Source organism: Pseudomonas monsensis (assembly GCF_014268495.2).
In the GTDB taxonomy this organism is placed as follows: Bacteria; Pseudomonadota; Gammaproteobacteria; order Pseudomonadales; family Pseudomonadaceae; genus Aquipseudomonas; species Aquipseudomonas monsensis.
This window is the reverse complement of the sequence record NZ_CP077087.1, coordinates 5,997,672-6,418,895: the sequence shown is the minus strand read 5'-3', so window position 1 is coordinate 6,418,895 and position 421,224 is coordinate 5,997,672. Positions and strand designations below refer to the sequence as shown.

At 60.5% G+C, this 421,224-nt stretch carries 371 protein-coding genes, 1 tRNA gene, 1 other RNA gene, 5 pseudogenes and 1 riboswitch (1 of these 379 cut by a window edge); of the genes and pseudogenes, 196 read left to right on the top strand and 182 right to left on the bottom strand.

All coding sequences use genetic code 11. The features are described 5' to 3' along the window. Positions 1-262 precede the first annotated feature (262 nt). Positions 263-1,936, top strand: a complete 1,674-nt coding sequence (locus HV782_RS28480; protein ID WP_123469816.1) for a putative bifunctional diguanylate cyclase/phosphodiesterase — start codon at positions 263-265, stop codon at positions 1,934-1,936. A gap of 182 nt (positions 1,937-2,118) precedes the next feature. On the opposite strand, the gene HV782_RS28475 is transcribed toward HV782_RS28480, so the two are convergent. Further along, a complete protein-coding gene (locus tag HV782_RS28475) occupies positions 2,119-3,516 on the bottom strand; it encodes a NorM family multidrug efflux MATE transporter (RefSeq protein WP_128616382.1) in 1,398 nt (465 codons plus the stop codon). 158 nt (positions 3,517-3,674) lie between these two features. Between HV782_RS28475 and HV782_RS28470 the strand changes: the two genes are divergently transcribed. The 3 genes from HV782_RS28470 (at position 3,675) to HV782_RS28460 (ending at position 8,189) form a co-directional block, all read left to right on the top strand. Then, a complete protein-coding gene (locus HV782_RS28470) occupies positions 3,675-4,595 on the top strand; it encodes a LysR substrate-binding domain-containing protein (protein WP_123469812.1) in 921 nt (306 codons plus the stop codon). A 183-nt stretch (positions 4,596-4,778) separates the two neighbouring features. Continuing rightward, a complete protein-coding gene (locus tag HV782_RS28465; protein WP_128616383.1) occupies positions 4,779-6,755 on the top strand; it encodes a methyl-accepting chemotaxis protein in 1,977 nt (658 codons plus the stop codon). A 219-nt stretch (positions 6,756-6,974) separates the two neighbouring features. Continuing rightward, the gene (locus tag HV782_RS28460) at positions 6,975-8,189 is read left to right on the top strand and encodes an aldose 1-epimerase family protein (protein WP_186743979.1); all 1,215 of its coding nucleotides are present in this window, start codon (positions 6,975-6,977) and stop codon (positions 8,187-8,189) included. On the opposite strand, the pseudogene HV782_RS28455 reads toward HV782_RS28460, so the two are convergent. Further along, positions 8,186-8,845, bottom strand: a pseudogene (locus HV782_RS28455) (ATP-binding protein); the annotation flags it as partial. The gene HV782_RS28460 and the pseudogene HV782_RS28455 overlap by 4 nt on opposite strands. A gap of 273 nt (positions 8,846-9,118) precedes the next feature. Here HV782_RS28455 and HV782_RS28450 point away from each other — a divergent pair. After that, positions 9,119-9,472: a hypothetical protein gene (locus HV782_RS28450; protein WP_186743981.1), complete on the top strand. Its 354-nt coding sequence runs from the start codon at positions 9,119-9,121 to the stop codon at positions 9,470-9,472. 359 nt (positions 9,473-9,831) lie between these two features. Here HV782_RS28450 and HV782_RS28445 read toward each other — a convergent pair whose 3' ends face one another. Next, positions 9,832-12,222 (bottom strand): type I restriction enzyme HsdR N-terminal domain-containing protein, encoded by a 2,391-nt coding sequence (locus HV782_RS28445; RefSeq protein ID WP_186743983.1) that lies wholly within the window; start codon positions 12,220-12,222, stop codon positions 9,832-9,834. 371 nt (positions 12,223-12,593) lie between these two features. Beyond that, a complete protein-coding gene (locus HV782_RS28440; protein WP_186743985.1) occupies positions 12,594-14,357 on the bottom strand; it encodes a hypothetical protein in 1,764 nt (587 codons plus the stop codon). Positions 14,358-14,621: 264 nt separating this feature from the next. Between HV782_RS28440 and HV782_RS28435 the strand changes: the two genes are divergently transcribed. The 6 genes from HV782_RS28435 to HV782_RS28410 all read left to right on the top strand — a co-directional run bounded on the left by HV782_RS28435 (position 14,622) and on the right by HV782_RS28410 (position 21,148). Beyond that, complete coding sequence (locus HV782_RS28435) at positions 14,622-14,834, top strand: hypothetical protein (protein WP_186744123.1); 213 nt, start codon at positions 14,622-14,624, stop codon at positions 14,832-14,834. A gap of 383 nt (positions 14,835-15,217) precedes the next feature. Continuing rightward, positions 15,218-15,838 carry a TnsA endonuclease N-terminal domain-containing protein gene (locus tag HV782_RS28430; RefSeq protein WP_186743987.1) on the top strand — a complete coding sequence of 207 codons (621 nt, stop codon included), beginning with the start codon at positions 15,218-15,220 and terminating at the stop codon, positions 15,836-15,838. Further along, positions 15,822-17,738, top strand: a complete 1,917-nt coding sequence (locus HV782_RS28425) for a TnsB C-terminal domain-containing protein (protein WP_186743989.1) — start codon at positions 15,822-15,824, stop codon at positions 17,736-17,738. The genes HV782_RS28430 and HV782_RS28425 overlap by 17 nt, the downstream gene beginning before the upstream one ends. Continuing rightward, positions 17,735-18,613 (top strand): TniB family NTP-binding protein, encoded by an 879-nt coding sequence (locus HV782_RS28420; RefSeq protein ID WP_186743991.1) that lies wholly within the window; start codon positions 17,735-17,737, stop codon positions 18,611-18,613. Before HV782_RS28425 ends, HV782_RS28420 begins: the two co-directional genes overlap by 4 nt. Then, positions 18,571-19,695: a TniQ family protein gene (locus tag HV782_RS28850; RefSeq protein ID WP_225931043.1), complete on the top strand. Its 1,125-nt coding sequence runs from the start codon at positions 18,571-18,573 to the stop codon at positions 19,693-19,695. The genes HV782_RS28420 and HV782_RS28850 overlap by 43 nt, the downstream gene beginning before the upstream one ends. A gap of 469 nt (positions 19,696-20,164) precedes the next feature. Beyond that, the gene (locus HV782_RS28410; RefSeq protein WP_186743995.1) at positions 20,165-21,148 is read left to right on the top strand and encodes a hypothetical protein; all 984 of its coding nucleotides are present in this window, start codon (positions 20,165-20,167) and stop codon (positions 21,146-21,148) included. A 258-nt stretch (positions 21,149-21,406) separates the two neighbouring features. Here HV782_RS28410 and HV782_RS28405 read toward each other — a convergent pair whose 3' ends face one another. The 11 genes and pseudogenes from HV782_RS28405 to HV782_RS28355 all read right to left on the bottom strand — a co-directional run bounded on the left by HV782_RS28405 (position 21,407) and on the right by HV782_RS28355 (position 32,095). Further along, positions 21,407-21,610 carry a hypothetical protein gene (locus HV782_RS28405; protein WP_186743998.1) on the bottom strand — a complete coding sequence of 68 codons (204 nt, stop codon included), beginning with the start codon at positions 21,608-21,610 and terminating at the stop codon, positions 21,407-21,409. Next, entirely contained in the window at positions 21,610-22,899 is a 1,290-nt protein-coding gene (locus HV782_RS28400) for a hypothetical protein (protein ID WP_186744000.1), read from the bottom strand. The genes HV782_RS28405 and HV782_RS28400 overlap by 1 nt, the downstream gene beginning before the upstream one ends. A gap of 316 nt (positions 22,900-23,215) precedes the next feature. Continuing rightward, the gene (locus HV782_RS28395) at positions 23,216-25,072 is read right to left on the bottom strand and encodes a hypothetical protein (protein WP_186744002.1); all 1,857 of its coding nucleotides are present in this window, start codon (positions 25,070-25,072) and stop codon (positions 23,216-23,218) included. A gap of 47 nt (positions 25,073-25,119) precedes the next feature. Then, positions 25,120-25,464, bottom strand: coding sequence for a ubiquitination-like system serine protease family protein (locus HV782_RS28390; protein ID WP_186744004.1), 345 nt, complete (start codon positions 25,462-25,464; stop codon positions 25,120-25,122). Positions 25,465-25,467: 3 nt separating this feature from the next. Further along, entirely contained in the window at positions 25,468-26,841 is a 1,374-nt protein-coding gene (locus tag HV782_RS28385; protein WP_186744006.1) for a ThiF family adenylyltransferase, read from the bottom strand. Then, a complete protein-coding gene (locus tag HV782_RS28380; protein WP_186744009.1) occupies positions 26,838-27,929 on the bottom strand; it encodes a multiubiquitin domain-containing protein in 1,092 nt (363 codons plus the stop codon). Before HV782_RS28380 ends, HV782_RS28385 begins: the two co-directional genes overlap by 4 nt. A gap of 191 nt (positions 27,930-28,120) precedes the next feature. Then, entirely contained in the window at positions 28,121-28,504 is a 384-nt protein-coding gene (locus HV782_RS28845; RefSeq protein WP_186744011.1) for a YegP family protein, read from the bottom strand. Positions 28,505-28,608: 104 nt separating this feature from the next. Then, complete coding sequence (locus HV782_RS28370; RefSeq protein WP_186744013.1) at positions 28,609-29,172, bottom strand: MarR family transcriptional regulator; 564 nt, start codon at positions 29,170-29,172, stop codon at positions 28,609-28,611. A gap of 24 nt (positions 29,173-29,196) precedes the next feature. Then, positions 29,197-30,378: an ATPase gene (locus tag HV782_RS28365; protein ID WP_225931042.1), complete on the bottom strand. Its 1,182-nt coding sequence runs from the start codon at positions 30,376-30,378 to the stop codon at positions 29,197-29,199. A 529-nt stretch (positions 30,379-30,907) separates the two neighbouring features. Beyond that, positions 30,908-31,750, bottom strand: a pseudogene (locus tag HV782_RS28360) (YifB family Mg chelatase-like AAA ATPase); the annotation flags it as partial. A gap of 147 nt (positions 31,751-31,897) precedes the next feature. Continuing rightward, positions 31,898-32,095, bottom strand: a complete 198-nt coding sequence (locus HV782_RS28355; RefSeq protein ID WP_186744015.1) for a hypothetical protein — start codon at positions 32,093-32,095, stop codon at positions 31,898-31,900. A gap of 203 nt (positions 32,096-32,298) precedes the next feature. Between HV782_RS28355 and HV782_RS28350 the strand changes: the two genes are divergently transcribed. Continuing rightward, positions 32,299-32,568, top strand: coding sequence for a HigA family addiction module antitoxin (locus tag HV782_RS28350; protein ID WP_186744017.1), 270 nt, complete (start codon positions 32,299-32,301; stop codon positions 32,566-32,568). On the opposite strand, the gene HV782_RS28345 is transcribed toward HV782_RS28350, so the two are convergent. Continuing rightward, positions 32,563-33,090, bottom strand: a complete 528-nt coding sequence (locus HV782_RS28345) for a BRO-N domain-containing protein (RefSeq protein ID WP_186744019.1) — start codon at positions 33,088-33,090, stop codon at positions 32,563-32,565. The two genes, HV782_RS28350 and HV782_RS28345, sit on opposite strands and share 6 nt — an antisense overlap. Before the next feature lie 359 nt (positions 33,091-33,449). Next, a complete protein-coding gene (locus HV782_RS28340) occupies positions 33,450-33,710 on the bottom strand; it encodes an accessory factor UbiK family protein (protein WP_186744021.1) in 261 nt (86 codons plus the stop codon). 413 nt (positions 33,711-34,123) lie between these two features. On the opposite strand from HV782_RS28340, the gene glnK reads away from it, so the two are divergent. From glnK to sutA, 4 genes are all read left to right on the top strand, one after another. Further along, positions 34,124-34,462, top strand: a complete 339-nt coding sequence (gene glnK, locus HV782_RS28335; RefSeq protein WP_002555808.1) for a P-II family nitrogen regulator — start codon at positions 34,124-34,126, stop codon at positions 34,460-34,462. Positions 34,463-34,498: 36 nt separating this feature from the next. After that, positions 34,499-35,836: an ammonium transporter gene (locus HV782_RS28330; protein WP_123469803.1), complete on the top strand. Its 1,338-nt coding sequence runs from the start codon at positions 34,499-34,501 to the stop codon at positions 35,834-35,836. Positions 35,837-36,051: 215 nt separating this feature from the next. Beyond that, a complete protein-coding gene (locus HV782_RS28325) occupies positions 36,052-36,477 on the top strand; it encodes a secondary thiamine-phosphate synthase enzyme YjbQ (protein WP_123469801.1) in 426 nt (141 codons plus the stop codon). A 102-nt stretch (positions 36,478-36,579) separates the two neighbouring features. Further along, positions 36,580-36,909 (top strand): dormancy-specific transcriptional regulator SutA, encoded by a 330-nt coding sequence (gene sutA / locus HV782_RS28320; protein WP_128613848.1) that lies wholly within the window; start codon positions 36,580-36,582, stop codon positions 36,907-36,909. A 244-nt stretch (positions 36,910-37,153) separates the two neighbouring features. On the opposite strand, the gene HV782_RS28315 is transcribed toward sutA, so the two are convergent. From HV782_RS28315 to lptM, 6 genes are read right to left on the bottom strand one after another with little or no spacing between them, the layout of a single operon-like run. Next, positions 37,154-37,858 (bottom strand): HAD family hydrolase, encoded by a 705-nt coding sequence (locus HV782_RS28315; RefSeq protein ID WP_186744023.1) that lies wholly within the window; start codon positions 37,856-37,858, stop codon positions 37,154-37,156. Then, positions 37,855-38,754: a tyrosine recombinase XerC gene (gene xerC / locus HV782_RS28310; RefSeq protein WP_186744026.1), complete on the bottom strand. Its 900-nt coding sequence runs from the start codon at positions 38,752-38,754 to the stop codon at positions 37,855-37,857. The genes HV782_RS28315 and xerC overlap by 4 nt, the downstream gene beginning before the upstream one ends. Positions 38,755-38,756: 2 nt before the next feature. Continuing rightward, entirely contained in the window at positions 38,757-39,482 is a 726-nt protein-coding gene (locus HV782_RS28305) for a DUF484 family protein (RefSeq protein ID WP_123469796.1), read from the bottom strand. Positions 39,483-39,495: 13 nt separating this feature from the next. After that, positions 39,496-40,326: a diaminopimelate epimerase gene (dapF, locus tag HV782_RS28300; protein ID WP_007911094.1), complete on the bottom strand. Its 831-nt coding sequence runs from the start codon at positions 40,324-40,326 to the stop codon at positions 39,496-39,498. A gap of 3 nt (positions 40,327-40,329) precedes the next feature. Beyond that, positions 40,330-41,577 carry a diaminopimelate decarboxylase gene (gene lysA, locus HV782_RS28295; RefSeq protein WP_123469793.1) on the bottom strand — a complete coding sequence of 416 codons (1,248 nt, stop codon included), beginning with the start codon at positions 41,575-41,577 and terminating at the stop codon, positions 40,330-40,332. 9 nt (positions 41,578-41,586) lie between these two features. Beyond that, positions 41,587-41,760, bottom strand: coding sequence for an LPS translocon maturation chaperone LptM (gene lptM / locus HV782_RS28290; RefSeq protein ID WP_123469791.1), 174 nt, complete (start codon positions 41,758-41,760; stop codon positions 41,587-41,589). Between the two features lie 325 nt (positions 41,761-42,085). On the opposite strand from lptM, the gene cyaY reads away from it, so the two are divergent. The 3 genes from cyaY to rnk all read left to right on the top strand — a co-directional run bounded on the left by cyaY (position 42,086) and on the right by rnk (position 43,218). Then, a complete protein-coding gene (gene cyaY / locus HV782_RS28285; protein ID WP_123454569.1) occupies positions 42,086-42,418 on the top strand; it encodes an iron donor protein CyaY in 333 nt (110 codons plus the stop codon). 4 nt (positions 42,419-42,422) lie between these two features. Further along, positions 42,423-42,641 carry a DUF1289 domain-containing protein gene (locus HV782_RS28280; protein ID WP_123469790.1) on the top strand — a complete coding sequence of 73 codons (219 nt, stop codon included), beginning with the start codon at positions 42,423-42,425 and terminating at the stop codon, positions 42,639-42,641. 166 nt (positions 42,642-42,807) lie between these two features. Next, a complete protein-coding gene (gene rnk, locus HV782_RS28275; protein ID WP_123469788.1) occupies positions 42,808-43,218 on the top strand; it encodes a nucleoside diphosphate kinase regulator in 411 nt (136 codons plus the stop codon). Positions 43,219-43,225: 7 nt separating this feature from the next. Here rnk and HV782_RS28270 read toward each other — a convergent pair whose 3' ends face one another. From HV782_RS28270 to HV782_RS28260, 3 genes are all read right to left on the bottom strand, one after another. Further along, on the bottom strand, positions 43,226-46,069 hold the full coding sequence (locus HV782_RS28270; protein ID WP_186744028.1) for a class I adenylate cyclase: 2,844 nt from the start codon (positions 46,067-46,069) through the stop codon (positions 43,226-43,228). Between the two features lie 184 nt (positions 46,070-46,253). Continuing rightward, complete coding sequence (locus HV782_RS28265) at positions 46,254-46,499, bottom strand: TIGR02647 family protein (protein ID WP_039757399.1); 246 nt, start codon at positions 46,497-46,499, stop codon at positions 46,254-46,256. A 260-nt stretch (positions 46,500-46,759) separates the two neighbouring features. Continuing rightward, positions 46,760-47,047, bottom strand: a complete 288-nt coding sequence (locus tag HV782_RS28260) for a hypothetical protein (RefSeq protein ID WP_128615483.1) — start codon at positions 47,045-47,047, stop codon at positions 46,760-46,762. Positions 47,048-47,170: 123 nt separating this feature from the next. Here HV782_RS28260 and HV782_RS28255 point away from each other — a divergent pair, with 123 nt between their 5' ends. Then, the gene (locus HV782_RS28255; RefSeq protein WP_123469782.1) at positions 47,171-47,830 is read left to right on the top strand and encodes a glutathione S-transferase family protein; all 660 of its coding nucleotides are present in this window, start codon (positions 47,171-47,173) and stop codon (positions 47,828-47,830) included. A 119-nt stretch (positions 47,831-47,949) separates the two neighbouring features. Here the strand turns inward: HV782_RS28255 and argH are convergent, their stop codons facing one another. Next, positions 47,950-49,344: an argininosuccinate lyase gene (gene argH, locus HV782_RS28250; protein WP_186744030.1), complete on the bottom strand. Its 1,395-nt coding sequence runs from the start codon at positions 49,342-49,344 to the stop codon at positions 47,950-47,952. A gap of 330 nt (positions 49,345-49,674) precedes the next feature. Between argH and HV782_RS29115 the strand changes: the two are divergent. The 8 genes and pseudogenes from HV782_RS29115 to rsd form a co-directional block, all read left to right on the top strand. After that, positions 49,675-49,815: pseudogene (locus HV782_RS29115) on the top strand (sensor histidine kinase); the annotation flags it as partial. Further along, entirely contained in the window at positions 49,812-50,558 is a 747-nt protein-coding gene (locus HV782_RS28240; protein ID WP_123469778.1) for a LytR/AlgR family response regulator transcription factor, read from the top strand. The pseudogene HV782_RS29115 and the gene HV782_RS28240, both read left to right, overlap by 4 nt. A 138-nt stretch (positions 50,559-50,696) precedes the next feature. Beyond that, positions 50,697-51,638: a hydroxymethylbilane synthase gene (gene hemC / locus HV782_RS28235; protein ID WP_186744033.1), complete on the top strand. Its 942-nt coding sequence runs from the start codon at positions 50,697-50,699 to the stop codon at positions 51,636-51,638. Next, a complete protein-coding gene (locus tag HV782_RS28230; RefSeq protein ID WP_186744035.1) occupies positions 51,635-52,402 on the top strand; it encodes a uroporphyrinogen-III synthase in 768 nt (255 codons plus the stop codon). Before hemC ends, HV782_RS28230 begins: the two co-directional genes overlap by 4 nt. 16 nt (positions 52,403-52,418) lie before the next feature. Further along, positions 52,419-53,561 carry a uroporphyrinogen-III C-methyltransferase gene (locus HV782_RS28225; RefSeq protein WP_123469772.1) on the top strand — a complete coding sequence of 381 codons (1,143 nt, stop codon included), beginning with the start codon at positions 52,419-52,421 and terminating at the stop codon, positions 53,559-53,561. Next, the gene (locus tag HV782_RS28220) at positions 53,558-54,796 is read left to right on the top strand and encodes a heme biosynthesis protein HemY (protein ID WP_186744037.1); all 1,239 of its coding nucleotides are present in this window, start codon (positions 53,558-53,560) and stop codon (positions 54,794-54,796) included. The genes HV782_RS28225 and HV782_RS28220 overlap by 4 nt, the downstream gene beginning before the upstream one ends. Positions 54,797-55,013: 217 nt before the next feature. Next, positions 55,014-55,565, top strand: a complete 552-nt coding sequence (locus tag HV782_RS28215; protein ID WP_123469768.1) for a disulfide bond formation protein B — start codon at positions 55,014-55,016, stop codon at positions 55,563-55,565. Between the two features lie 183 nt (positions 55,566-55,748). Continuing rightward, on the top strand, positions 55,749-56,207 hold the full coding sequence (gene rsd / locus HV782_RS28210; protein ID WP_186744039.1) for a sigma D regulator: 459 nt from the start codon (positions 55,749-55,751) through the stop codon (positions 56,205-56,207). A gap of 56 nt (positions 56,208-56,263) precedes the next feature. On the opposite strand, the gene HV782_RS28205 is transcribed toward rsd, so the two are convergent. Beyond that, a complete protein-coding gene (locus HV782_RS28205) occupies positions 56,264-56,929 on the bottom strand; it encodes an FKBP-type peptidyl-prolyl cis-trans isomerase (RefSeq protein WP_123469764.1) in 666 nt (221 codons plus the stop codon). 192 nt (positions 56,930-57,121) lie between these two features. On the opposite strand from HV782_RS28205, the gene HV782_RS28200 reads away from it, so the two are divergent. After that, a complete protein-coding gene (locus HV782_RS28200) occupies positions 57,122-58,255 on the top strand; it encodes an AlgP family protein (protein WP_186744041.1) in 1,134 nt (377 codons plus the stop codon). Here HV782_RS28200 and HV782_RS28195 read toward each other — a convergent pair. Then, positions 58,252-58,707, bottom strand: a complete 456-nt coding sequence (locus HV782_RS28195; RefSeq protein ID WP_186744043.1) for a TIGR02444 family protein — start codon at positions 58,705-58,707, stop codon at positions 58,252-58,254. The genes HV782_RS28200 and HV782_RS28195 overlap by 4 nt on opposite strands. 50 nt (positions 58,708-58,757) lie before the next feature. Between HV782_RS28195 and HV782_RS28190 the strand changes: the two genes are divergently transcribed. From HV782_RS28190 to HV782_RS28180, 3 genes are all read left to right on the top strand, one after another. Continuing rightward, positions 58,758-60,668, top strand: coding sequence for an ATP-binding cassette domain-containing protein (locus HV782_RS28190; protein ID WP_123469758.1), 1,911 nt, complete (start codon positions 58,758-58,760; stop codon positions 60,666-60,668). Beyond that, positions 60,668-61,249 carry a mechanosensitive ion channel family protein gene (locus HV782_RS28185; protein ID WP_123469756.1) on the top strand — a complete coding sequence of 194 codons (582 nt, stop codon included), beginning with the start codon at positions 60,668-60,670 and terminating at the stop codon, positions 61,247-61,249. The genes HV782_RS28190 and HV782_RS28185 overlap by 1 nt, the downstream gene beginning before the upstream one ends. 124 nt (positions 61,250-61,373) lie before the next feature. Further along, on the top strand, positions 61,374-62,006 hold the full coding sequence (locus tag HV782_RS28180; protein ID WP_123469754.1) for a LysE family transporter: 633 nt from the start codon (positions 61,374-61,376) through the stop codon (positions 62,004-62,006). Positions 62,007-62,223: 217 nt separating this feature from the next. Here the strand turns inward: HV782_RS28180 and HV782_RS28175 are convergent, their stop codons facing one another. The 5 genes from HV782_RS28175 to HV782_RS28155 all read right to left on the bottom strand — a co-directional run bounded on the left by HV782_RS28175 (position 62,224) and on the right by HV782_RS28155 (position 66,993). Further along, positions 62,224-62,967: a penicillin-binding protein activator LpoB gene (locus HV782_RS28175; protein ID WP_123469752.1), complete on the bottom strand. Its 744-nt coding sequence runs from the start codon at positions 62,965-62,967 to the stop codon at positions 62,224-62,226. 3 nt (positions 62,968-62,970) lie between these two features. Beyond that, on the bottom strand, positions 62,971-63,558 hold the full coding sequence (gene lpoB, locus HV782_RS28170; RefSeq protein ID WP_123469750.1) for a penicillin-binding protein activator LpoB: 588 nt from the start codon (positions 63,556-63,558) through the stop codon (positions 62,971-62,973). A gap of 36 nt (positions 63,559-63,594) precedes the next feature. Further along, positions 63,595-63,969 carry a YcfL family putative periplasmic lipoprotein gene (locus tag HV782_RS28165; RefSeq protein ID WP_186744045.1) on the bottom strand — a complete coding sequence of 125 codons (375 nt, stop codon included), beginning with the start codon at positions 63,967-63,969 and terminating at the stop codon, positions 63,595-63,597. 15 nt (positions 63,970-63,984) lie between these two features. Further along, on the bottom strand, positions 63,985-65,379 hold the full coding sequence (locus HV782_RS28160; protein WP_123469746.1) for a COG3014 family protein: 1,395 nt from the start codon (positions 65,377-65,379) through the stop codon (positions 63,985-63,987). Positions 65,380-65,613: 234 nt separating this feature from the next. Further along, a complete protein-coding gene (locus HV782_RS28155) occupies positions 65,614-66,993 on the bottom strand; it encodes a COG3014 family protein (RefSeq protein ID WP_186744047.1) in 1,380 nt (459 codons plus the stop codon). A 129-nt stretch (positions 66,994-67,122) separates the two neighbouring features. Here HV782_RS28155 and HV782_RS28150 point away from each other — a divergent pair, with 129 nt between their 5' ends. The 3 genes from HV782_RS28150 to HV782_RS28140 all read left to right on the top strand — a co-directional run bounded on the left by HV782_RS28150 (position 67,123) and on the right by HV782_RS28140 (position 70,564). Continuing rightward, positions 67,123-68,022: a LysR family transcriptional regulator gene (locus HV782_RS28150; RefSeq protein ID WP_186744049.1), complete on the top strand. Its 900-nt coding sequence runs from the start codon at positions 67,123-67,125 to the stop codon at positions 68,020-68,022. Between the two features lie 84 nt (positions 68,023-68,106). Beyond that, a complete protein-coding gene (locus HV782_RS28145) occupies positions 68,107-70,002 on the top strand; it encodes an FTR1 family protein (RefSeq protein ID WP_186744051.1) in 1,896 nt (631 codons plus the stop codon). Between the two features lie 106 nt (positions 70,003-70,108). After that, positions 70,109-70,564 (top strand): YaiI/YqxD family protein, encoded by a 456-nt coding sequence (locus tag HV782_RS28140; RefSeq protein ID WP_098966204.1) that lies wholly within the window; start codon positions 70,109-70,111, stop codon positions 70,562-70,564. 118 nt (positions 70,565-70,682) lie between these two features. Here the strand turns inward: HV782_RS28140 and elbB are convergent, their stop codons facing one another. Both elbB and HV782_RS28130 read right to left on the bottom strand, forming a co-directional pair. Further along, entirely contained in the window at positions 70,683-71,351 is a 669-nt protein-coding gene (gene elbB / locus HV782_RS28135) for an isoprenoid biosynthesis glyoxalase ElbB (RefSeq protein WP_123469739.1), read from the bottom strand. Between the two features lie 299 nt (positions 71,352-71,650). After that, positions 71,651-72,301: a DedA family protein gene (locus HV782_RS28130; RefSeq protein WP_123469737.1), complete on the bottom strand. Its 651-nt coding sequence runs from the start codon at positions 72,299-72,301 to the stop codon at positions 71,651-71,653. Positions 72,302-72,508: 207 nt separating this feature from the next. On the opposite strand from HV782_RS28130, the gene hemB reads away from it, so the two are divergent. Then, entirely contained in the window at positions 72,509-73,522 is a 1,014-nt protein-coding gene (gene hemB, locus HV782_RS28125) for a porphobilinogen synthase (RefSeq protein WP_128613824.1), read from the top strand. A gap of 18 nt (positions 73,523-73,540) precedes the next feature. Beyond that, a complete protein-coding gene (gene ppk1 / locus HV782_RS28120) occupies positions 73,541-75,766 on the top strand; it encodes a polyphosphate kinase 1 (RefSeq protein WP_128613825.1) in 2,226 nt (741 codons plus the stop codon). Positions 75,767-76,007: 241 nt separating this feature from the next. On the opposite strand, the gene ppx is transcribed toward ppk1, so the two are convergent. From ppx to HV782_RS28095, 5 genes are all read right to left on the bottom strand, one after another. Then, positions 76,008-77,510, bottom strand: a complete 1,503-nt coding sequence (ppx, locus tag HV782_RS28115; RefSeq protein WP_128613826.1) for an exopolyphosphatase — start codon at positions 77,508-77,510, stop codon at positions 76,008-76,010. Between the two features lie 207 nt (positions 77,511-77,717). Further along, positions 77,718-78,455 (bottom strand): amino acid ABC transporter ATP-binding protein, encoded by a 738-nt coding sequence (locus HV782_RS28110; RefSeq protein WP_095186877.1) that lies wholly within the window; start codon positions 78,453-78,455, stop codon positions 77,718-77,720. Continuing rightward, positions 78,442-79,092, bottom strand: coding sequence for an amino acid ABC transporter permease (locus HV782_RS28105; RefSeq protein WP_123469729.1), 651 nt, complete (start codon positions 79,090-79,092; stop codon positions 78,442-78,444). The genes HV782_RS28110 and HV782_RS28105 overlap by 14 nt, the downstream gene beginning before the upstream one ends. Further along, on the bottom strand, positions 79,089-79,757 hold the full coding sequence (locus tag HV782_RS28100; RefSeq protein WP_128613828.1) for an amino acid ABC transporter permease: 669 nt from the start codon (positions 79,755-79,757) through the stop codon (positions 79,089-79,091). Before HV782_RS28100 ends, HV782_RS28105 begins: the two co-directional genes overlap by 4 nt. Positions 79,758-79,778: 21 nt before the next feature. Next, positions 79,779-80,564 carry a transporter substrate-binding domain-containing protein gene (locus HV782_RS28095; protein WP_186744054.1) on the bottom strand — a complete coding sequence of 262 codons (786 nt, stop codon included), beginning with the start codon at positions 80,562-80,564 and terminating at the stop codon, positions 79,779-79,781. Between the two features lie 256 nt (positions 80,565-80,820). Here HV782_RS28095 and HV782_RS28090 point away from each other — a divergent pair, with 256 nt between their 5' ends. The 6 genes from HV782_RS28090 to HV782_RS28065 all read left to right on the top strand — a co-directional run bounded on the left by HV782_RS28090 (position 80,821) and on the right by HV782_RS28065 (position 88,101). Beyond that, entirely contained in the window at positions 80,821-81,528 is a 708-nt protein-coding gene (locus tag HV782_RS28090; protein WP_186744064.1) for a FadR/GntR family transcriptional regulator, read from the top strand. Between the two features lie 120 nt (positions 81,529-81,648). Then, positions 81,649-81,978: a thioredoxin TrxA gene (trxA, locus tag HV782_RS28085; RefSeq protein ID WP_003206727.1), complete on the top strand. Its 330-nt coding sequence runs from the start codon at positions 81,649-81,651 to the stop codon at positions 81,976-81,978. 247 nt (positions 81,979-82,225) lie between these two features. After that, positions 82,226-83,485: a transcription termination factor Rho gene (gene rho / locus HV782_RS28080; protein WP_003229334.1), complete on the top strand. Its 1,260-nt coding sequence runs from the start codon at positions 82,226-82,228 to the stop codon at positions 83,483-83,485. 139 nt (positions 83,486-83,624) lie between these two features. Beyond that, on the top strand, positions 83,625-85,586 hold the full coding sequence (locus HV782_RS28075) for an acyltransferase family protein (RefSeq protein WP_186744066.1): 1,962 nt from the start codon (positions 83,625-83,627) through the stop codon (positions 85,584-85,586). Positions 85,587-85,666: 80 nt separating this feature from the next. Continuing rightward, a complete protein-coding gene (ubiD, locus tag HV782_RS28070) occupies positions 85,667-87,133 on the top strand; it encodes a 4-hydroxy-3-polyprenylbenzoate decarboxylase (protein WP_003229330.1) in 1,467 nt (488 codons plus the stop codon). Then, the gene (locus HV782_RS28065; protein WP_186744068.1) at positions 87,133-88,101 is read left to right on the top strand and encodes a CDP-6-deoxy-delta-3,4-glucoseen reductase; all 969 of its coding nucleotides are present in this window, start codon (positions 87,133-87,135) and stop codon (positions 88,099-88,101) included. The genes ubiD and HV782_RS28065 overlap by 1 nt, the downstream gene beginning before the upstream one ends. Before the next feature lie 25 nt (positions 88,102-88,126). Here HV782_RS28065 and HV782_RS28060 read toward each other — a convergent pair whose 3' ends face one another. Further along, on the bottom strand, positions 88,127-88,603 hold the full coding sequence (locus HV782_RS28060) for a sn-glycerol-3-phosphate transporter (protein WP_128615282.1): 477 nt from the start codon (positions 88,601-88,603) through the stop codon (positions 88,127-88,129). A gap of 354 nt (positions 88,604-88,957) precedes the next feature. Between HV782_RS28060 and HV782_RS28055 the strand changes: the two genes are divergently transcribed. Then, the gene (locus tag HV782_RS28055; protein WP_123469719.1) at positions 88,958-89,626 is read left to right on the top strand and encodes a gamma-glutamylcyclotransferase; all 669 of its coding nucleotides are present in this window, start codon (positions 88,958-88,960) and stop codon (positions 89,624-89,626) included. Here HV782_RS28055 and glpT read toward each other — a convergent pair. Beyond that, positions 89,602-90,951, bottom strand: a complete 1,350-nt coding sequence (gene glpT / locus HV782_RS28050) for a glycerol-3-phosphate transporter (protein WP_122596666.1) — start codon at positions 90,949-90,951, stop codon at positions 89,602-89,604. The two genes, HV782_RS28055 and glpT, sit on opposite strands and share 25 nt — an antisense overlap. A gap of 225 nt (positions 90,952-91,176) precedes the next feature. Here glpT and HV782_RS28045 point away from each other — a divergent pair, with 225 nt between their 5' ends. After that, positions 91,177-91,806: a flagellar basal body-associated protein FliL gene (locus tag HV782_RS28045; RefSeq protein ID WP_128615280.1), complete on the top strand. Its 630-nt coding sequence runs from the start codon at positions 91,177-91,179 to the stop codon at positions 91,804-91,806. Between the two features lie 14 nt (positions 91,807-91,820). On the opposite strand, the gene HV782_RS28040 is transcribed toward HV782_RS28045, so the two are convergent. Next, entirely contained in the window at positions 91,821-92,798 is a 978-nt protein-coding gene (locus HV782_RS28040) for an NADPH:quinone oxidoreductase family protein (protein WP_186744070.1), read from the bottom strand. Between the two features lie 150 nt (positions 92,799-92,948). On the opposite strand from HV782_RS28040, the gene HV782_RS28035 reads away from it, so the two are divergent. Further along, positions 92,949-93,356 carry a flagellar basal body-associated protein FliL gene (locus tag HV782_RS28035; protein WP_177490592.1) on the top strand — a complete coding sequence of 136 codons (408 nt, stop codon included), beginning with the start codon at positions 92,949-92,951 and terminating at the stop codon, positions 93,354-93,356. Positions 93,357-93,372: 16 nt separating this feature from the next. Here the strand turns inward: HV782_RS28035 and HV782_RS28030 are convergent, their stop codons facing one another. From HV782_RS28030 to HV782_RS28015, 4 genes are all read right to left on the bottom strand, one after another. Next, entirely contained in the window at positions 93,373-94,491 is a 1,119-nt protein-coding gene (locus HV782_RS28030; RefSeq protein ID WP_123469713.1) for an ABC transporter permease, read from the bottom strand. After that, positions 94,491-97,214 (bottom strand): ribosome-associated ATPase/putative transporter RbbA, encoded by a 2,724-nt coding sequence (rbbA, locus tag HV782_RS28025; protein ID WP_186744072.1) that lies wholly within the window; start codon positions 97,212-97,214, stop codon positions 94,491-94,493. Before rbbA ends, HV782_RS28030 begins: the two co-directional genes overlap by 1 nt. Then, positions 97,211-98,176, bottom strand: a complete 966-nt coding sequence (locus HV782_RS28020) for an HlyD family secretion protein (RefSeq protein WP_123469710.1) — start codon at positions 98,174-98,176, stop codon at positions 97,211-97,213. The genes rbbA and HV782_RS28020 overlap by 4 nt, the downstream gene beginning before the upstream one ends. Positions 98,177-98,299: 123 nt before the next feature. Next, positions 98,300-98,749 carry an EVE domain-containing protein gene (locus HV782_RS28015; protein ID WP_186744083.1) on the bottom strand — a complete coding sequence of 150 codons (450 nt, stop codon included), beginning with the start codon at positions 98,747-98,749 and terminating at the stop codon, positions 98,300-98,302. Between the two features lie 198 nt (positions 98,750-98,947). Here HV782_RS28015 and HV782_RS28010 point away from each other — a divergent pair, with 198 nt between their 5' ends. After that, complete coding sequence (locus HV782_RS28010; RefSeq protein ID WP_095186895.1) at positions 98,948-99,103, top strand: hypothetical protein; 156 nt, start codon at positions 98,948-98,950, stop codon at positions 99,101-99,103. A 36-nt stretch (positions 99,104-99,139) separates the two neighbouring features. Here HV782_RS28010 and HV782_RS28005 read toward each other — a convergent pair whose 3' ends face one another. The 4 genes from HV782_RS28005 to HV782_RS27990 form a co-directional block, all read right to left on the bottom strand. Next, the gene (locus HV782_RS28005) at positions 99,140-99,745 is read right to left on the bottom strand and encodes a 5-formyltetrahydrofolate cyclo-ligase (RefSeq protein WP_123469706.1); all 606 of its coding nucleotides are present in this window, start codon (positions 99,743-99,745) and stop codon (positions 99,140-99,142) included. A gap of 80 nt (positions 99,746-99,825) precedes the next feature. Next, positions 99,826-100,004: non-coding RNA, 6S RNA (gene ssrS / locus HV782_RS28000), on the bottom strand. Positions 100,005-100,034: 30 nt separating this feature from the next. Next, positions 100,035-100,352, bottom strand: a complete 318-nt coding sequence (locus HV782_RS27995; protein WP_093429754.1) for a cell division protein ZapA — start codon at positions 100,350-100,352, stop codon at positions 100,035-100,037. Next, entirely contained in the window at positions 100,349-100,558 is a 210-nt protein-coding gene (locus tag HV782_RS27990; protein WP_007940359.1) for a TIGR02449 family protein, read from the bottom strand. The genes HV782_RS27995 and HV782_RS27990 overlap by 4 nt, the downstream gene beginning before the upstream one ends. A gap of 130 nt (positions 100,559-100,688) precedes the next feature. Here HV782_RS27990 and HV782_RS27985 point away from each other — a divergent pair, with 130 nt between their 5' ends. From HV782_RS27985 to gcvH, 8 genes are all read left to right on the top strand, one after another. Continuing rightward, positions 100,689-101,249: a YecA/YgfB family protein gene (locus HV782_RS27985; RefSeq protein WP_123469704.1), complete on the top strand. Its 561-nt coding sequence runs from the start codon at positions 100,689-100,691 to the stop codon at positions 101,247-101,249. A 27-nt stretch (positions 101,250-101,276) separates the two neighbouring features. Then, positions 101,277-102,611, top strand: coding sequence for a Xaa-Pro aminopeptidase (gene pepP, locus HV782_RS27980; RefSeq protein WP_123469702.1), 1,335 nt, complete (start codon positions 101,277-101,279; stop codon positions 102,609-102,611). Next, the gene (gene ubiH / locus HV782_RS27975; protein WP_186744085.1) at positions 102,608-103,795 is read left to right on the top strand and encodes a 2-octaprenyl-6-methoxyphenyl hydroxylase; all 1,188 of its coding nucleotides are present in this window, start codon (positions 102,608-102,610) and stop codon (positions 103,793-103,795) included. The genes pepP and ubiH overlap by 4 nt, the downstream gene beginning before the upstream one ends. Positions 103,796-103,904: 109 nt before the next feature. After that, positions 103,905-105,122: a 2-octaprenyl-3-methyl-6-methoxy-1,4-benzoquinol hydroxylase gene (locus HV782_RS27970; protein ID WP_186744127.1), complete on the top strand. Its 1,218-nt coding sequence runs from the start codon at positions 103,905-103,907 to the stop codon at positions 105,120-105,122. A 178-nt stretch (positions 105,123-105,300) separates the two neighbouring features. After that, on the top strand, positions 105,301-106,305 hold the full coding sequence (locus HV782_RS27965) for an extracellular solute-binding protein (RefSeq protein WP_123469698.1): 1,005 nt from the start codon (positions 105,301-105,303) through the stop codon (positions 106,303-106,305). A gap of 225 nt (positions 106,306-106,530) precedes the next feature. After that, positions 106,531-108,147: an ABC transporter permease gene (locus HV782_RS27960; protein ID WP_186744087.1), complete on the top strand. Its 1,617-nt coding sequence runs from the start codon at positions 106,531-106,533 to the stop codon at positions 108,145-108,147. Between the two features lie 155 nt (positions 108,148-108,302). Further along, positions 108,303-109,385, top strand: coding sequence for a glycine cleavage system aminomethyltransferase GcvT (gene gcvT, locus HV782_RS27955; RefSeq protein ID WP_186744089.1), 1,083 nt, complete (start codon positions 108,303-108,305; stop codon positions 109,383-109,385). 48 nt (positions 109,386-109,433) lie between these two features. Further along, positions 109,434-109,817, top strand: a complete 384-nt coding sequence (gcvH, locus tag HV782_RS27950) for a glycine cleavage system protein GcvH (RefSeq protein WP_186744091.1) — start codon at positions 109,434-109,436, stop codon at positions 109,815-109,817. 56 nt (positions 109,818-109,873) lie between these two features. Here the strand turns inward: gcvH and HV782_RS27945 are convergent, their stop codons facing one another. Continuing rightward, positions 109,874-111,016, bottom strand: a complete 1,143-nt coding sequence (locus HV782_RS27945; RefSeq protein WP_186744093.1) for a DegT/DnrJ/EryC1/StrS family aminotransferase — start codon at positions 111,014-111,016, stop codon at positions 109,874-109,876. Between the two features lie 155 nt (positions 111,017-111,171). Here HV782_RS27945 and gcvP point away from each other — a divergent pair, with 155 nt between their 5' ends. Beyond that, positions 111,172-114,045 carry an aminomethyl-transferring glycine dehydrogenase gene (gcvP, locus tag HV782_RS27940; protein ID WP_186744095.1) on the top strand — a complete coding sequence of 958 codons (2,874 nt, stop codon included), beginning with the start codon at positions 111,172-111,174 and terminating at the stop codon, positions 114,043-114,045. Positions 114,046-114,162: 117 nt separating this feature from the next. Here the strand turns inward: gcvP and HV782_RS27935 are convergent, their stop codons facing one another. The 3 genes from HV782_RS27935 to HV782_RS27925 form a co-directional block, all read right to left on the bottom strand. After that, entirely contained in the window at positions 114,163-114,483 is a 321-nt protein-coding gene (locus HV782_RS27935) for a DUF2388 domain-containing protein (protein WP_171057234.1), read from the bottom strand. A 65-nt stretch (positions 114,484-114,548) separates the two neighbouring features. Continuing rightward, on the bottom strand, positions 114,549-116,333 hold the full coding sequence (gene tfpB / locus HV782_RS27930; RefSeq protein ID WP_128615867.1) for a type IV pilus assembly ATPase TfpB: 1,785 nt from the start codon (positions 116,331-116,333) through the stop codon (positions 114,549-114,551). Between the two features lie 90 nt (positions 116,334-116,423). Then, positions 116,424-116,762 carry an ACT-like domain-containing protein gene (locus tag HV782_RS27925; protein WP_123469689.1) on the bottom strand — a complete coding sequence of 113 codons (339 nt, stop codon included), beginning with the start codon at positions 116,760-116,762 and terminating at the stop codon, positions 116,424-116,426. Between the two features lie 126 nt (positions 116,763-116,888). Between HV782_RS27925 and HV782_RS27920 the strand changes: the two genes are divergently transcribed. Then, positions 116,889-117,353 (top strand): Lrp/AsnC family transcriptional regulator, encoded by a 465-nt coding sequence (locus tag HV782_RS27920; RefSeq protein WP_186744098.1) that lies wholly within the window; start codon positions 116,889-116,891, stop codon positions 117,351-117,353. 123 nt (positions 117,354-117,476) lie between these two features. On the opposite strand, the gene HV782_RS27915 is transcribed toward HV782_RS27920, so the two are convergent. Next, a complete protein-coding gene (locus tag HV782_RS27915; protein ID WP_186744100.1) occupies positions 117,477-118,847 on the bottom strand; it encodes a CYTH domain-containing protein in 1,371 nt (456 codons plus the stop codon). Between the two features lie 156 nt (positions 118,848-119,003). Here HV782_RS27915 and argE point away from each other — a divergent pair, with 156 nt between their 5' ends. From argE to HV782_RS27860, 11 genes are all read left to right on the top strand, one after another. Then, positions 119,004-120,167, top strand: coding sequence for an acetylornithine deacetylase (gene argE, locus HV782_RS27910; protein ID WP_123469686.1), 1,164 nt, complete (start codon positions 119,004-119,006; stop codon positions 120,165-120,167). A 270-nt stretch (positions 120,168-120,437) separates the two neighbouring features. Then, on the top strand, positions 120,438-121,736 hold the full coding sequence (gene argA, locus HV782_RS27905; protein ID WP_123469685.1) for an amino-acid N-acetyltransferase: 1,299 nt from the start codon (positions 120,438-120,440) through the stop codon (positions 121,734-121,736). 608 nt (positions 121,737-122,344) lie between these two features. Continuing rightward, positions 122,345-123,673: an OprD family porin gene (locus HV782_RS27900; RefSeq protein ID WP_123469682.1), complete on the top strand. Its 1,329-nt coding sequence runs from the start codon at positions 122,345-122,347 to the stop codon at positions 123,671-123,673. A 417-nt stretch (positions 123,674-124,090) separates the two neighbouring features. After that, positions 124,091-125,437 (top strand): OprD family porin, encoded by a 1,347-nt coding sequence (locus HV782_RS27895; RefSeq protein ID WP_123469680.1) that lies wholly within the window; start codon positions 124,091-124,093, stop codon positions 125,435-125,437. Positions 125,438-125,732: 295 nt separating this feature from the next. Next, positions 125,733-126,371: a peroxiredoxin gene (locus tag HV782_RS27890; RefSeq protein WP_123469679.1), complete on the top strand. Its 639-nt coding sequence runs from the start codon at positions 125,733-125,735 to the stop codon at positions 126,369-126,371. Between the two features lie 239 nt (positions 126,372-126,610). Next, a complete protein-coding gene (ssuE, locus tag HV782_RS27885; RefSeq protein ID WP_123469677.1) occupies positions 126,611-127,204 on the top strand; it encodes an NADPH-dependent FMN reductase in 594 nt (197 codons plus the stop codon). Between the two features lie 91 nt (positions 127,205-127,295). Then, the gene (locus HV782_RS27880) at positions 127,296-128,261 is read left to right on the top strand and encodes a sulfonate ABC transporter substrate-binding protein (protein ID WP_007913834.1); all 966 of its coding nucleotides are present in this window, start codon (positions 127,296-127,298) and stop codon (positions 128,259-128,261) included. Between the two features lie 25 nt (positions 128,262-128,286). Further along, positions 128,287-129,435, top strand: coding sequence for an FMNH2-dependent alkanesulfonate monooxygenase (gene ssuD / locus HV782_RS27875; protein ID WP_123469676.1), 1,149 nt, complete (start codon positions 128,287-128,289; stop codon positions 129,433-129,435). A gap of 8 nt (positions 129,436-129,443) precedes the next feature. Further along, positions 129,444-130,226: an aliphatic sulfonate ABC transporter permease SsuC gene (gene ssuC, locus HV782_RS27870; protein ID WP_003229260.1), complete on the top strand. Its 783-nt coding sequence runs from the start codon at positions 129,444-129,446 to the stop codon at positions 130,224-130,226. Next, positions 130,223-131,029, top strand: coding sequence for an aliphatic sulfonates ABC transporter ATP-binding protein (gene ssuB, locus HV782_RS27865; protein WP_128615875.1), 807 nt, complete (start codon positions 130,223-130,225; stop codon positions 131,027-131,029). Before ssuC ends, ssuB begins: the two co-directional genes overlap by 4 nt. Positions 131,030-131,135: 106 nt before the next feature. Further along, positions 131,136-131,351, top strand: a complete 216-nt coding sequence (locus HV782_RS27860; protein ID WP_007967989.1) for a TOBE domain-containing protein — start codon at positions 131,136-131,138, stop codon at positions 131,349-131,351. Positions 131,352-131,537: 186 nt separating this feature from the next. Here HV782_RS27860 and HV782_RS27855 read toward each other — a convergent pair whose 3' ends face one another. Together HV782_RS27855 and HV782_RS27850 are read right to left on the bottom strand one after the other, a co-directional pair. Beyond that, on the bottom strand, positions 131,538-132,170 hold the full coding sequence (locus HV782_RS27855; RefSeq protein WP_123469672.1) for a TetR/AcrR family transcriptional regulator: 633 nt from the start codon (positions 132,168-132,170) through the stop codon (positions 131,538-131,540). Between the two features lie 276 nt (positions 132,171-132,446). Beyond that, the gene (locus HV782_RS27850; protein ID WP_128615876.1) at positions 132,447-133,823 is read right to left on the bottom strand and encodes a glutamine synthetase family protein; all 1,377 of its coding nucleotides are present in this window, start codon (positions 133,821-133,823) and stop codon (positions 132,447-132,449) included. A gap of 731 nt (positions 133,824-134,554) precedes the next feature. Here HV782_RS27850 and HV782_RS27840 point away from each other — a divergent pair. The 7 genes from HV782_RS27840 to HV782_RS27810 all read left to right on the top strand — a co-directional run bounded on the left by HV782_RS27840 (position 134,555) and on the right by HV782_RS27810 (position 142,915). Then, the gene (locus HV782_RS27840; RefSeq protein WP_007967993.1) at positions 134,555-135,913 is read left to right on the top strand and encodes a glutamine synthetase family protein; all 1,359 of its coding nucleotides are present in this window, start codon (positions 134,555-134,557) and stop codon (positions 135,911-135,913) included. 56 nt (positions 135,914-135,969) lie between these two features. Beyond that, the gene (locus HV782_RS27835) at positions 135,970-137,334 is read left to right on the top strand and encodes an aspartate aminotransferase family protein (RefSeq protein ID WP_123469668.1); all 1,365 of its coding nucleotides are present in this window, start codon (positions 135,970-135,972) and stop codon (positions 137,332-137,334) included. 171 nt (positions 137,335-137,505) lie between these two features. Continuing rightward, positions 137,506-138,615 (top strand): polyamine ABC transporter substrate-binding protein, encoded by a 1,110-nt coding sequence (locus HV782_RS27830; protein ID WP_186744102.1) that lies wholly within the window; start codon positions 137,506-137,508, stop codon positions 138,613-138,615. 188 nt (positions 138,616-138,803) lie between these two features. Continuing rightward, positions 138,804-139,901, top strand: a complete 1,098-nt coding sequence (locus HV782_RS27825) for a polyamine ABC transporter substrate-binding protein (RefSeq protein ID WP_123469664.1) — start codon at positions 138,804-138,806, stop codon at positions 139,899-139,901. 67 nt (positions 139,902-139,968) lie between these two features. Further along, positions 139,969-141,111: an ABC transporter ATP-binding protein gene (locus HV782_RS27820; RefSeq protein WP_034151965.1), complete on the top strand. Its 1,143-nt coding sequence runs from the start codon at positions 139,969-139,971 to the stop codon at positions 141,109-141,111. A gap of 35 nt (positions 141,112-141,146) precedes the next feature. Further along, positions 141,147-142,028, top strand: a complete 882-nt coding sequence (locus tag HV782_RS27815; RefSeq protein ID WP_185015842.1) for an ABC transporter permease subunit — start codon at positions 141,147-141,149, stop codon at positions 142,026-142,028. Then, the gene (locus HV782_RS27810; protein WP_123469660.1) at positions 142,025-142,915 is read left to right on the top strand and encodes an ABC transporter permease subunit; all 891 of its coding nucleotides are present in this window, start codon (positions 142,025-142,027) and stop codon (positions 142,913-142,915) included. The genes HV782_RS27815 and HV782_RS27810 overlap by 4 nt, the downstream gene beginning before the upstream one ends. A 150-nt stretch (positions 142,916-143,065) precedes the next feature. On the opposite strand, the gene HV782_RS27805 is transcribed toward HV782_RS27810, so the two are convergent. Continuing rightward, positions 143,066-143,704 carry an HD domain-containing protein gene (locus HV782_RS27805; protein ID WP_128615552.1) on the bottom strand — a complete coding sequence of 213 codons (639 nt, stop codon included), beginning with the start codon at positions 143,702-143,704 and terminating at the stop codon, positions 143,066-143,068. Between the two features lie 154 nt (positions 143,705-143,858). Between HV782_RS27805 and HV782_RS27800 the strand changes: the two genes are divergently transcribed. Next, positions 143,859-144,824: a GlxA family transcriptional regulator gene (locus HV782_RS27800; protein ID WP_186744104.1), complete on the top strand. Its 966-nt coding sequence runs from the start codon at positions 143,859-143,861 to the stop codon at positions 144,822-144,824. A 181-nt stretch (positions 144,825-145,005) separates the two neighbouring features. Here the strand turns inward: HV782_RS27800 and HV782_RS27795 are convergent, their stop codons facing one another. Both HV782_RS27795 and HV782_RS27790 read right to left on the bottom strand, forming a co-directional pair. After that, entirely contained in the window at positions 145,006-147,417 is a 2,412-nt protein-coding gene (locus HV782_RS27795) for a penicillin acylase family protein (RefSeq protein WP_186744106.1), read from the bottom strand. A 102-nt stretch (positions 147,418-147,519) separates the two neighbouring features. Next, positions 147,520-148,098, bottom strand: coding sequence for a DUF6436 domain-containing protein (locus tag HV782_RS27790; RefSeq protein WP_128615554.1), 579 nt, complete (start codon positions 148,096-148,098; stop codon positions 147,520-147,522). A 99-nt stretch (positions 148,099-148,197) separates the two neighbouring features. Between HV782_RS27790 and bipL the strand changes: the two genes are divergently transcribed. After that, positions 148,198-149,148: a phospholipase BipL gene (gene bipL / locus HV782_RS27785; RefSeq protein ID WP_186744108.1), complete on the top strand. Its 951-nt coding sequence runs from the start codon at positions 148,198-148,200 to the stop codon at positions 149,146-149,148. 126 nt (positions 149,149-149,274) lie between these two features. Here the strand turns inward: bipL and HV782_RS27780 are convergent, their stop codons facing one another. Continuing rightward, positions 149,275-150,027, bottom strand: a complete 753-nt coding sequence (locus tag HV782_RS27780; RefSeq protein WP_128615555.1) for a DUF2059 domain-containing protein — start codon at positions 150,025-150,027, stop codon at positions 149,275-149,277. A 108-nt stretch (positions 150,028-150,135) separates the two neighbouring features. Here HV782_RS27780 and HV782_RS27775 point away from each other — a divergent pair, with 108 nt between their 5' ends. Together HV782_RS27775 and HV782_RS27770 are read left to right on the top strand one after the other, a co-directional pair. Then, complete coding sequence (locus tag HV782_RS27775; protein WP_186744111.1) at positions 150,136-150,768, top strand: 2OG-Fe(II) oxygenase; 633 nt, start codon at positions 150,136-150,138, stop codon at positions 150,766-150,768. Between the two features lies 1 nt (position 150,769). Then, positions 150,770-151,255, top strand: coding sequence for a 2-thiouracil desulfurase family protein (locus tag HV782_RS27770; RefSeq protein ID WP_128615556.1), 486 nt, complete (start codon positions 150,770-150,772; stop codon positions 151,253-151,255). Positions 151,256-151,764: 509 nt separating this feature from the next. On the opposite strand, the gene HV782_RS27765 is transcribed toward HV782_RS27770, so the two are convergent. Then, on the bottom strand, positions 151,765-152,331 hold the full coding sequence (locus HV782_RS27765) for a transporter substrate-binding domain-containing protein (RefSeq protein ID WP_123469646.1): 567 nt from the start codon (positions 152,329-152,331) through the stop codon (positions 151,765-151,767). 135 nt (positions 152,332-152,466) lie between these two features. On the opposite strand from HV782_RS27765, the gene HV782_RS27760 reads away from it, so the two are divergent. Beyond that, positions 152,467-152,892 carry a DUF4399 domain-containing protein gene (locus tag HV782_RS27760; protein WP_123469644.1) on the top strand — a complete coding sequence of 142 codons (426 nt, stop codon included), beginning with the start codon at positions 152,467-152,469 and terminating at the stop codon, positions 152,890-152,892. 120 nt (positions 152,893-153,012) lie between these two features. Here the strand turns inward: HV782_RS27760 and serA are convergent, their stop codons facing one another. Continuing rightward, complete coding sequence (gene serA, locus HV782_RS27755; protein ID WP_003229219.1) at positions 153,013-154,242, bottom strand: phosphoglycerate dehydrogenase; 1,230 nt, start codon at positions 154,240-154,242, stop codon at positions 153,013-153,015. Positions 154,243-154,446: 204 nt separating this feature from the next. Here serA and HV782_RS27750 point away from each other — a divergent pair, with 204 nt between their 5' ends. From HV782_RS27750 to HV782_RS27735, 4 genes are all read left to right on the top strand, one after another. Next, on the top strand, positions 154,447-155,841 hold the full coding sequence (locus tag HV782_RS27750) for a D-2-hydroxyglutarate dehydrogenase (protein ID WP_123469642.1): 1,395 nt from the start codon (positions 154,447-154,449) through the stop codon (positions 155,839-155,841). Positions 155,842-155,882: 41 nt separating this feature from the next. Further along, positions 155,883-156,548, top strand: a complete 666-nt coding sequence (locus tag HV782_RS27745) for a fumarylacetoacetate hydrolase family protein (protein ID WP_064589697.1) — start codon at positions 155,883-155,885, stop codon at positions 156,546-156,548. A gap of 267 nt (positions 156,549-156,815) precedes the next feature. After that, positions 156,816-157,739, top strand: a complete 924-nt coding sequence (locus HV782_RS27740; protein ID WP_186744113.1) for an SdiA-regulated domain-containing protein — start codon at positions 156,816-156,818, stop codon at positions 157,737-157,739. Positions 157,740-157,845: 106 nt separating this feature from the next. Further along, positions 157,846-158,763 (top strand): SdiA-regulated domain-containing protein, encoded by a 918-nt coding sequence (locus HV782_RS27735; RefSeq protein WP_123469638.1) that lies wholly within the window; start codon positions 157,846-157,848, stop codon positions 158,761-158,763. A 146-nt stretch (positions 158,764-158,909) separates the two neighbouring features. On the opposite strand, the gene rpiA is transcribed toward HV782_RS27735, so the two are convergent. Next, complete coding sequence (gene rpiA, locus HV782_RS27730) at positions 158,910-159,584, bottom strand: ribose-5-phosphate isomerase RpiA (RefSeq protein WP_007913886.1); 675 nt, start codon at positions 159,582-159,584, stop codon at positions 158,910-158,912. A gap of 148 nt (positions 159,585-159,732) precedes the next feature. Here rpiA and ilvA point away from each other — a divergent pair, with 148 nt between their 5' ends. Both ilvA and HV782_RS27720 read left to right on the top strand, forming a co-directional pair. Then, positions 159,733-161,247: a threonine ammonia-lyase, biosynthetic gene (ilvA, locus tag HV782_RS27725; RefSeq protein WP_186747059.1), complete on the top strand. Its 1,515-nt coding sequence runs from the start codon at positions 159,733-159,735 to the stop codon at positions 161,245-161,247. A gap of 40 nt (positions 161,248-161,287) precedes the next feature. Continuing rightward, positions 161,288-161,701 carry a DUF2269 family protein gene (locus HV782_RS27720; RefSeq protein ID WP_123469634.1) on the top strand — a complete coding sequence of 138 codons (414 nt, stop codon included), beginning with the start codon at positions 161,288-161,290 and terminating at the stop codon, positions 161,699-161,701. Positions 161,702-161,821: 120 nt separating this feature from the next. Here the strand turns inward: HV782_RS27720 and HV782_RS27715 are convergent, their stop codons facing one another. Next, entirely contained in the window at positions 161,822-162,478 is a 657-nt protein-coding gene (locus HV782_RS27715; RefSeq protein ID WP_186747061.1) for a histidinol-phosphatase, read from the bottom strand. Between the two features lie 143 nt (positions 162,479-162,621). Here HV782_RS27715 and HV782_RS27710 point away from each other — a divergent pair, with 143 nt between their 5' ends. After that, positions 162,622-163,101, top strand: coding sequence for an RNA pyrophosphohydrolase (locus HV782_RS27710; protein WP_003229203.1), 480 nt, complete (start codon positions 162,622-162,624; stop codon positions 163,099-163,101). Positions 163,102-163,123: 22 nt separating this feature from the next. Beyond that, positions 163,124-165,403, top strand: a complete 2,280-nt coding sequence (ptsP, locus tag HV782_RS27705; protein WP_093429796.1) for a phosphoenolpyruvate--protein phosphotransferase — start codon at positions 163,124-163,126, stop codon at positions 165,401-165,403. 357 nt (positions 165,404-165,760) lie between these two features. Here the strand turns inward: ptsP and HV782_RS27700 are convergent, their stop codons facing one another. Next, the gene (locus tag HV782_RS27700; RefSeq protein WP_128615562.1) at positions 165,761-166,507 is read right to left on the bottom strand and encodes an NRDE family protein; all 747 of its coding nucleotides are present in this window, start codon (positions 166,505-166,507) and stop codon (positions 165,761-165,763) included. Between the two features lie 131 nt (positions 166,508-166,638). Here HV782_RS27700 and HV782_RS27695 point away from each other — a divergent pair, with 131 nt between their 5' ends. The 3 genes from HV782_RS27695 to HV782_RS27685 all read left to right on the top strand — a co-directional run bounded on the left by HV782_RS27695 (position 166,639) and on the right by HV782_RS27685 (position 169,338). Continuing rightward, positions 166,639-167,421 carry a sulfite exporter TauE/SafE family protein gene (locus HV782_RS27695; protein ID WP_123469628.1) on the top strand — a complete coding sequence of 261 codons (783 nt, stop codon included), beginning with the start codon at positions 166,639-166,641 and terminating at the stop codon, positions 167,419-167,421. Positions 167,422-167,500: 79 nt separating this feature from the next. Further along, positions 167,501-168,316 (top strand): prolipoprotein diacylglyceryl transferase, encoded by an 816-nt coding sequence (gene lgt, locus HV782_RS27690; protein WP_123469626.1) that lies wholly within the window; start codon positions 167,501-167,503, stop codon positions 168,314-168,316. Positions 168,317-168,366: 50 nt separating this feature from the next. After that, on the top strand, positions 168,367-169,338 hold the full coding sequence (locus tag HV782_RS27685; protein ID WP_123469624.1) for a thymidylate synthase: 972 nt from the start codon (positions 168,367-168,369) through the stop codon (positions 169,336-169,338). A 125-nt stretch (positions 169,339-169,463) separates the two neighbouring features. Here the strand turns inward: HV782_RS27685 and cadR are convergent, their stop codons facing one another. Beyond that, positions 169,464-169,913 carry a Cd(II)/Pb(II)-responsive transcriptional regulator gene (cadR, locus tag HV782_RS27680; protein ID WP_016983204.1) on the bottom strand — a complete coding sequence of 150 codons (450 nt, stop codon included), beginning with the start codon at positions 169,911-169,913 and terminating at the stop codon, positions 169,464-169,466. An 84-nt stretch (positions 169,914-169,997) separates the two neighbouring features. On the opposite strand from cadR, the gene HV782_RS27675 reads away from it, so the two are divergent. From HV782_RS27675 to HV782_RS27640, 8 genes are all read left to right on the top strand, one after another. Then, positions 169,998-172,259 (top strand): heavy metal translocating P-type ATPase, encoded by a 2,262-nt coding sequence (locus tag HV782_RS27675; protein ID WP_186747063.1) that lies wholly within the window; start codon positions 169,998-170,000, stop codon positions 172,257-172,259. Between the two features lie 16 nt (positions 172,260-172,275). Next, entirely contained in the window at positions 172,276-173,139 is an 864-nt protein-coding gene (locus HV782_RS27670) for a LysR family transcriptional regulator (RefSeq protein ID WP_123470308.1), read from the top strand. Positions 173,140-173,638: 499 nt separating this feature from the next. Next, positions 173,639-174,004, top strand: a complete 366-nt coding sequence (locus HV782_RS27665) for a DUF6124 family protein (protein ID WP_186747065.1) — start codon at positions 173,639-173,641, stop codon at positions 174,002-174,004. Positions 174,005-174,313: 309 nt separating this feature from the next. Beyond that, positions 174,314-175,390, top strand: coding sequence for a putative 2-aminoethylphosphonate ABC transporter ATP-binding protein (locus HV782_RS27660; RefSeq protein ID WP_123469620.1), 1,077 nt, complete (start codon positions 174,314-174,316; stop codon positions 175,388-175,390). Then, a complete protein-coding gene (locus HV782_RS27655) occupies positions 175,390-177,114 on the top strand; it encodes a putative 2-aminoethylphosphonate ABC transporter permease subunit (protein ID WP_186747068.1) in 1,725 nt (574 codons plus the stop codon). The genes HV782_RS27660 and HV782_RS27655 overlap by 1 nt, the downstream gene beginning before the upstream one ends. Before the next feature lie 41 nt (positions 177,115-177,155). Continuing rightward, positions 177,156-178,181: a putative 2-aminoethylphosphonate ABC transporter substrate-binding protein gene (locus tag HV782_RS27650; protein ID WP_016983209.1), complete on the top strand. Its 1,026-nt coding sequence runs from the start codon at positions 177,156-177,158 to the stop codon at positions 178,179-178,181. 142 nt (positions 178,182-178,323) lie between these two features. Further along, positions 178,324-179,457: a TIGR03364 family FAD-dependent oxidoreductase gene (locus tag HV782_RS27645; protein WP_186747070.1), complete on the top strand. Its 1,134-nt coding sequence runs from the start codon at positions 178,324-178,326 to the stop codon at positions 179,455-179,457. Further along, the gene (locus tag HV782_RS27640) at positions 179,457-180,017 is read left to right on the top strand and encodes a phosphonate degradation HD-domain oxygenase (RefSeq protein WP_186747073.1); all 561 of its coding nucleotides are present in this window, start codon (positions 179,457-179,459) and stop codon (positions 180,015-180,017) included. Before HV782_RS27645 ends, HV782_RS27640 begins: the two co-directional genes overlap by 1 nt. Before the next feature lie 160 nt (positions 180,018-180,177). Here HV782_RS27640 and HV782_RS27635 read toward each other — a convergent pair whose 3' ends face one another. Further along, positions 180,178-181,563 (bottom strand): GTPase/DUF3482 domain-containing protein, encoded by a 1,386-nt coding sequence (locus HV782_RS27635; protein ID WP_186747075.1) that lies wholly within the window; start codon positions 181,561-181,563, stop codon positions 180,178-180,180. After that, the gene (locus HV782_RS27630; protein WP_186747077.1) at positions 181,556-182,929 is read right to left on the bottom strand and encodes a DUF2868 domain-containing protein; all 1,374 of its coding nucleotides are present in this window, start codon (positions 182,927-182,929) and stop codon (positions 181,556-181,558) included. The genes HV782_RS27635 and HV782_RS27630 overlap by 8 nt, the downstream gene beginning before the upstream one ends. Positions 182,930-183,014: 85 nt before the next feature. Between HV782_RS27630 and HV782_RS27625 the strand changes: the two genes are divergently transcribed. Beyond that, complete coding sequence (locus tag HV782_RS27625) at positions 183,015-183,527, top strand: dihydrofolate reductase (RefSeq protein WP_186747079.1); 513 nt, start codon at positions 183,015-183,017, stop codon at positions 183,525-183,527. A 100-nt stretch (positions 183,528-183,627) separates the two neighbouring features. On the opposite strand, the gene HV782_RS27620 is transcribed toward HV782_RS27625, so the two are convergent. Next, on the bottom strand, positions 183,628-185,016 hold the full coding sequence (locus HV782_RS27620; RefSeq protein ID WP_186747081.1) for an L-cystine transporter: 1,389 nt from the start codon (positions 185,014-185,016) through the stop codon (positions 183,628-183,630). A 241-nt stretch (positions 185,017-185,257) separates the two neighbouring features. On the opposite strand from HV782_RS27620, the gene HV782_RS27615 reads away from it, so the two are divergent. Then, entirely contained in the window at positions 185,258-186,313 is a 1,056-nt protein-coding gene (locus HV782_RS27615; RefSeq protein WP_128614393.1) for an HAD family hydrolase, read from the top strand. 87 nt (positions 186,314-186,400) lie between these two features. On the opposite strand, the gene ilvD is transcribed toward HV782_RS27615, so the two are convergent. From ilvD to HV782_RS27585, 6 genes are all read right to left on the bottom strand, one after another. Beyond that, positions 186,401-188,242 (bottom strand): dihydroxy-acid dehydratase, encoded by a 1,842-nt coding sequence (ilvD, locus tag HV782_RS27610; protein ID WP_186747084.1) that lies wholly within the window; start codon positions 188,240-188,242, stop codon positions 186,401-186,403. Between the two features lie 257 nt (positions 188,243-188,499). After that, positions 188,500-189,732, bottom strand: coding sequence for an MFS transporter (locus HV782_RS27605; RefSeq protein ID WP_186747086.1), 1,233 nt, complete (start codon positions 189,730-189,732; stop codon positions 188,500-188,502). Beyond that, on the bottom strand, positions 189,725-190,702 hold the full coding sequence (locus tag HV782_RS27600) for a diiron oxygenase (protein WP_123469601.1): 978 nt from the start codon (positions 190,700-190,702) through the stop codon (positions 189,725-189,727). Before HV782_RS27600 ends, HV782_RS27605 begins: the two co-directional genes overlap by 8 nt. After that, complete coding sequence (locus tag HV782_RS27595) at positions 190,699-191,772, bottom strand: SagB family peptide dehydrogenase (protein WP_186747096.1); 1,074 nt, start codon at positions 191,770-191,772, stop codon at positions 190,699-190,701. Before HV782_RS27595 ends, HV782_RS27600 begins: the two co-directional genes overlap by 4 nt. Positions 191,773-192,221: 449 nt before the next feature. Then, on the bottom strand, positions 192,222-193,418 hold the full coding sequence (locus tag HV782_RS27590) for a class I SAM-dependent rRNA methyltransferase (protein ID WP_093429813.1): 1,197 nt from the start codon (positions 193,416-193,418) through the stop codon (positions 192,222-192,224). 172 nt (positions 193,419-193,590) lie between these two features. Continuing rightward, positions 193,591-194,130, bottom strand: a complete 540-nt coding sequence (locus HV782_RS27585; protein WP_123469598.1) for a type 1 glutamine amidotransferase domain-containing protein — start codon at positions 194,128-194,130, stop codon at positions 193,591-193,593. Positions 194,131-194,358: 228 nt separating this feature from the next. Between HV782_RS27585 and HV782_RS27580 the strand changes: the two genes are divergently transcribed. The 3 genes from HV782_RS27580 to HV782_RS27570 all read left to right on the top strand — a co-directional run bounded on the left by HV782_RS27580 (position 194,359) and on the right by HV782_RS27570 (position 196,390). Further along, complete coding sequence (locus HV782_RS27580) at positions 194,359-195,171, top strand: HDOD domain-containing protein (RefSeq protein ID WP_177490471.1); 813 nt, start codon at positions 194,359-194,361, stop codon at positions 195,169-195,171. A gap of 12 nt (positions 195,172-195,183) precedes the next feature. Beyond that, positions 195,184-195,996 carry a bifunctional DNA-formamidopyrimidine glycosylase/DNA-(apurinic or apyrimidinic site) lyase gene (gene mutM / locus HV782_RS27575; protein WP_025112080.1) on the top strand — a complete coding sequence of 271 codons (813 nt, stop codon included), beginning with the start codon at positions 195,184-195,186 and terminating at the stop codon, positions 195,994-195,996. A gap of 70 nt (positions 195,997-196,066) precedes the next feature. Next, a complete protein-coding gene (locus tag HV782_RS27570) occupies positions 196,067-196,390 on the top strand; it encodes a multidrug transporter (RefSeq protein ID WP_123469595.1) in 324 nt (107 codons plus the stop codon). Between the two features lie 150 nt (positions 196,391-196,540). Here HV782_RS27570 and HV782_RS27565 read toward each other — a convergent pair whose 3' ends face one another. The 5 genes from HV782_RS27565 to HV782_RS27545 all read right to left on the bottom strand — a co-directional run bounded on the left by HV782_RS27565 (position 196,541) and on the right by HV782_RS27545 (position 201,201). Beyond that, positions 196,541-196,792: a YfhL family 4Fe-4S dicluster ferredoxin gene (locus tag HV782_RS27565; RefSeq protein WP_186747107.1), complete on the bottom strand. Its 252-nt coding sequence runs from the start codon at positions 196,790-196,792 to the stop codon at positions 196,541-196,543. Positions 196,793-196,893: 101 nt separating this feature from the next. After that, positions 196,894-197,373, bottom strand: coding sequence for a pantetheine-phosphate adenylyltransferase (gene coaD, locus HV782_RS27560; RefSeq protein WP_003229157.1), 480 nt, complete (start codon positions 197,371-197,373; stop codon positions 196,894-196,896). Between the two features lie 115 nt (positions 197,374-197,488). Continuing rightward, entirely contained in the window at positions 197,489-199,084 is a 1,596-nt protein-coding gene (locus HV782_RS27555; protein WP_186747109.1) for a GMC family oxidoreductase, read from the bottom strand. Positions 199,085-199,195: 111 nt separating this feature from the next. Beyond that, positions 199,196-199,741: a twin-arginine translocation pathway signal protein gene (locus HV782_RS27550; RefSeq protein ID WP_186747111.1), complete on the bottom strand. Its 546-nt coding sequence runs from the start codon at positions 199,739-199,741 to the stop codon at positions 199,196-199,198. A gap of 29 nt (positions 199,742-199,770) precedes the next feature. Next, on the bottom strand, positions 199,771-201,201 hold the full coding sequence (locus tag HV782_RS27545; RefSeq protein ID WP_123469589.1) for a coniferyl aldehyde dehydrogenase: 1,431 nt from the start codon (positions 201,199-201,201) through the stop codon (positions 199,771-199,773). A gap of 145 nt (positions 201,202-201,346) precedes the next feature. Between HV782_RS27545 and HV782_RS27540 the strand changes: the two genes are divergently transcribed. After that, positions 201,347-202,018, top strand: a complete 672-nt coding sequence (locus HV782_RS27540) for a TetR/AcrR family transcriptional regulator (protein ID WP_123469587.1) — start codon at positions 201,347-201,349, stop codon at positions 202,016-202,018. Between the two features lie 32 nt (positions 202,019-202,050). Continuing rightward, the gene (locus HV782_RS27535) at positions 202,051-202,905 is read left to right on the top strand and encodes a sulfurtransferase (protein ID WP_186747113.1); all 855 of its coding nucleotides are present in this window, start codon (positions 202,051-202,053) and stop codon (positions 202,903-202,905) included. Positions 202,906-202,936: 31 nt separating this feature from the next. Here the strand turns inward: HV782_RS27535 and HV782_RS27530 are convergent, their stop codons facing one another. The 5 genes from HV782_RS27530 to HV782_RS27510 are packed head-to-tail and all read right to left on the bottom strand — an operon-like array spanning position 202,937 to position 208,279. Further along, positions 202,937-203,788 (bottom strand): AraC family transcriptional regulator, encoded by an 852-nt coding sequence (locus HV782_RS27530; RefSeq protein WP_128614685.1) that lies wholly within the window; start codon positions 203,786-203,788, stop codon positions 202,937-202,939. After that, the gene (locus tag HV782_RS27525; RefSeq protein WP_128614684.1) at positions 203,785-204,783 is read right to left on the bottom strand and encodes a hydrolase; all 999 of its coding nucleotides are present in this window, start codon (positions 204,781-204,783) and stop codon (positions 203,785-203,787) included. Before HV782_RS27525 ends, HV782_RS27530 begins: the two co-directional genes overlap by 4 nt. A 52-nt stretch (positions 204,784-204,835) precedes the next feature. Continuing rightward, positions 204,836-205,444: a 16S rRNA (guanine(966)-N(2))-methyltransferase RsmD gene (rsmD, locus tag HV782_RS27520; protein ID WP_123469579.1), complete on the bottom strand. Its 609-nt coding sequence runs from the start codon at positions 205,442-205,444 to the stop codon at positions 204,836-204,838. Next, positions 205,444-206,931: a M16 family metallopeptidase gene (locus HV782_RS27515; RefSeq protein WP_186747115.1), complete on the bottom strand. Its 1,488-nt coding sequence runs from the start codon at positions 206,929-206,931 to the stop codon at positions 205,444-205,446. Before HV782_RS27515 ends, rsmD begins: the two co-directional genes overlap by 1 nt. Further along, positions 206,924-208,279: a M16 family metallopeptidase gene (locus tag HV782_RS27510; protein WP_123469575.1), complete on the bottom strand. Its 1,356-nt coding sequence runs from the start codon at positions 208,277-208,279 to the stop codon at positions 206,924-206,926. The genes HV782_RS27515 and HV782_RS27510 overlap by 8 nt, the downstream gene beginning before the upstream one ends. A 344-nt stretch (positions 208,280-208,623) precedes the next feature. Between HV782_RS27510 and ftsY the strand changes: the two genes are divergently transcribed. The 4 genes from ftsY (at position 208,624) to rpoH (ending at position 212,794) form a co-directional block, all read left to right on the top strand. Further along, positions 208,624-210,135 carry a signal recognition particle-docking protein FtsY gene (gene ftsY, locus HV782_RS27505; RefSeq protein WP_186747117.1) on the top strand — a complete coding sequence of 504 codons (1,512 nt, stop codon included), beginning with the start codon at positions 208,624-208,626 and terminating at the stop codon, positions 210,133-210,135. After that, positions 210,132-210,803 (top strand): cell division ATP-binding protein FtsE, encoded by a 672-nt coding sequence (ftsE, locus tag HV782_RS27500; RefSeq protein WP_003229148.1) that lies wholly within the window; start codon positions 210,132-210,134, stop codon positions 210,801-210,803. The genes ftsY and ftsE overlap by 4 nt, the downstream gene beginning before the upstream one ends. Beyond that, a complete protein-coding gene (gene ftsX, locus HV782_RS27495; RefSeq protein WP_123469571.1) occupies positions 210,800-211,825 on the top strand; it encodes a permease-like cell division protein FtsX in 1,026 nt (341 codons plus the stop codon). Before ftsE ends, ftsX begins: the two co-directional genes overlap by 4 nt. Positions 211,826-211,939: 114 nt before the next feature. Then, the gene (rpoH, locus tag HV782_RS27490) at positions 211,940-212,794 is read left to right on the top strand and encodes an RNA polymerase sigma factor RpoH (protein ID WP_003229146.1); all 855 of its coding nucleotides are present in this window, start codon (positions 211,940-211,942) and stop codon (positions 212,792-212,794) included. Positions 212,795-212,973: 179 nt separating this feature from the next. On the opposite strand, the gene mtgA is transcribed toward rpoH, so the two are convergent. Then, positions 212,974-213,696, bottom strand: a complete 723-nt coding sequence (gene mtgA / locus HV782_RS27485; RefSeq protein WP_123469568.1) for a monofunctional biosynthetic peptidoglycan transglycosylase — start codon at positions 213,694-213,696, stop codon at positions 212,974-212,976. Between the two features lie 74 nt (positions 213,697-213,770). Here mtgA and HV782_RS27480 point away from each other — a divergent pair, with 74 nt between their 5' ends. From HV782_RS27480 to trmB, 4 genes are all read left to right on the top strand, one after another. Further along, a complete protein-coding gene (locus HV782_RS27480; protein WP_123469566.1) occupies positions 213,771-214,142 on the top strand; it encodes a DUF423 domain-containing protein in 372 nt (123 codons plus the stop codon). 80 nt (positions 214,143-214,222) lie between these two features. Further along, positions 214,223-214,423, top strand: a complete 201-nt coding sequence (thiS, locus tag HV782_RS27475) for a sulfur carrier protein ThiS (protein WP_027610571.1) — start codon at positions 214,223-214,225, stop codon at positions 214,421-214,423. A 60-nt stretch (positions 214,424-214,483) separates the two neighbouring features. Next, on the top strand, positions 214,484-215,278 hold the full coding sequence (locus tag HV782_RS27470; RefSeq protein ID WP_110644432.1) for a thiazole synthase: 795 nt from the start codon (positions 214,484-214,486) through the stop codon (positions 215,276-215,278). A 9-nt stretch (positions 215,279-215,287) separates the two neighbouring features. Further along, the gene (trmB, locus tag HV782_RS27465) at positions 215,288-216,013 is read left to right on the top strand and encodes a tRNA (guanosine(46)-N7)-methyltransferase TrmB (RefSeq protein WP_186747119.1); all 726 of its coding nucleotides are present in this window, start codon (positions 215,288-215,290) and stop codon (positions 216,011-216,013) included. A 131-nt stretch (positions 216,014-216,144) separates the two neighbouring features. Here the strand turns inward: trmB and HV782_RS27460 are convergent, their stop codons facing one another. From HV782_RS27460 to HV782_RS27415, 10 genes are all read right to left on the bottom strand, one after another. Continuing rightward, positions 216,145-216,468 (bottom strand): DUF3392 domain-containing protein, encoded by a 324-nt coding sequence (locus HV782_RS27460; protein WP_095186985.1) that lies wholly within the window; start codon positions 216,466-216,468, stop codon positions 216,145-216,147. A gap of 22 nt (positions 216,469-216,490) precedes the next feature. After that, entirely contained in the window at positions 216,491-217,696 is a 1,206-nt protein-coding gene (hemW, locus tag HV782_RS27455; RefSeq protein ID WP_225931041.1) for a radical SAM family heme chaperone HemW, read from the bottom strand. Then, complete coding sequence (gene rdgB, locus HV782_RS27450) at positions 217,693-218,289, bottom strand: RdgB/HAM1 family non-canonical purine NTP pyrophosphatase (protein ID WP_128616408.1); 597 nt, start codon at positions 218,287-218,289, stop codon at positions 217,693-217,695. Before rdgB ends, hemW begins: the two co-directional genes overlap by 4 nt. Continuing rightward, on the bottom strand, positions 218,286-218,720 hold the full coding sequence (locus HV782_RS27445; RefSeq protein WP_128616409.1) for a DUF4426 domain-containing protein: 435 nt from the start codon (positions 218,718-218,720) through the stop codon (positions 218,286-218,288). Before HV782_RS27445 ends, rdgB begins: the two co-directional genes overlap by 4 nt. 26 nt (positions 218,721-218,746) lie before the next feature. Further along, a complete protein-coding gene (metW, locus tag HV782_RS27440) occupies positions 218,747-219,367 on the bottom strand; it encodes a methionine biosynthesis protein MetW (RefSeq protein ID WP_123469559.1) in 621 nt (206 codons plus the stop codon). Positions 219,368-219,374: 7 nt separating this feature from the next. Then, on the bottom strand, positions 219,375-220,514 hold the full coding sequence (gene metX, locus HV782_RS27435; RefSeq protein WP_123469557.1) for a homoserine O-succinyltransferase MetX: 1,140 nt from the start codon (positions 220,512-220,514) through the stop codon (positions 219,375-219,377). Between the two features lie 431 nt (positions 220,515-220,945). After that, on the bottom strand, positions 220,946-221,242 hold the full coding sequence (locus tag HV782_RS27430) for a DUF167 domain-containing protein (RefSeq protein ID WP_186747121.1): 297 nt from the start codon (positions 221,240-221,242) through the stop codon (positions 220,946-220,948). Continuing rightward, positions 221,239-221,829 carry a YggT family protein gene (locus tag HV782_RS27425; RefSeq protein WP_123469553.1) on the bottom strand — a complete coding sequence of 197 codons (591 nt, stop codon included), beginning with the start codon at positions 221,827-221,829 and terminating at the stop codon, positions 221,239-221,241. The genes HV782_RS27430 and HV782_RS27425 overlap by 4 nt, the downstream gene beginning before the upstream one ends. 10 nt (positions 221,830-221,839) lie before the next feature. After that, complete coding sequence (gene proC, locus HV782_RS27420; protein ID WP_186747123.1) at positions 221,840-222,658, bottom strand: pyrroline-5-carboxylate reductase; 819 nt, start codon at positions 222,656-222,658, stop codon at positions 221,840-221,842. 23 nt (positions 222,659-222,681) lie between these two features. Next, positions 222,682-223,371: a YggS family pyridoxal phosphate-dependent enzyme gene (locus HV782_RS27415; protein ID WP_123469549.1), complete on the bottom strand. Its 690-nt coding sequence runs from the start codon at positions 223,369-223,371 to the stop codon at positions 222,682-222,684. 56 nt (positions 223,372-223,427) lie between these two features. Between HV782_RS27415 and HV782_RS27410 the strand changes: the two genes are divergently transcribed. Next, on the top strand, positions 223,428-224,462 hold the full coding sequence (locus tag HV782_RS27410) for a type IV pilus twitching motility protein PilT (protein ID WP_007953348.1): 1,035 nt from the start codon (positions 223,428-223,430) through the stop codon (positions 224,460-224,462). A 151-nt stretch (positions 224,463-224,613) separates the two neighbouring features. Here HV782_RS27410 and HV782_RS27405 read toward each other — a convergent pair whose 3' ends face one another. Next, positions 224,614-225,240: a C40 family peptidase gene (locus HV782_RS27405; RefSeq protein ID WP_128615070.1), complete on the bottom strand. Its 627-nt coding sequence runs from the start codon at positions 225,238-225,240 to the stop codon at positions 224,614-224,616. Positions 225,241-225,488: 248 nt separating this feature from the next. Here HV782_RS27405 and HV782_RS27400 point away from each other — a divergent pair, with 248 nt between their 5' ends. Next, positions 225,489-225,923, top strand: a complete 435-nt coding sequence (locus tag HV782_RS27400) for an NINE protein (RefSeq protein WP_186747125.1) — start codon at positions 225,489-225,491, stop codon at positions 225,921-225,923. Positions 225,924-226,006: 83 nt separating this feature from the next. On the opposite strand, the gene HV782_RS27395 is transcribed toward HV782_RS27400, so the two are convergent. From HV782_RS27395 to gshB, 7 genes are all read right to left on the bottom strand, one after another. Continuing rightward, positions 226,007-227,278: a dihydroorotase gene (locus tag HV782_RS27395; protein ID WP_186747127.1), complete on the bottom strand. Its 1,272-nt coding sequence runs from the start codon at positions 227,276-227,278 to the stop codon at positions 226,007-226,009. Continuing rightward, the gene (locus HV782_RS27390) at positions 227,275-228,279 is read right to left on the bottom strand and encodes an aspartate carbamoyltransferase catalytic subunit (RefSeq protein ID WP_003229107.1); all 1,005 of its coding nucleotides are present in this window, start codon (positions 228,277-228,279) and stop codon (positions 227,275-227,277) included. Before HV782_RS27390 ends, HV782_RS27395 begins: the two co-directional genes overlap by 4 nt. Positions 228,280-228,306: 27 nt before the next feature. Then, on the bottom strand, positions 228,307-228,813 hold the full coding sequence (gene pyrR / locus HV782_RS27385; RefSeq protein ID WP_186747129.1) for a bifunctional pyr operon transcriptional regulator/uracil phosphoribosyltransferase PyrR: 507 nt from the start codon (positions 228,811-228,813) through the stop codon (positions 228,307-228,309). 80 nt (positions 228,814-228,893) lie between these two features. Beyond that, a complete protein-coding gene (ruvX, locus tag HV782_RS27380; protein WP_003229101.1) occupies positions 228,894-229,331 on the bottom strand; it encodes a Holliday junction resolvase RuvX in 438 nt (145 codons plus the stop codon). Further along, a complete protein-coding gene (locus HV782_RS27375) occupies positions 229,331-229,903 on the bottom strand; it encodes a YqgE/AlgH family protein (RefSeq protein ID WP_123469539.1) in 573 nt (190 codons plus the stop codon). Before HV782_RS27375 ends, ruvX begins: the two co-directional genes overlap by 1 nt. 171 nt (positions 229,904-230,074) lie before the next feature. After that, positions 230,075-230,974 (bottom strand): energy transducer TonB, encoded by a 900-nt coding sequence (locus HV782_RS27370; protein WP_123469537.1) that lies wholly within the window; start codon positions 230,972-230,974, stop codon positions 230,075-230,077. A gap of 166 nt (positions 230,975-231,140) precedes the next feature. Continuing rightward, positions 231,141-232,112 (bottom strand): glutathione synthase, encoded by a 972-nt coding sequence (gene gshB / locus HV782_RS27365; protein WP_186747131.1) that lies wholly within the window; start codon positions 232,110-232,112, stop codon positions 231,141-231,143. Positions 232,113-232,337: 225 nt separating this feature from the next. Here gshB and pilG point away from each other — a divergent pair, with 225 nt between their 5' ends. The 16 genes from pilG (at position 232,338) to madM (ending at position 250,843) form a co-directional block, all read left to right on the top strand. Beyond that, positions 232,338-232,742 carry a twitching motility response regulator PilG gene (gene pilG, locus HV782_RS27360; RefSeq protein ID WP_007913673.1) on the top strand — a complete coding sequence of 135 codons (405 nt, stop codon included), beginning with the start codon at positions 232,338-232,340 and terminating at the stop codon, positions 232,740-232,742. A 60-nt stretch (positions 232,743-232,802) separates the two neighbouring features. After that, positions 232,803-233,168 (top strand): twitching motility response regulator PilH, encoded by a 366-nt coding sequence (gene pilH / locus HV782_RS27355; protein ID WP_186747140.1) that lies wholly within the window; start codon positions 232,803-232,805, stop codon positions 233,166-233,168. Between the two features lie 10 nt (positions 233,169-233,178). Next, positions 233,179-233,718: a chemotaxis protein CheW gene (locus HV782_RS27350; protein WP_186747142.1), complete on the top strand. Its 540-nt coding sequence runs from the start codon at positions 233,179-233,181 to the stop codon at positions 233,716-233,718. A gap of 260 nt (positions 233,719-233,978) precedes the next feature. Continuing rightward, positions 233,979-236,033, top strand: a complete 2,055-nt coding sequence (locus tag HV782_RS27345; protein ID WP_186747144.1) for a methyl-accepting chemotaxis protein — start codon at positions 233,979-233,981, stop codon at positions 236,031-236,033. 11 nt (positions 236,034-236,044) lie between these two features. Then, positions 236,045-241,954 carry a hybrid sensor histidine kinase/response regulator gene (locus HV782_RS27340; RefSeq protein ID WP_186747147.1) on the top strand — a complete coding sequence of 1,970 codons (5,910 nt, stop codon included), beginning with the start codon at positions 236,045-236,047 and terminating at the stop codon, positions 241,952-241,954. After that, entirely contained in the window at positions 241,947-242,417 is a 471-nt protein-coding gene (locus tag HV782_RS27335; RefSeq protein ID WP_123469524.1) for a chemotaxis protein CheW, read from the top strand. Before HV782_RS27340 ends, HV782_RS27335 begins: the two co-directional genes overlap by 8 nt. A gap of 535 nt (positions 242,418-242,952) precedes the next feature. Next, entirely contained in the window at positions 242,953-243,318 is a 366-nt protein-coding gene (locus HV782_RS27330) for a DUF6124 family protein (RefSeq protein WP_186747149.1), read from the top strand. 298 nt (positions 243,319-243,616) lie between these two features. Next, complete coding sequence (mdcA, locus tag HV782_RS27325) at positions 243,617-245,287, top strand: malonate decarboxylase subunit alpha (RefSeq protein ID WP_038358792.1); 1,671 nt, start codon at positions 243,617-243,619, stop codon at positions 245,285-245,287. Continuing rightward, positions 245,287-246,159: a triphosphoribosyl-dephospho-CoA synthase gene (locus tag HV782_RS27320; RefSeq protein WP_186747151.1), complete on the top strand. Its 873-nt coding sequence runs from the start codon at positions 245,287-245,289 to the stop codon at positions 246,157-246,159. The genes mdcA and HV782_RS27320 overlap by 1 nt, the downstream gene beginning before the upstream one ends. Further along, positions 246,159-246,458 carry a malonate decarboxylase subunit delta gene (locus HV782_RS27315; RefSeq protein ID WP_003229075.1) on the top strand — a complete coding sequence of 100 codons (300 nt, stop codon included), beginning with the start codon at positions 246,159-246,161 and terminating at the stop codon, positions 246,456-246,458. Before HV782_RS27320 ends, HV782_RS27315 begins: the two co-directional genes overlap by 1 nt. Continuing rightward, complete coding sequence (locus tag HV782_RS27310) at positions 246,451-247,302, top strand: biotin-independent malonate decarboxylase subunit beta (protein WP_186747153.1); 852 nt, start codon at positions 246,451-246,453, stop codon at positions 247,300-247,302. Before HV782_RS27315 ends, HV782_RS27310 begins: the two co-directional genes overlap by 8 nt. Beyond that, positions 247,299-248,084 carry a biotin-independent malonate decarboxylase subunit gamma gene (gene mdcE / locus HV782_RS27305; RefSeq protein ID WP_186747155.1) on the top strand — a complete coding sequence of 262 codons (786 nt, stop codon included), beginning with the start codon at positions 247,299-247,301 and terminating at the stop codon, positions 248,082-248,084. Before HV782_RS27310 ends, mdcE begins: the two co-directional genes overlap by 4 nt. Continuing rightward, a complete protein-coding gene (locus tag HV782_RS27300) occupies positions 248,078-248,698 on the top strand; it encodes a malonate decarboxylase holo-ACP synthase (protein WP_186747157.1) in 621 nt (206 codons plus the stop codon). Before mdcE ends, HV782_RS27300 begins: the two co-directional genes overlap by 7 nt. Then, entirely contained in the window at positions 248,695-249,615 is a 921-nt protein-coding gene (gene mdcH / locus HV782_RS27295) for a malonate decarboxylase subunit epsilon (RefSeq protein ID WP_186747160.1), read from the top strand. The genes HV782_RS27300 and mdcH overlap by 4 nt, the downstream gene beginning before the upstream one ends. 65 nt (positions 249,616-249,680) lie before the next feature. After that, positions 249,681-250,073, top strand: coding sequence for a malonate transporter subunit MadL (gene madL, locus HV782_RS27290; RefSeq protein ID WP_016984760.1), 393 nt, complete (start codon positions 249,681-249,683; stop codon positions 250,071-250,073). A 5-nt stretch (positions 250,074-250,078) separates the two neighbouring features. Continuing rightward, the gene (gene madM, locus HV782_RS27285) at positions 250,079-250,843 is read left to right on the top strand and encodes a malonate transporter subunit MadM (RefSeq protein ID WP_038861195.1); all 765 of its coding nucleotides are present in this window, start codon (positions 250,079-250,081) and stop codon (positions 250,841-250,843) included. Positions 250,844-251,151: 308 nt separating this feature from the next. Here madM and HV782_RS27280 read toward each other — a convergent pair whose 3' ends face one another. After that, entirely contained in the window at positions 251,152-252,072 is a 921-nt protein-coding gene (locus HV782_RS27280) for a LysR family transcriptional regulator (protein WP_186747163.1), read from the bottom strand. A 142-nt stretch (positions 252,073-252,214) separates the two neighbouring features. Here HV782_RS27280 and trhA point away from each other — a divergent pair, with 142 nt between their 5' ends. Beyond that, a complete protein-coding gene (trhA, locus tag HV782_RS27275) occupies positions 252,215-252,832 on the top strand; it encodes a PAQR family membrane homeostasis protein TrhA (RefSeq protein ID WP_025109169.1) in 618 nt (205 codons plus the stop codon). 40 nt (positions 252,833-252,872) lie between these two features. Here trhA and HV782_RS27270 read toward each other — a convergent pair whose 3' ends face one another. Then, positions 252,873-253,592, bottom strand: a complete 720-nt coding sequence (locus HV782_RS27270) for a 16S rRNA (uracil(1498)-N(3))-methyltransferase (RefSeq protein ID WP_123469509.1) — start codon at positions 253,590-253,592, stop codon at positions 252,873-252,875. Between the two features lie 204 nt (positions 253,593-253,796). Next, positions 253,797-255,203: an adenosylmethionine--8-amino-7-oxononanoate transaminase gene (locus HV782_RS27265; protein WP_123469507.1), complete on the bottom strand. Its 1,407-nt coding sequence runs from the start codon at positions 255,201-255,203 to the stop codon at positions 253,797-253,799. A 223-nt stretch (positions 255,204-255,426) separates the two neighbouring features. On the opposite strand from HV782_RS27265, the gene HV782_RS27260 reads away from it, so the two are divergent. The 3 genes from HV782_RS27260 (at position 255,427) to HV782_RS27250 (ending at position 258,727) form a co-directional block, all read left to right on the top strand. Beyond that, positions 255,427-257,217, top strand: a complete 1,791-nt coding sequence (locus HV782_RS27260) for a flavin monoamine oxidase family protein (protein ID WP_186747165.1) — start codon at positions 255,427-255,429, stop codon at positions 257,215-257,217. 348 nt (positions 257,218-257,565) lie between these two features. After that, positions 257,566-258,117, top strand: a complete 552-nt coding sequence (locus tag HV782_RS27255; protein ID WP_123469503.1) for a cytochrome b — start codon at positions 257,566-257,568, stop codon at positions 258,115-258,117. 31 nt (positions 258,118-258,148) lie between these two features. Continuing rightward, positions 258,149-258,727 (top strand): YceI family protein, encoded by a 579-nt coding sequence (locus tag HV782_RS27250; protein ID WP_083367682.1) that lies wholly within the window; start codon positions 258,149-258,151, stop codon positions 258,725-258,727. Positions 258,728-259,037: 310 nt separating this feature from the next. On the opposite strand, the gene rhlE2 is transcribed toward HV782_RS27250, so the two are convergent. From rhlE2 to ahcY, 4 genes are all read right to left on the bottom strand, one after another. Next, the gene (gene rhlE2, locus HV782_RS27245) at positions 259,038-260,912 is read right to left on the bottom strand and encodes an RNA helicase RhlE2 (protein ID WP_128616111.1); all 1,875 of its coding nucleotides are present in this window, start codon (positions 260,910-260,912) and stop codon (positions 259,038-259,040) included. Between the two features lie 222 nt (positions 260,913-261,134). Further along, positions 261,135-261,947 carry a substrate-binding periplasmic protein gene (locus tag HV782_RS27240; RefSeq protein WP_123469498.1) on the bottom strand — a complete coding sequence of 271 codons (813 nt, stop codon included), beginning with the start codon at positions 261,945-261,947 and terminating at the stop codon, positions 261,135-261,137. Positions 261,948-262,116: 169 nt separating this feature from the next. After that, positions 262,117-262,962: a methylenetetrahydrofolate reductase [NAD(P)H] gene (gene metF, locus HV782_RS27235; RefSeq protein WP_123469496.1), complete on the bottom strand. Its 846-nt coding sequence runs from the start codon at positions 262,960-262,962 to the stop codon at positions 262,117-262,119. 185 nt (positions 262,963-263,147) lie between these two features. After that, complete coding sequence (ahcY, locus tag HV782_RS27230; protein ID WP_007959684.1) at positions 263,148-264,557, bottom strand: adenosylhomocysteinase; 1,410 nt, start codon at positions 264,555-264,557, stop codon at positions 263,148-263,150. Positions 264,558-264,580: 23 nt separating this feature from the next. Then, positions 264,581-264,679: riboswitch (S-adenosyl-L-homocysteine riboswitch) on the bottom strand. 190 nt (positions 264,680-264,869) lie between these two features. Between ahcY and HV782_RS27225 the strand changes: the two genes are divergently transcribed. Both HV782_RS27225 and HV782_RS27220 read left to right on the top strand, forming a co-directional pair. Then, entirely contained in the window at positions 264,870-265,277 is a 408-nt protein-coding gene (locus HV782_RS27225) for an acyl-CoA thioesterase (protein ID WP_003229043.1), read from the top strand. A 177-nt stretch (positions 265,278-265,454) separates the two neighbouring features. Next, positions 265,455-266,360 (top strand): formate/nitrite transporter family protein, encoded by a 906-nt coding sequence (locus HV782_RS27220; RefSeq protein ID WP_128616112.1) that lies wholly within the window; start codon positions 265,455-265,457, stop codon positions 266,358-266,360. On the opposite strand, the gene HV782_RS27215 is transcribed toward HV782_RS27220, so the two are convergent. Both HV782_RS27215 and HV782_RS27210 read right to left on the bottom strand, forming a co-directional pair. Continuing rightward, a complete protein-coding gene (locus tag HV782_RS27215) occupies positions 266,361-267,626 on the bottom strand; it encodes a cation:proton antiporter (RefSeq protein WP_123469492.1) in 1,266 nt (421 codons plus the stop codon). A gap of 917 nt (positions 267,627-268,543) precedes the next feature. After that, a complete protein-coding gene (locus HV782_RS27210; RefSeq protein WP_123469490.1) occupies positions 268,544-269,713 on the bottom strand; it encodes an MFS transporter in 1,170 nt (389 codons plus the stop codon). Positions 269,714-269,925: 212 nt separating this feature from the next. On the opposite strand from HV782_RS27210, the gene HV782_RS27205 reads away from it, so the two are divergent. Next, positions 269,926-270,759, top strand: coding sequence for an EamA family transporter (locus HV782_RS27205; protein WP_186748645.1), 834 nt, complete (start codon positions 269,926-269,928; stop codon positions 270,757-270,759). A gap of 39 nt (positions 270,760-270,798) precedes the next feature. Next, positions 270,799-271,182: an MAPEG family protein gene (locus HV782_RS27200; RefSeq protein WP_123469486.1), complete on the top strand. Its 384-nt coding sequence runs from the start codon at positions 270,799-270,801 to the stop codon at positions 271,180-271,182. 139 nt (positions 271,183-271,321) lie between these two features. On the opposite strand, the gene mltA is transcribed toward HV782_RS27200, so the two are convergent. Next, entirely contained in the window at positions 271,322-272,506 is a 1,185-nt protein-coding gene (gene mltA / locus HV782_RS27195) for a murein transglycosylase A (RefSeq protein ID WP_128616114.1), read from the bottom strand. A 128-nt stretch (positions 272,507-272,634) separates the two neighbouring features. Here mltA and HV782_RS27190 point away from each other — a divergent pair, with 128 nt between their 5' ends. Then, the gene (locus HV782_RS27190) at positions 272,635-273,084 is read left to right on the top strand and encodes a c-type cytochrome (RefSeq protein WP_186748646.1); all 450 of its coding nucleotides are present in this window, start codon (positions 272,635-272,637) and stop codon (positions 273,082-273,084) included. Positions 273,085-273,156: 72 nt separating this feature from the next. Here the strand turns inward: HV782_RS27190 and HV782_RS27185 are convergent, their stop codons facing one another. The 4 genes from HV782_RS27185 to HV782_RS27170 all read right to left on the bottom strand — a co-directional run bounded on the left by HV782_RS27185 (position 273,157) and on the right by HV782_RS27170 (position 277,742). Further along, entirely contained in the window at positions 273,157-273,552 is a 396-nt protein-coding gene (locus HV782_RS27185; RefSeq protein WP_123469479.1) for a DUF1090 domain-containing protein, read from the bottom strand. A gap of 95 nt (positions 273,553-273,647) precedes the next feature. Then, a complete protein-coding gene (gene ligB, locus HV782_RS27180; RefSeq protein ID WP_186748647.1) occupies positions 273,648-275,324 on the bottom strand; it encodes an NAD-dependent DNA ligase LigB in 1,677 nt (558 codons plus the stop codon). Positions 275,325-275,537: 213 nt separating this feature from the next. Then, positions 275,538-276,728, bottom strand: a complete 1,191-nt coding sequence (metK, locus tag HV782_RS27175) for a methionine adenosyltransferase (protein WP_123469475.1) — start codon at positions 276,726-276,728, stop codon at positions 275,538-275,540. An 18-nt stretch (positions 276,729-276,746) separates the two neighbouring features. Next, the gene (locus tag HV782_RS27170; protein WP_123469473.1) at positions 276,747-277,742 is read right to left on the bottom strand and encodes an ArsR/SmtB family transcription factor; all 996 of its coding nucleotides are present in this window, start codon (positions 277,740-277,742) and stop codon (positions 276,747-276,749) included. A 258-nt stretch (positions 277,743-278,000) separates the two neighbouring features. On the opposite strand from HV782_RS27170, the gene tkt reads away from it, so the two are divergent. From tkt to fba, 6 genes are all read left to right on the top strand, one after another. After that, positions 278,001-279,998, top strand: a complete 1,998-nt coding sequence (tkt, locus tag HV782_RS27165; protein WP_186748648.1) for a transketolase — start codon at positions 278,001-278,003, stop codon at positions 279,996-279,998. Positions 279,999-280,149: 151 nt separating this feature from the next. Continuing rightward, positions 280,150-281,202: an erythrose-4-phosphate dehydrogenase gene (epd, locus tag HV782_RS27160; protein ID WP_123469467.1), complete on the top strand. Its 1,053-nt coding sequence runs from the start codon at positions 280,150-280,152 to the stop codon at positions 281,200-281,202. A 12-nt stretch (positions 281,203-281,214) separates the two neighbouring features. Continuing rightward, complete coding sequence (locus HV782_RS27155) at positions 281,215-282,378, top strand: phosphoglycerate kinase (RefSeq protein ID WP_123469465.1); 1,164 nt, start codon at positions 281,215-281,217, stop codon at positions 282,376-282,378. A 34-nt stretch (positions 282,379-282,412) separates the two neighbouring features. Further along, positions 282,413-282,634, top strand: coding sequence for a hypothetical protein (locus HV782_RS27150; RefSeq protein WP_186748649.1), 222 nt, complete (start codon positions 282,413-282,415; stop codon positions 282,632-282,634). A 57-nt stretch (positions 282,635-282,691) separates the two neighbouring features. Continuing rightward, the gene (locus HV782_RS27145) at positions 282,692-283,024 is read left to right on the top strand and encodes an MliC family protein (RefSeq protein ID WP_123469463.1); all 333 of its coding nucleotides are present in this window, start codon (positions 282,692-282,694) and stop codon (positions 283,022-283,024) included. Between the two features lie 272 nt (positions 283,025-283,296). Continuing rightward, positions 283,297-284,361, top strand: a complete 1,065-nt coding sequence (gene fba, locus HV782_RS27140; RefSeq protein WP_007913760.1) for a class II fructose-bisphosphate aldolase — start codon at positions 283,297-283,299, stop codon at positions 284,359-284,361. Positions 284,362-284,460: 99 nt separating this feature from the next. Here fba and HV782_RS27135 read toward each other — a convergent pair whose 3' ends face one another. The 3 genes from HV782_RS27135 to HV782_RS27125 all read right to left on the bottom strand — a co-directional run bounded on the left by HV782_RS27135 (position 284,461) and on the right by HV782_RS27125 (position 287,762). After that, entirely contained in the window at positions 284,461-284,772 is a 312-nt protein-coding gene (locus HV782_RS27135) for a hypothetical protein (RefSeq protein ID WP_128614836.1), read from the bottom strand. 1,434 nt (positions 284,773-286,206) lie between these two features. After that, entirely contained in the window at positions 286,207-286,569 is a 363-nt protein-coding gene (locus tag HV782_RS27130; protein ID WP_186748650.1) for a DUF6124 family protein, read from the bottom strand. A 524-nt stretch (positions 286,570-287,093) separates the two neighbouring features. Further along, positions 287,094-287,762, bottom strand: a complete 669-nt coding sequence (locus HV782_RS27125; protein WP_123469457.1) for a polysaccharide lyase family 7 protein — start codon at positions 287,760-287,762, stop codon at positions 287,094-287,096. A gap of 319 nt (positions 287,763-288,081) precedes the next feature. Between HV782_RS27125 and HV782_RS27120 the strand changes: the two genes are divergently transcribed. The 3 genes from HV782_RS27120 to HV782_RS27110 are packed head-to-tail and all read left to right on the top strand — an operon-like array spanning position 288,082 to position 291,065. Then, positions 288,082-290,205, top strand: coding sequence for a putative bifunctional diguanylate cyclase/phosphodiesterase (locus HV782_RS27120; protein WP_123469455.1), 2,124 nt, complete (start codon positions 288,082-288,084; stop codon positions 290,203-290,205). Positions 290,206-290,249: 44 nt separating this feature from the next. Further along, entirely contained in the window at positions 290,250-290,744 is a 495-nt protein-coding gene (locus tag HV782_RS27115; protein ID WP_123469453.1) for a M48 metallopeptidase family protein, read from the top strand. A gap of 24 nt (positions 290,745-290,768) precedes the next feature. Further along, a complete protein-coding gene (locus tag HV782_RS27110) occupies positions 290,769-291,065 on the top strand; it encodes a winged helix-turn-helix domain-containing protein (RefSeq protein ID WP_007913779.1) in 297 nt (98 codons plus the stop codon). An 80-nt stretch (positions 291,066-291,145) separates the two neighbouring features. Here HV782_RS27110 and HV782_RS27105 read toward each other — a convergent pair whose 3' ends face one another. Then, positions 291,146-292,288 carry an IS481 family transposase gene (locus HV782_RS27105; RefSeq protein ID WP_186748803.1) on the bottom strand — a complete coding sequence of 381 codons (1,143 nt, stop codon included), beginning with the start codon at positions 292,286-292,288 and terminating at the stop codon, positions 291,146-291,148. Between the two features lie 902 nt (positions 292,289-293,190). Next, complete coding sequence (locus HV782_RS27100; protein WP_128616479.1) at positions 293,191-293,643, bottom strand: GNAT family N-acetyltransferase; 453 nt, start codon at positions 293,641-293,643, stop codon at positions 293,191-293,193. 256 nt (positions 293,644-293,899) lie between these two features. Between HV782_RS27100 and HV782_RS27095 the strand changes: the two genes are divergently transcribed. Beyond that, positions 293,900-294,637, top strand: coding sequence for a substrate-binding periplasmic protein (locus tag HV782_RS27095; protein WP_128616480.1), 738 nt, complete (start codon positions 293,900-293,902; stop codon positions 294,635-294,637). A 142-nt stretch (positions 294,638-294,779) separates the two neighbouring features. Here the strand turns inward: HV782_RS27095 and yccS are convergent, their stop codons facing one another. From yccS to betI, 9 genes are all read right to left on the bottom strand, one after another. After that, positions 294,780-296,963 carry a YccS family putative transporter gene (gene yccS / locus HV782_RS27090; protein WP_123469447.1) on the bottom strand — a complete coding sequence of 728 codons (2,184 nt, stop codon included), beginning with the start codon at positions 296,961-296,963 and terminating at the stop codon, positions 294,780-294,782. Between the two features lie 223 nt (positions 296,964-297,186). Further along, positions 297,187-298,365 (bottom strand): BaiN/RdsA family NAD(P)/FAD-dependent oxidoreductase, encoded by a 1,179-nt coding sequence (locus HV782_RS27085; RefSeq protein ID WP_186748750.1) that lies wholly within the window; start codon positions 298,363-298,365, stop codon positions 297,187-297,189. A 157-nt stretch (positions 298,366-298,522) separates the two neighbouring features. Further along, the gene (dbpA, locus tag HV782_RS27080) at positions 298,523-299,860 is read right to left on the bottom strand and encodes an ATP-dependent RNA helicase DbpA (RefSeq protein WP_230679399.1); all 1,338 of its coding nucleotides are present in this window, start codon (positions 299,858-299,860) and stop codon (positions 298,523-298,525) included. 317 nt (positions 299,861-300,177) lie between these two features. Then, positions 300,178-301,605, bottom strand: coding sequence for a multidrug transporter subunit MdtD (gene mdtD / locus HV782_RS27075; protein WP_123469443.1), 1,428 nt, complete (start codon positions 301,603-301,605; stop codon positions 300,178-300,180). A gap of 223 nt (positions 301,606-301,828) precedes the next feature. Next, complete coding sequence (locus HV782_RS27070) at positions 301,829-303,166, bottom strand: TldD/PmbA family protein (RefSeq protein ID WP_186748707.1); 1,338 nt, start codon at positions 303,164-303,166, stop codon at positions 301,829-301,831. Beyond that, positions 303,166-304,608 (bottom strand): TldD/PmbA family protein, encoded by a 1,443-nt coding sequence (locus HV782_RS27065; RefSeq protein WP_123469439.1) that lies wholly within the window; start codon positions 304,606-304,608, stop codon positions 303,166-303,168. Before HV782_RS27065 ends, HV782_RS27070 begins: the two co-directional genes overlap by 1 nt. A 282-nt stretch (positions 304,609-304,890) precedes the next feature. Continuing rightward, on the bottom strand, positions 304,891-306,594 hold the full coding sequence (gene betA / locus HV782_RS27060) for a choline dehydrogenase (protein WP_186748708.1): 1,704 nt from the start codon (positions 306,592-306,594) through the stop codon (positions 304,891-304,893). A 148-nt stretch (positions 306,595-306,742) separates the two neighbouring features. After that, positions 306,743-308,215, bottom strand: a complete 1,473-nt coding sequence (gene betB / locus HV782_RS27055; RefSeq protein ID WP_123469433.1) for a betaine-aldehyde dehydrogenase — start codon at positions 308,213-308,215, stop codon at positions 306,743-306,745. Between the two features lie 108 nt (positions 308,216-308,323). Beyond that, positions 308,324-308,917, bottom strand: coding sequence for a transcriptional regulator BetI (betI, locus tag HV782_RS27050; protein WP_077574838.1), 594 nt, complete (start codon positions 308,915-308,917; stop codon positions 308,324-308,326). Positions 308,918-309,342: 425 nt separating this feature from the next. Here betI and betT point away from each other — a divergent pair, with 425 nt between their 5' ends. Further along, positions 309,343-311,340: a choline BCCT transporter BetT gene (betT, locus tag HV782_RS27045; RefSeq protein WP_123469429.1), complete on the top strand. Its 1,998-nt coding sequence runs from the start codon at positions 309,343-309,345 to the stop codon at positions 311,338-311,340. A gap of 365 nt (positions 311,341-311,705) precedes the next feature. On the opposite strand, the gene choV is transcribed toward betT, so the two are convergent. The 3 genes from choV to HV782_RS27030 all read right to left on the bottom strand — a co-directional run bounded on the left by choV (position 311,706) and on the right by HV782_RS27030 (position 314,737). Beyond that, the gene (gene choV / locus HV782_RS27040; RefSeq protein ID WP_123469427.1) at positions 311,706-312,884 is read right to left on the bottom strand and encodes a choline ABC transporter ATP-binding protein; all 1,179 of its coding nucleotides are present in this window, start codon (positions 312,882-312,884) and stop codon (positions 311,706-311,708) included. Further along, complete coding sequence (choW, locus tag HV782_RS27035; RefSeq protein ID WP_186748709.1) at positions 312,881-313,726, bottom strand: choline ABC transporter permease subunit; 846 nt, start codon at positions 313,724-313,726, stop codon at positions 312,881-312,883. The genes choV and choW overlap by 4 nt, the downstream gene beginning before the upstream one ends. Before the next feature lie 66 nt (positions 313,727-313,792). Continuing rightward, entirely contained in the window at positions 313,793-314,737 is a 945-nt protein-coding gene (locus tag HV782_RS27030) for a choline ABC transporter substrate-binding protein (RefSeq protein ID WP_123469423.1), read from the bottom strand. 434 nt (positions 314,738-315,171) lie between these two features. On the opposite strand from HV782_RS27030, the gene HV782_RS27025 reads away from it, so the two are divergent. Both HV782_RS27025 and gbdR read left to right on the top strand, forming a co-directional pair. After that, positions 315,172-316,548 (top strand): L-serine ammonia-lyase, encoded by a 1,377-nt coding sequence (locus tag HV782_RS27025; protein WP_186748710.1) that lies wholly within the window; start codon positions 315,172-315,174, stop codon positions 316,546-316,548. A gap of 646 nt (positions 316,549-317,194) precedes the next feature. Continuing rightward, positions 317,195-318,298 carry a choline metabolism transcriptional regulator GbdR gene (gene gbdR, locus HV782_RS27020; RefSeq protein ID WP_064589578.1) on the top strand — a complete coding sequence of 368 codons (1,104 nt, stop codon included), beginning with the start codon at positions 317,195-317,197 and terminating at the stop codon, positions 318,296-318,298. Positions 318,299-318,412: 114 nt separating this feature from the next. Here gbdR and HV782_RS27015 read toward each other — a convergent pair whose 3' ends face one another. From HV782_RS27015 to HV782_RS26990, 6 genes are all read right to left on the bottom strand, one after another. After that, a complete protein-coding gene (locus HV782_RS27015; RefSeq protein ID WP_123469419.1) occupies positions 318,413-318,676 on the bottom strand; it encodes a hypothetical protein in 264 nt (87 codons plus the stop codon). A 394-nt stretch (positions 318,677-319,070) separates the two neighbouring features. After that, a complete protein-coding gene (locus HV782_RS27010) occupies positions 319,071-320,234 on the bottom strand; it encodes a gamma-butyrobetaine dioxygenase (protein ID WP_186748686.1) in 1,164 nt (387 codons plus the stop codon). A 23-nt stretch (positions 320,235-320,257) separates the two neighbouring features. Next, positions 320,258-320,734, bottom strand: coding sequence for a thioesterase family protein (locus HV782_RS27005; RefSeq protein WP_186748685.1), 477 nt, complete (start codon positions 320,732-320,734; stop codon positions 320,258-320,260). A 431-nt stretch (positions 320,735-321,165) separates the two neighbouring features. Continuing rightward, positions 321,166-322,131 carry an L-carnitine dehydrogenase gene (locus HV782_RS27000; protein WP_123469413.1) on the bottom strand — a complete coding sequence of 322 codons (966 nt, stop codon included), beginning with the start codon at positions 322,129-322,131 and terminating at the stop codon, positions 321,166-321,168. A 140-nt stretch (positions 322,132-322,271) separates the two neighbouring features. Then, the gene (gene cdhC / locus HV782_RS26995; protein WP_123454174.1) at positions 322,272-323,159 is read right to left on the bottom strand and encodes a 3-dehydrocarnitine:acetyl-CoA trimethylamine transferase CdhC; all 888 of its coding nucleotides are present in this window, start codon (positions 323,157-323,159) and stop codon (positions 322,272-322,274) included. A gap of 112 nt (positions 323,160-323,271) precedes the next feature. After that, on the bottom strand, positions 323,272-324,216 hold the full coding sequence (locus HV782_RS26990; protein WP_186748684.1) for a choline ABC transporter substrate-binding protein: 945 nt from the start codon (positions 324,214-324,216) through the stop codon (positions 323,272-323,274). A gap of 207 nt (positions 324,217-324,423) precedes the next feature. On the opposite strand from HV782_RS26990, the gene HV782_RS26985 reads away from it, so the two are divergent. Further along, on the top strand, positions 324,424-325,368 hold the full coding sequence (locus HV782_RS26985) for a GlxA family transcriptional regulator (protein ID WP_186748683.1): 945 nt from the start codon (positions 324,424-324,426) through the stop codon (positions 325,366-325,368). 139 nt (positions 325,369-325,507) lie between these two features. On the opposite strand, the gene HV782_RS26980 is transcribed toward HV782_RS26985, so the two are convergent. The 4 genes from HV782_RS26980 to HV782_RS26965 all read right to left on the bottom strand — a co-directional run bounded on the left by HV782_RS26980 (position 325,508) and on the right by HV782_RS26965 (position 327,129). Next, the gene (locus HV782_RS26980) at positions 325,508-325,924 is read right to left on the bottom strand and encodes a DUF3010 family protein (RefSeq protein ID WP_123469407.1); all 417 of its coding nucleotides are present in this window, start codon (positions 325,922-325,924) and stop codon (positions 325,508-325,510) included. Positions 325,925-325,953: 29 nt separating this feature from the next. Next, positions 325,954-326,277: a helix-turn-helix domain-containing protein gene (locus HV782_RS26975; RefSeq protein ID WP_186748682.1), complete on the bottom strand. Its 324-nt coding sequence runs from the start codon at positions 326,275-326,277 to the stop codon at positions 325,954-325,956. Next, positions 326,261-326,515 (bottom strand): type II toxin-antitoxin system RelE family toxin, encoded by a 255-nt coding sequence (locus tag HV782_RS26970; RefSeq protein ID WP_186748687.1) that lies wholly within the window; start codon positions 326,513-326,515, stop codon positions 326,261-326,263. Before HV782_RS26970 ends, HV782_RS26975 begins: the two co-directional genes overlap by 17 nt. 212 nt (positions 326,516-326,727) lie before the next feature. Further along, positions 326,728-327,129 (bottom strand): lysozyme inhibitor LprI family protein, encoded by a 402-nt coding sequence (locus tag HV782_RS26965; RefSeq protein ID WP_186748681.1) that lies wholly within the window; start codon positions 327,127-327,129, stop codon positions 326,728-326,730. 233 nt (positions 327,130-327,362) lie between these two features. On the opposite strand from HV782_RS26965, the gene HV782_RS26960 reads away from it, so the two are divergent. The 9 genes from HV782_RS26960 to HV782_RS26920 all read left to right on the top strand — a co-directional run bounded on the left by HV782_RS26960 (position 327,363) and on the right by HV782_RS26920 (position 343,842). Beyond that, the gene (locus HV782_RS26960) at positions 327,363-328,340 is read left to right on the top strand and encodes a dipeptidase (protein ID WP_027610650.1); all 978 of its coding nucleotides are present in this window, start codon (positions 327,363-327,365) and stop codon (positions 328,338-328,340) included. A 105-nt stretch (positions 328,341-328,445) separates the two neighbouring features. Beyond that, on the top strand, positions 328,446-328,976 hold the full coding sequence (locus HV782_RS26955; protein ID WP_008083165.1) for a DUF5943 domain-containing protein: 531 nt from the start codon (positions 328,446-328,448) through the stop codon (positions 328,974-328,976). A 15-nt stretch (positions 328,977-328,991) separates the two neighbouring features. Continuing rightward, positions 328,992-331,052 carry a dimethylglycine demethylation protein DgcA gene (dgcA, locus tag HV782_RS26950; RefSeq protein WP_064589569.1) on the top strand — a complete coding sequence of 687 codons (2,061 nt, stop codon included), beginning with the start codon at positions 328,992-328,994 and terminating at the stop codon, positions 331,050-331,052. 164 nt (positions 331,053-331,216) lie between these two features. Then, the gene (dgcB, locus tag HV782_RS26945) at positions 331,217-333,166 is read left to right on the top strand and encodes a dimethylglycine demethylation protein DgcB (RefSeq protein ID WP_186748680.1); all 1,950 of its coding nucleotides are present in this window, start codon (positions 331,217-331,219) and stop codon (positions 333,164-333,166) included. Continuing rightward, positions 333,166-334,386 carry an electron transfer flavoprotein subunit alpha gene (gene etfA, locus HV782_RS26940; RefSeq protein ID WP_128614751.1) on the top strand — a complete coding sequence of 407 codons (1,221 nt, stop codon included), beginning with the start codon at positions 333,166-333,168 and terminating at the stop codon, positions 334,384-334,386. The genes dgcB and etfA overlap by 1 nt, the downstream gene beginning before the upstream one ends. A gap of 15 nt (positions 334,387-334,401) precedes the next feature. Further along, positions 334,402-335,172, top strand: a complete 771-nt coding sequence (etfB, locus tag HV782_RS26935) for an electron transfer flavoprotein subunit beta (RefSeq protein ID WP_123469395.1) — start codon at positions 334,402-334,404, stop codon at positions 335,170-335,172. A gap of 1,870 nt (positions 335,173-337,042) precedes the next feature. After that, positions 337,043-340,495, top strand: coding sequence for a GMC family oxidoreductase N-terminal domain-containing protein (locus HV782_RS26930; RefSeq protein WP_186748735.1), 3,453 nt, complete (start codon positions 337,043-337,045; stop codon positions 340,493-340,495). Positions 340,496-340,703: 208 nt separating this feature from the next. After that, a complete protein-coding gene (locus HV782_RS26925) occupies positions 340,704-342,572 on the top strand; it encodes a c-type cytochrome (protein ID WP_186748734.1) in 1,869 nt (622 codons plus the stop codon). Positions 342,573-342,597: 25 nt separating this feature from the next. Continuing rightward, positions 342,598-343,842: a metallophosphoesterase family protein gene (locus HV782_RS26920; protein WP_186748733.1), complete on the top strand. Its 1,245-nt coding sequence runs from the start codon at positions 342,598-342,600 to the stop codon at positions 343,840-343,842. Positions 343,843-343,964: 122 nt separating this feature from the next. Here the strand turns inward: HV782_RS26920 and gbca are convergent, their stop codons facing one another. Next, complete coding sequence (gene gbca, locus HV782_RS26915; RefSeq protein WP_123469387.1) at positions 343,965-345,260, bottom strand: glycine betaine monooxygenase oxygenase subunit; 1,296 nt, start codon at positions 345,258-345,260, stop codon at positions 343,965-343,967. 284 nt (positions 345,261-345,544) lie between these two features. On the opposite strand from gbca, the gene gbcB reads away from it, so the two are divergent. Then, positions 345,545-346,645 (top strand): glycine betaine monooxygenase reductase subunit, encoded by a 1,101-nt coding sequence (gbcB, locus tag HV782_RS26910; RefSeq protein WP_007962605.1) that lies wholly within the window; start codon positions 345,545-345,547, stop codon positions 346,643-346,645. 212 nt (positions 346,646-346,857) lie between these two features. Then, a protein-coding gene (locus tag HV782_RS26905) for an IS3 family transposase (RefSeq protein ID WP_225931040.1) occupies positions 346,858-347,999 on the top strand; the annotation gives its coding sequence in 2 pieces (ribosomal slippage) (positions 346,858-347,119 and positions 347,119-347,999; 1,143 coding nt in all). Positions 348,000-348,093: 94 nt separating this feature from the next. On the opposite strand, the gene HV782_RS26900 is transcribed toward HV782_RS26905, so the two are convergent. Continuing rightward, complete coding sequence (locus tag HV782_RS26900; protein WP_186746486.1) at positions 348,094-348,918, bottom strand: SDR family oxidoreductase; 825 nt, start codon at positions 348,916-348,918, stop codon at positions 348,094-348,096. A gap of 195 nt (positions 348,919-349,113) precedes the next feature. Continuing rightward, entirely contained in the window at positions 349,114-350,154 is a 1,041-nt protein-coding gene (locus HV782_RS26895; RefSeq protein WP_016986284.1) for a threonine aldolase family protein, read from the bottom strand. Positions 350,155-350,280: 126 nt separating this feature from the next. Between HV782_RS26895 and HV782_RS26890 the strand changes: the two genes are divergently transcribed. From HV782_RS26890 to fdhA, 8 genes are all read left to right on the top strand, one after another. After that, positions 350,281-350,991, top strand: coding sequence for a TraX family protein (locus HV782_RS26890; protein WP_186746488.1), 711 nt, complete (start codon positions 350,281-350,283; stop codon positions 350,989-350,991). 284 nt (positions 350,992-351,275) lie between these two features. After that, positions 351,276-352,529 carry a serine hydroxymethyltransferase gene (glyA, locus tag HV782_RS26885; RefSeq protein WP_186746490.1) on the top strand — a complete coding sequence of 418 codons (1,254 nt, stop codon included), beginning with the start codon at positions 351,276-351,278 and terminating at the stop codon, positions 352,527-352,529. A 20-nt stretch (positions 352,530-352,549) separates the two neighbouring features. After that, complete coding sequence (locus HV782_RS26880; protein WP_003206307.1) at positions 352,550-353,800, top strand: sarcosine oxidase subunit beta; 1,251 nt, start codon at positions 352,550-352,552, stop codon at positions 353,798-353,800. Between the two features lie 14 nt (positions 353,801-353,814). Next, entirely contained in the window at positions 353,815-354,144 is a 330-nt protein-coding gene (locus HV782_RS26875; protein ID WP_008086922.1) for a sarcosine oxidase subunit delta, read from the top strand. Next, positions 354,141-357,158 carry a sarcosine oxidase subunit alpha gene (locus HV782_RS26870; protein ID WP_123469378.1) on the top strand — a complete coding sequence of 1,006 codons (3,018 nt, stop codon included), beginning with the start codon at positions 354,141-354,143 and terminating at the stop codon, positions 357,156-357,158. Before HV782_RS26875 ends, HV782_RS26870 begins: the two co-directional genes overlap by 4 nt. Before the next feature lie 181 nt (positions 357,159-357,339). Next, the gene (locus HV782_RS26865; RefSeq protein WP_186746493.1) at positions 357,340-357,972 is read left to right on the top strand and encodes a sarcosine oxidase subunit gamma; all 633 of its coding nucleotides are present in this window, start codon (positions 357,340-357,342) and stop codon (positions 357,970-357,972) included. Positions 357,973-358,220: 248 nt separating this feature from the next. Then, positions 358,221-359,078, top strand: a complete 858-nt coding sequence (gene purU / locus HV782_RS26860) for a formyltetrahydrofolate deformylase (protein ID WP_064589552.1) — start codon at positions 358,221-358,223, stop codon at positions 359,076-359,078. Positions 359,079-359,278: 200 nt separating this feature from the next. Further along, on the top strand, positions 359,279-360,478 hold the full coding sequence (gene fdhA / locus HV782_RS26855; protein ID WP_064589551.1) for a formaldehyde dehydrogenase, glutathione-independent: 1,200 nt from the start codon (positions 359,279-359,281) through the stop codon (positions 360,476-360,478). 49 nt (positions 360,479-360,527) lie between these two features. Here the strand turns inward: fdhA and HV782_RS26850 are convergent, their stop codons facing one another. After that, positions 360,528-360,848 (bottom strand): hypothetical protein, encoded by a 321-nt coding sequence (locus tag HV782_RS26850; RefSeq protein ID WP_189655870.1) that lies wholly within the window; start codon positions 360,846-360,848, stop codon positions 360,528-360,530. 173 nt (positions 360,849-361,021) lie between these two features. Here HV782_RS26850 and HV782_RS29110 point away from each other — a divergent pair. Continuing rightward, positions 361,022-361,105 (top strand): annotated as a pseudogene (locus tag HV782_RS29110) (hypothetical protein); the annotation flags it as partial. Between the two features lie 255 nt (positions 361,106-361,360). Here the strand turns inward: HV782_RS29110 and HV782_RS26845 are convergent. Both HV782_RS26845 and HV782_RS26840 read right to left on the bottom strand, forming a co-directional pair. After that, a complete protein-coding gene (locus HV782_RS26845) occupies positions 361,361-362,035 on the bottom strand; it encodes an anti-sigma factor (protein ID WP_128613981.1) in 675 nt (224 codons plus the stop codon). Continuing rightward, complete coding sequence (locus HV782_RS26840) at positions 362,032-362,667, bottom strand: sigma-70 family RNA polymerase sigma factor (RefSeq protein WP_186746495.1); 636 nt, start codon at positions 362,665-362,667, stop codon at positions 362,032-362,034. The genes HV782_RS26845 and HV782_RS26840 overlap by 4 nt, the downstream gene beginning before the upstream one ends. A 147-nt stretch (positions 362,668-362,814) precedes the next feature. Between HV782_RS26840 and HV782_RS26835 the strand changes: the two genes are divergently transcribed. Then, entirely contained in the window at positions 362,815-363,372 is a 558-nt protein-coding gene (locus HV782_RS26835; protein ID WP_123469370.1) for a DUF2780 domain-containing protein, read from the top strand. Here HV782_RS26835 and yihG read toward each other — a convergent pair whose 3' ends face one another. Next, entirely contained in the window at positions 363,373-364,260 is an 888-nt protein-coding gene (gene yihG / locus HV782_RS26830; protein ID WP_186746497.1) for a 1-acylglycerol-3-phosphate O-acyltransferase, YihG family, read from the bottom strand. Positions 364,261-364,567: 307 nt separating this feature from the next. On the opposite strand from yihG, the gene rloA2 reads away from it, so the two are divergent. The 4 genes from rloA2 to creD all read left to right on the top strand — a co-directional run bounded on the left by rloA2 (position 364,568) and on the right by creD (position 368,722). Beyond that, the gene (gene rloA2 / locus HV782_RS26825) at positions 364,568-365,071 is read left to right on the top strand and encodes a retropepsin-like aspartic peptidase RloA2 (RefSeq protein WP_095189559.1); all 504 of its coding nucleotides are present in this window, start codon (positions 364,568-364,570) and stop codon (positions 365,069-365,071) included. 73 nt (positions 365,072-365,144) lie between these two features. Further along, positions 365,145-365,825 carry a two-component system response regulator CreB gene (gene creB / locus HV782_RS26820; RefSeq protein WP_123469366.1) on the top strand — a complete coding sequence of 227 codons (681 nt, stop codon included), beginning with the start codon at positions 365,145-365,147 and terminating at the stop codon, positions 365,823-365,825. Then, entirely contained in the window at positions 365,825-367,243 is a 1,419-nt protein-coding gene (creC, locus tag HV782_RS26815; protein WP_186746499.1) for a two-component system sensor histidine kinase CreC, read from the top strand. Before creB ends, creC begins: the two co-directional genes overlap by 1 nt. A gap of 108 nt (positions 367,244-367,351) precedes the next feature. Beyond that, positions 367,352-368,722 carry a cell envelope integrity protein CreD gene (creD, locus tag HV782_RS26810; protein WP_186746501.1) on the top strand — a complete coding sequence of 457 codons (1,371 nt, stop codon included), beginning with the start codon at positions 367,352-367,354 and terminating at the stop codon, positions 368,720-368,722. Between the two features lie 245 nt (positions 368,723-368,967). Here creD and HV782_RS26805 read toward each other — a convergent pair whose 3' ends face one another. From HV782_RS26805 to HV782_RS26770, 8 genes are all read right to left on the bottom strand, one after another. Beyond that, positions 368,968-369,597 carry a glutathione S-transferase gene (locus tag HV782_RS26805; protein ID WP_186746503.1) on the bottom strand — a complete coding sequence of 210 codons (630 nt, stop codon included), beginning with the start codon at positions 369,595-369,597 and terminating at the stop codon, positions 368,968-368,970. 209 nt (positions 369,598-369,806) lie between these two features. After that, positions 369,807-369,986, bottom strand: a complete 180-nt coding sequence (locus HV782_RS26800) for a hypothetical protein (RefSeq protein WP_186746505.1) — start codon at positions 369,984-369,986, stop codon at positions 369,807-369,809. Beyond that, the gene (locus HV782_RS26795) at positions 369,983-371,107 is read right to left on the bottom strand and encodes a PepSY-associated TM helix domain-containing protein (RefSeq protein ID WP_186746507.1); all 1,125 of its coding nucleotides are present in this window, start codon (positions 371,105-371,107) and stop codon (positions 369,983-369,985) included. The genes HV782_RS26800 and HV782_RS26795 overlap by 4 nt, the downstream gene beginning before the upstream one ends. A gap of 74 nt (positions 371,108-371,181) precedes the next feature. Beyond that, on the bottom strand, positions 371,182-373,608 hold the full coding sequence (locus HV782_RS26790) for a TonB-dependent siderophore receptor (RefSeq protein ID WP_186746509.1): 2,427 nt from the start codon (positions 373,606-373,608) through the stop codon (positions 371,182-371,184). A gap of 231 nt (positions 373,609-373,839) precedes the next feature. Beyond that, entirely contained in the window at positions 373,840-374,814 is a 975-nt protein-coding gene (locus HV782_RS26785) for a FecR domain-containing protein (RefSeq protein WP_123469352.1), read from the bottom strand. Further along, positions 374,811-375,287: an RNA polymerase sigma factor gene (locus HV782_RS26780; RefSeq protein ID WP_189655873.1), complete on the bottom strand. Its 477-nt coding sequence runs from the start codon at positions 375,285-375,287 to the stop codon at positions 374,811-374,813. The genes HV782_RS26785 and HV782_RS26780 overlap by 4 nt, the downstream gene beginning before the upstream one ends. A 332-nt stretch (positions 375,288-375,619) precedes the next feature. Further along, positions 375,620-376,327 carry a 3'-5' exonuclease gene (locus HV782_RS26775; protein WP_123469350.1) on the bottom strand — a complete coding sequence of 236 codons (708 nt, stop codon included), beginning with the start codon at positions 376,325-376,327 and terminating at the stop codon, positions 375,620-375,622. Beyond that, entirely contained in the window at positions 376,324-378,258 is a 1,935-nt protein-coding gene (locus HV782_RS26770) for a DUF294 nucleotidyltransferase-like domain-containing protein (protein ID WP_302467484.1), read from the bottom strand. Before HV782_RS26770 ends, HV782_RS26775 begins: the two co-directional genes overlap by 4 nt. 259 nt (positions 378,259-378,517) lie before the next feature. Here HV782_RS26770 and HV782_RS26765 point away from each other — a divergent pair, with 259 nt between their 5' ends. Further along, the gene (locus HV782_RS26765) at positions 378,518-378,964 is read left to right on the top strand and encodes a response regulator (protein WP_123469346.1); all 447 of its coding nucleotides are present in this window, start codon (positions 378,518-378,520) and stop codon (positions 378,962-378,964) included. A gap of 403 nt (positions 378,965-379,367) precedes the next feature. Here the strand turns inward: HV782_RS26765 and HV782_RS26760 are convergent, their stop codons facing one another. After that, positions 379,368-381,545 carry a malate synthase G gene (locus tag HV782_RS26760; RefSeq protein WP_186746513.1) on the bottom strand — a complete coding sequence of 726 codons (2,178 nt, stop codon included), beginning with the start codon at positions 381,543-381,545 and terminating at the stop codon, positions 379,368-379,370. A gap of 497 nt (positions 381,546-382,042) precedes the next feature. Between HV782_RS26760 and HV782_RS26755 the strand changes: the two genes are divergently transcribed. Next, a complete protein-coding gene (locus tag HV782_RS26755; RefSeq protein ID WP_007966538.1) occupies positions 382,043-382,561 on the top strand; it encodes a glycine cleavage system transcriptional repressor in 519 nt (172 codons plus the stop codon). Positions 382,562-382,784: 223 nt separating this feature from the next. Here the strand turns inward: HV782_RS26755 and rarD are convergent, their stop codons facing one another. The 5 genes from rarD to HV782_RS26730 form a co-directional block, all read right to left on the bottom strand. Continuing rightward, a complete protein-coding gene (gene rarD, locus HV782_RS26750) occupies positions 382,785-383,672 on the bottom strand; it encodes an EamA family transporter RarD (protein WP_128616267.1) in 888 nt (295 codons plus the stop codon). A 205-nt stretch (positions 383,673-383,877) separates the two neighbouring features. Continuing rightward, positions 383,878-384,852 carry a serine/threonine protein kinase gene (locus HV782_RS26745; protein WP_123469338.1) on the bottom strand — a complete coding sequence of 325 codons (975 nt, stop codon included), beginning with the start codon at positions 384,850-384,852 and terminating at the stop codon, positions 383,878-383,880. A gap of 165 nt (positions 384,853-385,017) precedes the next feature. Further along, positions 385,018-386,919, bottom strand: coding sequence for a PhoX family protein (locus HV782_RS26740; protein ID WP_186746516.1), 1,902 nt, complete (start codon positions 386,917-386,919; stop codon positions 385,018-385,020). Between the two features lie 71 nt (positions 386,920-386,990). After that, a complete protein-coding gene (locus tag HV782_RS26735; RefSeq protein WP_123469334.1) occupies positions 386,991-387,755 on the bottom strand; it encodes a TOBE domain-containing protein in 765 nt (254 codons plus the stop codon). Positions 387,756-387,942: 187 nt separating this feature from the next. Beyond that, a complete protein-coding gene (locus HV782_RS26730; protein WP_186746519.1) occupies positions 387,943-388,677 on the bottom strand; it encodes a ComF family protein in 735 nt (244 codons plus the stop codon). A gap of 91 nt (positions 388,678-388,768) precedes the next feature. Between HV782_RS26730 and bioB the strand changes: the two genes are divergently transcribed. The 11 genes from bioB to HV782_RS26675 all read left to right on the top strand — a co-directional run bounded on the left by bioB (position 388,769) and on the right by HV782_RS26675 (position 403,653). Continuing rightward, positions 388,769-389,824, top strand: coding sequence for a biotin synthase BioB (gene bioB / locus HV782_RS26725; RefSeq protein WP_128616182.1), 1,056 nt, complete (start codon positions 388,769-388,771; stop codon positions 389,822-389,824). Positions 389,825-389,985: 161 nt separating this feature from the next. Further along, entirely contained in the window at positions 389,986-391,164 is a 1,179-nt protein-coding gene (bioF, locus tag HV782_RS26720) for an 8-amino-7-oxononanoate synthase (RefSeq protein WP_123469328.1), read from the top strand. Continuing rightward, positions 391,157-391,888, top strand: coding sequence for an alpha/beta fold hydrolase (locus HV782_RS26715; RefSeq protein ID WP_186746522.1), 732 nt, complete (start codon positions 391,157-391,159; stop codon positions 391,886-391,888). The genes bioF and HV782_RS26715 overlap by 8 nt, the downstream gene beginning before the upstream one ends. Then, on the top strand, positions 391,881-392,690 hold the full coding sequence (bioC, locus tag HV782_RS26710) for a malonyl-ACP O-methyltransferase BioC (protein ID WP_186746524.1): 810 nt from the start codon (positions 391,881-391,883) through the stop codon (positions 392,688-392,690). The genes HV782_RS26715 and bioC overlap by 8 nt, the downstream gene beginning before the upstream one ends. After that, positions 392,687-393,367 carry a dethiobiotin synthase gene (bioD, locus tag HV782_RS26705; protein ID WP_123469322.1) on the top strand — a complete coding sequence of 227 codons (681 nt, stop codon included), beginning with the start codon at positions 392,687-392,689 and terminating at the stop codon, positions 393,365-393,367. Before bioC ends, bioD begins: the two co-directional genes overlap by 4 nt. 120 nt (positions 393,368-393,487) lie before the next feature. Continuing rightward, positions 393,488-393,784 (top strand): pyrroloquinoline quinone biosynthesis protein PqqE, encoded by a 297-nt coding sequence (locus tag HV782_RS26700; RefSeq protein ID WP_186746526.1) that lies wholly within the window; start codon positions 393,488-393,490, stop codon positions 393,782-393,784. Between the two features lie 274 nt (positions 393,785-394,058). Next, complete coding sequence (locus HV782_RS26695) at positions 394,059-395,864, top strand: phenylacyl-CoA dehydrogenase (protein WP_186746528.1); 1,806 nt, start codon at positions 394,059-394,061, stop codon at positions 395,862-395,864. A gap of 271 nt (positions 395,865-396,135) precedes the next feature. Further along, positions 396,136-398,238, top strand: a complete 2,103-nt coding sequence (locus tag HV782_RS26690) for a cytochrome-c peroxidase (RefSeq protein WP_186746530.1) — start codon at positions 396,136-396,138, stop codon at positions 398,236-398,238. Positions 398,239-398,436: 198 nt separating this feature from the next. After that, positions 398,437-399,726, top strand: a complete 1,290-nt coding sequence (locus HV782_RS26685) for a GGDEF domain-containing protein (protein WP_123469314.1) — start codon at positions 398,437-398,439, stop codon at positions 399,724-399,726. A gap of 90 nt (positions 399,727-399,816) precedes the next feature. Further along, positions 399,817-401,613: an acyl-CoA dehydrogenase C-terminal domain-containing protein gene (locus HV782_RS26680; RefSeq protein WP_186746532.1), complete on the top strand. Its 1,797-nt coding sequence runs from the start codon at positions 399,817-399,819 to the stop codon at positions 401,611-401,613. Between the two features lie 261 nt (positions 401,614-401,874). Next, positions 401,875-403,653, top strand: a complete 1,779-nt coding sequence (locus HV782_RS26675) for an acyl-CoA dehydrogenase C-terminal domain-containing protein (RefSeq protein WP_123469308.1) — start codon at positions 401,875-401,877, stop codon at positions 403,651-403,653. Positions 403,654-403,880: 227 nt separating this feature from the next. On the opposite strand, the gene HV782_RS26670 is transcribed toward HV782_RS26675, so the two are convergent. Further along, positions 403,881-404,795: a LysR family transcriptional regulator gene (locus tag HV782_RS26670; RefSeq protein ID WP_123469306.1), complete on the bottom strand. Its 915-nt coding sequence runs from the start codon at positions 404,793-404,795 to the stop codon at positions 403,881-403,883. Between the two features lie 169 nt (positions 404,796-404,964). Between HV782_RS26670 and HV782_RS26665 the strand changes: the two genes are divergently transcribed. The 3 genes and pseudogenes from HV782_RS26665 to HV782_RS26660 all read left to right on the top strand — a co-directional run bounded on the left by HV782_RS26665 (position 404,965) and on the right by HV782_RS26660 (position 406,819). Continuing rightward, the gene (locus tag HV782_RS26665; RefSeq protein WP_186746534.1) at positions 404,965-406,248 is read left to right on the top strand and encodes an aspartate aminotransferase family protein; all 1,284 of its coding nucleotides are present in this window, start codon (positions 404,965-404,967) and stop codon (positions 406,246-406,248) included. Positions 406,249-406,413: 165 nt separating this feature from the next. Continuing rightward, positions 406,414-406,551, top strand: a pseudogene (locus HV782_RS28695) (helix-turn-helix domain-containing protein); the annotation flags it as partial. A gap of 109 nt (positions 406,552-406,660) precedes the next feature. Continuing rightward, complete coding sequence (locus HV782_RS26660) at positions 406,661-406,819, top strand: YqaE/Pmp3 family membrane protein (protein ID WP_003228885.1); 159 nt, start codon at positions 406,661-406,663, stop codon at positions 406,817-406,819. Positions 406,820-406,967: 148 nt separating this feature from the next. Here HV782_RS26660 and HV782_RS26655 read toward each other — a convergent pair whose 3' ends face one another. The 12 genes from HV782_RS26655 to HV782_RS26600 form a co-directional block, all read right to left on the bottom strand. Beyond that, the gene (locus HV782_RS26655; RefSeq protein WP_186746536.1) at positions 406,968-408,779 is read right to left on the bottom strand and encodes an alpha/beta hydrolase family protein; all 1,812 of its coding nucleotides are present in this window, start codon (positions 408,777-408,779) and stop codon (positions 406,968-406,970) included. Next, positions 408,745-409,884, bottom strand: a complete 1,140-nt coding sequence (pqqE, locus tag HV782_RS26650; protein ID WP_177490424.1) for a pyrroloquinoline quinone biosynthesis protein PqqE — start codon at positions 409,882-409,884, stop codon at positions 408,745-408,747. Before pqqE ends, HV782_RS26655 begins: the two co-directional genes overlap by 35 nt. Next, the gene (gene pqqD, locus HV782_RS26645; RefSeq protein WP_186746538.1) at positions 409,877-410,152 is read right to left on the bottom strand and encodes a pyrroloquinoline quinone biosynthesis peptide chaperone PqqD; all 276 of its coding nucleotides are present in this window, start codon (positions 410,150-410,152) and stop codon (positions 409,877-409,879) included. The genes pqqE and pqqD overlap by 8 nt, the downstream gene beginning before the upstream one ends. Further along, positions 410,149-410,901, bottom strand: coding sequence for a pyrroloquinoline-quinone synthase PqqC (pqqC, locus tag HV782_RS26640; RefSeq protein WP_123469296.1), 753 nt, complete (start codon positions 410,899-410,901; stop codon positions 410,149-410,151). The genes pqqD and pqqC overlap by 4 nt, the downstream gene beginning before the upstream one ends. A gap of 134 nt (positions 410,902-411,035) precedes the next feature. Continuing rightward, positions 411,036-411,947, bottom strand: coding sequence for a pyrroloquinoline quinone biosynthesis protein PqqB (gene pqqB, locus HV782_RS26635; protein WP_128613998.1), 912 nt, complete (start codon positions 411,945-411,947; stop codon positions 411,036-411,038). Positions 411,948-412,028: 81 nt separating this feature from the next. Then, positions 412,029-412,103, bottom strand: a complete 75-nt coding sequence (pqqA, locus tag HV782_RS26630) for a pyrroloquinoline quinone precursor peptide PqqA (protein WP_003422658.1) — start codon at positions 412,101-412,103, stop codon at positions 412,029-412,031. A gap of 156 nt (positions 412,104-412,259) precedes the next feature. Beyond that, positions 412,260-414,677 (bottom strand): pyrroloquinoline quinone biosynthesis protein PqqF, encoded by a 2,418-nt coding sequence (gene pqqF / locus HV782_RS26625; protein WP_186746540.1) that lies wholly within the window; start codon positions 414,675-414,677, stop codon positions 412,260-412,262. Positions 414,678-414,715: 38 nt separating this feature from the next. Then, positions 414,716-415,510 carry a carbon-nitrogen hydrolase family protein gene (locus HV782_RS26620; RefSeq protein ID WP_186746542.1) on the bottom strand — a complete coding sequence of 265 codons (795 nt, stop codon included), beginning with the start codon at positions 415,508-415,510 and terminating at the stop codon, positions 414,716-414,718. A gap of 12 nt (positions 415,511-415,522) precedes the next feature. Continuing rightward, a complete protein-coding gene (locus HV782_RS26615) occupies positions 415,523-417,205 on the bottom strand; it encodes a flavin monoamine oxidase family protein (protein WP_123469288.1) in 1,683 nt (560 codons plus the stop codon). Positions 417,206-417,428: 223 nt separating this feature from the next. After that, positions 417,429-417,890 carry an Lrp/AsnC family transcriptional regulator gene (locus HV782_RS26610; protein ID WP_186746544.1) on the bottom strand — a complete coding sequence of 154 codons (462 nt, stop codon included), beginning with the start codon at positions 417,888-417,890 and terminating at the stop codon, positions 417,429-417,431. Between the two features lie 132 nt (positions 417,891-418,022). Further along, positions 418,023-418,099 (bottom strand) — tRNA-Ile (locus tag HV782_RS26605). A 15-nt stretch (positions 418,100-418,114) separates the two neighbouring features. Next, positions 418,115-421,224: the 3' portion of a bifunctional diguanylate cyclase/phosphodiesterase gene (locus HV782_RS26600; protein ID WP_186746546.1), read on the bottom strand. 637 nt of this gene lie beyond the right edge of the window; only the last 3,110 of its 3,747 coding nucleotides appear in the window; its start codon lies beyond the right edge, outside the window; its stop codon occupies positions 418,115-418,117.

Genomic DNA, 421,224 nt, shown 5'->3' with positions numbered 1-421,224 from the left:
ACGAAAATTCGGGAGTCGTTGACGAAATGGGCCGGCATTTTAACAGGCTCAGCGATTTGTGCTGCTCTGTCCGACTTGTGACGCACCACGCGATTCAAATTTGCCGGTTTTGTTACTTTCGCGGAGGATGCACGGTGATTTTGCGGCTAATGTTCTCATTCGTGACACAAAATAACGTTCTGATAACCGTTGTCATTTGGTCATTGAACATCGCAACGGCATAATGCCCCGCCCACATCATTGCAGAGTCTAGGGAGCTAGCTTGTCTACGCCTGTCGAACCCTTGCGTTTGCTGCTACTGGCCGAAGCGCCAGCGTGGACAGCGTTATTGCGTGAGTGTCTGGCTCCGATGGGGAGCGCGGCGGTGCTGATCAGCGCGCCGAGCTGGGAGTCGGTCAGCCGTTTGTTCGAAGACAACCGTCACGCGGTGTTGTTGACCGTACCCGCGTTGCAACCGGCCCCGGGCCGTTGCAGCCTGCCGACGGTATTGCTGCTGGAACACGAACCGGCCACTGCGCCCGTTGGCGTCAGCGACTGGCTGGTGTTCGACGCCCTCGACGCCGGCATGCTGCGGCGTTGCCTGCGTCATGTGCGCGAGCGCGGCGTGCTCGAAAACACCTTGCAACGTCTGGCCGAGCAGGATCCGCTGACCGGCATCGCCAACCGTCAGGGCTTCCAGACCCTGCTCACGGCGCGCCTCGCGGAAAACGACGGGCGTGGCCTGGCCCTCGGACACCTCGACCTCGACAACTTCCGTCACGCCAACGACGCCCTTGGCCATCAGGCCGGCGACCGTTTGATCCTGCAAGTCGTCGCACGGCTGAAAAGTCAGCTCGAAGCCGGTGATCAACTGGCGCGGCTGGGCAGCGATGAATTTGCCCTGCTGATCGACACCCGCCGTGCACCGCAGCGCGCCGAGTGGATGGCCGAACGTATCACCGAAGCCTTGTCCGAACCGTATTGGGTCGATGGTGAAAGCCTGTTGATCGGCTCCAGCCTCGGCATCGCCCATGCCCGCGCACAAGGGGGCGCCGACCCGCTGATGTGGCACGCACACATCGCCATGCAGCAGGCCAAGAGCACCCAGGGCTGCACCTTCCATATCTTCAACGAACGCATCAACCGCAACGCACGGAGCATGGCCGACCTCGAAAGCGAGCTGCGCCGGGCCTTGCGTCGCGACGAGCTGGAACTGCATTACCAGCCACGGCTGAACATGGCGGACGGGCAGATCGTCGGTCTCGAAGCGCTGGTGCGCTGGCGTCATGGCGAGCGCGGCTTGCTGCCGCCGAGCGAATTCGTGCCGCTGGCCGAGCAGAGCGGCTTGATCGTGCCGCTGGGGTACTGGGTGATTTCCCGGGCCCTGCGCGACATGCAGGCGTTGCGCGAACGTGGGCTGCCGGCGCTGCACATGGCGATCAACCTGTCGTTCCGCCAGTTTCAGGACAGCCAGTTGCTGCCGACCCTCAGCCGTTTGATCGCCGAGCGTGGTGTTGAAGCGCAATGGCTGGAATTCGAACTGACCGAAACCGCCGTCATGCGCCGCAGCGATCTGGTCAAACAGACCATGGACGCCCTCGGCCGCCTCGGCGTGCGTTTTTCGCTGGATGACTTTGGCACCGGGTTTTCATCGTTCGTGCACCTCAACAGCCTGCCGATCACTTTGTTGAAAATCGACAAGAGCTTCGTCGGCGGCATGGAGCAGCGTGAAGAGAACCGCAAACTGGTGCACGCGATGATCAATCTCGCGCACAACCTGCATCTGGAAGTGGTGGCGGAAGGGGTCGAGACGCCGGAGCAACTGGATCTGTTGCGCGGGTTTGGTTGCGATCAGGTGCAGGGTTATCTGATCAGCCGGCCGTTGCCGCTGGCGGAACTGGTTGAGTACCTGACCTTCGGCGCCAGCCAGCAGCCCGCACTGGAAATCGTCAGCTAAATCCATAACTCAATTTGGAACAACATTGTGGCGAGGGGATTTATCCCCGTTCGACTGCGAAGCAGTCGCAAGACCATAGCACTGGACACATCTGATAAACCCCAGCTACCGGTTTTGGGGCGGCTTCGCCACCCATCGGGGATAAATCCCCTCGCCACAAAGGCTCACTCCTACAAGGGATCTCAGTCGGTCTGGGCGACTGTGTATTGATTGGATGACGCAGGCTCCCGCCGAATCATCCGCTTCATCTTCCACTCAAACGCCAGGGTCAGGCTGATCGCCGCACACGCCAGGCCCAGCGCCAGCCCCCACCAGACGCCCGTCGGCCCCCAGTTGAGGTGGAACGCCATCCACCACGCCGCCGGCGCGCCGATCAACCAATAGCAACCGAGCCCGACCAGAAACGTGGTCTTGGCATCCTTGAGCCCACGGATGCAGCCCATGGCGATCGTCTGGGTGCCGTCGAACAGCTCGAACCACGCAGCCACTGCCAGCAGGCTCACGGCCAGGCGAATGACCTCGGCAAACGCCGGATCATTGTGATCGAGGAACAACCCGACCAACTGATTCGGCAACAACCAGAACACCATGGCAAAACCCAGCATCACCACCGCGCCGAAGGCGATGCCGACCCGTCCGGACATCCGCGCATCGTTCAACTGCCCGGCGCCGTAATGCTGGCCGACGCGCATGGTGATGGCGTACGACATGCCCGCCGGCACCATGAACGCCACCGAGACGATTTGCAGGGCGATCTGGTGCGCGCCCATCTGCGTGCTGCCCATGGTGCCCATGCACAAAGCCGCAAAGGCAAACAAACCCACTTCCACCGCATAGGTGCCGCCAATGGGCAGGCCCAGGCGCCAGAGCTCCTTGAGGTATTGCCGGTTCGGCCGCGACAGCCCGGCGCGCAGCGGGTAAGCGTCGTAAGCCGGGTGCCGGCGGATATGCCAGGCCAGCGCCAGTGCCATGCAGCTGGCTACAATGGCCGTGACCAGGCCGATGCCCGTCAAACCCAGTTTCGGCAGGCCGAACATGCCGGTGATCAGTGCGTAATTGAGCAGGAAGTTGGCCACGGTGCCGCCCAGGCTGATGACCATCACCGGGGTCGCCCGGCCAATCGCGCTGGTAAAGCCGCGCAGGGCCATGAAACTCAAATAGCCGGGCAGGGCGAAGGGCAGGGCAATCAGAAATTGCCCGGCGGCAATGACGTTGGTTTCGGTCTGGCCGAACAGCAGCAACAGCGGTTTGAGATTCCACAGCAGCAACCCGGCGCCCAGCGCCATCAGCCACGCCAGCCATAATCCGGCCTGAGTCAGACGTGCCGCGCCGATGATGTCGCCAGCACCCTGACGGATCGCGACCAGCGTGCCGACCGCTGCAATTACACCAATGCAGAAGATCGACACGAACGAATAACTCGCCGCCCCCAGACCGCCACCGGCCAGTGCCTCGGGGCTGATGCGCGCCATCATCAGGGTGTCGGTCAGCACCATCAACATGTGCGCCAACTGAGAAGCGATCAGCGGCCCCGACAGCCGCAGGATGGCCCAGAGTTCGGTACGCACAGGTTGCTGCATGATCTTCACCACTCATTTAAAGAGGGAACAGGGAGCCGTCGATTCTCGGCGCTCAAACGGTTTCGCACAAAGGGATAAAAAGGATGGGTGGCATGAGTCAAACTCATCTAGGGCAGATTCTGCTAAGTTGGCCGCATCCCGCTATAGGAGCTTTCCGAATGTCTCGTCGTCTTCCTCCCTTGTATGCCTTGCGCGCATTCGAAGCGGCGGCGCGGCACAGCTCGTTCACCCGCGCCGCCGAGGAGCTGTCGATTACCCAAAGCGCGGTCAGCCGGCACATTCGCACCCTCGAAGAGCATTTCGCCTGCAAGTTGTTTCATCGCAGTGGGCGCAACCTGCAACTCACCGAGTCGGCACGGATGCTGTTGCCGGGGATTCGCGAAGGTTTCGCCGCCCTCGAGCGAGCCTGCAATACCTTGCGCGCCGAAGACGACATCCTGCGGATGAAAGCGCCATCGACCCTGACCATGCGCTGGCTGCTGGCGCGGCTCAGTCGATTCCGGCACTTGCAGCCAGGCAACGAGGTGCAACTGACCAGCGCATGGATGGACGTGGATTCGGTGGACTTCAACAACGAGCCTTTCGACTGCGCGGTGCTGCTCAGTGACGGGCACTTCCCGCCGGACTGGGAGGCCAGTCTGTTGTTTCCCGAAGAGCTGATTCCGGTCGGCGCGCCGAACCTGCTCAACGACCAGCCCTGGGACGTTGCGCGCCTGGCCTGCACCGAGCTGTTGCACCCGACCCCGGATCGGCGCGACTGGCGCAGCTGGCTGGAGCACATGGGGCTGTCCGATCAGGTCTCGCTCAAGGGCGGTCAGGTGTTCGATACCCTGGAACTGGGGATGATCGCGGCGGCGCGTGGTTACGGGGTGTCGATGGGCGACTTGCTGATGGTCGCCGAAGATGTCGCTCAGGGGCGCCTGAGTCTGCCGTGGCCGACGGCCGTCGCCAGCGGGCTGAATTATTACCTGGTGTGGCCGAAAACCCGTCCGGGAGGTGAACGTTTGCGCCGTCTCAGCGATTTCCTCCAAGGCGAAGTGCGAGCCATGGAGTTGCCGGCGGTTGCACGCTTGAGCTGAAACGTTAGAGCCGCCACAATGCCGGCCTTGTGCCATAACCTTGTTTTCCGCTCAAGTATTCGGATCCACCGCCGAATACGTGCTTGTGGCACCGTCGTGCCGGTGTCCACGATTCACCCCACAACCAGAAAAATTTCCGAGTCGAGATCAAGGAGGATCACGTGGCTCGGCCAGGAGCTGCCCATGTCTCAACCTCGCGCCCGGATCGCCTCGCAGCTGGGCCTCGCGCTCGCCGTGATACTGGCGATTGTCATCAGCGGCAGTACGGTGTTCGCCCTGCGTTCGCTGGATACCGCCAACCTCGCCACCCGTGAAGAGCATCTCGCCAGCGAGGCGCGACTGCTGGCCGACCAGTTGAGCACTTTTCACGGCACGCTGCGTGAAAGCACCCAACGCCTGAGCGGGTTGTTCGAGAAGCGCTTCAGCAGCGGTCTGAGCATTCATCCGGATGAGCCGGTGACCGTGGCCGGTACCCAGACCCCGGGCCTGCACCTGGGCGACGAAGTGTTGAACAACAACTTCAAGCAAGTCGACGAGTTCAAGCAGATGACAGCGGGCGTCGCCACGCTGTTCGTGCGCAGCGGCGAAGACTTCGTGCGGGTCAGCACTTCGCTGACCAAACAGGACGGCACGCGCGCCATCGGCACCTTGCTCGATCATGCGCACCCGGCTTATGCGAAGTTGATGGCGGGGCAAGGTTACGTCGGCCGTGCCTTGTTGTTCGATCGCTCCTACATGACCCAGTACACCCCGGTGCGCGATGGCAGCGGCAAGGTGATTGCGGTGTTGTTCGTCGGCTTCGATTACACCGATGCGCAGAACATCCAGTTCGACAACCTGAAGCGCTTCCGCATCGGCCAGAGCGGTTCGCTGGCGTTGCTGGATGAGCAAAACAAATGGCTGGTCGCGCCGGCGGGGGTGCAGGCGCTGGATCAAGCGGTTCCGGTGATCAAAGGTCTGGCTGCGAAACCGGGCAAGGGTGAGTTCTGGAGCGACACCTCCGAAGACTTCTACAGCATCGCCGTGCCATTCGATGGCGGGCCATGGTCGGTCGTGGCGAGCATGCCGAAAGCCGAGATTCGCGCGGTGACCTGGAGTGTCGGTACGCAACTGGCCATTGGCAGTCTGTTGGCGATGCTGCTGGCTGTGGGTTCGGTGGTCTGGCTGCTGCGCAGCAAACTGGCGCCGCTGAGTGATCTGGTGCGACAGGCCGAAGCCTTGGGCGCCGGTGATCTGAGCGTGCGCCTGAACGTGTCGAGCAACGACGAAATCGGTCAGTTGTCCCGCGCGTTCAACCAGATGAGCCAGGCACTGTCGACCATGGTCGAGCACATCCGCCGCGCCTCGGAGGAGGTCAACAGCCGGGCACAGGCGCTGTCCGGTTTGTCCGGTGGCGCGTACGAAGGCATGGAGCAGCAGTCCGGGGAAATCACCAGCATGGCCGGCGCCGTCGAAGAGTTCAGCGCCACCTCGCTGAACATCGCCGACAACATGGGCAACACCCAGCGTCTGGCCCAGGAAAACGCTCAGCAAACGCAGATCGGTCGTAGCTCGATGGAAGAGGCTTCTTCCTCGCTGGAGCAAATTGCTGGCGCACTGAACACCACTGCTACCGTGATCAACACCCTCGGCCAGCGCTCCCAGGAAATCGGCGGCATTGTCAGCGTGATCACTTCGATTGCCGAGCAGACCAATCTGCTGGCGCTGAACGCTGCGATTGAAGCGGCGCGTGCCGGTGAACAGGGCCGCGGTTTTGCCGTGGTGGCGGATGAGGTGCGCAGCCTGGCCTCGCGCACCCGTCAGGCGACCGATGAAATTTCCAGCATGATTCACAGCATCCAGCAGGAAACCGGCAACGCAATCAGCACCATGGAACAGGGCAATGTGCTGATGCAGGAAGGTTTGTCGCGTAACGCGAATGTTGCTTCGGCGCTGGCGCGGATCGACGAGCAAAGCCGTTCGGCGGGGCAGCAGTTTGCGGCGATTACCACGGCCACTCAGGAGCAGAGCAGCACTGCGACTCTGTTGAGCAGCAATTTGCAGAGCATCGCACTGGCCAACAGTGAGCAGCGTGAGGTTGTGTCGAACCTGGCTGTTACCGCCAAGGAGCTTGAGAAGCTGGCGGCGGATTTGCGTTCCGAGGTTGATCGCTTTCGTTGATGCGCGGCTGAAATAGCTTTCGCGAGCAAGCTCGCTCCCACATTTTCCGGGGTAGCTCACAAATTGTGTGAACACCCGAAAACCTTGTGGGAGCGAGCTTGCTCGCGAAGGCATCCCTGCCAATTCTTGATAAATCACACGATCGCAAGCTCCGTTACACTTGCTGAAACGTTTCCGCAGCGCTATAAAAATGGCACAACTCCAATAAAGGCTGCTGCCATGACCCCGCTCAAACTCGCCGTCGCCCTCGGCGCATTCTCTGCTGCTTCCCACGCCATGGCTTGGGATTACGTCCTTCTCGATACCAACAAGCCTGCACAAAACTGGAGTATTACCAGTGAGCAGCTCGGGGTGAAAACCGACAAACCCTTTTCCGTGAGCCTGCGTACCTTGCACGGTGGGCGGCAGGAGGGGGTCAGCATCGTGGATATTGATAACGGCACGATGAAACTGTCCGTGGTGCCGACCCGGGGCATGAATGTGTTGCAGGCCTCGGTCGGCAACGTGCGCATGGGATGGGATTCGCCGGTCAAGGAAGTGGTCAACCCGGCCTTCATCGAGCTCAACGGGCGCGGCGGGCTGGGCTGGCTGGAAGGCTTCAATGAACTGGTGACCCGCTGCGGGTACGAATGGGTCGGCCATCCTGGCATGGACAATGGCGAGCTGCTGACCCTGCACGGGCGCGCCGCCAACATCCCGGCCAGCAGCGTCACCCTGCACATCGACGAAAAGCCGCCCTACGCCATCAGCCTGCGCGGCGAGCTGAAGGAGCAGGCGTTCAAGAAAGTCGATTTCTCGGTCGTCACCGAGCTGGTCACCGAACCCGGCACTGCGCGTTTCGCCCTCAATGACACGCTGACCAACAACGGCGATTATCCGAAGGAATACCAGGCGCTGTATCACAGCAATTTCAGTACGCCGTTCCTTGAGCAGGGCGCACGTTTTGCCGCACCGGTAAAACAGGTCTCGCCGTTCAACGACAAGGCCAAAGCCGAGTTGGCCGACTGGCAGACCTATCGTGGGCCGACCAAGGACTACGATGAAACGGTTTACAACGTTGTGCCCTACGCCGACGACAAAGGCGAAACCCTGGCCGTTTTGCACAACAAGGCCGGCAGCCTTGGTGTCTCTGTTGGCTTCAACACGCAGCAGTTGCCGGTCTTTTCCCTGTGGAAAAACACCGATACCCAAGGGCAGGGCTATGTCACAGGCCTTGAGCCGGGCACCAGTTTTTCCTACAACCGCCGCTATCAGCGTCCGCTGAATCTGGTGCCGACCATTGCGCCAAAGGCCAGCCAACAGTTCCAGATCAGCTACAGCCTGTTGGCGGACAAGGGCGCTGTGGATAACGCCTTGAAGCGCGTGACCGAGATTCAGGCCGGGCGTGAAACCGAAGTGCGGCAGAAGCCTTTGGTTGATTTGACCGAACATTAAGGTGTCGCCGGCCGGTATTGCAGCGCCTCGGCCAAGTGCTCACGCTTGATTGCATCGACTTGCTCAAGGTCGGCCAGTGTCCGGGCGACTTTGAGCAGGCGATGCGCTGAGCGCAGCGATAGCGTCAGTCGTTCACAGGCTGATTCCAGCCATTTCTCATCGGCTGTGGATAACTTGCAGTGCCGCTTCAATCCCGGCAGATCGAGAAACGCATTGGCACAATGCTGACGCTTTTGCTGGCGCTCCCGGGCCTCGGCCACCACGGCTGCCGCACTGGCACTGTCCTCTCCCGGTTTCATTGTCGGACTCAGCGCGGTCGCCTCTCGCGCCACTGTCAGGTGCAGATCAATTCGATCCAGCAATGGCCCCGACAGTTTGTTGCGATAGCGCTGCACCATGTCCGGCGTACAGGAACACTTGCCGCTCGGCTCGCCAAGATATCCACAGGGACACGGATTCATCGCCGCCACCAACTGGAAGCGCGCCGGAAAGCGCACGCGATCCTTGGCTCGGGCGATGACGATATGCCCGGACTCCAAAGGCTCCCGCAAAACCTCTAGAACCTTGCGATCAAACTCCGGCAGTTCATCGAGAAACAGCACGCCGTGGTGGGCGAGGGTGATTTCGCCGGGTTGTGGTTTCGAGCTGCTGGGACAAAAAGAATTTGTTGAGAAAAACCAAGCCTACAGGCCTCATTCCTTTGTGTTTTCAAGAAGAATTAAATGAGGCGATGCGCAGTAATAAGTGAGACTTAGTTCGAAAACGGTGGAAATAGGTGAGACTGTCCTGATTCCAGATGTTTTTTGAGTTAGTCACCTTAGCGATGAGATGCTTGGGGGCGATGATTGTCCTGTTCACCAATCCCTGATCCACCTCTGTCACCTTATTCGGCTTGTACAGCAAGGCAATGGAACCTTGCTTCAGGTTGCGTGGATGAAAGCGTAGCTCTTCAACTGGATGCCTTGCTTGGCGTGTCACTGGCTAATGACTACGATCCGCACGATGTGCTTGAAGTGCATGCGGCAACTGATGGCAAGGAAATGCCTTACGGTAGGTGGTTTGAAATCATTCCTGCCGGTTCCGACTATACGGTGATCCACCGCAATGTTGCGGGGGCAAGTGGTTACTCGTTCACAACCTCCCACTGTGCTTCCCGCGACGAAGCGCGGGAGTTGGTTCAGAGTAAGGCCAGGGCTGCAGGTGTAGACGTTCAACCTGCAGAAATGATCAAGGGAGCTCCTCTACCTGCGGGAGGCTTTGAGCGTTGGTTCATTCTTCTGTGATCAGAGGGAAGAGGCCAAACTACCGCGAGACCGATTAGGAACAACTGCATACTTAGGAGCGCGCCTGCGGGATGTGTCCTCAGGCGGGACTTTTGTGGTAGTTACCCGACCCGCTCGAACCTGAGTACGTGAATCAGTACACAGGTCTCGTTGCTACATTGGTAATGCTCGATCCTACGCGCCTCATTGTCAAAGCTGGCCCAATTAAAAAAGGCGGACTTGGTAAGGTCTTACCTATTCCACAATTTCAGGACCGAGTCTCGCTTCTGGTTCGTTTCGTCTCGTTTATTTCTTTAGGAAAACTCGAAGGAATGAGGCCTGTGGGTTTGGTTTTTCTAATTACAAATATACCTTGCTTACTACTGTGACTCCTCGTCGAGCAGATGCTGGCCGCAGCATCGCAGCTGTTGCTGAAGCTCTGGTATAACCTGGTTTGTGAGGGTCGTTTTAGCCCATTCGGCGAAGTCGGGATCTGTCATTCGAGCGATCTCACGGAGCGCTATGTGGAGTCGCGCGAGTAAGGCGCCAGACTTTCTCGTCAACGCCCACTCAACCCAAGCCTTAGAGTCGTTTAGGTCCTGCCGAAGGTACGATAAAAGCGATTGCGTGATAGGTTCAACAATTCCAACGGCATGGCAGACAACTGAGCCACCAGTAAGTAGATCGTGATGCGGCAATTGCCCGAGCATTGGGTGGGAGGAGAGCAACGGAAAGCTCGCTGAGGCGATATCTATAAGAAACGATTGTTCTATCCTGACCAGGCTGCCACTTTCATCCATGATTTCGGTTCGCACACCACACACATGAGAAAGTATTTGCCAAGGGGTAATATCCTCCAGCAACTCACCCACAGGTACGCCAAGATCGAGTATTTTTGACCCCCCCTTAACAAATAGCTCAATGACCGTATCCCTTACGACTCGAAATTTTATATATCCAATTTCTGGATGAAGGCCGGCGTATGTCGTGCCTGGCGTCGGTGATTTGCTTTGGGGTTTTGTTTTGAGGAGTTTAAGCATAACTCCTATTGGTAATCCCTCATCCTCCGTTGATGCCTCAAGGAGTGCATGTGCTGCAATTACATCTCCAAGTGGCAAGCGAGATGCTGCGTCAATCAACCAAGTGGCCGCATCCGCTGGATCCTTTTCTGATCTTCTAATGATTTCGGATTTGATAAACCTCGAAATCTCGCTGGCGAGAAGTGCAGGCTGTCGAACGTAACTGATGTGCTCTGCCGTAACCTGATGAATAGCGGGTTTCAGGTAACCCGCTTCCTCAAGTAAATTCAATTCATCAGAGCTCAGCAGCTCCGACAGCGTGGCACGACGGATCCCAAATGTCCGATTGCATTCGGCAATCAGAGTTGGGTGTCGCGCGGCGTCCCTCGATTCAATGATCATGGCTTGAGCGACTTTTGCGAAGGTTCGAAGAAGATCGATGTCCTCAAATCGATCACGAGCGTATTGGATGAGGTCGGTGTTGAGCATTGGCAGGATGGCCAGAAAGGTTTCCTGACTTTCGTCCTCAAGGCTCGCAAGAGCCAATGCGGCTACGGAGCGGAGTACCCAAGGATGACGGTAATCTGGCGTGTAGAACGCCCCCTGCATGAGCACAAGACGCTTATCGAGCAAGGTCTGGACGGCATGAGCGAATTCATCGTTATCCAGCGGCTCTACTTCAACTCGCACCGCTCTGCGTCCGATTGGCGATTTGTTGCGGCCATTGGTGATCACAATTCGGCTTGCAACTGTTGTATCCAGTGCCACCACCAGCTTTAAATGGTTTCCAAACTTAGTACTCGATAGGTCCTCAATCTCCTTTCGGACTACTCTATCGTCACTGTTGAGCCCATCGATTGCCAGAATCAGGTCGGGGCCATTGGCGTCTGAAACCTGTTTTAACCAGTAACGGGCCTCATCCACCGTAACCGGCCAGTTAAGATGACTTTCTAAAGCATCCGCGATGCACTGAAGAATGCTGCTTCCTGTTTCGGTTTCTATGTATAGAGTCGCTCCAACCTCGTTGGAGACTGTCAGCTCGCATAACTCACGTAAAACGTTACTTTTACCTACCAGTGACGACCCCTCGAGCAATACGAGTTTCTGATTTTTCCTCAGGAAGTCGACAACCTTTTTTGTCGGTCGCCTTGGAATAAGAAAGTTTCGGCCGAAAGGCTGGTCGGTGTCCTCAATGGAGCCCGTCAGTTCCTCCATGTTCGCACTGGAGGCATGCAGTACCGCCTGCATCCAGACGGAAGAATTTGTGCCCATGAGAGTCTGAATTGCGAGCTTCAGGTCAGCCTTGGCTGCTTTTGAGGCGCTGTCCACTAAGGCGGTAAATGCCTGAGCATCCTTATCGACCGCTACCCATACACCACCGGTGTGCGTTTCAAGGTAACGCGTTTCAATGCCATTGCTGACCACCACCAATGGTGGTGTTGAATTAAGCGCACGAGCATACGAAAGACCTTGCTGACCATCATCGGGCTGGAGCTCTTCGCTCATCCTTTTGAGCTCAAGCACCGCCAGGGGCTTGTCCTCAACGAACAGCAGGACGTCGGCCCGCGACCTGACTGATGTGGGTTTTGAACCGTCAACCTTGATTGCAGCATGGCCAAACTTGAATTGGAACTGGATTTGATGGCGAATGGCGTGAGCTGGCATTAGGGGAAAGGCCAGTCTGATGGCCGAGTGGATTTCTGCTTCGAGATCGGTCTCGGTTGGTGCTGTAGTTAGCTGTGTCACTGTCATACTTGACTGCGTCCGTAAATGGTACTTCGTAAAAGTGGGGGAATGTGCGCTCAAATCTGCTTGCTTTATCGAGCGACGACCGGAGTGAAAATATGGTGAGTATCATCCCTCTTTTTTTACAAGGTCGCGAATGCTCCGTCGCTGCTCAGTTTTCCGGTGAACGTCCGCAGGACTGGGATACCCATATAAACTACAGCGAGGTCTGTAGGGCATCCGACCTTGGCCTTACATCAGCACGAGGGAAAATTGAGGCACCAAAAACATAAACTGTTCGCCATTCCACCGTCGGTGACCCGAGGTCTCCGGGCCTCCTACCACCGGGGACTTTCACATCCATGAATGCTTAGCTGACTGGCCCAAGGGCATTTTTTTCATTTAGTATTTTTCAATTCTCCAGGACATTCAACGAGTTCCTTTACTTGCTTTTGCGAGATATTCGGATCGTTTACTGTATAATTATTCCTTTTAAGATTTATTATAGATATAGTTCCACGCTTGTACTTGCGATTTGTTCCGATGTACTTAATATCTATGCCTTTTTCCATTAGTGCAAGCGCGACCTTTCTTAGATTTTGGATGCGTGTATCTGGACCGCAAATTAAGGCGTTTGATAGCGCTTCTTTATGTCGCCTCAGGGCGTAAGACCTCTTGGTATATTTTATCGATTTTTCCTCGAGGGCTTTGGTGACTCTATCCCTGTCCGCAGGCTTCACGTAGTATACGACAAGCTGTTCACTCGTATCCCGCTTTCCCTTATTTAGCTGTATAGGATTCTTTCGATGCTCTACGTAGCGCACCTCAGAAGTGAAAGGAGGATTTTCACCGACGTAAGTTAACACTACAGTGGGCTGGGCGTATTTAATGGTTTCCTCCTTGCCAAGACTCCAAGTAAGGATCCACTTGTTTTTTAGTATCGGAATTGCTTCCATCTTAGGTAACTTTGAAGTCTGTGCAATGATCGCGTTAATCTGACCCTCGGCAGATTTCGGGTCTACCTGACTCCATTTGCCTACATATTTATTGGGGTCAATTTTATTGGCATCAATAATCGGCTTGCCATACTCGTCATATAAGATTTTCCCTTTCTCTCTGACCCACGTCGTTTTTGACAGGCAGTCAACATCACGAGCCGAAATACATTGCACGGCTTGATATGCATCATTGGCTTCTGGGGAATACGCCTTGAGCTCGTCAGTTCCCTTTTGGACCAGTACGGCGCCAGATGACCTCAAGAATCCGTCTTTGATCGCTTGCTCATCACCCCCAGCAGCCGCCGCCGCGATGCCACCGGCAGCGCCGGCCATGGCCGCCTTTTTAAGTATCTCGCCAGCGTTACCCGCCGGCATTTGCGCAACTGATGAGCCATTCTGCGAAGTTACTGCAGCCAACAATCCAGCGCGCAGTGCCATGTCAGCGTTGCCGGTTTGGCGATAGGTTGACCAGGCAGCATATGCGGCGGCACCCGCAGGTCCACCGTATGCTGCTGCAACTGAAGCTGCTGCTGAATTGATCACCGAACTCTCTTGTGTGGCTTTAGCAAAGTTTTCTTCGCTGGAACTGAGTCGCTCAGTGCCAACTTGCCACATGGCATCGACGACTTTACCGTCTTGCATTCGCTTTACTGCACCGTCAAAGGCGTCCATTTCGGATTTGGCTTGATTTTCTACAAAGTGACCCGCCGCCTCTCCGGCATCGACAGCATCTTCAAAACTGCGCTTTCCCTGTTCACCGATATCGCGCCATGTCTTTACATAAGTCACAGTTGCATCGTTTGCTGCCGTATAGGTCGTCTTAACTGTATCCTCGCCCGCCTTTTGAACCGTTGCAATCACGTCTCCATTGGCTTTTTCCAATGTCCGGACCACGTCTCCGGCACTATTATGGATGGATGTAAGCGTATCCTCGCCGACCCGCAGGACTATGCGTGTCGCATCGCCACCGATACTTTCCACTAAGTCCTGTATCCCCGGTGGCAGCGGCATCCTAATATTTGGCAAGGGCGGTATTGTGATGGCAAAGGGGTCTAACGAAGGGACGTTGATTTGAAGCGATTTACCGACCTTTCCCATCTCGTCACAAAAACCACACGATAAAGCATATGCTGGCGGCGCGGACAGAACCGGTAGGAATGTCATGAACGCAGTCAAGAATCGGCAACTAGTCCTCATAGCTGTCCCTCTATTTATCAGTTTTACTTGACCATAGACCAAGAACTTTCTGTTCGAAGGACAAAGAGGGCATCCAATCTTCATGATTTTGCGATTCTTACTTTTTGCCTCGGCAAACCATCTTATTATTTAGAGCTGGTCTTCCCTATTCCATTAGCGGCGTCCCAAGCTGCCGTGATCTTCTCCAAACCACTGCTATGCTTAGGTGTTTCTGAATGGAGCCAGATCAGAATGTCAGGGGAATATCCACTATCGGATGTCTTGGAAAGGATGTACGAAAACCAGCTTGCCTTGGAGGCGGCGTTGATGGAGCTGACGCTCCACGCCGAGAAGCAGGGGCTAAACGAGGTAGGAGAAAATGTCCGCGGTGCGTTGTTCGCGATTGGTGAAAACGCTGGCCACATCAAGCAAGGTTTTGCAAAGCTTAGGTCTAACGGCCTTTAAACTAAGCCATTGCACTGCCAAATATTAAGGCGTTTTCAACGCATTGCGGCGGATCGGCCTGCTCCGGTGAGAAGGGCCGATCAGGAGCTTGATTTTACAGACGAAGGGCATCTGTAAATGTGCCACGCTGTTCTAGAATGAACTTCCCTTCTCCAATGTGATTGTGTTCGGAATGCGTCAGAGCAACCCAGCTTTCTGTGGAGCGCTCAAACGGACATGATGCTTTACCGCTCGTAGAACCAATGCCCTTAAAAAGGGGCAAATAGCGAGCCTTAGATCAGAGTGCGCTGGGTAGCATCGTTGGCAAAATAGTCCATAGGTGCCCTATGTCCTCTACCGTCTACCTGGGTCAAGAGATCTCTCAGACCCGAAAAAGCCGATCCATGACGCGCAGCCTTTCCGGTGTGTTCCCCTTCCGTGGACAGGGTATTTACTACGAGTCGGGTCTTGAGCGTGATTTCATCAGAATCTGGTCGCTCTCCCCGGAAGTGGTCGCACTTGTCTCGCAGCCGGTTCAGATACCGTTCACGGCTCACAATAGGCGTGACTACATCCATACCCCGGACTTCTTCGTTCAGTTCGATGATGAGCTCAACCTGAAACCGCTACTGGTAGAAGTAAAGCCTCGTGAAGACTGGAAAGAGAACTGGCGGCTGTGGTTACCCAAGTGGAAAGCTGCGTGGCGTTTCGCCCGCGATCAGGGGTGGGAATTCCATATCTTCGACGAGTCTCGTATTCGGGGCATCCGACTGAAGAACGTCGAGTTCTTACAGCGTTATCGGAATATGGCGCTGGATCCGAAGCTGACGGAAGTAATTCTGGAGGAGCTAGCGATGATGCGACGGGCGCCATTCCACGCATTGCTGGCATTGCATTTTCATGGTCATGAAGCTATCGGCCGATCCCATCTCTGGCATCTGATTGCCACAGCCCAAGTTTGGACGGATCTCGACCAGGAGCTCAACGAGTTTTCTGTCATGAGGTGCCATGATGAGCGCTTCTGATATCCAGAGCCATGCCCTAAACAGGGCCGCCCTCAAGATCCAGGTGGGTGAGTTTGTACGCCATCACAATGACACCTACAAAATCGCGTTGCTGGTGGATTTCCACCATGTGCTTGGTCAGGACGTCGAGTCGGGCATTTCCAAATTGCTGCCGATCGTCGAGCTGAAAAGACCTGGAGGCAAAAATGGGCGGGTGTATGCGAGCGGCCTGGATTTGGCGCGAATCGCGGATAAACAGTGGGCTATTGCCGAACAGCGCTATGCAATCATCGCCCCACTGCTGGCCATGGACATGCACGTTGAAGGCGCGGTGATCAAACGCGCCAAGGACTGTGGCGTCAGCAAAGCAACGGTCTATCGATGGTTGTATGCCTACACGGAAGGCAGCCGTTTCTTGAGTCTGTTGCCCCAGGCTCGAGGCTGGAAGAAAGGCAACTCACGCGTCTGCAACGAAGTGGAAGACATTATCGGTAATGTCATTCAAACGCTCTACCTGAGTACGCGCCGGTACACGATTAAGGATGTGCACGATGAAGTCGCCAAGATTTGCGGGCTGCGAGGACTCAAGGCTCCGTCAATTCCCACGGTCTCGTTGCGCATCAGGAAGGTTCCGGCCAGACAAGTGCTGAAGGCCCGTGGCTATGCAGATATCGCTTCCGACACTTATGAGGCACGTCCCGGTAAATATTCTGCTGACTACCCGTTGCACCGGATTCAGATCGACCACAGCCCGGCAGACGTGATGATCGTCGATGATGTACATCGTGTTTCCATCGGCCGTCCGTGGGTAACGATGGCCATCGATATGTACTCGCGGATGGTCGTTGGCTACTTCATATCACTAGATGCGCCGTCGGCTGTATCGGTGGCCATGTGTCTGGTTCAGGCAATGCTACCAAAGCATGAATGGCTCACCCACCATCAGGTTTCAGGCGAATGGCCTGTGTGGGGTTTACCGTATGAAATCCACAGCGACAACGGCCCTGACTTTAAAACCAAGAGCCTGATTTTGGCCTGTACCGCCCATAACATCGAACGGCAATTTCGCCCTCGCAAGAGACCTCACTGGGGTGGGCACATCGAAGCGTTGATGGAAGAGAACGCCAAGGTATTCAGCAAGCTTCAAGGCGCCACTCAGCGTAACCCTGACAGCCGTGGAGATGTCGACTCGGACAAAGAGGCGACCATGAGTTTTGACGCGCTAGAGAAGTGGTTGGTGCACACCATTCTGATCTACAACAACAAGCCGCACAGTGGCATCTTGTTCAAACCTCCCATAGCCATGTGGAATCAGGCCTTCTGGGGACCCAAGGCATTTTGCGGCATGCCACCGATTCCGGAGGATCCCCTGTCTCTGCAGCTCGACTTCCTGCCCTCTGAATACCGCACCATCCAGACCTATGGAGTCGAATGGGACGCGATGTATTACGCAGAGGCGCTTCGCCCATGGATTAATCAGGTTGATCCCAAGACGGGCAAGAAAATGCAGTTCCTGTTTCGGCGGGATCTACGAGATATCAATTTCATCTGGTTCTTTGATCCGGGCCTGAACAAGTATTTTCGAGTGCCTTTGGCTGATGGGCGGTTTGATAGCGTCTCCGTGGCGGAGTACGTCAAAACCAAGCGCGAACTGAAAAAAGAGAATTTGGCCTCGGTGGACAACGACACCATTCGGCAGCACATCGACAAGCGGAGAGTTATTGAAGAGGAAGAGGCGGTCAGAACCAAAGCTGCCAGACGAAGCGCTCAGAAAACCAAGAACAATGCCAGGGGCAAGACCCCAGCGACGGTGTTCCTTGGTCAACAACAGGACAGTCCGCCCAGGTTGCAACCGGCATTACCGGTTGAGGATGCATGGGGTGATGATGACGATGTTCCGCTGTATGGAGGTGTGGCATGAGTAATTACCCTCATCTGCTGCAGGAGTTCAAGCCGATCATGGATCTCTCTGACGCGGAGCGCCTGGCCTTCATCAAGTCCCGATGGATCGATTATGAGCTGTCAGAAAATTTGTTTGAGCAGTTGTACGCCAAGCTCTGTGGCCATCGAGACGTGCCGGACTTCTTTATCGTCGGCGAGTCCCGGATGGGCAAATCATCCTTGGTGAACAGGTTCATCGCCGTGCATGGAGATGAATACGTGAACGAGGACGGTTGCAGGGTTCGGCCGATCATCAAGGTCGAAGTCAGTAAGCCAAGTCTGCGAATGTTCTATTGCTCGATCCTCAACTGCTCGCACTCACCATTTAATCCCGATGCCAGTGAGATGAAGCTGCGCTACAAGGTGGAGAGTCTTCTCACCACAGGTCAAACCAAGATGCTCATCATCGATGAAATCCAAACCATTGCAAATGGGACGTCACGGCAAGTTGCCGACTTCATGAATGAGATCAAGTGTTTGACAAATACCTTGAAACTGGCGGTTGTGGGCGTCGGCATGCCCAGCGCCAACAAGTTGCTCATGCTTGAACGCCAATACGCCGCTCGGTTTGTAACAGTTGAGCTTCCTGTATGGGCACCTTCTCTGGGCTTCAGACAACTGCTGAAGGGTTTTGAATCTTGGCTGCCGCTTAAGCAACCCTCCAATCTTGCGAGCAAGGAGATTGCGGCGCTGATTCTTAAACGAAGCCAAGGTATTACGGGCTACGTGGAAGAGATCCTTTTTCACAGTGCTCGCAAGGCAATCGAAACGGGCAAGGAAAAGATCGATTTAGAACTGTTGGAGAAGTACCAATGGTCTCCCGATGCTTCTGGCATGAGGAAGTACGTCCAGTAGGCCAGAAGTGGCCATGGGTACCGGTCATGCAGCGTGACGAGCTGTTTTCTTCGTGGTTTATCCGTTGCGCCTTATGCAATGCCTGCGATGCGGTGGAGATGGCGCGCTATATCTGGCCAAAGCGTCGGATATGGACTGGAGATTGTGATTTGAGCATCTGTTCATTGTGTCTGAGCGATCTGCAAGATCGCTCCGGCATTTCCGCCTCGGCGCTTATCGGTTCCTCATTGGTTCCAATCTGCGAGTCGATGGGGCTGAAACTTCCTCCAGTGGGCATTACGCCTTGGGTGCTGTCACTGGGAGAGAGAAATTTGCGTCGAGCCGGTGGTTTGCAGTATTGCCCCTGCTGTTTTGCTGAGTCGCCTTTCTACCGGCTTCAATGGCGGCTGGCTTGGTACTCCTGTTGTCCTGATCATGGAGTAAAACTTCGCGATAGTTGCCCCCACTGTTCCGCTGCCATATCCCCCCACCGGCTTGATTATCAGGCTCGTACCCTTGCGCGGTGCCATGAGTGCGCTGGGTTGTTGTCTGCGGTTGACATCCAGGATGGAGGAGCCGATGAAATAGAACTGATCCGACAGGCTGATTTGATACTGCAGGGGCGGCCGGTTGGCCTCACATGGCCTGCGATGCCGGTAGCGGAGGGGTTTTCTTTCCTGAAAGGGCTGTTCAGATTGGTGCGCGTCTTGGCAAATAGCCCTTCTGCTGCGGGAAAACAATTCTTGGCTGCTGTTGATGTAGACAGCGCTTCGCTTACTACGTCACTTGATGTTGGGTTGAAGTTGGAGTGCCTGAGTAGCTCGGAGCGATCGCACTTTTTGTCTGCAGTGAGCCGGATCCTGTTGGCCGGCGCTGATCGCTTCCGGACAGCGGCTGAAAACGCTCAATTATGCCCTTCAATTCGTGACGCAGTAGTTAGTTCTGACGAACCCTATCTAGCACAACTTTTGCCGCAGCGACCGCGTCGTGGTTATGTCAGAACTCTCCCCGCATTGTGCCCAAGTCCCAAGTCCCCACGCTCAGTGTTGAAAGCCTGGTTGCGCTTCAAGAGAAAAATGCTTCGTACGGAGGGGCGCTTGTGATTGAAAAAGGCGAATTTGAAGGAGCGGTGCTTTGATTGGATCTCTACCCCTTGCATGCACCTGTCATGAGTGTGGACGCGCGATTAGCAAGGCCAAGAAGGTTTACCAAGAAAAGCGCTTTTGCGAAGCGTGCTATGCCCGGCTGTTTAAACGAAAAATCTGCCCGGCCTGCTGCAATTTTGCCCGTCTTCCGCAGTTTGATGTTTCCGCGGTCTGCCGCACATGCGAAGTGAAGAAGCCCTGTGTCCGTTGCCATCGTTCCGGCATGAAGATCGGTAGACTCACGGCGCAAGGGCCTGCGTGTATCTCCTGTGCACATTATTTTCGGAAGCCGCAAACATGTGAGCGTTGCGCAACTCCTTCCACTCGCTTGGTCAGAACTCAAGTCGACGACCGAGTGCTACGGTGTTGTCCTGCGTGTCAGTCCAAAATGAATAATGCGTGTTGTTCAGCCTGCAGGCGGTCCAGGGTGATTGTTTCAGTAGATGGACCGGCGCTGTGTAAAAAGTGTTTTGAGCTAGGAAAGGTTCGCTGCCCAAGCTGCGACAAGCTGATGCCTGCCGGTTTGGGCAACGCTTGCATGGCCTGCTTCTGGGATTCATCTTTTGAAGCTCGAAGGGACCTTCTAATTTGCAAGATTGAAGACGAGCGTATCCGTGCGGCGATGGGTAGCTTTTCTGTCTGGCTAAAAGCACGTCGTGGGGCCCATTTTGCCGCATTGAACATGCAGCGTTACCAGCCATTCATTGAGTCCATACATCTGCATGGGGCGTCGTTGCCTCCTTACTCCGAATTGGTTGCCCATTTCGGCGCGGAGACACTCAGGCGATCGCGTTCGGTGGTGACTTGGCTCTCAGAGAGAGGGATGTTGGTGGTTGATGCGCAGGCCAGAGAGGACTCAAGCGATCAACGTCGTATCAATCAGTTCCTGCAATACTTTCCTGCCGGAGTCGGCAAGGAAGCTCTCCAGGCTTACCAACGGGAGCTAAGTGAGCGCTCTGTGAAGCTAAGGACGATTCGCTTGGCAATTGGTAGTGCACTGCGTCTTTTACGCTGTGGCGACGAGGCGGGCAAAGCGCTCCCGAGCCAACGTGTGCTGCGCCTGTTCCTCCGCACTCGACCAGGCCTTCATGCATCGCTGTCTGGCTTCGTGAGCTTTTTAAATCGCCATTATGGATTGCGGCTAAACGCGAGCGTTGATCGACGGTGGCTGGCTAAGTCTGCCAATCACGTTGCAGAGCTCAAATTGGCTCAACTCTATGTGATGAGCGCTGGAGAATTTACTGAACAGAAGTGGATCAGAGCAGCCATTACCTACTTTCATCGGATCAAGCTTTCATCACGTGATTTGCTGCAATATCACGAGGAGATTCAGGGGGATCAGCGTGGCTTCAGCGTGAAACTCAAAGGGAAGGTTTATTGGGTGCCTGAGGGGAGAGCCCCTAGAGAATGAACACTCAGTTGGGGATTATTATTTTTTCTCCGCTAAAACTTTGAATTGGCAAATTATTCCAAGAAATTAGCTTTATGCGCAATTATGTGAAAATTCATAATTCGTCGTTTGGAAGGCTATGACTATCCTAATCGCGAGGCAGCCTCGCCCGGTTTGCTATGGAGGTTTTCGGATGATGAACAAAAAAGCCTGCGTCTCCGCAGGCCTTTTATCGCATCCACTTTATTAGCGTCATCACCCGCTCCAAGGGGAGGTCTATCAACAGCTGGCGAGTGTAAGCAACGTTTCGCGAGTGCTCGGCTTTCGATCAACCTGACGAATCATCAGATCGTAACTGCTGGCATCGGTAGCTTGACGAGCTGGGTGAATTTGCTGGTTCTCAAAGCGCAACGCGTCTTTTGCGGTAACCGATGCGGTGGTTTCCACAGGACTGGGGGCCGAGAAGCTCGTTTCGAATTCCATCATTCTGCTCGCTTGAAAAAACGGGGATTCAGTTCGGGTTTGAAGTAATGCTTTCGATCAATCCACACGAACCCATCATGCTTGCTAATCACAGCTACATCGATGGGTCCCGAAACGGATTCACTGGGGCGCGTAACACGCTCCTTCAGTGACTCTAGCTCAATCAAGCTCCTTGCCAAGCCCGCCATATCTGGAAGCGGAAGGGAATTTATAATATTTGAGAGCGGAGATATATGTTGGTTTCGGATTTGTTCATACCATTGGTCGGCGTGTGATTTTCGGGTTTCCTGGGTGATTTGTTCAAGCTCTTGTTGAGACAGCGGATTTTGTGCTCCACAAGCGTTCATCACTCGCTCGCCCATTTCATTCAGCGCTACCAAGGAGGAGTCGTAGATCGTATCGAAGACGTCAGGTGACACGCCCATGCGAAAGGTATCAATCATGTGCGTGGTTGCGAACGGCTGAATTACTGCTGCCGTCGAGGCGCTCATCGCTTTGGAATCGTTCATATTTTTCTCAACGATCAATCGATCGCCAAGAAACCCATAACAGTCAAACACCTCAAGGACAGGAAAATATTCTTCCTTGCCGTATCCGGCGATCACCACTCCAGTCAGCGGAGCGTAGTCTAGGAACTGTTTGACGGCCAGCTTAATGAGTGCATTTACAAATCGCGGCACCAGGTAGGCACGCGTATCGTCTTGTACGAAAATCGCGATGCTTTGAGCCGCAACGGTTTCCCAAGTTTCGGTGGTTTCTGAAACTGCGTTTGCGATGTCTACTTCGGTGAGGAGTCTATGAAGCGGTAGGTCTTCCACATCGCTTTCAGCTTGCGTCAGCGCAGCATCAATTTCATGAGCTGGCACAGATTCCAGTCCTCGAACGTCGCCTACGCCCACGTGCGCGGCGATCATTTGCTGCAGCCGGAACGATGCTCCACCAACAAGCATGAGCAATGCATCTACCTTGCTGTCTTTCGAAAACAGCTTTTCGTTATGCTGTACAAAGTCGAAGAACTTACCTGAATAGGTTTCGAGCTTGTCAAACTGCTCGATGCCCAAGTCTTCGCGAAAAGACTTGATATACAGCTCCCATGGAACGGTTTGAAGCGCGGCTGAACCGAAAATCATCAGGCCCACTGGTGCTTGTCTAGACAGCTCATACAGCTTGTTGGCACCCTTGAAATAGCGTTTCTCGAGCTCCCCGTTTTTCCATGTTGTCACGGTCGTGGCGCTATCGGCGGCAAGCACCACGGCAGTTCGGCTCATAATCGCAATCTCTGCCGTCATCCCAATTCCCTTTCGTAATATCGCGGCTGAATGATGGCAATATGCCTGATGAATACGGCGATTGCCATACAGAGATCTGCTTCGTCGGCCGGTTCCAATGTGGTCCAAGAAACGGAAGCATCATTAAGCAATCGCTTTTGCATGACAGACGATGTAGTCGGTGCAATCGGGCTTCAGCGTTGAAACGCTCAAATAAAACGCATTGGCCGTACACCCATCCTCCTCTTCATGTGATGAGCACTGGATAGCTTAGACAGAGAGCGCTGGGGTACAGGAATTACATCGCGCAACTGATCTGGTCAGCTAACGCTGAGCTTCAGGTGCGCATGCGACGGTGCTTCAGATCAATGATTCCGTTCAAAGCATTGGCTGCAGCTTTGTCGAGAAGCGCATTAGGATCTGAGCCCCAATGGTGCGGGAAAATGTAGCACTGGTAATCAAAAGGCCAGCTCATATTTTTGAAGACACCGTTGTGCTCAGGCAGCGCTTGATCGATGTGACCGCAGATTTGTTTTATCCGAGCTATGTCGTGGTCATGGATATGGCAGATCAGCCCGCAAAACGACTGTTCTTTTGGCTTTGAATCTTTACCTATCCAGCGATGGCGCTGGATTTCTGCGACTAGATATAAATCAGTGCCTTCGGTTACCAGGAGGTACATCATCCCCCGACGAACATCATCTTTAATAGTGATCCATTTATTTTGTCTCTCAAACTCTTCGACCCGAGCTTGAGGATCTCTATGTTCCCAGCTTGGGCCAAGCTCCAACCTATCAGAGAAGGCAATACACTTCGGGGGACCTTCGGTGTGGGCATGGTCAGGCACATACCAGGACAATCCTTTGATCTTTCCCCCCTGCGCCATTCGGCTGAAGGCTTTCCACATTTCTATCAGCGCGCCTTGGACCTCAATGTCGATCGTAATTGCACTGGCAGTCATCTTCCCCGTCGTAGCGTCACCCTGGCCCTGACTATCTCCCGTTCCGTATTTTTCTGGTAAATCCATGTCCTTTGGAACGAACCTCACCTGTCCAAATGGCTTCTCCACTTTGGTGCGAGTGCTTTCTCGCGTGGTAATGAATTCAAATTCTTCAGCTTCAATATCTTCATGGATGTAGTCGCTGATGGGCTGATGCGAGTCGGTCATCACGATGTCGAGATCACTCTCAGCAAGCCGCCGCCCTTTTTCCAATGGGGTCGCCAAATCACCGGGAGCATTCTCATCCCGTGCGTTCGCCACACGACGGATATCGATCTTGAGTCCAGGAGGCTCACGAGTGCCCACCAAAGCTGTGCAGATGAAATGAGTTTTGCCTTGCGTCCAGAAGCCGCGGCATTTGAGGGTTGTAGCTCCAAGAAACCATGGCCTAACCTGCAAACTATGAGGCTGTCCCGATTTGAAGCTTTTTGGGTTCACTTGGCTAAAAAGGTGCTTAGCAGCTCGCGTCGCACATCCGTCTCCATTGGCGAGCAGCGCCAAGATGGCTCTGTCTTTTTGCAGCATATCCCTGTGCGGATACACGACTAGCTGATCTGGCAGGTTTCTCTCTTCCAGCGGGGTTGACTGTGCCAGCAGGCGACTCATCACTTCTGGCCATTCATAGGTGGTCAAAATTCTTGGAATTTCTGAACCTAACGAATAGCCGCTCACCAGAAAATCAATGCAATTAACTATCAAGGATTTTCTATCCGGCAAACTAAATCTCAACAGCCAATCGTCGTCGCATTCCTCCGGAAGAAGGTACGGGCTACTGGGGGCGCAGAGCTGGTGGCGGCTAACACGACTCAATTTCCAGCCATTACTGAAGTCGACATCGAAATATTCTGTGGTCATGCCCACCTTGGCGACCGGATATCCGTCCTGAAGGATTACACCCATTTGGTACAAGCGCAGACGGCTAAGAGCGATATCGCGAACTTCTGTCTCGCCTGTCAGTTTGCTGCCATCGAGAGCGCGAAATACGACCTTCACCAAAGGAACAGTATTGTCGGCGAGGTTTCTGACGATTTTGCTGTACCACCAGACTATCCATTCACCTGGCGGTAGCTTGAGGTCTAGCTCTTTCGAGCGTCTGCGCGAGCGAGACAGCGCCAGTTTTTCGCGCAGGATCTGATGCGGCACCGCGATTTCTTGTGCTGAATCTAATGATATTTCCATCGTTGGAAGATTCAAGGGTGTACCTGCCGCTTTACTTGTTGATATTGAGGCCAGCGGTGCCCTTAACGGCACCACTGAATCCGACCTTTTTTAAGCCAGAAATGGGACTTGCAGCCATTTTTCAGCCACACCGATGGATGAACCGAGGGGTGGCCTTCGGCATCCACGTTGTAATCCCATCTAGGATTTGCCTCATCAAACACCAAGAGCTCAATTGTGCGTCCGCATCCGCAGGGACACTGCAGGCCAACCGACCAGTCCTCTCGGCTCTCCTGCATCAGAATTACGGAACGAATTGGCATTTTTTGGGGCAGGGAATCACCTTTGACGACGACCAGCCGCCTAGGCGGAAGGACGTCATCAAATTTCAAAACCAGCCTGCGCCAGAGTCCACGCAGCGTTTCCATTTCTTACACTCCCAGAGGTGGTAGACCCAACAGCGGCTCTTGATCACCAACGCCGAGGAGCGCGTTAGGGCTCTTGGCGAAGGAGGACTCAGACGCAAAGTCTTCAAGACACCCTGAGAGTGTGAAGAGGGTTTGGGTGTAGTCACTGTTATCTTCTTCACGGAAAGGGAATGCTCGCGCGATGAACTCGTTGACGCACGCACTGGCAGCTCGCATGTTCAACGTGATCACAGAAGGCGCCTCTTCATGCACTCCGGTGATGTAGCCCCTGGCGACTTGGTCGCGATGAGCCTCCGGGTCTGAACTGAGCAGCTCCTCGGCGTATAAGGATTCCGGTGTGTAAATCCTGCGGTCACTCAGCGTTGGCCCACCTGGGCGCACATAGTCGATTCGCCCTTGTACGTCATGAATCTTCGGTGTTCCAGTACGCGATAACCTCGTAGGAATCGTCACACCGACATCAAACAAAGGAGTAAGGAAGGACGACGACATGAGGTCGCAAATCAGACGTCCCAGTTGAGAGTCCACGCAGCAAAAAATGACATCAGCATCGGCTACCGCTTGAACCGTATCTCTATCGAAAATCGAAGCGTTAATGGGATGAGCGATTCGGGCGCCTCGAATACGCTCAACCGCGTCGGCCAGTACCTCTACTTTGGGGCGGCCAGCTTTAGCATCTGCGAGTGTCGAGTTGAGGATTCGATTCAGATTTTTTTCTTCAACCTGATCGTGATCGACTAGAAGAAGTTTTCCGAAACCTAACCTTGCCAACTGCTCAGTCACGATGGAGCCCGTGCCTGAGACGCCGATAACGGCCGCAGTCAGTTTGGACAGGGATGCTGTCATTGCTGAGGTGAAAGCCATACCTGGTGGCTGTCCTGACAAATCATATGGCCAGCAACAGATGTTGTTTCCTGGGACGTTCACCATCGCGATATCTTGTACTGACGAATCCGGATGGTAGACACGGGCGCGCATGGCGCCGCCAGGAATCATAATGGCAGAGCCATGAATGGCCTCTACTCCTTGGGCGAGCGAGACCATAGTACTTTCATCGCTGCTGTCATCAGCTATCGAGAAATTGAACAAACCACCGGGGTGCGAATGCACCAGGATGATTGACAGCGATCGTGGGAGCGCTTCGTCTATGGCCAGCTCTAAATACTTGCCAGGCCAGGTAAGCGCATCAGGCTTGCGTACCTTGCACTCCTCATGAGGCACCAAGATGAGCTTCTTCGAGAGAAGTTTCAGCGAAGCGCCGGGCGAGCGTGAACAGATAAGGATGGCTGCGGCTTCCTTACCGTCACCCGGGAACAGGTGTTCCCGGAGCGCGGTGTGGATTTCTTCCGTCAGCACAAGGCGAGATTGTGCTGTCACAGACCAACCTCCTTCAGCAGGCAACCGTCGGCCATAAACAGCTGGGTAACCACATTGTCGTTGGCCGGATCCCAGCTGCGATGACGAGACCAACCTTGAAACGTCACGCCGTCGATTTGGCCTTGAACTTGCGTTTGTGCAATCTCACCACCGTTGGCCAGCCGTACGGCCGGATAAAGGTAAAACATGTCCAGCATGGTGTTGGGATAGGTTGGGGGAATGTTCAAGGCCATCTGAACGACTTTTTCCGAATAGCCATCAGGCAACGCGTAACCGTGAATCACCAGCCAACGCCCGCCTTCACTAGTGTTGCGGGTTTCCCACCGATGACCAACAGTGTCGAGATATTGTTCGTCCCGGGGCAGAAGTTTGAAGTCGCGGCGAAGCGGCAGAGCCGCCTCGCCGTTATTCACATCCTTTTGGGTCAGGCGTAGCTTTTCGATACCCTCAGGACGCAAATCGATGTTGTCACCAATTTCCAGGGCCTGCTTAGGCTGATCGCGAACCATGAGGAAGATGTGCCAGTCGAGGTTCGGGTTCAAATTGGCGGCTACGATCGCTTCGCGTACAGGCACGATGGGTTTGTCGAACTCATACACTTCACCCTGGATGTTCAGCTTCCAGATTGGCTTGCGGGTGATAAAGCGTTCGATTCCATCCTTGTCCAGGTTGATCAGATGAGTGTCTTCAATCTCCTGATCAGGCTCATCTTCACGCTCAAGCAACAGACGTTTTTCCGTCCCGACATCGGCGAGTTTGCGAACGGTGTGACCGGAGATATGTTTGCTGGGCCACTCATAGCGGGCGCCATCCACCATAAGCAGGTACTTGCGGTCAGACTCAACGACGATGAAGCGATTAACCCCCTCGCTCAAAGTGACAGTCTCATCTGGACGGATGTCTTCCTGGGCGCCAGATTCAAACATCTGCAAGATCACTGGTGATTGGTCGGGCTTGAACCCAGACGCCGCGGCGATTTGAGCACCAGTTGGGGTACTGTCTTGGAGGTTAACCTGGCGATAAACCAGATCGTTGCTTGCCACTTCGATGCTGTGGCGCTGCTGGTGTTGCATTTGTTCTTGTTGCATGGGTATATCTCCTAATGATTTCCGCTCACGCGGGTACTTGGCTTTCCAAATGGAAGCCAGAATTAGCCGTAGAGGAGAGGAGTCCCAACCAGTACTTGACTGGTGCGGGTCACGCAGAGATACTCAGCTTTCGTTAGAGGCATCTCGACTCAGTACCTTCGCGCAATGTGGCGTTGCGCTATGGTTCTCATCTACGTTTGATCGTCTTTCTCGTAGTATCCCTGTCTGATTCGTGTCAGCTCCTTCTTTGTGCAATCGATGATTTGTGCGATCTGGGCGTAACGTTTGACCAACCCAATTGCGTTCTCTCTTTCATCGGCTGATCTGCTCGCGCATCCAAGTCCAATAACTCTGTTGTTTGAAGCCTTCACGTGAAATGTGAAATGCAACGAACGCTCAATCCTTCCGTAAAATCTGTCGTATGGCGAATGCTCTCGGCAGGACTCGATGCCGTTCAAGCAACCTCCTAAGGTTCGATAGCTATCACTTTGAAGCAGAACCTGGTTGTTCCCAGTCTTGAGCTGGAAAATCCACCCGTTGTCTGCCGCTCTGTGAAGCTCGTACGAAGCTTTCATGGATCATCCCTGATGTTTTCTCGTTCAATGACCCCGTTTACCGGCAGGCCAAAAAAAGGGGTATGCCGGTAAGCATACCCCTTATTCTCGATAAGGCAACCCCTTTAAGCAGATTCGCCTATCACTTTGTAGATAAATTCCTTTCCGCCACTGCCAGCCGACATCTCCACCCGGGCAATGAAGCCTTCTTCAGATAGGCGTTTGAGTCGCGTACTAGCGTTCTGAACGCTCATCTCAAGCGCCTGGGCAACCTGGGTAGTAGTAACAGAGCGGTTAGACATGACCAGATCGAGCAGCGGAAGACTAGTTGGAGATGGTGCGGGACCAATGAACCGGCATTTCCCATCAATCCAGCACGTGACTCGAAAATCTCCAGATATCGCAGCACCTTCTAAGTTAGCGATTATATCTTCATCAACTAGATCAAAAATATAGAAGGAGATTTTCTTAGCGTACTGTTTAAAAGTGAATATAAGTGACTCACGAAGAAATGAAACATCGGCGCCATCAATATTATTGAGGGATATACCAATTGTTTTCGCGCCTACTCGTGAGGCAACCTCTTCCAACAATTTGGCATGAGCCTTCCTACCCCTAATCGTGCCATAGGGGTTGCTGCTTCCATCCGTGAAGTCTCGAAGGGCGATTATGTGTTTTTTCTCGTTCATGCTTTGAGTTTAACCAGAATGTAATTAACTGTCAAGTTTGAATTCAAAGACGATATGTGTTCCGCGAAGTCGAGGTAAGCCTAGCGACCAACTGTGGTTATGCAAGTCATTATCTCGGTAAGTTAACGCAACCGAGAAGTCTTCCTGCCGAATGCTGATTTTCGCATTTAAGCTTTCGGCGTAACTGCTGCTGGTATGAAGGCCTGCCCCGCCCTTTCCTTTACCTTTACTGCTCAAACCACCTTTGCGCATAACATGTATGATTAGTTGAGCATCGGAAGCTTCCAGTGTTTTGGGAAACTGATTTGCAACTTCAGGGTAATGCAAATCTAAAGCGGGTCTGAGAGTTGAGCAGATACCTTTCCCGGAGTCCGAAATGACAGCTACGATCGATGTAGAGCCTTTCAATGTGTAGCTTTGAAGGCCTGCAAAACCAGGGATTACTGTTCCTGAATGCTCCTCGGCGTTTCCGATAAGTTCACCCAGCACGCTATGGATTTTTTGAGCGTGAGTGGCTCCAAAAGTATCAATAAAACTCAACTTGAAGCGTTCCGGTACGTTCTCATCGCTGTAAGCGTCAATAGGAAGCAACTCCACCAGTTTGGTGGTTTTTGCTTTGTGACGCTGTGCGGCAGAACTACTAGGTTTTCGAGGTAGGACTTTAATAGATTTGGCGAGCTGATCGAAAAATCCCGCTCTATTTAAATAGGAGAGGGCGTCGGGGTTCTCGGTAAAATCGAGTTCCACAATCCTCTTAACTTCCGCTAGCTGGTTCGCCAATGCCAGAATTCTCGAGGCAGCACAAAATAGAACTTTGCGCTCTTTCGGAATTTTTAAAGTGATATGGCCGTGTGCATTGTCAAGCGGCGAGCCATATTTGATTAGCGCACGCTCAAAATGCTCCTGAGTAATCCAGGTTCGGCTGGCAGTGAACTCGATCTTGAGACAGGCATTTTTCTTGAGCAACCAAACGAAGTTTTCGTCCTGCACAAACTCCTCAAGATTATCATAGAGACATTTTGTAACTTCTCGGCGTTCGCAGTTAAGAAATTTAGCGATATCTCGGGCTTTCAAGCCTGGGCTATCGCTTAAGATCTGGGCAATCCTTTTCCGCATGAAGATTTCGCTTAACTTCTTGATCCTAAAGTCTTTCTTTGGTGATCCCAAAGCCCTGATTTTGCCCTTCCTTACATCGGCAATAATCACCAAGTCAGGCCTAGAAATTATACCCTTGCGAGCAGTGAATCAAAATGCCATCTATCTGCTCGGACTGAAGAAAATACGTCATCCCTAGCATGACCAATCCGGCGCGAACACGAAACCAGTCACCTGAGTTCTTCTCACTGGAAGCAAATTGTTAAAGAGCGGTGACCTTGCTGCGGGTTGCCTCGCCGCAAGGCCGGTATTCGTCCTGAATACTGTATGAATGTACAGTATTCGATTTCGTCTGCGCTAAGCAAGCCCCTCGTATCGATTTCATCCAAAGGGCTCCCTTCACAATGGCCGGAGGTAAATAGAAGCTTTCGTCAATTAATGCGGGTCATGATATCTGGAAGGTCTTGTCTTGCTTGGCCCTCATCGTTGAAGCAGGAAGGGTTTTCAGATGTGGGTGCGACGCGGCTAGAAACGCTGGCAATGACAACGCGCGTAGAGGAGGGTATTCCAGCGGTACTTTCCATTCGTTTAACTCTCATTTTATTCCTTGTTTTCTCAGTAATTTCTTTTTGTCCCAGCTGCCACCGACCAGCGCCGGCCCGGATGCGGAATGGTGCGGCTGGCGAAAAGGACGTTGCGGCCAATGGGTCAGCGGCACGCCGCTGGCGACCGATTGAATCGCCGCCACTTCCAGTGCTTCGCATTCGGACAGCGGCGGCAGCAGCCCCGGCAGACGACTCGCCAACAAGGTTTTGCCGGTCCCCGGTGGGCCACTGAACAACAAGTTATGCGCCCCCGCAGCGGCAATCAGCAATGCCCGTTTCGCCGCCACTTGCCCCTGCACTTCATTCAAGTCGGGATAAGGCTTGCTGGCATGCATCAGCCCGTCAGACACATACGGCTCGACCGGTGTATGCCCATTGAAATGCGCCACCGCCTCCAGCAGATGATCCACCGCAAACACCTTCAGTCCAGAGGCCAGACACGCCTCCTCGGCATTCGCCCGCGGCACTACCAACGCACGACCCGCCTTGCGCGCCGCCAACGCTGCCGGCAACACCCCGCGCACCGGCCGCACTGCGCCGGACAATGCCAACTCTCCCAGACATTCCACATCATCCAGCGTCAGACACGGCACCTGCACACTCGCGGACAGAATTCCCAAGGCAATCGCCAGATCAAACCGCCCGCCATCCTTGGGCAAATCCGCCGGCGCCAGATTCAAGGTGATCCGCCGCGCAGGAAACTGCAGCCCGGAATTGATGATCGCGCTGCGCACCCGATCCTTGCTCTCCTTCACCGCCGCCTCGGGCAGCCCGACCATGGTCAGCGACGGCAGACCGTTGGCCAGATGGACTTCGACGGTGACAGCGGGAGCATCCACGCCAATCTGGGCGCGACTGTGGACGATGGAGAGGGACATGGTCGTTCCTTGAGCTGAATCGGGGAACCGCTTCCTGCGGGTTTTTGAAGGGTAGTTGGGAGAGCGAATGCAGGTGGCACGGACGCGAGGGTAAACCTTCACTGGATGTTGCCAAGTTGCCCTCCCAAGCCCAGTAGAGGCGCCACATTAGTTTTCTTGTTTGGGGTTTTTTATTCGGCTTCCTCCCCCGGCCAGCCAACCATCCGGTTCGAGTTCTTTACCGTACTTGGCCGCTACCTCAATAAAACGACGCTGATTGGCTGAAATACCTCCGGCTAACCGAAGTGCTTCAGCGTGATATCCAACAATCTCCTCTAGCTTTTTCCTTCTCTTTTTGTCTTTCATTGAGGCCTCGTTTTTCGGGTGACAGATGCTTCGTTGGCTACCGTAGTACAAGGAGGAAGAGTCGCGTAATCAGGCGCAGACGCTGATTTTTGTAGGGCCATGCCCTAATAGTTGTAGGACGCCGGCGAAACGGTTTCGATGGCTTGCTTCCCTGAACCGGATGCTCCAGTTTGGCCACTCAACGCAGCCTCTGAAGGCGAAAAATGAACAGCAACGGTATGCGCCCGATTCATCCGGGCGAGGTTCTGAATAAGGAATTCATGGAGCCGTTGGGCATGACCGTCATGGATCTGGCCATGCCCACGAAATGGCCCGAAAGTGAGATCGAAAAGCTTGTGAATTGCCAGCTGAGGATCTGCGCCGATCTGGCAATCAGACTTGCCATTCATCTCAACACTACGCCTGAGTTCTGGATGAATCTTCAGTCGACTTACGATTTGCGCAGGGCTCAGCTCCGGCATGCGGTCTTATAGCGATTGCAGCATCCGCGAAGCTCTTTTCCACCAAGGCCCCGTTACTGGGCGCTTCGGCTCTTCCCGTTCCACCACCATCAGCGGCACATCCTGCAACCGTATCCACGGCTGATTATTCCAGTGCAACAAACTCAACGTCATGTCCGGCCAATTCAGCAGGCTCAGTTGTGGGCGTTCGCTTGTGGTGGGGTGTTGGGCGTCGCGCAGGGTGGGGATGACTTGGTGGGTGAGCCATTCGCGCAGCGCTCGGTATTCGGGGCAGTAGTGGTAGACGAGGAGGGCGTAGATGCCTGATTCGCTGATCAGCAGGGTGTTTTCGATCTGGTTGTGGATCAGGGTTTTGCGGGTTTGGTATTGGTCGGGGTCGAGTTTTCGCAGCATGCGTTCGTTTAGGTAGATGTGCAGCAGGCGGCTAAGGTCTCGGGCACAGAACCAGGGTTGGTTCTGGATGAGGAGGGCGTGGAGGGGGAGTTTGTGGCGGGTGAAGATGTGCGGGCTTAGATAAGTCTCTTCTTGAATCATTGAGCAGTTCCTCTTGCTTAAGGGGCTGCCCTCAATCGTCGCCAAACGATTGGGTGGCAGTTGTACGCGGGTTGGCGAACCGGAGCAAAAGGAACCCGGCAGACCCGAAGGTCTCCCACGCACAACCGCCATGAAACGATGTGGCGGTAAATGTAGCCGCCATCATGGTTGTCGTGCGCCTTAAGCTGTTCGGGTCGCCAAACCCGGTGCTGAACATTCAGCATCGGGTGAGCTTAGAAACCTGGGCTTTTCGGCGCAATCGGACGGCGGTGGTGCAAGTTGTAGGACGTTGCCGGGATGGTTGAAGGGCTGGAGATCAAAAGATTGCAGCCTTCGGCAGCTCCTACAGAGGGCGCGGATTATTCCGCGGGCGGTGTCCGCTTGGCTTCCATCTCGGCGACTTTGGCTTCGAGGCTTTCGAGGCGAGCGCGAGTGCGGGCCAGAACGACCATCTGACTATCAAACTCTTCACGGCTCACCAGGTCGAGTTTGCTGAAGGCGCTCTGCAGCAGCATCTTGAACTGGCTTTCGATTTCGGCTTTCGGCAGCGGGGTGTCGCCGCTGAACAGGCGGGAGGCGGTGCCGCTCAGGGCGTCGAGGAAGTCTTTGGGCGCGAGCATGGGGAATGTCCTGAAAACAATGGCGGGCAGTGTATCACGCAGTGTCTATAGTCAATCCCGTGGTCAGGGATGCACGCTTTTCGCGCAAGGGGACGGACGGCGACGCACCGTTGTTGTGCGTATCCACAAGGCCTTTTGCACGGGATGGCTTGCGGCAGCGGCCAAGGGATTGAAATCAGAGGTTTTTGGCGAGATGGCAAGGTTTCTGCTTAGTCACCTTCGACCCATGCACTGATGCAGTCGCTGTGACGAATGCAGTGCGGCAGACGGAGCGGGGAGTTTCGTCAGCAGCGGTTAGCTGGCGTCAGTCGGGCAGGTAAGGCCGACGATGCGTTACAAAGCCAGGCACTGCGCTTAGACTTGAGTCGGGTTTGTTTTCCTGGGGCAAGTCCACCAATTCGGGAGAGAGTTTCATGAAGCTAGTCACTGCCATCATCAAGCCGTTCAAGTTGGACGACGTGCGCGAGTCGCTGTCCGAAATCGGCGTGCAGGGCATTACCGTTACTGAAGTCAAAGGCTTCGGCCGGCAGAAGGGTCACACCGAGCTGTATCGCGGCGCGGAATATGTGGTCGATTTTCTGCCCAAGGTGAAAATCGACGTGGCCATCGACGACAAGGATCTGGATCGGGTGATCGAGGCGATCACCAAGGCGGCCAACACCGGCAAGATCGGTGACGGCAAGATCTTCGTGGTCAATCTGGAACAGGCGATTCGCATCCGTACCGGCGAAACCGATACCGACGCGATTTAAGCCGCCACAAACCCCAACGCCCCAGGAGAAAACAATATGACTCTGCGTAAATTCGCAGGGCTAGGAGCCCTGTTGTCCATCGTAATGCCAAGCCTTGCAATGGCGGCAGACGAAGTGGCGGCCCCAGTCCTCAATTCTGGCGACACTGCCTGGATGCTCACCTCGACAGCCCTCGTGCTGTTCATGACCATCCCGGGCCTGGCGCTGTTCTACGGCGGCATGGTTCGCTCGAAAAACATTCTTTCCGTGATGATGCAGTGCTTCGCCATTACCGGTCTGATCAGCATCCTGTGGGTCATTTATGGCTACAGCATTGCGTTCGACACCACCGGCATGGAGCAGGGCGTCGTCAACTTCAACTCGTTCTTTGGCGGCATGGGCAAGGCGTTCCTCGCCGGTGTCACGCCTTCGAGCCTGACCGGCCCTGCGGCGTTGTTCCCTGAGGCGGTGTTCATCACCTTCCAGATGACCTTCGCGATCATCACCCCGGCGCTGATCGTCGGTGCGTTCGCTGAGCGGATGAAGTTCTCCGCGATGCTGATCTTCATGGCTATCTGGTTCACCCTGGTTTACGCGCCAATCGCGCACATGGTCTGGTCCGGCAACGGCGGTCTGATGTGGGACTGGGGCGTGCTCGACTTCGCGGGCGGCACCGTGGTGCACATCAACGCCGGTGTGGCCGGTCTGATTGCCTGCCTCGTACTGGGCAAGCGCAAAGGCTTCCCGACCACCCCGATGGCCCCGCACAACCTCGGTTACACCCTGATGGGCGCGGCCATGCTGTGGGTCGGCTGGTTCGGCTTCAACGCCGGTTCCGCTGCGGCGGCCAACGGCACCGCCGGTATGGCGATGCTGGTCACCCAGATCGCTACCGCTGCCGCCGCACTGGGCTGGATGTTTGCCGAGTGGATCACCCACGGCAAGCCAAGTGCACTGGGCATCGCCTCGGGTGTGGTGGCCGGTCTGGTAGCAATTACTCCGGCTGCTGGCACCGTGGGCCCGATGGGCGCACTGGTGATCGGTCTGGCGGCAGGCGTGGTGTGCTTCTTCTGCGCCACTACCCTGAAACGCAAACTCGGTTATGACGATTCCCTGGACGCGTTCGGCGTACACGGTATCGGCGGTATCCTCGGCGCGATCCTCACCGGCGTATTCGCTGCACCGTCGCTGGGCGGCTTCGGCACCGTGACCGACATCGCCGCGCAAGTGTGGATTCAGTGCAAAGGCGTCGGCTTCACGGTGATCTACACCGCTATCGTCACCTTCATCATCCTCAAGGTCCTGGACGCTGTGATGGGTCTGCGTGTGACCGAGGAAGAAGAGTCCGTAGGCCTCGATCTGGCACAACACAACGAACGCGGCTACAACCTGTAAGTACGCGCAGCAAAAAACTTGCCCGGCTTGCCGGGCATTTTTTTGTCTGGAGTTTGTCGCAGAGAGAGCAGCTGAAAGGATTTTTCGTACGTCTTTGGTCGTGTTTACGGCGAGCGTTTTTCTGCGGCCAATCGCTTACAACATTGCGGGAATATTAGGGCCTTTGTTTTTTCCCAGAGCGCGCTAGAATGCGCCCCGAACGTGCGGAGAACTGTATGTGGCAACAGACTCTGATAACCCTGCGGGCACGGCCCCGGGGCTTTCATCTGGTAACGGACGAGTTACTCGCCGGGCTGCCTGAACTCAGGCAGTGTCGGGTCGGTCTGTTGCATTTGTGGCTGCAGCATACCTCGGCGTCGTTGACCATCAACGAGAACGCCGATCCGGCGGTCCGCCGCGACTTCGAACGATTTTTCAATCGTCTGATCCCACAAGGAGCAGACGGCTATGAGCATAACGACGAAGGCCTGGACGACCTCCCGGCGCACTTCAAGGCCAGCGTGCTTGGCTGCCAGATCAGTCTGCCGGTGTCGGCAGGTCGACTGGCTCTGGGCACCTGGCAAGGCGTTTATCTGGGCGAGCACCGTGATCATGGCGGTGCCCGTAAAGTCCTCGCCACCTTGCACGGTGAAGGGGCGTAAACCGTTGGTCATCAGCGGTTACCGATTTTTTTACGGCGACTTTCGACAGTTGCCAAAGCTGGTCTATAACTAATCTGCTTTTCGCAAGTCATGAGGTAGAACATGAGCGACGATGATCTGGAAAACGACGACCTCGAAGTAGGCGACGAAGACGAGGCCGAGGATGGTCTGGAAGGAGCAACAGCGGAAGACGTTGCTGAAGACGATGGCGGTGACGATACGCCGGTCCCGGCTGCCAAAGGCAAAGCCAAGGCTGCGGTGTCGGTAGACGAATTGCCGAGCATCGAAGCCAAGAACAAGGAGCGCGACGCCCTGGCCAAGGCCATGGAAGAGTTCCTTGCGCGCGGCGGCAAGGTGCAGGAAGTCGAGGCCAACGTGGTCGCCGATCCGCCCAAGAAGCCGGACAACAAGTACGGTAGCCGCCCTATCTGAGGCGTGCCGCTTGCTTGCTGAAAAAGCCCGCCGTCGCTGCGGGCTTTTTCATGCATGGAATAAACAGGGGCGCCCTATAAGAGAGGCCTGTGTGGCGAGGGGATTTATCCCCGATCGGCTGCAAAGCAGTCGTAAAGTCAGCTTACGCGGAGTGTCAGGAAAGCACGATGCGCTGCATTTGGAGCTGCTTCGCAGCCCATCGGGGATAAATCCCCTCGCCACATGGCTTCCACAGGGATTTTTGTCAGGCCTTGGCATTCCAGCGTGCGAGAACGGCTGGCAGGTCAGTCAGGCTGCGGATCTCGGCATCCGGCAGGCGCTCGGCTTCCCAGACCTTGCCCGCCGGGTTGTACCAGATCGCGCGCATGCCCGCTTGCTGCGCCCCGGCGATGTCATCGCCCGGATGATCGCCAATGTGCACCGCCACGTCAGCGCTCACGCCGCCGCGCTGCAAGGCCTCGTGGAACAGCCGTGCATCCGGTTTGGCGATGCCGATGTCTTCGGCGCACAACGCAAACTTGAAGTAGTCCGCCAGCCCCAGCCGACGCACATCGGCATTGCCATTGGTGACCACGCCAAGCGCGTAGTGGTTGGCGAGGATTTCCAGGGTCGGTTCGACTTCGGGAAACACCGTGATCTGGTGCCGCGCATGCAGGAACACTTCAAAGCTCTTGTCCGCCAGATCGGAAGCTTCGCCATGGGCGTAACCCGCGTCCTCCAGCGCATGGAACAACACCCGCCGACGCAATGCGCTGATGCGGTGTTTGAGTCCCGGCTCATTAGCCAGCACCCGCTCGCGAATCGCCCACAGATGTTCCACCGGCACCGTGCCCAGATTCGGTGCGTGTTCGCTCAGCCACTCGCGCAATACCGCTTCGGCGCTGACGATCACCGGGGCGGTGTCCCACAGAGTGTCGTCGAGGTCGAAGGTGATCAACTGGATGTTCATGAATCGTCGCCTTTGCTGCGTTTGGCCCGTGGGTGGGCGCTGTCGTAGACCGCCGCCAGGTGCTGGAAGTCCAGGTGGGTGTAGATCTGCGTGGTCTTGATGTCCGAGTGGCCGAGCAGTTCCTGCACCGCGCGCAGGTCCTGCGAGGATTCCAGCAAGTGGCTGGCGAAGGAGTGCCGCAGCATGTGCGGGTGCAGGTTCTGCCCCAGTTCGCGCTCGCCGGCCAGTTTGACCCGCACCTGAATCGCCCGTGGGCCGAGGCGCCGGCCTTGCTGGCTGACGAATACGGCGTCGTCGGCCGGGTTGGTCATGGCCCGCAACGGTAGCCATTGTTCCAGCGCTTCGCGGGCCTTTTTGCCGATCGGCAGGAGGCGGGTCTTGCTGCCCTTGCCGAGCACCTGAACCATGCCGTCGGCGAGGTCGAGTTGATCGAGGTTGAGTCCGGTCAGTTCGGACAGGCGCAGGCCGGAGGAATAGAACAGCTCAAGAATGGCTTGATCGCGGCGGGCGAGAAAATCATCCTCGACCGCACCTTCCAGTAGCTGCAACGCACGGTCGGTATCGAGGGTTTTCGGCAGCCGCCGTTCGCCTTTTGGTGGCGCCAGACCTGTCGCCGGGTCGTGGTCGCAGAGGCCTTCGCGATTGAGATAGTGATAGAGCCCGCGCACTGCCGAGAGCAAGCGGGCGAGGCTGCGTGAGGACTGGCCCTGGGCATGCAGGCGGGCGATCAGGCTGCGCAGGCGCTGGATATCCAGTGCGGCCCAACTGCCGACGTTCTGCTTGATGCACCAGCCGAGGACTTTATCGAGGTCGCGGCGGTAGGCCGACAGGGTGTGCGGTGACACCTGTCGCTCACTGCGCAGGTGTTCGCAGTAAGCGTCCAGTTGTCGTTCCATGTTCAGCGTACCGAGCGCAGGGAGCTATTGACCCGTGGCAGCACGCGGCCCATGACTTCGGCGATGTAGCTGAGGAACAGCGTGCCGACCGAACTCTTGTAGTGCTGCGGATCGCGGCTGGCGATCGCCAGAATTCCGTGGATGCCTTGATGGCTGATGGCAACGACGGCGGTGGAGCCGATTTGCTTGCGCTGCTCCTCGCCGAACAGGAAGTCCAGCTCATGTTCACGCAGGGTGCCGCTGACGCTTTTGCCTTCGGTGAGCAGGCCGCCGATCGCGGTTTGCGCGTCGGCGTGGGTGACCCAGCGGCCGACCGGGGCCGGGTTGTCACCCAGCAGGATCAGGCTGACAAAAGGCACCTGGAAGTCCTGGCGCAGGCTGTCTTCAACGCTGATCACCACGTCTTCGAGGCTGGCCGCATCCATCAGGGACAGGATCAGGCGGCGGGTCTTGTCGAACAGGCGATCGTTGTCGCGGGCCACGTCCATCAACTGCGAGAGGCGATGACGCATCTCGATGTTGCGGTCGCGCAGAATGGTCATCTGCCGTTCGACCAGCGATACGGTGTCACCGCGTCGGTGGGGAATGCGCATTGCCGGCAGCAGTTCTTCGTGCTCGACGAAGAAGTCCGGATGAGCCTCCAGGTACGCGGCAACCGCTGCCGCCTCCAGGCTCTCGGACGCTGATTCGTCGGACTGTCGGGCGGGTACCTGAGGCTTATCGGTCATGGCTTCTGTTCACTCAAAGACGCACTTGTCCTTCGTATACACGCACTGCCGGACCGGTCATCAGCACCGGTTGGCCAGGGCCTGCCCATTCAATGGACAGACGCCCGCCGGGCAGGTCGATCAACAGCGGCGAATCCATCCACCCCTGACTGATTGCCGCGACAGCCGCAGCGCAAGCGCCAGTACCACAGGCCTGGGTTTCCCCGGCGCCGCGTTCCCAGACGCGCAGTTGCGCACGGTTGCGGTCGATGACCTGGAGGAAACCGACATTGACCCGCGCCGGGAAGCGCGGATGGTGTTCGATTTTCGGTCCCAGCTCATGCACCGGTGCACTGTTGATGTCCTGCACACGCAGCACGGCATGGGGGTTGCCCATCGACACGGCGGCCAGTTCGACCGTGGTGCCGTCGACTTCCAGCTGATAGCTGGTCGCCTGCGCTGGCGCTTCGAACGGAATGTCCGCTGGCACCAGGCGCGGCGCGCCCATGTTGACGCCGATCTGGCCGTCGTTACGCACGTCCAGTTCGATGATGCCACCCTTGGTCTCGACGCGGATCTGCCGTTTCGCTGTCAGACGCTTGTCCAGCACGAAGCGCGCGAAGCAGCGCGCACCGTTGCCGCACTGTTCCACTTCCGAGCCATCGGAGTTGAAGATCCGGTAACGGAAATCCACGTCCGGGTTGCTCGGCGCTTCAACGATCAGCAACTGGTCGAAACCGATACCGGTGTGCCGGTCGCCCCATTGCTTGGCGTGCTTGGGCTGAATATGCGCGTGCTGGCTGACCAGGTCGAGAACCATGAAATCATTGCCCAGGCCATGCATTTTGGTAAAACGCAGCAGCATGGGTTACTCCGGCAGCAGGCTTTCGCCGGCAAACAGCTCGGCCACGGTTTCGCGGCGGCGCACTTCAAAAACCTGATCACCGTCTACCAGCACCTCGGCAGCACGGCCGCGGGTGTTGTAGTTGGAACTCATCACGAAACCGTAGGCACCGGCGGAATGCACGGTCAGCAGGTCGCCTTCTTCCAGTGCCAGTTCACGGTCCTTGGCGAGGAAATCACCGGTTTCGCAGATCGGGCCGACAATGTCGTACTTGCGTGCGGCGGTATCACGCGGCTTGACCGCGGTGACGTCCATCCACGCCTGGTACAGCGCCGGGCGGATCAGGTCGTTCATCGCCGCGTCGACGATGGCGAAATCCTTGTGTTCGGTGTGCTTGAGGTACTCGACCTGGGTCAGCAGCACGCCGGCGTTGGCGACGATGAAGCGGCCCGGCTCGAACACCAGTCCCAGATCACGGCCGCTCAGACGCTCGCGCACAGCCTTGATGTAGTCGCCGGCCAATGGCGGCTCTTCATCGCGATAACGCACGCCCAAACCGCCACCGAGATCAATGTGGCGCAGGTGGATGCCGCAGTCGCCGAGACGATCGACCAGATCCAGCAGGCGGTCGAGGGCATCGAGGAACGGTGGCAGGGTGGTCAGTTGCGAACCGATGTGGCAATCGACGCCGATCACTTCCAGGTTCGGCAGGTGCGCAGCGCGCACGTACACGTCTTCGGCGTCGGCAATGGCGATGCCGAACTTGTTCTCTTTGAGACCGGTGGAAATGTACGGGTGGGTGCCGGCATCGACGTCCGGGTTCACGCGCAACGAAACCGGGGCGCGAACGCCGAGCTCGGCGGCGACCACTTGCAGGCGTTCCAGCTCGTCAGTGGATTCGACGTTGAAGCAGTGCACGCCGACTTCCAGCGCACGGCGCATGTCGTCACGGGTCTTGCCGACACCGGAGAAGACGATCTTGTCAGGGCTTCCACCTGCGGCGAGCACGCGCTCCAGTTCACCACGAGAGACGATGTCGAAACCGGCGCCGAGACGGGCCAGGACATTCAGAACGCCGAGGTTGGAGTTGGCTTTGACGGCAAAGCAAACCAGGTGCGGCATGCCGGCCAGCGCATCGGCGAAGGCCAGATACTGGGCTTCAATGTGTGCTCGCGAATAAACGTAGGTGGGCGTGCCGAAACGGTCGGCGATGGCGGACAGAGCCACACCTTCCGCGAACAGCTCCCCGCCACGGTAATTAAAAGCGTCCATGGCGATCCCTTAGTAAACGTCGTGCTTGTGTGCTTTGGAAACCGGTTGCTTTTGCGAAGACTGGGCTTGTTCGGCCGGGTCCTGATCGTCATCCGGCAGGTACAGCGGGCCTTTTTGACCACAGGCCGAAACGAGGCAGGCAACCGCGACGAGCGCAGCAAGGGAAGAGATCAGGCGCTTCATGGCGAAATCCTTGAAAATGCGTTAATTGCGCCGGAGTATACCGGCCACCCGGCAGCTTGCCTATGCGAGGGACTTCCCGTCCGGCGGGGCTCTCTGGATACCGGTTGGATACAGGTAATTCCTGTGGGAGCGAGCTTGCTCGCGAAGAGGCCGGTACATTCGATATGTTTGCTGGCTGACACACCGCTTTCGCGAGCAAGCTCGCTCCCACAGGGGCCAGTGCTGGATGGGAAACGGTGCTTGGTCGTTATCCTTTGCAATCGGCCGGCAGCGTCCGTATCTTTCGGCGCTTGAGCCTGATCAGACATTTTTTGAGGTTGCCACAATGAGTTTGTCCGAAGCCCGTTTCCACGATCTGGTCGATGCTACCCAGCAGACGCTGGAAGATATCTTTGATGACAGCGACCTGGATATCGACCTGGAAAGCTCGGCAGGTGTCTTGACCGTCAAGTTCGAAAACGGCTCGCAACTGATCTTCAGTCGTCAGGAGCCCCTGCGTCAGTTGTGGCTGGCGGCGGTGTCCGGTGGTTTCCACTTCGACTACGACGAAGAGAGCGAGCGCTGGATGTGCGACAAGAGCGAAGAGCAGTTGGGCGAGATGCTCGAGCGCATCGTCAAGCAGCAGGCTGGCGCTGAATTCGACTTCGAAGGTCTGTGATTCCGTGACTGACACTGCTCCTGTTCGTCCGCCCAAACCGCTCTACAGCAACATCAGCCCGGCGGTACCTTCGCCGTGCAGCGGTGTGTGCCGGCTTGATGAACAGAAGGTTTGTCTCGGCTGCTTCCGCCATGTCGAGGATATTCGCGAATGGCGCTCGGCGGATGATCAGCGCCGTCGGGTCATCTGCCAGCAGGCTGCCGCACGAAAATCCCTGAGTTGATTCGCTACAGGGGTTCTTGCCGGATCAAAATCGGGTGACTTGTATATTTTTTGAGCTGTGATAGTGTCCGGACACGCCTCAACCCATCGAGGCCTGGTGAAAACCCCGTCTTTTTTGGCGGGGTTTTGCTTTTTTTGTGTGCAGAAGAAAGGAGTCTGCCCGGATCATGACCGCACCTTCCATCACCCTTACCCGTCTGGACGTGCAACGTCTGGAGCGCCTGATCGACAGCCTGGATGACACGCTGCCGGGCGTGATCGCGCTGCAAACCGAACTGGACCGCGCCGATACCGTGGTCGGCCACGAAGAAGTGCCCGCCGATGTCGTGACGATGAATTCCCGCGTGCATTGCCGCGAAGAAGGCAGTGGCAAGGACTATCACCTGACGCTGGTCTATCCCAAGGATGCCAACGCCGACGAAGGCAAGATCTCGATTCTGGCACCGGTCGGCAGCGCGCTGCTGGGCCTGAAGGTCGGTCAGCACATCGACTGGCCGGCTCCCGGCGGCAAGACCCTGAAACTGACCTTGCTGGAAGTCGAATCGCAGCCGGCCAACGGCGGTGATTTCCGCGAATGACCCCGCCTCAGACCTGTTCGAGCGCCTCGTTCAGGGCGCGCTCCAGGTCGGCCTTGTAGCGCAGATACAAATTGCTTGAACTCTGAGCATCACCGAGCAGGCCCGACAGGTCCAGGTCGGTGATGTAGCAGCGATAGCGTTCGCTCTCGCGGCGCTGCTCGACGATCTCCCGGGCGACCACGCTGAACAGCTGGTCGCCATGTTCCAGCTCGCTGAATTCCCGTTGATTGCAATACAAAGTGACCTGCACTTCCCCCGGTGCGGCTTTGCCGACAATCGCCTGCACGTCGTAGAACGGCTTGTTGACCGGCGTTTGCGGTGCTGGTCGTGGTTCGACGCGGCGGGCTTTTCCCGGGCCTGACGGCAATAACTGGTAATACAAAGTGTCGAGGCTGGCCGAAGGCGCGGCGTCCATCGGCAGCAAGGCTTCGCGCCGGTACTGGATCGACTGCAGGAAGCGCTGTAATGGCACCAGCAGGCTCTGTTCGTCGTGATACGGCAGATGCTGTTGCCACAGGGCGTTGAATTCATCCAGCACGTACAGCTCGGCCTGCTGTTCGCTGATCCGGTAGAACACCTGAATGCAATCCGGCTGGCCCATTGGCAGGATCAGGGCGAGGTCGTGATCCTCCAACGCCATCGGGTCCAGGTGCAGCGGGCTGTAGCGCGGTTGTTCTTCGCCGAGGTACTCCAGCAACGCCGGCAGGGTGGCGAGGGCGACGTGGTTGACCTGGCCCGGGACCAATTCGAGTACGTGATAGTGCTGCTGCACCTGAATCAGGTAGCGATGATTCAACTCACTGAGCAGCAGGTTTTGCGCGGTATCGACGATCTCTTCAACGCGACGGGCGATGAATTGTGCGCGGTTGTGGCAGAAGCAGCGCACTTTCAACGACGGCTGCAGCGGCCCGCGCGGCAGGTTGTTGAGGTAGTCGCGCAGGCAGTCGAGCAGGGCGTGCGGGCCGTCGAAGCGGTTGACCAGCACTTCGTTCCAGCTGTTGAGCGTGACCTGATCCAGGGTCAGCACGAGGTTTTCCCGGACCCCGGCGTAGCTCAGCGAGTCGGTGCGCTCGGTGGTCATCAGAATATTCAGGTCGCGGTGATGCTTGAGCGGATCGACGCCGACGTTGACCAGAATCAGCACTTCGCTCGGCACTGCCGCACGCAGCAACGGTGCTTCAGCCACCGTGGGCAAGGGCAGGGCGATGCACTGTTGCAGGCTGCCGAGCAGGTTGAACAGCTCGAACTCGCTCAGGTCGCTGCTGCCGGGATGCAGGGCCAGTCGGGTGCTGCTGTCGATCACGCCGTTGCGGTGGCACCAGGTCAGCAGTTCGAGCAATTCACGGCTGCGCTTGATCGGCGCGAAGTGCTCCCATTCCAGTGCGGTGAGGCTGCCGTTGTACAGGCCCCACTGGGCTTGCCCCGGTTCTTTCTTGTTGCGTGACTGCACCAGGGTCAGGGTGTCTTCGGCCAGATCCGGAGCGATCCCGGGGTTGATGAACTCGACCTTGTCGGCCTTGCGCTCGAACGCGGCGTACAGGCGGCGGCCGAGGACGTTGAGATCGCGTTTGTTGATCAGGCTGACGGTCTGCTCGGTGCGGGCAAACTGGGTCAGGAAGCGATAGCTGTAATTCAGTTCGTTGACCAGGGCACGGCGTTCGGCGCTGACCTGGCGGACTTTCCACTGGCTGCGGCTGTCGAGCAGCGCCAGTTGACGCTGATCCCAATGCCATTCGCTGGCCAGCCGTTCAAGCAGGGCGCGTTGCCAGCCCTGGCTGCGGCTGTTGCCGGTGAGCTTGCGGTTGACCTTGAGGTACAGCGCGCGGCGCACCAGTTCCAGACGCTCCGGTTCGTTGCGCGCGGTGAGGTATTCCTCGATACGCCGGTACACGACCATGTACGGGTCCAGCTCATCCAGATCCAGCTGGTTGGCGAACACCGCTTTTTTGAAGCGCAGGCTCAGGCACTGCACATGGGGGTGTTCGCTGGCATAAACCTCGGTCAGCAACAGTTTGAGCACCGACTTGTACGGTGACTCGATGCCCTTGAACAGCTGCCACAGCCCGGCGCCAATGAACTCGCCCGGCGGAATCGTCGCCAGGTGACCGAGGTCGAGGGTTTCGTCGGCACGGATAAAACGCTTGGACAACAACGTGTCGGTGTAAAGGTCGTAGGCGCTTTCCTCGTAGACCGGCACCAGCCACCAGATCGGTGTGCGCCCGGCCAGCCAGATCGCGGTGCGATAAAACTCGTCCAGCAGCAGGTAATGCTGAGTGCTGCCGCAGTTCTCGGAACTCAGTTGGGTGTCGCGTTCGCCTTTTATGAAGCGCACCGGGTCAATCAGGAAGAAATGCGCTTCGGCGCCCTGGCTCGCGGCCCAGGTTTCCAATAGCTGACATTTTTTGCTCAGCTCGGCCAATTCGCTTTCGCTCAGGTCCGGCGCGTGGCAGACCCACACGTCCATGTCGCTCTGATCGGCCTGGGCCAGCGTGCCCAGGCTGCCCATCAGGAACAGCCCGTGAATCGGCCGTGGCGGGTTGCTGCCATGGCGCGGCTTGTAGGAGAACGAGCGGGTCAGGCGCTGGGCTTCGGCGAGGGTAGTGGCGTCCGGTTCGTAGTTGGACAGGCCCGCCGGGGTACTGCCGGATACATAGCCGGGCAGCAGCGGATGATTGACGTGGAAGAACAGCGGCAACAGCGTCAGTACGCCTTGCTGGCGCGTCGACAGACCCTCCAGTGCGCGACCCAGGCGACCTGCATTGAGTTTGAGAAAGCGCGCACGCAGTTGGCTGAGCACCTTGCGGTCGATGCCTTCGTCCAGATCGGGGCGGATTTCATGGGTGCGCGTCATGTCAGCTCAAACCGGCTCGCAGGCTCGGACGAAGAGGGTCTCGGAATGGGAGGCAGTTTAGCCTCTGCGCAGCGGGACTTTTAAGCTGAATTTGTTTTTTTGACGTCAGATTTTTAGCGTGGGGTGATCAAGCGAGCCCGCGGAAATCCCGTGGCAGGAGTTCCCGTGGGCAAAGACGGGAAAATCAGGCGGTTTCCTGCTCTCTCAAAATGGTCAGTACGGTCTGCACATTTTGCGCGGCATCACGACCCAGGCTGGTCAGGTAGCCGCCATCGGGCTGGTCGGTGAGTTCTTTTTCAAAGAGGCGTTGTGCAGCAGCGATGTGTTTCGGGGCAGCGGTCTGATGAATTTTCAAACCTTCCTGGGAACTGTCCAGGTTGAAGAGTGCGAGGACTTCCAGTTCGGCAACCAGCTCAGGGGTAAGCGACATAAGGACTCCAGACTTTCTAGTAATTGGACGACAGCGCCCCTAAGGTGAACCCGCTTTTGCGGCATGTCCAGTGCTCAGATCAGGGATTTTGTCTTGAGGCGGATTCCAGTGTAGTCGGGGCCCGGGAGTTGGCTGGCTGGATACGTTACAAACATTGTAGGCCTTCGCCTGCTCGCGATAGAGGATTGCCTGTCAGCATATTCTTCACTGACATGACAGAACGCTATCGTGAGCAGGCTCAGTCCTGCACGATCGGGGGCTTACTGCTTTTCGGGCGGCAGCTCTGGCAATGCGCGCAGCGCCGCTTCGTACCATTCGGTATCGAAGGCACGGTCTTCATCGAGCATCGCGTCAATCTCGTAGGCCAGCACGTGCGCCATCAGGTTGAGGATCTCATCGCGCTCGACACCCACCAGTGTCAGCTTGTTGAAGGTCGCTTTGGCCGCTGGCGGGTTGTCGTTTTCAATCTGATTTTCGATCGCTTCAATCAAAGTGTTCTCGGCGAACTCTTCTTCGTCGTCAATCTCGATGTCTGTCGGCTCGCTCATGGCAGGCTCCTCAAGGAAAGGCGCCAGTTTACCTGCATTCAGCGAGGTGATGCTGCTGGCAGGATCGCGTCCGGCGATCTATAAACAGGGACTGCCCACCCCGCACGGCCCGGAGGCTATGTGATGCTCAAGCTCTACGGATTCTCTGTCAGCAATTATTACAACATGGTCAAACTGGCGCTGCTGGAAAAAGGCCTGCCGTTTGAAGAGGTCACGTTCTACCCGACGCCAACGCCGCAATCGCTGGCCATCAGCCCGCGCGGCAAAGTCCCGGTGCTGGGCGTTGATGCCGGTTACATCAATGAAACCGGCATCATCCTCGAATACCTGGAGCAGACCCAGAAGGGCACACCGCTGTTGCCAAGTGACCCGTTTGCGCGAGCGCAGGTGCTGGCGATTGCCAAGGAGATCGAGCTCTATATCGAGTTGCCGGGTCGCGCCTGTTACGGCGAAGCGTTCTTTGGCTCGCCGGTGCCGGAGGCGATCAAGGAGAAAACCAAAGCCGAATTGCTGCTGGGTTTTGCGGCGCTGGGGCGTCACGGCAAGTTCGCCCCGTATGTGGCGGGCGACAGTCTGAGCATCGCGGATCTGTATTTCCTCTACAGCGTGCCGCTGGCGTGCGCGGTCGGGCAGAAGCTGTTCGGAATCGATTTGCTGGCCGAGATGCCGAAAGCCAAGGTGCTGCTGGAGCGGCTTGAGCAGAGTCCGCATGTGCAGAAGATTGCGGCGGACAAAGAGGCTGCGATGCCGGCGTTTTTGGCGATGATCGCGGCGAAAAAGTAGATTTTTTAGCGTTCTGGAGTCAGTCATCGCGGGCAGGCCCGCTCCCACAGGATTTCGCGCTGAAACACCCTTGTGTGTTCGACGCAGAACGTGTGGGAGCGGGCTTGCCCGCGATGCTTTTAGCGGCTGGCGATCAACGCCTGACCGCGTACCACGGCAGCCTTGACCTGCGCCGGCGCGGTCCCGCCGATGTGGTCACGGGCATTCACCGAGCCTTCCAGGGTCAGTACGGCGAACACGTCCTGCTCGATCTGGTCGCTGAACTGACGCAGTTCTTCCAGGCTCATCTCGGCCAGATCCTTGCCAGTGTCGACGCCGTACTTCACCGCGTGACCGACGATTTCGTGGCAATCACGGAACGGCAGGCCACGGCGCACCAGGTAATCAGCCAGGTCGGTCGCGGTGGAGAATCCGCACAGCGCCGCTTCACGCATGATCGCGTGTTTCGGCTTGATTGCCGGGATCATGTCGGCGAAGGCACGCAGCGAATCGCGCAGGGTGTCGGCGGCGTCGAACAAAGGCTCTTTGTCTTCCTGGTTGTCCTTGTTGTAGGCCAGTGGCTGGCCTTTCATCAGGGTCAGCAGGCCCATCAGTGCGCCGAACACACGACCGGTCTTGCCACGTACCAGCTCCGGTACGTCAGGGTTTTTCTTTTGCGGCATGATCGAGCTGCCGGTGCAGAAACGGTCCGGCAGATCAATGAACTGGAACTGCGCGCTGGTCCACAGCACCAGCTCTTCGGAGAAGCGCGACAGGTGCATCATCGCGATGCTCGCGGCCGAGCAGAATTCGATGGCGAAATCTCGATCGGACACGTTGTCCAGCGAGTTGCCGCCTACGGCATCGAAGCCCAGCAGTTGCGCGGTGTATTCGCGGTCGATCGGGTAGGTGGTGCCGGCCAGTGCAGCGCTGCCCAGGGGCATGCGGTTAGTGCGCTTGCGGCAGTCGACCAGGCGCTCGTAGTCGCGGCTGAGCATTTCGAACCACGCCAGCATGTGGTGGCCGAAGGTCACCGGCTGCGCGGTCTGCAGGTGGGTGAAGCCCGGCATGATGCTCGCGGCTTCGCGCTCGGCTTGTTCCAGCAGGCCTTTTTGCAGGCGGGTGATTTCGGCGAGGATCAGGTCGATCTCGTCACGCAGCCACAGGCGGATGTCGGTCGCGACCTGGTCGTTGCGGCTGCGGCCGGTGTGCAGTTTTTTGCCGGTGATGCCGATGCGGTCGGTCAGGCGGGCTTCGATGTTCATGTGCACGTCTTCGAGGTCGACGCGCCAGTCGAACTGGCCGGCCTCGATTTCGCCCTGAATGGTCTTCAGGCCATCAATGATGCTGTCGCGCTCGGCATCAGTCAGCACGCCGACCTTGGCCAGCATGGTGGCGTGGGCGATCGAGCCCATGATGTCGTGGCGATACAGGCGCTGGTCGAAAGTGACGGAGGCGGTGAAGCGGGCGACGAAGGCGTCGACGGGTTCACTGAAGCGGCCGCCCCAGGACTGATTGGTCTTGTCAGTGCTCATGAATTCGCTCGTATCGGCTTGAAGAAAAGTGGCGTGAAACGCTGGCGCGGATAATAACAGGGTTGCCAATCCTGTCGCTGACACTGGTCGATACGTTTTTTTCTCATTGCGTCAGCCATAGTGGCCGCTGGTGCCGGGGGATTTGCGCAAGGATATTTTTCGATTGAGCAATATCGGCCCGGCGAGCGTCTACAGTTGGACATAAGGGTCGGTGAGCGCGGATTGTGCAAAGGTCCGGTCGCCGACTATAAGAAGTGGGGGTGGGTTATGTCCTTGGACAAAACCCGTGAGAAACGCGGGAAACAGCGGGCTTCGAGCAGTACGACCCGGACACTGGCAAATATTGCTGGCCGACGTACGGCACTTTTTGGCGCTCGGGCTAGTCTTAGCGTGGATCGCGGTGACGGACGTCACTCCACCTGTCTACGCTATCCTTGTGCGAGACTCACGCAGGAATCCAGCGCAATATGAATGTCCTGATCGTTGATGACGAACCACTGGCTCGCGAGCGCCTCAGCCGAATGGTGAGTGAGCTCGAGGGTTACACAGTCCTGGAGCCCAGCGCCACGAATGGCGAGGAGGCGTTGGCGCTGATCGACAGCCACAAGCCGGATATCGTGCTGCTCGATATTCGCATGCCTGGCCTGGATGGCCTGCAGGTCGCTGCCCGTCTGTGCGAACGAGAAACGCCGCCCGCCGTGGTGTTTTGCACCAGCCCCGATGAATTTGCCGTGGAAGCCCTGCAGGCCAGCGCCGTGGGCTATGTGGTGAAACCCGTGCGAACCGAACATCTGCATGACGCCCTGAAACGGGCTGAACGTCCCAACCGGGCCCAGCTCTCGGCCCTGACCCGTCCCGCTGCCGAAAGCGGCAACGGCCCGCGCAGTCACATCAGCGCCCGTACTCGCAAAGGGATTGAACTGATCCCGCTCGATCAGGTGGTCTACTTCATTGCCGACCACAAATACGTGACCCTGCGTCACGAGGCCGGCGAAGTGTTGCTGGACGAACCACTCAAGGCGCTCGAAGACGAATTCGGTGAGCGCTTCGTGCGTATCCACCGCAACGCACTGGTTGCCCGCGACCGCATCGAACGGCTGCAACGTACGCCGCTGGGGCATTTCCAGCTGTACCTCAAAGGCCTCAACGGTGATGCGCTGATCGTCAGCCGTCGGCACGTGGCCGGTGTGCGCAAGATGATGCAGGGCCTGTAACCCGATCGTTTCGGCGGGTTTCTGCTTTTCTTCACCGGGCATCGCAGGCCAGGGAGGCCACGTCGTTTCTGATTCAGGTCAAAGTGGATTTGGCTGAGCTGTTATTATCCGCCGTATCTATTCAGTACGGATTGATCCATGTCCTCTCGCGAAATCCGCATCGCCACCCGTAAAAGTGCGCTGGCCCTCTGGCAGGCCGAATACGTCAAAGCCCGTCTGGAGGCGGCCCATCCGGGCCTGCTGGTGACGCTGGTGCCCATGGTCAGTCGCGGCGACAAGCTGCTCGACTCGCCACTGTCGAAAATCGGCGGCAAAGGCCTGTTCGTCAAGGAACTGGAAACCGCGCTGCTGGAAAACGAAGCCGACATCGCCGTGCACTCGATGAAAGACGTGCCGATGGACTTCCCCGAAGGTCTGGGCCTGTTCTGCATCTGCGAGCGTGAAGACCCGCGCGATGCCTTCGTATCCAATACCTTTCAAAGCCTCGATGCGCTGCCTGCCGGCGCCATCGTCGGCACCTCCAGCCTGCGTCGTCAGGCCCAGTTGCTGACGCGCCGCCCGGATCTCGAGATCCGCTTCCTGCGCGGTAACGTCAACACGCGCCTGGCCAAGCTCGATGCCGGTGAGTACGACGCGATCATCCTCGCGGCGGCCGGCCTGATCCGCCTCGGTTTCGAAGACCGCATCACCTCTGCCATTAGCGTCGACGACAGCCTGCCGGCCGGTGGCCAGGGCGCCGTCGGCATCGAATGCCGCAGCGCCGACACTGAAATTCATGCCCTGTTGGCACCGCTGCATCACGCCGATACGGCTGCGCGGGTCAGCGCTGAACGCGCCCTCAACAAACATCTGAATGGCGGCTGCCAGGTGCCGATCGCCTGCTACGCCGTGCTCGAGGGTGAGCAGTTGTGGCTGCGAGGTCTGGTCGGCGAGCCGAGCGGTGGCAAGCTGCTCAGCGCCGAAGCGCGGGCGCCGCGTGCCGATGCCGAGGCGCTGGGGGTGAAGGTCGCTGAGGACTTGCTCGGCCAGGGTGCCGACGACATCCTCAAAGCGGTGTATGGCGAGGCAGGTCACGAGTGACCGGTTGGCGACTGCTGCTGACGCGCCCCGCCGAAGATTGCGCGGCGCTCGCCGAGACGTTAGCAGGGCAGGGGGTTTTCAGCAGTTGCCTGCCGCTTCTGGACATCGTGCCGCTGCCGGTCTCTGACAAAATCCGTCAGGCGATTGCGCAGCTGTCGGGCTGCAGCGCGGTGATCGTGGTCAGCAAACCGGCAGCGCGCATTGCGGTCGACCTGCTCGATGCCGGTGGCCCGCCCATGTTGGCGATGCCGTGGTTCAGCGTTGGCGCGGCGACCGCGCAGATTCTGCGCGACCGTGGCCTGGACGTGCACTGCCCGGACACTGGTGATGACAGCGAAGCGTTGCTGCAGTTGTCGCGTCTGCGCGAGGCGGTCAGCCAGTCCGGTGCGCGAGTGCTGATCCTGCGCGGCGAGGGTGGCCGCGAGTTGCTCGCCGAGCGTTTGCGCACGCTTGGTGCTAGTGTCGAGTATCTGGAATTGTATCGTCGTGAGCTGCCAGCCTATGCCGCGCAAGAATTGCCGCGGCGGATTGAAGCGGAACGCTTGAACGGGCTGGTGGTCAGCAGTGGACAGGGTTTCGAGCACCTGCGCCAGATGGCCGGCGATGCCTGGCCGGCGATAGCGCAGTTGCCGTTGTTTGTTCCAAGCCCAAGAGTCGCCGAGCTGGCACGTGCCGCCGGGGCCCAAACAGTTGTGGATTGCCGTGGCGCGAGTGCCGCGGCTTTGCTGACGGCGTTACGGGAGCATCCCGTGCCCGTTCTCTAATGCAAAGGATGGATACGTGAGCGAAACAGCCTTGCCTAAAGATGATGTCCAGCCTGTGATCGAGACTCAGGTTGAAACGCCACCGCCGGCCACCGAGCCGCGCCGAGGCAATGGATTGGCGATCGTCGCCTTGTTGCTCGGCGCCGCCGGCGTCGCGATTGGTGGCTGGGGTGTCTGGCAGGTACGTCACCTGCAGACCAACACGCAACAACAGTCGGGCCAGGTGCAGGCGTTGAACGATCAGGCACAGAGCCTGAAACTCAACGAACAGCGCCTGACCGAACGCCTCGCGCAGTTGCCGGGTGCCGATGAACTGGCTGATCGACAGCGTCTGGTGACTCAACTGCAGGGTGATCAACAGCGCCTCAATCAGCGTCTGGAAACGGTCCTTGGCGCCAGTCGCAAGGATTGGCGCCTGGCTGAGGCCGAGCACTTGCTGCGTCTGGCCAGCCTGCGTCTGTCGGCGTTGCAGGACATCAGCAGCGCACAGGCATTGGTCCAGGGCGCCGATGAAATCCTGCGTGAGCAGAACGACCCCGGATCGTTCGCCGCCCGTGAGCAAGTGGCGAAAACCCTCGTCGCCCTGCGAAGCACCGAGCAGCCGGATCGCACCGGATTGTTTCTGCGTATTGGTGCCCTGCGCGATCAGGTCATCAGCCTCACCGAGCTGGCGCCGGAGTACAAGGATCGCGGTGAGTCGCTGCTGGGCCTGACGTCCGATGGTGACGGCGCCAGTCGCTGGGCGCAGTGGTGGGATCAGATCTCGCGCTACATCCGCATTGATTTCAACGCCGACAAGAATGTGAAGCCATTGCTGGCCGGTCAGAGCCTGAGCCAGGTCCGCCTGGCCCTGAGCCTGGCGCTGGAGCAGGCGCAGTGGGCCGCGCTCAATGGTCAGGCGCCGGTTTATACCCAGGCGCTGGCCGAGGCGCGTGACGTGCTCAAGGGCAATTTCAACCCGGACAATCCGCAGAGCAAAGTGATGCTCGAGCAGGTCGCCGAGCTGAGCAAGGCACCGGTCACGGTCGCCACGCCGGATCTGGCCGGCACGTTGAGTGCGGTTCAGGCTTATCTTGAGCGGCGTAACGTCAACGCCGAAGAGTCGGTGAAACCCTTCGCCAAACCTGCTGCCAGCACTGCGCAGGAGGCCACGCCATGAAACGCCTGTATGTGATCGTGTTTCTGGTGATCGCCGCGACGGCGGCGTTGGGGCTGGCGATTGCCGAGCATTCCGGTTACGTGCTGGTCGCCTACAAGAGCTTCCGCTATGAGTCGAGCCTGTGGGCGACTCTTGCGGTGATCGCAGTGTTGTGGCTGGTGATCTGGGGGATCAAGGCACTGGTTGAACTGGTCATGACCTCCAGCGGCGTGGTCAACCCGTGGTCGCGACGCAACCGCAGCCGTCGCGTGCAAGTGGCGATCGAACATGGTCAGCTGGATCTGGCGGAAGGTCGCTGGGCCAGCGCGCAGCGTCATCTTTACCGCGCCGCCGAAGCTGAACGCCAACCGTTGCTGTACTACCTCGGCGCGGCCCGGGCGGCCAACGAGCAAGGCCATTACGAGGAGTGCGATCGCTTGCTGGAGCGGGCGCTCGAACGCCAACCTCAGGCTGAGTTGGCGATTGCCTTGAGCCATGCACAGTTGCAGACCGATCGCGGCGATACCGAGGGCGCCCTGGTGACCCTGCAAGCGATGCACGAACGTCATCCACGCAATGCGCAGACGTTGCGGCAATTGCAGCGTCTGTATCAGCAACGTGGCGAATGGTCGGCGGTGATTCGTCTGTTGCCGGAGCTGCGCAAGGACAAAGTCCTGCCGCCGTCCGAACTGGCTGAGCTGGAGCGCCGCGCCTGGGGCGAAAACCTGTCGCTGGCGGCGCACCGTGAAGAGGACGGCAGCGTGGGCCGGCAGTCGCTGCTGCGGGCCTGGGAACAGCTCACCTCTGCCCAGCGTCAGGAGCCGCCGCTGGTGCTGGCGTACGCCGAGCAGTTGCGTCAGTTGGGGGCTCAGGTCGAAGCTGAAGAAGTCCTGCGCACGGCGCTGAAGCGCAAGTACGACAGCCATCTCGCCCGGCTTTATGGTCTGGTGCGCGGCAGTGATCCTGCGCGCCAGCTGCAAACCGCCGAAGGCTGGCTCAAGGAGCATCCGGGCGACCCGAGCCTGCTGCTGACTCTGGGACGTCTCTGCCTGCAAACCAGTCTTTGGGGCAAGGCCCGGGATTATCTGGAAAGCAGCCTGCGCGTGCAGCGCAATCCGGAAACCTGTGCCGAGCTGGCCCGCCTGCTTGCGCAACTGGGCGATACCGAGCGCAGCAATCAGTTGTTTCAGGAAGGGCTTGGTCTGTTGGATGAGCGCTTGCTGGCCGCTCCGTTGCCGGCTCCGGTGCATGCCTGAAGACACGAGGGAGGCCTCTCCCTCGTTGACCGTTTACGACCGAAATTCAACTTCAGCCAGCGTCCTGGATAAAGTCCTACAGAGGGCTTCATCCTTTCCTCTTGAACCTGTCGGGTTTTCCCTACACCTCTGGTGAACTGTCGTCAGGACCTCGTCTTGAAAGGCTGACACGCTTTCCTCTACCGTTACAGCCTGTCTCCACTGTTACGGAAAAGCCATGTCGTTGGCCTGCTCACGCTCCTTGTTTTTCATGGCTTTCACTGCGGGGGCCTTTGCTCTGGGAGCTTCCTATTATCTTGAATACGCGGTCGGTCTGGCGCCGTGCAGTCTATGTCTGGTGCAGCGGTTGTTTCTTACGCTGCTGTGCGTGTGCTGCGGTCTGGCGGCGGTGCATGGCCCCAGGCGTGTTGGCTTGTGGCTTTACTGGCTGCTGGTGCTGTGCGCGAGTCTGGGCGGCACTACGGCGGCCTGGCGCCAGGTGCTGATACAAAGCGATCCGGTGCTGCAACTGGACAATTGTGCCCCGGCGGCCGAGACGCTGTTCAGTGGATTGTCGTGGATCTGCGCATTGCAACGAATGTTTAACGGCGGCACTGATTGCGCGGAAATTTCCTGGACGCTGTTCGATCTGAGTCTTCCGGAATGGAGTCTGTTGTTCTTTGTCGCGGTGTCGATTCTTGCGGTCTATCAAATGTTACGGCTGGTCTGGGGCGCTCTGCAGCGACCGCTCAGCGGCGAAGCGTCGCACCGGGGGGGGCTGCGGGATTAAACACTTGTATGAACTTTATCTCCTGCGTACCTTGAAGCCATAGGCGTGCGGGCATAATCTGGCCCGCACGTGTCATTGGATTTATGTTGCTCGATGACGCTCTGCCCGGCCGTCCCCCAAGCCAAAACCAAAAGCGGGGCGCGGGTGTAGAGCAGCATGACCCACAAGGGAAGAGAGATTGCCATGCTCGAAAGTTGTCAGAATGCTCAGGAACGTTGGGGTGGAGTTCATCTGCTGATCGACCGCTGGTTGCAGGAGCGTGAGGAGCTGATTGGCGCCTACGACAACCTCGGCGAACAGCCTGAGTCGTTGTCCGAGAGCCGTAAGCCTTTGCAGGAATTCTGCGGCGTGCTGGTTGATTACGTGTCGGCCGGACACTTCGAAATCTATGAACAGCTGACCGGCGAAGCCAAGGCGTTCGGTGATGCGCGTGGCTTGGAACTCGCCGAGACGATCTACCCGCGTATCGACGTCATCACCGAGAAGCTGCTCGCGTTCAATGATCTGTGCGATGCCGGCAAATGCGTTGCCGAGAAATTCAAGGAGCTCGGTGGCCTGCTCCACGAACGCTTTGAACTCGAAGACTGCCTGATTGAAGTGCTGCATACGGCACACAAGGAAGAGGATCCGGTTCAGGCCTGATCCGAACCCTGATCAAAAAAAGGTGCGCCCCAGGCGCACCTTTTTTTATTGCCTGATCAACTGGTCGCGCCGCGTAATTCCACTTCAAACACCAGTGGTGTAAACGGTGCGATCAAGTCGCCGGCGCCATCAGCGCCATAGGCCTGATCCGATGGAATCACCAGTCGCCATTTCGCCCCTACCGGCATGTTCTGCAACGCGGTGCGCCAACCGGCAATCACGCTGTCGAGGTTGAACCATTGCGGTTGAGTGTTCTGATCGAACACGGTGCCGTCCGGCAGTCGACCGACATACAGCACCTGCACTTTTCCATCGGGGCCGGCCTTGGCGCCAGTGCCCGGTGTCAGCTCGGTGAGCAGGATGCCGTCAGCCAGTTCCTTCACACCCGGTTTGGCTTTTTCAGCGGTGAGGAAACGTTGTTCGTTTTCCATCGCGACGTCGCTGGAGTTCTGTGAAGCGTGCTCGGCGTTTTGCGATTCATGATCGGCAAGGATCTGTTCGATGCGCGCTTCGCTCAGCGCCAGCGGCTTGCCTTGATAAGCCTGCTGCAAGCCTTCGACCAGTGCCTGAATCTGCAATTGCGGGACTTCCTGGCGTAGCCGTTCACCGAGGCTGGCACCCAGGCTGTAAGCCAGATCGTGAGCGTCATTCGCGGTGGTTTTTTCGTCAGCGTGGACTGCGGAAAAAACCAGGCAGAGGGATAAAAAAAAGTAGCGCGACATGGGCACTCTCCGTCCTGAGATGCGGTGGATTATGCCAGCGCAAACGACTGCAACGGTGAACTGCTTTTGCCTTTGCGCAGAACATTTTCGCTTCGGTGCAACGCAACGCAAACGATACTGTCAAGATGCCCTAGCGGCGGTAACTGCAGAGGTCTAGTATGAGCCGCACCCACGTCAGCCAGGAGGTAAACCATGTCGGCCACCAAGAAGCCTGTAAATACTCCGTTGCACTTACTCCAACAACTCTCGGGCAGCCTGCTCGAGCATCTGGAAAACGCTTGCTCCCAAGCCTTGGCTGATGCTGAAAAACTGCTCGCCAAACTGGAAAAGCAACGCGGCAAGGCGCAAGAAAAACTGCACAAATCCCGCACCAAATTGCAGGACGCAGCCACTGCCGGTAAAGCCAAGGCACAGAACAAAGCCAAGGCTGCGGTGAAAGAACTGGAAGACCTGCTCGATGCTTTAAAAGAGCGTCAGTCCGACACTCGCAGCTACATTCTGCAACTCAAGCGCGATGCTCAGGAAAGCCTGAAACTGGCCCAGGGTGTGGGTCGCGTCCAGGAGGCAGTGGGTAAAGTGCTGACTTCCCGTGCAGCCAAACCCGCAGCAGCACCGGCGAAGAAAACCGCAGCCAAACCTGCTGCAGCCAAACCTGCTGCAGCTAAACCTGCTGCAACCAAGGCGCCAGCGAAAACGGCTGCTGCCAAACCGGCGGCTAAAGTTGCTGCAAAAGCACCCGTGAAAGCGGCTGCCAAACCTGCTGTGAAAAAACCGGCTGCGGCCAGCGCTGCGAAGCCGGCTGCTAAAACCACCGCTGCAAAACCAGCTGCCGCTAAACCAGCCGCTGCCAAAGCCGCTCCGGCGAAAACCGCCGCTGCCAAACCGGCTGCCAAAACCGCTGCGGCAAAACCGGCTGCCAAGCCTGCCGCCAAAACTGCAGCCGCCCGTCCTGCTGCCAAAGCCGCCGCGAAACCGGCCGCGAAGCCTGCGGCAAAACCCGCGGCAAAACCCGCTGTGAAGGCCGCTGCCAAACCAGCAGCCAAGCCAACTGCTGCAGCCAAACCGGCAGCGACTGCCGCCAAGCCTGCTGCGGCTAAACCTGCTGCCAAGCCGGCCGCAAAACCAGCCGCAAAACCAGCCGCGAAAAAACCAGCTGCCGCCAAACCAGCTGCCGCCAAACCGGCCACGGCTCCAGCGGCCAAGCCTGCCGCACCGGCAACCTCGCCAGCGACCGCTGCGCCGGCCGCTACGGCCTCGACCACCACGACTGCGCCAACGCCGGCCGCTGCGTCGAGCGTCACCAGCAACCCAACCAGCGCTTCCTAAGCGCGGGTGACCGCGTCGCGCAGCACTTGCAGCGCGTCGCGGTTCGGGCTGGCGCCCATCAGGCTTTCCAGCCACTCATTCGACGCTGATAGTGCCTGCGGCCAGTTCTGAGTCACCTGCTCCAGCTGCCACAACAGATGCCGTTCGGCCTCCAGTTCCAGCGCCTTCATCTGTTCGCGCAACCCCTTGAGCACCGGATCTTCCGCCGCCAGGGTTTTCCATTGCATGCGCAATGCCCGCAGCGGTTGCACCACCTCGATATCCCAGGGACCCACCAGCATTTGCAGTTGCTGCACGCGTTGTTCGTTGCAGGCAATTGCGCGTTGTTCCAGCCACAAACCGCACAGCAGCAGGCAGACATTGGCCCCCGTCGATTGCAATTGCAGGCAAGCGTCTTCCACACCCGGGCGGGCGTAGGTGGCAAGGGAAAAGCTCCACAGGTCAGAGGACATCGTGCTACTCGCGCCAGTTGTGAGCGAAGCTGGTAGACTCCGCCGCCATTATGATCCGACTTCAGAACCTGACTTTACAGCGTGGCCCGCAACGTCTGCTAGAAGACGCCGAGCTGACCCTGCACGCCGGCCACAAAGCCGGCCTCATCGGTGCCAACGGCGCCGGCAAATCCAGCCTGTTCGCCTTGTTGCGCGGCGAGTTGCATCCGGACTCGGGCGATTGCCTGCTGCCGGCCGACTGGCGGATCGCGCACATGCGCCAGGAGGTCGACACTCTCGAGCGTCTGGCGGTCGACTATGTGCTCGATGGCGACCTGCGTCTACGCGAAGTGCAGCGTGACCTTGCCGTGGCCGAAGAGGCCCACGACGGCACCGCTCTGGCGCGTCTGCACGCCGAACTCGACAGCGCCGACGGTTATACCGCTGACGCACGCGCTCGCAAGTTGCTGGCCGGGCTCGGCTTCACCAACGAGCAGATGGATCGCCAGGTCGGCGATTTCTCCGGTGGCTGGCGGATGCGTCTGAACCTGGCGCAGGCGCTGATGTGCCCGTCGGACCTGTTACTGCTCGACGAACCGACCAACCACCTGGACCTCGACGCGATCATCTGGCTCGAAGAGTGGCTGAAAAGCTACCCGGGCACCTTGTTGCTGATTTCCCACGACCGTGACTTCCTCGACGAAGTGGTCGATCACGTGGCTCACGTCGATCAACGCAAACTGACCTTGTATCGTGGCGGCTACACCGCGTTCGAACGTGCGCGTGCCGAGCGTCTGGCCCAGCAGCAACAGGCCTACGAGAAGCAGCAGGCGCAACGTGCGCACATGGAAAGCTACATCGCCCGCTTCAAGGCCCAGGCCACCAAGGCCCGTCAGGCGCAGAGCCGGATCAAGGCACTGGAGCGCATGGAAGAACTGTCGGCGGCCCATGTCGATTCGCCGTTCGATTTCGTCTTCCGCGAGTCGACCAAGATCTCCAGCCCGCTGATCGACCTGTCCGATGCGCGTCTGGGTTATGGCGACAAAACCATCCTCGAGAAGGTCAAGCTGCAACTGACCCCGGGGGCGCGGATCGGCCTGCTCGGGCCGAACGGCGCGGGTAAATCGACTCTGATCAAGAATCTTGCCGGTGAGCTCGAGCCGCTGGCCGGGCGCCTGACCCGTGGCGAAAACACCGTGGTCGGCTACTTTGCCCAGCATCAGCTCGACTCGCTCGACGCCAAGGCCAGCCCGCTGCTGCACCTGCAGCGTCTGGCGCCGACCGAGCGCGAGCAGACCCTGCGCGACTTCCTCGGCGGTTTCGACTTCCGTGGCGCGCGCATCGACGAACCCGTACTGAATTTCTCCGGTGGCGAAAAGGCGCGTCTGGCCCTGGCGTTGATCGCCTGGGAGCGACCGAACCTGTTGCTGCTCGACGAACCGACCAACCACCTGGACCTGGAAATGCGCCTGGCGCTGACCATGGCACTGCAGGAATTCAGCGGCGCGGTGCTGGTGGTGTCTCACGATCGTCACTTGCTCAAGAGCACCACAGATAATTTCTACCTGGTCGCTGACGGCAAGGTCGAAGAGTTCGATGGTGACCTCGAAGATTATGCCCGCTGGCTGGTGGAATACCGTCAGCGCAACGCGCCGGTCAGCAACACCCCGGTCAACCCGGACAAGACCGACAAGAAGGCTCAGCGTCAGGCCGCGGCGGCGTTGCGTCAGCAACTGGCACCGCACAAGCGTGAAGCCGACAAGCTCGAAGCCGAGCTGGGCAAGCTTCACGAGAAACTCGCCAAGGTCGACGCCAGCCTCGGCGACAGCGACATCTACGAGCCGGCGCGCAAGAACGAATTGCGTGATCTGCTGGCCGAACAAGCCAAGCTGAAAGTGCGCGAAGCCGAGCTGGAAGAAGCCTGGATGGAAGCGCTCGAGACGCTGGAAAGCATGCAGGCGGAGCTGGAGGCGCTGTCCTGATGGAAGCGTTCAAACTGCCGCTGCCGGCGGAGTGGGTCGAGCCGGTCTGGTTTGGCGTGCAGATTCTGCTGATCCTGCTGGCCGGTTATCTGGCCCAGCGCTTCGTCGCCAAAGGCCTGACCCGACTGGGTGAGCGCTATCCGTTCCCGCCGCAGTTGCTGATGCCGCTGCGTGGCGCGCTGCGCTGGTTGATCATGGGCAGCGCGCTGATCTTCGTGCTGGAACGCCTCGGGGTGTCGGCCACCGTGTTGTGGACGGCCCTGTCGGGTTTCGTCGCGGTGGCGGCGGTGGCGTTCTTCGCGATGTGGAGTGTGCTGTCGAACCTGCTGTGCGCGATCCTGATCTTCACCGTCGGGCCGTTTCGCCTGGGCGATGTGGTCGAGCTGGTCGATACCACTGACAAACCAGGCGTCAAAGGCCGGGTGGTGGCGATCAATCTGCTTTACACCACGTTGATCGAGGCTGAAGAACTGGGCACCGGTAGTGCGATGGTGCAGGTGCCGAACAGCCTGTTCTTCCAGCGTTCGGTGCGGCGCTGGCGCGGCAGCGATGTGTTTCCTTCCAGCGGTTTCGAAAAATAGATTCCCCGGACATCTGATCTGAAGCCTTTGCGGGCAAGCCCGCTCCCACCGTAAAAATCGGTAGTCATCCGCCCCAAACCGCATTAGCTTTGACGTTTGTCACGAGCATGAGTCGAGGTGTGCGATGGAGCTACAAACATGGCTGGCGTTTTTCGCCGCCTGCTGGGTGATCAGCCTTTCCCCGGGTGCGGGCGCCATTGCGTCGATGTCCAGCGGTTTGCAATACGGTTTCTGGCGCGGCTACTGGAACGCCCTCGGCCTGCAAATCGGCCTGGCTGTGCAGATTGCGATTGTCGGCGCCGGTGTCGGTGCGATCCTCACTGCTTCGGCCACCGCGTTCCATGCGATCAAATGGTTCGGTGTGGCGTATCTGGTTTATCTGGCTATCAAGCAATGGCGTGCGCTGCCCATGGACATGAGCGATGACGCGGCGGTACGGCCGATCGGCCGGCCACTGGCGTTGGTGTTCCGCGGCTTTCTGGTGAACATCAGCAACCCCAAGGCCCTGGTGTTCATGCTGGCGGTGCTGCCGCAGTTCATCAATCCCCATGCGCCGTTGCTGATTCAGTATGTGGTGATTGGTGTGACGATGATCTTTGTCGACCTGATTGTCATGGCCGGTTACACCGGGCTGGCGTCGAAGGTGCTGCGCCTGTTGCGTACACCGCAGCAGCAGAAGCGCATGAACCGCACGTTTGCCGGGCTGTTCATCGGTGCAGCGGCGTTTATGGCAACGTTGCGCAAAGCGGCGGCGTAAACCTTCCAGGCAGAAAAAAGGCGACCTCGTGAGGTCGCCTTTTTCATTTCTACCGAGACATCGGGGCAAGCGAGCTTTTGTGGCGAGGGGATTTATCCCCGTTGGACTGCGCAGCAGTCCCCATCTTCTTGAATCAAGAGCGAGGGCCGCTTCGCGACCCAACGGGGATAAATCCCCTCGCCACAGAGCTCCTCGCCACAAAGGCCTCAGATCCGGCTCAGTGCAAAATCACCGGCGCGGTATCACGCGGCAGATTGTTGCGCTGTGGTGCTTCGCGCGGCTGCTCGTAGCCACCACCACCGAGCTGCATGCTCAGTTGCCCGGCCACGTCTTCCCCCAGCGCTTTCGACACCTCACGCACCACCCGAGGACGGTTCAGCGAGATCTTGATGTCGCGGCCGTTCACCAGTTTGGTGTCCTGCGCTTCACCCATCGCCGTGAAGGCCGAGGTGATCTCGTAGGTCTTGGTGTTGATCAGGCTGAAATCCGCCACCAGCGTCAGGCCCAGCACCGCCGAATAGCTGTCGGTGTGCGCCAGCTCGTTCATGTCCTGGGTGAAGTCGATGTCCGATACGGTGCCGAACAGCACATAGTCGGCACCCTTGAAGTTGCCGGCCTTGATGCGCTTGATCACGTCGTAAATGTCACCCTTGGACGACGCGGTGTACGGCGTGCCCTGCACCAGCTGGAACATGCCGGTGCGCAGGATTTCACCCTTGATGTCGCCGGTGAATTTACGCAGTTCACCCTGTTCGATGTAGCTGGTGGTCGCTTCCAGCTCGTTGTAGTTCGAAGAACCACTGGAGCTGTAATAACCCTCGCGGTAATTGCTCTGCGCTGAAACGATGTGGATGTATTGCTCCACGCGCTCCTGATACGCCAGATCCGTCACCGCGACTTTCGGGGCCGCTTGCACGCTGAACGCGCAAGCCAGGGCCATCATGCCAATCCATGTGCGCATTGATTAACGCTCCGTGGTTTTGCGGATCTCTTTTTCGTCCATCCACTCGGCCAGACCGCTTTCGACGTCGATCAGTTGCAGGCTGAATTTGTAGAAGACGTCCTTGTAGTCGCTGCTGCGCTTGACGATCGAGCTGATCGAGCCTTCGATGCGGTACTTGGCGGCAACCATGTTGCCAGTCTTGGCCACGGTGCTTTTCTTGTACAGGCCGCTCTGGTTTTGCAGCTTGAGCTGGTCAACCTGGCTCTGCATGGCGTTGTTGTCGCTGGCGAAACGGGCCACGCCGGTTTTCATCAACTGGGTCTTGATGCTGGTGGTGATCTCACGCGTGTCGATGTACTCGCTGGTCTTGTTCTTCACGTCGTAGACCTGAACCACCGGGCGACCCTGCAGGATGCCGGACTGGGCCAGGGAACGGGTCATCGACTCGGCAATCATTTGCAGGTCGGTCGAACCGAATTCGTTGGTCACGGTTTCAACCGCTTTGGTGTCGCCGTAGCTGATGTTCTTGCTGCCCAGGGTCGGCGAAGTGTTGGCGCAACCGGAGGCCAGCAGGGCGAGGACGGCGATGCAGGAAAAGCGTGCAAACATGGGAATGCTCTCTCAAACAGAAATAGGGTGGCGGACTTAAGGCGTCTTGAGTTCCAGACGGAAATCCACGGCTTTCGGCGTCGGCGCGATGCCCTGGATGAAGCTGGTCTGGGCGCCGTACATCATCTGGCTTTTCCAGACTTCTTCCTCGGCGATCGGGAAGCCTTCCGCGCCAAGCCAGGCGAAGCGGTAGTAGAAAATCTTGTTGCTGTTGAGCGTGTTGCTCAACTGCACATTGACCGTCATGAAGCCGTTTTCGCGGGCGACGCGCATGGCGCCGACGACGATGTGTTTCTGCGGCCCCATGGCCACGACTTTGCTCGCGGCGCTGCCCGGCTCCGGTGGTGGCGGGGTGGCGCAGCCGCTGGCCAGGACGGCGAGGGCGGCAACGGCGATGAGTTTGAAGCGCATGCAAAGACTCCGTTCTTAAGGTTGTTTGAGGCTGGCGACGTTGGTCGCGCCGGCGCTCGGGATCACGTGGGCGGCGATGCCACCGGCGAATACTTGATTGCCCACGGCGCGCAGGCTGATCACCTGATAACGCTGGTCGACGGTGACCTTGACCACCGAACCGCCCACGGCGCTCGGCAGGCTGACCTGGTGCTCGCCTTTCTTCAAGCGCAGACGCACCACCTGGGTGTTGTCCGGCAGGGTGCGCCACGTACGGGTATCGGCACCTTCCAGCACAGCTGAAGAGATACCCACGGCCAGACCCGCGAGCGGGTTGGTTTCGTTGATCTTCTTCTGCGCCACACCTTTGGTGATTGCGCGCACGGTGGTGCGCACGATGATCCCCGGCATGTCATCGCGCAGGGCGCGGCGGGACATGGCGGTGGTGCTGTTGAGGGCGGTCAGGTTGACTTGCTGGCCATCGACGCCGATCTGCGCGAACGGCGCAGTGGAGGTGTCAGGCTTGATGATCGGGAACGACAGCGGAGTGATCACCACGTTGTTGGAAATCGGCAATGGCAGCGGCACGCGGATCGAGTCGCGCGACGGCGCCAGGCCGCTTTGCACCACGATCAGGATGTCGCTGTCGTCAGACTTGGACGGCTTGTCGAGGTTGACCAGTGCCTGTTCCAGCAACGGTGTGTTCGGCCGCAGTTCGGCCGCTTTGCGATAGCCCGGTGCAGCCAGATCCTTTTCACCCAGGGCTTCGTAGACGAAACCGGCCAGGTAATGGCTGAACGCACTCTGGTAGCTGTTTTTCAGGCTGACCACTTCCGGCGCATCGAGGCTGGCGACCGGGTAACCCTGCAGATCCTTGTACTGGGTCTTGATCCCTTCTTTCTCGGCCTCTTCTTCGCTTTTCAGGTATTCCTTGTCGCGCAGGTCGGCGATCACCGCTTCACGTTCGTGGGTCTTCTTGATCGCGGTGCGGGCGCCGTCGAAGTCATTGACCGCCAGCAGGTTGAGGGCCATCTGCGTGGTCAGCATGACTTTTTCGTAGTCGTAGCCCTCGTAGCGACGCACTTTGTCGTTGACGATGAAGCTGCCGAACTGGGCCAGGTATTTGGCGCTGTCGAGCTTGACCGCATCTTCCCACTGCCCGACCACCTGATCGGCGCTGGTCCAGGCGTTCTGGCTGCCGGACAGGTCGCCTTTGGCGCGCAGCAATTCACCTTTCTCGAAGTAATAGAGCAGGTCCTTGTCGGGGCCGGTGTTGTTCTTTTCCAGCAGGGTCAGGGCGGCATCGACGTTGCCGCTGGCCAGTTGCTGGTTGGTCTGGGCCAGTTCCGAGTCGTAGTTGCGAAACGCTGAACAGCCGGATAGCAGGGTGATGGCGCTGAGCGCGATCAGAGTGGGGGCGCGGAATGCCATGGGGGTACTTCTTCCCTGGAGTAAATGCAGCCGCGAATGCTGGTCGGGCTGAGGTGACCCATCGACAGTGGCGCTGGCCTCCTGCCAATTCCTCATAACAAGAGGAGCTTTAATGCCTGATTGCAATAACGAAGGCGCGGCATTATAGGCGGGCGGTGCTGGCTATGTAATAGCTTTTTAATCGCACTTGTTAGTTTGGTGCCATCATTCTAAGCATTATCAATCGTCCTGCGTTCATGGCGTTTCAGGCAGGACCAGTGCGGAACCCACGAAATAGTTTTTGCCCATGAATACCCGCAGATTGAACACTTGATGGTTCTGGTCGACGCGTACCGTGAACCCGTCTTCTGCACGAAAATACGGAAAGCGCACGCGGTGCAGGCCTTTTTTCAGGCGTAGACGGGCGACCAGGGTTTTATCCGGCAGTGTGCGCCAGGTTCGTGTGTCAGCTTCCTCGAAAGGATCGTGATCGGTCACCACCAGCGAAGCCTTGGCCGGATCGCGTTCGTTCTTTTGCGCCTGGCTGATGGCGGCCATGTTGGCGCGGAACATGGCGCGGGAAATGATCGCCGGCATGTCATCGCGCAAGGTGCGCATGGCCATGTCCGTGACGCTGTTGATCATCGTCAGCGGGTATTGTTTACCGTCGACGAGCACGCTTGGAACCGGAGGTGTGAGCGTGTCGGGCACCATCACCGGGAACGAAATCGGGGCGACAATCGTCAGGTTTTCGTTCAGGCGCACCGGGATCGGCACTTGCACCGAACTGCGTGCCGGGGCGAAGCCGGCCTGGACCACGATTAGAATCTCGCTTTCATCGGCTGCCGGCCCGGGTTTGTCCAGATTGCGCAGAGCGTTTTCGAGAAACCGCAGGCCCGGGCGCAATTCGATCGCTTGTCGATAGCCGGGTGCCGCGAGCGTACGCTCGCCCAAGGCTTCATAGGTGAAGCCGGCCAGATAATGACTGAACGCACTCTGGTAGCCATTCTTCAGCGCGATGACTTGCGGAGCGTCGAGGATGGTCACCGGATAGCCTTGCAAGTCTTTGTAATGCAGCGTGATCCCTTGGCTTTTGGCTTGCTCTTCAGCTTCTTCGTATTGCCTTTCGCGCTGGCGGGCGATCAGGGTTTCGCGCTCGTGGGTTTTCTTGATGTCGGCCCGGGCACCGTCGAAATCGTTTTCCGCCAGTTGGTTGAGCGCCATCTCGGTGGTCAGCATGACTTTTTCGTAGTCGTAGCCCTCGTAGCGCAGCAGCTTGTCGTTGACCAGCATCGTGCCCATTTCGTTGCCGAAGCGGGTCAGCAGTTTGATTGGGGCTGAGGGGGTGGTCTCTTCACGCTGGAAAATCATCCGGTCGGCACTGCGCCAGGCTTCCTGGCTTTTTGGCAGGTTGGTGCCGGCGCTGAGAATCGCGCCGCGTTCCAGGTAATACAGCAGATCCTTGTCTTCCCAAGGATTGTGCAGCTCCATCAGGTAGAGCGCTTCGTTCAGATTGCCCTGCGCCATCTGGTCGATAGTCTGCTGCATTTCCTGATCGTAATTGCGATAAGCGGCGCAACCGCTCAGTTGCACGATGAGGCTGAGCAGCAGGCAGAACGGCAGACAATGGCGCATGGAGACGGGTTCTTCCTTGAACGGCAAAAGCACGGGGATGACGCATTATAGGGGCGCTTTGCTGCTGCCGGGTGGGTAAGCATTACGCTAGGCTTGCGCGCTCAGCGATCAACAAGTCGGGGACTCTCGATGAATCAACTGCAAGCCATGCGCGCCTTTTGTTGCATTGTCGAGTGTCGCGGATTCAGCGCCGCTGCCGAGCGACTCGACACCACCCACTCGACCATCTCCCGGCAGTTGCAGCAACTGGAAAGCGAACTCGGCACGCGCCTGATCAACCGCAATACCCGCCGTTTCAGCCTGACCACGGCGGGGCAGCAGTATTACGCGGCGTGCGTGGACATTCTCGAACGTCTTGATCAGGCTGCGCTGGCAGCGGGGCAGTCTCACGAAAGCCCCACCGGTGTGCTGCGCATCAGCGCGCCGATGGTCATCGGTACGCTGGAGCTGGCGCACTGGTTGCCGGTGTTTCAACAGCGCTATCCCGAGATCGAGGTGGACCTGTCCTGCGATGACCGCTTCGTCGACCTGATCGCCGAGGGCTTCGACGTGGCGTTACGCATCTGCGGGCCATTGGCCGACTCGTCATTGGTGGCGCGCCTGCTGACCGTTTCGGACATGTTGCTGGTGGCGTCACCGGGCTACGTCGCCCGTCATGGCCTGGTCCGTCAGGTGCGCGAGCTGACCGGACATCAGTTACTGGCGTTTGCCGGCGGCAGCGACTGGCTGCTGACCGATGCGCGTGGGGGCACCAGCAGCGTGCGCGCGCAAGGCCGGTTCAAGGCCGACTCGATCAGCTCGTTGCACGCTGCGGCGCTGGCCGGTGTCGGCATTGCCGCGTTCACCCGGGCTACGGTGCTGGATGACCTGCTGGCGGGGCGGCTGGTGCAGATCCTGCCCAATTGCAGCCTCGGTCAGCGCCACTATTACGCGCTCTATCCCCATGCCCGACACGTGGCGCTCAAGGTGCGGGTGTTTGTCGAATTCATGCTCGAACACTACCGAAACGCGTCGATGCCAGTGCGCTGAAGCGGTTCTCCGTCGACAAAGCTTGAGTGAAAGGCGTTCGAAGTGAACAATATGTAACTTCGCATTTCCATTTGAGAATTCTTCATGACTGCCGCGTCCCGTTTCCTGGCCTGGCTGGCGTTTCCGTTGCTTGCCTTGAGCAGCTTCAATCTGCTCGCCGATACCGTGGAAGGCGCCCCGCAGGCGCTGCACTTGCTCGATTACATCAGTGCGGACTACCCGCCGACGGTGGCGGCGGGCAAGGTTGTCGACGACGGCGAATACCGCGAACAACTGGAATTCACCCAGATGCTGCAAGGCCTGATCGCCGGCATGCCGGTCAAGCCGGAGAAGGCGGCGCTGGAGCAAGGCGTCGCGGCTCTGCACGCCGCTATCAGCGCCAAACAGGACGGCGCCGAAGTCGCCCGTCAGGCCCGGCAACTGGGGGCACAACTGGCGGTGGCGTATGAAGTCAGCCAGGCACCGATCATTACGCCGGATCCGATCCGCGGCGCGCCGCTCTACGCGCAAAACTGCTCGGTTTGCCACGGTGAAACCGGGGCCGGCGACGGCCCGGCGAGTCTCGGCATGTCGCCGGCACCGGCCAATCTGCGCGATGCCGCACGGATGGATCACCTGAGCCTGTACGCGATCTACAGCACCCTCGGTCAGGGCGTCGAAGGCACCGACATGCCGGCCTTCGCCGATCAACTGGATGACCGTCAGCGCTGGGACCTGGCGACCTACATCGCCGGCTTCAGTGCCGACCCGGCAGCGGCCAAATCCGACAAGACCTACAACATCGCCGATCTGGCCCGCCAGACCCCGGCCGAAGTACAGGCCGCCGAAGGTGCGCAAACCGCCGCAACCTTCCGCGCCCAGCGCGCGCAGCCGCCGCAGGTCAAGCGTGGCCCGGCGCAGTTGCTCGACTACACCGCTGCGACTCTGGACAAGAGTCTCGCGGCGTATCGTGCCGGCGACCACGATCAGGCGTATGACCTGTCGGTGGCGGCCTATCTGGAAGGTTTCGAGCTGGTCGAAAGCTCGCTGGATAACGTCGACGCCACTGTGCGCAAAGACACCGAAAAATCCCTGATGGCGTATCGGCAGTCGTTGCAGGACGGTTTACCGGTCGAGCAGGCCGAACAGCGTCTGGATGCCGCCAAGGCCAGGCTCAAGGAGTCCGCCGGGTTACTCGGCAGCGATGGCTTGAGCTGGTCGCTGAGCTTCATTTCCGGCCTGTTGATTCTGCTGCGCGAAGGTCTGGAAGCGATTCTGGTACTGGCGGCGATCCTCGCGTTTCTGCGTAACACCGGCCAGCAGTCGGCGGTGCGCAGCGTCAACATCGGTTGGGGCCTGGCGCTGTTGGCCGGTCTCGGCACCTGGGCGCTGGCCGCGTACGTGATTGATGTCAGCGGCTCGCAGCGTGAGTTGCTCGAGGGCGCGACGGCACTGTTCGCCAGTGTCATGGTGTTGTGGCTCGGCGTGTGGATGCATGACCGTCGCCACGCCGCAGCTTGGCAGGATTACATCAAGCAGAGTCTGGTGGGCGGCGGCGGGCGTTTCGGCTTCGCAATCCTCGCGTTCTTCTCGGTGTACCGCGAATTGTTCGAAGTGATCCTGTTCTACGAAACCCTGTGGTTGCAGGCAGGCCCCGCCGGGCATGACGCAGTGCTGGCCGGTGGTGCCACCGCGCTGGTGCTGCTGGTCGGTCTGGCCTGGGTGATCCTGCGCGGCTCGGCGAAACTGCCGCTGACGCTGTTCTTCAGCATTAACGCCGGTCTGCTCTGCGCGTTGTCGGTGGTGTTCGCCGGGCATGGCGTGAAGGCGTTGCAGGAAGCCGGGATCTTCGGCACGCGTCCGGTGGCGTTCTTCGACTTCGACTGGCTGGGCATTCATGCCGATGCCTATTCGCTGACGGCGCAGGCGCTGGCGATTCTGGCGATTGCCGTGTTGTATGGGCGGAGCCGGATGTCCGAGAAGAAGCGGATGACTGCTTAAGAGCATTCGCTGCGCTCATATTCGCGGGCAAGCCCGCTCCCAGAGGTTAGCGTTAACCTTGGGGGAGCGTGGCTTGCCCGCGATGCTTTTAAAAGAGGAAAAAAACATGCGTGTATGGATTGATGCCGACGCCTGCCCTCGGGCCGCCAAGGATCTGGTGGTGAAGTTCGCCCTCAAGCGCCAGTTCGAAGTGGTGCTGGTGGCCGGGCAACCGCAGACCAAACCGGGGCTGGCGATCGTCAAATTGATCGTGGTGCCGAGTGGCCCGGATGCGGCGGACGATTATCTGGTCGAGCACGCGGTGCCCGGTGAACTGGTGATCTGCAGCGATATTCCGCTGGCCGATCGTCTGGTGAAGAAGGGGGTGGCGGCGCTGGACCCGCGGGGCAAGGAGTTCGATGCGCAGAACATGGGCGAGCGGCTGGCGGTGCGCAACCTGTTCACCGACCTGCGCGAGCAGGGCCAGATCAGCGGCGGCCCGGCACCATTCGGCGAGCGCGAGAAGCAGGCGTTTGCCAATGCGCTGGACCGTATCCTCACGCGCCTGACCCGCAAGCCTTAAGCCCTGCACAAATCCCCTTGTAGGAGTGAGCCTGCTCGCGATAACGGTCGGTCATTCAACAGATATGTTGCCTGATACACCGCCATCGCGAGCAGGCTCACTCCGGCATCAGAACGCGTCAGGCATCATTTTCGTGGGTCAGTTCGAGGACGCGGTCGACCAGTTTATTGATCCCCGCAGCCGCTTCACTGATGTTCTGGGCCAGCATGTAAGCCGGGGTCGTCACCAGTTTGCGCGCCTTGTCTTCGATGATTTCCGTCACCGCGCAGTCTTCGTGGGTGGCGCCCATCTTGTTCATCGCGGTCGCCGTGTCGGCGTCGTTGCCGATCGTGCAGGTCACGCCCGGGCCGTAGATCTTCGCCGCCAGCGCTGGCGAGATGCACATCAGACCAACCGGTTTGCCCGCCTCGGCAAACGCCTCGGCCAGTTCCAGCACTTGCGGCTGGACGCTGCAGCCGGCGCCTTCGACGGCGAAGTTCGAGAGGTTTTTCGCCGCGCCGAAACCGCCAGGCACGATCAGCGCGTCGAAGTCATCGACGTCGGCTTCGCGGATGTCCTTGATGTTGCCCCGGGCGATCCGTGCCGACTCCACCAGGACGTTGCGCGTTTCGGGCATTTCTTCGCCGGTCAGGTGATTGATCACATGCAATTGCGCGATGTTCGGGGCGAAGCACTGCACTTGCGCGCCGCGTTGATCCAGGCGTAGCAGGGTGATGACGCTTTCATGGATCTCGGCGCCGTCGTATACGCCACTGCCGGACAGGATCACTGCAACTTTTTTGCTCATGGGGTTCTCTCCAGATTCATGGCGCTCAATGTCCACTAATTTGCCGTGCGTTGCCATAGGCTCAAGTGCGGCAGCACCTGCATGGAACGCTTACTACATGGATCGCAACAACGCCGGGGTGTTCATTATTCGGGATGGTCTGTTGCGTAAGGAGCGGCTGATTCTGGGCGTGAGAACGCCGCTGGCGAACGGCAATCCGTTACAGCAGGTGGGATGAGTGACATTCCCGACTGAAAGAGTCGTTCAGTCCGGTTGTAGCCTGTTCAGTGGTGTCGGGCTGTATGCTTGCCGCCAGTGAGTCACTCGGTTGGCGGCTTGGGTTCGGCAGCGTTGGCCTGCTCGGCCTGATGCAACTGCGCAGCTTTTGCGGCTTGCTCGTCGGCATAAACCTGCCTGGCCAGCCGCGCATTCTTGAAGCGGCGGCGCAGCCACAGGCCGACGCCCAGCAACAAGAGCGCACCCAGCACCCACAGTTCATATTTCTTGATGCTGCCGAGCATACCTTCCAGCACCGCGCCGAAGTGGTAAGCCGCCGCAGCCAGCGCGGTGGCCCAGATCGCCGCGCCAATGCCGTTGAGTAGCAGATAACGTCCCGGCGGATAACCCGACAGACCGATCGCCACCGGCATTACCGTGCGCAAGCCATACACGAAGCGGAAGCTCAGGACCCAGATGTCCGGGTGCTTGCGAATGTGCTCCAGCGCGCGGTCGCCCATCATCTGCCAGCGCGGTTTGCGCGCGAGCAATTTGCGCCCGTGCTTGCGCCCCAGGAAGTACCACAGCTGATCGCCGGCATAGCTGCCGAAGAACGCCACGACGACCACCAGGTTGATGTCCATGTATCCACGGAACGCGAGGAAGCCCGCGAGCACCAGGATGGTTTCGCCTTCGAAGAACGTGCCGAGGAACAAGGCAAAGTAGCCGAAGTCATGCAGAAATTGTTGGAGCATTGTCTGGGTGCTGGCGAAATGAACGCGCAGCCTAACCCTTCGTACACATTCAGGAAAGTGTCCAAATGTGTCTCGACGTGAACAATTCCTACACTGACAATGGAATGCGGCTACATGTCACGGGGCACGCACAACTGTAATCTGTTCGTCATAATGGCCGTCTATAACTGTCACGCTCGCCCGTTTGCGCGGGCTCAGGAGTCTGCCGTGAGCTTTACCCCTGCCAACCGTTTGTTCCCAGCCACCCGCCTGCGCCGCAATCGCCGTGATGATTTTTCGCGTCGGCTGGTGCGGGAAAATGTGCTGACGGTCGATGATCTGATCCTGCCGGTGTTCGTGCTCGACGGTGAAAACCGCCGCGAAGCCGTGGCCTCGATGCCGGGTGTGGAACGGTTGACCATCGACCTGCTGCTCGAAGAAGCGGCGAAATGGGTCGAACTGGGGATTCCGGCGCTGGCCCTGTTCCCGGTCACGCCTGCAGCACTCAAATCCCTCGACGCCGCTGAAGCCTGGAACCCTCAAGGCATCGCCCAGCGCGCCACCCGCGCCCTGCGTGAGCGCTTCCCGGAGCTGGGCGTGATCACCGACGTCGCGCTCGACCCGTTCACCACCCACGGTCAGGACGGCATCCTCGACGAAGACGGCTATGTGCAGAACGACATCACTGTCGACGCACTGGTCCGTCAGGCCCTGTCCCATGCCGAAGCCGGTGCCCAGGTGGTTGCGCCGTCGGACATGATGGACGGTCGCATTCAGGCGATCCGCGAAGCGCTGGAAGTCGCCGGCCATGTCAACGTGCGGATCATGGCCTACTCGGCCAAGTACGCCAGCGCCTATTACGGCCCGTTCCGCGATGCAGTCGGTTCGGCCTCGAACCTCGGCAAGGCGAACAAGGCTTCTTATCAGATGGACCCGGCCAACAGCGACGAAGCGCTGCACGAAGTCGGCGCCGACTTGTCTGAAGGCGCGGACATGGTCATGGTCAAACCGGGCATGCCGTACCTCGACATTCTTTTCCGGGTAAAAGATGCCTTCAAAGTGCCGACCTTCGTCTATCAGGTCAGCGGCGAATACGCCATGCACATGGCGGCGATCGAGAATGGCTGGTTGAGCGAGGCGGTGATTCTCGAATCACTGACCGCCTTTAAACGTGCCGGCGCTGATGGCATCCTGACTTACTTTGCTGTCCGCGCCGCTCAATTGTTACGAGAGCAGAAATAGCCCTCCCAGGAACATTCGATGAATACCGAAGGACTCACAGAAGTTGCAGTAAAAGAAGCTCAGCCGGTGGTGGAACAAATCACCGAAACCCCGCCGGAACTGGAGCCTGCGCCACCGGCGCCGGTCACCGAAACCGTCGCGGCGGCGCCAGTGATTGCGATCCCGGGCCTGGATGACAGCAGCCTGTATATCCACCGCGAGCTTTCGCAACTGCAGTTCAACATCCGCGTGCTGGAACAGGCGCTGGACGAGTCCTATCCGTTGCTGGAGCGGCTGAAGTTCCTGCTGATCTTTTCCAGCAACCTCGACGAATTCTTCGAAATCCGCGTCGCCGGCCTGAAGAAGCAGATCACCTTCGCCCGTGAACAGGCCGGTGCCGACGGCCTGCAGCCGCATCAGGCGCTGGCGCGGATCAGCGAACTGGTCCACGGCCACGTTGACCGTCAGTACGCGATCCTCAACGACATCCTGTTGCCGGAGCTGGAAAAGCACCAGGTGCGCTTCATCCGTCGCCGCCACTGGACGACCAAGATCAAAACCTGGGTACGTCGTTATTTCCGCGACGAGATCGCACCGATCATCACCCCGATCGGCCTCGACCCGACGCACCCGTTCCCGTTGCTGGTGAACAAGAGCCTGAACTTCATCGTTGAGCTGGAAGGTATCGACGCCTTTGGTCGCGATTCCGGTCTGGCGATCATACCGGCGCCGCGTCTGCTGCCACGGATCATCAAGGTGCCGGAAGAAGTCGGCGGCGCTGGCGACAACTATGTGTTCCTGTCGTCGATGATCCACGCCCACGCCGACGACCTGTTCCAAGGCATGAAGGTCAAGGGTTGCTACCAGTTCCGCCTGACCCGAAACGCCGACCTGTCGCTCGATTCCGAAGACGTCGAAGACCTTGCGCGCGCCCTGCGTGGCGAGCTGTTCTCGCGTCGCTATGGTGATGCGGTGCGTTTGGAAGTGGCCGACACCTGCCCGAAACACCTGTCGGACTACCTGCTCAAGCAGTTCAACCTGAGCGAGACCGAGCTGTATCAGGTCAACGGCCCGGTCAACCTGACCCGCCTGTTCAGCATCACCGGTCTGGACAGCCATCCGGAGCTGCAATACACGCCGTTCACCCCGCAGATCCCGAAACTGCTGCAGAACAGCGAGAACATTTTCAGCGTTGTCAGCAAACAGGACATCCTGCTGCTGCACCCGTTCGAGTCGTTCACCCCGGTGGTCGACCTGCTGCGTCAAGCGGCGAAAGACCCGCATGTGTTGGCGGTGCGCCAGACCCTGTACCGGTCCGGCGCCAACTCCGAGATCGTCGATGCGCTGGTGGACGCCGCGCGTAACGGCAAGGAAGTGACCGCGGTCATCGAACTGCGCGCACGCTTCGACGAAGAATCCAACCTGCAACTGGCCAGCCGTCTGCAAGCGGCCGGTGCGGTGGTGATTTACGGCGTGGTTGGCTTCAAGACCCACGCCAAGATGATGCTGATCCTGCGTCGCGAGGCCGGCGAGATTGTGCGTTACGCACACCTGGGCACCGGTAACTACCACGCCGCCAATGCCCGTCTGTACACCGACTACAGCCTGCTGACTTCCGATGACGCCCTGTGCGAAGACGTCGGCAAACTGTTCAGCCAGTTGATCGGCATGGGCAAGACGCTGCGCATGAAAAAGCTGCTGCATGCGCCGTTTACCCTGAAGAAGGGCATGCTCGACATGATCACCCGCGAGACGCAGTTTGCCCTCGACGGCAAACCGGCGCACATCATCGCCAAGTTCAACTCGCTGACCGATCCGAAGATCATCCGCGCGCTGTACAAGGCCAGCCAGTCCGGCGTGCGCATTGATCTGGTGGTGCGTGGCATGTGCTGCCTGCGGCCGGGCATCGCCGGGGTTTCGCACAACATCCACGTGCGCTCGATCATCGGCCGCTTCCTCGAGCACACCCGGGTGTTCTACTTCCTCAACGGTGGCGAGGAGCAAATGTTCCTCTCCAGTGCCGACTGGATGGAGCGCAACCTCGACAAGCGCGTCGAGACTTGCTTCCCGGTCGAAGGCAAGAAGCTGCTGACCCGCGTCAAGAAAGAGCTGGAGCTGTACCTGACCGACAACACCCACAGCTGGAGCCTGCAGTCGGATGGCCGTTACATCCGCAACACGCCAACCGGTAATCAGAACCCGCGCAGTGCGCAGGCGACGTTGCTGGAACGTCTGGGCAGCCCGATTTTGCCGGTGAGCAGTTGAGGCCTTGAAAGTCAAAAGCCCCTCACCCTAACCCTCTCCCATCGGGAGAGGGGACTGACCGAGGTGTTTCGAGCTATACGTCGACCTGAGCTACCGAGTCGAACTCAGGCCTTGAAGCCAGCGGAGATCGGCGCCCTCTCCCTCGGGAGAGGGCTGGGGTGAGGGTTAACCTCCGCCCCAAGTCGAACCGAATAAAAAAGGCGATCCAGAAGGATCGCCTTTTTTGCACCTGAGATTTAACTCAGTGAACGGTGAGGACAATCCCCACCCGCGTCAGCCACTCGGCCTCAAGCCCGAAATCCGCCTGAGTCAGCTGGTTTTCATCCAGCCAGTTTTCCGGGAATTCCACATCAAGGCTGTCGCCCTTGGCGTGCAATGCCACCTGCGGCATCGCCTGGGTGCCCCGGATGTGGTGGAACAGGATCGCAAAGCGCAGCAGCACGCAGAGGCGAATCAGCTTGTCGCCGTCGTCACCGAACTCGGCGAATTTATCCTTGGGAATGTTGCGGCGATGGCCACGTACCAGCAGGGCGAGCATTTGCTGGTCTTCGCGGGAGAACCCGGCGAGGTCCGAATGCTCGATCAGGTAAGCGCCATGTTTGTGGTACTGATAGTGAGCGATGTCGAGCCCGACTTCGTGCACTTTCGCCGCCCAGCCCAGGAGTTCGCGCCAGATACCGTCATCCAGCTCCCAGTCGGCTGCGACTTGATCGAAGGCATGCAGCGCCTTGCGCTCGACCCGCGCCGCTTGTTCCAGGTCGACGTGATAACGCTCCATCAGCGAGGTCAGGGTGCGTTCGCGCACGTCTTCGTGGTGATGGCGACCCAGCAGGTCGTAGAGCACGCCTTCGCGTAAGGCACCGTCGCAGTGATCCATGCGTTGCAGTTCGAGGGCGTCGAAGATCGCTTCGAGAATCGCCAGGCCCGCCGGGAAGATCGTCCGGCGATCAGGCTTGATGCCTTCGAAATCGATCTTGTCGACATCGCCGAGTTTGAACAGGCGGCGCTTGAGCCAGGCCAGGCCTTCGGCGTTCACTTCGCCCGTGCCATGCCCGCCGGCCTTCAGCGCCAGGCCGATGGCGCGGATGGTGCCCGAGGAGCCGATGGCTTCATCCCAGGTCAGGCGGTGCAGGGCGTGCTCGATGCTCATGATCTCCAGTCGCGCTGCGGTGTACGCCTGGGCGTAGCGGGCCGGGGTGATCTTGCCGTCCTTGAAGTAGCGTTGGGTGAAGCTGACGCAACCCATCTGCAGGCTTTCGCGCAGCAGCGGTTCGAATCTTTGCCCAATGATGAATTCGGTACTGCCGCCGCCAATGTCGGCGACCAGTCGTTTGCCCGGGGTGTCGGCGAGGGTGTGCGAGACGCCCAGATAGATCAGGCGCGCTTCTTCACGCCCGGAGATGACTTCCACCGGATGGCCGAGGATCTCTTCTGCGCGGCGGATGAATTCGCCACGGTTGCGGGCCTCACGCAGGGCGTTGGTGCCGACAATGCGCACGGCGCCCAGCGGCATACCGTTGATCAGTTGGGCAAACCGCTTGAGACAATCGAGGCCGCGCTGCATCGATTCTTCGTTGAGATGGCGCTCATCGTCGATGCCGGCGGCGAGCTGAACCTTCTCTCCGAGGCGCTCCAGGATACGGATTTCACCGTTCTGGGCCTTGGCCACGACCATGTGAAAGCTGTTGGAGCCCAGGTCGATTGCGGCGATCAGGGACAGATTCTTGGCTTGGGATTGCGGCATGGTCAGGGGGTCTCGGTCGATAACCCCGACATCGTGCCACGATCAAACGCTGGCGCCAACGCGCACGGTTCAAACCCTTGATTCAGCGCAGAAAGTCTGGAGATCGCGGCGCGGCCATTGGCGAGCAGGCTCGCTCCCACAGGTGAGCGCATTCCAATGTGGGAGCGAACTTGCTCGCGAAGAGGGCATCACTGCCTAAGAAGATCTTCAGGCTGTCGCTTCCACCGTACCAATGAAATTCGCCAACTCCGCCGTCTGCGGATTGGCAAACAACACCTTCGGATCCCCCACCTCATGCACTTTGCCGTGATGCATGAACACCAACTTATCCCCAACCTCCCGGGCAAAGCGCATTTCGTGGGTGACCATGATCAGCGTCATGCCTTCCTTGGCCAGTTGCCGCACCACGCTGAGCACTTCGTTGACCAGCTCCGGGTCCAGCGCCGACGTGATCTCATCGCACAGCAGCACCTTGGGCGACATCGCCAGCGCCCGGGCAATCGCCACGCGCTGCTGCTGACCGCCGGAGAGGCGATCCGGAAACGCATCGAACTTCTCCCCCAGGCCCACGCGTTCGAGCATCTTGCGCGCCAGTTCGGCCGCCTTGGCCTTGGGCACTTTCTGCACCACTTGCGGCGCGAGCATCACGTTCTCGCCCACAGTCAGGTGGGGGAACAGGTTGAACTGCTGGAACACCATGCCGACTTTCTGCCGCAGGCTGCGCAGGTCGGCGCGGGCAGCGTCGAGGTATTCGCCGTCGACTTCGATCACCCCGTCATTGATCGACTCCAGGCCGTTGAGTGTACGCAGCAGGGTGGATTTGCCCGAGCCGCTGCGGCCGATGATCGCCACCACCTGACCTTCTTCGACGCTGAGGTCGATGCCTTTGAGCACGTGGTGGTCGCCGTAATATTTATGCAGGGCGGAAATTCTAAGCAGAGGCATGCAGTCTCCTTTCCAGGTAGCGCGCACTGAGTGACAAGGGGTAGCAGAGCAGGAAGTAGCCGAGGGCGACGAGGCCGTAGACCATGAACGGTTCAAACGTGGCGTTGGCGAGCATGCCGCCGGTCTTGGTCAGTTCGGTGAAGCCGATAATCGAGGTCACCGCCGTGCCCTTGACCACTTGCACCGAGAAGCCCACGGTCGGCGCCACCGCGATACGAAGGGCTTGCGGCAGGATCACGTAGCGCAGTTGCTCCAGCGGATTCAACGCCAGGCTCGACGAGGCTTCCCACTGGCCATGAGGAATCGCTTCGACACAACCACGCCAGATTTCCGCCAGATAGGCACTGGTAAACAGCGTCAGGGCAATCGCCGCCGCCATCCACGGTGAAATCTCGATCCCGGCCAGTGCCACGCCGAAGAACACCAGAAACAGCTGCATCAACAGCGGCGTGCCCTGGAACAGCTCGATCCAGGTGCGGGCGATGTTGCTCGACAGCGGGCTTTTCGAAATGCGCATGACCAGAATCAGCAGCCCGACGATCCCGCCGCCGATGAAGGCCACCAGCGACAACGCCAGCGTCCACTGCAGGCCGGTGAGCAGGTTGCGCAGGATGTCCCAGAAGGTGAAGTCGCTCATTGGCTGCTCCTCGTGAGATAGCGGCGCCCCAGCCAGTTGAGCAACTGGCGGATCAGCAACGCCATGCACAGGTAGATCAGCGTGGTCAGCGCATAGGTTTCAAAGGCGCGGAAATTGCGCGACTGAATGAAGTTGGCGGCAAAGCTCAACTCTTCGGTGGCGATCTGCGAACACACCGCCGACCCGAGCATGACGATGATGATCTGGCTGCTCAGGGCCGGCCAGACCTTACCCAGCGCCGGCAGCAGGACCACGTGGCGGAACGCTTCGAAACGGCTCATGGCCAGCGCCGCTGCGGCCTCCAGTTGCCCGCGCGGGATCGCCTGGATGCCGGCGCGGATGATCTCGGTCGAATACGCACCGAGATTGATCACCATTGCCAGCACGGCTGCCTGCCATTCGGAAATCTGCACGCCGAGGGACGGCAGGCCGAAGAAGATGAAGAACAGTTGCACCAGAAACGGCGTGTTGCGGATCAACTCGACGTAGACGCCGAAAATCGCCGAGAACGGGCGGATGTTCCACGCCCGCACTAGCGCGCCGACGATGCCCACGCCGACCCCGAAGAATGCGCCAATGGCCGTCAGTTCCAGGGTAAACAAGGCGCCGCGCAACAGCAGGTCGGTGTTTTGCAGCACCGGAATGAAATCGAACTGATAAGCCATGTAGGTCTCCCGCGCAGTCGATCAGAGATCGGCCGGCAGCGGCTCTTTCAGCCAGGTCTGTGAATTCTTTTCCAGTGCGCCGTCAGCCTTGGCGGTGGTCAGGATGTCGTTGACCTTGCCCAGCAGCGCCGGCTCGTTCTTGTTCACGCCGACGTAGACCGGCGAATCCTTGAGCTTCACTTTCAGCGCCGGCACGCGTTTCGGGTTCTTTTCGCTGATCGCGACCATCACCACGTTGCCGCTGGCGATCAGGTCAACCTGGCCGGCGAGGTAGGCGGCGATGGTCGAGTTGTTGTCTTCGAAGCGCTTGATGGTCACGCCTTCGGGGGCGACTTTGCTCAGTTCGATGTCTTCGATGGCGCCACGGGTGACACTGATGGTTTTGCCTTTGAGGTCGTCGAGCGTGGTGATGGCGGCATCAGGCGGGCCGAACACGGCGAGGTAGAACGGGGCGTAGGCGCGGGAGAAGTCGATGACTTTCTCGCGATCCGGATTTTTACCGAGGCTGGAGATCACCAGATCGACCTTGCCGGTGGTGAGGAACGGGATGCGGTTGGTGCTGTTGACCGGGGTCAGTTCGAGTTTGACCTTCAGTTGATCGGCCAGCAGTTTCGCTGTGTCGATGTCCAGGCCACGGGGCTTCATGTCCGGGCCGACCGAGCCGAACGGCGGGAAGTCCTGGGGCACGGCGACTTTCAATGTGCCGCGTTTGACCACGTCATCCAGCGCGTCGGCGTGGGCGGGTATCTGGCTGAGCAACAGGCTGGAAAACAGGGCGGCGAGGAGGGCGCGGTAACGCAGGGTCATGGCAAATCTCCGGATCGGCGGGAAGTGATTTCTGCGATCGGACAGAGCATGGGGCGTGCCAATACTCGGGTTTCCCCCGCGCAGGCCGCGGTTTTGGCGGATTTGTTCGGTCTTACTGGTCTGAACAGTCAGGTTGTTTTTCGCACTCCGATAGCGCATTGGTGTACGGCGCCGAACCCTGCTGGGGCACGACTTGCCGGCGTCAGCGAATAGCTTTACAACTAGCCGCACCTTGGCCTGGTTCGTCTGGAAAACCATGAACTCGATCTCCCGTGCCGTACCCGAAGTGGCGCTGCAAGCCATCCGCAAACTGATCACCGAACAGGGTTTCGGTGCGGGCGATGCGTTGCCGTCGCAACGGGACCTGGCCTTGCAGTTGGGCGTCAGCCGGGCTTCATTGCGCGAGGCGCTGTCGTCGCTGAGTGCGCTCGGTGTGGTCAGCATTCAGCCGGGCAAGGGCGTGTTCGTTCAATCGCCGGTGGAATTGCCGCACGGCAGCCAGGCGCCAGGCTGGCCCTTTGCGGCACAGGCTTCGCCGCTGGATATCTTTCAGCTGCGCTATGCGCTGGAAGGCTTTGCCGCCGGGCTGGCGGCGGTCACGCTGAGCACGCTTGATCTGGATGCGCTGGAGGACAACGTTGCCGCGATGCGCGAGCAATTGAAGGCGGGTGATTTCGAAGCGGCGGCGAAACTCGACTTCGACTTCCACCGCCGCATCCTGCTGGCCAGCGGCAACCAGGCGATGCTGAGCATCCTCACCGCCAGCGCCGAAATCTTTCTCGAGAGCCAGAAACTACCGTTCATCCGCGCCGAACGGGCGATGGAAACCTGGCAGGAGCACCGCAAGATCCTCCGCGCCCTGGCCCGCCGGTCGTCCGCTGCCGCCCAGAAAGCCATGCAGGAGCACGTGCGCAACGCAGCCTTGCGCACCGGAATCGCCTTCATCGCCCCCGCCACGGCGTGACTTGAGCTATACCCAGACTCATGGGGCGCCATAGCAAGACTCAATCAACTGCAGCTTCCTGAACAAGGGAAGGGCGGCTATGATGGGCCACGTTTTTTTGCTTACAACCTGGAGAATTCCATGAGCAGCGATTTGATCAAACACGTTAGCGACGCCAGCTTCGAAGCCGACGTACTCAAGGCCGAAGGCGCTGTCCTGGTCGACTACTGGGCTGAATGGTGCGGCCCTTGCAAAATGATCGCTCCGGTTCTGGACGAGATTGCCGAGACTTACAAAGGCAAGCTGACCGTCGCCAAACTGAACATCGACGAAAACCAGGAAACCCCGGCCAAGCACGGCGTGCGTGGTATCCCGACGCTGATGCTGTTCAAGAACGGCAACGTTGAAGCGACCAAAGTCGGCGCCCTGTCGAAGTCGCAACTGGCTGCTTTCCTCGACGCCAACATCTAAGCGTCGCGGTAAATCGCTGAAAAAAAGCCCCGCAAATTGCGGGGCTTTTTGCGTATTCAGGGCTAGACGCTCCGAAACTCAGGTGGTACATTCGGCCCCGCACTGGTTTCTCCACTGCCCCCTGCTAGCCGTCGCCGACGCACTCCTTTTCGAACAAGTTCGCGATCCTGTCGCCTTCTCCGCGGCGCGGCCTCATTAAGCCAAAAGCTTAATTTCCCCCCTCCATAAATGATTACGTCATTCCTATATGAATCTGACTGAACTCAAGCAAAAGCCGATTACCGAACTGCTCGAATTGGCCGAACAGATGGGCATAGAAAATATGGCCCGTTCGCGCAAGCAGGACGTGATTTTCTCCCTGCTGAAAAAGCACGCGAAAAGCGGCGAGGAAATCTCCGGTGATGGCGTGCTGGAGATTCTCCAGGACGGCTTCGGCTTCCTGCGCTCCGCTGACGCTTCCTATCTCGCCGGCCCGGACGATATCTACGTCTCGCCGAGCCAGATCCGCCGTTTCAACTTGCGCACCGGTGACACCATCGTTGGCAAGATCCGCCCTCCGAAGGAAGGCGAGCGGTATTTCGCCCTGCTCAAGGTCGACACGATCAACTTCGATCGTCCAGAGAACGCGAAAAACAAGATTCTCTTCGAGAACCTGACCCCGCTGTTCCCGACCGTGCGCATGAAGATGGAAGCCGGTAACGGTTCCACCGAAGACTTGACCGGTCGTGTGATCGACCTGTGCGCCCCGATCGGTAAAGGCCAGCGTGGTCTGATCGTTGCACCGCCGAAAGCCGGCAAGACGATCATGCTGCAGAACATCGCCGCGAACATCGCCCGTAACAACCCTGAAGTTCACCTGATCGTGCTGTTGATCGACGAACGTCCGGAAGAAGTGACCGAAATGCAGCGCACCGTGCGCGGCGAAGTGGTTGCCTCGACCTTTGACGAGCCGCCGACCCGCCACGTCCAGGTGGCTGAAATGGTGATCGAGAAGGCCAAGCGCCTGGTCGAACACAAGAAGGACGTGGTGATCCTGCTCGACTCCATCACCCGTCTGGCCCGTGCCTACAACACCGTGATCCCGAGCTCCGGCAAGGTCCTGACCGGTGGTGTCGATGCTCACGCCCTGGAGAAGCCAAAGCGTTTCTTCGGTGCTGCGCGCAACATCGAAGAAGGCGGCTCGCTGACCATTATCGCCACCGCGCTGGTTGAAACCGGCTCGAAGATGGACGAAGTGATCTACGAAGAGTTCAAGGGTACCGGCAACATGGAGCTGCCTCTGGATCGCAAGATCGCCGAGAAGCGCGTGTTCCCGGCCATCAACATCAACCGTTCCGGCACCCGCCGCGAAGAGTTGCTGACCGCCGACGACGAACTGCAGCGTATGTGGATCCTGCGCAAGCTGCTGCACCCGATGGACGAAGTGGCTGCCATCGAGTTCCTGGTCGACAAGCTGAAAACGACCAAGACCAACGACGAGTTCTTCTTGTCGATGAAGCGCAAGTAATACCCCAGCTGTTTAAAAAGAAGCGCCCGGAAGGGCGCTTTTTTTTGCCTCAGATTATTTGTATATGGATTGAAATGTACGCGGCTGATAACTTTCGCGCTTTCCAGGAACTTTGTATCCAGAACGAGAAAGGTTTTTCATGCACACGTTTGGCAATCGCCGTGATATCGACGGATTACGGGCACTGGCGGTTATTCCCGTCGTACTGTTTCATTTCGGATTCACTACATTCAGCGGCGGTTTTGTCGGCGTTGATGTGTTCTTCGTCATTTCCGGCTTCCTGATCACCTCGATCCTGTTCCGCGAAATCAGCGCACAGCGTTTCAGTTTTCTCGACTTCTGGGGCCGTCGTGCCCGGCGCATTCTGCCGGCGTTGACTGTGGTTGTGGTGGTGACGCTGGCTTTAGGCTGGCTGTTGCTGACAGCCAAAGACCTGGCTGAACTCGGGCGGACGATTCGTTACCAGTCGCTGTTCATTTCCAACATTCTGTTCATGCGTGAAGACGGCTACTTTGCGCCGGCGTCGGAGCTCAAACCGCTGCTGCATACCTGGTCGCTGGCGGTGGAGGAGCAGTACTACATCTTCTTCCCGTTGATGATGGTGTTGCTGATGCGTTATGTCCGTCATTGGCGCTGGATGTTGTTCGCGGTCCTGTTGGTGTCGTTTGGCCTGAACCTCATTTATATCGAACGCCGGCCTGAATTCGCCTTCTTCGCGCTGCCGACCCGCGCCTGGGAGCTGCTCTGCGGAGCAATGCTGGCGGTGCTGCCCGCGTCGAAACACGTCGCACGGCCGTGGCTGCGCCAGTCGGTGGGCGTGGCCGGACTGGCGGCGGTGCTGCTGGCGATATTCACCTTTGACAAGTCCACGGTGTTCCCGGGCTGGGCGGCATTGCTGCCGGTATTGGGCACTACCGCGTTGATCTGGTCGGGCGCGCAAGGTGCGACGTGGGCCAGCCGTCTGTTGAGTGTCCGCGTTCTGGTGTGGGTCGGCCTGCTGTCCTACTCCCTGTATCTGTGGCACTGGCCGGTTTATGTGTATGCCAATGCAATTTCCATCGACGGCATCCAGCCGCTGGAGGCGCTTGGCTGGATGGCCCTGGCGTTGGCCCTGGCCTGGTTGAGTCTGCGTTATATCGAGCTGCCCTTTCGTGAGAAACGAGTGTTCGCCAAGCGGAATTCCATGTTGGTCGGTGGTTTGCTGTCGATCACCGTGCTGGCGATTACCGGCTCGGTGATTAACTCGTCAGACGGTGTGCCACAGCGTCTGACCGGCAAGGCGCTGGAATACGCGCAATCGCGGGAGTGGAAGGCCGGGCAAGCGGATTGCATGCAGCTGAGCACGGACAAAACGCTGGACAAGGCCTGTCGGTTGGGCGGCGATGAACAGGTCGCTCCGACCAAGATGTTCTGGGGCGACAGTCACACGGCGGCACTGTTGCCGGCCATCGCCGGCACTCTCGGTCGCGACGCGCAGCCGGTCTGGTTGTACAGCCTGACGGCTTGCCCGCCGATTGTCGAAGACCGCCTGCGCCCTCAATGCCAGGACTTCAACAAACGCAACATGGCGCTGGTGCTCAGTCGAGGGATCAAGGATGTCGTACTGGCGGCGAACTGGAGCCTGTACATTTATGGTCGCGAAGATGGCGACGGCGACAGACAGTTTCTGCTTGAGCGCAAGGACAGTCCGGCGCAAGCCGAACAGCGTCTGGCTGCCGGGCTCAAGGCGCAAGTGGCTGAGCTGCGCGCGGCTGGTGTGCAAGTCTGGCTGTTCAAGGAAGTGCCGCTGCAGCACAAGAGCTACATCGACCGCCTGACCAGCCTCGCGCGCATCGGGCGCTCGGCGCAAGGGCTCGGTCGCCCGCTCAATGAGCATCTGGCGCGCCAGCGGTTCTTCACCGAGCTGTTCGGCTCGATGAGTGCGGCGGACCCCGGCGTGCATGTTATCGACCCGACCTCGCTGATGTGCAAGGACGGCCTCTGCGCCATTGATGTCGATGGCCACTCGCAGTACAAGGATGCCGACCATCTTTCGGACGTGGGCAGTGCCAGACTGAGCCCGCTGTTTGCACCATTGCTGCTGGGTACTAGCCACAATTGAGCGATCCCGGGCGCTGACGGGCTGCTGTTTGCCCGTCAGAGCAGGTAGGATGTACGCCTATTTTGAGGGTGCCATCGTCAATGAAATTCAAGGATCTTCGGGATTTCGTGCAGCAGCTTGAGCAGCGCGGAGAGTTGAAACGCATCCAGATTCCCGTCTCGCCGGTGCTGGAAATGACCGAGGTGTGCGACCGCACGCTACGGGCCAAGGGCCCGGCGCTGCTGTTCGAGAAACCCACCGGCTACGACATTCCGGTGCTCGGCAACCTGTTCGGCACCCCCGAGCGGGTCGCCATGGGCATGGGCGCCGAGTCGGTCAGCGAGCTGCGCGAAATCGGCAAGCTGCTGGCCTTCCTCAAGGAGCCGGAGCCGCCGAAGGGCTTGAAGGACGCGTGGTCGAAACTGCCGATCTTCCGCAAGATCATCTCGATGGCGCCGAAAGTCGTTAAAGACGCGGTGTGCCAGGAAGTGGTCATCGAAGGCGACGATGTCGATCTGGCGATGCTGCCGGTGCAGACCTGCTGGCCCGGCGACGTCGGCCCGCTGATCACCTGGGGCCTGACCGTCACCAAAGGCCCGAACAAGGACCGCCAGAACCTCGGTATCTACCGTCAGCAAGTGATCGGCCGCAACAAGGTGATCATGCGCTGGCTCAGCCACCGTGGTGGCGCGCTGGACTTCCGTGAGTGGTGCGAGAAGCATCCGGGCCAGCCGTTCCCGGTGTCCGTGGCCCTCGGTGCCGATCCGGCGACCATCCTCGGTGCCGTAACGCCAGTGCCGGACAGCCTTTCCGAATACGCCTTTGCCGGCCTGCTGCGGGGTAACCGCACCGAACTGGTCAAGTGCCGCGGCAACGACCTGCAAGTCCCGGCCACCGCCGAGATCATCCTCGAAGGCGTGATCCATCCGGGCGAAATGGCCGACGAAGGCCCATACGGCGACCACACCGGCTACTACAACGAAGTCGACAGCTTCCCGGTGTTCACCGTCGAGCGCATCACCCACCGGATCAAACCGATCTACCACAGCACCTACACCGGCCGTCCGCCGGATGAGCCGGCGATCCTTGGCGTGGCGTTGAACGAAGTGTTCGTGCCGATCCTGCAGAAGCAGTTCCCGGAGATCACCGACTTCTACCTGCCGCCGGAAGGCTGCTCGTACCGCATGGCCGTGGTGACGATGAAGAAGTCGTATCCGGGGCATGCCAAGCGCGTGATGCTCGGTGTCTGGTCGTTTTTGCGACAGTTCATGTACACCAAGTTCGTTATCGTCACTGACGACGATATCAACGCCCGGGACTGGAACGACGTGATCTGGGCCATCACCACGCGCATGGACCCCAAGCGCGACACGGTGATGATCGACAACACGCCGATCGACTACCTCGACTTTGCCTCGCCGGTCTCCGGCCTGGGCTCGAAAATGGGCCTGGATGCCACCCACAAGTGGCCGGGCGAAACCACCCGCGAGTGGGGCCGCGTGATCGTCAAGGACGACGCCGTCACCCAGCGGATCGATGCCATCTGGAATCAGTTAGGAATAGATTGATGCGTGTAACCCTGCAGCCCTCCGGAGCGGTGCTTGAGATACAGCCCGGTGAGCGGATTCTCGACGGTGCGCGGCGCCTGGGCTACGACTGCCCGCAAAGCTGCCGCAATGGCAACTGCCACGTGTGTGCGGCGTTGCTGGTCGAAGGCCGGGTCGAACAGGCCGGCAAGGTGCACGACCACGGCGAGTTCTACACTTGCATAGCCGAGCCGCTGGAAGACTGCATCCTGTTGTGGGATGGCGTGCTGGCGTTGGGAGAACTGCCGGTGCGCAGCCTGTCGTGTCAGGTCATCGAATGCCGGGACGTTGGCGGTGACACCTGGCGTGTACGTCTGCGGGCGCCGGCCGGTAAACCGCCGCGCTATCACGCCGGACAGTACCTGATGATCGAGCGCGAGAGCGGCGAGAAGTCGGCGTTCTCCATGGCCTCGGCGCCGCACGGCGGGCGTGATCTGGAAATCCACGTGCTGGCGCGTGAAGCCAGTGCGCTGAGCCTGATCGAACAGTTGCAACGCAACCCGCTGGTGCGCGTCGAACTGCCGTTTGGCGACACCCACCTCGCCGAATTGCCTGACGGGCCGCTGGTGCTGATCGCCGCCGGTACCGGCATGGGCCAGATTCACAGCCTGATCGAACACTGCCGCGCCAACGGCTTCAAACACCCGGTGCATCTGTACTGGGGCGTGCGCCGTCCGGAAGATTTCTACGCCATCGAGCATTGGGACGAATGGCTGAAACTGCCCAATCTGTTCCTGCACAAAGTCGTCAGCGACCAGTGCGGTTGGGAAGGGCGCTGCGGGATGTTGCACCAGGCCGTGTGTGAAGACTTTGCGGATCTGAAGCCGCTGCACGTCTACGCCAGCGGCTCGCCGGCAATGGTTTACGGTACGCTGGATGCGCTGGTGGAAGCCGGGATGGATGCACACCAGATGCGCGCGGACGTGTTTGCCTATGCGCCGCGCTCTTGAGCCGCACGAGCGTTGAGCCCAATCCCTAGAAACGTACGCCGGTCGTCACCATCGCCGCGTTGGCGCCGAGAAACACCAGCTCGGCCGCCAGCGGGCCGTAGTGAGTACCGACGGACGGAATGATTACCGGCGCCACGCCGAAGCGGTTCAACGGGATCTTGTCCTTGTAATCACCGCGATAACCCTGCAACAGGCCGCCGGTGACTTTCAGATACACCGGATACTCCCGGCTGTCATAGCGCTTGCCGACATAGGCGTAGTTCGAGCGCTGGCTGAATGAGTTGCGAAAAGTTGCCCCGCCCAATACCCAGCCGGAAGCCTGATTGCGTTCGATGCCGATCAAGTCCTGATGATTATTGTGTTCAGGGTCGGGCGAGTAATGGCGGGTATAGACACTGGTTTGTGCGTACCAGAAGCCATCGTCTTTTTGTGAATCATTGGTGGCCAGAGCCTGGCCGGTCTGAAGCAATAACAGTGCGGCCAAAAGCCTGGGTGCGTTCATGTTGCAGCCTCGGTTAAACGGGATGGCTTGCGCCAGAAGAAGGCCGTTATACGTAGGCGTTCAGCGACTGGAAAGACATAAAGTCCGACATTCTAGTAGGAAAATTCCTGCGTTTTCTTGAACCGTTCCTGAACAAGGGAAGGCTTATGCATATTTCATTCGGGTATTTAAGATATTCCTGCAATGGTATTAGGCTATATAAAAGCCGTTAACCGGGACCGCTAATCTCGATTTAACGCTATTGAGCCAGTCATACATCCTTTAGCACTTTTCGTTTTACAGTTACTGCTATATGTTCTATCCAGCGAATTGTGCTTACATCTTGTAATACTTGCGGGGCCGAACATTTCCGTCATGACAGCCATTGAATCTGCTTTTGTGAATCTGGCTTACCCTCCGCGGCTCGATCTTGGGCCGCAGCTGACCCACGAACAACTTCTCGTCTCGATGCAATCGACCATGGCGCGCCACAAGGGCGGACCGGTGTGGCTGTTCGCTTACGGGTCGCTGATCTGGCGTCCGGAATGTACGGCAGTGGAGCGGGTGCGCGGGCGAGTCCATGGCTACCACCGCGGTTTGTACCTGTGGTCGCATGAGCATCGCGGTACGCCGGAAATGCCCGGGCTGGTGTTCGGTCTGGATCGCGGCGGTTCGTGCAGCGGCTTCGCCTATCGGTTGCCGGAAGAGAACCTCGACAGTGCGCTTTATGCGCTGTGGAAACGCGAGATGCCGTTCCCGTCCTATCGCCCGCACTGGCTCAACTGCCGGCTCGAAGATGGCAGTCAGGTTCAGGCGTTGGGGTTTGTGCTGGAGCGACACCTGCCCAGCTACGCCGGCAACCTGCCGGATCACGTGCTGAGTCAGGTGTTCGCAAGCGCTTGCGGGCGCTACGGAACCACTCGCGATTATGTCGAGCAGACCGCCCACGCCCTGCGCAGCCACGCCATGCCAGACCGGAATCTGGAGGCGCGGCTCAAGCGCTGTAAATCACAAAGCGATCAAGCGACGGCTTCGCGGCTCTGACTGGCGACTTGCTTGTGCCATAGCGTCGGGGCCAGGAAGGCCATCGACAACAGGCAAGCGCCCACCAGCAGCACAAAACCACCGTCCCAGCCGAAGTGGTCAACGGTGTAGCCCATCGCCGCACTCGCCGCGACCGAACCACCCAAGTAACCGAACAGACCGGTGAAGCCAGCTGCCGTACCGGCGGCTTTCTTCGGCGCCAGTTCCAGCGCCTGCAGACCGATCAGCATCACCGGGCCGTAGATCAGGAAGCCGATCGAGAACAGCGCAATCATGTCCACGGTCGGGTTGCCGGCCGGGTTCAGCCAGTACACCAGCGTTGCGACGGTCACCAGCGCCATGAACACCATGCCGGTCAGGCCACGGTTGCCACGGAAGATCTTGTCCGACATCCAGCCACACAGCAGCGTGCCCGGAATACCCGCCCACTCGTAGAAGAAATAGGCCCACGAGGTTTTATCCACGGTGAAACCCTTGGCTTCCTTGAGGTAGGTCGGCGCCCAGTCCAGCACGCCGTAGCGCAGCAGGTAGACGAAGACGTTGGCCAGTGCGATGTACCAGAGCATTTTGTTGCGCAGCACGTATTTGACGAAGATTTCCTTGGCGCTGAATTCGTCTTCGTGGCTGGCGTCGTAGCCTTCCGGGTAATCGTTCTTGTACTTCTCGATCGGCGGCAGGCCGACCGATTGCGGGGTGTCGCGCATGGTGATGAAGGCAAACACCGCCACGCCCAGCGCCACGGCTGCGGGCACGTAGAACGCTGCGTGCCAGTCGTTGAACAGGCCCATGCCGAGCAGGAACAGCGGACCGATCAGGCCACCGCCGACGTTATGCGCCACGTTCCACACCGAGACCACGCCGCCGCGTTCCTTCTGCGACCACCAGTGCACCATTGTGCGTCCACTCGGTGGCCAGCCCATGCCCTGGGCCCAGCCGTTGATGAACAGCAGGATGAACATCATGGTCACACTGGACGTCGCCCATGGCGCGAAACCGAAAATGAACATCACCCCGGCCGATACCAGCAGGCCGAACGGCAGGAAGTAACGCGGATTGGAACGGTCGGAGACCAGGCCCATCAGGAACTTGGACAGGCCGTAGGCAATGGCGATGGCCGACATCGCCAGACCCAGATCGCCACGGCTGTAGCCTTCGTCGATCAGGTACGGCATGGCCAGGGAGAAGTTTTTGCGCAGCAGGTAGTAACCCGCGTAACCGAAGAAGATACCGGCGAAGATCTGCCAGCGCAGGCGTCGGTAGGTGCTGTCTATTTTTTCTTCAGGCAATGGAGCCTGATGGGCGGCAGGACGAAAGAAAGCAAACATTCAAGAGCTCCAGATTTCTTGTTTTGACTGCGGATGCGAATGTTACAGTTTCGTTACCGAAAATAGCACCGGTTCGCATTGGCAAAACAGCGGAAATGTTGGAAATCGCACTTTCCTTTATGAAGCTGTCGCTCAGCTGTAAGAACAGGGCGTTTTCACCACTTCTGAACATCGGGTGGCTTAGACTCGCGGCCAGTTCAACCGATTGATCAGCCGAGATAAGAAATGCCACTGAAGGTTCGCAGATTGATGCCGAGATTTTTGGTGGCAGCGGGTCTTGCCGTTGTATTACTGACATTGATCATCACCGATCATCCGACTCATTCCGGTCTGCGCAACGCCACGGTGCTGATCATTCGACATGCGGAAAAACCGGCTGAGGGGTCGGCGCTCAATGCCCGAGGCGAACAGCGTGCGGCCGCCTACGTCGACTATTTCAATCCGCTGAAACTCGACGGCCAGACGCTCACCCCCCAGCGTCTGATCGCTGCCGGCGACGTCCCGGAGAGTTCACGTTCGCGTCTGACCCTGACCCCGCTGGCCCAGCGTCTGAACCTTGTGATTGAGCAACCCTACGTCAATGGCGATCTTCATCAACTGGTCAAACTGTTGCGCAAAAGCAATCAGGCGCAAACGGTGTTGATCGCCTGGCATCACGGCCACATCAACAAACTGCTCAAGGCCTTTGGTGGCGACCCCACAGCGTTGATGGGCCAGGAAAAATGGCCGGATGATGTGTTCGACTGGCTGATCGTCCTGCGCTTCGATGAGAACGGGCGGCTCATCCCGTCCCGTAGCGAGAAGGTGCAGGAGCAGCTGTTGCCGGGCGACGCGGCACCATCGCCCGGCGGCTGAGACACGCTACGGTTTCAGCGCACCTGCACCACCACCTTGCCCACAGCCTTGCGCTGCCCCAGATCATTGATCGCCTGCGCCGCGTTGCTCAGCGGATACACCTGCGACACCAGCGGTTTCAGCTTGCCCTCGGCGAACCAGCCGAACAGTTGCTGGAAGTTCGCCGCGTTATCCTGCGGCTGGCGCTGGGCGAAGGAGCCCCAGAACACGCCGACCACTGCCGCACCCTTGAGCAGCGCGAGGTTGACCGGGAACTCGGGGATGCGTCCGCTGGCGAAGCCGACCACCAGCAGCCGGCCGTTCCAGGCGATGGCGCGGATGGCTTGATCGAACAGGTCACCGCCCACCGGGTCGTAGATCACGTCGGCACCCTGGCCATCAGTGAGGCGTTTGATTTCGTCCTTGAGGCTGGTTTCGCTGTAATTGATCAGCTCATCGGCACCGGCAGCCTTGGCCACGGCGAGTTTCTCCGCGCTGCTGGCGGCAGCGATGACGCGGGCACCCATGGCTTTGCCGATTTCCACCGCCGCCAGCCCCACACCGCCAGACGCACCCAGCACCAGCAGGGTTTCGCCCGGTTGCAGGTTCGCCCGTTGTTTAAGGGCGTGCATCGAGGTGCCGTAGGTCATGCTGAACGCGGCGGCGGTGTTGAAATCCATCGACGGCGGGATCGGCAGGACGTTGTAGCCCGGCACCGCGACCTGTTCGGCAAAGCTGCCCCAACCGGTCAAAGCCATGACCCGGTCGCCGACCTTCAAATGGCCGACCTTTTCGCCCACGGCGCTGACCATGCCAGCCGCTTCACCGCCCGGCGAGAACGGGAAGGGCGGCTTGAACTGGTACTTGCCCTCGATGATCAGCGTGTCCGGGAAGTTGACCCCGGCGGCGTGCACCTCCAGCAGAATTTCGTTCTTCTTCGCGACAGGACTGGCGACGTCTTCCAGCACCAGCGATTCGGCAGGGCCGAAGGCTTTGCACAGCACGGCTTTCATCAGGGCTATTCCTTTGGGAGTGATGGCCGATAAGTGTAGGTGTGTCAGTCAACGGGTCAACGAGCATGCCCGACCCTGATAGTCAGCCATAAGCTTGTGCTTGCGCGGCGGGTCGTTATGCTAGGCCGCAAACCGGATAAGGAGCGAATTGTGAAAGCGTGGATCATGTTGTTGCTGGCCCTGTCTCTGCCTGTGGCAGCGCTGGCCGAAGAAGCCAAAGAAGGCGAGGCGCCGAAGGTCAACTACATCACCCTGAGCCCGCCGTTCGTGGGCAACTACGGGCTGGACGGCACGCCGAAGCTGAAGGTCTACAAGGCCGACGTGGCATTGCGCGTGACCGGTGAAGAAGCGACCAAACTGGTCAAGGCCAACGAGCCGCTGATCCGCAATCAACTGGTGGCGCTGTTTACCCAGCAGACCAGCGAGGCGATGAGCAGCATCGAAGGCAAGGAAAAACTGCGTCAGGAAGCCCTGAAGCAGACTCAGCAAGTGATGAACGACGAAACCGGCAAGCCGGTGGTTGAAGACCTGTTGTTCAACAACCTGATCATTCAGTAATCACGCTGGCGGCTGTTCAGGACGCCAGGCTCTTGCGAAAGCGTGCCAGGGCAATGAAGAAGAACAGCAGGCCGATGGCCGTCAGCGCCAGCAAGTCCGGCCAGACCACGCTCAGCCCCGCGTCGCGAAACAGAATCGCGGCGCTGAGGCTGACAAAATGCGTGGACGGCGAGCCCTGCATGACCCACTGCAGCCATTGCGGCATGCTGTCCAGCGGCGTGCTGCCGCCGGACAGCAGCAACATCGGGATGATTACTGGAATCGCCAGCAGGCCGAACTGTGGCGTCGAGCGCGCCAGGGTCGCCAGAAAAATCCCCAACGCGGTACTGGCAAACAGATAAACCGCCGTCACCAGCAAAAACAGGCCCATCGAGCCGGACAACGGCACGCCCAATGCGCCTTTGACCACCACCTCCAGCGACAGCCAGGTGCACAGCACCACCACCAGCAGGTTGCTCCAGATTTTCGCCAGCATGATTTCCAGCGCCGTCAGCGGTAGCACCAGCAAATGGTCGAGCGTGCCGTGCTCGCGTTCGCGCAGCAGCGCCGTGCCCGTCAGGATGATCGCCAGAATGGTGATGTTGTTGACGATCTGAATCACCGCCAGAAACCAGCCGCCCTCCAGGTTGGTGTTGAACAGCGCGCGGGTGGTCAGTTGAATCGGCGTCTTGCTCACGGCATCGCCCTGGCCGCCGTAGGTCTGCAATTCACGCTGGAAGATCCGGCTGATGTAGCCGGCGCCCATGAACGCCTGGCTCATCGCGGTGGCATCGACGTTGACTTGAATGGCCGGTTGCCGCGCCGCGAGCAGATCGGTTTGAAACCCTGCCGGAATGTTGATCACGAAGGTGTACTGGCCGCTGTCCATCACCTGATCGAGTTGCGTATAGGGCAACAGCACCGGCGTCTGGAACTCCGGCGGTTGCAGGGCCTGGGCCAACTGGCGCGAGAGGGCACTGTGGTCTTCGTCGACGATCGCCACGCTGGCGTTGTGCACGCCGATCACCGAGCCGGCGGCGGGCATGTAGATCGCCACGGTGAAGGCGTAGAACAGGAACAGCAGCAACACGCTGTCGTGGCGCAGGCTGGTCAGTTCCTTAAGTCCCAGGCGCAGGATGTGCGCGAACTTATGCATCAGGCCTCCTGCTTTTTCAGCATGATCAGGCTCAGCCCGGTGAACCCGACAAAGAACCCGAACAGCGCCAGGCATTGCGGCCACAGCTGCCGCAGGTCCAGCGCCTTGGTGAACGTGCCCACCGCGATGTCGAGAAAGTGTCCTGCCGGAAACAGCATGCCCATCACCGCCGCCGCCCCCTCCAGCGAAGAGCGCGGCACGATCAGCCCGGAGAACTGAATGGTCGGCAGGCTGGTGATGATCATGGTGCCGAGGATCGCGGCGATTTGCGTGCGGGTGAACGCCGAGATCAGCAGGCCCATGCTGGTGGTCGCCAGCACGTACAGCAGGCCGCCGAACGCCAGCGTCAGCAGGCTGCCCTTGAACGGCACGCCAAACAGCCAGCGGTTCATCGCCACCAGCAGCGCGAGATTGACCAGACTGACCAGTAGGTATGGCGCCTGTTTGCCCAGCAGAAACTCCAGGCGGGTCAGGGGCGTGGCGTAGAAGTTGGTGATCGAGCCGAGTTCTTTTTCGCGCACGATGCCGAGTGCGGTGAGCATCGCCGGAATGAACGCCAAAATCAGCGCCATGACTCCGGGGCCGATGGCGTTGACGCTGACCACATCCTGGTTGTAGCGAAAGCGCGTCTCGAGGCTGGCACCCGCCTGATGATTGATCACGGGGCTGCTCTGCTCGGCCAATTGTTGCAGGTTGGCCAGGTGCACGGCTTCGACATAATTGCGGCTGGTCTCGGCGCGAAACGGCATGCCGCCATCCAGCCACGCCGCCACTGCAGGCTGGCGCCCGGCGTACAGGTCACGGCCAAATCCGGGGGGGATTTCCAGCGCCAGTTTGATTTCCGAGCGTTGCAGGCGGCGGTGTAGTTCTTGAGCATCGTGGATGGCCGGGCGTTCATCGAAATAGCGTGAGCCGCGAAAGGCTTCCAGATAGGTTCGGCTCTGCGGCGTCTGGTCCTGGTCGTACACGGCAAACGCGAGGTTTTCCACGTCCAGGGAAATCCCGTAGCCGAAGATCACCATCATGAAGATCGCCCCCGCCAGGGCGAAGGCCATACGCACCTTGTCACGCAGCAGCTCCTTGCCTTCGCGACTGGCCACCGCGAGCAGACGGCCGAGGCTGAAACCGCGCTGCTTGAGTGGCGGCGCGGCGGCCGCTGGTGCGGTCGATGATTCGCTCGCGGGAGGCGTTTCGGCAGTGCCCTGGGCCTGTTCCAGGCAGGTCACGAAAGCGGCCTCCAGCGTCTCTCCACCGAACTGCTGTTGCAATGCCGCCGGGGTGTCGCACGCGAGGACTTTGCCGGCGTGCATCAGCGAGATGCGGTCGCAGCGCTGGGCTTCGTTCATGAAGTGGGTGGAGAGGAAAATCGTCACGCCCTGCTCGCGCGACAGTTCGATCAATAGCCGCCAAAAGTCATCGCGGGCTGCCGGATCGACGCCGGACGTCGGCTCATCGAGAATCAGCACTTCCGGGCGGTGCAACACCGCCACCGCCAGTGACAAACGTTGGCGCAGACCCAGCGGCAGGGCGCCGGACGGCTGATCGGCGACGCCGAGCAGGTTAAAGCGCTGAATCAACGCTTCGATGCGTTGCGCGCTTTCGACCTTGGGCAGGTCGAACAGCCGCGCATGCAGCTCAAGGTTCTGCCGCACACTGAGCTCGCCATACAGCGAAAAACTCTGGGACATGAAGCCGACCCGCTTGCGCGTGGCCAGATCCTTGGCATTCACCGGGTTACCGAGCAGCGTCGCGCTGCCCTCGCTGGCCGGCATCAGTCCGGTCAGGACTTTCATGGTGGTGGTCTTGCCGCAGCCGTTGGAGCCGAGAAAACCGAAAATTTCGCCGCGCCCGATGGCGAAGCTGACGTGATCCACGGCGGTGAAGTCGCCGAAACGCAACGTCAGGTCGTGGGCCTCGATGGCGATGTCGGTGGTGCTGTCGGTGCGTGGCGGAATCACCAGCGGCTGAGCGTCATGCTGGCGGTCGCCCTGGAAATGGGTGAAGGCCTCATCGAGTTTGCCGCTGGGGGTGACGGCCGCCAGTTCACGGCTCAGGCCGGTGGCAATCAATTTGCCGTTGTCGAGCATCAAGCAATGCTCGAACTGTTCGGCTTCCTCCATATACGCGGTGGCGACCAGCAGGGTCAGTTGCGGGCGCTGGCGCCGCACGTCGTCGACCAGTTCCCAGAACCGTCGGCGCGAGAGCGGGTCGACGCCGGTGGTCGGCTCGTCGAGGATCAACAGATCCGGTTCATGGATCAGCGCGCAGCACAGCCCGAGTTTCTGTTTCATGCCGCCGGACAATTTGCCGGCGGGGCGCTCGGCGAATTTCAGCAGGTCGGTGGCGAGCAGCAGGTTGTGCATGCGTTGCTCGCTGTCGGCCTTCGACAGACCGAACAACGTAGCAAAGAACTGAATGTTTTCGCGGATCGACAGTTCGGGATACAGGTTGCCGCCCAATCCCTGGGGCATGAAGGCGATGCGCGCATACAGTGTGTCGCGGTGGCGGCGCTGCTGGATCGGCCCGCCGAGGACGTCCAGTTGCCCTTGCTGCAAGGCTTTCACCCCGGCGATCAGCCCCAGCAGGCTGGACTTGCCCGCGCCATCGGGGCCGATCAGCCCGCAACGGGTGCCGGCGGGCAGGCTGAAGGCGATCTCGCTCAGCGCTTGCTGTTTGCCGTAGCGGTGCGCGATGCCGTTCGCCTGAACAGCGAGGCTGTTCATTGCAGATTGGCCGGCCAGGCTATCGGCGCGGTGCGTACATACCCGGCGCCGGGCATGCCGGGCTTGGCTTGCGGCACGGCGCTGGGTTGGGTCAGGCGCAGCTTGACGCGGAACACCAGTTTTTGCCGCTCGTCGCGGGTTTCGACCTCTTTCGGGGTGAACTGTGATTTGCCGGCGACGAAGCTGATTTTTGCCGGCAACGGCTTGTCGGGCAGGGCATCGAGCAGCACCCGCGCTTCATCGCCCACCGCCAGACGTCCGGCCACGGCGGCGGACAGGTAGAGGTTCATGTACTGATCATTGGGATCGATCAACAGCAGGACGCGGCCACCGGCCCCCAGCACCTCGCCGGGTTCGGCCATGCGCAACTGGATCACGCCATCAATCGGCGCGCGCAGGCTGCTGTCGTCGATTTCGCTGGTCAGTTGCGCGACCTGCGCCTGTGCAGCGCCAATCGCTGCACTGACCGCCGACACCTGAGCGCGCGCCGCCGTCACGGCTGCGTTGCCGGTGCCGATGCGCGACTGCAATTGATCGATGACCTGGGCACTGACGAAACCGTGCTTGAACAGTGATTGGGAGCGCCCGAGTTCCTGCTGGGCCAGCAATAGCTCACTCTGACGCAACTGCACGTTGGCCTGGGCGGCGTTGAGGTTTTCCCGCGCACGCACGACCTCGGCTTCGGCCTGGTTACGCTGGGCTTCAAGGGTGCGCGTGTCCATGCGCGCCAGCAATTGGCCCTGGCTGACCTTGTCGCCTTCATCGACCAGCACCTCGGCGAGGCGACCGGGGGTCTTGCTGGCGATCTGCACTTCGGTGGCTTCGAGTCGTCCGTTGCCGGCCGACAGGCCCTCGGGCAGGCGACTGCTGATTGACTTCCAGTAACCGAAGCCGCCGGCGGCCAACAGTAAGGCGATGAGCGATCCGGCAAATAAAAGTGAGGAACGGCGGTGCGTCGACATGGGGGCATCCTGCGGCTGTGGCGTCCAGTCTGACGGTTCAAGCGCGGGGGGCGCTTGATGTCAATCAAATGAGCGGCAAGCCTAGACCCTTTTGTCTGCCAGCACTGCGTGACCGGGCGGTTCTCAGCGCAGGCCGAGCACAGCGGCCCATTGTTCGGCGGTGACGGGCATCACTGACAGCCGCGAGCCCTTCTGCACCAGCGGCATTTGCGCCAGCGCGGTCTGCTGTTTCAGGTAATCGAGTTTCAAGACCCGCGCAAAGGTTTCGACGTGCGCCACGTCGATGGCGCTCCAGGCATTTTTTTCCACTGTGGCCTTTGGATCGAAGTAATGGCTCTCCGGCTCCAGTGCGGTGGGATCCGGGTACGCGGCCTGGATGATTCTGCCGATGCCGGCAATCCCCGGTTCCGGGCAGCTGGAATGGTAGAAAAAGAACTCATCGCCTACCGCCATCGCGCGCAGGAAATTGCGCGCCTGATAGTTGCGAACCCCGTCCCAGCGCGCTGTGCCGAGCTTCTCCAGGCCTTTGATCGAAAGTTCGTCGGGCTCGGATTTCATCAGCCAATAGGCCATGGTTTTTTGCTCCTGAAACGGTCATTGGGCAGGTTGTCGGGCAATTTTATGACAAACCGACAGTCGGTTGACGTCAGCGTTTGCGCGCAGGTTCACGTTGTCGCAAAATGCCGGCCTTTAAAGCTTGACGCTGCTGCACGGCCTACGAACGGAAACCGCTGCTGTCATCGTGATGATGTGCCTTGAGGGGGGCAATCGATGAAACGCAAACCGGATTTGCTATGGACTTTGGTCATTTTGTTCGGCCTGGGTGTCGTGACCACGGGTTACGCGCAAAGCCTGTGGTCCAACAAGACCGACGCGCCGATTGAAGTGGCGCAACAGGTGCAACAGTCGACAGCCTTCAAGCGCTGAAACTGCCTTCTCGACGCCGCGTTTTCGTGCGGCGTCCTACCCCGCGACATACCACGCCTTGTCAGTGACCGTGCCCTGCAGCGGTACATCCCAACTGGCTTGCGCCAATCGTTCGACCTTCTGACATTCATGGGCCAGGCCCAACAGCGTGGGCTTGCGCCAGTGCTTGCGCCGGGCCAGATACGCCAGGCTGCGGTCGTAGAAGCCGCCGCCCATCCCCAGGCGCCCGCCGACGTCATCAAATCCAACCAACGGCAACAACACCAGGTCCAGTGTCCAGATCTTGCGCTGGCGCGCCAGTTGGGCGCGCGGCTCCAGAATGCGGAAGCGATTGGGTTTGAGTTTCTCCCCGGGACGGATGCGCTGGAACACCATTTTGGTCCGTGGCCAGGCACTGAGCACCGGCAGATAAGTGGCCTTGCCCCGGCGCTGGGCTTCGCGCAGCAGCAGGCGCGGATCGATTTCGCCGTCGGTGGGCAAGTACAGGGAGATGTGTCGGGCCCGGCGAAAGTGCGGGTCTTGTGCCAGTTGGCGGAACAGGCCTTTGGCGGCCTGGCGTTGCTCACCTGGGGTCAGTGAGCGGCGCGCCTTGCGCAGCAGGCGGCGGAGTTGCGGGCGGGGCAGCAGCGCAGGTTCGGTCATGGTTCGGCTTCGGCAGGTGAGGGCGAAAACGCACGCATAAAAAATCCGATGCCGGCAAATACCGACATCGGATTCGAATCAGGCTCCCCGGATGAACCGCTGTCAACTTAGCCCTTGAACCCGAAAGTTCAAGGTGGAAGATGCAGTAGACTTTAAGGCTTTCCGTCTAGCGGACATGCACACCAGCCCAACGTGCAACTTCCAGGGTAGTGCGAATCGGCTCAGGGACATCGTCAACTGGCAAGCACCCCAGGGAGTGCGGCGAGTATACCGCAAGCGGCCGGTTGAATCAGCCCTTGCTGGTGTTCTGATCGTCGGCGAGGACCAGATCGACACGATCGAGCAAGTCGCGCACCTGTTCACGGGTCGAACCGCTGGCCTGGATGTCCGGGCGCTCTTCTTTGTGCAAGAGGTCGTGGGTGATGTTCAGCGCGGCCATCACGGCGATGCGGTCGGCGCCGATGACTTTGCCGCTGCTGCGGATCTCGCGCATCTTGCCGTCCAGGTAGCGTGCGGCACTGACCAGATTGCTGCGTTCTTCCTGCGGGCAGATGATCGAATACTCTTTGTCGAGGATCTGCACGGTGACGCTATTGCTTGAACTCATGAGTCTTGCTCCAGGGCCTTGAGGCGCGAAATCATCGATTCGACCTTACGCCGGGCGATTTCGTTTTTTTCAATGAGGTGAGCGCGTTCCTCGCGCCAGGTCTTTTCCTGAGCTAGTAAGAGTGCATTTTGACTCTTAAGTTGCTCGACTCGGGTAATCAGCAGTTCGAGTCTGGCCATCAGCGCTTGCAGGTCGGTGTCTTCCATTGTGTCCACTGGGTCGGAGTCTGTCTGATGGGATAGCTGGCGGACAGCCTTTAATAGTCTTGGCGAGTCTGTCGATGTAGGATACAAGGCCTTCATTCTAGACATAGCGCCGTCTGGCGCCTAGCTGCCCATGACCATTGCGAATTCCCCGTACCAAGCCTTTGCCACCCTGCTGACTTCCAGCGGCCACAACGTCTCGCCCGCCGAACTGCATGGCCTGCTGCTTGGCCGCAGCTGCGCCGGCGCCGGCTTCGACAACGAAGGCTGGCTGATCGACGCCGCCGAATTGCTCGAAGGCGACATCCAGGACAACGTCCGCAACGCCCTGATCGGCCTGCAAGAGATGGTCAAAGGCGAGCTGACCGGTGACGACGTCACTGTCGTTCTGCTGTTGCCGACCGATGATGCACCACTGACCGACCGCGCCGCTGCGCTGGGCCAATGGTGCCAGGGCTTCCTCAGCGGTTTCGGCCTGAACTGCCGCGACAGCAGCATGCTCAGCACTGAAGCCACCGAAGTGCTGCAGGATCTGGCCGCGATCTCCCAAGTGCAGGATGCCCTGGAAGAATCCGAAGACGGCGAAACCGACTACATGGAAGTCATGGAGTACCTGCGCGTTGCGCCGCTGCTGCTGTTCTCGGAAACCAAGAAAGCCGACGTGCCGCCAGCCGCCAAGCCGTCGCTGCATTAATCGCGTGCCAGGGAAAGCCATCTGCCCATGACCCATATCCCCAAAGCGGAATACAGCCGTCGCCGCAAGGCCCTGATGGCGCAGATGGAACCCAACAGCATCGCGATCCTGCCTGCCGCCGCGGTGGCGATCCGCAACCGCGACGTCGAGCACGTCTACCGTCAGGACAGCGACTTCCAGTACCTCAGCGGATTCCCCGAGCCGCAAGCCGTTATCGTCCTGATGCCGGGCCGCGAGCATGGCGAGTACGTGCTGTTCTGCCGTGAGCGCAATGCCGAGCGCGAGTTGTGGGACGGTCTGCGCGCAGGGCAGGAAGGTGCGATCCGCGATTACGGTGCCGACGACGCGTTCCCGATCACTGACATCGACGACATTCTTCCGGGCCTGATCGAAGGTCGCGACCGGGTGTATTCGGCGATGGGCAGCAACCCCGAATTCGACCGCCACCTGATGGACTGGATCAACGTGATCCGCTCCAAGGCGCACCTCGGCGCCCAGCCGCCGAACGAATTCGTTGCCCTGGATCATCTGCTGCACGACATGCGCCTGTATAAATCGGCGGCAGAAGTGAAGGTGATGCGTGAAGCCGCACGGATCTCGGCCCAGGCCCACATTCGTGCGATGCAGGCCAGCCGGCCGGGGTTGTACGAGTACAGCCTCGAAGCCGAACTCGATTACGAATTCCGCAAGGGCGGGGCGAAAATGCCGGCCTACGGTTCGATCGTCGCTGCCGGGCGCAACAGCTGCATCCTGCATTACCAGCAGAATGACGCGCTGCTCAAGGACGGCGATCTGGTGTTGATCGACGCCGGTTGCGAAATCGACTGCTACGCCAGCGACATAACCCGCACCTGGCCGGTCAACGGCAAGTTCTCGCCGGAGCAAAAAGCGATCTACGAGTTGGTGCTGGCCTCGCAGGAAGCCGCGTTCGCCGAAATCGCCCCGAACAAGAACTGGAATCAGGCCCACGAAGCCACGGTTCGGGTGATCACCGCAGGTCTGGTGCAGCTCGGGATATTGCAGGGCGAGGTCGACGAATTGATCGCGACGGAAGCCTATAAAGCGTTTTACATGCACCGCGCCGGCCACTGGCTGGGCATGGATGTTCACGACGTCGGCGAGTACAAGGTCGGCGGCGAATGGCGGGTGCTGGAGGTCGGCATGGCGCTGACCGTGGAACCGGGCATCTACATAGCCCCGGACAATCAGAACGTAGCGAAGAAATGGCGCGGCATTGGCGTGCGCATCGAGGACGACGTGGTAGTGACCAAGAGCGGTTGTGAAATCCTCACGGGCGGCGTGCCGAAAACCGTCGCTGACATCGAAGCGCTGATGGCGCAAGCACGGGCACACGCGGCATGAGTCGAGTCAACCTGGCAATCATCGGTGGCGGCCTGGTCGGCGCCAGTCTGGCGTTGGCCTTGCAGGCCGGGGCCAAGGCCCGTGGCTGGAAAATCGTCCTGATCGAACCGTTTGCCCCGGGCGACAGCTGGCAGCCGAGCTACGACGCCCGTTCGTCGGCGCTGTCCTTCGGTTCGCGGCAGATCTATCAGCGGTTGGGCGTGTGGCAGGAAATTTCCCGCCGCGCCGAGCCGATCAAACAGATTCACGTGTCTGACCGTGGGCGCTTCTCCACTGCCCGACTGTCGGCGATGGAAGAGGGCGTGCCGGCGCTCGGTTACGTGGTGGAGAACGCCTGGCTCGGCCAGTGCCTGTGGCAGCATCTGGATAAAGACGTGATCAGTTGGCGCTGCCCGGCGGAAGTCGCGCGCATGGAGCCGCTGCCTGACGGTTATCGCCTGACCCTCAACGATGAAAGCACCGTCGAGTGCGATCTGGCAGTGCTCGCCGATGGCGGTCGCTCCGGGCTGCGCGAGCAGTTGGGCATCAACGTGCGCAAGCGTCCGTACAACCAGAGCGCACTCATTGCCAACATCACCCCGAGCGAAGCGCACAACGGCATGGCCTTCGAGCGCTTCACCGACGAAGGCCCGATGGCCTTGCTGCCATTGCCGGAAAACCGCTGCGCGCTGGTCTGGACCCGTCTGGGCATGGACGCGCAACGTTTGGCCGACCTCAGCGAGCGCGATTTCCTCAGCGAACTGCAAGGCGTGTTCGGTTACCGTCTCGGTACCCTGAAGCAGGTGGGAGCACGCCATCTGTATCCGCTGTCGCTGGTCGAGGCCGAAGAGCAAGTGCGTTCGCATCTGGCCGTGCTCGGCAACGCCGCACACAGCCTGCACCCGATTGCCGGGCAGGGCTTCAACCTGTCGTTGCGCGATGCCGATGCCCTGGCCGCCGCGTTGCTCGCCAGCGACAAACCGCTGGGCGACTTCGCCACGTTGCAGGCGTATCGCGAGCGCCAGCGCCTGGATCAAGACCTCACTGTGGGCTTCTCGGATCAGGTCACGCGATTGTTCGGCAGCACCCAGCCGCTGGTCTCGCTGGGGCGCAACATTGGTTTGCTCGGCCTCGATCTGCTGCCTCCCGCCAAGCGCTGGTTTGCCCGCCAGGCCATGGGGCTGGGGACGCGGCCGGATGCTTGAGCGGCTGGCCGGCACTTTCACTTTCAGGAGCGCGCCGCCCACCGGCGCGCTCGGTAAAACCCTTTACGGGCGGCGCACGCCGCCAGCGAGACAGGCTTAAAGCATGGAAATGCGCGCAGATCTGCTGATTGTCGGGGCCGGAATGGTCGGCAGCGCCTTGGCGCTGGCGCTACAGGACAGCGGGCTGGAAGTCCTGCTGCTTGACGGCAGCCCGTTGAGCGTCAAACCGTTCGCCGTCGACGCTCCGTTCGAACCGCGGGTGAGTGCGCTGTCGGCGGCCAGCCAGCGGATTCTCGAACGCCTCGGCGTGTGGGACGGCATCGCCAGCCGGCGCAGCAGCCCGTACACCGACATGCACGTGTGGGACGGCAGTGGCACCGGCCAGATTCATTTCTCGGCGAGCAGTGTGCACGCCGAGGTGCTGGGGCATATCGTCGAAAACCGCGTGGTTCAGGATGCCTTGCTCGATCGTTTGCACGACTGCGATCTGGGCATGCTGGCCAACGCCCGACTGGAGCAGATGCGCCGCTCCGGCGATGACTGGCTGCTGACCCTGGCCGATGGTCGCCAGTTGCGCGCGCCGTTGGTGATTGCCGCTGACGGCGCCAATTCAGCCGTTCGCCGGCTGACCGGCGTGGCGACGCGCGAGTGGGATTACCTGCACCACGCGATTGTCACCAGCGTGCGCAGCAGCAAGCCGCACCGGATGACCGCGTGGCAGCGCTTTACCGATCACGGACCGCTGGCGTTTCTGCCACTTGAGCGCGACGGGCAGCAGGATTGGTGCTCGATTGTCTGGTCGACCACCCCGAGCGAGGCCGAGCGCTTGATGGCACTGGATGAGGCGGCTTTCTGCCAGGCGCTGGAGCGCGCCTTTGAAGGTCGCCTGGGCGAAGTCATCAGCGCTGATCCGCGCCTTTGCGTGCCGCTGCGTCAGCGCCATGCCAAACGTTATGTGGCCGAAGGTCTGGCGCTGATCGGTGACGCGGCGCACACCATTCACCCGTTGGCCGGGCAGGGCGTGAACCTGGGTTTCCTCGATGCGGCGGTGCTGGCTGAAGTGCTGTTGCAAGCCAATGAGCGTGGCCAGCGTCTGGCCGATGTGAAGGTGCTGAGCCGTTACGAGCGCCGGCGCATGCCCCACAACCTTGCGCTGATGGCGGCGATGGAGGGCTTCGAACGTTTGTTCCAGGCCGATCCGCTGCCAGTGCGCTGGCTGCGCAATGCCGGGTTGAAGATTGTTGAGCAGATGCCGGAGGCGAAGGCGCTGTTTGTGCGTGAAGCCCTTGGTTTGACGGGCGATCTACCGGCCCTCGCCAAGCCTTGATCTTTTCGTTGTTGCTGATGGCCACATCGCGAGCAGGCTCACTCCTACAGCGGAACGTATTCCAACGGTAGGAGGAGTCGTGCAACATCTGGTAACTCCTTGGAAAAGTGTTCGATTGAGAACCTAAATGTGAGTCCTTATCATTTGGCCCACATTTTCCGACCGAGAGATCACTCCCATGTTGGCACCCAAGCGTCTCCTGACCGCCCTGGCCCTGACCCTGATCGGCAGCACCACCGCCCAGGCCGCCGACGAGGTGGTGGTCTACTCCTCGCGTATTGATGAGCTGATCAAACCGGTGTTCGACGCCTACACCGCGAAGACCGGGGTGAAGATCAAGTTCATCACCGACAAGGAAGCGCCGCTCATGCAGCGGATCAAGGCCGAGGGCGAAAACGCCACCGCCGACCTGCTGCTCACTGTCGATGCCGGTAACCTCTGGCAGGCCGAGCAGATGGGCATTCTGCAGCCGTTCACCTCGAAGACCATCGACGCCAACATCCCGCCGCAATATCGCTCTTCGACCCATGCCTGGACCGGCCTGAGCTTGCGCGCGCGGACCATCGCCTATTCCACCCAGCGGGTAAAACCGGGCGAGTTGACCACCTACGAAGCACTGGCCGACAAGAACTGGGAAGGGCGCCTGTGCCTGCGCACGGCGAAGAAGGTCTATAACCAGTCGCTGACCGCGACCATGATCGAAGTGCACGGTGCCGAGAAGACCGAGAAAATCCTCAAGGGCTGGGTCAACAACCTGTCCACCGACGTATTCTCCGACGACGTGGCGGTGCTGGAGGCGATCAATGCCGGCCAGTGCGACGTCGGCATCGTCAACACCTACTACTACGGTCGCCTGCACAAGCAGATGCCGGAGCTGCCGGTGAAACTGTTCTGGCCGAACCAGGCCGATCGCGGCGTACACGTCAACCTGTCGGGTATCGGCCTGACCAAACACGCGCCGCACCCGGAAGCCGCCAAGGCGCTGGTCGAGTGGATGACCACGCCTGAAGCGCAGAAGATCTTTGCCGATGTGAACCAGGAGTTCCCGGCCAACCCGGCGGTGGCGCCTTCGGAAGAAGTGGCGGCATGGGGCAAGTTCATCGCCGACACTCTGCCGGTGGAAGTGGCGGGCAAGCGCCAGGCCGAAGCGATCCGCATGATGGATCGGGCGGGCTGGAACTGAGGCTTTTCGTATAACGGTTCATCGTTCAAGATCGCTCCCTCACCCCAGCCCTCTCCCGGAGGGAGAGGGAGCCGACTTGTAGTGTTTTCGAAACCTGAGTCCGACTCGATGTTTCGGGGCGATGTAGCTACCTCACCCTAGGCCTCTCCCGGGAGGGTGAGGGCAACAATCTCAACCTGAAACCCTAATCCCAAGAACACCCCCTATCCCTCCAGAGTCCAAAAAGTGGCCCACCCCGCCCAACGCCGCTGGTACCCCATCGTTTTCGCCATCGCCGCGTTGGTGCTGTTGCCCCTGAGTGTCCTGTTGCTGTCGTGGCAAACCATCGATCAGCAGATCTGGTCGCACCTGTGGGAAACCCAGATGCCGCGCTTGCTGGGCAACACCCTGACCCTGGTGCTTGGCGTGGGCGTCGGTGTGACGCTGCTCGGCGTCAGTCTGGCGTGGCTCACCAGCCTCTGTGAATTCCCCGGCAGGCGCTGGCTCGACTGGGCGCTGATGTTGCCCTTCGCCATCCCGGCTTATGTGCTGGCGTTCGTCTTCGTCGGTCTGCTGGACTTTGCCGGGCCCGTGCAAACGCTGTTGCGCGAGTGGTTCGGCAGCGGGTTACGCCTGCCGCGGGTGCGCTCCACCGGCGGGGTGATTGTGGTGTTGGTGCTGGTGTTTTATCCCTACGTTTACCTGCTGGCGCGCACCGCGTTTCTCGCGCAGGGCAAAGGCCTGATGGAAGCGGCGCGGGTGCTCGGGCAATCGCCCTGGCAGGCGTTCTGGCGGGTGGCATTGCCCATGGCGCGGCCGGCGATCGGTGCCGGGGTGGCGCTGGCACTGATGGAAACCCTGGCGGATTTCGGTGCGGTGTCGGTGTTCAACTTCGACACCTTCACCACCGCGATCTACAAGACCTGGTACGGCTTCTTCAGCCTGCCCAGCGCGGCGCAACTGGCGAGCCTGTTGTTGCTGGTGGTGATGCTGGTGCTCTACGGCGAACGGCGGGCACGTGGTGCCAACCGGGCAAGCAACGAGCGACCACGGGTCAAGGCGCTGTATCACCTGCGCGGGCTCAAGGCGTTCGCAGCGACAGGCTGGTGCACGTTGGTGTTCGCCTGTGCGTTCGTGATTCCGCTGCTGCAGTTGCTCGTCTGGTTCTGGCAGCGCGGGCGCTTCGATCTCGATGAGCGTTACGCCGGGTTGATCCTGCACACCCTCTACCTGGGCGGCATGGCGGCGTTGATCACCGTCAGCGTCGCGTTGCTGCTGGCCTTCGCCCGACGGCTGGCGCCAACCCGGGCGATTCGCTCCGGCGTCAGCCTGGCCAATCTCGGATATGCGTTGCCGGGCTCGGTGCTGGCGGTGTCGATCATGCTCGCCTTCAGCTACCTCGACCGCGAACTGGTGATTCCGCTGTCGGGCTGGCTCGGCGGCGCCGGCAAGCCGCTGTTGCTCGGCAGTCTGGCGGCGTTGCTGATGGCTTATCTGGTGCGCTTCATTGCGGTGGCCTACGGGCCGCTGGAGAACAGTCTGGCGCGTATACGGCCTTCATTGCCCGAAGCGGCACGTAGTCTGGGTGTCAGTGGGCCGCGACTGTTTTTCAAAGTGTATCTGCCGCTGTTGCTGCCCGGCACGTTGAGCGCGGCGTTGCTGGTGTTCGTCGATGTGCTCAAGGAAATGCCCGCCACCCTGCTGATGCGCCCGTTTGGCTGGGACACGCTGGCGGTGCGCATCTTTGAAATGACCAGCGAAGGCGAATGGGCGAGGGCGTCGCTGCCGGCGCTGACGCTGGTATTGGTCGGTTTATTGCCGGTCATCGGCCTGATCCGCCGCTCGGCGCACCGAAACACTTAGTCGTCAGTCCTGAATCATGCGGCTACAATGCGCGGCATTCGGTGCGGTTCGTCTGACAGATCGGTACGCTGAAATCGGCTGAGAGCCTTATATTTCAAGGCTTTCAACTGTGCAGCGGCTGTCCGCGCCTTCGCCACGCCCGGAAGGAGAAACCCATGGGACAGCGTACGCCTCTGTATGACCTGCATCTCGCCCTTGGCGCGAAAATGGTCGATTTTGGCGGTTGGGACATGCCTCTGCATTACGGCTCGCAGGTCGAGGAGCACCACGAAGTGCGCCGCGATTGCGGGGTCTTCGATGTATCCCACATGACCGTTATCGACGTTACCGGCAACCAGGCCAAGGCCTGGCTCCAGCATTTGCTGGCCAATGATGTCGAACGCCTGCACCGCCCCGGTCGGGCGTTGTACAGCACCATGCTCAACGAGCGTGGCGGCATCGTCGACGACATGATCGTCTATCGCCTCGAAGACCGTTATCGGCTGGTGGTCAACGCCTCCACCCGTGATCAGGATCTGGCCTGGATGCACGCACAACTGGCCGGGTTCGACGTGCAACTGCACGAGCGCACCGAGCTGGCGATGCTCGCCATCCAGGGCCCGCAGGCCCGGCACAGGATCGCCGAACTGGTCACCCAGTCCCGCGCCACGCTGATCCAGCACCTCAAACCGTTCGAAGCCGAAGTCGATGGCGACTGGTTCATCGCGCGCACCGGTTACACCGGTGAGGACGGGCTGGAAATCGCCTTGCCGGCCGAACAGGCGCCGGGATTTTTCAACGATCTGGTCGGTGCTGGCATTTCGCCGATTGGCCTCGGCGCCCGCGACACGCTGCGGGTTGAGGCGGGGATGAACCTCTACGGCCAGGACATTCATCAAGATGTCTCGCCGCTGGCGTCCAATATGGCCTGGAGCATTGCCTGGGAACCGGCCTCGCGGCAGTTCATCGGGCGGGCGGCACTGGCGGCGGAAAAAACCGCCGGCGTTGCGCACAAACTGGTGGGCCTGGTGCTTGAGGAGCGGGGTGTTTTACGCGCCCATCAGGTGGTTCGTATCGCCGATGTTGGCGAAGGAGAGATCACCAGTGGTAGTTTCTCTCCTACGCTGAGCAAATCGATTGCCCTGGCGCGTGTACCGATGGCCACAGCCGACCGCGCCGAAGTGGAAATCCGTGGCAAGTGGTATCCGGTACGGGTGGTCAAACCGACCTTCGTGCGCCATGGCAAAACCTTGATCTAACCTTTTCCGGCGGGCCTGACCGCTGACAATTTCTTGAGGACACCGAGCATGAGCAATATCCCCGCTGAACTGCGTTTTGCCGAAAGTCATGAGTGGGCACGTCTGGAAGCCGACGGCACCGTTACCGTGGGCATCAGCGATCACGCGCAGGAAGCGCTGGGCGATGTGGTGTTCGTCGAGTTGACCGAAGTGGGCAACAAATATGCGGCTAAAGATCAGGCCGGTGTGGTCGAGTCGGTGAAAGCCGCTTCCGACATCTACTCGCCGATTGCCGGTGAAGTGACCGCCGTCAACGAAGAGCTGAGCGCTTCGCCGGAACTGCTGAACTCCGACCCGTACGGTGCGTGGATCTTCAAGCTCAAGCCCGATAACGCGGCTGATCTGGACAAGCTGCTCGACGCTGCCGGCTACAAGGCGGCCATCGGCGAATAAGCAGACTGTAATACTTCAAAAGCCCCGATTTCTCGGGGCTTTTTTGTGGGCGTCAATCAGGCGTCGCGCAATACCGCTTTCACCGCCGCCACCGAACGCTCGACATCGTCCTTGGTCATGGTGGTGAACATCGGCAACGACACGATCAGCCGTCCGACCCGCTCCGCCACCGGCAACATGCCTTCCTTGAAGCCGCGCTCGCGGTACAGGCTCAGCAAGTGAATCGGCGGGTAGTGATAACCGATGCCGATGCCGCGTGCCTGCATCTGCTCCATGAATGTCGCTCGCGCCGGCAAGCCATCCTTGCGTTCCGGCAGGACCAGTTGGAACAGGTGCCAGTTGCTGTGGGTGAAGTCCGCAGGCGGCAGTTGCGCGCCATAGGTCGCTTCAAAGTCATCGCCAAAACATTTGAAGTAGTGTCGGGCCAGTTCCTGACGATGGGCGGTCAGCGCCTCGATATGCGCGAACTGACCCAGGCCAATGGTGGCGGCGACATCGGTCATGTTGAACTTGCCACCGAGCACGTCGACGTCCAGACCATCGAAGCCGTTGCGCGTCACGCCCTGCAAACGGTACTTCTCCGCCAGCCGCGCTTCTTCCGGGGTGTTCAGCACCAGGCAGCCACCCTCGGAGCAGGTAACGTTCTTGTTGGCCTGGAAACTGAACGACACGAAATCGCCGGTGGCGCCGATGCGCTGGCCGTTCCAGCTCGAACCCAACGCTTGGGCGGCGTCTTCAACAATGCGCAGATTGTGTTTGCGGGCGATGGCGTACAAGCGCTGCATGTCCACCGGCAGACCGGCGAGGTACACCGGAATCAGCGCTTTGGTGCGCGGGGTGATCGCCGCTTCCAGTTGGTCCAGATCAATGTTGCGGGTCACCGGGTCGATGTCGGCAAACACCGGGGTGGCGCCCACTTCGAGGATCACGTTGGCGGTGGCGACCCAGGAAATCGGGGTGGTGATCACTTCGTCACCCGGGCCGATGCCGGCGATGCGCAGGGCGATTTCCATGGTGCAGGTGCCGGAGTTGAACGTGCGCACCGGGCGCCCGCCGAAGTATTCCGACAGCTGTGCTTCGAAGGCCTGGACCTTCGGCCCGCTGGTGATCCAGCCGGAGCGCAGCACATCGCCGACGGCGGCAATCGTGGCTTCATCAATGACGGGTTTGGAAAACGGCAGGAACGGCAGTTGGCTCATGGGGACTGGATCATCCGAAAGTTGGACGCCTGATGCAGGCGCTACAGCATGCCCCGGAACCCCTCTGCCGCCAAGCCGTGCGCGTCGGTATCGGCTGCTATGCTGGTTTGACCGTGTTGCATTGACGCCGAGCGCCAGCCAAGAGAGAGCCCGTCATGTCCCAGTTGCCATCCTTGAGCCAGTTACGCGACCCCGAAGCCTTCCTGCGCCGCCATTTGGGGCCCGACGCTGCCGAACAGCAGGCGATGCTCGATAGCCTTGGCCTCGGCAGCCGGGCCGAACTGATCGAGCAGACGGTGCCGCCGGGCATTCGTCTGAATCGGGCGCTGGATTTGCCGCCGGCCCTCGACGAACAGGCGGCGCTCGCCAAGTTGCGCGGTTATGCCGAGCAGAACCAGGTGTGGACCAGCCTGATCGGCATGGGTTACCACGGCACGCTGACGCCGACGGTCATTCTGCGCAACGTGCTGGAAAATCCCGGCTGGTGCACCGCGTACACCCCGTATCAACCGGAGATCGCCCAAGGCCGTCTCGAAGCGTTGCTGAATTTCCAGCAACTGACCATCGACCTCACCGGCCTTGAACTGGCCAACGCTTCGTTACTCGACGAAGCCACCGCCGCTGCGGAAGCCATGGCTTTGGCCAAACGCGTGGCGAAGTCGAAGAGCAATCTGTTTTTTGTCGACGAGAACTGTCATCCGCAGACGATTTCCGTGGTGCAGACCCGCGCCGAAGGTTTCGGCTTCGAGCTGATCATCGACGCTGTGGATAACTTGAAGCAGCACCAGGTGTTCGGTGCGTTGCTGCAGTATCCCGACACCCATGGCGAGATTCGCGATCTGCGCCCGGTCATTGATCAGTTGCACGCGCAGCAGGCGCTGGCCTGCGTTGCAACGGACCTGTTGAGCCTGTTGTTGCTGACGCCGCCGGGTGAGCTGGGCGCGGATGTGGTGTTCGGCTCGTCCCAGCGCTTTGGCGTGCCCATGGGATACGGTGGCCCGCACGCGGCGTTTTTCGCCAGCCGCGATGAATACAAACGGGCGATTCCGGGGCGGATCATCGGCGTGTCGAAAGACGCTCGAGGCAATGTGGCGTTGCGCATGGCCCTGCAAACCCGTGAGCAACACATTCGTCGCGAGAAGGCCAACTCGAACATCTGCACCGCGCAGGTACTGCTGGCCAACATCGCCGGTTGCTACGCGGTGTATCACGGGCCGCAAGGCTTGAAACGCATCGCCCAGCGCGTGCATCGGCTGACCTGCATTCTGGCGGCGGGCCTTGAGCGCCACGGGATGCAACGGGTCAACGGGCAGTTTTTCGACACCCTGACCCTCGACGTCGGCGGCGCGCAGAGCGCGATCATCGACAGCGCCAGGGCAGCGCAGATCAACCTGCGGATTCTCGGGCGCGGTCGAGTGGGGCTGAGCCTCGATGAAACCAGCGATGAAAGCACAGTGGCCAGGCTGTTCGATGTACTGCTGGGTGCTGATCATGGGCTGAACGTCGAGCAACTGGACGCAGAAACCCTGGTGTCTGGCATCCCCGACACCCTCCAGCGCAAGACGCCTTACCTGCGCCATCCGGTGTTCAATGCTCATCACAGCGAAACCGAGATGCTGCGCTACCTCAAACAACTGGAGAACAAGGATCTGGCGCTCAACCAGTCGATGATCCCGCTGGGCTCCTGCACCATGAAACTCAACGCCACCAGCGAGATGATCCCGATCACCTGGCCGCAATTTGCCAACCTGCACCCGTTCGCGCCGCGGGAGCAGGCGGTCGGTTACACCTTGATGATCGAAGAACTGGAGCGCTGGCTGTGCGCGATCACCGGGTTCGAGGCGATCTGCATGCAGCCCAACTCCGGGGCTCAGGGCGAGTACGCCGGGCTGCTGGCGATTCGCAAATATCACGAGAGCCGGCAGCAGGGCGCGCGGGATGTCTGCCTGATTCCGTCGTCGGCTCACGGCACCAATCCGGCTTCGGCGCAGATGGCCGGGATGCGCGTGGTGATCGTCGAGTGCGACGAGGCGGGCAACGTCGATCTCGAGGATTTGAAGGCGAAAGCGGCGGAGGCCGGGGACAAGTTGTCGTGCCTGATGGCGACCTATCCATCGACCCACGGAGTGTACGAAGAGGGCATCAGCGAGATCTGTGAAGTTATCCACAGGCACGGCGGCCAGGTGTACATGGACGGGGCCAACCTCAATGCACAGGTCGGGCTGACGCGACCGGCGGACATCGGCGCCGATGTGTCGCACATGAACCTGCACAAGACATTCTGCATTCCTCACGGTGGCGGTGGACCGGGCATGGGACCGATCGGCATCCGTGCGCATCTGGCACCGTTCGTCGCCAATCACCCGGTGGTGCCCATCGACGGGCCGCTGGCGCAGAACGGCGCGGTCAGCGCAGCACCGTGGGGCAGTGCGAGCATTCTGCCGATCAGCTGGATGTACATCGCGATGATGGGGCCGCAATTGGCGGATGCCAGCGAAGTGGCGATTCTGGCGGCGAACTACCTGGCGCAACATTTATCTGGCGCCTTCCCGGTGCTCTACACCGGGCGCAACGGCCGCGTGGCCCATGAATGCATTCTCGATTTGCGGCCGTTGAAGGCGCAGACCGGGATCAGCGAAGAAGACGTTGCCAAGCGCTTGATGGACTACGGCTTCCACGCGCCAACCATGTCGTTTCCGGTGCCGGGGACGTTGATGGTCGAGCCGACCGAGAGCGAATCGAAAGCGGAGCTGGACCGCTTTATCGGCGCGATGCTGAGTATTCGCGCGGAAATCACCGAAGTGCAGAACGGCAACTGGCCGGCGGAAGACAACCCGCTCAAGCGCGCACCGCATACCCTGGCGGATGTCACCGGGGTGTGGGAGCGGCCTTACAGCCTCGAACAGGGCATCACCCCCGATGCGCACACCAAGGCGCATAAATACTGGCCGGCGGTGAACCGGGTGGACAACGTTTATGGCGATCGCAATCTGTTTTGCGCCTGTGTTCCGGTGGACGATTACCGCTGATCTCCCTGTGCCCCCCGCTTCATTGCAGGCTCACTCCTGCAGAGCTTGTGTGGTGAACAGGGAATTACAGGCAAAAAAATGCCGCTCAATCGAGCGGCATTTCTATCGGCGCCAGGCTTACTCGGACGCCACCGCATTCTTCGCCAGAATCGCGTTCGCCAGTTCCATGTCCGTGGCCTGCAGGCCCGGGTTGTCGGCGCGGACTTTCTGCATCGCGGCTTCCAGGTACGGCCCGCGGATACCGCCATCGCTGGCGACGAAACTGCCGGCATCGTCCTGCGCGGCGATGATCAGCTTGTGATCCTTGAAGGTCAGGTAGGTCGAGCCGGTGGTGGCACCGGACGAGATGACGTTACGCCAAAAGCTGTCCGCCATGGCCGAACCAACGGGAAGGGACAGCAAGGCCAGCGTGGCAACAGCAAGTTTGAGACGCATGATTAGGTGACTCCTGGGGGTTAACTACGGCGTTGGATCGTTGTTCCCCGATCCGGTTCCGTGGCGGGTTATTTCTGCTCGCTCTGGGGGGTCACCCGCAGCACTTCCTCGATGGTCGTCAGGCCGGCCGCGACTTTCTGCGCGCCGGACAACCGCAAGCTGCGCATGCCTTCCTTGAAGGCCTGGCGACGAATCGCGGTGAGGTCGGTGTCCGGGGTGATGAAGGCTTTGAGGCTGTCGCTCAATTGCATGATCTCGTAGACCCCGGCGCGGCCGTGATAACCGGTGTCGCGGCATTCCAGGCAACCGATGGCGCACTGCGCATTAGCCGGCAGCGGCGCTTGCCAGGGCCGAGTCAGGGTTTGCCAGTCTTCCTCGGCGAGTGTCAGTGGCGCCTTGCAGTGTGGGCACAAGGTGCGCACCAGACGCTGCGCCATGACCCCGAGCACCGTGGCTTTGATCAGGTAGTGCGGCACGCCGAGCTCAAGCAATCGACTGATGGCGCTGGGCGCGTCGTTGGTGTGCAGGGTCGACAGCACCAGATGCCCGGTCAGTGCGGCCTGAATGGCCATTTCGGCGGTTTCCAGATCGCGGATCTCGCCAATCATGATGATGTCCGGGTCCTGCCGCATCAGCGCACGCACCCCGGCGGCGAAGCTCAGGTCGATGTTGTGCTGCACCTGCATCTGGTTGAACGCCGGCTCGACCATCTCGATCGGGTCTTCGATGGTGCACAGGTTGACCTCCGGCGTCGCCAGTTTTTTCAGGGTGGTGTAGAGCGTGGTGGTCTTGCCCGAACCGGTCGGTCCGGTGACCAGAATGATGCCGTTGGGCTGGCGGGTCATGTCTTGCCAGCGGCGCAGGTCGTCGGCGGAAAAGCCAAGCTGATCAAAGTCCTTGAGCAGCACCTCCGGGTCAAAAATACGCATGACCATTTTTTCGCCGAACGCGGTGGGCAGGGTCGACAGGCGCAGCTCGACCTCGCCGCCGTCCGGGGTCTTGGTCTTGACCCGGCCGTCCTGGGGTTTGCGCTTCTCGGCGACGTTCATCCGCCCGAGGCTTTTCAGGCGGCTGACGATGGCCATGGTCACCTGCGGCGGGAATTGATAGACGTTGTGCAGGACACCGTCGATGCGAAAACGCACCGTGCCCTGTTCGCGGCGCGGTTCGATGTGGATATCGCTGGCGCGCTGCTGGAAGGCGTACTGGAACAGCCAGTCGACGATATTGACGATGTGCGCATCGTTGGCGTCCGGCTCCTGATCGCTGGCGCCGAGGTTGAGCAGTTGTTCGAAGTTGCCGAGGTTGCCGCCTTGCTGATCGGCATTGCTGGCACCGCTGACCGATTTGGCCAGGCGGAAAAACTCGACGCTGAAGCGCTGGATGTCCGCCGGGTTGGCCACCACCCGTTTGATCGGCAGCTTCAGAACGTGAGTCAGGTCAGCTTCCCAGCCATTCACGTAGGGCTGGGCGCTGGCCACGGTCACCGAATCGCGATCGACCGCCACGGCGAGGATCCTGTGCCGCTGGGCGAACGCGTAGGACATCAGCGGGGTGATGGCGGCGACGTTGATTTTCAGCGGATCAATGCGCAAGTACGGCTGGCCGGCCTGTTGCGCCAGCCACAGGGTCAGGCTTTCCAGGTCCAGGTGTTTGCCCGGACGGCTGAGGTCGTCCAGTTGCTGGCTGGCAATGAACTCCAGTGGATGCATCTGACCCTGAGCGGCGTGGCGACGGCGCGCGTTCAGCGCCTGCTCCGCCGAGTCCTGGCTGATAAACCCTTGGGCGACCAGTTCACGCAAGACATCGTTGAGTTCCAGCCAGCGGTCCTGAGTGGCGAGTTGAACGGACATGCGGGCTCCTTTTGAACGTCAGTTCGCAAAGGATAGCCGTGGCCCCGCAGACCGTTGGGCCACTACCTGACCAAGCCGTTGCCGGATTTGTCAGCCAGCCGCCTGTGCGGGCGCATCCCACGCCCCGTCGGTGTTTTGCAGATTCACCGAGTACACGCTGATCAGGTTACGAAGTTTTTCCCCGATCACCTGGGCGCGATGCCAGCTCAGGCCACCCATGACGATGTCGATCGACAGCAGATCGTCGAGCCGCTGCACGTTGACCTGTTCGGGCGTTAGAAACTGCAGCGCGAACAGGTTCAGCACACGCACCAACAGATCCGGCTCGGCTTCGGCAAGCAGTTGGTAGTGCGCCAGGCAGTGGGCGTTGTTGACATGCCAGACGTCGGCACGGGTGGGGAGGCTGTTGACGGCTTCGAGGTGCGGCATGGCGGGGCTCCAGAATCAGTGGAGGAATTTTTACATTCGGCGCCGGGCATTTCTTGGCTAAGATCGGTGTTATTGATGATTGATCGACCTGATCAATTCGCAAAATCTTATATCTGAGGTTTTTCTATGCGCAGCGAGCTGGACGCCTACGACCGCAAGATACTCGCGTTGCTGCAAGAGGACGCTTCGCTGTCCAGCGCGCAGATCGCCGAGCAGGTGGGGCTGTCGCAGTCGCCATGCTGGCGAAGGATCCAACGGATGAAGGAGGAGGGGATCATTCGTGGCCAGGTGACCTTGCTCGACCGCAAGAAGATCGGGCTGAACACGCAGATTTTCGCCGAGATCAAACTCAACGCACATGGGCGTTCCAACTTCACCGAGTTTACCGAGGCGATTCGCGGTTTTCCGGAAGTGCTGGAGTGTTATGTGCTGATGGGCGCGGTGGACTTTCTGTTGCGCATTGTTGCGGCGGATATCGAAGCGTATGAGCGATTCTTTTTCGAGAAGCTGTCGCTGGTGCCGGGGATTCAGGAAGTGAACTCGATTGTGGCGTTGTCGGAGATCAAGTCCACGACCAGCTTGCCGGTTTGAGATTGAGCGGTTGTTTGGCTGGCCTCATCGCTGGCAAGCCAGCTCCCACAAGGTTCAGTGTTGGAATGCAGATAGCGTTTCAACACAAGACCTGTTGGAGCTGGCTTGCCAGCGATGGCGGACTTACATGCGCAGCAGCATTTTCCAGGCACGATTCTGGTAAACCGCAATCGCCTGCTGCTTGCGCGCATCGAGCAGTTCGTCAGTGATCGTCGGCTCGTTGGCCAGTTGCGCCAGTTTGTTCAACTCGCCGTACAGGCGATCCATTTCCGGGATCTCCAGCACGTTACGCGCGTGGTGCAGCCAGACCTGGATGCGCTCGATGCGCGGCAGTTGCTCGGCCAGATCTTCCGGCTGTTGCTGATAGCGCTGCAGTTGCAGGGCCGTGGCTTCTTCGCCCAACAGGCGCGGCAGCCAGCTGTGCAACTGAGCGCCACCCTGACGGTTGCCACGAACGTTGCGCTCGGCGGTCCAGGTGCGGGCCAGCAGCCAGCGCGAGGTGGTCAGCGAGAACAGGCCCCAGCGTGGGTCTTCCAGCTCTTCGAGGAATTGTTCCGGCGCCGCTTTGCGCACGTCTTCGTCTTCGATACCGACCTGAACCAGCGGGCGCCAGTCTTCGAGCAACGCATCCAGCGCCACGCGCAGGTCGTGCGTCGACGGTCGCGGCGCAGCCTGGCCGAGGCTGCTCAGCAGGGCACGCATTTCCGCGAGGTTTTCGACCCAGTCCTGCAGCAGGCGCCAGTGGCCGTTGAAGCGATACTGTTCAGCCAGACGCTGACTGCTGCCAAGCAGATGCCAGCAAAGTGCGGCGAAGGCATCGTCGAGTTGGGTTTCCGGGGTCAGTTGCGGCGCCGGCAGGCTCAGCGAGTAGCTGTTGGCGTCGTACAGGCGGTAGCCGCGTTCGGCCTTGCTGATGTCGCACGGCATCAGGGCCAGGGTTTCGGCCAGTTCGGCGGCCAGTTCCAGCAGCGCGGCAGGCTTGCCTTCGCGCAGTTCCAGTTCCAGCTCGCAGATTTCTTCTTTCTGTTTGCCGACCACCACATGACCGAGGTCCAGCGCGGCTTCGATGACCACTTTGGCCTTGCCGCGGCCCCAGGCGATTTCCGCGCGCTCGCGGACGAAATCGGTGGTGAAGATCGGTTTCAGGGTTTTCTTGTCCAGCTCGGCCAGCGACTCGGGCCAGCATTCGCCGTCGAGTTTTTTCACATCGAGCTTGGCTTTGGGCAACTTCCAGTCGTACTCGTTACGCTCGGACAGACCGGCGATGCTCTGGCCGCGCGTCTTGAGGGTCTGAATCACTTCGTCACCGTCCTTGCGCAGGCGCAGGGCGACTTTGGCCTGGGCCAGGTCGCGCTCGGGGGTGTCGAAGTACTGGTTCATCAACTCACGGCGTTCCCAGCCATTTTTGTTGCGTTTTTTCAGTAGCGGGTGCTCGCGCAGGGCGGCGAGGGTTTCGCGGCTGACGCGGAGTTTGATTTCGGTTTCTTTCTGCATGGCCGGAAAATCCAGGATCGGGAGCGCAGCCGGGGGAATGTGTGGCTGCCAAGGTCGTGCAGTGTACAGGACTCAAACTTCCTACGCCCTGCGGCGGTTTATTCCTGGCGCCGGATGGCTCTATGATGGACTTCAATTCGGGAGTTGGAGTCAGCGATGCCTTTGCCGTCCATGAAAGACCAGTTCGCCGCGCTGATTGCCGCGCCGTCGGTCAGCTGTACCCAACCGAACCTGGACCAGTCCAACCGGGCGGTGATCGACTTGCTCGCCGGATGGCTGGGCGAGCTGGGGTTCAGTTGCGATATCCAGCAGGTCAGCCCCGGAAAATTCAATCTGCTCGCCAGTTTCGGCAGCGGCCCGGGCGGACTGGTGCTGGCCGGGCACAGCGACACGGTGCCGTATGACGATGCGCTGTGGCAGACCGATCCGTTGAAACTCACCGAAGTCGATGGCCGCTGGGTCGGGCTGGGCAGCTGCGACATGAAGGGCTTCTTCGCCCTGATCATCGAAGCCGTGCAGCCGTTGCTCGACCAGCCGTTCCGGCAACCGCTGCTGATTCTCGCCACTTGCGATGAAGAAAGCTCGATGTCCGGCGCCCGTGCGCTGGCCGAGGCCGGGCATCCCATCGGGCGCGCGGCGGTGATCGGCGAGCCGACCGGGCTCAAGCCGATCCGCATGCACAAGGGCATCATGATGGAGCGCATCGACATCCTCGGGCAGAGCGGCCATTCGTCGGATCCGCGCCTGGGGCACAGCGCCCTTGAGGCTATGCACGATGCCATCGGCGAACTGCGTGGCCTGCGTCTGTTGTGGCAGCGTGAATTCAACAACCCGCAGTTCAGCGTGCCGCAACCGACGCTGAACTTTGGCTGTATTCATGGCGGCGACAACCCGAATCGCATCTGCGGCCAGTGTTCGCTGGAGTTCGACCTGCGCCCGCTGCCGGGCATGGACCCGAAAGTCCTGCGTGCGGAGATTCTGCGCAAGCTCAATCCGGTGGCCGAACGGCATCAGGTGAAGATCGACTACAAGCCGTTGTTCCCGGAAGTGCCTTCATTCGAGCAGGCTGCAGACGCCGAACTGGTGCGCATCGCGGAAAAGCTTACCGGTCACAGTGCCGAAGCAGTAGCGTTCGGCACCGAAGCGCCTTATCTTCAGCGCCTTGGTTGCGAAACCATCGTGCTCGGCCCCGGCGACATCGCCTGTGCGCACCAGCCCGGCGAATACCTTGAAATGTCACGTTTGCAGCCTACCGTGCATCTACTGCGGCAGTTGATTGAACATTACTGCCTGACAACGGGTACAGCTTCGCAGGAATGAAAGTGAACACTTGTAGGAGTGAGCCTGCTCGCGACAGCGGTGAGTCAGTCACCGAAGATATTGACTGAAACTCCGCTATCGCGAGCAGGCTCACTCCTACAAGGGATTGTGTTTTGCCTGATCAAACGCTGTAAATTGCCTGCACCCCAACCCGTATTCATGAGGAGAGCGCGCGTGTCGCCAAGCCTGTTCCGACGATAACCATCAGCCCGCTGTGCGTTTTCCGTTTCGCCCCTATTTCCGGCTGCTATTTATTACAGGCCCAGGTTCATGCCCGAATACGTCAATTGGCTTCGCCACGCGTCTCCTTATATCAATGCCCACCGCGATTGCACTTTCGTCGTCATGCTGCCCGGCGACGGCGTGGAGCATCCGAATTTCGGCAACATCGTCCACGATATTGTCCTGCTGCACAGCCTTGGTGTGCGTCTGGTGCTTGTGCACGGTTCGCGCCCGCAGATTGAAACCCGCCTCGCCGCCCGTGGCCTGACCCCGCATTACCATCACGGCATGCGCATCACCGATGCGGCGACCCTGGAGTGCGTGATCGACGCGGTCGGCCAGTTGCGCATCGCCATCGAAGCGCGCTTGTCGATGGACATGGCTTCTTCGCCAATGCAGGGCTCGCGCTTGCGCGTGGCCAGCGGCAACCTCGTGACCGCGCGGCCGATCGGCGTGCTCGAAGGTGTCGATTATCACCACACCGGTGAAGTGCGCCGGGTCGACCGCAAAGGCATCAACCGCCTGCTCGACGAGCGCTCGATCGTGCTGCTGTCGCCGCTGGGCTATTCGCCGACCGGCGAGATCTTCAACCTGGCCTGCGAAGACGTCGCCACCCGCGCCGCGATCGACCTGGGCGCTGACAAACTGCTGCTGTTCGGCGCCGACCTCGGTCTGATTGACGAGAACGGCAAACTGGTGCGCGAACTGCGCCCGCAACAGGTGCCGGCGCATCTGGCGCGGCTGGGCAACAACTATCAGGCCGAACTGCTGGATGCCGCCGCCGAGGCTTGCCGTGGCGGGGTGGCGCGCAGCCATATCGTCAGCTATGCCGAAGACGGCGCGCTGCTGACCGAGCTGTTCACCCGTGACGGTGGCGGCACGCTGGTCGCGCAAGAGCAATTCGAACTGGTGCGCGAGGCGGCGATTGAAGACGTAGGCGGCCTGCTCGACCTGATCAGTCCGCTGGAAGAGCAGGGGATTCTGGTGCGCCGTTCCCGTGAAGTGCTGGAGCGTGAGATCGAGCAGTTCAGCGTGGTCGAGCGTGAAGGCATGATCATCGCTTGTGCGGCGCTGTATCAGATCGCCGATTCGGATGCCGGCGAGCTGGCGTGCCTGGCGGTGAACCCGGAGTACCGCCATGGCGGTCGCGGTGACGAGTTGCTGGAGCGCATCGAAACCCGTGCCCGGGCGCAAGGCCTGAAAACCCTGTTCGTCCTCACCACCCGCACCGCGCACTGGTTCCGCGAGCGTGGTTTTGAGCCAAGCAGCGTTGAACGCCTGCCAGCGGCGCGGGCGTCGCTGTACAACTATCAGCGCAACTCGAAGATCTTCGAAAAGACCCTCTGATTCATCAGGAATGGCGAGTGGGGGAGCGCGCTACAGGCTCCCCACATCGCTGCACCTGTTGTGCGAATGGATGGGCTGTCGGCAATCGGCAGAATAACCCGCCAATCTGAAACGCTCCTTCTGATTCCCGTCACTGCAAACATTGTCTGAAAAGGCTGGGTTCATTCCGGCAATGACGGCGGCCTCGCTGTGCATGAAAAAAAACCCATCGACACACAAACTGTAACAATTGATCCGGATAGTGCGCTGGGTTGACGGTTGGAGTGATGGAATTGTTTCCGGATTGCTTCAGTGCAAATCACCATAAACAGAGCGGTTTAATACTCTTCAGGAATTGACCGGGGCGTTAGCGTGGGGAGCGCCAGAGCTTGTAAATACGGGGTTTAAATTCCTAAAGGGTATTAGAAAAGAAGGTATCCATTCTTTTCAGTGTCATGACGAATTCATGAACCTGCATGGACCAAAAAACCGGAGATTAGACTATGGTCGTAGACACATAAGGTTACGATTGACTTGTGGGTCACGCTCTGGCGCTAATCGCTTACCTTCGAGACCCGGGCATCGATTCGGGCCAGGTAACAATAATTAGAAACGAGAGGAGCTTAACAATGAATAAGTCCACCTTGGCCGTGGCTGTGGCCTTTGGGGTATTGGCGCAGCAGGCAGGTGCCGCGGGTTTCATCGAAGACAGCAAGGCTTCCCTTAGTTCCCGCACCATGTATTTCAACAACGACAACCGCGATGGCGGCGCAGATCAGCGAGAAGCCGCGCAGGGTTTCAAGTTTGATTACCTGTCCGGTTTCACTCAAGGTACGGTCGGTTTTGGCCTTGATGTGCAGGCGCTCAGCGGTATTCACCTGGATGGTGGTCGTGGGCACCACCCGGACAATAACTCGTTCAATCCAAGTGACTCCGACGGTTCGGCCACGCAGTCCTGGAGCCGCATAGCGGGTAACGTCAAGGCACGTCTGTCCAAGACCGAAGCGCACCTGGGTGGCGCGCTGCAACCGAGCTTGCCGATTCTGGTCGCGAACGATAGCCGCCTGCTGCCTCAAACCTTCGAGGGTGGCACGATCACCTCCAAGGAAATCGACAACGTCACCTTCAACGCCGGTCAGCTTGAGCATGCCGTGGGCCGTGCCTCGTCAAACAGTACCGGCCTGGCAGTGGCCGGCGGTACCCAAGACAGCAATCAGTTCCGTTATGCCGGTGCTGACTGGAAGGTCACCAAAGACCTGACGCTGCAGTACTACCACTCGAACCTGCAGGACTATTACAAGCAGAACTTCTTCGGCCTGGTGCACGTCTTTCCGATCGACACCAATCAGTCGTTCAAGACCGATATCCGCTATTTTGACAGCAGCTCCGATGGCAAGAACGGGGACGCAGGCTACCGGTTCAATAACAACGGTGGTTATGCCAAGACCCCGGGCGAGGTCGACAACAAGACCTGGAGCGCCATGTTCACGTATACCTTGGGTGGCAACGCCTTCTTGCTCGGCCATCAACGCGTCAACGATGACGGTGGTTTCGTCTACCTGAACCAGGGCAACGTGGTCGATGGCAACGGTCGCCCTGAAGGTGCCGGCGGCGCCAGTTTCTACCTGTTCACCGACTCCATGATTAACGGTTTCGTCCGAGCGGGTGAAAACACCACTTTCGGTCAGTACTCCTATGACTTCGCAGGTCTGGGTGTACCGGGTCTCAAAGCCTCGATCGCTTACCTGCATGGTGACAACATCAAGGCAACGAATGGCACCGGTAGCGATATGTCCGAGTGGGAACGCGACATGCGGATTGATTACACCGTTCAACAGGGCACGCTCAAAGGTTTTGGTGTGACCCTGCGTAACGGTGTTTATCGCGGCAGCCAAATCAATATTGCCGATCAGGACCAGACCCGTCTGATCTTCAACTACACCTACAGCTTCCTGTAACACGTCATTAAAAAAACCTTGCCGCTCGGCAAGGTTTTTTTTGCGCATTTTTTTATATTCCAAAATATAAGCTCTAGCGCATTTTTTATTCTTTTTATGTTCTCCGACGAATGCTTAAAGTAGACCCGTTCAGCGTTCAAAAGACGCTGCGGTGTTTTGGCATTTTCGTCCCTCGACAATTTGACGGGTTCAGGAATCGGTGTTGAAGCCGATACCTCCAGTCTGAGGTGCCTTCTATATGTCTTCGGGTTCTGAAAAAGAATGAAACAATTCTTTTGGGGACTATGCCGGGGTATCCTTTCGCGGCTTTGACTGGGGGTAAAGGGTCCGCCGCGATCAAGCGTTCAGGATTTCGGGCAATCGATCCGAAACCGACAGTAAAAAAAGCAAAAGAATTAGAAACGAGAGGAGCGATACATGAACAAGTCCACCTTGGCCCTGGCTGTGGCCGTAGGGGTTATGGCGCAGCAGGCAGGCGCCGCCGGTTTCATCGAAGACAGCAAAGCTACTTTGGGGCTGCGTAACTTCTACATCAACACTGATAACCGCGACTCCGGTGCTCACTCCACCCAGAGCAAAGCTGAAGAATGGGGCCAAGGCTTCGATCTGCGCTTCATCTCCGGTTATACCCAAGGCACTGTCGGCTTCGGTATCGACGCCATCGGCCTGTTGGGCGTACGTCTGGATTCGGGTGGCGGCACCAATGGGGCAACCAGCAGCACTTCGTACGGCGGCACGGTTTTCCCAAGTGAGTCCAATGGCAAAGCGGTTAACAACTTCTCCAGCCTGGGCCTGACTGCCAAAGCCAAGATCTCCCAGACTGAACTGAAGCTCGGCACCCTGCAGCCAAAGCTGCCAGTTATCGTGACCAACGATGGCCGTCTGCTGCCGCAAACCTTTCAAGGTGGCCAGATCACGTCCAACGAGATCAAAGACCTGACTCTGATTGGCGGTCAGATCGAAGCTGTGAAGGGGCGTAACTCCAGCAATAACGAGAACATGGCCATTGGCGGTGCAAGTGCTCGTACGGCTAACAGCAACAAGTTCATCTACGCCGGTGGTGATTACAAAATCACCAAAGACCTGACTGCCCAGTACTACTACGGCAATCTGGAAGACTTCTACAAACAGCACTTCCTGGGCCTGGTTCACAACTGGGCAATCGGCCCTGGCGTGTTGAAATCGGACTTCCGTTATTTCAACAGCTCCGATGACGGCTTGAACGGCCACGACTCGGCTTATTTCAGCAACGGTAATTACACCGGTTTCAATGCTGGCAAGGGCAAAGTCGACAACAACCTTTACAGCGGCTTGTTCCTGTATAGCGTTGAAGGTCATACCTTCGGCGGCGGCTACCAGGTCAGCAACGGCAGCAGTGACTTCCCTTGGCTGAACCAGGGTGACGGCTCTTCGGCTTACATCACCACCGACATGCAGATCGCCAAGTTTGCCCGTGCAGGCGAACGTACCTGGCAGGCTCGCTACTCCTATGATTTCGCCAAGGTTGGCGTGCCTGGCCTGACCGCCGGTGTTGTTTACCTGCGTGGCGACAATATCGACACCGTGGGTAAAAATGGTCTTGAAAACGGCCATGGCAACTCCGAGTGGGAACGTGACCTGACCATCGGTTACGTTGTGCCAGAAGGCCCGCTGAAAAACGTTGGCGTGATGTGGAAAAACGCTATGTGGCGCAACGACATCCCGGGTCAACGCGACCAGGATGAAAACCGCCTGATCGTCAGCTACTCGATCCCGCTGCTGTAATAGCGCGCTCCTGCACCTGATGTAAAAAAGCCCCGTCCGGCATCGCGCCGGACGGGGCTTTTGCGTTTTCGAGTCAGGCCCACCCCCGTAGGCCTTTCCCGAAATTTCCCTCTTTACAGCAACTCAAGGCCTTCTCGAACCTTGCGACCGATGTTCGTCGGGTTGCCGTCGAGCGTCCAGTGAACAGAAGTTTAATATTCACTAATGATCTAGATATCTAGTTATTTATTCTTTTTCATGATGTCGAATCCCGAGCTACAGTTGAGTTCTCCAACAACTCATCAGGAGCAGCATCATGAGCCTCAGACTCGGCGACATCGCCCCCGACTTCGAACAGGATTCCAGCGCCGGCAAGATTCGTTTCCACGAGTGGCTGGGCGATAGCTGGGGTGTGCTGTTCTCCCACCCGGCCGACTTCACCCCGGTGTGCACCACCGAACTGGGCTTCACCGCCAAGCTCAAGGATGAGTTCGCCCAGCGTGGCGTCAAAGCCATCGCGCTGTCGGTCGACCCGGTGGACTCGCACCACAAGTGGATCGAAGACATCAACGAAACCCAGAACACCATCGTCAACTTCCCGATCCTGGCTGATGCCGATCGCAAGGTGTCTGATCTTTACGACCTGATCCACCCGAACGCCAACGACACGCTGACCGTGCGTTCGCTGTTCGTGATCGATCCGAACAAGAAGATTCGCCTGACCATCACCTACCCGGCGAGCACCGGCCGCAACTTCCACGAGATCCTGCGGGTGATCGACTCGCTGCAGCTCACCGACAACTACAAGGTGGCCACCCCGGCCAACTGGCAGGACGGTGAAGAGGTAGTGATCGTGCCGTCGCTCAAGGATGAAGATGAAATCAAACGACGCTTTCCAAAAGGCTATCGCGCGGTGAAGCCGTACCTGCGCCTGACGCCGCAGCCGAACAAGTGAGTCAGTGAGATTTGCGGTGTGGCCATAGTCCAGTCACCACGAAACCACGATGCAGGGGATTCAGGCCGTTTCGACGGCCTTTTTTTTTTGCCTGGAAGAAGGCTGAATACATATCTCCAAAACGCATAACCAAATGAATAAATATGATTTATGGATATATAAATCAGCTGGTAAGGTCACTTCCATCGAAGCGAGATCGCAACCTGCGAATCGCCTGTAACGCTTAAGGAATAGTCTCAATGCTGGTCGTATCACTCGGTGGCAGTCCCAGCCTGCGCTCCCGTTCCGGAGTGTTGCTGGAACGCTCGCAACGCTGGTTGCAACAGCAAGGGGTGGAAGTGGTGAGTTATCAGGTGCGGGACTTCCCGGCCGAAGACTTGCTTCACGCCCGCTTCGACAGCCCGAAGGTGCTCGACCTGCTGCAACAGATCGAAAACGCCGACGGCCTGCTGATCGCCACACCGGTGTACAAGGCTTCGTTTTCCGGCGCGTTGAAGACGTTGCTGGATCTGCTCCCGGAGCGCGCCTTGAACCACAAGATTGTCTTGCCGATGGCCACTGGCGGCAGCATCGCTCACATGCTGGTGGTCGATTACGCGCTAAAACCGGTGCTGTCGGCGTTGAAAGCCCAGGAAATGCTGCAAGGCATTTTCGCCGAGGACAGCCAGATCGCCTACGGCGAAGGCAGTGCCGCCGCACAACTGGCACCAGCGCTGGAGCAGCGTCTGCACGAAGCGCTGGATCAGTTTGTCAGTGCCATGGCCCGCCGGCCGAAACCGCTGGAGCCGGGCTTGTTGAATGAACGTTTATTGAGTGCTCGCTGGAGCATTTAAGCCTCACCGGAACTTGATGTAACTCACCTTACTCAGCCGCTAACGGTTAAGCAGGTGCAGCCAAAACCCAACAGCAAAATAGGAGAGCGCTATGCGCACTGTATTTTTGCGTCGTGGTCTGGTCGCTCTGTTTGCTGCGGCTGTCACCTTCGGCGCCATCACTCAAGCTCAGGCCGAGACGCTGCGAATCGGTTATCAGAAGTACGGCACGCTGGTGCTGCTCAAGGCCAAAGGCACGCTGGAAAAACGTCTGGCCGCGCAAGGCGTGGACGTGCAATGGACCGAGTTCCCCGGTGGCCCGCAACTGCTTGAAGGCCTGAACGTCGGTTCGATCGACTTCGGCGTCACCGGCGAAACCCCACCGGTATTCGCCCAGGCCGCCGGCGCTGATCTGCTCTACGTCGCCTACGAACCGCCAGCGCCGAACAGCGAAGCGATCCTTGTGCCAAAAGACTCGCCGATCAAATCGGTGGCCGATCTCAAGGGCAAGAAAGTCGCCCTGAACAAAGGCTCCAACGTCCATTACCTGCTGGTGCGCGCGCTGGAAGACGCCGGCCTCAAATACTCCGATATTCAAACCGTATTCCTGCCGCCCGCCGATGCCCGCGCCGCGTTCGAGCGTGGCAGCGTCGATGCCTGGGTCATCTGGGATCCGTACCAGGCCGCTGCCGAGAAACAACTGCAAGCGCACACCCTGCGCGATGGCAAAGGCATCGTCGACAACCACCAGTTCTATCTCGCGACCAAGCCCTACGCACAGAAAAATCCTGAGGTGATCAAGACCCTCGTCGAAGAAGTGCGCGCCGTCGGCGAATGGTCGAAGGCCAATCCTGAAGACGTGACTCAACAAGTCGCGCCACTGCTTGGTCTGCCGGCGGACATCACCCTGACCTCGGTGAAACGCCAGGGTTACGGCGCACTATTCCTGACCCCGGAAGTGGTCGCTGCGCAACAGAAAATCGCTGACACGTTCTTCCAGCTCAAGCTGATTCCCAAGCCGCTGAGCATCAAGGATGTGATCTGGACACCACCGGCCGCTGTGGCCAAGGCGCAGTAATTCGAATCCCCAAGGAGACCACTCCATGAGCCTCAATATCTTCTGGTTCCTGCCTACCCACGGCGACGGCCATTACCTTGGCACCGCCGAAGGCGCCCGCGCCGTCGACCACGGTTATCTGCAACAGGTCGCGCAGGCGGCGGATCGTCTGGGCTTCGGCGGCGTGCTGATTCCCACCGGCCGTTCCTGCGAAGACTCGTGGCTGGTGGCAGCATCGCTGATACCGGTGACACAGCGCCTGAAGTTCCTCGTTGCCCTGCGCCCCGGGATCATTTCCCCGACGGTGGCAGCGCGCCAGGCCGCCACGCTGGATCGTCTGTCCGGCGGTCGTGCGCTGTTCAACCTGGTGACCGGCGGTGACCCGGAGGAGTTGGCCGGCGACGGTCTGTTTCTCGATCACGAGGCGCGCTATCAGGCCTCGGTGGAGTTCACCCGGATCTGGCGTCGGGTGCTGGAAGGCGAGACCGTCGATTACGACGGTGAACACATCAGCGTGAAGGGTGCCAAGCTGCTCTATCCGCCGATCCAGCAGCCGCGTCCGCCGCTGTACTTCGGTGGCTCGTCGGAAGCGGCGCAGGACCTGGCCGCCGAACAGGTCGAGATGGTCCTGACCTGGGGCGAGCCGCCAGCAGCCGTCGCCGAGAAGATTGCGCAGGTGCGCGCCAAAGCCGCCAAGCTCGGACGCACCGTGCGCTTCGGTATTCGTCTGCATGTGATCGTGCGGGAAACCAACGCTGAAGCGTGGCAAGCGGCGGATCGCCTGATCTCGCATCTGGACGACGATACCATCAAGCGCGCGCAGGCATCGCTGGCGCGCTTCGATTCGGTCGGTCAGCAACGCATGGCCGCGCTGCACGGCGGCAGCCGCGACAACCTCGAAGTCAGCCCGAACCTGTGGGCCGGCGTCGGTCTGGTGCGCGGCGGTGCCGGTACGGCGCTGGTCGGCGATGGCCCGACCGTGGCGGCGCGAGTGAAGGAATATGCGGATCTGGGTATCGACACCTTTATCTTCTCCGGTTATCCACACCTCGAAGAGTCGTACCGCGTCGCTGAACTGCTGTTCCCGCACCTCGACATCGAGCGTCCGGAACAGCCGAAAAGCGCCGGTTATGTCAGCCCGTTCGGCGAGATGGTCGCCAACGACATTCTTCCCAAAGCCGCGTCGCAGAGCTGAGGCGCGCCATGAAGAAAATTATCCACAGCCTCGCGCCTTGGGCGTTGCCGGTGTTGTTGCTGGCGGTGTGGCAGTTGTCGGTGTCGGCTGGTTGGTTGTCGACGCGGATCCTGCCGGCGCCGGTGGCGGTGATCGAAGCCGGCGTCAGTCTGGTGCGCAGCGGCGAGATCTGGACGCACCTGGCCATCAGCGGCTGGCGCGCTGCGCTGGGCTTCACCATCGGTGGCAGCATCGGCCTGGTGCTGGGCTTCATCACTGGCCTGTCGAAGTGGGGCGAGCGTCTGCTCGACAGCTCGGTGCAGATGATCCGCAACGTGCCGCACCTGGCGCTGATTCCGCTGGTGATTCTGTGGTTCGGGATTGACGAGTCGGCGAAGATTTTCCTGGTGGCATTGGGCACGTTGTTCCCGATCTACCTCAACACGTATCACGGCATCCGCAACGTCGACCCGGCGCTGGTGGAGATGGCGCGCAGCTATGGCTTGAGCGGTTTCAGCCTGTTCTGGCAGGTGATTCTGCCGGGTGCACTGCCTTCGATTCTGGTCGGCGTGCGCTTCGCGCTGGGCTTCATGTGGCTGACGCTGATCGTCGCGGAAACCATTTCCGCCAGCTCCGGCATCGGTTATCTGGCGATGAATGCCCGCGAGTTTTTGCAGACCGACGTGGTGGTGCTGGCGATCCTGCTTTACGCCGTGCTCGGCAAACTCGCCGACCTCGCCGCCCGTGGACTCGAACGTGTGTGGCTGCGCTGGCATCCGGCCTATCAGGTTGCCAAGGGAGGTGCGGCATGACGGCTCAACAACCTCCACGCCTGCTGCGCGGGATTCCGCTGGTGGTGCGCAACCTGCAGAAAACCTTCGGTGCGCGGCAGGTGCTGCGTGACATCGACCTGCACATTCCGGCGGGGCAATTCGTCGCCGTGGTCGGGCGCAGCGGTTGCGGCAAGAGCACCTTGCTGCGCTTGCTCGCCGGCCTCGACCAGCCGACTGGCGGCGACTTGCTGGCCGGCGCCGCACCGCTCAGCGATGCGCGGGATGACACGCGGCTGATGTTTCAGGAAGCGCGGCTGCTGCCGTGGAAAAAGATCATCGACAACGTCGGCCTCGGCCTCAAAGGCAACTGGCGCCCGCAGGCGCTGGCAGCGCTGGAGGCGGTCGGTCTGGCCGATCGCGCCAACGAGTGGCCGGCGGCCCTATCCGGCGGGCAGAAGCAGCGTGTTGCGCTGGCCCGGGCGTTGATCCACCAACCGCGCCTGCTGCTGCTCGACGAACCGCTCGGTGCGCTGGACGCCCTGACCCGGATCGAGATGCAGCAATTGATCGAGCGCTTGTGGCAGCAGCACGGCTTCACCGTATTGCTGGTGACCCACGACGTCAGCGAGGCGGTAGCGATTGCCGACCGGGTGATTCTGATCGAGGACGGCGAAGTCGGCCTCGACCTGCAAGTTGAATTGCCGCGTCCGCGAGTGCGCGGATCGCACCGGCTGGCGGCGCTGGAAACCGAAGTGCTCAACCGAGTTTTGTCCCTGCCTGGCGAGCCGCCAGAGCCGGAACCCGTTTCACCCCTGCCTACGCAATTGCGTTGGGCGCAATGAAGCAGCTTCAAGCGGCAAGCTACAAGCTGCAAGTAAAAGCGCTGTGCTTTTGCTTGCCGCTTGAAACTCGCAACTTGCAGCTTATTTCGACCCCAGGAGAAATATCATGACTATCAAAGCCATCAACGTGCGCAACCAGTTCAAAGGCTCGATCAAGGAGATCGTTCTCGGCGACGTGCTGTCGGAAATCGACGTGCAGACCGCCTCCGGCATCGTCACTTCGGTGATCACCACCCGTTCGGTCAAAGAGCTCGAACTGGCGGTGGGCAGCGAAGTCATTGCCTTTGTGAAATCCACCGAGGTGTCGATCGCCAAGTTGTAAGCCTGTGAGTAAAAAACAACCCCGGAGGGCGTGAGCCCTTCGGGGTTTTTTGTGCCTGATCTGAAAACTGCGGCGCGGCCTTCGCGAGCAAGCTCGCTCCCACAGGTTCGGTGTCGTTCACAGATGTTGTGTTCACTACAAATCACTGTGGGGGCGAGCTTGCTCGCGAAGGGGTCGGTGAGGGCGCTAGAGATTTCTTTTGGGCAGATAAGGCGGCAGATACAACCCGATATAGGCATCAAACACCCGCATCCCTTCCTCGGCCATGCGCGGCGTGATCTGCCCGTGCTGCTGCACCGAGCGCGCATACACGCGGTCGCCGAGCTCCATCGCCAGCGCAAACACATCGACATCCTCCGGCAGCCTTGGCAATTCGAAGTGATGATCGAACAGCTTGTGCATCAGGTCGCCCAGTTCGATGTCGTGCTGGCGGTCGGCCTGGGTCACTTCGGTCAGGCCATGTTGCGCCAGGATCAACTGGCGGGCGGCGGCGTCTTCGTCGTAGATCTCCAGCATCCGCTGTTCGATCAGCCGCGACAGGTCACGCCAGTCGCGCAGGGCCTGGTGATCGATCGGTGCTTGCAGGCAGGCGCGAAAGGCCGCGTGCACATCGGCGGTCAGCGCTTCGAGCAGCGCCGGGACGCTGGCGAAGAAGTGGTACACGGAGGAGGGCGGAATCTGTGCGCGCTCGGCGACGCTGTAGATCGACAGACTGGCCACGCCTTCGGCCGCCAGCAGTGTGCGCGCGGCGTCGAGAATCGAATCGATCCGCGCCTGGCTGCGGGCACGGGGTTTGCGGACGGGGGCGGGACGCGTCATGGAAGTCTCCTGCGGGGCAGGGGGCATTGTACGAGCCGGGTTCCGTGTTGTCTTGTCGACCGCCATCGCTGGCAAGCCAGCTCCCACAATGATCTGTGTAGAACACACATTTTGAGTACCCAACAGAACCCTGTGGGAGCTGCGGTGCGACGATTCGACTTGCCAGCGATCCGCCGCAGGCGGCCATCCACCCCATCAACAGAGATGGCTGGTTGGTCATAAAAAAACGCCGTGGGCTGCAGGAGCCGACGGCGTTTTATCTGGTTCGCAATCCGTTTAAACGGTATGCAGGTACCAGTTGTACTCGAGGTCGGAAATGGAGTGTTCGAACTCCTCCAGCTCGCTCTCTTTACAGGCGACGAAGATATCGATGTATTTCGGATCGATGTACTTGGCCATCACCTCGCTGTCGTCCAGCTCACGCAGTGCATCGCGCAGGTTGTTCGGCAGGCTTTGTTCGTTCTGCTCGTAACTGTTGCCTTCGACCGGAGCGCCCGGTTCGATCTTGTTCACCAGACCGTGATGCACACCCGCCAGGACCGAAGCCATCAGCAGGTACGGGTTGGCGTCGGCGCCGGCCACGCGGTGTTCGATACGCACGGCATCGGCAGAACCGGTCGGAACGCGGATCGCCACGGTGCGGTTGTCCAGGCCCCAGCACGGCGAGTTCGGTACATAGAACTGCGCGCCGAAGCGACGGTACGAGTTGACGTTCGGGCAGAGGAAAGCCATCTGCGCCGGCAGGGTCTCGAGCACACCGCCGATCGCGTGACGCAGCGCGGCGTTCTGCTCGGGATCCTCGCTGGCAAAAATGTTTTTGCCATCTTTGTCGAGTACCGAAATGTGCACATGCAGACCATTGCCTGCCTGGCCTGGGTACGGCTTGGCCATGAAGGTGGTGTCCATTTCATGGTCGTAGGCGATGTTCTTGATCAGACGCTTGAGCAGTACCGCGTAGTCGCACGCCTTGATCGGGTCGGCGACGTGGTGCAGGTTCACTTCGAACTGCGCCGGGGCACTTTCCTTGACGATGGCATCGGCCGGAATGCCTTGCTCTTTGGCGCCTTCCAGAATGTCCTGGAGGCAGTCGACGTATTCGTCGAGGTCGTCGATCAGGTAGACCTGAGTCGAGTGTGGGCGTTTGCCGGAGATAGGCGAGCGTGGCGGCTGTGGACGGCCGTTCACGTTTTCCTGGTCGATCAGGTAGAACTCGAGTTCGAACGCGGCGCAGATGGTCAAGCCCATCTCGTCAAATTTTGCAACAACTTGACGGAGCACTTCGCGCGGATCGGCGAAGAACGGATCGCCTTCGAGTTCGTGCATGGTCATCAACAGTTGCGCGGTAGGGCGCTTCTGCCATGGCTCGTTGCACAGGGTGTCGGGGATTGGATAGCAGATCCGGTCGGCGTCGCCGATGTCCAGGCCCAGGCCGGTGCTTTCCACCGTAGAGCCATTGATATCCAGAGCAAATAGAGAGGCCGGCAGGTTGATGCCTTTCTCGTAAACCTTGTGGAGGCTGGTGCGTTCGATGCGCTTGCCGCGCACCACACCATTCATATCCGCAATCAGAAGGTCAACGTACAGAACCTCAGGATGTTCCTTAAGGAACGCGTTCGCTTCGTTAAGCTGAACGGCACGCGGGGGTACCGACATGATGCAACACCTTTGTTGTTAAAAATATCAATCATTGATCTTTTCTGGTTTCAGTCAACCCGAACGGCCTGCCGAAGTCAAGCGAGGCCTTTTTTGCCCTAAAAAAGCGCTGCGAGGGCATTTATGGGGCACTTTGGGGCGGTTTTTTATCCTTGGGACGCTTGGCACCCGCAGGCTTGAGCAGGCCGTGTTGTATTTTTTACGGGGGTGTTGTGTAAAAAAATGAACAAGGCTAAGCTCGGATCAAACCCATAACAGCAATAATACCGGGGTGCTTCATGTCTCGCCTGCCGTTAATCGGCATCACCGACTGCTCGCAACAGTCCGGTCTGCATGCTCATCACATCAGTGGCGATCAATCCGTCCGTAGCGCAGCCAGCAAGGCTTGCGGGCTGTCTACGCCGGTCTCGTCGGCAGCAGCCAGAACGGTCGCGTCCGTTATTCTGGACGTACGGCAAGGCATCCTGTTTATGGCGTCTCCTTTCACTATAGATCCCTTTGAGTCCCAAAGCCTGTGCCGCTCTTCGAGCCGTGCTCATGATTCTGCACGCCTTGAATGTGCACAGGAAATGCAACGCCAGCGTAAAGGGCAGGTAAGCTCCTCTTTCATTGTTGATGCGCGGTGCCAGGCGTAAGCCGGCACTGCGCGCAAGCAAGCACCCTTTAACGCGACGTCACGGCGTCAAACTTTGCCTGACACCCCTGTCAGGAGACTCAGCCCAGAGGCATTTATGAGTAACAACCTCGACCAGCTCACCGATTGGTTGAAAGACCACAAGATCACAGAAGTCGAATGCATGATCGGCGACTTGACCGGTATCACCCGCGGCAAGATCTCGCCGACCAACAAGTTCATCGCCGAAAAAGGCATGCGCCTGCCAGAGAGTGTGTTGCTGCAGACCGTGACCGGCGACTACGTTGAAGACGACATCTATTACGAACTGCTCGACCCGGCCGACATCGACATGATCTGCCGCCCCGACCAGAACGCCGTGTACCTGGTGCCGTGGGCGATCGAGCCGACCGCCCAAGTGATCCACGACACCTACGACAAGCAAGGCAACCCGATCGAGCTGTCGCCGCGCAACGTGCTCAAGAAAGTCCTGAAACTCTACGCCGACAAGGGCTGGCAGCCGATCGTGGCGCCGGAAATGGAGTTTTACCTGACCAAGCGCAGCGACGACCCTGACTATCCGTTGCAGCCGCCGATTGGCCGTTCGGGCCGTCCGGAAATCGGTCGTCAGTCGTTCTCCATCGAAGCGGCGAACGAATTCGACCCGCTGTTCGAAGACGTCTACGACTGGTGCGAACTGCAGGAGCTGGACCTCGACACGCTGATCCACGAAGACGGCACGGCGCAGATGGAAATCAACTTCCGTCATGGCGACGCCCTGTCGCTGGCCGACCAGATCCTGGTGTTCAAACGCACCATGCGCGAAGCCGCGCTCAAGCACGACGTGGCCGCCACCTTCATGGCCAAGCCGATGACCGGTGAGCCGGGCAGTGCGATGCACTTGCACCAGAGCATCATCGACATCGAGACCGGCAAGAACGTGTTCTCCAATGAAGACGGGACCATGAGCCAGCTGTTCCTGCACCACATCGGTGGCCTGCAGAAACTGATCCCGGAATTGCTGCCGCTGTTCGCGCCGAACGTCAACTCGTTCCGCCGCTTCCTGCCGGACACCTCGGCGCCGGTGAACGTGGAGTGGGGCGAAGAGAACCGCACCGTGGGCCTGCGCGTTCCGGATGCCGGGCCGCAGAATCGCCGTGTGGAAAACCGCCTGCCGGGCGCCGACGCCAACCCGTACCTGGCGATTGCCGCAAGCCTGCTCTGCGGCTACATCGGCATGGTCGAGGGCCTCAACCCGAGCGCGCCAGTCGTTGGCCGTGGCTATGAACGCCGCAACCTGCGCCTGCCGCTGACCATCGAAGACGCCCTCGAGCGCATGGAAAACAGCGCGACCATCGAGAAATACCTGGGCAAAACCTTCATCACTGGCTACGTCGCGGTTAAACGGGCCGAGCATGAAAACTTCAAGCGCGTGATCAGTTCCTGGGAGCGTGAGTACCTGCTCTTCGCCGTCTGATACGCCGGGCACGGCTGGCAGCAGCCGTGCCTTCACCGATAACAAGGAGAATTGGCATGACCAGCAACAACCCGCAAACCCGTGAGTGGCAAGCCCTGAGCAGCGATCACCACCTGGCCCCGTTCAGCGACTTCAAGCAGCTGAAAGAGAAGGGCCCACGGATCATCACCAACGCCAAGGGCGTGTACCTGTGGGACAGCGAGGGCAACAAGATCCTCGATGGCATGGCGGGTCTGTGGTGCGTGGCGATCGGTTATGGCCGCGATGAGCTGGCTGACGCGGCTGCCAAGCAAATGCGCGAACTGCCTTACTACAACCTGTTCTTCCAGACCGCGCACCCGCCGGCACTGGAACTGGCCAAGGCCATCGCCGACGTGGCACCTGAAGGCATGAACCACGTGTTCTTCACCGGCTCCGGCTCCGAAGGCAACGACACCATGCTGCGCATGGTTCGCCACTACTGGGCGATCAAGGGCCAGCCGAACAAGAAAGTCATCATCAGCCGCAAGAACGGCTATCACGGGTCCACCGTGGCCGGCGCGAGCCTGGGTGGCATGACCTATATGCACGAGCAGGGCGACTTGCCGATTCCGGGCATCGTCCACATCGCTCAGCCGTACTGGTTCGCCGAGGGCGGCGACATGTCGCCGGAAGAGTTCGGCCTCTGGGCGGCCAACCAACTGGAAGAGAAAATTCTCGAAGTCGGCGTGGACAACGTCGGTGCCTTTATTGCCGAGCCGATTCAGGGCGCAGGTGGCGTGATTATTCCGCCCGACAGCTACTGGCCGCGCATCAAGGAAATCCTCGCCAAGTACGACATTCTGTTCGTGGCGGATGAAGTGATCTGCGGTTTCGGCCGTACCGGTCAGTGGTTCGGTTCGGATTTCTACGACCTGAAACCGGACATGATGACCATCGCCAAAGGCCTGACCTCCGGCTACATCCCGATGGGTGGCCTGATCGTTCGCGACGAAGTGGTGAAGGTGCTCAACGAAGGCGGTGATTTCAACCACGGCTTCACCTACTCCGGACATCCGGTGGCAGCAGCGGTGGGTCTGGAAAATATCCGGATTTTGCGCGACGAGAAAATTATCGAGAACGTGCGCAACGAAACGGCACCGTATTTGCAGAAACGTCTGCGCGAACTCAACGATCACCCGTTGGTGGGTGAAGTGCGCGGGGTCGGTCTGCTCGGGGCGATCGAGCTGGTGCAGGACAAGGCCTCTCGCAAGCGTTACGAAGGTCGGGGCGTGGGCATGATCTGCCGGCAGTTCTGCTTCGATAACGGCCTGATCATGCGCGCTGTGGGCGACACCATGATCATTGCGCCGCCGCTGGTGATCAGCAAGGCGGAGATCGACGAGCTGGTTACAAAGGCACGCAAGTGTCTGGACCTGACCCTCAGTGCGTTGCAGGCCTAAGTGCTAGGCTTCGAGCGAGGGAGCTGCGGCGCTCTCGCTCGATGGTGTCAGAAAGGTCGGCCTTTTGTTGAAAGACCGCCTCCGATCTTGCCAGACTAGCCGCGGTTCCAGTTGTCCGGGTTCGGCCGCTGAACAGAGTGGTTCAAAAAAGAAAAATTTGGAGCATGACGCATGAAGGCATTAGGTAAAAAGCTTGCTGGCAAGACTCTTCTCGCTTTGTCCGTAGCGGGCATGATGGCGGGTGCGGTTCACGCGGACGACAATGTGCTGCACGTCTACAACTGGTCCGACTACATCGCCCCGGACACCATCGCCAACTTCGAGAAGGAGTCGGGGATCAAGGTTGTCTACGACGTATTCGACAGCAACGAAACCCTGGAAGCCAAACTGCTGGCGGGCAAGTCCGGTTACGACGTCGTTGTGCCGTCGAACAACTTCCTGGCCAAGCAGATCAAGGCCGGCGTTTATCAGGAACTGGACCAGTCCAAGCTGCCTAACTGGAAGAACCTGAACCAGGACCTGCTCAAGGCCGTATCGGTCAGCGACCCGGGCAACAAGCACGCCTTCCCGTACATGTGGGGCTCGATCGGCATCGGCTACAACCCTGAGAAGGTCAAGGCTGCGCTGGGCGTCGACACCATCGACTCGTGGGACGTGCTGCTCAAGCCGGAAAACATCGCCAAGCTCAAGGGCTGTGGTGTGAGCTTCCTCGATTCGCCGACCGAAATGCTGCCGGTCGCGCTGCACTACCTGGGCCTGCCAACCGACAGCCAGAAGAAAGAAGACATCAAGAAGGCCGAGGAACTGTTCCTCAAGATTCGTCCTTCGATCACCTACTTCCACTCCTCCAAGTACATCTCGGACCTGGCCAACGGCAACATCTGCGTAGCGGTCGGCTACTCGGGTGATGTGCAGCAGGCCAAGTCCCGTGCTGCCGAGGCCGGTGACAAGGTCAAAGTCAGCTACGCCATTCCGAAGGAAGGCGCGGGCAGCTTCTTCGACATGGTCGCGATTCCGAAGGATGCCGAAAACGTTGAAGGCGCCTACAAGTTCATGACCTTCCTGCAGAAGCCTGAAGTCATGGCCGGCATCACCAACGCCGTACGTTTCCCGAACGGTAACGCTGCTGCAACGCCACTGGTGAATAAAGACATCACCAGCGATCCAGGCATCTACCCGCCAGCCGATGTGCAGGCCAAGTTGTATGCCATCGCCGATCTGCCAGCGGCGACCCAGCGTGAATTGACCCGCAGCTGGACCAAGATCAAATCCGGTAAATAAGCCGGTTTGAAGCCGTAACCGCTGGCCGTCGTCGTTTGTGAGGGCGGTCAGCGGATCAATTAAATGACAGGAAGTTTTGCAGGAACGGTTTTTCGAGGGTAAGTTGCGCGCCGGTTTTGTTTCCGGGCAGCCATGGCTGTCATGTAACGCGGGGCAACTTGGGCCCAATTAAATTAGAGGACCTCCACTTGCCTATTTTTTCTTCTTTGCGCAAAGCCCTGCTGGCCACTGCCGGCCTGACCATTGCTGTCGGAGCCCAGGCCGCCGGTACGGTGCATATTTATAACTGGTCGGACTACATCGGCGAGACGACCCTGGCTGACTTCCAGAAAGCCACCGGGATCACACCGGTCTACGACGTGTTCGATTCCAACGAAACCCTGGAAGGCAAGCTGCTGGCCGGGCGTACCGGTTACGACGTGGTCGTGCCGTCGAACCACTTCCTCGGCAAGCAGATCAAGGCGGGCGCGTTTCAGAAGCTCGACAAGGCGCAATTGCCGAACTATTCCAACCTCGACCCGGTGCTGCTCAAGCGCCTGGAACAGAACGATCCCGGCAACCAGTACGCCGTGCCGTACCTGTGGGGTACCAACGGCATCGGTTACAACGTCGACAAGGTCAAGGAAGTGCTCGGTGTCGACAAGATCGACTCCTGGAGCGTGCTGTTCGAGCCCGAGAACATCAAGAAACTGCACAGCTGCGGCGTCGCGTTCCTCGATTCGGCGGATGAAATGATGCCGACCGTGCTCAACTACATGGGCCTGAACGCCAACAGCACCAACCCCAAGGATTACGAAAAAGCCACCGACAAGTTGCTCGCGGTGCGTCCTTACGTGACCTACTTCCACTCGTCCAAATACATCGGCGACCTGGCCAACGGCGACATCTGCGTGGCCATCGGTTTTTCCGGTGACATGTTCCAGGCCAAACATCGCGCCGAGGAAGCCAAGAAAGGCGTGAACATCGCGTACTCGATTCCAAAAGAAGGCGGCGCGCTGTGGTTCGACATGCTGGCGATTCCGAAGGACTCGTCCAACGCCAAGGAGGCGCACGCCTTCATCAACTATTTGCTGAAACCTGAGGTCATCGCCCAGGTCAGTGATTACGTCGGTTACGCCAACCCCAACCCGGGGGCGGACAAGCTGATGGAACAGTCCATCCGCACCGATGCAGCGGTTTATCCACCGCAGGCCGTTCTCGACAAGACTTACGTGTCGGTCGAGTTGCCACCCAATATTCAGCGTTTGATGACCCGTAGCTGGACCAAGGTCAAGTCGGGCAAGTAAGGCACAAACTATCCTGGGTTCGTCTGCATTGGGCGAACTGCACTGTTTTTTTCTGGGAGTTTCGTAAATGGCAGTTGCCTCCGGCGCCTATAAGAAAGCCCTCGAGGGCGACCAGACACCTAAACAGGTGTTGGTCAAAATCGACCGGGTCACGAAGAAGTTCGACGAGACGATTGCCGTGGACGATGTGTCCCTGGAAATCAAGAAGGGTGAGATCTTCGCCCTGCTCGGCGGTTCGGGATCGGGCAAATCCACCCTGCTGCGGATGCTGGCAGGGTTCGAACGGCCCACGGAGGGGCGCATTTTCCTCGACGGCGTCGACATCACCGACATGCCGCCGTACGAGCGACCGATCAACATGATGTTCCAGTCGTACGCCCTGTTCCCGCACATGACTGTGGCGCAGAACATCGCGTTCGGCCTGCAGCAGGACAAGATTCCCAAGGCCGAGGTCGACGCCCGCGTGGCCGAGATGCTCAAGCTGGTGCAGATGAGCCAGTACGCCAAGCGCAAGCCGCATCAACTGTCCGGCGGTCAGCGGCAGCGCGTGGCGCTGGCGCGTTCCCTGGCCAAGCGGCCGAAGCTGCTGTTGCTCGATGAGCCGATGGGCGCACTGGACAAAAAACTGCGGTCGCAGATGCAACTGGAGCTGGTGGAGATCATCGAGCGCGTGGGCGTGACCTGCGTGATGGTGACCCACGACCAGGAAGAGGCCATGACCATGGCCGAGCGCATCGCGATCATGCACCTGGGCTGGATCGCCCAGATCGGCAGCCCGATCGACATCTACGAAACCCCGACCAGCCGTCTGGTCTGCGAATTCATCGGCAACGTGAACATCTTCGAAGGCGAAGTGATCGACGACGCCGAAGGCCACGCGACCATCACCTGCAAGGACCTCGACCGGCAGATCTACGTCGGCCACGGCATCAGCACGTCGGTGCAGGACAAGTCGGTCACCTACGCGATCCGTCCGGAGAAACTGCTGGTCACCGCCGACCAGCCGACCTGCGAATACAACTGGTCGAGCGGCAAGGTGCATGACATCGCCTACCTGGGCGGTCACTCGGTGTTCTACGTCGAGTTGCCGAGCGGCAAGCTGGTGCAATCGTTCGTCGCCAACGCCGAACGCCGCGGCGCCCGCCCGACCTGGGGTGACCAGGTTTACGTGTGGTGGGAAGACGACAGCGGCGTGGTACTTCGCTCATGAACATGCGCAAATTCAAACGCCGCCTCAATCGAATAATTCCCGGTGGCCGCCAACTGGTCATCGGGGTCCCGTTCATCTGGCTGTTTCTGTTCTTCATGCTGCCGTTCTTCATCGTGCTGAAGATCAGTTTCGCCGAAGCCGACGTGGCCATCCCGCCGTACACCCAGATCTACACCTTCGCCGAGCAGAAGCTGCAGTTGCTGCTGAACCTGGGCAACTACGCGATGCTCGGCGACGACGAGTTGTACATTGCCGCGTACCTCGGCTCGCTGAAGATGGCGTTTTTCAGCACCCTTCTCTGCCTGCTGATCGGCTACCCGATGGCCTACGCCATCGCCAGTGCCCGTAAAGAGCTGCAAACGGTGCTGGTGCTGCTGATCATGATGCCGACCTGGACCGCGATCCTGATCCGCGTTTACGCGTGGATGGGCATCCTCAGCAACAACGGCCTGCTCAACGGGTTCCTGATGAGCATGGGCCTGATCGACGAGCCGCTGCAGATCCTCAATACCAACCTCGCCGTGTACATAGGTGTGGTCTATTCGTATCTGCCGTTCATGATCCTGCCGCTATACGCCAACCTCGTCAAACACGACACCAGTCTGCTGGAAGCGGCGTCGGACCTCGGTTCGAGCACCTTCAACAGCTTCTGGAAAATCACCGTGCCGCTGTCGAAAAACGGCATCATCGCCGGCTGCATGCTGGTGTTCATCCCGGTGGTGGGTGAGTTCGTGATCCCGGAACTGCTTGGCGGCCCGGAAACCCTGATGATCGGTAAAGTGCTCTGGCAAGAGTTCTTCAACAACCGTGACTGGCCGGTGGCGTCCGCCCTGGCGGTGGTGATGCTGGCGATCCTGATTGTCCCGATCATCCTGTTCAACCGCAGTCAGGCCAAGGAAATGGAGGGTAAAGAATGAAGCGCTTCCGTTTCTCCAGCCTGATGCTGGTTCTGGGTTTGTTGTTCATCTACCTGCCGATGCTGATCCTGGTGATCTACTCGTTCAACGCCTCGAAACTGGTGACAGTGTGGGGCGGCTGGTCGATCAAGTGGTACGTCGGCCTGCTCGACAACACGCAATTGATGGGCTCGGTGTTGCGTTCGCTGGAAATCGCCTGCTACACCGCGGTCGCCGCGGTGGCGCTGGGCACGCTGGCAGCGTTCGTGCTGACCCGCATCACCCGCTTCAAGGGCCGCACGCTGTTCGGTGGCCTGGTCACCGCGCCGTTGGTGATGCCGGAAGTGATCACCGGTCTGTCGCTGTTGCTGCTGTTCGTGGCGATGGCGCAGATGATCGGCTGGCCGCAGGAACGTGGCATCGTCACTATCTGGATCGCCCACACGACGTTCTGTGCGGCTTATGTGGCGGTGGTGGTGTCGGCGCGTCTGCGTGAGCTGGACCTGTCGATCGAAGAAGCGGCCATGGACCTCGGTGCACGGCCGTGGAAGGTGTTCTTCCTGATCACCATCCCGATGATTGCGCCGTCGCTGGCAGCGGGCGGCATGATGTCGTTTGCTCTGTCGCTGGACGACCTGGTGCTGGCGAGCTTCGTCTCCGGGCCGGGCTCGACGACCCTGCCGATGGAAGTGTTCTCGGCGGTGCGTCTGGGCGTGAAGCCGGAGATCAACGCCGTGGCCAGCCTGATTCTGCTGGCGGTATCGCTGGTGACCTTCATGGTCTGGTTCTTCAGCCGCCGTGCCGAAGAGGCGCGCAAGAAAGCCATCCAGCAAGCCATCGAAGAAGGCGCCGCCGATTCGTGGAAACAACCGGACGTACGTCGCGCACCGGCTCCAGAAGCGGCGTAAGCCAATGGGGTTGATTACAGATCTGTGATCAACCCCAATCCCTGTGGGAGCGAGCTTGCTCGCGAAGAGGGCGTGTCAGTCGATGGAAATGTTGCCTGACCCACCGCATTCGCGAGCAAGCTCGCTCCCACAGTTTGTTTCTGGTGATCTTCAAATCCAGGGAGAGTTACGGATGACCTCGACAAAGTTCATCGGCTTGAACCCCGGCTCCTGATCTTTCAATACATCGGTCTTCACATTGCCGAACGTGGTCTGCGGACGATGGCGCAAGCCGTCGGCAAACGCGCAGATGATGCACTCCTTGAACCCTTCTCCGCGCGGATGCGCATGCACCACCGCCTCACGCTGCACGGTGCTGAACGCGGCGTAATCCATGCCCAGCACATCCATCTCGACGCCAGCGGTGACCAGCGCCACCGTCGGGCGCAGATACTTCGGCACGCCTGGCGTGGTGTGCAGGGCAATCGACAGCCAGACCTGCTCGATGTCGTCATCGCTGAGCCCGTACGGTTTGAGAAACGCCGCTGCCGCGTTGGCGCCGTCCACTTCGAAACGCTCGTCATCACTGCGGTGACCTTCGACCAGACCGAGGTCATGGAACATTGCGCCGACGTACAGCAGCTCCGGGTTGTAAGCCAGTTGCTGGCGCTCGCCGCTCAACGCGCCGAATAGAAAGACCCGGCGCGAGTGGTGGTAGAGCAGGTCGGATTCGATGTCGCGGATGTATTCGGTGCTGGCCCGAGCGAGGGCGCTGTCGGGAATTTTGATGCCGGCGATGGTCGTGGTCATGGCAGGTTTCCTCACTGAAACGCCGTTGTGGCGCTGATGGGGAAAGTCTGTTCCCGGCGCTGGAAGCGAACAATCGACCCATGGCTGCGATCCTTGCCAATCCACCTGCAAATCGTGCCAACTCGGATCAGAGACCCAAAGGAGCTTTGCCGCCATGACCAAAACCGTCGCCATCGTCGTGTTCGCCGGCGTGCAGTCGCTGGACGTCAGTGGCCCGATGGATGTGTTCGCCGAGGCAAATCGCTTCCTGGCGCCCGAGGATCACTATCGGCTCGAAGTGATCGGCGTCGAACGCGGCCCGATGGCCTGCTCCAACGGTTTGACCCTGAATGCCCATCGGCATTTCAGCGAAGCACTCGACGCCTACGATCTGCTGCTGGTCGCTGGCGGCCCGCAACTGCCCTTCATGGATTTCGGCGCGACGTTCGACGAGTGGCTGCGCGAGGCGTGTGCACGGGCGCAGCGCTTCGGTTCGATCTGCAACGGCGCGTTCATGCTGGCGCGCGCCGGAATGCTGGAAGGGCGCACCGTCACCACGCACTGGAACGATGCCGAGGCGTTGGCCCGGCTGTGCCCGACCACACAGGTTGAGGCGGATCGTCTGTACGTCGAGGACGGCGCGCTCTACACCTCGGCCGGGGTGACGGCGGGGATCGATCTGTCGTTGTACCTGCTGGCGCGTGATCACGGTGCTGAAGTGGCGCTGAGCGTGGCCAAGCGCTTGGTGGTGTTCACTCAGCGCTCCGGTGGCCAGTCGCAGTTCAGTCCGTTCCTGACGCCGCACGCGGAGCCGACGTCGGTGGTGGCAATGGTGCAGCTTTATGTATTGGCCAATCTGACTGGTGATCTGACGATCGCTGATCTGGCCAATGCGGCGAACATGAGCGCGCGCAATTTCTCTCGGGTGTTTGCGCGCGAAGCCAAGGTCACGCCAGCGGAGTTCGTCGAGCGGGCGCGAGTGGATGCGGCGCGGGTGATGCTGGAAAGTACGGCGGCGCCGTTGAAGACTGTGGCGTATCAGTGTGGTTTTCGCGATGCGCAACACATGCGCAGTGTGTTCAATCGCCGGCTTGGCGTGACGCCGCAGCAGTTTCGGCTGAATTTTGCGGTGGCGCTTTAACCCTCACCCCAGCCCTCTCCCGGAGGGAGAGGGGGCCGACCGCGGTGTCTGGCGTTTTACATCGACCTGAAAGACCTTATCGATTATGGATTCGGCAAAGCAGGGTCAGGACGGTGTAAGCCATGAGCATCCCCCCGCTCAGTCCCCTCTACCTCTGGGAGAGGGCCAGGGTGAGGGGCTTTTAAGGTGCTGCCCGCGCAGGCAACAGCTTCAACGTACTGCGCGTATTCGCCGTCACCTCTTCGGCATTGAAATGTGCCTGCACATACATCCCGTCGACATACGCTTCAGCCTGATCGTCATAGTGACTGTCGAACGGCACGCCGCTTTGACCGACCGGGTTGATGGTCAGGCTGTGCGCCGGGTCGGCGAAGTCCACCAGACGTCGTGTCGAGGGCCCGTACGTGACCGGCCATGGCGCCGGGCCGATTCTCGCCGACAGGTTATTCGGCACTTCATGGCTACCTGGCGCGGCGAATGGCCCGACATTGAAAATCCGCTCCAGTGGCTTCTGCTGACCCAGCGGATGACCATGGGTCAGGGTGTGCGCCATGCCCCATTTCCAGGCCTTCGTGTCGTCACCGAGGGTCTGTTTCAGGTGCGCCATGCTCGCCTGCCACGCCGCTTTGACGATGTCGGCTCGAGTCTCCTTGTTCGGCGTGTTGCGGTTGTCCCACCACGGTGAGTCGGCGTTCGCCGCCAGGCGCGGCAGGGCGGCATCGATCACGCGGGTCGACAGCAGCGTGTCGAAGAAATCATTGCCTAGCTCATCACGCATTGCCGCATCGGCCAGGTCGTAGAGGAACTGGTTGAACACCGTGGCACTGACCGAATCCAGCGGATAGTCGCCTTGCCATTGCGCCAGTTGCTCGACCAGCTTCAGTTGCGCCGGATCACTCACCACTTCACGCAGTACCGGCAGCAACGGCGCCAGCGTGCGCGGGCCGTAGGCGGTGGTGGTGCCCAGTTGCAGTTTCTGGTTGGCCTCGTTGCTCCACTTCACGCTTTTGTCGCTGAGCTGGCGGTTGAGCTGTTGGCCCCTGTCAGCCAGGTTGTAGTAACCGGGAATCTCCATGCCGGTCGGCGACAGTGGCTGGAAGTTGGCCGAGACGATGTAACCGCGCGCCGGGTTCTCCTCCTGCGGGTTGGCGCTGAACGGGTAGTAACCGTCCTTGTCCGCCTGACCGCTGCTGCCGTCGAGAATGAAGCCCGGTTTCACCCCGGCCGGCCGCTTGGGCAGCAACGCCGATGCCCACCAGGCGATATCGCCCTTGGCGTTGGCATACACCAGGTTCAGTCCGGGTGCCTGCACCTTGGCTGCGGCGGCGCGGGCCTTGGCCAGGGTGTCGGCGCGATTGAGCTGGTAGAAACCTTCGAGGATCGGGTTCGGCGTTTCGAGGAACGCCCACCACATGGCGATCGGTGTCTTGCCCGCCGCCGTGCCGAGGGCGTCGTTGACGATCGGGCCGTGGGGTGACTGACGCAAGGTCAGGGTCACCGGTGTCTGGCCCTTCACCTTGATCTGTTGTTCGCTGGTGACCATGTCGGTCCATCGGCCGTGGTACCAGACCTGATTCGGATTATCCGGATTGACCTTCTCGGCGATCAGGTCCAGATCGTCGTTCTGAAACATGGTCAGGCTCCAGCCGAAATCCAGGTTGTGCCCCAGAAATGCAAACGGCACCAGCGCCTGATGATGGCCGTACAACTCGAAGCCCGGCGCCGACAACTGTGCCTCGTACCACACCGACGGCACCGAAAAGCGGATGTGCGGGTCGCCGGCCAGCAGCGGTTTGCCGCTCTGGCTGCGGCTGCCGGCGATCACCCAGGCGTTGCTGCCTTCGAACTGAGGCAGGCCGTTGTCGAGCAAGGCCTGCTCGCTGAGGCGGGCGAGGGCGTTGAGGTCTTTCCAGTCAGCTGCCGCAAGGCCCGGGGTGGCTTTCGCGTGCCCCTTGGCCAGCACGCCTTTGGGCTGCCAGTCGAGGTCGAAGACATTCAGGTAATCGGCGCCGAGCTGGTCGCGCACGTAGGTCAGCAGCGGTTCGGTGCGAAACGCGGCAGCAAAGCTGTAGGCCATGTAACCGGCGACGCTGATGCTGTCCTCAGCCGTGAACGGCCGCTTGGGGATGCCCAGCACGTCGAACTCCACCGGCGCGGCGTGGCTGTCCTGATATTGGTTGATGCCGTCCAGATAAGCTTGCAGGGCCTTCCACGCCGGTGACTGCTTATCGAGACTGGCGACATAACTGGCGGCGCGTTCGCGGATGCGCAGGCTGCGGAACAGTTTGTCGGTGTCGAGCAGCTTCGGCCCGAGCACTTCGGCCAGCTCGCCGCGGGCGAGGCGGCGCATGGCTTCCATCTGGAACAGGCGGTCCTGGGCATGTACGTAGCCGAGGGCGCGATAGAGGTCGGTTTCGTTCTCGGCACGAATGTGCGGCACGCCGCGCTCGTCGTAACGCACGGTCACCGAACCTTGCAGGTTGCGCAACTCCACCTGGCCCTGACGTGTGGGTTGTTTGCTGTAGACGTACCAGCCGGCGCCGGCGAGCAACACTAAGATGAGCAAGGCAACAACGGTGAACACGCGTTTCATGGTGACTCCTTGTGCATGCGGGATTGCCGCCCGTCGGGCTGCAAACAATTAGCACAGACCTTCCGTGCCGTGCATCGCTGTCCTCGAAAAGTCCGGAATGCCTTACTGCGTCACCACCGGCCACGGGCAATAACAACCGACCGCCAGGGTGTGCGTGGCGTTGACCTGGCGATCTTGCGTCAGGGCATTGAGGATCGGTTCAATAAAACTGTTGCTGGAGTTGCAGGTCAGGCCTTCGCTGTAGGGGCCGAAGTACGCCAGTTTGCCGTTGCGGTCCCAGATCGCTACCGCCGGACTGGCGGGGATCTGCTCGGAGCCGGGTAAAACGGTGATGGTTTTCAGGCTGCCGAGGGTGGCGGGTAACTGGCCGTGGCTGCCGGCCTTCTGCACGGCAAAGAACTCGACGCCTTTGCTGCCGAAGTGCTCGACCATCTCGGTCAGGTGTTGCTGATTGCCGACGTTGCACGGGCAGGCCGGGTCCCAGAAATGCACCAGGCGAATCGGCCCCGGGCCGGCCAGTTCATCCGGCAGGCGCAACGGGTCGCCGGAAAACACCGCCGTGTGTTCGCTGAACGCGCGCAGATAACGCCCCTGAAACCAGTCGTACGCCGCCCACAGCACGCCGGCGCAGACCAGGGCGAGCAGGCTGGCAAACAGTGCGGTGCGGTAGGGCGGGCGCATGGTTTTCGATCCTCGAAAGGTCGGCTAGCTTGCCATGTCTGCCACTACAGATGAATATCGCAGGCCGATAAAGTCTGTTTACCGCTCTGGAATGACTGCATGCCTGACACTTTCGATCCCGATCATTTACGCGCGAGCCTCAAGCCCTTGGTCGAGTGGCAGCCGTTGTCGGACGAGGCCAAGGCCTATCAGCGCTTTTACAAAACCGACTTCCCCGAGCGTGATGTGTGGCGTGGCATGGGCCGTTTCGAGGTCGATGGCTATGAACTGGTCAGCCACTGCTGGTGGCCGGAGAAGGTCAAGGCGACGCTGTTTCTGTTGCACGGTTACTACGATCACACCGGTCTCTATCGGCATGTGATCGAGTGGGCGCTGGATCAGGATTTCGCGGTGATCGCCTGCGACTTGCCAGGGCACGGCCTGTCGAGCGGGCCACGGGCGAGCATTCGCGATTTCTCTGAGTACCAGGATATGTTGCAGGCGTTGTTCGCCGAGGCGCGTTCGATTGCGTTGCCGCAGCCGTGGCATCTGTGCGGGCAAAGCACCGGCGGGGCGATTGTGGTCGATCACGTGCTCAACCATGGCGAGGGCAGCCCGGCGCAAGGTCAGCTGATTCTGTTGGCGCCGCTGGTGCGCCCGCGCGCGTGGGGCTGGTCGCAGCTCAGTTATTACCTGCTGAGGCCTTTCGTGCGGGGCGTCACCCGGCGCTTCAGCGAAAATTCCAACGACCCGGCCTTCCTGCCGTTCCTGCAGACCGATCCGTTACAGCCCAAACGCTTGCCGACGGCGTGGGTCGGCGCACTGTCGCGCTGGATCATCCGTGTAGAACACGCGAAAAAAAGCCCGCGACGGCCACTGATCATTCAGGGGCAGGCGGACATGACCGTGGACTGGCAGCACAATCTGCAGGTGTTGAAGTGGAAGTTTGATCGACCGCAGATCTTGCTGCTGCCGGAGGCGCGGCATCACCTGGCCAATGAAACGGCGGAGATGCGCGAGGAGTATTTCGAGTTTCTGAGCAAGCGGATCAGAGGGCGTAATCTTCAGTAACCTTACTGACCTCATCGCTGGCAAGCCAGCTCCCACGGATTCTCAAGTGTCCACAAATCCTGCGTTCACTAAAGATCCCTGTGGGAGCTGGCTTGCCAGCGATGGCGGTCTGACAGGCTTTAACGATTACTGGCTGAGGCTCGACGCGCTTTGCCCTACCGCCAGCCCCGCCCGAATCGCTGCCAGCGCCGCCTGATAATAAGCCTTGCCCTCGGCGGACTCGGCAAAGGTCGCGAACTGCTCCAGTTCGTCATCCGACAGATCACGATAAACGTAGAGCAGGGTGTTGTTCATGTCGGCGCCAATCTGCTCCATCAAGCGCTGGCGCTGCCCGTTCAACATACCTTGCGCCTGGCCGCCACCGAGCAGGCCGGGGATCATCGAACTCAAGCTGTCGGCCGCCACACCGGCAATCGCCAGGCTCACTTCAGCGCCGGCTTCACGGGCCGGCAACGCCTGGGCCAGGTGGCCAATGATCAGCAGGCGATTGTCACTGGCCGGCATCTTCGGCAGGCCTTTGGCATTCTTCGCCAGTTGATCGCGGCGGGTCGCGAGCAATTCGGCGGCGACGATTTTCCTGCCCAGCGGCGATTGGAAGAAGGCCAGGGCCGGTTTCGGGTCGGCGAGGTGCTGCCGCAGCTGGGCTTCGGCGCGTTGATCCATGGCCTGGGGAGCGAAGCGCTGGTTGCTGTTGTTGACCAACGCCTGAAACACGGCGGGTGGCAGGCTGTTCTGATAGCGCTGCTGTGCGGCACTGAGGGCGTCATTGAAGTGCGCACGTTGATCTGGCCAGCCGGCGATCTTGTACAACTGATCGTGGCCGTCCGCCCAGGCGGGCAAAACGCAGAACATCAACAGTGAAAAAAGCAAACGGCGCATAGGGACTCCTGTCAGCAGCGGACTATTCTCCGTGCGGTGCCGGTACTTGTCGAGAATTCGTAGCAAGCCGCTGCGTGGCTCTGTCGGATTTCCTGCCGCCGACATACTATGCGCGCCATGCAAATATCCTCTGAACACCCACTGCTGTTACGCATCGTCGATGACCTGGCCGAACATGGCTGGTCGCAGCAGAACATATTCCTGCCCGCCGGTTTGACCCGCGAGCTGGCGGCCGAGTGCCGTAAACGTGAAGCCGAGGGTGAACTGGCGCCGGCGGCGGTCGGGCGTGGGCCGTTTTCAGAGATTCGCGAGGGGATTCGCGGCGACCACATTCAGTGGATCGATCCGGGCCAGGCCGATTCTAGCGACCGCTACCTGAATCTGATGGAGAGCCTGCGCGAGGCGCTTAACCGAGGCTTGTTTCTTGGTCTTGAGGACTTTGAATGCCATTTCGCGCTGTATCCGCCGGGTGCTTTTTATCGCAAGCACGTCGACCGCTTTCGCGACGACGACAAGCGCATGGTCTCGGTGGTGGTCTACCTCAATGACGCGTGGCTGCCGGAGGATGGCGGGCAACTGCGCATGTACCTGAGCGACGATCGCGTGCACGACGTGCAGCCAACTGGCGGTTGTCTGGTGGTGTTTCTCTCCGGCGAAGTGCCCCACGAAGTGCTGCCGGCGAACCGCGAGCGCCTGTCGCTGACCGGCTGGTTCCGCCGCCGTGGCAACGAGCCGTTCTGACATGGACAAGATTCTGGTCAGTCGCTGCCTGTTGGGCCACCGCGTGCGTTACGACGGTGGTGCGAGCGGGCCGTTTGATTTGCTCGAACAGTGGATCGCCGAAGGGCGCGTAGTGCCGCTGTGTCCGGAAGTCGCCGGTGGTTTGCCGACGCCACGGGCGGCGGCGGAGATTCCGGGCGGGCAGGGTGGTGAAGTGCTTGATGGCGTCGCGGCGGTAATCACTACCGAGGGCGAGGATGTCAGTGCGCAGTTTCTCGACGGAGCACGCCAGGCGCTGGCGTTGGTGCAGAAGCATGGCATTCGGGTGGCGGTGCTCAAGGCCAACAGTCCTTCTTGCGGCAATCTGCTGACTTACGACGGGACGTTCAGCGGAGTGAAAGTCTCAGGCGAAGGCGTAACGGCCGCGTTGCTCAAGCGCCATGGCGTGCAGGTTTTCAGTGAACTCGAACTGCCCCTGGCGGCGGTGGCTCTGGCGGCTTTGGACTGATCCGGAATCGTTGCCCTCACCCCAGCCCTCTCCCCGAGGGAGAGGGGGCCGACCGCGGGGTCTGGCGTCTTGCATCGACCTGAAAGACCTTACCTATTATGGATTCGACAAAGCCATGCCCCGTCGATTTCGGATTCGGTATAGCAATCCCAAGTCGATTATGGATTCGACAAAGCCATGATCAGTCGATTTCGGATTCGGTATTGCAATCCCAAGTCGGCGTATCTCTGAAGGTCCCCCAATCAGCCCCCTCTCCCCGAGGGAGAGGGGGCCGACCGCGGGGTCTGGCGTCTTGCATCGACCTGAAAGACCTTACCGATTATGGATTCGACAAAGCCATGCCCCGTCGATTTTGGATTCGGTATAGCAATCCCAAGTCGATTATTGATTCGACAAAGCCATGATCAGTCGATTTCGGATTCGGTATAGCAATCCCAAGTCGGCGTATCTCTGAAGCATCCCCCAATCAGTCCCCTCTCCCTCTGGGAGAGGGTTAGGGTGAGGGGCTTTTAAGGCTTAAACCACTTCTCGGTCAGCGCCGCCAGGCGCCCGTCCGCCTTGATCCGCTGCAGCGCACCCGCAAGGCTGGCCTGAAACGCCGGATTGCCCTTCTGAAACGGAATCGCCAACTCGACCGGTGCCGCCGCTTTTGGCTTCTCTTCCGTCAATGCCTGCACCAGCACCATCGGCCGTGGCTGCTCATCCTTCTTCGCCAGCAACTGCGCATCGGCCTTGCCGTAAGACTCACTGAAATCGAAACGATCCTTGAGTTCCGGTGTCAGTGCCATGTGGTTGAGCGCAACATCGTACTTGCCGCTTTCAACGCCCTGGAGCAGGTCGGCTTCGTCAGTGACGATGAATTCGGCGCGCACGTCCAGCTCGTTGGCCAGCAGTTGTCCCAGCTCGACCTCGAACCCTGTGAGTTTGTCGCCATCGTCCTTGTAATTGAAGGGCGGTGTATTAGCCTCAAGGGCTATGCGCAGCTCGCCACGGTCGTTGACGTCATCAATCAGTTCGGCGTGAGCCAGAGGGCTCAAAAGGGGTAGCAGGCAGATCAGGCCAGGCAGAAAACGCATGGTCACTCCTTTGAAATCATTATCGCGACGCTCTGATTCAGGCTCGCTTTGCTATGGTTGTCGAGTGCCTTCGACAACGAATGGTCATGAAGTTGTCATGACCACGCGGATTTTACGGAAAAACTGGAGAATAGAATGAAAACGTTTATGTCACGAGCAGCCTTGGCTGGCCTGTTGATGGGTGTTTCAGTGCTGGCCAGTGCAGCGACTCCGGCCCCCAAGGGCGCTGAAGTGTTCATCGTTTCTCCCGAGGACGGGGCCACGGTTTCCCAGGAATTCAAAGTCAAGTTCGGTACCAAGGATGTCGCGTTGGCGCCGGCCGGTGATGTCACCAAAAACACCGGGCACCACCACCTGCTGATCGACGTCGACAAGCTGCCGGCGGCAGGCGCGCCGATTCCGAATGATGCGAACCACATGCACTTCGGCAAGGCGCAGACCGAGGCCACGATCAAACTGGCACCGGGCAAGCACACCCTGCAACTGGAGCTGGGCGACAGCGGCCACATGCCGTTCGATCCGCCAATCGTCTCGAAGAAAATCACCGTTAACGTCGAATAAAAAAAAGGGAGCCCTTCGGGGCTCCCTTTTTTTACAGCTGCAAGCTTCAAGCTGAAAGCCTCAAGTCAAAGCAAAAGCGAACATCACTTGCCGCTTGTAACTTGAGGCTTGTAGCTGCTCTTAGAAGAGCACACGGCTACGGATGGTGCCGTTGACGTGTTGCAGCTTCTCTTGCGCCAGCTCCGAGTACTCGGCGTCGACGTCGATTACCACGTAACCGACTTTCTCGTTGGTCTGCAGGAACTGACCGGAGATGTTGATGCCGTTTTCGGCGAAGACCTTGTTGATCTCGCTCATCACACCCGGGATGTTCTCGTGGATGTGCAGCAGGCGGTGCTTGCCAGGGTGAGCCGGCAGGGCCACTTCCGGGAAGTTCACCGACGAAACGGACGTACCGTTGTCGCTGTACTTGACCAGTTTTTCTGCCACTTCCAGACCGATGTTGGCTTGCGCTTCGGCGGTCGAACCACCGATGTGCGGGGTCAGGATCACGTTGTCCAGGCCACGCAGCGGGCTTTCGAACTCTTCGTCGTTGGAGCGTGGCTCCACCGGGAATACGTCGATGGCTGCGCCGATCAGGTGCTTGTCCTTGATCGCGTCCGCCAGGGCGTCCAGCTCGACCACGGTGCCGCGCGCGGCGTTGATCAGGATGCCGCCCTTCTTGATGGCGCGGATTTCCTTCTCGCCGATCATCCACTGGGTCGCAGCGGTTTCCGGCACGTGCAGGGTGACGATATCGGACATGCCCAGCAGCTCGTGCAGGTTGCCGACCTGAGTGGCGTTGCCCAGCGGCAGCTTGGTCACGGTGTCATAGAAGAACACCTGCATGCCCAAGCCTTCCGCCAGAACCGACAGCTGCGTACCGATCGAGCCGTAGCCGACGATGCCCAGTTTCTTGCCACGGATCTCGAAGGAGTTGGCTGCGGACTTGATCCAGCCGCCACGGTGGCAGGAAGCGTTCTTCTCCGGGATGCCGCGCAGCAGCAGGATCGCTTCGGCCAGTACCAGCTCGGCAACGGAGCGGGTGTTGGAGTACGGCGCGTTGAACACGGCGATACCGCGCTCGCGGGCAGCACTCAGGTCAACCTGGTTGGTGCCGATGCAGAAACAGCCGACTGCCACCAGCTTCTTCGCGTGATCGAAGATCTCTTCGGTCAGTTGGGTGCGCGAACGAATGCCGATGAAGTGAGCGTCAGCGATCTTTTCCTTGAGCTCGGCTTCCGGCAAGGAGCCTGTCAGGTATTCGATGCTGGTGTAGCCCGCCGCCTTGAGGACGTCGACAGCCGATTGGTGGACGCCTTCGAGAAGAAGGAACTTGATCTTGCTCTTATCGAGAGAAGTCTTGCTCATCTGCGTAAACCTGTATCCCGGAGAAAAATGGCAGGAAATGGTCAACAGACATTGACCTGGACGACAAGAAAGCCGTCACCGCAGAACTGGCCTTGGGCACTGGCCTGCGGGGTCGGTATGCTAGCATAGCCACCCCGCGAAACACTCATTCCTGCGACGTGAAGCGTCTTCAGGATGACCATGAATTGTTCGAGAGTTCTGTCGATGACCAATCCTGCCCTGATTGATGAACTGAAGACCCTGGTCGAGCCTGGCAAGGTCCTGACCGATGCCGACTCCCTGAACACGTACGGCAAGGACTGGACCAAGCACTTCGCCCCGGCGCCAAGTGCCATCGTGTTTCCCAAGACTATCGAGCAGGTGCAGGCCATCGTCCGTTGGGCCAACACCCACAAGGTGGCGCTGGTGCCATCCGGCGGGCGCACCGGGCTTTCTGCCGCCGCCGTGGCCGCCAATGGCGAAGTGGTGGTGTCGTTCGACTACATGAACCAGATTCTCGACGTGAACCTCACCGACCGCACCGCCGTGTGTCAGCCGGGCGTGGTCACCGAGCACTTGCAGAACGTCGCCGAAGAAAACGGCCTGTACTACCCGGTGGACTTCGCTTCGGCCGGTTCCAGCCAGATTGGCGGTAATATCGGCACCAATGCCGGCGGGATCAAGGTGATTCGCTACGGCATGACCCGCAACTGGGTCGCCGGCATGAAGGTGGTGACCGGCAAGGGCGATGTGCTGGAGCTGAACAAAGACCTGATCAAGAACGCCACCGGTTATGACCTGCGCCAATTGTTCATCGGCGCCGAAGGCACTCTTGGTTTCGTGGTGGAAGCGACCATGCGTCTGGATCGCGCGCCGAAAAACCTCACCGCGATGGTCCTTGGCACTGCCGATTTCGATTCGATCATGCCGGTGCTGCACGCTTTCCAGGGCAAACTCGACCTGACCGCGTTCGAATTCTTCTCCGACAAGGCTCTGGCCAAAGTGCTGGGCCGTGGCGATGTGCCGGCGCCCTTCGAAACCGACTGCCCGTTCTACGCGCTGCTGGAATTTGAAGCGACTACTGAAGAAGTGGCCAACAGCGCGCTGGAAACCTTCGAGCACTGCGTCGAGCAGGGCTGGGTGCTGGACGGCGTGATGAGCCAGAGCGAAACCCAGCTGCAGAACCTGTGGAAGCTGCGCGAATACATCTCCGAAACCATCTCGCACTGGACGCCGTACAAGAACGACATCTCGGTCACCGTGTCGAAAGTGCCGGCATTCCTGCAGGAAATCGACGCGATCGTCGGCGAACACTATCCAGACTTCGAAATCGTCTGGTTCGGCCACATCGGCGACGGCAACTTGCACCTGAACATCCTCAAGCCGGATAACCTGAGCAAGGACGAGTTTTTCGCCAAGTGCGCAACCGTCAACAAGTGGGTGTTCGAAACCGTCGAGAAGTACAACGGCTCGATCTCCGCCGAACACGGTGTCGGCATGACCAAGCGCGATTACTTGACCTACAGCCGCTCCCCGGTCGAGATCGAGTACATGAAAGCGGTCAAGGCGGTGTTCGACCCGAACGGCATCATGAACCCGGGCAAGATCTTCGCGGTTTGATGGGCAATCTTTGATGAATCAATGAAGGCAGGAGTCGGTAAATGAGCTATCAGCACCAGTATGTCGACGGCACGCGCATTCACTTCCCGATCGGGAAAGTCGTGTGCATTGGCCGTAATTACGCCGAACACGCCAAGGAACTGGACAACCCGGTCCCGACCGAACCGTTGCTGTTCATCAAGCCGGGCAGTTGTGTGGTGCCGCTGGAAGGCGGGTTCAGCATTCCGACCGAGCGCGGTTCGGTGCACTACGAAGCGGAAATCGCTGTGCTGATCGGCAAGCCGCTGTCGACCAAGCCGAGCCGCGAAGAGGTGCTCGACGCGATCTCCGGTTTCGCCCCGGCGCTGGACCTGACCCTGCGCGACAAGCAGGCCGAGCTCAAGTCCAAGGGCCTGCCGTGGGAAATCGCCAAGTCGTTCGACGGCGCAGCGGTGATCGCCCCGTTCGTGGTCGGCAGCACCTTCGCTGACCTGACCGACATCGGCATACGCCTGACCATCAACGGTGAAGTGCGCCAGGACGGCAACAGCAGCGCGATGCTCAACCCGATCGTGCCGATGATTCAGCACATGGCCGGCTGCTTCTCGCTACAGGCCGGCGACGTGATTCTCACCGGCACCCCGGTGGGCGTCGGTCCGCTGAATGTCGGCGACGACATCGTGCTCGAACTGGTCGGCGCGAGCCGCTTCACCAGCAGCGTACGCTAACCGCAACACTGCAAATCCCCTGTGGGAGCGAGCTTGCTCGCGAAGACGGAGTGTCAGGCAACGATGATGTCGACTGACCTGGCGCCTTCGCGAGCAAGCTCGCTCCCACATTGTTTTGTGGGGCCCTGCAGATCGCTGGCAACACACGACAATCCCGCCGTTTACCGTTTTTTTCACATCCTGTCCGGATAATTCCTCTCATTCTGGCGTCTGAGCCGGCCTCTTTGTGCTATTACCCATAGCCTGAATATTCGGAATGCGTCCCTGATGTCTGCTCAAACTCAGCTCGATTCTCCTCGTCGTTCACGTTTTGCCCTGCGTTGGTATGTCTGGCTGTTGCTGGTGCTTGCCGCCGCTTATGGTCTGGCGTTTGCCATGCATTGGGATGACCGTGGCCTGCTCTGGGTGCGCGAGCGTTTCGAGAGCCAGGCCGAGCAGAAAGCCAGCGTCTGGTTGCCGGACTATCGGGTGGTCATCGACGGCAAACTGCTGCCGGGCATGGAAAAGGACGAGGCCTCGGACCTCGCCTACAATCCACAGACCAAGACCCTGTTTTCGGTGATGGGCAAAAATCCGTTCCTGGTCGAACTCACCCTGCACGGCGATGTGCTGCGCAAAATGCCGCTGGTGGGCTGGAGCAATCCGGAAGGCCTGACGGTCATGGAGAACGGCCTGATGGCCATTGTCGATGAGCGTCAGCACATGCTCTCGATCGTCAAGGTCGATGCCGACACTCGCGAATTGAACATCGCCGACTTCCCCAAGTACGATCTCGGCCCGTCGAAAGATCAGAACAAAGCCTTCGAAGCGATTACCTGGGACCCGCACAACCAGCAACTGCTGTTGGGCGAAGAGCGTCCGCCGGCGCTGTTCACCTGGAAAAGCGACGGCAGCCAGACCCTCAAGGGTGACAAGCAGAAGCTTGCCAATGATGAGCTGGATATCCGCAACCTCTCGGCCCTGGCGATTGACCCGCGCACCCAGCACACTCTGGTGCTGTCTGCCGATTCGCACCTGTTGCTGGAGCTGGACGAGAAAGGCGGACAGGTCAGCTTCATGACCCTGCTGGGCGGCTTCAACGGTCTGAAAAACACCATTCCCCGTGCCGAAGGCGTGACCATGGACGAGGCCGGTACGCTGTACATGGTCAGTGAACCCAACCTGTTTTACCGCTTCGAAAAACACAAATAGCCCCTGCTTCCGGGGTTGTCTTGTGGTTTAAGGCAAGTGGCCATTAAGCTTCAATTCAGACGGGCGTGATATTTCATCCGCCTGTTTTGAATCCGAGCCCGCCCGAATGCGTCGACTTGCCCGCCCCAAGCCCCTGTTCGTCACCCTGTCGGTGATTGCCCTGATCGCGTTGATTGCGATCGGCCAATACCTGCGCCTGTTCGAGCGCGCCTGGTTCAATCTGCACACGCTGTGGCAACCGCAGAGTAGCGAGTCGATTGGGCTGGATCAGTATCGGGTCGAGATTGAAGCGCGGGTGATTGACGGGCTGGACGACGATGTTTCGGCGCTCACCTTCGATCCGGTGCGCAAAAGCCTGTTCACCGTAACCAACAAGAATTCCGAACTGGTCGAACTGTCGCTCGAAGGCAAGATCCTGCGGCGCATTGCCCTGATTGGTTTTGGCGATCCCGAAGCCGTCGAGTACATCAGCGCCGACACCTACGTGATCACGGATGAGCGTCAGCAGCGGCTGATCAAGATTCACTTGGAGGCAGACACCACATTCCTCGACGCGGCGGACGCCGAGCAGATGACCCTAGGCGTGCATATGGCCAGCAACAAAGGTTTTGAAGGCCTGGCGTATGACTCGGTAGGCAAGCGCTTGTTTGTTGCGAAGGAACGCAACCCGATGCTGATCTACGAAGTGCACGGTTTTCCGCACTTCAATCCGGAGAAGTCCTACGCGGTGCACGTGATCAACGATCCCAAGCGCGATGCCGGGATGTTTGTGCGCGATCTGTCGAGCCTGCAATACGACGAGCGCAGCGGGCATTTGCTGGCGCTGTCGGATGAGTCACGGTTGATTCTGGAGCTGGATGTCGGCGGGCGGCCGTTGAGCACGATGTCGATCAGTGGCGGGCGCCAGGGTTTGAAGAAAACCGTGCCGCAGGCGGAGGGGATTGCGATGGATGATGACGGCACGTTGTATCTGGTGAGTGAGCCGAATCTGTTTTACGTCTTCAAAAAACCAACACTGAACTAATCAACACCACAAAACACTGTGGGAGCGAGCTTGCTCGCGAATGCGGTGGATCAGCCAACATCTTCATTGGCTGACCCGGCGCCTTCGCGAGCAAGCTCGCTCCCACAGGTTCATTTGTCTGCCCATAAATTTCGGGCAGTCTGGGCTTACTCAGCCTTGAGGGTTTTCACGCCTTCGCTGGTGCCCAGCAACAACAGGTCCGCCGGACGCGCCGCGAACAGGCCGTTGGTGACCACGCCGACGATCGCATTGATCTGCGCTTCCAGCTCCACCGGGTTGGTGATCTGCAGGTTGAACACGTCGAGAATGATGTTGCCGTTGTCGGTCAGCACGCCTTCGCGGTACACCGGGTCGCCGCCCAGTTTCACCAGTTGGCGGGCAACGTGGCTGCGGGCCATCGGGATCACTTCGACCGGCAGCGGGAATTCACCCAGCACCGGCACCAGTTTGCTGGCGTCGGCGATGCAGATGAAGGTCTTGGCCACGGCGGCGACGATCTTCTCGCGGGTCAGGGCTGCGCCGCCGCCCTTGATCAGGTTCAGGTGCGCGTCGCTTTCATCGGCGCCGTCGACGTAGAACTCCAGGTCGCTGACGGTGTTCAGCTCATACACTGGAATACCGTGGCCCTTGAGGCGCGCAGCGGTGGCTTCGGAGCTGGCGACCGCGCCATCGAACGCGCCCTTGTGCTGGGCCAGGGCGTCGATGAAGCAGTTGGCGGTGGAGCCGGTGCCGACCCCGACGATGCTCTTGTCGTCGAGTTTCGGAAGGATGAAGTCGACGGCGGCCTGCGCCACTGCCTGTTTGAGTTGATCCTGGGTCATGCGGGCTCCGGAAGCGGGCAAGGTGAGAACGGAAAGGCCGGCATTATAGCCGCAAGCGCGGCTAAAACCTCTGGATTCGTGTGGTCGTCCGGGCAAAAGCCGGGTTAGACTCCTTGGCCCTGCCCAACCCGCTCAGTGATGCTTTCCGATGCTCGAACAGTACGTCAAAAAGATCCTCACCTCGCGCGTTTATGACGTTGCCGTAGAAACCCCGCTGCAGAACGCTCGCCAGCTCTCCGAGCGGCTGGGCAATGACATCTGGCTCAAGCGTGAAGACTTGCAGCCGGTGTTCTCGTTCAAGATTCGCGGCGCCTACAACAAATTGACCCAGTTGACCGACGAAGAGCGCGCCCGTGGCGTGGTCACTGCATCGGCGGGTAACCATGCGCAGGGTCTGGCCCTGGCGGCGAAAGTGCTGGGCGTCAAAGCCACTATCGTCATGCCCAAGACCACCCCGGAGATCAAGGTCGAGGGCGTGCGCTCGCGTGGCGGCAAAGTGGTGCTGCACGGCGATTCGTTCCCGGAGGCACTGGCCTATTCGCTGAAACTGGTCGACGAAAAGGGCTACGTCTACATCCACCCGTACGACGATCCGCACACCATTGCCGGGCAGGGCACCGTGGCGATGGAAATTCTGCGTCAGCACCCGCAACCGCTGGACGCGATCTTCGTGCCGGTCGGCGGCGGCGGTCTGATCGCCGGCATCGCAGCGTATGTGAAATACCTGCGCCCGGACATCAAGGTCATCGGTGTCGAGCCGGACGACTCCAATTGCCTGCAAGCGGCCATGGCCGCGGGTGAGCGCGTGGTATTGCCGACCGTGGGCATCTTCGCCGACGGCGTGGCGGTGGCGCAGATCGGCCAGCACACCTTCGACATCTGCAAGGATTACGTCGACGAAGTGATCACCGTCAGCACGGACGAAATCTGCGCCGCCATCAAGGATATCTACGACGATACCCGCTCGATCACCGAACCTGCCGGCGCTTTGGGCGTGGCCGGGATCAAGAAGTATGTCGAGTTGCGCGGCGTCAGCGGCCAGACCTTCGTCGCCATCGACTCTGGCGCCAACGTCAACTTCGACCGCCTGCGCCACGTCGCCGAACGCGCCGAGCTGGGTGAAGGCCGCGAAGCGATCATCGCGGTGACCATTCCCGAGAAGGCCGGCAGCTTCAAGGCGTTCTGCGAGGCCGTTGGCAAACGCCAGATCACCGAATTCAACTACCGCTACAACACCGGCAGCGAAGCGCACATTTTCGTCGGCGTGCAGACCCACCCGGAAAACGACCCGCGCAGCGCCCTGCTGGCGAGCCTGACCGAACAGGGTTTCCCGGTCATCGACCTGACCGATAACGAGCTGGCCAAGTTGCACATTCGCCACATGGTCGGCGGGCACGCGGCGCACGTCATTGATGAAGTGGTGTTTCGCTTCGAGTTCCCGGAACGTCCGGGGGCGCTGTTCAACTTCCTCAACAAGCTGGGCGGGCGCTGGAACATCTCGATGTTCCACTACCGCAACCACGGGGCTGCCGATGGCCGCGTGGTCGCCGGTCTGCAAGTCCCGCACGACGAGCGCCATCTGGTGCCGGCGGCCCTTGAGGAAATCGGTTACCCGTATTGGGATGAAAGCGAGAACCCGGCCTATCAGCTGTTTCTTGGCTGAGCGGCTACGCTGATGGGCATGGCCCAAGGAAGACGAACACATGGAAACCCTGACCACCCTGAAAGTCCTTCACGTTGCGGCGACCGTGGTGATCCTCTTGAGCGGGCTGGGGCTCGCCGCACTTTCCTGGCGTAATCGCAGCGAAGGACCGGCCAGCACGATGCAGCGGCCTTGGCTGTTCATCTGGTGTCTGATGCTGCTCGGCATGTTCAGCATGCCGTTCACCGGCTGGTGGCTGGTGCACCTGGTGGGCTGGTCGTTGGGGCAGTTCTGGATTCTGGGTTCCAGTGTGATCTATGCCGTGGCCACGTTCAGTGCCGTCTGGCTGCTGGTTCGGCTGAATCGGCTGTGGACGAGCGGGGTCGGCAATCGGAAATTCAATCTGGCACTGGCGATTGTCAGCGGCGTCGGATTTCTCGCCATTGCGGCGTTGATGGGGGCCAAGCCTGTTTAAGGCTTGAGACCGAGTCGAGCCAATCGCTGGCAAGCCAGCTCCCACAGGGATCTTCAGTGAACACGGATATTGTGGACAGCCGAAAAACCTGTGGGAGCTGGCTTGCCAGCGATGGCGTAATTAGCCGCGCAGACTAATCACCGGCCAGCCACGCTTCTCGGCCTCGGCCCGCAGATTCGGATCCGGATCGACAGCGACAGGGTTCGCCACCTGCTCCAGCAGCGGCAGGTCATTCATCGAATCGCTGTAGAAATAGCTGTGATCCAGCGAATGCCCGGTCTCCTCCAGCCAGCGATTGAGGCGTGTCACCTTGCCTTCGCGAAAGCATGGAATGTCGGTGCTGCGCCCGCTGTAGCGGCCATCGATCATTTCGCACTCGGTGGCGATCAGGGTTTCCACGCCCAGGCGCACGGCAATCGGCGCCGTCACGAAGCGGTTGGTCGCGGTGATGATCACCAGTTTGTCGCCGGCGTCACGGTGTTGTTTGAGCAGCTCCAGCGCCTTGGGCAGCACGATCGGCTCGATGCAGTCGCGCATGTAGTCGTTGTGCCACTGCTCAAGCACGGCCATTTCGGTGCGGCCGAGGATTTCCAGGCAAAAGTTCAGGTACGCGGCGTTATCCAGTTGGCCGGCCAGGTAATCCTGATAGAACTCGTCGTTGCGAGCCTTGTACGCCACCGGATCGAGGAAGCCGCGTTCACACAGATAATCGCCCCAAGCGTGATCGCTGTCGCCGCCCAGAAGGGTGTTGTCCAAATCGAATAGAGCCAGGCGCATTGCAGTTACCCGCTGAAAAGTCAGTAAAAAGGCGACAAGAATACGGTCTTTTCACAAGAGTGCACATAAGGTAGGAACCTTCGTTGCCGCCTTATCAAGCTTTGTGGAACAATGCGGCGACATGCGTTTGCGAGGTTGTTGCCGTGATCGACCCCGATGGTTTCCGCCCCAATGTCGGGATCATTCTGACGAATGACGCCGGCCAGGTGCTATGGGCTCGCCGTATCAATCAAGATGCCTGGCAGTTTCCGCAGGGGGGAATCAACCCCGAGGAGACGCCGGAGGACGCCTTGTACCGCGAGTTGAACGAAGAAGTGGGCCTGGAGCGTGAAGATGTTGAAATTCTCGCCTGTACCCGGGGCTGGTTGCGCTATCGTTTGCCGCAACGTCTGGTGCGTACCCACAGCCAACCGCTGTGCATCGGCCAGAAACAGAAATGGTTTCTCCTGCGCCTGATCTCCAACGAGCAGCGGGTGCGGATGGATTTGACCGGTAAACCGGAGTTCGATGGCTGGCGCTGGGTCAGCTATTGGTATCCGTTGGGCCAGGTGGTGACATTCAAGCGCGAGGTGTATCGCCGCGCCCTCAAAGAGCTTGCCCCGCGCCTTTTAGCGCGCGACTGACGACGGAGTTCGACCCCGAGCCATGCTCAATACGCTGCGCAAGATCGTCCAGGAAGTTAACTCCGCCAAGGATCTCAAGGCGGCGTTGGGGATTATTGTGTTGCGCGTCAAAGAGGCCATGGGCAGCCAGGTCTGCTCGGTCTACCTGCTTGACCCCGAGACCAACCGCTTCGTCCTGATGGCCACCGAGGGCTTGAACAAGCGCTCGATCGGCAAGGTCAGCATGGCACCCAACGAAGGTCTGGTGGGTCTGGTCGGCACGCGTGAAGAACCCCTGAACCTCGAAAACGCCGCGGATCACCCGCGCTATCGCTACTTCGCCGAAACCGGTGAAGAGCGATATGCCTCGTTCCTCGGTGCACCGATCATTCACCACCGCCGCGTCGTCGGCGTGTTGGTCATCCAGCAGAAAGAACGCCGCCAGTTCGATGAAGGTGAAGAAGCCTTCCTCGTGACCATGAGCGCGCAACTCGCCGGGGTTATCGCCCACGCCGAGGCCACCGGTTCGATCCGTGGCCTGGGCCGTCAGGGCAAAGGCATCCAGGAAGCCAAGTTCGTCGGCGTACCGGGTTCGCCCGGGGCTGCCGTCGGTACCGCTGTGGTCATGCTGCCGCCGGCCGATCTCGACGTGGTGCCGGACAAGACCATCACCGACATCGACGCTGAGCTGGCGCTGTTCAAGACCGCCATCGAAGGCGTGCGCGCCGACATGCGCGCCTTGTCGGCCAAACTGGCGACCCAGCTGCGTCCGGAAGAGCGCGCGCTGTTCGATGTCTACCTGATGATGCTCGACGATGCCTCGCTGGGCAGCGAAATCACCACCGTGATCAAGACCGGCCAGTGGGCGCAGGGCGCGCTGCGTCAGGTGGTCACTGAACACGTCAACCGTTTTGAACTGATGGACGATGCTTACCTGCGTGAGCGGGCGTCGGACGTCAAAGACCTCGGCCGGCGCCTGCTCGCCTACCTGCAGGAAGAGCGTCAGCAGAACCTGGTCTACCCGGAAAAAACCATTCTGGTCAGCGAAGAGCTGACGCCGGCAATGCTCGGCGAGGTGCCGGAAGGCACGCTGGTCGGTCTGGTCTCGGTACTCGGTTCGGGTAACTCCCACGTCGCGATCCTCGCTCGGGCGATGGGCATTCCGACGGTGATGGGGCTGGTTGACCTGCCGTACGCCAAGGTCGATGGCATCGAGATGATCGTCGACGGCACACGCGGCGAGGTCTACACCAACCCGAGCGAAGTGCTGCGCAAGCAATTCGCCGAGGTCGTCGAAGAAGAGAAACAACTGGCGCTGGGCCTCGACACCCTGCGCGACCTGCCGTGCGTGACCCTTGACGGTCACCGCATGCCGCTGTGGGTCAACACCGGTCTGCTCGCCGATGTGGCGCGGGCGCAGAAGCGTGGCGCCGAAGGTGTCGGCCTGTACCGCACCGAAGTCCCGTTCATGATCAACCAGCGCTTCCCGAGCGAAAAGGAACAACTGGCGATCTACCGCGAACAGCTCGCCGCGTTTCATCCGCAACCGGTGACCATGCGCAGCCTTGATATCGGCGGTGACAAGTCGCTGTCGTACTTCCCGATCAAGGAAGACAACCCGTTCCTCGGCTGGCGCGGCATTCGCGTCACCCTCGACCACCCGGAAATCTTCCTGGTGCAGACCCGCGCAATGCTCAAGGCCAGTGAAGGCCTGAACAATCTGCGGATTCTGCTGCCGATGATCTCCGGCACCCACGAACTCGAAGAAGCCCTGCACCTGATCCACCGGGCCTGGGGCGAAGTGCGCGATGAAGGCACCGACGTGCCGATGCCGCCGATCGGCGTGATGATCGAGATCCCGGCGGCGGTGTACCAGACCAAGGAACTGGCGCGGATGGTCGACTTCCTGTCCGTCGGCTCCAACGACCTGACCCAGTATCTGCTGGCGGTCGATCGCAACAACCCGCGGGTGGCCGATCTCTACGACTACCTGCACCCGGCGGTGCTGCAAGCCCTGCAAACCGTGGTGCGCGACGCCCATGCCGAAGGCAAGCCGGTGAGCATCTGCGGCGAGATGGCCGGTGACCCGGCAGCGGCGGTACTGTTGATGGCCATGGGTTTCGACAGCCTGTCGATGAACGCCACCAACCTGCCGAAGGTGAAGTGGATGTTGCGTCAGGTGAATCTGAGCAAGGCTCAGGAGTTGCTGGCGGAGCTGATGACCATTGATAACCCGCAAGTGATCCACAGCTCGTTGCAATTGGCGTTGAAGAATCTCGGGTTGTCGAAGATGCATCCGCCGGCGGTGGTCAAGGCCCTCTGAAGATCAAAAGCCCCTCACCCTAGCCCTCTCCCGGAGGGAGAGGGGACTGATTGGGGGATGCTGCCGAGGTACGCCGACCTGAAAGTGCATTGCTGAATCCATAATCGCCCCGCAGCGACTTGAAAGTGCATTGCTGAATCCACAATCGACCGGCACCGACCTGAAAGTGCATTGCAGAATTCATAACCGCCCCGCATCGACTTGAAAGTGCATTGCTGAATCCATAATCGTCCGGCAGCGACCTGAAGGTGCTGTGCAGAATCCATATTCGGCTCGGTCTTCCAGGTCAGCGTATGGCTCAAGACACCTCGGTCGGCTCCCTCTCCCTCCGGGAGAGGGCTGGGGTGAGGGTAGCTTTCAAGCGTTTATCTCCACCTCGCCCAAATGCCCGCCATACGGCCCAAAACTGCGCTCCAACATCCGCCGCGTTCCGTCCGCCTGCACCACCAGCGCCGTACTCGCCCGCGTCCCGTAACTCTGGCTGGCGATAAACACGCTCGACAACAATGACTCCGTCGCCAGACCCACTCCGGTGTCCGGCAACTCGGCAAACGGCGCCGTCTGCGCATCGCCCAGCAGCTCCAACAACCGCTCAGGCTGCGGATCATCCAGCACGGCGTGCAACGCTGCCTTGGCCTTGAGCAACTTCGGCCACGGCGTATCCAGCCCGGCATTCGATAGCCCGTAAACCCCCGGCTCCAGCATCACTGGCTCGGACGTCCGCGCATTGAAGTGCCACAGCTCGTGGGCATTGCCCAGCAGCAGGTTGAACCCGGCATATTCCGGCGCACGTCCGACCACATCGCTCAAATAATCATCAATCGACGCATCGCCGGTAAGAAACCGCGCCACCAGTTCTCCCCGTGACTTGCGTGCCGGCGGCTGGTGCGGATCGCGGATGTTGGTCAGCGCGGCAAAGCGGCCGTTGGTGCCGATCCCCAGCCACGTGCCGCCCGCTTCCAGGTCGCGTCCGGCATGCACGTGCGGCGCTTCCGGCCATTGCGCCAGCGGCAGGCTGGGCCGGGCGTAGAACTCGTCACGGTTGGCCGCGACGATCAGCGGCTGGGCATGGCCCGGGCGCCAGGCGAAAACAATCAGGCACATAAGGTGGTCCTTGTGTGTTTTTTGCTCACTCTACGCATCCGGCGTCCGTGCATCCATCGCAAGTGGAGCAGGAGGCCATGCATCCGTTACCATGCCGCTCCGGTTTTGGGGATGCGGTCTGGGAGACGGTCATGGAATTTCTGCTCTATCTGGCGCTGGGCGCCTGTGCGGGCGTGCTGGCCGGGCTGTTCGGGGTGGGCGGCGGGATCATCATTGTCCCGGTTCTGGTGTTCAGTTTCACCCTGCAGGGTTTTGATCAGTCGATTCTTACGCATCTGGCGGTCGGGACATCACTGGCGACGATCATCTTTACCTCGGTCAACGCCGTGCGTGAGCATCACCGTCGCGGCGCGGTGCGCTGGCCGATTTTCATGTGGATGACCGTCGGCATTCTGCTCGGCGCCGGTTTCGGCGCGCTGACGGCCGAGGCTATTTCCGGTCCCAACCTGCAAAAAATCATCGGCGTGTTTGCTCTGGTGATTGCTGTGCAACTGGCGCTGGATGTTAAACCCAAGGCCAGTCGAACAGTGCCGGGCAAACTCGGTCTGACCGTGGCCGGCAGTGTGATTGGCTGGGCCTCGGCGATTTTCGGCATTGGCGGCGGTTCGTTGACCGTGCCGTTCCTGACCTGGCGCAGCGTGCCGATGCAGCAAGCGGTGGCGACATCGTCGGCTTGTGGCCTGCCGATCGCCCTGGCCAGTGCCTTAAGTTTCATGATTCTGGGCTGGCATGATCCGTTGCTGCCGCCGCATAGTCTCGGTTTTGTCTATCTGCCGGCGTTGTTGGGCATCGCCCTGACCAGCATGGTGTTCGCCCGCATCGGCGCGCGTCTGGCGCACAAATTGTCGCCGCGCTTGCTGAAACGGCTGTTCGCCGCTTTGCTGTTCTGCGTGGGTTTGAGCTTTCTGCTTTAACCGCGCCGCAATCCTGGCTTAATCCTGAGGTGGCAGCGTCGCCCGGGAATTTTGGTTTCAACTCTAACGAGGAGTCGCAATGCTGCCTTACCCGCAGATCGACCCGGTGGCCCTGGCCATCGGTCCGCTGAAAATCCATTGGTACGGCCTGATGTACCTGATCGGTATCGGCGGTGCATGGCTGCTGGCGTCGCGCCGGCTCAACCGTTTCGACCCGACCTGGTCCAAGGAGAAGCTCTCCGATCTGATCTTCTGGCTGTCGATGGGGGTGATTGTCGGCGGGCGACTGGGCTACGTGCTGTTCTACGATCTGAGCGCCTACCTCGCCAACCCGACGCTGATTTTCGAGGTGTGGAAGGGCGGCATGTCGTTCCACGGCGGGTTTATCGGCGTGATGCTCGCGGCCTTGTGGTTCGGCAAGCGCAACGGCAAGTCGTTCTTCCAACTGATGGACTTCGTCGCACCGATGGTGCCGATTGGTCTGGGCGCCGGACGTATCGGCAACTTCATCAACGCCGAGTTGTGGGGCAAGCCGACCGACGTGCCGTGGGCGATGATCTTTCCGCCATTCAGCGACCCGGCGCAGTTGCCGCGTCACCCGTCGCAGCTGTATCAGTTCGCGCTCGAAGGCGTCGCGCTGTTCCTGATCCTCTGGCTGTTCTCGCGCAAACCGCGTCCGACCATGGCGGTATCGGGCATGTTCGCGCTGTTCTACGGCATCTTCCGTTTTATCGTCGAGTTCGTTCGTGTACCGGACGCGCAACTGGGCTATCTGGCCTGGAACTGGCTGACCATGGGGCAAGTGCTGTGCGTGCCGATGATCGTCGGCGGGCTGTTCCTGATCTGGCTGGCCTATCGTCGTGCGCCGGCAGCGCCGGTTGCCCCGACGGCTTAAACTACGAACCCCGGTGCGCGACGCCGGGGCTCAAAGGACACAGGTAACTCATGAAGCAATATCTCGAACTGGTCTCGCACGTCATCAAAAACGGCACCAAGCAGGCCAACCGCACTGGCATCAACACCATCAGTTTCCCGGGGGCGATGCTGCGTTTCGATCTGCAGGAAGGTTTTCCGGCGATCACCACGCGCAAGATGGCCTTCAAATCGGCCATCGGCGAGATGTGCGGCTTTTTGCGTGGCGTGAACAACGCCGCTGAATTCCGTGCGCTGGGCTGCAAGGTCTGGGACCAGAACGCCAACGAAAACGCGCAGTGGCTGGCCAACCCGTTCCGCCAGGGCGAGGATGACCTCGGCGAAATCTACGGCGTGCAATGGCGCAAATGGCCGGCGTACAAGCAGATCCCGCTGAGCAACCCGGCCGCCATCGAGCAGACCCTGAGCAACGGCTACAAGCAAATCGCCCAGGGCGAAGAAGATGGCCAGGCCTACGTGGTGCTGTACAAAGCCATCGACCAGGTGCGCCAGTGCGTCGACACGATCATCAAGGATCCGGGCAGCCGCCGCATTCTGTTCCACGGCTGGAACGTCGCTCAGCTCGATGAAATGGCCCTGCCGCCGTGCCATCTGCTGTACCAGTTCCACCCGAATGTCGAGACCAAAGAGATTTCTCTGACCCTCTACATCCGATCCAACGACCTGGGCCTGGGCACGCCGTTCAACCTCACCGAAGGCGCCGCGCTGCTGAGCCTGATCGGTCGCCTGACCGGCTACACGCCGCGCTGGTTCACCTATTTCATCGGTGACGCCCACGTCTACGAAAACCACCTGGACATGCTCAACGAACAGCTCAAGCGCGAGCCGTTCGCCATGCCGAAGCTGAAGATTTCGGATCGCGTGCCGGAATTTGCCAAGACGGGTGTGTATCAGCCGGAGTGGCTGGAGCTGGTGGAGCCGAGCGACTTCTCGCTGGAAGGTTACGAGCACCATGCGCCGATGACCGCGCCAATGGCGGTCTGACAAGTAGTACGCGCGCCCCTGTGGGAGCGAGCTTGCTCGCGAAAGCGGAGTGTCAGTTGATAGAAGTGTCGACTGAACCACCGCTTTCGCGAGCAAGCTCGCTCCCACAGTGTTTTTTGGTGTTCCTAGTGGCCGTGACTGCGGCCTACATGGGAGTGTTCGACTTCCGTCGCAACAACCCCGCCACTCACTTCCAGCCGCTGCAAAATCCCGCATTGATCGGCCATCGGCCCTTCGCCACAGCGTTGGCGCAGGTCGAGCAGCTGTGTCTGCAAGGCCAGCAAGCCGTCAATCCGCGCTTTCACATGCTGGATGTGCTCGTCGATCAGCGTATTGACGCTTTCACACTGATCCTGCGGGCTGTCACGCATGGCCAGCAGGCTGCGGATTTCTTCGAGGGTCATGTCGAGGGTGCGGCAGTTGCGGATGAAGGTCAGGCGTTCGGCGTGGGCCTGGGTGTAGACGCGGTAGTTGCCGTCGCTGCGCGCCGGTTCCGGCAGCAGGTTTTCGCGCTCGTAATAGCGGATGGTTTCCACCGCGCAGTCGGTGAGTTTCGCCAGTTCGCCGATCTTCATGACGGCCATCTCCAAAAGGGTGCTTGACCCTATAGTGGCTACAGGGTCTTTACTTGGCAACAGGCACCTTCATGGACGCGACCAATGAGCGATTCTCAGCACATCCACAAACCCGGCGACGGGCATGATCATGGCCACAGCCATAAATTGCAGCCCGTGCATAAGCACGACCACGGCGGCGATGCCTGCTGCGCGTCGAAAGCCGCCGCGCCTGCGCGGGTCCAGTTGAGCGAAAAGACCAGCGCCGATGCGCGGCTCAGCAGTTTCCGCATCGAGGCGATGGACTGCCCGACCGAGCAGACGCTGATCCAGAACAAGCTCGGCAAGCTGCCCGGCGTGCAGCAACTGGAATTCAACCTGATCAACCGCGTGCTCGGCGTCACCCACAACCTGCCGGACACCGCGCCGATCACCGAGGCGATCACCTCGCTGGGCATGCACGCCGAACCGCTGGAGGCGGGCGTCGAGGCACCAGCCCCTGCGCCGGTGAAAAAACACTGGTGGCCGCTGGCGCTGTCCGGCGTCGGTGCGCTCGCGGCTGAAGTGATCCACTTCACCAGTGCCGCGCCGACCTGGGTGGTGGCGATCATTGCGTTGGTGTCGATCCTCAGCGGTGGCCTGACTACCTACAAAAAGGGCTGGATCGCCCTGAAGAACCGCAACCTCAATATCAACGCGCTGATGAGCATCGCGGTGACCGGTGCGGTGTTGATCGGGCAGTGGCCGGAAGCGGCGATGGTGATGTTCCTGTTTACCGTGGCCGAACTGATAGAGGCGCGCTCGCTGGATCGTGCGCGCAATGCCATCAGCGGTTTGATGCAAATGACGCCGGAGCAAGCCACGGTGTTGCAGGCTGACGGCAGCTGGATTGAGCAGGACGTGAAAAGCGTCGAACTCGGCGCCCGCGTGCGGGTAAAACCCGGCGAGCGCATCGCGCTGGACGGCGAGGTGGTCAGCGGCAGTTCGACCATCGACCAGGCACCGATCACCGGTGAAAGCCTGCCGGTGGAGAAGACCGTCGGCGACAAAGTTTTCGCCGGCACCATCAACCAGGCCGGTTCGCTGGAATACGCGGTGACCGCAGCGGCGAACAACTCGACCCTGGCGCGCATCATCCACGCCGTCGAGCAGGCGCAAGGCGCACGCGCCCCGACCCAACGCTTTGTCGATCAATTCTCGAAAATCTACACCCCGGTGGTATTTGTCCTGGCGCTGGCGGTGGCGATTATCCCGCCGCTGTTCATGGGCGCGGTGTGGTTCGACTGGATCTACCGCGCGCTCGTGCTGCTGGTGGTGGCGTGCCCCTGCGCGCTGGTGATTTCCACTCCGGTGACCATCGTCAGCGGCCTCGCGGCGGCGGCGCGCAAAGGCATTCTGGTCAAGGGCGGCGTGTACCTGGAGGGCGGTTTCAAGCTCGATTATCTGGCGCTGGACAAGACCGGGACCATCACTCACGGCAAACCGGTGCAAACCGATTACCTGTCCCTCGACCCAACGGCAGATGCCACGGCGTCGGCAATCGCTGCTGCGTTGGCCGGTCGCTCCGATCACCCCGTGTCGCTGGCCATCGCCAACGCCGCTGTGGATAAAAACTTCAAAGCACTGACTGTGGATAACTTCGAAGCGTTGGCCGGTCGCGGGGTGAAGGGGCAGGTCAACGGTCAGACCTATCACTTGGGTAACCATCGTCTGGTCGAAGAACTGGGCCTGTGCTCGCCGCAGCTGGAAGAAAAACTGTTTGCGCTGGAGAAGCAGGGCAAGTCGGTGGTGCTGCTGCTCGACAGCTCCGGCCCGCTGGCGCTGTTCGCCGTGGCCGATACCGTCAAGGAAAGCAGCCGCGAAGCGATCCGCCAGTTGCATGCTCTGGGCGTGAAAACCCTGATGCTCACCGGTGACAACGTGCACACCGCGCAGGCGATTGCCGCGCAGGTCGGCATTGATCAGGCCAAGGGCGACTTGCTGCCGACCGACAAGCTGCAAGCCATCGAAGCACTTTATGCACAGGGGCATCGGGTGGGCATGGTCGGCGACGGCATCAACGATGCCCCGGCACTGGCCCGCGCCGAGATCGGTTTCGCCATGGCGGCGGCCGGCACCGACACCGCGATTGAAACCGCCGATGTCGCCCTGATGGACGACGATCTGCGCAAGATTCCCGCGTTTATCAGCCTGTCGCGTGACACTGCCAGCATCCTGAAACAGAACATCGCCTTGGCACTGGTGATCAAGGCTATCTTTCTTGGGGTAACCTTCGCCGGACTCGCCACCATGTGGATGGCAGTATTCGCCGACATGGGCGTGAGCCTGCTGGTGGTGTTCAACGGTTTGCGCCTGTTGCGTAAATAAACGATGAGGGATGGTTGTGCTGAGTGCCGAGCTGAAAGCGTTTTACATGGTCGCCCGCCTGGGCAGCATCACGCTGGCGGCGAAAAAGCTCGGCCTTAGCCAACCCACCGTGACCACGCAGATCCGCAACCTCGAAAGCCAATACTCGGTGGAACTGTTCTACCGTGGCGGTCGGCGCCTGAGCGTCAGCGACGAAGGCGCGCGGTTGCTGCCGATGGTCAAGGCGCTGTTGCAGCAGGAAGCCGACATCGAGTTCTTCCTGCGCAACAGCGGTCAGGTGCAGGGTACTTTGCGCATTGCCGCGACGGCGCCGTATTACATCCTCGATCTGGTGAAGACCTTTCGCGAGCGCTTGCCCCAGGTGGAAGTGTCGGTGGAAATCGGCAATTCGCAGCAGGTGCTCGAAGCGCTGGAGGACTACCGGGTGGACGTCGCCGCTTCGTCGCAGTTGCTCGACGATGCGCGATTGATTCGCCGCGTGCTGGGCACTGATCCACTGGTGCTGGCGGTGCATCGCAATCATCCGCTGGCAGCTCATGATCACGTGGCCTTGAGCGCACTGGCCGGGCATACCCTGTTGATGCGTGAAACCGGGTCAACGACGCGGCGTCTGACCGAGGAGTTGCTGGCCAGTGCCGGGGTCAGTTTCGGGCCGTTGCTGGAGATCGGCAGCCGCGAGTCGATCCGTGAGGCGGTGCTGCGCAACATCGGCATCAGCATCATTGCCCGCCAGGAAGTGCCGCATGATCCGCAGTTGCGGGTGCTGACCATCGAGAATGCGCCGCAGATTCCCGAGTATCTGTATTGCCTCAAGGAGCGCAAGAGCGCGCGATTGCCGGCGGCATTTCTGGGGTTGGCCCAGGAAATGTCCCCGGCCTGAGATCTTTCAGTGTCTGTGCCGGCCTCTTCGCGAGCAAGCTCGCTCCCACATTGGAATGCGTTCCCCCTGTGGGAGCGAGCTTGCTCGCGAAGACGTCAGTCGCCGCAGCAAAATCCGACAGGTAAATCCCTGGTCTCTGTAGGGCACTAAACCCATTCCAGTGCAGGTGTTTAAAGACACTCGGTGTTACGCCCGGCAGCCTACAAATCCTTGCGCCGCTGCCTACGCATGCACCAGAATCCGCCGGCTTGTGCGCCTTGGGCGGGCTGCGTAACTTGATCGGGTCACTGATTCCCAGTGATCGGGTTTAGCAGCTCGTGGTTAATCTAAGGGTGCACACACATCATCAGTCAGGCTCTGTGCCTGCATCGATGGCGGCTGTGCGCAGGGCGCTTCGGCGCGCCGGCTTCCTTAGGTTCCCCGGTCTGCTAACCTGCGTTCAGCTGCCACCCCTTCTTTTAGCAGAGAAGCGGTTCCAGCTTTATTTCGGAACCTGAAGATGATTAAACCAACGCCAAACCCGCCGGTCACAGACCCGGCATCCCCCTACGAATCGCCCGATTCAAAGAAATTCCATAAAGCCGCCGAGCGCGCCCTCGACCACTATCTCTGCCCACCGAGCGCCGCCATCATGGCCACGCCCTACACCCCCAACACGCTCTACATGGCACACCCTGAGGCTGACACCGAATCCCTGCTGGCCGACGCCAGTGAAACGCTCGGTTCCGCCACCGTCATGCTCCACAACCACGCAGCAATGGTTGAAGGCTCGAACCGCAAAACCCTGCAAGGCATCGCCCAAGTGGTGATGCTGGCAGAACTGGCGGTCAATCGCGTGCTGGACCGGTTAGTGCCGACCGAGTGATCAACGCTCAGCGGCGCATCTGCATGTGCCGCTGAGTGCGGTTGGCCGGGCATACTTTGCTGCGCCAAGAGCTGTTGCCCGCCTGAATTCTGTGGTGAATGTCTGGGCCTCTTCGCGAGCAAGCTCGCTCCCACATTGGAATGCGTTCCCCCTGTGGGAGCGAGCCTGCTCGCGAAGGCGTCAGCTCATTCGACACAGAATCTGAACCCAAATCCCCGAATACCACTATCACCAGTTTTTGCCTCACTGCCACATGACGGACGCATTACAACTCTAGGATTGGCCCCATCAGCTTGATGAGGTCTGTCCATGAATCCTGCAATCGCAACTGCCCTGACCAATCCCGGTGCGCCGATGAAAGTGCGCGGCGTGCAGAAGCGCTTCGGCGCGTTTACCGCGCTGGATAACGTCTCCCTCGATGTCGCCGCCGGTGAGCTGGTGTGTCTGCTCGGCCCCTCCGGCTGTGGCAAGACCACGCTGCTGCGCTGCATCGCCGGGCTGGAGAAACAGGACAGCGGCGAGTTGTACCTCGGTGACCGCGACGTTTCGCACCTCGCCCCACAAGCCCGCGACTACGGGATTCTGTTCCAGTCCTACGCGCTGTTCCCCAATCTGACGGTCGAAGCGAACATTGCCTACGGCCTCGCCGGCAGTGGTCGCGACGAGGTCCGTCGCCGCGTCGGGCAGATGCTGGAGCTGGTCGGCCTCACCGGCAGTGAGAAAAAGTACCCGGGCCAGTTGTCCGGCGGCCAGCAACAGCGAGTCGCGCTGGCGCGTGCCCTGGCCCCGGCGCCGTCGCTGCTGTTGCTCGATGAACCGATGTCGGCGCTGGACGCCCGGGTGCGCGAGCATCTGTGCACCGAACTGCGCCAGCTGCAGCGCAACCTCGGCATCACCACCCTGATGGTCACCCACAATCAGGACGAAGCCATGCTGATGGCCGATCGCATCGCTGTGATGAACAACGGCCGTGTCGAGCAGTACGCCACCCCGCAGGAAATCTACAACCGCCCGGCCACACCATTCGTGGCCGAGTTTGTCGGTCAGGGCAACTGGCTGCCGTTCCAGCGCAGCAGCGCCAGTCACGCCCGTGTTGGCGGGATGGATGTGCGTCTGGCTGATGGCAGCGTGAGCGGCGCTTCGGGGCGACTGTTCTGCCGTCCGGAAGCGATCAACGTCAATCCCGTGGTGCACGAAGAAAACCTGTTTCCGGCCAAGGTGCGCGAGATCACGTTCCTCGGCAACCGCTGCCGCATGAGCTTCGAACTCGACCAATTGCCGGGGCATCCGTTGCTTGCCGAACTGGCGCCGGAAGCCATGCCGCGCCTCGGCGCCCAGCAGATCATGGTCGCCTTGCCGCCGCGCAGCCTGCAGGTGTTTGCCTGATGAGCGCGAACATCGCACTGCCGCTACCGCACAAGCAGGCGCGGCGAGTGTCCGGTGCCGAGGTCGGTGACCGGATCTTTGTCCTCGGCGGCAAACTCCTGCTGTTGTTGCTGCTCGGTGTTGCGGTGCTGCTGCCCTTGCTGGCGATCTTCTGGCGCGGCTTCAGCAGCGAGGCCGGGCAGGGCGGTGGCTGGCTCGCCGCGCAGGAGCTGGTGACCAGCGCCAATTTCCACTGGCTGCTCGGCAACAGCCTGAAAGTTTCCCTCAGCGTCGCGGCCATTGTCGTACCGCTGGCCTACCTGTTTGCCTACGCCCTGCAACGCACGCTGATTCCGGCCAAGGGCATCTGGCGCGGGATTTCCCTGCTGCCATTGATGGCACCGTCGATGCTGCCGGGGATCGCGCTGGTCTATCTGTTCGGCAACCAGGGCATGTTGCGCGGGCTGCTCTCGGACAACATCTACGGTTTCTGGGGGATTGTGCTGGGTGAGGTGATTTACACCTTCCCCCATGCGCTGATGATTCTGCTCTCGGCATTGTCGCTGGCCGATGCGCGCCTGTTTGATGCGGCGTCGAGCATGGGCGCCAGTCCGGCCAAGGCTTTTCGCAGCATCACCTGGCCGGCGACCCGGCAGGCAGTGTTCGCCGCATTCTGTCTGGTGTTCACCCTGACCATCACCGATTTCGGGGGGCCGGTGGTAGTCGGTGGCGACTATCAAGTGCTGGCGCTGGAAGCCTATAAAGCGGTGGTCGGCCAACAGCAATTCGGTCGCGGCGCGTTGATCGGCATGGTGCTGTTGCTGCCGGCGCTGTTCAGCTTTGGTGTGGATGCCTGGCTGCGCCGCCGTCATGGCGATTCAATGAGTGGCCGTGCGCAAGTGTTCAAACCGGTGCCTTCGAAACTGCGCGATAGCTGCTATCTGGCGATTGTTTTGCTGATCAGCGCCGCGTTGATTCTGGTGTTCGGCATGGCGGTGTTTTCCTCGCTGGTGAAGTTCTGGCCGTACAACCTGTCGCTGTCGCTCAACCACTATCAGTTCAACGAAACCGCCGGCGGTGGCTGGCTGGCCTACGGCAACAGTTTGAAGATGGCGCTGGGTACGGCGCTGATCGGCAGTGTGCTGATCTTCACCGGCGCTTACCTGATGGAGAAAACCCGCACCCAGCGCGGCCTCAACCTGGCGTTGCGCATGCTCAGTTTCATCCCGATGGCGGTGCCGGGGCTGGTGCTTGGCCTGGGTTACGTCTTCTTCTTCAACCTCACCGGCAACCCGCTGCACGTGCTGTACGGGACGATGACCCTGCTGATCGTCTGCACCATTGCGCACTACCTGACCACCGCACAAATGACCGCGACCACCGCGCTGCGCCAGCTCGACGCCGAGTTCGAAGCCGCTGCGCTGTCGCTCAAGGCGCCGCTGTACCGCCACTACCTGCGCGTCACCGTGCCGATCTGCCTGCCGGCGCTGCTGGACATCGTGCGCTACCTGTTCGTTTCGGCGATGACCACCGTGTCGGCGGCGATCTTCCTCTACAGCCCCGACACCATCCTCGCGGCGGTGGCGGTGCTGAACATGGATGACGCCGGCAACGTCGGCGGCGCGGCGGCGATGTCGACCCTGATTCTGTTCACCTCGGCAGGCGTGTCCTTGCTGCTGGCGTGGGCTTCGCGCGGCTTGCTGCGCCGTTCCCAGGCCTGGCGGCAAACCGCGCCGGGTCACTGATTCAAACCTGCAAACCTCAACTCACCTACAGGAAAACGATCATGTTCAAGCCTATGGCCCTGGCCGCTGCTGTGCTCGCTACTTTCAGCCTGAATGCCTTTGCGGCAAAAACCGAGTTGACGGTGTACACCGCCCTCGAAGCCGAGCAACTGAAGTCCTACAAAGAAGCGTTCGAAAAGGCCAACCCGGACGTCGAGATCAAGTGGGTGCGTGACTCCACCGGGATCATCACCGCCAAACTGCTCGCCGAAAAGGCCCGTCCGCAGGCTGACGCGGTGTGGGGCCTGGCCGCTTCGAGCCTGGCGATTCTCGATCAGCAAGGCATGTTGCAAAGCTACGCGCCGAAGGATCTGGGCAAGATCGGCGCGAACTACCGCGACGCCGCCAACCCGCCAGCCTGGGTCGGCATGGACGTCTGGGCCGCGACCATTTGCTTCAACACCGTCGAGGCCGAGAAGCAGGGCCTGACCAAGCCAGTGAGCTGGCAAGACCTGACCAAGCCTGAGTACAAGGGCAAGATCGTCATGCCGAACCCGGCGTCGTCCGGCACCGGTTTCCTCGACGTCAGCGCCTGGCTGCAAACCTTCGGCGAGAAGCAGGGCTGGGCCTACATGGACGGTCTGCACCAGAACATCGGCCAGTACGTTCACTCCGGTTCCAAGCCTTGCAAACTGGCGGCGGCGGGTGAGTTCCCGATTGGCATTTCCTTTGAATACCCGGCCGTTCAGCTGAAACGCCAGGGCGCGCCGCTGGACATCATCCTGCCGAAGGAAGGCCTGGGCTGGGAGATCGAAGCCACTGCCGTGATCAAAGGCACGCCACATGAAGAAGCAGCGAAAAAACTCGCGGACTTCTCTGCCAGCGCCGAGGCGATGGACCTGTACAAAGAGAACTTCGCTGTTCTTGCTCAGCCGGGTATCGCCAAGCCGCAAACCGAACTGCCGGCCGACTACGAGCAGCGCCTGATCAAGAACGACTTTGCCTGGGCCTCGAAGAACCGCGACGAGATCCTGACCGAGTGGCGCAAGCGTTATGACGGCAAGTCCGAGAAAGTCGTCGCCAAGTAAGATCTTTATCGACTGACAGGGCCCCATCGCTGGCCAGCCAGCTCCCACAGTATTCCGGGGTGGATACAGATTTTTGAACACCTCTAAACCTGTGGGAGCTGGCTTGCCAGCGAAAGCGGTCTCTCATTCAGAGCACCTCTAAATGACCCAACACAAAGACCTGCTCATCGCAGGCGCCGGCATCCTCGGCCTGTCTCACGCCTATGCCGCCGCCAAGCGCGGGCTCAAGGTCAGCGTTTTCGAACGCACCGCCACGCCTCTCGGCGCCTCGGTGCGCAACTTCGGCCAGGCGCTGGTCACCGGCCAGCCACCCGGCCCGATGCTCGAACTGGCCAAGGCCAGCCGCGACATCTGGGGTGACTGGGCGCAACTCGCCGATCTGCAGATCAAGCGTAACGGCTCGTACCTGTTCGCCCGCACCGAAGCTGAAGAACACCTGCTCGAAGCCTTTTGCAACGGCCGCGCCGTGGAACACGGTTACAACATCGCGCTATTGCGCGGTGCTGCCCTGCGTGATCTGTACCACGGTCAGTTCAGCCACCACCGCGCGGCGTTGCACGGCATGGACGATCAACAGCTGTACTCGCGTGAAGCGATCCCGGCGCTGATCGACTACCTGCGCCGCGACCTCGGCGTCGAATTTCATTTCTCCACGCTGGTGCGTGACGTCGAGCCGGGGCGCCTGCACAGCACCGCCGGTACGTTCACGGCGAAACAGATCATCGTCTGTTCCGGCCACGATTATCAGACCCTGCTGGCCGAGCCGATTGCCGCGCTCGACCCGCAAATCTGTCGCCTGCAAATGCTTCGCGCCAAACCGCAGATCGAACTGAACCTGCAACACGCCTTGCTCACTGGTTTGAGCTGCGTGCACTACGGCGCCTTCGCCGATCTACCGCAGGCGGCAGCGGTGCAGGCGCAGATCCTGCGCGAACAACCGCACCTGCACGACAACGGCATTCACCTGCTGATCAGCCCGACGCCGTATGGCGAGCTGATCATCGGCGATTCGCACCATTACGGCAGCGACCCGTCGCCGTTCAACGCCGAACAAGTGGACAACTGGATGCTGGAACTGGCCGAGCAGACGCTGGGCTGCAAGGTGCACGTGGTCGAGCGCTGGCAGGGCGTCTACGGTGCCCGCGGGCCGGGACCGTTTTCGTTCCTGCGCCCGGCACCGGGGCTGAGTGTGGCGCTGATGCACACCGGCGTCGGCATGAGCGTCGGCCCGGCGCTGGCCGAGCGCAACATCGCGCAGTTGCTGGAGGAAATCTGATGACGGAGCAGCAGCAAGTCGTCGCCCGGGTGTTCGGGTTGTATGAGCGTTTCGGCACTCGCGATTACATCGGCGAACCGGTGTCGCAGATCGAGCACATGTCCCAGGCCGCCGAACTGGCAATCGCCGAAGGCTTCGATGACGAGGTGGTGCTGGCGGCGTTCTTCCACGACATCGGTCATCTGTGTGCCGAGGGCGCCGAGAACATGGGCGGGTATGGCGTGGTCAGCCATGAGCGGCTGGGGGCGGATTATTTGCGTGAGGCGGGTTTCAGCGAGCGCCTGGCGCGGTTGGTGGAGTATCACGTGCAGGCCAAGCGGTATCTGACGTTGCGTGAGCCGGGGTATTTCGAGCGCTTGAGTGAAGCCAGTCGCAAGACACTGGCGTATCAGGGCGGGGTGATGACGGAGGCAGAGGCGGACATGTTTGAGCGCGATCCGTTGTGTGCTGTCAGCCTGCGGATGCGGCAGTGGGATGAGTTGGCCAAGGAGATAGCGGTGCCGGTAATGGATTTGAGTGTGCTAAAGCGCAAGGCTGAGGTTTTGTTGTCGGCTGAGTGATTGCAACCCTCACCCCAGCCCTCTCCCGGAGGGAGAGGGAGCCGATCTTCATGCCTTTCAAACCTGAGTTCGACTGGATGTCTCAGGTCGATGTATGACCCGAGAACACCACTGTCAGCCCCCTCTCCCTCCGGGAGAGGGCTGGGGTGAGGGTCGGCGTCTAAAGCTCAAGTACCTTTCCCACCAACGCCTCAATCTGCTCCTGCCTTTCCGCCTGATTCAACTTTGCATGCGGATTCAACGACGACCACTGCGGATGCGCCCGTGCCTTGCTCAGTGCCTCGGGCAGCTTGCCCTCGCGCCAAGTCTTGTCCTGCGGGGTGGCGACCTGAACCGCCTCCATCGCCGCGTGTCCGCGTTGATCGAGCGCCAGCAACAGCTGCCGCTGACGCAGCGCCAACAGCCGCAACACGCCGTCATCCACGGTCAATTCCCGCTGGCCCTTGATCTTGCCGAGCAAGCGACTGCCATAACTGCGCGCCGTTTGCAGCGCGCCGCCAGCGATCGCGCCGGCCAAAGCGGCTGCACCGAGCGTAATCCCGCCCACCAGCAAATCCACACCAGCCCCGGCCGCGGCGCCTGCCGCAATCCCGCCGCCGACGCGAACCCCCAGTTGCTTCAAGGTTTCCGGGTTGAACAAATCATCGCCCCAACGCCCATCCAGCAACGGCAGATCACTGGCCGCTGCGTCTTGCGGGCGAAACGCGTAGAGCCTGAGCAACGCTTCGACGCACTTCTGTTCACGCTGACGCACGGCTTTGCGCAGTTCGCTGATCGCTTGCTGTTCCTGTTCGGCGGCGCTGACCACACTGCGCCGGCACGCCGCGCAGTCGATCAGCAACTCGGCAATCAAACGCGCCGCACTTTGCTGGCGGGCGAGGCGCTGGGCCTGTTGATCGGCGATCAGTCGTTCCAGTTGCGGACGAGCATTTTCCAGTAGCAATGCGAGGCTTTCATACAGCCGCCGCTCGCCGTCCTCCGGCGGTGCAACGCTGTCGAAGCGCACCAGCGCATGCAGGCCGAGCCGCGCCAACGCTTCGCGCCAGTCCGGCTCGCGATGGTTGGCGCTGCTGACGAAATTCAGCACCGGCAGCAGCGGCTTGCCACAACTGGCGAGCACTTCCAGTTCGTCGCGGTATTTGGCCAAAACCGGTTCGCGGGCGTCGATCACATAGAGTCCGGCGTCGGAGGCGAGCAATTGCCGCAGCACTTTCGCTTCCTGTTCGAAACGCTGGCGTGCCTCGCTGCCGTCGAGAAACCGTGTCAGGCGCGCCGGCCCGTCGAGGCGTTCGCCGGGGCGTTCCAGGCGTTCGAGGAAATCCAGCAGGGCGATGGCGTCTTCCAGTCCCGGTGTGTCGTAGAGATCGAGCAACGGCTCGCCGTCCACCGACAACCGCGCACCCTCGACATGCCGAGTGGTGCTCGGCCGATGCGAGACTTCGCCGAAACCGACGTCGCGGGTCAGGGTGCGCAACAGCGAGGTCTTGCCGACGTTGGTGTGGCCGACCACCGCGAGTTTCAGCGGCGCTTTGCGAGCATCAGTCATGACCGTTCTCCAGCCAGTTCAACGGTGCGCAATCGGCGAACGGCAGCTCAAGCTGTTGCAGCGCCACGTGCCAGTCGCCGAGGCGGGCGCTGTCCAGCGCTTCACCGGGCGGCGCTTGCAGCAACCAGACGCGGGTGGCGCTGGCGTTGCGTGCCAGTTCGGCAATCAACGCGAGGCTGCCGCGATCCGGCGAGCGCCGTGGATCGCAGGCGATCAGCAGGCGTGCCGGGGGGAAGCGGCTGAGTTGCTCGAGGAGTTTGTTGCGCGATTCACGGCTGTCGAGGATGCCGGCGTTGCTTACGGTTTTTGGCAGGGCCGGTGGCCACGGGCGCTGGTCGTCGAGTTCGATGGCCACCAGCAGGGCGCCGTCGCTGGCGTGTTCGCTGACGTGGCTTTCGACCCGATGCAATTGTTCCGGCGCCGCGTCGTTGATGCCAAGGCGTTCGCTGGTCGGCATCAGGCGTTCGCGCAACTGGGCGTAGCCGGGCAGCTTCAGGTCCAGGCTCAGCGCGGCTTTGCCACGGCTCCAGCGCCAGAAACAGAACACGGCCAGCAGCAGGCGCGGCAGCACACCGTAGACCACCAGCACGCCCACCAGCCAGGTCGCCCAGGCCTGTCGCGCACTTTCGATGTCCAGCGCGGCGTCGCCGCTGGCGCGGATCATCTCCACGCTCGGCACGTTGAAACCGAGCAGCGCCGGCAGCGCGCCGAGGGCCTGGGTCATGTTGATGAAAGTGTCAGCGCTGAGAATGGTGGTTTCCCAGACGAAGCCGTAGCGCCGGGTGGCCATCAGCGTCAGCAGCAGCACCAGCGCGCTGAGCATCGCCAGCAGCCACAAACCGTTGACCAAGGTGCCGAGGGCCCAGCGGTTGAGTTTTTTGCGTTGCAGCATCAACAGCAGAGCCGGCGCCAGTTGCGCGGCTTTGGCATCCCGGGCGAATTTTTCGCTGAGCCACAACCACAAGCGGCCAAGGGTGGCGCCGTGTTCGCCGGCAAAGATCAACCCCAACGCCCAGCTCAGCAGCAGAATCACGTTCAACCCGAGCAGACTGCCCAAGGCCCAGAACACATTGACCGGTGTCTGGCTCAACGCGGCGAAGGCCAGACCGGCACCGCTGAGCACTGCGAAGATCAGCAGCAGTACCAGCGCCAGGCGTGCGCCTTGCAGCCAGTGAGTGAGCGCAGCGCTCAGCCCGTCACGCTCGGCCAGCCACAACGCCCGGCGTTGAATGCGGCTCGGCAGATCGCCGCCGGCCGCGCGGGCCAGACGATTGGCTTCCAGATCCTCCAGCGGCCCGGCGTGTTCTTCGCGCAGGCGGATGGTTTCGCTCAGCCAGAGGTTTTGCAGGGGAGTCAGTTCAGTCACGCGCCATTCCGTTGCTCAATTGAGCCGTGAGCATAACCGCTGTGGCGCTTATCGGGTCAAGCGAGGCTCTGGTATCCTCGCCGGCATGACTAAATCACTCCCCCTCAGCCTGATCGCAGCCCTCGGTGAAAACCGCGTGATCGGCGTCGACAACAGCATGCCCTGGCACCTGCCGGGGGACTTCAAATACTTCAAGGCCACGACCCTCGGCAAGCCGATCATCATGGGCCGCAAGACCTGGGATTCGCTCGGTCGTCCGCTGCCGGGCCGCTTGAACATCGTGGTCAGCCGTCAGGCCGACCTGGTGCTGGAGGGGGCAGAGGTCTATCCGTCGCTGGAAGCTGCGGTGGTTCGCGCCGAGGAATGGGCGAAAGCGCAGGGCGTCGATGAGCTGATGCTGATTGGCGGTGCGCAGTTGTATGCGCAAGGGCTGGCGCAGGCCGATCGTCTGTACCTGACCCGTGTGGCGCTGAGCCCGGAAGGCGACGCGTGGTTTCCGGAGTTCGATCTGAACCAGTGGACGCTGGTGTCGAATGTGCCGAATCCGGCGGAGGGTGACAAGCCCGCGTACAACTTCGAAGTCTGGGAGAAAAGATAGCTTCAAGCTTCGAGCTGCAAGCCACAAGTGAAAGCGGGAATGCTCTTCTTGCAGCTTGCAGCTTGCAGCTTGCAGCTTGCAGCTTGCAGCTTGCAGCTGGCTAGCTCGCTAGCGCCGCATGCTCATCCGCATCCAGCAGCGCTTTATCTGTCTGCTGCATCACCTGACTGGTAATCGCGCCTGCGGTGATCGAGCCACTCACGTTCAACGCCGTACGACCCATGTCGATCAGCGGCTCAACCGAAATCAGCAACGCTACCAGAGACACCGGCAAGCCCATCGCCGGCAGCACGATCAGCGCGGCAAACGTCGCGCCGCCGCCCACACCGGCCACACCGGCCGAGCTCAGGGTCACAATCGCCACCAGCGTCGCGATCCACAGCGGATCCAGCGGATTGATGCCCACGGTTGGCGCAACCATCACCGCCAACATCGCCGGGTACAGACCGGCGCAACCGTTCTGGCCGATGGTTGCGCCGAACGAGGCGGCGAAACTGGCCACCGACTGCGGAATACCCAGACGACGGGTCTGCGCTTCGATGCTCAGCGGAATGCTCGCCGCGCTGGAGCGGCTGGTGAATGCGAAGGTCAGCACCGGCCAGATCTTGCGGAAGAAGCGTAGCGGGTTGATCCCGGCGGCCGACACCAGCAAACCGTGGACCACGAACATCAGGCCGAGGCCGAGGTACGAGACCACGACGAAACTGCCGAGCTTGATGATGTCCTGCAGGTTGGAACTGGCGACCACTTTGGTCATCAGCGCCAGGACGCCATACGGGGTCAGCTTCATCACCAGACGCACCAGACGCATCACCCAGGCTTGCAGGGTGTCGATGGCGTTGATCACTTTCTGACCTTTCTCGACGTCATCCTTGAGCAGTTGCAGCGCCGCCACGCCGAGGAACGCAGCAAAAATCACCACGCTGATGATCGAGGTCGGTTTGGCCCGAGCCAGGTCGGCGAACGGGTTCTGCGGAATGAACGACAGCAGCAGTTGCGGCACATTCAGGTCGGCGACCTTGCCGGCATAGTCGGTTTGAATGGTTTGCAGGCGGGCCATCTCCTGAGTGCCGGCAACCAGGCCTTCGGCGGTGAGGCCGAACAGGTTGGTCAGGCCGATACCGATCAGCGCCGCAATCGCGGTGGTGAACAGCAGGGTGCCGATGGTCAGGAAGCTGATCTTGCCCAGCGACGAGGCGTTGTGCAGACGCGCCACCGCGCTGAGGATCGAGGCGAATACCAGCGGGATCACGATCATTTGCAGCAACTGCACGTAACCGTTGCCCACCAGATCGAACCAGCCGATCGAGGCTTTCAGCACCGGATTGCCGGCGCCGTAAACGCTGTGCAGCGCAACGCCGAACGCCACGCCCAGACCCAGCGCGAGCAGGACTTTTTTCGCCAGGCTCCACGTGGTGTGGCGGGTTTGCGCCAGACCGAAGAGCAGGGCGAGGAACACCAGCAGATTGAGGATCAGCGGCAGATTCATGAAGACTCCGATAAGACTTGTGCCAGTCGCATTCTTGAGCAACTGCGAACCGGCAAGCCTAACAGTTTGATTTCCAATGAATTAATACCGAAATCGCAGGTCGTCCGTCGTTTTTGGAATAAGCCACTGTCGCTCTCGGCAATGCAACTGGCGTTGAGGAGACGTAAGCGGTCGCTGACAGACGAGGACTGTCACACTTATTTGTTAGCGTCGATGTCTTTCAGTCAGGGAGAAAACGCCGATGAAGTTCGCACCGAAAATGCTCGCTGTGGTTCTTGGATTGGGCTTGGCCGCTCACGCATTCGCCACCGATCTGAAGCACTGGCCGGCGGATCAGGCCAAGGCACTGGACGCGATGATCGCGGCCAACGCCAACAAGGGTAACTACGCGGTGTTCGACATGGACAACACCAGTTACCGCTACGACCTCGAAGAGTCGTTGTTGCCGTTCATGGAAAACAAGGGGCTGATCACTCGCGACAAGCTCGATCCTTCGCTGAAACTGATGCCGTTCAAGGACACCGCCGACCACAAGGAAAGCCTGTTCAGTTACTACTATCGCCTGTGCGAAGTCGACGACATGGTCTGCTACCCGTGGGTGGCGCAGGTGTTCTCCGGCTTCACCCTCAAAGAGCTGAAGGGCTACGTCGATGAGCTGATGGCTTCGGGCAAACCGGTGCCGGCGACTTATTACGAAGGCGATGTGGTGAAGAAACTCGACGTTAATCCGCCGAAAGTCTTTACCGGTCAGGCTGAGTTGTACAACAAGCTGATGGAGAACGGCATCGAGGTCTACGTGATGACCGCCGCTTCCGAAGAACTGGTGCGGATGGTCGCGGCCGATCCGAAGTATGGCTACAACGTCAAACCGCAGAACGTCATCGGCGTGACCACGTTGCTGAAGAATCGCGAAACCGGCGAGCTGACCACTGCGCGCAAGCAGATCACCGCCGGCAAGTATGACGAGAAGGCCAACCTCGGCCTCGAACTCACCCCGTACCTGTGGACCCCAGCGACCTGGATGGCCGGCAAACACGCGGCGATCCTGACCTACATCGACGAGTGGAAAAAACCGGTACTGGTGGGCGGCGACACCCCGAGCAGCGACGGCTACATGCTGTTCCACGATGTGGATGTGGCCAAGGGCGGTATCCACCTGTGGGTCAACCGCAAGGACAAATACATGACTCAGCTCAACGGCATGATGGCCAAGCACGCCGCGGCGCAGGCCAAGGAAGGCTTGCCGGTGACGGCGGACAAGAACTGGGTGATCGTCAAGCCTGAAGACATCCAATAAAAGCAGCTGATAGCGGGGAGCCGCAAGCTGCAAGTAAGAGCCGCGTTGCTCTTTCTTGCCGCTTGTAGCTCGCTGCTTTGAGCTTTTTTAGATCCCGTCGAGCATCGCCTTGTTACGCACCGCACCCTTGTCGGCGCTGGTCGCCAGCAGGGCGTAGGCCTTCAGCGCAGTGGTCACTTTGCGTGGACGCTGCTCGACCGGTTTCCAGCCTTTCTTGTCCTGCTCGACCCGGCGCGCAGCCAGTTCTTCATCGCTGACCAACAGGTTGATCGAGCGGTTCGGAATGTCGATCAGCACTTTGTCGCCGTCCTGCACCAGACCGATCGCGCCACCGGCCGCAGCCTCTGGCGAAGCGTGGCCGATCGACAGACCGGAAGTACCGCCGGAGAAACGACCGTCGGTCAGCAGCGCACAGGCTTTGCCCAGGCCTTTGGACTTCAGGTACGACGTCGGGTAGAGCATTTCCTGCATGCCCGGGCCGCCTTTCGGGCCTTCGTAGCGAATGATGACGATGTCGCCTTCCTTCACTTCGTCGGCGAGGATGCCGCGCACCGCGCTGTCCTGGCTTTCGAAGATCTTCGCGTTGCCTTCGAAGACGTGGATCGACTCATCGACGCCGGCGGTTTTCACCACGCAACCGTCGAGGGCGATGTTGCCGTACAGCACGGCCAGGCCACCTTCTTTGGAATAGGCGTGCTCGAAGCTACGGATGCAGCCGTTTTCCCGGTCGTCATCCAGGGTTTCCCAACGGGTCGACTGGCTGAACGCGGTTTGCGTCGGAATGCCCGCAGGACCGGCCTTGAAGAAGTGGTGCACCGCTTCATCGGTGGTCTGGGTGATGTCCCACTTGGCGATGGCTTCTTCCATGCTGCGACTGTGCACGGTCGGCAGGTCGGTGTGCAGCAGGCCACCACGGGCCAGCGAACCGAGGATGCTGAAGATGCCGCCAGCGCGGTGCACGTCTTCCATGTGGTACTTCTGGATGTTTGGCGCGACTTTGCACAGCTGTGGAACGCTGCGCGAGAGACGGTCGATGTCGCGCAGGTCGAAATCGATTTCGGCTTCCTGGGCGGCAGCGAGCAGGTGCAGGATGGTGTTGGTCGACCCACCCATGGCGATGTCGAGCATCATCGCGTTCTCGAACGCCTTGAAGTTGGCGATGTTGCGCGGCAGCACGGATTCGTCGTTCTCGCCGTAGTAACGCTTGCACAGCTCGACAATGGTGCGGCCGGCCTGCAGGAACAGCTGTTCGCGGTCGCTGTGGGTGGCCAGGGTCGAACCATTGCCTGGCAGCGCGAGGCCCAGGGCTTCGGTCAGGCAGTTCATCGAGTTGGCGGTGAACATGCCGGAGCACGAACCGCAGGTCGGGCATGCGCTGCGTTCGTACTCGGCGACTTTCTCGTCAGAAGCGCTGGAGTCGGCGGCGATCACCATGGCGTCGACCAGGTCGAGGCCGTGGGAGGCGAGTTTGGTCTTGCCGGCTTCCATCGGACCGCCGGATACGAAGATCACCGGAATGTTCAGGCGCAAAGCGGCCATCAGCATGCCCGGGGTGATCTTGTCGCAGTTGGAGATGCAGACGATGGCGTCGGCACAGTGGGCGTTGACCATGTACTCGACGGAGTCGGCGATGATCTCGCGGCTCGGCAGCGAATAGAGCATGCCGTCGTGGCCCATGGCGATGCCGTCGTCGACGGCGATGGTGTTGAATTCTTTCGCGACGCCACCGGCGCGTTCGATTTCACGGGCCACCAGTTGACCGAGGTCTTTGAGGTGCACGTGGCCTGGCACGAACTGGGTGAAGGAGTTGGCAATGGCGATGATCGGCTTCTTGAAGTCGTCATCTTTCATCCCGGTGGCGCGCCACAGTGCGCGGGCGCCGGCCATGTTGCGGCCGTGGGTGGATGTTTTCGAGCGGTAATCTGGCATGGAGCACTCCGGGCGGCTAATCAGGTATCAAAGGGGAGTGAGCTTCTATTGACGTCTGGAACACTCAGAAATGGCCGTGTGTCCGTGAAGTTGCCGATGACGTTGCGGGATCGCCGCTGGTCTCAGCCTGAGCTCATAAACCCGCCGGGGGATGAATGGCGATGAATCAGCCGATTCTACACCGCTGGCGTCCGGAGGGAATGGCGCAAAGCATTGTTCCAGTGCCGACGGTGCGTGTGGCATGACGACCGGCAGGCTCAATCGCCGCCCGTGGAGGTGATGGCACTGCGGTCGAGCACTCTGGCGCGACGGCTGATCCGCCTGTTCAACGCCAGTGCGATGCCACTGAGCAGGACAAAACAGTAGCCGAGGGTCGCTTGCAGGTTGCTCGGACTCAGGCTGATCAGCGCGCTGATCAACCCGCCACACACGAAGATGATCGTGCTGCCGGCCGAGGCCGATGTCCCGGCTATTTCCGGGAACAGGGCCATGGCTCGCGAGGTGGCGGCCGGGCGCGCAATGGTGGTGCCGGCGGTGCAGATCAGCATCGGAATCAGCACCGTGGCCGGCGAGCGCGCGAAGTGCTGCGCCAGAAACAGCATCACCAGCCCCGCCAACAGGATCAGGCTCAATCCGGCGACGATCTGTTGTCGCGCATTGATCCGTCGGCTCAAAAGCGTGGCCGCGATACCACCGAACACATACGCCGCGCCGTAGATCAGCAGAATCAGGGAAAAGTCATAAGTCGTCAGTTGCAACTGATCCATGAAAATCAGCGGCGAAATCACGATGAACGAGAAGTGACAGGCGAAGGCGAATGCCGAGATCAGCCAGTAGCTGACAAACTCGAAATCGCTCAGCACTCGCCGGTAAGCCCTGACAAAACCAAGGTGTGCTGCGCTGGACGTCGGGCGACCGCTGTCCAGAAACAGCCAGGCCTTGATCATCACCAGTGCCGACAGCGCGGTGAACACCCAGAAGCTGCCGCGCCAGCCAAGGGTGGCCTGCAGGAAGGCGCCGGCCAGCGGCGAGAGCGAAATGAAGATACCGGTGGCCGTGACCATCAGGATTCTCAAGCGATCCCGTTGCTCGCCTTCGAACAGATCCTGAACCAGGGCCTGAGATAACACGAAACAACCGCAGCCCAAGGCTTGCATCACCCGGAAAATCAGGAACAACGAATAATCTGCGGTCATCACGCAACCGATGGCGCCGAGCATCGACACGCCCAGGCCGCTGAGCAGCAAGCCCTTGCGCCCGATCCTGTCGGACAGCGGGCCGATCAATAGCTGCGCAAACGCGATTCCCACGGCAAACAGGCTGATCGACAGTGCGATGTCCGCCGGCGTCCGGCTAAAGTGCGCCGCCAGTGCCGGGAATGATGGCAGCAGAACGTCCAGGGGAAATACGCCGAGCAGTACCATCGCCAGCAATAGGCCGACAGCCCCGCGACGCTGGCGAGAGGTGACCACGGATGTGCCTTCAGTCATCGATCAGTCCTGCCTTGGCAAAAAGTGTCTGGTTATGGGGCAGCGCAAAAAAACCGGCTTTGCGCAGTGCATCCAGGGTCGCCACGCAGCCTGAGCGTGCACGTGCACGACTGGCCTGCGCCGTGGCCAGGCCACTGACAATCAGGGTTACGTCGCGGTCGGCGATGCCGGCATCGCGCAGGCTCTGTCGCAGCCAGGGTTCATCGGTCTCGAAGAACATCCCGATGATCTCCAGCAACGTTTTGCTGGCGAATGCGCGCTGGCGACTGTTCATCGACAGCCAGACGTAGTGGAACACTTCGGCAAAGTAGCGACTGTGGCGGGCTTCGTCGGCCAGGTGGTCACGCAGCATGTCGCTGACGCTGGACACCAGACTGTCGCGGCAAACGTCCAGCAACTCCCGGGCAATGATGGTTTCCGAGACGAAACCGAGCAGCAGCCATGCCAGTGCGCGGTGCTTCTGCGGTGTGCGGGCGATCAGTGCGTTCATGCGGGTGATCCGTTGCGGCATCACGGGGCGTGCGCTGAACCCGTAGACCCCGGCGATCTGCTCCGCCAGACGGTTGGAGAACAGCGCGTGATAACCCTCGTCGGTGTAGAGCTGCAGCGCCGCGTGTTTCATCGCCTGAGGTACGTAGACCGGCAATTCCCGGTGCACGATCACCTCCACCGCACGATTGACGATGCGGTGCTCGAGCAGCGTGGTGTAATCGAGAAAGTGCACCAGATGGCTGGCGGTCAACCGGTGCAACGTTTCGCGTCCTGCCGCCTTGATCGCGGGGTGTGCCAGATACGGCAGGAAGGCCGGTGGAAACCAGTGGCGGCTCTGCAACTGTTGCTGCACGTCTTCCGGCAGTCGGTAGTCGTGAGTGCTGCTGCGCACCGAAGCCCGGTTCTCCCAGTCTCCGAGGGTGAATTTGAGTGCCCATGACACGGGTGCCTCGTGCGGATCGGCAATGAGCAGCGTCATGCCTGCACCTCGCGCAAAAGCGTGCGCATTTCTTCACACATCACCTGGCCGTCGCTTTTACCGCAGCCGACAAAAAACAGCGGTTGTTCGGCACTGCCCACGAGGTTGAGCAGCGTTTCGACCTGGGCGTCTGCAAACGCACCGGTCAGCCAGGTATTGAAACCTGATGCCGTGGCGACCAATTGAAAGGTTTGTGACAGATGGCCGGCTTCAATGAATGCCATGCGATAGGCGCGCGAGTGTCCATATTTCCACCAGAGCCGATCGAATCGCGCCGTGATGAACAATCCCAGTGGCAGGTTATTGATGAAGTGCTGGCCACCGAGCAGGTCGCCCAGTGCCGCTTCAGGCAGTGGATTGACAAAACGCAGGCTGTGCTCGGCGGGGTCATAGGCATACAGGCCGGGAGTCAGGCCTTCGACATTCTGTACCAGCAGAAAACCTTCACACGCATTCAGACCTCCGCCGGAAGGGCTGCTCCGGCGTGCGTCGAGACCTTGGGCGACGGTGTCGTCCTCGTCTTCCCCGCGCTCGTTGAGATAGCCAAGGGAAAGGTACAGCAATGTGCCGACATCATTCAGTGTCATGGCTGCGCCGGTAAAGGTGCGGCAGGTTTTACGCCGCAGCAATGCGTTCGCCAGACTGTCGTTGCTCAAGACATTCCGAGCGGGCAAGGCAATGCGTTGCCCGGTTCCAGACTCCGGACGGGCCGCCGCCGGTGCCGGGGTGGCCAAAACGTCATCGCAGTGCGCCAGATACTGTCTGGCCCATTCATCAATATTCCGAGGTGTGTGTTCGCAGGGAATATTCTGAGTGCCGATATGATAAATCTTTGACAGTTCATCCCAGCCCCATGTTGGGCTGTCTGTTTTTGATACGGATAGAATGCCCGCATTTAATAGTTGTGTGTCTATTATGTTTTGCGCGTCGAACAGGTTGGGGTTGCTTATTAGTTGGGCGAGGCGCGAGGAATAATCAAGATCAAGTTCGTGCTGGGTATGGTCTTTGTAGTTCCAGACTATTTGCCCGGGTGAGCGCGGCAATATAAACAGGTAAGGATTGATGTGCATGAAGTGGCTTCACTCTGGATAAAAACGATAAGGACGCCGGGTGCCGGCACTTCCCGGCGTCCTGACTTACTTAGCGGGTTTTATGGGCAACCAGAAAAGCCAGGTTTGCGAGTTTGTTTGTTTCCAGAGAAATACTTTTCATGATGTGAACTCCTTGTTCGATTTAGTTAAGTCACCTCGTGGTGACAACTTCATAATAGTTTGTAATGGATTATTCGCAAGAGGATATTAAGTAGGAATATTCCAGTAATTTTGTCGGAGCGATCTTTAGCGAGGATTAGAGTTGTAGGGTGTTTTTTAATAATTAAAAGACGTAAGGAAATGTCCTGCATGTATTCAGGAAAGAAAATGTAGGAAGTCGCGAGTGTCGAGGATGGACAGCACTCGCGGAAAGAGTGCCGGAGAACGGCATAAAGTAAACGGGGAGCCTGTTGGCTCCCCGGTGTCGATCAGCTGTTTGGCAGCAGACGGCAGGTGATGCTCTTGATATAGCGGGTTTCGGCGATGGCCGGGTGTACCGGGTGATCCGGCCCCTGACCGCCACGTTCCAGCAACTGGATGTTGCGATCCAGGTGACGGGCGCTGGTCAGCAGGATGTTCTGCAGGTCGTCTTCCGGCAGGTGCATCGAGCACGAAGCGCTGACGAGGATGCCGTCCTTGTTGAGCAGGCGCATGGCTTGCTCGTTCAGACGACGGTAGGCGCCTTCGCCGTTTTTCATGTCTTTCTTGCGTTTGATGAAGGCCGGTGGATCGGCAACGATCACGTCAAAGCGCTCTTCGCTGGCCTTGAGTTCTTTCAGGGCTTCGAAGACATCGCCTTCGATGCAGGTCATCTTGTCGGCGAAGCCGTTCAGCGCAGCGTTGCGCTCGACACCGTCGAGGGCGAACGCCGAAGCATCGACGCAGAACACTTCGCTGGCGCCGAATGCGGCCGCCTGCACGCCCCAGCCACCGATGTAGCTATAAAGGTCGAGCACGCGTTTGCCTTTGGCGTAGGGGGCCAGGCGTGCGCGGTTCATGCGGTGGTCGTAGAACCAGCCGGTTTTCTGACCTTGAATGACGGGGGCTTCGAACTTCACGCCGTTCTCTTCCAGCGCAACCCATTCCGGCACCAGGCCGAACACGGTTTCGACGTAGCGGTTGAGGCCTTCGGCATCGCGGGCAGCGGAGTCGTTCTTGAACAGGATGCCGCTTGGCTTGAGGACCTGGGTCAGGGCCGCGATCACGTCATCTTTATGCGCTTCCATGGTCGCCGAGGCGATCTGCACCACAAGAATGTCGCCGAAACGATCAACGACCAGGCCTGGCAGCAGGTCTGAATCACCGTAGACCAGACGGTAGAACGGCTTGTCGAACAGGCGCTCGCGCAGCGACAAGGCGACGTTCAGGCGATGCACCAGCAACGACTTGTCCAGGGCAACCTTGATGTCGCGCGACAGCAGGCGCGCGCAAATCAGGTTGTTCGGGCTCATCGCAACGATGCCCAACGGCTTGCCACCGGCGGCTTCGAGGATGGCCTGGTCGCCCGCATTGAAACCGTGCAGTGGCGTGGCCGCCACGTCGATTTCGTTACTGTAGACCCACAGATGGCCGGCGCGCAGGCGACGGTCGGCGTTGGCTTTGAGGCGCAAGCTAGGCAGGGACATGACGTCGCTCCGGAAAAAAGAGCGGGAGTATACCGTGTTGGGGCTGGTGCCGGGATTGGAGTGCGATGAAACGCAGATGGCCTCTTCGCGAGCAAGTTCGCTCCCACAGGGGATTTATGACCGGCACAGACCAGTGTGGGAGCGAGCTTGCTCGCGAAGGCAGTCCTGAGAGCTACGCAGACAGCGCGTTGATCAGCTCCTTGTTGAACGCCGGAATATCATCCGGCTGACGGCTGCTGATCAGGTGACCGTCCTTGATCACTTCTTTATCGACCCAGTTGGCCCCGGCATTCACCAGGTCATCCTTGAGCGTCTTGTAGCTGGTCATGGTCTTGCCGTTGACCAGCCCGGCGGAAATCAGCAACCAGCCGCCATGGCAGATCACCGCGATCGGCTTGCCGGCGGAGGCGCCGGTCTTGACCAGATGCTGGGCGTCCTGGTCGATACGAATGGTGTCGGAGTTCTGCACGCCGCCCGGCAGGACGATCGCGTCGTACTGTTCGCTGCTGGCGCCTTGAAACGTCTGGTCGACTTTAAAGTCGTCCGCCGGTTTGTCGTGGTTCCAGCCTTTGACCTTGCCGGCCTCGGCGGAAAGGATGTCGACCTGAGCACCAGCCTGTTCCAGGGCCTGCTTGGGGCCGGTCAGTTCGACCTGTTCGAAACCGTCTGTTACCAAAATGGCGACGCGTTTGCCGTTGAGAGAAGTAGCCATCGTTAAGCTCCTGAATCGTCGGGAAATTGCCGCCGCAATGGACTGCAATCGTCCATCGGGCCTTACAGACTCCGAAGCCGGGGCGAGAATGAAAGTTCCTGACAATTGCCCACTGGTGTGTCGTCGAGCGGTTTTTAGAGGTTAGAATCGCCGCCTGTCCCAGAGTGTGTACTTATGTCCCAAGAGCTGACCACCGAACAGATTCAACAATCCCTGCAAGGCATCAGTGTGCCGGCGCAGCCGCAGATCATGGTGGATCTGCAAATGGAGCAGTACATGCCCGACCCGGACCTGGAGGTGATCGCCAAGCTGATCGCCCAGGATCCCGGCCTGTCCGGTTCTCTGCTGAAAATCGTCAATTCACCTTATTACGGCCTGAGCAACAAGATCACCTCGATCCAGCGCGCGGTGAACCTGTTGGGCAGTCGTTCGATCATCAACCTGATCAACGCGCAGTCGATCAAGGGCGAGATGAACGACGACACCATCGTCACCCTCAACCGTTTCTGGGACACTGCCCAGGACGTGGCCATGACCTGCCTGACCCTGGCCAAGCGTGTGGGCACCCAGGCTGGCGACGAGGCTTATGCATTGGGCCTGTTCCACGATTGTGGCGTGCCATTGATGCTGCAACGCTTCCCCAACTACATGTCGGTGCTGGAAAAGGCTTACGCCAATGCCAGCGCCGAGTGCCGCGTGGTGGACACCGAAAATGCCGAGTTCAACACCAATCACTCGGTGGTCGGTTATTACACCGCCAAGTCGTGGCGTCTGCCGGAGCACGTCAGTTCGGCGATTGCCAATCACCACAATGCATTGGCGATCTTCAGCGACGAGTCCTCGCGCAACAGCCAGATGAAGAATCTGCTGGCGATCCTGAAAATGGCCGAGCACATCTGCGCGTCGTACCGGGTGCTCGGCAACCAGGCCGAAGACCAGGAGTGGAACAGCATCGGTGCGCTGGTTCTCGATTACGTCGGCCTGTCGGACTACGACTTCGAAACGCTCAAACAAACGATTCGCGACCTCGGCGCGCATTGATCCGAGGACGCCATGCCTGAACTGCCGGAAGTCGAAACCACCCGCCGGGGCATTGCCCCCCACCTGGAAGGCCAGCGGGTCAGCCGGGTCATCGTGCGTGACCGCCGGCTGCGCTGGCCAATCCCCGAAGACCTCGATGTGCGCCTGTCCGGGCAGCGCATCGTGCTGGTCGAGCGGCGCGCCAAGTACCTGTTGATCAACGCCGAAGTCGGTACGTTGATCAGTCATTTGGGCATGTCGGGCAACCTGCGTCTGGTCGAGGTCGGCTTGCCGGCGCTCAAGCATGAGCATGTCGATATCGAGCTGGAATCCGGGCTGGCCTTGCGCTACACCGATCCGCGACGCTTCGGTGCAATGCTGTGGAGCACCGATCCGCTCAATCATGAACTGCTGATTCGCCTCGGGCCGGAGCCATTGACCGATCTGTTCGACGGCGAGCGCCTGTTCCAGCTGTCGCGCGGGCGTTCGATGGCGGTCAAACCGTTCATCATGGACAACGCGGTGGTGGTCGGGGTCGGCAACATTTACGCGACCGAAGCGCTGTTCGCTGCCGGCATCGATCCACGCCGCGAAGCCAAGAGCATCTCGCGGGCGCGTTATCTGAAACTGGCGATCGAGATCAAACGCATCCTCGCCGCCGCCATCGAGCGCGGCGGCACCACGTTGCGTGACTTCATTGGCGGTGACGGGCAACCGGGGTACTTCCAGCAGGAGCTGTTTGTTTATGGTCGTGGCGGTGAACACTGCAAGGTCTGCGGCACCGGCCTGCGGGAAGTGAAGCTCGGTCAGCGCGCCAGTGTGTTCTGCCCGCGCTGTCAGAGCTGAGGTAAACCGTTCGAAAACATCCTACGGTCTATAGTGAGTTGTCTCACTGCCTAGCCCGAAGGATCGTGCCATGAAATCCCTGCAAGTCCTCTGTGCCGCACTGCTGCTGTGTTCCAGTCTGGCTGTCCAGGCCACGGAAACCGGCAGCGGTGATCCGCGTTACACCATCCAGAACCCACCGGCCTACGCCATGCTTGGCGACTTGCTGATCGCCCGACCTTTGCTGGTGGTGGCGACGGTAATCGGTGCGGGGGCGTTTGTGGTGTCGTTGCCGTTTACCGCGCTGGGTGGCGGAATTGGCGAGGCAGGGCAGGCGCTGGTGGTTGACCCGGCGAGGGCAGCGTTTGTGCGGTGTCTGGGGTGTGTCGGGGAGGGCTTTGAGCAGCGCGAGTAAGCTGATCCGGGTTTTGCGGTGTTGCCGATGGCCTCATCGCGGGCAAGCCCGCTCCCACAAGGTTTTGGTGTTCACACAATTTTTGTTCCACCACAGAACCCTGTGGGAGCGGGCTTGCCCGCGATGGCGTCGCCAGCGGCGCTGAAGAACTCAGGCCTTGCCGGTAATCTTGCGGTACTTCTCCATCAACTCTTCTTTAGTCTCCGGATGGGCTTCGTCCAGCGGTATGCAATCCACCGGGCAGACCTGCTGGCACTGCGGCTCGTCGTAGTGGCCAACGCACTGTGTGCACAGGTTCGGGTCGATCACATAGATCTCTTCGCCTTGGGAAATGGCGGCGTTCGGGCACTCGGGTTCGCAGACGTCGCAGTTGATGCAATCGTCGGTGATGATCAGGGACATGCTAACTCCAGCCGGGGCGGCAGGCCCGGGCGCAATAATCAATGCGCGCAATTGTGCCGCATTGGCGCCCGCAGTGCACGCGGGCGCCGTTTGAACGGTCGTTACTTCTTGAAGCGCAGGGTCAGGGCGTCGGCCACGGCCGGGTGGACGAACTTGCTGATATCACCGCCCAGCGCAGCGATTTCCCGCACCAGCGTCGAGGAAATGAACGAATAACGCTCGGACGGTGTGAGAAACAGGCTCTCGACGTCCGGCGCCAATTGGCGGTTCATGTTGGCCAGCTGGAATTCGTATTCGAAGTCCGACACCGCGCGCAGACCACGCAGGAACACATTGGCGTTCTGCTCTTTGGCGAAATGCGCCAGCAGCGTCGAGAAACCGACCACTTCCACGTTCGGCAGGTGTTTGGTGACCTCGCGAGCCAGTTCGACCCGTTGTTCCAGCGGGAACAGCGGGTTTTTCTTGGGGCTGGCGGCGACGGCGATGATCACGTGATCGAACAGGCGCGAGGCGCGTTCGACCAGATCGCCATGGCCCTTGGTAATAGGGTCGAAGGTACCTGGGTACAACACTCGGTTCATCGCGTCGTCCTGGCGGGAGTCCGTTGGGGAGTCGGATGGTATCGCAGCCGTCCCGGTCGGCCAAGTCGCCTGTTGGGTAAGAAAGCACTATAGACGACGCGATAAACCGGTTTTTTCACGGATTTCTCAGCCGATCAGCGAGGGACGTCGCCAATTGTGCAGTCAGTCCATACACCGACAATTGCGGGTTGGCGCCGATGCTGGTGGGGAACAACGAGCCGTCGTGAATCGACAGATTGCTCAGTTGATGATGCCGGCCAAGGCTGTCGGTGACTGCGTTTTTCGGGTCTTCGCCCATCGCGCAGCCACCCATGACGTGGGCACTGCCCAGGCGTGTGCGGTACAGCTCAAGGCTCAAACCGTCGATCAAGGTGCGCGCCTCGGCCAGGGTTTTCACGTAACGCGCATCGGCGTGCATCGGCATCACCGCTTGCGCGCCGCCGGCAAACTGGATCTCGGCCATGCTGTGAAAGGCGCGGCGCAAGCCTTCCCAGGCGTAAGGCGAGACCTGATAGTCGAGCACCGGCGAGCCATCGCCGCGCAATTCGACATTGCCGCCAGGGCTGTCCGGGTGGAAACCGTCGCGCAGCAGCGCCAGCATCGCGTGGGTGTGCGGCAGATCAGCCATGTGTTCGGCATTCTGCGTGCCGAAACCGCCGAGCAACGTCGCCGCCAGCGCCGGCTGCAGCGGCGGCACTTCGAGTTTGTAGCCCATCGGCCCGCTGGTGCCGTCCCTCCACTGGAAATGATCCGAGTAAATCGACTGCGGCGCACCGTAGAACGGGTTGATCACTTCGTCGAAACGCCCGGCGGACATGTTCACCAGATGCAGGAAGGTGCGTTTGCCGAGGCGCTGATGCGGGTCTGGCGCGTCCGAGCGCAAGAGTAGGGCCGGGCTGTTGATGCCGCCGCCGGCCAGCACGTAATGCCGCGCCTTGACCGTAATGGTGCGCCCGGTCGGTGCGACGCAGCGTTCGTCCATCGCCACGCACTGCAGGCCGGAGACCTTGTCGCTGCTGATCAGCAGTTTTTCCGCGCGAGCCAGGTAGAGCAGCTCGCCGCCCTTTTCCAGGGTCGCCGGAATGGTGGTGACCATCATCGACTGTTTGGCGTTGGTCGGGCAGCCCATGCCGCAATAGCCAAGGTTCCAGCAACCGCGCACGTTGCGCGGAATCACGTGCCAGCTGTAGCCGAGCTGTTCGCAGCCCTTGCGGATCACGTCGTTATTGGCGTTGGGTGGCACCCTCCAGGGTGCCACACCCAGACGTTGCTCCATTTTCTCGAACCACGGCGCCATCTCGGCAGGGCTGTGGCCTTTGACGTTGTGTTCCTTGGCCCAGTGCTCGAGGGTCGGTTCCGGGGTACGAAAGCTCGAGGTCCAGTTGATCAGTGTCGTGCCGCCGACCGCGCGGCCCTGGAGGATAGTGATCGCGCCGTCCTTGCTCATGCGGCCGATACCTTCCTGATACAGGCTGCTGTAGGCCTGGTCTTCGAGCATTTTGAAATCGGAGCTGGTTTTCAGCGGGCCTTCTTCGATCAGCAGCACCTTGTAGCCGGCGGCGCTGAGGATTTCCGCGGTGGTGCCGCCACCGGCGCCGCTGCCGATGATGGCGACGTCGGCTTGCAGCGTCAGGTCGTCGGTCAGTTGTGCGCCGTTATAGGTTTTCCAGCCACGGGCGAGGCCTTCGCGGAACGGGTCGGGTACGGGCATCGATCAGGTTCTCTTTATTATTCTGGCTGTGGTGGTGAGGCGGCTGGCGCCTTCGCGAGCAAGCTCGCTCCCACATTGAAATGCATTCCCTTGTGGGGGCGAGCCCCGGTTTCAGACGGCAGGCGGGCCGGGGTAGCCGCAGTGCGCCCAGGACTCGGCGCGGGTGTACCAGGCCATCATCACCATTTGCTGCAGGGAGCTGTGGCCCATGCGCAGCAGGCTCAGCGAGCTGTTCTGCCAGCGTTCGAGAAAGTGACGCATGGCCTCGGGGCCGGCGTTTTTCCAGCTGCCCCAGATTCCGGTGAGCGGCCCGCGCGTGACGGCCATGCCGAGCACGTCGAACAGTTGCCGGGTGAGTTTGAGCATTTCCGGCGACAGGTGATCGAGGCTGTAGTCCAGCGACTTGAGGGTGCCATCGACGGCGCCGGGCATTTTTTCGCTCGCCACGGCGCCCTCGAGCATCACTGGAATCAAGGCGCGCAGAAACAACAGATCACCGTCGCGCAATGCGGCGAACCCGTTGGCGGTCACGCTCGACGAACAGCCACTGAGGCTGGCGCCGAGTCCGGCAGTGGCAAGAAACGCGGTGGCGCCGAGGCTGAACTTCAGCAGGCCACGGCGCGACAGCGCAGGTGTTTCAGTCAGGCTTGGGTGCATTGTTTTTATTACCCGGCGGTGACAAGGGCTTAGCGGATGAACAGCTTCTGGATCAGTTTCTGAATCGATTTGCCGTAGGGCGGGTAAATCAGCCTGGACGCATTGAAGCGCTGCTTGATCAACACACCTTTGGCTTTACTGAATGTGAGGAAACCTTCATGGCCGTGGTAATGGCCCATGCCTGACGGGCCGATGCCGCCGAATGGCATATCGTCCTGCGCCACATGCAACAGGGTGTCGTTCAGGCACACGCCGCCGGAGTGGGTTTCGTGCAACACGCGGTGCTGTTCGCGTTTGTCGTAGCCGAAGTAGTAAAGCGCCAGAGGACGTGGTCGCTGATTGATGTAAGCGAATGCCTGCTGCAGATCCTGATACGGCACGATCGGTAGCAGCGGGCCGAAGATTTCGTCCTGCATCACGGTCATTTCGTCGCTGACATTCAGCAACAGGCTGTGCGGCATGCGTCGGCCCTGACCGTGTTCGAACAATGGAATCAGCAACGCGCCTTTGCTGGTGGCATCACTGATGTAGCCATTGAGGCGTGCCAGCTGGCGTTCATTGATGATCGCCGTGTAATCCGGGTTGTCGGCGAGGGTCGGGTAAAAACCCTGGACGGCCTGGCGATAGGCTTCGACGAACCCGCCGACACGGTCTTCCGGCACCAGCACGTAGTCCGGTGCGACGCAGGTCTGCCCGGCATTCAGGGTTTTACCGAAGGCGATGCGTTCGGCGGCGTCCTTGAGCGGTACGTCGTGGGAGACGATGGCCGGCGATTTGCCGCCCAGTTCCAGAGTGACCGGCGTGAGGTTTTCGGCAGCGGCGCGCATCACGTGCTTGCCAATGCTGGTGGCGCCAGTGAACAGCAAGTGATCGAAGCGCAACCGGGAAAATGCCACGCCGACGTCCGCCTCTCCGAGCACCACGCAGACCAGGTCTTCAGGGAATACGCGGGCGAACAGTTGCTTGAGCAATTGCCCGGTCGCCGGGGTTGATTCGCTGAGTTTGAGCATCACCCGGTTGCCCGCCGCCAACGCGCCGACCAGCGGGCCGATGGCCAGATAAAGCGGGTAGTTCCACGGCACGATGACACCGACGACGCCGAGCGGCTGGTACACCACTTTCGCCGAAGCCGGTTGGAACGCCATGCCGACCTTGCGCCGCGAGGCCTTCATCCAGCCTTTGAGGTGGCGGCTGGCGTAATGAATGCCATGCAGGCTCGGCATCAGCTCGGCGAGCAAGGTTTCATCGGCGCTGCGATGGCTGAAATCGGTGCTGATGGCGTCGATCAGGGCCTGACGTTCGCTGCTGAGCAAATCGCGCAAGCTCTTCAGCCATTGCTGGCGTTGCGCGGCGGGGGGCATCGGGTTGGCGGCGTAGGCGGCACGTTGCGCGGCGAACAACCGGTCGAGCGCTTCAAGTGGCTCTTGCAAGGTTTGCAGGTAAGCAATATCGGCAGTCATTGAAGGCTCCGGTTTTATTATCGTGAGGACTTTCTAGAGTCTATGCTCTAGAAAGTCAAATGACTTCCTTGCGCAGCTTTGTTTTATCCCGCTCCGGATAGGTCGTAAGATGCCTGTCACCGCACTCTGAATTAAAGCTCAAGCCATGGCCCCACGAATAAAAACCAGCGAGCGCATCGTGCAGAACAGCCTGGAGCTGTTCAATCAGCAGGGCGAGCGCAGCGTCAGCACCAACCACATTGCGGCCCACATGGAGATTTCTCCGGGCAATCTGTACTACCACTTCCCCAACAAGCAGGCGATCATCGCCGTGCTGTTCAGTGAGTACGAAGCCCTGGTCGACAGCTTTCTGCGCCCGCCGCAGGGCCGCGCCGCGACGGTGGAAGACAAGCGTTTCTATCTCAAGGAATTGCTGTCGGCGATGTGGCGTTACCGTTTTCTGCATCGCGATCTCGAGCACCTGCTCGACAGCGACGCCGAGCTGGCGGCCCGTTATCGGCGCTTTTCCCAGCGCTGCGTGATTCAGGGCGCCGCCATTTACGAAGGTTTTGTCGCGGCCGGGATCCTCAAAATGGATCGCGTGCAGATCGAATCCCTGACCCTCAATGCGTGGATCATCCTGACGTCGTGGGTGCGCTTCCTGTGCACCACCCGGGAAAACTCCAATCACCTCAGCGAACAGGCCGTCAAACGCGGCGTGTATCAGGTGCTGGTGCTGGAAGCCGGGTTCGTCACCGATCAGGCGCGCGAGCAGGTCAACGCATTGTTCGAGGAGTTCTACGTGCCGCTGGCCCAGGCCCTCGAAGACGTGAAGTAAACCGTACCGCCGACATCCCACAGGAGTCCGTCATGCCGATTGCGCAACTGATCAGCCCCGTCGCACTGGATGCCCGCAAGGAGCAGCCGGGGCTGGTGATTCTCGATTGTCGTTTTGCCCTCGAAGACCCGGATTACGGTCAGCGCAGCTACGCCGAAGGGCACATTGCCGGCGCGCATTTCGCCGATCTGGAACGTGACCTCAGCGGGCCTGTGGTCAAGGGCGTGACCGGACGTCATCCGCTGCCTGAGCCGGCGGCATTGATCGAGCGACTGCAAGCGTGGGGCATCAATGCCGACAGCGATGTGGTGCTCTATGACGACGGTCCCGGTGCCTACGCGGCGCGGGCGTGGTGGTTGCTGGCGTGGCTGGGCAAGCGCGAGGGTGTGTTCATCCTCGATGGCGGACTCAAGGCCTGGCACGGTGCGGGGTTACCGCTGAGCCTGGATGCACCGGCGAACAGCCGTGGCCATTTCAGCGGTCAGCCGGACATGGGCTTGCTGCTCAGCGCCGAACAATTGCAGCAGCGTCTCGGCCAGCCGGCGCTGACGCTGCTGGATGCGCGGGCCTTGCCGCGTTTCAAAGGGGAAGTGGAGCCGATCGACCCGATTGCCGGGCACATTCCCGGTGCGCAATGTGCGGCGTTTACCGAGAACCTTGGCAGCGACGGGCGTTTCCTGCCGGCGGACCAGCTCAAGCAGCGGTTTGCCGCCAAACTCGGCGATCGCTCGCCAGCGGCTCTGGTGGCGTATTGCGGGTCCGGGGTGACGGCGTGTCACAACCTGTTTGCGTTGTGCCTGGCGGGGTATCCGTTGGCTTCGTTGTACGCCGGGTCGTGGAGCGAGTGGATCAACGAGCCTTCCCGAGGCATCGCCACCGGCGAGTGATCCCCACGAGGTTCTCCCGGCAGGCTCACGCCTACAGCGGTTGTTCGGTGTTTGATGGTATTTGTCTGGCACTGCGATACGCCGCTGGCCCCACGCCGTACACCTGCTTGAACTGCCGACTCAGATGGCTCTGATCGGCAAACCCCAGTTGCATGGCAACTTCCACCGGCAGACAGCCGCTCTGCAACAGGCCGCGCGCTGTGGCGATGCGTTGTTGCATCAACCAGGTGTGCGGCGGCATGCCCGTGGCGCGGCGGAACACCCGGGCAAAATGGAACGGCGACAGATTGACCGCCGCAGCCAGTTCCTCCAGCGACGGCGGTGCAGCCAGTTGCGCATGCAGCAGCTCCTTGGCCAGCACCACCGCGCGATGTTCCTTGCCCGGTTTGCCGCTGATCTGCACCGCCGCGTGGCGCTGCAACAGCAGCAGCATCATCTCGCGCCACACCGTCTGCTGTTGCAGGGCGGTGGCGGGGCTTTCCAGCAAACGGTGCAACTGGCAGAAACCGTTGACCAGATCCGGGTCGCGGTACAGCGTCGCGCCGAAGGCCGGCATCGGTGCGGTCGGCAGTTCCAGCTCTTCAAGCAACGAAACGATCTGCCCGGTATCGGGATAAAACGCCCGGTACAGCCAGCCGTCCTCGGTGCCTTTGTGACCGGTGTGCAACTCATCCGGGTTGATCAGCACCAGCGTGCCGCTGCCGGCCAGGTGTTCGGCACCGCGATACCGGTAGCGCTGGGCGCCGGCCATGATCATGCCGATCACGTAGCCGTCGTGGACGTGGGGGGCGAAGCGATGGTCGATGTAGCGCGCCGATAACAGTTCGACCCCGGCCAATGGCGCGGTTTGCCAGAAACGGATCGATTCGCCCGTCTCGTTCATGGCGTCACACGGGCCAGCCATTGCGGGATACGCCGTTCCAGGTAGTAACCGGGCTGACGGAACGTGCCATCGACAAAGCCGACATGCCCGCCCTTGGCCTGCAGTTCGAATTGCGTGGTGGCGGACAGCTCCTGCGCCGAAGGCAGGCTGTGGGGGAAGACAAACGGATCGTCGGCGGCCTGAATGATCAGGGTCGGCGTGCGGACTTCACCGAGGAAATAGCGGCTCGAGGCGCGGCGATAGTAATCCTCGGCGTCGGTAAAACCGTGCAGTGGCGCGGTCACCCGGCCATCGAAATCCCAGAAGGTACGCATGTTTTCCAGCGAGCCGAGGGCGGCCAGCGCGGCGAGGCCATCCTCGCGTCCGTCATGCTGGAATTGCCGTTGCTTGTTCTTGATGTAGGCGACCATCTCGCGCATGAAGTGCGCCTGATAGACCCTGGAAAAGCCCTGGCCGATGCGGTCGGCGCATTGATCGAGACGAAACGGCACCGACACGGCGACCGCACCGAGTACGCCGCTGTCGCTGCCGGTTTCTCCCAGATGCTTGAGCAGCACGTTGCCGCCGAGCGAATAACCGACTGCATACAGTGGCGCCAGCGGCCGTTTGGCGCGCAGGTGTCTGATGGCTTCGGCAAGGTCTTCGCTGGCGCCGGAGTGGTAACTGCGCGGCAACAGATTCGGTTCGCCCGAGCAGCCACGCCAGTTCAGCGCGACACTGGCCCAGCCTTGATCGGCCAACGCCTTCTGAATGCCTGCGACGTAAGGTGAATTGGAGGAGCCGGTCAGCCCATGCAGCACCAGCACCAAGGGTGCCTCGGCACTGTGCGGGCCATGCCAGTCGAGGTCGAGAAAGTCGCCGTCCTCAAGCCATAAGCGTTCGCGCTCGCGTTCGATATGCACGGTTTTGCGCCACAGCGGCCCCCACAAGGTTTGCAGGTGCGGATTGCCGAGGCCGAAGGCCGGGGTGAAGCGTTCAGTTTCCAGAGGGCACACACCTTTTGTGGCGAGGGAGCCAGCTCCCGCGCCACAGGGTTCTTCAATACTTTCAGTTAACTGCCATGCGTTGCCACAACGCGTAATAGACCCGCCCGGATTTCTGCTCGCGGTGCAGGCGCCAGTTGCCCGGCAGGCCCAGGGTCGACGGCGCGGTTTCGCTTTCAGTGTAGATCCACGAATCGGGCGCCAGCCATTCGCGCTCTTCCAGCAATGTGCAAACGGCCGGCAACAGGTTCTGGTTGAACGGCGGATCGAGGAACACCAGGTCGAACGGCGTGGCGACCTGGGTTTCCAGGTAGCGCAAGGCGTCGGCGGTCTGCACCTGGCCGTTGGTGCAGCGCAGGGTGCCGAGGTGTTCTTTCAGGCTGGACACCGCGACATGGCTGGCGTCCAGTGCCTGGCCCATGGCCGCGCCACGGGACAGTGCTTCGAGAAACAGTGCGCCGCTGCCGGCGAACGGATCCAGCACCTTGGCCCCGGCCACATACGGCGCGAGCCAGTTGAACAGGGTTTCACGCACGCGATCCGGCGTCGGGCGCAGGCCCGGCGCGTCGGGGAAGCTCAGTTTTCGGCTGCGCCATTCGCCGCCGATGATGCGCAGTTGGTTCACGCCGTTGTGCACGTTTTGCGCAGGTTTTTTCGGTGTACGAGTTGCCATTAATGCTCCGGAACCCCGAGCGGTTGCTCGGCAGGTTTATCAGATGGGGCCGGTAACGGCTTTTGCGGCACGGTCGGGCCAGCGCTGACGATGACCATTTTGTCCGTGCTCAGGTGTTTGTTCAGGGCGTCGCGCACCTGGTCTACAGTCAGGCTCTGGGACTGTTTCATGAAGTCGTCCAGATAACTCAACGGCAGATTATAGAAGCCCATGGCGCCGAGTTGGCCGACGATGTCGGCGTTGCTCGCGGTGGACAGCGGGAAGCTGCCGGCCAGTTCGCGTTTGGCGTCGTCGAGTTCTTTCTGCGTCGGGCCGGTTTTCAGGTAATCGGCGAGTACGTCCTGCACCAGTTTCAGGGTGCCTTCGCTCATTTCCGCGCGGGTCTGCAGGTTGATCATGAACGGGCCACGGGCCTGCATCGGGCTGAACGCCGAATACACGCCGTAAGTCAGGCCGCGTTTCTCGCGCACTTCGCTCATCAGGCGCGTGCCGAAACCACCGCCACCGAGGATCTGGTTGCCCATCGACAGTGCCGCGTAATCCGGGTCATCACGGTCGATGCCCAGTTGCGCGAGCATCAGGTTGGTCTGTTTGGACGGGAACTCGATGTGGCCGGTGCTGGCCTTCGGTTCTTGCGGCGCCGCGATCTTCGCCAGGGCCGGGCCTTTCGGCAGGGCAGAGGACACTTGATTGGCGATGGCCTCGGCGTCGGTGCGGGACAGGTCACCGACCAGCGCGATGACCACATTGCCGGCCGCGTAGGCTTTGGCGTGGAACTCACGCAGTTGTGCCAGGGTGATCTTCGGTATGCTTTGCGCGTTGCCGTCACTCGAATGCGCGTACGGGTGGTCGCCGTACAGACGCTTCATCAGTTCAAGGGTGGCAAGTTTGCCGGGGTTCTGTTTCTGGTATTCGAAACCGGCGAGCAACTGGTTCTTGATCCGCGCAAACGAGTCTGCCGGGAAGGTCGGCTTGCCGACCACGTCGGCGAACAGCTTGAGTGCCGGTTCACGCTTATCGGCGGCGCTCAGGCTACGCAGCGAAGCCAGCGCCATGTCCTTGAAGGCACCGTTGCCGAAATCCGCTCCCAGACCTTCGAAGCCCTGGGCAATTGCACCGACGTCTTTGCCGGCGACACCCTCATTGAGCATCGCGTTGGTCAGCACCGCCAGCCCCGGCACGTTGCCGTCCTGACTGCTGCCGGCAGCAAAGATCAGGCGCATGTCGAACATCGGCAGCTCATGGGCCTCGACGAACAGCACCTTGGCGCCTTCGGCGGTGTTCCAGGTCTGTACGTCGAGTTTGCGGCTGGCCGGGGCCTTGCCGTCGAGTTCGGTCAGCGATTGCAGTTTCTGGCTCGACTTGGCGTTGTCCAGTGCTTCGCTGGCATGGGTCCCGGTGTCGGGTACCAGATAAAACGCGGCGGAGCCGATGACTGCCACGGCGATCAGGCCAAGCAGCAGGCGTGGGGATTTGCGCTTACTCATGAGTCGTCTCCAGTGGCAGGACGTGGGCGACGCTGAGACGTTCGCGGGTGAAATACAGCTTGGCGGCGTTCTGGATGTCTTGCGGGGTCACGCTTTCCAGATCGGCCAGTTCGGTGTCCATCAGTTTCCACGACAGACCGACCGTTTCAAGCTGACCGATGGCGGTGGCCTGGCTGGTGATCGAATCACGTTCGAAGACCAGGCCGGCAATGACCTGCGCACGCACGCGCTCCAGTTCTTCGGCGGACGGCGCGGTGGTCTTCAACTGTTCCAGCAGTTTCCACAGACCGGCCTCGGCTTGCGCCATGGTCTTTTTCTTCTGGGTGTTCGGCGTCGCCGACAGGGTGAACAGGCTGTCGCCACGGGTGTAGGCGTCGTAGCTCGACGAGCCGCCGGAGACCAACTCTTCGCCGCGCTCCAGTTGCGTCGGGATGCGTCCGCTGTAACCGCCGTCAAGCAGCGCCGAGATCAGGCGCAGAGCGTTGACCGAGCGTTTGTCTTCGGCTGTGGCAATACTTGGCACATTGAAACCGAGCATCAGGCTGGGCAATTGGGTCTGCACGTGCAGGGTGATCTGGCGTTCGCCGGGTTCGGCCAGTTCCAGCGGCTTTTTCGCCGGTGGCACGTCGCGTCTGGCAATCGGGCCGAAATAGCGCTGGGCGAGGGTTTTGACTTCGTCCGGAGTGACGTCGCCGACCACCACCAGCGTGGCATTGTTCGGCACATACCAGGATTGGTACCAGTGGCGCAGCTCCTCGACCTTCATCCGGTCGAGGTCGGCCATCCAGCCGATGGTCGGCGTGTGGTAGCCGCTCGCCGGGTAAGCCATTGCTTTGTAGCGTTCGTAGGCCTTGGACATCGGCTTGTCATCGGTGCGCAGGCGGCGCTCTTCCTTGATGACTTCGATTTCCTTGGCAAACTCGTCAGCCGGCAGGCGCAGGTTGGCCATGCGGTCGGCTTCCAGCTCAAAGGCCACGCCCAGACGGTCGCGGGCCAGCACTTGGTAATAAGCGGTGAAGTCGTCGCTGGTGAAGGCGTTCTCTTCGGCGCCGAGGTCGCGCAGGATCAGCGAGGCTTCGCCGGGGCCAACCTTTTCGCTGCCCTTGAACATCATGTGCTCGAGCGCGTGGGACAGACCGGTCTGCCCCGGGGTTTCGTAGCTGGAACCGACCTTGTACCAGACTTGCGACACCACTACTGGCGCGCGATGGTCTTCGCGCACGACGACCTTGAGACCATTGTCGAGGGTGAATTCATGGGTCGGTTGCGGGTCGGCCGCCAGGGCCGAAAGGGGCAGGCAGACTGTGCTGAGCAGCAGGCCAGCAGCGCGGCGGGCTAGAGCATTCATTCGTTTTTTAACCTGTTGGGCTGCCCGCTTGGTCTTAGCCTAGGCGGGCGAGGAGGTGCTAGGATACTGATCCGTTTTACCGGCGACCACGCCTATCAGGTTTTCAGGCTTGATACGGCTGTATAGGTTGGCGGCAGAAAGCTGCGGTTTATCGACTAGACTTCGCTTTTTCGCCGATTTTGCCGGTTGAGTCCTTCGTTTATACGATTCTTTGGGGTGCCGCTGGCGCCTCGACAACATGTTGCGCGTGAACAAGCTGGATGAAACACAGTCTGTTCTGCATCGAATATTTATTTGCCGGGGCGCCCTTATGGCGCGTCGCTACCGTGAGATAGCCGTCCTCCATGTTTGGTTCCAACGACGACAAGAAGACCCCAGCTGCGGCTGGCGAGAAGAAAAGCCTGTTCGGATGGCTGCGTAAGAAACCGCAGGAACCCGTTGTCGAACAGCCGCCTGCGATTCCTGAACCAGCCCCCGCGCCGGCACCCATCGTAGAAGAAGAGCAAGCTCCGATCGTTCTGCCGATCGCTGAGCCGGTGTTGCAACCGGTTGAGCCAGAGCCAGAACCGGAAGTGCCTGTGGCAGGCGGGGTGTCGCTGACGCCGGCCGCCGAGCCGTGGCTGACCTTGCCGGTGGCGGAAGAGCCGGTGGCGCTGGTTGAAGAAACTGCGCCGCACGTGACGCCGCCGATTCCTGCGCCTGCTGCGTTTGTTCCTGAAGCTGCACCGGCGCCGGTGCTTGAGCCCGTTGCCGAGCCTGCGCCGGCGGTGGTTGCTGAACCTGTTGCGCCTGCGGTCGTTGCCCCGGTTGTTCAACAACCTGCACCTGCACCTGCACCTGCACCTGCACCTGCACCTGTCGCCACTGTGCCGGTTGCGGTGCCAGTTGAAACGCCGGTCGAAGCGCCACGCACCGAAGAAACCAAGGCCGGCTTCTTCGCCCGCCTCAAGCAAGGCCTGTCCAAGACCAGCGCCAGCATCGGCGAAGGCATGGCCAGCCTGTTTCTCGGTCGCAAGACCATCGACGACGACCTGCTCGACGACCTCGAAACCCGTCTGCTGACCGCCGACGTGGGCGTCGAAGCCACCACGCAAATCATCCAGCGCCTGACCCAGAAGGTCGCCCGCAAAGAATTGGCCGACGCCGACGCGTTGTACAAATCCCTGCAGGCCGAGCTGGCGGCGATGCTCAAACCGGTCGAACAACCGCTGAAGATCGTCTCGCAGAACAAGCCATTCGTGATTCTGGTGGTCGGCGTCAACGGCGCCGGCAAGACCACCACCATCGGCAAACTGGCGAAGAAGCTGCAACTGGAAGGCAAGAAAGTCATGCTCGCCGCCGGTGACACCTTCCGCGCCGCGGCCGTTGAGCAACTGCAGGTCTGGGGCGAACGCAACAAGATCCCGGTCATCGCCCAGCACACCGGCGCCGACTCGGCTTCGGTGATCTTCGACGCCGTGCAGGCCGCCAAGGCCCGTGGCATCGACGTGCTGATTGCCGACACCGCCGGTCGCCTGCATACCAAAGACAACCTGATGGAAGAATTGAAAAAGGTTCGCCGGGTGATCGGCAAGCTCGACGCCGACGCGCCGCACGAAGTGCTGCTGGTGCTCGATGCCGGTACTGGCCAGAACGCCATCAACCAGGCCAAGCAATTCAACCAGACCGTCGAACTGACCGGCCTGGCGCTGACCAAGCTCGACGGCACCGCCAAGGGCGGGGTGATTTTTGCCCTGGCCAAGCAGTTTGGCCTGCCGATCCGCTACATCGGCGTCGGTGAAGGCATCGACGATTTGCGCACCTTTGAAGCCGAACCCTTTGTCCAGGCACTGTTTGCCGAGCGGGAGCGTTCATGATTCGTTTCGAACAGGTCGGTAAGCGCTACCCGAACGGTCACGTCGGCTTGCATGAGCTGAGCTTTCGAGTCCGTCGTGGCGAATTCTTGTTTGTGACCGGTCACTCCGGTGCCGGTAAATCGACCTTGCTGCGCCTGTTGCTGGCGATGGAGCGTCCGACCAGCGGCAAGCTGCTGCTGGCCGGGCAGGATCTGAGCACCATCAGCAACGCGCAGATTCCGTTCCTGCGCCGGCAGATCGGCGTGGTGTTTCAGAATCACCAGTTGCTGTTCGATCGCACGGTGTTCAACAACGTCGCGTTGCCGTTGCAGATTCTCGGGCTGTCCAAGGCCGAAATCGCCAAGCGTGTCGATTCGGCGCTGGAGCGCGTGGCGCTGTCGGATAAAACCGATCTGTACCCGGGCGACCTGTCCACTGGTCAGCAACAGCGCGTCGGCATTGCCCGGGCCATCGTTCACCGTCCGGCCCTGCTGCTGGCGGACGAACCGACCGGTAACCTCGACCCGCGTCTGGCGGCCGAGATCATGGGCGTGTTCGAAGACATCAACCGGCTGGGCACCAGCGTGCTGATCGCCAGTCACGACCTGGCCCTGATTGCGCGCATGCGGCACCGCATGCTGACCCTGCAACGCGGCCGCTTGATCGGCGACGGGGAGGCCGGGGTATGAGTGCAACACGCAGTCCGAAGGTTTCCGAGCGCGTAGCCCCGAAAGCCGCCGATCCGCAGCCACCGAAGAAGAAAAAACACGACGAAGACGACGGTCCCGACTTTGCCACGCTGTTTCGCGCCTGGGTCGAAAGCCATCGCGCCAGCCTGCTCGACAGCCTGCGGCGTCTTGGCAAGCAGCCGATCGGCAGCTTCTTCACCTGCATGGTGATGGCCGTGGCGCTGAGTCTGCCGATGGGCCTGTCGCTGTTGCTCAACAACGTCGAGCGTCTGGGCGGCTCGTGGCAGCGGGCGGCGCAGATTTCGCTGTACCTGCAACTCGATGCCAGCCCGGAGCAGGGCGAGTCGTTGCGCGAACAGATCAAAGGCATGCCTGGCGTGGCGGATGCTGAATATGTCGGTCGTGATCAGGCGCTGGAAGAGTTTCAGCAACAGTCCGGCCTTGGCGAAGCCCTGCGCGAACTGCCGGAGAACCCGCTGCCCGGCGTGGTGCTGGTGACGCCGAACGAGGTCGACAAGCCGACCCTGGAAGCATTAAGACAAAAACTTTCCGAGCTGCCCAAGGTACAACAGGCGCAACTTGATCTAGTCTGGGTCGAGCGTCTGGCCGCGATCCTCAAGCTCGGCGACCGGTTTGTCTTCGGTCTGACGGTGCTGCTGGTTTCTGCATTACTTTTGGTGATAGGCAATACCATTCGTCTTCATATTGAAAACCGCCGAATCGAGATCGAAGTGATTAAACTCGTCGGCGGCACTGACAGCTATGTGCGACGTCCCTTCCTTTATATGGGTGCGTTGTATGGTTTCGGTGCAGGGCTGTTGTCCTGGGGCGTATTGGCGTTTGGCCTGAACTGGCTGAACGATGCGGTGGTTGGACTGGCCGGCTTGTACGGCAGTGATTTCGCGCTGGCCGGAGTGCCAGTTGCCGACGGTCTGTCGCTCTTGCTTGGCGCGGTGCTGTTGGGTTATATCGGTGCATGGATTGCAGTCGCGCGTCATCTCAGGGAGCTGGCGCCGAAGTAGAATCTTTTTTGCGCGTGATTGGCCTTGTGGTTTTTTGGGAACTTGTACCTGAGTTCCCGGTCAATTTTTCGCAGTGCTGAAAGGCACGAGTATGTAAGTCGGAGGTTTTTTCGCATGACCAATTCTTTGCAACCTGCGTATGCGCTGGTTCCGGGTGCGAACCTGGAAGCCTATGTACACACCGTCAACAGCATTCCATTGCTGACGCCGGAGCAGGAGCGTGAACTGGCCGAGAGTCTCTATTACGAGCAGGATCTGGGGGCGGCTCGGCAGATGGTGCTCGCCCACCTGCGATTTGTCGTACACATTGCCCGTAGCTATTCGGGCTACGGCCTGGCTCAGGCTGACCTGATCCAGGAAGGTAACGTCGGCCTGATGAAGGCCGTGAAGCGCTTCAACCCGGAAATGGGCGTGCGTCTGGTGTCGTTCGCCGTGCACTGGATCAAGGCGGAAATTCACGAATTCATTCTGCGCAACTGGCGCATTGTGAAAGTCGCGACCACCAAGGCCCAGCGCAAGCTGTTCTTCAACCTGCGCAGCCAGAAGAAACGCCTGGCGTGGCTGAACAACGAGGAAGTCCACCGTGTGGCGGAAAGCCTCGGCGTCGAGCCGCGGGAAGTGCGCGAGATGGAAAGTCGCCTGACCGGCCATGACATGGCCTTCGACCCGGCCGCCGAAGCGGACGACGACAGTGCTTTCCAGTCGCCGGCCAACTACCTGGAAGACCACCGGTACGACCCGGCGCGTCAACTGGAAGATGCCGACTGGAGCGACAACTCCAATCACAACCTGCACGAAGCGCTGGAAGTGCTGGACGAACGTAGCCGCGACATCCTCTACCAGCGCTGGCTGGCAGAAGAGAAAGCCACGCTGCACGACCTGGCGCAGAAGTACAACGTGTCGGCCGAGCGGATCCGTCAGCTCGAGAAGAGCGCGATGAACAAGCTCAAGTTGTCGATCGCCGCATAACCGGCGCTCAGGCAACAAAAAAACGCCCCGATCAGCGATGATCGGGGCGTTTTCATTTCAGGCTTCACACAAAACCCATGTGGGAGCGAGCTTGCTCGCGAAAGCGGAGTGTCAGTCACCGCCACTGCTGAATCCACCGTATTCGCGAGCAAGCTCGCTCCCACAGGGGATCTTCAGCGTTATTCAGACCAAGGCGCCCGGCGCGAATCATCAAGCCCCAGCAGATAACTGGTCCCGCCCAATTGACTCATCTGCTGCCGAATCCACCCGGCCCGGCGCGACACATAAGCCGTCGGATGGCTTGCGCTCCAGACGCGGGGGTTGGGCAGAACGGCCGCCAGATAACTCGCCTGCTGTCGTGTCAGCGACTTCGCGCTTACGCCAAAGTGATGGCGGGCCGCAGCCTCAGCGCCAAACACCCCGTCGTCCCACTCGACGCTGTTGAGGTACACCTCAAGAATCCGTTGCTTGGGCCAGAACACCTCGATCAGCGCGGTAAACCAGGCTTCCAGGCCTTTGCGCAAATAGCTGCGACCCGACCACAGAAACAGGTTCTTCGACACTTGCTGGCTCAAGGTGCTGGCGCCGCGAATCGAACCACCCAGCTCGTTATGCGCCAATGCGGCCTGGATCGCACTGAAATCAAAGCCCCAATGCTCCGGAAACTTCTGATCTTCACCGGCCATGACCGCGACTTTGAGGTCGTCGGAGATCTCGTCCCACGGTTTCCACGTGCGTTGCAGGTCGATCGGTTCGCCGTCGACCCAGGATTCGACTTTGCGCTCGACCATCAGCGCCGTGCCGGGCGGCGGCACGAAGCGGAACAGCAGGACCAGCACGACGCTGCCACCCGCGAACCAGAGCAGGGCCTTCGTGAGGCGACGGAAAATTGTACGCAGCATAGAGATGGCTTGGCCGAACCCGTGGAGCGGGCCATTATACAGACCCTGCCGATCGAGTCTGACTGGAGTTCCCAATGCTGCGTGGCTTTTTGATGCTGGCCGCTTTTTTCGGTTTCACCGGGGTCGCCTTGGGTGCCTTCGCCGCCCATGGCCTGAAAAACCGCCTGACACCCGAGTATCTGGCGATCTTCCATACCGGCGTCACCTATCAACTGGTGCACACTCTGGCGCTGTTCGGTGTGGCGCTGCTGGCCACGCAGATTCAGGGCCGACTGGTCACTTGGGCCGGCGTTTCCTTCACCGTGGGCATTCTGCTGTTCTCCGGCAGCCTGTATGTGTTGACCACCACCGGCATCAGCAAGCTCGGCATCATCACGCCGTTCGGCGGCCTGGCGTTTCTGGTCGGCTGGTTGTGCCTTGGACTTGCCGCCTGGCGCCTGCAGTAAACCGCTTGACGCTTGGTGCTGACCTTTAGGTCATGATCGGGCTAGAATGCCACCCCCTAAAAATGATGGCGGCCTAGCGCATGCGCATTCAGTTGAACGGCGAATCCCTTGAACTGCCCGACGGTGAAACCGTTGCGGCCCTGATCGCCCGTATGGACCTGACCGGTCGCCGGGTGGCAGTCGAACTCAATCTGGATATCGTCCCGCGCAGCCAGCATGCCGACACCGTTCTCAACGACGGCGATAACGTCGAAGTGGTGCACGCCATCGGCGGCGGCTAATCGCCCGGTTCGCAAGGGCACAGAATTCTGCAAGACCCTCACCCCTAAAGAGGACTCCCCATGAGCATCGTTCGTAGCGACAAGCCTTTCGTCCTGGCCGGTCGTACTTACCAGTCGCGTTTGCTGGTCGGCACCGGCAAGTACCGTGACATGGAAGAAACCCGCCAGGCCATCGAAGCCTCGGGTGCCGAGATCGTGACCTTCGCTGTGCGCCGCACCAACCTGGGCCAGATCGAAGGCGAGCCGAACCTGCTCGAAGTGCTGTCGCCGGAGCGCTACACCTTCCTGCCGAATACTGCCGGTTGCTACGACGCCATCGAAGCCGTGCGCACCTGCCGCCTGGCCCGTGAGCTGCTCGATGGCCACAACCTGGTGAAGCTGGAAGTGCTGGCCGATCAGAAAACCCTGTTCCCCAACGTGATTGAAACCCTCAAGGCCGCAGAAACGCTGGTCAAGGAAGGCTTCGACGTGATGGTTTACACCAGTGATGACCCGATCATCGCTCGCCAACTGGCGGAAATCGGCTGCATCGCGGTGATGCCGCTGGCCGGTCTGATCGGTTCCGGTCTGGGGATCTGCAACCCGTACAACCTGCAGATCATCCTCGAAGAAGCGAAAATTCCGGTGCTGGTGGATGCCGGTGTCGGTACCGCTTCCGACGCCACCATCGCCATGGAGCTGGGTTGTGATGCCGTGCTGATGAACTCGGCCATCGCTCACGCCCAGCAACCGGTAATGATGGCTCAAGCCATGCAGCACGCCATCGTTGCCGGCCGTCTGGCGTACCTCGCCGGCCGCATGCCGAAAAAACTCTATGCCAGCGCCTCTTCGCCGCTGGATGGTCTGATCAAGTAAGAGCCATTGATGACTGAATCGAACGACACGCCTATCCAGACGGAAGAAGGCGACGAGCGCCAACACCGCCGCATCAAGAGTTTCGTGATGCGCGCCGGGCGCATGACCGAAGGCCAGCAGCGCGGTCTGGACCAGGGCGCGCCGCTGTACGTGCTGCCGCTGGCCGATGCGCCGGTGGATTACGACCAGGTGTTCGGCCGCTCGGCGCCGCGCTCGCTGGAGATCGGTTTCGGCATGGGCCACTCGCTGCTGGAAATGGCCGCGGCCGCGCCGGATCAGGACTTCATCGGTGTTGAAGTGCACCGTCCGGGTGTCGGCGCGCTGCTCAATGGCGTGCTGACCCAGGGCCTGACCAACCTGCGGGTCTACGATTGCGACGCGATCGAAGTGCTCAACCGTTGCATCGCCGACAACAGCCTCGATCGCCTGATGCTGTTCTTCCCGGATCCGTGGCACAAGAGCCGTCACCACAAGCGCCGTATCGTTCAGGCGTCGTTCGCCGAGCTGGTGCGCAGCAAGTTGAAGGTTGGCGGCATTCTGCACATGGCCACCGACTGGGAACCGTATGCCGAGTACATGCTGGAAGTGATGAACGTCGCCCCGGGCTACCGCAACCTCGCCGAAGACGGCAAGTGCGTAACGCGCCCGGCCGAACGCCCGATCACCAAGTTCGAACGCCGTGGCGAACGACTTGGGCATGGCGTGTGGGATCTGAAGTTCGAGAAACTGTCCTGATCTCAGGCTGTAGATGAACCTGTGGGAGCGGGCTTGCCCGCGATGGCGGCATAACAGTCGACAAAAATGTTGAGTGTTATTGCCTCATCGCGGGCAAGCCCGCTCCCACAGTGTTTTTTGGTGCATTAGATTCAGCGGCGGTCAGCGACGACGCCAATCAACACCAGCACCACCAACAACACCGGCGCCAGGCTGTAGTTGTTGAACTGGCTCAAACCCTTGATCACCCACGGCGTGGCGTAGATCAGCGCGGCGCCGCTGCCGATCATGCACAGCAGCGCCATCAGCGGCACGCGCAGGGCGCCGGCGATACTGCCCAGGCGTTGCTCGACCCAGCCTTTGAAGTCAGCGCCGAACAGCACCAGCAGGCAGCCCACCAGGGCCAGGGCAATTTCCGAGAGGTTGCTGCGGCTCCAGCGGGACACCGTGGCGAGCAGGTCGAGTATCAAATCCATGCGTTTTCCCTTGGGACTGAAGTCAGGTCAGAAATTGTTGCAGCAAGTCGTTGAGAAACAGCTGTCCGCGCTCGGTAGCCGCCAGACGTGACGGTTCGACCTGCAACAGACCGCTTTGTTCGGCCTCGCGCCGGCCTTCGGCAAGCGTGTCCAGCGACAGGCCGGTGCGTTCCGGGTACAGATGCGACTCGACGCCGGCGGTCAGGCGCAAGGCATTCATCAGGAACTCGAACGGCATCTCGTCATTGCTCAGGGCTTTCTCGCCAGCCTGGAAGCTCTTGGCCGGGTTGAGATAGTCCTTCGGCAGGCGCGTCTTCCAGGTGCGAACGATGCGTCCGTCCGGGTGGCTGAGCTTGCCATGCGCACCCGCGCCAATGCCGATGAAGTCGCCGAAACTCCAGTAATTGAGGTTATGCCGCGCCGGGCGACCGGGCTGGGCATAGGCTGACACTTCGTATTGCGCGTAACCGTGCTCGGCCAGCAGCGCTTGTCCGGCCTCTTGGATATCCCACAGCGTATCGTCTTCCGGCAGCACCGGCGGCTGGTTCCAGAACACGGTGTTCGGCTCCAGTGTCAGCTGATACCAGGAGATGTGCGTCGGTTTCAGTTCGATCGCCTGGCGCAGATCGCTCAAGGCATCTTCCAGCGACTGATCGGGCAAGCCATGCATCAAGTCGAGGTTGAAGTTATCGAACCCGGCCTGCCGCGCCATCCCGGCCGCGCGCACCGCTTCGTCGCCGTTGTGGATGCGTCCAAGGGCCTCAAGCTTCTGCTGCTGGAAGCTCTGGATGCCGATCGACAGGCGATTGATCCCCAGCTTGCGATACGCGACGAACTTCTCTTGTTCGAAGGTGCCGGGGTTGGCTTCCAGGGTGATCTCGATGTCGTGGGCGAACGGAATGCGTTGCTCGACGCCTTTGAGCAAGCGCCCAAGCGCCTCGGCACTGAACAGGCTCGGCGTGCCGCCACCGAAGAAAATCGAGCTGATTTCACGGCCGTAAACGGCGTGCAGGTCCTGATCGAGATCGGCCAGCAACGCGTCGACGTATTCCTCTTCTGGCAGCACAGGGCTGGCGGTGTGCGAGTTGAAATCGCAATACGGGCATTTGCGCACACACCACGGGATGTGGATGTACAGCGCCAGGGGCGGCAGCGTTGGCAGCGGCGCCCGAGGCGAAGAAGCGGCGCCGCCGATGATCAGCGACGACGCAGAGGGGCTGTCGGTCATTTCAGGCCCAGACGCTGGCGCAGCAGATCCATTGCACGGGCGCGGTGGCTGATCTGGTTCTTGTCGGCCGGGCTCAGTTCAGCGCTGGACACGTCACGTTCCGGCACCCAGAACAGCGGGTCGTAGCCAAAACCGTGCTCGCCGCTGGCGGCGGTGAGGATGCGCCCGTGCCACAGGCCTTCGCAAAGGATCGGCAGCGGATCATCAGCGTGGCGCACCAGAGCCAGCACGCAGACGAACTGCGCGCCGCGCTCGGCTTGCGGCACGTCTTTGAGGGCGTCGAGCAGCTTGGCATTGTTCGCCGCATCGCCCTTGCCGTCGGCGTAGCGCGCCGAGTAGATGCCCGGGGCACCGCCAAGGAAGTCCACTGCCAGGCCGGAGTCATCGGCCAGCGCCGGCAAACCGGAGATGCGCGCGGCATTGCGCGCCTTGAGGATCGCGTTCTCGACGAACGACAGGCCGGTTTCTTCCGGCTCGACCTTGCTCCATTCGCCGATCGAGCGCAGTTGCACCGATTCGCCGAGCATGGCCTGGAGTTCCTTGAGTTTGCCGGCGTTATGGCTGGCCAGTACGAGTTGCTTGAGGTTCATCATTCGCCGGGGAAAAGCTCTTGGTTGAAATTGATGGTGTGGATCTTGTCGCCGTTCTGCACCTTGATTTCAAAGGTGCGGGTTTCCTGCTGCTCCACCGGGTACTGGGCGATGTAGTAGATCGCGCCCTGTTCGGTGACCTGGCGGAAATTCAGCGGTACGCTCTGGCTGGTCAGGTCTTTGACCGTGCCGGTGACGTTGGCGCTCAACGGTTTGCCGTCCTTGATCACCGAGACATTGATCACGCCCTGGTTCTTGCTGCGGATCAGCTCGGCCGCTTTGGCGATGTCGGGTGTCAGGAAGGTGGAATTGAAGGTGTTGTAGTGCACGGTGACGTCACCGAACACTTCCTTGCGTTCGCCCTTGATGGCATCGGCGGCCACCGCAGACAGACTCAGGCAGGCGGCCAATAGCACAGTAATCAAGCGACCCATGATCGTTCTCCTCGAAATGTCGTGGTTCAGACCGCGATCCGGTGATCTGCAAGCACCGGGCTGCTGACGCGGTAGATACCGATCTCACCTAACAGATTAGGCCATAGCTTACTGGCCCACCCGTGGCGGTGCTGTTGATCCACGGCAAGCCGATCAATGACCTTCGCATCACGTTCGCGACAAAGTTCTTCAAAGTCTTCGAAGGTGCAGAAGTGGATGTTCGGCGTGTTGTACCAGGTGTACGGCAGGAACTCCGACACCGGCATGCGGCCCTTGCTCGCCAGGTACCAGCGGCAGCGCCAGTGACCGAAGTTGGGGAAGGTGATGATGCACTGGCGCCCGACCCGGAGCATTTCGTCGAGGATCCTGTCGGGATAATGCACGGCTTGCAGTGCCTGGGTCATCACCACAATGTCGAAGCTGTTGCTGGCGAAGTTGCCCAGGCCCTTGTCCAGGTCCTGTTCGATGACGTTGATGCCCTTGGCCACGCACTCGGCGATGTTGTCCGGGTCGTTTTCCAGGCCATAACCGGTGACTTGCTTATTGTCGCGCAGCCAGGTCAGCAGTTCGCCGTCGCCGCAACCGAGGTCGAGCACACGGCTGCCGGCGGGGATCCATTCCTGGATGATTTCCAGATCAGCTCTCATGGCTTGTTCACACCGTAATTCGGTTCATGTAATTACCGAACGCCTGCAAATAACGCGGGATCGGAATCAGGAAGGCGTCGTGGCCCTGTGGCGCGTCGATTTCCAGGTAGCTGACGTCTTTGCGCGCAGCCATCAGCGCGTCCACCAGCTCCCGCGAGCGGGCAGGGGAGAAACGCCAGTCGGTGGTGAACGACATCACGCAGAACTTGGCTGTGGCGTTCTCGAAGGTTTTCGCCAGGTTATCGTCGAAGTTCGCCGCCGGATCGAAGTAGTCCAGCGCCTTGGTCATCAACAGATAAGTGTTGGCATCGAAACGCCCGGAGAACTCTTCGCCCTGATAGCGCAGGTAGCTTTCGACCTGAAACTCGACGCTGTGGAAGTCGTAGTTGAGCTTTTCACTCTTCAGGCCACGGCCGAATTTCTCGCCCATCGAGTCGTCGGACAGGTAGGTGATGTGCCCGACCATCCGCGCCAGCATCAGCCCGCGCTTGGGGATCACGCCTTGTTCCTGGAATGAACCGCCGTGGAACTCGGGGTCAGTGAGGATGGCCTGACGCGCGACTTCGTTGAAGGCGATGTTCTGCGCCGACAGTTTGGGCGCCGAGGCGATCGCCAGGCAGTGCCGCACGCGATCCGGGTAGGTGATGGTCCACTGCAAGGCCTGCATGCCGCCGAGGCTGCCGCCGATCACGGCGGCGAACTGATGGATGCCGAGCAGATCAGCCAGACGCGCCTGGCTGTGCACCCAGTCTTCCACGGTGAGCACCGGGAAGTCGGCGCCGAACGGCTTGCCGGTGTCCGGGTTGATGCTGCTCGGGCCGGTGGAGCCGTTGCAACCACCCAGATTGTTCAGGCTGACCACGAAGAATTTGGTGGTGTCGATCGGCTTGCCGGGACCGATGCAGCTGTCCCACCAACCGGGCTTGCGGTCGTCGGGGCTGTGATAGCCAGCGGCATGATGATGGCCGGACAAGGCGTGGCAGATCAGCACGGCGTTGCTCGCCTGCGCGTTCAGCGTGCCGTAGGTCTCGTAGATCAGGTCGTAGGCGGGCAGCGAACGTCCGCAGGCCAGGGCCAGGGGTTCACTGAAGTGCGCCGTTTGCGGCGTCACCAGACCAACAGAATCGGGGGGAAAGGCAGCTGGCATCGACCCTGCTCTCGTTGAAATGAGGCGTAAGTCTAAAGACCGGTGGGGTTAGCGGCAAGCAGCCCTCACCCTAACCCTCTCCCAGGGGGAGAGGGGACTGACCGAGGTGATCATTCGAGCGACGCCGACCTGAGTTATCGAGTCGAACCCAGGTATTGAAAACCAGCCAAATCAGGTTCCTCCCCCAGAGGGAGAGGGGGCTGACCGAGGTGTTCTTTTGAGCTGCACCGACCTGATCTATCGAGTTGAGCTCAGGTCATGAAAAACAGCCAAATCAGGTTCCTCCCCCAGAGGGAGAGGGGCTGACTGGCGGGATGTTCGAGATACGCCAACGTGGGATATCGAGTTGAACTGTGGTTTTGAAAACCACGCAAATCGGCTCCCTCTCCAAGGGGAGAGGGCTGGGGTGAGGGGCGCAGACGCCGCAAAACTCAAGACGGACGCCCAACCAGACCCGGCAAATCCGGCAGCTTCTTCGGCGAACAGATCTTCACCCGTTTCTGCCGGTTCAATTCGCCGCTGAGCAAGCTGACCTGGCTCTTGGATACCCCGAACGCCTTGGCCAGAAAGGCCATAAGGTAAGCATTGGCCTTGCCCTCGACCGGCGGTGCAGTCAGGCGAATCTTCAAGCGATCCCCGTGCAGCCCGCAGAAATCATCGCTGCGGGCTGCCGGTTGCAGATGACATTCGAGGATCAAATCGTCCCCGTCCCAGCGAAAACAGCTCACATCAGCAGGCGCAGGATTTCCGGCATCATCGTCATCGCCGCCAGATTGTTGATCACCAGCATGTCGATCAGCTTCAGCGCGAGGAAGGCGAAGATCGGTGACAGGTCCAGACCGCCGAGGTTTGGCAGAATCTTGCGGAACGGCGCCAGGGCCGGTTCGCAGATCTGGTTCACCAGTTCAGCGCCCGGGTTATGGCTGCCCGGAGCGACCCACGACAGGATCACGCTGATGATCAGGGCGAAGAAGAAAATCTTCAGGAACAGCGCGGTGACGCCGATGATCGCCCAGATAAACAGCTGCAGCGGGTTACCGGTGGTGCCGTAGGTCAGCAGCAGGGTCAGGGCCATCAGTGCCAGTTGCACCAGAATCGCCAGCACCAGCGACGACATGTCCAGGCCGAACACGCTCGGGATGATCCGGCGCAGTGGCTTGAGCAGCGGTTGGGTGGCCTTGACCACGAACTGGCACAGCGGGTTGTAGAAGTTCGCCCGCACCAGTTGCAGGACGAAGCGCAGCAACACGATCAGCAAGTACAGGCTGCCGAGGGTTTGCAGCACGTAAACCGCTGCGGTGTTCAATCCAATCATGTAAGGCTCCTTATTTGCCCAGTTGTTCGGCCATTTCGGCCGAGCGGTGCGCGGCGGCGCCGAGTGCTGTTTCGACCAGGGCTTCGAAGCCGTTGGCCTGGAATGATTTGATTGCGGCCTCTGTGGTGCCGTTTGGCGAGGTCACGCGGCGGCGCAGTTCTGCGGCGTCGACATCGCTGGCAACTGCCATGTGCGCGGCGCCGAGGGCGGTTTGCAGGGTCAGCTGTTCAGCGATGTCCTGCGGCAGGCCGAGTTTGACGCCGGCGGCAGTCATGGCTTCGATCAGCAGGAAGAAATACGCCGGGCCGGAGCCGGAGACGGCAGTCACCGCGTCGAGTTGCTGTTCTTCGTTCAGCCACAGCGCGATGCCGACGGCGGACAGCAGCGCTTCGGCCTGCTGACGCTGTTCGGCAGTCACTTCGCTGGTGGCGTACAGGCCGCTGACGCCCTGACGCAGCAGTGCCGGAGTGTTGGGCATGCAGCGCACGATCGGCTGCTCGCCGAGCCATGCAGTCATGCTCGCGCAAGTGATGCCGGCGGCGATCGACACCACCAGTTGATGCGGTTTCAGGCTTGGGCGAATGGCTTCGCACACGGCTTTCATCGCCTGTGGCTTGACCGCCAGCACGATCACGTCGACGCCGTCGATGGCCTGGGCGTTATCGGCGAAGGTTTCGATACCGTGTTCGGCGCTGACCCGTTTACGGGTTTCTTCGCCCGGATCGCTGGCGCGGATGTGGCTGGCTTCCAGACCTTTGGCGCGCAAGCCGCCGATCAAACTGGCGGCCATGTTGCCGGCACCGATAAAGGCAATACGTGTGTGGCTCATGTTTGGTCCTTATCTAGAAGCGTTCAAGAGTGGGCGGCGTAGTCGCGGGCACCAAACAGGGCCGTACCGATCCGCACCCAGGTGGCGCCTTGGGCGATGGCCGCCTCGAGGTCGTGGCTCATGCCCATGGACAGTGTGTCGAGCGGCAGATTCAGGCTGGCCTGCAAACGTTGCACGGCAGCAAACGCGGCGTCCTGTTCGGCACGATCTTCGGTCGGCTCGGGAATCGCCATCAGCCCGCGCAGTTTCAGCCGGGGCAGGGCGCTGATGGCCTCGGCCAGTGCCGGCAGGTCGGCCGGGGTGCAGCCGGACTTGCTGGCTTCACCGCTGACGTTGACCTGAATGCAGATGTTCAGCGGCGGCAGCTCGGCCGGGCGCTGTTCGGACAGGCGTTGGGCAATTTTCAGGCGATCCACGGAGTGCACCCAGTCGAAATGCTCGGCAATGGCGCGAGTCTTGTTCGATTGAATGGGGCCGATGAAGTGCCAGATCAAGGGCAGGTCGGCCAGTTCGAGCTGTTTGCCCAAGGCTTCCTGCAGATAGTTCTCGCCGAAATCGCGCAGGCCTGCAGCATGGGCTTCACGCAGGTCCTGTGCGGGTTTGGTCTTGCTCACGGCCAGGAGCTGCACGCTGTTTTCAGGGCGTCCGGCAGCGGCGGTCGCGGCGTGGATGCGTGAACTAACGAGGGCAATGTTGTCTGCTATCGTGGACATCAAGAGGCGCCGGCGGTCTGAAGGTTCGCGGCATTCTACTGGAATTGAGGAGCGCTATGGATATCACTGAACTGCTGGCCTTCAGCGCCAAACAAGGCGCTTCCGACCTGCACCTGTCGGCCGGTCTGCCGCCGATGATTCGTGTCGATGGCGATGTGCGGCGAATCAATCTGCCGGCGCTGGATCACAAGCAGGTGCACGAACTGATCTACGACATCATGAACGACACCCAGCGGGTCGACTTCGAGAAACACCTGGAAACGGATTTCTCGTTCGAAGTCCCCGGCGTGGCGCGCTTTCGGGTCAATGCCTTCAACCAGAACCGTGGCGCCGGCGCGGTATTTCGCACCATTCCCTCGAAAGTGCTGAGCATGGAAGACCTCGCCATGGGCGATGTCTTTCGCAAGATCACCGACGCCCCGCGCGGGCTGGTGCTGGTCACTGGGCCGACCGGCTCCGGCAAGTCGACCACGCTGGCGGCGATGATCGACTACCTCAATACCCACCGTCATCATCACATCCTCACCATCGAAGACCCGATCGAGTTCGTCCACGAATCGCGCAAATGCCTGATCAATCAGCGTGAGGTCCACCGTGATACCCGCAGTTTCGCGACCGCGTTACGTTCTGCATTGCGGGAAGACCCGGATGTGATCCTGGTCGGCGAGATGCGCGACCTGGAGACCATTCGCCTGGCCTTGACCGCTGCCGAGACCGGGCATTTGGTGTTTGGCACGCTGCACACCACGTCGGCGGCGAAAACCATCGACCGGGTCGTGGACGTGTTCCCCGGGGACGAAAAGTCGATGGTGCGTTCGATGCTGTCGGAGTCGCTGCTGGCAGTGGTGTCACAGACGCTGATCAAGAAGATCGGCGGCGGGCGGGTGGCGGCGCACGAGATCATGCTGGGAACGTCGGCGATCCGTAACCTGATCCGCGAGGACAAGGTGGCGCAGATGTATTCGGCGATTCAGACCGGTGGTTCGTTGGGAATGCAGACACTCGACATGTGCCTGAAGGATCTGGTGACCAAGGGTTTGATCAGCCGCGAGCATGCGCGGGAGAAGGCGCGTACGCCGGATAATTTCTAAGGGGGATTTTCGGTGTTCTAACCGGCCCTTTCGCGAGCAAGCTCGCTCCCACAATTGATTGCATTCCTTCAATTGGAATGCTTTCACCTGTGGGAGCGAGCTTGCTCGCGAAGAGGTCAGTGCTGGCGATACCCGTTGCGGATCAGTCAGTTCAGCGTTGAACGACGCGCATCTGCTTGCCGGCCGGTTCTTTCGGCAACACACGCTTGGCAACCACGTAATGCTGTTCCCAATACGGCTTGTTCAGCGTGTCGATGCTCACTGCTTTGCCACGACGCGGTGCGTGGATAAAGCGGTCGTTGCCCAGGTAGATGGCAACGTGGTTGACCCGACGGCTCTTGATGTTGAAGAAAATCAGGTCGCCTGGCTTAAGATCCTTGCGCTCGACTTTCTCGCCGTGACCGCTGGCCATCGCATTGGAGGTGCGTGGCAGGTCGAAGGTGGCGTCGTTGAACGCATATTTCACCAGACCGCTGCAGTCGAAGCCTTTACTTGGGCTGCTGCCGCCCCAACGGTATGGAGTACCGAGGACGTTCACCGCGCGGCTCAGGACGTTGCTGCTTTCCTTGTTCGCCATCGGTGGAACCAGCTTGCCGTGATTGTTGCTGGCGAGCGTGGTGTGTTTCGTTTGTTTGCTGCTCTTGCTCGAAGGAGCCGAAGCATGGGATTTAGGGGTGAAACCGTTAACGTTGGGAAGACGTTGCTCACGATTGGTGGCGTGGGCGGCCAGTGGCATTAATAGGCAAATAGTTAGCCATGTCTTGAAAAATGGTCGCATTAGGCGTGGCTCTTATGGGTTTGCGCGCAACTTTATAACAGCTTTTTTTTCGATTCCGAGGCCGTTGGTCGATTCAATCGGCTGACAATGGAACCAAATAAGCGGCAAAAAGACGCAATTGTCCGACAGAAGTCCGGTGCTGTAAGGCTTTGACGGGAGACACGGTAACATTTGCCATACGTCGGCTACCTGTAAAAAAGTCACAAAGAATTCAAGAATATTTATCTATCGTGTGAATCGAGGTCTTCATGAACCGCTATCAACTACCCCGCGTGAACGAAAAGGACACCCACAGCAAAATCATCGGTTACCTGCTGTGGATCTTCGGATTTACCGGCGCTCACCGCTTCTATTACGGCAAACCGGTCACCGGGACGATCTGGTTCTTCACCTTTGGCTTGTTGGGTATTGGCTGGCTGATCGACTTGTTTCTGATCCCGGCGATGGATCGCGAGGCCGATCTGCGTTTTGCTGCCGGGCCGATCGAGTACAACGTGGCGTGGATTCTGCTGACGTTCCTGGGGGTGTTCGGCGTGCACCGGATGTACCAGGGCAAGTGGATCAGCGGGTTGCTGTATCTGCTGACCGGCGGGTTGTTCTTTGTCGGGGTGCTGTATGACTTCTGGACGCTGAATGATCAGGTCTCGGTGCGTAATGCCGAAGGCAGAGGCGCCTTCCAGTAAAGCTTCGCGAGCAAGCTCGCTCCCACAGGGTTCACGGTGATCCTTGTGGGAGTGAGCTTGCTCGCGAAAGGGGCGACGCGGTATCAAGCCTGGTGACTGATCCGCCCATCCACCAGCGTGTAGCGAACCACACCCGGCAAAGTGTGGCCAATGAACGGGCAATTCTCACCCTTCGACAACCAGCCTTCACCAGCCACCGTCGAAGCCTGCGGATCGAACAGCACGATATCTGCCGCACCGCCCACCGCCAGTTTGCCCGCCGGCAGGCGCAGCGCGTCCGCAGGCCCAGCGCTCAGGCGCGCGAGCAGGGTCGGCAGATCCAGCAGACCATCCTCGACCAGGGTCATCGCCAGCGGCAGCAGCAGCTCGACGCTGCTGATGCCCGGCTCGGTCGCGCCGAACGGCGCCAGTTTGGCGTCGCGTTCATGCGGCTGGTGATGGCTGGAGATTGCCGATACCACACCCGATTTCACAGCCTCACGCAGGCCATCGCGGTCTGCGCGGGTGCGCAGCGGCGGTTGCACGTGATAGAGGCTGCTGAAGTCGATCAGCGCTTCATCGGTGAGGATCAACTGGTACAGCGCGACATCCGCCGTGACCTTCAAGCCACGGGCCTGAGCCTGGGCGATCAGAGCCACACCGCGAGCGCTGGTCAACTGGCTGAAGTGCGCGCGCACGCCGGTCTGCTCGACCAGCAACAGATCGCGGGCCAGGGCCACGGTTTCCGCCGTTTCCGGAATGCCCGGCAGACCGAGGAAGCTGGCGACCGCGCCTTCGTGGGCCAGGCCGCCATCCGCCAGATCGTGATCCTGCGAGTTGAAAATCACCGTCAGATCGAAGGTGGCCGCGTATTCCAGTGCCCGGCACAGGGTGCGGGTGTTGCGGAAACTCTCCAGACCGTTGCCGAACGCGACGCAACCGGCGTCACGCAGCGCCACCAGCTCGGCAAGCTGTTCGCCGTCCAGGCCTTTGCTCAGCGCGCCAATCGGGAACACCTTGGTGTTGCCGGCTTCGCGAGCACGGTCGAGGATCAGTTCGGCCACCGCCGAGGTGTCGAGCACCGGTTTGGTCTTCGGCGGGCAGCACAGGCTGGTTACGCCACCAGCCGCCGCTGCGCGGGTTTCGCTGGCGATGCTGCCTTTGCGGCTGTAGCCCGGCTCGCGCAGGGCGACGTTCAGGTCGACCAGCCCGGGCGCGGCGACCAGGCCTTGGGCGTCGATGGTTTCGACGGCAGTGAAACCGGCCGGCGCGGCGCCGAGGGCGACGATCTTGCAGGCTTCAACGTGGATATCGGTGATTTGATCCAGGCCGGTGCTTGGATCGATGACGCGGGCGCCGAGAATGCTGAGCTTCACTGGGCGTTCTCCTGCTCGAATTGACGTTGCGCTGTTTGCCCGCTCATGGCCATCGACAGCACGGCCATGCGGATGGCGATGCCGTAGGTGACTTGATTGAGGATCACCGAGTGCGGGCCGTCGGCCACCGCCGATTCGATTTCCACGCCACGGTTGATCGGCCCCGGGTGCATGACGATGCAATCGGGTTTGGCCCCGGCCAGACGTGCGGTGGTCAGGCCGAACAGGCGGTAGAACTCGCCTTCGCTCGGCAGCAGGCCGCCGGTCATGCGCTCACGCTGCAGGCGCAGCATGATCACCACGTCGACGTCCTTCAGGCCTTCGTTCATGTCGGTGTAAACCTTCACGCCGTACTGCTCGATGCCGATCGGCAGCAGGGTCTTCGGCGCGATCACGCGGATGTCCGGGCAGCCGAGGGTTTTCAGCGCGAGCATGTTCGAGCGTGCCACCCGCGAGTGCAGGATGTCGCCGACGATCGCCACCGAGAGGTTTTCGAAACCGCCCTTGTGCCGACGGATGGTGAGCATGTCGAGCATGCCCTGGGTCGGGTGGGCGTGACGGCCGTCGCCGCCGTTGATGATCGCCACCTGTGGGCAGACATGCTCGGCGATGAAGTGTGCCGCACCGGAATCGCCGTGGCGCACGACGAACATGTCGGCGGCCATGGCTTCGAGGTTGCGCAGGGTGTCGAGCAGGGTTTCACCTTTGCTGGCCGACGAGGTCGACACGTTCAGGGTGATCACGTCTGCCGACAGCCGCTGGGCCGCCAGTTCGAAGGTGGTGCGGGTGCGCGTGGAGTTTTCGAAGAACACGTTGCACACGGTCTTGCCGCGCAGCAACGGGACCTTCTTCACCGCCCGGGCCCCGACTTCGAGAAACGAGTCGGCAGTGTCGAGGATTTCCGTCAGCAACTCGCGGCGCAGGCCGTCGAGCGAGAGGAAGTGGCGCAGCTGGCCCTGATCATTGAGCTGCAGCGGGCGCTTGGTATCTAGAGGCGTCATCGCGAAGGGGACTCTCAATAGGGCGGATTAAGGGTTCAGGTCTTGCAGTTCGAGCGTCAGCGGCTCGGGGCCGGACAGCTTGACCCGCTCGTGGGCGGCCAGCGACAGGGTCGCGCCGACCACGTTCGGGCGGATCGGCAGCTCGCCGGCGTCCAGGTCGAGCAGGCAGACCAGGGTCACGCTGGCCGGGCGGCCATAGTCGAACAGTTCGTTCATCGCGGCGCGGATGGTGCGGCCGCTCATCAGCACGTCGTCGATCAGCACCAGATGCTGGCCTTCGATCTCGAAGGGCAGGGCCGAGGGGCGCACTTGCGGGTGCAGGCCGTTCTGGCTGAAGTCGTCGCGGTAGAAGGAAACATCCAGCGTGCCCAGTGGCGCATCGCTGCCCAATTCCTTGAGCAGGGCCTGCGCGACCCAGATACCGCCGGTGCGGATGCCGATGTAACGCGGTTCGCGGATCTCACGCTGGGCAAGGTGCGCCTTGAGGCGGGTCGCCATCTGGCTGATCAGCTCGGCGGGATTTGGCAGGCTCATGGTTGCTCCTTCTTGGGGTCGAGCCGGGTCCTTGGACGCGGCTCGGGTCGTAGCTCAAAAGAAAAGCGCCGAAGCGCTTGTCAGGATTCAAACAATGCAGTGTTTTCATCGAGCCAGCCCTGCAACAGCAGAGCGGCGGCGATGGCGTCCACCGGGTTGTCGCGGTAACTGCCTTTCTGCCCGCCACGCACCAGTCGCTCGCCTTTGGCCTCAAAGGTGGTCAGGCGTTCGTCGTGGGTATAGAAGGGCACATTGAAGCGGCCGTTGAGACGTCGGGCGAATTTCTCGGCGCGCAGGCACATTTCGCTGGGCGTGCCGTCCATGTTCAGCGGCAGGCCAACCACCACGGCGTCGGGTTTCCATTCCTTGAACAGCGCTTCGACCTGGTTCCAGTCCGGAACGCCGTTCTGCGCTTTCAGGGTGCACAGCTCGCGGGCCTGGCCGGTAATCACCTGGCCGACTGCAACGCCGATCTGTTTGGTGCCGTAGTCGAAGCCGAGAATCAGACGCAGGGCCATCAGGCGTGGCCTGCCTGGCTGGTCAGCAGACTGAGGTTGATCCCCAGGTGCCGTGCCGCCGCTTCCAGACGCAGTTCGCTGCTGGTGTTGAACAGGATGTCGGCATCGTACGGGCAGGTCAGCCAGGCGTTGTCGGCCAGTTCGGCCTCCAGTTGCCCGGCTTCCCAACCCGCGTAACCGAGGGCGATCAGGCTTTTCGCCGGGCCTGCACCGTCCGCGATGGCAAACAGCACGTCCTGGGAAGTGGAGAGCGCCAGATCGCCGTCCAGTTGCGCGGTGGCCTGGAACATCTGGCCGGCCGGGTGCAGGACAAAACCACGATCAGTCTGCACCGGGCCGCCGATGAAAATCGGTACGTGCTGGCAGAGTGCTGGCGGCTCGATGTCCGGGCGCAGTTGTTCGAGGATGTCAGCCAGGTTCAGCTCTTGCGGTCGATTGACCACCAGCCCCATGGCGCCATTGGCCGTGTGCTCGACGATGTAGGTCAAGGTGTGGGCAAAGTTCGGGTCGGCCATGTGTGGCATGGCGATCAGGAAGTGATGCTTGAGGTAGCTGGGGCTGACGTTTTTCATGAGCGATAGTGTGGCGTCGAAGGGGCAAACTGACAAGCTGAGGATCAGAGAACAACGCAGATCAAATGTGGGAGCGAGCTTGCTCGCGAAGGCGTCAGGTCAGGCAACATCAATGGTGCATGTGCCGGCCTCTTCGCGAGCAAGCTCGCTCCCACAAGGGGTTGCGGTGTGTCAGTTGCTCGAGAGTTTGTCGCCCCGGGCGAATTTCCAGGTGCGGATGATTTCCAGTCGGTCGATATCCGACAGATCACCGGTAAACGGTGCAAACGGTGCGGCCAGCCGGACGATGCGCTGGGCCGCCTGATCCAGCAGTGGCTGGCCGGAGGATTCGAGCACCAGCACTTCATACAGCGAGCCGTCGCGGTTGATCGAGACCATCAGGCGCAGGTTGCCGTAGATCTGCTTGCGCCGGGCTTCTTCCGGGTAATTGAGGTTGCCGATCCGCTCGACCTTCTTGCGCCAGTCATCCTTGTACCAGGCGCCCTTGTCGCGCATGGTCGAGGCGGCGCTCAAACGGTGAATGCGCGGGCGTTTGGCGTACAGCTGTTGTTCCTTGGCCAGTTCCGCTTCGAGGCTGGCGATGTCGCTGGACAGCTGCGAGCTATCGAACGTCGGTGCGTCGACCGCCGGTTTGGTCTCGGTCTTGGTTTCTTCTTTCTTGGTCGGCGCCTTTTGCTGTTTCGGCGCGACCGTGGTTACGGCAGCCTTGGGCGCGGCTTCACGGACTTCCGGCTTGGCGGCCGGAGGCGGGGTGACTTTCTTGACCTGATTGTCCTGGAACGGCGCGACCTCGGTGGTCTTGGGGATCGCCTTCTTGTCCAGCGTGCCGCTGCCCTCCTGGTTTTCCTGGGCGAGGAAATCGGCCTTCTTCGGCTTGGTGTCGCTCTTGAAGGTGGCGAGGGTGATTTCCAGGGTTTTGCTGATTTGCTTGGGCTCGACCATGGTGAAGCCGACGCCGAGCAGCAGCGCCAAATGAATCAGCGCCGCGAGAAACAAGGTAAATCCGAGGCGATCGGCCGGGCGCACGCCACGGTGGGCGAGTTCTGCGGGCAGATCGGACGGGAGGGTCATGACAGAAAAACCAACATCGCGTTTTTACGGGCTCGGCATGATAACGCAATGTTGGTTTTTAGCTGCAAGCTTCAAGCGGCAAGCGACATAAGGGCAGCTGCAAGTTTCGAGCGGCAAGCTGCAAGTAAAAGCTTGTAGCTCATGGCTTGCGGCTTGTAGCTGGCCGTCAGGCTTGCTGCTTGCGGCTCGAGGCTTGCAGCTTCTTCTCAATCGCATCCATCAGCATGCCGCCGATGTCGGTACCGAAAGCGTTGTCGATTTCGCGGATGCAGGTCGGGCTGGTGACGTTGATTTCGGTCAGGTGCTCGCCAATCACGTCCAGACCGACGAACAGCAGGCCTTTTTCGCGCAGGGTCGGGCCGACTTGCGCGGCGATCCAGCGATCCTTGTCGGTCAGCGGCCGCGCTTCGCCACGACCACCGGCGGCGAGGTTGCCACGGGTTTCGCCCTGGGCCGGAATCCGCGCCAGGCAGTAATCCACCGGCTCGCCGTCGATCATCAGGATGCGCTTGTCGCCGTCCTTGATCGCCGGCAGGTAGGCCTGGCCCATGATCTGCTGGCCACCGAGGGCGGTCAGGGTTTCCAGAATCACCGACAGGTTCGGATCGCCCGCGCGGTGGCGGAAGATCGAGGTGCCGCCCATGCCGTCCAGCGGCTTGAGGATCACGTCGCCGTGTTTGGCGGCGAATTCACGCAGCACGTCGGCGCGACGGCTGACGACGGTCGGCGGCGTGCACTGCGGGAACAGCGTGGCGAACAGCTTTTCATTGCAGTCGCGCAGGCTTTGCGGCTTGTTCACCACCAGCACGCCCGCCGTTTCGGCCTGTTCGAGCAGGTAGGTGGAGTAGACGAATTCCATGTCGAACGGCGGATCCTTGCGCATCAGGATCACGTCCAGGTCGCTCAGCAGGTGGTCCTGCTCGGCGTCCAGTTCGAACCATTTTTCCGGGTTGGCGAAGACTTTCAGCGGCTTCATGCGCGCCCGCGCCTGGCCTTCGGCCTGATACAGGTCGCGCTGCTCCATGTAGAACAGTTCCCAGCCACGTTTTTGCGCGGCCAGCAGCATGGCCAGCGAGCTATCCTTTTTATAGGAGATGCTGGCGATAGGGTCCATGACAATCCCGACGCGAACGCTCATTGGGTTTTCCTCGAAAATTGGCTACCGGATCGGTATTGAAAAAGTGCCGCCAGAGTGGCTCCGGGCGGGTTTTCGGTCAAGGAAAAACCCGTCGATAGATTGCATCTGGAGACTGTGCTAAAAAGGCTGGCATGCAGCGCTGGCCCTTGAACATCAAGGGTTTCCAGCCATCACTGATAGCAAAACGGACAATTTGATTCGCAAAGGCGACGGTAGAGCCCTCTTATGGAACAGCAGTCCAGCGCCTTGAAGGTCATGGTGATCGACGACTCGAAAACGATTCGTCGCACCGCCGAAACATTGTTGAAAAATGTGGGTTGCGAAGTGATCACGGCGATTGATGGTTTCGACGCGCTGGCGAAAATCGCGGACAACCATCCCGGAATCATTTTTGTCGACATCATGATGCCGCGTCTGGATGGTTATCAGACCTGCGCTTTAATCAAGAACAACAGCGCATTCAAGGCCACGCCGGTGATCATGCTGTCGTCGCGCGACGGGCTGTTCGACAAGGCCAAGGGGCGGATTGTCGGTTCCGATCAATTTTTGACCAAGCCTTTCAGCAAGGAAGAACTGCTTAACGCGATTCAGGCCCATGTTCCGGGCTTCGCCGCCGTTTTGCCGCAGTAAGACACGTACAGTGATGCTCGGCCAGCGGGCCGGGCGTCAACAAGAAAAATGGGGAAAACCATGGCACGTATCCTGATCGTCGATGATTCGCCGACTGAAATGTACAAACTGACCGGCATGCTCGAAAAGCACGGCCACGAAGTACTGAAAGCCGAAAACGGCGCCGACGGTGTCGCGCTGGCCCGTCAGGAAAAACCCGATGCAGTGCTGATGGACATCGTCATGCCCGGCCTCAACGGTTTTCAGGCGACCCGGCAATTGACCAAGGACCCGGACACCGGCCACATCCCGGTGATCATCATCACCACCAAGGATCAGGAAACCGACAAGGTCTGGGGCACCCGTCAGGGCGCCAAGGATTACCTGACCAAACCGGTCGACGAAGACACCCTGATCAAGACCCTGAACAACGTGCTCAAAAGCTGATCGCGCAACCATGAGCGAATCGCTGACCGCGTTCGAACTGCTCTGGCAGATCGACCAGCGCTGCCGCTTGCTGGCGGCGGACTTGCCGTCGCAGGCCGCGCGCCAGGATCGCTGGAGCGGTATCGGCTTTCGCATTGGCGAGCATTGGTATGTGGCGCCGATGGGCGAAGTCAGCGAAGTGCTGCACGAGCCGCGCTTCACTCAATTGCCCGGGGTCAAGCCGTGGGTCAAAGGGGTGGCTAACCTGCGTGGGCGCTTGCTGCCGATCATGGACCTGTGCGGTTTTTTCGGGCACGAGCTGTCGCCATTGCGTAAACAGCGGCGGGTATTGGTGGTCGAGCATGGCGATGTGTTTGCCGGGCTGATGGTCGACGAAGTCATCGGCCTGCAGCATTTCGAGCAGGACAGCTTCGAACCGATTTCGATCAGCAAGCGCCAGGGTTCCAAGGCCGAGTTCGTCAAAGGCTATTTCCGGCGCGAACAGAACTGGCGGGTGTTCAGCCTGTTTGCACTGGCTAAATCCCCGGTATTCATGAGCGTCGCAATTTAGTCGAAACAACAGAGAACCCATGTGGGAATGGGCCATGTAATGGTGTGATTCTGTGGCAAGGGAAACCTGTGGCGAGGGGATTTATCCCCGATGGTTGGCGAAGCCGACCCAAAGGCTGCATTCGAGATGTATTTGATACAGCTCGAATCTTGGGGCCGCTGCGCGACCCATCGGGGATAAATCCCCTCGCCACAAAAGCTCCACTTCACAAGGCTAGCTTCTACAGGTGCTTCGGTGAGTTTCAAATTAGGCGAGGACCGATGACAAAAGCAAAAACAGACAAGTCGGCGGAAGGATCGCGCAGTCGCTCGCAGATCATCGTGCTGTTCATCGCACTGATCGTGTTCATCATGCTGCTGTTCGCCAACTTCGCGTACCTCAACACCCAGGCCAACTACGATAAACAGTACATCGGCCACGCCGGTGAACTGCGCGTGCTGTCGCAACGCATCGCCAAGAACGCCACTGAAGCCGCCGCCGGCAAGGCTGCCGCGTTCAAGTTGCTGAGCGATGCGCGCAACGATTTCGCCCAGCGCTGGGGTTACCTGAAGAAAGGCGACCCGGCCACCGGCCTGCCACCGGCCCCGGCCACCGTGCGCCCGGAAATGCGCGCCGTGCAGCTGGATTGGGAACGCCTGCTGAAAAACACCGACGCGATTCTCTCCAGCGAGCAGACCGTGCTGTCGCTGCATCAGGTCGCCGCGACCCTGGCCGAAACCGTGCCGCAGTTGCAGATCGAATACGAAAAAGTCGTCGAGATCCTCCTGCAACGCGGCGCTCCGGCGGCGCAAGTGGCGATGGCCCAGCGTCAGTCGCTGCTCGCTGAACGGATCCTCGGCGCGGTCAACACCGTACTGGCCGGCGACGAAAACTCGCAGCAGGCCGCCGACGCCTTTGGTCGCGACGCCACCCGTTTTGGCCAGGTGCTCAACGGCATGCTGCAAGGCAACCCGGCACTGAAAATCAGCCAGGTCGAAGACCGCGATGCCCGCGCACGCCTGAGTGAGATTTCCGAGCTGTTCCAGTTCGTCTCCGGCTCGGTGGATGAAATCCTCGAAACCTCGCCGGAGCTGTTCAAGGTCCGCGAGTCGGCGAGCAACATCTTCAGCCTCTCGCAAACCCTGCTCGACGAAGCCTCGCACCTGGCCACTCGCTTCGAAAACCTTGCCGGCGGGCGCAACACCGACACCATCGGCGGCTACGTCCTCGGTTTGCTGGCGCTGGCCTCGATCATCCTCATCGGTCTGGTGATGGTCCGCGAGACCAACCGCCAGTTACGTGAAACCGCCGAGAAGAATGAGCGCAACCAGAACGCGATCATGCGCCTGCTCGACGAAATCGAGGACCTTGCCGATGGCGACCTCACCGTGACCGCCTCGGTGACCGAAGACTTCACCGGTACTATCGCCGACTCGATCAACTATTCGGTCGACCAACTGCGTGACCTGGTGGCGACCATCAACCTCACCGCCGGCCAGGTCGCCGCCGCCGTGCAGGAAACCCAGGCCACCGCGATGCACCTGGCCCAGGCCTCGGAACATCAGGCGCAGCAGATTTCCGAAGCCTCGACCGCGATCAGCGACATGGCCGAGTCGATTGATCAGGTGTCGGCCAACGCTGCCGAGTCCTCGGCCGTGGCCGAGCGTTCGGTGGAAATCGCCAACAAGGGCAACGAGGTGGTGCACAACACCATCCACGGCATGGACAACATCCGCGAACAGATTCAGGACACCGCCAAGCGCATCAAGCGCCTCGGCGAGTCGTCGCAGGAGATCGGCGACATCGTCAGCCTGATCGACGACATTGCCGACCAGACCAATATCCTTGCGCTCAACGCGGCGATTCAGGCGTCGCTGGCCGGGGATGCCGGGCGTGGTTTCGCCGTGGTCGCCGATGAAGTGCAGCGCCTGGCCGAGCGCTCGTCTGCTGCCACCCGGCAGATCGAAACCCTGGTGCGGGCGATCCAGACCGACACCAACGAAGCGGTGATTTCCATGGAACAAACCACCACCGAGGTGGTGCGTGGCGCGCGGCTGGCGCAGGATGCCGGGGTGGCCCTGGAAGAAATCGAAGGCGTATCGAAGACCCTCGCGGCGCTGATCCAGAGCATTTCCAACGCGGCGCAACAGCAGACTTCGTCGGCCGGACAGATTTCCCTGACGATGAACGTGATCCAGCAGATCACCTCGCAGACTTCGTCCGGCTCCACCGCCACCGCCGAGAGCATCGGCAACCTGGCGAAAATGGCCAGCCAGCTGCGCCGTTCGGTATCCGGTTTCACCTTGCCGTCGGCGTCCGCGACGGACAAGGCGTGAGTGGAGTGGTTATGGGTGACCGGCACGACTATGTGGCCCTCGAATGGGTCAAGGGCGAAATTGCCGAAACGCTGAAACAGGCGCATCAGGCAATTGAAGCCGTGCTTGAGGATCCGCAGGCCTTTCCCGGGCTGGACGAGTGCCTGGATTACATCCATCAGGTCCACGGCAGTCTGCAGATGGTCGAGTTCTATGGCGCAGCCTTGCTCGCCGAAGAGATGGAACATCTGGTCGAAGCCTTGCAGCACGAGCGCGTCAGCCACCGCGACGAAGCCCTGCACCTGCTGCTGCAAGCCCTTGGGCAATTGCCGATCTACCTCGACCGCGTGCAGGGTGCCCGCCGCGATTTGCCGCTGGTGGTGCTGCCGCTGATCAACGACCTGCGCAGCGCCCGCGGCGAAAGCCTGCTCTCGGAAACCAGCCTGTTCAGCCCGCAACTGCCGCAGCTGCCACCCCTTAGCGAGCAAGCGCTGGCGCTGCTGGAGCCGGCAGAACTGCCGAACGTGCTGCGCAAGTTGCGCCAGATGCTGCAAATGGCCCTGGTCGGTCTGCTGCGCGAGCAGGATGACCAGACGCATCTGGAGTACCTGGCGAAAGTCTTCCAGCGTCTCGAAGCCATGAGCGGCGATGCGCCCTTGAGCCCGTTGTGGCAAGTGGCCTCGGCGCTGGTCGAAGGCATGCGCGAAGGCGCGATCGCCAACAGCCCGGCGCTGCGCAGCCTGTTCAAGGACGCCGACAAGGAACTCAAGCGCCTGCTCGAGCAGGGCATGCGCGGCCTTAACCAGCCGCCCCCTGCGGAGCTGCTCAAAAGCCTGCTGTTCTATATTGCCAAAGCCGAACATCCCACCGGGCAGATGCTGACCATGAAAGATCGCTACTCCCTGGACGACGCGTTGCCCGACAGCGCGATGGTCGACGAAGAACGTGCGCGCCTGGCCGGCCCCGACCGCGATGCGATGCGCTCGGTGCTGGCGGCGCTGTGCGAAGAGCTGGTGCGGGTCAAGGAGCGCCTCGACCTGTTCGTGCGCAGCGACCGTCAGCACACCTCTGATCTGGACAGCCTGCTGGCGCCGCTGCGGCAGATTGCCGACACCCTGGCGGTGCTCGGTTTTGGCCAGCCGCGCAAGGTCATCATTGATCAACTGGCGGTGGTCCTCAGCCTCGCCCAGGGCCAGCGCGAACCGAACGACGCCACGCTGATGGACGTCGCCGGCGCGCTGCTCTACGTCGAGGCGAATCTGGCCGGGATGGTCGGCACCGTGGAAACGGAAAGCCCCGAAGAGGCGCGCCTGCCGACCACCGACCTGACGCAGATCCACCAGATCGTGATCAAGGAAGCGCGCATCTGCCTGCAACAGGCCAAGGACATGATCGTCGACTACATCGACGCCGACTGGGATCGCCAGCACCTGCAAGCGTTGCCGGAGTTGCTGACCCAGGTGCGCGGCGCGCTGGCGATGATTCCGCTGAGCCGGGCGGCCAGTCTGGTCGAGGCCTGCAATGGCTTTATCCGCGAGCATTTACTGCTTGATCCCCACGAGCCGGGCTGGCAGCAACTGGACAACCTCGCCGACGTGATCACCAGCCTCGAGTACTACCTCGAACGTTTGAGCGACGACCCGCAGGCCGCGAGCGAACAACTGCTGGATGTCGCGCAGAAGAGCCTGGCCAGCCTGGGCTACTTTCCTGACGAAGAGCCCGGCGCACAGCAGGTGCCAGTGCTCGATGACGTGCTCAGCCCCAGCGAAGCGTTGGTGATGCAAGACCTGCAAGTGCTGGACGACCCCGATATCGTGCAGTCGCTGGCCGAGGTGCTGGCCAGCCCGGTGTCGGCGGTCAACCCGCCGGCCCTGACCACCCCCGGCAGCCTGATGCCGCCACCGGCTGACGAAGAACCGGTCGACGACGAGCTGCGCGAAGTGTTCCTCGAGGAGACCGACGAAGTCCTCGAAGTCCTCCACGAATACCTGCCGCGCTGGTCGGCCAATCCGCAGGACCGTGCGGCCCTGACTGAACTGCGCCGGGCCTTCCACACCCTCAAGGGCAGCGGGCGCATGGTCCGTGCGCTGGTGCTGGGTGAACTGGCCTGGGCGGTGGAGAACCTGCTCAACCGTGTGCTGGAACAAAGCGTCGAGCCCGGTGCGGTGGTGCCGCAACTGCTCACCGACACGGTGTTGTTGCTCCCGGAATTAATCAGTGAATTCGCCACTCACCGGCAGCGTCAACGCAGCGACGTCGATCAGCTCGCCGCCCGCGCCCATGCGCTGGCCAAGGGGGACGAACCGCTGGCCGCTGAAGACGTGAATGATGTCGCGGCCCTTGATCCGCTGTTGCTGGAGATCTTCCGCAACGAGGCGGAAACCCATCTGGCCAGTCTCAACCGTTACCTCGATCAGGCCGCCGAACATGTGCCGCTGCCGGCCAGCGATGAACTGCAGCGCGCCTTGCATACGCTCAAGGGCAGCGCGTCGATGGCCGGGGTGTTGCCGATTGCCGAACTGGCCGCGCCGCTGGATCAACTGGCCCGCGAGTTCAAGGCGCATCAGTTGCCGCTCGATCTCGACGAAGTGGAATTGCTGCTTGAGGCCGAAGGTTTGTTCCGCGTCGGTCTGCGCCAGCTCAAGCACGATCCGCTGGCGCCGATCGTCGGTGCACAGTCGTTGATCAAGCGCATTGAAACGCTGCTCGGCGAGCGTCTGGAAGCGATCCTCCAGACGCCGAACACCAGCCTGCGGATCAAGCGCGATCCGCAATTGATCAACAACTTCCTCGCCCAGGGCATGGACATCCTGCTCGACGCCGAAAACCTCTTGCAGCGCTGGCAACAACATCCCGGCGAGCGCCAGGAACTCAGTGCCTTGCTGGATGAACTGACCACCCTTGGCGAAGGCGCGCACCTGGCTGATCTGCTGCCGGTGGACGTGTTGTGCGAAGCCTTGCTCGACCTCTATGGCGCGGTGGAAGAAAGCAGCCTGGCGGTCAGCGAGCGGTTTTTCGAAGAAGCGCAGAACGCCCACGAAGCGCTGATCAACATGCTCGACGAACTGGCCGCCGGCCAGGAAGTCACGCCGCAGCCTGCGCGCATTCGCGCCCTGCACGAGTTGCTCGACGAGAGCCTTGACCCGTCGTCGATGGGCCTGATCCGCAGCGATGGCAGCCGTACCCTGAGCATTCGTGAACTGGGCAGCGCCACCGCAGAGTTGCAGCAGTCGGCGAGATCGTTCGAGGGCGACGACGAGATCGTCGAGATCTTCCTCGAAGAGGCCGTCGACATTCTCGACAGCGCCGGACAAGCCTTGCACCGCTGGCTCAACGACCCGGACAACGCCGCACCGCTGTCCTCATTGCAGCGCGACCTGCACACCCTCAAGGGCGGCGCGCGCATGGCCGAAGTGGCGGCCATCGCAGATCTGGCCCAGGAGCTGGAAAGTCTTTACGAAGGTCTGGTGGATCGCCGCTACAGCCACAGCGACGCTTTGGGCCAGTTACTGCTCAAGAGCCACGCGCAGTTGGCGTTGCTGCTTGACCAGTTGCAAAGCCATCAGCCGCTGAGCCCGGCGCAGGAACTGATCGGCGCGATTCGCGAGCTGCGTCAGGGGCAACCGCTGGGCGAAGCACCGCTACCGACGGCGGATCATGACAGCGCCGCACACGATCCGGAGCTGCTGGAAATCTTCCTCGAAGAAGGTTTCGACATCATTGAAAACTCTGGCGCGGCGTTACTGCGCTGGCAGGCCGAACCGGGCAATCGCCAGGAAGTGGAAACCCTGCTGCGCGATCTGCACACCCTCAAGGGCGGTGCACGGATGGTCGAGATCGGTCCGATCGGCGACCTCGCCCATGAGCTGGAATACCTTTACGAAAGCCTTTCCACCGGGGCGTTGCAGCCGTCGGCGGAACTGTTCGCACTGGTCCAGCGCGGGCATGACCGCCTGGCGCAAATGCTCGATGGGGTGCGCGCCGGGCAACCGTGCCCGCCGGCCGATCGGCTGATCAGCGCGATCCAGAATTTCAGTCATCCGGCGACGGTGGAAACCCCGCCGGTATTGCCGCTGCCCGCCAAGACCGAGCCGGCGCCACCGGCTGCCGATGCCGGTGCGGACATGGTCAAGGTCTCCGCCGAACTGCTCGACGAGTTGGTCAATCTGGCCGGGGAAACCTCGATTTTCCGTGGGCGTATCGAGCAACAGGTCAGTGATGCGCAAACCGCACTGAACGAGATGGAAACCACCATCGAGCGCATGCGCGATCAATTGCGTCGGCTCGACACCGAAACCCAGGGACGGATTCTCAGCCGTCAGCAAGTCGATGCCGACCATCTCGGTTACGAAGAATTCGACCCGCTGGAAATGGATCGCCACTCGCAGTTGCAGCAACTGTCGCGGGCGCTGTTCGAATCCGCTTCCGACCTGCTCGACCTCAAGGAAACCCTCGACCGCCGCAACCACGACGCCGAGAACCTGTTGCAGCAACAGGGGCGGATCAACACCGAATTGCAGGAAGGCCTGATGCGCACGCGCATGGTGCCGTTCGAACGCATGCTGCCGCGCCTCAAACGCATCGTGCGGCAGGTCGCCGAAGAGCTGAACAAGGACGTCGCGTTCATCATCGACAACGCCGAGGGCGAGATGGACCGCAACGTGCTGGAACGCATGGCCGCGCCGCTGGAGCACATGCTGCGCAACGCCGTCGATCACGGTCTGGAGTCTGCCGAAGTGCGGCTGGCGGCGGGCAAACCGGCACAGGGTACGATCAGCCTGGACTTGTCCCGTGAGGGCGGCGACATCGTTTTCGATATCCGCGACGACGGCGCCGGGGTGCCGCTGGAAGCGGTGCGGCGCAAGGCGATCAAGCGCGGTTTGCTGGCTCCGGATGCCGAAATCAGCGACCGCGATGTATTGCAGTTCATCCTCCAGCCGGGTTTCTCCACCGCTGAAAAGATCACGCAGATTTCCGGGCGCGGCGTCGGCATGGACGTGGTCCACGAGGAAGTGCGCCAGCTCGGCGGCACCATGAGCATCGACTCGGTGCCGGGGCAGGGCGTGCATTTCCGCATTCGCCTGCCGTTCACCGTGTCGGTCAACCGCGCGCTGATGGTGCAGTGTGGCGAGGATCAATATGCGATTCCGCTGAACACCATCGAAGGCATCGTCCGCGTCCTGCCGAATGATCTGGAAGGGCACTTCCGTAACGACCCGCCGAGCTACCACTACGGCGGCCAGCGCTATGAGTTGTGCTATCTGGGCGAACTGCTGAAAACTGCGCCACGCCCGAAACTGCTCGGCCAGAGCCTGCCATTGCCGGTGCTGCTGGTGCAGTGCAACGACCGGCACATCGCGGTGCAGGTCGACGCGATGGCCGGCACCCGCGAAATCGTGGTCAAGAGCCTCGGTCCGCAGTTCGGCGCGGTGCAGGGCGTGTCCGGGGCGACGATTCTCGGCGATGGCCGGGTGGTGCTGATTCTCGATTTGCTGGCGCCGATCCGCGCGATGCAGGCGCGGGTTGCGCAGCGTCCGGCCCATGCGGACATCGACAGCGAGCCGCAAAAGCCGCTGCTGGTGCTGGTGGTCGACGACTCGGTGACCGTGCGCAAAGTCACCAGTCGTTTGCTCGAACGTCACGGCATGAATGTGCTGACCGCCAAGGACGGGGTCGACGCGATGCTGCTGCTCGAAGAACACATGCCCGACCTGATGCTGCTCGACATCGAAATGCCGCGCATGGACGGTTTCGAAGTCGCCACCCAGGTGCGCCACGACGAACGCCTGCAACACCTGCCGATCATCATGATTACCTCGCGCACCGGGCAGAAACACCGCGACCGCGCGATGGCCATCGGCGTCAACGACTACCTCGGCAAGCCGTACCAGGAATCGGTGCTGCTCGAAAGCATTGCCCACTGGAGCAAGAAACATGCATGAGCGCCGCCACAACGCGCGCACCAGCCAACTCACCGGCCTGCTGCTGCCACTGGCCGACCGCAACCTGATCCTGCCCAACGTCGCCGTGGCCGAGCTGATCGACTACCAGGCCAGCGCCTTCGACCTGGATACGCCGCCGTGGTATCTCGGCAAGGTTACGTGGCGTGAGCGGCAGATTCCGCTGCTGAGTTTTGAATCGGCGTGCGGGCAGAAAATCGTCATTGGCGAGCGCGCGCGGATCGTGATTTTGAATGCGCTGGGCGGGTTGCCGGAGCTGAAGTTCATTGCGCTGCTGGTGCAGGGGATTCCGCGCTCGTACAAGCTCGACAGTCAGTTGAGTTATGTCGATGTGCCGTTGTGTGCGCTGGAACAGGCGGCGGTGCAGGTCGGGGACCAAGTGGCGAAGGTGCCGGATTTGTTGGGGCTGGAGCAGTTGTTGGTGGAGGCGGGGCTCGTTCACTGATCCAAGGTTTGCGGTGACCAGACTGGACTCTTCGCGAGCAAGCTCGCTCCCACAGTGGGTTTATGTCGTACACAAAATCTGCGTTCTCTGAAGATCTCCTGTGGGAGCGAGCTTGCTCGCGAAAGCGCCAGTCGCCACACCTCAATCCGACAGACAAATCCTCAATCTCTGTGAGTAATAAACACCCTTCAGCGCAGTTGTTTAAAGACACTCGGTGTTACGGCTCACTGGCCTACAAATCCTTGCGCCGCTGCCTACGCATGCACCAGAATCCGCCGGCTTGTGCGCCTTGGGCAGGCTGCGTAACTTGATTCCGTCACTGATTCCCAGTGATCGGGTTTAGCAGCCCGGCTTCTTCCTTACCTCGGTTGTACAAGTCTCATCCAGTCAGGCATTCGCCTGCGCTTGATGGTGGCTGTGCGCATGGCACCTTCGGGTGCGCCGGGTTGGGGTTTGACCGGTCTGCTAACTTGCGCATAGCCGCCACCCTACCGTTTAGCAGCGGGATGGTGAGGCCTAATAGAGGTTCATCCCCATGTTCAAAGTAACGCCTAACCCGCCGTCCACCGACCCGGCATCCCCCTACGAATCCCCCGACTCCAAGAAACTCCACGAAGCCGCCGAACGCGCCCTCGACCATTACCTCGGCCCGACCAACGCCGACCTGATGGCCACGCCTTACACCCCCAACACGCTGTATATGGCCAACCCCAATGCCGACACCGAATCCCTGTTGGCCGACGCCAGTGAAACCCTTGGTTCGGCTACGGTCATGCTCAATAACCACGCGGCAATGGTGGAAGGTACGCACCGTAAGACTGTGCAAGGTATTGCGCAGGTAGTGATGGTGGCGGAGATGGCGGTGAATCGGGTGTTGGATAAGTTGGTGCCGACGGAATAGCGAAAAAGCCCGACCCTCACCCCAGCCCTCTCCCGGAGGGAGAGGGGGCCGACCGCAGGATGCTCACAAGTTACGCCGACCTGAAAATACTGCTGTGAATTCATAATCGACTCGGTGGGGCAGGTCGATGTATGGCGCCAGACACCTCGGTAGGTCCCCTCTCCCTCCGGGAGAGGGCTAGGGTGAGGGCGGCTCTTGATCATTACCCTGAGCGTAACGATTCGCCACCGCGCTTGATTGATGCCCCCACCCCACACGCCTACCTTAGCTCCACGACAGCGAACCCCGTGGAGTGAGCATGACAACAACAATTTCCCCCGACTCGCGCTGGACGCGGCGGCGTGACGAGAAGCAGCGCCGCCTCGACAAGGTGCGCGGGCTGGCCGACGGTGTGGTGTTGCCCACCGACAAGATCGTCGCCGCGCTCGAAGCGCTGATTCATCCCGGCGACCGTGTGGTGCTGGAGGGCAACAACCAGAAGCAGGCGGATTTCCTTTCCCGTTCGCTGGCCAAGGCCGACCCGGAAAAGCTCCACGACCTGCACATGATCATGCCCAGCGTCGGTCGCTCCGAGCATCTGGACCTGTTCGAACGCGGCATCGCCCGCAAGCTCGACTTCTCCTTTGCCGGCACTCAGAGCCTGCGCATCAGCCAGTTGCTCGAAGACGGCCTGTTGGAAGTCGGCGCGATTCACACCTACATCGAACTCTATGCGCGGCTGGTGGTGGACCTGATTCCCAACGTCGTGCTCTCGGCCGGGTTCATGGCTGACCGCGCCGGCAACATCTACACCGGCCCGAGCACCGAAGACACCCCGGCACTGATCGAACCGGCCGCGTTCAGCGACGGCATCGTTATCGTCCAAGTCAATCAGTTGGTCGACGACGTCAGCGAACTGCCCCGCGTCGATATCCCGGCATCCTGGGTCGACTTCGTGGTGGTGGCCGACAAGCCGTTCTACATCGAACCGCTGTTCACCCGCGACCCACGGCACATCAAACCGGTGCACGTGTTGATGGCGATGATGGCGATCCGTGGCATCTACGAAAAACACAATGTGCAGTCGCTCAACCACGGCATCGGTTTCAACACTGCCGCCATTGAACTGATCCTGCCGACCTACGGCGAATCCCTCGGCCTCAAGGGCAAGATCTGCCGCAACTGGACGCTCAACCCGCACCCGACGCTGATCCCGGCGATCGAAAGTGGCTGGGTCGAAAGCGTGCATTGCTTCGGCACCGAACTGGGCATGGAAAACTACATCGCCGCACGGCCCGACGTGTTCTTCACCGGGCGCGACGGCTCGCTGCGTTCCAACCGGATGTTCTGCCAACTGGCCGGGCAATACGCGGTGGATCTGTTTATCGGCGCGACGTTGCAGGTCGATGGCGACGGCCATTCCTCGACCGTCACCCGTGGTCGCCTCGCCGGTTTCGGCGGTGCGCCGAACATGGGCCACGACCCGCGCGGTCGGCGTCACGGCACCCCGGCGTGGCTGGACATGCGCCACGACGATGCGCAGCAACCGATGCTCGAACGCGGCAAGAAACTCGTGGTGCAAATGGTCGAGACCTTTCAGGAGGGCGGCAAACCGACCTTTGTCGAAACCCTCGACGCCGTGGAGGTGGCGAAGAAAAGCGGGATGCCGCTGGCGCCGATCATGATTTACGGCGACGACGTCACCCACCTGCTCACCGAAGAGGGCATCGCCTATCTGTACAAGGCGCGCTCGCTGGAAGAGCGTCAGGCGATGATCGCAGCGGTCGCGGGCGTCACCGCCATCGGCCTGCGGCACAACCCGAAAGACACCGAACGCATGCGCCGCGAAGGCCTGATCGCCTTGCCCGAAGACCTCGGCATCCGCCGCACCGACGCCACCCGCGAACTGCTGGCGGCGAAAAGCGTGGCCGATCTGGTCGAGTGGTCCGGTGGCTTGTACAACCCGCCCGCCAAGTTCAGGAGTTGGTAATGCACGCATTCAATTTGCAAGCGAAACCGCTCAGCCTGAGCGAACGCCTGGCCGACCTGGCGGTGGACGCGTTGATCGACGAAGCCGATCTGTCGCCGAAACCGGCGCTGGTCGACCGTCGTGGTAACGGCGCGCATACCGATTTGCACTTGGGCCTGATGCACGCCTCCGCGTTGTCGTTGTGGCCGGCGTTCAAGGAAATGGCTGAAGCGGCGGTTGCAATCGGTGAAGTCGATTCAACGTTGCGCGAAGCGATTGGCCGCATCGGTCGCGAAGGCGAGCAAGCCATGCTCGCCACCACCAATGGTGTGAACACCCATCGCGGGGCGATCTGGGCCTTGGGCCTGATCGTCACAGCGGCTGCACTGGACGCGAAATCCAGCAGCGCCAATGCCGTAACCCTGCGCGCCGCACGTCTGGCATTACTCGACGACCGCTACGCACCGCGCCCACTCAGCCACGGCGCCCAAGTCGCCCTGCGTTACGGCGCACGCGGCGCCCGTGAGGAAGCGCAACTCGGCTTCCCGTCCGTGCTGCAACGCGGCCTGCCACAACTCAAGCGCAGTCGCGGCAACGGCCACGGCGAACAGATCGCCCGGCTCGACGCCTTGCTCGCAATCATGACTGACCTGGCCGACACCTGCGTGCTCTATCGCGCTGGCGAAGAGGGTCTGCACGCCATGCAGCAGGGCGCGCAAGCGGTGCTCGACGCCGGTGGCAGCGCCAGCCTCAGCGGTCGCCGCCGGTTGCATGAACTGGATCAACAACTCATCGCATTGAATGCCTCGCCCGGTGGCGCCGCCGACTTGCTCGCCGCCACGCTGCTGCTCGACCGAATCGAGCGCGACGGCATTCTTCAGGGAGCGTTTTGATGGAAACCTTATCCTTTGAATTCCCCGCCGGGCAGCCGCCACGCGGGCGCGCGCTGGTCGGTTGTGTCGGCTCGGGTGATCTGGAAGTGCTGATCGAACCAGGGCTGGCCGGCAAGCTGACGATCAACGTGCAGACTTCGGTCAACGGTGCGCAGCAGCGTTGGCAGCATCTGTTTGCGCGGATGTTCGACGGCACTACACCACCGGCGATGGCCATCGACATCCACGATTTCGGCGCGACGCCGGGGGTGGTGCGCTTGCGTCTGGAACAAGGTTTCGAGGAGATCGGCCATGACTGACAGCGCAGCGCTGTTGCACAAACACAGCTTTGTCGAACTCGGTGCGCGGCAACGGGCGCAAGCCTTGCTCGATGCCGGAACCTTCCGCGAATTGCTCGACCCGTTTCAGCGCGTCATGTCGCCATGGCTCGAACGCCAGGGCGTGGTGCCGCAGGCCGATGACGGCGTGGTAATCGCCAAGGGCAACCTCGACGGGTTGCCGGTGGTGATCGCTGCCATCGAAGGCGCGTTCCAGGGCGGCAGCCTCGGCGAAGTCGGCGGGGCGAAGATCGCCGGCGCGCTGGAACTGGCCGCCGAAGACAACCGTAAGGGCATTCCGACCCGCGCCGTATTGCTGCTGGAAACCGGTGGCGTGCGTTTGCAGGAAGCCAACCTTGGGCTGGCGGCGATTGCCGATATTCATGCGGCGATTGTCGATTTGCAGCAGTACCAACCGGTGGTCGGTGTGGTGGCGGGCAGCGTCGGTTGTTTCGGCGGCATGTCGATTGCCGCTGCGCTGTGCAGCTATCTGTTGGTGACCCAGGAAGCGCGTCTCGGTTTGAACGGCCCGCAAGTGATCGAGCAGGAAGCCGGGATCGAAGAATACGACTCCCGCGACCGGCCCTTCATCTGGAGCCTGACCGGTGGTGAACAGCGTTTCGCCAGCGGCTTGGTGGATCGTTATGTCGCCGATGACGTGACGCAGATTCGGCAGCAGGTTGGCCAATTGCTTCAGCAGGGTTTGCCGACTCAGCCGCGCAGCCAACGTGCCGAATGGTTTCTGCAACGTCTGACGAGCCTGAACACTGACAAGCAAATCGAACCGTCGGTGGTTCGCGATCTGTATCAAGGAGAGCGCTCATGAGCGGTTATTCACTGCGCGGTTTGAACTGGTTTAACGCCTTGAGCGCGGGTGCTGTGGTGGTTGAAGGGCTGCCGGCCTCGTTGAAGGTGGCGGATGGCGAACTCGGACGGTTTATCGCCGTGGTCGCTGACCCGGACAACCGTTATCCACGTGCTCGCAACGGCGAGGTCGGTTTGCTCGAAGGCTGGGGCCTGGCCAAGGCTGTGGATGAGGCGATCACTGCCGACCGCGACAAAACACAGAAACGCCCGATCATCGCCATCGTCGATGTGCCGAGCCAGGCTTACGGTCGTCGCGAAGAAGCCCTCGGCATTCATCAAGCGCTGGCCGGTGCGGCGGACAGTTATGCCCGCGCACGTCTGGCCGGGCATCCGGTGATTGCGCTGCTGGTGGGCAAGGCCATGTCGGGGGCGTTTCTTGCTCATGGTTATCAGGCCAATCGTTTGATTGCCCTGCGTGATCCCGGGGTGATGGTGCATGCGATGGGCAAAGCCTCGGCGGCGCGGGTGACCTTGCGCAGTGTCGAGGAACTGGAAGCGCTGGCGGCCAGCGTTCCGCCAATGGCGTATGACATCGACAGCTATGCGAGTCTCGGACTGCTCTGGGAAACCTTGTCGGTTGAGCAGATTGAACAGCCGACCGTTGAGGATCTGGCACGGGTGAACGAATGCCTGAAACAGGCCATCGGCGATATCTCCAGCACTGACTTGAGCAACCGTCTCGGCGCAAAAAATCGTGCTGCTTCCAGCCGTGTACGCGAGCTGCTGAGGGCGCAGTGGTGAACACGCCTCTGGCCCACGACCTGCTGTGGGGCATGAGCCCGGCGCAGTTGCCGGCGGATGCGCCGCAGTGGGCGGTTGAGTCGCTGGCGGCCGGGCAACCGGTGGTGGTGCGACGCGCCTTGAGCGCTGAAGGTTACGTCGCGGTCGGCGTGCGCGGTGTGTTGCGCGAGCAGCGGTTGGCGGCTTTCATGCCTGTCGAGTCGATTGCTTGTCGGGTCAGCCCTGAGGCGCTTTGTCATGTTGAGTGCGAGCGTGATTTGCCGGTGATGCAGGCACTCCAGCAACTGCGGCCAATGCTCGATGATTGCGGTTGGGTCTGGGGGATCAGCGGCAGCGTCGGGTTTGAATTGGCCAGCGGTTTTAAAGCGATGCACGCGGCCAGTGATCTCGATCTGATTTTGCGTACGCCGCAGCTGATCACGCGTAATCAGGCCCGCAAATTCGTGGAGCTTTTCGATCAGGCCGCATGTCGGATCGACCTGCAATTGCAAACGCCGTTCGGTGCGGTCGCCTTGCGCGAATGGGCCAGCGGATCGGCCCGTGTGCTGCTGAAAAACCAGCATCAGGCGTGTCTGGTGACTGACCCGTGGAACCCGCAGGAGCAGGCAGCGTGAGCAGCTTGCTGGTGTTCCCCGGCCAGGGCGCGCAGCAAGCGGGCATGCTGCAGCGCTTGCCACGGGAAACCTTGATCGAGGCCAGCGATGTGCTCGGTGAAGATGTTTTGCTGCTCGATTCCAGCGCCGCGTTGCGTACCACAAGGGCGGTTCAGCTGTGCCTGCTGATCGCCGGCGTTGCAGCATCGCGGCAGTTGTTGCAGGACGGACTCACGGCGGATTACGTTGCTGGCCTGTCCATCGGCGCCTACCCGGCAGCGGTGGTCGCTGGAGCCTTGAGCTTCAGCGATGCGTTGCACTTGGTCAGCCTGCGCGGTGAGTTGATGCAGCAAGCTTATCCACAGGGCTATGGCATGACCGCGATCATCGGCCTGCAATTATCCACAGTCGAAACGCTGTTGGCGCAGGTGCACAGTGAGGATTCGCCGGTGTACCTGGCCAACATCAATGCCGATAACCAGGTGGTGATTGCCGGCAGTGACGAAGCCATGCAAGCGGTGGCTGAACTGGCGCGCGGTCGTGGCGCTGGTCTGGCAAAACGTTTGGCAGTGAGCGTGCCGTCGCACTGTCCGCTGCTGGAGGCACCTGCACAAACCCTCGCCGAGGCCTTTGCCAAAGTTGAATTGAAGAACCCGAAAATCGCTTACCTGAGTGGCAGTCGCGCGCGTCCGGTGATCAAGCCTGATGCCCTGCGTGACGACCTCGCTTTCAACATGTGCCGCGTGGTGGATTGGCGCGGCACCGTACAAAGCGCCTACGAGCGCGGCGTGCGTTTACAAATCGAACTGCCGCCCGGTGCGGTGCTGACCGGGCTGGCGCGCCGGGTGTTCGAGCAGGGCACGGTCACTGCCTTCGACAGTGCTCGTCTCGACACCTTGCAGGCGCTGTTGCGAGAGGAGGGTGGCCGCCAACTCTAAAACCGCCGACTCAAGCTTCGAACAACAAAAACAACATTCGACGATGCACTTTGAGGACTACAACAATGATTATTTACGGTGTGGCGTTTCTCGCCTTTTGTACGCTGGTGGGTATTTGGGTCGGTGAGCTGCTCGGCAAGCTGATCGGTGTGCCGGCCAACGTCGGCGGTGTCGGTATCGCAATGCTGCTGTTGATCGGTCTGGGCAGTTATCTCAACAAAAGCGGCTGGCTCAAGGGCAAGACCGAGCAGGGCGTCGAGTTCTGGAGCGCTATCTACATTCCAATCGTGGTCGCCATGGCCGCACAGCAAAACGTCTATGGTGCGTTGAAGGGCGGGCCGATGGCGATTCTCGCCGGCACACTCGCAGTGGTGATCGCTTTTGCCCTGGTGCCTGTGCTGACGCGCATGGGTAACAAGGAGCAGACCCCGATCGCTCCAGCCAAGACTGCGGGGTAATCGCCATGTACGAATCGATGATGAAAGTGATCACCGGCTACGGTTTGATCAGCGGGTTCCTGATTGTCGGGCTGACCATGTGGGTGTCCTACTGGATGTCCAACACCTTCACCAAGGGCCGTTTGCACGGCTCGGCCATCGCCATTCTGCTGGGGCTGGTGTTGTCATATGTCGGCGGTGCACTGACCGGTGGGCAGAAAGGCGTGGTGGATATTCCGTTGTTGTCGGGCATCGGTTTGCTCGGCGGTGCGATGCTGCGCGATTTCGCGATTGTGGCCACGGCCTTCGGCGTGAGTGTCGATGAGCTGAAACGCGCAGGGTTCGTCGGGGTACTGGCGCTGTTTGTGGGGGTGGGAACTTCGTTTGTGGCCGGTGTTGGCGTGGCGATGGCGTTCGGTTACACCGATGCTGTGAGCCTGACCACTATTGGTGCCGGCGCGGTGACTTACATTGTCGGCCCGGTGACGGGCGCGGCGATTGGCGCGAGCTCCGAGGTGATGGCGCTGTCGATTGCGGCGGGGCTGATCAAGGCGATTCTGGTGATGGTGATGACGCCGTTCGTGGCGCCGATGATTGGCCTGAACAATCCGCGCAGTGCGGTGATTTTCGGCGGCTTGATGGGCACGTCCAGCGGTGTGGCCGGCGGGTTGGCGGCGACCGATCCGAAGCTGGTGCCTTACGGGTGTCTGACGGCGGCGTTTTATACCGCGCTTGGGTGTTTGCTTGGGCCTTCGTTGTTGTTTCTGGCGATGCGCGGGTTGATGGGTTAGTCGCCGTAAAAGCTGCCCTCACCCTAGCCCTCTCCCGGAGGGAGAGGGGACCGACCGAGTTGTTTTGGCGTTATCCACCGACCTGAAATGCCTGAGTCGAACTCAGGCCTTGAAAAGTCCCCGATCTGCTCCCTTTCCCGCTCTACCCCTTGAGGGAGAGGGGACTGACCGAGCTGGATGTTGGAGGTATGCCGACTTGAAAGTCCTGAGTCGAACTCAGGTCTTGAAACCCATGAAGATCTGCTCCCTTTCCCCCTCGCCCCCTTGGGGGAGAGGGCTGGGGTGAGGGGGTAGCTCTTGATTTTGCTCTAAATCCCAGCCTGTCGATTGGCATACATCCGACACTCCGCCAGCAACGCCAGCAAATTCGGATCGCGCTCCTTGGCCTTCAAAAACACCACGCCAATGTGCTGCTGCAACCGATACTTCTCCTGCAACGGAATCAGCTTGACCCGATTCTCATACACCGCCGCAATCCGCCCCGGCAGCAACGCATAACCCACCCCCGAACTGACCATGCTCAGCAGCGTGAAGATGTCATTCACCTGCATCGCCACCTTCGGTTCGAACCCCGCCTGTTTGAACACCCGGTTGCCGTCCTGATGGGTGGCGAAGCCCTGGGTCAAGGTGATAAATGTTTCATCGCGGACCTCGGCCAGATCGACTTCACTGCGTTGTGCGAACTTCGAATCTGCTGGCGTGGCGAGGAATATATCGTCGGAGAACAACGGGATCTGCTCGCAGTCCGGGTCGTTGATGCTGTCGTCCAGCGACACCAGGATCGCGTCGACTTCCATGTTTTTCAGCTTGTAGAGCAGGTCGATGTTCGAGCCGAGAATCAGGTCGATGTTGAGTTCGCTGCGGCGGATCTTCAGGCCCATGATCAGTTGCGGTACGGTCTTCACCGTCAGCGAATACAGCGAGCCGAGCTTGAAGCGTTCAGCGGAGAACCCGGCGGCTTCGCGGGTCAGGCGCACGCTTTCGACCACGTCATTGATCAACTTCTGCGCGCGCTCTTCGAGCACGTAGGCGCTTTCCAGTGGCGTCAGGTTGCGGCCTTCGTGCTTGAACAGCGGACAACGCAGGGCGCTTTCCAGCGAATGGATCGCCCGGTGCACGCTGACATTGCTGGTCTGCAACTCGGCAGCGGCGCGGGCGAGGTTGCCGGTGCGCATGAAGGCGAGGAACACCTCGAGTTTTTTCAGGGTCAATTCTTCGTCGATCAGCATGGCGCGGACTCTTTTTGGTATCGACCGATTGTGCCCAATTACCGTGGCGTGCGCAGGTCCGCGTTGAACAGAAACATTGCGCTTTTACGCTCAAGGCCCGAGCCTTGCGCGCTGCGGCAACGAATATTGAGGTGAGTGACACATGTATCACGGGGAAAGACTCAACGCCTGGACGCATCTGGTCGGGGCAGTGGCAGCGTTTATCGGCGGCGTGTGGATGCTGGTGATTGCCAGTCTCGACGGCAGTCCGTGGAAAATTGTCAGCGTGGCGATCTACGCCTTTACCTTGCTGGTGCTCTACAGCGCTTCGACCGTGTACCACAGCGTGCGCGGGCGCAAGAAAGCGATCATGAAGAAGGTCGACCACTTTTCGATCTACCTGCTGATCGCCGGCAGCTACACACCGTTCTGCCTGGTGACGCTGCGCGGGCCGTGGGGCTGGACGTTGTTCGGGATTGTCTGGGGGCTGGCGCTGATCGGTATTCTGCAGGAGATCAAACCACGCTCGGAGGCGCGGATCCTGTCGATCGTGATTTACGCAGTGATGGGCTGGATTGTGCTGGTGGCGGTGAAACCGTTGATTGCGGCACTGGGTACGACAGGGTTTGCCTGGCTGGCGTCGGGCGGGGTGTTGTACACCGTGGGGATCATCTTTTTTGCCCTCGATCACCGGTTGCGGCATGCGCACGGGATCTGGCACCTGTTTGTGATCGCCGGGAGCCTGCTGCACTTTGTGGCGATTCTGTTTTATGTCCTGTAAATGTAATCCCTGTGGGAGCGAGCTTGCTCGCGAAGGGGTCTTAGAAATCACCCCAAAGCTGTTGGGCCACCGCCAGTGCAACCACCGGCGCGGTTTCGGTACGCAATACTCGCGGGCCGAGGCGGGCGGCGTGAAAACCATTACCCTTGGCCTGCTCGACTTCAGCCTCCGACAAGCCACCCTCCGGCCCGATCAGAAACGCCAGTGTCGAAGGTTTCGCATGGCTCACCAGCGGCTCCGCCACCGGGTGCAGCACCAGCTTCAATTCGGCCTGGGTCTGCTTCAGCCAGTCGGCCAGCAGCAGCGGCGGATGAATCACCGGCACTCGTGAGCGCCCGCACTGTTCACAGGCGCTGATCGCCACCTGACGCCAGTGCAGCAGGCGTTTGTCGGCGCGTTCGTCCTTGAGCCGGACTTCGCAGCGGTCGCTGAAGATCGGGGTGATTTCGCTCACGCCCAGCTCGGTGGCTTTCTGAATCGCCCAGTCCATCCGTTCGCCACGGGACAGGCCCTGGCCGAGGTGGATGTGCAGCGGCGATTCAACCTGGCCGGCGAATTGCTCGTCGATCTGCACGGTCACGCGCTTCTTGCCGACTTCCAGCAGTGTGCCGCGAAATTCATGGCCGGAGCCGTCGAACAACTGCACCGCATCGCCCTCGGCCATGCGCAGCACGCGGCTGATGTAATGCGCCTGGGCTTCCGGCAGTTCGTGTTCGCCGGTGCTCAGGGGGGCGTCGATAAAGAAGCGGGACAGTCTCATTTCGGGTCTCTAAAAAATGGGCGCGTACTTGCTGTAATGCAGAGCTTTTGTGGCGAGGGGATTTATCCCCGTTGGGTGGCAAAGCCACCCCAAAATCTGCAATCGCGGTGAGTCAGGAGTATTGCATGGGCTGATTTTACGGCTGCCGCGCAGCCGAACGGGGATAAATCCCCTCGCCACAGGGTTGGTCTGAATCCTCAGGAATCAGCCCGGATCGCGGAAGCCGGGGTGGAAGTCTTTCGGCACGGCCACGCTGACGCTGTCACGCGTAGCAATGTCGATGCCTTCGCTGGCGACGTCGGCGAGGAAGTCGATCTGCTCCGGGGTGATCACGTACGGCGGCAGGAAATACACCACGCTGCCCAGCGGACGCAGTAACGCGCCACGCTCCAGCGCATGCTGGAACACCTTCAGGCCACGACGTTCCTGCCAAGGGTAGGCCTCTTTGGTGGCCTTATCCTTGACCATCTCGATCGCCAGGACCATGCCGGTCTGGCGCACTTCGCTGACATTCGGGTGATCGACCAGATGCGCAGTGGCCGAGGCCATGCGCTGGGCCAACGCCTGGTTGTTTTCGATGACGTTGTCCTGCTCGAAGATATCCAGCGTCGCCAGCGCCGCCGCACAGGCCAGCGGGTTGCCGGTGTAGCTGTGCGAGTGGAGGAAGGCGCGCAGGGTCGGGTAGTCGTCGTAGAACGCGCTGTAGACCTCGTCGGTGGTCAGGCACGCCGCCAGTGGCAGGTAGCCGCCGGTCAGGGCTTTGGACAGGCAGAGGAAGTCCGGGCGGATGCCGGCCTGTTCACAGGCAAACATGGTTCCAGTGCGGCCGAAGCCGACGGCGATTTCGTCGTGAATCAGGTGCACGCCATAGCGGTCGCAGGCCTCGCGCAGCAGCTTGAGGTACACCGGGTGATACATGCGCATGCCGCCGGCGCCCTGAATCAGCGGCTCGACAATCACTGCCGCGACGCTGTCATGATGCTCTGCCAGGGTCTGTTCCATGGCGGCGAACATGTTGCGCGAGTGTTCTTCCCAGCTCATGCCTTCGGGACGCCCGTAGCAATCCGGGCTCGGCACCTTGATGGTGTCCATCAGCAGCGCTTTGTAGGTTTCGGTGAACAGCGGCACGTCGCCGACCGCCATCGCCGCCATGGTTTCGCCGTGGTAGCTGTTGGTCAGGGTGACGAAGCGCTTTTTGTTTGGCTGGCCGCGGTTGAGCCAGTAGTGAAAGCTCATTTTCAGCGCGACTTCGATACAGGACGAACCGTTATCGGCGTAGAACACCCGGTTCAGGCCTTCCGGGGTCATCTTCACCAGACGCTCGGACAGCTCGATCACTGGCTGATGGCTGAAGCCGGCAAGGATCACGTGTTCCAGCTGATCGACCTGATCCTTGATGCGCTGATTGATGCGCGGGTTGGCGTGGCCGAACACGTTGACCCACCACGAGCTGACGGCGTCGAGGTAGCGCTTGCCTTCGAAGTCTTCGAGCCAGACGCCTTCACCGCGCTTGATCGGGATCAGCGGCAGCTGTTCGTGGTCTTTCATCTGGGTGCAGGGATGCCACAACACCGCGAGGTCGCGTTGCATCCACTGGTTATTCAGGCCCATTTACAGTCTCCTCGAGGCGGCTCGCGTCAGGCGCGGGCAAACAATCGCGCAAGCCTATGCAATGCGTCGCGTGGGGACAACCCATTGTGTCGATTGAGCTACTTTGTATGAGCCGATAGACGTCGCTGGCGGCGTTTTGATGGCTAACGTATTCTTCGCGGTTCTTTGGGTCGTCTGACCCGCAAAACTGCTTTTTCCTACGTGTATTTCCGGAGTTCGCTGAATGTCTGTCGGTTGGCTGCGCGCCTGTGCGCTGGTGATGTTGGGGCTGTTCAGCGTTACGGCGCTGGCCAAGGATAAAACCGCGATCGTGATTGGCGGCGGCCTGTCGGGCCTGACTGCCGCTTATGAACTGCAAAACAAAGGCTGGCAGGTCACGCTGCTGGAAGCCAAACCGAGCCTGGGCGGTCGCTCCGGTATGGCCACCAGCGAGTGGATCGGCAACGACAAGACCCAGCCGGTGCTGAACAAGTACGTCTCGACCTTCAAGCTGAGCACCACGCCGGCCCCTGAGTTCGTGCGTACCCCGGGTTATCTGATCGACGGCGAATATTTCTCCGCTGCCGATCTGGCGACCAAGCAGCCCGCCACCGCCGAGGCCTTGAAGCGCTACCAGAAAACCCTCGACGATCTGGCGCGCTCGATCGACGATCCGCAGAACCCGGCCGCGACCAGCACCCTGCATGCGCTGGACCAGATCAACGTGTCGAGCTGGCTCGACAAGCAGAACCTGCCGGCCACGGCGCGTCAGTTGATCAACCAGGACATCCGCACTCACTACGACGAGCCGTCGCGTCTGTCGCTGCTGTACTTCGCCCAGCAGAACCGCGTGTATCGCGGCGTCTCCGACCGCGACCTGCGCGCCTCGCGTCTGGTCGGCGGCAGTCAGGTGCTGGCCCAGGCCTTCGTCAAGCAGATCAAGACCATCAAGACCAACTCGCCGGTTTCCGCGATCACTCAGGACAAGGACGGCGTGACCGTCAAGGTCGGCAGTGTTGGTTATCAGGCAGACTACGTGGTGTTGGCCGTGCCACTGCGCGCGCTGAACAAGATTGCCTTGACCCCGGCGCTGGACGCCCAGCACCTGGCGGCGATCAAGGGCACCAACTACGGCTGGCGCGACCAGATCATGTTGAAGTTCAAGACGCCGGTGTGGGAAAGCAAGGCGCGTATGTCCGGCGAGATCTACAGCAACGCCGGCCTCGGCATGCTCTGGATCGAGCCAGCCCTGAAGGGCGGCGCCAACGTGGTGATCAACCTGTCCGGCGACAACGCCCGCGTGATGCAGGCGTTCGGCGACAAGCAGATGGTCGATCAGGTGCTGATCCGTCTGCACGCGTTTTATCCACAGGCCCGTGGCTCGTTCACCGGTTATGAAATCCGTCGCTACAGCACCGACCCGTCGATGGGCGGCGCTTACCTGGCCTTCGGTCCAGGCCAGATCAGCAAGTTCTGGCGTCTGTGGGAACGTCCGCTGCAACGCGTAGCGTTTGCCGGCGAACATACCGACACCTTGTACCCGGGCACCCTGGAAGGCGCACTGCGCACTGGTCAGCGTGCGGCCAGTCAGGTTGAAGATCTGGCGGCTGGCAAGTCGTTCGAGCCGGTCAAAGTCGGCCCGGCGGCTGCAACCGCAGCAGCGGCAGGCGCGGCAGGTGCTGTGGCAGCGAAGAAGGGCAATTTCTTCAGCAACCTGTTCGGCGGCTCGGATGACGAGAAGAAGCCAGAACCGGTGAAGGCTCCAGAGCCAGCTCCGGCGCCTGTGGCACCAGCGCCTGCGCCGACTCCGGCACCTGCGCCAGCACCGGTGGAAGCACCGAAGCCAGCCGCTCCGGTGAAAGCCGAGCCGGCGAAGAAAGCGGCAGCCAAGCCTGCGGCGAAGAAGCCTGCAGCGAAGACCGAAGCGAAAAAAGCCCCGGCAAAGCCGGCGGCGAAAAAGGCTGAGCCGGCGAAGAAGCCAACAGCCAAGCCTGCGGCGGCTCCAGCGGCAAGCACTGATACCAAGGCGCAGTAAGCGTTGCGGTGAATGAAAAAGCGCGGCGCTTATGCCGCGCTTTTTTTTGCCTGTGAGGGCCTCATCGCGGGCAAGCCCGCTCCCACAGGTTTTTGCGGTGAACGCAGAATTTGTGAACGCCACCGACCACTGTGGGAGCGAGCTTGCTCGCGAAGAGGCCGGTTCAGGCAGCACTAACTTTGGATCTGTACCCAGTATCCTGCCCCACACTTTCCCCTTTAATCTTTCCTTAACCACCATGCTCAAGACTCTTGATCGTATTTCTCGATATTTCAAAGCAAAATTTTCCGCTTTAATTCGATAGATAACTCGCTAGTCTTGGTTCGCAGTTCTCACAGGATTTGGGCAATGCAGCTACGTAACTCTTCTTCGCGCTATGGTTGGGTCAGCATCTTCATGCACTGGGGCGTGGCGCTGGTGGTCTTCGGACTGTTCGCGCTGGGTCTGTGGATGGTCGGGCTGGATTACTACAGCAGTTGGCGCAAAGAGGCGCCGGATCTGCACAAGAGCATCGGACTGGTGCTGCTGGGTGTGATGGTGTTGCGGGTGCTGTGGCGCTTTATCAGCCCACCGCCGCCGACGCTGCAAAGCTACAGCCGCATGACCCGTATCGGTGCAAAGTTCGGCCACGGGTTTCTGTATCTGGCGCTGTTCGCTGTGATGCTTGCCGGTTACCTGATTTCCACCGCAGACGGTGTCGGGATCCCGGTGTTTGGCCTGTTTGAAGTTCCTGCACTGGTTTCCGGGCTACCGGATCAGGCAGATACCGCTGGGGTGATTCATCTCTGGCTGGCGTGGACGCTGGTAATTTTTTCCGGCCTCCATGCGTTGGCAGCATTGAAGCACCACTTTATTGATCGTGATGCGACCCTGACGCGAATGCTCGGTCGCAAAGCCTGAAATTCAACCTCGACTCAAAGGAAAAGAAAGCATGTTGAAAAAGACTCTGGCCGCTCTGGCAATCGGTTCTGCACTGCTCTCGGCTGGTCAGGCCATGGCTGCGGACTACAAAATCGACAAGGAAGGCCAGCACGCCTTCGTTGACTGGAAAATCAGCCACCTGGGTTACAGCTTCATCCACGGTACTTTCAAAGACTTCGACGGCACGTTCTCGTGGGATTCGGCCAAGCCTGAAGCCAGCAAAATCTCCGTCGACGTGAAAACCGCCAGCCTGTGGTCGAACCACGCCGAGCGTGACAAGCACATCGCCAGCAAAGACTTCCTGGACGTGGGCAAATTCGCTGACGCCAAGTTCGTCTCCACCGCCGTTAAATCGACCGGCGACAAGACTGCTGACGTGACCGGTGACCTGACTCTGCACGGCGTGACCAAGCCTGTGACCTTCAAGGCCACGTTCAACGGCGAAGGCAAGGATCCATGGGGCGGCGAGCGTGCAGGCTTCAACGCCAAGACCACCCTCAACCTGAACGATTTCGGGATCAAGGGCCCAGGTCCTACCTCGCAAACTGCGGATCTGGACATCTCGCTGGAAGGCGTGAAAGTTAAGTAACTTTCGTCCGCCACACAAAAACGCCCCCGGTCGCAAGGCCGGGGGCGTTTTTTATGGCCTGTCACAACACAAATCCCTGTGGGGCGGGTTTTTGTGGCGAGGGGATTTATCCCCGATGGGTCGCGCAGCGCCCCAAACCCTTCACCTGAGGGGGATCAGACATACCGCGTTGAATGGTTTTGCGACTGCTTCGCAGCCGATCGGGGATAAATCCCCTCGCCACAGGTTCAATTCCACCGTGAAGTTTGCCGGGTGCATAAAAAATGCCCCGGCTCTTGCGAGTCGGGGCATTTTTCATTGCAGCGTGAAATCAGCGATTGCGGGTCAGCAGGGCTGGTTTCTCGCCACGTGGGCGGCTTGGCAGTTGATCGAGCTGCTCTGGCGTCGGGAAGCGGTCGGCTTTCGATTCCTTGTGCATGATCTTCGGACCGTTGCTGCGCGGGTTCTGCACGGCTGGTTCGGTACGTGGCTGATCGTCACGGGCTGGACGACGGTTGCGCGACGAGGACTCGTCACGACGACCCGACTGACCGTCACGTGGTGCGCCATTGCGCGGGCCGTTGCGTTTGGCCGGCGGGGTGCCGGTGCTCGAACCGTTGCTGTTGCGCGGACCGTTCTGGCGACCCTGCGGCTGACCGCCACGAGGGGCGCCAGCGCCAGTGCCTTGTGCCGGAGCGCCTGGACGGCGACCACGGCCACCGGCCGGGGCGGCTTTGGGCACGTAATCAACGCGGTTACCGAAGTTATCAATATCGTCGTCGAGGAACTCGTCCGGTGCACGATCAGCGGCGGCGCGTGGCGGCTGCGACGGTTGACGCTGTTCGCGGGCCGGAGTGCCTTCACGTGGCTTCTGCTGACGGGCAGGGCGCTCGCCGCGTTCACCAGCGGGTTTTTCCTTACCCTTGTCCTTGCCTTTGTCCTTGCGACCGCCGCCACCGCCGCCGCCATTCGGACCGTCGCCACGCGGGCCACGGGAATTGCGCGGGTTGCGCATGTCCGGACGCTCGCGCACTTCAGGCTTCTCGGCCTCGATGGTGCTGGCATCGAAGCCCATCAGGTCGCCATCGGCGATTTTCTGCTTGGTCATGCGTTCGATGCTTTTCAGCAGTTTTTCTTCGTCCGGGGCCACCAGCGAGATCGCCTCGCCCGAACGACCGGCGCGGCCAGTACGGCCGATACGGTGCACGTAGTCTTCATCGACGTTCGGCAGTTCGAAGTTGACCACGTGTGGCAACTGGTCGATGTCCAGGCCGCGGGCAGCGATGTCAGTGGCGACCAGAATGCGCACTTCGCCGGCCTTGAAGTCGGCCAGGGCTTTGGTGCGGGCATTCTGGCTCTTGTTGCCGTGGATCGCGACGGCTGGCAGGCCGTGCTTGTCCAGGTACTCGGCCAGACGGTTGGCGCCGTGCTTGGTGCGGGTGAACACCAGCACCTGTTCCCAGGCGCCGGCAGTGATCAGGTGCGCGAGCAGCGCACGCTTGTGGCTGGCCGGCAGACGGAAGACCCGTTGTTCGATGCGCTCGACCGTGGTGTTCGGCGGCGTCACTTCGATGCGTTCCGGGTTGTGCAGCAGCTTGCCGGCAAGATCGGTAATGTCTTTGGAGAAAGTCGCCGAGAACAGCAGGTTCTGACGCTTGGCCGGCAGACGTGCGAGGACCTTCTTCACGTCGTGCACGAAACCCATGTCGAGCATGCGGTCGGCTTCGTCGAGGACGAGGATTTCGACGTGGGACAGATCGACGCTGCCCTGGCCGGCGAGGTCGAGCAGGCGACCCGGGCAGGCGACGAGCACGTCGACACCACGGGACATGGCCTGAACCTGCGGGTTCATGCCGACGCCGCCGAAGATGCAGGCGCTGACGAATTTCAGGTCACGGGCGTAGATCTTGAAGCTCTCGTGAACCTGGGCCGCGAGTTCGCGGGTCGGCGTCAGGACCAGAACGCGCGGCTGGCGCGGGCCATGACGCTGGGATTTGTCCGGGTGACCGTTAGGGAACAACCGCTCCAGGATCGGAAGGGCGAAACCGCCGGTTTTACCGGTACCTGTCTGTGCCGCAACCATCAGGTCGCGACCTTGCAACACGGCGGGAATGGCCCGCTGTTGCACCGGAGTAGGCTCGGTATAGCCCGCATCTTCGATGGCGCGGACTAAAGCCTCGGAGAGACCGAGGGAAGCAAAGGACATGAGTAATCCTGTTTTAGTTAGGGCTTGGCCCAATGGGAGTCTTGCCTGGCGCGAATCACGTTTAAGAGGACGCAATCCCGTCCGGTCCTGCTGCGGTTCCGAAGGCACGTCTGGAGCGCTCGCGCGGGCTGGAGAGCTGCGCTGTAGCGGGTCGAGAGGCCTGTTACGGTTCCGGGCGTCCGGGCGTGAGCCTGGCGGGAACGCCGGAGTATAACAGAGCAATCACTGCGCGCTGCTTTCCTGCTGCTCAACGGTTTTACTGCTGGCCGAGGCATTGCCCAGCGGCGCCCCGATAACGGGAGCCGCGCCATAACGGGCGCTCAGCTCGGCGTAGGCGGGTTCGCGCTTGAATCGTTTGAGCTCAGCGCCAAAACGCTGCACCAGCAAATCCATGCCAGCATTGCGCCGAACCGCGAGAAATTGGCTCTGGCGGCTAATGACGGTGGGGTTTTCAGTGATCTGATCGCGAATATTCAATGCATCGAGCAAATGCTGGCCGACGCGGCGATCGGTGATCAACAGGTCGATGCGCCCGCGCACCAGTTTGCCGAAGTTGGCTTCATGGGTCGGTGCCGGCTCGCGGGTAAATAGCGTTGATTCACTGAAATCCGGGCTGTACAGATAGCCGGGCGAGGTGCCGACGGTCAGGCCTTTGAGTTCTTCGAGTCTGCTGAACGGGTGCGGCCGGTCGTTGGCGTAGAACATCACGAATTCGACGTCGGACAGTGGTTCGCTCGGATAGAGCAGGGTGGCTTCGCGTTCGACACTGTGAAAAATGTCGAGTGCACCGTCGGCCTGACCGGTTTCCAGCATCGACAGGCAGCGCTTCCACGGCAGGAACTGCCACTCGACCTCGATGCCCAGGCGCTTGAACACGATGGCGGTGGTTTCGTAGTCCAGCCCGAGTTTCTTGCCGCCGTCTTCGTAGACATAAGGCGCCCACGGTTCGGTGACGATACGCAGCTTCTCGCCCCGAGCGGCAAAGCTCAGGCAAGCAAAAACCAGCACGGCGAATAATTGCGCGATCAAAGGCATGGCTTGAGATTACGACGAGAAACGCGAAAGAGCCAGAAAGTGGCAGCAGAAGCTCTGTTTCGGGGCTTTAAAAGCAAAAGATCGCAGCTGCGACACCCCTGTAGGAGCTGCCGAAGGCTGCGATCTCTTGATCTTGCTTGTCGCTTTCAGCTTGAAGCTTGCAGCTGTTTCAACGCGGCAGTTTCAGGTTGTTCCAGATCGCCAGGCTTGGTTCCGCCTGGTTCATGGAATAGAAGTGCAGACCCGGTGCGCCACCCTGCAGCAGGCGTTCGCACATCTCGCTGACGACCTGTTCGCCAAAGCGTTGAATGCTTTGTGCGTCATCGCCGTAGGCTTCCAGTTGCTTGCGGATCCAGCGCGGGATTTCCGCACCGCAGGCATCGGAGAAACGCGCCAGCTTGCTGTAGTTGGTGATCGGCATGATCCCCGGCACCACCGGAATATCCACGCCCAGCGCCTGCAAACGGTCGACGAAGTAGAAGTAGCTGTCGGCGTTGAAGAAGTACTGGGTGATTGCGCTGTCGGCGCCGGCGCGAGCCTTGCGCACGAAGTTGGCGAGATCGTCTTCGTAGTTGCGCGCTTGCGGATGCATCTCCGGGTAAGCGGCGACTTCGATGTGGAAATGATCACCGGTTTCTTCACGAATGAATTCAACCAGCTCATTGGCGTGACGCAGCTCACCGCTGGTCATGCCCATGCCGGATGGCAGGTCGCCGCGCAGGGCGACGATGCGCTTGATGCCGGCTGCCTTGTACTCGTTCAGCAGGCCGCGCAGGTCGTCCTTGCTGTCGCCGACGCACGACAGGTGCGGTGCGGCCGGTACTTTGACTTCGTTTTCCAGTTGCAGAACGGTGTTGAGGGTGCGATCACGGGTCGAACCGCCAGCGCCATAGGTGCAGGAAAAGAAGTCAGGGTTGTACGTGGCCAGCTGACGAGCAGTGGCGAGCAGTTTTTCTTGCCCGGCATCGGTTTTGGTCGGGAAGAACTCGAAGCTGTAGCGACGGTCTTGGGACATGGAGGGGACCTCCAGCTACGAGCTGCAAGCTTCAAGCTGCAAGAGGGCGGAGCGCCGGGATCCTGTGCCTGAAGCTTGCAGCCAGCGGCTGCGTAATAACGATGAAGAAGCCAGCGACAGCTACAAGCCTCAAGTAAACCAACCGCTTTTACTTGCAGCTTGCAGCTTGAAGCTCGCAGCTGCTCTTAATAGCGATAGGCGTGCGGCTTGAACGGGCCTTCGACGGTCACGCCGATGTAGTCAGCCTGTTGCTTGGTCAGTTGAGTGACCACGCCGCCGAAACCGCGAACCATTTCCAGGGCCACTTCTTCGTCGAGTTTCTTCGGCAGTACTTCAACGGTCAGGCGCTCGGCTTTCTGGGCAGGCGACAGGTCGGCGTACTTCTGGCCGAACAGGAAGATCTGGGCCAGTACCTGGTTGGCGAACGAACCGTCCATGATGCGGCTTGGGTGACCGGTGGCGTTGCCCAGGTTCACCAGACGGCCTTCGGCCAGCAGGATCAGGTAGTCGTCGTTCTGTGCGTCGAAAGCGCCCGGGCCGGTACGGTGGATCTTGTGTACCTGTGGCTTCACTTCTTCCCATGCCCAGTTCTTGCGCATGAAAGCGGTGTCGATTTCGTTGTCGAAGTGACCGATGTTGCAGACAACAGCGCGCTTCTTCAGGGCTTTGAGCATGTTGGCGTCGCAAACGTTGACGTTACCGGTGGTGGTCACGATCAGGTCGATCTTGCCCAGCAGCGCTTTGTCGATGCTCGCTTCGGTGCCGTCGTTGATGCCGTCGATGAACGGCGAAACCAGCTCGAAACCGTCCATGCACGCTTGCATGGCGCAGATCGGGTCAACTTCGGAAACCTTGACGATCATGCCTTCCTGACGCAGGGACTGAGCGGAACCCTTGCCCACGTCACCGTAGCCGATGACCAGCGCTTGCTTGCCGGACAGCAGGTGGTCGGTGCCGCGCTTGATCGCATCGTTCAGGCTGTGACGGCAGCCGTACTTGTTGTCGTTCTTGGACTTGGTCACCGAGTCGTTGACGTTGATGGCCGGGATCTTCAGCTCGCCCTTGGCCAGCATGTCCAGCAGGCGGTGAACGCCGGTGGTGGTTTCTTCGGTCACGCCGTGAACGCGGTCCAGCACCTGTGGGTACTTGTCGTGCAGCAGCTGAGTCAGGTCGCCGCCGTCGTCGAGGATCATGTTGGCGTCCCATGGCTGGCCATCTTTCAGGATGGTTTGCTCCAGGCACCACTCGTACTCTTCTTCAGTTTCGCCTTTCCAGGCGAACACCGGGATGCCGGCAGCGGCGATGGACGCAGCAGCCTGATCCTGAGTCGAGAAGATGTTGCAGGACGACCAGCGTACTTCGGCACCCAGGGCAACCAGGGTTTCGATCAGCACGGCAGTCTGAATGGTCATGTGGATGCAGCCGAGGATTTTTGCGCCCTTGAGCGGCTGCTCGGACGCGTACTTGCGGCGCAGACCCATCAGGGCCGGCATTTCCGACTCGGCGATGATGGTTTCGCGACGGCCCCAGGCAGCCAGGGACATGTCGGCAACTTTGTAATCGTTAAAATCTGCAGGCGTGATAACAGCGCTCATGAAGAGCCTCCATTCGTAATGTATGCGAATGGGCGCCGTTGTGCGTTTAGTGTCCGGCCGTGGCCAGTCAACGCCCCATCCGAGCCTGACAGGTTGAACCTGCTGCAGCGCCCCTCGGACAGGTGGCGGGAAAACGGCAGTAGCCGTTCTGAATCGGCGGCGATTATAGCTTTCTTTGTCCGGCTAGTGGCAAGCGGCAAGCTACAAGCGGCAAGTAACAGCGAATCTGCTTTTACTTGCAGCTTGTAGCTTAAAACTTGAAGCTGGGGGGCAAAACCCTGTTGCCCCAACGCCTCAAATCCGGAGCCCCCCATGAATTTCCACACCCGCAAATGGGTAAAACCCGAAGACCTGAACCCCAACGGCACTCTGTTCGGCGGCAGCCTGCTGCGCTGGATCGACGAGGAAGCGGCGATCTACGCCATCGTCCAGTTGGGCAATCAGCGCGTGGTGACCAAGTACATTTCCGAAATCAACTTCGTCAGCGCCTCGCGCCAGGGCGACATCATCGAACTGGGCATCACTGCCACCGAGTTCGGTCGGACCTCAATCACCCTGACCTGCGAAGTGCGTAACAAGATCACCCGCAAGAGCATTCTCACGGTCGAGAAGATGGTTTTCGTGAATCTGGGCGAAGACGGCTTGCCGGCACCGCACGGGCGGACCGAGATCAAGTACGTCAAAGACCAGTTCAAGGAAGATGAATTGGTCACTAAGTAACCTCTAGTTGGCTTCATCGCGAACAGGTTCACTCCTTTGTCAGTGACTGAGTCGTACCTGTAGGCGTGAGTCTGCTCGCGATAGTGGTTTCAGCGTCACCGAAGATTTATCTGACTACTGAACAGCTGTGAACGGCGGGGGTCGTAGCTAAAAGCCCCCCCCACTGGTTACCACGCCATGAGCACCCCGACAGACGGCAAGACCCCCGACCTCTCGACCGATGAAAAACATGAAGTCGAGAAAAGCCAGCCGCCCCGCGCGGCGGTTCTGCATGAAATCATCCGCACTCAGGGCGACCAGGAACTGGAGCGCAGCATTGCCGCGCTGTGGTGGTCGGCGCTCGCCGCCGGGTTGACCATGGGCCTGTCGCTGATGGGCATGGGCCTGCTCAATTCGCGCCTGCCCGAGGGCGAGGAATTCAAGGTCATCGCCAGTTTCGGCTACTGCGCGGGTTTCCTCGCGGTGATTCTCGCCCGCCAGCAACTGTTCACTGAAAATACCCTGACTGCCGTCCTGCCGGTGATGTCCAAACCGACCTTGGCGAATTTCGGCCGGTTGATCCGCTTGTGGGCTGTGGTGCTGTTCGGCAATTTGTGCGGCACGATTCTGGTGGCGTACGTGATGCTCGAGCTGCCGATCTTCGATGGCAAAACCGATCACGCCTTTCTCGAAATCGGCCGCAAGGTCATGGAAAACCACGCCAGCCAGATGTTCGCCAAGGGCATTGTCTCCGGCTGGATGATCGCCACGATGGTCTGGATGATCCCGTCCATGGAGAGCGCCAAGATGTGGATCATCATCCTCATCACCTACCTGATGGCGCTGGGCGACTTCACCCACATCGTGGTCGGCTCGGCGGAAGTCTCGTATCTGGTATTTGCCGGTGAATTGCCATGGAGTGATTTCTGGATGGTGTTCGCCGGGCCGACGCTGGCGGGGAACATCATTGGTGGCAGTTTCATCTTCGCGCTGATCAGCCATGCGCAGATCCGCAGCGAGACCGGTACTCCCAAGGAAACGCACAAAGCGCAACAGTCTGCGGATCAGGCCGAAAAGCCTGACCCGCAGCGGATCAGGAAATGATCAATGGTGGGCGGGCTCGGCCGCTGTGGCCGGCTCGTCACGGGTGGCGTGTTTGACCAGTTTGCCGATGGTCAGCCCCTGCAACAGGATCGACGACAGCACCACGATGTAGGTGATGCTCAGCAGCAGATCGCGCTCCGGGCCCAGCGGCAGGGCCAGCGCCAGTGCCACCGAAACGCCGCCGCGCAAACCGCCCCAGGTCAGGATGCGGATGGTGCCGCGCGGCACCGTGCGCCAGCGGCGCAGCAGGACGATCGCCGGGGCCACGGTGAGCAGGCGCGACAGCAGAATCGCCAGCGCCAGCAAACTCGCCGCCGCTATGTGTGCCCAATTGAATGGCAGCAGCAACAGTTCCATGCCGATCAGCGCGAACAGCAGGGCGTTGAGCATGTCATCGAGCAGCTCCCAGAAGCCGTCGAGGTACTTGCGGGTCATGTCGTTCATCGCCAGGTTGCGTCCCAGGTTACCGATGATCAGACCGGCCACCACCATCGCAATCGGCGCCGAGACGTGCAGTTCGGTAGCCATCGCCGAACCGCCGATCACCAGCGCGAGGGTCAGCATCACTGTGATCTGATGCTGCTGGACGCTCTTGATCATCCGGTACACCCCATAACCGATCAGCCCGCCGAACAGCACGCCGCCAATGGCTTCGTGAACGAACAGCATCGCGGTGGCGCTGATGGTCGGCGTCTCGCCCAGTTGGGCGATGCCCAGCAACACGGTAAACACCACCACCGCCGTACCGTCGTTGAACAGCGATTCACCGACGATCGTGGTTTTCAGCGGCTTGGAGGCATTGGCCGTACGCAGTACGCCGAGCACCGCGATTGGGTCGGTCGGCGAAATCAGCGCGCCAAACAGCAGGCAGTACAGGAAGCTTACGTGCCAGCCGAACAGGGCAAAAATGTAATAGGCGAGGCTGCCGATCACGCCGGTGGCGATCAACACACCGAAGGTCGCCAGCAGGCCGATGGGCCAGCGGTAGCTGCGCAGGTCATTCAGGTTGACGTGCAGGGCGCCGGCGAACAGCAGGAACGAGAGCATCCAGTTCATCAGCAGATCGCCGAAGTCGATCTGGCCGATCAATTGCTGCACGCGCTCTTCAAGACCGGGGTAGCCGAGCACGCTCAGGCCTTGCAGCAGCAGGGAGAACATCAGCGCGGTGACCATCACACCGATGGTGGGGGGCAGGCCGATGAAGCGGTAATTGACGAAGGTGAGCAGGGTGGTGAGGCAGATAAAAGCGGCGACAAGTTCAAGCATCCGGGGTCCTTTGGATGAAGGGTGAGTGGAACGCGCCCGGTGCTTGGGCGCTGGAGTTTGATGGGCTGAGAGCGACTGAGGACACAAGCTTCCCTCACCCCAGCCCTCTCCCGGAGGGAGAGGGAGCCGACCTTATTGTCTTGCGGGATGTATCGAGCGGAATAACCGGGTCGATTGTAGATTCGGCAATGCGCGTTCAGGTCGGCGTACTTCTGAAGCATCCCCGTTCAGTCCCCTCTCCCGGAGGGAGAGGGAGCCGACCTTATTGTCCTGCGGGATGTATCGAGCGGAATAACCGGGTCGATTGTAGATTCGGCAATGCGCGTTCAGGTCGGCTTACTTCTGAAGCATCCCCGTTCAGTCCCCTCTCCCGGAGGGAAAGGGAGCCGACCTTATTGTCTTGCGGGATGTATCGACCTGAATAACCGGGTCGATTGTAGATTCGGCAATGCGCGTTCAGGTCGGCTTACTTCTGAAGCATCCCCGTTCCGTCCCCTCTCCCGGAGGGAGAGGGAGCCGACCTTATTGTCTTGCGGGATGTATCGACCTGAATAACCGGGTCGATTGTAGATTCGGCAATGCGCGTTCAGGTCGGCGGACTTCTGAAGCATTCCCGTTCAGTCCCCTCTCCCGGAGGGAGAGGGAGCCGACCTTATTGTCTTGCGGGATGTATCGACCTGAATAACCGGGTCGATTATGGATTCGGCAATGCGCGTTCAGGTCGGCTTACTTCTGAAGCATCCCCGTTCCGTCCCCTCTCCCGGAGGGAGAGGTAGCCGACCTTATTGTCTTGCGGGATGTATCGAGCGGAATAACCGGCTCGATTGTAGATTCGGCAATGCGCGTTCAGGTCGGCGGACTTCTGAAGCATCCCCCTTTCAGTCCCCTCTCCCTCTGGGAGAGGGTTAGGGTGAGGGCTAGCCGGACACATTGACCGCAGCCGTGCCACGACGTTGCAGATAGATGAAAAACAGCGCCGTCAGCACCGTCAGCACGCCGACCAGCGCGCCGGTCCACGGCAAGTCCGCCAGATCTGCGCCACTGGCAACCACCAACCCGCCGATCCACGCGCCCGTCGCGTTACCAAGATTGAACGCGCTCTGGTTCAAGGTCGAGCCGAGGTTCGGCGCCTCATGGGCCTGGTCGATGATCAGCAGTTGCAGGATCGGGCACAGTGCAAAGGCGAAAATGCCCCACAGCACCAGTGTGATCGCCGCCGGAATCACCGAGCGGCTGGTCTGGCTGAACGCCGCCAGAATCACCACCACCGCCAGCGCCACACCCACCAGCGATGGCAACAGACGGCTGTCGGCCAGGCGGCCACCGAGCATGCTGCCGCCGGTCAGGCCGACGCCGAACAACAGCAGCATCACCGTCACGCCGTGGGGGCTGACGCCGGTGATGTCCTGCAGGATCGGTGCAATGTACGTGAACACACTGAACAGGCTGGTCGATGCCAGCACGCTCATACCCAGTGCCAGCAACACGTTGACCTTGCCCAGCACCTTGAACTCGCTGGCGAGGTTGGCCTTGTCCATCGCGATGTGTTTCGGCAGCCACAGCCATTGCGCGAGAGCGGCGATCACGCCGATCACCGACACCGCCCAGAAGGTCGAGCGCCAACCGGCGTATTGGCCGAGCGCGGTGCCCAAGGGCACGCCGAGCACATTGGCCAGGGTCAGGCCGGTGAACATCATCGCAATGGCCTGCGCGCGTTTGTTCGGTGCGACCAGTCCGGCGGCCACCACCGAGCCAATGCCGAAAAACGCACCGTGACACAACGCGGTGACCACCCGCGCCGCCATCAGCGTCGCGTAGTTCGGCGCGAGTGCGCAGAGCACGTTGCCGAGGATGAACATCAGCGTCATGCCCAGCAACGTCGCCTTGCGCGGCATGTTGGCGGTACCGATGGCGAGGATCGGTGCGCCGAACACCACACCCAGGGCGTACCCGGTAATCAACAGTCCGGCGTGAGGGATGCTTACGGCAAGGTCGCGGGCGACATCGGGCAACAGACCCATGATCACGAATTCAGTCGTGCCGATGCCGAATGCGGCAACAGCGAGTGCAAGCAAGGCGAGTGGCATGCGCAAGGTCTCTGTCAGTAGTCTTGACGCTTTGATCAGGCATACGCAGGCCGTCGACCGATCTCGAAGGAGTGCGGTGCCGGCGGGAATTATTGGTATTTTTCTTTGCGCAACTGAGTGCGGCGTGGTCGCTTGCAGTATAAACAGCTGCTGACACATCGCGAATCAATAATCTGACTAATTGGCTGGATAACAACAATAAGGAGTGGGACGTGCTGGCGACAGCTCTGGTGTTGGTGGCGGCGCTGTTGCATGCGGCGTGGAATACCCTGATCAAATTCAGCGCCGAGCGGCTGCTGGTGGTGGCGTGCATGGACACCGTGGCGCTGCTGGTCGTCGCCATTGCGTTGCCGTTCGTGAGCTTGCCGCCGGTTGAAATCTGGCCGTGGATTCTTGCGTCGGCGGCGTTTGAACTGCTCTATCGCTATTTGTTGATTCAGGCCTACCGGGTCGGCGATCTCGGCTTGGTCTATCCGCTGATGCGCGGACTGTCGCCATTGGTGGTGTTGGCGCTGACCCTGATCTTCGCCGGTGAGGTGCTCACCACGCAGCAGATCTTCGGGATCATGTTTATTCCGTTTGGCATGGTTTGCCTGCTCTGGCAGGGCGGCGGCGGGAAACACTTGCCGTGGTCGATGCTGCCGGTGGTGGCGCTGATCGGCTTGTGCATCGGTTGCTACACCTACATAGATGGCCAGGCGTTGCGGCGCTGGTCGCACCCGCTCGATTACCTGGTCTGGGTCACGCTGCTCAGCGCCTGGCCATTTCCACTGCTGGCGTGGGTCGCCAAGCGCCCGGCGTTCATGCAGTTCTGGCGTGAGCAATGGAAGCTGGGGCTGGCCGTCGGGTTCTGCGTGTTGTTCAGCTACGCTCTGGTGCTGTGGGCGATGCAGTTGGGCTCGATTGCGGAAGCGGCGGCATTGCGCGAGATCAGCGTGATTCTGGTGGTGCTGTTCGGCATGCGCTACTTGAAAGAACCTTTCGGCCGGCCACGGCTCTTAGCCTGTGGGCTGGTGCTGATCGGCATGCTGGTCATGAAGTTCTGACCGCTCGCGAATTCTATAACTCGAAAAAAGGACGGCGTTATGACGGTGGCTCTGTGGTGTGTGTTGATCGCGATTTTTCTGCCCTATGTGTGCACGATTGTGGCCAAGGCCGCGGGCGGTTTCCGGCTGAGTGACAACCATGATCCTCGGGATTTTCTCGAAAGCGTGGGCGGCGTGGCACGACGGGCGCATGCAGCGCAACTCAACAGTTTTGAAGTGATGCCGGCGTTTGCCGCCGCGGTGATCGTCGCGCATCTGGTGGGCACGGCGCAGTTGGTGACGGTGAATGTGCTGGCGGTGATGTTTATCACCAGTCGCCTGCTGTACATCATCTGCTACCTGGCGGACTGGGCAATTCTGCGGTCGCTGGTGTGGTTTGTCGGGATGGGGCTGATTGCCGCGTTCTTCTTTGTGTCTGTTTGATTATTGGTGTTGCTGCTGGTCTCATCGCGGGCAAGCCCGCTCCCACAAGGTTTTTTGGTGTACACAAAATATGTGGTCACCATCAATTACTGTGGGAGCGGGCTTGCCCGCGATGGCGATTGATCAGGCAACAAACATCTCAGGATTTGTCCTTGGGGGCATCCGCCACCTGCGGCACTTGCGGCAGCGCCGCTCCCTTGGGCCAGAGCATCCAGATCTGCCCCTGCTGTTTCATGTCCCCGGCCAGTTGCCCGGCTGCATCGCCCGTGCCCCAGAACAGGTCCGCACGCACCTCGCCGGCGATCGCGCCGCCAGTGTCCTGCGCCGCAACCGGGCGAACCAGTGCGGTGCCATCCGGTTTCGTGGTCGACAGCCACAACAGGCTACCCAGCGGAATCACCTTGCGATCCACGGCGGCGCTGTAACCGGCGGTCAGCGGCACATTCAGCGAGCCACGCGGGCCTTCGTTGCTGTCCGGGTTGCGGGTGAAGAACACGTAGCTCGGGTTGCTGCCCAGCAGTTCCGGAATGCGCGACGGGTTGGCCTTGGCCCAGTTGCTGATCGCGCCCATGGTCACGTCTTCTTTCTTCAACTCGCCCTGCTCCACCAGCCAGCGGCCGATGGGCCGGTACGGGTGGCCGTTCTGGTCGGCGTAGGCGATGCGCAGTTGCTTGCCATCCGGTGTCTGAATCCGCCCTGAACCCTGGATCTGCAAAAACTGCAGGTTCATCGGATCGGTCAGGTAGGCCACCACCGGCGCTTTGACGCCTTTGGATTCGATGGTCGCCGCGTCGTCGTAAGGCTTGAGCACTCGACCTTCGAGACGGCCACGCAGGCGTTTGCCCTTGAGTTCCGGATAAATGCTCTCCAGCGAGACGATGATCATGTCTTCCGGCACGCCATACACCGGCACGTTGGCCACGTCGGTGGGCGTCAGGCTGCCAGGGTAGACCGGTTCGTAGTAACCGGTGATCAGGCCGTTGGGGTTGTCATGCTCGGCGCGCAGACCGAACACATCGAGGTTCTGCTTGAGGAACGCGCGAATCTCGTTGGCGCTCTGCGGCACGTTGGTTGCCGCGGCGCACGTGCCACCCCAGACCGGATCAGCTTTGAGTCGGGTGCAAGCGCTGCGCCATGAGCCGAAACCGGCGACCAGATCGCTGTCGGACACCGCCGGCAGGGATTCCCAGGTGGCGCTGGAATAGGTGGCCAAGGCGTGGGTTTTCGGTTTGGCATTGTCGCCGCCCGTACAGCCGGCAAGGATTGCCAGCAGCGGCAGGGTTGCGATCAGTGGGTGACGCCAGGCCTTGAAACGGCTGTTCATGGAGTGATTCCTGTGCCGGTCGCCCGAGTGCTCCATGCGCTCGAACAACCCGTATTTTTAATAGGGCTATTGGTGTTTGTCGGGGAGGCGAGGATACTGGCCGCCGAATTCCGTGACCTGAAGCCGCCATGACTCTTAAACGAATTGCTGTTGTATTGCTGGCCTGCCTGACCCTGTCCGCCTGTGGCGGTGTCGATCCGAATTCCCCGTTGGGCCAGCGCAAGGCGATCTTCAAGCAGATGCTCAAGACCGGCGAAGAGCTCGGTGGCATGTTGCGTGGGCGCATTGCGTTCGACGGGCCGAAGTTCGCCGACGGTGCGGTGAAACTCGATGCGCTGTCCCATGAGCCGTGGAAGCATTTCCCGCAGGTGCGCGAAGCCGATCACAGCAGCGCCAAGGACGAAGTCTGGTCGCGTCAGGCCCGCTTTCAGGAACTGGCTCGCAACCTTGAGGCGGCCACCGGTGAATTGGTGATCGCCAGCCAGGTTCAGCCGTACAAGGCCAGCAACCTCGGGCCTGCGGTGCAGAAAGTTGAAGATGCCTGCAGCGCTTGCCATAAGGAATTTCGCGATCATTGATTGCATGAGGGGGGCTGAGACAACTAAGCCCCTGTGGCGAGGGCGCTTGCTCCCTCGCCACAGGGGCATCGGTTACTTGTCGATTTGGTCCAGCGCATCCTGCAGTTCCTTGCGCGACTCGGCGAGCTTGTCCTTGCGCTTGTTGATCTTCTCCGGATCGCCTTTCTTCATGGCTTTGTCGAGGTCAGCCTGACGCTGGCTCACTTCGTGTTTGGCTTCGAGTACCTTGTTTTCGCGTTCTTTCTTCAAGCCAGCGTCGGTGCAGTGTTCAGTCACTTCGCGCAGGGCTGTTTCCAGGCCGGCCTGTTGATCGGCATTGCCGCGGGATTTGGCCTGCTCGATCTGGTTCATGATGCCCTGCTTCTTGGCAGCGCAACCGGTCAGGCCCGGGGCGTCTTCGTCGGCCATCACGGGGGCGGCCATGATGCCGCAAAGGGTCAGCATGGCGAGCGGTGCGAGAAATTTCATAAAAGCTCCATGTGCAAAGGCAATCGGTCGGTTGGGCACTGCGCTGTTGGAGCGCCTCGGGGCCGTTGGGTTCCCGGCGTGCCGGGATCGCGTAGTCAGAAACCGTCGATGCCGGCGGCCTGTAGGGTTTCGCTCAAGGCCAGTACCTGCGGGTCGCGAAAGAATGCGCTCAATTGCGCTGCGCGTCCCGGGCCGATACCGGCTTCAGCCTGCCATTGTTCGGTGTCGCGTCGGGCTAGCGCCTGCCATGAGTCAGGCAGTTGTGCCTGGCCGGTCGGCGGTAACCCCAGCGCTTTCAGCCACTGGCCGAAGGGCCGTTGGCGGGCACTGTGAAAACTGTGAATCAGGCGTTCGCTGCTGCGCTCGCCGAAGCCGGCAATGTTAGCAAGCTCTGGTGCGTCGAGGGTCAACCAATCCAGCAGGTTGTTCAGGTGGCCTGTTTCGAGAAGTTTCTCCCAGGTGCCACGGCCGACATGTTGCATCGCCAGACCTTGCTTGCCACTGAGCCAGGTCAGGCGAGCGAGAAACTGGCTTTCGCAACCGGGTGTCGGTTGCCAGCAACTCAAGGCGTGGAAATCACGGGCGTCGGGGACGTCAATGTCGGCCCGCTCGGTCGTGCGCAGTACTACGCTGTCGAGCCGTGGAATCGTCAGCCCGGCCAGGCTGATTGCCACTTGGTCACCGGGACGGATATCCAGCGTCTGCCAGCGCTTGAGCGAACTGGCGCTCACGCGTTTTATCTCCCGGTCATCGAGCATGATCGGCGTCAGCTCCAGCACGGGTGTGATGCGGCCGGTGCGACCGATTTTGAAATTCACTTTGCGCACCTCGGCCAGCGCCTGGGCAAACGGGTATTTCCAGGCCACCGCCCAGTAGGGCGCGCTCGCCTGCCAGCGCTCGGCCGGTGGGCGCTGGCTTTGACGCAGCACAATGCCGTCGCTGGCGAATGGCAGTGGTGATCGATACCAGTGCTCACGCCACTTTTGTGCGTCCTCAAGGTTGGCGATGGTCTGACTGAATGGCGCTGTCGTGGCGAAACCCAGTGTCGCCAGCGTCGCTATTCTTTCGGGCAGACTCGCCGGTCCCTGTGGCCAATCCCAGACGAACAGACCGATCCCGGCCGCCTGCTCGGCGCTCAGGGTTTTCCGGCTCATCAGTCCGGCAACCGTGGCGCGGGCGTTGACGCTGCCGGCGCGGGCCTGCACATGTTGAGTCAGACGCCAGTAGAGTTCGCCCTGGACCAGCAGATCGAGGGGCTGCGTCAGTTGTTGAGGAATGGCGTGGATCTTTTGCGCTGACGCCGTCCAGTCCTGGCCGCTGCTACCGTCACCGCGACTGATCGCCTGCTGCAACAGGCCGCGACGGTAGTTCAGTGTCACTGCGACGCCATCGACCTTGGGTTGTACCCAGACATCCCGGCGGTCCTGCAGCCAGGCTTGAACCGCCGCCGCCTCATGAAGTTTATCCAGGCCTGTGTGTGCAACCGGATGCGCGATGGGCCCCGTTGCGCTGCGCAAAGGTTGCGGCGCCGCTGGCCGCTGGAAACACTGTCGCCATTCGTTGAGCCGCAAGCGGGCTTGATCATAGAGGTCGTCGGCAAGCAGCGAACGGCCTTCGCGATGATAGGCCTCGTCCCATTGGTCGATCTGTTTTTGCAGGGCGGTGATTTCGTTTTGCGCGGTGGCGGCAGGCCATTCGGGGCAGGCGGCGTAAGCGATCAGGTGGATGAAACTCAGCAGAACAACTGAAAACAGGCGCAGCGTCGCAAGCATGGTGAGCGTCCTTGCTCAGGGGGAATGCTTGAAGGCTAGGCGAGGATTTTGAAGTGGGTTGGCGGGGTGTTTTGCCGGGTGTTTCGATTGGAAAGTCATGTTGTCTGTTCGGGCACCTAGCGAGCAGGCTCGCTCCCACAGAGTATTGCGCACGCATGAAAAAGCCCCGCACGGCGCGAACCGTGCGGGGCTTTTTTGTACCGCCAGGGCGTCTTACAGACCAGCAGCGGAACGCAAAGCGTCGGCGCGGTCGGTTTTTTCCCAGGTGAAGGTGGTGAAGGTGTCTTCGCCAACTGTCTTGGTCTGCGATGCACGACCGAAGTGGCCGTAGGCTGCAGTTTCCTGGTACATCGGGTGCAGCAGGTCGAGCATGGTGGTGATTGCGTATGGACGCAGGTCGAACACTTCACGCACCAGTTTGATGATCTTGTCATCGCTGATCTTGCCGGTGCCGAAGGTGTTCAGCGAGATCGAAGTCGGCTGGGCGACGCCGATTGCGTAGGACACCTGGATCTCGCAACGCTCGGCCAGGCCGGCCGCGACGATGTTCTTGGCCACGTAACGGCCAGCGTAGGCCGCCGAACGGTCAACCTTCGATGGATCTTTACCGGAGAACGCGCCGCCGCCGTGACGGGCCATGCCGCCGTAGCTGTCGACGATGATCTTGCGACCGGTCAGACCGCAGTCACCTACCGGGCCGCCAATGATGAACTGGCCGGTCGGGTTGATGTGGAACTGGGTGTCCTTGCTCAGCAGTTCGGCAGGCAGCACGTGCTTGACGATCAGCTCCATCACGCCTTCGCGCAGGTCTTTGTACGAGACTTCCGGGTTGTGCTGGGTCGACAGTACAACAGCGTCGATACCCACCACCTTGCCGCCTTCGTAACGGCAAGTCACTTGCGACTTGGCGTCCGGACGCAGCCAAGGCAGCAGACCCGACTTACGGGCTTCGGCCTGTCGCTGCACCAGCTGGTGCGAGAAGGTGATCGGCGCAGGCATCAATACGTCGGTTTCGTTGCTGGCGTAGCCGAACATCAGGCCCTGGTCGCCGGCGCCCTGATCTTCAGGCTTGGCACGGTCAACACCCTGGTTGATGTCAGGGGACTGCTTGCCGATGATGTTCATCACGCCGCAGGTCGCGCCGTCGAAGCCGACGTCGGAGCTGGTGTAGCCGATGTCGCAGATCACGTCGCGAACGATCTGCTCCAGGTCGACCCAGGCGCTGGTGGTCACTTCACCGGCAACGATGGCAACGCCGGTCTTGACCAGCGTTTCCACAGCCACGCGTGCGTGTTTGTCCTGGGCAATAATGGCGTCCAGCACCGCATCGGAAATCTGGTCGGCGATTTTGTCCGGATGTCCTTCAGACACGGACTCGGAGGTGAAGAGGGAGTATTCGCTCATCTCGATGTTTTCCTGAATTTACCGATGGTGAGTGTCGCCAGCCGGTCGCAGAAAGTGGCGAACCTGGATCTGGAAACCATTACGTAAGCCTACATAGAGGCTGTCCCCGGGAACGAGCCCCGCAGCGGTGGCCCAACGGGCCAAATCGTCCTGTTCAAACCCCAACCACAGATCACCGCAGGCCTCCCTGGCCCAACTCTGGTTGTGGCTACATAACTCTGTCACGAGCAGGCTACCGCCCGGTTGCAGCAGGCCGGCCATGTGCTTGAGCGCTTCGGCCGGCGCGGCGAAATGGTGCAACACCATATTCAATACGACGCAATCGGCCTGAAGGCTGATGCCATTCAATGCATCGGCCAATTGCAGGCTGACGTTAGCCAGTTGTTCACGTTCACATACCTGACGCGCCAGTTCGAGCATCGCCGGGCTGTTGTCCAGCGCGGTGACGGTGCCGAAGCGGCGGGCCAGTTCCGGCAGGAAAGCACCGTCGCCGGGGCCGACTTCAATGGCCGTGGCAGCACCATTGAAGTTCAGTTTGTCGAGCAGGGCCAGCACGCTGTCACGGTATTGCGGCAGGCCTGCGATCAGGTCTTGCTGGGCGCGAAACTTCTCCGCCACACGTGCGAAAAAATCCTGGCTGGCGGCCTCACGTTGTCCGTGTACCTGAGCGATGCGCGCCTGCACGTCATCCGGCAGTGCCAGATTGTCGACTTCTTCTAACAATGCCGCGTGCAGCTTGCCGCCGAGCAATTCGGGGTGGGGCAGGGCGCGGCGATAGAAAATCGCGTTGCCTTCGCGGCGTGTCGCCACCAGATCGGCCTGGGCCAGCACCTTGAGGTGGTGGCTCATGCCGGACTGACCGATGCCGAAAATCTGCGCCAGCTCCAGGACCCCGAACGAGTCGTTGGCCAGCGCGCGCAATACATTCAGGCGCAGCGGGTCGCCACCGGCCTTGCACAAGGCCGCCAGCTCGTCGCAATCGTCATGTCGAATGGAAGGCGCGCGTAAGTTCATGGGGCAGCAGTCTAGTGACGGGGCTAAATCCTCGCAAGAGCAATATCAAAAAGTTTTGATATTGCTCGATAGATGGCACTTCTCACCGGCTGGTTAACTCTACAAACGAACAGCGGAAAGGTTTCACCAGCGGAAACCGCCGTTAACCATGGGAAAAACGCCTCCGGATGACTATCTGTCATTGCCCCGAGGCGCTCCGGTGAGGGAAAATGCCCTCCTTTTTTCCGTTTCAATCTATTCACACCCAGGAGATCAGCGATGCCTAGCCGTCGTGAGCGTGCCAACGCCATTCGTGCCCTCAGCATGGATGCCGTGCAAAAAGCCAACAGCGGCCATCCCGGTGCCCCTATGGGTATGGCAGATATCGCCGAAGTGCTTTGGCGCGACTACCTCAAGCACAACCCGAGCAATCCATCGTTCGCCGACCGTGACCGCTTCGTGCTGTCCAACGGCCACGGCTCGATGTTGATCTACTCGCTGCTGCACCTGACCGGTTACGACCTGTCGATCGACGACCTCAAGCAGTTCCGTCAACTGCACAGCCGCACCCCGGGTCACCCGGAATTCGGCTACACCCCGGGCGTTGAAACCACCACCGGCCCGCTGGGTCAGGGTCTGGCCAACGCTGTCGGTTTCGCCCTGGCAGAAAAAGTCCTCGGCGCGCAGTTCAACCGTCCTGGCCACAACATCGTCGACCACCACACCTACGTGTTCCTGGGTGATGGCTGCATGATGGAAGGCATTTCCCACGAAGTCGCTTCCCTGGCCGGTACGCTGGGTCTGGGCAAGCTGATCGCCTTCTACGATGACAACGGTATCTCCATCGACGGCGAAGTCGAAGGCTGGTTCACCGATGACACCCCGAAGCGTTTTGAATCCTACAACTGGCAAGTGATCCGCAATGTTGACGGTCACGACCCGGAAGAGATCAAGACCGCCATCGAAACCGCACGCAAGAGCCCGCTGCCGACCCTGATCTGCTGCAAGACCACCATCGGTTTCGGTTCGCCGAACAAGCAGGGCAAGGAAGACTGCCACGGTGCCCCGCTGGGTGACGCGGAAATCGCCCTGACCCGCCAGGCGCTGAACTGGAACTACGGCCCGTTCGAAATCCCGGCCGACATTTATGCCGAGTGGGATGCCAAGGAAAAAGGTCGCGCCGCCGAAGCCGAGTGGGATCAGCGTTTCGCGGCCTACTCCGCTGCGTTCCCGACCGAAGCCAACGAGCTGATCCGTCGTCTGAGCGGTGAGCTGCCGGCTGACTTCGCTGAAAAAGCCTCGGCGTACATCGCTGAAGTCGCGGCCAAGGGCGAAACCATCGCCAGCCGTAAAGCCAGCCAGAACACTCTGAACGCGTTCGGCCCGCTGCTGCCGGAAATGCTTGGCGGTTCGGCTGACCTGGCCGGTTCCAACCTGACCCTGTGGAAAGGTTGCAAAGGCGTCAGCGCTGAAGATGCCAGCGGTAACTACATGTACTACGGCGTGCGCGAGTTCGGCATGACCGCGATCATGAACGGCGTGTCCCTGCACGGCGGCCTGGTGCCTTACGGCGCGACCTTCCTGATGTTCATGGAATACGCCCGCAACGCGGTGCGCATGTCGGCGCTGATGAAGAAGCGCGTGATCCATGTCTACACCCACGACTCCATCGGTCTGGGCGAAGACGGCCCGACGCACCAGCCGATCGAACAACTGACCAGCCTGCGCACCACGCCGAACCTCGACACCTGGCGTCCAGCCGATGCCGTGGAATCGGCCGTGGCCTGGAAAAACGCTCTGGAGCGCAAGGACGGCCCATCGGCGCTGATCTTCTCGCGTCAGAACCTGCAACACCAGGAACGCGATGCCGGCCAGATTTCCGACATCAGCCGCGGTGGCTACGTGCTGAAGGACTGCGCAGGCGAGCCTGAGCTGATCCTGATCGCCACGGGTTCGGAAGTCGGTCTGGCCGTTCAGGCCTTCGACAAACTGACCGAGCAAGGCCGCAAGGTGCGTGTGGTGTCCATGCCGTGCACCAGCGTGTTCGATGCTCAGGACGCTGGCTACAAGCAATCGGTGCTGCCGTTGCAGGTCAGCGCACGTATCGCGATCGAAGCGGCACACGCCGACTTCTGGTTCAAGTACGTGGGCCTGGAAGGTCGCGTGATCGGCATGACCACCTACGGTGAGTCGGCGCCGGCTTCGGCATTGTTCGAAGAGTTCGGTTTTACCCTGGAAAACATCCTGGGTCAGGCTGAAGAGCTGCTGGAAGACTAAGTCCGACAGTTGTGTTGTCTGGGCTGACGCCTTCGCGAGCAAGCTCGCTCCCACATTGGAATGCAGTTCCCTGTGGGAGCGAGCTTGCTCGCGAAAGCGTTGGTTCGGGCAACGTCGCACTGCCTGATTCACCACGGTAATCGAGAACCCCATGCCTCAACCGCGTCCCTACAAAGTTGCACTCAACGGCTACGGCCGGATTGGTCGTTGCGTCTTGCGTGCGTTGTTTGAGCGAGGCGAAAAAGCCGGGTTTGAAATTGTCGCAATCAACGATCTGGCGGACATGGCCAGCATCGAATACCTGACACGCTTCGACTCCACGCACGGCCGCTTTCCCGGCGAAGTGCGAGTAGACGGCGACTGTCTGCATATTAATGGCGACTGCGTGAAGGTTCTGCGCAGTGCCACCCCCGAAGGCATTGATTGGGCGTCGCTGGGCGTCGATCTGGTGCTCGAATGCTCCGGCGCTTACCACACCCGTGAAGACGGCCAGCGGTTCCTCGACGCCGGTGCGCCACGGGTATTGTTCTCGCAGCCGATGGCCAGCGAGGCGGATGTCGACGCCACCATCGTCTACGGCGTCAATCAGGACTGCCTGACCGGCGACGAACTGCTGGTGTCCAACGCCTCCTGCACCACCAACTGCGGCGTGCCGCTGTTGCGCTTGCTGGACAAGGCGATCGGCCTCGATTACGTGTCGATCACCACGATTCACTCGGCGATGAACGATCAGCCAGTGATCGACGCCTATCACCACGAGGACCTGCGCCGCACCCGTTCGGCGTTCCAGTCGGTGATTCCGGTGTCCACCGGTCTGGCGCGTGGTATCGAGCGCCTGCTGCCGGAACTTGCCGGGCGAATTCAGGCCAAAGCCGTACGCGTGCCGACGGTCAACGTGTCCTGCCTCGACATCACGATGCAGACCGCCACGGCGACCGATGCCAATGAGGTCAACCGGATCCTGCGCGAAGCCGCCTCCAGCGGCCCGCTCAAAGGTCTGCTGGCTTACACCGAGCTTCCCCACGCAAGCTGTGATTTTAATCATGACCCACATTCGGCCATCGTCGATGCCAGTCAGACCCGTGTTTCCGGCCCCAGGCTGGTGAACATCCTGGCCTGGTTCGACAACGAGTGGGGGTTTGCCAACCGAATGCTGGACGTTGCAGAACACTATCTGCAAACAGCAACTTCAAAAAAACCGTAGGAAGTGCGACCCATGACCGTGTTGAAGATGTCCGACCTCGATCTGCAAGGTAAGCGCGTATTGATCCGCGAAGACCTCAACGTCCCAGTCAAGGACGGTGTTGTCACCAGCGATGCGCGTATCCTGGCTTCGCTGCCGACCATCAAGCTGGCCCTGGAAAAAGGTGCGGCCGTGATGGTCTGCTCGCACCTGGGCCGTCCGACCGAAGGCGAGTTCTCCGCCGAGAACAGCCTCAAGCCAGTCGCTGACTACCTGAGCAAGGCCTTGGGCCGTGAAGTGCCGCTGGTGGCCGATTACCTGGGCGGCGTTGACGTCAAGGCCGGCGACATCGTGCTGTTCGAAAACGTGCGCTTCAACAAAGGCGAGAAAAAGAACGCCGACGACCTGGCCCAGCAATACGCCGCCCTGTGCGACGTGTTCGTGATGGACGCCTTCGGCACCGCACACCGCGCCGAGGGTTCGACCCACGGCGTGGCCAAGTTCGCCAAGGTGGCCGCTGCCGGCCCGCTGCTGGCCGCTGAACTGGACGCACTGGGCAAGGCGCTGGGCGCACCGGCCAAGCCGATGGCGGCCATCGTTGCCGGTTCCAAGGTCTCGACCAAGCTCGACGTACTCAACAGCCTGAGCCAGATCTGCGATCAACTGATCGTTGGCGGCGGCATCGCCAACACTTTCCTCGCAGCGGCCGGTCACCCGGTCGGCAAGTCGCTGTACGAACCGGATCTGCTCGACACCGCGCGCGCCATCGCTGCCAAAGTCAGCGTGCCACTGCCGGTTGACGTAGTCGTCGCCAAAGAATTCGCGGAAAGCGCCGAAGCGACCGTGAAGCTGATCGCTGACGTCGCGGCTGACGACATGATTCTGGACATCGGCCCGCAAACCGCGGCCAACTTCGCCGAACTGCTGAAGTCGTCGAAAACCATCCTGTGGAACGGCCCGGTCGGCGTGTTCGAATTCGACCAGTTCGGCAACGGCACCAAAGTGCTGGCCCAGGCCATCGCTGAAAGCTCGGCATTCTCCATCGCGGGCGGTGGCGACACTCTGGCGGCGATTGATAAATATGGCGTGGCTGAGCAAATCTCCTACATTTCCACCGGGGGTGGCGCGTTCCTCGAATTCGTCGAAGGCAAGGTGCTGCCGGCCGTTGAAGTCCTGGAAAGCCGGGCCAAGGCCTGAGGCCGCCCGTTTGGCCAGGCAAAGGAGTGTTTTCATGGTCAAGTCGTTAGCGCTGTTGTTGCTGACCGGTACGCTGACGGCCTGCGGGAGTAACCCGAAGGCCGAGGCGACGCCTGCGCCGGGTGCGGCGCAGAAAGGCTGCTATCAGGCCGACTGGCAGGCCGAAACCAACCCGGTGCTGAACAAGCGCTCGGGGCCGGACGGTCTGGACAAATACGAGACGCAAACCCCGGCCAAGGAACATGGTTGTCCTTGACCGGTCTGACTCTATAACTCAGGGCTGACGGCGTGCGCCTTCAGTCGAGGAACACGGATGAAAGGCTTGATCGCCATTGCGGCGTTGGCATTGTTGGGCGGTTGCGCGCAGATGAACCTGTTCCAGCCCTCCGCCCCGGCGGATAACTGGACCACCTGGACCTGCGACAGCCAGGCCAAAGTGCTGTGGCGCTACGCCGATGCCGGCCAGAAGGAAGTCGACGTTCGACTCGGCGGCGGTGATCAGGTCTATCGCCTGAAAGAAGAGCCGGGCGCCTCGGGTACGCTGTACAGCGACGGCATGCTGGCGTTTCACCTCAAGGGTGACGAAGGCCTGGTGTACTGGGTCGCCACCAATGACCTGATCGGCCGGGGCTGCAAGGCGCAGTAATTGACACAACACAGATCCAATGTGGAAACCGTTCCAACTGTGGGAGCGAGCTTGCTCGCGAAAGCGGTGGATCAGCTTGCATCAATGTTGAATGCCAAGCCGCATTCGCGAGCAAGCTCGCTCCCACAGGTGTTCTGTGTCGTTCAGAAGATTTAGGTAACACCGAATCACCAGACCGGGCCTCGACCCCCGATCTGCAATCACTTGAATAGCCGCCGCCGCTCCGGCAGGCTGGCACGATTAACGACCCTCAACCGGGAGAGAGACACACAATGGCACTTATCAGCATGCGCCAGATGTTGGACCACGCAGCCGAGTTCGGCTACGGCGTTCCAGCCTTCAACGTCAACAACCTTGAGCAGATGCGCGCCATCATGGAAGCCGCTGACAAGACTGACTCCCCGGTGATCGTCCAGGCTTCGGCCGGCGCCCGCAAATACGCTGGTGCACCGTTCCTGCGTCACCTGATCCTGGCCGCGATCGAAGAATTCCCGCACATCCCGGTGTGCATGCACCAGGACCACGGCACCAGCCCTGACGTCTGCCAGCGCTCCATTCAACTGGGCTTCAGCTCGGTGATGATGGACGGCTCGCTGGGCGAAGACGGCAAGACCCCGACCGACTACGACTACAACGTCCGCGTTACCCAACAAACCGTGGCCATGGCTCACGCCTGCGGCGTTTCGGTAGAAGGCGAGCTGGGCTGCCTGGGTTCGCTGGAAACCGGCATGGCCGGTGAAGAAGACGGCATCGGCGCCGAAGGTGTTCTGGATCACAGCCAAATGCTGACCGATCCGGAAGAAGCCGCTGATTTCGTAAAACGCACTCAGGTCGATGCCCTGGCCATCGCCATCGGCACCAGCCACGGCGCCTACAAGTTCACCAAGCCACCTACCGGTGACGTGCTGGCGATCGACCGTATCAAGGAAATCCACAAGCGCATCCCGAACACCCACCTGGTGATGCACGGTTCCTCGTCCGTGCCACAAGAGTGGCTGGCGATCATCAACCAGTACGGCGGCGACATCAAAGAAACCTACGGCGTACCGGTTGAAGAAATCGTCGAAGGCATCAAGTACGGCGTGCGCAAGGTCAACATCGACACCGACCTGCGTCTGGCGTCCACCGGTGCGATGCGTCGCCTGATGGCCACCAACCCGAGCGAATTCGACCCACGTAAGTTCTTCGGCGCCACCGTGACCGCAATGCGTGACGTGTGTATCGCTCGTTATGAAGCGTTCGGCACTGCCGGTAATGCTTCGAAGATCAAACCGATCTCGCTGGAAGCGATGTACCAGCGTTATCTGAAGGGTGAGTTGAACGCCAAGGTTAACTAAGCCTGAGCGTTAGACTGGTTTAAAAGAAACCCGCCGTGAGGCGGGTTTTTTTGTGTTTTTTAGAGGTGAATGATTTCCCCTTTGAAGTTGCAGGAAGCCTTAAGTTCGCCCAAGTCCAAAACCTTGATAAGTCCAGACGCCGTTGGGGCCTGCATAGTTACGGCCTCCAGTTAAGGTGTTGAAATCTGAAGTGTTAAATGTCCAGCTTTCCGCGTTTTCTCCAATTGTCCCTGTCAGCATAACCGTTGTGGAGGTTGCGCCAATGGTTTGATGTCCTGTCAGTGTGCCCGTGGGGCCGCTAACACTGGCGGTTGCTGTTACTGCTCCACCGATGTCATCACTGTAAGTGACATACAGATAAATGTTGGATCCGCCATAGGCGCCATAGAAGTTACCAACGAGCTTGCCCATTATAAAAATCCTTTTCGTGCGGTTAATAGTGGATGGTGGGAAGTGTTTTGTCGCTTTGCCTGTTTTTGCTAGTTGCGGAGTTGAAGTTAAACGGTGTCTTGTACTTCGTCACCTGTCAGAGTTGACAGGTTTTAATGTTGTTTCGCGATAAGCAATGGTTTTTATATGGGCGTAATTAGAGCTACCTTGGAGTCACATATGTAAAATCCGCCGGCCAGGCGCGCGGTCCTTTCAAATCGACCGGAATTGACACCGTATCGCTACTAAAGGCGGGAGTTGAATTCTATATTCCATAGAGCGGATCGTGCGGTGGCTAATTCGAATTCGATATTGATACCTGTCAGGTTTGACAGTGGTCGTTTTTATTGTTTGCGCACAGGCTTGGGGTTCAACTTGGTAATGGAGGACTGACTCATGAGCAAGAAGGATTTACCACCGAAAGAGAAAGGTCCGGCACCCGTAACGATTCCGCCGGAACCAGCGTCATCGACAGAGGTAATCAAAAACTCGAGGGGACCGGCGCCCTATACGCTTCCCAAGCAACCGGAGTGAAAGCAAGGACCGAAAACCTGCAGCCATGCGTAATGCTGTTTATTTAAATATTTGAACTCACGCTGGGCTTTCTGGAAATCCGGTGCCGGACCTGTGGCATCGGATTTTTTTGTCCGCTCAGCAGGTCCTGATCTCGGCTAACTTTAAACTTCTGCGACGTGGGAGCGTTCATCTACCCATGAACGAAGGTTTAAGTTTTTTAATATGTACTAAGGCTGAGGCTGGTTATTCGAATTTGATTTGTTAGACCTGTTATTTCTGACAGTGGTCAATGCTGAAAAGCTACGTGATTATATGAATTCATTCACGAGAGGATTTCGAAATTACAAATAATCACGAAATGGGTATGGGTGTGCCGCTGGGTGACGTGCCAGTGGGTATCTCCCCCTCCCGGTCTGAGAGTAAGGACTCAGGAAAAATCGCAATGACAGCGCCGGTGTTGGACACGAAATTCAACAAATGGAACCACCCACCTGCAAATAGTTGCACCTGTGGGTGTGGGGGAGGCTGGAGCACCTCGCCAGACAGTCTTATTAAATAAAAAATGAACAGCGCTTATGGACCTTCCATTTTGTTACTGGCTTTTCCATAAAGAAACCCGCCTTGTGGCGGGTTTCTCTTTAAGTGTCTGAAATAAAGTAATGTTCTATGGATAGAGGAATTGGCGGCGAATCACGGTGCCAAGTATTAATCATTTGTCGAGCAGTGATCGCTGGCACGATTACCGGTACTGCCGCTCAGGCTTCGAAGTTCAAGCCGATCTTGCTGGAAGCGATGTACCAGCATTATCTGAAGGGTGAGTTGTACGCCAAGGTTAACTGAGCCTGAGCGTTAACCCGCCGGTTCAGGAAACCCGCCCAGAGGCGGGTTTTTCGTGGAGGGCTAGTGCTCCAACTCCACATGATCGAGTGCCTGATTCACCGCCAGTTCACCCAGCATGACCACTTGCGCAATGCCCAGTGCAGTCTTGCGGTGCGAGGTATCGAGCGTTGCGGCGAAGTTGTTGAGCATTTCGCTGGCGGAGCCCAGGGTTTCGCTGGCGTTGGCCAGCAGGGATTCGGTGTTGTACTTCGGGTTGGCGAGGTACATGGGGTCGGGTTTATGCGTGCTCGCCATGATGAGGGCGGCGGGGTTGAGGTAATGGTCAAGGGCGCGTTCGGCGGCGTCGCTGAGTTTTTTTGAGTCGAGGGATTCGTAAGGGGAAGCCGGGTCGGTGACCGGCGGGTGAGGCGTTGATTTAGTCATTTGCTCGAAACCTGATTGGAGTGCTCCCGCTCTGGCTACTAATCAAAGTGGAGGCAACTGTACGCAGGTTAGTAGACCGGGGTTTCGAGCAAGCCGGCGCACCCGGAGGTGCCCTGCGCACAGCTGCCATCGAGCGCAGGAATCGAAATCCCTGACTGACAGATGCTTGTGCACAACGCTTGAAACCTCGGGCTACTAAACCCGATCACTGGAAATCAGTGACGCGAATCAAGTTACCGACGGCCCGCCAGGCGCACAAGCCGGCGGATTCTGGCGTACCCGTAGGCATCGACGCAAGCTGTTGTAGGCATCCGGAAGTAACCGCATGAGCCTTTAAACAAAGGTGTTTAAGTGGCGTAGGCGAGGGCCTTGTGGCGAGGGGATTTATCCCCGATGGACTGCGCAGCAGGCCCCAGCTTTCAGTGCAGAGCGGGGGCCAATGCGCGACCCAACGGGGATAAATCCCCTCGCCACAGGTTTTTACCAGACCCCGAGCATCGGGGGGGGCAGTGCTAGTCATGCTGTTATTTGTCGTGGTCGATATCCAGTTTGCTGAAGGTCACCTGGCCACCTTCGCTGGTGTAGCCCGTGTTGTCCTGCACATACACGCCGGCCTTGAAGTACAGCGGCTTGTTGCGCCACGTGGCGCTGATTTGTGAATCCCACTGGTAACCCGCCGCACTCACACCCAGTGCGCCGCCGGGGCTCAAGTGGATGAGGTAGTTGAATTCGTTGTTCAGTTTGATCCCGGTGGCCAGGGTGATAACGCGGCTTTCGTCGTCATCGGGGTGCATGCGCACCTTGATCACCAGGTTGCCGGTCGCGGTTTTGGTCTTGTACTGGTATTCGAGTTTGACCATCGGCTTCTGGCTTTCGTAGGCGTGGATCTGGCCAATGACGATCTTGCCGGAACTGGGGACCTTGTTCACCGCGAGGGTGGCGCGCAGCAGGTTGTCGGCGTCGGGGTAGTACCAGTTGCGCAAGGTGCCGTTGCTGAAGGTTTCGCGCAGTTCGGTGCGCGGGTAGATGGCGTTTTCGGTTTTTGACCCGGTGACCGGTGACCAGAAAAACAAGGTGCCGGTGTCGGAATGGAAGTATTGATCTTTGAAGCCGTTCACCAGTTTGGAGGTTTCGACGGTGTATGGCGGGCTGCCAACGGGAACGCTGAGGTTCCAGGTTGCGAGATCGATCATGTCGGTTCTTCCACTCGGTTCATCCTGTACGCGGGTGCCAGAAGCTCTAGCTCGCGCCTTTTGGGGCGGCCTTTATAAGCGTAGAGAGATTTTTTGTTAATGCCCGCTTGGCGGATGATTGACGTCAACATCCTGTCGAAATGCCATCTCTGCCGGTTTCCGGGGGCTTCAGCGGTGACCGTTAGTCGGCAAACTCACGCTTTGGTTAAATGATGGCTTGATGACAGCTTCTGCTTTTTCGGATCCACGACTAGAGTGAAGGCTCGATGTGTGTACGGTTTTACCGGAATCGCCCTGAAGTCCCGACAAGAGAAGCAGCATGGAATGCGCGCAACCCCCGCCAGGTGAAGGCAGCTCTGTCCTTTTGATCGTTGATGATTACCCTGAAAACCTGATCAGCATGCGCGCGTTGCTGCAACGTCAGGATTGGCACGTCATCACCGCAGCCTCCGGTTTCGAAGCGCTCAATCTGCTGCTCACTCACGATGTCGATCTGGTGCTGCTGGACGTGCAGATGCCGGGCATGGACGGCTTTGAAGTGGCGCGGTTGATGCGTGGCAGCCAGCGCACGCGCCTCACGCCGATTATTTTCCTGACCGCCAATGAACAATCCCAGGACGCCGTGATCAAGGGCTATGCCAGTGGTGCGGTGGATTACCTGTTCAAACCCTTCGACCCGCAGATCCTCAAGCCGAAAGTGCAGGCGTTGCTGGAACACCAGCGCAATCGCCGGGCCTTGCAGCGTTTGTCCCATGATCTGGAGGTGGCCCGGGCCTTCAATGCGTCGGTGCTGGACAACGCGGCCGAAGGCATTTTGGTGCTCGGCGAGGATGGCTTGATCCGCTTCGCCAACCCGGCGATTTCACGGTTGCTCAATGCGCCGGTGAAGGAGCTGGAGGGCAAGGAATTTCTCGATTACCTGCAGAAACCGCACATTCCGTTGTGGGCCGATTCTGAATTCAAGGGCAGCTACAAACGCGGCGAAACCCTGCGCCTGCATGACGCTTTGCTGCGTACTGCTCCGGGCCAGCAGGTGCCGGTGGCGCTGTCCTGTGCGCCGTTACCCGCCGAACAGCAGGCGATGGTGGTCACGGTGCTGGATATGTCGGTGGTGCGTCATCTGCATCAGCAGCTGGAATTTCAGGCCGTCACCGATCCACTGACCGGGTTGCTCAATCGTCGCGGCTTTTATCAGACGGTGGAAAACCTGTTGTTGCGTGGCGAACGCAATGACAGCAGTTGGGTGTTGCTGTACCTGGACCTCGACGGTTTCAAACGCGTCAATGACTCGCTCGGGCATGATGCCGGTGACCGCGTACTGCGCTGGGTGTCCGAGCAATTGAAGGCGTGTTTGCGCCCGTTCGATATTCTTGCGCGCATGGGCGGCGACGAGTTCACGGCGTTGCTGGATCTGGAGTTTCCCGAGCAGGCGGCGAAGATTGCCGAGAAGCTCATCGAGCGTGTGTCGATCTGTCAGCAAATCGAAGGGCTGGACATCGCCCTCGGCGCCAGCATCGGCATCGCCACTTATCCCGATTGCGGATCGAATCTGGATGGCTTGCTGCGTGCCTCCGACATAGCCATGTACGAAGCCAAGCGCGCCGGACGTCAGCAATATCGTTTTTACGATCACGAAATGAACGGCCGGGCCCGCTCACGACTGATGCTCGAAGAAAGCGTGCGCAGCGCCATCGAGAACCGCGACTTCAATCTGGTCTATCAGCCGCAAGTAGCGATCGACACCGGGCAGATTCGTGGCTTCGAGGCGCTATTGCGCTGGCAGCACCCGAGCGTCGGCGATGTGCCACCGGGCCTGTTCCTGCCGTTGCTGGAGGAGGCGCGGCTGATCAGCCGCCTCGGCAGCTGGATTTACCATCGTGGCGCCGGCCAGCGCAAAGCCTGGGAAACCCTGTTCGCCGAAGATCTGGTCCTGGGGGTGAGTTTGAGCAACACCCAGTTCAGCCTGCCGAATCTGGTCACCGAGTTGCGTCAGGTCATGGAGCGACATGCCTTGCAGCCGCGGCAGCTGGAGGTCGAGGTGACCGAAGAAGCCTTGATGCAAAACCCCGATGAAACCCGCAAGCAACTGCGCCTGCTGCGTAATCTCGGGGTGCGTGTGGCACTCGATGACTTCGGCTCCGGACCCTGTTCGCTGGCGCATCTGCGTGATCTGGAACTGGATACGCTCAAGCTCGACCGCCATCTGATTGCGCGCTTGCCGGACTCCCAGCGCGATGCGTCGCTGGTCAGTACGGTGATCAATCTGTGCAAACAATACGGTTTGCTGGTGATCGCCGAGGGGGTCGAAACCATTGAGCAGTACCAATGGCTGCAAGCTCATGGCTGCGAATACGTGCAGGGTTTTCTTGTGGCACGGCCATTGATCGCCGAAGACGCCGCCAGTTTCGCCGAGCCCTTCGACTGGAGCGCGCTGCCCGGTTGAATTCGCTACACTGGCGCACCTTTTTGCGAACCGTGTCGCCCTTCATGACTGTGTTGAAGTACCTCCAGGCCTATCCCGCGCCATTGCAGGACCAGGTGCGCCAACTGATTGCCGAAGGGCGTCTGGGCGATTACCTGAGCCAACGCTATCCGGGGCGCCACGATGTGCAGAGCGACAAAGCGTTGTACAGCTACGCGCTGGACCTGAAGCAGGAATACCTGCGCAACGCGCCCGCTATCGACAAGGTGCTGTTCGATAACCGCCTCGACCTGACTCACCGCGCCCTCGGCCTGCACACCACGGTGTCGCGGGTGCAGGGTGGCAAGCTCAAGGCGAAGAAAGAGATCCGTATCGCCTCGTTGTTCAAGGACGCCGCGCCGGACTTCCTGAAAATGATCGTGGTGCACGAGCTGGCGCACTTCAAGGAATCGGATCACAACAAGGCGTTCTATAAATTGTGCGAGCACATGCTGCCGGGGTATCACCAGGTCGAGTTCGATCTGCGGGTGTATCTGACGTGGCGGGATATGCAGGCTTAACAGTACGCAACCAGGAAGGTGTGGATGGACGTCAGCAAGACCAAAAGCAGTTTCTACCGCCGCTTGTACGTGGCGTACCTGATCGACAGCGGTCTGGCGCCGAGTGTGCCGACACTGACCGAAGTGACTGGCATGCCCCGGCGCACGGCGCAGGACACGATTGCCGCGCTGGCGGATCTGGATATCGTCTGTGAATTCGAGCAGGAAGAGGGCGCGCGAAATCACGCCGGGCGCTATCGGATTCGTGAGTGGGGGGCGATTGATCGCGGGTGGATCGAGCGTAATTTGCGGCAGATCAAGGCTGTTCTGGAGTATCCCTGAAAAAAGCCCCTCACCCTAGCCCTCTCCCTGTATGTACCGGAGACATGGTGGACACATGTTCGGAGACATGGTGGACGGTTTTAGATCTTCTTACCTGCCATAACGATCTGCAAGTTCAAGTCGATTCGGGCGATGCGATGTCTACTCCAGTAGACATCGTGGATGCCGTCCTCCGTCGTTTCCCGGATAGCTACTGACTTCCCGTAAAAAGCTTTCCCGACTGTGTATTCACGGTTCCTCCAGTAGATCTCGCCCTTTACCTGAACCTTCCTGACCACATCACCATCGTCGTACTCCGGCGCTGCGGGTTGCTCCTGATATTCCCTTGAGCTGCTGCTGTACCGAGTAGCAGGAACCTGCATGTCCAGCGCTTGATGCGGGCGCTTCTGGTTGTAAATATCACGCCAGATATCAAACGCCCGTTGCGCGCTGTTGAGATCGTTAAAGTGCTGACCCTGGAGGACTTCATTTTTCAGACTGCGGTGGAAGCGTTCCAGCTTTCCTTGGGTTTGCGGATGATAAGGTCGAGAGTGGCCGACCTTGATGCCTTGACTCATCAGCCAGACCTCCAGCGCGGTATAAACGCCTGTCTGATCACCCCATGGAGAGCCGTTGTCCATCGTCATGCGCAAAGGCAGGCCATAGCGCCGAAAGGCCCGGACCAGATGCTCCTGGACGGTGTCGCGCTGCTCATTGATACACGCCGCGATGCACAGTGAAAACCGCGAATGATCGTCCAGTATCGTCAACGGATGGCAACGCCCCTGACCCAGACTGATATGCCCCTTGAAGTCCATCTGCCAAAGATCGTTGGGCGCTTCATGCTCAAAACGGATAAACGGTTTGATCTCGGCGGCCTTTGGATCAACGCGTGAATGACGCTGTAAAACCGCATGCACGGTACTGACCGAAGGCATCACTAAGCCGTTGTCTTCCAACACACGTTTGAGCTTGCGAGCGCCCCAGGCCGCGTACTCCTGACTCACGGTCAAAATCTGCTGTTCAACCTCATCAGCACATCGCTTGGGTGATGTCTTCGGTCGTCGAGACTGATCGTTCAGTCCTTCTGCACCCAGGTTTTCAAACCTGTTAAGCCATTTATAGGCGGTGCTTGGGCTGATATTAAATCGACGGCAAAGCTGCCGGACATTGGCCCCTTCTTGCCGAGCCAAAAGCACGAATTCTGAACGAAGCTGCACAGTGGACACCTCTTCCCAAGACACAGGTCATCTCCTTAGTGATGAGCAATGTGCCTATTAAAAAGTGTCCACCATGTCTCCGAACACCTGTCCACCATGTGTCCGGTACATACACTCCCGGAGGGAGAGGGGATTGATTGGGGGATATTGGAGAGGTACACCGACCTGAAATTGTCGCTGTGAATCCATAATCGACGCGGTTTTTCAGGTCGATGTCTGACGCAAGACAATAAGGTCAGTCCCCTCTCCCGGAGGGATAGGGGATTGATTGGGGGATATTGGAGAGGTACGCCGACCTGAAATTGTCGCTGTGAATCCATAATCGACGTGGTTTTTTCAGGTCGATGTCTGACGCAAGACAATAAGGTCAGTCCCCTCTCCCGGAGGGATAGGGGACCGATTGGGAGATATTGGAGAGGTACGCCGACCTGAAATTGTCGCTGTGAATCCATAATCGACGTGGTTTTTCAGGTCGATGTCTGACGCAAGACAATAAGGTCAATCCCCTCTCCCGGAGGGAGAGGGGATTGATTGGGGGATATTGGAGAGGTACGCCGACCTGAAATTGTCGCTGTGAATCCATAATCGACGCGGTTTTTCAGGTCGATGTCTGACGCAAGACAATAAGGTCAGTCCCCTCTCCCGGAGGGAGAGGGGATTGATAGGGGGATCTTGGAGAGGTACGCCGACCTGAAATTGTCGCTGTGAATAATCGACGCGGTTTTTCAGGTCGATGTCTGACGCAAGACAATAAGGTCAGTCCCCTCTCCCGGAGGGATAGGGGACCGATTGGGGGATATTGGAGAGGTACGCCGATCTGAAATTGTCGCTGTGAATAATCGACGCGGTTTTTCAGGTCGATGTCTGACGCAAGACAATAAGGTCAGGCCCCTCTCCCTCCGGGAGAGGGCTAGGGTGAGGGCTGTTCAGGAACGACGCATCCCGATATGCGGAATGTCATCCTCCAGATACTCCTCACCCGCCACCACAAAGCCGTACTTGCCGTAATACCCCTGCAAATGCGCCTGTGCCGACAGGTAGATCGGCACCTGTGGCCAATGCTTCTCGGCCTGTTTCAGCGCCTGTTCCATCATTTCGTGGCCGAGCCCTTTGCCGCGCCCCTGCGGCGCCGTGACCACGCGGCCGATCACCACGTCACCGCCCTGGGATTCCGGGTCCAGCAGGCGCAGGTACGCCACCAACTGATCATTGTCCCAACCCATCAAATGGTAGGTGTCGCCCTCCAGATCCTGACCATCGAGATCCGGATACGCACATTTCTGTTCGACCACGAACACTTCCGAGCGCAATTTCAGAAGCGCGTACAGCTGCTCTTTACCCAGGTCGCTGTGATGTTTGCAGATCCACTCGATAGTCATTTGCCGATTCCTTGAACGTGTCGCCCGATACTAAGCGCACGCGCCAAAGATGTCTGTATGGCGTAAGAGTCTGTGACAAAGGTCAAAATGCCATCATTCCTTTCTCGCAGCCTTGTCTTCTTTGTGTAATCTGCTGGTGAGCGCTGTGCACTGGCTTCAATGAGCTAATGTTAGGGCCTGGGTTTCGCCGGTACGGGGCCTTTGGGTTTTGACTGAAAAACACGTCGGGCAGCCCGCCCGCTAAGGATTTTCAAGCATGCCGCGACTGCATCGAGCCGTTGCTCTGGTCGGATTGCTCTTGCTGGGCCAGAGCGCTGCAGCGGAAAAGCTGCGGCTGGTGTTTGATATCTGGCCACCCTTTACGGATGACACGCTGGTCAACGGCGGTCTGGCCACTGACATTGTCAGCACCGCGCTGGCCCGGGCCGGTTATGCCAGCGACTATGAACAAGTGCCGTGGGCGCGGGCGCTGCTGGGCGTGGGCGAAGGGCGTTATGACGTGCTGGTCAACGCTTGGTACAACGACGAGCGCACCAAACTCGGCCAGTTCTCCGGTGAGTATCTGCTCAACCGTATCCGCTTTCTCAAACGCAAAGACACGCCGCTCGACTACAACAATCTGCAGCAACTGCACACGTATCCGATTGCGGTGGTGCGTGGTTACGCCTATTCGGCGCCGTTCGACGCCGACACGGCGCTGCAGAAAGTCCCTGTGCATAACTTCGCCATGGCCGTGCGCATGCTCGCGGCGGATCGGGTCAAACTGACGCTGGAAGACGAGTACGTCGCGCGCTATTACCTGGCCCGCGAATCACCGAAAGTGCGCAACGCCTTGGAGTTTCTGCCCAAGCCGTTGAGCGAGAACAGCCTGCATATTCTGGTGAGCCTGAAGAATCCGCAGCATGAGCAGATTGTGGCCGGGTTTGATAAGGCGATTGCGGCGATGAAGGCGGATGGCAGTTATGACAAGTTGTTGAGGCAGCATGGGATGTGAGAATCCAGGAATCGTGGTGCCTGTGCTGACGCCTTCGCGAGCAAGCTCGCTCCCACAGTGGTTAAGGTTGACCACAAAACGGTGGTTCACCAATTAACCTTGTGGGAGCGAGCTTGCTCGCGAAAGGGCCCGCCCGGCCACCTCAAACCTCGCTGGTGTCCTTGATCAGGTGCGCCGCCAACGTCCGTAACGGCCCCAGTTGCCGGCAGATCAGCGCCAGTTGCGTCTGCACCAGTCGCTGTCCTTCATCAATCTCGTCCGGCATCTGCTCCAGCTCATTGGCCAGCGCTTCTTCTTCATCGCTTTGAATCGCCACTGGTTGCTTGTTCGCCAATCCCTGGGCGATTTCATCAATGCTGGCGGCCAGCTTCACCCCGGCGCCGTCGATCAGGTGTTCACGCACTTCCGCCGGGAGCTGAGTCTCGCGATGCGCACCCAGCCCTGACAAATAACTGAGCAAGGTGTGCGACAGCACCAGAAAACGGAAGCCAACGTCTGCTTCCTTGCGGAAATGCCCCGGCTCCATCAGCATGTTTGCCAGCGTGGTCGACAGTGCCGCGTCGGCGTTGTGCGCGTTGCGTCGGGCCAGGCGATAGGCGAGGTCGTCGCTTTTGCCGGCGGCGTATTGCTGCATGATCTGGCGCAGATAGATGCTGTTGCAGGTCAGGGTGTTGGCCAGCACCTTGTTCAGGCGTCGACCCTGCCAGTCCGGGAGGAACAGGAACACCGTCAGGCCGGCGATCAGGCTGCCGAGCAAGGTATCGAACAGCCTCGGCAGGAACAGCCCGTAGCCGTCGCCAACCTGGTTGAAGCAGAACAGCACCATGATGGTGATTGCGGCGGTCGCCAGGGTGTAGCGGGTGGTGCGGTTGATAAAGAACACCACCCCGGCGGCGATCGCGAAGCACGACTGCACCAGCGGGCTGGGGAACAGATCGAACAGTGCCCACGCCACGGTCAGGCCGATGGCGGTGCCGAGAATCCGCTGCCCGAGTTTGCGTCGCGTCGCGCCGTAGTTCGGTTGGCAGACGAACAGCGTGGTGAGGATGATCCAGTAGCCTTGCGACGGGTGAATCAGGTGCACCATGCCGTAGCCGATACTCAATGCCAGTGGCAGGCGCAGGGCGTGGCGGAACAGCAAAGAGGTCGGCGTCAGTTGCGTGCGCAAGCGCACCCACACGTCCTTGAGGTTGCGTGGCGAGCGGTCGAGCAGGCTGCTGTCAGTCGCATCGGCCAGGGCATCCGGGTTGCTCGCATCGCTGAGCAAACGGTCGAGGGTGCCGAGGTTGGCCGCCAGTGCGCGCAGCGAACGCAGCAGGCCGCGCCACGCCGGGTTGCTCTGGATACGCAGGTGTTCAAGGGAGGCGTCGAGGTCGCTCAGGGCTTCGGCGAAGCTGGCATCGTAGATGAAAGGCTGGCGCATCTGGATCGACTCGGCTAGGGCCCGGCAGGCTTTGCCCTGCTGGCGCAGCAGGCGCTGGCAGCGGAACAGCACGTCGCTGTGGAAGAACGCTTCGGCCAGCGCGTTGTACGGATAGTGCGAAGAACTGGCGCGTTCGTGGATGTCCTGGGCGAGGAAGTACAGCTTGAGGTAGCGGCTGACTTTCGAACCCGGACGACCGTTGCCGACCCGGTGCAGGATGATTTCCTTGGCGCTGTTCAGTGCTGCCACGACGCGACCGTTTTGCTGTGCCAGTTCCAGGCGCCGGGCTTCGACGTCCATCTGCCGGATTGGCTCGAACAGCGATGATTTCAGCTTCAGGTAAAAGCCCAGTTCGCGGAACAGCCGCGCCAGACTCTGCTGCACCGGCTGGTTGGAAAACATCGCCTGCCACAGTACCGAAAGCAAGCCGTACCACGCGGCACCGGCCACCAGCAGCATCGGTTCGTGCCAGAAATCGGTGACCGCGCCGCCGCGCTGATCGACGCCGATCATCGTGTATACGGACAGAATCAACGTCGCCGAAGCAATCGCGCCATAGCGCTCGCCGAGGGCGCCGAGCATGGTCAGGCCGAAGCTGGCCAAGGCCAGGGCGATGGCAAATACGACGGGGTAGGGGAAGAGCAATTCCACCGACAGCGCGGCGATGCTGAAACACACCAGCGTCACCGCCAGGGCGTTGAGGCGGCCCTGCCAACTGTCGTCGGTCTCGGCCAGGGCGCTGGCGATGATCCCCAGGAACAACGGGATCAGCAGGCCCATTTCATCCTGATACCAACACAGCGCCATGCTGCCCGTCAGGGCGATGAATACCCGCACGCTGTAGCTGAATTTATCCAGCGCCCACAGGCGCCGCAAAGACTGACGAAACGAGGTCGAGGACATGAAGTGCGAAGGCCTTCCGAGGCGATGCCGCTAAATTGAGCCAGTAATGACGCCGACGCAATGGCGCCGAGCACATCTGACAGCAAAAAGTGTTCCTTTTACATACACCACAAACCACTGTGGGAGCGAGCTTGCTCGCGAATGCGATGTGTCAGTCAACTTTGTGGTGACTGACACATCGCCTTCGCGAGCAAGCTCGCTCCCACAGGGTTTTGTATTTGGATCAGGCGTACTGCGCGGCCGCGTAACCCGAGGCCCAGGCCCACTGGAAGTTGAAGCCGCCCAGGTGGCCGGTGACGTCGAGCACTTCGCCGATGAAATACAGGCCAGGGCTTTTCAGTGATTCCATGGTCTTGGACGACACTTCGCGGGTGTCGACGCCGCCGAGGGTCACTTCGGCCGTGCGATAGCCTTCGGTGCCGGCCGGCACGACTTTCCAGCTGCCCAGCTTGTCGGCGATCTGCGCCAGTTCGGCGTGGGTGTACTGCTTCATCGGTTTGGAGACGAACCAGTTGTCCGCCAGCAGGTTGGCCATCTTCTTGGTGAAGATCTCGCCGAGCAGGGTTTTCAGTTCGCTGTTCGGGCGTTCGGCCACTTGCTGTTGCAGCCACGCGGCCGCGTCGTGGTCCGGCAGCAGATTGATCTCCACGGTGTCACCCGGCTCCCAGAACGACGAGATCTGCAAAATCGCCGGGCCGCTGAGGCCACGGTGGGTGAACAGGATGTTCTCGCGAAAGCTCTGGTCGTTGCAGCTGACCAGGCAATCCACCGATGTGCCGGACAGCTCGGTGCACAGTTCCTTGAGCTGATCGGTGATGGTGAACGGCACCAGCCCGGCTCGGGTCGGCAGCAGTTCATGGCCGAACTGTTTGGCCACCTGATAACCGAAACCGGTGGCGCCCAGTGTCGGGATCGACAGTCCGCCGGTGGCGATCACCAGCGACTGGCACTGCAACTGGCCGAGGGTGGTGTCGAGCAGGTAACCGCTCTCGACCTTCTCGATGGTCTGGATCGAGGTGTCCAGGTGCAGCTCGACGCCGACCTGATCGCACTCGTCGAGCAGCATGCCGAGGATGTCGCTGGATTTGTTATCGCAGAACAGCTGGCCGAGTTTTTTCTCGTGGTACGGCACGCCATGCTTGCCGACCATGCCGATGAAATCCCACTGGGTGTAACGCGCCAGTGCGGATTTGCAGAAATGCGGGTTGTGCGAGAGGAAATTGCCCGGCTCGGTGTACATGTTGGTGAAATTGCAGCGGCCACCGCCGGACATCAGGATTTTCTTGCCGGCCTTGTTCGCATGATCGAGCAGCAACACTTCACGCCCACGCCCGGCGGCGGTCAGTGCACACATCAACCCTGCGGCGCCAGCGCCAATGATCACGACTTCGGTAGAGCGCAAAACGGTGTCCTCACACAAATTTCAAAATCACCGGCGGCCCATGTGGGAGTGGGCTTGCCCGCGATGAGGCCTGCACATTCAACATGGATGTTGTCTGTCAGTCCGTCATCGCGGGCAAGCCCGCTCCCACAGGGACCTTCCTCGGATGGAAGATCGTTTACAAAACACGCACGCGCAGCGAACGGCCCTTGATCTTGCCGTTGTTCAAACGCTGCAGCGCCTGCATGACCACGGTGCGCTCAACCGCCACATACGACTGGAAGTCGAAGATCGCGATCTTGCCGACCTGGGCGCCCGGGATGCCGGCGTCGCCGGTCAGCGCGCCGAGGATGTCGCCCGGACGCACTTTGTCTTTACGGCCGCCGGCGATGCACAGGGTGCTCATCGGTGGCTGCAATGGCGCGCCGCCCTGGGATTTGAGGTTGTCCACCTGGTCCCAGTTCAGCGGGGCTTTCTGCAGCTGTTCGATAGCTTGCGCGCGATGGGCTTCGGACGGTGCAACGAGGCTGACCGCGATGCCTTTCTCGCCAGCGCGACCGGTACGGCCAACGCGGTGAATGTGGATTTCCGAGTCGCGGGCCAGCTCGACGTTGATCACCATGTCCAGCGCGTCGATGTCCAGGCCACGGGCGGCGACGTCGGTGGCGACCAGAACCGAGGTGCTGCGGTTGGCGAACATCGCCAGCACCTGATCGCGATCACGCTGTTCCAGGTCGCCATGCAGGCCGACGGCGGAAATGCCTTTGGCGGTCAGGTGATCGACGGTTTCCTGCACCTGCTGCTTGGTGAAGCAGAACGCCACGCAGGAGGCTGGGCGGAAGTGGTGCAGGACTTTGGTCACCGCGCTCATGCGTTCTTCCGGAGAAATCTCGTAGAAGCGCTGTTCGATCTGCGTGTCGTCGTGGAACGCTTCGGCTTTCACCGTTTGCGGATCACGCATGAATTTCGACGCCAGTTGCTTGATGCCCACCGGGTACGTGGCGGAGAACAGCAGGGTCTGCCGGCGCGACGGGGTCTGTTCGATGATGTCTTCGATGGCGTCGTAGAAACCCATGTCGAGCATGCGGTCGGCTTCGTCGAGGATCAGCGTGTTCAGGCCGTCGAGCACCAGCGAACCCTTGCGCAGGTGTTGCTGGATACGCCCCGGGGTGCCGACGATGATGTGCGCGCCGTGCTCCAGCGAAGCGATCTGCGGGCCGAACGACACGCCGCCGCACAGGGTCAGGACCTTGATGTTGTCTTCGGCGCGGGCCAGACGTCGGACTTCCTTGGCGACCTGGTCGGCCAGCTCACGGGTCGGGCAGATCACCAGTGCCTGGCAACCGAAGTAACGCGGGTTGATCGGGTTGAGCAGGCCAATGCCGAACGCGGCGGTCTTGCCGCTGCCGGTCTTGGCCTGGGCGATCAGGTCCATCCCCTTGAGGATCACCGGCAAGCTCTGCGCCTGGATCGGCGTCATCTGGGCATAACCGAGGGATTCGAGGTTAGCCAGCATGGCGGCGGACAGCGGCAGAGTATTAAAAGCGGTGGCGATGGTGGTCACGGGACTGGCCTGCAAAACAAAATGTCGCGCAGTGTAGCAGCCCCGTGCCACTTTCTTCGAAAGTTCTGGACGAACAGTGTGCAATGCACATCAAACCCAGTGGCAAACAGCATTCCTTGTGGCGAGGGGATTTATCCCCGCTGGGCTGCGCAGCAGCCCCCTATACCCGCCACCTCGGAACATCAGGCTGATCGCATCCAACCTTCTTGGGGCTGCTGCGCACCCCAACGGGGATAAATCCCCTCGCCACAAAAGCCCTGCATCACACATCAGTGTTCGATGTGTTCTTCCGGACGCTTGGCCCGCCGGCCGTCTTCTTTCGACAGTTGCGAGAAAATCGTCGCGGCGAGCATCGCCATGATCCCGACGGTGACGAAGGTCAGCTGGAACGCGCCGAGCACGGTTTCCACGCCATCGTTGCCGATCTCTGCCGTAAAGCCACCGAGCAACGCACCGGCGCACGCCACCCCCAGACTCAACGACAATTGCGCCACCACCGACAGCAAACTGTTGCCGCTGCTGGCGCTGGCGTCGTCGAGGTCGATCAGGGTCACGGTGTTCATTGCAGTGAATTGCAGCGAGTTGATCGCGCCAAGCACGGCCAGCAGGCACAGCAGCAGCCAGTACGGCGTCTGCTCGCTGACCAGGCCCATGCTCGCCAGCATGATCCCCAGTGCCAGGGTGTTGCCGGTGAGCACGATGCGGTAGCCGAGGCGTTCGATCAGCGGGCGTGCCATCCACTTGGCAAACATCGCCGCAGCGGCCAGCGGCAACATGCTCATCCCGGCCTGGGACGGCGAATAACCCAGCGCCACTTGCAGCAGCAACGGCACCAGAAACGGCAGGGCACCGCTGCCCAGTCGGGCGAACAGGTTGCCGAGAATGCCGACGGCAAAGGTGCGGGTCTTGAACAGCGACGGGGCGAACAGCGGATTTTCCACGTGCCCGGCGCGCAGCCAGTACGCCGCCAGACAGGCCAGACCGGCGAACAGCAGCAGCATCACCCGCAAGTGCGGCAGGTGCAATTCGCCAAGGCCTTCCATGGCGATGGTGATGAGGATCATCGCCGCGCCGAACAGCAGGAAACCGAGACTATCAAACCGTGTGCGCTCGCTGCCGCGCAGGTCGGGGATGAACTTCCACACCGCGTAACAACCGATGACGCCGACCGGCAGGTTAATCAGGAAGATCCAGTGCCAGGTCAGGTACTGCACCATCCAGCCGCCCATGGTCGGGCCGATCAACGGGCCGAGCAGGCCGGGAATGGTGATGAAGCCCATGATCCGCACCAGTTCCGAGCGTGGATAGGCGCGCAGCACCACCAGGCGTCCGACCGGCAGCATCAGCGCACCGCCCAGGCCCTGAATGACCCGCGCGCCAATCAGCATGCTCAGGCTGCTCGACAGCGCGCAGAGCAGTGAGCCGAAGCTGAATAGCAGAATCGCGCCGAAGAAGATCTTCTTGGTGCCGAAGCGGTCGGCGATCCAGCCTGAGGCCGGTATCAGCAGGGCCACGGTGAGCATGTAGGCGATGATCACGCCTTGCATGCGCAAGGGGTCTTCGGCCAGATCCCGAGCCATGGCCGGCAGGGCGGTGTTGAGGATGGTCCCGTCGAGGGACTGCATGAAGAATGCAATGGCGACGACCCACGGCAACCAGCGTGCGGTGATGGCGTCGAGAGGCGGGCGGTTGGGCATGGAACCTCTTGTTGGTGTTATCCGAAATTTCTGTTCTGACTGAAACCCTGTGGCGAGGGGATTTATCCCCGTTGGGTCGCGCAGCGGCCCTGAGAAGGTGGGTTGCGATCCACCTGATTCACCGAGGTGGGGGATATAGGGGGCGCTGCGCACCCCAACGGGGATAAATCCCCTCGCCACAGGGCCTTGTACTCAAGCCCCCGTGTATTGGGGAATAGCGTGTTTACAGGGTTAGGGTCAGTCGGCTGACCAGCGCCCCCGGCAGCAACGCCGACGAAGTATTGCGCTGGCTGTACGTACTCGCCGACAGCAGCAACTCACGCTCGGCGGTCAACGCTTCCAGCTGCGAACCCAGCAGGCTGTAGGCGCTGTCGTCGAAACGCATGGTGCTGACCGGCGCCTGGATCTCGCCGTTCTCGACCCAGAAGGTGGCAAACCGGGTCATGCCGGTCAAGCGCGCCGCTGGTTGATCGGAGAAGTTCAGGTACCACAGGTTGCTGATGTACAGCCCGGTGCCCAACTGCTTGAGAATCTCTGCCTGCGTCAGGTTCCCCGCCGCCATGTTCAGCGCACTCGGTGATTCGCCGCCGCTGGCGCCATTGGCGGTCAGGCCGTATTCCGCCGCACTGCGCGAGCCGACCAGTTGATCGCCCGCCTTGCCGTCGACGATCAGCCGCAAATCACTGCGCGGATAACCCTCGCCGGAAAACGCCGGGCTCAACGATTCGCTGACTTTCTCGTCCAGCGACACCAGCGGACTGAACGTCTGATCGCCGACATACAGTTTTTGCAGCGGACTGCTTTTGCTGGCAATCGACTGCGCCGAGAAACCGCCCCAGCTCAACATGCCCATGATTTCTTCCAGCGCCGCCGGTGCCAGATACGCGCGGTACTGCCCCGGCGCCAGCGTGCGCAACGGGCGGCCGAGAAATGCCAGTTGCTCGCGGGCCTGCTGGAAGCGTCTGGCGAACCCTTCACTGCTCCAGTCATGCCCGGCGTAGCTGGCCTTCACCGCTTCGCCATTGTCGTGAAACAGGCTGAAATCGAAGTTGAAGCTGTTGGCCTGGTGCCAGCCGAACGCCCCCGACGAACTGGCGAAACCGCGGCTGATGGGACCGGCGGCGTAGAAGCCGACCAGATCCAGACCTTCAGCGGCGGTGCAGATTTCCTCGACCACCTGCTCGGTGTCCGGTAGCGGATGTTCCTGCACGTTCTCGCTCTGCCAACCGTTGTGGTTGAGCAACAGGTACGGATCCTGCGGCAGCAACGGCAACGTTTCGCGCAATTGATGCAGGCCCTCGGCGAGGCGTTGCAGGTCGGCTTCCTGATCGCCGGACAGGGTGATTTGCAGATCGGCGTGGCGGCCATCGTTGATCAGCTTCAGGACGATATTGGCCTGCTGCACTTGCCCGGCCTGCCGCACCTTGGCGTGATTGAAACGCACGAATGCCGAGGACTCGGCGGCGAAGCTGAGGGTGAATTGTTCCGGCTCGCGCACGCTGTCGCGCAGCCAATTGACCATGACCTTGAAGGCGTCGGACTGACTCTTCGAAATGCTCATCAGGCGTCTCCCCCAAACACATCAACGTTGCTGAATACGCAGGCCGGCGAAGCGTGGCCGACGCGAATCACCTGGTTCGGTTCACCCTTGCCGCAGTTCGGTGTGCCCAGCACCTTGACGGTGTTGGCATCGCCGACGGCGCGCAGGCTCTTCCAGAAATGCGCGGAAATCGCCCGGTAGTTCGGGTTTTTCACCACGCCTTTGAGTTCGCCGTTTTCGATCAACTGGCCCCACTCGCAGCCGAACTGGAATTTGTTGCGCGCATCGTCGATCGACCAGGAGCGGTTGGTGCTCATCAGGATGCCGTGCTCGATGCCTTCGATCAGTTTGTTCAGTGGCTGATCGCCCGGCTCGATATTGAGGTTGGCCATGCGGTCGATCGGCGGGCGGTTCCAGCCACAGGCACGGCTGTTGGCGACGCCGTCGAGACCGGCGCGAAATTGCGACAGTGCACCGCCCAGAGGACGCAGCAGCAAACCATCGCGAATCAGGAACTGTTTGCTTGCCGCCGTGCCGTCGTCGTCATGGCCGTAGCTGGCGAGCTCTTCGGGAATGCCCGGATCGAAGGTCACGTTAAGTAATTTCGAACCGTATTGCAGGCTGCCGAAGTCGCTGGTTTTGACGAAACTGGTGCCGGCGTAATTGCGCTCGTCACCGAGGATGCGGTCCAGCTCCAGCGGGTGACCGATGGACTCGTGGATCTGCAGCATCATCTGATCCGGCATCAGCAGCAGGTCGCGCGGGCCTTGCGGAGTGTTCGGCGCGAGCAGCAGTTGCAGGGCCTGATCCGCCACTTGCGGGCCGGCGCCGACCAGACCGCAACGGCTGATCACATCGGCGCCACCCTGCTGGCCGAAGTTCTCGCGGCCGAGGCTGCGGGTCTGGCTGTCGTTGCCGTCGTAGGCAGTGACATCGAGGCTCGGGTAGACGAAACGCTGGGCCTGGCGCAATTCGGCACCGGCGCTGCTCAGGTAGATCTGCTCGACATGGGTAATGCCGATGCTCACTTGCCAGTTCACCAGGCGCTCATCCTTGGGCACCGAGGCGGATTCCGCGCCGAGCAGCTCGAAGCATTCGCTCAGGGACGGGAAGGGTTGTTCGAGATTGGGCGAAAAGTAGTCGGCGCGGTCGCTCGACACCGGCTGATCGCGCAGGTCGAGCAAGGCGTGGGGCTTGAGCCGCCGGGCCTGTTGCTCGGCGCGTTCAAGGGCGGCTTGCAGGCCTTGCTGCGACAGGTCGTTGGTGGCGGCATAGGCCTCGACCCCGTTGACGCGCACGGTGAGCATCGCGCCTTCGTCGCGGCTCAGGCTCGGCGGCTCGGCGACGTTCTTGCGCACCGACAGGTATTGGCCGGACTCGCGTACATACCGCAGGGAAAAGAACTCGGCGCCCGTGCGCAAGGCAGCGAAGCGCTGCTTGAGCTGGGGGTGGAAATCGAACATTCGGGAACCTCCTTGTTATGGAGTTGCGGGGTGCAGCGATTCGGCGGGGAGGGGTGAAACGATTGCGCGAGGTCTAGAGTAGGCCTGCGTGGGGGTAGGATCAAGTGAAGAGGGGGTGTAGGGGGATTTACTGTGCAGCGGGGGGATTTGTGCTGAATGGCCAGGCCTCATCGCTGGCAAGCCAGGCTCCCACAGGTTTTTGGTGAACACAATTTCTGTGAACGACACAAAACCCTGTGGGAGCTGGCTTGCCAGCGATCAGCCTTGACGCGGTATTACGACTTACTGAGCAACAGGCGTGATATCACGCATCGGCTTGCCCTTCACCGGCGCATCGCCCGCAACGTAGTACGGCGCGTTGCTGCGCGGCAGTGGTTTGCGGCCACGGATCTTGTCGGCGATTTTCTCGGCCATCATGATCGTCGGCGCGTTGAGGTTGCCGGTGGTAATGATCGGCATGATCGAGGCATCGACCACACGCAGGCTCTGCATGCCGTGCACGCGACCTTCGCCATCCACGACGGCCATGTCGTCGGTGCCCATCTTGCACGAGCAGGACGGGTGGAACGCGGTTTCGGCGTGCTCGCGGATGAACTTGTCGAGCTGCTCATCGGTTTGCACGTCGATGCCCGGGCTGATTTCGCGACCACGGAAGGCGTCCAGTGCCGGCTGCTGCATGATTTCGCGGGTCAGGCGGATGCCGTCACGGAATTCCTGCCAGTCCTGCTCGGTGGCCATGTAGTTGAACAGGATGCTCGGGTGCTGGCGCGGATCCTTGGATTTGACCTGGATGCGACCACGGCTCGGCGAACGCATGGAACCCATGTGTGCCTGGAAACCGTGCTCTTTCACACCGTTGCTGCCGTTGTAGTTAATCGCCACCGGCAGGAAGTGGTACTGGATGTTCGGCCATTCGAACTCTTCGCGAGTACGGATGAAACCGCCGGCTTCGAACTGGTTACTGGCGCCGATGCCGGTGCCGTTGAACAGCCACTCGGCACCGATGGCCGGCTGGTTGTACCAGAGCAGCGACGGGTACAGCGAAACCGGTTGAGTGCAAGCGTATTGCAGGTACAGCTCGAGGTGATCCTGCAGGTTTTCACCGACGCCTGGCAGGTCATGAACGACCGGGATGTCGAGGCTTTCCAGCAGTTTCGCCGGGCCGACGCCGGAACGCTGCAGAATCTGCGGCGAAGCGATGGCGCCGGAGCACAGCAGGACTTCCTTGCGTGCTTTGACTTCAACGCGTTCTTCAGCCGAACCGACCAGGTAACGCACGCCGACCGCACGCTTGCCTTCGAACAGGATCTTGTCGGTCAGGGCGTGGGTGACGATGGTCAGGGTCGAACGCTTCTTGGCGACGTCGAGGTAGCCACGGGCGGTGGAAGCACGACGGCCGTTCGGCGTCACGGTGCGGTCCATCGGGCCGAAGCCTTCCTGCTGGTAGCCGTTCAAGTCTTCGGTGCGCGGGTAACCGGCCTGCACGCCGGCTTCAACCATGGCGTGGAACAGCGGGTTGTTGCCGGCCTTCGGTGTGGTCACGCTGACCGGACCGTCGCCACCGTGGTAGTCGTTCGGGCCGATGTCGCGGGTTTCCGCTTTGCGGAAGTACGGCAGGCAGTCGAGGTACGACCAGTCTTCCAGGCCTGGCAGTTTCGCCCAGCCGTCGTAGTCCATCGCGTTGCCACGGATGTAGCACATGCCGTTGATCAGCGAGGAGCCGCCGAGGCCTTTGCCGCGACCGCATTCCATCCGGCGACCGTCCATGTGTGGCTCTGGATCGGTTTCGTAAGCCCAGTTGTAGCGACGACCCTGCAGCGGGAACGCCAGGGCAGCCGGCATTTGCGTGCGGAAGTCGAAACGATAGTCCGGACCGCCGGCTTCGAGCAGCAGAACGGTGACGCCTGCGTCTTCAGTCAGACGGGTCGCAAGTGTGTTACCTGCAGAACCGGCCCCTATGATGATGTAGTCGTATTCTTGAGTCATAAGTTCTCCTGGGGGAGCTACAAGCCACAAGCTTCAAGCTGCAAGAAAAAGCAGCGAGCTGTGGCTTCGAAATCGGGGAGGGCGGCAACCCCAAACTGCTTTTACTTGCAGCTTGAAACTTGCCGCTTGCAGCTGATCAGCTAGCTGATCAGAACACCGAGACGTAATCGCCCAGCTCGACCTGTACCGATTTGATGCGTGTGTAGTTGGTCAGCGAGCTGATGCCGTTTTCACGGCCCACGCCCGACTGCTTGTAACCGCCCACCGGCATTTTCGCGTCGGACTCGCCCCAGGCGTTGATCCAGCAGATACCGGCTTCCAGCTGATGAATCACGCGGTGCGCGCGGTTCAGGTCTTTGGTCACGATACCGGCGGCCAGGCCGAAGTCGGTGTCGTTGGCGCGGCGGATCACTTCTTCTTCGGTCTCGTAGGAGAGGATCGCCATCACCGGGCCAAAGATTTCTTCACGGACGATGGTCATCTCGTCGGTGCAATCGGTGAACACGGTCGGTGCAACGAAAGCGCCTTTGGCGAACTCGCCGTCGGTCAGACGCTCGCCGCCGCACAGGACGCGGGCACCTTCTTCTTTACCCTTGGCGATGTAACCCAGCACGCTTTCCATGTGGGCGAAGCTGACCAGCGGGCCAAAGTTGGTGTTTTCGTCTTCCGGGTTGCCGATGCGGATGCGCGCTACGCGCTCGACGATCTTGGCTTCGAAAGCGGCTTTCAGGTGGCTCGGTACGAACACGCGAGTGCCGTTGGTGCAGACCTGACCGGAGCTGTAGAAGTTGGCCATCATTGCGGTGTCGGCGGCGCGATCCAGGTCGGCGTCGTCGCAGATGATCAACGGCGATTTGCCGCCCAGTTCCATGGTCACGTCTTTCAGCGACGAAGCCGAAGCGCTGGCCATGACTTTCTTGCCGGTGTCGGTGCCGCCGGTGAAGGAGACTTTCTCGATGCGCGGATGCTCGGTCAGCCAGGTGCCGACTTCACGGCCGCTGCCGGTCAGCACGTTGAACACGCCGTTGGGCAGGCCGGCTTCGGTGTAGATTTCGGCCAGTTTCAGGGTGGTCAGCGAGGTGACTTCGCTTGGCTTGAAGATCATCGCGTTACCGGCCGCCAGGGCTGGTGCGGATTTCCACAGAGCGATCTGGATCGGGTAGTTCCACGCGCCGATACCGGCGACTACGCCCAGCGGCTCGCGACGGGTGTAGACGAAAGACGTGTCACGCAGCGGGATCTGCTCGCCTTCGATAGCCGGCACCAGGCCTGCGTAGTATTCCAGCACGTCGGCGCCGGTAACGATGTCGACGTACTTGGTTTCGGAGAAGGCTTTACCGGTGTCCAGGGTTTCCAGCGCGGCCAGTTCATCGTTGCGTTCGCGCAGGATGTCGACGGCACGACGCAGGATGCGCGAACGCTCCATGGCGGTCATCGCTGCCCAGATTTTCTGGCCCTTTTCCGCGCTGACCACGGCACGCTCGACGTCTTCCTTGGTCGCACGTTGCACGTTGGCGAGGACTTCACCGTTCGCCGGGTTGATGGCTTCGAAGGTGGCATCGCTGCCAGCGTCGGAGTACGCGCCATCAATGTAGAGTTTTTGCAGTTCGAAACGGGCCATAGTGTCCTCGCAAGTGCATGAGTGGTTGGCGTTGGTCACCGGGTGAGCCATGTAGCTGTGGCATCGCTGGTCGGTAACAGTTCAGGGGCTGAGCGTTTTCTGTGTGCTCTAGCTCACCTTCTTGGCCAATTGGAAATCCATGTATTCGTAAGCGATCTGTTGCGCCTGCGCCGTGTCGAAAGCGTCTCCCGACAAAGCGCCGCGCAACCACAAACCGTCAATCAACGCTGCCAGTCCTCGCGCGGCGCTGCGCGCATCTTCGAGCGGCAACACACGGCGGAACTCGCAGCACAGGTTGGAATACAGACGGTGATCGTTGATCCGCTGCAACCTGTGCAAAGACGGCTGGTGCATGCTGGTGGCCCAGAAGGCCAGCCAGGTTTTCATTGCCGGGCCATTGACCTGGCTGGCATCGAAGTTGCCTTCGATGATCACCTGCAGATGCGCCCGTGGGCTGCTGTCTGCCAGCGCCTGACGGCGTGCGGTGACGTTCTCGCTGAGGACATTCATCAGATACCGCATCGTGGCGGCAATCAGGCCGTTCTTGTCCTGAAAGTAGTGACTGATGATGCCGTTCGAGACACCGGCCAAACGGGCGATCAGCGCAATGCTGGCGTCCCCCATCCCGACCTGATCGACCGCCTGCAACGTGGCTTCGATCAGTTGTTGGCGGCGGATGGGTTGCATCCCGACCTTGGGCATCTTGCACATCTCCTTAGGCCTTCCGGTGGACGAAAAACGGCTACCGGATTGAGGGCCAGTCTATTTTGTTTTGATTGAACGTTCAATCAACAAAGAATAAGATCTGCGACAAATCGTCGCGATTTACAGATTTTTCCTACGTGTAAATGGCGATAAACCGACATCCGAAAATGCTTGAAACCTGCGTGGGGCATGGCGCGGTTCGCGATTCGATGGACGTGTTGAAAGGGCAAGACGCTCAGGGCCAGGTTTCGGATGAACGTCCAGACCTCGGCCACGAAAGCGATTCGCAGCGCCATTTCGGCAGGTTCGGGCTGTTTTCGGGGTGTCTTTATATCACCCGCCGGTCGGCTGCCAACTAACCGATTGGTCGGGTTCCGTGTTGCCTTGTGTTCTTCTCTCGCACTGCCTGGAGCATTTGTGCCATGAGTTCTGCCTCGCTTATAAAGACCCCGCCCGAGAAGGTGACGGTCAACGGTTGGGTGTTCTACACCTCTACCGCGCTGATTCTGTTGTTGACCGCCATTCTGATCATCGCCCCGCAAGAGGCCGGCAGATTGTTGGGTATCGCTCAGGCCTGGTTGTCGCGCAGCTTCGGCTGGTACTACATGGTGGTGATCGCCGCCTACCTGGTGTTTGTGGTGGGCCTGGCGTTTTCTTCCTACGGCAAACTCAAACTGGGCAGCAAGGACGACACCCCGGATTTCAGTTACGGCGCCTGGGCGGGGATGCTGTTCTCGTCGGGTATCGGTATTTCGCTGCTGTACTTCGGCGCGTCCGAGCCGCTGGACCACTACTTCAATCCGCCGGAAGGCGCAGCGGCCACCAACATGGCCGCGCGTCAGGCGGTGCAATTGACGTTCCTGCACTGGGGCCTGCACGGCTGGGCGATCTACGCGCTGGTCGGTCTGGCCGTGGCGTACTTCGCTTACCGTCATAACCAGCCGTTGGCACTGCGTTCGGCGTTGTATCCGCTGGTGGGCGAGCGTTGGGTCAAAGGCGCGGCCGGTCACGCGGTGGACGGCTTCGGCATGTTCGTGACCCTGCTGGGTCTGGTGACCAACCTGGGGATCGGTTCGCTGCAAGTGTCCTCCGGCCTGGAAAACCTGTTCGGCATGGAACACAGCAACACTAACCTGCTGATCGTGATCATCGTGATGAGCACCGTGGCGACCATCGCTGCCGTGTCGGGTGTGGAAAACGGCATCCGTCGTCTGTCCAACCTGAATATTGTGCTGTTCAGCGGTCTGCTGATTTTCGTGCTGTTGTTTGGCCCGACTTTGCACCTGCTTAACGGCTTCGTGCAGAACATCGGCGATTACCTCAACGGCGTGGTGCTGAAGACTTTCGACCTGTACGTCTATGAAGGCGACAGCGCCAAGTCCGACCGCTGGTTGGGCCTGTGGACTCTGTTCTACTGGGCGTGGTGGATTTCCTGGGCACCATTCGTTGGCATGTTCATCGCGCGTATTTCCCGTGGCCGTACCGTGCGTGAACTGGTGGCCGGTGTGCTGCTGATTCCGCTGGGCTTCACTTTGGCCTGGCTGTCGATCTTCGGTAACTCGGCACTGGATCTGGTGATGAACCAGGGGGCGGTGGAGCTTGGCAAGACGGCGCTGGAACAGCCGTCGATGGCGATTTATCAATTGCTGGAACACTACCCGGCGTCGAAAGTCGTCATCGGTGTGTCGATCTTTGTCGGTTTCGTGCTGTTCCTGACCCCGGCCGACTCCGGCGCGGTGATGATGGCGAATCTGTCCTGCAAGGGCGGCAACGTCGACGAAGATGCGCCGCACTGGCTGCGGATCTTCTGGTCGGTGGTGATCACGCTGGTGACCATCGGTCTGCTGTTCGCCGGTAACTTCGAAGCCATGCAAACCATGGTGGTGCTGGCCGGTCTGCCGTTCTCGGTGGTGCTGGTGTTCTTCATGTTCGGCCTGCACAAGGCGATGCGTCAGGACGTGCAGATCGAACAGGAGCAGGCGCAACTGGCTGAGCGCGGTCGTCGTGGTTTCAGTGAGCGTCTGACGCAGCTGGATCTGCAGCCGAGCCAATCGGTGGTGCAACGCTTCATGGACAAGCAGGTCAGCCCGGCGCTGGAAGACGCGGCCGCTCAAATGCGTGTTCAGGGTCTGGAAGTGCAGACACTGCTGGGTAAATCCAAGCGTTGCATGGGCGTGCGTGTCGAGATGGAAGAGGGCAACCCTTTCGTCTACGAAGTGAGCCTGGACGGCTACCTCGCGACCCCGACCGAATCGGCTCAGTCCGATGAGGCGCGCCAGCGTTACTACCGCGCCGAGGTGTATCTGCACAACGGCAGTCAGGACTACGACCTGATGGGCTTCACGCAGGATCAGATCACACGCGATGTGCTTGATCAGTTTGAAAGCCATCGGCAGCTTCTTGGCCGGGTGTATAGCTAAAGTCAAAAGCCCCCTCACCCCAGCCCTCTCCCCAAGGGAGAGGGGGAAAGGGAGCAGATCGGGGGCTTTCAAAGCCTGAGTTCGACTCGAAATTTCAATGCCAGTCAAAAGCCCCTCACCCCAACCCTCCCGAAACGTCGGACCGCCCGTAGGGAGAGGGAGCTGACCGAGGTGTCTGGCGTTGTACATCGACCTGAAAGATCGAGTCGATTATGGATTCGGTGAAGCAAGATCAGGTCGGTGTAGATCTGCAGCATCCCCCGGTAGGTCCCCTCTCCCTCCGGGAGAGGGCTAGGGTGAGGGGGCTTTTCCCTGACCCAATAAAAAAGGGATCGCTCACCGCGATCCCTTTTTTTATCCCTGCCTTAACCGAGGTTCTTGCCCAGCAACGCGTGATACAACTCACTGTCGCCCAAGATCCCCACCACATGGTTGTTGTCGTGCAGCACCAGTTTGTTGCCGGTCTGGTAGCGAATCTGCAGCGCGTCACGCATACCGATGTTCGAGTCCACCAATGTCGGCTTGCGCTCCAGAGCCTCCACGGCTTGGCCCGGTGCCCAGTTCTGCAGGTTCAGCACTGAACCGTTCTGCCGCGCGCCTTTAATGGTGTTGCCTTCGGCCAGGTCCAGCCACGAATCGCCGCCCGGATCGAGGCACACTGAGCCGTTGATGCGTTTGCAGTTGTCCAGCGTGCGCATCAGGCTGCGGCCGCAGAGCACGTTGAGCGGGTTGGTGTGGGCAACGAAGGTGCGCACGTAGTCGTCCGCCGGGTTCAGCACGATCTCTTCCGGCACGCTGTACTGGATGATCCGGCCGTCTTTCATGATCGCGATGCGGCTACCGAGTTTCAGCGCTTCATCAAGGTCATGGCTCACGAACACGATGGTCTTGCTCAGCTTGCGTTGCAGTTCCAGCAGTTCATCCTGCAGACCCTGACGGATCAGCGGGTCGAGTGCCGAGAACGGTTCGTCCATCAGCAGGATATCGGCGTCCATCGCCAGTGCCCGGGCCAGGCCTACGCGCTGCTGCATACCGCCGGAGAGTTCGTCAGGCTTCTTGTTGCGCCATTGGGTCAGGCCAACCAGTTCGAGCTTTTCATCGACGAGCTTCTTGCGTTCCTTCTCCGGGCGACCCTGCATTTCCAGTCCGAAACTGATGTTCTCGCGCACCGTCAGCCACGGCATCAGGGCGAACTTCTGGAACACCATGGCGATGCGTTTGGTGCGCATCATTTTCAGCTCGGCCGGGGTGCAGGAGGCGATGTCGATCTGGCGGTTTTCATGCTCGACGAACAGCTTGCCGCGGCTCACGGTGTTGAGGCCGTTGATGCAGCGCAGCAGGCTCGACTTGCCGGAGCCGGACAGGCCCATCAGCACGCAGATCTCGCCCTTGTTGATGTCCAGCGTGGCTTTTTCCACACCGACAATCTGTCCGGTCTTTTTCAGGATCTCGTTGCGGGTCATGCCCTGATCCAGCAGCTTGAGTGCCTCGCGCGGATCCTTGGAGAAGATTACGTCGACGTCTTCGAAGCGAATTATGCTCATGCGTCACCCCCTGCTTTGGCGTCGGGTTGTTTGCAGATACGGTCGAGCATGATCGCCAGCAGTACGATCGCCAGGCCCGCTTCGAAGCCCAGGGCGATATCAGCAGTGTTCAGTGCGTTGACCACCGGTTTGCCGAGTCCGTCGGCGCCCACCAGTGCCGCGATCACCACCATCGACAGCGACAGCATGATGCACTGGGTGATGCCGGCCGCGATGCTCGGCATGGCGTGAGGCAGTTCGATCCGTGAAAGCAATTGGCGACGCGAGCAGCCGAAGGCCTTGCCGGCGTCCATCAGTTCTTGCGGGACATCGCGGATGCCCAGGTAGGTCAGGCGGATCGGCGCAGCGATGGCGAACACCACTGTGGAGATCAGGCCCGGCACCACACCCAGCCCGAAGAGGGTCAGGGTAGGAATGAGGTAAACGAAGGTCGGTACGGTCTGCATCAGATCGAGTACCGGACGCATCAACGTGTAGAACATCGGTTTGTGCGCGGCGACGATGCCCAACGGCACGCCGATGACCACGCAGACCAGGGTCGCGAACATGACCTGGGCGAGGGTTTCCATGGTTTCCTGCCAGTACCCCAGGTTGAGGATCAGCAGGAACGAGGCGATTACAAAAGCAGTCAGTCCCCATTTGCGCTGGATGAAATGCGCGAGCAATGCAATGAGGCCGATCAAGACGAAGGGATTGAACCAGGTCAGCGCAAACGTCACGCCGTGGATCATCGTTTCCAGGGTCACGGCGATTGCGTCGAAGGTGTTGGCGCCGTGTTGCGTCAACCATTCAACGAAGCCCGCGATGTACTGGCCTAAAGGGATTTTCTGATCAATCAGCATGGTAGTGAACGTCCGCATGCAAGGAAATAAACAGCCCGGACGGCTTACGCCGTCCGGCATAAGCGATTACTGCAGTTTGGCTTTCACGGCCTCCAGGCCAGGTTTACCGTCAATGGTGGTCACGCCAGCGAGCCAGGTATCGAGCACCTGTGGATTCTTCTTCAGCCAGGCCTTGGCGGCCGCGTCAGGCTTCATCTTGTCGTCGAGGATGTTGCCCATCAGTTCACTTTCCATGTCGACGGTGAACTCCAGGTTCTTCAGCAACTGGCCGACGTTGCTGCATTCCTCGGCGTAGCCCTTGCGGGTGTTGGTCGCCACGGTCGCTGCACCGAAATCGGGGCCGAAGAAATCGTCGCCACCGGTCAGGTATTGAATCTTGAAGCGCTTGTTCATCGGGTGCGGTGCCCAGCCGAGGAAGACCACGGCGGTGTCGCGTTTTTGCGCCCGGTCGACCTGCGATAGCATCCCCGCTTCGGACGATTCCACGACCTTGAAGCCGGCGTCCTTCAGGCCGAAGGCGTTCTTGTCGATCATGCTCTGGATCAGACGGTTGCCGTCGTTACCTGGCTCGATGCCGTAAATCTTGCCGTCGAGTTCTTTCTTGAATTTGGCGATGTCGGCGAAGTCGTGCAGACCCTTGTCATACAGTGCCTGAGGAACGGCGAGGGTGTACTTGGCGCCCTTCAGGTTGGTGCGCACGGTTTCCACGGTGCCGGCATCGCGGTAGGCCTTGATGTCGTTTTCCATGGTCGGCATCCAGTTACCCAGGAACACGTCCATGTTCTTGCCGTCGGCCAGCGATTTGTAGGTCACGGGCACGGAGATCATGGTGGTCTTGGTCTTGTAGCCGAGGGCGTTGAGCACGACGCTGGTGGTCGCGGTAGTCGCGGTGATGTCGGTCCAGCCGACATCGGAGAAGTTAACGGTACTGCACTGCGCCGGTTCTGCGGCTTGAGCCAGTAACGGCAGACTCAGCATGGCGGCCAACAACAACGACGGGGAACCTTTCATGGATGGACTCCTTGGTGTTTTTTTTGGCAGTGTTCCGACTGGACCACCGCACTTATAGGTTGCGGTTGGATGGCGTTCTGGAGACAGCTCTACCACGGCGCCTTGCAATCGAGTCATAACGATCATGTACCAGTGAAAATCTGACGCCTACAGGGTGGGTCGTATCCAGTACAGGGATGGTCGCATCCAGTGTCAGTGACGTCGTTTACAGCTTTTTTCAGCCCCGTTTGGCCATCTGAACCGCATAAAAACGGCGAAAACCGGGGACGAAAGCGGCACGGCGTTGGTGGGCATGAGTGCGTCGGTGTCAGACGCCGTGCGCCCCGACAAAAGCCTGATGATGCGGGCATTCCGGCGGATCGCAGCTTGAGCGTAGCAGCTCCGCCAGCGGGCGCTTCAAGCCCGGGAACGGCATCCTCAGGAGCTCTGCAGCAATGGCTATCAGCGTTTTCGACCTGTTCAAAATCGGCATCGGCCCGTCCAGTTCCCACACCGTCGGGCCGATGCGCGCCGCGGCGTTGTTCGTCGAGTCGCTCAGGGACAAACACCTGCTGGAACAGGTGCGTCGTATAGAAGTGCAACTGTTCGGTTCGCTGTCGGCCACCGGTATCGGGCATGGCAGCGACAACGCGGTGATCATGGGCCTGATGGGCGAGTGGCCGGACGCAATCGACCCGTCGCAGATCGGCCCGCGCATCCAGGCGCTGCGTGAAACCCACACCCTGTTATTGGATGGGCGCTTGTCGGTGCCGTTTGTCTGGGCGCGCGACATGCGCCTGATCGACGAGAATCTGCCGTTCCACCCCAACGCGATGACCCTGATTGCCGAAGGCGATCACGGGGATATTCATCGCGACACCTACTATTCGGTCGGTGGCGGTTTTGTGGTGGATCAGGCGCAGGCCTCCAGCGGTGTGGTCGATCTGGATCGCACCGAATTGCCGTATGACTTTTCCAGCGCGGTCGAGCTGCTGGAACTGTGCAAACAGAACAACCTGCGCGTCGCTGAACTGATGATGGCCAACGAAAAGGTCTGGCGCAGCGAAGAGGAAATTCGCGCCGGGCTGATGAAACTGTGGTGGGCGATGCAGGATTGCGTCGAGCAGGGCCTCAAGCACGAAGGCATCCTCCCCGGTGGTCTGAATGTGCGTCGGCGCGCGGCGAAATTGCATCGCAGCCTGCAGGAACTGAACAAGCCCAACGTAATCGGCTCGACCCTCAGCGCCATGGAATGGGTCAACCTGTTTGCCCTCGCGGTCAATGAAGAGAACGCGGCCGGTGGGCGCATGGTCACGGCGCCGACCAATGGTGCAGCGGGGATCATCCCGGCGGTGTTGCACTACTTTATGAAGTTCAGTGAGGCGGTGACTGACGCCAACGTCGTCGACTACTTTCTGGGCGCCGCGGCGGTGGGCATTCTGTGCAAGAAGAACGCCTCGATCTCCGGTGCCGAAGTCGGCTGCCAGGGCGAGGTCGGTTCGGCCTGCGCAATGGCGGCGGCGGGGCTGGCGGAGATTTTGGGCGCGACGCCGGAGCAACTGTGCAACGCGGCGGAGATTGGCCTGGAGCATAACCTCGGGCTGACCTGCGATCCGGTCGGCGGGCTGGTGCAGGTGCCGTGCATCGAGCGCAATGCGATTGCGGCGGTGAAGGCGATCAACGCGGCGCAGATGGCGCTGCGTGGGGACGGTCAGCACTTTATCTCGCTGGACCGGGTGATCCGCACCATGCGTGATACCGGTGCCGACATGCATGACAAATATAAAGAGACGTCGCGGGGTGGGCTGGCGGTCAGCGCGGTTGAGTGCTAAGTCAGCGCCACCGAGGTGAATTCTTCGCGAGCAAGCTCGCTCCCACAGGAGAACGCATTCCAAATGTGGGAGCAAGCTCGCTCCCACAGGAGAACGCATTCCAAATGTGGGAGCAAGCTCGCTCCCACAGGAGAACGCATTCCAAATGTGGGAGCAAGCTCGCTCCCACAGGTGAACGCATTCCAAATGTGGGAGCGAGCTTGCTCGCGAAGGCGTCAGACCAGTCAAAACTGCTCGCTAACGGAACACACATAACCGCAGGCGCCACCTTTTAGCGCGTCGCAATCAGATAAGAGTCTTTCCCAGCCACAGTGCGCCTTTTGCACCACCTACCGTCCGTCACCCGTGCCTGCGGTGACACTCACCGCAAACTGCGCGCAGGCCCGTTCCCACAAGTGCTACCGATTTGCTCACACGCCTCGGGGCAGGGCGCTCAGCGACACTAATGGCACTTCAAAACACCTTTCGTCGGACGTCTTGAATAGACACGTCGCGACGTCGTTTTCAGGAGTTATTGAACAGCCATTCAATTTTAGGCATGGCAATTGCTCTGTCATAACAAAGCCCGTCTCCCACGCGAGAACGCTGGCAATAACAAGAGCCTCCGCCTGAGGCCATCACCCGCTTTGTGTGAGGAGATACCGCGATGACGTCGTTCAACTCCGGGGCTCAACCCCAGAACCGTGCGCCTCAATCCATCGGCTTTCTGCTGCTGGACAATTTCACGCTGATTTCCCTGGCCTCTGCGGTAGAGCCGCTACGCATGGCCAACCAATTGTCCGGTCGCGAGCTGTATCGCTGGAGCACCCTCACCGTCGATGGTGGTCAGGTGTGGGCCAGTGACGGTCTGCAAATCACCCCCGATGCCTCCATGCACAAAGCGCCACCGCTGGACACCGTGATTGTCTGCGGCGGGATCGGCATTCAACGCACCGTGACCCGTGAGCATGTGTCGTGGTTGCAAAGCCAGGCGCGCCAGTCCAAGCGTCTCGGCGCGGTGTGCACCGGCAGTTGGGCTCTGGCCTGCGCCGGCCTCCTCGACGGTTTTGATTGCAGCGTGCACTGGGAATGTCTGGCGGCGATGCAGGAAGCTTTCCCGCGCGTGGCGATGAGCACTCGCTTGTTCACCCTCGACCGTAACCGCTTCACCAGCTCTGGCGGTACTGCGCCACTGGACATGATGTTGCACCTGATCAGCCGCGATCACGGCCGTGAGCTGTCCGCCGCGATCTCGGAAATGTTTGTCTACGAACGCATCCGCAACGAACAGGATCACCAGCGTGTGCCGCTCAAGCACATGCTCGGCACCAACCAGCCGAAGCTGCAGGAAATCGTCGCGCTGATGGAAGCCAATCTGGAAGAGCCGATCGACCTCGACGAACTGGCGGTGTATGTCGCCGTGTCGCGTCGACAGCTGGAGCGCCTGTTCCAGAAATACCTGCACTGCTCGCCGTCGCGCTACTACCTCAAGCTGCGCCTGATCCGCGCGCGGCAGTTGCTCAAGCAGACGCCGATGTCGATCATCGAAGTGGCTTCGGTGTGTGGTTTCGTGTCGACGCCGCACTTCTCCAAGTGCTACCGCGAATACTTCGGCATTCCGCCGCGTGACGAACGCGTAGGCTCCAACACCACCCAGCAAGTGGCGATGATGCCGCTGCCGCAGGCGATCGTGATGTCGCCGCTGTCGGGGCCGATGTCGGCGTTGAGTCAGGCGCGTAATGAGTCGACATTTGCCAGTGTGAGGCTGTAGACCGGGTCGCCCCTATCGCTGGCAAGCCAGCTCCCACAGGTTCTTTGGTGATACAGATATCTTGATCACACCGAACAGCCCTGTGGGAGCTGGCTTGCCAGCGATGGCGGCCTGTCAGGCGCTATGGCTTTGCTGGTAATCCGCCAATGCCGGCAACAACTGCTTGTCGATTGCCTGGCGCACCGCAGGCTGGATACTGGCGCCGCTGGTGTACATGTCCTTGACCATCTTGCGCAGTTCAGAGGCGCGAACGTTATCCAGACCACGCACCGCGCACTCGCAAGCCCGCTCGGCGGTAGTGCCACTGGGTACTTGAATACCCAACGCCTTGAGCTGGCCCAGCAAGTCTTCCTGATCAATCAAATCGGCATACATCATGACGCGCATCCTTCTTCGGTAACGGAGGTCGTGGCTCGATTCTGGTAGCCATGCCGGAGCACGGCAAGGGCGATTTGTCGCAGTGGCTGCGACGGCTATGAACAGGTCGTTTTCGGCTAACTCAGTGCCAAGGGGAGTGGGCACACTGGCGCAAGCTCGCTACAGACGGTTTGGTCACCCTCGGCTGGCAGCTCCTCAACAGTACCCTCTGCCCCGATCCTGTCACGGCTTGTATCGGGGCTTTTTTTGGTCTGTGAATCAGAGATGTTCGCGTTGTTTTTGCTGACGCCATCGCTGGCAAGCCAGCTCCCACAGGTTTTGGGCCTTGTCACTTGTCTGTTGTCGGCGCCGGCCCTGTGGGAGCGGGCTTGCCCGCGATGAACGATGACGCGGTTTACCTTTGCAACACCAGAATGCGCGACAACAACTCATCCCGATCGACATAGCAACCCTGGAAATGCCGCGCCCCGGTGGCCGGGTCAAACGCATTGCGCGCATGCAGCGTGCGGCGGTTATCGAAGCACCACAGCTCCCCTGGATTAAGCCGCTGCATCAGCCGAAACCGTGGCTCGCGGGTCATCGCGATCAAGCGTCGATAGGCGCGATACAGCAGCGGCATCTGCTCCACCGATGTATCGAATGCCCCGCGCAGAAAGTTCGCCATGCGAATCTCCGCAACCCGCCCCAACGCATCCAGAGCAATGATCGGCGCCAGGCAGCGATAGTCGCTGTGGCGATCCTTGTTGCGGAATTCCACGGGGATTTCGCACAGCGCGTGAAACAGCTGCGGCGCTTCCTGACGCAAGGCGTCGGCAATCGCAAAACCATCGACAAAAATACTCTCGCCACCCGCGGCGTCATTCACCAGGCAATGCAGAAACTGCAGCCCCGGTTGCAGCTCGCGAGTCGGCAAGTCCGTGTGCAATGGCAGGTTGAAAGCGGTGTAGGCGTTGCTGTCGGCATCGGCCTTGGATTGCACGTTGAACAGCACGCCGAAATTGCTCTCGCGGATGAACGAAATACGCTGCGCGATCAGCTTCAGCGAGCCTGGTTCGGTGGGCACACCGCGCACCTGGGTCAGGCCGATGTCGCGCACCGCGATCAACCATTGCAGCAGGGCGCTGTTGTCATTCATCAGCGCGGCGTAGTCGAACACCGGCAACTGCAAATCGCTGTGCCACAGGCAGGCTTTGGGCTTGGCGGCCAGACGTTCGGCCCGGGACGCGTCATCGTAGGCGTGGGCGCGCAGCCACCCGGGGTCGAAGCGGCTGCGGTGGCCGTCCTGCCAGTCGATGCGCAGGCAGCCGTCGCTGTCGATGTGGGTACTGGCGGGGGTGAGGTCCGGCGCGGCGTCGATGATCTCGAACACTTGCTCGCGGGTAACACTGTAGACGCACTGCTCGCAGGGGCAGTTGTCCCGCAACCAGACATGATGAAACGGGCTGAAACGACCGTCAGCCCATTCGATGGCAACGCGATCCGCCAGGTTCTGCACGCTACCGAGCGCGCTGATCAACGGATAAGTACGGAAGTCGGCAACAGCGGCAGCGGTGTTCATGGCGGCTCCTTGCGATAGATGATTTACCGGGCAGATGGCAGGGCGATGACCCGGCCGATGTAAGCGGGAGCGGGCAGGTCTTGTTGTTCGATGACGATGGCTTGCAGCCGGCTCAGGGTGTCCGGGGTGAACGGTGCCGAGCGCGGGCCAGCGAGGTCGACGTGCAGCAGCATCTGTTCGTTGCCGGCCAGTTCCTGGACGCCGCCAACCAGGTGCAGGCTGTGATAAAGGTGCAGGCGTTTGCTGTCATGGCCGATGATTTGCGTGCGCACTTCGACCTCGGCGTCGAGCTTCACTTCGTGCAGGTAGTTGAGGTGCAGTTCGAGGGTGAACAGTGAATGGCCGCTGGCTTCGCGGTTGTTGCTGTCCATGCCGAAACGGTCCATCAGGGCGTCGGTCGCGTAGCTGAAAATCAGCAGGTAGAAGGCGTCGCGCAGGTGGCCGTTGTAGTCGACCCAGTCGGGGATGATAGTGGTTTGGTAAGTGGTGAGGGTGGGCATGATTGGGTTCCGGTAGTTGGCGAGTCGTTAAGATCAAGAGCTACCCCCTCACCCCAGCCCTCTCCCCCAGGGGGGAGAGGGGGAAAGGGAGCAGATCGGGGGGCTTTCAAACTTGAGTTCGGCTCGATAGTTCAGGTCGGTGCAGCTCGCATAAACACCTCGGTCAGTCCCCTCTTTCCCAAGGGGAAAGGGAGCAGATCTGGGGCCTTTCAAAATTTGAGTTCGGCTCGGTGGTGCAAGTCGGCTTAGCTTGCATGAACACCGCAGTCAGTCCCCTCTTCCCCAAGGGAAAGGGAGAAGATCCGGGGGCTTTCAAAATTTGAGTTCGGCGCGATAGTTCAGGTCGGTGCAGCTCGCATGAACACCTCGGTCAGTCCCCTCTCCCTCCGGGAGAGGGCTAGGGTGAGGGCCGCGATGTCATGCCAGCCCCATCACTCGCTAAAACTCATCCCATGCTTTTCCTTGGTGCTCTTCACCGCCTCCAGCACCGCCAGCAGACAATCATCACGATAGCGCTCCAGCGCCGAAATGCTGTGCCGGCCCAACTGATCACTGGTGCCATCGACTACATCGTCGATCAGCTTGTCGGTCAGCTCCGGTGCTGGCAGATAGGTCCACGGCAACTGCAATGCCGGGCCGAATTGCGACATGAAGTGGCGCATACCCGCGTCACCGCCCGCCAGGGTGTAAGTCAGGAAGGTGCCCATGAACGACCAGCGCAGACCGGCGCCGAATCGGATTGCATCGTCGATCTCGCCAGTGGTCGCCACGCCATCGTTGACCAGATGCAGTGCCTCACGCCACAGCGCTTCGAGCAGACGGTCAGCGATGAATCCCGGCACTTCCTTGCGCACATGCAGCGGGCGCATGCCGAGGGATTCGTAGACTGTCATCGCCGCTTGCACGGCCTCGGGCGCGGTGTTCTTGCCGCCGACCACTTCCACCAGCGGCAACAGGTAAACCGGGTTGAACGGGTGGCCGACCACGCAGCGCTCAGGATGGGTCGAACTCTCGTAGAACTCGCTCGGCAACAGGCCGGAAGTGCTCGAACCGATCAAGGCATTGGGTTTGGCCGCCGCGCTGATTTTGCTGTGCAGTTCCAGTTTCAGTTCCAGACGTTCCGGGGCGCTTTCCTGGATGAAGTCGGCATCACGCACGCATTCCTCGATGGTCGCGACAAAGCGCAGACGATCCTGCGAAGCGCCGGGCGCCAGGCCGTTTTTCTCCAGCGCGCCCCAGGCATTGGCCACGCGTTTGCGCAGTGCGGCTTCAGCGCCAGGCGCCGGGTCCCAGGCCACCACGTCGAGGCCGTGGGCGAGGGCGCGCGCAACCCAGCCGCTGCCGATGACACCGCTGCCAAGGGCGGCGAAGGTTTTGATGTCGGTGATAAAGCTCATGGTGATTTCCTGAATAGTTCGGCGATCAACTGTGGGAGCGAGCTTGCTCGCGAAGGGGGCGGTACATCCGCAGCATCTTCATCAGCAGATCCATCGCATTCGCGAGCAAGCTCGCTCCCACAGGGTTCGAGGTGGGGCAATTAACCGCGCTGGGTCAGGCCCATTTTCTTGCGGCCTTCGGCCGGGGTCAGCACCCGGGCGCCAAGGCGGCTGAGGATCTCGCTGGCGCGTTCGACCAGTTGGCCGTTGGTCGCCAGCACGCCCTTGTCCAGCCACAGGTTGTCTTCCAGCCCGACCCGCACGTTGCCGCCCAACAGCACCGCTTGCGCGGCCATCGGCATCTGCATCCGGCCGATGCCAAACCCGGCCCACACCGCGTCGGCGGGCAGGTTGTCGACCATGGCTTTCATGGTGGTGGTATCCGCCGGTGCGCCCCACGGAATGCCCAGGCACAGCTGGAACAGTGGGTTATCAAGCAGGCCTTCCTTGATCATCTGCTTGGCGAACCACAGGTGCCCGGTGTCGAAAATCTCCAGCTCGGCCTTCACCCCCAGTTCGGTGATGCGCTTGGCGCCGGCGCGCAGTTGTGCCGGTGTGGACACGTAAATGGTGTCGCCATCGCCGAAGTTCAGGGTGCCGCAATCGAGGGTGCAGATTTCCGGCAATAGCTCTTCAACGTGAGCCAGACGGGTCAGCGGGCCGACCAGATCGGTGTTCGGACCGAACTCCATCGGGTTCTCGCCCGCGCCGATTTCGAGGTCGCCGCCCATGCCGGCGGTGAGGTTGACGATGATGTCGACGTCGGCTTCGCGGATGCGCTCCATCACCTCGCGATAGAGCGCCACGTCACGGCTGAACTTGCCGGTCTGCGGGTCGCGCACATGGCAGTGCACAACGGTGGCGCCGGCCTTGGCTGCTTCAACGGCAGCAGCGGCGATCTGTTTCGGGGTGACCGGCACGTGGGGGCTCTTGGCGGTCGTGTCGCCAGCACCGGTGAGTGCGCAGGTGATGATGACGTCGTGGTTCATGGTGCGGTTTCCTTCAGGCGTGATGGGTCTGTTCGCAGCCCTGTTTCGGGCTGCGAAGCGTCAGTCAGTCCCCTCTCCTCGGGGGGAGGGTGAGGGGCTGTTCAATCGAGGGTTATTTGCTGGTCAGTTGCAGGTTTTCAGCAGCCGGTTTGCCGTCGAAGGTGGTCACACCGTCGAGCCAGCGCTGCTTGTCTTCCGGGTGATCCTTGAGCCACTGCCTGGCCGATTCGAAGGCGTCTTTGTGATCGAGCAGCGGTTGCATCATCCGGCTCTCGTCTTCGGCGGTGAACGTCAGGTTGCTCAGCAGACGGCCGACGTTCGGGCATTGTTCGGCGTATTTCGGCGCGGTGACGGTCCAGACGGTGGCCATGCCTTCGTTCGGGCCGAGGGCGTCGTCGCTGCCGGTGAGGTAAGTCATTTTTACGTTGACGTTCATCGGGTGCGGCGCCCAGCCGAAGAACACCACGGCCTCCTTGCGGCGCACGGCACGGTCAACGGCGGCGAGCATCCCGGCTTCGCTGGACTCGACCAGCTGGAATTTGCCGAGGCCGAACTGGTTCTTGGCGATCATTGCCTTGATCTGCGTGTTGGCGCCCGAGCCCGGTTCGATGCCGTAAATCTTGCCGCCCAGTTCCTTCTCGAATTTGGCGATGTCGGCGAAGGTTTTCAGGCCCTTGTCGGCCAGATAGGTCGGCACGGCGAGGGTGGCGCGGGCGTCCTTCAGGCTCGGCGCCGGCAGAACCTTGACCTGATTGGCGTCGACGAACGGGGTGATGGTCTGGGTCATCAGCGGGTTCCAGTAGCCGAGGAACAGGTCCAGGCGCTGATCGCGGATCCCGGCGAAGATGATTTGCTGGGAGGCGCTGGTTTGTTTGGTGCTGTAGCCGAGGCCGTCGAGCAGGACCTGGGTCATGGCACTGGTGGCGATCACGTCGGTCCAGTTGACCACGCCCATGCGCACGTTCTGGCACGAGGCGGGTTCGGCCGCCATGACGCTGGCGCTCAAGAAAGCGGTACCGCTGAGTGCAAGAACACAGCTGCTGATCAGTCGTTTCATGTCGGGTTCCTCGGCAGGTCGTTTATTGTGGTTTCCGGCGTCTGATGCGCCGGTGATGCCAAGTTACGCAGCTACGCCCCCGTAAAAACGCACTGCGGCGACTGGCATTTGCACTGTAGCGACCTGCGCGCTTGAACGCTGACGACAATCGGCGTATCAACGATCCACGCTCCCCTCCCTCTCGTTACCCGCGAATCGAGTGCGCCCATGTCCCAGGATTTCTATTTCTTGCTGATGCCGGGGTTCTCCGCCATCGGCTTTATCTCTGCGATTGAACCGCTGCGGGTGGCCAACCGCTTTCGTGGCGAGCTGTATCGCTGGCACGTGCTCAGTGCTGATGGCGGGGCGGTGCTGGCGAGCAATGGCATGTCGGTCAACGCCGATGCGGCGCTGGAGCCGCTGAAGAAAGGTGCGACGTTGTTGGTGGTGGCCGGATTCGAACCGCTGAAGTTCGCCACGCCCACTCTTGAGCACTGGTTGCGACGGCTGGACAACGAAGGCGTGACCCTCGGCGCGATCGACACCGGCAGCTTCGTGCTCGCTGAGGCCGGTTTGCTCGATGGTCATCGCCTGACCCTGCACTGGGAGGCCATTGATGCGTTCAAGGAATCGTATCCACAGCTCAGTGTGACCCAGGAACTGTTCGAGATTGACCGCCGGCGCATCACGTCGGCCGGTGGCACCGCGTCTATCGACTTAATGCTCGATCTGATCGCCCAGGCTCACGGCCCGCAACTGGCGATTCAGGTCAGCGAGCAGTTCGTATTGGGGCGGATCCGCCCGCGCAAAGACCACCAGCGCATGGAAGTCGCTACGCGCTACGGCATCAGCAACAAGAAGCTGGTGCAGGTGATTGGTGAGATGGAGCAGCACAGCGAGCCGCCACTGACCACGCTGCAATTGGCGGATTCGATCAAGGTGACGCGGCGGCAGCTGGAGCGTTTGTTTCGGCTGCACTTGAATGACACGCCGAGCAATTTCTACCTGCGCCTGCGCCTGGAAAAGGCCCGGCAGCTACTGCGCCAGACCGACATGAGCGTGCTTGAAGTCGGCATCGCCTGCGGGTTTGAATCTCCGTCCTACTTCACCCGCAGCTATCGCGCACGCTTTGCGCGCTGCCCCCGTGAAGACCGGCGTACCGCCCAGGCCTGATCTTGAGACCAGCAAATAAACCTGTGGGAGCGAGCTTGCTCGCGAACGCGGTAGATCATTCGAAAAAACTGTCGACTGACACTCCATCTTCGCGAGCAAGCTCGCTCCCACATGGATTTACTGTGCTTGCGCGAACAGGTTACTTCTTCACCAGCGCCGAACACGCCGCTTTGTAAGCCTCATGCTGATACTTGTTCAGCGTCCCCGGCAGCTCGAAATTATGCTTCTTCGCCTGCGCGTTGATCGTCTGCGGCGACAACAGCGTCACCTCACACCCGTCCAGCAGTTGAAACACACCCTCGATCTTGAACGTGGTCGGCCCACCGGCAAACTCGCCCTTCTTGCTGCGTTTCTTGATCGCAATCCGGTCAATCGAATGCTCGCGCACAAACGACGCGACCTGCGCCGCGAAGCGTTTGACGTTGGCCGCCTCGTCATCATCGTCGAGGGCGATTTTCTTGGTATTGAGCGCCACATGGCTCAGCGTTGCCCCGTCGAGAGCGGCCACGGCGATGATCGCTTCGCTGCCTTTGATTTCGATGCCGCAGATGTTCATGGGGAATTCCTTGAAGTGAAGAGGGCAGCTTACAGCTCAAGCTGATTGGCGGTGATGCCGAACGCCGACGCAATTTTCTCGCGCGTGGCCTTGCGAGGCTTGGCGACTGTTTCCTGCTGAGCAAACGCCGGTTGTGAAATACCCATGCGTTTGGCGACTTCTTCTTGAGTCAGATTGAGGTGTTCGCGCCAGGCACGGATCGGTGTTGCCCCGTCGACCATGCGACTGACAACCTCATGGGGAATCAGGTCGGGCTGCATTTTTTGCGCAACGTACTGCGCGTACGGAATGACCACAAAGGCTGGTTTGCCCTCGGCGTCATTAATGATTTGGATGTCAGTAGGTGCGTTCATCGCGTTTTTTGACCTCTTGAATACTGACCACTTTGATTGCTCCGCCCCAGTCGAACATCACTCGATAATTGCCGACACGCAGGCGGTAGGAGTAGTCATGGCCAATCAGTGCTTTGACATTGCCCACATCAGGCATGTCGGCAAGCGCCGTAACAGCATCCCGAACCTTTACCTGATGCACAGAATGCAATTTCAAGAGTTGCTTAACGGCCTTTCGTGTCCAGTGGATGCTGTTTATGGAAGAATATAAGTCTTTTATAAGATTCGCGAATCTTTACTTATATTTTCAAGGCGACCAATCAAGAACTGTTGTCAGCATATTGCGTGAAAGGCCCGTAGATCGGAGCTTTCACGCAATAGGTGTAGGCGAAGTCGGCATGTGCCGTAAGAAGAAGAGTTTCACGAGGCAAATGCAAAAAGCAGTGCCAATTTTCCTTCAAATTTTGAGGACTATTCCTGCACAATCGACTCCAAAAACTCCGACCGTTCATCACTCATCCGCGCCACGCAATCATTCTGCGCAATCGTGAACGCCTTGCTCCCCGCCGTAGCCGGAAACGCTTCCACCGCACAATCCGCGTCCCGCGTCTTCAACCACTGCTGCTGAGCCGTCTTGATCTTGGCGGTAATGTCCGCCAATTGCGTCGGGTTCTTGCCATACGCCGTCTGCATGCGTTCGTTGAGGCTGGCGTAGTTGTCCTTGAGCAGGTCTTCGGCGGTGGTGCGGCTGTAGGTCGAGCATTCCAGGGTCTGGATGTCGTTTTCCACCGCGTCGCACGGGTTGTTGTCGGTCTCTTCGGCGGCGTGTACGCCGGTCGCAATCAGGGCCAGTGCCAGGAAGATCGATTTCATGTTGTCGCCGCTCTAATCCAGTGGTGTATCCAAGATGCGCCAGATTCTGGCTCAAGCTGGCGGGCTTGAACAGGTAGCTGATCGGAGCGTCCGGCGACCCTTTGTCGCGGATTGACGCTTTCGGCAATTCCCCTGTCGTTTTTGCACCCGGTCGCCCCTGCACCGAGGCATATGCTGGCCCCAAAGCGCCGGCAGACGATTCGGCGCATGAATCGCCAATAAGGGGACGCCTGATGAGCCCAGCCGAATTACACGCCGACAGCATCGTTATCGACGGTCTGATCATTGCCAAATGGAACCGCGAGCTGTTCGAAGACATGCGCAAGGGCGGTCTGACGGCGGCCAACTGCACTGTGTCGGTGTGGGAAGGCTTTCAGGCGACTGTGAACAATATTGCCGCCAGCCAGAAACTGATCCGCGAAAACAGCGACCTGGTGATGCCCGTGCGCACCACCGCCGACATCCGTCGCGCCAAGGAGCAGGGCAAGACCGGCATCCTCTTCGGCTTCCAGAACGCCCATGCGTTTGAAGACCAGATCGGCTATGTCGAGGTGTTCAAGCAGCTCGGCGTCGGCATTGTGCAGATGTGCTACAACACCCAGAACCTGGTGGGCACCGGTTGCTACGAGCGTGACGGCGGCCTGTCGGGCTTCGGTCGCGAAATCGTCGCCGAGATGAATCGCGTCGGCGTCATGTGCGACCTGTCCCACGTCGGTTCCAAGACTTCTGAAGAAGTCATCCTCGAATCGAAAAAACCGGTCTGCTATTCCCACTGCCTGCCGTCGGGTCTGAAAGAGCACCCGCGCAACAAGTCCGATGAAGAACTGAAGTTCATTGCCGACCACGGCGGTTTCGTCGGTGTGACCATGTTCGCGCCGTTCCTCGCCAAGGGTATCGACTCGACCATCGACGACTACGCCGAAGCCATCGAATACACCATGAACATCGTCGGCGAAGACGCCATCGGCATCGGCACCGACTTCACCCAGGGTCACGGCCAGGACTTCTTCGAATACCTGACTCACGACAAGGGCTACGCCCGGCGTCTGACCAGCTTCGGCAAGATCATCAACCCGCTGGGCATCCGCACCGTCGGCGAGTTCCCGAACCTGACCGAAACCCTGCTCAAGCGCGGCCACTCCGAGCGCGTGGTGCGCAAGATCATGGGCGAAAACTGGGTCAACGTCCTCAAAGACGTCTGGGGCGAGTAACGCTTACTCAAGACCGCCGCCGAGCTGCCCCCTCTCCTGCGGGAGAGGGCTGGGGTGAGGGCTGCGGCCAACACTGAATCTAATTTTTTCTGGAGTTAAGTTTCCATGGCCAAGATCGCCCCGCAATTGCCAATCGAAGTCGACAGCGAAACCGGTGTCTGGACCTCCGACGCCCTGCCGATGCTGTACGTGCCACGCCACTTTTTCGTCAACAACCACATGGGCATCGAGGAAGTGCTGGGCGCCGAAGCCTATGCCGAAATCCTCTACAAGGCCGGCTACAAGTCCGCCTGGCACTGGTGTGAAAAAGAAGCTGAATGCCATGGCCTGGAAGGCGTCGCGGTGTTCGAGCACTACATGAAGCGCCTGTCGCAACGTGGCTGGGGCCTGTTCAAGATTCAGGACATCGACCTCGACAAAGGCACCGCCAGCGTCAAACTCGAACACTCGGCGTTCGTCTACGTCTACGGCAAGGTCGGACGCAAGGTCGACTACATGTTCACCGGCTGGTTTGCCGGGGCCATGGATCAGATTCTTGAGGCGCGCGGCAGCAAGATTCGCACGGTTGCCGAGCAAGTCTACGGTGGCTCCGAAGAAGGCCACGACGACGGCCTGTTCACCGTCAAGCCGTTGTAAGTCGAGGAACCCGCCATGGCTTTCGAAGCAATGTTCCAGCCGATCCAGATCGGCAAACTGACCATCCGCAACCGCGTGCTCAGTACCGCGCACGCCGAGGTCTACGCGACCGACGGCGGCATGACCACCGACCGCTACGTCAAATACTACGAAGAGAAAGCCAAGGGCGGCATCGGCCTGGCGATCTGCGGCGGTTCCTCCAGCGTAGCCATCGACAGCCCGCAAGGCTGGTGGAAATCGGTGAACCTGGCGGACGACCGGATCATTCCGCACTTCCAGAATCTGGCTGACGCCATGCACAAGCATGGCGCCAAGATCATGATCCAGATTACCCACATGGGCCGCCGCTCGCGCTGGGACGGTGAGCACTGGCCGACCCTGTTGTCGCCGTCGGGCATCCGTGAACCGGTACACCGCGCGACCTGCAAGACTATCGAGCCGGAAGAAATCTGGCGCGTCATCGGCAACTATGCCACCGCCGCTGCACGGGCCAAGGCCGGTGGTCTGGACGGTGTCGAACTGTCCGCCGTGCACCAGCACATGATCGACCAGTTCTGGAGCCCGCGCGTCAACAAGCGTACCGACGAGTGGGGTGGCAGCTTCGAAAATCGCATGCGTTTCGGCCTCGAAGTGCTCAAGGCTGTGCGCAAGGAAGTCGGCGACGATTTCTGCGTCGGCATCCGTCTGTGCGGTGATGAATTCCACCCGGACGGCTTGTCCCACGAGGACATGAAGCAGATCGCCAAGTACTACGATGACACCGGCATGATCGACTTCATCGGCGTGGTCGGCTCGGGTTGCGACACCCACAACACCCTGGCCAACGTTATCCCCAACATGAGTTATCCACCGGAGCCGTTCCTGCACCTGGCCGCCGGGATCAAGGAAGTGGTCAAGGCTCCGGTGCTGCACGCGCAGAACATCAAGGACCCGAACCAGGCCACGCGCATCCTTGAAGGCGGTTACGTCGACATGGTCGGCATGACGCGCGCGCACATCGCCGACCCGCACTTGATCGCCAAGATCAAGATGGGGCAGGTCGATCAGATCAAACAGTGCGTCGGCGCCAACTACTGCATCGACCGCCAGTATCAGGGGCTGGATGTGCTGTGCATCCAGAACGCCGCAACCTCCCGCGAATACATGGGCGTGCCGCACATCATCGAGAAATCCACCGGGCCGAAACGCAAAGTCGTGGTGGTTGGTGCCGGCCCTGCCGGGATGGAAGCTGCACGCGTGGCGGCCGAACGTGGCCACGACGTGACCCTGTTCGAGAAGAAAGAATTCATCGGCGGGCAGATCACTACCGCGTCGAAAGCGCCGCAACGAGACCAGATCGCCGGCATCACCCGCTGGTTCCAGCTGGAGCTGGCGCGGCTGAAAGTCGACCTGCGCCTGGGCACTGCTGCGGATGCGGCGACCATTCTCGACTTGCGTCCGGACGTGGTGGTGCTGGCAGTGGGCGGGCATCCGTTCCTTGAGCAGAACGAACACTGGGGCGCTGCCGAAGGGCTGGTGGTCAGCAGCTGGGACGTGCTCGACGGCAAGGTTGCGCCGGGCAAGAACGTGCTGGTCTACGATACCATTTGCGAATTCACCGGGATGTCGGTGGCGGACTTCCTCGCCGACAAGGGCAGCCAGGTCGAGATCGTCACCGACGACATCAAGCCGGGCGTGGCCATCGGCGGTACGTCGTTCCCGACTTACTACCGCAGCATGTACCCGAAAGAAGTGATCATGACCGGCGACATGATGCTGGAGAAGGTCTACCGCGAAGGCGACAAGCTGGTGGCGGTGCTGGAGAACGAATACACCGGCGCCAAAGAGGAGCGGGTGGTCGATCAGGTGGTGGTGGAAAACGGCGTGCGTCCTGACGAAGAGCTGTATTACGGGCTCAAGGACGGTTCGCGCAACAAGGGCCAGATCGACATTGACGCGCTGTTTGCGATCAAGCCGCAGCCTTCGTTGAGCACCACCGGTGACGGCTACTTGCTGTTCCGCATCGGCGACTGCGTGGCGCAGCGTAATACCCATGCTGCGATCTATGACGCGCTCAGACTGTGTAAAGACTTCTAAAGGCTTGCACACAACCCTGTGGGAGCGAGCTTGCTCGCGAAAGCGGTGGATCAGTCGACATCAATGTTGAATGTCAGTCCGCCTTCGCGAGCAAGCTCGCTCCCACAGTGACCGAGTAAGGCAACTCGACCTGCAAGACCCTGCGGTCTTTGGGAGCTTCACCTATGTTGAACACCCTTCTTCCAATCCTGTTGTTCGCAGCCATCGCCCTTGCGGTGCTGGGCGCGTTGCGGCGGGTGGCCATGTGGCGTCGGGGCCGAGCCTCGAAGGTCGATCTGATTGGCGGCCTGTTCGCCATGCCCAAGCGCTACATGGTCGACCTGCACCACGTGGTGGCGCGGGACAAATACATCGCCAACACCCACGTCGCCACGGCCGGCGGTGCGGTGGCGTCGATCGTGCTGGCGATTCTGGTGCACGGTTTCGGCCTGCATAACCGCCTCCTCGGTTACGCGCTGCTGTTGATGACGGCGGTGATGTTCGTCGGCGCGATTTTCGTTTACCGGCGTCGGCTCAACCCGCCGGCGCGGTTGTCGAAAGGCCCGTGGATGCGCCTGCCGAAAAGCCTGCTGGCGTTCTCTGCCTCGTTCTTTCTGGTGACGCTGCCGGTGGCCGGTATCCTCCCGGAAAACTTCGGTGGTTGGCTGCTGGCGGCGATTCTCGGGATTGGCGTGCTGTGGGGCGTGTCGGAATTGTTCTTCGGCATGACCTGGGGCGGGCCGATGAAGCACGCCTTCGCCGGTGCCCTGCATCTGGCCTGGCACCGTCGCGCCGAACGCTTTGGCGGCGGCCGTTCCACGGGCTTGAAACCGCTGGATCTCAACGATCCATCGGCGCCGCTGGGCGTGGAAAAACCCAAGGATTTCACCTGGAACCAGTTGCTCGGTTTCGACGCCTGTGTGCAGTGCGGCAAGTGCGAAGCGGCGTGCCCGGCGTTCGCTGCCGGCCAGCCGCTGAACCCGAAGAAACTGATTCAGGACATGGTCGTCGGCCTCGCCGGCGGCACTGACGCGAAGTTCGCCGGCAGCCCGTATCCCGGCAAGCCGATCGGCGAACACAGCGGCAATCCGCATCAACCGATCGTCAACGGTCTGGTCGATGCCGAAACCCTGTGGTCGTGTACCACCTGCCGCGCTTGCGTCGAGGAATGCCCGATGATGATCGAGCACGTCGACGCCATCGTCGACATGCGCCGTCATCTGACCCTGGAAAAAGGCGCGACCCCGAACAAGGGCGCCGAGGTCCTCGAAAACCTCATCGCCACCGACAACCCCGGCGGTTTTGCCCCGGGCGGACGGATGAACTGGGCGGCGGACCTGAACCTCAATCTGCTCAGCGAAAAGAAGTCCACCGACGTGCTGTTCTGGGTTGGTGACGGCGCCTTCGACATGCGCAACCAGCGCACCTTGCGCGCATTCGTCAAAGTGCTGAAAGCGGCCAAGATCGACTTCGCCGTACTCGGCCTGGAAGAGCGCGACAGCGGTGACGTGGCCCGCCGTTTGGGCGATGAAGCGACCTTCCAGTTGCTCGCCAAACGCAACATCCAGACCCTGGGCAAATACAGCTTCAACCGCATCGTCACTTGCGATCCGCACAGCTTCCACGTGCTGAAAAACGAGTACGGCGCGTTCGACGGCCACTACCTGGTGCAGCACCACAGCACCTACATGGCGGAAATCATTCAGGCCGGCGCGCTGAACCTCGGTCAGCACAAAGGCAACAGCGTGACCTATCACGACCCGTGCTACCTCGGCCGCTACAACGGCGAATACGAGGCGCCGCGTGAAGTGCTGCGCGCCCTCGGCATTGAGGTCAAAGAGATGCAACGTTCCGGGTTCCGCTCGCGCTGCTGTGGCGGTGGTGGCGGCGCGCCGATCACCGACATTCCGGGTAAGCAGCGGATTCCCGACATGCGCATGGAAGACATCCGCGAGACCGGCGCCGAGCTGGTAGCCGTGGGTTGTCCACAGTGCACGGCGATGCTCGAAGGCGTGGTCGAACCACGGCCGCTGATCAAGGACATCGCCGAACTGGTGGCCGACGCGCTGCTCGAAGACGCCGCGCCGGACAAGCCTGCCGCCCCGGCCAAACGTGAACCTGCGGAGGCCCACTGATGAGCGACATTATCCGCCGCGACCCACGCGCCGAATGGATTGCGCGTAACCGTCTGCACCCGCTGCACGCGGCCATGCAACCGGCGCAACACAGCTGGATGGGCCCCAACGGCATCATCCGCAAGAATCTGCACGGCATCGGTTTTATCGGCCCCAACGGCATCAAACGTATCGACCGCAGCGGCGCGCAGCAGGGCGGGGCGGTCAAACGCTCGGCCACCGTTGAAGTGCAATTGCCGCTGCATCAGGTGCCGGCGCCGGCGTTCTACATCAGCGTAGTGCCGGACATGGTCGGCGGCCGCCTGAGCAGCCACGACCGCGACTTGCTGGGCCTGGCTCATCAATTGGCCGGCAAGGACGGTGCAGTGTTGGCCGTGGTATTCGGCGAGCACAAGGAAAACGCTTTCGCCACGGCCGGTGTCGATCGCTTGCTGGTGCTGGAGAGCGAGGAGTTCAGCGGTTATGCACCGGAGCAACGGGTGCAGGGTCTGCGGGCTGTGGATAACCAGTTCAACCCGCGTCACTGGTTGCTGCCGGACAGCCGCAGCGGTGGCGGTGAACTCGGCCGCCGTTTTGCTGCAGCACTGGGCGAACGCCCGGCGACGCGGGTCTGGCAGGTCAAGGATCAGGAGTGCATCGGCCGCGCCGGTGCGGGCCTGCAAGACCTGGCGCGGCCGGTCGCACGCTTGATTCTGGCCTCGGCCGAGTGCGCCGAACCGGTTAGCGAAACCCGTCACGAAGCACTGCCCGTGGAGTTATCCACAACGGTGGCGCGCAGCCTGTCGCGAATCGAAGATCTCGGGGCGGTGGCGGTGGACCCGGCGGCGATTCCGATGGCCGAAGCCGAGTTCATCTTCTCCGGCGGCAACGGGGTCAAGGACTGGCAGTTGTTCCACGAAACGGCTGCTGCGCTCGGCGCCACCGAAGGCGCGTCACGGGTGGCGGTGGACGATGGCTTCATGGCGCGGGATCGGCAGGTCGGCGCGTCCGGCACCTGGGTCACCGCGCGGGTCTACGTGGCTGTGGGTATCTCCGGGGCGATCCAGCATCTGCAGGGCATCGGTGCCTGCGACAAGGTGGTAGCGATCAACCTCGATCCCGGTTGCGACATGATCAAACGCGCCGACCTGTCGGTGATCGGCGAGAGCGCGGAGATTCTTCAAGCCTTGATCGCGGCGGTAGCGGCTTACCGCAACGACGCCAAGCGCGATGCGGCTTAAGGGAAGGACACAGTTATGAACACCAATGTCATCAGCCTGGTCTCCATCGGCGCCCACCCGACCTCGGGCCGGCCACGCCGTGCCGAACAGGACGCGCGCGCCGTGGAATTGGGCCTGCAACTGGCTGGGGATAACCTGCAAGTGCTGCATGCAGGCGATGTCGCGGAACCGGCACTGCGCGCCTATCTGGGCATGGGACTTACGCAGATGCATGTGCTGGAGCAACCCGCTGGCGCCGATGCTCTCCCGGCGCTGACCGCGTATCTGCGCGAGGCGGGCGCCCAGGTGGTGCTGACCGGCAGTCAGGCGGAAACCGGTGAAGGCTCCGGCATGCTGCCGTTTCTGCTCGCCGAAGGGCTGGGCTGGCCGCTGGTGGTGGGGCTGGCGCAGGTCGAGTCGATCAACGACGGTTCGGCGCTGGTGCTGCAAGCCCTGCCCCGTGGGCAGCGGCGGCGGTTGAAGGTGAAGCTGCCGTTTCTGGCGACGGTGGACAACGCCGCGCCCAAGCCTCGGCAGAGTGCCTACGGCCCGGCACGCCGTGGCGTACTGAACGCTGAAGACGTGGAAGTGCTGGACGATGAACTGCTGGCCGTCGCCACGCTGCAACCGGCCAAGCCCCGGCCCAAGCGTTTGAAGGTAATCAAAGCCAAGAGCGGTGCGGACCGAATGAAGGCTGCGACGGCCAAGGCCAGTGGGGGCGGTGGGCAGGTGCTCAAGGGCGTTACCGCGCAAGCCGGCGCCGAAGCCATCCTCAAACTGCTGATCGAAGAGGGCGTTGTCCGCTGAACAGCCCCTCACCCTAACCCTCTCCCGGAGGGAGAGGGGACTGATCAGAGGGGATTGGCCATCTACATCGACCTGCGACTGCACAGTGACCTTGACTTAGCCAAGCTTGAGTTCACGTTAGTCATTCAGGTCGATGTATCTCGAACAGGCGACTGTGTCGGCGCCCTCTCCCTCCGGAGGGAGCGGGGACTGATCAGAGGGGATTGGCCATCTACATAGACCTGCGACTGCACAGTGACCTTGACTTAGCCAAGCTTGAGTTCACGTTAGTCCTTCAGGTCGATGTATCTCGAACAGGAGACGGTGTCGGCTCCCTCTCCCTCCGGAGGGAGCGGGGACTGATCAGAGGGGATTGACCATCTACACAGACCTGCGACTGCACAGTGACCTTGACTTAGCCAAGCTTGAGTTCACGTTAGTCATTCAGGTCGATGTATCTCGAACAGGCGACTGTGTCGGCGCCTTCTCCCTCCGGAGGGAGAGGGGACTGATCAGAGGGGATTGGCCATCTACATAGGCCTGCGACTGCACAGTGACCTTGACTTAGCCAAGCTTGAGTTCACGTTAGTCATTCAGGTCGATGTATCTCGAACAGGCGACTGTGTCGGCTCCCTCTCCCTCCGGAGGGAGCGGGGACTGATCAGAGGGGATTGGCCATCTACATAGACCTGCGACTGCACAGTGACCTTGACTTAGCCAAGCTTGAGTTCACGTTAGTCATTCAGGTCGATGCATCTCGAACAGGCGACTGTGTCGGCTCCCTCTCCCTCCGGAGGGAGCGGGGACTGATCAGGGGGGATTGGCCATCTACATAGACCTGCGACTGCACAGTGACCTTGACTTAGCCAAGCTTGAGTTCACGTTAGTCATTCAGGTCGATGTATCTCGAACAGGCGACTGTGTCGGCTCCCTCTCCCTCCGGGAGAGGGCTGGGGTGAGGGGAGCGGTTTACCCACAATCCCTGTTGGCGGATCTGTGGATAACGTGTTCGCCCCTCCCTGCATCCCGCGCCAATCAAGGCCTGCAGCCATCCGCTCAAAAAACAACCAGCCTAAGTCGCGGTTTTTTCTGGGTTTTTCAGCTGAATAACTCGGCAAGTTGCCCCCAATCTCTGTTGGCGCTTCTGTGGATAAGATGTTCGCTATACGCTGCGAGCCTTATAGATCGTGGCTTGTAGAGAGTTGATTAAAAAACGATCAAGTACCCGTGAAAGACCGGCGAATCTTCTCCAGACCCCCGGATTTTCACACGCTGCAGCGCTTTTCCACAGACCCGCAAAACTTACCCCCGTTCTCTGTTGGTGCTTCTGTGGATAAGGTGTTCGCCATCCTCTACACGCCTTGCAGAACGTGCGTTACAGGCTGTTGATCAAATTCTGATCAATCGTTGGTGCAAAGCCTTCTTCTGCATAAGTCACGCTTTTTCTTCACAAATCAGCGGGTTATTTTCGGCTTCATCCACAGTTACCCCCATTTGCTGTGGGTGGCTATGTGGATAACTTGTTCGTCGAACCCTGCAAGCCGCGCCGGCCATAGTCCAAACGGCGATTGATCACATTTCATACAGTTCTAAATCGTCGCCTTGACTTCGAAACCTGCGCTGTCTTCACTGCAATGGCACAAGGACAGCCGTTACTTATCCACATCAGGTTCTGGGAGAACGCATGATGGATAGCCGCCCACGCCGCCATCCCCCCTCGCCACGCAAGCGCACGTTACGTCGTGCGGCCAATCAACACGCTCGTCTGTAGCGACTTCTGCTCCAACCGCTGTGCTGTCGCCGGGTTCGTCTCGGAGACCAGGTGCCCGTTCGCCCATTGATTGCAGGCAACCGCAGAGTTGCCCCATCTGCCTGAGAGAGGAACACCCTCATGACACGCATCGCAACGTCCATCAGCGAAATCAAGGAACACTACGACGTGATCGTCATCGGCTCCGGCTATGGCGGCGGCATTGCTGCGTCGCGCCTGTCCCGGGCCGGCAAGCAGGTGTGCCTGCTCGAACGCGGGCGGGAAATCCAGCCCGGCGAATATCCCAATACCATGATTGCCGCGACCGAAGAGCTGCAGGTGCATGACCCGGATGGCCATATCGGTTCGCGCACCGGGCTGTTTGATTTGCACGTCAATGCCCAGCAGAACGTGGTGGTCGGTTGTGGTCTCGGCGGTACGTCGTTGATCAACGCCAACGTGGCCCTGGAGCCTGAGCCCGGAGTGTTCGATGACCCGCGCTGGCCGCAGGCGGTACGTGAACATCGCGATACCTTGCTCAAGGACGGTTATGCCCGTGCCCGGGAAATGCTCAAGCCCAATCCGTACCCGAATAGCGCACCGAACCTGCCCAAGCTCGACGCCAACAAAAAGTCCGCGGACTACCTCAAGCAGGGCGCGCACTTCTACAAGCCGCCGATCAACGTGACCTTCGACAAACTGCCGAACAACCTCAACCACGTCGGCGTCGAACAGCTGCCGTGCAACCAGTGCGGCGACTGCGTCTCGGGCTGTAACAACAAGGCCAAGAACACCACGCTGATGAACTATTTGCCGGATGCCTGGAACCACGGCGCGGAGATTTTCTGTCAGGCCGAGGTGCGTCATCTGGAGCGTGACGGCGACGGCTGGATCGTGCATTTCCAGTATCTCGACAGCGGGCGTGAGAAATTCGACGCGCCCACGTTGTTCGTGAAGGCTGACATCGTCGTGGTCTCTGCCGGCACCCTCGGCTCCACCGAGATTCTGCTGCGCTCGCGCGACAAGGGGCTGGTGATGTCCGGCCAGCTCGGCGAGAACATGAGCGGCAACGGCGACATCCTCGGCTTCGGCCACAACTGCGAGCAGACCATCAACGGCATCGGCTTCGGCGCGCATCCGGCCAAGGAAATGCAGCCAGTCGGCCCGTGCATCACTTCGGTCATCGACATGCGCACCGAAGGTGACTGGCGCAGCCGCATGGTTATCGAGGAGGGCTCGATCCCCGGCGCACTCGGCCGGCCGATGGTACCGGCCATGGCCGGGTTCGCCGAAATGATCGGCAAGGCCACCGATGACAGCTTCAGCGGCAAGGTGAGGTACAAGGAGCGCGAAGCCGAAAGCTTCCTGCGCGGCCCGTATTACGGCGCGCTGCACAACATGCAGACCTACCTGATCATGAGCCACGACAGCGGCCAGGGCCGGATGATTCTCGACAACAAGGACCAGTTGCGCATCGACTGGCCGGGCGTCGGCGAGCAGGAAAACTTCAAGCTCGGCAACGAACGTCTGTACCAGAGCACCAAGGCCTTGGGCGGGGTCTGGGTGGAGAACCCGATCTGGACCAAGCTGCTCAAGCACAGCATTGTCTCGGTGCATCCGCTGGGCGGTTGCGTGATGGGCGAGGACGCCGGGCAAGGGGTGGTCAATCACAAGGGCCAGGTGTTCAGCGGCGCGGCCGGCACTGATGTCTACGCCAGCCTGTACGTGACTGACGGCGCGGTGATCCCGACCTCGCTGGCGGTCAATCCGCTGTTGACCATCTCCGCTGTGAGCGAGCGCAACATGGGCCTGCTCGCCGCCGACCGTGGCTGGCACATCGACTACACGCTGCCGTCGGCACCGCGCAAACAGGTGGCACCACCGACCCTCGGCGTGCAGTTCACCGAAACCATGAAGGGCTATTTCTCCCGGGCCTTCACCGCCGCGCAAAGCACCGATCTGAAGGTCTACGAAGCCGCGGCCAAACGCGGCGAGGCGGACAATTCGCCGATCGACTTCACCCTGACCATCACCGCCAACGACCTCAACCGGATGATCAAGGAGCCGGAACACGCCGCGACCATCGTCGGCACGGTCAACGCCCCGGCGCTATCGCCGCAACCGCTGACCGCCAGCAATGGCGTGTTCAACCTGTTCGAGCAATTCGAGCAGCAGGTCGACACGCGGCACATGAAATACGACATGAAACTCAGCGCCGAGGACGGCAGCGACTATTTCTTCAGCGCCTTCAAGACCGTGCCGGAAGACAACGGCGTGCTGAACATCTGGCACGACACCAGCACCTTGTACGTGACGCTGTATCGCGGGCCGGACAAGTCGGGCGAGGTGATCGGCTCCGGGGTTATGCACATTCATCCGACCGATTTCGCCAAGCAGATGACCACCATGAAAGTGCTCAACGCGCGCAACGAGCGTGAGCGTATCGAAGGCCTGGCGCGCTTCGGCAAGTTCTTCGCCGGAATTCTCTGGGAGAGTTACGGTGGGGTCTTCGCTGGCGATATCTACTTCAACCCCGACGCGCCGCCACGCTTGAAACGGCCGCTGGATGCGCCGACCCCGGCGGTGCATTTCTTCCCCACCGAGGACGGCGTCGAGCTGCGCCTGACCCGCTATCAGGCCGGCAGCAAGGGCCCGGTCATGCTGGTGCACGGCCTGGGTGTGGGGTCGAATATCTTTTCCACCGACACCATCCAGACCAACCTGCTGGAGTTCCTGTGCAAGCACGACTACGACGTCTGGCTGCTGGATTTTCGCGTGAGCATTCTGTTGCCGGCGAGCAAGAAGGAATGGAACGGCGACCAGATCGCCCAGTACGACTTCAAGGCTGCCATCGCGCAGATTCAGCGGCAGACCCAGGCCAAAGACGTGCAGTGCGTGGTGCATTGCTACGGCGCGACGACTTTCTTCATGTCACTGCTGGCGGGGCTGCAAGGCGTGCGTTCGGTGGTCTGCTCGCAGATTGCCGCTGACACCGTGGTCGCCACCGCCACCGGACTGAAGGCCGGGCTGCACCTGCCGGGGATGCTCGATGCAATCGGCATCAAGTCGATGACGGCCTACGCCGACAGCAAGGAAAACTGGTTCAACCGGCTCTACGACAAGGCCCTCAATGGCTATGCGCGGATCGAGGCACAGGGTTATTGCACCAACCCGGTATGCCACCGCATCACCTTCATGTACGCCTCGCTGTATCGCCACGACACCCTCAACGAAACCCTGCACGACAACCTGCACGAGCTGTTCGGAGAGTCGAATATCGAGACCTTCGAGCACCTGGCGCTGATCGTGCGCAAAGGGCACCTGGTGGATTTCAAAGGCAACGATGTGTACATGCCGCACTTCGACCGGCTGACGATGCCGATCTGCTTCATCAGTGGCGCCGACAACCAGTGCTACCTGCCGGAAAGCACCCTGAAAACCTACCAGCGCGTCTGCGAAGTCCATGGGCCGGAGCGTTACAGCCGGCATGTGGTGCCGGGCTATGGCCATATCGACTGCATGTTCGGCAAGAACGCGGTGGTCGATGTCTATCCGATCATCCTTGAACACCTGGAGAAAACCGCCCTCGGCTGACACCTGTGATTGATCTTTTGTGCAGAGAAAGTCCTTTGTGGCGAGGGGATTCATCCCCGATGGGTCGCGCAGCGGCCCCAAGTCAGGCCGCGCGGTGTTTCTGACAAACTGCAGGCGATAGTTTGCGACTGCTTCGCAGCCGATCGGGGATAAATCCCCTCGCCACAGGAATGGGTTCGATCCAGTTATGTAAAAGGAAATGGATGATATGGAAAGCTACATCCGCTGGTTTCAACGCTTCATCTGGATCGGCATTGCGATGAACATGGTGTTCGCGATCCCCGCGCTGTTCGCGCCGGGGTTGCTGACATCGGTGGTCGGTCTGCCGCCGCAACTCTCCGACCCGTGGCTGGAAAATGCCGGGATGCTGCTGGTGGGCATCAGCGTGTTTTACATGCCGTCGGGCTTCAACGCGCCGCGCTACGTGGTGCATTCCTGGCTGTGCGTACTGACGCGACTGATCGCGGTGGTGTTCTGGATCTATCTGATCAACACCAGCAGCCAGGGCTCGGTGTTCGTGCCGATGTTGATGGGCGATCTGAGCTTCTTTCTGATCCTCGGCATTCTGTTGTACCTCGGCACCACGCCCGCGAACCGGCCATGGGCATTGCTCTGCGATGGCTGGCGTGAGTGGCGCGCGGCCTGGGCGCGGCAATGGCAAAGCCACGGCTTCAAGGTCGGCACTTTGGTTGTGCTGGCCGTCCTGGGTTTCATCGGTTACGAAACCTGGTACCAGATGCTGCGGGTGGTGCCGGAGCAGGAATACGCTTCCGACGAAGATCACTACAAATACGCTGCCATCGGCCTGGGCATCGAAGCACGGATCCCGTATTACCTGTTCGCCGTGCTGCCGCAGATGTGCCCGGAAAAAATGCCCAAACCCGGCGGCTGGGAAGTCTTCGGTTTTCTCTATGAGAACGGCAAGGATCTGCCGATCGGCATGGCCAAGCGGCAGGTCGGCTACCCGACCGTCGAGCCGAACTGCGCGCTGTGCCACACCGGCTCGTACCGGGCCAATGCCAGCGACGTCGCGGTCAACGTGCCGAGCGCGCCGGCCAATACCCTGCAACTGCAAGCGTTCCAGTGGTACGCCTACGATTGCGCCAGCGATCCGAAATTCACCACCGACGCGGTGATGGCGGCGATCAACGGCAAGTTCCAGCTGGGCTTTTTCGAGAAGCTCTACAACCGCTACCTGATCATCCCGATGGCGAAAAGCGCCTTGCTCAAGCAGAAGCAGGCCTACGCCTGGCAGAAGCTGCGCCCGCAACAGGGCCCGGGCCGCACCGACACCTTCAACCCGACGAAAATGGTGGTGTTCGGCTTCCCGGATGACTCGACCATCGGCACCGTCGACCTGCCGCAAGTGTGGAACCAGAAACCACGGGAATCGATGTACCTGCACTGGGACGGCAATAACAACAAGATTCACGAACGCAACTACGCCGCCGCGATGGCCGTGGGCGCGACGCCGGAATCAGTGCTGCCGCCGAGCTTCAACCGGGTGACCAACTGGCTGCTCGGGCACAAGGCGCCAGCGTGGCCGTGGGCACTGGATCAGGCGAAAGTCGCCCAGGGCAAACCGGTCTGGGAGGCCAATTGCGCCGGTTGTCATGATTTCGGCCGCGCCGACACCGGGCAGGTCACCACCAACATCGACCAACTCGGCACCGATCCGCATCGGCTCGACTCGTTCACCACCGGTCTGGTGACGGCATTCCACACCTTCAAGAAACCGCCGTTCGACTTCGGTGCGTATCGCAAGACCCAGAGCTACAGCAACACGCCGACTGACGGCATCTGGCTGCGCGCGCCGTACCTGCATAACGGGTCGGTGCCAACCCTGTGGGACCTGCTGCAACCGCCGGAAAAACGCCCGGTGGTGTTCTACACCGGCTCCGACGTCTACGACCCGGCCAACGTCGGTTTCGTCACCAGCGGCGCCCAGGCCAAAGCCTCGGCGGACTTCAAATACGACACCCGGCTGGAGGGCAACCACAACAGCGGTCACCTGTACGGGACGCAGCTGTCGGACGCCGACAAGCGTGCGTTGATCGAATTCATGAAAACCCTGTGAGCCCTTACGGATAGAGGATTACGCCATGTCAGCGGTCGGTCATCTGAAACACGAATACGACAAGGTCAAAGTGCGCATTCACGGCTTGTTCACGCGCATGGAAATGGCCTGGATGAAGCTCGTCAGCGAACTGGAGCCGCACGAGTTTCAGGCCATCATCAAGCTGCTGCAGCGCGGGCACGATCAGGCACAGTACGTGCTGAAAAACGGCGAGTTGCCGGACGACGAACCGAGCGTACCCTGGGAGCTGTCCCACGGCTTGTCGATCCTGCGCATCGGCGGTGCTGCGCCCTTGCCGCAGTCGAGTGATCAACTGCAAACCCGGGTGCTCAAGGACGGCAGCCTGCTTGGGTGTCGCAAGTGGGAACTGCTGGATCTGCTGTGGAGCGAGGCGCTGCTCAAATGGATCGAAAACCTGCGCCATCACGCAACCTTCGGCACCGACCCGGCGGTGGTGCAAATGGAGCGCGACGTGACCCTGGCCATCGCCGGCGATTGGGGCACCGGTCCCTTCGACAGCCACGCACCGGCGGTGTCGGTGGCCAACCAGATGCAGCTGGCGCAGGCGGATTTCACCATCCATCTGGGCGACGTTTACTACGCCGGCAGTCACTCCCAGGAGGACGTCGACATGGCCGGTTGGCCGATGGGCAGCCATGGCTCGTTCACCCTCAACTCCAACCACGAGATGTACAGCGGCGCCCACGGCTACTTCAAGGAACTGGCCAAGCGTTTTCCGGGGCAGCAGGGCACCAGTTACTTCGCCTTGATCAATGACGACTGGCTGGTGGTCGGGCTGGATTCGGCGTATGCCTCGGATGCGATGAACCTGTACATGGACGGCACCCTCAACGAACCGCAGATCCAGTGGCTGAAAGGCCTGCCGAAACGCAAGAAAATCATGGTGCTCAGCCATCATCAGGGCTTCGATATTTCCGGGCACAACAAGACTGCGCTGTATCAACCAGTGTGCGATGCGCTGGGGCGGGAGCCGGATTATTGGTATTGGGGGCATCTGCATAACGGCATCGTCTATGCGCAGCAGGGCGGTTTGCATGCGCGCTGTGCCGGGCACGGGGCGATTCCCTGTGGCAATGCCAGCGAGCTGAACGGACATTCGCGGGTGTTGTGGTCGGAGACGCAGGATGCCAACGATCCGGCGTATCCGCTGCGGGTGCTGAATGGCTACGCGAAAATCAGGTTGGTGGGCGAGGATATTTTTGAGGAGTTTATTGGCGAGGATGGATCGGTGAGGTGGTCATCCAAATAAGGCGGTGACTGGGCCGGCCTCTTCGCGAGCAAGCTCGCTCCCACAGTGGTCTGCGGTGTTAACAGAATTTGTGTACACCGCCAGTCCCTGTGGGAGCGAGCTTGCTCGCGAAGCTTTTGCTTTTAGCCCTGGACGGGAACGCCTTTGAGGTACGGCGCCGGCTCGGCGCCGAGGTTGCTCAGCATCCGCTCGCTGTACCAGTCGACGAAGTTGACCACGCCAAACTCATAGGTCTTGGAATAAGGCCCAGGCTGGTAAGCGGTGGAGTTGATCCCGCGCTGGTTCTCTTCGGCCAGACGACGATCCTGATCGTTGGTCGCGTCCCACACCTGGCGCATGCGCTCTACGTCGTAATCCACGCCCTCGACCGCATCCTTGTGCACCAGCCATTTGGTGGTGACCATGGTTTCCTGGGCGCTGATCGGCCACACGGTGAAGACGATGATGTGGTCGCCCATGCAGTGGTTCCACGAGTGCGGCAGGTGCAGAATGCGCATCGAGCCGAGGTCGGGGTTCTTGATCCGGCCCATCAGTTTCGCGCAGCCCTGTTTGCCGTCCATGGTCATCGACACGGTGCCCTTGAGCAGCGGCATGCGCACGATACGGTTGCGCAGGCCGAAACTGGCGTGGGCGTAAGGAATCTTCTCGGCTTCCCAGGCAGCGGCGGAGGCGGCGACGTGATCCTTGAACGCCTGATCGGCGCGCGGGTCGGTGACGTCGTCCCATTCCAGCAGGGTTTTCAGCAGTTCCGGGTGCGACGCGTTGCAGTGGTAGCACTCGCGGTTGTTTTCCAGCACCAGTTTCCAGTTGGCCTTTTCCATCAAGGTGGTGGTGATCGCCACCTTGGTGTTCTCCATGTCGTACGGTTCCATGTAGTGGTTCAGCGTCGACAGGAAGTCATCAATGGCCGGTGGATTGTCCGCCAGGCTGATGAAGATGTAGCCGCCGGCGGTCTTCACGTTCACCGGTTTGAGGCCGTACTGCTTCATGTCGAAATCGGCGCCCATTTCGGTACCGGCAAACAGCAGTCGACCGTCCAGTTCATACGTCCACTGGTGGTAGTGGCAGACCAGTTTGGCGACCTTGCCTTTTTCGCTGGTGCACAGGCGCGAGCCACGGTGGCGGCAGACGTTATGGAAGGCATGCACCACGCCGTCGCCGCCACGAATGACGATGATCGGGTTCTTGCCGACCTGCAGGGTCAGGTAGTTGCCCTTGGCCGGGATCTCGCAGGTCATGCCGGCGATCAGCCATTCCTTCTGAAAGATCTCCTGCATGTCGATATCGAACAGGCGCTCGTCGCTGTAAAACGGCTGTGGCAGCGAAAAGGTGCGCTCGCGCTCCTGGAGCATTTGTGCGGTGGCCTTGCGTGCGGGTTCCAGCGGATCGCCCAGGCTGATTTTTGCGGTGACGTCCATCAATGTGATCCTCGAGGCCATTCTGTGTGGCCGATGAAAAGTGGCTGATCAGGGGTGCTACGCAAGGTGTAAAGGATTCGTCTTGGTGTGAGGCGAGTGTGGGGCCGGCGCTGCCCGGAACCTTATCCATGGGCGACATGGTGCAATCTGTTCCCGACGCGCAACCCCCGGCGGTTGGGGGCTGGTCGCGATAAGTATGCCGATGTCGCGGATAGGTAAACGGGCGGTCCGCGCTATACGCAGAATCGCCACATGAAGGCCGACAGTCGGCCGTGGAGAACAGCATGTCCAACAGCTTCCTGAATCCGGTCACCACCCAGACCTGGGCCAATGGCCGACACATCGTCCGTTGCGTCAAAGTCATCCAGGAAACCTGGGACGTGCGCACCTTCTGTTTCATGGCCGACCAGCCGATCCTGTTCTTCTTCAAGCCCGGGCAGTTCGTGACCCTGGAGCTGGAAATCGACGGTCAGCCGATCATGCGTTCGTACACCATTTCCAGTTCGCCGTCGGTGCCGTACAGCTTCTCGGTGACCATCAAGCGCGTGCCGGGCGGCAAGGTCTCCAACTGGCTGCACGACACGTTGCATGAAGGCCAGGAGCTGGCGGTGCACGGGCCGGTCGGGCTGTTCAACGCCATCGACTTCCCGAGCCCGAAAGTGCTTTACCTCAGCGGCGGCGTGGGGATCACCCCGTGCATGTCGATGGCGCGCTGGTTCTACGACACCAACGCCAACGTCGACATGACGTTTATTCACAGCGCCCGCTCGCCGAAAGACATCATTTACCACCGCGAGCTGGAACACATGGCGTCGCGGATCGACAACTTCAGCCTGCACCTGATCTGCGAGAAGCATGGTCTGGGTGAACCGTGGGCCGGTTATCGCGGCTACCTCAATCACAAAATGCTCGAACTGATGGTGCCGGACTTCCTCGAGCGCGAAGTGTTCTGCTGCGGCCCGACGCCGTACATGACCGCGGTCAAGCGCCTGCTCGAAGCCGCCGGCTACGACATGTCGCGCTATCACGAGGAGTCCTTCGGCGCCACGCCACCGGAAGCCCGCGCCGATGCAGTGGAGCAAGCCGAACAGGCCGCCGAGGCGCCGGAAATAGATGCGGCGGATCTGCATCAGGTCGAATTCACCGCATCCGGCAAAAGCATTCGCGTGGCCCCGGGCGAAACCGTGCATGCGGCGGCGGCCAAGTTGGGCCTGATGATCCCGAAAGCCTGCGGCATGGGCATTTGCGGCACGTGCAAGGTGATGAAACTGGGCGGCGAGGTGGAGATGGAGCACAACGGCGGGATCACCGAGGACGATGAGGCGGAAGGGTTTATTCTTTCGTGCTGCAGCGTGCCGAAGGGCGACGTGCGTATCGAATTCTGATCGGTAACCCTCAACCCAGCCCTCTCCCAGAGGGAGAGGGGGCCGACCGAGGTCTCTGGCGTTCTACATCGACCTGAAAGACCTTATCGAGTATGGATTCGGTAAAGCAGTTTCACGTCGGCGTAATTCTCAAATATCCCCCAATTGATCTGGCTTAATGATTCTGGACACCCTTAAAGGGCGGTAATCTACGCCCAGCGAAGAGGTGGCATTTGACTAGACGATATTTTTCGACAGATTTCAAACGGGATGCAGCTTGCCTGGTTTTGGATAAAGACTATTCGGTGAGTGAAGCCTGCGAAGCAATGGGCGTCGGACCTACAGCACTGCGTCGCTGGGTTGAGCAGTTGCGAGCTGAGCGCAACGGTAAGACGCCTGAGAAGTCCAAGGCCATGACTCCTGACCAACAACGCATCCAAGAACTGGAAGCAAAAATCCGACGGATTGAGCGAGAGAAGGAAATCTTAAAAAAGGCTACGGTTCTCTTGATGTCGGATTCCCTCGATCAGTAAGGCTGGTCGAGGAGTTAAGCGAGCAATATCCAAGATCCGAGTTGTGTGGCGTGTTTGGTATCAACCGCAGCAGTTATTACGAGCGTCTGAAACAGCGGACAAAAGTGGATGCCGAGCGCGAGCGCCTCAAGATCAAGGCTGCTGAATTACATAAGCAAAGTCGCGGTTCAATGGGCGCGCGCAGCCTGTCAAAGGCGTTGTGTAACGAAAAGGAGTCGGTAGGTCGTTACATGGCTCGTAGCCTGATGCTCGAGATCGGATTGAAGAGCCAGCAACGACGCAGACATCGTTACAAACCTAGCGGCGCAGAGGCTCAATACGCCCCCAATCATTTGGAGCGTAAATTCAACGTTGAGGCGCCCAATCAAGTGTGGTGTGGCGATGTGACTTACATTTGGGCCGGTACTTACTGGGTTTATCTGGCTGCGGTACTAGACCTGCATGCCCGACGCATCGTCGGTTGGGCGATATCCAGAAGTCCCGATTCGGCTCTGACCTGTAAAGCGTTGAGGATGGCTTTCGAGTCGCGAGGACGCCCTGAAAACTTGATGTTCCATTCGGATCAGGGTTGTCATTACAGCAGCAAAATGTTCCGAGAAACGCTGTCGGAGATGCGAATAAAACAAAGCATGAGTCGACGAGGAAACTGCTGGGATAACGCCCCGATGGAACGTTTCTTTGGCAGTTTGAAATCTGAATGGATACCCAAGGTCGGTTATCGAAACGAAGATGAAGCCAGTAGCGATGTGCTGCGCTACCTGACCCACTATTACAATCGGATCAGGCTACACAGTCACAACGGCTATCGAACTCCGGTAGACATGGAAACCCTGGCGGCATGAAAAGGGATAAAACCCTATAACTGTGTCCAGGATCGTTTGACCAGATCAAATCAGTCCCCTCTCCCTTTGGGAGAGGGCTAGGGTGAGGGGCTTTTCAGTCGATAAACAAATCCGGCATCAGTGCCGCGGCGCTTTCTCGATCAAAGCGATATTGATCGAACTCAGCCACACCGCTCTCACGCAAAATCTCTTCATCAACCAACAATCGCCCAGTGATCTGCCGCCCGCTGCTGCTCAGAATCACATGCGCCGCATCCGCCATGATCGCAGGCGTGCGCGCCTGTTTGAACGACTCGCGATTGCCCAGCTGAAACTCGATCGCCGCTGTGGCAATCATCGTCTGCGGCCACAGCGAATTGACGCTGATCCCGTAACTGGCGAATTCCTCGCTCATGCCTACGGTCAGCATGCTCATGCCGTACTTGGTCACGGTGTAGGGGCTGAACTGCGCAAACCATTTGCTCGCCAGGTTCAGCGGCGGTGACAGGTTGAGGATGTGCCCGGCCGATTTTTTCAGATAGGGCAGGGCCGCCTGGCTGCACAGCAACACGGCGCGGGTGTTGATCTGGTGCATCAGGTCGAAGCGCTTGAGTTCGATGTGTTGCACGCCAGTCAGCTTGATCGCCCCGGCGTTGTTCACCAGCGCATCAATGCCGCCGAAATGCTCGTTGGCCTGGGCCAGTGCCTGACGCACGGCGTCGTCATCACGCACATCCACTTGCAGCGCCAGGGCCTTGCCGCCGGCGGCTTCGACTTCGGCGGCGACGCTGTGGATGGTGCCGGGCAGCTTGGCGTGGGGTTCGGCGCTTTTAGCGGCGATGACGATATTGGCCCCGTCCTTCGCGGCGCGCAGCGCAATCTCACGCCCGATGCCACGGCTGGCGCCGGTGATGAACAGGGTTTTGCCTTGTAACGACATGCCGATGCTCCTGCTTATTGTTAGGTGAGCGGAGGCTCGACAGACACTGTAGACCAAGTCTTTCTGGGCACGAGGAAGGAGGATTGAGGATGCTTGGGGGAGTGGCGGTTGTGGCAAGGGGATAAATCCCCTTGCCACAGGGGGATCCCCTCATGACAGGGAGTCCCTCACAGGGAGTTCATTTGCTCAAAAAAATCAGGCGGACATGACTTCGCGGATGTCGCGGGCCAGTTCGCGTACGCGTTCTTCTTCGGTGTCCCATGAGCACATGAAGCGCGCGCCGCCCTTGCCGATGAAGGTGTAGAAACGCCAATTCTTCGCGGTTAGCGCGGCGATGGCCGGTTCCGAGAGTTGCAGGAACACGCCGTTGGCCTGGACCGGGAACATCAGTTCCACGCCCGGGATGTCGCTGACCAGTTCGGCCAGCAATTGCGCGCAATGGTTGGCGTGGCGGGCATATTTGAGCCAGGCGTCGTTTTCGAGGATGCCGACCCACGGTGCCGAGAGGAAGCGCATTTTCGACGCCAGTTGCCCGGCCTGTTTGCAGCGGTAATCGAAGTCTTCGGCCAGTTTGTGGTTGAAGAACAGGATCGCTTCACCCACCGCCATGCCGTTCTTGGTGCCGCCGAAGCACAGCACGTCGACGCCGGCCTTCCAGGTCAGGTCGGCCGGCGAGCAGCCGAGGAACGCGCAGGCGTTGGAGAAACGCGCGCCGTCCATGTGCAGGTGCAGGCCCAGTTCCTTGCAGGTGGCGCTGATGGCGCGGACTTCTTCCGGGGTATAGACGCTGCCGACTTCGGTGGCCTGGGTCAGGGTCACGACGCGCGGTTTCGGGTAGTGGATGTCCTGACGCTTGAGCGCGACTTCACGAATCGACTGCGGGGTGATCTTGCCGTTTTCAGTGCCGGCGATCAGCAGTTTCGAGCCGTTGGAGAAAAATTCCGGGGCGCCGCACTCGTCGGTTTCGACGTGGGCGGTTTCCGAGCAGATCACGCTGTGGTAACTCTGGCACAGCGACGACAGCGCCAGCGAGTTGGCGGCGGTGCCGTTGAAGGCGAAGAACACTTCGCAGTCGGTTTCGAACAGGTTGCGGAAATGGTCGGCCGCGCGTGCGGTCCATTCATCGTCGCCATAAGCGCGCTGGTGGCCGTGGTTGGCCTGTTCCATGGCAGCCCAGGCTTCAGGGCAGATACCGGAATAGTTGTCGCTGGCGAATTGTTGGCTCTTGTCGGTCATGGCCGGCTTCCGTGGTCGAGACTCTTGTGAAGGCTCGTGGTCAATGATGATGCGCACTTTACCGAAGATCTTCCGGGGAGCACACGGGATGTCGCTGTCAGAAAATTACCAGTTTGTGGCCCGATTATGCACGTGACTAAACGCGACGGCGCGCTGGATTTACTCAAGTGGCTGGCGCTGCTGAGCATGCTGCTCGATCACCTGCGATATGTCGGGATCAGCGCCGATTGGCTGTATGTGCCGGGGCGGATGGCGTTTCCGTGGTTCTGCCTGGCGATGGCGGCGAATCTTGCCCGCGCCAGTGCGCAGAAGACCGAATGGCGCTATCTGGGCTGGTTGTTGCTGTTCAGCGCAGTGAGTGAAATTCCCTACCGTCTGTACATTCCAGATCCCGACACCTTGAACGTGATGCCCACTCTCGCGCTGGGGTTGCTGGTGGCGCGGGGCTGGCAGGATCAATCACTGATGTCGCGACTGTTGGGCATCGGAGCCTTGTTGCTGGCCGCGCTGTTTTCGCCGTGGCTGATGTTCGGTGTATTCGGCGTGTTATTGCCGCTGGCGCTGCTGCTGGTGTTCCGTCGCCCCTGGTATTTCAGCCTGCTGCCGGGGCTGGTGTGTCTGGCGGGCAATCAGTGGCAGGTGCTGTATGAGGCGGCGGAGTTCGGTAATGTCGTTGCAGTCCTCGGCATCGCGGCGTGTCTGATGGCGCCATTGCTCGGAATGTTCTTGTTGCGACACTCCAGTTCTATCCATCCGTTGCCCATGCGCCGCTGGGCGTACGCGCTCTATCCCGCGCATTTCCTCCTGCTGCTCGCCGTCCGCCAACTCTTTACATAACTCTGTGGGAGCGAGCTTGCTCGCGAAGAGGCCGTGTCAGTCAGCATCAGTGCTGGCTGACACACCGCTTTCGCGAGCAAGCTCGCTCCCACAGGGTTCTTCGTCATATTGAGGATTGTGTTTGTCAGGGCATTTCGAGCCATGTCGTAAACGCACCTTTGCGTGGCGTCCGTAGGCATTTGAGCTGTCTGCGCCGGTCATACCATCGGCATCAAAGGGCACTGCCGTGATTGCCGGTGCCTTACCGAGACGAATGGCGCACAGATGCCGCTGGGAGAGACGCGATGTTCAGCAAGCAAGACCAGATCCAGGGTTACGACGATGCACTGCTGGCGGCGATGAATGCCGAGGAGCAACGTCAGGAAGATCACATCGAGCTGATCGCGTCAGAGAACTACACCAGCAAACGTGTCATGCAAGCCCAGGGCAGCGGTCTCACCAACAAGTACGCCGAAGGCTATCCGGGCAAGCGCTACTACGGCGGCTGCGAGCATGTGGATAAGGTCGAAGCGCTGGCCATCGAGCGCGCCAAGCAAGTGTTCGGCGCCGATTACGCCAACGTCCAGCCGCACTCCGGTTCGTCGGCCAACAGCGCCGTGTACCTGGCGCTGATCCAGCCGGGCGACACCATCCTCGGCATGAGCCTGGCCCACGGCGGTCACCTGACCCACGGCGCCAAAGTGTCGTCCTCGGGCAAGCTCTACAACGCTGTGCAGTACGGCATCAACACCGACACCGGGCTGATTGATTACGACGAAGTCGAGCGTCTGGCCATCGAGTGCAAGCCGAAGATGATCGTCGCCGGGTTCTCCGCGTACTCCAAGACCCTCGACTTCCCGCGCTTCCGGCAGATTGCTGACAAGGTCGGCGCGCTGCTGTTCGTCGACATGGCCCACGTCGCCGGTCTGGTCGCCGCCGGTCTGTACCCGAACCCGCTGCCGTACGCCGACGTGGTCACCACCACCACGCACAAAACCCTGCGCGGTCCGCGTGGCGGGCTGATCCTGGCCAAGTCCAACGAAGAAATCGAGAAGAAGCTCAACGCTGCGGTATTCCCAGGCGCCCAGGGCGGCCCGCTGATGCACGTGATCGCCGGTAAAGCGGTGTGCTTCAAGGAAGCACTGGAGCCAGGCTTCAAGGCCTATCAACAGCAAGTGATCGACAACGCCAAAGCGATGGCCAGCGTGTTTATCAAACGTGGCTACGATGTAGTGTCCGGCGGCACTGATAACCACCTGTTCCTGGTCAGCCTGATCCGCCAGGGCCTGACCGGCAAAGATGCGGACGCCGCCCTCGGCCGCGCCCACATCACCGTCAACAAGAACGCGGTGCCGAACGACCCGCAATCGCCGTTCGTGACCTCGGGCCTGCGCATCGGCACCCCGGCGGTCACCACGCGTGGCTTCAAGGTCGCCCAGTGCGAAGTGCTGGCCGGCTGGATCTGCGACATCCTCGACAACCTCGGTGACGCCGACGTTGAAGCGAATGTGGCCAAGAACGTCGCGGCACTGTGCGCCGACTACCCGGTTTATCGCTGAGCGGTTTGGAGTAAATGACTATGCAACGCTATTCGGGCTTCGGCCTCTTCAAACACTCCCTCAGCCACCACGAAAACTGGCAGCGCATGTGGCGCACGCCGACGCCGAAGAAAGTCTACGACGTGGTCATCGTCGGTGGCGGCGGGCACGGTCTGGCGACTGCCTATTACTTGGCGAAAGAGCACGGCATCACCAACGTGGCCGTGGTCGAGAAGGGCTGGCTGGGCGGCGGGAACACCGCGCGCAACACCACTATCGTTCGCTCCAACTACCTGTGGGACGAGTCGGCGCACCTCTACGAACACGCGATGAAATTGTGGGAAGGCCTGTCGCAGGACCTGAACTACAACGTGATGTTCTCCCAGCGCGGCGTCTACAACCTGTGCCACACCCTGCAGGACATCCGTGATTCCGAGCGTCGGGTCAGCGCCAACCGCCTCAACGGCGTCGACGGCGAGTTGCTCAATGCCAAGCAAGTCGCTGACGAGATCCCGTACCTCGACTGCTCGAAAAACACCCGCTACCCGGTGATGGGCGCGACCGTTCAGCGTCGTGGTGGCGTCGCTCGTCACGATGCCGTGGCCTGGGGCTTTGCCCGTGCCGCCGACGCCTTGGGCGTGGACTTGATCCAGCAGACCGAAGTGATCGGTTTCCGCAAGGAAAACGGCGTGTGCATCGGCGTTGAAACCAACAAGGGTTTCATCGGCGCCAAGCGCGTCGGTGTGGTGACTGCCGGTAACTCCGGGCACATGGCCAAGCTCGCCGGTTTCCGTCTGCCGATCGAGTCCCACCCGCTGCAAGCGCTGGTGTCCGAGCCGATCAAACCGATTATCGACAGCGTGATCATGTCCAACGCCGTACACGGTTACATCAGCCAGTCCGACAAGGGCGACCTGGTGATCGGCGCCGGTATCGACGGCTACAACGGCTACGGCCAGCGCGGTTCGTACCCGGTGATCGAGCACACCATCCAGGCCATCGTCGAGATGTTCCCGGTGCTGTCGCGGGTGCGCATGAACCGCCAGTGGGGCGGCATCGTCGACACCACGCCGGACGCTTGCCCGATCATTTCGAAAACCCCGGTGCCGAACATGTTCTTCAACTGCGGTTGGGGCACCGGCGGCTTCAAGGCCACACCTGGCTCGGGCAACGTGTTTGCCGCCAGTCTGGCCAAGGGTGAAATGCACCCGTTGGCCGCCCCGTTTTCCATCGACCGTTTCCACAACGGCGCTCTTATCGACGAACACGGCGCTGCTGCCGTCGCCCACTAACAGGAGAAATCCCCATGTTGCATATCTTCTGTCCTCACTGCGGCGAACTGCGCTCCGAAGAGGAATTCCACGCATCCGGCCAGGCGCACATTCCGCGCCCACTGGATCCTGCCGCCTGCACTGATGAAGAGTGGGGCGACTACATGTTCTTCCGCGATAACCCGCGTGGTCTGCACCACGAACTGTGGGATCACGTCGCCGGTTGCCGCCAGTACTTCAACGTCACCCGCGACACCGTGACCTACGAGATTCTCGAAACCTACAAGATCGGCACCAAGCCGCAATTCACCGACAAGGCTGATTCGGCGAAAACAGCCACGACGGCGCTGGGAGAGAAGGTATGAGCCAGACCAATCGCCTGTCCAACGGTGGACGGATCGACCGCAACAAAGTGCTGAGCTTCACCTTCAACGGCCAGACTTATAAAGGCTTCGAGGGCGACTCGCTGGCCTCGGCGCTGATCGCCAATGGCGTCGACATCATCGGTCGCAGCTTCAAGTATTCACGGCCACGCGGGATCTTCGCCGCCGGTGCCGAAGAGCCGAACGCCGTGCTGCAGATCGGTGCCACCGAAGCCACGCAAATTCCCAACGTGCGCGCCACGCAACAGGCGTTGTACCAAGGCCTGGTCGCCACCAGCACCAACGGCTGGCCGAGCGTCAACAACGACATGATGGGGATTCTCGGCAAGGTCGGCGGCAAGCTGATGCCGCCGGGTTTCTACTACAAAACCTTCATGTACCCGCAATCGTTCTGGATGACTTACGAGAAGTACATTCGCAAGGCCGCCGGCCTGGGCCGTTCGCCGACTGAAGTTGATCCGGACACCTACGACTACATGAACCAGCACTGCGACGTGCTGATTGTCGGCGCCGGCCCTGCCGGTCTCGCCGCGGCCCTGGCCGCCGCACGCAGCGGTGCCCGGGTGATTCTCGCCGATGAGCAGGAAGAGTTCGGCGGCAGCCTGCTCGATTCCCGCGAGAGCCTCGACGGCAAACCGGCGATCGAGTGGGTGGCCAGTGTTATCGCTGAATTGAAGAACACCCCCGACGTGCTGCTGTTGCCGCGCGCCACGGTCAACGGCTACCACGACCACAACTTCCTGACCATTCACGAACGCCTCACCGACCACCTCGGTGACCGTGCGCCGATCGGTCAGGTGCGTCAGCGCATCCACCGCGTTCGCGCCAAACGTGTGGTGCTGGCGACCGGCGCTCACGAGCGGCCACTGGTCTACGGCAACAACGACGTGCCGGGCAACATGCTCGCCGGCGCGGTCTCGACTTACGTGCGCCGTTACGGCGTGGCACCGGGCAAGAAGCTGGTGCTGACCACCAACAATGATCACGCTTACCGCGTCGCTCTGGACTGGCTCGACGCCAGCCTGCAAGTGGTGGCCATCGCCGATGCGCGCAGCAACCCGCGTGGTGCGCTGGTGGAAGAAGCCCGTGCCAAAGGCATCCGCATCCTCACCGGCAGCGCCGTGATCGAGGCCCGTGGCAGCAAGCGCGTGACCGCTGCCCGCGTGGCGGCGATCGACGTTAAAGCGCACACCGTGACCAGCCCGGGCGAATGGCTCGACTGCGACGTGATCGCCAGTTCCGGCGGTTACAGCCCGGTTGTGCACTTGGCTTCGCACCTCGGTGGCAAGCCGATCTGGCGTGAAGACATCCTCGGTTTCGTACCGGGCGAAGCACCGCAGAAGCGTGTGTGCGTCGGCGGCATCAACGGCGTGTATGGCCTCGGCGATTCGCTGGCCGACGGCTTCGAAGGTGGCGTGCGCGCTGCGGCCGAAGCCGGGTTCCAGACTGTCGAAGGCGTGCTGCCCAAAGCCCTGAGCCGTGTTGAAGAACCGACCCTGGCGCTGTTCCAGGTGCCGCACGAGAAGGGCACCGCGCGCGCGCCGAAGCAATTCGTCGACCTGCAGAACGACGTCACCGCCGCCGCCATCGAACTGGCGACCCGCGAAGGTTTCGAGTCGGTCGAACACGTCAAACGTTATACCGCGCTGGGCTTCGGCACCGATCAGGGCAAGCTTGGCAACGTCAACGGCCTGGCGATTGCCGCCCGTTCGCTGAACGTGACCATCCCGCAGATGGGCACCACGATGTTCCGTCCGAACTACACGCCGGTCACCTTCGGCGCCGTGGCCGGTCGTCACTGTGGGCACATCTTCGAACCGGTGCGCTATACCGCGCTGCATGCCTGGCATGTGAAGAACGGTGCCGAATTTGAAGACGTTGGTCAGTGGAAGCGTCCATGGTATTTCCCGAAAAACGGTGAAGACCTGCACGCCGCTGTGAAGCGCGAATGCAAAGCCGTACGCGACAGCGTCGGCCTGCTCGACGCCTCGACCCTGGGCAAGATCGACATCCAGGGCCCGGATGCCCGCGAGTTCCTCAACCGCGTGTACACCAACGCCTGGACCAAACTCGACGTGGGCAAGGCCCGTTATGGCCTGATGTGCAAAGAAGACGGCATGGTCTTCGATGACGGTGTAACGGCGTGCCTGGCGGACAACCATTTCGTCATGACCACCACCACCGGCGGCGCGGCGCGCGTACTGCAATGGCTGGAGCTGTACCACCAGACCGAATGGCCGGACATGAAGGTCTACTTCACCTCCGTCACCGACCACTGGGCGACCATGACCCTGTCCGGACCGAACAGCCGCAAGCTGCTCAGCGCCGTGACCGACATTGATCTGAGCAACGAAGCGTTCCCGTTCATGACCTGGAAAGAAGGTCTGGTCGGCGGCGTGCCGGCGCGGGTGTTCCGTATCTCGTTCACCGGTGAGCTGTCGTACGAAGTCAACGTCCAGGCCGACTACGCGATGGGCGTGCTGGAGAAAATCGTCGAGGCCGGCAAGCAGTACAACCTGACCCCGTATGGCACTGAAACCATGCACGTGCTGCGGGCGGAGAAGGGTTTCATCATCGTCGGTCAGGACACTGACGGCTCGATGACCCCGGACGACCTGAACATGGGCTGGTGTGTGGGTCGCACCAAACCGTTCTCGTGGATCGGCCAGCGTGGGATGAACCGTGAAGACTGCGTGCGTGATCAGCGCAAACAACTGGTGGGCCTGAAGCCGATTGATCCCAACGTCTGGCTGCCGGAAGGTGCGCAACTGGTGTTCAACACCAAGCAGGCGATCCCGATGACCATGGTCGGCCACGTGACCTCCAGCTACGCGCACAACTCCCTCGGCTATTCGTTTGCCATGGGCGTGGTCAAGGGTGGTCTGAAGCGCATGGGTGAGCGGGTGTTTGCACCGCTGGCCGATGGCAGCGTGATCGAGGCGGAGATTGTTTCTTCGGTGTTCTTCGATCCGAAGGGTGATCGGCAGAACATCTGATGCTCTCGAATCCTGTGGGGTGGCGGATATCGCCTTCGCGAGCAAGCTCGCTCCCACAGGTTTCGGGTTGTTAATGGGATTTGTGTCAGGCATCAGTCCAGTGTGGGAGCGAGCTTGCTCGCGAAGGCGGAGTAACAGCCACCACAGGGGCCGGAACCAACAGAATTGATATAGGTGCTTTATGACCACAGCCAACGTGTACCAACAACGCCCGACCACCGGTGCCCGTGCCGAGTCGTCGCTGCACCATGCCGACCTCGCCAGCCTGGTTGGCAAGGGTCGCAAGAATGCCGGCGTCACCTTGCGTGAAAAGAAACTCCTCGGCCACCTGACCATCCGTGGCGATGGCCACGATGCAGCCTTCGCCGCTGGTGTGCACAAGGCCTTGGGCATCGAATTGCCCGGCGCCCTGAGCGTGATCGTCAAAGGCGAATCCAGCCTGCAATGGATGGGGCCGGACGAGTGGCTGTTGATCGTGCCGAGCGGTGAAGAATTCGTCGCCGAGCAGAAACTGCGTGAAGCGCTGGGTGATCTGCACATCGCGATCGTCAACGTCAGCGGCGGCCAGCAAGTGCTCGAACTGAGCGGGCCGAACGTGCGTCAGGTGCTGATGAAATCCACCAGCTACGACGTGCACCCGAACAACTTCCCGGTCGGTAAAGCGGTCGGCACGGTGTTCGCCAAGTCGCAGCTGATGATCCGCCACACCGCTGAAGACACCTGGGAGCTGCTGATCCGTCGCAGCTTTTCGGATTATTGGTGGTTGTGGTTGCAGGATGCATCGGCTGAGTACGGGTTGAGCGTTCAGGCTTGAAGTGAATTGCGTTGAGCGTGCTTGCGTGTAGGGCTGGAGATTTTTTCCCCCTCACCCCAGCCCTCTCCCCCAAGGGGGAGAGGGGAAAGGGAGCCGATCTCGGGTGTTTTTGCGATCTGTATTCACCCGCGAGATTCCAGGTCGATGTAACTCGGCAGACACTTAGGTCAGTCCCCTCTCCCTCCGGGAGAGGGCCAGGGTGAGGGGGAAACCTGACACCCCGCACAAAGAACAGGAGTCACCGCACCATGAGCCGCGCCCCAGACACATGGATTCTGACCGCCGACTGCCCCAGCGTCCTCGGCACTGTGGACGCGGTGACGCGTTTTCTGTTCGAGCAGGGTTGCTACGTTACCGAGCACCACTCGTTCGATGACCGCCTCTCCGGCCGTTTCTTCATTCGCGTGGAATTCCGTCAGCCCGACGGTTTCGACGAACAGTCCTTCCGCGCCGGCTTAGCCGAGCGTGGTCAGGCCTTTGGCATGGTCTTCGAACTGACCGCGCCAAACTACCGGCCCAAAGTGGTGATCATGGTCTCCAAGGCCGATCACTGCCTCAACGACTTGCTCTACCGGCAGCGCATCGGCCAGTTGTCGATGGACGTCGCGGCGGTGGTGTCCAACCATCCGGACCTCAAGCCGCTGGCCGACTGGCACCAGATTCCCTACTACCATTTCCCCCTCGACCCCAACGACAAGCCGTCGCAGGAGCGTCAGGTGTGGCAGGTGATCGAAGAGTCCGGTGCCGAGCTGGTTATCCTTGCCCGCTACATGCAGGTGTTGTCGCCGGAGCTGTGCCGCAAGCTCGATGGCAAGGCGATCAATATTCACCACTCGCTGCTGCCGGGGTTCAAGGGCGCCAAGCCGTATCACCAGGCCTACAACAAAGGCGTGAAACTGGTGGGCGCCACGGCGCATTACATCAACAACGACCTCGACGAGGGACCGATCATCGCCCAGGGCGTCGAGGCGGTGGATCACAGTCATTACCCTGAGGACTTGATTGCCAAGGGGCGGGATATCGAGGGCCTGACCCTGGCGCGGGCCGTTGGGTATCACATCGAAAGAAGGGTGTTTCTCAACGCCAATCGCACGGTCGTTCTCTAGATCGCTTTCGCTGGCAAGCCAGCTCCCACAGAGGTTTGTGTCGTATACAAAATCTGAATCCAACCCGAATCCTGTGGGAGCTGGCTCGCCAGCGATGAGGCCATATCAGGCAACACAACAATCAGCATCTGTACCCGAGCACTTAACGCGCTGCCTGCCTGGGCAACGCGGTTCCATAAAAACAACAGCGAGGTGAAAGCATGTCTGGCAATCGTGGTGTGGTGTATCTCGGCGCTGGCAAGGTCGAAGTACAGAAAATCGACTATCCGAAAATGCAGGACCCGCGCGGTCGCAAGATCGAGCACGGGGTCATTCTCAAAGTGGTTTCCACCAACATTTGTGGCTCCGACCAGCACATGGTGCGCGGCCGTACCACGGCGCAGACCGGTCTGGTGCTGGGCCACGAAATCACCGGCGAAGTGATCGAAAAGGGTTCCGACGTCGAGAACCTGAAAATCGGCGACCTGGTTTCCGTACCGTTCAACGTGGCTTGCGGGCGCTGCCGTTCCTGCAAGGAGCAACACACCGGCGTCTGCCTGACCGTCAACCCGGCCCGTGCCGGCGGCGCTTACGGTTACGTCGACATGGGCGACTGGACCGGTGGCCAGGCCGAGTACGTGTTGGTGCCGTACGCCGACTTCAACCTGCTGAAACTGCCGGATCGCGACAAGGCCATGGAGAAAATCCGCGACCTGACCTGCCTCTCCGACATCCTCCCGACCGGCTACCACGGTGCCGTCACCGCTGGCGTTGGTCCGGGCAGCACCGTTTACATCGCGGGCGCCGGCCCGGTCGGCCTGGCCGCTGCCGCCTCGGCGCGCTTGCTGGGTGCGGCGGTGGTGATCATCGGCGACGTCAACACCATCCGTCTGGCCCACGCCAAGGCGCAGGGTTTTGAAGTGGTCGACCTGTCGCAAGACACGCCACTGCACGAACAGATCGCTGCACTGCTGGGCGAGCCGGAAGTCGATTGCGCGGTGGACTGTGTGGGCTTCGAAGCCCGCGGCCACGGCCACGACGGGGTGAAAGCCGAAGCCCCGGCCACCGTGCTCAACTCGCTGATGGGCGTGGTGCGTGTGGCGGGCAAGATCGGTATCCCGGGCCTGTACGTCACCGAAGATCCGGGTGCCGTGGACGCCGCCGCGAAAATGGGCAGCCTGAGCATCCGCTTCGGCCTCGGCTGGGCAAAATCCCACAGCTTCCACACCGGCCAGACCCCGGTGATGAAGTACAACCGCCAACTGATGCAGGCGATCATGTGGGATCGCATTAACATCGCCGAAGTGGTGGGTGTGCAGGTGATCAGCCTCGACCAGGCGCCGGAAGGTTACGGCGAGTTCGATGCGGGCGTGCCGAAGAAGTTTGTGATTGATCCGCACAAGTTGTTTAGTGCGGCGTAAGTTTCACCGTGTATAAAAGGGCAATCCGGTGGATTGCCCTTTTTATTCCTTACTTTTTCTTCTCTTTGAATGCGCATTTGCTGGCGTCACCGCCAGCCGTTACACAGTCATCATTTTTCCAATCGCTTCCGGTAGCTTTAACCGGGGTGCCGTTCCTGTAACCGGCCGAGACGCCCAGGTCATTTTTGCCTTCGTACCGGCAGATGACCACCGAATCGGCAGTGTTTTTGTCTTTGAGGCGTGCAGACACGAAGGTAAGATCTTCGCCGTCTTGAGAGTGACTCACCGAGATTGTCGGGCAAGTAGCGGCATAGGCGGTGCTCATCATGGCCAGGGTCATCAGGACACCCGTGACAATTTTCAGCTTCATTATTTGTACTCCGTTACATAAATAGGAGCCGTAATGTTCCCGTGGACGATGGTTGTTGCCTACTGTCAGGTCTGACAGGTTTATAGTTTGCTTTGGAATATAAGTTCGCATTGTTAAGCAATTAGATGAACTAAAACACCGCAGCCTTCGGCTGCTCCTGCACAACCCCTGTAGCATCGGAAGGGTATGGCGAGTTCGATGCTGGCGTGCCGAAGAAGTTTGTGATTGATCCGCATAAGTTGTTCAGTGCGGCGTAAGGCTTGAGCGCAATACAAAACGGCGACCTCGGGGTCGCCGTTTTTTGTTGCAAGCCCAGGTCAAAAGCTACCCTCACCCCAGCCCTCTCCCGGAGGGAGAGGGGGCCGACCGAGGGATGCTCACAATTTACGCCGACCTGAAAATACCGCTGTGAATCCATAATCGGCTCGGTATTTCAGGTCGATAAAACTCGAGAGAACACCACGGTCAGTCCCCTCTCCCTCTGGGAGAGGCCCAGGGTGAGGGGCTTTGCTTTACAGCGCTGCCAAAGCACCCTGATAAAGCACCGGTCCAGTCGGCTGTCCGGTCGGTGAACCCCCTTTAGGTTCCAGACTGACCGCCAAAGCAATCGGTTTGCCGATCAAGGCTTTCTGCGCCTCGTTCAACTCAACCTTGCCTTTGCCTCCCGCCGGGATCACACCCAGCGAAATCGGCTTGCCATCCGCCGGAATCGCCCACAGCTCAAGGCTGCGGCCCGGATCGACTGCCGCCAATGTCAGCGGCTCGACTTGCAGATAATCCGCATGCGCCTCGACCTTCAACGCCGGTTGCGCATTGGCGGTCAGCAGGGTGGCGCGGTAGCGGGCGTCGTCGCGGTTGTACAGGGAGCCGAGGAAGACCAGCACCACGATTGAACACAGTGCAGCGGTGACGCGCAGCCAGTTCCAGAACGGCCGCTTCTCGGGAACATGCAGCACTTGCGGTTCGATGCGCGCGGTGATGCCTTGCCACACGCGCTCCGGCACCGGAACTTGCGGCAGCGTTTCGGTGAGGCTGGCGAGGTTTTCCTGCCAATGCGCCAGTTCGACCCTTAATGCCGCGTCGTCCAGCAGCAATTGCTCGAAGCGTCGACGCGCCGCCGGTGCCATCAGGCCGATGGCGTAATCGGCAGCGAGGGCGCGGCGCAGGGCTGGGGTCTGGTAGTTCATGATTCAAGGCACCTGCGCAGACGTTCCAGGCCACGGCGAATCCACGATTTCACCGAACCCAGCGGCGCGGCCAGGTGTTCGGCCAGTTCCGAGCAGGACAGGCCCTGAAAGTAAGCCACCGTGATCGACTGGCGTTGCTGGCCGTCGAGGGTGTCCAGGCAGCGGTGCAGCGCGTTGGCTTCCCGGCTGCTGTTCAACAGTTCATGCGCCGAAGGGCCTTCGTCGGCGAGGCTGTCCTGTTCGACATCGGTCAGTGGCCGGTCGTGATGTTTGCGCAATTGGTCGATGGCCTGATTGCGGGTGATGTTGATCATCCAGGTCATCGGCGCCGACAAATGGGCCTGGTAGCGCGAGGCGTTGTTCCAGATGCGCACGAAGCTTTCCTGCAGCACTTCCTCGGCCAGATCGGTGCGGCCCATAAAACGCAGGGCCACGCCGTGCAGGCGCGGGCCGACGCTGCGATAAAGGGTTTCGAAGGCACGCCGGTCACCCAGTGAGCACTGGGCCAACAGCTGGCGCAACTGATCGGTGTCGGCGGTGGAAATGACGTTTCTCCAGGCAATGGTCGCACGACGAGGTCTGATCTCGAGCTGTTCACAGGCTAGTTCAGCAACAGCGCTTGTGCCATTCATGACAGGTGTCCGCGGTTTCACGTTTTATATACGTGGCTATCCTGAAAATGGATGCGTCGGCGAGGAACATGCCGGCCGAAACCCGGTCAAACCGGCAGTTTTGCCGCCCATTGAAGGGCGGTTACCACAGCGCAAGAGGATGTCTGAATGAAGATTTCACGCGGTATTGCCTTGGCTTCACTGATGACCCTTGCAGCGAGCCCGGTGTTCGCCGGTTTCAGCCTGGACGACGTGACCAAGGCGGCTTCAAGCATGCAGGGCGGCAACGCTGCCACCGCCGCCGCGCCGACTTCGGAAACCGCCGGTCTGTTGCAAGCCGTCACCGGTCTGGGGGTCACGCCGCAACAAGCCGTGGGTGGCACTAGCGCGATGCTGGGCCTGGCCAAGAACCAATTGAGCAGCGCCGATTATTCGCAGTTGGCCAAAGAAGTGCCGGGCATCGACAAGCTGTCGGGCGGTGGCGGCAATCTGGCGGCGTTGAGCGGTTTGCTCGGTCAGTCCGGCAAATCCGCTGGCCTGGAAAATGCGCTGGGCAACGTCAAGGACACCAATGACCTGAACAACGCCTTCGGCGCACTGGGCATGGACAGCGGCATGGTCGGCCAGTTTGCGCCGGTACTGCTCAAGTACCTGGGTGATCAAGGCGTCGGCGGCCCTCTGCTGCAAAGCCTGGGCAGCATCTGGGGCGCCGGCACCGGTAGCTGATCAGCCGCGCTCGCCGCGCAGTTCGGCAATGCGCTGGTCTTTCTCGGTCCAGAGCTGGTTGACCCAGTTCTGGACCGTCTGGCGAAACGCCGGATCATTCTCGTAATCGCCCTGCCACAACGCCGGGTCGAGTTCGCGGGTCTTGATATCGACGATCACCCGCGGCACGTTGCCGCTGATCAAATCCCAGAAGCCCGGGATGTTCGCCTGTGGATAAACCACTGTCACATCGAGCATCGCATCCAGCTGTTCACCCATCGCCGCCAGTACAAACGCCACGCCGCCGGCCTTGGGCTTGAGCAAGTGGTTGAACGGCGACTGTTGCTGCGCACTTTTCGCCGCGGTGTAGCGGGTACCTTCCAGATAATTCACCACGGTCACCGGCTGGCGCTTGAACAGCTCGCAGGCCTGCCGGGTGATCTCCAGATCCTTGCCGGCCAGTTCCGGGTGTTTGGCCAGAAAGGCCTTGGTGTAGCGCTTCATGAACGGGTAATCCAGCGCCCACCACGCCAGCCCCAGGAACGGCACCCAGATCAGCTCCTTCTTGAGGAAGAACTTGAAGAACGGCGTGCGCCGGTTGAGGGTCTGGATCAGTGCCGGAATGTCGACCCACGACTGGTGGTTGCTGACCACCAGATAGGAGGTGTCACCGCGCAGGTTTTCGCCGCCGCGAATATCCCATCGGGTGGGGATGCACAGGCGGAAAATCAGCTTGTCGATCTCGGCCCAGGTCTCGGCGATCCACATCACCACCCCCGACGCATAGTCACGCCAGCGCCCGGGCGCCACCAGTTTGAGCAGGGCAAAGACCATCAACGGCCCGATCAGGATCAGGGTGTTGAGCAACAGCAGCAGGGTGACGAAACAGCCGGTGAGCAGGCGGCGCATAGGCAACTCTATGACGTTGGATGGGCGCGCCATGATAAGTGGCTTCGGACGACAGGCCAAATCGCGGGTGACAAATGTTTCACTTTTGGCTGGGTATGCTTGGGCCAGATATTGTGTTGAACGGGCTGGCCGCATCGCTGGCAAGCCAGCTCCCACAGGTTTATCGGGTGTGCGCAAGAATTACATTCGCTGAAGCTCCTTGTGGGCGCTGGCTTGCCAGCGATGCGGTCTCAGCGGCGAACGAATTGCTTGCTGGCTGTCTAAAATCTCGCGTCTGACGCCCTCATTTTCCAAGGAAGCCCTCTACGTGAAATCCCTCCTTGCACTGTTTGCCCTCGTCGCCCTGCCGGTCATGGCCGCCGAGCCGACCCTGTACGGGCGTTATGAATACATCGCGCTGCCGGAAATCGGCGGCGAAGTGCTCAAGGCCAAGATGGACACCGGAGCACTGACCGCATCGCTGTCGGCCAAGGACATCGAAACCTTCACCCGCGATGGCGATGAATGGGTGCGCTTCCGCCTCGGCACCAAGGACGCCAGCAACAAGGTCTACGAACACAAAGTGGCGCGGATCAGCAAGATCAAAAGCCGTTCCGATGAAGAAGACGAGGGCGACAGCACCGAAGTCGCCAAGCGCCCGGTGGTCGATCTGGAGCTGTGCCTGGGCAACGTCAAGCGCACCGTTGAGGTCAACCTGACCGACCGCAGCAACTTCAACTACCCGCTGCTGATCGGTGCCAAGGCCCTGCGCGAATTTGGCGCAGCGGTAAACCCGGCGCGGCGCTTCACGGCGGACAAGCCAGACTGCTGAGCCAAGTGGTCTCATTGACGTAACGTCAGGCTTGGGGCACCGTTCGCGCACCTAACCCACGGGCTCGGACGCCATGCCTCATATCCTGATTGTCGAAGACGAAGCGGCGATTGCCGACACGCTGATTTTTGCCCTGCAGGGCGAGGGGTTCACCACCACGTGGCTGAGCCTCGGCGCGGCGGCGCTGGAGCATCAGCGGCAGACCCCGGCCGATCTGATCATTCTCGACATCGGCCTGCCGGACATCAGTGGCTTCGAGACCTGCAAACAGCTGCGGCGCTTCACTGAAGTGCCGGTGCTGTTCCTCAGCGCCCGGGATGCCGAGATCGACCGTGTGGTGGGCCTGGAGATCGGCGCCGACGACTACGTGGTCAAGCCGTTCAGCCCCCGGGAAGTCGCCGCCCGGGTGCGGGCGATTCTCAAGCGCATGGCGCCGCGACCGCTGATCGAAGCCACCTCGACGCTGTTTCGCATCGACCTCGAGCGTGTGTTGATCACTTACCGTGGCCAGCCACTGAGCCTGACCCGCCACGAATTCCGTCTGCTGCAATGCCTGCTCGACCAACCGCAGCGAGTCTTCAGTCGCGAGCAATTGCTCGACGCGCTGGGCGTTGCCGCCGACGCCGGTTACGAGCGCAGCATCGACAGCCACATCAAAAGCGTGCGCGCCAAACTGCGGCTGGTGCAGGCCGATGCCGAGCCGATCCAGACCCATCGCGGCCTCGGTTACAGCTACAGTCCGGGGCACAGCTGATGTCGCTGGGGCTGCGGATCTTCCTGGTGTATGTGCTGTTTGTCGGCCTGACCGGTTATTTCGTGCTCAACACGGTGATGGAAGAAATCCGCCCGGGCGTGCGTCAGTCCACCGAAGAAACCCTGGTCGACACCGCCAACCTCATGGCGGAAATCCTGCGCGACGATTTCAAGGCCGGCACCCTCAGTGAGAATCGCTGGCCGCAGTTGCTGCGCGCCTATGGCGAACGCCAGCCGCAAGCGACCATCTGGGGGTTGCCGAAAAACCAGGTCAACCACCGCATCTACGTCACCGACGCCAAGGGCATCGTCGTGCTCGATTCCATCGGCGTGGCGGTCGGTCAGGATTACTCGCGCTGGAACGACGTTTACCTGACCCTGCGTGGCGAATATGGCGCGCGTTCGAGCCGCAGTGATCCGAATGACGCCAGTTCCTCGGTGATGCACGTCGGCGCGCCGATCCGCGATAACGGCAAGATCATCGGCGTGGTCACCGTGGCCAAGCCCAACAGCTCGTTGCAGCCGTATGTCGATCGCACCGAGCGCCGCTTGCTGTTTTACGGCGCCGGGTTGATCGGGCTCGGCCTGCTGTTTGGCGCCTTGTTGTCGTGGTGGCTGAGCCGTGCGTTGCACCGTTTGACCGGTTACGCCCAGGCGGTGAGCGAGGGCCGGCGGGTAGAAGTCCCGCATTACCGCGGGGGTGAGCTGGAACAGCTGGCGACCGCTGTGGAACAGATGCGCACCCAACTGGAAGGCAAGGCCTACGTCGAGCGCTATGTGCACACCCTGACCCATGAATTGAAGAGTCCGCTGGCGGCGATTCGTGGCGCGGCGGAGTTGCTGCAGGGCGACATGCCGCCGGTTCAGCGCCTGCGTTTTGTCGGCAACATCGACAGCGAAAGTGCGCGGATGCAGCAGTTGATCGAACGATTGCTCAATCTGGCGCAGGTCGAACAGCGGCAGGGGCTGGAAGAACGCGTCGCCGTGCCGTTGGCGGCACTGGTCGATGAATTGTTGCGGGCGCAGACGGCGCGGATTGAAGGCAAGCAACTGCGGGTCGAGCAGACGATTGCGGCGGATCTGCTGTTGATCGGCGAGCCGTTTCTGCTGCGTCAGGCGTTGGGCAACTTGCTGGACAATGCGCTGGATTTCACCCCGTCGCAGGGGTTGTTGCGCTTCACCGGCGAGCGGGTTGGCGAGCAGATCGAATGCCGGTTGTTCAATGAGTCGGCAGCGATTCCTGACTACGCTTTGCCGCGTTTGACCGAGCGTTTTTATTCGCTGCCGCGTCCGGACAGCGGGCGCAAAAGTACCGGCTTGGGCCTTAACTTCGTTGAAGAAGTGGTCAAGTTGCATGGTGGGTCGATGCAGATTCGCAATGTCGAGAACGGGGTTGAGGTGACATTGCGCCTGCCTTGATACCGAGTTGCGACCATCGCGAGCAGTCTCCACACAATCTCCATGTTTCCCCCACATTCCCCTCATACAGCACCAGCAGACTCTGCCCATCCAAACAGGGAGAGTCCCATGAACAAGAATCTGACGATCAAACTCGGCGCTATCGCCCTGCTGATCCTGCTGTTGTTGATCCCGCTGCTGATGATCGACGGCGTCATCGACGACCGCCAGCAGTTGCGCGACGGCGTGCTCGAAGACATTGCCCGCAGCTCCAGCTACAGCCAGCAATTGCGCGGGCCGGTGATGGTAGTGCCGTATCGCAAGGTGGTTCACAACTGGAAGCTCAACGACAAAACCAATCAGCGCTACGACGAACCAGGCGAGGAACGCGGGCGGTTGTACTTTCTGCCGGAGCGTTTCGAACTCGACGGCCAGGTGCAGACCGAACTGCGTGCCCGGGGGATTTACGAGGCGCGGCTGTTCCACGCCGATAACCGTATCAACGGCCATTTCTCGTTGCCGGCACAGCTGGGCATCAAGGAAGACTTCAGCGATTACCAGTTCGATGCGCCGTTTCTCGCGGTCGGCATCAGCGACATTCGCGGCATCGAAAATGCGCTGAAACTGGAACTCGATGGCCAGCGCCTGGACTTCGTTCCCGGTACTCAAGTCGGTTGGCTCGGCGAAGGTGTGCGGGTCACGCTGCCGCTGCTTGATACCCGTAAAACCACGGAGCTGGGTTTCGCCTTCGATTTGCGTCTGCAAGGCACCGGTTCGTTGCAGGTGTTGCCAGTGGGCAAGAGCAGCAGCGTCAGCCTTGCCGCCAACTGGCCGCATCCAAGCTTCATCGGCAACTTTTTGCCGGCCAAACGGGAAATCAATGACGCCGGTTTCAGCGCCGACTGGCAGACCACCTTCTTCTCGACCAACCTGCAAGACGCCATGAGCCGGTGCGTCAGCGGCAATGATTGCGAGGCGTTCAACGGTCGCAGCTTCGGCGTGAGCTTCATCGACCCGGTGGATCAGTATCTGAAGAGTGACCGGGCGATCAAATATGCGCTGCTGTTCATTGTCCTGACGTTTGCCGGTTTCTTCTTGTTCGAAGTGCTCAAAAGCCTGGCGGTGCACCCGGTGCAATACGCATTGGTGGGTGTGGCGCTGGCGTTCTTTTATCTGTTGCTGCTGTCGCTGTCGGAGCACATCGGGTTTGCCCTGGCGTATCTGTTGTCGGCCAGCGCTTGTGTGTTGTTGATCGGGTTTTATGTCTGCCACGTACTGCGCAGTGTGCGTCACGGTCTGAGTTTTTCGGCAGGACTGGCGGCGTTGTATGGCCTGCTCTATGGATTGCTGAGCGCCGAGGATTACGCGTTGTTGATGGGCTCGTTGCTGCTGTTCGGCCTGCTGGGTGTGTTCATGGTGCTGACGCGCAAACTGGACTGGTACGGGATCGGGCAGAAATCGGCCAGGCCGTTGGAGTTTGATGTGGGGGCGATGCAATGAGCGGGTTGCGTGAGGAACAGCGAGAAGTGCAAGTATTGGTGACGCTGATATTTGCGTCACTGCCGCCGGCACCGCGTGGGTGCCATCGCTGGCAAGCCAGCTCCCACAGGATTTGTGTTGAATCAGAATCCTCTGTCATACCCAAATCCAGTGTTGGAGCTTTGCTGAGTCAGGCGTCTCTGCCATAGCCACAACCCCTGTGGGAGTTGGCTTGCCAACGATGAGGCCGGAGCAGCTCCGCCTATTCAGGGCTTGGGCATCGTCGCGATCATGGACGGTCGCTGACTCACTTCAAAGAACCAGTTGGCCAGTTGCGGGTTGGCATCTCGCCAGCCCAGGTCCGGGAAGCGCAGGTCGAGGTAACCCAGCGCGCACGCCACGCTGATCGCCGCCACATCAAAGTGGCTGGTCAGCTCGGCAATCGCATCGCGCTCGAGCACGGCGAGGGCGCGGCGGATCTTGTCGCGCTGGGCTTCGAGCCATTCGTCCCAGTGTTTTTCCGGAGCACGCAGGACCAACTCATAACGCACCATCACCGACGCATCCATGATCCCGTCGGCCATCGAGGCCAGTGTCAGGCGACGCCAGCGGGCCGCGCCTTCGCGGGGAATCAGTGGGTTGCCGACGTGCTGCTGGTCGAGGTATTCGAGGATCACCCGGCTGTCATGGATGACGTTGCCATCGGCCAGACGCAGTGCGGGGATCTTGCCCAGCGGATTGTCGATATTGAGCTCGGTGCTCGGGCTGACGGGGCTGAGCACGCAGTCTTGCAAGGCGACGCGATCCTGCTGGCCGGTCTCGTGCAGCAACACCATCACTTTGCGCACGAACGGGGAGAGCGTGTTGTGGTACAGGGTCATGCTGGGGGCGGACATTGGCAAACCTCGGTGATCGTCGAAGAGCAGGAGGTTAGCCTAGCCACAAGCCGCGAGGCTGGCGAGGGAATTTATGGTGCCTTGAAGGTCGCCATCGCTGGCAAGCCAGCTCCCACAGGTTTTTGCAGTGAACACACATTTCGGGTTCACCAGAAGTCCCTGTGGGAGCTGGCTTGCCAGCGATGAGACCATCACCGACCACACAAAAACTACCCGCGCTGCTGCAATCCCCTGATCCCCAAAAATGCCGGAACACCGAGTCCGACCCAGCTCAACGCATCCCAAACCCCGTCCCCCAACAACGCCGCAAACAATCCCGCCGCACTGAGCAACGCAATCACGATCGGCGTGCTGAACACTTTCCAGAAACTCGACTGACGCGGTTTCATGCACAAGCCCCCACCTGCAGCGGTTTCGCCGCTTTACGCCGCACCACCCAGAGGTACACCCCGCTGCCGAGGACGATGATGGTCAGCACATCGAGCGTGGCCCAGAGGATCTTCATCGGCATGCCGCCGTAGTCACCGAAGTGCAGCGGCTGCGACATGCCCATGGCGTCCATGTACCACGGGCGCTCGGCCACGGCGGTGACTTGCAGCGTCGTGGCGTCGATCAACACCGGCGTCAGCAGGTGCGAAGTCAGGTGCGTGCCGCCCTTCATGAACACCGAGTAATGATGCTCGCTGGAAAAACGCGTGCCGGGAAAGGCAATGAAGTCTGGTTTCATCCCCGGCGCAACGTCGCCGGCGATGTCGAGCAAGCGTGTGGCGGGGGCCAGCTGCGTCAGGGGCGGCGCATCGCGATACGGCGCGATCAGGGTGTTCAAGGTGTCCTCGCGCCACGCCGCGATTATCAGGTCGGCGCAGGCACTGATTACCCCGGTCACGCCCACCACCAGCGCCCAAGTCAGGGTGACCACGCCGATCAGGTTATGCAGGTCGAGCCAGCGCAGGCGGGTGGATTTGTCCTGGCGCACGGTGCCGAATTTCAACCGACGCATGAACGGCAGATACAGCACCGTCCCCGAGATAATCGCCACCACAAACAGCAGCCCCATGAACGCCAGCAGCAACTTGCCCGGCAACCCGGCGAACATGTCCACATGCAGACGGAGGATGAACAGCATCAAGCCACCGTTGGCCGACGGTGTTTCCAGTGCTTCGCCGGTGCGTGCATCGAGCATGAAGGTGTGCGATGAGTTCGGTTCGGTGCCGGCGGTTTTCGCCATGATCGTCAGCACGGCGTTCGGCTCATCGTCGTCGAAACCGAAATACTGCACCACGTCATCCGGGCGATGTTTTTCGGCGGCTTGCACCAGTTGCGCCAGATTCAGTCGAGGCGTGTCGGCCGGCATCTCGCGGACTTGGGGCGCATCGCCGAGCAGGTGCTCGATCTCGTGATGGAAGATCAACGGCAGACCGGTCAGTGCCAGCATCAGCAAAAACACCGTGCAGATCAGGCTGGTCCAGGTGTGGATGAACGACCAGCGGCGAATTGTTTTACTTTTCATTTCATGACCTTCAAAAACACCAAAGCCGTCCACGGAGGACGGCCTGGTCACAGGGCCTGTTTCAGCTCAGACGCTTACCACTTGTAAGTGGCGCTGGCGACGACACTGCGCGTGTCGCCGTAGTAGCAGTAGAAGCTGTCGCAGGTGGAAATGTATTCCTTGTCGAACAGGTTGGTCGCGTTGAGTGCCAGCGACGCGCCCTTGAGGCTGTTGTCCAGACGACCGAGGTCGTAATGCACGCTCGCGTCGAACACGGTGTAGGCGTCCGCCTTGCCCAGCCAGGTGTTGGCCTTGTCGCCGTAGGTGTTGCCGGTGTAACGCACGCCGCCGCCAATGCCGAAGCCGTCGAGCACGCCGGCGTGCCAGGTGTAGTCGGTCCACAGCGACGCTTGCTGATTGGGCATCAGTTGCAGGCGATTGCCCTTGTCGACGCCGTTCTGCACTTCGGACTTGGCCAGGGTGTAGGCGGCAATGACTTTGAGGTTTTCGGTCACGTCCGAGGTCGCTTCCAGCTCCAGGCCTTTGACTTTCACTTCGCCGGTCTGGCTGGTGACCGACACGTTGTTGACGAAGGTGTTCACCGAAACGTTTTTCTGGGTCAGGTCATACACCGCTGCGCTCAGCAATGTCTTGCTGCCCGGTGGCTGGTACTTGATACCCAGTTCCCATTGCTTGCCTTCGGTCGGCTTGAGCGAACCGGTGGAGGTGGCATCGGCGCCGGAGGTTGGCTGGAAGGATTCGGCATACGACAGGTACGGCACAAACCCGTTGTCGAAGACATAGCTGAGCGCTGCGTTGCCGCTGAATGCCTTGTCGCGCTGGGTGTTGGTGGCATCGCCCTTGTTGATGAATCGGGTGCCGGTATGCACCCAGTCTTCACGGCCGCCGAGGGTCAGGCGCCACTGGTCGAGGGCCATCTGATCCTGGATGTACAGGCCGGTCTGGTAGGTCTTCTGATCGTAATCGTAAAACGCGGTGGAGCGCGCTGGGCGCACGATTGGCTGACCGTAGATCGGGGTGATCACGTTGGTGGCCAGGCCGTCACCGAAGATCGAGGTGTAGTTGGTGTTGCTGCGCTGGTGATCAAGGCCCAGCAGCAAGGTGTGGCGGATATCACTGGTGGCGAAGTCGGCCTGGAAGTTGTTGTCCACGGCGAACTGGCTGATGTCTTCGTCGACGCTGGTGCTGGTGCGATTGACGTTGCCCTGATCATCCACTTGTGCGAACGGATAAGAGCCCGGCGTCAGCGACTGGAACGACAGGTCTGACTTGGTGTAGCGCAGGTTCTGCTTGAACTGCCAGACGTCGTTCAGGCGATGTTCGAAGGCGTAGCCCAGTGCGTAGTAGGTGCGGTCGTAATATTCCCAGTCCGGATCGCCGAGGTTTTTGTGGTGGGAAATATCACCGAACGGCGATTTGATCTTGGTGCCCTGCACCGGCAGGAACTGGCTGGTGATGCCGGTATCGTCGCGAGTGAACTGGCTCAGCAGAGTGAACTTGGTGTCGTCGTCGATGTTCCAGGTCAGGCTCGGCGCGATGTTGTAGCGCTTGTTGTCGACGTGATCGACCTGGGTGCCACTGTCGCGTACGACACCGCTGACGCCATAGAGGAACTGGCCGGCGTCGTCGATCTTGCCGGTGCTGGCGAAGTTGATCTGGCGATGGTTGTCGCTGCCGTATTGCAGTTGGATTTCGTTGCTGGCGATGTCACTTGGACGGCGGCTGACCATGTCCAGCAGACCGCCCGGCGGGGTCTGGCCGTAAACCGAGGAGGCCGGGCCGCGCAGCAGGGCGAGGCGGTCGAGGTTCCAGGTTTCCTGTTTCGGGTTGGCGTACACGCCTTTGGGCAGCGGCAGGCCGTCGAGGAACTGGGTCGGTTCGAAGCCGCGCACACGCAGCCAGTCGGCGCGGGTATCGCTGCCGTAGCTGCTGGCGGTGATGCCCGGCATGTAACGCACGGCGTCGTCGAGGCTGTGTACGCTGCGGTCGTCCATTTGCTGGCGGGTCGCGACGGAGATCGAGCGCGGTGCCTCGACCAGCGCGGTGTCGGTCTTGGTGCCGGCGGCGGTGCGCGTGGCGGTGTAGCCCTCGACCGGACCCCAGGCGCTTTCGAGGTTTTCCACGCCGATGACCGAGGTTTCCGGCAGGGCCAATGTCCCTTCGGGCACGGCTACCAGGCTGTAGGTGCCGGCGCTGCTTTGTTCCAGCTGCAGGCCGGTGCCACGCAGGGCTGCACGCAGCGCACCGGCGGCGTCGTACTGACCATTGACCGGCGCCGAGGTCTTGCCCGCTGCCAGCGCCGGATTCAGCGACAGGGCGAGACCGCCCTGGCTGGCGATCTGGTTCAGGGTGGCCGACAGCGGCGCCGCCGGCAGGTTGTAGGCGCGCACGCTGGACGCTTGTTCAGCGGCGAGCAGCGGGCTGCTGATCAGCGGGGCGCCGAGGGCAACGGCGACGGCCAACAGACTGGGGCGCAACAAGGTGTCTAGCGAACGGGACATGCGAAGGCTCCTGAATGGAAATATTTCTCAATTGCCTGTGTGCCGAACGAGAATCGAAAAGTGATAGGGCTGGATGAAAATAATTTCGATTAACTGAAAGTGGAGGCTGTAGGGGTCCCATCGCTGGCAAGCCAGCTCCCACAGTTTTCAGTGCTGTTCACAAAACTGATGCTCACTGCCGATCCCTGTGGGAGCTGGCTTGCCAGCGATGGCGGCGGCTCGGGCACCGCGTTACTCAGGCTTGGTATCGGCCTTCGCCACGGTGACCCAATACGGCGTGTGCTGCTCGATCTGCACCGGCAGGGTCGGCAGCAGGGCGCTCAAGGCCTTGTCGGTGTCATGCAGCGGGAAGCTGCCGGTGATCCGCAAGTCCGCCACTTCCGGTGCCACGCCCAAGTGTCCGCGCCGATAACGACTCAGTTCCTGCACCAGGTCGCCCAGTCGCGCGTTGTCCACCACCAGCATGCCGCGGGTCCAGGCATCGGCGCCGGGGTTGAGTGCGACAATCGAATCCAGCCCGTCACGGCGCAACAGCACTTGCTGGCCTTCGCGCAGAATCTGTTCTTCGGGATTTGTTTGCGCATGCGCCGCCACCGCCGACTGCAACACGCTCAGGCGTGTGCCGCTGTTTTCGCGCTTGACCAGGAACCGCGTCCCCAGCGCGCGCATGCTGCCCTCACGGGTTTCGACGATAAATGGACGCGCATCACCATGACCGGTTTCGACGAGGATTTCGCCTTCCTGCAACACGATCAACCGGCGCTGCTCATCGAAGCGCACATCCACCGCACTGTGGGTGTTGAGGTTGAGCACGGTGCCGTCGGCCAGGCGCACGGTGCGCTGTTCGCCGGTGGCGGTGCGTTGATCGGCGAGCCAGTAATCCAGCGGCAGATAACGCTCGCTGGCGAACAGACCGAGACCGATGAGCACCATTACGCTGGCCAGTCCGCTGCCCAGTCTGCGCACCCGGCGGCGAATGCCTTCGCGCGATTGCAGCAATGCGCTGCGGGCCGGGCCTTTGGCGGCACTGAAACGCTGATCGAGCATGCCCAACTGGCGCCAGGCCCGGGCGTGTTCTTCGTTGGCCGCGTGCCATTTGGCGAACTCTTCGCGCTCCAGCGCAGTGCTCGAATCGAGCGTCAGTTGCCAGGCAATTGCCGCATCCAGCACATGGGCCGGCACCGGTCTGGAACTGGCCGGGCTCATGTCGGCTCACCGTACAGGGCGATGTAACACTGACGAATGCCTTGAGCCAGATACTGCCGCACGCGCGGCACCGAGACGCCCAGCTTGTCGGCGATCTCGGCATGGCTGAGGCCGTCGAGGCGGTTATACAGGAAAGCGGCGCGCGCCTTGGTCGACAAGGTGCCGAGCAGGCGGTCGATGGTCTTGAGGTCTTCGAGGATCAGTTGCTGTTCTTCCACCGAAGGTTGTTCGCCTTCGGGGATCAGCATCAGTTCGGTGAGGTAGGCCTGTTCCAGTGCGGCGCGACGGAAGTAGTCGAACAACAGCCCTTTGGCGATAGCCAGCAGAAACGCCCGGGGTTCGCGGGGCGTCAGCAGCCCGTCGCGACCGAGCAGGCGCACGAAGGTGTCCTGGCTCAGGTCTTCGGCACGCTGCGGACAGGCCACATTGCGCCGCAACCATGCCAGCAGCCAACCGCGATGGTCGCGATACATCGCACCGACGAGTTCACTGTGAGGGCTTGGGACTGACGACACCAGACGCACCGATTGGGAAATATTAACCAACGAGAATTGTTCGCGATTCTGGCAGAGGTGGGAATGGTTAGCAATTGGCCACTGGTCAGGTGGGTGTTTAAAAGGCAGACCCTCACCCTGGCCCTCTCCCGGCGAGAGAGGGGACTGATCGAGGGATATTCTGGAGGTCTACCGACCTGAGCGCGTTGCGGTGAATCCACAATCGACTCGGTCTTTCAGGTCGATGCAAGGCTGCAGACACCACGGTCGGCTCCCTCTCCCTCCGGGAGAGGGCTGGGGTGAGGATGTTGTTAAAAAGACGGCGCCTGTTGCCGCCGCTTCCACTGGCTCAGCCGCTGCTGCAAATTCAACGGACTGTGAATCTGTTGCTGGCGCGCCCGGCTGAACAGAATCAACGCCAGTTCCGCCGTCGCCAACGCATCGGCACTCGCGTTGTGCCGCTCGAACACTTCGAGCCTGAACCACTCGATCCACTCATCCAGTCCGGCTTCGCGGATGTTCGCCTGCGGGCACAGCAGCGGCGCCATGTCGGCTACATCCAGAAACACGTTCTGCAGCTTGTAGCCCAAGTGTTCCTTCAACGCGCGCCCGAGCATGTGCTGATCGAACGGCGCGTGAAACGCCAGCACCGGGCTGTCGCCGACAAACGCCATGAATTCCAGCAACGCCTCGGCGGGATCGCTGCCCGCCGCAATCGCATTCGGCCCCAGACCATGAATCAACACACTGGGGCTGAGCTTCAGCTCCCGGCATTGCAACGTGCGTTCGAACTGTTGGCTGAAGTCGATCGCGCCGTCCTCGATCACCACCGCACCGATCGACAAGACGCGGTCCTTGTTCAGGTTCAGCCCGGTGGTCTCCAGGTCGAGCACCACCCAGCGCTGTTCGCGCAGGCTGCATTCGCTCAGTTCGCCGATCGTCGGCAACTGCGCCAGGCGTTGCTGCACATCCGTCGTCAGGGCAGGGCCGGCTGGACGCAGCCACGAGAACAGGCTCATAGCTGATACCGCAAGGCCAGGCTGCTTTGCAGGCGTTGCGCCTGGCGCAGGGATTCACGCAGGATGCGCCGGTCCAGATGATTGAGGCTGTCGGGATCGACGCGGTTGGAATACGGCAGATTCTCCCGGGTCTGGATCTGATGCTGTTGCATGCGCGTCTGCTGGATGAAGTGATAGGCCTCTTCATACGCCGCGCCATCCAGCGGTTCGATGACGTGCTTATCCACCAGTTGGCGAAAACGTTCGAGGGTGTTGTTGGTGTCGATGCCGTTGGCCAGCGCCAACAGTCGAGCACCATCGACAAACGGCGTCAGGCCCTGGATCTTCAGGTCCAGCGTGGCTTTTTCACCGTTCTTGCGTGCCAGCACAAACTCGCGGAAACGTCCCACCGGCGGGCGATTGCGCAGGGCGTTCTCGGCCAGCATGCGCTGGAACAAACGGTTATCGCCGACCTGCTCGAGAATGCCGCGGCGCAACTGCTCGCAGCTTTTTTCATCGCCCCAGACCACCCGCAAGTCGAAGTAGATGCTCGAACCCAGCAGGTTCTCCGGCGTGGCCTCGCGGATGAACGCTGCAAAACGCCGCGCCCATTCCGCCCGCGACAGACACAGTTCGGGGTTGCCGGCCATGATGTTGCCCTTGCACAGAGTGAAGCCACACTGCGCCAGGCTTTGATTGATCTGCTGGGCAATCGGCAGCAACTTGCCGCGAATCTGCGCCGCATCCGCCGCATCGCGGGCGTCGAACAGAATGCCGTTGTCCTGATCGGTGTGCAGCGTCTGCTCGCGGCGGCCTTCGCTGCCGAAACACAGCCAGCTGAACGGCACGCCAGGGTCGCCTTTTTCCGCGAGGGTCAACTCGATCACCCGGCACACGGTGTGGTCGTTGAGCAGGGTAATGATGTGGGTGATCTGCGTCGAAGACGCGCCGTGGGCAAGCATGCGCTCGACCAGTTGGCCGATCTCGCCGCGCAGGGTTATCAGTTGTTCGACGCGCTGGGCGCTGCGGATGGTCCGGGCCAGGTGCACCAGGTCAACCCGTTGCAGCGAGAATAGATCGCGCTCGGAGACTACGCCGCACAGGCGCTGATCCTTGACCAGGCAAACGTGGGCGATGTGCCGCTCGGTCATGGCAATCGCCGCGTCGAAGGCGCTGTGATCCGGCGACAGATAGAACGGCGACGGGGTCATGTGCCGCGCGAGCGCTTCGCTGAAATCGCCAATCCCTTCAGCCACCACATGGCGCAGATCGCGCAGGGTGAAGATCCCCAGCGGCGCCTTGTGTTCATCCACCGCGACGATGCTGCCGACCTGCTGGTCGTGCATCAGCTTGACCGCTTCACGCAGCGGCGTGTCGGGACTGCAGGTCACCGGATGACGCATGGCCAGCTCGCCGAGGCGGGTGTTCAGCGAATACTGGGTGCCGAGGGTTTCCACGGCTTTCTGCTGGACTTGCTGGTTGACCTGATCGAGCAGGCTGCTGACCCCGCGCAAGGCGAAATCGCGGAAGGTGTTGGAGAGCGCGAACAGTTTGATGAATGCCGGTTTGTTCAATTGCAGGCAGAAGGTGTCTTCGCTCGCCAGGTGCGCCGTGCGGGTCGCCCGTTCGCCTATCAGTGCGGCCAGCGGGAAGCATTCCCCGGTGGTGATCTCGAAAGTGGTTTCGGTGCCGGGCTTGGTGATGTGCTGACGCTCGCCGACCACACGGCCCTGTTTGACGATGTAGAAATATTCGACCGGCCCGTCGGCGGGCTTGATGATGCTCTCGCCCTGAGCGTAGAAACGCAGCTGACATTGCTCCACCAGATAAGCCAGGTGGGCATGTTCCATCTGATTGAAGGGCGGGAAGCGCTGGAGGAATTGCAGGGTTCCCTGAATGTTCTGCAACACCGCGGTTTTCCCTGCCTGGGTGAAGGCGTCCGCTTTACTCATAACCATTACCGCAGTCTTTTTTGAATTGTTGTTGTCGGATCGTTGCCGTCATGGTCGGCCCCTGCGAACGGGGTGCCCATTGGACGTAAGTCTAGGTTTGAGCTGCCGTTGGGCACATTTGGGAAGTGCCCTACAAAAACAGTCGGAAATTCGCCCGCCGGCCTCTTGGAAAAAAATCCGACGAAGTGCACATTGAAGCTCTGCTTAGCGATGTCTGACGACTGTGCCAGGTGATTGATTTGAACACGTAGAGAACGCTATGTCCGACCACGATATTTTGAGCGATGCCGAGCGAGAAGCGCTCAGTGCAGTCATGCTCGAGCCTGACTTGCCACCGCAGCGTGTGCTGATCGTCGATGACGACAAGGACGCCCGGGAGCTGTTGTCGGAGATTCTCGCGTTGGATGGCATTCGTTGCATGACCGCCGCCAGTGGCGAGACGGCGCTGAAGATGCTCGAGGAAAAACCTTCGATCGGGCTGGTGATTACCGATCTGCGCATGGGCCATGTCGGTGGGCTTGAGCTGGTCCGTCAGGTGCGAGAGTCGGTAAGGGCGGCGATGCCGATCATCATCGTGTCCGGCGATGCCGATGTGAAAGACGCGATTGCGGCGATGCATTTGAGCGTGGTGGATTTTTTGCTCAAGCCGATTGATACGGGCCAGTTGTTGGCGTTGGTGAAACATGAATTGGGGATTGAACCCTAAGAGCCCCTCACCCTCACCCTCACCCTAGCCCTCTCCCGGAGGGAGAGGGGACTGACCGCGGTGAATGTTTGAGGTACACCGACCTGAGATTCCCGAGTCGAACTCCGGTTTTGAAAGCACAAAGATCGGCTCCCTTTCCCTTCTACCCTTGGCAACTCCTGAGCCGAGCTCAGATTTTGAAAAGCACAGAGATCGGCTCCCTTTCCCCTCTACCCTTGGCAATTCCTGAGCCGAGCTCAGATTTTGAAAAGCCTATAAATCCGCTCCCTTTCCCCCTCTCCCCCCTGGGGGAGAGGGCTGGGGTGAGGGGGATGGTTCTCAAGCCCACCACAAAAATCCAATCCACCGCACAAACAAAAAAGCCCTGATCTCTCGACCAGGGCTTTTTCACATCTACGCAAATTTACAGGCCATTGGCAGCCTTGAACTCGCGACGACGACGGTGCAGCACCGGCTCGGTATAGCCGTTGGGCTGCTTGGTGCCTTCGATCACCAGTTCGACCGCCGCCTGGAAGGCGATGTTGCTGTCGAAGTCCGGCGCCAGCGGACGGTACAGCGGGTCGTTGGCGTTCTGACGGTCGACCACCGGCGCCATGCGCTTGAGGCTTTCCATCACTTGCGCTTCGGTGACGATACCGTGGCGCAGCCAGTTGGCGATGTGCTGACTGGAAATACGCAGCGTGGCACGGTCTTCCATCAGGCCGACGTCATTGATGTCCGGCACTTTCGAGCAACCGACGCCCTGGTCGATCCAGCGCACCACGTAACCGAGAATGCCCTGGGCGTTATTGTCCAGTTCGTTCTTGATTTGCTCCGGCGTCCAGCTCGGGTTGACCGCCAGCGGAATGGTCAGGATGTCGTCCACCGAGGCGCGGGCACGTTTGGCCAGTTCGGCCTGACGGGCGAACACGTCGACCTTGTGGTAGTGCAGCGCATGCAGCGCAGCAGCCGTTGGCGACGGAACCCAGGCGGTGTTGGCACCGGCCAGCGGGTGCGCGATTTTCTGCTCGAGCATCGCGGCCATCAGGTCAGGCATCGCCCACATGCCTTTACCGATTTGCGCGCGACCTTGCAGGCCAGTGCTCAGACCGATATCGACGTTCCAGTTTTCGTAGGCGCCGATCCACTTCTCGGCCTTCATGTCGGCCTTGCGCACCATCGGGCCGGCTTCCATCGAGGTGTGGATTTCGTCGCCGGTGCGGTCGAGGAAACCGGTGTTGATGAACACCACGCGCTCGCTGGCGGCCTTGATGCAGGCCTTGAGGTTGACCGTGGTGCGGCGCTCCTCGTCCATGATCCCGACTTTCAGCGTATTGCGTTTCAGCCCCAGCACGTCTTCGATGCGACCGAACAGCTCGTTGGTGAACGCCGCTTCTTCCGGGCCGTGCATCTTCGGTTTCACGATGTAAATGGAACCGGTTCGAGTGTTCTTGCGCGAGGTATTGCCGTTGAGGTTGTGCATCGCCGCGAGGCAAGTGACCAGACCGTCAAGGATGCCTTCCGGCACTTCGTTGCCGTGTTTGTCGAGGATCGCGTCGATGGTCATCAAGTGGCCAACGTTACGCACGAACAACAACGAACGGCCGTGCAGGGTCACTTCACCGCCATTCGGCGTGGTGTAGCTGCGATCCGGGTTCATGGTGCGGGTGAAGGTCTGGCCGCCCTTGGCGACTTCTTCGGACAGGTCGCCCTTCATCAGGCCGAGCCAGTTGCGGTAGATCACCACTTTGTCGTCGGCATCGACGGCGGCCACGGAGTCTTCGCAGTCCATGATGGTGGTCAGTGCCGCTTCCATCAGGACGTCTTTGACGCCGGCAGCGTCGGTCTGGCCGACCGGGGTGCTGGCGTCGATCTGGATTTCGAAGTGCAGACCGTTGTGTTTCAGCAGGATCGCGATGGGCGCGTTGGTGTCGCCCTGGAAGCCGATCAGCTGAGCATCGTTACGCAGGCCGGTGTTGCTGCCGCCCTTGAGGGAGACCAGCAGTTTGCCGTCAACGATCTTGTAACCGGTGGAGTCGACGTGGGAGCCGGCAGCCAGTGGCGCGGCTTCGTCGAGGAAGGCACGGGCGAAGGCGATGACTTTGTCGCCACGCACCTTGTTGTAGCCTTTGCCTTTTTCCGCGCCACCGTCTTCGCTGATCGCGTCGGTGCCGTAGAGGGCGTCGTACAACGAGCCCCAGCGGGCGTTCGAGGCATTGAGAGCGAAGCGGGCATTCATCACCGGCACCACGAGTTGCGGACCGGCAGTACGGGCGATTTCATCGTCGACATTTTGCGTCGTTGCCTGGAAATCAGCCGCTTCTGGCAGCAGATAACCGATTTCTTGCAGGAAGGCTTTGTAGGCTACAGCGTCGTGCGCTTTGCCGGCACGTTCCTGATGCCAGGCATCAATGCGAGCCTGGAAGTCATCGCGTTTGGCGAGTAGGGCTTTGTTCTTCGGTGCCAGGTCGTGAATGACCTTGTCGGCACCTTCCCAGAATTGTTCGGCGGTGAGGCCGGTACCGGGAATGGCTTCGTTGTTCACGAAGTCGAACAGGACTTTGGCGACCTGCAGGCCACCGACTTGAACGTGTTCAGTCATTGCTTGCCTCACTCTGCTCAGCTATTTCGCTTTTCAGCTCTTCAATTTAACAATGAAGCCTCTGGCCATTTAAACCACAAACCTTCCGACCAGTACATGCCATTGCTGGCGGCTGGGCTGGGACCAATCAACGGCTTGGGGCCTTGCTGACGGGGCTTTCAAGGTTGCGAACGTGCCTTGGGCAGACATCGGTCCAGCGTTATGTAGTGCGCGCTGCGGCATACTACATGATGAGTTGCGCTTGTGAAAATCAGACTAATAACGTCGTTCTGCGACCTCATGTCGCATTGCGGTCACATCGCGGAACGGGATGTTCTCAAAAAACCATTGGATTGTTCCAGTTAAATATCAAAAGTTGTACACATAAATACGGTTCGCCTGCCAGGGCACCGCTTGGCACGCACCCTTGCCACAAGTACACCGCACTGCAAGCCGATTTGGGCCCCTTGCCTATACTTGCCTTTCTATAACAAAAGTCATGACAAGAGGGCTGCGCCATGGACCATCTCGTACTCACTGTTTTCGCCCCGGACAAGCCCGGGCAGGTCGAGCGCATCGCCCAATGCATCGCCGAGCACGGTGGTAACTGGCTGGAAAGCCGCATGTCACGCATGGCCGGGCAGTTCGCCGGGATTTTGCGGGTGGGCGTGCCGGCGGAGGCTTACGACGAATTAGTCGATTCCCTACAAGCACTGTCGGCGCAGGGCATTCGCGTGCTGATTGCCGAAAGCGGCATCGAGCAATCCTGCACCTGGAAACCGATCGCCATGGAGCTGGTAGGCAATGATCGCCCCGGGATCGTGCGTGACATCACCCGGCTGCTGAGCGAGCAGGGCGTCAACCTTGAACGTTTGGTGACCGAAGTGCGCCCGGCACCGATGAGCAGCGAACCGCTGTTCCACGCCGAGGCGATTCTGGCGGTGCCGCTGACCTTGTCCCTGGACGTGCTGCAATCGCGTCTGGAAACCCTGGCCGATGATCTGATGGTCGAACTGGTGTTACGCACCGACGTTTAAGGCGTATTCGGGTTATCCAGTTTTAACGTGCACCTGCCTGTGGATAACCTGTAGAGACCGGGCGCAGCGCCAGGCCGGCCGGGGCTTGCGAAGAACTGATCAAAAAACCGCCAGCATTCAGTGACTTGCGCACAATCGGCGGGGATCACGCTGTGGATAACCTTGGGAAGGAATGTTGCAGGCCACGATAACCGTGGCCTGCAAAGCTTTGTGCGTTTTTTGATCAACTGCGTCGACGCAAACTGATCACGGCGTCGACGCTGTAAACGGCCAGCCCCGCCCAGATAAAGATGAACGCGACCAGAGTGCTCGACGACAAGTGCTCGCCGAACAGCAATACCGCTTGCAGCAGCACCAGGGTTGGCGCCAGGTATTGCAGGAAGCCGATGGTGGTGTAGGGCAAATGGCGGGTGGCGGCGTTGAAGCACACCAGTGGTACCAGCGTGACCGGCCCGGCGGCGACCAGCCACCAAGCGGCCGAGGTGGTCCAGAACTCGGGTTGCGCGCTGCTCGCGGTCTGGTTGAACAACAGCCAGGCCACGGCGATGGGCACCAGCATCCAGGTTTCCACCACCAGCCCCGGCAGCGCCTTGACCGGCGCCTGCTTGCGGATCAACCCGTAGAAACCGAAGGTCAGCGCCAGCACCAGCGACACCCACGGCAAGCTGCCGACCTGCCACACCTGCTGCGCCACGCCGACCGCTGCCAGGCCGACGGCGATCCACTGCATGCGCCGCAGGCGTTCGCCGAGAATCAGCATCCCCAGCAGCACGTTGACCAGTGGGTTGATGTAGTAACCGAGGCTCGCTTCCAGCATGCGGCCGTTGTTCACCGACCACACGTAAGTCAGCCAGTTGGCCGCGATCAGCGTGCCGCTCAGGGCCAGGATCGCCAGACGCTTGGGGTTGTCCAGCAACTCGCGCAACCAGCCGGGATGCTTCCACACCATCAGCAACAAGGCGCCGAACAGCGCCGACCACAGCACCCGGTGAATGATGATTTCGACCGCCGGGACTTCGGCGATGGCTTTGAAATAGATCGGGAACAGGCCCCAGATGATGTAGGCACTGAGGCCCAGAATGTACCCGCGACGCGGGTTGGCGGCTTGCATGCAGAGTCCTTGCTTAGGCAGCTATCAAAGCAGGGATTGTAAGGAGATTTGTCGACGAATGCCTGAGCTGATTGGTCAGAAAAGTGTGAACACAGAACCCATGTGGGAGCGAGCTTGCTCGCGAATACGGACTGACATTCAACATTATGCTGACTGACATGACGCCTTCGCGAGCAAGCTCGCTCCCACAGGGTTCAGGTTTTAATCAGAAGAGTTTCAGGGGTTCTTCATTCAGCGCGGACAGCTGTTCACGCAACGCCAACACCTGATCGCCCCAATAACGCTCGGTGCCGAACCACGGAAAGCTGTGCGGGAACGCCGGGTCATCCCAACGCCGCGCCAGCCAGGCGCTGTAGTGCATCAGGCGCAGGGCGCGCAGCGGTTCGATCAGCGCCAGTTCACGCGGGTCGAAGTCATGGAATTCGTTGTAGCCGTCCATCAGTTCCGACAGTTGGCCGAGGCATTCCTGACGGTCGCCGGCCAGCATCATCCAGATGTCTTGCACCGCCGGCCCCATGCGGCAGTCGTCGAGGTCGACGATGTGGAACATCTCGTCGCGGCACATCATGTTGCCGGGGTGGCAGTCGCCGTGCATGCGGATGTTCTGGTGCGGCGTGGCGGCGTACACATCTTCCACGCGTTTGAGCAGGTCGCGGGCGACGGACTCGTAGGCGGGCAACAGGCTCTTGGGAATGAAGTTGCCTTCGAGCAGCGTGCTCAGCGAATCATGGCCGAAGTTTTTCACCCCCAGCGCTTCACGGTGCTCGAACGGCTTGGTTGCGCCGACCGCATGAATCCGTCCGAGCAACTGGCCGAGGCGATACAGCTGATCGAGATTGCCCGGCTCCGGGGCACGGCCGCCGCGACGGGGAAACAGGGTGAAACGGAAACCGGCGTGTTCGTGCAGGGTCTGGCCGTTGTGGATAAGTGGCGCAACCACCGGGATCTCGACGTCGGCCAGTTCGAAGGTGAACTGGTGTTCTTCGAGGATGGCTTCGTTGGTCCAGCGCTGCGGACGGTAGAACTTGGCGATCAGCGGTTCGGAGTCTTCGATACCGACCTGATAGACACGGTTTTCGTAGCTGTTTAGCGCGAGGATGCGCGCATCGCTCAGGAACCCGATGCTTTCGACGGCATCGAGTACAAGGTCGGGAGTGAGGGTTTCAAACGGGTGGGCCATGCTGACTCCTGCGCGCAGCAGGCTGCTGCGTCCGGCCCGGCATGGTAGCGCAGATGGCAGCGGGGTAGTTGGTTGGTGTCTGATCGGTCCTTTCGCGAGCAAGCTCGCTCCCACAGTGGATCGCATTCCAAATGTGGGAGCGAGCTTGCTCGCGAAGGCGATGGATCAGGCGCCGACTATTCCGCCGTCCTCACGGGTAATCGCCATCACCGAAGAGCGCGGCTTGCCATTCGGCAAATGCTCGGGGAAGGTCGAACCGCCGTTCTCGCCCGGATGCTGAATTCCGACAAACAAGGTCTTCTGATCCGGCGAGAAGCTGATCCCGGTCACTTCACAACCAATCGGCCCGACCATGAAGCGGCGAATCTCGCCGGTTGCCGGATCGGCGCAAAGCATCTGATTGTTGCCCATCCCGGCAAAGTCCCCGGCGTTGCTCGAGTCGCCGTCGGTAAGAATCCACAAGCGCCCGGCCTTGTCGAAACCCAGGCCGTCGGGGCTGTTGAACATGTTCTGCGGGGTGATGTTGGAGGAGCCACCCTTCGGCGTCCCGGCATGCACGCCCGGGTTGCCGGCGACCACGAACAGGTCCCAGGCAAACGTCTTCGACGCGTGATCGTCGCGGTCGGTGCGCCAGCGCAGGATCTGCCCGTAGACGTTCTTCTCGCGCGGGTTCGGGCCGCCCACCGGCTGGCCGTCTTCGCCGCGTTTGGCGTTGTTGGTCAGGGTGCAATAGACCTGGCCGTCCTTCGGACTGACGACGATCCATTCCGGGCGGTCCATGCGCGTCGCGCCAACGACACTGGCAGCGAGGCGGGCGTGGATCAGCACTTCGGCCTGATCGGCGAAACCGCTGCTGGCGTCGATGCCGTTCTTGCCGTGGGTCAGTTCGATCCACTGGCCCTGGCCTTTCGGGTGATCGGGATTGCCGTCGCCGGCATCGAACTTGGCCACGTACAGGGTGCCGTGGTCGAGGATGTCGCGGTTAGCCTTGGCGTTGCGGTGGTTGATGCGATCGCGGCTGACGAATTTGTAGATGAACTCGCCACGCTCGTCGTCGCCCATGTACACCACGGCGCGACCGTCGTCGGTCTCGGCCAGGGCGGCGTTTTCATGTTTGAAGCGGCCCAGCGCGGTGCGTTTGACCGGGGTCGATTGCGGGTCGAACGGGTCGATCTCGACCACCCAGCCGTGACGGTTGAGTTCGTTGGGGTTCTTCGCCATGTCGAAACGCGGGTCGAACGGGTGCCAGTTGATCTCGCGGCTGGCGGCCGACACGCCGTAGCGTTTCTGCGCCGGGTCGAACTGCTGCTGGGCGTTGCTGCTGCCGAAGCAGTCGGTGAAGTTCTCTTCGCAGGTCAGGTAGGTGCCCCACGGCGTCTTGCCGTTGGCGCAGTTCTGGAACGTGCCGAGGACTTTTTTGCCGTGCTTGTCGGCGGCGGTTTTCATCAGCTCGTGACCCGCGGCCGGGCCACTGATGCGCAGCGGTGAATTACCGTGAATCCGGCGGTTGTAACGCGAGCCCTGGACGAACTGCCACTGGCCGTTCTTGCGCTGCACTTCGATCACCGACACACCTTCGCAGGCCAGCGCCTTGCGCACGTCTTCGGCCGATTGCGGCATGCCGCCGTGCGGGTAGAGGTAGCGGTAATTGGTGTATTCGTTGTTGATTGCCATCAACGCGCGGTTTTTGTCGTCGGGGAAGGCGAACAGGCTCATGCCGTCATTGTTGTCACCGAACTGCACTTCCTGTGCAGCAGCGGTGCCATTGCCGCTCGGGTCGAAGGCCGGACCGTTCTTGTGCAGCGGCTGCCCCCAACTGATCAGCACCGAAGATTTGTAACCCTTGGGCAGGCTGATAACGTCGGTGGTCGCGGCGGGAATGCTCTCGAAACCGAGCAGGCGACTGTTGCCGGCGCTGACGCTGGCTGCCATGACGCTGCGGCTCAGCAAGTTGCCGCCGAGGAACATCGCGGCACCGCACAAGGCCCCGGCGCTGATGAAACCGCGACGGCTGAGGCCGACCATTTTTTCCAGATCGGTGGATTGGTTTTCTTCTAATATGCTCACATCAGGCTCCCTGCATGGTTTTGGCAGCAACCTTAATGGGGGGCGATGAAGCTTTTGTGGCAGAAGGTCCGTTACAGCGGCGTGCCGATCAATACATTGGACGGCGAGAACTGCACCTGCACCGGTTGCTCGATACCCAGCCCGCACGTGCGAAGGTGCAGCGGCTCAGCCAGCGCGCAGAGGGTGTGGCCGTTGGGCAGGGTGATGCGCACTTCGCTGGGGCCGTCTTCGGCGTCGAGAATGGCTTCGAGGGTGCCGCTCAGAAGATTGTGTCCAGATGTTGCAGCTTGGTCCGGCGCGAGCAATTCAAGCCAGCCGGCCTTGATCAGTGCCACCACTTCCGTGCCCGGCTGCAGTTCCAGGTGCACAGTGCTGTCGTGGGTGATCTGCGCATTGATCCACAGGCCTTCGGCCAGTTCCAGGCGAACCAGGTCGTTGCGGCCCTGCGCCTCGATCGCCACGACTTTGCCGTGCAACTGGTTGCGAGCGCTGGTGCGCAGCATCAGCCGACCGAGCAGATCGAGATCGCTGGCGTCTTCCGCCGCTTCCAGAACCTGTGCCTGCAAGGCTTGCAATTTCTGGTAAAGGCGCAGCACGCGTTCGCCTTCACTGGACAGTTTCGCGCCGCCACCGCCCTTGCCACCGACGACGCGTTCGACCAGCGGTTTCTGCGCCAGGTTGTTCAGTTCATCAATGGCGTCCCACGCCGCTTTGTAACTCAGCCCGGCGCTTTTTGCGGCGCGGGTGATCGAACCCTGTTCGGCAATGTGTTGCAGCAGGGCGATGCGCTGCGGACGGCGGACGATGTGCTGGGACAACAGGGAAGGCATGGACATGAAAGGGCGCTTTTTTTGCTGTGGCGGTGAGGGGGGAAGTTGGTCGCTTGCAACGGGAGAGTCAAGCCTGACGCAGAACCCTGTGGGAGCTAGCTTGCTCGCGAAAGCGGCGAGTCAGTCAACGTTGATTTTGAATGGGCTGGCCCCTTCGCGAGCAAGCTCGCTCCCACAGGGGATTGTGTTGGTTTCAGGTACCGGGTTTCGGCGTGCGGGCCAGGCAATAGACATCGACCCGCGCAGCGCCTGCGTTCAGCAGCAGGCGCGCAAGCGTTTGAGCCGTCGCGCCAGTAGTCAGCACATCATCAACCAACGCCAAATGCCGGCCTTGTACCTGCGAATCTGGCACGAGTTCGAACGCATTGCGCAGATTACCTTTACGCGCCTTGGCGTCGAGATCCTGCTGGGCGTCGGTGTCCTTGATGCGGCGCAGAACCGTTTCTTCACACGGCAGCCCCAGCGACTGACTCAACCAGCGCGCCAACATCGCAGCCTGGTTGAACCCGCGTTGACGCAGACGTTTGTTCGCCAGCGGCACTGGCAACAACACATCCGGACGCGGCAACCCCTCATCGAAACGATGTTGCAGGTATTGTCCGGCAACGTCGGCGAGCAGGTGACCAAACGGCCATTTCGCGTTGTGTTTAAAGCGCGTAATCAAACTGTCGACCGGGAAGCCATAGCGCCACGGCACCACCACCTGTTCGAACGCCGGAGGCTCTAGCAGGCACTCGCCACAGGTCAGGTCGGCGGCGGAGAGTGGCAGGGCGCAGCGCTGGCAATGGTCGCCGAGCCATGGCAGTTCGGTTTCGCAGGCCACGCAGAGGGGCGTTTTTTCGTCTGCAGGCTCATCGCACAGTAAGCAGGTCTGTACGTTTTTTAAACAGATGTAAACCTGTCCTTTGTATCGTGGTTGACAGCGCATGACTCTTCCTTAAATATGCCGAACATCCGTGTAGCGCCTGTGGGTATTCTGTTTCCCCGGTCGCGAGCCAAGCATAACCAAGGAACTACCCATGAGCGCGAGCACTACTGCCACCCTGCGTCACGACTGGTCTCTGGCCGAAGTCAAAGCCCTCTTCGTACAGCCATTCAACGACTTGCTGTTCCAGGCGCAGACCGTGCACCGCGCACACTTCAACGCCAACCGCGTGCAGGTTTCGACCCTGCTGTCGATCAAGACCGGCGCCTGCCCGGAAGACTGCAAGTACTGCCCACAGTCCGGTCACTACAACACCGGTCTGGAAAAAGAAAAGCTGATGGAAGTGCAGAAGGTTCTCGAAGAGGCCGCCCGCGCCAAAGCCATCGGTTCGACGCGCTTCTGCATGGGCGCGGCGTGGAAACACCCGTCGGCCAAAGACATGCCGTACGTGCTGAAGATGGTCGAAGGCGTGAAAGCCATGGGCCTGGAAACCTGCATGACCCTCGGTCGTCTCGATCAGGAGCAGACCGCAGCGCTGGCCAAGGCCGGCCTCGATTACTACAACCACAACCTCGACACCTCGCCTGAGTTCTACGGCAGCATCATCACCACCCGTACTTACAGCGAGCGCCTGCAGACCCTGGCCTACGTGCGTGAGTCGGGAATGAAGATCTGCTCCGGCGGTATTCTCGGCATGGGCGAGTCGCTGGACGACCGCGCCAATCTGCTGATCCAGTTGGCCAACCTGCCGGAGCATCCGGAATCGGTGCCGATCAACATGCTGGTGAAGGTCGCCGGCACGCCGCTGGAAAACGCCGACGATGTTGATCCGTTCGACTTCATCCGTATGCTCGCCGTAGCGCGCATCCTCATGCCGCAATCCCACGTGCGCCTGTCCGCCGGCCGCGAAGCGATGAACGAGCAGATGCAGGCCCTGGCGTTCTTCGCCGGCGCCAACTCGATTTTCTACGGCGACAAGTTGCTGACGACGGCCAACCCGCAGGCTGACAAGGACATGCAACTCTTCGCACGTCTGGGCATTCAGCCGGAAGCGCGCGAAGAGCATTCCGATGAAGTGCACCAGGCGGCGATCGAGCAGGCGCTTGTGGAGCAGAAGAGCAGCGAGCAGTTCTATAACGCCGCGGTCTGATTTTTTTGATGCGATACAAAACCCTGTGGGAGCTGGCGCGCCAGCGATAGCGGACTGGATGGCAACATCTATGTCGAATGTGCCGCCGCCATCGCTGGCGAGCCAGCTCCCACAGGCGCTGTGTCCATCGTGATTCATGTGATCTGACTGTCGAGGCCTGCATGTCTTTCGATCTCGCCGCACGCCTTGCTGCCCGTCGTGCCGAAAATCTCTATCGCCAGCGACCGCTGCTCGAGTCCCCGCAAGGGCCTGAAGTGGTGGTCGACGGCCAGCCGTTGCTGGCGTTCTGTAACAACGATTACCTGGGCCTGGCCAATCACCCGCAGGTGATCGAAGCCTGGCGTGCCGGCGCCGCGCGTTGGGGCGTGGGTGGCGGGGCGTCGCATCTGGTGATCGGCCATAGCGCCCCGCACCATGCCCTCGAAGAAGCGCTCGCCGATCTCACCGGTCGCCCGCGTGCGCTGCTGTTCACCACCGGTTACATGGCCAACCTCGGCGCGGTCACGGCGCTGGTCGGGCAGGGTGATACGGTGCTGGAAGACCGCCTCAACCACGCCTCGTTGCTGGATGCGGGGCTGTTGTCCGGCGCGCGCTTCAATCGTTATCTGCACAACGATGCCGACAGCCTGGCCAAGCGTCTGGAGAAAGCCACCGGCAATACGCTGGTGGTTACCGATGGCGTGTTCAGCATGGACGGTGATATTGCCGACCTGCCCGCACTGGCCCGTGAAGCCAAAGCCAAAGGCGCGTGGTTGATGGTCGATGATGCCCACGGTTTCGGGCCGCTGGGCGCGAACGGCGGCGGCATCGTCGAGCATTTTGGTTTGAGCCAGGAGGATGTGCCGGTGTTGGTCGGCACCCTCGGCAAAGCCTTCGGCACCGCCGGCGCCTTTGTTGCCGGCAGCGCGGAGCTGATCGAAAGCCTGATCCAGTTCGCCCGGCCCTACATCTACACCACCAGCCAGCCGCCCGCGCTGGCCTGTGCCACGCTGAAAAGTCTGGAGCTGCTGCGCACCGAGCATTGGCGCCGCGAGCATCTTCAAACGTTGATCCGCCAGTTCCGCCACGGTGCCGGGCAGATCGGCCTGCAACTGATGGACAGTTTCACCCCGATCCAGCCGATTCTGATCGGCGATGCCGGTCGCGCCGTGCGCCTGTCGCAGATGTTGCGCGAACGTGGACTGATGGTCACCGCCATTCGTCCACCGACCGTGCCTGCTGGCAGCGCTCGGCTGCGCGTCACCCTGACCGCCGCCCACAGCGAGGCGCAGGTGCAGCTATTGTTAGAAGGACTGGCGGATTGCTTTGCCCAATTGTCGTCGGAGCCAAGCCATGCGTAATCGTCTGATTCTGTTGCCCGGCTGGGGCCTCGGCGTTTCGCCGCTGGAACCTTTGGCGGCGGCGTTGCAGGGCCTCGATGAACATTTGCATGTCGAGATCGAACCGTTGCCAGAGCTGGACTCCAGTGACCCGCAAGACTGGCTCGACGAACTCGATGAGCGCATCGCGCAAGACGTCTGGCTCGGCGGTTGGTCGCTGGGCGGCATGCTCGCGTCCGAACTGGCGGCGCGCCGTGGCGAACGGTGCTGCGGGTTGCTGACGCTGGCGAGCAATCCATGCTTCGTTGTCCATGAGCAATGGTCGAGCGCAATGCCGGGCGAGACGTTCGATGCCTTTCTCGCTGGCTGTAATGCCGACCCGCGCACCACCCTCAAACGTTTCTCGCTGTTGTGTGCCCAAGGCGCGCAGGACTCGCGCGGTCTGTCCCGGTTGATGCTCGGTGGCGCGCCGCACACCGCTGTGCCTGCACTAATGGGCGGGCTGGAATTGCTCGCGCAACTGGACACCCGCGAAGCGTTGCAAAGCTTTCGCGGGCCGCAGTTTCATCTGTTTGCCGGCCTCGATGCATTGGTACCGGCCGAGGCGGCGGGCGCATTGTTCGCCCTGCTGCCGGATATCGAAATTGGTCTGATCGAACAGGCCAGCCACGGATTTCTGCTGGAAGACCCGCACGGAGTAGCGGGTGCGATCCAGGCGTTTTTACATGAGTGCGCCGATGACTGATCTGTCTCTTGTGCTGCCGGGTGGCTTGCCTGACAAGCGCCAGGTTGCAGCCTCCTTTTCCCGTGCAGCGGCCAGTTACGACAGCGTCGCCGAGTTGCAACGGGATGTCGGTGCGCAGTTGCTGCGGCGCTTGCCGGTAAATTTTGTCCCATCGCGCTGGCTGGATGTGGGCTGTGGTACCGGGTATTTCACTCGCGCACTGGCCGAGCGTTTTGTCGCCGGTCACGGCGTGGCGCTGGACATTGCCGAGGGCATGCTCACTCACGCACGGCCGTTGGGTGGTGCTCAGCACTTCATCGCCGGTGATGCGGAGCGTCTGCCGCTGCATGATGAAACCTGCGATCTGATCTTCTCCAGCCTCGCCGTGCAGTGGTGTGCGGATTTTGAAGCGGTACTCGGCGAAGCGTTTCGCGTGCTCAAGCCCGGCGGGTTTTTTGCGTTTGCTAGTCTTTGTGTCGGGACGCTGTTTGAGTTGCGCGACAGCTGGCGTCAGGTCGATGGCCTGGTGCACGTCAACCGCTTCCGCGAGTTCGCCCGGTATGAGCAGTTGTGCGCAGCCAGTGGTTTGCGCACGGCGAGTCTGCAGACTCAGGCGCACGTGCTGCATTACCCGGATGTGCGCAGCCTGACCCATGAGCTCAAGGCGCTGGGTGCGCACAATCTGAATCCCGGCCGGCCGGGCGGTTTGACCGGGCGGGCGCGGATTCTCGGACTGGTCGAGGCTTACGAGCAGTACCGTCAGGCACAGGGATTGCCGGCGACCTATCAAGTGGTTTACGCCGTGTTGGAGAAACCCTTATGAGCGCAGCCTATTTCATCACCGGAACGGACACGGATGTGGGCAAGACCACCGTGGCTGCCGGGTTGCTGCATGCGGCGCGGTCAGCAGGGTTGAGTACGGCGGCGGGCAAACCGGTGGCGTCCGGCTGCGAGGTGACGCCGAAGGGGTTGCGTAATGCCGACGCCCTGGCGCTGCTCGCCGAGTGTTCGGTGCCGCTGAGTTATCAACAGGTCAATCCGGTCGCGTTCGAGCCGGCCATTGCTCCGCATCTGGCGGCGCGCGAGGCGGGCGTTGCGCTGACGGTGCAGTCGTTGCTGACGCCGATGCGCGCCATTCTGGCCATGAACGCCGACTTCACCTTGATCGAAGGTGCGGGCGGCTGGCGGGTGCCGTTGGCTGATCAGGACAATCTGTCCGATCTGGCGATTGCATTGAAGTTGCCGGTAATTCTGGTGGTCGGCGTGCGGTTGGGGTGCATCAGCCATGCGTTGCTGACGGCCGAGGCGATTGCCCGCGATGGTCTGCAACTGGCGGGGTGGGTGGCGAATATCATCGACCCGAAGACTTCCCGGCTGGAGGAGAACCTTGCCACGCTGGCCGAGCGGATTCCGGCGCCGTGCCTGGGGCGGGTGCCGAAGCTCAAGGCGTTGAGTGCCGAAGCGGTGGCGGAGCATTTGCAACTGGATCTGCTCGACTAGGCTTAGCCCATGAAGGCTGGCTATGAGCAGGCACTGTGCCATTAGTGTTTTTGACGGGTGTTTTTCTGGCACGTCTGATTCAATGGCGCCTATTGATCCTTCCCAAGGATGAGCGCTTTCATGGAAATCTCCGGTAACACAGCTTTTTATGCGGGTTTGAGCTCGATTCAGACCGGGCAGAATCGTGTCGATCAGGCAGCCAGCCAGATCGCCAACAGCACCATTGAGCGCTCGGTGACCAGCCAGTCGTCCGAAGTTCAGGTCGATCGCCTGCGTGGTGTCGATCGTTCGCAGCAATCGGATCTGGCCAGCAATATGGTCGAGATGTCACAAGGCAAGATTCAGGCGGAGCTGGGCGTCAAAGTCGCCAAGGCTTCCGATGAAATGCTCGGTACGATCATCGATACGTTTGCCTGATTTTTTGCTGCATGCCTGAACAACGCCGCGCCTTGTCGCGGCGTTTTGCGTTGTAAGTCCTTCTTCCTCAACTAATCTTTTTTCAGTACCTGTGGCGCGTTGGCGTCCATGGCGGTTTGCTGTGTCTGGCGTTTGAAAGAAGGGAAGACGAACGGCAAAAGATCGACGCTTGACAAGATTTCGGCGTAAACGTATGTTTCAAACAACTGTTTGACCGTCACAACAAATCAACACGGTCGTTCATTCCCGGTTACATCAGCAGAGGTTTATCGCTATGCCTGACTACAAGGCCCCCTTGCGTGATATTCGCTTCGTTCGTGACGAACTGCTCGGCTACGAAGCGCACTATCAGAGCCTTCCGGCTTGCGCAGACGCAACTCCAGACATGGTTGACGCCATTCTCGAAGAAGGCGCCAAGTTTTGTGAGCAGGTACTGGCACCGCTGAACCGTGTGGGCGACCTCGAAGGTTGCACCTGGAGCGAGTCCGGCGTGAAAACCCCGACGGGCTTCAAAGAGGCGTACAAGCAATTCGTTGAAGGCGGCTGGCCAAGCCTGGCGCATGACGTCGAGCACGGTGGTCAAGGCCTGCCGGAGTCGCTGGGTCTGGCCGTCAGCGAAATGGTCGGTGAAGCCAACTGGTCGTGGGGCATGTACCCAGGCCTGTCGCACGGTGCGATGAACACCATCTCCGAGCACGGCACCCCTGAGCAGCAAGAAGCCTATCTGACCAAACTGGTTTCCGGCGAATGGACCGGCACCATGTGCCTGACCGAACCGCACTGCGGCACCGACCTGGGCATGCTGCGCACCAAGGCCGAACCTCAGGCCGACGGTTCCTACAAAGTTTCCGGCACCAAGATTTTCATCTCGGCCGGCGAACACGACATGGCCGACAACATCGTCCACATCGTGCTGGCTCGTCTGCCGGATGCACCGGCTGGCACCAAAGGCATTTCCCTGTTCATCGTTCCAAAGTTCCTGCCGAATGCCGATGGCACCCTCGGTGCACGCAACGCCGTGAGCTGCGGTTCGCTGGAACACAAGATGGGCATCCACGGCAACGCCACTTGCGTGATGAACTTCGACGGCGCCACCGGTTTCCTGATCGGCCCGGCGAACAAAGGCCTGAACTGCATGTTCACCTTTATGAACACCGCACGTCTGGGGACCGCGCTGCAGGGGCTGGCCCACGCCGAAATCGGCTTCCAGGGTGGTCTGAAATACGCTCGCGATCGTTTGCAAATGCGCTCCCTGACTGGCCCGAAAGCGCCGGAAAAAGCTGCCGACCCGATCATCGTGCACCCTGACGTACGTCGCATGCTGTTGACCATGAAGGCGTTCGCCGAAGGCAACCGCGCGATGGTGTACTTCACCGCCAAACAGGTCGACATCGTCAAATACGGCGTCGATGAAGAAGAGAAGAAGAAGGCCGATGCGCTGCTGGCGTTCATGACGCCAATCGCCAAGGCGTTCATGACCGAAGTCGGTTTCGAAGCGGCCAACCACGGCGTGCAGATCTACGGCGGTCACGGTTTCATCGCCGAGTGGGGCATGGAGCAGAACGTTCGCGACAGCCGCATTTCGATGCTGTACGAAGGCACCACCGGCATCCAGGCACTCGACCTGCTGGGCCGTAAAGTGCTGATGACCCAAGGCGAGGCTCTGAAAGGCTTCACCAAGATCGTCCACAAGTTCTGCCAGAACAACGAAGGCAACGAAGCCGTTAAAGAGTTCGTTGCACCGCTGGCAGCACTGAACAAAGAGTGGGGCGAGCTGACCATGAAGGTCGGTATGGCCGCCATGAAAGATCGCGAAGAAGTCGGCGCGGCCTCCGTGGACTACCTGATGTACTCCGGTTACGCCTGCCTGGCCTACTTCTGGGCCGACATGGCGCGTCTGGCAGCCGAGAAGCTGGCAGAAGGCACTGGCGACGCAGCGTTCTACACCGCCAAGCTGCAAACCGCGCGCTTCTACTTCCAGCGCATCCTGCCACGTACCCGTACTCACGTGGCCACCATGCTGTCGGGCGCCAACAACCTGATGGACATGAAAGAAGAAGACTTCGCACTGGGCTACTAAGCCTTAACGCGGTCGCTTGAAAACCGCTGCTCCTTTAGGGGCAGCGGTTTTTTTTGCGCTGAATTCATCCCCAACTCTGGGGGCGATTCCCCAGCAGAAACGGTGGCTGTCAGCGCACGGCCCTCTGCGTTTATTGATGCAAAATGTTTCTACAGGAGCTGGCCAATTAATTGCACTGCGCCCATTAACCGGCGCAAACGAGACATCCAGTCCTGCTCCACGACGCCTCTCGCCCGGCAAAACGCATAACAACAACGTCAGGGTGAAGCACATGAACATCTGCCGACTTGTCTGGTCAGCCCTTGCACTCGCCACTTTCAACACGCTGGCCGCTGCACCGGCCGAAGTCGATCCGCCCGTCCCGGAAATACCCAGCCTGCAGTCCTTGCGGGGCATGGTTCCGCCCGACCCATCCGGAACCGAGGGCGGGCGCAAGGTCGACCTGATGAGCGACTACGTGCTCAACCGCTCCGCAGCGATCCTGCTGGGCAAGGCGCTGTTCTGGGACATGGAAGTCGGCAGCGATGGCGCCACGGCGTGTGCGTCCTGCCACTACCACGCCGGCGTCGATCACCGCATCACCAACCAGCTCAACCCCGGTCAGGCGCACACCAATGCCAACGTTGCCTCGATCTTCAACAAACCCTTTGTCGCCTCGGATATTCCCGGCGACGTGGCGTCTTACGCGACGTTGTCCGGCGGCAAGGGCGGGCCGAACTACACGTTGAAAAAGAGCGATTTCCCGACCCACGTATTGAGCAACCCACTGGATCGCAACTCGCCGATTGTTTACTCGAGCGATGACGTGGTCGGCTCGCAAGGCGTGTTCGATGCCAACTTCGTCAAACCCAATCAGCCGCGATTCGACAAATGCACGCAGCAACCGGACGGGATCTTTCAGGTCGGCGGCATCAATGTACGACGCAGCACCGGGCGTAATGCGCCGTCGGTGATCAATGCGGCGTTCAACGTGCGCAATTTCTGGGACGGGCGGGCCAACAACGTGTTCAACGGTTTTTCGCCGTTCGGCAATCGTGATCCCGATGCCGGCATTTACGTGACCAGCGAGCGCAACCCCGTGGCGACCAAAGTCAGACTCGCACTCAACAATGCGTCTGCCGCTTCGCAAGCGGTAGGCCCACCTGGCAGCGCGGTGGAAATGTCCTGCGGCGGTCGCACCTTTGCCGACATCGGCCGACGCATGCTCGACCAGTTGATGCTCAAGCAACAGCGGATTTCCTCCAGCGACTCCGTGCTCGCGCCCGTATCCGGTGCGCGGCGTCCGACTTATCGCGAGCTGATCAAGAATGCTTTTCAGCCACGCCTGTGGAATGCCACGCAAAACGTGCTGGTCGGCGGCGCGCCGTACACGCAGATGGAGGCCAATTTCCCGCTGTTCTTCGGTCTGGCGATTCAGATGTACGAATCGACATTGATCTCTGATCAGGCGCCGATCGACGCCTACCTGCAGGGCGACTCAACCGCGATGAGCGCGCAGCAAGTCGAGGGCATGAACCTGTTCCTCGGCAAGGGCAAATGCGTCAATTGCCATGGGGGCCCGGAGCTGACCAATGCTGCCAGCCGCTTGCTGATGCATCCGCGCGAACGCATCGAACGCATGGTCATGGCCGATAACCTGACCACGCTCTACGACAACGGCTTCTACAACACCGGCGTGCGCCCGACCTCCGAAGACCTGGCCCTCGGTGGCTCGGATGCCTGGGGCAATCCATGGTCGTTCAGCCGTCAGTACAACAAGGTGTTGCAGGGCGCCAGCATTCCCGATCCGTTGGACGTCGACGTGTGCACCTTCGAAGCGCCACTCAGCGCAGCGATCCCGTGCGACGCCTCGCTCAAACCCAATGTCGGCTTCCGCGATTCGGTCGATGGCGCCTTCAAAACCCCGACCCTGCGTAATATTGCGTTGACCGGCCCGTACTTCCACAACGGCAGCCGCGCCACACTCAAGCAGGTGATGGAGTTCTACAACCGTGGCGGCGACCGCCGTGGCGAGGACGCCAACAACACCAGCGGCTTCGAACATCCGGCGGCGAATCAGCACAACACCTCGAATCTTGATCCGGACATGACCAGCCTCAACCTGACGCCTGAGGAGATCGACGCACTGGTGAAATTCATGGAAGTCGGCCTGACCGATCCGCGCGTGGCGTGGGAGCGGGCGCCGTTCGATCATCCGTCGCTGGTCCTGCCACAAGGTGAGATCGGTGACGAAAACGCCGTAACCCAACGGCCAGCCAGCCCGAAAGTCACCACCCGCCAAGCTTCGGACGCGTTGTTCTCGCTCAAGCCCTATGGCGCCGAAGGACGCAGCCCGGCGGAGGGGCCGTTACTGCCGTTCTACAACGATCTTTGAGGGATAATTCCAGGCCTGGCCATCAGTCATGATGGCCATCGGCTCGCTGGAGGCAAAAAACTTGGCAAATCGCTCAGATAGTCAGGTTTTCTGCCGTTAAAGAGACTGCATGTGATCTGGATCACAATGCGTGTGCTTAACTGGCCACATTGCAGGCACAATGCCATCTCTTTGATATGACGGGTCGGAGCTTTACCCTTGCCGCGTTCTTCCGCTGTACGTTTCAGTCATTTCCTGCCATCACTGCTGTTGTTACTTGCGGGGTTGGCGGCTGCGTACGTCAAAGACCTCAACGTGTTCTTCACTTCGCTGTTCAACGTGTTGCCGACGTTGGTGCTGTTGCTGGGCGGCGCGTATTGCGCGGTTTACCGCCGTCAGCGCGAACTGTTTCTGATGCTCACCGTGTACATCGCCTACTTTCTGCTCGACACCCAGACCGACTATTACCGCGACAACGGCAAGGTGCGCGACGACGCCGCCGTGGTGTTCCACCTGGTCTGCCTGCTGCTGCCCTTGCTGTTCGGTCTGTTTGCGGCGTGGCAAGAACGCACCCACCTGTTTCAGGACATGGTCGCGCGGTTCGCGGTGTTGCTCGCTTTTGGCAGTGTCGCCCTCGGTCTTGAGCAGAGTTATCCACAGGCGCTGCTGATGTGGCTCTCGGAGATCCGCTGGCCAGCGCTGCACGGCGCGTGGATGAGCCTGATCCAGATGTCCTATCCGGTATTCCTCTCGGCATTCCTGCTGTTGGCCTGGCAATACTGGCGTAACCCGCGTCCGCTGCATGCGGCGCAACTGGTCGGCTTGCTCGGTGTGTTCTGGATGCTGCCGAAAACCTTCATCCTGCCGTTCACCCTGAACATCATGTGCAGCCAGGTGATGCTGATGATTGCTGCCGCCGTGGCGCACGAAGCCTATCAAATGGCCTTTCGCGATGAGCTCACCGGTCTGCCGGGGCGGCGCGCACTCAACGAACGTATGCAACGCCTCGGCCGTAACTATGTGCTGGCGATGAGCGACGTTGATCACTTCAAGAAATTCAACGACACCCACGGCCACGATGTCGGTGACCAGGTGTTGCGTCTGGTCGCCAGCAAGCTGTCGAAAATCAGCGGTGGCGGTAGGGCATATCGCTATGGTGGTGAGGAATTTGCCTTGGTGTTCGCAGGCAAAACCCTCGAGGAATGCATGCCGCACCTGGAAGTTATCCGCGAGTCGATTGCGTCCTACAACATTCAACTGCGCAATCAGGAAAACCGTCCGCAGGATGACCAGCAAGGTCGCCAGCGCCGCAGTGGCGCCGGTGCGTCCAGTGTTTCGGTGACGGTCAGCATTGGCGTCGCCGAACGCGTCGAGCAGCGCACGCCGGAAGAAGTGCTCAAATCCGCCGACCAGGCGCTGTACAGCGCCAAAGGTGCGGGGCGTAACTGCGTGATGGCGTTTGGGCAGAACCGCCGTGGCGCGGTGCGTATGGACAATGCTGCAGGTTGAGTGATGATCGCGCATTCAGCGTCTGGACAGTGATTGTGGGGCGTAGTGGCCAGCAGTAGGTTGAAACCATCTGCTGACGGAGAAGCCACCATGCCCGAGTACAAAGCTCCCCTGCGCGACATGCGCTTTCTGATCGACCACGTCTTCGATTTCCACACCCAATACGCCGCGCTCGGCGCCCACGACGCCAGCCCGGACATGATCAACGCGATCCTCGAAGAGGGCGCGAAGTTCTGCGAGAACGTTCTGGCGCCACTCAATCGCAGCGGCGACGAAGAGGGCTGCCACTTCGACAGCGGCGTGGTGACAACGCCTGCAGGTTTCAAAGAAGCGTTCGCGCAATACGTCGAGGGCGGCTGGCACGGTCTGGCGGCAGATCCGGCTTACGGTGGCCAGGGCCTGCCGAGTTCGCTGGGGCTGGTGATCAGCGAAATGGTCGGCTCCAGCAATACGTCCTGGGGCATGTACCCGGGCCTGACTCATGGCGCGATGTCGGCCATCCACGCCCACGGCACCGCCGAACAGAAAGACACGTACCTGAGCAAGCTCACCGCCGGCCAGTGGACCGGCACCATGTGCCTGACCGAAGCGCATTGCGGCACCGACCTGGGCATCATCAAGACCCGCGCCGTGCCCCAGGCCGACGGCAGTTATGCAGTTACCGGCAGCAAGATTTTCATCTCTGCCGGCGAGCACGACATGAGTGACAACATCATCCATCTGGTGTTGGCCAAACTGCCGGATGCGCCCGCCGGGACCAAGGGCATTTCGCTGTTTATCGTGCCCAAGTTCCTGCCGGACGCAGCGGGCGAAGCGGGCGAGCGCAACGGCGTTTCCTGCGGTTCGATCGAACACAAGATGGGCATCAAGGCCTCGGCCACCTGCGTGCTGAACTTCGACGGCGCCAAGGGCTTTCTGATCGGCGAGCCGAACAAGGGCCTCAACTGCATGTTCACCATGATGAACCATGCACGCCTCGGCACCGGGATGCAGGGCTTGTGCCTGGGCGAGGCGAGTTTCCAGGGCGCGGTCAAATACGCCAACGACCGCTTGCAGATGCGCGCCCTGACCGGCGCCAAGGCCCCGGACAAACCGGCCGACCCGATCATCGTTCATCCAGACGTGCGGCGCATGCTGTTGACCATGAAAGCCTTCAACGAGGGCAATCGTGCGCTGACCTATTTCACCGCGCAGCTGCTCGATGTCGCGCACCTGGGCAGCGACGCCGAGGCGCGGCAGGAGGCCGAAGACCTGTTGGCGTTCCTCACACCGATCTGCAAGGCGTTCATGACCGACACCGGGCTGGAAGTGACCAACCACGGCATGCAGGTGTTCGGCGGTCACGGCTTCATTCGTGAATGGGGCATGGAGCAGTTGGTTCGCGATTGCCGGATTGCGCCGATCTATGAAGGCACCAACGGCATTCAGGCGCTGGATCTGCTCGGTCGCAAGGTGCTGGGCAGTCAGGGCAAGTTGTTGCGCGGGTTCACCAGAATCGTCCACAAGTTCTGCGCGGCCAACGCGGGGCATCCTCAGTTGGGCAGCTTTGTCGCGCAGCTCAATGAACTCAATCAGCAGTGGGGCGAGCTGACCATGCAGGTCGGTATGGCGGCGATGAAAAACCCGGACGAAGTCGGCGCCGCATCGGTGGATTACCTGATGTACAGCGGTTACATCATTCTGGGTTATCTGTGGTTGCGCATGGCGCTGGTGGCGCAGGCGCAGCTGGAGGCGGGTGAGGGGGACGGGGATTTCTGTCGGGGTAAATTGGCGACCAGCGAGTTCTATTTCAAGCGCTTGTTGCCGCGCACGGCTGCGCATCGGGCGGCGATCGAAGCGGGGAGTGAGTGTTTGATGAAGCTGCCGGCGGCGTTGTTTGCACTCTGATACCACTTTCTGTGGCGAGGGCGCTTGCTCCCGCTTGAGTGCGCAGTGCTCACCGATCGGGGGGCGGCTTCGCACCCTAGCGGGAGCAAGCGCCCTCGCCACAGTTTTTTGCGTCCTTTGAGTATCGGCTCAAGCTGGTGACTAAAAATAACAAAACAGTCACCGGTTGACCCTATGTGTCGCAAAAGTTGTTGGGGTACACTCCAGCTCAACGAAAACATCATTCCACGAATCACCTGTTTAGATCTTGCGAGGTTTGCCATGGCTGACTACAAAGCGCCGCTGCGCGATATGCGCTTCGTCCTCAATGAAGTGTTCGAGGTCTCGAAACTGTGGGCCGAACTGCCGGCACTGGCCGAGACCGTCGACGCCGAAACTGTTGAAGCCATCCTCGAAGAAGCCGGCAAGGTCACCAGCAAAAGCATCGCCCCTCTGAGCCGTGCCGCCGACGAAGAAGGCTGCCACTGGGCGGACGGCGCCGTCACCACCCCGGCCGGTTTCCCACAGGCTTATCAGACTTATGCCGAAGGCGGTTGGGTTGGCGTGGGTGGCGATCCAGCCTACGGCGGCATGGGTATGCCCAAAGCCGTGTCGGCCCAGGTCGAAGAAATGGTCAACTCCGCCAGTCTGTCCTTTGGTCTGTACCCGATGCTGACGGCCGGCGCCTGCCTGTCGATCAACGCCCACGCCAGCGAAGAGCTGAAAGCGGCGTACCTGCCGAACATGTACGCCGGCGTCTGGGCCGGTTCCATGTGCCTGACCGAGCCGCACGCTGGCACCGACCTGGGCATCATCCGCACCAAGGCCGAACCTCAGGCCGACGGTTCCTACAAGGTCAGCGGCACCAAGATCTTCATCACCGGCGGTGAGCACGACCTGACCGAAAACATTATTCACCTGGTGCTGGCCAAACTGCCGGACGCCCCGGCCGGCCCGAAAGGCATTTCGCTGTTCCTGGTGCCGAAGTTCATGGTCAATGCCGATGGCAGCCTCGGCGCGCGCAACCCGGCGAACTGCGGTTCGATCGAACACAAGATGGGCATCCAGGCCTCCGCGACCTGCGTGATGAACTTCGATGAAGCTGTCGGTTATCTGGTCGGCGAGCCGAACAAAGGCCTGGCGGCGATGTTCACCATGATGAACTACGAGCGTCTGGGCGTCGGCATCCAGGGCCTGGCCACCGGCGAGCGCTCGTACCAGAACGCCATTGAATATGCCCGCGATCGCCTGCAAAGCCGTTCACCGACCGGCGCGCAGAACAAGGACAAGGTCGCCGACCCGATCATCGTCCACCCGGACGTGCGTCGCATGCTGCTGACCATGAAGGCGTCCAACGAGGGTGGCCGTGCGTTCTCCACCTATGTGGCGATGCAGCTCGACACTGCCAAGTTCAGCGAGGACGCGACGACGCGTAAGCGCGCTGAAGATCTGGTGGCGCTGCTGACGCCGGTGGCCAAGGCGTTCCTGACCGACCTGGGCCTGGAAACCACTGTCCACGGCCAGCAGATTTTCGGCGGCCACGGCTATATCCGCGAGTGGGGCCAGGAACAACTGGTGCGTGACGTGCGCATCACCCAGATCTACGAAGGCACCAACGGCATTCAGGCGCTGGACCTGGTCGGGCGCAAGATCGTGGGTAGCGGCGGGGCGTTCTACAAGCTGTTCGCTGACGAGATCCGTCATTTCACCGCGACTGCCAGCGCTGACCTGGGCGAATTCACCAAGCCGCTGAACGACGCCGTCGACACCCTCGACGAGTTAACCGCATGGCTGCTGGACCGGGCGAAAACCAATCCGAACGAAATCGGCGCGGCTTCGGTCGAATATTTGCAAGCGTTCGGTTACACGGCTTATGCCTACATGTGGGCACTGATGGCCAAGGCCGCGTTGGGCAAGGAAGCGCAGGATGATTTCTACGCCAGCAAGCTGGGTACCGCGCGTTTCTATTTCGCCCGTCTGCTGCCGCGCATTCACTCGTTGAGCGCGTCGGTGAAGGCCGGTAGCGAGTCGCTGTTCCTGCTGGATGCGGCGCAGTTCTGATGCGATGACGTCATGTAAGCATTCTCTTACATGACGTGCTGCTGTTCTCCCATAGGCGTAGATTGGATCCAGAGCTAATCTACATTTCATGGACGTCGCGCAGGAAGCGCAAAGCAACAACACGGACACGTAGGATTCTGCCAGGGTGGCGGAGTGAAATGGATGTCAGGGAAACAGTCTGCAAAGCCCCGCTTCGGCGGGGTTTTCTTTTGTCTGAAGAAAAGTGTTTAGGCGATCGGATCCAGCGGCGACTTCACTTCACGCTCCATCACTTCCTCAAGCAATGTCCGCAGCAGCGCCAGTGACGCCTGTTGGCGTTGTACGTCGCGACACACCAGCCCAACCTTCAGCGGCACCCGTGGTTCGCTCAGCGGTTTCCACAGCAGTTCCTGGTCGTCGTACTCCTTCTGCGAACGCCCGGGCAACACCGTCGCCAATTTGGTGTGCGGCAGACTGTCGAGAATCCCCACCATATTGTTCAGTTCAGCCTGTACCTGCGGGCGACGGCCAAGGCTGGTCAGCTGCGCTTGCCAGATCTGACGGATCTGAAACTCTTCGCCGAGTAGCAGCATTGGTAACTCTGCGGCTTGTCGTATCGAGACTTTCTTGAATTCACGCAGCGGGTGATCCGCTGGGATTACAAGCGTCAGTTCATCTTCGTACAGCATCACGCCATGCAACCCTGGCTGACGTGGTGGCAAATAGCTGATGCCGATATCCAGCGAACCGTTCAGCAGACGCCGTTCAATCTCCATCCCGCTCAATTCATAAATCTGCACCACCAGATGCGGTTGCGCCTTGCGCACGCGCTCCAGCATTTGCGGCACCAGGCTGGTGTGCACGGTTTGCAGCACGCCAATTGCCAGGGTGCGCAATGCCTGTCCCTTGAAGTTGCCCAACGCCTCGCGCGCCCGTTGCAGACCATCGAGCAAGGGCAGGGCGTGGTTGTACAAGGTATGTGCAGCCAGAGTCGGTAGCAGGCGTTTGCTGCTGCGTTCGAACAGCGTGACGTCGAGGTTTTGTTCGAGCTGGCGAATCTGTTGCGACAACGCCGGCTGCGAGATCGACAGCCGTTCAGCGGCGCGGCCGACATGGCCTTCTTCGTAGACCGCGACGAAATAACGCAGTTGTTTGAAATCCATAAGTAATGCTTATCGAAAATGCTGGGAAATCGAAATGGCCCGCGGGCCTCGGCGAGCTTAGTCTAACCGCATTCACAAGGCTTACAGGGCCAGAAAGCGCGATGAATAGCGTTTGCTTCGACAGTGTTTGCATAGGCAGTTCAAAACACCTCAAGCGAGGTGTTTTTCAATGAATCTGTTCAGTTTGCGGCGCCAGGCGCCGAGTCTCGACGACCTCGCCTTTGCGGCCGATTCTGCTGAAATCAACGAAAATCTGAGCACCGAGCGGCTGATGCCCAGTGTCGAGCGACCGCAACAGGTGTTCGTTCGCGGTCAGGGTTCCTGGCTGTGGGACAGTAATGATCGCGCTTATCTCGACTTCTCTCAGGCCGGTGGCGCCAACAGTCTTGGGCACAGTCCTTCGGCATTGGTCAAAGCCATTGCCAGTCAGGCTCAGGCACTGATCAACCCCGGTTTCAATCTGCACAACCGCGGCATGCTCAGCCTCACCGAGCGCCTGTGCGCGAGTACTTCCAGCGATCAGGCCTACCTGCTCAACAGTGGCAGCGAAGCCTGTGAAGCGGCGATCAAACTGGCGCGCAAGTGGGGACAACTGCATCGTGGTGGCGCTTCGCGGATCATCGTGGCGCAGCAGGGGTGTCACGGTCGTAGTCTGGCGACGATCTCGGCATCGGACAGTTGTAACCTGCACAACCGTTTCGCGCCATTGTTGCCCGGTTTCGATCCGGTGCCGTTTAACGATTTGCCGGCGCTGCATGCGGCAGTCGATGCGCAGACCGTGGCGATCATGCTCGAGCCGATCCAGAGCGATGCCGGGGTGATTCCAGCCACCGGGCATTACCTTAAGGGCGTTGAGCGTCTGTGCCGCGAGCTGGGAATTTTGCTGATTCTCGACGAAGTGCAGACCGGCATGGGGCGCTGCGGCAGCTTGCTTGCCGAACAGTCCTATGGCGTACGCGCCGATATCGTCGTGCTCGGCAAAGGCCTTGGCGGCGGTGTGCCCCTGGCGGCGCTGCTGGCGCGAGGCAAGGCGTGTTGTTTTGACGCGGGTGAACTGGGCGGCACGCATCACGGCAATGCGCTGATGACAGCGGCTGGCCTAGTGGTGCTCGACAGCGTGTACGACCGCAGCTTCCTGCAGCAGGTCAACGATAATGGCCAGCATCTGCGCGAAGGCCTCGCACGATTGGCACACCGCTACGACCACGGCGAACTGCGCGGCCAAGGCCTGTTCTACGGACTGACCCTGTCGGGCGATTCCGCCGAGGCCGTGGTCCATGCCGCGCTGCATGAGGGCCTGCTGCTCAACGCCCCGCAAGCCGACTGTCTGCGCTTCACCCCGGCGCTCACAGTGAGTAAAACCAATATCGACGAAATGCTCCTGCGCCTGGGCCGCGCATTCTCGCGAGTGCGTACCGCGCAACTGCAATGTCGCAAAGGGATTGCCGTCTGAGCTGAAGTTTCCTACCCGATTTCCTGAACCGTCTCGCGGTATAACGCACGCCCTACGCCTGATTCTTTTGGCGTGGGGCGTTTTTTTGTGGCCGGGTTTTGCAGATAGCGTTGAGTGCTTGAGCGTTCGTCCTGCGAATGGTTTTTTAGAAAGCCCCGGCCGGGCCAGCCGGTATTCGCTCGCTACTTGGACACTAGCGCGTCGACAGTCAAGCAATGGGAGTCGGGAGACCAACACCCCAGCGGCATGGCGCTGAAGTTACTGAGCATCGTGCAGAAGTACGGACTGCAAATTCTCAGCTGAGCTATCAGTTTGATACCGATACCGTGATTAGCACTGAACCCTGACGAGCGGCAAAGGTCGATTAGCTTGTATGGCTCATGTGAGCCAACCCCCATTCAGGAGCTGACCCATGGACTTCATTCGCATCATCATCGCCATTCTGTTGCCGCCACTGGGTGTGTTTCTGCAGGTCGGGTTCGGCGGGGCGTTCTGGTTGAACATTCTGCTGACGCTGTGTGGCTACATTCCGGGGATCGTGCATGCGGTGTACATCATCGCCAAGCGCTGAGTTCAGCGGTGCCAGATAGATAGCTATCGCGGGCAAGCCTGCTCCCCCAGTGTTTTAGGTTGGTCACAAGTTTTGTGTAAACCAGCGAACCTGTGGGAGCGGGCTTGCCCGCGATTGGGTCGACGCTATTTTTAAACAGGCGTGGTGCTCAGTCCGCCAATCCCATCACCCGCCGATAAAACTTCCACTCCTGTTCCAGCGCATGCGCCTGATTGGCGGCGCGGCGGAAGCCGTGGCGTTCTTCGGGGTAATAATGCGCCTCGACCGGGATGCCGTTCTGCTCCAGTGCCGTGACCATGTCGCGGGTCTGTTGCGGAACAACCACGGCGTCCAGTTCTCCCTGAAAGAAAATCACCGGCACGCGAATGTTGCTCGCGTGCAGCAAGGGTGTGCGGGCAGCGTAGCGTTCGGCGTCCTGCTCGGGATCGCCGATCAGCCAGTCCAGATAATCACCTTCGAACTTGTGGGTCGCCCGGGCGAGTGCCACCGGGTCGCTGACGCCATAGAGGCTGGCGCCAGCGCGGAACACCTGTTGAAACGCCAGCGCGCACAACGTGGTGTAGCCCCCGGCGCTGCCTCCGCGGATAAATGCGCGCTCGCCGTCGATCAAACCTTGTTTGGCCAGATACGCCACCACCGCGCAGGCATCCTCGACATCCACCTCACCCCAACTCAGATGCAACGCCTGACGGTATTCGCGGCCATAGCCGCTGCTGCCGCGATAGTTGAGATCGGCAACGGCGAAGCCGCGTTGCGTCCAGTACTGAATGCGCGGGTCGAGCATCGGGTAGCAGGCCGAGGTCGGTCCGCCGTGGATGAACACCACCAGCGCTGGTTTTGTCTCGTCGCTCATGGCCGGATAAAAGAACCCGTGGGCTTCGCCGGAACCGCTTGGGTAGCGCAGGGTTTGCGGACGGCTGATGCGTTCTGCAGGCAAAGGCGCCACGCCGCCGGCCAACACGTTCACTTTGCGCGTCGCCCGATCAATGGCGATGACCGCCGAAGGACTGATCGGCGAGGCGGCAATGCAGTAGATAAATTGTGCGTCTAAAGCGAGATGACGGAAGCGGCTGTAGTCGCCAGTGAAGTCGTCGTCGCCAAGGGTCAGGCGACCAAAACCACCCTCGCTCCAGCTCGCCAAAAACGAACGCTCGACAGGGCGCCAGGTGCAGCCGCCCAGTTGCCACGGCGCTGGTGCATGATCGGCCGGCGCAGCGGGCAATGATCTCAAGCCGTCGGCAGTTTCTACCCACGGTTGCCAGAATCCAGCGCGATCGGTCAGGCAATACAGGCGACCTTCGGCATCGAAGCGCGGTTGTTGAATGGACTCTTCAATCTTGGCGCCGGCAATGCATTGCGGTGCTCCGAATGTGCCATCGGTCAAACGCTCAGCCACCTTCAACCGCGTCGACGTCCAAGGCTGATGCGGGCGGCTCCACTCGATCCAGGCCAGGCGCTGGCCATCCGCACTGATGATCGGCGCCGAATAAAAATCCGCGCCCTCAGCCAGCACATGCCGCGTGCCGTCAGCCAGATCAATCGCTACCAGCCGATGTTGATCACGCCACTCTTCAACCGCCAGAACCTGGCCAAAAGCAAAATGCAGATCGCCATAACGACACTCGCCTGAGGTCAGCGCCTCAGGCGCGCCATCCAGGGTCTGTCGATACAACTGCTGGTCCGCCTCATTGACGAAAACCACCCCGTCCAGCGTCAGACAAAACGCGCCACCACCATATTCGTACACCCGACTGCGCACGCTGAAGCCATTCGGCGTCAGACATTTCGCCACGCCATCGTGCCACTGCCAGATCCGGCACGCGGCGTCCTGCGGGCGATATTCATTCCAGAACAAACCGTGGGCGCCGAGTTGCAGTTCGGCGAAGTCCATTCCGGCGGCGACGGCCTGGGCGGCGCTGAAAGGCTCAGCCCTTGGCGATGAGGCGTGAGTTTCGTTCATTGCGAAAGGCCAGTTGTTCGATGGTCTGGGTAGCGGTCTCGGCTTCTTCGCGGGCCTTGAGGATCACGCCGTGATGTTCGGATTTGCTGCACACCGGGTCGGCGTTGCTTGCGTCACCCGTGAGCATGAATGCCTGACAGCGGCAGCCGCCGAAATCCTGTTCCTTCTCGTCGCAGGAGCGGCAAGGCTCGGGCATCCAGTCGTAACCGCGAAAGCGATTGAAGCCGAACGAGTCGTACCAGATGTGCTGCATGCTGTGATCGCGCACGTTGGGAAATTGCACCGGCAGCTGTCGGGCGCCATGACAAGGCAGGGCGGTGCCGTCCGGGGTGACTGTCAGAAAGAGGCTGCCCCAGCCGTTCATGCAGGCTTTCGGGCGTTCTTCGTAGTAGTCCGGGGTCACGAATATCAGCTTGCACGGATGCCCTTCGGCTTCCAGCTTGGCGCGGTATTCGTTGGTGATGCGTTCGGCGCGCACCAGTTGCTCTTTGGTCGGCAACAGGCCGACACGGTTGAGCTGCGCCCAGCCGTAGAACTGGCAGGTGGCGAGTTCGACAAAGTCGGCCTCCAGCGCGATGCACAGTTCGATGATGCGGTCGATCTTGTCGATGTTGTGCCGATGGGTGACGAAGTTCAGCACCATCGGATAGCCGTGGGCCTTCACCGCACGGGCCATTTCCAGCTTCTGCGCGAAGGCTTTTTTCGAGCCGGCGAGCAGGTTGTTCACTTGCTCGTCACTGGCCTGGAAGCTGATCTGGATGTGATCGAGACCGGCCTTCTTGAAATCGCTGATTTTTTGCTCGGTCAGGCCGATGCCGGAGGTGATCAGGTTGGTATAGAAACCCAACTGCCGCGCTTCACGAATCAGCTCGGCCAGGTCCTGGCGCACCAGTGGCTCGCCACCGGAAAAGCCCAGTTGCGCCGCGCCCATCTCCCGCGCTTCGCGGAACACCTTGATCCACTGCTCGGTGCTCAGCTCTTTGCCCTGCTCGGCGAAATCCAGCGGATTGGAGCAGTACGGGCATTGCAGCGGGCAGCGATAGGTCAGCTCGGCGAGCAGCCACAGCGGCAGGCCGACCTCCGGCTTGGGCGGCAGATCAGTCAAGGGTGATCCAGTGCTGTGCACGGGCAACCTCCATGAATTGCTCGATGTCGTCACCGAGCTCAGGCACGCCGGGGAACTGCTCATCGAGTGTGGCGATGATCGCTGCGACATCGCGTTCACCGTCGATCAAACCACCGATCAGCGCGGCGCTGTCGTTGAGTTTGATCATGCCTTCGGGGTAGAGCAGCACGTGGCCTTTTTGCGCCGGTTCGTACTGGAAACGGTAGCCGGGACGCCAGGTCGGGATCTTGCTGCGATCGAAACTCATAAGGTGATTCCTTTGTGCCAGACCCGTTGTTCGGTGACGCTGTGATAAGGCGGGCGGTTCAGTTCGTAAGCCATGCTCATGGCATCGAGCATGCTCCAAAGAATGTCCAGTTTGAACTGGAGAATTTCCAGCATGCGCTCCTGGCCTTCGCGGGTCTTGTAATGCTCGAGCGTGATCGCCAGACCGTGCTCGACATCGCGCCGCGCCTGACCGAGGCGGGTGCGGAAATATTCGTAACCGGCCGGGTCGATCCACGGGTAATGCTGCGGCCAGCTGTCGAGGCGCGACTGGTGGATCTGCGGCGCGAACAGTTCGGTCAGCGAGCTGCTGGCGGCTTCCTGCCAACTGGCGCGGCGGGCGAAGTTGACGTAGGCGTCGACCGCGAAACGCACACCGGGCAGCACCAGTTCCTGGGAGCGCAGTTGATCGGGGTCGAGGCCGACCGCCTGACCAAGGCGCAGCCACGCTTCGATACCGCCGTCTTCTCCGGGGGCGCCGTCGTGGTCGAGCAGGCGTTGAATCCACTCGCGGCGGATCTCGCGATCCGGGCAATTGGCGAGGATCGCCGCGTCTTTCAGGGGGATGTTCACCTGATAGTAGAAGCGGTTGGCGACCCAGCCCTGAATCTGTTCGCGGGTGGCGCGGCCTTCATACATCGCCACGTGGTACGGGTGGTAGATGTGGTAATAGGCGCCTTTGGCGCGCAGGGCCGCTTCGAATTCGCTGGGGGACATAGGAGTGTCAGTCATATCTGTTCTCCGGGAACAAGCATTGGGATCTCAGGCGTCTGGTCTTCAGTCATCGCTGGCAAGCCAGCTCCCACAGGGTTTTGCGGTGTTCACAACACCGGTGGGAGCTGGCTTGCCAGCGATGGGGCCATCAGTTACAGCACAATACTCATGCCATCGAACGCCACTTCAACATTACGCCGCGCCAGTTCCGCACGCTCCGCCGAATCCTCATCGAGAATCGGGTTGGTGTTGTTGATGTGGATAAGCACCTTGCGCTGCTCGGGCAACTGCTCCAGCACTTCGAGCATGCCGCCGGCGCCGTTCTGTGCCAGGTGGCCCATCTCGCGACCGGTGCGGGTGCCGACGCCACGGCGCTGCATTTCATCGTCGTCCCACAGCGTGCCATCCACCAGCAGGCAATCGCTGCCAGCCATGATTTCCAGCAGCGGCGCATCAACCTTGCCCAGGCCCGGCGCGTAGAACAGTTTGCCGCCGGTATTCAGGTCTTCGACGATCAGGCCAATGTTGTCGCCCGGGTGCGGGTCGAAGCGGTGCGGCGAGTACGGCGGCGCAGCGCTGCGCAACGGCAGCGGGGTGAAGCGCAGGTTCGGGCACGCGGCGACGGTGAAGCTCTGGTCGAGTTCGATGCGGTTCCAGTTCAACCCGCCGTTCCAGTGGGTGAGCATCTTGAACAGCGGGAAACCGGTGCTCAGGTCTTCGTGAACCATGTCCGTACACCAGACCTGATGCGGGCAGCCTTCGCGCAGGCTGAGCAGGCCGGTGGTGTGGTCGATCTGGCTGTCCATCAGGATGATCGCGCTGATGCCGGTATCACGCAGGGCGCGGCCCGGTTGCATCGGGGCGAAGCTTTGCAGTTGTGCGCGGATGTCCGGCGAGGCGTTGCACAGCACCCAGTTCACGCCATCATCGGAAATCGCAATGGACGATTGGGTGCGGGCCTTGGCGTTCAGGCTGCCGTCGCGAAAACCTGCGCAGTTGACGCAGTTGCAGTTCCACTGCGGAAATCCGCCACCGGCGGCCGAACCCAGAATCTGGACGAACATGAACGCTCCCATCTTTCAACGCTGAAAATAAAACGCCCCGGCGAGCCGAGGCGTTGCACTGCAAGTCTGCGTAGGCAGAACTCAGCGGCTGGCGAAGTACATGGTGACTTCGAAGCCGATACGCAGGTCGGTGTAAGCCGGTTTTGTCCAGGACATGGGTGTCTCCTTCAGGGTGGGTGGGATAGCGCTGTCCATAGTTATAGTCCACGGCAGCGCAGGGATGTTCCAAATAGTTAGGCTGCTATGTTACTCAAAATTTCCAGGTGATTGCCCGTGAATCTTTGAGAAAGCTCCTTGCAGCCTGAGTAATGATCAATTTCCCGCTTGCCACGGTATGCCCGGTGCCGCGCTGCTGGCCAGGCAGTGCCAGCCGCCTTCGGCCTGGATCAGTCGCTGTGCCGCCGCCAGCAGGAAAGGGCGATCGAGCTGACCAATGGCGTCGATCAACTGCGCACGATAATCCGATGAGTGGCCGGCGAGTTTCGCTTGCCACAGCAGCTCGGCCGCGTTTGTGAATGACATTGAGGTGTCGTCGAACTGCTCGGCCAGAGACTGGCGCAGTTGCTCAAGGTTGGCGTCATCGAAGGTTTCGATCAGCGCGGGAATGCTTTGAAGAAACTGCCGGATGTGATCGAGCAGCGCAACCGGGTCGGACGTCGGCGATTGCACGCCAAACAGCAAGCCGGTCTGGCCGTGCAGCTGGCGCAAGGCGCTGAACACCGCGTAACCCAGCTGCAATTCGACCCGCAGACGCTGATAGAACGGTGTCTGGCAGAGCTGCGCGAGCAGGCGCCAGGCGGCTTCGTCGGCAATCTCGTGGCTTGCGGTCGGGCAGAACAACAGCAGCGCATGTTCGCTGGAGGCGCTGTCGATGTGGCTCCAGATCTGTCGAGCATTGCTCGCTGGCCGGACGGGGAGTTGATTGTCCGGGATACCGGGGATGCGACTCAGAGCCAGGCCCAGGGCGGATTGAGTCTGTGCGCTGAGGCCAAGGGCCAGTCCGTCCCAGCGGGAAGTTGTCCACAGCTGCTTGATGTCGTCGGAGCGCGGCGCCGCTGGCAGGCAACTTTCCGGCAATGCCTTGAGCAACTGGCGGATCGGTATCAACGGTGCTTCTGGCTCGGCGCTCGCAGAATCGGCGTCAACTTGCGTCAGACATTTCAGCGCATGCTCCAGGACACTGGGCATCGGTTCTTGCAGGCCGGTCAGTTTCAGCAGCCATTGAGCACCGCTGGTACTCAACGACAGCTCAACCCCGGCCTGACGTGCGTCTTCCCGGGTTTCGCGCAGACTGCGTTGCAGCTTCCCGTGCAGCTCGGCCGTTGCCGCGGCTTCCAGTTGCCAGCGCAGGTAAATCGCACCTTCTTCACTCGTGTCCGCCAAGGCCTGGCTGAATTGCATCGGCGAGCGTTCGCGGCGGCTGCGTGAGCGATCCTGAGCGAACGTGCGCAGGCCTCGGTGGGCGCTGGTTTGACCGCGAATCAGCCCGGCGTTGGCCAGTGGTTCGCTGGAGCCGAGGAAAGGATTGGCGGCAGGCAGGTGCCAATGCGCGCTGAAGTTATCCACAACACCGATGTCGCGCAGGATCTGTTTGAGGGCGACGACGCCGTGTTCCGACAAGCCGTGTTCGAGCTGTTCGCAGTCGAGCCGTGCCAGGTGCAGTGCGCCGCCGATCTGCTGCTGACGTTCAAGCAGCCTGGCGTATTCGTCACGCAACGCTGGCCAGTCCTGTTGCGCGGCGAAGAAACTCAGCCAATCCAGCACATGCTCGCGAATAACATTCAGGCATTCGGCGGGCGCGGTGAGTTGCAGGTGCAGCAAGGCCTGTCCGGCAAAGTGGTACAGCGGCGTGGCTTTCAGGCTGTCCGCGAGCTTCTGTTGCTGCAGATGGGCGAGCAGGCCGCCGGGTTTGGCGTTGTTCAAGCAGTGGCAGAGGAACGCCAGCGCTTCGGCGCAGGTGTCGGGTAGCGCTTCGAAGGCAAACAGCAGATTGCAGTGTTGTTCGCCGACCTGTTGATAACTTTTCGCCTGCAACGGCTGGGTTGCCGTTTGCGCAACGTTATCCCCAACCGGCAGCGCCGCGGCGAAATGCTGAGCCAGTGCGCGCAACGCCTCCAGGCTCTGCGGCCCGACCAGACTCAAGGTCATTTGGCCGGTGCGATAGAAGCGCTGATGGAAGTCCTTCAATGCCTGTTGAAACGCCGGTTGCTCGACCTTCAGGCTGTCGCGATTACCTGCATGAAATCCCCGCAATGGATGCTCTGGCGGCAAACCCTCGTACAAGGACAGTGCCTGCTGCGCTGTGGGATCCTGCGACCACGCGACAAATTCCGCCTCCAGCACTTCGCGTTCACGCAACTGATCGTCCTTATTCATACGCGGCTGGGCGAGCATGTCTGACAGTCGCTCCAGCCCGGCGCTGAAGGCCGTAGTCGGCAGTTCAAAGAAGAAATCGGTCGCGCGCTCGCGGGTGCTGGCATTCACTTGGCCGCCATGCCTTTGCACGTAGGCCATCAGTGCCTGATCGGCAGGAAAACGTGCGGTACCGAGAAACAGCAAATGCTCAAGAAAATGCGCCAGCCCCGGCCATTCGAGCGGCACATCATGACTGCCGGCAGCCACCCGCAACGCAGCCGCGCTGCGCTTGAGGTCAGGCACCTGACGCAGGGTCACGCGCAAGCCGTTGGCCAGGGTTTCAGTGTGAAGGCGGGGGTGAGTCGGCGCAGGCATGGGCACTTCCAGAACAGTGAAGTGCCAATGCTAGCGGATTAACGCTTGTTCAGCGCGCCGTAAAGCTCCGGACGGCGGTCACTGAGGTAGCGATTGGCGGCGCGGGAATCGACCATCAATTGCCGATCCAGCTCCCCGACGATCAGCGCTTCATCCAGGCCAGCCTGGGCGATACGACTGCCGTCCGGCGCGGCGATGCTGCTTTGTCCGCAATAGTGGATCTCGCCTTCCTGCCCGCAATAGTTGGCGTAGGCCACGTAGCACTGGTTTTCGAAGGCGCGGGAACGCACGGTGACGTCGGCGACGAAATCGAATGGAATCATGTTCGCCGTCGGCACCAGAATCAGCTCGGCGCCGGCCAGGGCCAGACGCCGCGCGTTCTCCGGAAACTCCAGGTCGTAGCAGATCAGGAAACCGAGCTTCCAGCCGTTGAGCTCGACCACAGGAAACGCATCGTCGCCGGGGCAGAACATCGACCGGTCCAGATCACCGAACAGGTGGGTCTTGCGGTAATTGCACAAACGCTCGCCGTGCGAGTCGATCAACTGCACGGCGTTGTAGATCTGCCCGTCGGCAGTACGCTCCGGGTAGCCGTAGACAATCGCCAGACCGGCAGCCTTGGCGATGCGGCCGATCTGTTGCGCCCATTCACCGTTGTAGACCTCGGCCAATGTGCTGACCGCCTCGGCACCAATGTTGTAGCCGGTCAGAAACATCTCCGGCAACACCAGCAAGTCGGCGCCCTTGGCCTCCATCGCCACTTGGTGCAAACGGTGCAGGTTGGCGGCGGGGTCCAGGGGCAGCGGTGGACATTGGTAAAGAGCTACACGCATCTCGGATTCCTCTTACTCGGGCAGGGCGATAGGGCCGATGTCTTTGAACACATCACCCGGGCCCGGGTTCGCTTTATGTGTCGAGCCACCAAAGTGCTTCATGATGCCCCACACCGCGTTGAGCGAGGTCTGCACCGCGCCTTCGACCCACGCCGGGGTCCACGATACGTCGTCACCGGCGATGAAAATCCCGCGCTGCTCGGCGGGCATGTCGTCCTGCATGAAGTGCGCGTACATGCGCTGGTTGTAGCGATAGTGGCCGGGCAGGGCGCCCTTGAACGCACCGAGGAAGTACGGGTCGGCTTCCCACGACACGGTGATCGGGTCGCCGATGATGCGCGCGGCGATGTCGACTTTCGGGTAGATCTTCTTCAGTGCGTTCAGCGCCAGTTCCACACGTTTTTCCACCGGGTGCGGCAGCATCTTCAGTGCGTCGCTCATCCACGAGTACGACAGGCAGATCACGCCGGGCTTGTCGTCGCCGTTGTCGAACAGGTAGGTGCCACGGGTCAGGCGATCGGTGAGGGTCATGCTCATCAGGTCGCGGCCGGTTTCCGGATCCTTGTCCTTCCAGAACGGGCGGTCGACCATCACGAAGGTCTTCGACGACTGCATGTAGCGCGTGCGATCCAGCGCCATCCACATCTTTTGCGAGAACAGGCTTTCGTCGCATTCGATCTGGGTGGTCAGCAGCCAGCTCTGGCAAGTGGTCAGCACGGCGGCATATTCGCGGGTGTCGCCGTTGTTGTCGGTGACGGCGAAACGGCCATCCGGTGCATGGGCGATTTTCTTCACGCCGGAACGCGGTGCGCCACGGTGCAGGGATTTCAGGCTGGTGCCTTCCGGCCAGTGCACGCAACGCTCCGGCACATGGCGCCAGATGCCTTGTGGCACTTGTTCCACGCCGCCGACCACCAGATGCTGGTGATCGTCGCAGTTGGTCATCACCACGCGGAAGATTTCCAGCATCGAGTTGGGGAAGTCCGAGTCCCAGCCGCCGGTGCCGAAACCGACCTGACCGAACACTTCGCGGTGATGGAACGACAGTTTGGCAAACGCCTTGGACGTGGCCACGAAGTCGTAGAAGGTGCGGTCGTCCCACAGCGGCACGAGTTTGTTCCACAGTTCCTTGAGGCGTGGCACGTCGCGGTCGCGGATCGCTTGCTGGATATCGGCGAACTGCGAGCCGGCCTCCAATGCATCCGCCCAGGCGTCAGCCACTTCCTGGAACAGTGCAGGAAGATCCTTCAGGCTTTGTGCGTAATGGGTTTTGCCTTCCAGGTCGATCACCGTGCTGCCGGAGGCCGGCGTCAACGGGTTCGGGAACGGTTTGGTCTCGAGGCCGAGCTTGTCGACGTAGTGGTAGAACGCGGTGGAGGACACCGGGAAGCGCATGCCGCCGAGTTCCGCGACGATGCCGTCAGTGCCGTTGAACGCTTGCGAGCGCAGGCGCCCACCGAGCTTCGAAGCCTCGTAGACCACCGGTTTCAAGCCGAGCTTCATCAGTTCGTAAGCGGCCACCAGGCCGGCGATACCCGCGCCGACAATCGCCACTTCCGCGCCGTGATGGTGTTCAGGAATGCTGCCGAGACCTGCCGGGTGTTCGATCCAGTCGTCGAAAGCGAAGGGAAAGTCCGGACCGAAAATGGTGACTGGCTTTTTACCGTCTGCAGGATGGCGATTGTTCTTGTTCATGGCTGACCTTGCTGGCGAACCGACGCTGAGTGCGCGTCTGAGTATAGGAAAAGATGCCAGCCATTCTAGGGAGCGTAGAACACGTTAATAAGACGCAAAGTGTCGTCGTTTTGCTAATTAACTGAACAATATGACGATTAGAGACTACACACCGACCAAAATATAGGAGCGAGCCTGCTCGCGAAGAGGCCTTGTAATCCACCCGAGAAGTCCGGATACAACCTTAAACCGGCTGCCCCCGATCAATCTTGCTACTCAAAATAATCGACGTCGTGGTCTTCTCCACCCCATCCACACTGCCAATCTGATCCAGCAACTGATCCAGCTGCTCCGGCGAATCCGTGCGCAACCACGCCACATAGTCAAATTCGCCACTCACCGCACACAACTGCTGCACCTGCGCCATCGTACTCAAGCGCCGCAACACCTCTTTGCCGGAACGCGGCTGCACCTTGATCCCGACATACGCCTGCAACCCGCCATCGACCACCCGCTGCCCCAGGCGCACGCCATACCCGGTGATCACCTTGGCCTTTTCCAGCCGCGCCAGCCGCGAAGTCACGGTGGTGCGCGCAATGCCCAACTGCCGGGCGAGCATGGCCACGCTCTCGCGGGCGTTGATCTGCAGGGCGGCGATTAGCTGGCGGTCGATTTCATCAAGCACGGGCGGGCGGATGTCGGGCAAGGGAGGCTCCATAGGGCGCGAATCTTGGTGGAGCATGTTACAGCGTCAACCGGCTGGATATGTAAGCCCCTTATCGTTGTCGGGGGCTGAACGCGGAAACGAAAAAGCCGCGCAATGCGCGGCTTTCAAATGTGGTGGGCCCACACGGACTTGAACCGTGGACCAAAGGATTATGAGTCCTCTGCTCTAACCAACTGAGCTATAGGCCCTCAGTAGGTCGCGGATTATAGCGACGGTTTCTCTGCTGTGCTATCCGAATAATCCGATACGGTTGCACGAAGAAACGTCGCGGCGAACTCTTCCGGTGGCAGCGGCAGGCTGACGATGTAGCCCTGGATCTGTTCGCAGCCTTCGGCGGCGAGGAATTGTTGCTGGGCCTGGGTTTCGACGCCTTCGGCGATTACGGTGAATTGCATGCTCCGGCCCAGGGCGATGATCGCCCGCACAATCGCCGCGTCGTGGGGATCGTCCGGCAGGCCGCGGACGAACGACTGGTCGATCTTGAGGATGTCCAGCGGCAGGCGCTTGAGGTAGCTGAGTGAGGAATAGCCGGTGCCGAAGTCGTCGATGGCCAGTTGTACGCCGAGGCGTTTGAGTTGGTGCAGCACGGCCAGAGCCTCCTCGGCCTGACTCATGATGAAGTTCTCGGTAATCTCCAGTTGCAGTAAATCCGGCATCAGACGGTTGTCTTTGAGCAGTTGCTCAATGCGTCCGAGCAGATTTGGCTGGCGCAGTTGCGCACCGGCGAGGTTGACCGAGAGCGGGCCGAGGCTGTCGTAGACCTGGTTCCACTCGAACATCTGTCGGCACGCGGTCTCCAAGACCCAGTCGCCAATCTGCAGGATCATGCCGTTCTCTTCGGCCAGCGGGATGAAGTGCTCGGGCGGCACCTCGCCAAAGGTCGGGTGGCGCCAGCGAATCAGCGCTTCGGCGCCGACCAGTCGATGATCGTCGAGGCTGATTTTCGGCTGGTAGTAGAGGCGCAATTCATCGCGCTCGATGGCCCGGCGCAACTCGTGTTCCAGCGCCACGCGCTCGCTGGCCTGAGCGGTGAGGTCGCGGGTGTAGCTTTCGACGCGGTTGCGGCCCTTGGCCTTGGAGCGGTACATCGCCGCATCGGCGTTTTTCACCAGAGTGGCGACATCGCAACCGTCGCGCGGATACAGGCTGGTGCCGATGCTGGCGCTGATGAAGAACTCGTGTTCGCCGGCCTGGAACGGTGCGCCGAAGCAGTTGAGCAGTTTGGTGGCGATATGGTCGGCATCGCTGGCCTGGTGCAGGCCAGGCAGCAGGATGATGAATTCATCGCCCCCCAGACGGGCGACGGTGTCGATGTCGCGCAGCTGTTCTTTCAAACGCACCGCGATGCCCTTGAGCAGCAGGTCGCCGACCGGGTGACCGAGGCTGTCATTGATGTGCTTGAAGCGGTCGAGATCGAGAAACAGCACCGCGCCCTGACCGCCGTTTTCCTGCTGGCTGTTCAACGCGGTGAGCAGGCGACTTTCAAACAGGGTGCGGTTCGGCAGGCCGGTCAGCGGGTCGTGATGCGCCTGGTAATCGAGCTTGGCCTGGGCGTGCTTGAGGCTGGAAATATCGGCAAACACCGCGACGAAGTGGGTGATGAATTTGTCGCGATTGCGCACGGCACTGATGGTCAGCCAGCTCGGATACAGCTCGCCGTTTTTACGCCGGTTGGAGATTTCGCCTTGCCAGTGTCCCTCGTCGGTCAACTGGTGCCACATCGCTGCATAAAACGCGCTGTCGTGCAGGCCGGAGGCGAGCAGGCGCGGTGTATGGCCGAGGGCTTCGCTTTCGCTGTAGCCAGTGATTTCGGTGAAGGCGCGATTGACTGCGCTGATGTGTTGCTGGGTGTCGGTGATCAACACGCCTTCGGCGGTGCTCTCGAACACGGTCGCAGCCTGTTGCAGTTTTTCCTGCATCAAATGACGTTCGGTGATATCGCGGGCGATGGTCAGCATGCAGTCTTCTTCGCCAATCGGCAGCGGTCGGCTGGACACTTCGCACAGGCGAATCTGCCCGTCGCTGCGGCGGATATGGCAGGTGAAGTCGCGAACGAAGCCGTCGCGGTGCAGCAGGTCGAGCATCTGCTTGCGTTCGTTTAGGTTGACCCAGATGCCCAGATCCAGCGCCGAGCGATCTACCGACATGGCGCTATTGAAACCGGTGATGCGACTGAAGCCTTCGTTGACCTCCAGCAGCAAGCCGTCGCTCTGGCGCGACAGCAGCAAACCGTCCGGCGAGGCATGGAAGGCCTTGGCGAACTTCTCTTCGGAAGTTTGCAGTTGTTGCTGGGTTTCCTTGAGCTGGGTGATGTCGCGCACCACGACCACGAGCGCCGGCGTGGTGTCGAGGTCGAACGGCTCGGCAGAGATCAGGCCGGTGAACACCTGGCCATTGTGGCGGCGAAAGGGCATCTCCAGGTTGCGGATGCTGCCGGCCTGCAATCGCTGCAACAACCCCGGCCCGACCCCGGGAATGCCCCAGATGTTGAGCTCGGTGGCAGTCTGGCCGATGACCTCTTCGGCTTTCAGGCCGATCTGTTCTTCAAAGGCTTCGTTGACCTCCAGCAGGCAGCCGTCCGACAGCCGTGCAATCACCAGAATGTCCGGGCATTGCTGGAACACCGAGGCGAACTTCTGCTCCGACAGGCGCAGGGCTTCTTCCGTGCGCTTGGTTTCGCTGATATCAATCATCAGGCCGCGCATCACGGGTTCATGGCCGTGCTCGATCAGGCTGACGATATCGCGTACCCACAGGCAGCGGCCGTCGGCGGTGATCACCCGGTAATCGAGGCTGTGATCGCGGCCGGCCAACACTTCGTGGTCGCAGAACGCTTGTGCGCGGGTCAGGTCCGCCGGGTGAATGATGTTGCGCCAGAACCCCGGGATCAGCCAATGGGACAGGGGATAACCGAGCAGATCTTCAGCGTGGGGCGATACATAGCTGTAGGTGAAGTCGCTCATCCGCGCTTCCCAGGCAATCGCCGACAAACTCTCTACCAGTCCGCGATAGTGGTATTCGCTGCTGCGCAGCTCCTGTTCGAGGTCGATGCGGCGAGCGATTTCCGAGCTCAGGCGGCGGTTGATGCGGATCACCACGGCCAGCACGATGATCAACAGCGCCAGGCCCGGCAAACCGTAGATCAGTAGATCTGACCAGAATGTCCGATGATCGAGGACGTTGCCGACCCAATGTTCCTGAATGCTGCTGATTTCGTCAGGACTCATGTCGGCGAGCACTTTGTCGAGAATGCCCACCAGCATCTTGTTTTCGCGTGGCACGGCCATCGCCAGTTGATAGCGATACGGCGTTT

What these genes read in the sequence shown, in the direction of transcription:
- gbdR (WP_064589578.1), top strand. Translation starts at nt 317,195, where the DNA reads ATGACGTCGTTCAACTCCGGGGCTCAACCCCAGAACCGTGCGCCTCAA.
- HV782_RS28215 (WP_123469768.1), top strand. Translation starts at nt 55,014, where the DNA reads ATGTCGTTGGCCTGCTCACGCTCCTTGTTTTTCATGGCTTTCACTGCG.
- HV782_RS28175 (WP_123469752.1), bottom strand. Translation starts at nt 62,967, where the DNA reads ATGCGCACATGGATTGGCATGATGGCCCTGGCTTGCGCGTTCAGCGTG.
- HV782_RS28475 (WP_128616382.1), bottom strand. Translation starts at nt 3,516, where the DNA reads ATGCAGCAACCTGTGCGTACCGAACTCTGGGCCATCCTGCGGCTGTCG.
- dgcB (WP_186748680.1), top strand. Translation starts at nt 331,217, where the DNA reads ATGTTGAACACCCTTCTTCCAATCCTGTTGTTCGCAGCCATCGCCCTT.
- HV782_RS27200 (WP_123469486.1), top strand. Translation starts at nt 270,799, where the DNA reads ATGACGGTGGCTCTGTGGTGTGTGTTGATCGCGATTTTTCTGCCCTAT.
- HV782_RS26695 (WP_186746528.1), top strand. Translation starts at nt 394,059, where the DNA reads ATGCCTGACTACAAGGCCCCCTTGCGTGATATTCGCTTCGTTCGTGAC.
- ilvA (WP_186747059.1), top strand. Translation starts at nt 159,733, where the DNA reads ATGCTCGAACAGTACGTCAAAAAGATCCTCACCTCGCGCGTTTATGAC.
- fdhA (WP_064589551.1), top strand. Translation starts at nt 359,279, where the DNA reads ATGTCTGGCAATCGTGGTGTGGTGTATCTCGGCGCTGGCAAGGTCGAA.
- HV782_RS26870 (WP_123469378.1), top strand. Translation starts at nt 354,141, where the DNA reads ATGAGCCAGACCAATCGCCTGTCCAACGGTGGACGGATCGACCGCAAC.
- HV782_RS28205 (WP_123469764.1), bottom strand. Translation starts at nt 56,929, where the DNA reads ATGTCGCGCTACTTTTTTTTATCCCTCTGCCTGGTTTTTTCCGCAGTC.
- ubiH (WP_186744085.1), top strand. Translation starts at nt 102,608, where the DNA reads ATGAGTCGAGTCAACCTGGCAATCATCGGTGGCGGCCTGGTCGGCGCC.
- HV782_RS28160 (WP_123469746.1), bottom strand. Translation starts at nt 65,379, where the DNA reads ATGGCATTCCGCGCCCCCACTCTGATCGCGCTCAGCGCCATCACCCTG.
- HV782_RS28465 (WP_128616383.1), top strand. Translation starts at nt 4,779, where the DNA reads ATGTCTCAACCTCGCGCCCGGATCGCCTCGCAGCTGGGCCTCGCGCTC.
- yccS (WP_123469447.1), bottom strand. Translation starts at nt 296,963, where the DNA reads ATGTCCTCGACCTCGTTTCGTCAGTCTTTGCGGCGCCTGTGGGCGCTG.
- HV782_RS28265 (WP_039757399.1), bottom strand. Translation starts at nt 46,499, where the DNA reads ATGTCGCTTACCCCTGAGCTGGTTGCCGAACTGGAAGTCCTCGCACTC.
- HV782_RS26835 (WP_123469370.1), top strand. Translation starts at nt 362,815, where the DNA reads ATGAAGATTTCACGCGGTATTGCCTTGGCTTCACTGATGACCCTTGCA.
- HV782_RS27535 (WP_186747113.1), top strand. Translation starts at nt 202,051, where the DNA reads ATGCCGATTGCGCAACTGATCAGCCCCGTCGCACTGGATGCCCGCAAG.
- HV782_RS26990 (WP_186748684.1), bottom strand. Translation starts at nt 324,216, where the DNA reads ATGAAACGACTGATCAGCAGCTGTGTTCTTGCACTCAGCGGTACCGCT.
- HV782_RS28430 (WP_186743987.1), top strand. Translation starts at nt 15,218, where the DNA reads ATGACGCGCAGCCTTTCCGGTGTGTTCCCCTTCCGTGGACAGGGTATT.
- HV782_RS27065 (WP_123469439.1), bottom strand. Translation starts at nt 304,608, where the DNA reads ATGTTCGATTTCCACCCCCAGCTCAAGCAGCGCTTCGCTGCCTTGCGC.
- dbpA (WP_230679399.1), bottom strand. Translation starts at nt 299,860, where the DNA reads ATGCTGGCTAACCTCGAATCCCTCGGTTATGCCCAGATGACGCCGATC.
- HV782_RS26975 (WP_186748682.1), bottom strand. Translation starts at nt 326,277, where the DNA reads ATGAACGCACCTACTGACATCCAAATCATTAATGACGCCGAGGGCAAA.
- HV782_RS27375 (WP_123469539.1), bottom strand. Translation starts at nt 229,903, where the DNA reads ATGAAAAACGTCAGCCCCAGCTACCTCAAGCATCACTTCCTGATCGCC.
- proC (WP_186747123.1), bottom strand. Translation starts at nt 222,658, where the DNA reads ATGAGCCACACACGTATTGCCTTTATCGGTGCCGGCAACATGGCCGCC.
- HV782_RS27330 (WP_186747149.1), top strand. Translation starts at nt 242,953, where the DNA reads ATGTTCAAAGTAACGCCTAACCCGCCGTCCACCGACCCGGCATCCCCC.
- HV782_RS27310 (WP_186747153.1), top strand. Translation starts at nt 246,451, where the DNA reads ATGACTGACAGCGCAGCGCTGTTGCACAAACACAGCTTTGTCGAACTC.
- HV782_RS27985 (WP_123469704.1), top strand. Translation starts at nt 100,689, where the DNA reads ATGACCATTGCGAATTCCCCGTACCAAGCCTTTGCCACCCTGCTGACT.
- HV782_RS27255 (WP_123469503.1), top strand. Translation starts at nt 257,566, where the DNA reads ATGCAGCTACGTAACTCTTCTTCGCGCTATGGTTGGGTCAGCATCTTC.
- ftsE (WP_003229148.1), top strand. Translation starts at nt 210,132, where the DNA reads ATGATTCGTTTCGAACAGGTCGGTAAGCGCTACCCGAACGGTCACGTC.
- HV782_RS27190 (WP_186748646.1), top strand. Translation starts at nt 272,635, where the DNA reads ATGACTCTTAAACGAATTGCTGTTGTATTGCTGGCCTGCCTGACCCTG.
- trxA (WP_003206727.1), top strand. Translation starts at nt 81,649, where the DNA reads ATGAGCAGCGATTTGATCAAACACGTTAGCGACGCCAGCTTCGAAGCC.
- pilH (WP_186747140.1), top strand. Translation starts at nt 232,803, where the DNA reads ATGGCACGTATCCTGATCGTCGATGATTCGCCGACTGAAATGTACAAA.
- choW (WP_186748709.1), bottom strand. Translation starts at nt 313,726, where the DNA reads ATGCTGATTGATCAGAAAATCCCTTTAGGCCAGTACATCGCGGGCTTC.
- HV782_RS27675 (WP_186747063.1), top strand. Translation starts at nt 169,998, where the DNA reads ATGAGCGATTCTCAGCACATCCACAAACCCGGCGACGGGCATGATCAT.
- HV782_RS28470 (WP_123469812.1), top strand. Translation starts at nt 3,675, where the DNA reads ATGTCTCGTCGTCTTCCTCCCTTGTATGCCTTGCGCGCATTCGAAGCG.
- cyaY (WP_123454569.1), top strand. Translation starts at nt 42,086, where the DNA reads ATGAGTTTGTCCGAAGCCCGTTTCCACGATCTGGTCGATGCTACCCAG.
- HV782_RS27145 (WP_123469463.1), top strand. Translation starts at nt 282,692, where the DNA reads ATGAAAGGCTTGATCGCCATTGCGGCGTTGGCATTGTTGGGCGGTTGC.
- mltA (WP_128616114.1), bottom strand. Translation starts at nt 272,506, where the DNA reads ATGAACAGCCGTTTCAAGGCCTGGCGTCACCCACTGATCGCAACCCTG.
- HV782_RS27655 (WP_186747068.1), top strand. Translation starts at nt 175,390, where the DNA reads ATGAGCGCGAACATCGCACTGCCGCTACCGCACAAGCAGGCGCGGCGA.
- argH (WP_186744030.1), bottom strand. Translation starts at nt 49,344, where the DNA reads ATGAGCACTGACAAGACCAATCAGTCCTGGGGCGGCCGCTTCAGTGAA.
- HV782_RS27250 (WP_083367682.1), top strand. Translation starts at nt 258,149, where the DNA reads ATGTTGAAAAAGACTCTGGCCGCTCTGGCAATCGGTTCTGCACTGCTC.
- HV782_RS28130 (WP_123469737.1), bottom strand. Translation starts at nt 72,301, where the DNA reads ATGCTCCAACAATTTCTGCATGACTTCGGCTACTTTGCCTTGTTCCTC.
- HV782_RS27340 (WP_186747147.1), top strand. Translation starts at nt 236,045, where the DNA reads ATGGGTGACCGGCACGACTATGTGGCCCTCGAATGGGTCAAGGGCGAA.
- ftsX (WP_123469571.1), top strand. Translation starts at nt 210,800, where the DNA reads ATGAGTGCAACACGCAGTCCGAAGGTTTCCGAGCGCGTAGCCCCGAAA.
- HV782_RS28075 (WP_186744066.1), top strand. Translation starts at nt 83,625, where the DNA reads ATGCACACGTTTGGCAATCGCCGTGATATCGACGGATTACGGGCACTG.
- argE (WP_123469686.1), top strand. Translation starts at nt 119,004, where the DNA reads ATGCCTTTGCCGTCCATGAAAGACCAGTTCGCCGCGCTGATTGCCGCG.
- cdhC (WP_123454174.1), bottom strand. Translation starts at nt 323,159, where the DNA reads ATGAACCACGACGTCATCATCACCTGCGCACTCACCGGTGCTGGCGAC.
- HV782_RS26900 (WP_186746486.1), bottom strand. Translation starts at nt 348,918, where the DNA reads ATGTCGTTACAAGGCAAAACCCTGTTCATCACCGGCGCCAGCCGTGGC.
- HV782_RS27545 (WP_123469589.1), bottom strand. Translation starts at nt 201,201, where the DNA reads ATGACTGCCGATATTGCTTACCTGCAAACCTTGCAAGAGCCACTTGAA.
- HV782_RS26660 (WP_003228885.1), top strand. Translation starts at nt 406,661, where the DNA reads ATGGACTTCATTCGCATCATCATCGCCATTCTGTTGCCGCCACTGGGT.
- HV782_RS26800 (WP_186746505.1), bottom strand. Translation starts at nt 369,986, where the DNA reads ATGAAACCGCGTCAGTCGAGTTTCTGGAAAGTGTTCAGCACGCCGATC.
- HV782_RS28345 (WP_186744019.1), bottom strand. Translation starts at nt 33,090, where the DNA reads ATGATTCAAGAAGAGACTTATCTAAGCCCGCACATCTTCACCCGCCAC.
- lpoB (WP_123469750.1), bottom strand. Translation starts at nt 63,558, where the DNA reads ATGTTTGCACGCTTTTCCTGCATCGCCGTCCTCGCCCTGCTGGCCTCC.
- HV782_RS26930 (WP_186748735.1), top strand. Translation starts at nt 337,043, where the DNA reads ATGACACGCATCGCAACGTCCATCAGCGAAATCAAGGAACACTACGAC.
- HV782_RS26755 (WP_007966538.1), top strand. Translation starts at nt 382,043, where the DNA reads ATGGACCATCTCGTACTCACTGTTTTCGCCCCGGACAAGCCCGGGCAG.
- HV782_RS27415 (WP_123469549.1), bottom strand. Translation starts at nt 223,371, where the DNA reads ATGTCCACGATAGCAGACAACATTGCCCTCGTTAGTTCACGCATCCAC.
- HV782_RS28405 (WP_186743998.1), bottom strand. Translation starts at nt 21,610, where the DNA reads ATGGAATTCGAAACGAGCTTCTCGGCCCCCAGTCCTGTGGAAACCACC.
- HV782_RS26895 (WP_016986284.1), bottom strand. Translation starts at nt 350,154, where the DNA reads ATGACCGACAAGAGCCAACAATTCGCCAGCGACAACTATTCCGGTATC.
- HV782_RS27665 (WP_186747065.1), top strand. Translation starts at nt 173,639, where the DNA reads ATGATTAAACCAACGCCAAACCCGCCGGTCACAGACCCGGCATCCCCC.
- gcvH (WP_186744091.1), top strand. Translation starts at nt 109,434, where the DNA reads ATGAGCAATATCCCCGCTGAACTGCGTTTTGCCGAAAGTCATGAGTGG.
- HV782_RS27400 (WP_186747125.1), top strand. Translation starts at nt 225,489, where the DNA reads ATGAACCGCTATCAACTACCCCGCGTGAACGAAAAGGACACCCACAGC.
- etfB (WP_123469395.1), top strand. Translation starts at nt 334,402, where the DNA reads ATGAACACCAATGTCATCAGCCTGGTCTCCATCGGCGCCCACCCGACC.
- HV782_RS26620 (WP_186746542.1), bottom strand. Translation starts at nt 415,510, where the DNA reads ATGCGTGTAGCTCTTTACCAATGTCCACCGCTGCCCCTGGACCCCGCC.
- HV782_RS27915 (WP_186744100.1), bottom strand. Translation starts at nt 118,847, where the DNA reads ATGCAGAAAGAAACCGAAATCAAACTCCGCGTCAGCCGCGAAACCCTC.
- HV782_RS26770 (WP_302467484.1), bottom strand. Translation starts at nt 378,258, where the DNA reads ATGAGTAAAGCGGACGCCTTCACCCAGGCAGGGAAAACCGCGGTGTTG.
- coaD (WP_003229157.1), bottom strand. Translation starts at nt 197,373, where the DNA reads ATGAACCGAGTGTTGTACCCAGGTACCTTCGACCCTATTACCAAGGGC.
- HV782_RS27595 (WP_186747096.1), bottom strand. Translation starts at nt 191,772, where the DNA reads ATGCACATCAATCCTTACCTGTTTATATTGCCGCGCTCACCCGGGCAA.
- HV782_RS26925 (WP_186748734.1), top strand. Translation starts at nt 340,704, where the DNA reads ATGGAAAGCTACATCCGCTGGTTTCAACGCTTCATCTGGATCGGCATT.
- HV782_RS28105 (WP_123469729.1), bottom strand. Translation starts at nt 79,092, where the DNA reads ATGAGCGACTTCACCTTCTGGGACATCCTGCGCAACCTGCTCACCGGC.
- sutA (WP_128613848.1), top strand. Translation starts at nt 36,580, where the DNA reads ATGAGCGACGATGATCTGGAAAACGACGACCTCGAAGTAGGCGACGAA.
- HV782_RS27835 (WP_123469668.1), top strand. Translation starts at nt 135,970, where the DNA reads ATGACCAGCAACAACCCGCAAACCCGTGAGTGGCAAGCCCTGAGCAGC.
- ppk1 (WP_128613825.1), top strand. Translation starts at nt 73,541, where the DNA reads ATGAATACCGAAGGACTCACAGAAGTTGCAGTAAAAGAAGCTCAGCCG.
- HV782_RS27625 (WP_186747079.1), top strand. Translation starts at nt 183,015, where the DNA reads ATGACTAAATCACTCCCCCTCAGCCTGATCGCAGCCCTCGGTGAAAAC.
- HV782_RS27660 (WP_123469620.1), top strand. Translation starts at nt 174,314, where the DNA reads ATGAATCCTGCAATCGCAACTGCCCTGACCAATCCCGGTGCGCCGATG.
- HV782_RS28445 (WP_186743983.1), bottom strand. Translation starts at nt 12,222, where the DNA reads ATGACAGTGACACAGCTAACTACAGCACCAACCGAGACCGATCTCGAA.
- HV782_RS26700 (WP_186746526.1), top strand. Translation starts at nt 393,488, where the DNA reads ATGGAAATCTCCGGTAACACAGCTTTTTATGCGGGTTTGAGCTCGATT.
- HV782_RS28155 (WP_186744047.1), bottom strand. Translation starts at nt 66,993, where the DNA reads ATGCGCCATTGTCTGCCGTTCTGCCTGCTGCTCAGCCTCATCGTGCAA.
- HV782_RS27735 (WP_123469638.1), top strand. Translation starts at nt 157,846, where the DNA reads ATGCGTCGACTTGCCCGCCCCAAGCCCCTGTTCGTCACCCTGTCGGTG.
- HV782_RS28140 (WP_098966204.1), top strand. Translation starts at nt 70,109, where the DNA reads ATGCGTGTATGGATTGATGCCGACGCCTGCCCTCGGGCCGCCAAGGAT.
- ssuD (WP_123469676.1), top strand. Translation starts at nt 128,287, where the DNA reads ATGAGCCTCAATATCTTCTGGTTCCTGCCTACCCACGGCGACGGCCAT.
- rhlE2 (WP_128616111.1), bottom strand. Translation starts at nt 260,912, where the DNA reads ATGTCCTTTGCTTCCCTCGGTCTCTCCGAGGCTTTAGTCCGCGCCATC.
- hemC (WP_186744033.1), top strand. Translation starts at nt 50,697, where the DNA reads ATGTCCTCTCGCGAAATCCGCATCGCCACCCGTAAAAGTGCGCTGGCC.
- HV782_RS27470 (WP_110644432.1), top strand. Translation starts at nt 214,484, where the DNA reads ATGAGCATCGTTCGTAGCGACAAGCCTTTCGTCCTGGCCGGTCGTACT.
- creC (WP_186746499.1), top strand. Translation starts at nt 365,825, where the DNA reads ATGTCGCTGGGGCTGCGGATCTTCCTGGTGTATGTGCTGTTTGTCGGC.
- HV782_RS28435 (WP_186744123.1), top strand. Translation starts at nt 14,622, where the DNA reads ATGTCAGGGGAATATCCACTATCGGATGTCTTGGAAAGGATGTACGAA.
- HV782_RS27070 (WP_186748707.1), bottom strand. Translation starts at nt 303,166, where the DNA reads ATGAGCATTTCGAAGAGTCAGTCCGACGCCTTCAAGGTCATGGTCAAT.
- HV782_RS27350 (WP_186747142.1), top strand. Translation starts at nt 233,179, where the DNA reads ATGAGCGAATCGCTGACCGCGTTCGAACTGCTCTGGCAGATCGACCAG.
- HV782_RS27215 (WP_123469492.1), bottom strand. Translation starts at nt 267,626, where the DNA reads ATGCTTGAACTTGTCGCCGCTTTTATCTGCCTCACCACCCTGCTCACC.
- HV782_RS26715 (WP_186746522.1), top strand. Translation starts at nt 391,157, where the DNA reads ATGCGTAATCGTCTGATTCTGTTGCCCGGCTGGGGCCTCGGCGTTTCG.
- ahcY (WP_007959684.1), bottom strand. Translation starts at nt 264,557, where the DNA reads ATGAGCGCTGTTATCACGCCTGCAGATTTTAACGATTACAAAGTTGCC.
- HV782_RS27695 (WP_123469628.1), top strand. Translation starts at nt 166,639, where the DNA reads ATGGAATTTCTGCTCTATCTGGCGCTGGGCGCCTGTGCGGGCGTGCTG.
- bioB (WP_128616182.1), top strand. Translation starts at nt 388,769, where the DNA reads ATGAGCGCGAGCACTACTGCCACCCTGCGTCACGACTGGTCTCTGGCC.
- ssuB (WP_128615875.1), top strand. Translation starts at nt 130,223, where the DNA reads ATGACGGCTCAACAACCTCCACGCCTGCTGCGCGGGATTCCGCTGGTG.
- HV782_RS28095 (WP_186744054.1), bottom strand. Translation starts at nt 80,564, where the DNA reads ATGACCCTGCGTTACCGCGCCCTCCTCGCCGCCCTGTTTTCCAGCCTG.
- HV782_RS27925 (WP_123469689.1), bottom strand. Translation starts at nt 116,762, where the DNA reads ATGCCGCACCTCGAAGCCGTCAACAGCCTCCCCACCCGTGCCGACGTC.
- HV782_RS27780 (WP_128615555.1), bottom strand. Translation starts at nt 150,027, where the DNA reads ATGCGCCGTTTGCTTTTTTCACTGTTGATGTTCTGCGTTTTGCCCGCC.
- HV782_RS27110 (WP_007913779.1), top strand. Translation starts at nt 290,769, where the DNA reads ATGGACGTCAGCAAGACCAAAAGCAGTTTCTACCGCCGCTTGTACGTG.
- HV782_RS28020 (WP_123469710.1), bottom strand. Translation starts at nt 98,176, where the DNA reads ATGTCGACGCACCGCCGTTCCTCACTTTTATTTGCCGGATCGCTCATC.
- HV782_RS27095 (WP_128616480.1), top strand. Translation starts at nt 293,900, where the DNA reads ATGCCGCGACTGCATCGAGCCGTTGCTCTGGTCGGATTGCTCTTGCTG.
- HV782_RS27585 (WP_123469598.1), bottom strand. Translation starts at nt 194,130, where the DNA reads ATGGCTACTTCTCTCAACGGCAAACGCGTCGCCATTTTGGTAACAGAC.
- HV782_RS28145 (WP_186744051.1), top strand. Translation starts at nt 68,107, where the DNA reads ATGACTGCCGCGTCCCGTTTCCTGGCCTGGCTGGCGTTTCCGTTGCTT.
- etfA (WP_128614751.1), top strand. Translation starts at nt 333,166, where the DNA reads ATGAGCGACATTATCCGCCGCGACCCACGCGCCGAATGGATTGCGCGT.
- HV782_RS27010 (WP_186748686.1), bottom strand. Translation starts at nt 320,234, where the DNA reads ATGAACACCGCTGCCGCTGTTGCCGACTTCCGTACTTATCCGTTGATC.
- HV782_RS28100 (WP_128613828.1), bottom strand. Translation starts at nt 79,757, where the DNA reads ATGGCTTATCAGTTCGATTTCATTCCGGTGCTGCAAAACACCGACCTG.
- HV782_RS28165 (WP_186744045.1), bottom strand. Translation starts at nt 63,969, where the DNA reads ATGCGCTTCAAACTCATCGCCGTTGCCGCCCTCGCCGTCCTGGCCAGC.
- HV782_RS27895 (WP_123469680.1), top strand. Translation starts at nt 124,091, where the DNA reads ATGAACAAGTCCACCTTGGCCCTGGCTGTGGCCGTAGGGGTTATGGCG.
- HV782_RS26730 (WP_186746519.1), bottom strand. Translation starts at nt 388,677, where the DNA reads ATGCGCTGTCAACCACGATACAAAGGACAGGTTTACATCTGTTTAAAA.
- rarD (WP_128616267.1), bottom strand. Translation starts at nt 383,672, where the DNA reads ATGCAAGCCGCCAACCCGCGTCGCGGGTACATTCTGGGCCTCAGTGCC.
- HV782_RS28180 (WP_123469754.1), top strand. Translation starts at nt 61,374, where the DNA reads ATGGAGCTACAAACATGGCTGGCGTTTTTCGCCGCCTGCTGGGTGATC.
- HV782_RS26865 (WP_186746493.1), top strand. Translation starts at nt 357,340, where the DNA reads ATGACCACAGCCAACGTGTACCAACAACGCCCGACCACCGGTGCCCGT.
- HV782_RS27965 (WP_123469698.1), top strand. Translation starts at nt 105,301, where the DNA reads ATGTTGGCACCCAAGCGTCTCCTGACCGCCCTGGCCCTGACCCTGATC.
- epd (WP_123469467.1), top strand. Translation starts at nt 280,150, where the DNA reads ATGCCTCAACCGCGTCCCTACAAAGTTGCACTCAACGGCTACGGCCGG.
- HV782_RS27115 (WP_123469453.1), top strand. Translation starts at nt 290,250, where the DNA reads ATGACTGTGTTGAAGTACCTCCAGGCCTATCCCGCGCCATTGCAGGAC.
- HV782_RS27770 (WP_128615556.1), top strand. Translation starts at nt 150,770, where the DNA reads ATGGACAAGATTCTGGTCAGTCGCTGCCTGTTGGGCCACCGCGTGCGT.
- HV782_RS26890 (WP_186746488.1), top strand. Translation starts at nt 350,281, where the DNA reads ATGCACGTGACTAAACGCGACGGCGCGCTGGATTTACTCAAGTGGCTG.
- HV782_RS27565 (WP_186747107.1), bottom strand. Translation starts at nt 196,792, where the DNA reads ATGTCCCTGATCATCACCGACGATTGCATCAACTGCGACGTCTGCGAA.
- HV782_RS28030 (WP_123469713.1), bottom strand. Translation starts at nt 94,491, where the DNA reads ATGCATAAGTTCGCGCACATCCTGCGCCTGGGACTTAAGGAACTGACC.
- HV782_RS27170 (WP_123469473.1), bottom strand. Translation starts at nt 277,742, where the DNA reads ATGAACTTACGCGCGCCTTCCATTCGACATGACGATTGCGACGAGCTG.
- fba (WP_007913760.1), top strand. Translation starts at nt 283,297, where the DNA reads ATGGCACTTATCAGCATGCGCCAGATGTTGGACCACGCAGCCGAGTTC.
- cadR (WP_016983204.1), bottom strand. Translation starts at nt 169,913, where the DNA reads ATGAAGATCGGCGAACTGGCGAAACTCACCGACTGCGCGGTGGAAACC.
- HV782_RS28420 (WP_186743991.1), top strand. Translation starts at nt 17,735, where the DNA reads ATGAGTAATTACCCTCATCTGCTGCAGGAGTTCAAGCCGATCATGGAT.
- trmB (WP_186747119.1), top strand. Translation starts at nt 215,288, where the DNA reads ATGACTGAATCGAACGACACGCCTATCCAGACGGAAGAAGGCGACGAG.
- mdcE (WP_186747155.1), top strand. Translation starts at nt 247,299, where the DNA reads ATGAGCGGTTATTCACTGCGCGGTTTGAACTGGTTTAACGCCTTGAGC.
- lgt (WP_123469626.1), top strand. Translation starts at nt 167,501, where the DNA reads ATGCTGCCTTACCCGCAGATCGACCCGGTGGCCCTGGCCATCGGTCCG.
- gcvP (WP_186744095.1), top strand. Translation starts at nt 111,172, where the DNA reads ATGTCCCAGTTGCCATCCTTGAGCCAGTTACGCGACCCCGAAGCCTTC.
- HV782_RS28195 (WP_186744043.1), bottom strand. Translation starts at nt 58,707, where the DNA reads ATGTCCTCTGACCTGTGGAGCTTTTCCCTTGCCACCTACGCCCGCCCG.
- thiS (WP_027610571.1), top strand. Translation starts at nt 214,223, where the DNA reads ATGCGCATTCAGTTGAACGGCGAATCCCTTGAACTGCCCGACGGTGAA.
- HV782_RS27015 (WP_123469419.1), bottom strand. Translation starts at nt 318,676, where the DNA reads ATGATGTATGCCGATTTGATTGATCAGGAAGACTTGCTGGGCCAGCTC.
- HV782_RS28460 (WP_186743979.1), top strand. Translation starts at nt 6,975, where the DNA reads ATGACCCCGCTCAAACTCGCCGTCGCCCTCGGCGCATTCTCTGCTGCT.
- metF (WP_123469496.1), bottom strand. Translation starts at nt 262,962, where the DNA reads ATGTCCCAAGACCGTCGCTACAGCTTCGAGTTCTTCCCGACCAAAACC.
- HV782_RS27795 (WP_186744106.1), bottom strand. Translation starts at nt 147,417, where the DNA reads ATGAAACGCGTGTTCACCGTTGTTGCCTTGCTCATCTTAGTGTTGCTC.
- rbbA (WP_186744072.1), bottom strand. Translation starts at nt 97,214, where the DNA reads ATGAACAGCCTCGCTGTTCAGGCGAACGGCATCGCGCACCGCTACGGC.
- HV782_RS27890 (WP_123469679.1), top strand. Translation starts at nt 125,733, where the DNA reads ATGAGCCTCAGACTCGGCGACATCGCCCCCGACTTCGAACAGGATTCC.
- HV782_RS27920 (WP_186744098.1), top strand. Translation starts at nt 116,889, where the DNA reads ATGCGCAGCGAGCTGGACGCCTACGACCGCAAGATACTCGCGTTGCTG.
- tfpB (WP_128615867.1), bottom strand. Translation starts at nt 116,333, where the DNA reads ATGTCCGTTCAACTCGCCACTCAGGACCGCTGGCTGGAACTCAACGAT.
- dgcA (WP_064589569.1), top strand. Translation starts at nt 328,992, where the DNA reads ATGGCTTTCGAAGCAATGTTCCAGCCGATCCAGATCGGCAAACTGACC.
- pilG (WP_007913673.1), top strand. Translation starts at nt 232,338, where the DNA reads ATGGAACAGCAGTCCAGCGCCTTGAAGGTCATGGTGATCGACGACTCG.
- HV782_RS28010 (WP_095186895.1), top strand. Translation starts at nt 98,948, where the DNA reads ATGAAACGCAAACCGGATTTGCTATGGACTTTGGTCATTTTGTTCGGC.
- HV782_RS26840 (WP_186746495.1), bottom strand. Translation starts at nt 362,667, where the DNA reads ATGAATGGCACAAGCGCTGTTGCTGAACTAGCCTGTGAACAGCTCGAG.
- HV782_RS27550 (WP_186747111.1), bottom strand. Translation starts at nt 199,741, where the DNA reads ATGCACCCAAGCCTGACTGAAACACCTGCGCTGTCGCGCCGTGGCCTG.
- HV782_RS27315 (WP_003229075.1), top strand. Translation starts at nt 246,159, where the DNA reads ATGGAAACCTTATCCTTTGAATTCCCCGCCGGGCAGCCGCCACGCGGG.
- metW (WP_123469559.1), bottom strand. Translation starts at nt 219,367, where the DNA reads ATGAGAGCTGATCTGGAAATCATCCAGGAATGGATCCCCGCCGGCAGC.
- HV782_RS27005 (WP_186748685.1), bottom strand. Translation starts at nt 320,734, where the DNA reads ATGCCCACCCTCACCACTTACCAAACCACTATCATCCCCGACTGGGTC.
- trhA (WP_025109169.1), top strand. Translation starts at nt 252,215, where the DNA reads ATGTATCACGGGGAAAGACTCAACGCCTGGACGCATCTGGTCGGGGCA.
- HV782_RS26845 (WP_128613981.1), bottom strand. Translation starts at nt 362,035, where the DNA reads ATGAACTACCAGACCCCAGCCCTGCGCCGCGCCCTCGCTGCCGATTAC.
- HV782_RS27100 (WP_128616479.1), bottom strand. Translation starts at nt 293,643, where the DNA reads ATGACTATCGAGTGGATCTGCAAACATCACAGCGACCTGGGTAAAGAG.
- HV782_RS27220 (WP_128616112.1), top strand. Translation starts at nt 265,455, where the DNA reads ATGAGCACCCCGACAGACGGCAAGACCCCCGACCTCTCGACCGATGAA.
- rnk (WP_123469788.1), top strand. Translation starts at nt 42,808, where the DNA reads ATGACCGCACCTTCCATCACCCTTACCCGTCTGGACGTGCAACGTCTG.
- HV782_RS27370 (WP_123469537.1), bottom strand. Translation starts at nt 230,974, where the DNA reads ATGACCCTCCCGTCCGATCTGCCCGCAGAACTCGCCCACCGTGGCGTG.
- HV782_RS28330 (WP_123469803.1), top strand. Translation starts at nt 34,499, where the DNA reads ATGACTCTGCGTAAATTCGCAGGGCTAGGAGCCCTGTTGTCCATCGTA.
- rho (WP_003229334.1), top strand. Translation starts at nt 82,226, where the DNA reads ATGAATCTGACTGAACTCAAGCAAAAGCCGATTACCGAACTGCTCGAA.
- hemW (WP_225931041.1), bottom strand. Translation starts at nt 217,696, where the DNA reads ATGACCGACAGCCCCTCTGCGTCGTCGCTGATCATCGGCGGCGCCGCT.
- HV782_RS27800 (WP_186744104.1), top strand. Translation starts at nt 143,859, where the DNA reads ATGACCAAAACCGTCGCCATCGTCGTGTTCGCCGGCGTGCAGTCGCTG.
- HV782_RS26850 (WP_189655870.1), bottom strand. Translation starts at nt 360,848, where the DNA reads ATGAAGCTGAAAATTGTCACGGGTGTCCTGATGACCCTGGCCATGATG.
- HV782_RS27615 (WP_128614393.1), top strand. Translation starts at nt 185,258, where the DNA reads ATGAAGTTCGCACCGAAAATGCTCGCTGTGGTTCTTGGATTGGGCTTG.
- HV782_RS26785 (WP_123469352.1), bottom strand. Translation starts at nt 374,814, where the DNA reads ATGAGCCCGGCCAGTTCCAGACCGGTGCCGGCCCATGTGCTGGATGCG.
- HV782_RS26745 (WP_123469338.1), bottom strand. Translation starts at nt 384,852, where the DNA reads ATGGCCCACCCGTTTGAAACCCTCACTCCCGACCTTGTACTCGATGCC.
- HV782_RS28845 (WP_186744011.1), bottom strand. Translation starts at nt 28,504, where the DNA reads ATGAAAGCTTCGTACGAGCTTCACAGAGCGGCAGACAACGGGTGGATT.
- HV782_RS26955 (WP_008083165.1), top strand. Translation starts at nt 328,446, where the DNA reads ATGGCCAAGATCGCCCCGCAATTGCCAATCGAAGTCGACAGCGAAACC.
- HV782_RS28370 (WP_186744013.1), bottom strand. Translation starts at nt 29,172, where the DNA reads ATGAACGAGAAAAAACACATAATCGCCCTTCGAGACTTCACGGATGGA.
- lptM (WP_123469791.1), bottom strand. Translation starts at nt 41,760, where the DNA reads ATGAAGCGCCTGATCTCTTCCCTTGCTGCGCTCGTCGCGGTTGCCTGC.
- HV782_RS27155 (WP_123469465.1), top strand. Translation starts at nt 281,215, where the DNA reads ATGACCGTGTTGAAGATGTCCGACCTCGATCTGCAAGGTAAGCGCGTA.
- gcvT (WP_186744089.1), top strand. Translation starts at nt 108,303, where the DNA reads ATGGGACAGCGTACGCCTCTGTATGACCTGCATCTCGCCCTTGGCGCG.
- HV782_RS28315 (WP_186744023.1), bottom strand. Translation starts at nt 37,858, where the DNA reads ATGAACATCCAGTTGATCACCTTCGACCTCGACGACACTCTGTGGGAC.
- HV782_RS27240 (WP_123469498.1), bottom strand. Translation starts at nt 261,947, where the DNA reads ATGCCTTTGATCGCGCAATTATTCGCCGTGCTGGTTTTTGCTTGCCTG.
- pqqD (WP_186746538.1), bottom strand. Translation starts at nt 410,152, where the DNA reads ATGAGTTTCGATCGCAGCAAGATCCCGACCTGGCGTCCCGGCTACCGT.
- HV782_RS27185 (WP_123469479.1), bottom strand. Translation starts at nt 273,552, where the DNA reads ATGAAATTTCTCGCACCGCTCGCCATGCTGACCCTTTGCGGCATCATG.
- HV782_RS28040 (WP_186744070.1), bottom strand. Translation starts at nt 92,798, where the DNA reads ATGAAAGCCGTGCTGTGCAAAGCCTTCGGCCCTGCCGAATCGCTGGTG.
- HV782_RS28380 (WP_186744009.1), bottom strand. Translation starts at nt 27,929, where the DNA reads ATGCAACAAGAACAAATGCAACACCAGCAGCGCCACAGCATCGAAGTG.
- HV782_RS28060 (WP_128615282.1), bottom strand. Translation starts at nt 88,603, where the DNA reads ATGAACGCACCCAGGCTTTTGGCCGCACTGTTATTGCTTCAGACCGGC.
- creD (WP_186746501.1), top strand. Translation starts at nt 367,352, where the DNA reads ATGAACAAGAATCTGACGATCAAACTCGGCGCTATCGCCCTGCTGATC.
- tkt (WP_186748648.1), top strand. Translation starts at nt 278,001, where the DNA reads ATGCCTAGCCGTCGTGAGCGTGCCAACGCCATTCGTGCCCTCAGCATG.
- dapF (WP_007911094.1), bottom strand. Translation starts at nt 40,326, where the DNA reads ATGCTGCTGCGTTTTACCAAAATGCATGGCCTGGGCAATGATTTCATG.
- pyrR (WP_186747129.1), bottom strand. Translation starts at nt 228,813, where the DNA reads ATGAGCCTGCCAAATCCCGCCGAGCTGATCAGCCAGATGGCGACCCGC.
- rdgB (WP_128616408.1), bottom strand. Translation starts at nt 218,289, where the DNA reads ATGATGAACCTCAAGCAACTCGTACTGGCCAGCCATAACGCCGGCAAA.
- HV782_RS26655 (WP_186746536.1), bottom strand. Translation starts at nt 408,779, where the DNA reads ATGAACGAAACTCACGCCTCATCGCCAAGGGCTGAGCCTTTCAGCGCC.
- gbca (WP_123469387.1), bottom strand. Translation starts at nt 345,260, where the DNA reads ATGGACGTCACCGCAAAAATCAGCCTGGGCGATCCGCTGGAACCCGCA.
- metX (WP_123469557.1), bottom strand. Translation starts at nt 220,514, where the DNA reads ATGCCAGCTGCCTTTCCCCCCGATTCTGTTGGTCTGGTGACGCCGCAA.
- HV782_RS27650 (WP_016983209.1), top strand. Translation starts at nt 177,156, where the DNA reads ATGTTCAAGCCTATGGCCCTGGCCGCTGCTGTGCTCGCTACTTTCAGC.
- HV782_RS28325 (WP_123469801.1), top strand. Translation starts at nt 36,052, where the DNA reads ATGTGGCAACAGACTCTGATAACCCTGCGGGCACGGCCCCGGGGCTTT.
- HV782_RS26775 (WP_123469350.1), bottom strand. Translation starts at nt 376,327, where the DNA reads ATGAGCCTGTTCTCGTGGCTGCGTCCAGCCGGCCCTGCCCTGACGACG.
- HV782_RS28055 (WP_123469719.1), top strand. Translation starts at nt 88,958, where the DNA reads ATGACAGCCATTGAATCTGCTTTTGTGAATCTGGCTTACCCTCCGCGG.
- HV782_RS27030 (WP_123469423.1), bottom strand. Translation starts at nt 314,737, where the DNA reads ATGAAAGGTTCCCCGTCGTTGTTGTTGGCCGCCATGCTGAGTCTGCCG.
- HV782_RS26790 (WP_186746509.1), bottom strand. Translation starts at nt 373,608, where the DNA reads ATGTCCCGTTCGCTAGACACCTTGTTGCGCCCCAGTCTGTTGGCCGTC.
- HV782_RS28090 (WP_186744064.1), top strand. Translation starts at nt 80,821, where the DNA reads ATGAACTCGATCTCCCGTGCCGTACCCGAAGTGGCGCTGCAAGCCATC.
- HV782_RS27410 (WP_007953348.1), top strand. Translation starts at nt 223,428, where the DNA reads ATGGATATCACTGAACTGCTGGCCTTCAGCGCCAAACAAGGCGCTTCC.
- HV782_RS28005 (WP_123469706.1), bottom strand. Translation starts at nt 99,745, where the DNA reads ATGACCGAACCTGCGCTGCTGCCCCGCCCGCAACTCCGCCGCCTGCTG.
- HV782_RS26690 (WP_186746530.1), top strand. Translation starts at nt 396,136, where the DNA reads ATGAACATCTGCCGACTTGTCTGGTCAGCCCTTGCACTCGCCACTTTC.
- gbcB (WP_007962605.1), top strand. Translation starts at nt 345,545, where the DNA reads ATGTCCAACAGCTTCCTGAATCCGGTCACCACCCAGACCTGGGCCAAT.
- pqqF (WP_186746540.1), bottom strand. Translation starts at nt 414,677, where the DNA reads ATGCCTGCGCCGACTCACCCCCGCCTTCACACTGAAACCCTGGCCAAC.
- HV782_RS28185 (WP_123469756.1), top strand. Translation starts at nt 60,668, where the DNA reads ATGGAAGCGTTCAAACTGCCGCTGCCGGCGGAGTGGGTCGAGCCGGTC.
- metK (WP_123469475.1), bottom strand. Translation starts at nt 276,728, where the DNA reads ATGAGCGAATACTCCCTCTTCACCTCCGAGTCCGTGTCTGAAGGACAT.
- HV782_RS26985 (WP_186748683.1), top strand. Translation starts at nt 324,424, where the DNA reads ATGTCCCAGGATTTCTATTTCTTGCTGATGCCGGGGTTCTCCGCCATC.
- HV782_RS28400 (WP_186744000.1), bottom strand. Translation starts at nt 22,899, where the DNA reads ATGACGGCAGAGATTGCGATTATGAGCCGAACTGCCGTGGTGCTTGCC.
- betB (WP_123469433.1), bottom strand. Translation starts at nt 308,215, where the DNA reads ATGGCCCGTTTCGAACTGCAAAAACTCTACATTGATGGCGCGTACTCC.
- HV782_RS27620 (WP_186747081.1), bottom strand. Translation starts at nt 185,016, where the DNA reads ATGAATCTGCCGCTGATCCTCAATCTGCTGGTGTTCCTCGCCCTGCTC.
- glpT (WP_122596666.1), bottom strand. Translation starts at nt 90,951, where the DNA reads ATGTTTGCTTTCTTTCGTCCTGCCGCCCATCAGGCTCCATTGCCTGAA.
- HV782_RS27335 (WP_123469524.1), top strand. Translation starts at nt 241,947, where the DNA reads ATGCATGAGCGCCGCCACAACGCGCGCACCAGCCAACTCACCGGCCTG.
- xerC (WP_186744026.1), bottom strand. Translation starts at nt 38,754, where the DNA reads ATGGAACGACAACTGGACGCTTACTGCGAACACCTGCGCAGTGAGCGA.
- HV782_RS27740 (WP_186744113.1), top strand. Translation starts at nt 156,816, where the DNA reads ATGTCTGCTCAAACTCAGCTCGATTCTCCTCGTCGTTCACGTTTTGCC.
- HV782_RS28355 (WP_186744015.1), bottom strand. Translation starts at nt 32,095, where the DNA reads ATGAAAGACAAAAAGAGAAGGAAAAAGCTAGAGGAGATTGTTGGATAT.
- HV782_RS27125 (WP_123469457.1), bottom strand. Translation starts at nt 287,762, where the DNA reads ATGATCGATCTCGCAACCTGGAACCTCAGCGTTCCCGTTGGCAGCCCG.
- ssuC (WP_003229260.1), top strand. Translation starts at nt 129,444, where the DNA reads ATGAAGAAAATTATCCACAGCCTCGCGCCTTGGGCGTTGCCGGTGTTG.
- madL (WP_016984760.1), top strand. Translation starts at nt 249,681, where the DNA reads ATGATTATTTACGGTGTGGCGTTTCTCGCCTTTTGTACGCTGGTGGGT.
- madM (WP_038861195.1), top strand. Translation starts at nt 250,079, where the DNA reads ATGTACGAATCGATGATGAAAGTGATCACCGGCTACGGTTTGATCAGC.
- HV782_RS27720 (WP_123469634.1), top strand. Translation starts at nt 161,288, where the DNA reads ATGGAAACCCTGACCACCCTGAAAGTCCTTCACGTTGCGGCGACCGTG.
- HV782_RS26680 (WP_186746532.1), top strand. Translation starts at nt 399,817, where the DNA reads ATGCCCGAGTACAAAGCTCCCCTGCGCGACATGCGCTTTCTGATCGAC.
- HV782_RS28350 (WP_186744017.1), top strand. Translation starts at nt 32,299, where the DNA reads ATGAACAGCAACGGTATGCGCCCGATTCATCCGGGCGAGGTTCTGAAT.
- HV782_RS27510 (WP_123469575.1), bottom strand. Translation starts at nt 208,279, where the DNA reads ATGAATGCTCTAGCCCGCCGCGCTGCTGGCCTGCTGCTCAGCACAGTC.
- HV782_RS27745 (WP_064589697.1), top strand. Translation starts at nt 155,883, where the DNA reads ATGAGCTATCAGCACCAGTATGTCGACGGCACGCGCATTCACTTCCCG.
- mdtD (WP_123469443.1), bottom strand. Translation starts at nt 301,605, where the DNA reads ATGCCCAACCGCCCGCCTCTCGACGCCATCACCGCACGCTGGTTGCCG.
- HV782_RS27150 (WP_186748649.1), top strand. Translation starts at nt 282,413, where the DNA reads ATGGTCAAGTCGTTAGCGCTGTTGTTGCTGACCGGTACGCTGACGGCC.
- HV782_RS26960 (WP_027610650.1), top strand. Translation starts at nt 327,363, where the DNA reads ATGAGCCCAGCCGAATTACACGCCGACAGCATCGTTATCGACGGTCTG.
- HV782_RS27540 (WP_123469587.1), top strand. Translation starts at nt 201,347, where the DNA reads ATGGCCCCACGAATAAAAACCAGCGAGCGCATCGTGCAGAACAGCCTG.
- ilvD (WP_186747084.1), bottom strand. Translation starts at nt 188,242, where the DNA reads ATGCCAGATTACCGCTCGAAAACATCCACCCACGGCCGCAACATGGCC.
- ruvX (WP_003229101.1), bottom strand. Translation starts at nt 229,331, where the DNA reads ATGGCCCTGCGTCTGATTCTCGGCTTCGACTACGGCACCAAACAGATC.
- rsmD (WP_123469579.1), bottom strand. Translation starts at nt 205,444, where the DNA reads ATGGCAACTCGTACACCGAAAAAACCTGCGCAAAACGTGCACAACGGC.
- HV782_RS27265 (WP_123469507.1), bottom strand. Translation starts at nt 255,203, where the DNA reads ATGGGCCTGAATAACCAGTGGATGCAACGCGACCTCGCGGTGTTGTGG.
- HV782_RS26875 (WP_008086922.1), top strand. Translation starts at nt 353,815, where the DNA reads ATGTTGCATATCTTCTGTCCTCACTGCGGCGAACTGCGCTCCGAAGAG.
- purU (WP_064589552.1), top strand. Translation starts at nt 358,221, where the DNA reads ATGAGCCGCGCCCCAGACACATGGATTCTGACCGCCGACTGCCCCAGC.
- HV782_RS27570 (WP_123469595.1), top strand. Translation starts at nt 196,067, where the DNA reads ATGAAATCCCTGCAAGTCCTCTGTGCCGCACTGCTGCTGTGTTCCAGT.
- HV782_RS27260 (WP_186747165.1), top strand. Translation starts at nt 255,427, where the DNA reads ATGTCTGTCGGTTGGCTGCGCGCCTGTGCGCTGGTGATGTTGGGGCTG.
- glyA (WP_186746490.1), top strand. Translation starts at nt 351,276, where the DNA reads ATGTTCAGCAAGCAAGACCAGATCCAGGGTTACGACGATGCACTGCTG.
- HV782_RS27790 (WP_128615554.1), bottom strand. Translation starts at nt 148,098, where the DNA reads ATGCGCCCGCCCTACCGCACCGCACTGTTTGCCAGCCTGCTCGCCCTG.
- HV782_RS28440 (WP_186743985.1), bottom strand. Translation starts at nt 14,357, where the DNA reads ATGACATTCCTACCGGTTCTGTCCGCGCCGCCAGCATATGCTTTATCG.
- betT (WP_123469429.1), top strand. Translation starts at nt 309,343, where the DNA reads ATGAGTTCTGCCTCGCTTATAAAGACCCCGCCCGAGAAGGTGACGGTC.
- HV782_RS27820 (WP_034151965.1), top strand. Translation starts at nt 139,969, where the DNA reads ATGGCAGTTGCCTCCGGCGCCTATAAGAAAGCCCTCGAGGGCGACCAG.
- HV782_RS27685 (WP_123469624.1), top strand. Translation starts at nt 168,367, where the DNA reads ATGAAGCAATATCTCGAACTGGTCTCGCACGTCATCAAAAACGGCACC.
- HV782_RS27645 (WP_186747070.1), top strand. Translation starts at nt 178,324, where the DNA reads ATGACCCAACACAAAGACCTGCTCATCGCAGGCGCCGGCATCCTCGGC.
- HV782_RS27210 (WP_123469490.1), bottom strand. Translation starts at nt 269,713, where the DNA reads ATGCCACTCGCCTTGCTTGCACTCGCTGTTGCCGCATTCGGCATCGGC.
- HV782_RS28255 (WP_123469782.1), top strand. Translation starts at nt 47,171, where the DNA reads ATGCTCAAGCTCTACGGATTCTCTGTCAGCAATTATTACAACATGGTC.
- betI (WP_077574838.1), bottom strand. Translation starts at nt 308,917, where the DNA reads ATGCCCAAGGTCGGGATGCAACCCATCCGCCGCCAACAACTGATCGAA.
- HV782_RS27600 (WP_123469601.1), bottom strand. Translation starts at nt 190,702, where the DNA reads ATGACGCTGCTCATTGCCGATCCGCACGAGGCACCCGTGTCATGGGCA.
- mutM (WP_025112080.1), top strand. Translation starts at nt 195,184, where the DNA reads ATGCCTGAACTGCCGGAAGTCGAAACCACCCGCCGGGGCATTGCCCCC.
- HV782_RS27345 (WP_186747144.1), top strand. Translation starts at nt 233,979, where the DNA reads ATGACAAAAGCAAAAACAGACAAGTCGGCGGAAGGATCGCGCAGTCGC.
- HV782_RS27590 (WP_093429813.1), bottom strand. Translation starts at nt 193,418, where the DNA reads ATGTCCCTGCCTAGCTTGCGCCTCAAAGCCAACGCCGACCGTCGCCTG.
- HV782_RS28110 (WP_095186877.1), bottom strand. Translation starts at nt 78,455, where the DNA reads ATGCCTCTGCTTAGAATTTCCGCCCTGCATAAATATTACGGCGACCAC.
- HV782_RS27515 (WP_186747115.1), bottom strand. Translation starts at nt 206,931, where the DNA reads ATGAGTAAGCGCAAATCCCCACGCCTGCTGCTTGGCCTGATCGCCGTG.
- HV782_RS27860 (WP_007967989.1), top strand. Translation starts at nt 131,136, where the DNA reads ATGACTATCAAAGCCATCAACGTGCGCAACCAGTTCAAAGGCTCGATC.
- HV782_RS27855 (WP_123469672.1), bottom strand. Translation starts at nt 132,170, where the DNA reads ATGACGCGTCCCGCCCCCGTCCGCAAACCCCGTGCCCGCAGCCAGGCG.
- HV782_RS27760 (WP_123469644.1), top strand. Translation starts at nt 152,467, where the DNA reads ATGAAAACGTTTATGTCACGAGCAGCCTTGGCTGGCCTGTTGATGGGT.
- HV782_RS27555 (WP_186747109.1), bottom strand. Translation starts at nt 199,084, where the DNA reads ATGCCCGTACCCGACCCGTTCCGCGAAGGCCTCGCCCGTGGCTGGAAA.
- HV782_RS27605 (WP_186747086.1), bottom strand. Translation starts at nt 189,732, where the DNA reads ATGACTGAAGGCACATCCGTGGTCACCTCTCGCCAGCGTCGCGGGGCT.
- HV782_RS27995 (WP_093429754.1), bottom strand. Translation starts at nt 100,352, where the DNA reads ATGAGTTCAAGCAATAGCGTCACCGTGCAGATCCTCGACAAAGAGTAT.
- HV782_RS28150 (WP_186744049.1), top strand. Translation starts at nt 67,123, where the DNA reads ATGAATCAACTGCAAGCCATGCGCGCCTTTTGTTGCATTGTCGAGTGT.
- HV782_RS27390 (WP_003229107.1), bottom strand. Translation starts at nt 228,279, where the DNA reads ATGACGCCTCTAGATACCAAGCGCCCGCTGCAGCTCAATGATCAGGGC.
- serA (WP_003229219.1), bottom strand. Translation starts at nt 154,242, where the DNA reads ATGAGCAAGACTTCTCTCGATAAGAGCAAGATCAAGTTCCTTCTTCTC.
- HV782_RS27880 (WP_007913834.1), top strand. Translation starts at nt 127,296, where the DNA reads ATGCGCACTGTATTTTTGCGTCGTGGTCTGGTCGCTCTGTTTGCTGCG.
- HV782_RS27640 (WP_186747073.1), top strand. Translation starts at nt 179,457, where the DNA reads ATGACGGAGCAGCAGCAAGTCGTCGCCCGGGTGTTCGGGTTGTATGAG.
- HV782_RS27775 (WP_186744111.1), top strand. Translation starts at nt 150,136, where the DNA reads ATGCGCGCCATGCAAATATCCTCTGAACACCCACTGCTGTTACGCATC.
- pepP (WP_123469702.1), top strand. Translation starts at nt 101,277, where the DNA reads ATGACCCATATCCCCAAAGCGGAATACAGCCGTCGCCGCAAGGCCCTG.
- HV782_RS27830 (WP_186744102.1), top strand. Translation starts at nt 137,506, where the DNA reads ATGAAGGCATTAGGTAAAAAGCTTGCTGGCAAGACTCTTCTCGCTTTG.
- HV782_RS28200 (WP_186744041.1), top strand. Translation starts at nt 57,122, where the DNA reads ATGTCGGCCACCAAGAAGCCTGTAAATACTCCGTTGCACTTACTCCAA.
- rsd (WP_186744039.1), top strand. Translation starts at nt 55,749, where the DNA reads ATGCTCGAAAGTTGTCAGAATGCTCAGGAACGTTGGGGTGGAGTTCAT.
- HV782_RS28425 (WP_186743989.1), top strand. Translation starts at nt 15,822, where the DNA reads ATGATGAGCGCTTCTGATATCCAGAGCCATGCCCTAAACAGGGCCGCC.
- HV782_RS27805 (WP_128615552.1), bottom strand. Translation starts at nt 143,704, where the DNA reads ATGACCACGACCATCGCCGGCATCAAAATTCCCGACAGCGCCCTCGCT.
- HV782_RS27635 (WP_186747075.1), bottom strand. Translation starts at nt 181,563, where the DNA reads ATGACTGATGCTCGCAAAGCGCCGCTGAAACTCGCGGTGGTCGGCCAC.
- HV782_RS27810 (WP_123469660.1), top strand. Translation starts at nt 142,025, where the DNA reads ATGAAGCGCTTCCGTTTCTCCAGCCTGATGCTGGTTCTGGGTTTGTTG.
- bioD (WP_123469322.1), top strand. Translation starts at nt 392,687, where the DNA reads ATGAGCGCAGCCTATTTCATCACCGGAACGGACACGGATGTGGGCAAG.
- HV782_RS28190 (WP_123469758.1), top strand. Translation starts at nt 58,758, where the DNA reads ATGATCCGACTTCAGAACCTGACTTTACAGCGTGGCCCGCAACGTCTG.
- HV782_RS27945 (WP_186744093.1), bottom strand. Translation starts at nt 111,016, where the DNA reads ATGAGCCAACTGCCGTTCCTGCCGTTTTCCAAACCCGTCATTGATGAA.
- betA (WP_186748708.1), bottom strand. Translation starts at nt 306,594, where the DNA reads ATGACTCAAGAATACGACTACATCATCATAGGGGCCGGTTCTGCAGGT.
- HV782_RS26670 (WP_123469306.1), bottom strand. Translation starts at nt 404,795, where the DNA reads ATGGATTTCAAACAACTGCGTTATTTCGTCGCGGTCTACGAAGAAGGC.
- HV782_RS27765 (WP_123469646.1), bottom strand. Translation starts at nt 152,331, where the DNA reads ATGCGTTTTCTGCCTGGCCTGATCTGCCTGCTACCCCTTTTGAGCCCT.
- bioF (WP_123469328.1), top strand. Translation starts at nt 389,986, where the DNA reads ATGTCTTTCGATCTCGCCGCACGCCTTGCTGCCCGTCGTGCCGAAAAT.
- HV782_RS27320 (WP_186747151.1), top strand. Translation starts at nt 245,287, where the DNA reads ATGCACGCATTCAATTTGCAAGCGAAACCGCTCAGCCTGAGCGAACGC.
- HV782_RS26735 (WP_123469334.1), bottom strand. Translation starts at nt 387,755, where the DNA reads ATGTCCATGCCTTCCCTGTTGTCCCAGCACATCGTCCGCCGTCCGCAG.
- ssuE (WP_123469677.1), top strand. Translation starts at nt 126,611, where the DNA reads ATGCTGGTCGTATCACTCGGTGGCAGTCCCAGCCTGCGCTCCCGTTCC.
- HV782_RS27900 (WP_123469682.1), top strand. Translation starts at nt 122,345, where the DNA reads ATGAATAAGTCCACCTTGGCCGTGGCTGTGGCCTTTGGGGTATTGGCG.
- HV782_RS27130 (WP_186748650.1), bottom strand. Translation starts at nt 286,569, where the DNA reads ATGACTAAATCAACGCCTCACCCGCCGGTCACCGACCCGGCTTCCCCT.
- HV782_RS27025 (WP_186748710.1), top strand. Translation starts at nt 315,172, where the DNA reads ATGGCTATCAGCGTTTTCGACCTGTTCAAAATCGGCATCGGCCCGTCC.
- HV782_RS27700 (WP_128615562.1), bottom strand. Translation starts at nt 166,507, where the DNA reads ATGTGCCTGATTGTTTTCGCCTGGCGCCCGGGCCATGCCCAGCCGCTG.
- HV782_RS26615 (WP_123469288.1), bottom strand. Translation starts at nt 417,205, where the DNA reads ATGAACAAGAACAATCGCCATCCTGCAGACGGTAAAAAGCCAGTCACC.
- ppx (WP_128613826.1), bottom strand. Translation starts at nt 77,510, where the DNA reads ATGCCGCAATCCCAAGCCAAGAATCTGTCCCTGATCGCCGCAATCGAC.
- HV782_RS27715 (WP_186747061.1), bottom strand. Translation starts at nt 162,478, where the DNA reads ATGCGCCTGGCTCTATTCGATTTGGACAACACCCTTCTGGGCGGCGAC.
- mdcA (WP_038358792.1), top strand. Translation starts at nt 243,617, where the DNA reads ATGACAACAACAATTTCCCCCGACTCGCGCTGGACGCGGCGGCGTGAC.
- rpoH (WP_003229146.1), top strand. Translation starts at nt 211,940, where the DNA reads ATGACCAATTCTTTGCAACCTGCGTATGCGCTGGTTCCGGGTGCGAAC.
- HV782_RS27135 (WP_128614836.1), bottom strand. Translation starts at nt 284,772, where the DNA reads ATGGGCAAGCTCGTTGGTAACTTCTATGGCGCCTATGGCGGATCCAAC.
- HV782_RS26765 (WP_123469346.1), top strand. Translation starts at nt 378,518, where the DNA reads ATGTCCGACCACGATATTTTGAGCGATGCCGAGCGAGAAGCGCTCAGT.
- HV782_RS27970 (WP_186744127.1), top strand. Translation starts at nt 103,905, where the DNA reads ATGCGCGCAGATCTGCTGATTGTCGGGGCCGGAATGGTCGGCAGCGCC.
- elbB (WP_123469739.1), bottom strand. Translation starts at nt 71,351, where the DNA reads ATGAGCAAAAAAGTTGCAGTGATCCTGTCCGGCAGTGGCGTATACGAC.
- HV782_RS26920 (WP_186748733.1), top strand. Translation starts at nt 342,598, where the DNA reads ATGTCAGCGGTCGGTCATCTGAAACACGAATACGACAAGGTCAAAGTG.
- ligB (WP_186748647.1), bottom strand. Translation starts at nt 275,324, where the DNA reads ATGCTTGCGACGCTGCGCCTGTTTTCAGTTGTTCTGCTGAGTTTCATC.
- HV782_RS28065 (WP_186744068.1), top strand. Translation starts at nt 87,133, where the DNA reads ATGCGTGTAACCCTGCAGCCCTCCGGAGCGGTGCTTGAGATACAGCCC.
- ptsP (WP_093429796.1), top strand. Translation starts at nt 163,124, where the DNA reads ATGCTCAATACGCTGCGCAAGATCGTCCAGGAAGTTAACTCCGCCAAG.
- HV782_RS28305 (WP_123469796.1), bottom strand. Translation starts at nt 39,482, where the DNA reads ATGACCGATAAGCCTCAGGTACCCGCCCGACAGTCCGACGAATCAGCG.
- HV782_RS26795 (WP_186746507.1), bottom strand. Translation starts at nt 371,107, where the DNA reads ATGAAAAGTAAAACAATTCGCCGCTGGTCGTTCATCCACACCTGGACC.
- HV782_RS28260 (WP_128615483.1), bottom strand. Translation starts at nt 47,047, where the DNA reads ATGAGCGAGCCGACAGACATCGAGATTGACGACGAAGAAGAGTTCGCC.
- yihG (WP_186746497.1), bottom strand. Translation starts at nt 364,260, where the DNA reads ATGCGCCGCCTGCTCACCGGCTGTTTCGTCACCCTGCTGCTGTTGCTC.
- HV782_RS28850 (WP_225931043.1), top strand. Translation starts at nt 18,571, where the DNA reads ATGGTCTCCCGATGCTTCTGGCATGAGGAAGTACGTCCAGTAGGCCAG.
- HV782_RS27120 (WP_123469455.1), top strand. Translation starts at nt 288,082, where the DNA reads ATGGAATGCGCGCAACCCCCGCCAGGTGAAGGCAGCTCTGTCCTTTTG.
- argA (WP_123469685.1), top strand. Translation starts at nt 120,438, where the DNA reads ATGCCCGAATACGTCAATTGGCTTCGCCACGCGTCTCCTTATATCAAT.
- gshB (WP_186747131.1), bottom strand. Translation starts at nt 232,112, where the DNA reads ATGAGCGTTCGCGTCGGGATTGTCATGGACCCTATCGCCAGCATCTCC.
- pqqC (WP_123469296.1), bottom strand. Translation starts at nt 410,901, where the DNA reads ATGACTGACACTCCTATGTCCCCCAGCGAATTCGAAGCGGCCCTGCGC.
- lysA (WP_123469793.1), bottom strand. Translation starts at nt 41,577, where the DNA reads ATGGACGCTTTTAATTACCGTGGCGGGGAGCTGTTCGCGGAAGGTGTG.
- HV782_RS27990 (WP_007940359.1), bottom strand. Translation starts at nt 100,558, where the DNA reads ATGGAAGACACCGACCTGCAAGCGCTGATGGCCAGACTCGAACTGCTG.
- HV782_RS28015 (WP_186744083.1), bottom strand. Translation starts at nt 98,749, where the DNA reads ATGGCCTATTGGCTGATGAAATCCGAGCCCGACGAACTTTCGATCAAA.
- glnK (WP_002555808.1), top strand. Translation starts at nt 34,124, where the DNA reads ATGAAGCTAGTCACTGCCATCATCAAGCCGTTCAAGTTGGACGACGTG.
- HV782_RS27530 (WP_128614685.1), bottom strand. Translation starts at nt 203,788, where the DNA reads ATGAACGAGACGGGCGAATCGATCCGTTTCTGGCAAACCGCGCCATTG.
- HV782_RS27460 (WP_095186985.1), bottom strand. Translation starts at nt 216,468, where the DNA reads ATGGATTTGATACTCGACCTGCTCGCCACGGTGTCCCGCTGGAGCCGC.
- HV782_RS28045 (WP_128615280.1), top strand. Translation starts at nt 91,177, where the DNA reads ATGCCACTGAAGGTTCGCAGATTGATGCCGAGATTTTTGGTGGCAGCG.
- HV782_RS26665 (WP_186746534.1), top strand. Translation starts at nt 404,965, where the DNA reads ATGAATCTGTTCAGTTTGCGGCGCCAGGCGCCGAGTCTCGACGACCTC.
- HV782_RS27270 (WP_123469509.1), bottom strand. Translation starts at nt 253,592, where the DNA reads ATGAGACTGTCCCGCTTCTTTATCGACGCCCCCCTGAGCACCGGCGAA.
- bioC (WP_186746524.1), top strand. Translation starts at nt 391,881, where the DNA reads ATGACTGATCTGTCTCTTGTGCTGCCGGGTGGCTTGCCTGACAAGCGC.
- HV782_RS28390 (WP_186744004.1), bottom strand. Translation starts at nt 25,464, where the DNA reads ATGGAAACGCTGCGTGGACTCTGGCGCAGGCTGGTTTTGAAATTTGAT.
- HV782_RS27480 (WP_123469566.1), top strand. Translation starts at nt 213,771, where the DNA reads ATGCTGCGTGGCTTTTTGATGCTGGCCGCTTTTTTCGGTTTCACCGGG.
- HV782_RS27405 (WP_128615070.1), bottom strand. Translation starts at nt 225,240, where the DNA reads ATGCGACCATTTTTCAAGACATGGCTAACTATTTGCCTATTAATGCCA.
- HV782_RS27850 (WP_128615876.1), bottom strand. Translation starts at nt 133,823, where the DNA reads ATGTCGGTACCCCCGCGTGCCGTTCAGCTTAACGAAGCGAACGCGTTC.
- HV782_RS27840 (WP_007967993.1), top strand. Translation starts at nt 134,555, where the DNA reads ATGAGTAACAACCTCGACCAGCTCACCGATTGGTTGAAAGACCACAAG.
- HV782_RS28240 (WP_123469778.1), top strand. Translation starts at nt 49,812, where the DNA reads ATGAATGTCCTGATCGTTGATGACGAACCACTGGCTCGCGAGCGCCTC.
- creB (WP_123469366.1), top strand. Translation starts at nt 365,145, where the DNA reads ATGCCTCATATCCTGATTGTCGAAGACGAAGCGGCGATTGCCGACACG.
- choV (WP_123469427.1), bottom strand. Translation starts at nt 312,884, where the DNA reads ATGAGCATAATTCGCTTCGAAGACGTCGACGTAATCTTCTCCAAGGAT.
- HV782_RS26880 (WP_003206307.1), top strand. Translation starts at nt 352,550, where the DNA reads ATGCAACGCTATTCGGGCTTCGGCCTCTTCAAACACTCCCTCAGCCAC.
- HV782_RS27750 (WP_123469642.1), top strand. Translation starts at nt 154,447, where the DNA reads ATGACCAATCCTGCCCTGATTGATGAACTGAAGACCCTGGTCGAGCCT.
- HV782_RS26805 (WP_186746503.1), bottom strand. Translation starts at nt 369,597, where the DNA reads ATGTCCGCCCCCAGCATGACCCTGTACCACAACACGCTCTCCCCGTTC.
- bipL (WP_186744108.1), top strand. Translation starts at nt 148,198, where the DNA reads ATGCCTGACACTTTCGATCCCGATCATTTACGCGCGAGCCTCAAGCCC.
- HV782_RS27225 (WP_003229043.1), top strand. Translation starts at nt 264,870, where the DNA reads ATGAATTTCCACACCCGCAAATGGGTAAAACCCGAAGACCTGAACCCC.
- HV782_RS28270 (WP_186744028.1), bottom strand. Translation starts at nt 46,069, where the DNA reads ATGACGCGCACCCATGAAATCCGCCCCGATCTGGACGAAGGCATCGAC.
- pqqB (WP_128613998.1), bottom strand. Translation starts at nt 411,947, where the DNA reads ATGTTCGTCCAGATTCTGGGTTCGGCCGCCGGTGGCGGATTTCCGCAG.
- HV782_RS27000 (WP_123469413.1), bottom strand. Translation starts at nt 322,131, where the DNA reads ATGAGCTTTATCACCGACATCAAAACCTTCGCCGCCCTTGGCAGCGGT.
- HV782_RS27445 (WP_128616409.1), bottom strand. Translation starts at nt 218,720, where the DNA reads ATGGGTCGCTTGATTACTGTGCTATTGGCCGCCTGCCTGAGTCTGTCT.
- HV782_RS26780 (WP_189655873.1), bottom strand. Translation starts at nt 375,287, where the DNA reads ATGTATCGCGACCATCGCGGTTGGCTGCTGGCATGGTTGCGGCGCAAT.
- HV782_RS28340 (WP_186744021.1), bottom strand. Translation starts at nt 33,710, where the DNA reads ATGCTCGCGCCCAAAGACTTCCTCGACGCCCTGAGCGGCACCGCCTCC.
- HV782_RS26965 (WP_186748681.1), bottom strand. Translation starts at nt 327,129, where the DNA reads ATGAAATCGATCTTCCTGGCACTGGCCCTGATTGCGACCGGCGTACAC.
- HV782_RS26980 (WP_123469407.1), bottom strand. Translation starts at nt 325,924, where the DNA reads ATGAACATCTGCGGCATCGAAATCAAAGGCAGCGAAGCGATCATCGCC.
- ftsY (WP_186747117.1), top strand. Translation starts at nt 208,624, where the DNA reads ATGTTTGGTTCCAACGACGACAAGAAGACCCCAGCTGCGGCTGGCGAG.
- HV782_RS27280 (WP_186747163.1), bottom strand. Translation starts at nt 252,072, where the DNA reads ATGCTGATCGACGAAGAATTGACCCTGAAAAAACTCGAGGTGTTCCTC.
- HV782_RS28220 (WP_186744037.1), top strand. Translation starts at nt 53,558, where the DNA reads ATGAAACGCCTGTATGTGATCGTGTTTCTGGTGATCGCCGCGACGGCG.
- HV782_RS26760 (WP_186746513.1), bottom strand. Translation starts at nt 381,545, where the DNA reads ATGACTGAACACGTTCAAGTCGGTGGCCTGCAGGTCGCCAAAGTCCTG.
- ubiD (WP_003229330.1), top strand. Translation starts at nt 85,667, where the DNA reads ATGAAATTCAAGGATCTTCGGGATTTCGTGCAGCAGCTTGAGCAGCGC.
- rpiA (WP_007913886.1), bottom strand. Translation starts at nt 159,584, where the DNA reads ATGACCCAGGATCAACTCAAACAGGCAGTGGCGCAGGCCGCCGTCGAC.
- HV782_RS26675 (WP_123469308.1), top strand. Translation starts at nt 401,875, where the DNA reads ATGGCTGACTACAAAGCGCCGCTGCGCGATATGCGCTTCGTCCTCAAT.
- HV782_RS27425 (WP_123469553.1), bottom strand. Translation starts at nt 221,829, where the DNA reads ATGATTGGATTGAACACCGCAGCGGTTTACGTGCTGCAAACCCTCGGC.
- mtgA (WP_123469568.1), bottom strand. Translation starts at nt 213,696, where the DNA reads ATGCTGCGTACAATTTTCCGTCGCCTCACGAAGGCCCTGCTCTGGTTC.